We start from the raw sequence: 461,373 nt of genomic DNA, 5'->3' as shown, positions 1-461,373 counted from the left end.
TATGCCTGAAGAGTTACCTCTCGATGCCACTTGGGATGAGATTTATACCGCAGGTACGCCATCAGGCACAGGCAATGATTACAGCGATGATGAGTTGCCCGTCTATCAAGGTGAAACCACCCAAACGCTACAAGACTATCTTATGTGGCAGGTGGATCTCACGCCCTTCTCTGAAACGGACGCAGCTATCGCGACCTCAATTGTCGATGCTGTTGATGAAACAGGCTATCTCACCGTCCCGCTGGAAGATATTCTGGAAAGTATGGGGGGCGAAGACATTGCACTGGACGAAGTCGAGGCCGTTCTCAAGCGGATCCAACACTTTGATCCTATCGGCGTGGCGGCGCGTAACCTGCGCGAATGTCTGTTAGTACAACTCTCGCAATACGCCAAAGACACCCCCTATCTTGCCGAAGCGCGTCTGGTGGTGAGTAATTATCTGGATTTGCTAGGTAACCATGATTTCCGGACAATGATCCGTTTAAGTCGGCTAAAAGAAGATACACTTAAGGGAGCGATAGCCCTGATCCAGTCACTGGATCCGCGCCCTGGCCAGTCGATCAATACAGGGGAATCTGAGTATGTTATTCCCGATGTTTTGGTCCATAAAGACAAAGATAAATGGACGGTCGAGCTAAATGCCGATAGCATTCCACGCCTAAAAATTAATCAACACTATGCTGCAATGGGTAGTAATACCCGCAATGATAGCGACGGGCAGTTCATCCGCAGCAATCTGCAAGAAGCAAAATGGTTGATAAAAAGCCTTGAAAGCCGCAATGAAACACTGCTCAAGGTTGCACGTTGTATCGTAGAACAGCAGGTCGACTTTTTTGAAAATGGGCCTGAATTTATGAAACCCATGGTGCTGGCGGATATCGCCCAAGCCGTCGATATGCATGAATCGACAATTTCTCGAGTGACGACGCAAAAGTTCCTGCACAGTCCTCGCGGGATTTTCGAGCTGAAATATTTCTTCTCCAGCCACGTCAATACTGAGAGCGGGGGCGAAGCCTCTTCGACAGCAATTCGTGCACTGGTGAAAAAATTGGTTGCGGCAGAAAACCCTGCCAAACCCCTTAGCGACAGTAAACTGACCACGCTTTTGTGCGAACAAGGCATCATGGTGGCACGGCGTACCGTCGCGAAGTACAGAGAGTCGTTATCCATCCCGCCGTCAAATCAACGTAAACAGTTGGTTTGACCTGAACTGAGAAGGAAGACACTATGCAGCTCAATATTACCGGACTTCATGTCGAAATAACCGATGCATTACGCGAGTTTGTTACCACTAAATTTGCCAAACTTGAGCAATATTTTGATCGCATTAACCAGGTGTATGTGGTTTTAAGTGTCGAAAAAGTTAAACAAATTGCAGAAGCGACGGTACATGTGAATGGCGGCGAGTTGCACGCAAGTTCAGAGCAGGAAGACATGTACGCAGCTATTGATATTTTGGTTGATAAGCTGGCTCGCCAGTTGAACAAGCATAAAGATAAATTGAAACAACATTAAGAATCCTAGTCGTTAGTTTATCTAACGGCGGTTCTACCCTCGCTACATAGCCTGGCTCTACCGACTATCCGTAGAGTCAGGCTTAAAACAGCGCTTAAGTGAAAGATGAGATGACCAACGATCCAGCATTGCAATTAAGCTCGGTATTAAATATCGAGTGCACCAAAAGCTCCGTACATTGCTCCAGTAAAAAACGGGCTTTGGAAATTATCAGCGAGTTAGCTGCCAAACAGCTTAACTTGCCTTCACAGGTCGTTTTCGATGCTGTATTGACCCGCGAACGTATGGGCAGTACAGGCATTGGCAGTGGCATCGCGATACCTCATGGCAAGTTAGAGGAAGACACACTGCGTGCAGTGGGCGTATTTCTCCGTTTGGAACAACCGATTGCCTTCGATGCTATTGATAATCAACCTGTTGATCTATTATTTGCCTTGTTGGTTCCGGCAGATCAATGTAAAACTCATTTACACACTTTATCTTTAGTGGCCAAGCGATTAGCTGATAAAACAGTATGTCGTCGCCTACGCGCAGCACAAAGTGATGACGAGCTTTATCAGATCATGACCGAATTACCGCCAGAGACAGCGTAATCAGTGCTATCTGTTTTAATTGTCATGTTCTGCTCATATAGCCGGAATACAGAATCTTAATGTATATCCAATAGATTTCTCGCTGTCAGAAAGTGCTCAACACACTGGCAACTTGAAAGATGATAGGTACAGATACCAAGGGGAGTCACTCACATGGTGCTGATGATTGTCAGCGGCCGTTCCGGTTCAGGGAAGTCTGTTGCTTTGCGCGCATTGGAAGATATGGGCTTTTACTGTGTCGATAACTTGCCTGTGGTTCTACTACCACAATTGGCGAGCACGCTTGCCGATAGAAATATTTCTGCTGCGGTAAGTATAGACGTGCGCAATATGCCTGAATCACCTGAGGTATTTGAGCATGCCATGACTCAGTTGCCAGACAGCTTTTCGCCGCAGTTGCTTTTTTTAGATGCTGACCGCAATACCCTGATTCGTCGCTACAGTGATACCCGTCGTCTGCACCCGCTGTCGACTAAAAACCTATCATTAGAAAGTGCTATCGATGAAGAGAGTGATCTGCTGGAGCCTTTGCGCTCACGGGCGGATCTGATTATCGATACCTCAGAAATGTCAGTGCATGAGTTAGCTGAAATGCTGCGTACTCGCCTATTGGGTAAACGCGAGCGTGAGCTGACGATGGTGTTTGAGTCCTTTGGCTTTAAGCACGGCATTCCCATTGACGCTGATTACGTCTTCGACGTGCGTTTCCTACCAAACCCACATTGGGATCCAAAATTACGCCCAATGACCGGTTTGGATAAGCCGGTTATCTCCTTCCTTGATCGCCACACCGAAGTGCATAACTTTGTTTACCAGACGCGTAGCTACTTAGAACAATGGCTGCCGATGCTGGAAACCAATAATCGCAGTTATCTCACGGTAGCCATTGGTTGTACTGGCGGTAAGCACCGCTCAGTCTATGTTGCTGAACAATTGGCTGATTATTTCCGCGCGCGTGGCAAGAATGTGCAATCACGTCACCGCACTCTGGAAAAACGTAAATAATGACCATCAAACAGACTGTTGAAATCAAGAACAAGTTGGGGATGCACGCCAGACCCGCGATGAAGTTGTTCGAATTGGTTCAGAGTTTTGATGCAGAAGTGATGTTACGTAATGACAGTGGGACCGAAGCTGAAGCCAGCAGTGTGATTGCACTGCTGATGCTAGATTCAGCCAAAGGCCGTCAGATTGAAGTCGAAGCGACCGGCCCTGATGAGATTCAAGCACTGGCTGCGGTGATTGAGTTGTTTAATTCGGGGTTTGATGAGGATTAGGGGGCACACGGGGTTAAGGATCGGATCTGGTTTCTGTTGAGGGCTGGATCTGGTTTGGTTGAGGACTGGATCTGGTTTCGGTTGATATTCGTTCGGTGGTCACTTTATCTGTGTCGCCTCAACCGAGTCGGGCCGCAGGGCGGCGGCCCAACACCCGCGCCTTTGCGCGAAATATTGTGGCTTCGCCATTCCCTCCTACAGCTTGCCGGCTTATCGAACCGGCGCTGACTCGCTCCCAGCTCGACAGCCCCTTTCGCCGCGTCCATGCGGCTCATTCGGCCTGCAATCTTTGTCGGCAATATTCCTGATTGCGCTCAAGGTCAAAACCCACAATTCACAATCCAAGATCCAAGACCCAAGACCCAAGACCCAAGACCCAAGACCTAAAAACCATGGTTTTGATTTTGAAGTTTAAAAGCACATTTGAGCTGCCGAGTGAAGAGAGAAGGCAAGGAAAACGGGCAGGACGCCCGTTTTAGGCGTCGCGCGGAGGGACCCGCGTAAAGCCGTCCGTCAGCCGAAACGATGAGTGAGGGAATCCACGCAGTGGACAAGCGATACGTGCGCAAGCGCAGGGTTCCAAGGGGTCACGCGCTTGTGACCCATTGGCGGTTGAGGCATCAGAGCCAAGGTGATCGCCGATCTCATGTCAACCGAACCGATCACCTAATCGAATCGAATATCAACAAAAAAGTAATCGTTTGCTAATCATAAAAAATGCGGCTTTTACCCCTTGCAGAGAAAAATCACGCGAGTATAATTCGCCACAATTTGCCGGGAGATATGATGAAAAGCTGCTTAGATTTCGCTCTACATCGTCATTTTGTTGAAAATGACCAGCCAGCAGGCAGCCAAGTGCCTTGGTCTCTCCCGTTGCTAAACCGATCCCGTAAGGCCCCTCATTGAGGGGCTTTTTTTTGTCTGCCGATCGGCACTGAATTTAACATTACTGCGTAAAAACTGAGCATACCCAATCTGCCAATAAAAAGATAACGGGTATAAAAACACCAGGGTAGCCCGCGACCACGGGCAGTCACACAGGAGAGCGAAAATGGCCAACCCGTTGTATCACAAGCACATCATCTCAATTAACGACTTATGTCGCGATGAACTGGAACTGGTATTGCGCACCGCCGCCAGCCTAAAAAGTCGTCCGCAACCTGAGCTGTTAAAACACAAAGTGATCGCCAGTTGCTTTTTCGAAGCTTCGACCCGCACCCGCTTGTCATTTGAAACCTCGATTCATCGGTTGGGTGCATCGGTGGTCGGTTTCTCTGACAGCAGCAACACCTCGCTGGGCAAAAAAGGCGAGACACTCGCAGATACCATGTCGGTCATCAGCACCTATGTCGATGCCATCGTGATGCGCCATCCACAGGAAGGCGCGGCCCGCTTGGCAGCACAGTTCTCCGGCAATGTCCCCGTGGTCAATGCAGGTGACGGAGCAAATCAACACCCAACACAAACGTTACTCGACTTATTCACCATTCAGGAAACCCAAGGGCGGCTGGATAACATCAATATTGCCATGGTCGGTGACCTAAAATATGGCCGCACCGTGCATTCACTGACGCAAGCGCTGGCCAAATTCGATGGCAATCGCTTCTTCTTTATCGCCCCCGATGCACTGGCAATGCCTGCTTACATCCTGCAAATGCTGGATGAAAAAGGAATTGAATACAGCCTGCATGAAAGCATCGAAGAAGTGGTCGCCAATCTGGATATTCTCTACATGACCCGTGTACAAAAAGAGCGCCTTGATCCGTCAGAATATGCCAATGTCAAAGCGCAATTTGTTCTACGCGCGTCGGATTTGAATGGCGCACGCGATAATCTCAAAGTCCTGCATCCCCTGCCGCGGATTGATGAAATCACTACCGATGTCGATAAAACGCCTTATGCCTACTATTTCCAACAAGCAGGTAACGGGATTTTCGCACGTCAGGCGCTGCTGGCTCTGGTGTTAAACGCTGAATTGGCTCTTTGAGGGAGGATTGAACATGACTCAAGATTACAAACTACAGGTTGAAGCGATCAAATGCGGCACCGTGATTGACCATATTCCGGCGCAAATCGGCTTCAAATTATTGTCGCTGTTCAAACTGACCGCCACAGACCAACGTATTACTATCGGCTTAAATCTGCCCTCTAAGCGTTCAGGCCGTAAAGACCTGATTAAGATAGAAAATACCTTCCTGACCGAACAGCAAGCCAACCAATTGGCGATGTATGCGCCAGATGCCACCGTCAACCGCATCGATAACTACGAAGTAGTGAAGAAATTGACGCTGAGCCTGCCAGAGCGGATAGACGGCGTTCTCACCTGCCCAAACAGCAACTGCATTAGCCACAATGAACCGGTCGACTCCAGCTTCAAAGTGAAAGCCAGTCAGGGTGAAATTCACCTGAAATGCCAATATTGCGAGAAAGAGTTCGATCATCAGGTCGTGTTGCAAGCAGATTAAGCACTGTAAACGAATTAGCACGGCAACCCGCAGCAAACTGAGTTCGCGCCGGTTGCCGTTATTCATCCCAGCTTTATAATGGCAGAGATAATAATATCCCATTGATCTCATCAGGCCGTTTACGTGCCTGTTAGCGAAAGATGAAGGGGACCTCTTTTCCGCATTACATAAATCAGGAGTCTACATGTCACGCATTATCAGCACTGAACAAGCCCCTGCCGCTATCGGCCCTTACGTCCAAGGCGTTGACCTTGGCAGCATGATCCTGACTTCCGGCCAGATCCCCGTTGATCCTAAAACCGGTCTAGTGGCCGACGATGTTTCTGCACAAGCTCGTCAGTCGCTAGAAAACGTCAAAGCCATCGTTGAAGCTGCGGGCCTGAAAGTTGCCGATATCGTGAAAACCACGGTATTCGTGAAAGATCTAAATGATTTCAGCACCGTTAATGCCACTTACGAAGCGTTCTTTAATGAGCACAATGCGCCATTCCCTGCGCGCTCTTGTGTTGAAGTCGCTCGTCTGCCAAAAGACGTCAAAATCGAAATCGAAGCTATCGCAGTACGTCGTTAATTCTGATGTCATTGCGAATACGGCTGGTGATTGCCAGCCGTTCTTGTTCTCATGCGTCAATATCGCCCCTCTTTCCGGATGCGCTATCGCAGACCATCACCCTGCTGATGTCCTCATTTTCTGCCCATAAATAAAGCACCCTGCTCACCAATTGCACCCTAATAGTGCTAAATTTGTACTAACCCCCCTTATTTTGCCTATTTGGCGAGCTGGCACAGTTTATGCCTGATCCCCACTACAGCCTGTTCTGTTAGCGAGGTGATAATGCTGAACATCGACCTTTCCGCATCACGATTTTTCGATGAAATGTTACTGGCGCAGGGACAACACCGCAGCCATTACGACGCCTACTGGCAATGGTTACAACAGGCCGATCAGCTGACGATTGCGCGCAAGCGTGAAGAAGCTGCACTGCTGTTTCATCGGGTGGGTATTACCTTTAACGTGTATGGCGACGATGACGGTGCGGAGCGGTTAATCCCGTTCGACAGCGTGCCGCGCATTATCCCCGCCAGTGAATGGCAGATGTTAGATCGAGGCATTCGCCAGCGTGTACAAGCGCTGAATGCGTTTCTCCATGATATTTACCACGACCAACATATCCTCAAAGCAGGGATCATTCCGGCAGAGCAAGTGCTCGCCAATGATCAATATCAGCCCTGCATGCAAGGGGTCAATCTGCACCAAAATATCTACGCACATATTATTGGCGTCGATATGGTTCGTAATAGTGACGGCCTCTATTATGTGCTGGAAGACAATCTACGCACGCCATCCGGCGTCTCTTACATGCTGGAAAACCGCAAAATGATGATGCGGCTCTACCCAGAACTCTTTGCGGAACAACGCATTGCACCGGTGGAACGCTACCCTTCTCATCTGCTACAAACGCTGCGTGAAAGTACACCCATCAATGACCCTACCGTGGTGGTGTTGACCCCTGGTCGCTTAAACAGTGCCTACTTTGAGCACAGTTTTCTGGCGCAACAAATGGGGGTTGAGTTGGTGGAAAGCGCCGATCTGTTCGTCAAAGAAGGCGCAGTCTTTATGCGGACGACTGCTGGCCCTTGCAAGATTGATGTTATCTATCGACGAGTGGACGACGCCTTCCTCGACCCGCTGGCTTTCCGCCCTGACTCCATGTTAGGTGTCCCCGGATTGCTGTCGGTTTATCGCGCAGGGGGCGTGGTGCTGGCTAACGCCATTGGCACTGGCGTGGCAGATGATAAATCTATCTACCCCTATGTGCCGGATATGATCCGTTTTTACCTCGCAGAAGATCCTATTCTGGCGAACGTACCCACATGGCAATGCCGCCAACCGGCTGATCTCTCTTATGTATTGGCTAATTTGGATCAAATGGTGGTGAAAGAAGTGCATGGTGCAGGGGGCTACGGCATGTTGATCGGCCCAGCGGCCACGCAAACAGAAATCGCCCAATTCCGCCAATTGCTGCTGGCGAAACCACAAAACTACATCGCGCAAGAAACCCTCGCACTCTCGACCTGCCCCACTTTCGTCAATAACGGTCTTGCGCCGCGCCATATTGATTTGCGTCCCTTTGCCCTATCGGGATCAGAAATTCGTTTGGTACCGGGTGGACTCACGCGCGTAGCACTGGCGGAAGGCTCTCTGGTGGTTAACTCCTCGCAAGGTGGCGGAACCAAAGACACTTGGGTATTGGAGGATGATGCATGCTAAGCCGAACAGCCAGTGAGCTTTATTGGATGGCCCGTTATCTTGAACGAGCCGAGAACATCACCCGTGTACTGGATGTCACCAATCGGCTCTCGATGATGCCCACCAGCAGCCGAGTGAATTTTGATTTACTGGTGCCGCTCAGCCTGAGCAATACCCAGACGCTGTTTGCCGAGCACTATCCGCAAGTCTCCATGACGCATTTGCTCAATTTTTTTGTCCTCGATAGCCATAACCCCAGCAGTATTTTCAGTTGTTTACAGATGGCTTGGAATAATGCTCATGCTGTGCGCGGTAGCTTGTCGTCCGAGGTTTGGGAAAGCATCAATGCCACTTGGATTGAGATGAAACAGCTGCGTCGGCAAGGTATCAGCGCCGCCGGTATTGATGCCTTTTTTGACTGGGTTAAAGAACGCTCACACCTGTTTCGTGGTGCGGTTTACGGCACATTGCTGCGCAGCGATGCGCTCTATTTTATTCGGTTGGGTACCCTGATTGAACGAGCGGATAGCACGGCTCGCCTGTTGGATGTCAAAAACCAACTATTGGATAACGATGACGATCCGGTGCGCGAATACTACCGAATGGACACTTTGCTGCGAGCCGTGAGTGCACGTGAGGCTTACCACAGTTTGTACAAGCAGCAACTTAGCCGCGAAGCCATTGCGGAACTGCTGATTTTACGCAATGAAATTCCACGCTCCCTACTCGCTTGCATCAATGACATGGAACAACAACTGGAATTGATAGGTGGCAATCAAAGTAACCAACCACGGCGGTTAGTCAGTATCTTGCTCGCCGAGCTGCGTTTTAGCAGTATCAATGATGTCATGGCCGATGGCTTGCACGTCTATCTGATGGATTTTTTAGGCAAGATCAATGCGATAGCTGACAGCATTCGTCAAACCTATTTGGAGGTTCAATGAGACTGAATGTCGATCACAGCACCCATTATACTTACGCCCAACAGGTGCAGCACAGCACGCAATATCTACGCCTGACGCCACAAGATTCAGCCCACCAGCGAATTTTGTCTTGGCAACTGAGTTTGCCGGAAGAGGCCATTTGCACCACTGATGCTTTTGGTAACGTGCTACATGTGCTGACACTGGATAAGCCGCATCAGGCCATTACTATTCAAGCTCAAGGCGTGGTCGAGATTGAAGATAATGTGGAAGATGACAGTGGTGATCATCTCTCGCCACTGGTATTTCTACGCCATAGCCCACTCACGCAACCCGATACCGCGATCCGTCAGTTTGCTGCTAGCCATTGTCAGGGGGCCGCCCGCGCAGATGCACAATTGGATTGCCTAACACGGATGATGGGGGAGCTGTTAGCCAAAATGCCCTATAGCCCTGGCACCACCACGGTCCAAGACAGCGCAGCACAAGCTTTTGCCGCTCAACAAGGGGTATGCCAAGATCACACCCACGTCTTTCTGGCGTGTTGCCGCAGTTTAAATATTCCAGCCCGCTATGTAAGCGGCTATCTTTATACAGAATCCTCTAGTCATGTCGCGACCCATGCTTGGGCCGAAGTGTGGTTGGATGGGCATTGGCAAAGCTTTGATGTGACCAATAACACCTGCAAACCGAATCAACATTTGAAGTTGGCGGTAGGCATAGATTATCTGGATGCCTGCCCAGTACGAGGAATTCGTCGGGGTGGTGGTTATGAGGATATGCAGACCATTGCTGCCGTACACATGCTATCGAACCCGCGATCTGATATGTCGCAATAAAAGGAAACTGTTTTATGACCTACTGTGTGGCCATGCGGCTGGCGTCTGGGTTAGTTTTTGCCTCAGATTCCCGCACCAATGCTGGGGTGGATCATATTTCCACTTTTCGCAAATTGCATCTGTTCCAGCAAGAGGGTGAGCGAACGCTGGTGGTGCAAAGTGCCGGCAATCTGGCGACCACACAGAGCATTATCAGTTTATTGCAGCGCCGCTGTCTGGACCCTGAACAAACCAACCTGATGAATGTACGTTCAATGTATGAAGCGGCCACGCTGTTAGGTGAAACCGTACGCGAGGTGATTAATCGGGACAGTGGCGCACAGCAAAACAGTGGTGGCACAGATTTTAGCTGTAACCTGTTGTTAGGCGGCCAGATTAAGGGCGAAGAGTTGCGGCTGTTTCATATTTATCCGCAGGGTAATTTTATTGAAGCCACGCAAGACACGCCCTATTTTCAGATTGGCGAAAGTAAGTACGGCAAGCCGATTATCGATCGTGTTTTGAATTATGACACCACGTTGGATCAGGCGATGCAATGCGCGTTGATTTCGATGGATTCCACATTGCGCAGTAACTTATCGGTGGGATTGCCGTTGGATGTGATGATCTACCCACTGGGGAGTTTTAGTACGGATCAGCAGTATCGAATTACGGAGGATCATCCGTATTTTATGATGATCCGTAAGGGGTGGGGGGAAGGGTTGGTGAGTATTTTTTCTCAGTTGCCGGTGTTGAAGTTGGGGGGGTGATTTTGGGTTTGGTTTCGGTTGAGGGCTGGATCTGGTTTCGGTTGAGGATTGGATCTGGTTTCGGTTGATATTCATTAAGGTGCTTGGTTCGGTTGAAGACTGGATCTGGTTTCGGTTGATAGGCGTTCAGTGACCACTTTAACCTCGCCGCCTCAACCGAGTCGGGCCGCAGGGCGGCGGCCCAACACCCGCGCCTTGCGCGAAATATTGCCCTTCGGGTAAACCTCCTACGTCTTTCGGCTCACGAGCCAGCGCGATTCGCATCCATGCTCAAGCGCGCTTTTCGCGGGCGTCCTGCCCGCTCACTCTACCCTTCATCCTCGTCGGCAATTTTTCTGATTGCGCTCAAGGTCAAGACCCAAGACCCAAGACCCAAGACCCAAGACCTAAAAATCATGGTGTTGACCTTGAAGTTTAAAAGCACATTTGAGCTGCCGAGTGAAGAGAGAAGGCAAGGAAAACGGGCAGGACGCCCGTTTTAGGCGCCATGAGCAGGGATGCGAATAAAGCCGTCCGTCAGCCGAAACGATGAGTGAGGGAACCTGCGAAGCAGGCAAGCGATGCGTGCGCTAGCGCGGGGCTCCAAGGGGGTCACGCGCTTGTGACCCCCTTGGCGGTTGAGGCATCAAAGCCAAGGTGAACACCGATCTCATATCAACCGAACCGATCACCAAACCAAACCAAACCAAACCAAGCAACCGGATCCACCTGCAAAGCAGCCAAGCAATCCGTGCGAAGCGCGGGTTCCCAAATGGGCCACGCTCATGGCCCATTTGGCGGTTGAGGCATCAGAGCCAAACTGAAAGCCGATCTCATATCAACCGAACCGAACACCAAACCCTCACCGCCTCAAACCACTAAACCTAATAATTAACGCAACAAAGACAACACGTTCTGAGGAACCTGATTTGCCTGCGCTAAAACGGTGGTCCCTGCCGACTGCAAAATATTCGCTCGACTCATATTAGAAACTTCAGAAGCAAAGTCCGCATCCATGATCCGAGAACGCGATTCAGATAGGTTAGTCACGGTGTTATCGAGATTACTGATAACTGAAGAAAAACGGTTTTGTGAAGCACCCAAGCTAGAACGTAAGGTATCTACCTGAGCTAATGCCTCATCGACCGTTTTCAATAGACCCTCACTCACACTGTCGCCAAATTTGGCAACTTCATCGCTCGTGGCCGTTGCGGCAGTAAACGCCATTGAAGCGGGTACAACTGGATCTGCATCCGGATCTTCGGGTGTAATTGCTACCGTCGCTGCTGTTACCTTGCCATCGTCATCAACCCCAACGAATGCCGTTTCACCGTTTTCTTTGGTATAGGAAAACATTTGGCCGGTATTACCCGCGCCAAACAGCGCTGTTTTAAGCTGAGTGACATCCGAGGCAGCCATTGCCATGTCATTGCCGCTGGCATCTTTGACAACCACGCCATCGCTTGGTGTGGTAATAGCACCAAATTTATCATCATTGCCGAAAGACAATACATCGAAGCCAGTCATACCCAGCGTTTCAGTATTCATCTGACTCAGGTTGATGTTAATGGTCTGCCCATCATTCGCGCCAACCTGAATACTCAGATTCTGATCTGTACTCAGCACTTTCACACCGTTGAACTCAGTTTGTTCGGATATGCGGTTGATCTCCGCTAGGCGTTGGTTGATTTCGTCTTGGATAGACTGGCGATCAGATTCAGAGTTGGTGCCATTGGCAGCCTGAACGGTCAGACGACGAATATTTTGTAAGTTATCGTTGATTTCGTTCAATGCACCTTCAGTCGTTTGCGCCAAAGAGATACCGTCGTTAGCGTTACGAGATGCCTGACTTAAACCATTAATGTTGCCGGTAAAACGGTTGCTGATTGCCTGACCTGCAGCATCGTCCTTCGCACTGTTAATTCGCAGACCTGAGGACAGGCGCTCAATAGAGGTACCCAATGCAGACTGAGACTTATTCAGGTTATTCTGAGCGACTAAACTCATGGCGTTAGTATTAATGACTTGTGACATATCCTTTTCCTTTTTTGATATTTAATGACAGTAACGATAGAGGATATCGCTACTATTAATATCGGTATCGGAGAAAAAACATGAACACACAAATGAAAAAAAGTGATCATTATCAGCCTCTTACAATCAACATCTAAAAATTACTTTTTTTATTTATTTAATGATTCATATGCTTATTTAATTGATCGTTTTCAATAAGTTATATTAGTAAAATTATTTAATTCAAGGATGCGATTAGTGATTTGAACTTCAATAAACTCAATCCTATCCATTTAATTACTGTCATTTATATCATCTTATTAACCAAATATATTTAGCTCCTCCATACTATATTTAGGAAATAAGTTGGTTAGGAAATAAGCTGGTCATCGAGTTAATGAATATCAATCGAAACCAGATCCAGTATTCAACCGAATCCAGTTTCAATCCAAAATCTACTCAGCTCAGTCCTCTCCCCGAATCCAAAACACGCCCTCATAAGCCCGCAGCACTAACTTCTGCGGCTGGAAAGCGCTCTCGCCATAACTGCTCATTAATAACTGCCAATGGCCATCCAGCTCAACCCCTTCAGGCTCCCATGCCTGTGGCTTATCACTCAAATTGGCCACGACCAATAACTGCTGACCTTGCCAACTGCGTAAATAACACCACAAATCAGGGTGCTGCGGACAAAGATCCCGATAGTCACCCAACGTGAACACATGGTGTTGCTTACGTAATGCGATTAAATACTGATAGGCGTAAAACACAGAATCAGGATCTGCCAATGCCGCCACAACGTTAATCTCATCACGGTGATCCGTTCGAATATCGCTGTTATTCGCTCGAGTATAATGACTGCAAGGCTCGATCCACGGCGTGCCTTGGGTAAAACCAGCATGGAGAGTGTGATCCCATTGCATCGGTGTTCGACCATTATCGCGGGATTTCGCAGCCAGAATCGCCAATAACTCGTCAGAATCGCGCCCTTCGGCACTCAGCTCACGATACATATTCAAACTTTCGACATCCCGATATTGGTTAATCGAGGTGAAGTTAGGATTGGTCATCCCAATCTCTTCACCTTGGTAAATATACGGCGTGCCCTGCATGCCATGCAGCACCATCGCGAGCATCTTGGCGGACGGTAGGCGCAATGCCCCTTCATCGCCAAAGCGCGACACAATGCGTGGTTGGTCATGGTTACACCAGAATAAGGCATTCCATGCTCGGTTATGCATCCCCTGCTGCCACTGGTTAAAGATCTGCTTCAACTCAATGCGATCCGGTGGCATCAGCGACCACTTCTCGCCGTTGAGATAATCCACTTTCAGGTGATGAAAATTAAACGTCATCGACAGTTCATCCCCCCCCAAAGCCGCATAACGCTGACAATGTTCAAGGCGGGTCGAAGACATTTCACCGACCGTCATCAAGCCTCGAGGCTGAAAGACATCACGACTCATTTCTTGTAAAAATTCGTGGATACGGGGGCCATCAGTATAAAAGCGGCGGCCATCTCCCTCATAATCATTAGGGAAATCCTGCTGTTTCGACACTAAATTGATCACGTCCAATCGCAGGCCATCAACACCAATATCCGCCCAGAACTCGCATACTTTTTTCAGTTCATCACGTACTGGCTGATGCTCCCAGTTCAAGTCAGCTTGTTCAGTCGCGAACAGATGCAGGTAGTACTGGCCGCTGTCGGCATGCCATTGCCAAGCGTTACCGCCAAATTTCGAACGCCAATTATTGGGTAAGTTATCGCCTTCACCATCGCGCCAAATATAGAACTGGCGATAAGGGCTACTCGGATCCTGTGAGGCTTTAAACCAAGCGTGTTCAGTAGAAGTGTGGTTAAACACCATGTCCATGACGATACGAATGCCACGCAGATGGGCTTGGGTCACCAGATGCTTGAAATCGTCCAATGTGCCGTAAGCGGGATCAATGGCGCAGTAATCAGCCACATCATAACCATTATCCACTTGCGGCGAGACATACACAGGTGTCAGCCAAATCGCATCAACACCCAGCTTTTGCAAGTAGTCCAAACGCTGCGTCACACCCGCCAGATCGCCGTAGCCATTACCGGTACTATCCTGAAAACTCTTCGGGTAAATCTGATAAATGACGCCGTTTTGCCACCAAGGGATAGGATTATTCATAGCAGACTCTTTATTCATAGAAAAACAGAAAAGGGGAAAACAACGCCGCCAGTGAATGACCACTCACGGCGTTTCATGACTCAGACTGGCAGTTCGCCACGACTCTCTTTACGCTTATAAACCATAATCGTCAGTATCAATGGCACCACAATCGCCACGAGCATTGCCAAGGCATAGATACCCCAGAACTGCGGCTGAATGGATAAAATCCCCGGTAAACCGCCGACACCAATGCCATTCGCCATCACGCCTGTTAACCCGCAAATCAGGCCCGCCAAGGCCGAGCCAATCATGGCGCACAGCATGGGGAAGCGATACTTCAAGTTGATACCGTACATCGCCGGTTCGGTCACACCGAGATAGGCTGAAATGGCTGCCGGTACTGAAATCTCACGCTCGTTAATCTTACGGCTAATGATGATGATGCCCAGAACCGCAGACGCCTGCGCGATGTTAGACAGTGCAATCAGTGGCCAGACAGGTGTGCCACCCATGCTCTGAATCATCTGCATATCGATAGCTAGCGTCGTTTGGTGCACACCAGTGATCACTAGCGGTGCATATAGGAAGCCAAACAGCGCAGCCCCAATCGGTGCAAAACTGCCCGTCATCACCCCTTTCACGCCCCATGCCACCCCATCACCAATCATACGGCCAAATGGCCCGATCAGCGTATGAGCCAGGAACACCGCTAACAGCAATGAAACCACCGGCACCACGACTAGATACAGATAAGCGGGGATGATTTTCTTCAGGTTAGTTTCAATCCAGCCCAATGCCAAACCCGCGAGAATTGAAGGGATGACCTGCGCTTGATAGCCCACTTTCTCAATGGTGAACCAGCCGAAATTCCATACTTCAGGAATTTGTTGACCCAACAGATAAGAATTCATGAGTTGCGGAGAAACCAAGGTGATACCCAGCACAATCCCCAAGACTGGCGTGCCGCCCATTTTCTTCACCGTGGACCAACAGATAGCCACTGGTAGATAGAAGAAGATGGCTTCGCCCAGCAGCCAGAGGAAGTCATAAATGGTTTTCCATGCGGGATACATCTGCGCCAGCGTTTTGCCGTCTGTCATCGGGATATCACCGATCACGTTACGGAAACCGAGGATCAACCCCCCGCTGATCAGAGCCGGTAACAGCGGGAAGAAGATCTCAGCAAAGTGAGAAATGCCGCGCTCAAACCACGTCATATTCTGGCGTGCCGCCAGTTTGGTTTGCTCTTTGTCCGCTTCATTTTGGCCAATCTTGGCGATCAGTGCTTGGTAGTAATCATCGACTTCTGGCCCGATAACCACTTGAAATTGGCCAGCATTGGTGAAACAGCCTTTGACCATCGATAAGTTTTCAATTTCTTTTGGCGAGGCTTTCGACGGGTCATTTAATACAAAACGTAGTCGGGTAATACAGTGACTGACGGTGGCAATATTCTCTCTGCCTCCCACCAGTACGATCAATTGATCGATGTCTTGTTGTTTGACTTTGCTCATTTCAACGTACCTTTCGTGAAGGTGGGATAGCAGGCTAAGTTGTCTGTTCTTTTAATCGGTCAGGACACACTTGAATAAAAAACGTGAAATGGTTGTCGGCATGAAAAACGTCGTCCGTACTAAAACCATAGCCGATTAAATATTCAACTAACTAAAGATTAGCTATGTATTCATTTTTATGGAATGGGAACGTTCCCAACTTGGGTTGAAGATCACAAATTGGCCACTTTTTGTGGTAAAGGCACAGTGGGGCATTCGCGTTTGATTGCCGAACGATCCCACGAAACAAGATAGGATCTCGGCAAGAAAAATGGCCGTCAGGCTAGTTGACCGGGAATAATAATCTGTTGAATGGGCTGCTGATGACTCAGTTGGCCGAGCAGTTGTTGTGCCGCTTTGGTGCCAGCAGTGCCGTACCCCAGCTCAACTGACAGCGTATTGGGGAACAGAAAGTGCAGTAGTGGCGTGTTGCCGATGCCACAGACCTGAATATGTTGCAGGCTCTGTTGCTGTAAATACTTACTCACGCCCATGGCGATGGTATCTGACGCACACACTAGCGCCGACGTATCTGGTTTTATCACCTGTGGAGCCAGTTGGAAGCCACTCTGGTAGCTCAACTCCCCCAGTGCGACCGTGGGTATCAAGCCATGCTGCTGGCTGTAATCGAGATAAGATTGATGGCGCCGCATACCGGTGGTGGCATCCGAAGGTTGTACGCCGATATAGCTGATATGACGATGCCCAGCGTGACGTAGCTTATCCATCAACAGGCGCACTGCGCCTTCGTCGTCATAGCAAACCGAAGAGTAACCCGCGTATTCCCGCGCCAATACCACCATTTTTTCCTGCCACGGTGAGAGCATCTCTGCAGTTAGCCCCGTGAAACCAAACAGGATCACCCCATCCACATGACGTTGTTGCAGCACATGCAGATGCTCGCTGACCAATGCGGGATCGAACTGGCTTTCCATCAAAATAGGGTCATACCCTTGCTGATAGAACAGTGGCAGCATGGTGCGCACCGCCTGATTTTCAGACGGTGAATCTAAACGGGAGACAATAATCCCCACCACTTTATCACTCTGCCCTCGCATCGCTCGGGCTGATTTTGATGGCGTAAAACCTTGCTGGCGAATCACAGCTTCAACCCGCTCACGCGTCTGTGGGCTGACACTGCCTTCGTTATTCAATACCCGTGAAACCGTGGATTTTCCAACTCCACTCATGCGGGCAATGTCCTTAATGGTCAAACGGTTTTGCATGGTTTACCTAATGTTTAGGTTTAGAAACATATAATAAACTGATTATTTATATTTGCTGGTATTGAGGGAAGCATAGCATGCGTAGAATCAGACTCAACGCATGATATCCCAATGATTCGGCGGCCTGTAGCCACCCTAACGGACTCCCCCTCCGCTAGGGTGTTTTTTGCCGTATCAAAAATAGTGATGCCGTTTAATGTCTGTCTAACTGTTCGAGCTTACGCATAATGCTCAAACAAAGCGTTTCTTCTCTGACCGGAGGTTAATTACCCAGTGGACCCTGTTCCCTCATCCGCACCCTACGGGTGCCTCCGCTAAGGTAATTCCTCGTCTAACGTGATTGCCTTACCGGAAAAATCTGGTAGGCAGTCACTGCGCACTTTTCTTGTGCAGGTTTCTGCTGATGATGTTTTTTGCTCTCTCTACGGCAGGTTTGCCGTGAGCGCAACCTGAGATCGCCCCGACACGATTTCAGGACATGACAGTAAGGTTTGAACCATGCACGTTAAAAATTTCACTCGGCAGTTGCTCAATACCTTGAGCCGTAGCCTGCCCCGCCGCCTGATCCGTCGGGAAACCATGCTAGAAGGTTTGCCACAGGGAAGTACGGCCAAAGATCTGCCCGCCGCATTAACGCAGCAGCGTTTGCTGTGCGCCAATGAAACGCCACAGCAGCTCTATCAGCGTTTTCAGAGCCATCCCGAAGGGTTGACCGAGCAGGAAGCCGAGGCGATTCGCCTCAATGTTGGCCACAATGTGATTGAAAATCAGCAAACTACCCGCTGGTGGGTTCACCTATGGCACTGCTATCGCAACCCCTTTAACTTGTTGCTCACCATTCTGGCGCTGATCTCCTATGCCACCGAAGACCTGACCGCCGCACTGGTGATTGGGGCCATGGTGCTGATCTCCACCCTGATGCATTTTATTCAGGAAGCCCGTTCAAGCCGTGCAGCGGATGCGTTAAAGGCGATGGTCAGCAATACCGCTACCGTGATCCGCAGCGATGCCCATACGGGGAAAAGTGAGCACTACGAGCTGCCTATCGCTCAACTCGTCCCTGGTGACATCATTAAGCTATCCGCCGGCGACATGATCCCCGCAGATTTGCGCATTTTAGTGGCAAAAGACCTGTTTATCAGCCAAGCCGCCTTGACCGGTGAATCGCTGCCGGTTGAGAAAGTGGCGCAATGCCGTGAGTGTGACGAGCAAAATCCTCTGGAACGCGATACTTTGTGTTTTATGGGCACAAATGTGGTCAGCGGTTCCGCATTAGCCATTGTGGTTGGCACCGGCAATCAGACCTATTTTGGCCTGCTGGCTGAACGGGTGACTCATCAAGATGAACAGCCCAATGCCTTCCAAAGTGGTATCAGTAAAGTCAGTTGGTTGCTGATCCGCTTTATGCTGGTGATGACGCCCATTGTGCTGCTGATCAATGGCTTTACTAAGGGTGATTGGTGGGAAGCGGCACTGTTCGCACTCTCCGTTGCAGTAGGTTTAACCCCAGAAATGTTGCCGATGATCGTCACCTCGACGCTGGCAAAAGGGGCGGTAAAGCTGTCGAAGCAGAAAGTGATCGTCAAACGACTGGATGCCATTCAGAACTTTGGCGCGATGGACATTCTGTGTACCGATAAAACGGGCACACTTACCCAAGATAAAATCGTGCTGGAAAGCCATACCGATGTGTTCGGTGCTAATTGTGAGCGAGTGCTGCGTTACGCTTGGCTGAACAGCTACCACCAGACTGGGCTGAAAAATTTGCTGGATGTCGCCGTACTGTCCTCGATGTCGGAGCCCGCCACTGAATCTCAAGCCACCGCCACGCTCGCGGGTTACCGTAAAATCGATGAGATCCCCTTTGATTTTGAACGCCGCCGCATGTCAGTCGTCGTCAGCGATAAGTCGGATTATCACGAGCTGATTTGTAAGGGCGCGCTCGAAGAAATGCTCTCGATCTGCCGCCATGTCCGCCAAGGGGATGACGTTATTCCTCTGACCGACGCGTTGCTGACGCGTATTCGCCGCATTACCGATGAGCAGAACCAGCAAGGGCTGCGGGTGGTTGCCGTCGCCACACGCGTTTTGCCTGCCTATCAGCGGGATTACGCGGTTATCGATGAATACGACCTGATTTTAGAAGGATATATTGCCTTCCTCGATCCACCGAAAGAGAGCACAGCACCGGCGTTATTAGCGCTGAAAAAAAATGGCGTTAATGTCAAAATTCTGACCGGTGACAATGAGTTAGTGGCACGTAAAGTCTGTAAAGATGTCGGATTATCTGTCGAGCGGGTGTTACGTGGCAATGATATTGAGCAGATGACAGAAGCAGAGCTGACTGAAGCCACTCGCACCACCACTGTCTTCGCCAAACTCACGCCAATGCACAAAGAGCGTATCGTACAAAACCTGCGGGAAGCGGGCCATGTGGTCGGTTTTATGGGCGATGGCATCAACGATGCGCCCGCACTGCGGGCGGCAGACATCGGGATATCTGTAGATTCAGCCGTGGATATCGCCAAAGAAGCTGCCGATATCATTTTGCTGGAAAAGAGCTTGATGGTTCTAGAGCAAGGAGTCATTGAGGGGCGTCGTACTTTCGCCAACATGTTGAAATACATTAAAATGACCGCCAGTTCTAACTTTGGTAACGTTTTTAGCGTGTTGATTGCCAGCGCATTTTTACCCTTCCTGCCGATGCTTCCCTTGCATCTGCTGATTCAAAACCTGCTGTACGATATCTCACAGATTGCCATTCCCTTCGATAATGTCGATGAAGAGCAATTGGCGAAGCCACAGCGTTGGAACGCCGGTGATTTAGGGCGCTTTATGGTGTTCTTTGGGCCGATCAGTTCCATTTTTGACGTTTTGACCTTCAGTTTGATGTGGTGGGTATTTAAGGCGAATACGCCGGAGATGCAGACACTGTTCCAATCCGGTTGGTTTGTTGAGGGGTTGCTGTCCCAGACATTGATTGTGCATATGATTCGTACTCGTAAGATTCCATTTATCCAAAGCCGCGCCTCTTGGCCGCTGTGTTTGATGACACTGGCGGTAGTCGCCATCGGTATTGGGTTGACCTTCTCTCCGTTGGCGGGATTCTTGCAATTACAGGCGCTGCCATTGTCTTACTTCCCATGGCTGATTGTGATTTTGCTGGGTTATATGGTGACGACGCAGTTGGTGAAAGGGTGGTTTGTGAGGAGATATGGGTGGCAGTAAGGGGAGATCACGTTTTTGGTTGATATTCGGTGATCGACTCAATTCGGTTTGGTGATCGGTTCGGTTGACATGAGATCGGCGATCACCTTGGCTCTGATGCCTCAACCGCCAAATGGGCCATGAGCGTGGCCCCTTTGGATACCCGCGCTTGCGCACGCATCGCTTGCCTGCTTCGCAGGTTCCCTCACTTATCGTTTCGGCTGACGGACGGCTTTACGCGGGTCCCTCCGCGCGACGCCTAAAACGGGCGTCCTGCCCGTTTTCCTTGCCTTCTCTCTTCGCTCGGCAGCTCAAATGTGCTTTTAAACTTCAAGGTCAACACCATGACTTTTAGGTCTTGGGTCTTGGGTCTTGGGTCTTGGGTCTTTTGACCTTGAGCGCAATCAGAAAAATTGCCGACAAAGATTGCAGGCCGAATGAGCCGCATGGACGCGGCGAAAGGGGCTGTCGAGCTGGGAGCGAGTCAGCGCCGGTTCGATAAGCCTGCGAGCTGCCGGAGGGGATGGCGAAGCCACAATATTTCGCGCAAAGGCGCGGGTGTTGGGCCGCCGCCCTGCGGCCCGACTCGGTTGAGGCGGCGGAGTCAAAGTGATCACTGAGCGAATATCAACCGAAACCAGATCCGATCTATCGCAGCCAAGGTGAACACTGAAGCTATTACAACCGAACCGATCACCAAACCTTGATCCCCCTAAATGCGACTCAAACAATCAATCGCAATAGCCTTAAAACTATCAAAATGCTGACTACTCAATAAACGACTCATCGACCGCTCCCGCACAAAGGTCACGAACAAATCGTAAATCGCCATTGCTTCTTCATAATCAGTCTTGCTGATAGCCAGCAAGAAAATAACGTAAGCCACTTCACCATCACCCCAAGCAATCCCATTGGGGGCTAACATGGTGACGACCACGGTTTTCTTCGCCAATAAACCCAACGAATGGGGTAGCGCGATCCCCTCGCCTAGCATGGTCGAGACAATCGCTTCCCGCTCAACCACTGACGGGTAAAAATCAGCATCAACGAAACCTTCAGCTTCTAACTCGCCGCAGACTTTTTCAAATAACTGCGCCTGCGTCATCGGCTCGTCGATAATCATAAAATGATTGCTGTCGAAAAACTTCTCCAGCATGTATGGCCGAGTGCGATCCACTAAAACCAATTTGCCTAACTGCTCTAACTGATACTCCGTCGGGAACGGTGACATCACCACCACCGGCTTGTTCTTTTCCGCTAATCGCGAATTAGAAATAATGAAATCTTCGTCGATATGGTCGAGAACTTCATAATCACGCAGAGAAATAGTCTGTGTCATCACAATTTGCGGATACTTACGGGAAATCTGGGCCTGAATCATTCGCGTGGTCGAGTTGCCGGTATCACACACCAGCATCACCTGCGGGTGGCGCTGATATCCAATATTGTAGTGACGCTCTAGCCCTACCCCAATATGCAGTACCAGATAGCCAATTTCATTCTCGCTCAAGCTGTAAGGGGTGTATTTCCCCCAACTGGATACCGCCGCCAGTGTCACATCATAGGCCATCGGGTAGTGCTGTTTGATGTTGGATAACAATGGATTAGGAATGGTTATCTGATACTTCACCCTCGTAATCATGGTTTTGATATGGGTGAGCAAATCACTGCGTAGCTGCTTATCGCCCTGCAAATTGTAGTTATAGTGCGCGTTAATGTAAGAGAGGATGTAATCCACCAGCGTCTCTTCATCGTCGGCATTGATTTCACTCGGGCGGCTGGTACTGGGCTGGCTGGCTTGCACTCGACGCGCCGCAATATTCACCCGTAGGTAAGCTTCTTCAGCCGCTGAAATATCTTTACCAGACAGTAATTTAAGCTCACTCGCCAAGCGAGCTGAAGCCAGTTTCACCGCCTCATCGACATCTTCAGCGTCAAAATCGGATAATGGGTAACCGTCGGTGATGCGTTTGATAGCTACCGCACAGTAGAAAATCAAGTATTGCTCACCTTCATCGGTTAACCGCACCGCATATTGATCCAACAGCTCATGGAGCTGTTCAGTTAAATCAGGAATAGCCTGAATACTGAGAAATTCGTTTTTTAATAATGGGTTATCGGCATCTTGCAGTTGTAATTGGAATAAAAGATCAGTGAGACAGGTACGGATAGATAATTCCGTCCCGAACAACTTCATGCCATAACGAGGTTTGGTTTCAATCGTCAGATGATAGCGATTTAGCCTTTCTCTCACCTCAGCCATATCATTTTGCAGCGTGCCACGGCTGACAAACCATTCATCGGCTAAATCTTCGAGCTTCAATGAAAAGGCGGAGGTCAGAAAACGGATTAACAGATAATGCACTCGTTCATGGGCAGTACGTGGGGTCAAATGGGTTTTACGATTTTGCGGTTGGAGCGCCCGAAAGCGTTCAGCATCATCGATCATTAACCGATAACCAAAACCACGGTTATGCACAAAGTGTGCGCCATAATGCTCAAGAACTTCATTCAACGCCGTAATATCTGCCCGTACAGTCCGCGTCGAGACTGCAAAACGCTTCGCCAACTCATCTTGAGGTAGCGTTTCCGATTGCAATGCATCGAACATATAGGCCAGACGTTGATAGGGAAATCTCACTGCTCCACTCCGTTATTCAAGCATGCTGTTTTTAAGTCATTCAGCGCCCCTGCCAGCATGTGCGCAGGGGGCGTCTCTCACTTCATTTCAGGGTCGCAGCATAAAATGTTAGACCACAATTTTCTTCACGATATCCAATAAGGTTTTCACATCTTCTGGACGAGTATGACCCGTTTTACTGTCGATGATCGAGCTGTAGATGTGCGGGATGATTTTCGTCACACCGGCATCCAGTGCAATTTGCACGATTTGTTCGAAGTTCTCCAGATCGATACCGCCCGTCGGTTCCAACCAGAAACCGGTCGCCGCACAAGCTTCAGCCACAAAACGGTATTCCTCGATAGAATCCAATCCGTTCATCGGGAAGAATTTGATGGAGCTGCCGCCCATATCACGCAACATGGCAATGGCAGTCGTCACGGGAACAATCGCGTCCTTTTGCTGCGAGCTGAGCGGGCCAGTAGAAATCTTCACATAGCCCACTTTGCCGGTTGGCGAAATCAGGCCGTTCACCACGGTATCCTGTTGCCCCAACAACGCGCGGCTTGGGCCGACACCGGTAAAGACCTGATTCACATGCTGCGGTTGAACCTGCTGTGATATTTGGCTGACCATGGTCGATTGCTTAGGATCGCCCGCCCCCAGCCCGACAGACAAGGCATTATCGATAAGTGCGGCGTATTCACGCATGTCTTTGATGGCACTGTCGACATCGGGATAATTTTTCGATAATACGCCCACCAGCACATGGCCTTCGGCCGCCTGATAGATCTCACGCGCATTCTCTTTTGAACCGGCCAGCACATTCAGGCACACCCGATCACGGTAATAATTTGGGGTCAATTTCATGAGTTAGGCTCCCTTCACCAAGCGATTGATGCAGCTGTAAATTGTCTCAAGTTGCGGTGCCGTGACGCTGCGAACGTCCACCTCAATTTTGCCTTCATTCGCTTTATAAGCACGGAAATAAATAGCGATATCGCCATTTTTTAACGCATCCACCAGATCAGGTGTTGAGCGGCCAATCTTGGCCTCATCAAAACTGATTTCTGTGCGAGCAATATCGCGCCCAGCAGCATCCCAGACCACTTGGGCTGATACGCCGTCGATGGTATTCAGCTGTGCAATGAAAGGTGCCATCTTCGCCACCATCTGCTGCCCAGTCTCTTTTTCCAGTGTCATGTAGCTTTCAATCGCGCGAGTCAGGCCGAGGATCCCCTCTTTACCGACTTTCATCGCACGTCCAATGCCGTTTGATTGCAACTTCACCCAATCGACATAGGTTTTCTTGCCAAGAACCAACCCGCTGGTTGGCCCTTCAATGGCTTTGGCCCCGCTATAAATCACCAAGTCAGCGCCCATTTGGTAGTAGCACAGCAAATCTTCTTCCGCTGCCGCATCAACTATCAGAGGGACTTGATGCTTACGGGCAATCACCACTGCCTGCTCAACAGACAAAATGCTTTTTTGCACACAATGGTGGGATTTTATGTACAAGATAGCCGCTGTATTTGGCGTGATCGCGGCTTCAAGCTGTTCCGGCAAACATTCATTGGCGTATCCGGCTTCCACAACTTTACCGCCACCGAGTGTCACCATGGTATCGACTGGCGCACCAAAGTTAACGTTATGGCCCTTCGGTAACACGATTTCGTGAGGCACGGTACGAGGTGCAGCATGGAGATTGACCAGCAAATTCGCGTCATCTTTCACGATGACGGCCGCGACAGATTGTGCAATCCCCGCAGAAGCGCAGGACACTACCACTGCACTCTCAACATTCAATAAATTGGCAATGTAAGCACCGGTGTTATTCACCAGATCTTTCATGACAAAGTAATGGTTCAGGCCTAATTCCACCGCATCAACCACATCTTGTCGTGGCGTTGAAACACCGAGCATCGTCATACGGCCAGATGCATTAATAACCTGTTTTAACTGGTATTTTTCATAAACTGAAGACATCTTTTGACTTCCCTTCGTCAGTTAACACGACGTCACCGGCGACCACAGCGGCCAGTGGCACCAGATATTTCTCACCGGTAACCGATTTACCTTCCGAATCATTAAAGACCTGAGGTTGCTGTTTCAACTCAAAAATAGTCAGGTCAGCGTCATAGCCTTCTGCCAGTTTGCCTTTTTGGGACAAGCGCAGCGCTTGCGCGGCATTCAGTGTCACGCAGTCAATAACCTGTTCCAAGCTTAGACCGACAGTGAAGAATTTGGACATCACGGTCGCCAAGCTGTGAACCGGCCCGTTAATGCGGTTGCGGCAATAGATGTCGGAGCTAATGGTATGCGGGTAGATGCCTTGCTTGATGGCTAGCGCGGCAACATCAAAGCTGAAACTGGCGCTGCCATGGCCCACATCCAACAACACGCCACGCTTTAATGCGCGCTGGATAGACTCACGCAAGGCACCAGCGGGGGTTAAAATGCGGTTAGGTTTGCCGTTATAGCAATGGGTAATAATGTCCCCTTGCGTCAATAAATCGGCAATTTCATCCAGATCCGGCGGGTTATTCCCAATGTGCACCATCAGCGGTAATTGATGGTTTTCTTGCTGGATTTCTTTGGCTCGAATGAGGGGCTTAATACCATTTTGGCCCACCACGCTGCTGCTCATCCGCGCTTTAATGCCAATAATAAAACCGGGGTTACGCGCTATCGCTTGGCTGACACTTTGCTTATCAATCTGCGCCATATCGGCTAATTCGTTTTGTGTCACGATGCCAGTTTTGGCAATATTCAGAAAAGCGTAAACATGCGTTTTCGCCGCACGGGTCAGCCGATAGAAATCATCAACATCATTCGCACCGGTACTGCCCGCATCTACCACGGTGGTCACGCCACTGGCAACACCAATTAAATCAGCTTCATCGTGATAAATAGGTGAGGCGGGGTAACAGTGAACATGGGAATCAATCCATCCAGCACTGAGGTAATATTTCCCCGCCAGATCCAGTACTTTTTTAGCCGGATAAAAAGAAGAGCCTGTTGGATTATTTTCAGCATTCGAGGAAGCTGCACTCACCGCCGTGATTTTCCCATCATTGATTGCAATATCAACCTGACGGCCATCAACCAATACTGCTCGAGTGATAATAAAGTCATGCATTATCTTTATTCTCCGTAATACCCTACTTGCTTGGTATGGCTGCGGGGTAAATATCCGGTAATTCGAATATTTACCCCGATGTTCAAGAAATCGCGACCGGGAAAATTGACCCTAAAATCATGGCCCCTAAAATTGCACCACCGGTAATCGGTTTATTCCACAGATAAAACAATAATGCGCCGCCAAGAGAACCAATCCCAATCGGAATAGATGCAGTGATCGCAGACAGGATAATCAGTGGCCCTAAGAAACGGCCTGATGAGTTACCTGCCCCCATCATCACATCGGCACCGTAAGTCGAATCACTTTGGTTAATGGTAAATTTACGCGCCAAAATAATCAGATAACCAATGGCGAGACCAATGATTAAGCCAGTTACCAGTGATGCGGCAAAATTAGCCACTGGGAAGACAAAACCTGCCCCCAGTAATAATGCCGGCACACCCAAACCAACACCGGTTTGAATCGCGCCGCCGATATCTAAAATACCGACCAATGAACCTTCGATGATACGAGCGAATAAGAAGCTGGCACCAAATGCCGCTACCGCGCCATAAACACCGGTATCCATACCTGCACGTAGCATAGAAACAAATGCCACTTCGTTAAATGCGCCGATACCATATAAGTAATACATATGAGTACCCGCAAATACGCCGGAAGATAACAGTCCTACAAAAATCGGAAAGGACCAGTCGGCATACCAGAAATTATTCTTGGTTTGTTCATCCATCATTAAGCTCCTCTCGCTCTGTTATTTTCCGCTCAATGCGTTATGAATGGTATCGAGCCACATAGGGACACCCAGACTGAATGACTCCAATAACTTCATATCAAATCCGCGGAAGAAACCACTGAGCACAAATAGCAGCACAATCACTGTCATCATGATTTTCGTGACTTTATTCCAACCACTTTCCTCAACGCCTTTACCGATTAAAATACCCAGTACCAGGCCCGGAACGGCATTCCCCATAATAAGCTGTGCTAAACCACCAAATATCGTGGCCCAGAAGCCAGAACGACGCCCAGCATCAATCGCAGCTAACCAGAAAATAACAGGCATCACGGTGTTAACCAGAATATTGGCGGCAGGGACTAAGACTTTAATCGCCGTTACCTGCAATGCGGCTGGTACCGCTGACGCCGTGGTATTAAGGAAACTAACAACAATAATCCCGATAATGCCGCAGGCAATCGCCATCTTTTTCGGGTTATGCATGGTTTCCGCGACATTGCGATTTTTTATCATCAATGCGGCGGCACCCCAGTTAGGAATGATGCGGTGGTCAACGTCCTGAGTGAACGCCCCAGCGGCGACCGATGAAGCCCAAGCGTTGAAGAAGAAGCCGAGCCCGAAGGAGAAATGCGATGCTGGATCACCCTCGCACGAGTTCAACTCGCCCAAGGTACGAAATGCACCCATTCCTTGTATTGTCGGCGCATGGAACATACGGGCGGCCCCAACACCAACCCCCACGCCAACCAGTCCGCCGATAATAATCGACTTAAAAAGAATAATTAGAAACATCAACATATCCTTTCATTTGTTAGTTTTCCCTAAGTAATTGAAGTGACCGCACGCGGTAAAAACAAATACAAAGGCATTCATTTTTATTGAGCTATCAAGACAATATTGACCGACAAAGACTGCTTATTTAGTAATGAAGGCGACTTTATCAGTGTCAATCATTGTCACGTTCACCGTGATATCTAATTCCACGCTGTAGGTTTTTCTTTCACGTGCCAGAAAGAAGAATAAAAACTTCTCTTTCTTCACCGATAACTCAGCGCGTAATACTTTTACGTCTTGTGGTTCAATGCGTAACAGAATATTTTGTGTCGATTTCAGCACTGTATTTTGGACATTTCCCAGCGCATTCGCGAAAGCTTTACCTTTGGTATCGCCTTTACCTTTGACCTGCACTTGAGTGGTGTATTGCTCTTTCATTACGGCTGACCATATTTCTTGATATAGGCTTCCACTAATTTTTGCCCTAACTCTTCTTTATCCATAAATCCGAAGCCTAATACCTTGCAGCCTTCATTTATTGCCGTCACACCTTCTTCAACTGAACGCATGCCGTATTTCGCTTTGTAACCATATTTATTTTGGGCTGTAATCGCGCCTGCACCGCCGCTACCACAGAATGAAATACCGAAATCTGCTTGTTCGCTATTCATCACATCGCCCAGTTTCATGTCAGCGGCAACGCCGGGAATAACCACCACGCGGCCACCAGCCAATTCAACACCTTGTCCTACTTTCTGGCCTTTTCCTAAACGGTCGCCAATCACAACGGTAATTTGACTCATAGTTTCTTCTCCAGATTCGTATTTTAGGGGTTATTATCTTTCGCGACTTCGAAATGCACCGACAGTAGATAAGCTTCTTCAATCGGTAAGTTGGCAAACTTGTCGACAACTTGCTGGGCCATTTGCATCGAATGCGTAGAAATTTCATCAAATAATGATTTATCGACCTCAGGTAATGGCTCGCCGGTTATTGAACGCAGTACCATTGCCCGAATATGTGATGTCAGCATTTGTTGCTGAACATCGTTAGTAAAAATATTTTCGGCATTTAGCATTGCCGTAATTTCAGCTAATACCCGTTCAGTGATGATATTGGCTTCGTCCACTTGCGGTTCCTCGGCTGCATTCATTGCGGCTACATCATTCACGCTGGCAATCCTCTATCTCTTTTTCCCGAAAAAACTTTCTGACGACAAAGATAGGTTCCGTTACCTTCCCTCTGCGCGATGACATCACCCTACCTGCAAGCCGAATAGGTGTGTAGTGGCATTTTTTCCAGTTCAAAGTGGAAATATCATGTCGTGGGGGGATCACATTCGCAAAATAGGTGATAACAGAGCTAACTTAATCATTAACAACAAAATAACTTTTAATATGAATACTCGCTGATTCCCTGTGGCGGAAAATGTTCGTGATCCTGATCTCTTTCTTTTCTAGCCGGAAGCGCCTAATATCAGTTTATTATTAAGCTATTTTCTAACACCCCCTCTCCTATGGCGTGGGGGTGTTGCTTTTGTGTTGTTTGCTAAATTGAATTGGAGAGTGGTATGACCAAGCCAACCATCACGATTAACGAGCTGGATGCTGAACGTTTGGATGCGTTACTGGCGCAACCGGCTTTTGCCGGTACTGTGGTCGCACAAGCGCTCAATGAAGAACTGGATCGCGCAGAGATCTTGCCACCCAATGCCATTCCGGCGGATGTGGTGACCATGAACAGCCGCGTGCGTTTTCGCGATCTGAGTAATCAGGAAGAGCATATCCGCACACTGGTTTACCCTGCTTCGCTGAAAGACAGCAATGAGCAATTGTCCGTTATGGCACCGTTAGGTGCAGCATTGCTCGGGTTGCACGTCAATGATGAAATCAGTTGGGCACTGCCTGGTGGCGACGAAACCCGTATTACCGTGCTGGAATTGCTGTATCAGCCAGAAGCTGCGGGCGAATTCCACCGTTAATCAGGCATCAACGAAAGATGACAGTGCAGGTGGGTGCGGGTAAAGCATCAATGCATATGTTGTGAGGGTAACAGCCTGTGGCCATTACCCTCTTTACGTCTGTTAGCGGTATTTTTTGTGGTAGGTATCACGGGTCGCCTTAAAGTCTTGGGCTGCTTTTTTAGCTTCATCCAGTTTGCCTTGATTCGCTAATGCCAGCGCACCATCAATCTGGCCGATAAGTAAGTCCAAGCCATGGCGGAAATCCTTCACCTCCGCGCTTCCCTCGCCTTTACTCTTCAATTTGCTTGGAATGCCCTTTTGCGCATCCTGCGCGGCTACACGCATCGCCTCGAGGCCTTTTTTGATGACATCTGTCGAATCTGCCTTCAATACTTTGCCGTAATTCTCGGCAATCGTGTCCATGTTGTCTGCCACACTGGCGGCCATAACTAACGTGCTGGTGCTGAGTAACACCGCCGCTACTAACGCCATCATTTTCTTACCCATGCTCACATTCCTTCTATCCCCATCAGGCTTAGCATGCCATGTTGCATACAGCCACCTAAGCCATTGGGTAGGTTTATAGTTATTGAAATACTGCTTATTGGTCTATTGCTTCATTAGTACATTGCTCATATTGAACATAGGCAATAGAAGACCAAACTGACAATGATTATTTGTTGTCAGTTGGGAAAGTCAGCGTTGTACGGGAAAATAAAAGGGATGGGTTGCTCGCGATCAGCAATAGGCAGCGATTTTTTCTCTGTTTTCAGCGATTAAGATAACACCCCATTTCGACGTATCCGGATGTCTGCTCCAGATTTTCTCTTCTGGGATACTGGTGCCGTTGTAAGGAACTCGGTCACCGCTATAGGGGTAAAATTTGCCTGCCTCAGAATCTAATATAAACACAGCCAACTTGTCTGACTCACGAGCTATCTTCTGCCAAAGAGCCTGACCCGCCTCATACTGCTTATTATCACTCATTAAGATTAGGCCGCACTTGAGCACTAAAACCTCGTAGAGCAGCGTAGCCAACCCTTTGCCCCGCTCATTCAAATCAATCACCATTCCTTCTACTTGAAAGAGTGCAGAATCCTGCCAAAAACGATGAACCGAAATGACGTTATGACCTAACTCCTGCTTGGCCACCAGATCCAGAGCCGCAATAACCCGATGACGAGGTATGCCATTAAAACTTTCTGTATTTAAACGGATAATGGCGGCTTTAGGGACTTTGATATCAAATACAACGGCGTATTCCATACCGAATAATTCAAATTCATGGATGACCTTAAATTCCCGGGCAATAGTGGCTGGGCTATACGTGCTTGGCATCACAATCATCTTTGAACTTCCCCGCATCAATACTGGCATTATCATTTCTTTTGACTATAAAACATCCACTTGAACGGAGGAAGATTACCATGTCAGAGAAATGAGCACACAAAGCCGCCCGTATTGCTACAGGCGGAGAATGGAATGAGAAAATGACAGGAAGGGTATTATTCGCCTGCAATCTTCATGGCAGGTAACAAGACAGAGCCGCATTGGATATTACTGCGCGTTTCGATATCACTGCCGACGCTCACAATATTGCGCAGCATGTCTTTCAGATTACCGGCAATGGTAATCTCACTGACCGGATACTGAATCTCACCGTTTTCGACCCAGAAACCTGCAGCACCACGTGAGTAATCACCGGTAACAGTACTGACGCCTTGGCCCATCAATTCAGTCACTACTAAGCCTTTATCCAACTGCTTGAGCATACCGGCGAAATCCTGCCCCTGACCGGCGATGCGCCAGTTATGGATACCCCCTGCATGCCCTGTGCTTTGCAGCCCTAACTTACGGGATGAATAGCTGGTCAGCAGGTAAGTTTGCAGCACCCCATCTTTGACGATTTCTCGTTGTAACGTGCGCACACCTTCGCTGTCGAATGGCGTCGATGCTAAGCCACGTAACAAATGCGGATGTTCTTCGATGGTCAGCCAATCAGGCATAATCTGCTGGCCGAGATGGTCAAGCAAGAAGGTGGATTTGCGATAAATATTACCGCCGCTGATGGCTGACACCAAATGACCGAACAAACCAGTAGCCACTTCAGCGGCAAACAGCACCGGCGACTGCATCGTCGGCAGCTTACGTGGAGACAAGCGAGATAACGTGCGGCGGGCACACTCTTCACCCACCCACTCAGGGTTGGCTAAATCCTCCATCCGGCGGCCAATGGTATAAGCATAATCGCGTTCCATATCCCCATTGTGCTCGGCGATAACACTGCTCGAGAGCGAATGACGACTGGAGCAATAGCTCTGCAACATGCCGTGGCTATTACCAAAAACTTTGATGCCATAGTGGCTGTTAAAGCTGCCACCTTCCGTATTGGTAATGCGCTTATCGGCCTGCAATGCAGCCTGTTCTGCTCTGGCCGCCAGCAAGATACCTTGCTCAGCATCCAAATCACTCGGATGGAACAAATCCAGATCCGGCGCATCAAAAGCCAATAGCGATTTCTCTGCTGGCCCTGCATAAGGGTCTGGTGAGGTGTAGCGAGCGATATCCAGTGCCGCTTGCACGGTACGCGCGACAGCATCTGGATTTAAATCGGTAGTAGACGCACTGCCTTTACGCTGCTGGTGATAAACGGTAATTCCCAGCGCACCATCGCTGTTGAACTCCACGTTCTCCACTTCACCAAAGCGTGTGCTGACGCTAATTCCGGTGGTTTTACTCACGGCTACTTCGGCCGCATCGGAACCGGCGCGGGCCAATTCCAAAGCCTGTGCAACGGCTTGTTCCAGCGTTTTACGCTGTTCTGCAACTTGAGTGACTACTTTCATCTATCTGCCATAATTAATGAGATAATCGTTCAGGAAAGTGTCGTAATACGACGACTTACACGGATAAAATAGAGAACGCCATACTTTTGAGTCTATCAGAGATCTTTGTACAATTTCGCAGAAAGCAAACAACCTGCTACGATTAGCCTCTTTTTAAGGAATTTGACCATGAACAAACAGCCCGAAGACTGGCTAGACGAAGTCCCAGAAGATAAAAATGACGATGATGATGAGATTATCTGGGTCAGTAAAAGTGAAATCAAGCGTGATGCCGAAGCACTGAAAGATCTCGGTACCGAGCTGGTTGAGCTGGGTAAAAACGCGCTAGAGAAGATCCCATTAGATGAAGATCTGCTGGCGGCGATTGAGCTGGCGCAGAAAATCAAAAAAGAAGGTCGCCGTCGCCAAATTCAGTTAATTGGTAAAATGTTACGCGCCCGTGATGTCGAGCCAATTCAAACTGCTCTCGATAAACTGAAAAACCGCCATAACCAACAAGTTTCGCTGTTCCATAAGCTAGAGCTACTGCGTGATCGCTTGGTTGAAGAAGGTGATGATGCGATCCCAACCGTATTGGATTTGTATCCAGACGCCGATCGCCAGCAACTACGTAGCTTGGTGCGTAACGCCCAAAAAGAAAAAGCCGCCAATAAGCCGCCGAAGTCCTATCGCCAGATTTTCCAATATCTGCGTGAACTGGCAGAAAAGCAGCAGTAATGACGTCATAGACAGTGCCTATTCATTTAGGCGTTTGTCACCGCCGCTTGGCTATGGGCGGCGCGTAGAGTTAAAGATGGCAAGGGAACGTGGCCTAGTTAATATTAAAGCGCAGACTCCCTGCCAGCTCTTCTTCTGCCTCTTCGAGCAACAACACTATCGCCCCAAATCGGCGTTTCCGGCGGTGATTGAAATGAATAAATTCAATCTCTACCGGTAATGCTATCTCGCCTGTTACGACATCCCACAACGCATCCAAATTCGCGCCAAAATCTTCGCTCAGGGAAAACTTCTGAGCAAAATCACGGTAAAATGCAGGGAAATCAGGTATATGGTCAAAATCGAATACCACTTTTACCATTTTCTCACTCCATCCGAATGAAATGCTTGTAGTGATCCTGAGTCAGATAAATCAGGCCATCATTTGAGTACAACAACCGATCACTGCCACGGTGACCACAGCGATAATTCACATCAGCCTCACGCCAGTTACGCCCCTTGGCCTCAGGCAGTTGACGTTCACGGTTAGAAAAACGATCGCCACCAATTGCGCGCCCCGGCAGTACCTGACACAGATTCCCTTCCTTAGGATCCCAGCCCTTTTGGCGGGCCTGCTGCTTGGTGATGTAAAAATCCGGCAGCCGGTGGTGTTTTTGTAAGTATTCCACCACCGATTTATGCTGAGTTAATTGCTCGATAGATACCGGTGTCGATACCGATGGGCGCGCCAGATCGGGTGATTGACCAATATCACGCGCAGTGACACCATCAAAACCTTGCATGGCGGCGACGAGCAGCAGCAGTACCGCGCCTAAAATAGTGATAATCCGTTTATTCATCATGGCCTTCCTTAACCCTTAAGCGTCCAAAAACAGTTGTACTGCACATAGTGATCGCTTACATCCCCACGGTTGCAATGAAAGTGACGCATTTATCTGACTTACAGATTGCCTAAATGCAGGGTTTTAACTTCCATAAACTCTTCTAATCCTAGCACTGAACCTTCGCGGCCCAGACCGGATTCTTTCACACCACCAAAGGGAGCCAGTTCCGTCGATACGGAGCTTTCATTAACACCAATCATGCCGCTTTCCAATGCCTCTGACACGCGAAATACCCGTTGCAGATTCTGGGTGTAAAAATAGGCCGCAAGCCCAAATGGCGTATTATTGGCGCGCTTAATAACTTCATCTTCTGTTTTAAAGCGGAAGCATGCTGCCAACGGGCCAAATGTCTCTTCAGAAGCCACTTTCATCTGTTCGTTAGCATCGGCAATTACCGTCGGTTCGAAGAAGTTACCACCTAATTTATGACGATGACCACCGGCCAATAATCGGCCACCTTTTTCGAGGGCATCTTTAACGTGATCTTCGACCTTCTCCAGCCCCGCGAGGTTAATCAATGGTCCCATATCAACGTCTTTATCCATGCCGTTGCCCACTCTCAACTTTTTGACCTCAGCGGCCAAGCGGCTGACAAACGCATCGTACACGCCCTCTTGAATATAGAAGCGATTGACGCAGACACAGACCTGCCCAGCATTGCGGAATTTACAGGCCATCGCCCCCGCCACTGCAGCTTCTAAATCAGCATCATCAAACACGATATAGGGTGCATTGCCGCCCAGCTCCATCGAGATCTTTTTCATGGTCGCGGCAGCATTGCGCATCAGGGTTTTGCCCACTTCAGTGGAACCGGTGAAAGAGATTTTGCGCACATCAGAACTGGCCATGATGGCATCACTGATAGCATGGGTATCACCGGCAACACCATTCAGCACCCCCGCAGGTACGCCCGCTTTTTCGGCTAATGCCAGTAAGGCGAAAGCAGACAGTGGGGTGTTATTGGCAGGCTTAATCAGCCCAGTACAACCGGCAGCCAATGCCGGGCCAAGTTTGCGGGTCAGCATCGCTAGCGGGAAATTCCACGGCGTGATAGCCGCTACAACACCAACCGGTTCGCGCGTCGCAAAAATACGCGCTCCTTCTTTGGCGGGAGGAATAATTTCACCGTTGGCACGTTTGGCTTGCTCACTAAACCATTGAATAAAGCTGGCAGCATAGGCCACTTCACCTAATGCTTCTTTTAGTGGTTTACCTTGCTCTGAAACCATTATCTCAGCCAATGCTTGCTGATGTTCCATGATCAGTAAATACCAACGCTGGAGAATTTCTGCCCGTTGTTTAGCCGGTGTTTTGCGCCAAGCAGGAAATGCCTCACTGGCGGCTTGAATGGCGGCTTCGGTTTCATTTTTGCCGGCTTTTGCCACTTTGGCGACTAATTCGCCGGTGGCAGGATTGCGGACCTCAAACGTGTCTGGCGCTTGGTGCCATTTACCCCCCACAAAATAGCCGAGGTGGTAAACACCGTCGCTGTGCTGTTGGGTCTGTAATGGATTCTGGATGGAATGTGATGCTGACATCTTGTCGACCTCCTTTAGGGAAGTAATGCCCTCCATCAGTGAAGGGCGCGGGAAGATTGTTTGATAGAAGTATAGCCCTTGAAGAAGCGATGAGAACAGCTTACCCCCTTTGCAGCGTTAACTAGATAAGAGCACTCTGATATCGGTGCAACATCTCCGCGAGCCGTTTTACGGGTTGGGTAATCGAATCAGATAACTGATAATCCGATAATTTTTGTTGGTATTGATCCAATTCTTGTAATAGCCGAGCAAAGTAATAACGCCGTTTCTGATCATTCTTCGCATTAATAACACGATCGGCGGTATAGCGAATTTGCTTATGAAAGGCACTCAATTCAACATTCGCGGGGATCTCGGTGTGATTAAGCCGCTGATGGGCGATGATCAACGTTAATGCCAGACGATACTTATCGATATCGCCAGGGAACATCATTAATAATTGGTTTAGTTGCTGATAGAGCATCGGTAAATGATTTTCGCTGCGGCGCGCTTGATTGGTGGTCAAGGCCGATACCGCGCTATAAACAAAGCGGTTTAATAACGTTCTACCCGTTCTATCTTTGGCATTATCACGGATCAGCAGCAAGACAATCAGGGAGACAAAGCAGCCAACGATTTGCCCCAACGCGCTGTCGAGAAACAAGCTCACGTTAAATTCCATCGGATTACTTAGCACCATAATATTGATGGTACTGGCTAATGTCCCCAATGACCCCAAACGCCGCTTCTGCACTTCGATACCAATCACAAAAGCCAGTAAACCCAAGCTGATACACAGCAGCAGCAAGCTTTGCTGCGTGGCAGGAATAATAAACATAAAGTAAAGTGCGCCAATCGGCAGCGCCATGACCACCCCTAACAGGAAGTCGATGGCGACCATACGCGGGTTGGGCGTACGCATGGCCAATGAGGTGACCACCGCAATCATGACCATGCAGCCAGCGCCAGACGTCCAGCCTGTCCATAGCCAGAACAACCCACCGATCGCTGTCGCGATACCAGTACGCAATCCATTGATCATGGCATGATGGCCTTCGGCAGAAACATGCTTGACAGGCACTTCTCTCGATAGAATTTCTTCCTCTACAGCACTGATACTACTGTTGGTATGAATCCCTTTCGCGAGCAATAAATAGCGGGTCGCGGCTCCTACCCAACTACTGATAGTTTGAGGGATGGCCTCACTGTGGCTCGCCCCAATAAATTGACGTAACTTTTTCAGCCGCTGATGAATCTCAGCAGGTGTCGATGCGGGCTCGCTCAACATGCTTTTCAGCTCAGGCGTCAGAATATCCGGATGATAAGTCTGTACCAGATAGCTCTCGCACGCTTGGGTGATCAAGGCGAGGGATTCGGTATGTAATACTCGCAAGCGGCGATTACAACGCTGCCAGCGAGATGACTCCATCATCAAATAGCTGCGCATCCCATTGAGCGCGGTGGTGTTTTTGACCAAATCATTCCAAGCGCGATCGATTTCCGTTTTTTCGGCGGGGCGAATACACAGTTGCAGCAATTGGTATTGATCCACCAGCACCTTATCCACCAACCGATCAATATCCTGCTTAATTGAACGCGGCGAAAACAGTAAATCCGCCATCACGGCGCAGACGATCCCCAACACAATTTCGCTACAGCGCTCAACCGCAAACTGCGGCGTCAATAGTGGCGTTTCACCGGTTGTGACGATGATAATCAGCGCGGTGTAACCGGCCAGACCAAAAGCATAGGAGTTTTCGACGCGAACCAGTGATGAGATCCAAGTACACACACCGGCCCATAAGCAACACAGCATTAGCGTTAAGACGGGCGCTCTGATGGTCAGCACGATAATGACCAATCCGCCAATACAGCCGATAAACGTCCCGATAATACGCAGCCAGCCACGGTGGCGAATCGCACCAGAGAAGGGTTCACCACCAGCGGCAAAAGCGGGACCCGCGGCGACAATCGCAGCCGTCAGCACCGACCAGCGTGGTGTTTCCAACTGCAAATGAAAGCCAAGAAACAGCGCTGCGACAATGGCAAAACTCAGCTTAAAAGCAAAGCGCAGGCGAATAAAGGTGGTGCTGTTCATCTTAGCCAAACTCGCGCAGACGGTGCATCAGCTTAATCACAGGGGATGCTTGATTGGGGTCGCGATCATTCGCTCCGGTTATCACCACTGTTGCCGTGGTACCGGCTGGGTACGGATGCTGCTGATCTTCACTATCTAAGTGAATCTTCACTGGCACACGCTGCGCCAAACGTACCCATTCCAGATTATTGTCGATGGTGGCGAGCCCTTTGCTATCCGCGCTACTGCTGCTATTGGTGACACCGGCCGAGATGCTATCGACAGTACCATGCAGAATACGGTTGCTGCCCAGTGGCGTGATCTCTGCCCGATCACCCGGTTTCACCCCATCTAATTTGGTTTCTTCTAGGTAGGCCAAAATATAGAACGTGTCTTTTTTCACCAGTGCAACAGCCGTTGCGCCTCGATTAATAAATTCCCCCGCATGCACATTTAAGTTAGTCACCCAACCTTGTGCTGGCGCACGCACGGTGGTGCGTTCCAGATCCAATTTGGCTAAATCACGCACAGCAATAGCTTTAGCCAGTTGATGACGAACGGTTTGCAACACATTACTGGATTGGTCAATCTCTTCTTGTGACAACGCCTGAACCCCTAAGCGCTGCCGACGACCAGATTCTCGCTGCTTCTCAGCAGCCAGAGTTTGGTAATAGGCGACATCAGCTTCCGCCTCAGCTAACGCTTGCTGATAGCGAGGTTGATCAATAACAAATAATACTTGGCCTTGCTGCACCAACTGGTTGTCTTTAACCGGTACGTCGGTAATTAATCCACTGACATCGGGTGCTATCGCCACCACATCAGCGGTAAATTTTGCATCACGGGTCCACGGTGATTCGGTATAAAACGCCCAAACTTTGAAAACAGCGATAATGGCCAGTAAAACCACCAATAAGGTGATGCCGATGCGGATTATTTTTAATGAAAAAGTACTCACGGCGACCTCAGGAGAAGAAACGAGAAATTAAATATAAAAGGCAACCGTACAACGCAGTATTAAAGAGGGCTGGGTGCCAAACAAACTCATAAATACCTGTCGGTTGCAGCAAACGGCGCACAACAAAAAACAGTGCCAGCGAAAGTAGCAGCTCCAGAAATATCGGCGGAAAAGAGAGACCGAAAATAACCATCACCGGAAGTAAACTCATTCTTAAATCCTTTCTATTATAGGATGTCGGTGAACATGGCTGAGTGAATAATCAGACGCAACACGGTTACTCATCCCACCTTTTCTACCATGGCGAAAAGCTCCAACTATCAGGAAGACTTATCGGTTAAACTTGATTGTTCGGTATAATGGCAAGCTAGACAAGGCGAGAAAAGACTTTCGCTACGCAGCATTCAGACTTCGGACAATTCACGACACCACTATATTAGCCTGCTTATTATCAACTTATCTACAATGTGTGATCTAAATCACTTTTAAGCTAGAGTTAACAATCGAGACGAAAACATCACTTATGTAGGGCAAACAATGGAAAGATTAAAACGAATGTCGGTGTTTGCTAAAGTGGTTGAGTGCGGCTCTTTTACAGCGGCGGCTAGGCAGTTGGAAATGAGCGTATCCTCTATCAGCCAGACAGTGTCAAAACTGGAAACTGAACTGAATGTTAAGTTGCTTAATCGTAGTACGCGGCGTATTGGGCTGACAGAAGCAGGCCGGATTTATTATCAAGGTTGCCGGCGTATGTTGCAGGAAGTGCAAGAAGTGCATGAGCAGTTATATGCCTTCAACAATACCCCCACCGGCACGTTGCGCATTGGCTGCTCATCCACCATGGCGCAAAATGTTCTGGCGACCATGACAGCGGAGATGCTGAAAGAGTATCCCGGCCTGTCCGTCAATTTGGTGACTGGCATTCCCGCACCGGATCTGATCACCGATGGATTGGATGTGGTTATTCGCGTCGGGGCATTGCAAGATTCGGGGCTATTTTCCCGCCGCCTCGGTTCTATGCCGATGGTTGTCTGCGCGGCCAAAAGCTACTTGTTGCAGCATGGCACACCTGAAAAGCCCAGCGATATGACCAATTTCTCTTGGTTGGAATACAGCGTCAGGCCAGACAGTAATTTCGAGTTGATTGCACCGGAAGGTATCACGACACAAATATCCCCCCAAGGCCGTTTTGTGACCAACGATTCGCAAACCATGATTTGTTGGCTGAAAGCGGGTGCAGGTATCGCCTATGCGCCGTTAATGTGGGTGATAGAAGAAATTAAGCGTGGTGAAGTGGAAGTGTTGTTCAAGAAATATCATTCAGACCCACGTCCAGTGTATGCGTTATATACCGAAAAAGACAAAATGCCCCTCAAGGTTCAAGTTTGTATCGACTATTTGACGGAATATTTTAAGGGCGTAGCGCAGATTTATCAGGGGTATCGCTGAAGACTTTTCACCGACTGAACCATGCCTTCCCTAATGGGGACAGAGAAGGCATGCTTAATATTAACTCTACGCTGTACCACCGACGGTCAGATTATCCAGTTTCAGCGTCGGTTGGCCGACACCAACAGGCAGACTTTGGCCCTCTTTGCCGCAAACGCCGACGCCTTTATCCAGCGCTAAGTCATTGCCGACCATAGAGATCTGCTGCATTGCTTCGATACCCGAGCCAATCAACGTCGCCCCTTTCACCGCACGGGTGATTTGGCCTTTCTCAATCAAATAGGCTTCAGAAGTTGAGAACACAAATTTGCCGGAGGTGATATCCACCTGACCGCCACCAAAGTTCGGTGCGTAAAGGCCATACTCCACACTGGCGATAATCTCTTCAGGTGTCGATTTGCCCGCCAGCATATAAGTGTTGGTCATGCGCGGCATCGGCAAATGCGCATAAGATTCACGGCGGCCATTGCCCGTAGGCGATACCCCCATCAGACGCGCGTTGAGCTTATCTTGCATGTAGCCTTTCAAAATGCCGTTCTCGATCAGGACATTATACTGACCTGGCACACCTTCATCGTCGATAGCCAGTGAGCCACGGCGGCCTTGCAGAGTGCCATCATCGACCACTGTACACAGCTCAGACGCGACCAACTGGCCCATCTGCCCGCTGAACACTGAACTACCACGGCGGTTGAAATCACCCTCTAAGCCATGCCCGACGGCTTCGTGTAACAACACGCCCGGCCAACCTGCGCCTAATACCACTGGCATCGCACCCGCAGGGGCCGCGATGGCTGACAGGTTAACCAGCGCCATTCTCACGGCTTCATTGGCAAAGTTATCCGCTCGCACTTCGCCATCAACCGTTTCTAAGAAGTAGTCATAACCAAAACGGCCACCGCCACCGCTGGCACCACGTTCACGTTTGCCGTTGTCTTCCACTAACACACTGACGGACAAGCGCACGAGTGGGCGCACATCGGCGGCCAGTGTACCGTCAGTGGCGGCAACCAGAACCTGCTCGTAAACACCAGTCAGGCTAGCGCTCACTTCCTGCACCCGTTTATCAGCGGCGCGAGCGACTTTATCGACACGATGCAACAGCGCGATTTTGTCTTCCCGCGACAAACTTTGCAGTGGGTCTAACAACGGGTACAGCGCTGAATGCGCGATTTCACCCAAGGTATGAACTTTGCCATTGCCAGATTCACGGACAATACTGCGCGCGGCATGAGCACTTTGCTGCAAGGCATTCAGGGTGATTTGGTCTGCATATGCAAAACCCGTTTTTTCACCGCTGACCGCTCGCACACCAACGCCCTGATCAATATTGTAAGAGCCATCTTTAATGATGCTGTCTTCCAACACCCATGCCTCGTGGTAGCTGGACTGGAAATACAGGTCAGCATAATCGAGGCGGCGTTCAGCCAATTGCCCCAACACTGAAAACAAGTCCTGATGGTTCAGCTTGTTAGCAGCGAGTAACTGCTCACTGACAAACGAGAGGCTCATAGTTTTTACTCTTTATTTAGATGATGGTTTTAATTTAGCTGAAAGATCATGTAATGACGGCACCTTTGGCGCTAAAAAACGGTTGTGCTGCAATACCGGCATTTGACTACGAATCGTTTTCAAACCTGTGGTTTCAATTTTGACTTTCAATGCAGCGACTGCATCTGGATTCTGCCCGAGTATTTTACCCCAAGCATCGACCGCCATTGTATGGCCCCATGTGCGGCGAGTTGCACCGTGTCGCCCGACTTGCGCGGCGGCCAAGATAATGCATTGGTTCTCAATCGCCCGCGCACGCAGCAATATTTCCCAGTGGGCTTCACCAGTCATTTTAGTAAAAGCGGCTGGCACGGTAATAATCTCGGCACCTTGCGCCCGTAAGGCTTGGAATAAGCCTGGGAAGCGTAAGTCATAACAAATTGTCATGCCTAAGCGGCCTACGGGGGTATCGACCACGGTGACTTCTTGCCCTGCTTGATAGGTATCCGACTCACGATAACGACCATGAATATCGTTAATATCTACATCAAACATATGAATTTTGTCGTAGCGTGCTTTTAACTCACCTTGGTCATCAAACAACAAGCTACTGGTGGTGATAAGGTCCGGTGACTCGCGGCTTATCATCGGCATTGAACCGACTTGAATCCAAACCCCATAACGGCGAGCCATCTCGCGGATTTCTTGCTGTAACGGCCCGTCATTGTGGCGCTCTGCATGATGACGATATGAGGCCGAATTGGCGAACAATAATGCATTTTCCGGCGTCAGAACCAGCTTAATACCAGAATTTAACTGTTTGATCTGTTGCTCAATCTGAGCCAGATTGTCACGGGTATTTTCACCGCTGCATAACTGCAATAATGCAACATTGGCATTTTTCATGGCGCCTTACTCTCCTTTAGCTGGCGTAATACTTCATGGATGTTCGGCTGATCCAAACTACCGGTGATTTGGTAACGAATCAGCGAAACCTTACTCCAAAGTGGCCCTAAAATTTTCGAGGCAGCAAATACTGCCGCACCGACTACTGGGTTGATCGCAAAGGCGGTCGCAACACCGACGGTGGCCGAAATCTCGGGAGTGATCACCGCCTCCATGGCTATTTTCCGTTTAGCCAAATCCACATTGCCACTCATGGCAATATCGGCGGCTAAGCCATCAACCACTAAATCATTGGTATGCATGACGCCATTTTTGATATTGGCCGTGCCGCGAATCGAATCAAAGGCGAAGTCACGACTAAACGTATCACTAAAATCGAGCTGGAGCTTACGTAATAGTGCGTCGAAGCTGACCAGCCGCAGGAGTTGCCCTGCACGCCCGCCACCAAGATCCGTCAGTAACCCTCTACCCAATCTACTCTTTATCGTCCCGTTTAGGGTATTAATCTGTGGTTGCCAAGGTACACCACGCCAGTTTACGTCGGCACTGATATCAAACGAGGCGTCTTTTATTGGCGTTGTCAGGCCAAAGAACGACAGAGTTTCATCGATTTTAGCCCCTGTTAGCGCGACATTTAATGAAGTTTTGTCACCCGCCGCGTCTTGTTGCCATTGCCCACTTATTTTCGCCCGCCCATTGCCAGCTTCAATCAGGCCATTCGTCAGCGTTAAAATATCGCCTTTCGGCGTCAGGTCCGCATTAATTCGCCCGATATTCTGCCCAAGAATCCAGCACGCTTTACAGCGTAGTTGCAGTGCTGGCCAATGGCGGAATGAAATTTTATCGGTGCTTGCCGGTGCCGCCGCTTGCGCAAACGGGTCTTTCGCCTCGTTGGCTGCCCATTGCGGATTATAATAAAGGTAATCAACGTCCGCATGCCAAGGGCCGCGGTCGTCCATCATCAAGCTCCCCTTCACTTCCTCGCCATTTGCGGTCACTTTAGTGCCTGCTAGTAGCGGCTCGACCAGCAGCGTCAGTTGATGCCAAGCCTGCCCTCCTATCAATAATTGCGGCGTCTCTAAGGTCAACCGTTGTGGGAAGATGACACTAGAATCGCTACCTTTTATTTTAGGCGGTGCCGACGAGGTAAAAGGCGCACTTACCGTGGACAACTCAGGTGCCATCAAGGCTAGCCAGCGCTCACCATCCAGTGGCGGTAATTGCAATACCAGTCCTTTCTCCTCTGGTAACGGTGGGACTTTTTTGCTGTCTGCTTTTTGGCTATCTGTCTTTTGGCTACTGTTTTGCCAAATCGCACTCGCCAACTCAACTTGATCTTTTTGCAGTAACCACTGGCTATTGAAGTGGTTGTTACCGCCCGCACTACCTGACAGCGTAAATGAATCTAATCCGCCAATAGCTTGCACATGAATAGGCAATGCCTTACCACTGGCTTTATCCAACGGAGGTGGTAAGTGACTGCTCACTTTCTTTAGGTCAGCCGTCACATCGACTTTGTAGTCTGGCTTGCCTTTTTTGGGTAATTGCACGACAACTTTGCCTTCCCAATTCGCACTGCCGTTGAGTAATTTAGCCACGTTGTCTGGCACTCCCGGCAATTTAGCCGGCAGCCAATCACCGTGCAGCCCAACATTGACGAGAAAGTTTTTTGGCTGCTCTTCTGTCGTGAAATCAACCGTTAACGGCTGCCCAAACCAGTTAGCGGATAAGGCATCGCTATCGAGATTGCCATCATTGAAGCGGAATTTACCACTGATATTCTCTAGTTGGCTTTTCAGTGGTTTCACCAGCAAGCTGTTGTTATTCAGCGTCACTTCACCAGTAGCATGGGTGATGCGGTCTTCTTGCAGCGGAATATCTAGGTGTAAGCGCCCACTAACTTTACCACCCACTTGCAGTTCTTCTAGCGTTTCAGCCACCGAATCATTCAAAGGTGTTTTGGTAAAGTAGTCATGAACATCGCGACCTTCGCCCACCACCTCAGCATCGACATACAGCTTTTCTTTCAGGTAATCAGGAATGATCGCGCTGATATTGCGACCCGTGACGTTACCCAGCATCGTGTGAGGGGCATCCATCCACAAACCTTCATTGAGGAAATTCAGATCGATGGCTAAATTCTCTAATGCAGGCCAATCCGGTTGGAACTGGAAAGTCGCGTCACGCAGCGGGACATAAACTTGGAACTGCCCTTCTTTATGCTTATAAGGAAAATCATGAGGATTGCCGTTATAGACCAGCGTAGCATTGTCGACTTGCCCACCCTGTAGCGCCTCAGTCAAATATTCCACCAGCTTCTTGCCCATAAGGGGTTCAGGGAAGTAACGCCAAGCATCGGTCGCGTCATACAGACGGATACCCGTTAGGATGCTAAGCCAAGGTTGCCCTTTATCTGGCTGTTGATAGCGGAAACTGCCGTTACCCCACAATGATTTGGCTCTGACATCCAGTTGGTCACTCCACAGCTCCCAACCTTTATCATCGATTTGCCAGTTCAATGCGCCACTGGCCTGACTCACTTCTAGTGGTGCGCGGAACATATCGCCATAGGGTAATGTGCTGTCATTAAGGCTGATATTTAGCTGCCCTTGCTGGACTGAACCGTTCAAAGTACCGCCGAAATTATTCACACCCGGCAGCAGCTCCCAGTGCTGCCAGCTAATATCGTGCCATTTAGCCTGAAAACGCGTTTTTTCTGGCTGGCTAATCGGGATGTCCAGAGCCAGCGTATCGACGATGCCTTGTGGGCGTAAATCCGTCCATCGATTCATTAATTCAGGCGTAAACAGTGACAACGTGGGTAAGAGTGGCCCTACACGCTCCAACTGAATATTAGTGGCACGAATACGTAATTCTTGGGTTTGGTCTGGACCAATGAACTGAGTGTTCTCAGGGAGCCACAGTGCAGAAAGATGGCCTTTCGGCCAAGGTAGCCCATCGGTTTTAAGACTCAGTTGGGGCGCATCAATTTGCCAGCCATTGCCTTGCCGGTGGCCTTCCAGCACAAGATTATCAACCGCCAGTTGATGGGTTTTGTTATTGACCGTCCAATCCGCGTGCCCTTCACTGAGCAAAACATTACCGCTGTAGACTTCGCCACTTTTGATACTCAGCCAAGCAGCCAGACTGAACTCAGCGCTATTCAGGCCCGTATTGTTATGCAACCAACGGCTGATCCACGGTTTGACGTCAATATTATCGGCCTGCATATAAACGGTGCCAGTATCTAAAATACCCTGATTATCATGCAGATCGATACGAACCATCACTGCGCCATGCTGACCATTAATGGTCGAAAGGCTAATTTGCCCTTCCGCACGGTGTCGATTGAACGAATTCAGCCAAGTCAGTTGCGGGATTTCTAGTTCGGCGCGAGGGCCAGAGGGTGTCAGGAATGAGATACGGCTATTGCGCAAGTCAAAATGGTCCAACTGGCGCAGGAAAATATCGGTAATCTGGCTGGCTTCAAGATTGCGGCTATTACTTTGCTGCCGATCCAGTGTGGTGTTCAAGTCCAACTGCAACTGATAGAAGGTCATATCGCGGAACTGCCAGCGCCAATGGAGCAATGATTGCCACACATCGAGCGCAAGCGTCACCCGTTGCACCTGCCAATCAGCAAGCGGTAATTGAGCGCGAATATCGCGTAATTCCAGCGTCGGACCAAAAGTTTCCCACGTCCCCTGCATGAACCCCACTTCCAGTGGGATCCCGCTGATGGACTGCACTTTGGCCACGATTTGCGGACGATAATCGTTGATGAGAGGCAGCATCATCCGTAGCCCACTGACCAACAGCGCCACCACAACAATTATTGTGGCGCCTGTCGCTAACAAAATCCTGGGCAGTCGCCTCACACATCTCTCCTTACCATCGGCTGCAAAGGTTACAGCAGATCTTAATAGCTCCCATCCCTTGTCGGCTGGGAGATTTTACATCATCACCACGTCAAACTGCTCTTGGTTATACAGAGGTTCAATCTGAACTTTGACCTGCTTGCCGACAAAGATTTCGACCTCAGCCAGCGCATGGGATTCCTCACCTTTCAACGCTTCCCCTACAGCAGGAGAAGCATAGACCAAGAAGCGATCAGAATCATAAGCATGGTGAACACGGACGATTTCACGCAAGATTTCGTAGCACACCGTTTCTACCGACTTAACTGTGCCACGGCCACGGCAGTTAGGGCATTCATTGCATAGTACGTGCTCAATGCTCTCCCGCGTACGCTTACGTGTCATTTCGACTAAGCCTAGCTGAGAGAAACCATTAATACTGGTTTTTACTCGATCTTTACTGAGCGCCTGTTCCAATGAGTGCAATACACGCCGGCGATGTTCTTCATTAACCATATCAATGAAATCAATAATGATAATCCCCCCCAGATTTCGCATCCGCAGTTGGCGGGCGATGGCCTGAGTGGCTTCAATATTGGTATTGAAAATAGTTTCGTCGAGATTGCGGTGACCGACAAACGCACCGGTGTTGATATCCACGGTGGTCATGGCTTCAGTTTGGTCAATAATCAGGTAGCCACCTGATTTTAATTCAACTTTACGTTCTAATGAGCGCTGGATTTCGTTTTCGACATCATAGAGGTCAAAAATCGGTTGCTTACCGGCGTACAACTCCAGTTTTTCGGTCATTTCCGGAATATATTCGCTGGTAAATTCCACCAACAAATCATAGGTCAGTTTGGAGTCGACGCGAATTTTATCCAGCGCTGCACCAGCAAAATCACGGAGTACACGCTGCGCCAGTGCCATTTCACCGTACAGCTTATATTTGGTGATATTGCGCTTTTTACGCTCTTGGACTTTCGTCCACAGGCGCTTGAGGAAGGCAGCATCCGCTGAAAGTTCTTCGTCGCCGATACCTTCAGCTGCGGTACGAATAATAAAACCGCCTTGCTCGTCACAATAGGCTGCCACGGTCTTTTTCAACCGTTCACGTTCAACTTCACTTTCAATACGCTGGGAAACGCCAACATGCGCAGCCCCTGGCATCAACACTAAATAACGTGATGGCAGAGTGATATCTGTGGTCAAACGTGCGCCTTTGGTGCCAAGGGGGTCTTTCACCACCTGCACCATTAAATCTTGGCCCTGACGAACCAGTTCAGCGATATCGCGTACATTGAAGTTTTTTTGCTCATCCCCAGCCACGCATTCGGTGTGGGGCATGATATCGGAAGCATGCAGGAAGGCGGCCTTCTCTAGACCAATATCGACAAATGCCGCTTGCATGCCCGGTAATACTCGGCTGACTCGGCCCTTATAAATATTGCCAACGATCCCTCGTTTAGCTTCACGCTCAATATGAATTTCTTGCAGGATGCCACCATCAATATAGGCAACCCGCGTTTCAGACGGGGTAATATTGACCAGTAATTCAGCTGTCATGTATTCCTCTCACATTACGTAGCGCAATGAAATGACTCAGTAGTTCATGGGTTTCTACCAGCGGCAGGCCAACCACAGCATGATAACTGCCCGTTATGGACCTGACGAAGCAACCACCTTTCCCCTGAATACCGTAAGCGCCCGCTTTGTCCATGGGTTCACCGGTAGCAATATACTTACTGATTTCAAATTGAGATAACACGCGGAATGTCACATCTGTCACCACCATGACAGAGAGTACATCTTGCCGGTCAGACAGCGACACCGCAGTGATCACCTGATGTTGCTGCCCCGACAAAGCACTCAATATTTGCTGGGCATGCTCAGCATCCCGAGGTTTCTCTAAAACTTGCCCATTGAGCACCACAATGGTATCAGCCCCTAATACTGGCAGATCCTGTGGCGCGACCATCACCCCTGCTCGTGCTTTATCTTGCGCGAGTCGCAGAACGTACTCTTGCGCGCTTTCTTCTGGCTGACGTTGCTCTTCAACCTCTGTTTTCAGTACCTCAAACGGGACATCAAGCAGGGCTAATAATTCACGGCGACGCGGAGAACCAGATGCAAGATACAGGGCGGTCATGAGTCTTAAATCCTTATTGCACCGCAAATTGGCGGCGAATTTTACGCATTAATAGAAACAGCCAAGGCCAAAGAATGCCGTTAACGACACTACTCCAGAAGACTTCAGGGCGGAATGAGACATTAATGACTAAAAACTCAGACCAAAACACCACGACATCCATGGTGAGTGAGAGCAGCATCACGATAAGTGCTTGCTGCCACAATGCCATATTGCGAAATAGCTGAAACTTGAATGCGACCAAATAAGCAATAATGCTCAGTGCCAGCGCTCGCACCCCGAGTGTTGAACCCAGAATCAGGTCCATAATCAGCCCAAGAATAAAACCGGTGCCAACGTTGACTCGGTGCGGCAGAGCCATCACCCAATAAATTAAAACTAACGCTACCCAAGAAGGCCGGAACATATAGATTTGCTCAGGCCACGGCATAATTTGCAGCACCATGGCAATCAGGAAAGATAACCAAATTACCCAACGTCCATTACTGCTGTAACGGTTCATGGCGAGACTCCTGGTGCCGTCGTCGGTGCTGCGGCAGAAGGTGCCCCAACCGCAGGTGGTGCTGGCGGCCCCATGTCATCTGCAGCAGGCAACACTTGCGACATCATCGGAGCCAGACGTTCATTTGCCACTCGGCGAACTTCGTTCGGTGGCAAAGGGATATCGCCATTACGGTCAGCTCCCCACAGTAACAGCAGGTAACGTAAGCGTTGTAGGTCAGCGGTCGGGCGCGCTTGAATCACAGTATAAGCCCGCTGATTATCCACTTTGACAGAAGACACCACCGCAACAGGGTAACCTTCAGGGAAGCGGCCACCAAGGCCTGACGTGACTAACACATCACCGACGCGAATATCTGTATTGCTTGGCAGGTGTTCCAATAATAAGTCATCAGTGCAACCACTCCCTGCGGCAATCACTCGAATATCATTGCGGAGTACCTGTATCGGTAAAGCATGAGAGGCATCGCAAATCAATAATACGCGGCTGGTTAATTTACTCACCGCAACAACTTGGCCTACGACACCCCGATCACTGATAACCGGCTGGCCTTCGTAAACGCCATTATTAGAACCTTTATCGATAACAACTTGATCGCTGTAGGGATCGGTCCCGCTGGACATCACCTGCGTGACCATTTTTTGTTCGTCCTGACGCAGCGGAGAACCCAGCAATTCACGTAAGCGGTTATTTTCCTGCTTAAATTGCCCGAGGAGCTGTAGGTCAGTATTTTTTAATAATAACTCTTGGCGCAATGCACGATTTTCCAGCTCAAGCTGTTCACGAGTCGCCAGCGTTTCAGAAACATTGTCGAGAACTTTGCGTGGCCCGTTGGCCAGAAAATAGAAAGGGCTAACTGCAGTGTCCATATAGGTGCGCACTTTTACAAACGTACCTAATCGGCTATCAGCGATAACCAAAACAATGGCTGCAAGAACGGCAAAAAACAACCGCAGTTGCAGGGATGGACCCCGGCTAAAAATCGGCTTCATAAATTATGCGTATTCCTCGACGACATGAGGAAGAAGCGCCAAACCTAAACCTATCCCCTTTCCTTGGATATCAGTTCATTCAATTTGGCGTTCTCCTTCTGGCTGACTATTCTTCGCTGAACAAATCGCCGCCATGCATGTCGATCATTTCCAACGCTTTACCACCACCGCGTGCAACGCAGGTCAATGGATCTTCTGCCACCACCACTGGGATACCGGTTTCTTCCATCAGCAGGCGATCCAGATTACGCAGCAATGCACCGCCGCCGGTCAACACCATACCGCGCTCTGAGATATCAGAAGCCAGTTCAGGTGGACATTGTTCCAGCGCAACCATTACCGCGCTAACAATGCCGGTCAACGGCTCTTGCAGTGCTTCGAGGATCTCATTGGAGTTCAGGGTAAAGCCACGAGGTACACCTTCAGCAAGGTTACGGCCACGAACTTCAATTTCCAGGACTTCATCACCTGGATAAGCAGAACCGATGCTGTGTTTGATACGTTCGGCAGTGGCTTCACCAATTAATGAACCGTAGTTACGGCGCACATAATTAATGATAGCTTCATCAAAGCGGTCACCACCGATACGAACTGAAGAGGAGTAAACCACGCCGTTCAGAGAGATAACGGCCACTTCTGTGGTCCCGCCACCGATATCCACCACCATTGAACCGGTCGCTTCAGAAACAGGCAAACCTGCACCAATCGCCGCAGCCATCGGTTCTTCAATCAGGAACACTTCACGAGCGCCAGCGCCCTGAGCAGATTCACGGATAGCACGGCGCTCAACCTGAGTGGCCCCAACAGGGACGCACACCAATACGCGCGGACTCGGGCGCATAAAGCTGTTGCTATGAACTTGCTTAATAAAGTGTTGCAGCATTTTTTCGGTAACAAAGAAGTCAGCGATAACGCCATCTTTCATTGGACGAATAGCAGCGATATTACCGGGGGTGCGTCCTAGCATCTGTTTGGCTTCATGACCCACAGCCGCGACGCTTTTCGGTGAACCGGCACGATCCTGGCGAATAGCAACCACTGAAGGTTCATTCAGTACAATGCCTTGTCCTTTAACATAAATAAGGGTATTGGCGGTACCCAAGTCGATGGACAAGTCGTTGGAAAACATGCCACGAAATTTCTTAAACATAACGAAAGGATAATCCTGCAAGCTGGGGGCGGAAAATAAAATCCGCCTACTTTACCAACCACACGAACCAGCGACAAGGCGCAAAAACGTCCCGATTCGGTGAAAAAGTAGCTGCGTTAATGGCATATCGTTCCGCTCAGAGCCCATATCGTTTGAAAAGGTTGAATAAAACCTTGGCACAACACGGATTCTGCGCAACGACCGGCGTAACACAGCACATATAATCTAACATTTAACCTGATACTCGCTGGAAGTAAGCACCCACCAACGATTTACGGAAATGGCCGACACATTCTACGTTAATTTTTGCTCAACGATCAGGCTAAACATGGTCTAAAACGAATATTTTTTCTTTTCGGGATTTAAAGGCGCTGGTGAAGCAAAAAAATTGCCCTGTCCACCGTAAATACCTTTTTCTTTCAGTGTTTGCCATTCTTCTCGGGTAAGCACTTCAGCGGCAAAAACTTTTGTATGCGTTCCTGCGCAGGCACCGGTCAGACTTTCAACAAACAACTGATTCTCATAACGTAAATTAATGTTTCTGACTAATCCAGGATGAAGCTTGATCATCTTAATCCGCAGCGACTTGATGTAAGACGTGCTGACAACGGTTAATCCAGCCTGCGACACCATGACTTTGCAGCCTAGTCCGAGCAATAAACGAATCATCGGACGGATTTGGTCGATATGTTGACACACATCTGCCTCTGCAAGTTCAAAGATAATTCGCGTTCTATCCGATTTTTTACATTGCAACAGCGTATCCCGCAGCCAACGCTGGAAAGGACGCTGTAATAATGAATCAACGCAGATAGAAAATGCCAGAGTTTCGTCCGGCCATAAAGATAATAAAGGAATTATCCTATCAATTTTTTGACGGTCATAGCGCTCAGCTAAACCAAACAGTTGTACCAAGGGCATAAATTCAGCCGCCAGTAACTCTTGCTTGCCATCAAATATACGGCTAATCACTTCACGATGATGAAGATTGCCGTCCACGGTAATCACGGGGCGCTGGTAGAGCCTTGGGCCACCGTTTGCCAGCGTTTGCTCCAATAGAGTGCGCCATTTGACACTACCACGCCCTTTTTCTGCCACGTTAGTGTCAAAGACATACCAACCATTTCCGCCACTCATCGCTGCATTTCTGGTCGCTTGCGCGGCGTTATCCATAATTTGCTCAACGGTCTCGCCACTTCGATACGCCACAATCCCAATATGCAGCAATGATTCACGGTCAATAACATGAGGCTTGGGTAATGTCCCAACAGCATGGAGCAATTGTGCCGCCATCACATCGGCATATTTTAAGGTTTTATGCGGCAGTAAAATGGCGACCTCATTTTGATGATAGCGGGCCAGTAACGCGGAGGGATGGCGGGTCATAAAGGTCGAAAATAGATTAATCAGTGAATGCATCAGCTCTTGTACCAACTGATGGTCACCGGTTTCATTCAAACGGTCAAAATCCGGGAGTTGTATCATCATCACAACCCCGTGCGCACCTGATTCTTCTAAGTGCGTTGTTAATTGGTTATCAAAGAACTGCCGATTGCTGAAACCGGTTTTAGCATCCTGCGCCGCAAAAGCACGAATCAAGATATCGACCCGATTACGCTCAGCTCTCACCTCGGCCAATTCCGCCAATAAATGGTCCATCGCACGACTGGCGAAAGGTGGCCACTCATGGCCTTCACTGCGAATGGCATTTTCACGTTCGCCGCTCAAAATGCGCTTTGCCCGTCGTTCTAGTTTCTCTTGACCGGCAGTTTGTTCACGCAACCAACGGAAACTCAACAATAATGCCAGTGCAATCACCATTGCTGCCAGCGATAAAATTGCCATCGCATAGAGAGAGCGAGTATAGCTATTTAAGGGATCAATATAGGTAAAATGCATTGACGCCCCCGGTTGATGCAGCATAGGGACGACCAAAGTGCGGTGCTGGCTCTTATGATTCCAAGGTGTATAGACGGCAGGCAGATTAAGTTGGTACAACGTGCTGGTTTCATTACGAATACTGACTTCTACGACATCGATCGTGCGCATCAATATCGGTAGCCATTCACGTTCTTTGTCTGGTGGATATTGCAATAGCGACTGATCATAGGCCGTCGCAATGCTCTGGAGGCGATGCTCCAACTTTTTCTGACACAAATAGAAGAAGCTTGCAGTGCTACCCAACAGCACTAAACACATTGCCAAGACGACCAGCAGGGTCATAAACGCAGAAAGTTTGGTTGTGAATCTCATCCCTTAGCCTTGCAAAGCGCACTTGAAGTAAAAACGCAGTTCCTTTGACGAAAATACTATATGACAAAAACAGCATGTAACACCGATTTTTTACTTCACAATGCGACAATAGCCCAATAACTTGGTCCTTTTCCCTGAAATTCAGGGATTCCTCTTTCAAGAATAGTCCTAGTCAAAATCAATGGCGTCATTTTTGTCCTTGATCAGACTCGTCAGTTGATGTTGCCGTTATATTGGCTCACTCTTAACTCATCTTTTTCTGTTTTCTGGAGTGCGACATGCGAGCGCTTGTTCTTGATCAAATTGATGGCCGAACCACCGCAGAAGTGCGTGAAATATCCCCTTCACAGTTGCCTGCCGGTAATGTCACGGTCGATGTCAATTGGTCCAGCCTGAATTATAAGGATGCCTTGGCCATTACAGGCAAAGGGAAAATCATTCGTGAGTTTCCCATGGTGCCCGGGATTGATTTCGCGGGCACAGTTCACAGCAGCGAAGACCCTCGTTTTCATGTCGGCCAATCGGTATTACTGACAGGCTGGGGCGTGGGCGAAAACCATTGGGGTGGTTTGGCTGAACAAGCGCGAGTCAATGGCGATTGGCTCGTTCCCATGCCTGAAGGGCTGGAACCACGTAAAGCCATGATTATCGGCACTGCCGGCTTTACAGCCATGTTATGTGTCATGGCGCTGGAAGAAGGGGGTGTCACACCTGAACGCGGTGAAATAGTGGTGTCAGGGGCAAGTGGTGGCGTAGGCAGTACGGCGATAGCCTTGCTTTCTGCGCTGGGCTATCAAATTGCCGCGATTTCTGGCCGCGATAGTAACAGCGAATATCTGAAAAACTTGGGCGCACATCGGGTGTTATCGCGCAATGACTACCTCGATGCGTCACGTCCACTGGAAAAACAGTTGTGGGCTGGGGCCATTGATACTGTCGGCGATAAATTACTCGCGAAGATACTGGCACAGATGAATTACAACAGTACTGTTGCGGCCTGTGGGTTGGCTGGCGGTTACACTCTACCGACGACAGTGATGCCATTTATTCTGCGAAATGTACGCTTGCAAGGGGTGGACTCGGTGATGACACCGCAATCACGCCGTCAACAAGCTTGGCAGCGGCTGCTGAAAATCTTACCTGAAAGCTTCTATCAGCAAGCGTCCCAGTCCATCACACTGGCGGATGCTCCGGCCATCGCGGCACGTTTGCTGGAAAATGAAGTGACTGGCCGAACCTTAGTTAAAGTACGTTAATTAATGTTTTAGGCTGGCGACGACGTGCACCACTCAGTACCTCGCGTTGACAAGCCAATTCTGCTGGGGGTTAAGCCCCCAGTATTTCCTTACTATTGTAATTATTTTCAAATTTCTCCTCACTCCCTCGCACTTATGTTCATAAGCCGCCATGATTAATATCACTATGGTCAATATGATGCTTCTGTTTGATGGAGTAATGCTATGCGCAACCTTTCACCTCATCTCAAAAATACGGTTCTCCAAGCCAATAATACTGTTCTCCAAGCCAACAATACAAAGCGCAAACTAACGGAAGCAGACGTCACGCCCGAGAGCATTTTTTACCAGCGCCGTAAGGTATTGCAGGCGCTAGGCATTACTGCCGCCGCCTTAGCATTACCCACATCAGCACAAGCTGATTTGTTGGCTTGGTTTAAAGGTAATGACCGCCCCAAATCCCCTCCAGGCAAACCTCTGACGTTTACCCAATCCACCATATATCACCCTGATTTGGCGATGACACCAGAAGATAAAGTGACTGGATACAATAATTTCTATGAATTTGGTCTGGATAAGGCCGATCCTGCAGCCAATGCAGGAACGTTGAAAACAGAGGGCTGGCAAATCAAAATTGACGGTGAAGTGGCAAAGCCCATGACACTGGATATGGATGATTTGATGAAGCGCTTCCCACTAGAGGAACGTATCTATCGCATGCGGTGCGTAGAAGCCTGGTCAATGGTGGTGCCGTGGATTGGATTTGAATTGGGGAAACTGCTAAAGCTGGTTGAACCGACCAGTAATGCGCGTTATGTCGCGTTCCAGACACTCTATGCACCGGATCAAATGCCTGGACAGGAGGACCGTTTTATTGGTGGTGGCCTGAAATACCCGTATGTCGAGGGGCTGCGGCTGGATGAGGCTATGCACCCATTAGCCTTTATGACGCTGGGTGTTTATGGCAAGACTTTACCCCCACAAAATGGCGCGCCAGTCCGGCTTATCACACCGTGGAAATATGGTTTTAAGGGGATAAAATCCATTGTGCAAATTCGCCTGACCAGTGAAATGCCGCCAACAACATGGAATCTTAGTGCCCCCAATGAGTATGGGTTTTATGCCAATGTGAACCCCAATGTCGACCATCCTCGCTGGTCACAAGCCACCGAGCGTTTCATTGGTTCTGGCGGCATATTGGATGTGCAGCGCCAGCCGACACTGCTGTTTAACGGCTATGCTGATCAAGTCGCCTCACTCTACCGAGGGCTAGATCTGAGGAAAAACTTCTAATGCGGCTGAGTTTACAACACATTAAGTGGTTAAAGGTGGCGATCTGGCTGGCCGCAGCCCTGCCTTTTCTGTGGCTGGTTTTATCGGTAGATCAAGGCTGGTTCAGTGCTGATCCGGCCAAAGATATACAACATTTTACTGGGCGGATGACCCTTAAATTATTATTGGCGACGCTGGTGGTGACGCCACTAGCACGCTACGGCAAACAACCACTGTTGATCCGCTGTCGTCGTCTATTGGGCCTGTGGTGCTTTGCTTGGGGAACACTGCATTTGGTGAGCTATTCCGTGCTGGAACTGGGGCTCAGCAATATTAGCCTGCTGGGCCGTGAACTAGTGACTCGCCCCTATCTGACACTGGGTATTATCAGTTGGCTATTACTATTGTCACTGGCGGTCACTTCCACCTTGTGGGCGCAACGAAAAATGGGACCCAACTGGCAAAAGTTGCATAATTTGGTGTATGTTGTCGCCATTCTTGCACCAATTCATTATCTTTGGTCGGTCAAAACGTTGTCACCCCTCCCGATTCTTTACGCGGTGGTCGCGGCAATATTACTGGCGCTGCGTTATAAAAAGTTTCGCCAATGGTACCGCTAAAATCGGAGACAAATTGGCGAGTGAATGCACAGTTCAGATTTTTTTCTATTGAATATCTTCGCTGATAAGACCAGTATTTAGCTGCTAATTGCTACGATATCATTATAATGCCCGACCTTAGTACCGATCACAGCGTCAAAATTATCGTAAAAAGGTGACAAATCGGTGACATCAGGTTATTTTTTACGATGATGTACTCATTCTTTACGATGAAGTACTAATTGCCGGAGATGCCAGCATAATGTCGGATAAGTTTCACATTTTGCTTCTGAATGGCCCTAACTTGAATCTGCTTGGAACGCGCGAACCGGAAAAGTACGGATCGACCACGTTGGGTGAGATTGTTAGCCAGTTAGAGACTCAAGCTCAGGAAATGGATGTTGAACTTTCCCATCTGCAGTCAAATGCAGAACATGTGCTGATCGAGAGCATTCACCAAGCACGGGGTAATATCGATTTTATCCTGATCAACCCGGCAGCGTTTACGCACACTAGCGTAGCACTGCGCGATGCACTACTTAGCGTAGCGATCCCGTTTATCGAGATTCACTTGTCTAACGTGCACGCCAGGGAGCCTTTCCGTCATCATTCATATCTTTCAGATATCGCGGTTGGCGTAATCTGCGGACTTGGTGCCGATGGCTATAACTTTGCTTTACAGGCAGCGGTAAATCGCTTGTCAAAGTCCCACTAATTGCCACACAAAAAGAGTACGGAATCACACTCATGGATATTCGTAAGATTAAGAAACTGATCGAACTGGTTGAAGAATCCGGCATTTCAGAGCTGGAAATCTCAGAAGGCGAAGAGTCAGTACGTATCAGTCGTGCTACCGCCGCACCAAACTACCCAATGATGCAACAGCCCTACGCATTTGCTGCTCCACAGCAACCTGCTCTGGCTGCTGCTGTCGCGCCAGCACCTGCTGCTGAAGCTGCTGCACCAGCGGCTATCAGTGGTCATATCGTGCGCTCACCAATGGTCGGTACTTTCTACCGTACCCCGAGCCCAGATGCTAAAGCCTTCATTGAAGTAGGTCAGAAAGTTTCTGTTGGTGACACTCTTTGCATCGTTGAAGCGATGAAAATGATGAACCAAATCGAAGCAGATAAATCCGGTACTGTAAAAGCCATCCTGGTTGAAAACGGTCAACCGGTTGAATTCGACGAGCCTCTTGTCGTCATCGAGTAACGAGGCGTTCCATGCTTGATAAAATCGTAATCGCTAACCGTGGTGAGATTGCGCTGCGTATCCTGCGAGCTTGTAAAGAGCTGGGGATCAAAACTGTTGCAGTTCACTCTGTCGCGGACCGTGATCTAAAACATGTGTTATTGGCTGACGAGACTGTCTGTATTGGTCCCGCGCCTTCTGTTAAAAGCTATCTGAACATCCCAGCCATTATTTCTGCTGCGGAGATCACCGGCGCGGTGGCTATTCACCCCGGCTATGGTTTCCTGTCTGAAAATGCTGATTTTGCCGAACAGGTAGAACGTTCAGGTTTCATCTTTATCGGGCCTCGTGCCGAAACTATTCGCCTGATGGGTGATAAAGTTTCCGCGATCAATGCGATGAAGAAGGCGGGTGTCCCTTGCGTACCCGGTTCTGACGGCCCATTGACCGACGACACAACCCAAAACAAAGCCTTTGCTAAACGTATCGGTTATCCGGTCATTATCAAGGCATCTGGTGGTGGTGGTGGTCGTGGTATGCGTGTTGTTCGCCACGATAAAGATCTCGAGCAATCCATCAACATGACTCGTGCGGAAGCCAAAGCAGCTTTCAATAACGACATGGTTTACATGGAGAAATACCTTGAGAACCCACGCCATATCGAAATTCAGGTTTTGGCTGATGGTCAAGGTAACGCTATCTATCTGGCCGAGCGTGACTGCTCTATGCAGCGCCGTCACCAGAAAGTGGTTGAAGAAGCACCAGCACCAGGTATCACTAGCGAGATGCGCCGTCAAATCGGCGAGCGCTGTGCAAAAGCCTGCGTGGAAATCGGCTATCGTGGTGCGGGGACGTTCGAGTTCCTGTATGAAAACGGCGAGTTCTATTTCATCGAAATGAACACCCGTATTCAGGTTGAACACCCGGTTACCGAAATGATCACTGGTGTCGATTTGATCAAAGAACAGCTGCGTATAGCTGCAGGCCAACCTCTCTCCATCAAACAAGATGACGTGAAAGTGAAAGGCCATGCTGTCGAATGTCGAATTAACGCCGAAGATCCAAATACCTTCCTGCCAAGTCCGGGTAAAATTACCCGTTTCCATGCGCCAGGCGGTTTTGGTGTGCGTTGGGAGTCTCATATTTACGCCGGTTATACTGTGCCGCCATATTATGACTCCATGATCGGTAAGCTGATCACTTACGGTGAAAACCGCGATGTGGCTATTGCTCGCATGAAAAATGCGTTGGCAGAACTCATCATCGATGGCATCAAAACCAACGTTGAGTTGCAGCAACGTATTATGGATGACGAAAACTTCCAGCACGGTGGCACCAATATCCACTATCTGGAGAAAAAACTCGGGTTGCAAGAAACCTGATTTTCATCCAAAAAAATTTCGTCTTTTATATCAGGGCCGGTTAATCATCGGCCTTTTTCTTTTTGCACGTTCACGGCTTCGTTTTATATCTGGTCCGTACTAAATTGTTGGCACAACTCCCCTGCAGTATATGAATGAAATCCGATGACTAAATTCGGGTGGCAAATCTGCAAGGTGAGTGAGAGCAGCTAACAACGCTGTAGCGCCAAATACACAAAAGTTACCCAAAGTAGTTGGTGTTACAGCTAGGCAGCAAACGAGCGCATCCCGATGAGCTGACTCAGGTCAGTGATTCGGGTGTGAGAGAGCAGCTAACAACGCTGTAGCGCCAAATACGCAAAAGTTACCCAAAGTAGTTGGTGTTACAGCTAGGCAGCAAACGAGCGCATCCCGATGAGCTGACTCAGGTCAGTGATTCGGGTGTGAGAGAGCAGCTAACAACGCTGTAGCGCCAAATACGCAGGGTATTGGAGACAAACATGGACACAAGATTCCTACAAGCAAACAAAGAAGCCCGCTGGGCCTTTGGCCTAACGATCGCTTACCTGCTTGGTTGGATAATTACGGCTTACTTACCGGGCAATATCCCTGGAATGACGGGTTTACCGGCTTGGTTTGAAGCGGCGTGTATTGCATTACCGCTGCTGTTTATTGGGTTGTGTTGGTTAATGGTACGCATGATATTCCGCGATATTTCGCTGGAGGATGATAATGCAAACTGATGTCATCCTGCCGCTAGTCGGCTACTTGGCGATGGTCTTCGGCTTATCTATTTATGCTTATACCCGCCGCCAAACCGGGAATTTTCTCAACGAATACTTCATCGGCAACCGCTCGATGGGGGGATTCGTGCTGGCCATGACCCTAACGGCCACCTATATCAGTGCCAGCTCATTCATTGGTGGACCGGGCGCAGCGTACAAATATGGTCTCGGTTGGGTCTTACTGGCGATGATCCAACTCCCTGCCGTGTGGCTGTCGTTGGGGGTATTAGGGAAGAAATTTGCTATTTTGGCGCGCCGTTATAATGCCGTCACTCTCAACGATATGCTGTTTGCTCGTTACCAAAGCCGTTTGCTGGTATGGCTGGCTAGCCTCAGCCTGCTCGTTGCGTTTATCGGGGCCATGACGGTGCAATTTATTGGTGGTGCACGTTTGCTGGAAACAGCGGCTGGCATTCCCTACGATGCTGGCTTGCTGATTTTCGGCATCAGTATTGCGCTGTATACCTCTTTTGGCGGTTTCCGCGCCAGTGTGCTGAACGACGCCCTACAAGGGATGGTGATGTTGATTGGCACCATTCTGCTGTTGGTCGCGGTGGTTCATGCCGCAGGTGGATTGCATAAAGCCGTCGACACGCTGCAACATATCGATCCGGCACTGGTTTCTCCGCAAGGCGGCGATAAGATCCTCGACCTGCCCTTTATGGCCTCATTCTGGATCTTAGTCTGTTTCGGGGTCATTGGTTTGCCGCATACCGCTGTCCGATGCATTTCGTATCGTGATAGCAAAGCCGTGCATCGCGGCATTATCCTCGGCACCATTGTGGTGGCAGTCTTGATGTTCGGTATGCATCTGGCGGGTGCGCTTGGCCGGGCTATCCTGCCGGACCTCAAGATCCCAGACCAAGTGATCCCGACATTGATGATCACGGTGCTACCGCCTTTTGCTGCGGGGATCTTTTTGGCGGCACCGATGGCGGCAATAATGTCGACGATCAATGCCCAGTTGCTGCAATCCTCAGCCACTATCGTGAAGGATTTGTACCTCAATTTACGGCCGGAAGAGCTGAAAAATGAGCGTAAACTGACACGAATTTCCAGTATGTCGACACTGATCCTCGGGCTATTACTGCTGCTTGCCGCTTGGCGTCCACCAGAGATGATTATCTGGCTAAACCTACTGGCCTTTGGTGGCTTAGAAGCGGTATTCCTCTGGCCATTGGTATTAGGATTGTACTGGGAGCGCGCCAATGCTCACGGCGCCCTTAGCTCAATGATTGTCGGTGCGGTATGCTATACCCTATTAGCCAGCTTCGACATTAAAATAGCCGGCCTGCACCCGATAGTGCCTTCGCTAGTGCTCAATTTGCTGGCGTTTTACATCGGTAACCAGTTTGGCGATCGAGCGCGAGCACGCCAACCTGTCACCGCCAGCACTGAATAAATCGCCAGCAATAGCGATATTGACCGAATATCTTTTTGCTTTCCGAAACAAATCGTTTATCGAAAGCAGAATATTTATCGAAACCTTATTGAGAAAAACCGATCCGGCAGCGCAAGTGAAGGATCGGTTATGGAAGAGAACGCGATGCCTTGGATCCAATTGAAGTTAAACACCAGCGGTAATCAGGCCGAATCCCTCGGCGATGCGCTGGTTGAAAGTGGCGCAGTGTCTGTCACGTTTCAGGATACTCACGATAACCCCGTCTTTGAGCCCTTGCCGGGTGAAACGCGTCTGTGGGGCGATACCGATGTGATTGGCCTGTTTGATGCTGAAACCGATATGGCCGAAGTCGTCGCCATGCTGGAATACCACCCACAGCTCGGTAAAGGCTTTATCCATAAAATTGAACAACTGGAAGATAAAGATTGGGAACGTGAATGGATGGATAACTTCCACCCAATGCGTTTTGGCGAACGTCTGTGGATCTGCCCGAGCTGGCGTGATGTGCCGGACCCAACTGCCGTTAACGTCATGTTAGACCCCGGCTTGGCCTTTGGGACAGGGACTCATCCAACGACGGCCTTGTGCCTGCAATGGCTTGATGGCCTCGATCTGGCAGGCAAGACGGTTATCGACTTCGGTTGCGGCTCAGGCATCTTAGCCATTGCGGCATTAAAACTCGGTGCCGCGCACGCTATCGGCATTGATATCGATCCGCAGGCTATACAGGCCAGCCGCGATAACGCGCAGCGTAACGGCGTTTCAGAGCGTTTGGCGCTCTATCTGGCCAAAGACCAACCCGCTGATTTATCCGCTGATGTAGTGGTCGCTAATATTTTGGCAGGCCCACTGCGAGAACTGGCACCCTTGATCAGTGTATTGCCGGTTGCTGGTGGCCACCTTGGCCTGTCAGGCGTACTGGCAACGCAGGCCGCAGGTGTTGCTGAAGCTTACGCAGATAAATTCATTCTCGACCCCGTCGCCGAGAAAGAAGAGTGGTGCCGTATCACCGGTGTTCGTAAGGCTCACTAACCGCGGCATAACGAGTATCCCCTGCCTTTATAATGATATCACCGCAGGGGATGCTCTGTTCGTTCGAGTCAGTACTTCAACATCCTCTGTCGTACATAATTTTCAGTAAAAATGAGATGCTCGGCACACTTACATCTGTGCTTTATCGTTGATTTGATGAATAAATCAGCATTTTCAACCTCAGTTATGATGTTTAGCTGGTCAATAATGATGTTGTTTAGTCGAAAACACTAAAGAGCACAAATTAGCCAATTCGATTTAACATCATGTTATATATGAATAAATAATTAATTAGCCAAGATTGAGGCGCAAATTACTGCTTTTTTTTCATCAATTGGTTAAAGTTTGGCCTTTCATCTGAGCGTAAAAATGCGTAATATACGCGCCCTTACGGACACAGTGTGGTCATTCTTTGTCTATGCGTATTGGACACTTCCAGCTTACAAATTGCCTGATTGCCGCCCCGATGGCCGGTATAACAGACCGCCCTTTCAGAGCGCTATGTCATGGCATGGGAGCTGGGATGGCTGTATCTGAAATGCTCTCCTCGAATCCTGAGGTATGGCGGACAGATAAGTCGCGTTTGCGCATGGTTCATAGCGATGAGCCTGGCATTCGTACCGTGCAAATTGCCGGTAACGACCCAGATGAGATGGCAGCAGCCGCCAAAATTAACGTGGCGAGTGGTGCACAAATCATCGACATTAATATGGGATGTCCAGCCAAGAAAGTGAACCGCAAGCTGGCAGGATCTGCGTTATTGCAGCATCCCGATCTGGTCAAACAGATCCTCTCCGCAGTGGTTAATGCGGTAGATGTGCCGGTCACGCTGAAGATCCGAACCGGTTGGTCGCCAGAACACCGTAACTGTATAGAAATTGCCCAATTGGCCGAAAATTGTGGTATACAAGCCCTGACGATTCATGGCCGAACCCGTTCTTGCCTGTTTAATGGTGAAGCGGAATACGACAGCATTCGGGCAGTTAAGCAGACTGTTTCCATTCCGGTTATCGCGAATGGTGACATCACTGACCCGCATAAAGCCAGAGCGGTGCTCGACTACACTGGAGCTGATGCTCTGATGATAGGACGTGCCGCTCAGGGAAGACCTTGGATCTTCCGGGAAATCCAGCATTATCTGGACACTGGGGAGTTGCTGCCACCGATGCCACTTGGCGAAGTGCAGCGCTTGTTAAACGGGCATATACGGGAATTGCACGACTTTTATGGTCCAGGCAAGGGATTTCGTATTGCACGTAAGCACGTCTCTTGGTATCTCCAAGAGCACGCTCCTAACGACCAGTTTCGGCGCACATTCAACGCCATTGAGGATGCCAGCGAACAGCTGGAGGCGTTGGAAGCATATTTCGAAAATCTTGCCTAAACAGAAAAAAGAGCTGACAGAACTATGTTCGAACAACGCGTAAATTCTGACGTACTGACCGTTGCAACCGTAAACTCACAAGATCAAGTGACTCAAAAACCGTTGCGTGACTCGGTAAAACAAGCACTGAAGAACTATTTTGCTCAACTGAATGGTCAAGACGTTAGTGACCTGTATGAGTTGGTACTGGCTGAAGTTGAACAGCCATTGTTGGACATGGTGATGCAATACACCCGTGGCAACCAAACCCGTGCTGCCCTGATGATGGGTATCAACCGTGGTACGCTGCGTAAGAAATTGAAAAAATACGGCATGAACTGATACTAGTCAGTTAAGGTGTTGTTTAAAAGGGCGTACTCCACACGGAGCGCGCCTTTTTTATTGGGAAAAAAACGTGTTCTAGACTCATGCTCGCGCCAACTTTTCTGTTGACGTGACTTCGCGATGCCTATGCCTTGGCTAACGTCACCAACAACGCAGCAAGCTTTGCAGGAACAGAGACAAAAGGCTCATGTCCGCTATCGAGCTGATGGTATGACGTAATACCGGCGCGTTGGGCCATTAATTCCTGTAACTGCGGGGAGATTGCTTTGTCTTGATTGCAACGAATGTAGGCTTTGGGAATATGGCTAAAACCTTCAGACCAAGACGCAGGGGCGAGAATAGGCTTGATGGGCTGCGGGCGAAAAAGCGGTAATAGCGCGCGATACTTATCCACATCGCAGTCATTAAAAAATGTCCCTGCAATTTTTTCTGGGTAGAGTTTAGCAACGAATTGGTCAGGAATAATTTCAGCCTGCGGCCCCGCCGTCCCCAGTTTGCCACTTTCCTCCCCCAGAGAAGCCACTGACTCGCCAGGTTGAGGCAGAAATGCACAAACATAAATTATTTTGGTGAAGAGAGCTGGCGCCAAAGAAGCTGCGGACGTGACCGCCGCGCCCCCCATACTGTGGCCAACCAACACTAAATCGTATTGCGAACCTGCGATTTGATGGGCTTTTGAAATAATGGCATTGGCATAACTTTCCAGCGTGACGTCTTCTGCTGGCGTGCGATCATTCCCACTACCGGGTAAATCTAAGGCACTCACGTTATAACCTTTACTCTTGAGTATATTAACAACAGGTTCCCATGCCCAAGCCCCCTGCCATGCCCCATGAACTAAAAGAAAATGTTTCTTCATAGATTATCCTCCTTCAGTTTTAGAGAGATGAAACTGCCCGCCACAGGGTGCTCACTTTCCCAGCATTGCGCTTAACAAGTATAATCCGTTCTTGGGAAATCGCCCCGCAGGAGGTAGGCGATAAGAAAGAATGGGATTAACCAATTTCCACCCGATTCCGTCCTTGCTGTTTTGCACGATACAAGGCTTCATCCGCCAATTTTAATGCGTCTTCAGGCATCCCTTCGCCACGCCAAAATGCCACCCCCAATGAGATCGTAATGGGGTGTACGTTTGGCATCACCATCACCTCCACATTATGACGCAGGCGGTTGGCGACTTGCGTTGCCACGTCCAGTGTCGTACCAGGTAGTAGCATCAGGAACTCTTCACCACCGCTACGACACAGGATATCGGTATCGCGCGAGCTATCACGGATCTGCATCGCTAACTGCTTGATCACTTCATCGCCAACATCGTGACCATAAGAGTCATTAATCAGCTTGAAGTGGTCAATATCCAACGCAATGACCGAGAATGGCTGGCCGAGTTGTGCGATAGGCTCAAGGGTAGTGGCTAACCCACGCCGGTTATATAGGCCCGTCATCGGATCCGTTTGGGCCTCAAACTTCAGTTTGCCAATCTTTTTTTGCAGCAAGCTGATACCAATCAACAGCGCCCGTTTGAGTTGCGTGGATTCGAAATACCACGAAGGAATTTGTTTAATACTGACGGCGATATCAGGTTTATCCATATCATTTGCGCTACCCGCCAATAACCACAATGGGCGAGCAATCAAGCGTGATAGCAACCAGACAGCCAGTAAAGTGAATAATGCCAGCGGCGCGATATGCGCTAACCCCTTAAGCATCAGCCCTTCTAGCGGTTTTAGCGTCACCGCCTCAGGCCGCAATGTAATGATTTCCCAACCGGATGGTTCCACCATGGCGTAACCTGCTAGCATCGACTCACCACTGGTACTGGTGACCATCAAGCTGCCATTATTGGCGGTCTTCGGTGCCTCGGTGAGCGGTTTTGGCTCAAGTACCTCGCCGATACGGCTCGTATCACGGTGGTAAAGAATGCGTCGATCCTTATCAAGCACCACAATATAAGAACCATCGCGATAATAATGCTCACCTAATAATTCATTTAAAATGCTCTGCTTACGCAGATAAATCGTTCCGCCGATATAACCGCGATAATGTCCATCTGGTGTGATTATGGGCGTTGAAATATTGACGACCAGATTGTTCGCTGCTGAGACATAGGGCTTACTGATGATAGGCTGGCGTAGTTTTAACGCCTCTATTGAACCAGGTGATGACAAAGCGTGGCCCAATAGTTGAAGGCTATCGGGGGAGGTTGCGCGGATAATGCCATGTACATCCGTTATCACCACCGAGTTGAAGCTGTCCGTTTGGTATTTTAGCCGTGCGGTTTCGGCTTGCAGAATCTTCGGATCATCAAAATGCTGGGCAGCAATCATGCTGCTGTAATGAAGTTGCCTTTGGGCGCTTTTCAGGAAAATTTCAGTACTCGATGCCAGTTTGGTGGCATAAACGCGGTTGGCTTCCAGCGTGTTATCGATCAGTAGCTGTCGTTGTACCTTGTAACTGGCATAGAAGCTGTTCGCCAGCGTCACAAACGCACTCATCACAGCAAGAATAAGGATCAAACGACCTAAGTCGAGGCGGAAAATCTTGGTAGAAATCATCGAGCGAGACACGACAGTCTTCCTGAAACAGTTAATAGGTCATATTCAACACTGACGTTAGCACGAATGGAGAGCGAGAAGTCTCCTATATATCTACATATGCTCAATATTTATCTCTTCAGATTAATCATTATCACGCTATAGTCATTATCAACGGCTATCTATACTTAACTTTCAGCAAAGCCGTAGACAAAGCAATCACGATAAGCTGACTGATATCTGATGCGTATCAACAATTAAGGGTTAATTATGAAAAAACTGGTCATGGCAGTTGCACTCGCAACAACGGTATTAAGTGGCTGTGCCAACAACAATACGTTATCTGGTGATACCTTTAGCGCCTCTCAGGCACGACAAGTTCACACGGTAACCTACGGGACTGTGGTTTCTGCACGTCCAGTGACCATTCAGGGCGGCGATAAAAATAACGTCGCCGGTGCCATTGGCGGTGCCGTTGTCGGTGGATTCTTGGGCAATACTATCGGTGGTGGCCGTGGTAATAGCTTAGCAACGGCAGGTGGTGCTGTGGCGGGTGGTATGGCGGGTCAGGGCGTACAGAGTGCGATGAACCGTAGTGAAGGTGTGCAACTGGAAATCCGCCGCGATGACGGCAGCAGCATTGTTGTGGTACAGGCTCAAGGCCCAACCCGCTTCAGCGCAGGGCAACGCGTGATGATTGCCAGCGATCGTAGCGGTACGGTGACGGTTTCTCCTCGCTAAATTCCACATGCCGGAGGCCACCCTCCGGCATTTAACGGGCCTGATGACAGAAAATTGGTTAAATTTTAACTTTTTTTTCATCACCGTAATCTCTTGTTTAAGAACAAATAAATACCAACACACCTTCTCTTGGAAGATGAAAATACCATTCAAATTAGTTATGGTAGTCAAATATAGTGTTGCTACAGGGAATGCATTGTGGTTAAATAGCGTCATCGGTTTGGAACACAGACCTTATGAAAGCAGTTTTAGTAAAGCAGTCCTCAGTTCAAGCGTTATCTTAGATATCCCTTCTCCGTGAGTCTCCTCCTAAGTGCCTAAGTAAGTCATCTTCTGAAAACAGACCCCATTCGCTGCATCGTTATTTTGATAATTTTGTGGCAAAAAAATAATTGAAGGAAGTATATCTATGTCTAATAAAATGACTGGTTTAGTAAAATGGTTTGACGCTGGTAAAGGTTTCGGTTTCATCTCTCCAACTGATGGCAGCAAAGACGTGTTCGTTCACTTCTCTGCTATCCAGAGCAATGATTTCAAAACCTTAGATGAAGGCCAAAAAGTAGAGTTCTCTATCGAGAACGGTGCTAAAGGTCCATCAGCGGTAAACGTTGTCGCGCTGTAATCCAGTGTGATACGGAGTGTTGGCAACCGACAGCGATGACGGTTTAACCCGAGCAGTGTTGCCAACACTCAAGTAATACAGCAGTAAGAGTCAGACTGTAGTAAAAGTAAGAAAGCAGTACCCGGTTGACAGTAACATTTATGTAAGCAGTTTTAGTAAAGCAGTTCCCCGTATTAGCGTTATCAGACAGATACCTCTTCTCCGCGAAATTCCTTCTAAGTGCCCCATAAGATGTACCCAAGCCTCTCTGTTCGCCTATGGCGGCAATTAAAAATAATCAAATGAAGGAAGTATCTCTATGTCTAATAAAATGACTGGTTTAGTAAAATGGTTTAACTCTGATAAAGGTTTTGGTTTCATTTCTCCTGCTGATGGCAGCAAAGACGTGTTCGTTCACTTCTCTGCTATCCAGAGCAATGACTATAAAACTTTAGATGAAGGCCAAAAAGTGGAGTTCTCTATCGAGAACGGTGCGAAAGGCCCAGCAGCAGCAAATGTGGTTGCTCTCTAAGCACCCCTATTCTGCTTAATACCCAGCGATTGATGTGACACGCAGTGAATACCGCTGTCGCATCAAGAAAGGGGTAATTTGGAATGATTTACGATAGCGATGAAGGTGATAGCCCTGAGCAGTTAAATCATTCTGAATAAAGAAGACCCGCCTTAGTGCGGGTTTTTTTATGGCTGTTTTTTATGACTGTTTTTTGATGATTAATAATATGACTCGGTACGAAATAATATGAAATTAACATTTAGCTAATAAATAATCTTCAATCAGCAAACTTCATATGGCGATTATTATTTCCCTGTCGCTGCCTCCGCCCCCAATACTGTCAGCATAGCCTTACCACACCTGCCTTTCATGTGTATTTATCTTGTTTTAACAAACAAAACCCTACTACCTATAATTAAAAAAGTAAATTAATCGAAATTATTTCTCTGAACTTCCCCCATCAGAACAATATATTTTCATTCCAGCTCAGCGCACACCGCTCAATATAAAAATGACTTCGATCAAAATGAATCCCTTATTTTGTCTATACAGTGATTTCATCACCTCACCGCTTTAATCATTTAATGCCCACCGTTTACCGGTGAACATTAGCGCCGCATATAAAATTGCATCAGGGTAAAAGTCATGTCGATATTCAGAACACGTATAGGAAGAATGCTGCTTATTCTGCTCATTGGGATAGGTATCTGGTTTAGCCCAGTGCCAGAGTCTGTTGATCCGCGCGCTTGGCATCTCATGGCCGTTTTTGCAGCAACCGTCATCGGCCTGATTCTCTCGCCGTACCCGTTAGGGGCGATGGCCATCTTCAGCCTGACTGTCGTGGCGGCAACGGGGCTGCTGAGTATCAAGGAAGTGCTCGCTGGCTTTGCCGATCCTACAATTTGGATGATCGCCTGCGCCTTCTTCATTTCTCGCGGATTTATTAAAACGGGTTTTGGTCGCCGTGTCGGTTTCTTGTTTATTAGTAAGTTAGGCCACAACTCATTGGGTCTGGCTTACGGTTTAGTGCTCACCGACTTACTGTTTGCTCCCGCGATGCCTTCCACGTCGGCACGTTGTGGGGGGATTATTACCCCGTTGTTCCGCTCTATTTCTGAAGCCTATGAATCCACCCCCGATCGCGGCACCGAGCGCAAAATTGGGGCATTTTTGGTGCAATGTATCTTCCAGTGTAACGCCATTACCTGTGCCATGTTCCTGACGTCAATGGCCGGTAACCCAATGATCAGTAAGCTGGCAGGCGAGATGGGGATTACCATCACGTGGACGAGTTGGGCGCTAGCCGCTATCGTCCCAGGGTTAATCTCTTTGGCCGTCATCCCTTTGTTGCTATACCGCTTCTATCCGCCAGAACTGAAAAAAACGCCGGAAATGCGTGCGCTGGCGCTGATGAAACTGAAAGAAATGGGGCCAATGAGCCGCAACGAGTGGGTCGTTCTATCTGTCTTTATCGGGTTGGTCACTTTGTGGGTGAGCGGTGCGACATTGAATATTGATGCCACCATGACCGCTTTTATTGGTTTAGCGATTCTGCTACTGAGCGGCGCACTGACTTGGGATGATGTGATTGCCGAGAAAGAAGCGTGGCACACTGTGATTTGGTTTGCAGTATTGCTTACCCTAGCTAGCCAATTGAATAAGTTAGGTTTTATTGCGTGGTTCGGGTCGTCTATTGCCGGTTCAGTGCAAGGCATGAATTGGATCCCGATGATGGGGATTCTGCTGCTGGCGTACTACTACAGCCACTATATGATGGCCAGCGCCATCGCCCATATCAGCGCCATGTATGCCATTTTTGTGTCTATTGCTATCGCCGCTGGTGCGCCGCCAATGCTCACCGTATTGGTGTTCGGGATGTTCAGTAACTTGTATATGGCGACCACTCACTATTCTGGTGGCCCTGCCCCCATCTTATTTGGCTGTAACTTTATCCCACTGGCAACGTGGTGGAAAATTGGCTTCCTGATGAGTTTGGTGGTCATCCCGATTTGGTTGATTATCGGCGGTGCTTGGTGGAAAGTGCTAGGCTTCTGGTAAGTTATCAGCACTAAAAAATACCGCGCCGTTGATGAGACTCGCGCGGTATTTTTTTATCCGTTGCTAATGTACTGATGGCTCACTGCTGTTTACGTAACTCAATACCGACATCCCCACCAGGATGCACAGCCAATAACGTTTCTTTGGTAAATCCGCTGCGCGCCATCAGACAGGCACAGATGGCATCAAACAGCGCCAGCACTAAAACAATCGAGGTGGTAGCCAGCATATTGAGCGGGTCAATCTCTTGCTGCACATGGGTTTTTAGTACCAAGGCAGAGGCTTGGGCGATCGCCGATTGTTCATTTTCCGTCACACTGATAATCGTGACCTGTTTGCGTTGCAACGTCGGTAATAAGCGGGTTAATTCGTCAGAGTTGCCGCCGCGGGAGATCAAAATAATGATGTCTTGTGCACCAAGGAATCCCAAATCACCATGAGCAGCATCGGTCGCGTTCAGATAAATCGCCGGTTGCTCGACACAAGCCAACATATGCGCGACTTTCCGCGCCGCGATACCTGACGTTCCCACTCCCGTGACTGCAATTTTGCCACGGCATTGCGCTAGTGCGTCCAGCACCTGCAACCACACCTGCTGATCGACATTATCCTTTAATGCTGCCAGTTCGCGGCTATAAGTCATCCATGCTGCGCTGGCCGCTTGCCATTCATCACTGTGGCTCATGCCCCCTCCTTCATCAATTCCTGATAACGCACATGGTCGTCGTACATCTGGTGGAACACGCGATATTTGCGATCGTAATAGGCTTTGATTTTATTGGTTTGCGGCGTGACGGTTTTCCCGATACGGCTCATGGCGGCCATTGCTTCTGGCAGTGACTCAAACACGCCAGCAGCGACCGTCCCCATCATGGCGCTCCCCAATAACATCGCCTCGCTCTCTTCCGGCAATAACATGGCGCAACCGGTCGCATTCGCGTGCTCTTGTACAAAAATAGGGTTCTTCGTCCCGCCACCGCTGGCCATCATGGTATCTATGTTGTAGCCGTTCTGATTCATGGTTTCGATGATGTGCCGCGTCCCTAATGCCAGCGCCTGAATGGTTGCCAGATAACGCAATGCCATATCTTCCGGTGTCGTGGAGAGCTTCAGGCCAGTAATAATGCCGGTCAGATTCGGGTTAGCGCGAGGTGAGCGGTTACCGTGGAAATAGGGCAACATATGAATATCATTCGTCAGGAAGGCGATATTTTCCGGCTCGCCTGCCAATTGGCGCAGAATATGATTCAGCGCTTCATAAATCGTTTCCCCCTTGCTTTTCGCTTGTGCCAATAGCGCGGGATAACACGGATGTGACTGAATAATATGGTCAATCAAAGCACCGGTAGCCGATTGGCCGCCTTCGTTGAGCCAGTATTCTGGCAAGATAGCTGAATAGTATGGCCCCCAAATACCATTGATAAAATGCGCTGAGCGAGACATCGCCATGTGTGCCGTTGACGTGCCACCAATCAGCGCAATTCGCCGATCAAAGTTAGCATTCTCGCCTGTCACTCCACTGGCACCGAGAATACCAATGGTGCCGGCATGGGCGTCAATGATGGACACACTGACCGCAGTGCCGGGGATCAGCCCCATTTCAGACGCCGCTCGTTGGCTTAAACCTCGGCCCAGCGGTTCCCCCATCGGCTTCACGGTCGCCCCAATTTTCGCCGCGTTGTTATCCAGTAAATCGGCTAGCCCTACTAATTTGAAATAGGAAGGATCCCAGCGATCTTCATGGCCCAGATAGGTCCATTTACAGACCGTCGAACACAGTGAACGGGTTTCATCTTTTGTCGCCCGCCATGTCAGGAAATCAGGCAGATCAAATAGATGGCCGACATTGCTCCAAGTGGTTGGCATATGCTGCTTTAGCCACAGCAGTTTTGGCGTCTGCATCTCCGGTGAAATGACCCCACCCACAAATTCCAGCACGGGGTGTTTGGTGGCATTGATGCGTTCCGCCTGAGTAATGGCGCGGTGATCCATCCACACAATCACATTTTGCTCGCTGCGCCCTGAAGGGCTAACCGTCAACGGGTTGCCCTCTTTATCCAGCACCACCAGCGAACAGGTGGCATCAAACCCCAGCCCTTTGACTTGAATCGGGTTGATATCCGCCTGACTGACGGCATCGCGCACCGCATTACACACTGCTTGCCAGATATTATCGGAAGATTGCTCAACGAAATCTGCCTTGGGCTTAAACATGGTTATTTCACGGCTGGCCTGCCCGACCATACGGCCCTGCAAATCGAATACCCCAGCCCTTGCGCTGCCGGTCCCTACATCTACGCCGATAAAGTAACTTGCCATTGTGTTATCCCTCAATTCTTAAGCTTTACGATTCTGTAATGCGATAAAGAGGATCAATACCCCACCCCATAACGCCATGGTCAGGTAGCTACTCACCCCCAGCAAATTCAGGCCACTTTCCAGTAATTGCAGCACCACCAACGCTAAAATCAGACCGATAATGCGACCAAAGCCGCCATCAGGATTAATGCCGCCCAATACGGAGGCCAAAATGGTGACCAATAGATAGGATTCGCCATAACCGGCTTTGGCAGAGTTGAATTTCGCCATCATCAAAATGGCGGCTCCCCAACCCAATAGGGCCGACAGGATATACACCGCAATCTGTACCCGATGGGTGTTCACGCCGCTAAAGCGTGTTGCCTGCTCATTGGAGCCAACCAGATAGATACTGCGCCCCAAGGTGGTGTGTTCCAGCAGCACCCATAGCCCTGCCGACACCAGTAAAAACAAGATCATTGCGACGGGAATACCGGCGATATCACCGCTACCAATGTACTGAATCACGGGCGGGAAACCTGAGATCACATCACCGTTGGACATTAAAATATTCAGGCCGGTGATCAGCGTCATGGTGCCTAAAGTCGCGAGTATCGGCGAGACGCCAATGACCGAAATCAGCAGCCCATTCAAGGTACCAATTGCCACCGCCACCAGCAGCCCCGCCCCTAACGCCAACAGTAGAAACAGCGGCTGATCGGGGTGACTGACGATAATGGCGGCCATCACTAACGCGCAGGCATTCGCACCCGCAATAATGGATAGGTTAATACCACCGGTTAGCATGGTCAGCCCCATTCCTAGCGCCAACATGCCTAAAATCGGCAGTTGCGATGAAATCGACTGGAAGTTACCTACGCTGAAAAATCGCTGCCCTAGCGTCATAGCAAAGGCCAGCATTACCGCGACCAGAATCAACAATTGCAGCCGAATAATGCGGTCATCAGGGATAATTCGGTTTAACCAAGTCATATCAGTGCTCCCTCAACAACTTGCGTTTTTCATTCCATGCGGTGGTACTGATACTCACCAAAATGATCACGCCGCTGAAAACCGTATGCCAGTAAGAAGAGACGCTCAGCAGCGTCAGGCCGTTTTGTAAAAATGCCAGCAACATCACGCCAAGTACCGTACCGGTTAGTGTGCCGCGCCCCCCGCTCATACTGGTACCCCCCAGCACGACCGCCGCCAATACCGTTAACTCAAAGCCCATCAGTGAGTTAGGCGCAACCGATTGAGAAATCTGCGCCTGAACCACTGCGGCCACTCCCGCCAGCATGCCCATATAGCCGTAGACATACAGGTGCAGCCGCAGAATGTTAATCCCCAAGCGGGAAGCAGCATCTTTATTGCTGCCCATGGCGAAAATCTGCCGCCCGAGGCGGGTGTAATTCATCAAAATGCCGGTGAAAATGATGGTGGCGGCCAAACAAAATAGCGGGAGTGTTAAGCCATAGTCATAGCCGTCACTGCCGGTAAACGAAAACCAGTTAATACCGGTCATAAACCAGTCAGGGAAGCCATAGAGCCAAGTCCCGTTGGTGATGTACACCAGCAAACCGTAGAACAGATTCAAAGTGGCAATGGTGATAATAATCGCCGGTACTTTCAGCCAATAAACCAGCAAGCCGTTGACCAATCCCAGCAACAATCCCACCGTCATGGCTAACACGAACGCTAGCGCGAAGCTGCCGCCATGGGTGATCACCCACGACGCCATCACATATTGCGCAATGGCGGTTACCGCAGGGAAAGAGATATCGATGCCGCCCGCAATCAGCACCACAAACAAACCACAGGCTAAAATGCCTAAAATGGCGTAGCTAGTGGCGACATCCGTTAAGTTCCCCAACGTCAGGAACTCAGGGCTTTTCACGCTCAAGCCGATAGCCAGTAACAACACCAGCAGGCCGAGATAGAACTCGTGGCGGCCCGTAAGGCGCCGCAGTGTTAGCTTATCCATTGACCACCTCGGCGATCTGTTGTTCTGTGCATTGATGCGGATAAAACTCGGCGACCAATTCACCTTTACGCATCACCAACACCCGATGGCTGTTGTAGTACGCCTCAGGGATCTCGTCACAAATCATTAATACCGCCATACCCTGTGCCGCCAGTGCCTTGGCAATGTGGTAGATCCCTTCTTTGTTGGCGATATCGACCCCGACCGTCGGTGAATCGAGGATCAAAATGCTCGGTTGTGTCGCTACCCATTTGGCAATGGCGATCCGCTGTGCATTCCCACCGGACAAGGTTTTGACCGGCAACGCGGTATCCGACACTTTGATGTTCAGATCCTGCACCAACTGCTTCACCAGTGCGGCGGCTTTGGGGTGATCGAGCAATCCACTGCGGGTGTGTAGTTGGTCGAATACCGACACGATAGTGTTGTCGTAGATCGACTGTTCCATGATCAAGCCCTGTGTCAGGCGATCTTCGGAGACATAGCCGATCCCTTGGTGGATTGCATCGCGGTTATGACGAAAATGTACGGCCTTACCCGCAACACATATCTCGCCGCTTTCCGGTTGCGTCATACCAAACAAGCTCAAGCACAGCTCAGTACGACCTGCACCGAGTAAGCCGGTGATCGAGACAATTTCTCCCTCATGTAGCGTCAGATCGATATTGCGATACTGCTCGCCACGGCTCAGCTTTTTGACTTCTAACAACGGTGTGGCTTTGGCGGCCAGAGGGGGTAATTGGCTGTAAGTGAAACGTTGGCCAGTCATGCGAAATGCCAACTCATGGCTATCTAGTTCACTGGCAGGCCAAGTGCCAATCAGCTTGCCGTCGCGCATCACGCTGATTCTGTCAGCGACTTCCATCACTTCATCCAAACGGTGGCTGACGAATACCACACAGATGCCTTGCGATTTCAGGTCGCGCACCACATTGAGTAAACCTTTCACTTCTTGGCTGGTCAACGAGGCGGTTGGCTCATCCATAATCACTAAGCGCGCATCGGCGGCAATCGCCCGGCAAATGGCGACTAATTGGCGATCAGCAATCGAGAGTTGTTCCACTTTTTTATCGGGATCGAGGGTGACGCCCACCCGTTGCATGGCGGCTAAGGCTCGCTCACGCATGCTTTTGCGTTTCACCCAAAAATCGCCACCCGGCAGATAACGGTGGACAGCAATATTTTCGGAGACGGTTAAATTGGGGAAAAGCGACAAGTCTTGATAAATCACCTGTACGCCGTAGAAGAAGGAGAGTTGCGGCGTCAGGTGATGAAACAACTTGCCGTCAATCAGGATACTGGCACCTTTTTCGGGCTGATATACCCCTGAAATCACTTTAATGATGGTGCTCTTGCCGCAGCCGTTCTGGCCGGCCAAACAGTGAACTTCCCCTTTGTTCAGAGTGAGATTCACCTGATCCAGCGCCAGCACGCCGGGGAATCGCTTACTGATATTTTCAAGCGTGATAAATGCGCTAGCCTGAGTCATGACAATACCTTCCCTAACGCCCTCGGTATGGCGCTACTTTTACCGCTATTTGGTGAGGGTGGTGAGGACCGTGGGGCTGTTTTCCCACGGCCTGTTTTACTGCTGAACCCAGCGTTGGCTGCTGGTTTATTCCCTGGTATGGCGTCTGAAAATCAGAAACCTAACGTTTTGGCATTATCTTTGGTGACTTCGAGAATTTTATTAAAACGAATGACACCTTTTTCGCTATCAACATCAGCTTTGCCCAAGCCGTCGATGGTCAGGTCTGGCGTAATTTTCTGCCCTTTCAGCAGTTGGTCGGCAATCTCTACCACCGCAAAACCAGCATCTTTCGGATCCCACAACAGTGCTTTTTTGATATCACCGCGCATCAAGTACGGCGCTGCCTGTGCTGGCATCGCAATACCGACAACCGCTATCTGATCTTTAGCCCGCTTCTTGGCAACCGCTTGACCGGCACCAATCGGACCCAGTGAACCAAAACCAATGATCCCTTTCATCTGCGGATAGGTTTTCATCAGATCCAGCGTGGTGGAATAAGACTTATCGATATTCTCCGCGACAGGTAAACGTGGGGTCACTTCGAACATGTCAGGGTATTTTTCTTTCTGGTATTTGATGGCGTAATCGGCCCACGCGTTATGCAATGGTACGGTCAGAGAGCCGACATAAATGGCATAGCCGCCTTTGCCGCCCATGGCTTTAGCCAGCTCATCCATATTGGCCTGAGCGTATTTTTCACTGTCGATGGTTTCAACATCCCACTGACCAATACGTTGATCCGGTGATTCATGGGTTAATACCACGATGCCTTTTTCTTGCGCTTTCTTCAGTACCGGCTCCAATACTTTGGCATCGTTCGGCACCACAATGATGGCATCCACGTTTTTGGCGATCAGGTCTTCAATCACTTTGACTTGTTGCGCTGGGTCTGGCGTCGCTGGCCCAACTTGATAAGCGTTCACATCCAATTTTTTCGCGGCTTCGTTAACGCCAACTTCCATACGAGTAAACCAAGGAATGCCGGTCACTTTCGCCACGACAGCAATTTCAGGTTTTTTTTCTGCCATCGTTTGCGTGGTGAACAGCATGCATGCCGAAACAACACATGCATTCAGTAATGCGAGATTGAATTTCATAGCAATACCTTCTTGTTTTCTTTCAGATAACGGGTTGGTTGCAGGGTGAAGAGTCATCGGTGTTGCAAAGTGAACGTTTTATTTTCATGTGACTGCTTTTCACACACAGAAGGTTAACAAAAGAACACAAGAGGCTGCGCGACGAGGCAAAGTGAAATGTGATATACGCCCACAAAGGTAAAATTTAATAATAAATTAAGTTAATAAATAGTTAATAATTTAGAAGAAAGAATTAGCCCGATCAAATACTCTTATTTTCAATACAATTTAAACCCATTATTTAAACACAAAATTAACAATTGGCATTATCAAAAACATTTGTAGCACGTACAAAGCACCACTCAACTGGCAGCCAATACTGCAATTTATCTAAACTGTGACTGATATCACTTTATTGAGTCATTAGGTGCCTGCCGCCCCTATTCTATGCCTTCATTTGACGCCCTTAAAACGAGGCTGCTCGCAGTTTATGTCGAGAAAATTCCGTTTCGCTTCCTCGCGGTGATCTTTTTCTTTCATCTAGCAGGAATATGATATAATCCACCGAAAGCGACACTCGCCTATCGAAAGCCTACGTTTATGACCATTCACTACGCGATCCCTGCTTTTAATGTAAAGATTGCGTCAATTACCGCATTCCTAAAAACAATAGTTAACTATTGATGTCTGAATAATGAGTTATCGACGTCTGAATAGTTTTTTACCGATGTCTGACGATATGTATCGCTATCGAGTTATGTCCTTATGCGCTACACACTCACACTTAACGCATAAAGATAGAGTTCATATGATCAAGCCGCAGAAGTTCCACATTTCCTTGCTCCAACCGCGCTATTGGCTAACTTGGTTTGGCCTTGGGTTGCTGTTCCTGTTAGTCCAATTGCCCTACCCATTGCTCAACAAATTGGGGGTTTGGCTAGGGCGCACGTCCATGCGTTTCCTCAAACGCCGCGTTTCCATCGCTAGGCGAAATCTAGAACTCTGCTTCCCTGAGATGGACAAACAAGTCCTCGAACGCACCATTGTGGGTAATTTTGAATCCCTAGGTATGGGGTTGATGGAAACTGGCATGGCGTGGTTTTGGTCCGATGCCCGCATTAAACGCTGGTTTACCGTTTCTGGCTTAGATAACTTGAAAAAGGCGCAGGAAGGGAATCGGGGCGTGTTGGTGATTGGCGTTCACTTTATGTCACTGGAATTGGGTGGCCGTATGATGGGGCAATGCCAGCCCATGATGGCGATGTACCGCCCGCATAACAATAAAGTCATGGAGCTGGTCCAAACTTGGGGCCGTATGCGTTCAAATAAAGCCATGCTAGATCGCAAAGATTTGCGGGGCATGGTTCAAGCCTTGAAAAAAGGGGAAGCCGTCTGGTTTGCACCGGATCAAGATTACGGCCCACGTGGCAGCGTGTTTGCACCGCTGTTCGCCGTTGATCAAGCCGCAACCACCAGCGGCACCTTTATGCTGGCCCGTCTCGCAAAACCCGCCATGCTACCGCTCGTGTTGCTGCGTAAACCAGATGCCAGTGGCTATGAGCTGCTGATACAACCGGCATTGGAAGATTACCCCATCCATGATGAAGTTGCCGCTGCTGCCTATATGAACAAGGTGATAGAGCAAGAGATCTTGCGTGCGCCAGAGCAATACCTGTGGTTGCACCGTCGCTTTAAAACCCGGCCCGCCGGTGAGCCGTCACTCTACTAAATGCCCCCAATGGCGTAAAAACCGCTAACAGAATAAAGCCCGCAAAATACGCTGAGTGATTCCTCAGCGTTAATTATGGTGTGTTCTATTATTTAAATATATTACTTCCATTATAATTTAATTACTATTTAGATATTAATATATTTTTGTAACTATAATTTCTTGGCTATTACCTATAGCAAACATAGAATTTTTATATGGTTTCCAAGGAAATATAATGAAAAACACCAATAATGACCTTAAATCTCATGACGATGATATTTCAAGCATTGTATTTTCTCGTAATGATAAAAGTTACAGATATCAGGATCCGAATGTTTCTATTGATACCTATATTCAGGCTCCTACTTACACACTTGATAATTGGAGTAAGATAAACCAAAGTGATATTATAAGTACGAATAATGCGGACCTTGATGGTATGAACTATGATTATCAGATCATAATTGAATTATCAGGCGAGTCAGAGATAGTCCGTGGCGATCAACGCCTGGCCAGCAAGCATCCAGATAAAACAGTTATCATGCAATATGATATCAATAGTGGTGAGTTAAAAACGGTTTATGGTGATCTGGATAAAATGCGGGGGGATAATGTTCGTTGGATATTAAGCTCTCATGGAAAAAATGAAGTTAATGGTAAAAATACACTTTTCTCTGATTATACCCCGGCGCAGTTGGCAGGGGGCTTAGCAAAATTAAGAGTAAAAAACACTCAACTCATTAACCCCAATAGAATTGTTCTGGCTGGATGTAATTTAGGCAGTGAATGGAGTGTTGATCATTACGGCCTAAATGCCGCTAGGCTATTATGGAATAAAGGATTTACAGCTTCTGTTCGGGCCTATACAGAAGACATTACTATTAGTGAAACTGGAGAGCGGCATACTTACGATAGAGGGCATATACAAAGACGAAAATATAAGTCTCATCGTGTTGACTACAGTAAAGAAAATAATCAGCCCATTATGGTCAATGGGGTAGCAGCAGTGCAGCTACTCATTAATGATATCAGTAATGATCGAATTAGCTTTGACGAAGCGGCAACAAGATATGTAGACATTATTGATTATTATCTTCCCTATAATGATAAAGAAACCTCGTTGGCACTGTTAAAAGAGATTGTTAATAATGACGATCGCTATGTGGAATTTAATGATTATGTTGATAAGACACTGGATGGGGAAATTACTGACACAGTAAAATTCACTGATTATATATTGAAAAGGGGTATCAAAGATCAAGGTAAAGTAATAAATAGTTGGGACATTCTTAATCCAGAGGTTATTTATAATAATAGTTTAGCGAAAACGTCTGACTTTAATTACGATTATCAAGTCATTGTTCAGTTATCTAATGATGATATCGTGAGAGGAAGTGTTGAATTAATTGCTAGTAAGCATCCAGATAAAACACTCATTATCCAGTACGATGTTAAGAGCCAAGAATCACGTATTGTGCATGGACATCCAGATAAATTACAGGGAAGCCGTGTAAGATTGTTATTAAGTGGGCATGGTGATGGTGAACAGCATCTATTAGAGACGTACTCCGCTGAGGAGATATATGCAGGTGTTGAGTTTCTGAAAAAATCCAGAAATATGGTTTCACCAGAAAGAGTCATATTACTTGCTTGTGAGTTGGGAATAAACCCAGAAGACGGGATACAAAAACATTTTGCTTTAGAGTATGCGGAATTAATGCAGAGGAATAAAGATAAAGCGTCCTTACGTGCTTATAGTCAAGAGGTCATTATTGATGATAATGGGCAGCGCCTTACACATGTCTATAACTCTACAGAAATTTCCAGTAAAAATACTCAACATCGGGTTGATTATCGTACTGCTTCTGATGGTCAGTTAATCATCAATGATATGCCCATCGCAACCTATATTCTTCTGGATATTGCCGCAGAGAAAATAACTGTGGTAGAAGCAGCTGAAAAATATAAAAAGCATTTGGCATATTACTTCGCTGATAGTGACGGTGAAATAAATACTAAGATGTTATCGCAGACGGCTAATGATCCCCTTAAATGGCAGCGGTTCAATGATCATATCATCGATAACCAAGAGAACATCGAACCACAGAAAGGTAATGCATGGTTTTCTGACGGCGATAATCGGTCACTGAGCTTAAAGAAGAAAATACACAACGTAGTGACCCTACATGATGATATTTCTCAACATTCCAATAATGTTAATAAGCTCAGTGAAACCTCCCAGCATGAGTTATCGTCGTCAAAAGACAAGATAACAAGCAGTGAATTAGCTTTGAGTGGCAACAGCAGATTGAGTAGAATGACCAACATGTTAGGGCAAGGTAGTCAGATGATTGCTTTTACCCGATTAGTCATATCGACATCGGTGATGCTAAAGAAATACAACTCACCAGAAACCACTGAAAACGAAAAGAAAGAAATTAATGAAGCGCTAGCATTAAGTTGGAGCGAATTCTCAGTTGATTTTGGTATAAATGTTATGCAGCCCTATTTTGAGAAGGGGGCGATATTTTTTGCCGAAAAAGTCCCCCTTACCAAAGGAATTAGCCAGATTCCTGCTCGTGCGGGAAGCCTTATTGCAAAAGCGGCCGGGCCGGTACTCAATATTGCTTCTGCTGGATTTGATATCTATAACATTGTTAAAATATATGGGCAGTTAGAAAAAGAGACTGATCCAGATAACGCGAAAAATCTTATCGTCAATGGCACACTCTCCGCATTAGGCGCGGGTGTGGGTATTTTAACGGCTGCTGCTTTAGCCGTAGGTTTTGCTGTCGCTGGGCCATTAGGCATTCTTGCAGGTATCGGTATCTCATTGGCCACCATGATTTATAATGCAGTTTCGACAATAGCAAAATTAAAAGAGCAAATTGATTTAACGCCTTGGGAGGAGTTTAAGAATGGTACGCGCTTAACCTTTGGCGCGGACTTGGAGGAGAATATTTCTACTCGGCTGGAAGAAAAACAGAAACGTCTCATGCATAAAAATCTGGATCAATATGCGCAGGACATAGCCAATAAGCGGCTAATCCCCTCAGGGGTAACTGAGTATTATTATGTTTATAACAAATATGGTGAAGTTAAAAAAATACAACATTATTATATCAATAAAAACAAAAAAGAATACCTTCTTAATATCATTAATTATAATGACGATAATTACTTTAAATTTAAAGATGAATTTATACATAAAGATACGCATCAAATAATATCTGATGATATTTATAGAAAGAGTTGGATAAAATGTAGTTACAAAGAGTATGAAGAGTATAGAGGAAATGAAAAATTTTCTGTTGAAAGGAGAGAGGATGATGTTTTTGATATCAGTGGTAATACTCACTCTGCCATTATCATTGATCATGAATATTTTGAAGATAAATATTCAGATAATTATGTAGAAAAGCAGGAAATTCTCATATTGGATAATGAGAGAGCAGAGCACTATGGGCATTTAATGCTTGGTTCCTCTACGAATAAGAAGGTTCATTATAATACCGGCATTGGCAACTCTTATGTCTTTGCTGATCGTCATACGCAAAATAGCTTTGATGTCACTCAAGGGAAAAAAACACTTGTGGGGGGGGATCTAGATGATATGTTCTATCTCTATGGCCATGAATTGCATGAAACCTACCAGCCAAGTCAACTTGATGGTCGAAAGGGCGAAGATACGCTTGCTATCATGGGAGTTAATCAGGAAGGAGTTATTGGTTATGACATTAATTTAATGGCAGGAACTGTTCACTATCATTATAAAGAAACATCTCAACCCAGTATAAATGCGGCAAGAGTGTTGATGAAAATCAAGAATATTGAGCATCTACACAGTGCTGAAGATACTGATGATATATTATCGGGTAATGATCAAGTTAATTTCCTCAATGGGATAGGGGGCTGGGATATATTAACAGGTCATGGCGGTAATGATATGCTATCACTGCAATCGGGTGAGGCATATGGCGGTTCTGGATCAGATAATTATAAGATTTTACAAAACAAACAGAATAAATCGGTTTCAGTCACCATATTCGAACAGCCAGGTGATGAAATCAGCCATGTTATATTTGATTACTCTTTGCAAAAGATAGATGATATTTATTTATCTGGGAGTGATGTTTGCATTACATTAAGAAATGAGAATAAAACACTGACTACCTTGATACTTAAGAATATTTATAGTGACAATCATGGTGATAAGAAAAGGAGCAATGACTTTATCTTTTACACCAAAGATGGGTTTATATTATCCCCCCAGTGGCAAACAGCTTTAGTCAATGAGGGTAGCCAGAGTGATGGCGCATTTAACCCAACTTTAACTGCTTATCGATTTTCAAATAAGTTATCTACTTTATCGGGAGGAGGTAATTCAATACAGAATACCTTTATCTCTAAGAAAAATAGCGTGAATATCGTCAAAATAGACAATACCAATGTTGCATTGAAACATTTTATTGATCCAATGTTGCTCGGACATGATTTCAGCTCAGATATATTGGAGGGTAGTTCACAAGATGATCTCTTTAGTCATTTAGGTGCAGGTGATAAGATATACGTGTCACAGGGAAATGATGGGTATATTATTGACACTATGGCGCTATCTGAGAATACTCAGCATGATACTCTAACGTTATCAAATAATGGGAAACATGACTGGACAACGGGCCAGGAACAGATCTTTTTCCTTAACGATATCAGCGGGGATGATCTACAGATAACCTTAAAAACATTGAATGGTGTGCAAGAGGCTATCATAAGCCACAAACACTTACCTGATGATTATCTAAAGATAACGCTTCCTGAGCCTGAAGATACTAATCTGATAGAAAACAAATTTTGGGTAGTTGATAAAGATAAAAAATACTTTGTTGTTAGATATAACTTTCTTGAAGCCGTTATTTCCCCCGAGTCCCTGCCTGAAATCATTGACCCTAGACATTTCACTTTATCGAATGATAATGATGTGACTCGGAAGTTAGATTCATCAGCAGATGAAGATTTCGACACAGTAGAGGATAAGGGGTTAGCCCCATTAATCGATGATGCAAAAGATATTGATCAGTTAATTAATGATTTGAGCGACATGGCAGCTCAAAAAAACCAGCACTCATCTCTCTCTAACTTTAATCCCCATTTTAGTTCGTCATATTTGCCTCCAGTGGTTGCTGCCCAGTAATCATCTCGGCATATCAGAGTGTGGCAATAAGCTATCTCGGACATAAGCTATAATAGTGGTGGCTATCAAGGCCGCCACTGTTCAGACAATCTTAGCGCATAACTGTACCCCTTCCCTTCATCGCCTCTGCACTAAAAAGCATCAATTTGTCTTTAATTGCGCCATTTAAGTGCATCACAGTCTGTCAGAAATTACCTACAAAGAGTTACCTCCTCGTAATTACCCAGTTGATCAATGAAATGCAACTCTGGCATCACATTTGCTAATACCAAACTGGCTACACGCCAACAGACAGCGACGGTGCAGTCACTGTGCACCACAAAATTAAAATAGGTTCAACTTTGCCTCACAGGACGCTTTCATGAAAAAAATGATGATTTCCACGCTGGTAGCCGCTGCTTCATTAGTGGCATTAGCGGGTCAGGCCCATGCGGGTACTACTTTGGATGCGGTGAAGAAAAAAGGTTTTGTGCAATGTGGTATCAGTGATGGCCTGCCGGGCTTCTCTTATGCCGATGCGAGTGGCAAATTTTCTGGCCTTGATGTCGACGTCTGCCGTGGTGTTGCTGCCGCCATTTTTGGTGATGCTGAGAAAGTAAAATATACCCCGCTGACGGCAAAAGAACGTTTCACGGCCCTGCAATCAGGCGAAGTGGATATTTTGTCCCGTAACACCACTTGGACCTCCTCTCGTGATGCAGGCATGGGAATGTTATTTACCGGCGTGAACTATTACGACGGTATCGGTTTCCTGACCCACAATAAAGCGGGTCTGAAAAGTGCTAAAGAGCTGGATGGTGCCACAGTCTGTATTCAGGCGGGGACTGACACTGAGTTGAACGTCGCCGACTACTTTAAAGCCAACAAAATGCAATATACGCCGGTGACTTTTGACCGCTCTGACGAAAGTGCTAAGGCGCTGGACTCTGGCCGCTGCGACACCTTGGCCTCTGACCAATCCCAACTGTATGCCTTGCGCATCAAGCTAGGTAAACCCGATGAATTTATCGTTTTACCTGAAGTGATTTCAAAAGAACCTTTGGGGCCAGTGGTACGCCGTGGCGATGAAGATTGGTTTGCTATCGTCCGCTGGACACTGTTTGCCATGCTGAACGCAGAAGAAATGGGCGTGACGTCGAAAAACGTTGAAGCACTGGCGGCTAAACCGACCACACCGGATATGGCTCACCTGTTAGGTCAGGAAGGCAATTACGGTAAAGATCTGAAAGTCCCTAACGACTGGGTGGTTAAAATCGTTAAACAAGTGGGTAACTACGGTGAAAGTTTTGACCGTAACGTCGGTCTGGGCAGTGAGCTGAAAATCAAACGTGGGCAAAATGCGTTGTGGAACAATGGTGGCCTCCAGTACGCACCACCGGTTCGCTAGTCACCAATGATGTCTTGATGACAAATGACGTCTCCGGCAGGCCAACCCTGCCGGCTGTATGACCCAGACCGAGGCCCACACTATGTCACAACGCCCAACCGTCAAAGGTGCCTTTTCGCTGACCAATCCAGCGGTGCGCGCCTGGCTGTATCAAATTATTGCGCTATTGATACTGATCGGATGCGGTGCGTACTTGATTCATAACACCATTACCAACCTGTCCACTCGGGGCATCACCTCCGGCTTTGCATTCTTAAACAACAGTGCCGGTTTCGGCATTGTTCAACATCTGATCGACTATGAGCAGGGCGATACTTATGGGCGCGTGTTTTTAGTCGGGCTATTGAATACCTTGCTGGTTTCCGTATTGTGTATTTTCTTTGCCTCGATACTGGGCTTCTTTCTTGGGTTGGCGCGGCTGTCGGACAACTGGTTATTACGCAAACTCTCCACCATCTATATCGAAACCTTCCGTAATATTCCGCCGCTACTGCAAATCTTCTTCTGGTATTTTGCGGTACTGCGTAATTTGCCGGGACCTCGGCAGAGTATGGATGCCTTCGGCATCGCCTTTTTGAGTAACCGTGGCCTCTATTTGCCATCGCCTGAATTAACGACCGGTTTTATACCCGCGCTGATTGCCGTGCTGTTTGCTGTTGCCGCCATCATCGCATTATCTCGCTATAACCATTTTCGCCAGTTACATACTGGTCAGTTCCACCGCACATGGCCGATAGGCTTGTTGTTGCTGATTGTTCTACCGGCATTGGCTCACGTCATCTATGGCCCCGCGCTACATTGGGATATTCCCGAATTACGTGGGTTTAACTTTAAAGGTGGATGGGTACTCATCCCTGAGCTGGCCGCCTTAACACTGGCGCTGTCTGTTTATACCTCCACGTTTATCGCTGAAGTGATTCGTTCAGGTATTCAGTCCGTTCCCTATGGTCAGCATGAGGCGGCCCGCTCACTGGCGCTACCTAATACCGTCACCTTGCGACAGGTTATTTTGCCGCAGGCGTTGCGGGTCATCATTCCCCCACTGACCAGCCAGTATCTGAATATCGTCAAAAACTCCTCATTGGCGGCCGCAATAGGCTACCCCGATATGGTGTCGTTGTTCGCCGGTACCGTGCTGAACCAAACTGGACAGGCAATAGAAACCATCGCCATCACGATGTCGGTCTATTTGGCTATCAGCCTATCCATTTCATTTTTAATGAATATCTACAACCGGCGCATAGCGCTGGTCGAGCGCTAAGGGGAGCGAATGACGATGACATTAACCCGCGAACCACCTAGCACTGTGCGGCCGGGGAACGCATTCAGCCGGATGGTCTTTTGGGCCAGAAAAAATCTCTTTTCCAGTTGGACCAACAGCTTGCTCACTCTGCTATGCCTATGGCTAATGTGGCAATTGATCCCACCACTGCTGAGCTGGGCCGTTTTTAACGCCAATTGGATAGGGACATCACGCACTGACTGCACCCGCGAAGGCGCCTGCTGGGTCTTTATTCATGCACGTTTTGGCCAGTTTATGTATGGCCTCTACCCCATCGAGCAACGCTGGCGCATCAATACCACGTTAGTCATTGGGTTGCTGACGATGGTCCCGTTGTTCTGGCGTGGCATGCCGCGCCGTGGCCGTTATCTGGTGGTCTGGATGGTGGCTTATCCGCTACTGGTCTGGATGATGCTCTATGGCGGTTTCTTTGGTCTAACTCGCGTGGAAACCCGCCAGTGGGGCGGCCTAACCCTGACGCTGATTATCGCCGCTGTCGGTATTGCTGGTGCACTGCCGCTCGGTATCTTACTGGCGCTGGCTCGCCGCTCCAGCATGCCAGTGGTACGTATTCTGTCGGTGGTGTTTATCGAGTTCTGGCGTGGGGTGCCGTTAATCACCGTGCTGTTTATGTCCTCGGTCATGCTACCGCTGTTTATGACCGAAGGCACCAGCATCGATAAGCTCATCCGCGCCTTGGTTGGGGTGGTGCTATTCCAATCGGCCTACGTGGCGGAAGTGGTACGCGGCGGCTTGCAAGCCTTACCCAAAGGTCAGACGGAAGCGGCGGAATCGCTCGGATTAGGTTATTGGAAAACCCAAGGGCTGGTTATCTTGCCACAAGCCCTGAAAATGGTAATCCCGGGACTGGTCAACACCATTATCGCCCTGTTTAAAGACACCAGTTTGGTGATCATCATTGGGTTGTTTGATTTGTTCAGCAGCGTGCAGCAAGCCACCGTTGACCCCGCTTGGCTAGGTATGTCTACCGAAGGCTACGTCTTCGCCGCCGCTGTTTATTGGATTTTCTGTTTCAGCATGTCGCGCTACAGCCAGCACTTGGAAAAGCGCTTTCACACCGGACGTTCCACACATTGAGGCATAACATGAGCGACAATCAGCCAACTCTTGGCGATAAAATGATGATTACGCTGGAAAACGTCAATAAGTGGTACGGGCAGTTCCACGTATTGAAGGATATTAATTTACATGTCCGCCCCGGCGAACGCATCGTGTTATGCGGCCCTTCTGGCTCGGGGAAATCTACCACCATCCGCTGCATCAACCATCTGGAAGAGCATCAGCAGGGGAAGATCATGGTGGATGGTATCGAGCTAAACGATGATTTACGTAACATTGAGCGGGTGCGGACAGAGGTTGGCATGGTGTTCCAGCACTTTAATTTGTTCCCACACTTAACCGTGATGCAGAACTGCACGCTGGCCCCGAGTTGGGTACGTAAAATGCCAAAAAAAGAAGCGGATGAATTGGCGATGCATTATCTGGAACGGGTCCGGATTGCCGAGCATGCTCATAAGTTCCCCGGCCAACTTTCCGGTGGGCAACAACAACGCGTAGCGATTGCCCGTTCCCTGTGCATGAAACCCAAAATCATGCTGTTCGATGAACCGACTTCAGCACTCGATCCGGAAATGGTCAAAGAGGTGCTGGATACCATGATCAGTCTGGCGCACGAAGGCATGACCATGCTGTGCGTTACCCACGAAATGGGGTTTGCACGTACCGTCGCTGATCGGGTGATTTTTATGGATCGCGGTGAAATCGTGGAGCAAGCACCACCGGCTGAATTCTTCTCTCAGCCAAAATCAGAGCGTACGCGGGCGTTTCTGGCACAAGTTATTCACTAAATTCATTACGTTGGGAGTTTTCATTGAGGATTTTCGGGTGAGGTTAACCTCACCCTTTTTTATTACCACAATACCCAGCCATTACCACAATAAGTGACCCATCAGTGGCGCGCCGATCACCGTGATAATACCGGCTAACATCATCACCAAGCTGGACACGACGCCCTCCTGCGATCCCATTTCATAGGCTTTCGCGGTCCCTGCACCGTGGGAGGATGCCCCCAGACCCGCGCCTTTTGCCAACCCACTGCGTACTGATAAGCGCAAGAAAAGTAAGTCTCCCACCGCCATACCAAACACCCCCGTAATCACCACAAATAGCGCCACTAAGTCAGGTTGCCCACCCAGCTGTTTAGCCGCTTCTAATGCAAAAGGTGTCGTGATCGAGCGCACGGCGAGACTGCGTTGTACCTCTTCGGATAGCGTTAAGAACTTCGCCAGCCATACCGAGCTGACCACTGCCACGGTGACCGCAGTGATCACCCCTGCACTGAGTGATAACCAGTGGCGGCGAATAATCGACAAATTCTCGTAAACAGGTACCGCAAACGCGATGGTAGCTGGCCCCAATAGCCACAGTAACCAATGTGTCTCGCCAATATAATCCTGATAAGAGATATGGGTGACCACCAGCAATAACACCAAAACCATTGGCGTCAGCACCAACGGCATCAGTAACAATGAACGATGGCGGCGATAGAGCTTTTTATTGGCAAAATAGAGTACCAATGTCGCCAGAAAACAGGCGATGCTGATCATGAGGTCATTCATGGCGATTAGATTTGCGGCGTTGCAGCCACACCTCAAAACGGTAGACGCGATCAACCACTAACCCCGTAGCGGCGAGGGTTAACGAGGTACTCACCGCGATCACCGCAAAAATCTTCCAGCCATCAACCCGAATTAACTGGGCATAATTCACCACTGCTACCACCGCTGGAACAAAAAACAGCAGCATTTCGGCTAATAGCCAGCGCGACCCCGCCTGAACCCATCGCACCGGCATGATACGCAGCATAATCATTGCCAACAGCAATATCATGCCCACGATATTGGCGGGCAAAGGCAGATGAAAGACCCTAACCAGCTGATCAGAAATGATAAATAGTCCTGCGTAGAGCGCGACCTGAACTAGCACCTGTAAACGCGTGATGACCGACGGCGCAAAACTGCGTAACGCCAATAACATGAGAAACCTCAGTGGGGAATTTTTGCTAGTGCTCAGTATAGGCCGCAGGCAACCTTGCAAAAAATGAATTAAAATCATCGTAATCATGCCTAAATGGCATACTTTGCATTCTCAGCGATAGCTCGCTGACTAACAGGAAAACCTGATGGATATCAGAACACTACGTTATTTCGTGGAAGTGGTGCGCCAACAGAGTTTCACGCGGGCGGCAGAAAAGCTTTTTGTCACCCAGCCCACTATCAGCAAAATGCTGCGTAATCTGGAAGAAGAACTTGAGTGCAGCTTGTTGATTCGCGAGGGCCGTCGTTTACATCTGACCGACAGTGGGGAGGCAGTTTATCAACGGGGATTAGCGATCCTCGACCAATTTCAGCAGTTGGAAGCCGAGCTAGAAGATATTGGTTCGTTAAAAAAGGGCAAGTTGCGTTTAGGCATTCCGCCCATGGTTGGCACACAAATGGCCGTCCTCATCAGTCAATTTCGTCAGCGTTATCCCGGCGTGGAACTGCAAATTTCAGAATTTGGTGGCTTAACGGTGCAACAAGCGGTGTTGTCCGGCGAATTGGATTTAGCCCTAACGGCCTTACCCGCCGGTGTAGATTTACCGCTGACCACATTGCCCCTGTTCAGCCATCCACTTTGTGTGGTGGTGCCACGCACGGCATTTTGGCTCAACCGTACCTCCATCAGTATTCCCGAATTAGCCGATCAATCGATTCTGATTTATAACGAGGATTTCGCGCTCTATCGCCAGTTAATGGATGCTTTCACGGCCGCTGGGTTTACGCCCAAAATCGCCGTTCGCAGCGGTCAGTGGGACTTTTTGGCTGCCATGGTACAAGCCAATATTGGGATCGCTATTTTGCCGGAACCCATTTGCCAGCGGCTGGATAAGAAGGCATTGCTATGGCTGCCCTTAACACCGCTGATGCCATGGCAGTTGGGATTGATTTGGCGACAAGGCAGCTATCTCTCTCACAGCGCACAAGCGTGGATCAGCCGATGCCGTGAATTTTGGCCTAATGGTTCATTGGTGGATGTAGGGGGAAGTAGAAGTAAATCCGGCGACTGAATAGCCGCCGGATTGAAAGAGGATTAGCCTGCTTTGTCGATCGAATTAACCTTCTTTCTCGATCAACAGCGCTTCCAACAAGTCTAAATCGTGCAGCAGCTTTTGCAGGGTTTCGTTACTGATTTTCTGCGTGGCGCGCAGGTGATACAGCTCACCACGTTCTGCCCGTAATGCTGTTAAGCGGAAACGCCGCTCCAGATTTTCGACAAATAAGGTGTTCTCGATTTCATCCTTACTGCCCGTGCGCCGCCGCAGATTACCGATCACCCGTGAACTGACCTCTTTGAGCAATTCTGGATCAATGTTTTCCTCACTGTTGGCCGCCAACCGCTCTTCCATTTTATTTAAGCTGACAATGGCCACTTCCGCCGCGGCCGCCCGCGCAAAACGAACCTCTTCACGGCTAACACTCTTATCGGCCATGACCACGCCACGCAGTAATGGTGGCAAGGCAATCACCCCAACAATGACCGATAACAAAATGACGCCGGTGGCGATAAACACTAATTGATAACGGGAGGGGAAAGCTGAACCATCGCTCAGGAATAACGGAATCGACAGCACACCCGCTAGCGTAATCGCCCCACGCACCCCAGCAAATGACGCAACCCACAACTCGCGCGTGGTGTATTTGTTAAATTCGAGTGGTCGCTTGCCCAGAAAACGCTTACTGATTCTTTTCATCGACCATAACCAGCCGAATCGCAGCACCAGCAATGCCCCATAAATGATGGCAACGTCAGCAAACAGATTCCACGTTTGGATAGTCGGATCAAGCTCTGCCTGCACAATCGAGGTTTCCAGAATCCCCGGCAATTGCAGACCCAACAGAATGAACACCATGCCGTTAAACACAAATTCCAGCATCGACCAGACGCTATCAGCACGTAACCGCATTGTCAGTGGGGCGTTACGAATCACGCCGGACTGGCTGATGGTCATCCCCGCCGCCACAGCAGCTAGGATACCGGAGACACCGATATGCTCGGCAATCAAGTAAGAAGCGAACGGTAATAGCAGCAGCAAGACAATTTGCGTTGCCGGATCATCGCCACTCCAGCGGCTCATCAAACGCAGCGATTTACTGTATAGCCAGGTGACCGCAACACCGGCCAACAAGCCACCAATAGCGACTTTCAGGAATTCCAATGTTGCGCCGGACACGGTAAACACCATGGTGCCCATGGCAACCGCAATGGCAAACTTCAGCGCCACCAGACCGGAGGCGTCATTCATCAATGCCTCCCCTTCCAGTACGCCCATAATCGATTTCGGTATACGCCCTTTACCCACAATGCCGGACAACGCCACCGCATCGGTTGGCGACAATACCGCCGCCAGTGCAAAGGCCGCCACCAGTGGGATCCCCGGCACCATCCAGTGGATCAGATAACCAATCCCCACCACAGTGACCAGTACCAACGCGAGTGCCAGTGCTAATATTTCTCGCCCATGATGAATAAATTCACGCGTCGGTGTTTTCCAGCCATCGGCAAAAAGCAGTGGCGGAATAAACAGCACCAAGAATAACTCGGGGTCAAAATCGACATGCAAACCAAAGTGAGGCCAAGCCAATAAGGCACCACAGACAATTTGCATCAGAGGGAGTGGGACTTGGAACGGTAACATTCGGGTGACAACGCCGGAGAGCGATACCACCAAAATCAGAATGAGGATTGTAAAAAAGATTTCCATGCTTTCCTTAGACTCAACTCAATACTGCTCAACATAAAACTTGCTTGTACTTACCCGTAGACAGGGCCAAAGCGCCGCTTTTGATAGTAGATCACTTTTTTATTCAGCGGGGAAAAACCTGTAACAGAACGCAGGAAAAAACAAAGAATGTGGGGTTAAAGTGAGATGGGAAATAGTATCGGGGGCAGAGAGCCCCCGATAAGCAAACTAATAACCATTTGTGTGGGCTTAAATTGCCCAGCCACCGGCATAGAATACCACCAGTGCCACGGCAATAATGACGGTACCCAAGTTCAGTTTACGCCATTCGCCGGAACAGATACGACCAATCACCAATGAACTGAAGCCCAGCATGATACCCGTCACGATATTGCAGGTCAGTACGATAAACACGGCGCACAGCAGGCCCGACATCGCATCTACAAAGTCGTCGAAATCCAGCTTGGACACGTTACTCAGCATCAGCAAGCCCACATACATCAACGCCGGTGCAGTGGCATAGGCTGGCACTAAATAGGACAGCGGTGAGAGGAACAGCATCAGCAGGAACAGCACACCGACCACGGTCGCTGTCAGGCCCGTTTTACCACCTGCCGCCGTACCTGCTGCGGATTCGATATAAACCGCCGCTGGCGCTGCGCCCACTAAGCCAGCAAAGATGCTGCTGACGGAGTCAGAGGTCAGTGCTTTACCGCCACTGATAATCTGGCCGTCTTTGTCCAGCAAGTTAGCTTGACCCGCAACCGCACGAATCGTACCCGTTGCATCAAACACCGCCGTCATCACCAAGGCCAAGACACTTGGCAATACCACAGGTTTCAACGCGCCCATAATGTCGAGACTGAAAATCAAAGAATTGCCGTTAGCATCCGCCAAGCTTGGCATCGCAAACAACCCTTGATACGTCACACTTGGGTCAAAGATCAGAGCAATAACCGAAATACCGATAATCACCAGCAAAATGCCGCCCGGCACTCGCAGTTTTTCTAAACCGAAAATCACCGCCAGACCCAATAACGTCATGATCACTGGGAAAGAGGTAAATGCGCCCAGCGCCACTGGCAAACCTTCGATAGGGTTTTTGATGACCAGACCGACACCGTTGGCTGCAATCAGCAGTAAGAACAGGCCGATACCGATACCGGTGCCATGCGCCACGCCCATAGGCAAGTTACGTAATATCCACGAACGGATACCGGTGACGGAGATAATGGTGAACAGTACCCCCATCAGGAATACCGCGCCCAATGCCACAGGAATACTAATTTGTTGGCCCAACACCAAGCTGAATGCGGTAAACGCGGTCAATGAGATGGCGCAACCAATAGCCATCGGTAAGTTGGCCCACAACCCCATCAGCAGAGAACCTAAGCCTGCAACCAAGCAGGTCGCCACAAATACGGCTGTTGGCGGGAAACCAGCTTTGCCCAACATGCTCGGCACCACGATAACCGAGTAGACCATGGCCAAAAAGGTCGTCAGACCGGCCAGCACTTCCTGGCGTACATTACTGCCACGTTCACTCATCTTGAAAAATGCATCAAGTGAACCTTTTGGCTTTGCTGCCGAGTTCGCTTGAGGATTGGTGCTAGACATGGTTATGTCCCCTGTGTGTCATTTTAAAGTAGTCAGCAAGCCAAGCGCCCATTCCATACGTAATCGTTTCCGTCCCTGCCGATTAACTCGTCAACTCACCCAACGCCAAGATGGCGGGGAAAATAGCAAACGATTAGCTGGAAGTACGCATGACTGAAATAAAATCGAGATTTAGGGCAGATGTTATTTAAGGCAAACGATTATCCAGCTATTTGCGGCGACTAATCAACATCAGATCGCGACATTTAATGCCTTTTTTAACATTAATTTGTCCAGAAGCATTAATTTGAGGTCGAACGGAAGTGTGAGCAGCCTCACACCTGTTAACCGTCCGCGACCTTTAGTGCTAAATCACGGGGGATCAGCGTTCCAAAGTGTAGGCACCGCCCTTCTCAATTGCCTGTTTATAAGCAGGGCGTTCATGAATTTGCGCTAAGAAATTTTGCAGTTTGGGGAAACCCTCAAGGCCGCCACGGCTGTTGATGGCTTCGATAGGGAAACTCATTTGGATATCTGCTGCACTGAAATCACTGCCAGCAAACCACTTATGTTGAGTGAGATGCTGCTCCAAATAATCGCGATGTGTGGCAATTTGCTTATTCAGGTAATTTTTCTGCACCCCATCACCCAGCGCTTTGGCGACCGGGCGAATAATCCAGGGTACGGGTGGCCCACCTAATCGACTAAAGATAAGTTTCATCACCAATAGAGGCATCAAAGAACCTTCGGCGTAGTGCATCCAGTAGCGAAACTGCTGCCGATCATAATGACCTGTAGGCTTAAACAGCCCCTGAGCATCATAAGCTTCTTGCAAATATTCGAGGATTGCCCCCGATTCCGCTAACGTCAGATCGCCATCGGTGATCACCGGTGATTTACCCAGCGGGTGCACTTTTTTCAATTCAGGCGGGGCCAACAAACTGCCGGCATCGCGCTGATAGCGCTTTAATTCATAGGGGACTTGTAACTCCTCCAACATCCACAAAATACGCTGTGAACGTGAATTATTTAAATGGTGAACAATGACCATAATCAAGCTCCTTATGATGGATATCAGAGTATTGATTATAGTGATAAAAGAATTTCCGGGGTTATTAAGCGATGATAAATCGGTTCAAACTCGGTAAACGGGCAGAGAGAACACTGCCCGTGGCGATAACTCAATCAATCAACGGTTGTTGGTCATTTTTCAACGATAGGCTTTTTAATTTTTCGGCCGGAATTTTACAGACCATTTCGCGAATAATTCCGGCGATCGAGTTCTCAGGGAAACTTTCCCATTGCCCAATACTCTCACGCTTAGCGATGACTTTCCCTTTACCGAAAGTCTCAGAAAAATAAACTCTGTCGAATACCGCTCTTTCTAACCGCTCACAATTGACGACATTAATGGCATGCGAGCTACGTATAGTAATCCCTTTATCCTTGGAGATAACACTCGGCTGCTTATAGTTATTAATTAAGTAAAATTGGCGCAGGTGGGGATTGCCGTTATAGAGGGACAGGCTTTCAAATGATAGATAAGTCGTCAGTTCTTTATTATCAACCAATTTGGCCATATGAGGCGGTTTGTTCTCTACTTTTTGTGTCTGCGGCGCACAGCCAGTGACCAGCGCTATTGCGATAATCATCAGTAGAGGTTTCATTATTCATTCCCTGCGGCGATATCAGGCCGTTCTTGGAGAAGCAGCGCCCTGCTAATGTTGCCCTGAATGGAGCAACTCAGTAAAGATTTACCCTTTTTACTGTCGAGCATGACGATTTTTTCTGCGCTATCTTTAGCAGGAGCAATACCATCGACAGCAGTAGGATTAGGCTGCCAAGGTTGGGACGGGTTGATCTTTATTTGCGCATGCGTGATATAAGTGTCGCTGTTCTTCTGCCACTTAAGTTCTGGTGTCAAGGCAATCACTTTCTCAACCGGCTCGTTGATCAGTAGTCCCCAGAAATAGTATTTCCCTAATTCCCCGAGGTCATTACTCTGCTCGTAATAGCCAGAGAGCGTGAAATCACCATCGCGTATGGTCTGGGTAAAGTAAGCAATCCTGCCATCTTTATCCTTCACTGGCACCCATGCATTTGCCTTTTTATCATCTTCCACACGGACAACTTTTTTTAACTCAGCACGGTGCTGATAAAGCGCCTGGAAAAACTGTGGATTACACTCAATAAGGCTAGCGGTTAACGTCGTTGCAGCAACACTACTGCCTATCGACGCGCCCAAAACTGATGTGATAAATATGATTTTTGCTACAGACATGTCTATTCCCTTATGCATTTTGTCATCCGCCGCAAACGCATTGCACGGCGCGCCTTAGCCAACCACTACCCCTGATAACTGGCTAAGTTCTTTCTATCGGCAACTCGGTACAGCACTTTAGAATTTTTACTTTTTCCTAACATCCACTTAGCCATGGAATACAGTCGAGTTAAGAGGAATGTTTCGGCGATAAATATAAAAAAACCCCGCAAATTTGCGGGGCTTTTATCGAAGCAGTGGCTAAATGTTTTTAGCGCGATGTTAGAACGGAATAATGTTAGAACGGAATATCGTCGTCAAAATCCATTGGAGGCTCATTGCCGCCTTGTGGCTGAGCTGCTGGGGCAGACTGAGCAGGGCGTGAAGTTTGACCGCCGCTGAACTGATTACCACCTTGTGGTTGCTGAGGCTGACCCCAACCGCCTTGCGCGCCGCCATCTTGCTGTGAACCACCTGCTGGTGCGCCACCGCCTTGACGACCACCCAACATTTGCATAGTACCGCCAACGTTAACCACAACTTCAGTGGTGTAGCGCTCTTGACCACTTTGGTCCTGCCATTTGCGGGTTTGCAATGCGCCTTCGATATAGACCTGAGAGCCTTTACGCAGATATTCACCCGCGACTTCAGCCAGCTTGCCGAACAGCACGACACGGTGCCATTCCGTTTTCTCTTTTTGCTCGCCGGTTGCTTTATCACGCCAGCTTTCGGAAGTGGCCAGGGTGATATTGGCAACAGCCCCGCCGTTAGGCATGTAGCGGACTTCCGGGTCTTGGCCCAAATTCCCGACCAAAATCACTTTGTTTACGCCTCTGCTGGCCATGTGAACTCTCCTGATGAAGTAAATTTTGTACAGTATAAACGAGTCAGTTTAACACGCGAACCACCAAACGGCACAACTGATCATAACTGCGTAATGCATTACAGATTTATCACGCTATCTGTCTTAATTGTACTCGGATACTGGATATCCATTCAGGTTTTTTTGTGTCATAATTATCCGTTTCGTACTGGCCGTGCCCTTTTTTCGGCGTTGTAAACGTGTGCCTACTGGCAACTTAACACAGTGATTTTTATGGCAAATGGGCAATTCCCTCACGCCTAAGTCATTGTTGTTACAGGCACGATGTCAATACCCTGCGGTTTCAAAGTTCGTGGGGCTAAACGCGAAAATGGCACGGTGAGAGGCTCAGTCTACATCCGGGAAGTGTTTGAATGGATAATATCGAAGTTCGGGGCGCTCGCACCCATAATCTTAAGAATATCAACTTGATCATCCCGCGCGACAAACTGATTGTTGTCACCGGCCTATCGGGTTCAGGCAAGTCCTCGTTGGCTTTTGATACCCTGTATGCCGAGGGGCAACGCCGTTATGTTGAGTCTCTCTCTGCCTATGCGCGCCAATTTCTATCGCTGATGGAAAAACCGGATGTCGACCATATTGAAGGTCTGTCACCGGCCATTTCCATTGAGCAAAAATCGACATCCCATAACCCGCGTTCCACCGTGGGGACCATCACCGAAATTCATGACTATCTACGTTTGCTGTTCGCCCGCGTCGGTGAACCACGTTGCCCTGATCACGATGTCCCGTTGGCGGCACAAACCGTCAGTCAGATGGTCGATAATGTTTTAAGTCAGCCTGAAGGCCGCCGCCTGATGCTACTCGCGCCCGTGGTACAAGATCGCAAAGGCGAACATACCAAAATGCTGGAAAATCTGGCGATGCAGGGCTATATCCGAGCACGAATCGACGGCGAGGTTTGCGATCTGTCAGACCCACCCAAGTTAGAGCTGCAAAAGAAACATACCATCGAAGTGGTTATCGACCGCTTTAAAGTACGTGACGATATGGCGCAGCGTCTTGCTGAATCATTTGAAACGGCACTCGAGCTATCTGGCGGCACGGCTGTCGTCGCCGATATGGACGATCCTCAGGCTGAAGAATTGTTATTCTCCGCCAACTTTGCCTGCCCAATTTGCGGCTATAGCATGAGCGAGTTGGAACCGCGCCTGTTCTCCTTCAACAACCCCGCAGGTGCCTGCCCGACTTGTGATGGCCTCGGCGTACAACAGTTCTTTGACCCTGATCGCGTACTGCAAAATCCTGAGTTATCGCTGGCCGGTGGCGCGATTCGCGGCTGGGATCGCCGTAACTTTTATTATTTCCAGATGCTACGCTCACTGGCGGATCATTATAAGTTTGATATCGAAGCCCCCTTTGACTCACTAGACGCCACGATACAAAAAGCCGTGTTGTACGGCTCCGGCAAAGATACCATTGAGTTCAAATACATTAACGATCGGGGTGATACCACCGTCCGCCGTCATCCTTTTGAAGGGGTGCTGCACAATATGGAACGCCGTTATAAAGAGACGGAATCCAGTGCAGTGCGCGAAGAGTTGGCAAAATTTATCAGTAATCGTTCCTGTGCTTCATGCAGCGGTACGCGTCTGCGCAGAGAAGCACGTTACGTCTTCGTACAAAACACCACGTTGCCCGAGATTTCCGAACTGAGTATCGGCCATGCATTGAGTTTCTTCCAAGACATGAAACTGAGTGGCCAACGAGCGCAGATTGCCGAGAAAATCCTGAAAGAAATTGGTGACCGCCTCAAATTCTTGGTCAACGTCGGGCTGAATTATCTGTCATTGTCACGCTCGGCCGAAACCCTGTCAGGGGGTGAAGCACAGCGCATCCGCTTAGCGAGCCAGATTGGCGCAGGTTTGGTTGGCGTCATGTATGTGCTGGATGAGCCATCCATTGGCTTGCACCAGCGTGATAACGAGCGTTTGTTGGAAACACTGATTCACCTGCGTAATCTGGGTAATACCGTCATTGTGGTAGAGCATGATGAAGATGCGATCCGCGCCGCAGACCATGTGATAGATATTGGCCCAGGAGCCGGTGTACACGGTGGTGAAGTGGTCGCAGAAGGCACCGTAGATGACATCATGGCTGCGCCAAACTCTTTGACCGGTCAATTCTTGAGTGGCAAGCGAGAAATCGAGATCCCAGCTAAACGCGTTGCCGGTGATCCCAGTAAAGTATTAAAACTGATTGGGGCGAGCGGCAACAACCTGAAAGATGTCACCCTTACCCTGCCGGTTGGGCTATTTAGCTGTATTACCGGTGTTTCTGGTTCAGGTAAGTCGACGTTGATCAACGATACACTCTACCCCATCGCGCAGAGCCGATTAAATGGTGCAACCAACAATGAGCCAGCACCTTACCGCGAAATCCAAGGGTTGGAGCATTTCGATAAAGTTATCGATATCGACCAAAGCCCAATTGGCCGTACTCCGCGCTCAAACCCTGCGACCTATACCGGTATCTTTACGCCTATCCGGGAATTATTCGCCGGTGTACCTGAATCACGCGCTCGCGGTTACACACCGGGCCGTTTCAGCTTTAACGTCAAAGGGGGTCGCTGCGAGGCTTGTCAGGGTGATGGGGTGATTAAAGTCGAAATGCACTTCCTACCCGATATCTATGTGCCTTGTGACCAGTGTAAAGGGAAGCGTTATAACCGTGAAACGCTGGAAGTGAAGTACAAAGGTAAGAGCATTCACGAAGTCTTGGCAATGACTATCGAAGAGGCGCGTGAGTTCTTTGACGCCGTGCCAGCACTGGCACGTAAGCTGCAAACGTTGATGGATGTTGGTTTGTCATATATTTGTCTGGGGCAATCGGCGACCACTTTGTCTGGTGGGGAAGCCCAGCGGGTTAAATTATCGCGTGAACTGTCAAAACGCGGCACCGGTCAGACCTTATATATTCTGGATGAACCGACGACTGGCCTGCATTTTGCTGATATCCAGCAACTCCTGGCGGTGCTGCATCAGTTACGGGATCAGGGCAATACCATTGTGGTCATTGAGCATAATCTGGATGTGATTAAGACAGCAGATTGGATTGTCGATTTAGGGCCAGAAGGTGGCAGTGGTGGTGGCGAGATTTTAGTCTCAGGCACGCCAGAAACCGTCGCACAATGCGCCGCATCCCATACGGCTCGTTTCCTCAAGCCGATGCTACAACCGAAGTAAAACGCAAAAAAGCACTCAGGGGCAATTCATTGCCTCTGGTGTTTTCACGCGCTACACAAGTTTATCCCACCCCCTTTATCCCTCACGACTCTGAGGGCGAGTTAGGCAATCAGCTCTTATAGCTTCAATGACATAACATTAAGGGTGGAGGGCTAAACTCAAACCGCTAACGCTTGACGTCTCTGTTCCGGTAGTCCCTGCAACACCAACTGATAAGAGCAATCGACTAACGAATAAAACTGCGAATTCGGTAGCTCCCCATCCAGAAACACCGTGTTCCAGTGCGCTTTATTCAAGTGTTCACTCGGCACGATATCCGGATGTTTCTCCCGTAAGCTCTCCGCCAGTTCTGGGCTAGTTTTTAATGAAATTGACGGTCGGCCCTTGGTTTCCCCCATCATGGCGAACATCACGTCTGCGACTTTAATTTGATTGACCTGCCATGCCTCATGATCGCTCTGCTCAGCGCCGGGCTTAGACATGCAGTACTCCAATAGTGCGGAATTATTCATTGGTAATCTCCTGTAATGGGCCTATACCGACTGGCGAAAAGGCCTCATAAGCGATTCATTCCATACGCTTTCAACGATTCATTCCATTGATGCAGCAACATGCTGAAGTGGTAGCTTGCACCTATTGTGGAAGATTTAATGTGAGCGATGAATGATCATTTGGCATAAATCAGCCAACACTAATGAGTATATTCTTTAATCGATTTACAGCCATGAACTCGCGGTAAAATAGACAAGAGACGAGGGTAAGTTGCGGAAAGGTGGAAGAAAAAAGACGGGAGAAATAGATAAGAAAAAGGCGCAGTATCTGCGCCTCGATCACTCAGTTATTGCACGGCAGCAAAAGCCGCAGCAACCCGCTGAACATTGCCGTGATTGACACCTGCCATGCACATCCTGCCACTGGCAATCAGATACACACCAAACTCTTCCCGCAAGCGATCAACCTGCGCTGCGCTAAAACCGGTATAGCTAAACATACCTCGCTGTTGCAGCAAATAGTCGAAATTGCGATTTGGCAGCGATGCTTTCAAGGCTTGTACCAGTGTGCTGCGCATTTCAATAATCCGCAAACGCATCTGTTCGACTTCCGCTTCCCATTGGGCACGTAACGCGTTGTCATGCAGCACTTTGGAAACCACCTGCGCACCAAAGTTTGGTGGGCTGGAGTAATTACGGCGAACCGTCGCTTTCAGTTGCCCCAACACACGGCCTGCTACGTCTGCACTTTCACACACCACAGACAGGCCACCCACCCGCTCGTTATAGAGAGAGAAAATTTTGGAGAAGGAGTTACTAACTAAACACGGCAATCCCGCAGCAGCCATCTCGCGAATGGCATAAGCATCTTCATTCAACCCAGCGCCAAATCCCTGATAAGCAATATCGAGGAATGGGATCAGATCCCGCGCTTTAGCCACTTCAATTACCTGATCCCATTGTGCATTCGTCAGATCAGAGCCAGTGGGGTTATGGCAGCAAGGATGCAGCAAAACAATACTTCTGGCGGGTAATTGCTGCAATGTGGCCAGCATTTGATCGAATTTGACGCCCAGCTTTTCGTCATCAAAATAAGGGTAGGTATTTACCTTGAAACCTGCGCCACCGAAAATCGCGACATGGTTTTCCCAAGTAGGATCGCTCACCCAGACCTGCGAATCAGGGAAATAAGTATGAAGGAAGTCAGCTCCGACTTTTAAAGCACCAGAACCGCCTACCGTTTGGATCGTCGCCACGCGTTGTTGAGCCAGTATCGGGTGCTCGCGACCAAAGAGAAGCTGCTGAATCGCAGTGCGGTAGGATTGCAAACCCTCCATCGGCAAATAGACTGGGGTTCCATGGGGCTGAGCGTTCAATTGTGCTTCAGCGACGTCTACCGCCTGCATTTGCGGGATTTCACCCAATTCGTTGTAATAAAGCCCAATGCTCAAATTGACCTTGTCTGCTCGGCCGTCGGCTTTAAAACTTTCCATCAGTGAAAGGATTGGGTCACCTGCGTAGGCGTCAACATGTTGGAACACGGTGCTGCACTCCTTTATCGATAATCGTCGTCAATACGCTAAATCATTCGCGTTGCCACCTACCAACGATTTAGCGTATACCGCATATATTTATGCAGCTTACCTTATTCCCCTAAATATTCCATCGTTACGCGGGAGGTCAGCTTAGTGATCAATTCGTAGGCGCTGATACCGGTACAGGCTGCAATTTTCTCTACGGGCAATTCTGCCCCCCAGAGCAAGACTTCATCCCCGACTTTGTCGTTAGCATCCGGCCCAAGATCGACTGAAATCATATCCATCGATACTCGGCCAGCAATGCCAACCTCACGCCCATTGATCCACATCGGTGTCCCCGATGGCGCGCTACGAGGATAGCCGTCACCATAACCAATCGCCACCACACCTAGCCGCGTATCTCGTTCACTGACCCAAGTGCCACCATAACCCACAGGTTCACCGGCTTTATGTTCACGTACCGCAATCAAACTGGATTTCAAGGCCATCGCGGGCTGCAAGCCAAAATGGCTAGCATGGGGTTGATCCAACGGCGAAGCACCGTAGAGAATAATCCCAGGGCGAACCCAATCACGATGCGCCTCTGGCCACAACAAAATACCGCCGGAGGCGGCAATCGACTGTTTACCGGGCTTATCGGCGACAAAGGCATCAAAACAGCGGAGTTGTTGGTGAGTGGTATCGACTTCTGGTTCATCCGCGCGACTAAAGTGGCTCATGATATTGATCGGCTGGACCACATTGCGACAGGCGCTTAAACGCTGATAAAAAGCGTCTGCGTGTTCAGGACGAACGCCCAAACGATGCATCCCAGTATCCAGTTTCATCCAAACATTGATGGGGGCGGGTAAGCTCGCGGCTTCCAGCGCTTCCAACTGCTCAATACTGTGCACTGCTGTTTCAATGCGATTCGCCACCAGAATGGGCAGGTCTTCTGCGGCAAAAAAGCCTTCCAGCAGTAAGATAGGTTTGACAATGCCGCCAGAACGCAGCATCAGCGCTTCGCTAATACGCGCAACACCATAGCAATCAGCATCCTGCAACGTATGCGCAATTTCCAATAACCCGTGGCCATAAGCGTTTGCTTTCACAACGGCAATCAGGCGGCTTTGCGGCGCCATACGCCGCACCTGTTGCAAGTTATGTCGCAGAGCGCGGCGGTCAATGACTGCAGTTGCCGCTTTCATTTCTTATCCTTAATTATCAATTATATATGTAAAGAAATTAGTGTTATTGGCTCACAGCAAGTGGACGCAGTTAACCCCTGCGGTTTCACGAATGAGGGGGATTGACTATTCGTCGTCGTATTGTGGGCCTGCGTAGTTATCGAAACGCGACCACTGACCATTAAATTTCAGTCGAACAGAACCGATCGGGCCGTTACGCTGTTTACCCAAAATAATCTGGGCGATCCCTTTCTCATCACTGTTTTCGTGATAAACCTCATCACGGTAAATAAACATGATTAAGTCGGCATCCTGCTCAATTGAGCCAGATTCACGTAAGTCGGAGTTGACGGGGCGTTTATCGGCGCGTTGCTCCAAGCTACGGTTAAGCTGCGACAGCGCAACCACAGGAACTTGTAGCTCTTTCGCGAGCGCCTTGAGAGAGCGTGAGATTTCGGCAATTTCCAAGGTGCGGTTATCGGAAAGCGATGGCACCCGCATCAATTGTAGGTAGTCGATCATGATCAGGCTTAAGCCACCGTGTTCACGGAAAATACGCCGTGCACGAGAGCGTACTTCCGTCGGTGTTAGGCCAGAGGAGTCATCGATGTACATATTGCGCTTTTCCATCAATATCCCCATGGTGCTGGAGATACGCGCCCAATCTTCATCATCAAGTTGGCCAGTACGAATGCGAGTCTGATCGACATGTGATAGTGACGCCAGCATACGCATCATGATCTGATCGCCGGGCATCTCCAAACTGAAGATTAATACCGGTTTTTCTTGCATCATCGCGGCATTTTCGCACAAGTTCATCGCAAACGTAGTTTTCCCCATCGATGGACGGGCCGCCACAATGATCAAATCCGATTTCTGCAAACCTGCCGTCTTTTTATCTAAATCAGAAAAGCCGGTCGAGACACCAGTGACACCATCATGGGGCCGCTGATAGAGCTGCTCAATACGTGCCACCGTCGCTTCTAGAATCTGGTCGACACTTTTTGGACCTTCATCTTTATTGGCTCGGCTCTCTGCAATTTGGAAAACTTTGGACTCCGCCAAATCCAGTAAATCTTCACTGCTACGCCCTTGGGGATCGTAACCGGCGTCGGCAATTTCATTCGCCACCGAGATCATCTCACGCACAACGGCACGTTCACGGACGATATCTGCATAGGCACCGATATTCGCCGCACTTGGCGTGTTTTTGGATAGCTCCGCCAAATACGCAAAGCCCCCCACCGAGTCTAAATCACCTTTTTGCTCCAATGATTCAGATAGCGTGATCAGGTCAATTGGCTTGCTGTTTTCCAGTAAGCGCTGCATTTCGGTAAAGATCCGGCGATGCGGACGGCTGAAAAAGTCATTACTGGCAACACGTTCTGACACGTTGTCCCAGCGTTCGTTATCCAGCATCAAACCGCCCAACACGGACTGCTCTGCCTCCAGCGAATGCGGCGGGAGCTTCAGCCCTTCCATCTGGCGGTCTCGTGGCTCTGTCGTATTGTTGGTTGGTTTTTTTGCGGCCATGAAGAGTGTTCTTTACCTTTGTTGCGAATAGAAAAAATGACGAATAGAAATTATAGCGACCTAGTATATACCCAAAGTAATTGGAGTTGCAGGTAACCGATAAATCAATCACGAATCTCTACACGCAAGATCTTGGCTACCTACCCAGAACCCTGTAGGGTGAAAATACATCTACGTCGAGGAGCTAATATGGCAAAGCGTATTCAATTTAACACCACTGGTGGGCCAGAAGTGTTGCAATACCTTGATTTTTCACCGGCAGATCCCACAGCTGACGAAGTGCAGGTTGAAAACAAAGCAATCGGCATTAACTATATCGATACCTATATTCGCAGCGGGCTTTATCCACCCCCTCACCTACCTAGCGGCTTGGGAACGGAGGCGGCTGGCGTCGTGGTGAAAGTGGGTTCATCGGTGAAGACCCTTAAAGTGGGTGACCGAGTGGTTTATGCTCAATCAGCGCTGGGTGCTTACAGCGAAGTGCATAATGTTAGCGCAGAAAAAATTGCTATGCTTCCCGAGCAGATTTCTTTCGAGCAAGCGGCTGCGTCATTCCTTAAAGGGCTGACAGTCCAATACTTATTGCGCCAAACTCATGAAATCAAACCCGGCGAAGTGTTCTTGTTCCACGCAGCCGCAGGGGGAGTCGGGTTAATTGCCTGCCAATGGGCAAAAGCGCTCGGTGCAAAACTGATTGGCAGCGTGGGGTCGGATGAAAAAGCAGAGTTAGCCAAAGCGGCAGGCGCTTGGGCCACCATTAACTATCGCACTGAAAATATCGCTGAGCGGGTGGTTGAACTGACCCATGGTGAGAAAGTGGGTGTTGTCTATGATTCGGTTGGGAAAAGTACGTGGCAGGACTCACTCAACAGCCTCAAACGCAGGGGATTAATGGTCAGCTTCGGGAATGCTTCGGGTCCTGTGACCGGTATTGACCTCGCGACGCTGAATCAGAAAGGTGCGCTGTATGTGACACGCCCATCACTCAATGCTTACGTGACCAATCGACAAGAGCTGGAAACCGCCAGTCATGAACTGTTCTCACTGATCGCGAGCGGTGCCATTAATGTTGATGTGGCTAAAAACCAGCAATTCCCGTTGCGGGATGCTCGTCGTGCCCATGAAATATTAGAAAGCCGCCAAACAACAGGGTCTAGCCTGCTGATCCCTTAATTTGCTAAGTCGTTTTGAGTTAATCTCGCGATAAAAATAAAGGGCTCCTGATTAGGAGCCCTTGCTTTCTTTGATGCATATGTAGGGGTACAGCTGGATAATCTGTCAGAAGCCGATCTGTTTTGGTAACAGTGCCGTTTATACGGCTATTTCTTGCCTCTAGCAGAGATGAAAAAGTGATACCGAATCGTATCGGGTAGCATCCTAGCAAGCACGCCTGAGAAAAAATACGCTTTCACGACAATTTGCATCACTAAACTTTCAGGCTGTGATCGCTCACGCAAGAAAGCAAAATAATCAGTAACGCCTGACTGTCGGTTTCTGCATCGAACGCCATAACCAAACGACAACGATCGCTAGAACCAACCATGGCAATAACTTAATCATCATGACAAATAACCCGCCGACCATCATAAAAGCCGCAGCGACCAGCAAAGCCGCAAATATTCCCAATAATGAAATGCCGGTCACCATGAGCATGATGAAAAAACCGATAACAAATAGAATTTCAAACATGGCGAGCTCCTTACTCATTGTTTATTGCCCTTGCATCGCGCGACAAAGATCGCGGCACAAGCAGGGTTTTATCGAGAGTATTACAAGAAACGTGCCAATCTAATGATTAAAGTTAACGCATTGAATTTAATAGAAATAAATTAAATACGGCCTATCCGAACAAACGGATAGGCATGGTCAAATTAACTAACTTGTAGTGAATTAGACTGCGGATAGTGAATTAGACTGCGGGCGAGTGACAAGGGCCAACGCCTGCTCGACGACGGAGACATCCGCACCGGGCTTATGTGCATTCTCACTGAGATGGCGACGCCACTGACGCGCACCGGGCACGCCCTGGAAAATACCTAAAATATGGCGGGTAATGTGGCCAAGATAGGCACCTCGTGACAATTCCTGTTCGATGTAAGGATAGAGCGCCTCAATAGCTTTTACGCTATCAACCACCTCAGCATTAGGATCAAACAGCTCACGATCGACTTGCGTTAGAATGCTGGGGTTTTGATAAGCCTCACGCCCCATCATCACCCCATCAAGGTATTTCAGGTGTTCTTTGGCTTCAGCCAATGTTTTCACCCCACCATTAATGGCGATGGTCAGTGCGGGAAAATCACGTTTGAGCTGATAAACACGTTCGTAATCTAACGGCGGTATTTCACGGTTTTCTTTCGGGCTCAGCCCTGATAACCAAGCTTTTCGAGCGTGTATGGTGAAGATATCGCACCCACCCTGCTCAGCAACAGTTTGCACAAACTCACACAAAAACGCGTAGCTATCCAAGTCGTCAATCCCGATACGGGTTTTCACGGTAACCGGAATAGACACCACATCACGCATGGCCTTAATACAATCAGCCACCAGACTCGCTTCTGCCATTAAGCAAGCACCAAAGCGACCATTTTGCACGCGATCGGAAGGGCAGCCTACATTCAAGTTGATTTCGTTATATCCGCGAAGCTCAGCCTGTTTGGCACACAGTGCTAAAGCCTGTGGGTCACTGCCACCCAGTTGTAGCGCAACAGGATGGTCCTGTTCGCTGTAAGCCAGATAATCGCCTTTACCATGAATAATGGCACCGGTGGTGACCATTTCGGTATAGAGCAACGTCTGCTTAGTGAGTAAGCGATGGAAATAGCGGCAATGGCGGTCAGTCCAATCGAGCATCGGCGCGACGGAGAACCTCTGTAGCGGAAAACCGCTTTTAAAATCAGTATGATCGCTTGTTATAGCTGAATTTGTCAGTGTGTTATTTTCGTGCATTCTGGGTCATTTTGTCGTGTTATTTCTTCTCAGCACACCTCAATTAGAGGTCACTGGAATAGTGATAAGGGAAAAGCATCGCCTACTATAACACAGAAAAAAATCTTCGCGCCGATGACTAAACGGCAGGTCATATTAGTAAACTTAAAGTTTTGAATAACTAGAGTATTTGCTCTCGACTCTATCTCTTTCAATAATAAAAAAATATCTAAAAAAATTTCAGAAGAATAAATAATGTATATTCCATTAATTCCAATTATCAAGTAGAGTTTCAATACAACTTCTTTAGATACTCACAAAATAAAAACATTTGAATAATATAGTCAATCATATTTTATTGAACCCCACATCAGTGACCACACTTTCATCTATAAACCCATACAATAAGTTTTAATTAGCCCTAATAAATTAACTTAATTAACACTGGACGAACATTAATTCCAATAAAGAAATAAATGTCGGAAAATTCCCACAAATTTTAGTTTAAAGTCCTATTTAAAATAAAATAGTACTGATTAATATCGAAACCAATATTAACTAATGTGGGTTTTATTTATGAAAACACCTCTCTTCACGCCGATAGCAGCAGCGATCTTCGGCATACTATCGGCGTCTTCTGCCAATGCAATTGATGTAGACTCAACAATCACCAATATTGTAGAAGGAGATGATTTCAGTAACTTTAATGTATCTCATACCGTTGCTAACATGTCTGGTGGTTCGATTTTCATGATGAGTAACAATGCTCAAATCGGTAATTTATTGGGTGGTACCATTAGCATTATGGATGGCAACACCCAAATTAATAATATGTCCGATGGCTTTATTGCTGGCATGTTTGGTAATAGTAATATCCTTAATATATCTGGCGGTAGAATTGGTAATATCAGTGGTGCCAATAATTTATTAACCTTTGCCGGAGATGCTACTAGTCTGAGTGGTGGAACACTTGTGGGTCACGTTAATAATAACGCCGACTTAACACTCTCGGATAATGGTTTTATGACAATAGCGTCAGGAGGAGGTACTTTTAATGCTCATCTTAAGATGAATGGAGGCACCGTTAGATTAACATCCGGTACATTGGGCACAGACCATGCTTTTGATATGCTCAGTGGAACCAATAATACTTTGTGGGCTGTTGCCGATACAGAGAATGTTAACCTTAATATTGCATCTGGATTGACAGGTACGATCAATACCGATGCTGGCGTAAATCTTACCTTAAATAACCTGACAGCAGACGGTACCACGACCCTAAATAAAGACGGTGCAGGGACTCTGAGTTTGTCTGATACAAGTCACTACAGCGGGACAACCTCTGTCAATGGTGGTGCAATTAGAGCCACGGCGAATAATATTTTCAGCAGCCTCTCAGATTTCATCACTCAATCTGCGGGTTCTCTGGATTTGAATGGTTACAGCCAAACACTAAAGTCACTCAACCATGCAGGAGTTGTTAATTTTGGCGGTAGTGGTGGAAATACCTTGAACATCATCGGAGATTATATCGGCAACAATGGATTGCTGAATATGAATGGTGTATTAGCTGCTGATGTTTCAGTGACAGACAAACTCAATGTTCAGGGTAATACATCAGGAACGACTTATGTTCAGGTTAACAATTTGGGCGGAAGCGGAGCGCAAACGCTCAATGGTATTGAGTTAATCAGTGTTACAGGTTCATCTGATGGTGAATTCATTCAAAGCGGCCGCATTATTGCTGGCGCCTATGATTATTATTTAAACCGTGGTCTGGATGCCAATGCCAATAATTGGTATCTAAACAGCACACTAGCTTCAGTCAACCCAGGCCCTGGTGGTGGTGGCGGCTTAACGCCAGATGAAGGTACCGCTCTTGGACCAAGAATTGAACGCCCAGAAGCGGGAGCCTATAGTGCTAACTTAGCTGCGGCCAATAATATGTTTTCTACTCGCCTGCATGACCGGTTAGGGGAAAGTCACTACATTGATGCGTTCACTGGCGAGCAAAAAGTCACCAGTATGTGGATGCGCAACGAAGGTGGGCATAATCGCTCCCGTGATACTAACGGCCAACTCGATACTCGAACGAATCGTTATGTCCTTCAAATTGGTGGCGATATTGCTCAGTGGAGCAATAACGATAAAGATCGTTTCCATCTAGGCGTCATGGCCGGTTATGGCAATAGCAGTAGTACTACGGACTCACGTATCTCCGGCTATAGCGCAAAAGGCTCCGTCGACGGTTACAGTACGGGTTTATATGGTACTTGGTTTGCCAATGACACCGATAAAACCGGTCTATATGTGGATAGCTGGGCACAATATAGTTGGTTTAATAACACGGTGAATGGCCAAGACCTAGCGGCCGAAGAGTATAAATCCAAGGGCGTTACCGCTTCAATTGAAAGTGGTTATACCTTCAATGTTGGCGAAAATGCAGCGAAAAATACGCGTTATTACATCCAACCGAAGGCGCAGGTGACTTGGATGGGGATAAAAGCTGATGACCACAAGGAAGCTAATGGCACTCGCGTTTCTAGCGAAGGTGAGGGGAATATCCAAACCCGCTTAGGGGCTAAAGCCTTTATGAATCACTACCGTGACCAGAATAAAGAACACGTTATTCAACCTTTCGTCGAAGCCAACTGGATCCATAATACGAAAGATTTTGGTACAAGAATGGATACTGCAATTGTTCAGCAAGAAGGCGCCGCAAATATTGCGGAGCTGAAGCTCGGCGTAGAAGGAAAGGTAAATAAAAACGTTAATCTATGGAGTAATGTTGGTCAGCAAATCGGTAACAATGGTTACAGCGATACGTCAGTGATGTTGGGCGTCAAATATAGTTTCTAATACTAACTAAAAATGAACAAATCGAGCCATTCAGCTCGGTTTGTTCGCTTTAATTTAGCGCTCACGCCGTAAAATCTCGCCATGATGGTTAGGCAGTCTAGTAACACGAAGAACTCGATATCAGGCCAGTATTGAAGTTAAAAAGACAAAATTGCGATGCTCGCCAACCCTGCGCCTTTTCATCTATCGGCGATTAACAGTAAATATGGTAAAATCCCTTCAATTCGACTGCGGCGGGATGTATATGATGAACCCTATCAATCAGGAAAAACTGCTGGCTCAAGCTGAAAGCTTGTGTCAACAACGTAACGTCCGGCTGACACCGCAACGTCTTGAAGTATTGCGCCTCATGGCACAACAGCCCGGCGCAATCAGTGCCTACGATTTATTGGATTTGCTGCGCGTATCTGAGCCTCAGGCTAAGCCTCCGACAGTTTATCGCGCATTAGACTTCTTGCTGGAACAAGGGTTTATCCACCGTGTTGAATCAGCTAACAGCTATGTGTTGTGCCATCATTTTGAAGAGCCGACCCACACCTCAGCCCTCTTTATCTGCGATAGGTGCAAGATAGTGACTGAACGTACTACGGTGGGTATCGAAGAAGCATTGGCACAATTAGCAAAACAGTCTGGTTTTACGCTGCGTCATAGTGTGGTTGAAGCGCATGGTTTATGTGCTGAATGCGGGGTAATCGAAGCGTGTGAAAGCCATGATCATTGCGATCATGACCACTCAATTGTGGCAAAAAAGAAGTGATTGAGGCAAAAGAGAGCAACGCCCAAGAATCTCGTTTAAGCTGTCGTCGATATCACGGCAGCCTTATTTTTAATATTAGCCATGACCAGCAAATATGAGACACATCCTTGTGTCGCGTCGATACAAACAATCATTCCAATGAAAATCCTAATATAGACTCTATTATTAACATGCATCATCAAAGATGATTGAATAATAAATTTAGTTAAACAACCGATATGAGGCTTATTTAATTAATAGTGATTATTCTAGCATGCAGAAATTCGAATCATTTGTATCGATATCAGATTAATTCCATTTAGTGATGTGACTACCAGCGATATTTGCTGTGGTCTTCCCAGGCCTTCACTTCTTTCTCAGCCTGCTCTTTCTGATAGCCGTATTTCTCCTGGATTTTACCGACCAGTTGGTCACGCTTTCCTTCAATAACCGTCAGGTCATCGTCAGTCAGCTTACCCCATTTCTCTTTCACTTTACCTTTAAACTGCTTCCAGTTACCGTCAGCTTGATCTTTGTTCATGATATCTCCGTAATCTTTGGATTAGTCAGTTTATTTAATTCAACACGATAAATATTTTCCATATTAATAAGCATCTAACGCCATCTATATAAACTAATAATTTATAGTTATTAACTTATTTAAGCATCAGTAGAAATATTTATCGTAGGAATAACTATAGCAGAGGAGACTGATAATTAAAGGCTGGTTGATATTAATGACTGGATTTAGATCAAGAAAGCAAAAATAGCGACTGAGAATATTCAGTTAAAACAGCAGGTAATAATGTATTATCGGAATGCTCTCAATTTAAATATGATAAGAAAGATTGTAGGGAAATGGATAATATACCCTTCTGATGGGAAGGGTATATTGCGGTCAATTAATTCAGATCCAGTCCCCATTACGGATGACGCCAACAGCCAATCCCTCAATGGTGAAGCTTTGTTCGCGCAGATCAACGACGATCGGCTCAAACTCGCTGTTCTCTGGCAGCAGCTGTACGATGCTACCCTGCTTTTTAAGGCGTTTTACTGTCACTTCATCATCGATACGTGCCACAACCACTTGCCCGTTCCGCACATCCTGCGTTTTATGTACGGCTAGTAGATCGCCATCCAGAATACCGATATCTCTCATCGACATTCCATTAACCCGCAGCAGAAAATCTGCGCTCGGCTTAAACATTGAAGGATCAACTTTATAGTGCCCTTCGATGTGTTGCTGTGCCAGCAGTGGTTCACCTGCAGCAACCCGCCCAATCAGTGGCAGGCCCTCTTCTTCTTCCATCAGCAAACGAATGCCACGCGAAGCGCCAGAGACAATCTCTATCACGCCTTTACGGGCCAATGCTTTTAAATGCTCTTCAGCAGCGTTAGGAGAACGAAATCCCAGACGCTGCGCAATTTCAGCACGGGTCGGTGGCATACCAGTTTGCGCCAAGTGATCGCGCACCAGGTCATAAACCTCTTGCTGTCTGGTCGTAAGTGCTTTCATTCCGCCCCCTGTTTGTTTATACAGTTTTGCTGTGAGTATATACAGGTAAGCGGATATTGGGAACCAAAGAGTGAATAAAAACAGGGATTAATCACAGCTTAATTGTGTCCTGTTGTGAACTCGCCGCGGCTTTATGCGCCATAGCGTCAACTCAAATGGTGCCAAAGTACAGATATCCAGACAAAAATAGCCAGCAGAACAGCTAAAAACACGGCAGCAGAGCCCATATCTTTAGCCCTGCCGGATAGCTCATGAAACTCACTGCCGATACGGTCGACTACCGCTTCAATTGCACTATTGATAACTTCAATAATAATCACTAGAACAACGCTACCAATCAATAAAATGCGGGCTACAGCATCTAAATCTAGCCAGAACGCCAGTATGATAGCCACGAGCGCAACGACAGCCTCTTGGCGAAAAGCCGCTTCATTGTGCCAAGCTGCGATTAAGCCTTTCGCAGAATAACCCGCTGCTTTGTAGATTCGGGTTAGCCCTGTTAACTGATTTGCCATGTTTTATTGCCTTTATCTTAAGGAGATGATGATTTTTACCGCTTTCTGTTGTCTCATCACCACAGATCTAAAAACCAGTTTCTGGTATCCTTGCGATGAATTGCTAACAAGAGGCTTCAAGTTGTCATGTCAGGTTGGCGTAAAATATATTATAAGTTATTGAATTTACCACTTAAATTGTTGGTAAAAAGCAAGGTTATTCCGGCAGATCCTGTGACTGAGTTAGGGTTAGACCCATCTCGTCCAATTCTGTACGTTTTACCTTATAATTCCAAGGCAGATTTGCTGACTTTGCGAGCGCAATGTCAGGCACAAGATCTGCCCGACCCTTTGATTCCATTGGAAATTGATGGCGTACAACTCCCAAGCCATGTCTTTATCGATAATGGTCCAAGGGTCTTTCGCTATTACGCACCAAAACAAGAGTCAGTGAAGTTATTCCACGATTATTTGGATTTACATCGTAATAATCCGGAATTAGATATCCAGATGCTACCGGTTTCCGTGATGTTTGGTCGCTCACCTGGGCGCGAAGGTCACGGCACACCTCATCTGCGGGTATTGAACGGCGTTGAGAAGTTCTTTGCTGTCTTGTGGCTAGGCCGCGATAGTTTTGTCCGGTTCTCAACCACGGTGTCACTGCGCCGGATGGCCAGTGAGCATGGCACAGATAAAACAATCGCTCATAAACTGGCTCGCGTGGCGCGGATGCACTTCTCTCGTCAGCGTTTGGCGGCGGTCGGCCCAAGTTTGCCAGCCCGTCAGGATCTGTTCAATAAGCTGCTGGCCTCTAAAGCGATTGAAAAAGCCGTTGCCGATGAAGCGCGGACTAAAAAAATATCCCACGAGAAAGCACAGCAAAATGCCATTACGTTGATGGAAGAGATTGCGGCAAACTTCTCTTATGAAGCCGTACGTCTATCTGACAGGGTATTGAGCTGGACATGGAACCGCCTGTATCAAGGCATCAACGTCCATAACGCTGAGCGAGTACGGCAGTTGGCGCAAGATGGCCATGAGATTGTTTATGTGCCTTGCCATCGCAGCCATATGGATTATTTGCTGCTCTCCTACGTGCTCTATCATCAAGGGTTAGTACCTCCTCATATTGCTGCCGGTATTAACCTTAACTTCTGGCCTGCTGGCCCGATTTTCCGCCGTTTGGGTGCGTTCTTTATCCGCCGTACTTTTAAAGGCAATAAACTCTATTCAACGGTGTTCCGTGAGTATTTGGGTGAGCTGTTTACGCGTGGCTATTCGGTAGAATACTTTGTTGAAGGCGGCCGTTCACGCACGGGTCGTTTGTTAGAGCCTAAAACCGGCACGCTGTCGATGACCATTCAGGCCATGCTTCGTGGTGGGTCACGCCCCATTACCTTAGTGCCCATTTATATTGGCTACGAGCATGTCATGGAAGTGGGCACTTACGCCAAAGAACTGCGTGGTGCGACCAAAGAGAAAGAGAACTTACTGCAGATGCTACGTGGCTTGCGCAAGTTACGTAATCTCGGTCAGGGCTATGTTAACTTTGGTGAACCCATTCCGCTGACCACCTACTTGAACACGAATGTGCCGCAATGGCGGGATGCTATCGATCCGATTGAAGCACAGCGTCCAACTTGGCTGACACCAGCAGTGAATGATTTGGCTGGCAAGATCATGGTTAGAATCAACAATGCGGCAGCGGCAAACGCCATGAACCTCTGCTCTACCGCATTATTGGCCTCACGCCAGCGCTCACTGACTCGCGAGCAGTTACTTGAGCAACTCGATTGCTACCTGCAATTGATGCGCAACGTACCTTACGCGAAAGACGTCACTGTTCCGGATAAAACGCCGGAAGAGTTACTGAATCACGCCTTGAATATGAATAAGTTCGAGGTGGAGAAAGACAATATCGGTGACATCATCATCCTGCCACGGGAACAAGCCGTGCTGATGACTTATTACCGCAATAATATCCAGCACTTGCTGATGTTACCGTCGCTGATTGCCAGCATGGTGATGTACCACCGCCGCATTACTCGCGCTGAGTTGCTGCGTCAGATTGGCATGATTTATCCGATGCTAAAAGCCGAATTGTTCCTGCATTACAGCAAAGAGCAGTTACCGCATACGCTGGATACCTTGGTTGATGAACTGGCGCGTCAGCAGCTTATTTGCGACAAAGGGAATGAGTTGGTGCTGAATCCAGCCCGTATTCGTCCACTGCAATTATTGGCTGCGGGTGTCCGAGAAACACTGCAACGTTACGCGATTACGCTGTCGTTACTCAGTGCAAATCCAAGTATCAATCGTGGGGCGCTGGAGAAAGAGAGCCGTATCATGGCGCAACGTTTGTCAGTTCTGCATGGCATTAACGCACCTGAATTCTTTGATAAAGCCGTCTTCTCAACGTTGGTGGGCACACTGCGTGAAGAAGGTTATATCAGTGATACGGGTGATGCTGTTCAGGCACAGACATTGGAAGTTTATAATATGTTGAGCGCCTTGATGACGCCGGAAGTGAAGCTGACGATTGAGAGTGTCAGTATGCCAGCGGAAACCAGCGAACAGTTGCCAGAACCTGAAGAAGATAAATCGGAAAATTAATCGGTTAGCGTGACAATACTGTTAGCTAAACAATATTGGTTAGCAAACAGTATCGGTTAGCAAACAATAAAAGTGGCCAGACTTACCCTCTGGCCATTTTTTATAGGTAGCTCACCAGAATGCCTAAAAATAGCACCAATCCCACATAGTTATTGTTTAGAAATGCTCGGAAGCAGGCATCACGCTCACGTTGAGCAATCAACTTCTGCTGATGAACAAACAGCGCCCCTGCGAGCAGTAATGACCAATAAAATGCCCCGCCCAGATTCATCAGCCAGCCAACGGCGACCATCAGTACCAATGTCGCTAATTGCAACAATCCAATGATCAGTTTGTCATGTTGACCAAAGAGAATGGCAGTAGATTTAACCCCAATTTTGAGGTCATCATCACGATCAACCATCGCATATTGCGTATCGTAAGCGACCGTCCAGCAGATATTGGCCAAGAATAGTAGCCAACAAACTAAGGGCAAACTTTCGCTGACTGCCGCGAATCCCATCGGGATTGACCAACCAAAAGCAGCCCCCAAAACCACCTGAGGTAGATGGGTAACCCTTTTCATAAACGGGTACACCCAAGCCAGCGCCAGTGCCGCCAGTGATAGCCCGATGGTCATGCGATTCAGGGTTAAGACTAAGCCAAACGAAAGCAGTACCAAGGTGACGAACAGGATCTTGCTCTCTTTTTCACTAATGGCACCGCTGGGCAGCGGCCGAGAGGCCGTACGCTTCACATAGCCATCAATATTCCTGTCAGCATAATCATTGACGACGCAGCCCGCCGCGCGCATGAAGAAGACCCCTAAGACAAAAACAATCAGTATCTGAACCTCAGGAATGCCTTGCCCCGCCAACCATAGCGCCCACAATGTCGGCCACAACAATAATAAGGAGCCAATCGGCTTATCGATGCGCATCAAACGGCAATAAGCCCGCCATTTGCTTTGGTCAATACTTCCCTTCAATTTATCCATCTCCTAAATCTCACAGCCAACTCAGCCTGCAAAAACCGAATAAAGCGGCGAGGCCGGTAAAAAAACTTCTGTCAGTAACAAGGGTTTGCCTGATAGGCGTAGCAATGAGCGGCGCGCCCATAGCGCATTCTGCCGCCCTACCTGAATATAATCCCGCGTTAAATTATCGCCACCAAATAAATAGCGCCCGAGCGGTATCGTCCCTAAATCCACCAGCGCACGGTCTGGGCCTGACAAGGTTTCTTCGGGAATGACCGTGCGCCCCAGTAGCCAAGGTTCATTATCACCACATAAGATGATTTCCCGCAGCCAATAGCGTTCACTTACGGGTAAATGTGCCGCATCTTCACCTAATTCATCGCGTGTCACGAAGCATTCACGTTGCGGTTCGACATGGACTCGCTGGCAATGCTGCTCAAAGCGCCGAGTCATTGAGCCTAATTCCATCAACCAATCAGCAATATTGGCGGGAATATCGGGCTGTTCAATGGCACACCATTCGATAGGCTTTAAAATTGATGCATCGCCGATAGACATGCGACTAGCTCCCTGCTGGGGATTTAATAATGACGAAAGAGAGCGCTATTGTAGCGCAGAATGAGCCAAGGGCGGCATCTGATTATCATAACCACAACAACCAATTAACGCCGATAAATTCAGCAAAAGGATGCGCAGCATCGAAGCTCTAGAGAGGTCATCGGGTAAAGAAGATATTGCATAAAACAAGATAAGGCGCAGTCGCTGCACATACCGCCCCATAAAAAAAGGTGCGCCAAAGCGCACCAATCATCTAGCCATATTCGGCAGTGCCGGGATTAACCCTTGCCTTTTACACTGCCAATAAAGGTTTTTCGGGCTGAAGTTGAGCCCAAATGTTCCGCCTCGTTCAACAATTTCAGCGCCTTATCGACATCACCGGATTTCACCGCGTCTTTAATCGCTTGGTTGAAGTAGTTTTCAGTCTCGCTCAGCATCGGTTCTGCCGGTTTCACAGGCGCTGGCGCTGGTGCCGCGACCGCCGCAGTTTGTGTGCTGCCTACCACAACAGGAGGCGAAGCCGGTGCTGACTGAATTAAGCCTATCATCACGTTACCCATGCCTTGCTCGGCAGTGGCTTTGATTTTTAGGTTGCCCGTAGGCGTATGCTTAGCAATTGGATCTGGGATGTCCGGTACTGCGTTACCCACGCCCATGGCATAAGCCTTAGCGGGATCGAGCAGCTTAGTGGTTTTAGCCAGATCTTCACGGGTGGTATAGACCAACAGATAAATCTGTTTCTGGCCCAACGCAGGTGTCAGTTTCATCACCCCTTGCAGACGGTCGCTGGTCATGATGCCGGCTTTTTCATAGGTGAAATAGCTGGCAGGATAATAAGCTGCTGGGCGCATTTGCTCATCGAGCACCAAGACGCTTGGCGAGTACAACTGGTTATCCGCCACTAGGCTACTGAGCGTGATTTCCATCGAGCCACGGTCTGCGGGCAATGCAAAGGCCGCAACCGCACCTTCAATGTTCCCTTGCGAGATTTGTGGGCTGACAGACGTAAGTTTGACGTCTTGCGTTGTAGGTGGCACTAATGGCTGCCACGGCAACTGCTGTAGAGTGGCAGTACTGATTGTCGGCGCGATAGACACATTCGCCGGAGATATCGTTGATTCGGCCTGCACTGCCAGAGGTGCGGTGACCCCTAGAGCCAATGCCAAACAGAGTGTCAGCAGATTCTTTTTCATTGTTATACCTTATACATTGAGCGTCAGCGCTAACTGTGCACAGGCAAGGTCGGCAGAGTTAACCAATGATTCCCGTCAAACTTCAAGTTGCCTGCACCTTGGCGACCACTTGAATGATTGCGGGTGTCTCGCTTTATCTTATTGGAAACGGGCCGTAACCCACCTCATCAAAACAGGACAGCCGCCCCTAAGGACGGCTGCAACACGACTGTTACCACCAAGCTTCGAATTGTGCACCGAAGGTCACTTCGTTGTTCTTACCGCGGCTGTCAGTACCAATCGTACCGTTTTGCGCTAAACCATTATCCGGGCTGCCTGACACATTGTTGTAGCCCCACTTCTCATCCCAATTGGCATAAGTTGCGAAGATACGGATTGCCGGACGTGACCAAATGCTGTCGCCTGCCTGCCATTGTTGTGCCAGAGTCAGTTTGTACTGGCCGTTACGCTCGCCGGTATGTTGTGACTTCACATTGTCATAGCCAGCTTCCAGCAAGGTACTCATGATAGGGGTCCATTTGTACATTGGACGCACACCCACGCTGTACCAAGTAGTCCCGTTGTTGTTATCCCAATCAGTATCTTGGTATAACGCGACGTACATCATGTCCCACTTCTCGGCCAGATTGATGGCACCGTGGTCGATAACACGCAGCATATGGCCGTTATTATTGATTGATGCCCCTTGAGAATGACCGCTGTTATAGGAGGTCATGGAGTCAGTGGCATATTGGATAACAAATTTGTTAAAGCCACCCATCATGCTTTGGGTGTGTTCAGTGGTCAGCATCACGCCATCTTTCGATGCGCCCGGTGCTAATGCATAATCGTCTTGGGTATTGGCGCGGCCATAATCGACACCAAACTCAAGTGTGCCGCCTGGGTTAGTTTCTAAACCGGCTAAGCGAATGTCGTACACATCGTTGACAGTGTGGTCGGCATCTTTACGTTGATTGTCGATCCAAGCACTTGAACCGCCCGCTTCAGAGTTACGCGTAGCAGCCACAGATAACTTACCGAAGCCCAGATCAATAGCCTCTAAACCTGCACCTGGACCAGAAATGTCCCAGTAGTAGAAGTCAATCATATGGACGTCATGACGTTGATAGAAGCGTTTACCCGCCCACATGGTGGACCCTGGCAACCATTCGATCAGATTTTTACCCTGCACGTTGGCTTCACGGAAAGCCGGTGATGTGGATTCCCAGTCATCACGTTGTGAAACGGAATAGGCGACGTTAGTATCGAAGTAGAAGCTCTTATCACCTTCTTTCCACAACTCTTGGCCTAACTTAATTTCCGCATACGTCTCACATTCGTTACCCAAACGGTATTTACTTTGAGCACCGGTTGCTTTGAAACATTGTTGCTCGCCACCACTTGCTGTCCAGCCGATACCGGAACGCGCGTACCCGTGGAAATCAACAGCCATCGCTTGAGTGGAAAGGACACCAGCGGCAACAGCCAGTGCTATCGGTAACTTGCGCAGAGTAGTCATCAGTAATCTCCTGTTATATTTGCCTTTTGGCATGCGTGCTTAACATTTTCCGTCGCAGGGCGTTGCTATCACTAGACACCCAGCTCTTGGTAAAGCCGTTTACACGCAGTGCCATCTTCACGGAACAGATGACAACGTTGTGGAGGCAAACCGATGGCGAATGTTGCACCTTCTTCTACCAGCACCACGTCGTTCTGGCGGTAAACCAGGTTCTGACGTATTGCCGGGATTTGGATATGAATTTGAGTCTCGTTACCCAGTTGCTCGACCACTTGAATCTCGCCTTCCAGCGTGACTTCAGAGGCGCTGCTTGGCAGCAAATGTTCCGGGCGGATCCCCAAAGACATATTCGCGCCGACATGAACCCGAGTGCCCTCTACCGGTAGCCACACTAATTGGCCATTTGGGTTGGGTAGCTCTATTTGCACTTGGTTTGGTTCAACGGCGGTCACTTTAACCGGTAAAAAATTCATTTTTGGCGAGCCGATAAAGCCCGCGACAAAGCGATTGGCTGGGTAGTGGTACAGCTCGAGTGGCTTACCTACCTGCGCAACATTGCCCGCATCGAGCACCACAATTTTGTCGGCCAATGTCATGGCTTCGACCTGATCATGGGTGACGTAAATCATGGTGCGTTGCAGGCGCTTATGGAGGCGCGATATCTCAATGCGCATCTGCACTCGTAGTGCGGCATCCAAGTTAGATAACGGTTCATCGAGCAAGAAAACATCGGGCTCCGCGACCAAGGTACGGCCAATCGCCACACGCTGACGCTGCCCGCCTGATAACGCTTTTGGCCGGCGGTCCAACAGGTGAGCCAGCTGTAGCACTTCTGCTACCTGATTCACCCGTTGGTTGATTTCGGCTTTCTTTGCGCCCGCCAATTTCAGGCCAAACGACATGTTTTCGGCCACAGACAGATGGGGATAAAGTGCATAGGACTGAAACACCATGCCGATGCCGCGCTCAGAAGGCGGTACATCGTTCATGCGCTTACCGCCAATCAACAACTCACCCGAGGTAATGTCCTCAAGACCGGCAATCATCCGCAGCAGCGTTGACTTTCCACATCCGGATGGGCCAACAAACACCACAAATTCACCGTCATCGATTTCCAAATTGATATCTCTGGAAATCACAGCCTCACCAAAGGCCTTATAAACGCCACTCAGCGTTACATTAGCCATCTGTTACTCCTTTGCTTACGCAAACAACTTTTCAAAAAACTTGAATGAAGAAAAATGGCGGAAGCAAATCCCGGCATAGCCCGTCGATAACTCCCAGCCCTGATGACTCTCTTGCTACGCGTCGTTCCGCCAAGCTTTGAGCCGGTTGCCCCGGACGACGTCGCGGCCTGAGTATAGGGCTGCACGTTAATTAACGCTTCAACGTCTTGATCTGGCTGGGTAAAAACTAACCAAACAACCACATTAAAGGGGCCACTTAGCTGCGATGGCGCTGGCGCTGCTTTTCAATGAGGGCTGTTTTTTCAATGTTGGCGATAATGCGGCAGTGCGACTGTTTGGTAATCATCCGTAACAAAGTTTTTCATGGGGGAGGAGATGGGAGGATGAGGGAACGAATAGGTGGGGTAGAAGTTCCACCGTAAATACAAATACGTGATCTCCCTTGCAAATTTCGACCTACATTATTGTGCCTAACACCACAGAATAGGCAGCAATGTTAACTGGCTCACATTTACTCGCTGGGGGGCGTAGAGGGGGGGAGGATGATGCTGTATCCGGTTGTGACTCAATATGTCAGCGTAATGTATTAGTCAGTGTAATAACTTGTTTGCAGCTCAACATTTTTGCAACGCTGCCACACCCTCCTCACTGAGTGACTCAAGGCAACAGCGGCCTGAAAACAGCAGGCAAACTTAATTGCCAATAATGGTTCACCAAAAAGTGAGTACCCACAAAATTGGATAAAAGGATTGGATTATGACTCGCAGCTTCACAAAATCCGGCATAAGTAAGACCGCACGTGTTTTGGCCCTTTCAGCGTTAACGACGCTGGTGCTCTCTTCCTCTGCTTTTGCCAAAATTGAAGAAGGTAAACTGGTTATCTGGATCAATGGTGATAAAGGCTATAACGGGCTGGCAGAAGTCGGTAAGAAATTTGAGAAAGACACCGGCATCAAAGTCACCGTCGAGCATCCAGATAAATTAGAAGAGAAATTCCCGCAAGTCGCCGCAACGGGTGATGGCCCAGATATCATCTTCTGGGCGCATGACCGTTTTGGCGGCTACGCGCAGTCTGGCTTACTGGCTGAATTGACGCCGTCAAAAGCCTTCCAAGAAAAACTGTTCCCGTTCACTTGGGATGCCGTTCGCTTTAATGGCAAGTTGATTGGTTACCCTGTGGCAGTCGAAGCGCTGTCACTGATTTACAATAAAGACTTGGTCAAAGAAGCGCCTAAGACATGGGAAGAGATCCCTGCGCTGGATAAAACACTGCGTGCCAATGGCAAAAGCGCCATCATGTGGAACCTGCAAGAACCCTACTTCACTTGGCCACTCATTGCGGCTGATGGCGGTTACGCCTTCAAATCTGAAAACGGTGTTTACGACGTGAAAAACGTGGGCGTGAACAATGCCGGTGCGAAAGCAGGTCTGCAATTTATTGTCGATCTGGTGAAAAATAAGCACATCAATGCGGATACCGATTACTCCATCGCAGAAGCAGCCTTTAATAAAGGTGAAACAGCGATGACCATCAATGGCCCATGGGCATGGTCCAACATTGATAAGAGCAAAATTAATTATGGCGTGACCTTACTGCCAACCTTCCATGGACAACCCTCTAAGCCATTCGTCGGTGTTCTGACGGCAGGGATTAATGCCGCCAGCCCGAATAAAGAACTCGCTACTGAATTCTTGGAAAACTACCTGATTACTGACCAAGGTCTGGCTGAAGTCAACAAAGACAAGCCTTTAGGCGCAGTAGCACTGAAGTCATTCCAAGAACAATTGGCAAAAGACCCTCGTATTGCGGCTACCATGGATAACGCCACTAAAGGCGAAATCATGCCGAATATTCCACAAATGGCCGCCTTCTGGTATGCCACCCGTAGTGCGGTGCTGAACGCCATTACTGGGCGTCAAACCGTGGAAGCTGCACTGAACGACGCAGCAGCACGTATCACCAAATAACAGCATCACCTGCAAAAGGGGCATAGTTCGCTATGCCCCAACACGGTTTGCGGTGGCGTTAACCGCTTACGCCGCAGCAACTTCAAGTACGAAGAGTAGAAAGGGAATATTATGCAGTTATCCCACACCGAATATGAAAGCCGTAAAAAGAGAGTTGCCTGGTGGCAAAGTGATGTCCTTAAATGGCTGGTTATCGGCGCATTAAGTCTCTTCACCTGCTATTTGATCGTGTTGATGTATTCTCAAGGTGAATATCTTTTTGCCATTGTCACGCTGATTCTGGTGAGTCTGGGACTCTATGTTTTCGCTAATCGCCGCGCTTATGCATGGCGTTATGTTTATCCTGGCGTGGCTGGGATGGGGTTGTTTGTTCTATTCCCCCTGATTTGCACCATTGCCATCGCGTTTACCAACTATAGCAGCACCAACCAATTAACCTTCGAGCGTGCTCAATCCGTCTTGATGGACCGGCAGTTCCAAACCGGTAAAACTTTTGCCTTTGGCCTGTATCCGAGTGATGACCAATGGCGCTTGCAACTGACCAACCCAGACGATAATACCGTCCTGATTTCTGAGCCTTTTAGCTTCGATACTGTTGGTGAACATAAATTAAAAGTCACCCCAGCTAGCGCGGAACAAACCGGCGAACGCGCGTCACTGCGGATCATTACCCAGAATCGCCAAGCATTAAGCAGCTTAGTGGCTACCTTGCCTGATGGGGGCGAATTGCGCATGAGTTCACTGCGCCAATTCTCCGGAACCAGCCCACTCTACAAACTGGCTGATGATGGCCAAGAACTGATCAACAAGCAGACAGGGGTCGTCTATCGGCCTAATACGGATATCGGTTTCTATCAAGCCGTGAATGCTGATGGGCAGTGGGAAAATGAAAAACTCAGCCCCGGCTTTACCGTCACCATTGGCTGGAAAAACTTCCTGCGAGTGCTGCACGATGAAGGTATCCAGAAACCCTTTATCTCTATTTTCATCTGGACCATCCTGTTTTCCGTCATCAGCGTCGTCCTCACGGTTGCCGTTGGCATGATACTAGCCTGCGTGGTGCAATGGGATGCCCTAAAAGGCAAAGCCATCTACCGGGTGCTCCTGATCTTGCCCTATGCGGTACCTTCATTTATTTCTATTTTGATTTTCAAAGGGTTATTTAACCAAAGCTTCGGGGAAATTAACCTGATGCTTAACCAACTGTTTGGCATTAAGCCTGAATGGTTTAGCGATCCACTCACCGCCAAGAGCATGATTGTGATTGTGAATACGTGGCTCGGTTACCCCTACATGATGATTCTGTGCATGGGATTACTCAAAGCCATCCCCGATGATTTATATGAAGCCTCAGCAATGGATGGCGCAGGCCCGTTCCAGAACTTTTTCCGGATTACCTTCCCGTTACTGATTAAGCCGTTAACACCGCTGATGATTGCCAGTTTTGCCTTTAATTTTAATAACTTTGTGCTGATTCAGTTATTAACCCGAGGCGGCCCAGATATGATTGGTACCAGCACCCCTGCGGGATATACCGATTTGCTGGTCAACTACACCTATCGTGTCGCCTTTGAAGGTGGCGGTGGGCAGGACTTTGGGCTGGCAGCGGCTATCGCAACGTTGATTTTCATACTGGTAGGCGCGCTCGCGATACTGAATTTGAAAGCCAGCAAAATGAATTTTGACTAAGGAGGAGATGCAGATGGCTATGGTTCAACCTAAATCCCAACGTTTGCGTCTATTAGGCACCCATTTTCTCATGCTGTGCTTTATCGCGCTGATCATGTTCCCGCTGCTGATGGTCATTACCATTTCACTGCGGCCGGGTAACTTCGCGACCGGCAGTTTGATCCCCGACCAAATTTCGTGGGAGCACTGGAAGCTAGCCTTGGGTATCAGCATCACCCATGCAGACGGTAGCGTAACGCCACCGCCGTTCCCCGTCATGTTGTGGCTATGGAACTCCGTTAAGATTGCGGTGATCACGGCAATTGGCATTGTTTCACTGTCGACAACTTGTGCCTATGCCTTTGCCCGTATGCGTTTTCGCGGTAAAAACACCCTGCTGAAAAGTATGCTGATTTTCCAAATGTTCCCTGCGGTGCTATCACTGGTGGCCTTGTACGCCCTCTTCGACCGCCTCGGGCAATATATGCCGTTTATCGGTCTGAATACCCACGGCGGCGTGATATTTGCTTATATGGGGGGGATAGCGCTACACGTTTGGACGATCAAGGGCTACTTCGAAACCATTGATAACTCACTGGAGGAAGCCGCAGCCTTAGACGGTGCGACTCCGTGGCAAGCTTTCCGGCTGGTACTGTTACCGCTGTCGGTCCCTATTTTAGCCGTGGTGTTTATTCTGTCGTTTATTGCCGCCATCACCGAAGTACCGGTCGCCTCATTGTTACTGCGTGATGTGGAGAGTTACACCTTGGCGGTGGGAATGCAGCAATATCTGAATCCACAAAACTACCTGTGGGGCGACTTTGCCGCTGCCGCTGTGCTTTCTGCCATCCCTATCACCACCGTCTTCCTGCTAGCACAACGCTGGTTGGTCGGTGGCCTAACCGCCGGTGGGGTGAAAGGTTAGATTGGTGCTAAAGGGATGACTGTTCCTACGGGCGCTCCGGTCGCTTACGCGACTACGGCCCCAACGGAACATTTCCCCTTCGATTAGCATTATCAGTTATCTGAATTTATGCCGCTGCTTCACTTGCTGTACTTTAATCCTCTGGTACTGTGTCTTTAGGGCGGCCTCGCGGCCGCCATTTTTATTTTATATCCCAAACACGGCTTACCCGCAGGTTACTCTCGTTTTAAACGATCCGTATTCGCCAAATACAACGTCACCACCAACAACAAAATTGAACCCGAATAAATCAGCGTATCAATCGGATTTTCATGATCGACGATGATTAGCCGAATAATGGCCGTGATACCGATATAGATAAAGTAGCGTAGTGGGAAGTGATAGCCTGATTCAAAGTACTTAACAATCAAGGCAATAAACTCGAAATACAGGAAATAAATCACAATGCCTTCAATCAGCATATATGACGAGGTTTCCTGATTATTGACAAATAGCATCTGCCCCAGATGAATGGTTTCTTTCACTAAAAAAACCACCAAAATCGCCGCGAGAACAATTAATCCTGCATTCAATAAGCGCTGTAGATTTTTGGCGACCCATTGAGAACGCGAATTTTTGGCCATAAATCCCCCCTGTTAAAGTTGGAAAATTATCCGAGCCAAAAAAAGCCCCTTACTGAGTAAGGGGCTAACAAGCACGGATCAAGAGCTTAAGCCGGTAAGCTTAACGCCAGTTCTTGAAACGGTTAATCAACGCATTCGTTGAGCTGTCATGGCTGGTGACCGCTTTATCGTCTGCCAGCTCTGGCAAAATGCGGTTAGCCAGTTGTTTGCCCAGTTCAACACCCCATTGGTCGAAGGTGTAAATGTTGAGGATAATGCCTTGCGTGAAGATTTTGTGCTCATACAGCGCAATTAAAGCCCCCAGACTGAATGGCGTAATTTCACGCAGCAGGATGGAGTTCGTTGGGCGGTTACCCTCAAACACTTTGAACGGCGCAACATGAGCCACTTGTTCAGGCGTTTTACCGGCAGCGGCAAATTCCGCTTCAACGTCAGCCAGTGATTTACCAAACGCCAGTGCTTCCGTCTGCGCAAAGAAGTTGGACAGCAGCTTAGCGTGATGATCACTTAATGGGTTATGGCTGATAGCGGGCGCGATAAAATCACAAGGGACCAATTTGGTGCCTTGGTGAATCAACTGATAGAACGCGTGCTGACCGTTGGTTCCCGGTTCGCCCCAGATGATTGGCCCCGTCTGGTAATCCACTGGGTGACCATTACGGTCCACATACTTACCGTTAGATTCCATATTGCCTTGCTGGAAGTAAGCAGGGAAACGGTGCATGTATTGATCATAAGGCAGGATAGCTTCGGTTTCTGCGCCGAAGAAATTGTTGTACCAGATACCAATCAGCGCCAACAAGATAGGCAGGTTCTGTTCGGCAGGGGTTTCAGCAAAGTGTTTATCCATCGCATGTGCGCCACTGAGCATTGCTTCGAAATGTTCAAAGCCTACTGACAACGCGATAGACAGACCGATCGCTGACCACAGGGAATAACGACCGCCGACCCAATCCCAGAACTCAAACATGTTGTTGGTATCAATACCAAACTCGCCAACTGCTTTAGCATTGGTGGACAATGCCGCAAAATGTTTAGCCACATGTTTCACATCACTGGCAGTAGACAAGAACCAGTCACGCGCGCTGTGGGCGTTGGTCATGGTTTCTTGGGTGGTGAAGGTTTTAGATGCCACTAAGAACAGCGTCGTTTCTGGGTTCAGTGGTTTCAACGTTTCTGCAATGTGAGTGCCATCAACGTTAGAAACAAAATGCATATTCAGATGATTTTTGTAGGGGCGCAGCGCTTCAGTCACCATGTAAGGACCGAGGTCTGAGCCACCGATACCGATATTCACCACATCAGTAATGGCTTTACCGGTATAGCCTTTCCACTCACCGCTGATCACGCGATCGCAGAACTGTTTCATTTTCGCCAGCACCGCATTCACTTCTGGCATCACATCCTTGCCATCGACAACAATCGGCGTATTGCTGCGATTACGCAATGCCACATGCAACACGGCACGGTCTTCAGTGCGGTTGATTTTCTCGCCCGAGAACATGGACTTAATGGCGCCCGCTAAATCGGTTTCTTTCGCCAGAGCTTGCAGCTTTTCTAGGGTTTCGCTGGAAATACGGTTTTTGGAGAAATCCACCAGCATTTGATCGTCAAAGGTGGCTGAAAACTTGCTAAAACGCTGGTCGTCCTTGGCAAACAGATCGCGGATTGTGACGTCCTTCATCTGTTCAAAGTGTTGCTGTAACGCTTTCCAGGCAGCGGTTTGACTAGGATTGATATTTTTCATAGCGGCGCTCTTCTAGGCTTAAGGATAATGAAACGAATGGCCTAATTGTATCCTGTTCGGGTGTGATTGAGATCTCTTTTCTTGCGATAGGTGTTATCTCTCGAAACAACACTTGATCTCATCCCTGTTTTCTTGCTACGCCAGTTCGTCTTTAGAGTTTCAATCTTAGCAGTCGTCCATATCTCAGCCAGTATCCAGTTAATTTAGTGATATGACGGAGCTAATTATTAAAGATGAAAATACATCATGGTCATATCGTTGACAGAGAACGCATAACCCGTTATTCCTAAACACCTACTTGCGCACTCAGTGCGTAAGCCAGAAGAGGTGCGTCGCCCAGGTAAAATGTCGGAGGAGCCGTAATCCGCTGAAGACATTCGAGGGGGAGCGACGCCGAGGCACGATGACTTCGGCTATCAACGTGTCGACTGCAGGGGCTGAATCCCCTGGGTTGTCACCCATGCCGTTCCTTTCGGGCGGTCAACAAGGTGGAGCGCTTCTGGGTGTAACGTAGTGTTATTTCTACGCCTGCCCCCTGACTTACCGCTCTTTCCTTGTGCCAAGGCGAATACAGATGACCACCCAAGATGGCATCCCTGACACGAGGTTTTAAATGAATTGCGCAACACAACAACAGACTAACCGCACTTCTTCTGCGACCGTGGTGGCCAAATTTGGTGGCACCAGTGTGGCTGATTTTGATGCCATGAACCGCAGCGCTGATGTGGTTTTATCGAACCCGGATGTTCGTTTGGTGATCTTGTCGGCTTCTGCCGGTATTACCAATCTGTTGGTCGCCCTTGCCGATGGCTGCGAGCCTGAACAGCGCGAACAGCATTTAGATGACATTCACCGCATTCAAGACGCGATTCTCGTTAAACTCGGTAATCCCGTCGTGATCCGTGAAGAAATTGAACGCATGCTGGAAAATATTGCGATGCTGTCTGAAGCCGCCAGCTTGGCGACGTCGGCGGCCCTGACCGATGAGTTAGTCAGTCACGGCGAATTAATGTCGACGCTGCTGTTTGTCGAATTGCTGCGCCAGCGCCAAGTTGCCGTCGAATGGTTTGATGTGCGTAAAATCATGCGCACCAATGACCGTTTCGGCCGTGCTGAACCTGATACTGTGGCATTAGCTGAATTGGCTCAAGCTCAATTAGCACCCCGTATTGAGCACGCCATCATCGTGACTCAAGGGTTTATTGGCAGCGAAAGCAAAGGCAGAACAACGACGCTGGGCCGTGGCGGCAGTGATTATACTGCGGCCCTATTGGGTGAGGCACTCAACGTCAGCCGCATTGATATCTGGACTGACGTGCCGGGGATTTACACAACCGATCCACGTGTGGTGCCCGCAGCAAAACGCATCGATAAGATTGCATTTGAAGAAGCGGCTGAAATGGCGACGTTTGGTGCCAAAGTACTGCATCCGGCCACGCTATTACCCGCCGTTCGTAGCGATATTCCGGTATTTGTTGGGTCAAGCAAAGATCCCGCCGCAGGTGGCACTCTGGTGTGCAATAAAACCGAAAATCCACCCTTGTTCCGTGCTTTAGCACTGCGCCGCAAACAAACCTTGCTCACGTTGCACAGCCTAAACATGTTGCATGCACGCGGTTTTCTGGCTGAAGTGTTTAACATTTTGGCGCGCCACAATATTTCAGTGGATTTGATTACCACTTCTGAAGTGAGTGTCGCACTGACGCTGGATACCACCGGTTCAACATCTATCGGTGATAGCCTGCTGACCACTTCACTACTGACCGAGCTTTCTTCTCTGTGCCGTGTGGAAGTAGAAGAGGATCTGGCGCTGGTGGCGATTATCGGCAACGACCTGTCTCAGTCTTGCGGTGTGGGGAAAGAAGTGTTTGGCGTACTCGATCCATTCAATATTCGCATGATTTGCTACGGGGCCAGCAGCCATAATCTTTGCTTCCTGATTCCGGGCAGTGATGCCGAGAAAGTGGTGCAAACGCTGCATCATAATTTGTTTGAATAATGATTGGTTCGAGCATGAGTAATATGTGACTTGAACAACATGCCGTTTGAATAATAACCAGCGTTATAATATAAACAGATTGTAAACCGGACACTTGCGTCCGGTTTTTTCATATTTCTGACACTGACGATTAAGGACTCTCGCTTCATGTTGGTAAAAATCACCCGTCTGTTCCCGCTATGGGCATTGCTGCTCTCAGTCGCAGCCTATTTCCGACCGAGCACTTTTATCGGTATTGGCCCCTATGTTGGCCCACTATTGATGTTGATTATGTTTGCCATGGGGGTCACCCTACGGCTAGATGATTTCAAACGTGTGCTGTCACGCCCAGCCCCCGTAGCAGCAGCGACTTTTCTGCATTACCTGATTATGCCGCTCACCGCATGGATTCTCGCGATCCTTTTCCGCATGCCACCCGATCTCTCTGCTGGCATGGTACTGGTGGGGAGTGTTGCCAGTGGAACGGCATCAAATGTGATGATTTACCTCGCAAAAGGTGATGTTGCACTGTCGGTGACAATCTCTGCCGTCTCAACACTGGTGGGTGTTTTTGCCACTCCACTTCTGACCCGTTTCTATGTTGATGCCACTATCAGTGTTGATGTCGTCGGGATGCTAAAAAGTATTCTGCAAATCGTGGTTATCCCGATTACGGCGGGTTTGATTGTCCACCATACCTTTACCAAAACCATTAAGCGCATTGAGCCTTATCTTCCGGCGATGTCGATGGTTTGTATTGTGGCTATCATCAGTGCTGTGGTGGCGGGTAGCCAAAGCCATATTGCTTCCGTCGGGTTTGTGGTGATTATTGCGGTTATCCTGCATAACGGCATTGGCCTATTAAGCGGCTACTGGGGTGGGAAATTGTTTGGTTTTGATGAATCGACTTGCCGCACATTGGCAATTGAAGTCGGTATGCAAAACTCAGGACTGGCCGCCACACTGGGGAAAATTTACTTCTCACCGTTGGCCGCCCTACCCGGCGCGCTGTTCTCGGTATGGCACAACCTCTCCGGCTCATTGCTCGCGGGTTATTGGTCAGGCAAGCCGGTGAATAAAGATAAGAAATAACGTGTCGTCAATAAAATGCCTGACGCTGTTGGGCATTTTCTATCTCCCCCATCAGATACCATGCTCAAAAACGTACTGCATTATGGTTTTTATTAAATGCGGATTAAAAAAAGGAGATAGCCATTGCGGCTATCTCCTTTTATTTGTCGAATGAACACGTTGAGCTGTTAGAAATTAATCCGCATCGTAGCCCAAATTGGGCGCTAACCAGCGTTCAACTTCTGCCACTGGCATCCCTTTGCGCGCGGCATAGTCTTCGACCTGATCCCGCTGAATCTGCGCGACGGCAAAGTACTTGCTGTCGGGATGACTGAAGTACCAGCCTGATACCGATGCGCCTGGCCACATAGCGTAAGACTCGGTCAGCTTCATTCCCGTGTGAGTTTCCACATCGAGCAACTGCCAGATTTGGCCTTTTTCGGTGTGCTCTGGGCAAGCGGGATAGCCTGGTGCAGGGCGAATGCCCTGATAGTTTTCACGCACCAGTTCTTCATTGCTCAGGTTTTCATGAGGCGCAAACCCCCAATATACTTTACGCACCTGCTCATGCAGATATTCAGCGAAAGCCTCCGCCAAACGGTCCGACAATGCCTTAATCATGATTTTGTTGTAGTCATCATGCTGCGCATCATAGGCGTCCGCCAATGCGTCTTCTTCCAAGCCACCCGTCACGGCAAATGCGCCAAAATAATCCGCTTTGCCGCTGGCTTTCGGGGCGACATAATCGGCCAAGCAATAGTTCGGGAAGTCGGTTTTCTCGGTTTGCTGGCGCAAATGATGGCTGACTACCAGCACGTCATCACGGCGCTCATCGCGGTAGATTTCGATGTCATCCCCTACACTGTTGGCAGGGAACAGGCCGACGACACCTTTAGGATGCAGCAATCCTTCTACTGACAGTTTATCCAGCATGTCATTAGCATCAGCAAACAGGCGCTTAGCTTCTTCGCCGACAACCTCATCCTCCAGAATGCGCGGATACTTGCCCGCCAACGACCACGTCATAAAGAATGGCGTCCAGTCGATGTAATTGCGCAGAGTTTCAATGCTCGCTTCCACCGCTTGTACACCTAACTTGTGCGCCACGGGCGGCGTGTAGTTTTCCCAATCAATGACGGTTTGGTTATCCCGCGCAGTTTGTAAGCTGACAGGCGGAGTACGTGGTTTTTTACGCGCATGTTGAATACGGACGGTTTCATACTCTTTGCGCGTTTTAGCAACAAAATCATCGCGCTGTGTATCCGATAACAACGCGGAAACCACACCAACACTGCGCGAAGCATTTGAAACATAGGTCGTCGAGCCGCTGTAGTTCTGCTCGATTTTAACCGCGGTATGCGCTTTGGACGTGGTCGCACCGCCAATCAGCAACGGCAAGGTAAAACCTTGGCGCTCCATCTCTTTCGCCACGTTCACCATTTCATCCAGCGACGGCGTTATCAGACCAGATAAGCCGATGATATCCACGTTTTCTTCTCGTGCTGTACGCAGAATCTTTTCCGTCGGCACCATCACGCCAAGATCGATAATTTCGTAGTTATTACACTGCAATACTACGCCAACGATGTTTTTACCGATGTCATGAACATCGCCTTTTACCGTCGCCAGCAGGATTTTACCCGCCGTTGTTCCTTTCTGTTTGCTGGCCTCAATATAAGGTTCGAGGTAGGCCACCGCCTGTTTCATCACCCTCGCGGATTTCACCACCTGCGGTAGGAACATCTTCCCTTCGCCAAACAGGTCGCCGACCACATTCATCCCAGCCATCAATGGCCCTTCAATCACTTCAATGGGGCGATCAGCTTGCTGGCGGGCCTCTTCGGTATCCGCTTCGATAAACTCAGTAATGCCTTTGACCAGTGAGTACTCCAAGCGTTTCACGACTGGCCAGCCGCGCCATTCTGCTTGTTGAATCGCCACTTCATCACTTTTACTGCTACGGTATTTTTCTGCCAGATCCAGTAAGCGCTCGGTGCTGTCACTGCGGCGGTTGAGAATGACATCCTCGACGGCATCACGCAGCTCATCGGATAAATCATCATAAATCGCCAACTGACCCGCGTTCACGATCCCCATGTCCATCCCGTTACGAATGGCGTAATACAAGAACACCGCGTGGATCGCTTCACGCACCGGATCGTTACCCCGGAAGGAGAAGGAAACGTTGGAGACGCCGCCGGAAATCATGGCATGAGGCAGCTCAGCTTTGATATCCGCGCAAGCCTCAATAAAATCAACAGCGTAGTTGTTATGCTCTTCGATCCCTGTTGCCACAGCAAAAATATTCGGGTCGAAAATAATATCTTCCGGCGGGAAGCCCACCGTTTCAGTCAAAATCTTGTAGGCACGTCGACAAATCTCGATTTTACGGGCGCGGGTATCTGCCTGTCCCACCTCATCAAATGCCATCACAACCATGGCGGCACCATAGCGACGAACCAATTTGGCATGGTGAATAAAGGCTTCTTCGCCTTCTTTCATTGAAATTGAGTTAACAATGCCTTTGCCCTGAATGCATTTCAGCCCTTTTTCGATCACATCCCATTTGGAGGAGTCGATCATGATTGGAACGCGCGCGATATCAGGCTCACCGGCAATCAGATTGAGAAAACGTACCATGGCCGCTTCTGCGTCCAGCATCCCCTCATCCATGTTGATATCGATGATCTGCGCGCCGCTTTCCACTTGTTGGAGCGCAACTTCCAAGGCTTCGTCGTATTTATCTTCTTTTATCAACCGTTTGAATCGAGCAGAACCGGTCACGTTGGTACGCTCACCGACGTTAACAAACAGTGTGTTAGCATCGATAGTCAGGGGTTCCAGCCCCGCCAAACGACAAGCTACGGGGATATCAGGTAAAGGACGCGGCGGCACACCTTCGACCGCTTTCGCCATCGCCGCGATATGCTGTGGTGTGGTGCCGCAGCAACCACCAACAATATTCAGGAATCCTGCCTGCGCCCACTCGCCAATATGTTCAGCCATTTCTTTGGCATCAAGATCGTATTCACCAAAGGCATTTGGCAACCCAGCGTTTGGGTGAGCACTGACATAATATTCAGAGATGCGCGATAACTCAGCGACATATTGACGTAATTCATCTGGCCCCAAGGCACAGTTCAGGCCAAAGGAGATCGGCTTAACGTGACGTAACGAGTTATAAAACGCTTCCGTCGTTTGACCCGATAACGTTCGGCCCGAGGCATCGGTGATTGTGCCGGAAATCATGACAGGCAACAGCACGCCCATCGCTTCAAATTCGGATTCGACGGCGAAGGTGGCCGCTTTGGCATTCAGGGTATCAAAGACGGTTTCAATCATAATCAGATCGACACCACCCTCAATCAGCGCACGGGTTGATTCCCGATAGGCATCAACCAATTGATCAAAACTGACATTACGGAATGCGGGATCGTTAACCTTTGGGGAGATAGATGCAGTGCGGTTGGTCGGGCCAAGCACCCCAGCGACATAGCGCGGTTTTTCAGGTGTGCGAGCCGTCCATTCATCAGCGCAGATACGGGCCAAACGGGCAGCTTCGTAGTTAATCTCAGCGGACAGTGACTCCATCTGATAATCTGCCATCGCGATGGTGGTCGAGTTGAATGTATTGGTTTCGAGAATATCTGCGCCCGCTTCCAAGTAGGCATTATGTATGGCAGTGATGACTTCCGGCTTAGAAAGGACCAATAAATCATTGTTACCTTTCAGGTCACTTGGCCAATCGGCAAAACGCGCACCGCGATAATCTGCTTCTTCCAGCCGATAGCTCTGGATCATGGTGCCCATACCACCGTCCAGTACCAAAATTCGCTTTGTTAATTGCTGATGCAACGTCTTAATTTTATTATTTGTGACTGTATCCACCACTGCCGCCTCTTTACCCTGTTGCAAAAATAATCCATTCGACATACCCGTCTGTCATCCTAGCACAAGTTACTCATGTAATGAGTCAGCTCACAGTTGAGACTTTTTCAGGTAGAAGAGCAAACTCATCGGATGAGCATTTTTTCGAGTTTGCATGCATAATTGAAAAACGAAAATGAATTCCATAAAAATAAAGATGAGGCTGACTTATGGCATTACCGATTTCAATAAAACGGGGAAAGAAACCTAAGACTGCCGCGCAAACCACCCCTGCAGCAACGGGTCAAGTTCAGTCATTAACACGTGGACTTAAATTATTGGAATATATTTCCGAAGCGCAAGGAAGTGTGGCACTGACGGATTTAGCGCAGCAGGCGGGTTTACCGAACTCAACGACTCATCGCCTTCTGACTACGATGCAACAGCAAGGTTTTGTGCGTCAGGTGGGGGATTTAGGGCTTTGGACCATGGGGGCTCACGCCTTTATTGTCGGCAGTAGCTTTTTGCAAAGCCGTAATCTGCTCGCCATGGTACACCCGATGTTACGGCGTTTGATGGATGAGTCTGGCGAAACGGTAAATTTAGCCGTTTTAGATCATAGCGATTATCAGGCCATCATTATCGATCAGGTGCAATGTACGGCGTTGATGCGAATGTCTGCGCCTATTGGCGGTAAGCTGCCTATGCATGCCTCTGGGGCAGGTAAAGCCTTTCTCTCCACACTAACGGATGAGCAGTTGGTGCAGCTGTTACATAAAAAAGGGTTACATGCCTATACCCAACATACCCGCACCAATCCAGCCAGCTTAAAAGAGAATTTGGCGTTGATTCGCAAGCAAGGCTATTCATTTGATGATGAAGAGCATGCTCTCGGTCTGCGTTGTATCGCTGCTTGTTTGTTCGATGAACACCACGAGGCATTTGCCGCAATCTCGATCTCTGGTCCGGTATCTCGCATTACAGATGATCGCGTTACGGAGTTGGGTGCGTTAGTTATCCATGCAGCGAAAGAGATCACGCAATCCTACGGCGGTGGGAGTCGTAGTTAGAAAAATGGAAGCTCTCATATCGTTCAGAGAGAACAGGCCGATCGTAAAGACGCCGTAAATCCATCCTTGGAGGCTCGAGCCGCGCCGTCCTGGCGCGGACGCTTTACTCTTCTGCCAGCCCTCACCTCACTGCATCAAATGATTCATGCATGATCAATCAAGGTATAGCGATCTAAACTCATCTGAGTGCGTGCAGCATGTCGCTACCCTCAAGAGATCACTCGCTGGGAGAAACGTTGTTTCCGGCGATAGGCAAAAACATCCTCCACATGCCCCTCCCGAATACGCTGCTGCAACCCGCGCCAATAACTGGCGTGGAACAAGTCACTGTGCACTTCCTCAAAGAAGTGCCTGACTTTCGGGTCACTGCATAAGAAATGACGGAATTCCTCAGGGAAGACATCATTGGGTGACACGCTGTACCAAGGTTCGCTGGCCATCTCGTCTTCCGGATAGCGCGGTGGGGGAATATCGCGGAAATTGACCTCTGTCATATAGCAAATTTCATCGTAATCGTAGAACACCACCCGCCCGTGGCGAGTCACACCGAAGTTCTTAAATAGCATGTCGCCGGGGAAGATATTAGCCGCCGCCAACTGTTTGATGGCATTACCGTATTCCTCGATGGCATCTTTCAACTGTTGATCATCCGCCTGTTCCATATAGAGATTCAACGGTGTCATGCGCCGTTCCATATACAGGTGCTTAATGATGATTTGATCGCCTAAATCTTCCAGTTTCTCAGGAACTTCAAGCTGAAGTTCTGCCAACAGCTCTGGGCTGATACGGTGCTTATCAATCACAAAATTTTCGTACTCTTGGGTATCGGCCATACGCCCAACGCGATCGTGCTCCTTAACCAATTGATAGCATTCTAACACCCGCGCCTGAGTGACCTCTTTTTGCGGTGCGAACTGGTCTTTAATGACCTTAAATACGCGATCAAATGATGGTAGGGTAAAGACCAACATCACCATGCCTTTTACGCCGGGAGCAATAATAAACTGCTCGCTAGATTGATGGACGAAAGTGAGGTATTCACGATAGCTTTCAGTTTTACCGTGCTTCTGACAGCCAATCGCCATATATAGCTCAGCTGTCGATTTCCCCGGTAGTATTTCTCGTAGCCATTCGACCAATGCCGCAGGCAGTGGCGCATAAACCATAAAATAGGAGCGAGCAAAGCCAAATACGATGCTGGCTTCGGCCTTACTGGTCAAACAGGTATCGATGAAAAGCGTACCGGACTCATCGTGATGAATCGGTAGCAAAAAGGGGAACACGCCTTCGGGTAAACGCAGTTTACCCACCAACCACGCAGCTTTGTTGCGGTAAAAAAGCTCGTTGGCGATTTGAAAACGGGCCTCACTAAGTTGCTCCTGCGTAAAAGTCTGATGCAGAGAAGCCACAATATAATCGATATCACGAGGCAAATTTTCCCATGGTAATCGCAACGGTAAGTCATTGAGCACCACCTGCAACATGCCACTTATATTGCCTTTTGGCGCAAAATCACGCGCTAATGGCCGAGGGATCTCGCGAAAGCGTCTTTCGGGTTGTGAGCTGAAGACAAACAGCTTATCTGTGGTTAAATCGCGATGCTTAAACAAGCGGCAGTAAACAGAATTAAAAAAGCTTTCAGCGATTTCAAAACGTGGATAGTCCGGTAATAACTCGGTATAAATCTCTTTCACTCGCGCCAAAAATGCGGCATCAAAATGGCGTTGGTCCGTGATGTGTTTTAGCTGTTCAACGACTAATCCCACGTGGTGGTCATAGAGGTGAATACGCTTTTTCATTGCCTGCTGTACTGCGTGCCAATCCGCTTGTTCAAAGCGATGCTGGGCGCTGGCGGTGACTTCCAGAAAACGGCCGTATTGCGCATCGAATCCCTGCAAAATTGTCTGAGCGATTAATTGTTCTAATTTTACCGCCATGCCCACCTCCCACCATACGGAACAGAGCCTGCAAAAGCAGGCTCCTGATAAAACGCACGCTTATCAAACACTCGATTAGAACTGTTGTTCTTCCGTCGAGCCGGTCAGTGCTGTCACGGATGACTCACCGCCCTGAATGATATTGGTGACTTTATCGAAGTAACCCGTGCCGACTTCTTGCTGATGAGAGGCAAAGGTATAGCCGCGCTCAACGGAAGCAAATTCTGGTTGCTGTACCTTCTCGACGTAATGTTTCATACCCTCGCCCTGCGCGTAGGCATGGGCCAGATCGAACATGTTGAACCACATGCTGTGGATGCCTGCCAGCGTAATAAATTGATATTTGTAGCCCATCGCAGACAAGTCATCTTGGAAGCTAGCGATTTGTTGGTCGGTCAGATTCTTTTTCCAGTTAAATGATGGCGAACAGTTGTAAGCCAACAATTTACCTGGGAATTTAGCGTGAATCGCATCAGCAAAACGTTTAGCTAGCGCCAAGTCCGGCGTAGAGGTCTCACACCAAACCAAATCAGCGTAAGGGGCATAGGCCAAACCACGACTGATAGCTTGCTCAACGCCGGCGTGGGTACGGAAGAAACCTTCTGCGGTGCGCTCACCCGTAATAAACTCACTGTCATACGGATCGCAATCAGAGGTCAGTAAATCGGCAGCATCGGCATCGGTACGAGCAATCAGTAACGTTGGTACGCCTAAAACATCAGCTGCTAAGCGGGCGGCCACCAGTTTCTGAATAGCTTCCTGAGTTGGCACCAAGACCTTGCCGCCCATATGACCACATTTTTTCACTGCGGCTAATTGGTCTTCGAAGTGAACGCCAGCAGCACCGGCTTCAATCATGGCTTTCATCAATTCAAACGCATTCAATACGCCACCAAAACCGGCTTCGGCATCGGCCACGATTGGCAGGAAATAGTCGGTATAACCTTTGCTACCCGGTTCAATGCTATTTGACCATTGGATCTGATCCGCGCGACGGAAGCTGTTATTAATGCGCTTAACCACCGCAGGAACTGAGTCGACCGGATATAGCGACTGATCGGGGTACATGCTGGACGCCGTATTAGCATCAGCGGCAACCTGCCAGCCTGATAAGTAAATTGCCTCGACACCCGCCTTCGCTTGTTGCAATGCCTGACCCCCCGTGAGCGCACCCAAACAGTTGATATAACCTTTGCGTGATTCGCCGTGCAGTAGCGCCCATAGTTTTTTCGCGCCATGCTGGGCTAATGTGCACTCTGGATTAACGGACCCACGCAGCTTAATCACTTCCTCGGCACTATAGGGGCGGGTAATACCTTCCCAACGCGCTGATTTCCATTCCTGTTCCAATTGCTGAATTTGTTGAGTACGAGAGGTTGTCATGGCGATATTCCTTATTGTCTAATTTTGTAGGGTTTAATAGAGCGTTATACCCAACGTCATTGAAGTTGCAGTTAGGCAGCCAGTGAACGAATCCCGATGAGCTGACACAAGTCAGTAATTCGGGTGAGCGAACGTCGCTAACACCGCTGCTGCTTCAAAGACGAAGGGTATCTCAGGCGAGTAATGCGTAGCCCGGCAACGTCAGGAAGTCGATAAGCTCGTCTTGTGTTGTAATACGCTCCATCAGACGTGCAGCTTCTTCAAACCGCCCACCATCAAAACGTTCTGTGCCAAGTTCAAGCTTCACTACCTGCATTTCTTCACTCAACATGCTTCGGAACAGCTCTTTCGTCACCGTTTGCCCATTGCTCAGACTTTTTTGGTGATGTATCCATTGCCAGATAGAAGTACGGGAAATCTCAGCCGTTGCGGCATCTTCCATCAGGCCATAAATCGGCACACATCCATTACCGGATATCCATGCTTCAATGTATTGCACCGCCACGCGGATATTGGCTCGCATGCCTTCTTCGGTACGATCGCCCGTGCAAGGCTCCAACAGTTCTGCCGCAGTGATGGGTTTGTCTTGCTCACGACTCACCTCTAGTTGGTTTGGTCGTTCGCCCAATACCTTGTTAAAAACATCCATCACGGTATCGGCCAGACCGGGGTGGGCAACCCAGGTGCCATCGTGGCCATTACTGGCTTCTAACTCTTTATCAGCGCGAACTTTATCCAGAACCAGTGCATTTTTTTCTGGGTCTTTGTTCGGGATAAAGGCTGCCATACCGCCCATCGCCAATGCACCACGCTTATGGCAAGTTTTGATCAGTAAACGAGAGTAGGCACTTAAGAATGGTTTAGTCATCGTGACTGACTGACGATCTGGCAACACACGATCGCTGTGATTTTTCAGCGTCTTGATATAACTGAAGATATAATCCCAGCGACCACAGTTTAAAGCCACAATATGATGGCGCAGATGGTAGAGAATTTCGTCCATCTGGAATACCGCGGGCAATGTCTCAATCAATACCGTGGCTTTGATAGTGCCTTGCGGCAAATCGAAACGCTGCTCAGTGAAACTGAATACCTCACTCCACCAAGCCGCTTCTTGGTAGGACTGCATCTTCGGTAAGTAGAAATAGGGGCCGCTGCCGTTCGCAAGCAATAACTTATAGTTATGATAGAAATACAAGGCGAAATCGAACAAGTTGCCAGGGATATCTTCCCCTTGCCATTTAACGTGTTTTTCCGGTAAGTGCAGCCCACGAACTCGGGCAATCAATACCGCAGGATTGGGCTTTAGCTGATAGATTTTGCCGGATTCGTTTGCATAAGAGATTGTCCCTTTTACCGCATCGTGCAAATTAATCTGCCCTTCGATGACCTTATCCCAGCTAGGTGCGAGTGAATCCTCAAAGTCGGCCATAAAGACTTTTACATTCGCATTGAGGGCATTAATCACCATTTTGCGCTCAACTGGACCTGTAATTTCTACTCTGCGATCACGCAAGTCTGCAGGAATGCCTTGAATCTTCCAGTCACCGTCGCGAATGGAAGTGGTTTCCGAAATGAAATCAGGCAATGCACCTTGATCGATGGTCTGCTGCCAAGAGGCCCGTGCAGCAAGGAGTTTGCTACGTGGCGCTGCAAATTTCACGACCAATTCCGCCAAAAACTCAATAGCGTCATCAGGTAAAACCTGCCGTTCAGCAGTGTTAAAATGCTGGGTGAAAACTAACTCCGTGCCGACTATCTGTTGTGTCATTACCCTTCCCCTTCCCCATCTCACGACTTTCACATCAACGCTAATACAGCGTCACTATTGGACTCTTATCGGGTAATACGCTTCGGCTATAAATTGAAGGCTAGATTTCATGGTCATTTTTCATCCCGACAGCACTAAGAATAATCAATTAATTGTGAAAATCAAAAACGATTTCCATTTTTATATAAAATATTTTTTTAATCTTTATTTATCATGTTGTTAACATTATCGTGATGAGCCTGAAGATAGGAATCAACTTCCATTCAATCAATTTTTGCGAGATAAGTTATTGTTTTTCAAAGAGATCAGACCAGTTAATGAGAGGAGAGTGATACTTATTAGGAGGGAAAATAGGCTGGCGGCTTCGATTCAGCCGCCATAACTGAGGATTAACAGGGGAATTTAATCGAGCGTAGGATTCATATGGCGCAAATCAAAAGGCGTGATTTGGTAGACATAGTAGTTGAGCCAATTAGCAAACAACAGATGCCCATGACTGCGCCATGACGCTTTGGGTGGCAATGTCGCATCATCCTCAGGGAAATAATTCAGGGGGACTTTCGGATTAAGCCCTGCGAGGACATCACGTTCATATTCTCCCGCGAGAGTATCAACATCGTATTCGGGATGACCCGTGACGAAAGCCATCCGCTTATCTTTGCTGGCAAATAGATAAGCGCCAGCCTCTTCTGATGAGACTAATATATCCAAATCGGTATATTGCTGAAGCACCTCAAGCGGGAAATCAGCATAGCGAGAATGAGGAGCGAGAAACGTCTCGTCAAAACCTCGAGTAAGCAGTGCTAGCGGCTCTCGTGTTTGATGCTGATAAATACCTGAGAGTTTGACCTCACGAGTCATCTTAGGAATGCCATATAAGATATTTAACGCCGCTTGAACTGCCCAGCACACAAACAGCGTTGATGTAACGTGATCCTTCGCCCAAGCGATAATTCGCTCAATCTGCGGCCAGTACGCAACGTCACAGAAATCGACCAATCCTAGAGGTGCGCCAGTGACTATCAGCCCATCGAAGTTCTGATCTTGGATATCCTCAAAGTCGCAATAGAAGTTGTTCAGATGCTCCGCTGGGGTATTCTTTGACTCACGGCTATCAATGCGCAGTAATTGAATATCGACTTGTAAGGGGGAGTTGGAGAGTAAACGCAGGAATTGATTTTCCGTCTCAATTTTCTTAGGCATCAGATTCAAAACTAACACCTTCAGGGGACGAATTTCCTGAGTTTTTGCACGTGATGAGGTCATGACAAAGACATTCTCATTGCGCAAGAAACTCACCGCAGGTAATTCATCAGGAACCCGAATTGGCATGCCTATATCCTCAATATATCCGTTTATACGTTTAGACTTCTAGATGCCTGAAGATAGCGGGTTTGTGATGAAAAGTCGAGCGTTCTCCTGCAACCTGAAAATGTTTCATTGCGGGAGTCACACTATCTGTAGCCGATATATTAGCCAGTTTGATCTTAATTGTGACTAGGACAAAAAGATCTATAAAGAAAAAGCCTCCCTGAAGGTAGCTAGAAATAGATGACAAAGGGTCTATTGCCCTGAGGACAAGCAGACCGCAAAGACGCCATAAAATCAGCACTACTTGTTAAGGAGTATCATTTCTTTCGGATAGATTTTTTAATAGCAGAAAAGCAAAAAAGGCCACCCGTTAGGGTAGCCTCTTTTGTTTATTTGATGCCTGGCAGTGTCCTACTCTCGCATGGGGAGACCCCACACTACCATCGGCGCTACGGCGTTTCACTTCTGAGTTCGGCATGGGATCAGGTGGGACCACCGCGCTATGGCCGCCAGGCAAATTCTGTCTAAATCAACCCGCTACACGTCTCTTCGCGCAGCCAGTCAACCCAATCTCGGAACTTCGCTGAAAATCTCTCTCTCAATACCACCAAAACACCTTTGGTGTTGTAAGGTTAAGCCTCACGGATCATTAGTACTGGTTAGCTCAATGCATCGCTGCACTTACACACCCAGCCTATCAACGTCATCGTCTTTAACGTTCCTTCAGGGGGCTTGAAGCCCCAGGGAAGACTCATCTCGAGGCAAGTTTCCCGCTTAGATGCTTTCAGCGGTTATCTCTTCCGAATTTAGCTACCGGGCAATGCCATTGGCATGACAACCCGAACACCAGTGATTCGTCCACTCCGGTCCTCTCGTACTAGGAGCAGCCCCTCTCAATCTTCCAACGCCCACGGCAGATAGGGACCGAACTGTCTCACGACGTTCTAAACCCAGCTCGCGTACCACTTTAAATGGCGAACAGCCATACCCTTGGGACCTACTTCAGCCCCAGGATGTGATGAGCCGACATCGAGGTGCCAAACACCGCCGTCGATATGAACTCTTGGGCGGTATCAGCCTGTTATCCCCGGAGTACCTTTTATCCGTTGAGCGATGGCCCTTCCATTCAGAACCACCGGATCACTAAGACCTACTTTCGTACCTGCTCGAGCCGTCACTCTCGCAGTCAAGCTAGCTTATGCCTTTGCACTAACCTCACGATGTCCGACCGTGATTAGCTAACCTTCGTGCTCCTCCGTTACTCTTTGGGAGGAGACCGCCCCAGTCAAACTACCCACCAGACACTGTCCTCACCCCAGATTATGGGGCCGAGTTAGAACATCAAACATTAAAGGGTGGTATTTCAAGGTTGGCTCCATGCAGACTGGCGTCCACACTTCGATGCCTCCCACCTATCCTACACATCAAGGCTCAATGTTCAGTGTCAAGCTATAGTAAAGGTTCACGGGGTCTTTCCGTCTTGCCGCGGGTACACTGCATCTTCACAGCGAGTTCAATTTCACTGAGTCTCGGGTGGAGACAGCCTGGCCATCATTACGCCATTCGTGCAGGTCGGAACTTACCCGACAAGGAATTTCGCTACCTTAGGACCGTTATAGTTACGGCCGCCGTTTACTGGGGCTTCGATCAAGAGCTTCGCCTTGCGGCTGACCCCATCAATTAACCTTCCAGCACCGGGCAGGCGTCACACCGTATACGTCCACTTTCGTGTTTGCACAGTGCTGTGTTTTTATTAAACAGTTGCAGCCAGCTGGTATCTGCGACTGGCTTCAGCTCCGAGAGCAAGTCTCTTCACCTAGCGCCAGCGTGCCTTCTCCCGAAGTTACGGCACCATTTTGCCTAGTTCCTTCACCCGAGTTCTCTCAAGCGCCTGAGTATTCTCTACCTGACCACCTGTGTCGGTTTGGGGTACGATTTCGTGTTACCTGATGCTTAGAGGCTTTTCCTGGAAGCATGGCATCAACTACTTCTGCACCGTAGTGCATCGTCATCACACCTCAGCGTTGATAAGCAACCGGATTTACCAAGTCACTCCGCCTACATGCTTAAACCGGGACAACCGTCGCCCGGCTAGCCTAGCCTTCTCCGTCCCCCCTTCGCAGTAACACCAAGTACAGGAATATTAACCTGTTTCCCATCGACTACGCTTTTCAGCCTCGCCTTAGGGGTCGACTCACCCTGCCCCGATTAACGTTGGACAGGAACCCTTGGTCTTCCGGCGTGCGGGTTTTTCACCCGCATTATCGTTACTTATGTCAGCATTCGCACTTCTGATACCTCCAGCAGTCCTCACAGACCACCTTCAACGGCTTACAGAACGCTCCCCTACCCAACAACGCCTAAGCGTCGCTGCCGCAGCTTCGGTGCATGGTTTAGCCCCGTTACATCTTCCGCGCAGGCCGACTCGACCAGTGAGCTATTACGCTTTCTTTAAATGATGGCTGCTTCTAAGCCAACATCCTGGCTGTCTATGCCTTCCCACATCGTTTCCCACTTAACCATGACTTTGGGACCTTAGCTGGCGGTCTGGGTTGTTTCCCTCTTCACGACGGACGTTAGCACCCGCCGTGTGTCTCCCGTGATAACATTCTTCGGTATTCGGAGTTTGCATCGGTTTGGTAAGCCGGGATGGCCCCCTAGCCGAAACAGTGCTCTACCCCCGAAGATGAGTTCACGAGGCGCTACCTAAATAGCTTTCGGGGAGAACCAGCTATCTCCCGGTTTGATTGGCCTTTCACCCCCAGCCACAAGTCATCCGCTAATTTTTCAACATTAGTCGGTTCGGTCCTCCAGTTAGTGTTACCCAACCTTCAACCTGCCCATGGCTAGATCACCGGGTTTCGGGTCTATACCTTGCAACTAGACGCCCAGTTAAGACTCGGTTTCCCTACGGCTCCCCTATTCGGTTAACCTTGCTACAAAATATAAGTCGCTGACCCATTATACAAAAGGTACGCAGTCACACCACGAAGGTGCTCCCACTGCTTGTACGTACACGGTTTCAGGTTCTATTTCACTCCCCTCGCCGGGGTTCTTTTCGCCTTTCCCTCACGGTACTGGTTCACTATCGGTCAGTCAGGAGTATTTAGCCTTGGAGGATGGTCCCCCCATATTCAGACAGGATGTCACGTGTCCCGCCCTACTCATCGAGTTCACAAGCAGTGTGTTTTGGTGTACGGGACTATCACCCTGTACCGTGCGACTTTCCAGACGCTTCCACTAACACACCACTTGATTCAGACTCTGGGCTCCTCCCCGTTCGCTCGCCGCTACTGGGGGAATCTCGGTTGATTTCTTTTCCTCGGGGTACTTAGATGTTTCAGTTCCCCCGGTTCGCCTCGTTAGACTATGTATTCATCTAACGATAGTGCAACGAATTGCACTGGGTTTCCCCATTCGGGTATCGTCGGTTATTACGCTTCATATCAGCTTACCGACGCTTTTCGCAGATTAGCACGCCCTTCATCGCCTCTGACTGCCTAGGCATCCACCGTGTACGCTTAGTCGCTTAACCTCACAACCCAAAGATGTTTTATCGTGAAGATAAAGACCTTCATGCTGTGATTATTGAGAGACTCTCACACAGGTTACTGATTATCTCGATACTTCTACGGTGAGATAATGTTCAGCTGTATGGTTTCAATTTTCAGCTTGTTCCAGATTGTTAAAGAGCAATATTTCACAACCCACTGAAGCCTTGCGACCGCAGTACGTTTTGAAATAGTTTTTTATATGGTGGAGCTAAGCGGGATCGAACCGCTGACCTCCTGCGTGCAAGGCAGGCGCTCTCCCAGCTGAGCTATAGCCCCATATAAAAAGCAAATCACCTTATTGCTGCAACTCAACAGGGAATGGTGAGTTGGTGGGTCTGAGTGGACTTGAACCACCGACCTCACCCTTATCAGGGGTGCGCTCTAACCACCTGAGCTACAGACCCAACAAGGTACTAAAGCCCGACTAATTTCTCAGTCCGGCCTTATTTGCTCGTTACTTTCTATCAGACAATCTGTGTGGACACTACGCAATGCGTATCGTGAGGTAAGGAGGTGATCCAACCGCAGGTTCCCCTACGGTTACCTTGTTACGACTTCACCCCAGTCATGAATCACAAAGTGGTAAGCGCCCTCCCGAAGGTTAAGCTACCTACTTCTTTTGCAACCCACTCCCATGGTGTGACGGGCGGTGTGTACAAGGCCCGGGAACGTATTCACCGTAGCATTCTGATCTACGATTACTAGCGATTCCGACTTCATGGAGTCGAGTTGCAGACTCCAATCCGGACTACGACAGACTTTATGTGGTCCGCTTGCTCTCGCGAGTTCGCTTCACTTTGTATCTGCCATTGTAGCACGTGTGTAGCCCTACTCGTAAGGGCCATGATGACTTGACGTCATCCCCACCTTCCTCCGGTTTGTCACCGGCAGTCTCCCTTGAGTTCCCACCATTACGTGCTGGCAACAAAGGATAAGGGTTGCGCTCGTTGCGGGACTTAACCCAACATTTCACAACACGAGCTGACGACAGCCATGCAGCACCTGTCTCACAGTTCCCGAAGGCACCGAAGCATCTCTGCTAAGTTCTGTGGATGTCAAGAGTAGGTAAGGTTCTTCGCGTTGCATCGAATTAAACCACATGCTCCACCGCTTGTGCGGGCCCCCGTCAATTCATTTGAGTTTTAACCTTGCGGCCGTACTCCCCAGGCGGTCGACTTAACGCGTTAGCTCCGGAAGCCACGCCTCAAGGGCACAACCTCCAAGTCGACATCGTTTACAGCGTGGACTACCAGGGTATCTAATCCTGTTTGCTCCCCACGCTTTCGCACCTGAGCGTCAGTCTTTGTCCAGGGGGCCGCCTTCGCCACCGGTATTCCTCCAGATCTCTACGCATTTCACCGCTACACCTGGAATTCTACCCCCCTCTACAAGACTCTAGCTTGCCAGTTTCAAATGCAGTTCCCACGTTAAGCGCGGGGATTTCACATCTGACTTAACAAACCGCCTGCGTGCGCTTTACGCCCAGTAATTCCGATTAACGCTTGCACCCTCCGTATTACCGCGGCTGCTGGCACGGAGTTAGCCGGTGCTTCTTCTGCGAGTAACGTCAATCACTGCGGTTATTAACCACAATGCCTTCCTCCTCGCTGAAAGTGCTTTACAACCCGAAGGCCTTCTTCACACACGCGGCATGGCTGCATCAGGCTTGCGCCCATTGTGCAATATTCCCCACTGCTGCCTCCCGTAGGAGTCTGGACCGTGTCTCAGTTCCAGTGTGGCTGGTCATCCTCTCAGACCAGCTAGGGATCGTCGCCTAGGTGAGCCATTACCCCACCTACTAGCTAATCCCATCTGGGTTCATCCGATGGCGTGAGGCCCGAAGGTCCCCCACTTTGCTCTTTCGAGGTCATGCGGTATTAGCTACCGTTTCCAGTAGTTATCCCCCTCCATCAGGCAGATCCCCAGACATTACTCACCCGTCCGCCGCTCGCCGGCAAAGTAGCAAGCTACTTTCCGCTGCCGCTCGACTTGCATGTGTTAGGCCTGCCGCCAGCGTTCAATCTGAGCCATGATCAAACTCTTCAATTTAAGATTTGTTTGATTTGCTACCGAAGTAGCGATGCTCAAAGATTACTTTCTGCAAATATGCATTCGAACCGAAGTTCAAATGTTTACTGCTTTGGTCACTCTTCAAGACTTTGATATTGCTTCTGCCTGTCGAAACAGGCTTCGATATCGTCTTGCGAGTGCCCACACAGATTGTCTGATAAATTGTTAAAGAGCAGTGAGTTAGCAACCTTCCGGTCAGTAACTCGAGGTGCGCATATTACGCTTTCCTCACTCAGAGTCAACTACTTATTTCGTTGATTTTCTCTGTTCTCTTTGCCGGTCACTTAACTACTTGATTCGTCATGTGCCGTCTCGATGGATGCGCATTATAGGGAGTCGAATTTTTTGCACAACCCTTTTTTCGCCTTTTTCTACTGTTTGAATACTTTTCACTCCTTACGTGTAGATCTTGGTCGATCCGCTGTGTATTTACTGCCGCACCGCTCCCTGATTGGTTGTAATTTCATCAGCAACGGCTAGTATTGCCAGTAAAAGTGATCTTATAAGTGAGGTTATTGTTATGTCTGATGCTATTCGCCCCTTTCAGCAGGATTTTCCAACTTTAGGTTCTCGCGTAATGATCGATAGATCCAGCGTGATCATTGGCAATGTTATCTTGGGCGATGATGTCAGTATCTGGCCACTAGTGGCTATCCGAGGTGACGTCAATCAAGTCGTTATTGGCGCACGTTCAAATATTCAAGACGGCAGTGTGTTACACGTTACCCATAAGTCTGAGCATAATCCCGAAGGGGATCCGCTGATTATTGGTGAAGATGTGACTGTGGGACACAAAGCTATGCTTCATGGTTGTACTATCGGCAACAGAGTACTCGTTGGGATGGGGTCGATCCTATTAGATGGGGCAATTATAGAAGATGATGTGATGATTGGTGCCGGCAGCCTTATTGCTCCTGGGAAGCGATTGGCCAGTGGTTTCCTATATATGGGTAGTCCTGCCAAACAAATCAGGCCGTTAACACCTGCAGAATTAGAAGGTCTTCTTTACTCGGCAGGTAACTACGTACGCTGGAAAGATGAGTATTTGGCAGAAACTAAATAGCCGAGACTGAATTAGTTGTCATAATAGATGATGCAGGAAATAGGCTTATATCTTTCCTGCATTATTCTGCTCTTCTATTTATGTAGTTCATTACGCAGTTGATTTAGTACTGGCGAAATTTCAGGCATTACACCATGCCAGAGCTGAAAAGCATGTGCTGCTTGTCCCACTAGCATACCCAAACCATCCGCAGAAGAATTCACACCAAGCCGCTTGCACCAAACTAAAAATGGCGTGTCCTCAGCCTGATAAAACATATCGTAACAACGTGTTTGAGGGCCGATAATACTTGTCGGTAAGTTTGGAACTTCACCATGAATGCCAGAAGCTGTCGCATTGATAATTAAGTCAAATTGACGCTCGTGTATAGCATGCATTTCAGCAGCATCAATATCACCCAAATGGTGGAAAACTTCAGCAAGTTGTTTGGCGCGGGCATAAGTCCGATTAGTCACAACAACCTTACATCCATACGATAACAATGGAAGGATAACACCATGCGCTGCTCCCCCAGCCCCCACTAACAAGATGTTATCGGTTTCATGAATCAAATGGAGCCGTTCAAGGTCACTTAGCAAGCCAATACCATCCGTATTGTCACCTAATAAGCGGCCATCCTCTAACTGCTTGATCGTATTAACAGCTCCTGCCAATGATGCACGATCTGTTAGTTCATCACATTTGGCGTATGCACGTTCTTTAAATGGTGTTGTGATGTTTGCTCCCGCTGCACCATCAGCAAAAAAGCGCGCTAACACTTCTTCAAACGTTTCAGTCGGAGCGAGCACCTTACCGTAATGATGTTCTATACCTGTTTGCTCAGCAAAAAGTGCATGGATCCTCGGCGATTTACTGTGCCCAATTGGATTACCAAACACTGCGAACTTCTGATCCATGCTATTTCCTACCCTTGACGAAATTGCTTACCGGTTAAAGCATCTCTGATTTCAGATGGTTTTAAGCGACCACCAACCTTGCCGAGGAGCACCGGTAGTGAAGGGCCAAATTGTGTTCTTACTTCTTCTTCTGTACGACAAGGCTCAAGACCACTCAAATTAGCGCTGGTTGAAACCACTGGTTTGCCATATTGCAAACACAATTGTTGGACAAGTGGGTGGTCACTCACCCTGACGGCCAATGAATCAAAATCCCCCGTAAGCCAATGTGGTGTATCTACTCTAGCGGGAATAACCCATGTTACTGGTCCTGGCCAACAGGAAAAAATCGTCTCACGTTGTAGATCACTTAACGCTGAATCATCAACGTAGGGTTTTAATTGCTCATAACTTGCTGCAATAAGGATTAAGCCCTTTTGCCATGGGCGTTGCTTTAAAGCTAATAAAGCATTCACTGCCTTTTCACTATCAGGGTCGCAACCTAAGCCAAAAACAGCCTCTGTCGGATAAGCAATAACCTCTTCTTGCTGTAAGGCCCGTAATACTTCTGCCAAACCATCATTATTCTTTTTTATACTCACCTTGTTATTACTCACTTTCTACGACCTTCCCACATAACTTACTGGCGCAAAAAAATTTGACGCCTTGCGCTGTTCTCTTTTCCATTAACAATGGATAGTGACAATAACAGCAGTTTCCAGCAATAGGTTGCTGGTTAATAGTAAATTGGCAATCTGGATAACGGTTACAGGCATGGAAAATCTTCCCAAAACGTGACTTACGTTGAAGGAGTTTTCCTTGACCACATTGCGGACAATTTATCGATGTCTCATCCGGTTTATCAATCACTTCAGTATGATCACATTGTGGATATTGGCTGCACCCAATAAACATACCAAAACGCCCTTGGCGCAATACCATCTCTGAGCCACATTTAGGACAAAACTGCCCATCTAGGACTTTTACAATATGACCATCAGATTGTGCTTTTAAAGGGCGAATATACTGGCAGTCGGGATAGTGTGAACAACCAAGGAATGGGCCATGCCCCCCACTGCGGATGACTAGAGCCGAGCCGCATTCAGGACATGAACCATTATCCTTGGCAGTAACTGTTTTCGTCATAACGCCTTCTATAATAAAGTTATTAGCCAGTGGAATTACCACTTAATGCACATAACCTTCGTTGACTTCAAAAAGTAGCTCTTCCATCTGCTGATAGGCATTTTCATTACCCGGTATGTTAAACAACACCATCAGCACAACCCACTTCAGATCTTCCAGATCCAGCTCATTAGAATCTAGCGCCATAATTCGATCGATAACCATTTCTCGAGTATCGAAGTGTAGGACCTGAATTTGCTCTAGGAACAGGATAAAACCACGGCAAGTGACATCCAGACGTTGGGACTCTTCTGCCGTATAAATACGTAATGCCTGCGGGTCAGCGGCGTAGAGATAAGGTGCTTTCTGCCCTTCCTGTAGATCGGCAAGTGCCTCTAACCAATTTAGGGCGTTGTTGATATCCTCACGATAGAAACCTGCGTCAGCAAGATCGTCAGTAATCTTATCTTGGTCGACAAGCATTTCTGACTCGTTATGCATATAAGTTTCAAATAAGTAAATTAAAACGTCGAACATGGCCTGCCCTCCTTAATCGGACATAGCCGCCGGGTACTGCTGCGATCCACCCTGCTAACTCCAGCTCGAGCAATTTGCTTACGATGTCTGGCACAGGTTGGCCGGCACGTTCGGCGACGACATCAACAGGTGTCACCTCATCTCCTACGTTAGCCAACACATCAGCAAATGGCAATTCAACTTGCTTCTCTGAGGAAGAAATAATTTCTTCCTCAGGTAATGATATCCACTGGAGCGAACCGCTTAGCTGCTCAGCGATACTCTGCGGAGAGCTTGCTAAATAGGCTCCTTGCTGAATCAACCAGTGCACTCCTTCACTGGCAGCACTCCCTAATGGCCCCGGTAAAGCAAAAACATCTCTTCCTTGTTCAATAGCATAACTGGCTGTAATCAAAGAGCCACTTTTCAGTGTTGCTTCAACAACGAGTACACCTAAACTTAACCCACTAATTATACGGTTCCTTTTAGGGAAATGCGCTGCAATCGGTAATGCCGTCGTAAAGAACTCAGAGACTAATGCCCCACCTTGCTGTTCTATCTCTTTCGCCAAATGGTTGTGTCGCCACGGATAAATATTCTCTAATCCGCTCCCCAATACTGCGATAGTTTTTCCTTTTGCATTCAAAGCTGCTTGATGACAAATACCATCAATCCCCATTGCAAGGCCGCTGGTGATGACTAATCCTGTTTGGGCCAGTTCTGAAGCAAAGTGACGGCCCCACTGCTCACCATAATGGCTAAAATGGCGACTTCCAACCATAGCGATTTGTGGGCGGTATATAACCTCCAGATCGCCGGAAACAAAAAGTACTAAAGGTGCACTTGAGATATGAGCTAAGCGAGGTGGATAGCCAGGCTCGCCATAAGCCAACAAATGGTGGGAGGGATGATTTAGCCAAGTTAATGCGGCCTCAATATAGTGGGGATCAACTTGATAAAATTGCTGACATTGCAGTGGGTTCAGCCCGTAAGCAACTAATCTGCTGGGATGAATATCACCACTCGCAAGTAACCGCTTTGCCAAACCACTCCTTTTTGCTACGCCAAACCCCTTAACTTTGCTCATCCTGAGCCATAATTCTGCTGATAACATACGCCTCCCTGGCTTGTTTCTACACTGACACCGATTTGTTCAATTGGTAGCCAATGCTGTCAATCCGGACGAGAAATGTCTAGAATAGAGATTGAATATCATTCACTACTCGGACGCAGATCTAGATATTTATGTCAGTATTACAAGTATTACATTACCCAGATGAGCGGCTGCGCAAAATTGCTGCGCCTGTAAAAGAAGTCAATGGTGAAATCCAGCGTATTGTCGACGACATGTTCGAAACGATGTACGCAGAGGAAGGGATTGGTCTTGCCGCAACTCAAGTGGATGTCCATCTGCAGATTATCGTCATTGATGTCTCCGAAAACCGTGACCAACGTTTGGTGTTAATTAACCCAGAACTGTTGGAAAAAAGCGGTGAAACAGGCATTGAAGAAGGTTGCCTATCCATTCCGGAACAACGTGCATTGGTTCCTCGCGCCGAAAAAGTAAAAATCAGGGCGTTAGATCGTGACGGTAAAACGTTCGAATTGGAAGCTGATGATTTACTCGCGATTTGCATCCAGCATGAAATGGATCACTTAGTCGGGAAACTATTTGTGGACTATTTGTCACCGCTGAAACGTCAGCGTATCCGCCAGAAGCTAGAAAAAATGGCTAAATTGAATGCCCGTGACAACTAATCCATCTCATTGCAGGAAATCTACGTGTCTGACTCTTTGCGGATTATTTTTGCCGGAACACCTGATTTTGCAGCGCGCCATTTAGGTACGTTGCTTTCTTCTCAGCATCAAATTGTTGGTGTTTTCACTCAACCGGACCGCCCGGCAGGACGAGGTAACAAACTCACCCCGAGCCCTGTGAAGGTATTGGCCGAGCAACACAATGTTCCTGTTTTTCAGCCAAAATCATTACGTCCGGAAGAAAACCAACATTTAGTTGCCGATCTTAAGGCTGATATCATGGTTGTGGTTGCCTATGGCCTGATATTACCGGCATCGGTGTTGGCAATGCCGCGATTAGGCTGTATCAATGTCCATGGCTCCTTGCTGCCGCGCTGGCGTGGTGCTGCTCCAATCCAACGTTCAGTCTGGGCTGGAGATGCAAAAACTGGGGTCACAATCATGCAAATGGATGTTGGACTAGATACCGGCGACATGCTGTATAAGATTGAATGCGATATTGAACCGGATGACACGAGTGCAACATTGTACGATAAACTTGCTTACTTAGGCCCTCAAGGCTTATTGGTGACGCTTCAGCAACTAGCCGAAGGCAGTGCGCAGCCAGAAGTACAAAATGAAGCATTAGCAACTTACGCAGAAAAACTTAGCAAAGAAGAAGCCAGATTAGATTGGTCACTTCCTGCGGCACAGTTAGAACGTTGTATTCGTGCTTTTAATCCTTGGCCTGTCAGCTATTTTATCGTTGATGAACAACCGGTTAAAGTTTGGCATGCACAAGTACTCCCTGCGATGAATAATACCCAGCCCGGAACTATCATTCATGCTGATAAGCGTGGAATTCAAGTGATGACGGGGGACGGTGTTCTAAATATCACGCAACTACAGCCTGCTGGTAAAAAAGTGATGTCTGTAGCTGACTTATTAAATTCACGTCGCGAATTGTTCGCGCCGGGGAGCCAGTTAGCATAATAAATTCAGTTTCAACGACTTACTCAATAGATTTCATCGCCCGACTCATTTTCATCGGGCTACTTTCCCTTTATTTGCTGACGTTTGTCAGCTTTTTTGGTTATGAAAAACACATATAATCTCCGCAGCATCGCTGCCAAAGCAATTAGCCAAGTATTGGATCAGGGGCAATCACTCAGTACCGTTTTGCCTGGGCTACACAATAATATTTCTGATAAAGATCGCGCATTGCTGCAGGAGTTATGTTTTGGCACTTTGCGTGTCCTGCCGCAATTAGAGTGGTGTATCCAGCAATTAATGGCTCGCCCATTGACTGGTAAACAGCGGGTTTTTCACTATCTGATTATGGTTGGACTCTACCAGCTAATTTATACGCGCATTCCCGCTCATGCAGCGCTAGCAGAAACAGTGGAAGGTGCTACAGCGCTAAAACGTCCTCAATTGAAAGGATTGATCAACGGCGTATTGCGTCAATTCCAACGCCAACAAGTTGAGCTATTGGAGCGAGCGGGAAATAACGATAGCCACTATCTTCATCCAAGCTGGTTACTCGCAAGAATTAAGCGGGCATATCCCGAACAATGGCAACAAATACTGGATGCAAATAATCAAAAACCACCAATGTGGTTACGTGTTAACCGTCTGCATCATACTCGTAATGAATATCTTGAGCTTTTAAAACAAGCAGGTATTGAAGCAACACCACATGATGTTTTTCCCGATGCATTACGCCTTATCACTCCTTGTGCTGTCAATTCACTACCCGGCTTTGAACTTGGTTGGGCCACCGTGCAAGATGCATCTGCCCAAGGTTGCGTGGATCTGCTTGATCCGCAAGATGGTGAGCAGATCCTTGATCTCTGCGCCGCTCCTGGTGGCAAAACAACCCATATCCTAGAAGCTGCGCCAAAGGCCCATGTATTGGCTGTTGATATTGATGAAGTGCGCCTCAATCGGGTAAAAGAAAACTTAAAGCGTTTGCAACTGCATGCTGTCGTGCGCGTCGGTGATGGAAGAACACCAGAGGTATGGTGCGGTGGTCAACTCTTCGATCGTATTCTGCTAGATGCACCTTGCTCTGCAACTGGTGTGATACGTCGTCACCCTGATATCAAATGGTTACGCCGCGATAGTGATATTGCTGAACTTGCCCAATTGCAATCCGAGATCATTGAAGCTATCTGGCCTAAACTGAAAAAAGGTGGCGTAATGGTTTATGCTACCTGTTCTATATTGCCGGAAGAAAATCAGCAGCAAATTATGGCATTCTTACAACGCCATGCTGAAGCCAAACTGGTTGAAACAGGTACTATTACATTACCCGGTAAACAAAACCTGCCCCACCCTGAGGATGGCGACGGTTTCTTTTATGCAAAAGTGATCAAAAGATAGTCGTGGTTTTGACTACGCCTCAAACCTAATTTCAGTGTGAAACAGAGAACGCTATGAAAATAATAATTCTTGGGGCGGGGCAAGTTGGTGGAACCCTAGCGGAAAATCTGGTGGGTGAGAACAATGATATCACTGTCGTTGATGTTGATGCTGGGCGTCTACGTCAGTTACAAGATAAATTTGATCTACGCGTGATACAAGGACATGGATCGCACCCTCGAGTTTTACGAGAGGCGGGAGCTGAAGACGCCGATATGTTGGTTGCAGTAACGAATTCTGATGAAACCAATATGGTTGCTTGCCAAATTGCTTACTCACTATTTAATACACCAAATCGAATTGCTCGAATCCGTTCAGCTGAATATATCCGTGAAACCGACAAATTATTTCTTCCAGAAGCTGTTCCGATTGACCATCTCATTTCGCCAGAACAACTCGTTATTGATTATATCTATAAATTGATTGAGTACCCTGGTGCACTGCAGGTGGTTAATTTTGCCGAAGGCAAAGTCAGTATCGCGGCCGTTAAAGCCTATTATGGCGGACCTTTAGTGGGGAATGCACTGTCCTCACTTCGTGAACATATGCCGCATATCGACACCAGAGTTGCTGCGATATTTCGTCAAGATCGCCCTATTCGCCCACAAGGCTCAACAATCATTGAAGCAGGTGACGAAGTTTTCTTTGTAGCGGCCTCGCAACATATCCGTGCAGTAATGAGTGAATTACAGCGTCTAGAGAAGCCCTATAAGCGCATAATGATTGTTGGTGGAGGCAATGTTGGCGCCGGTTTAGCCTTACGGTTAGAAAAAGATTATAGCGTAAAATTAGTTGAACGCGACCAACAGAGAGCTGCTGAACTAGCCGAAATGTTACATGATACTATCGTTTTTTATGGCGACGCATCAGACCAAGAACTGCTGGCTGAGGAACATATCGAGCAGGTTGATGTTTTTATCGCGATTACCAATGATGATGAAGCGAATATAATGTCTGCGATGCTGGCAAAACGGATGGGTGCTAAAAAGGCGATGGTATTAATTCAGCGCAGCGCTTATGTCGATCTCGTTCAGGGAAGCGTCATTGATATCGTTATCTCACCCCAGCAAGCCACAATTTCTGCACTGCTCGGCCATGTTCGTAAAGCTGATATCGTCAGCGTATCATCGTTAAGGCGCGGTGTTGCAGAAGCAATTGAAGCTATTGCTCATGGTGATGAAAGTACCTCAAAAGTTGTCGGTCGCATGGTGGAAGATATTAAGCTGCCACCGGGTACGACTATTGGCGCGATTGTTCGCGGTGATGAAGTCATCATAGCTAACAGTAATTCAATTATTAAACAGGGCGATCATGTTGTGATGTTTATTACTCACAAGAAATTTGTGCCCGACGTTGAACGATTGTTCCAACCAAGCCCATTCTTCTTGTAATGAGTAATAGTTAAGATATCTATATAGGTTAATAAATTAAAACCAATATCATGAAAGTTAGGAAAAACTTCCTATAATTAGGACTGTATCGAGTTTTAATTAGCTAGAATAGAATTATTCATTTTGAAATGGGGTGTTGGTTATGAGTTTCATGAAGGAATTCCGTGAATTTGCCATGCGTGGCAATGTAGTCGACTTAGCTGTTGGTGTCATTATTGGTGCAGCATTTGGCAGGATTGTTTCTTCACTTGTTGCCGATATCATTATGCCACCATTGGGTCTATTACTCGGTGGCGTCGATTTTAAACAATTCCATTTCGTATTACGTGCAGCCGAAGGAACGATACCCGCTGTAGTAATGAATTACGGTACATTCATCCAGAGCATTTTTGATTTTGTTATTGTGGCCTTGGCAATATTCTCAGCGGTTAAGCTTATGAATAAACTACGCCGTGAAAAAGCGGAAGAACCTGCAGCGCCGCCAGCGCCAACAACTGAAGAAAAACTCTTGGCAGAGATTCGTGATTTGCTCAAAGCACAGCAATCAAAATAATTCCGACTGTATCAAACGCTAACGCCATCAATATTTGATGGCTTTTTTATAGTCCGAAAATTAGAAAACCAGTGGTAAATAATCAATGAATTGCTTACCACTGGCCTCCCAGTTACCGCCTTTTGCATGCTTATCTTTGCGTTGGTAACTACCTTTCCCTTTGCTATTTTTCTCAATACGCTGCCTAAAAAGTGGGTCATGAAGTAACGCTTCTAATGCATTATCTTTTATTTTTCCCTTGGTATGGCGATATGTCGTCATATTAATTGCCTCATCGATAACTATTTAGATTAAAAAACCTACGGATAATACTGCTTGTTTGAACTGATTGATATGTCTCAGTGAAAATTTTAGCCTAAGACCAATTCTTCAGTTGCCCCTTGTTCCAATGTTTCAAGAATGGAGCAGTAAGTCGTTGCATGTGAACTTCCACAGCAGGCCTTACTAAGGCGCTTAAGTGACTCACGCATTTTTTTAAGCTCGGCAATCTTGCATTCCACATCATGTAACCGTGAATCAACAATTGCTTTTGACTCTTGGCATGTATGATGATCTGGATCTACCCGTATCGACAATAATTCAGTGATAGTTTCCAATGTAAAACCGAGTTGTTTCGCATAGCGGATAAATCGTAAGCGCTGTAAATCTTGTTCATTATAAAGTCGATAGCCCCCCTCAGTACGTTCACCGTGCTGCATCATTCCTTGTTTCTCATAGTACCGGATGGTATCTGGAGTCACATCGGCGAGTTTAGCGAGTTGCCCAATTTTGAACATTGCCTATTCCTCATTTGATAGTCTATCGGCCACCCTATGCTGATATTCTTGATGCAAAAAGTCAGTGCTAAGCCCAGCTTGTTTTAGCCTCATTTCCAGCAACATTAGTCGACTACGCAATTTTGTTTGAGCATCATGCTGGTTACCTAATTGCGATAGTAGGTCAACAATAGTAAGTGCTTCCTGGCGATCCTGCAATTCAGGGGGGAGATATCCCGCATTCTTCAATAATCTATACCCAACCCTCAAATCAAGAGGTACAAAAGAATCATCATCAAGTTGTAAAGGCTTGCCATTTCCTGAGAGATTATCGAACTCACCATTTTTCTGAGCATCGGCAATGTATCTTTCAGCCCATTCATCAATTAATCCCATATAGCACCTGTAAAATAGGATCTACGAAAATAAGAGTTTCATTTAGATTAACAGATTAATAATAGGTAAAAGAGGCTGTGCACTGAAGAATCGGAGTACATCTTAAAGTTATGGACGTAAAAAAACCGGGCAAGCCCGGTTTTTTTACGCGTTTACAGATTACTCTGCAGCAACTACTTCTGCTTGCGATGCAGCACGATCAACTAACTCGATGTAAGCCATCGGTGCGTTGTCGCCTGCACGGAAGCCACACTTCAGAATACGAGTGTAACCACCGGCACGGCTCGCGAAACGCGGGCCTAGCTCGTTAAACAGTTTTGCCACGATCTCGTTATCACGAGTACGGGCGAATGCCAGACGACGATTAGCTACGCTGTCGGTCTTGGCAAGAGTAATCAGCGGCTCAACAACGCGACGCAGCTCTTTCGCTTTCGGCAGGGTCGTCTTGATTATCTCATGACGAACCAAAGAGCCGGCCATGTTACGGAACATAGCCTGGCGATGGCTGCTGTTACGGTTCAGTTGACGACCACTCTTACGATGGCGCATGACCTTATCCTTCTCAGTAAAACCTTAACCTGTGATCCGGTTACTCGTCAGCAATGCTAGCTGGCGGCCAATTTTCTAGGCGCATGCCTAAAGAAAGACCACGTGAAGCGAGCACGTCTTTAATCTCAGTAAGAGATTTTTTACCCAGGTTCGGCGTTTTCAGCAACTCAACCTCGGTACGCTGTACCAGATCACCGATGTAGTGGATAGCTTCTGCCTTGAGGCAGTTAGCAGAGCGGACAGTCAATTCCAGATCGTCAACAGGGCGCAGCAGGATCGGATCAAACTCTGGCTTCTCTTCTTTAACTTCCGGCTGACGTACATCACGTAAGTCAACGAAAGCTTCAAGTTGTTCAGCCAAGATAGTTGCCGCACGGCGGATCGCCTCTTCAGGATCGATCGTACCATTGGTTTCCATCTCGATTACCAACTTGTCCAGGTCGGTACGCTGTTCTACACGCGCTGCTTCAACATTGTAGGCAATACGCTCTACAGGGCTATAGCATGCGTCTACTAACAGACGACCAATCGGGCGCTCATCTTCTTCCGAATGAATTCGGGCAGAAGCCGGCACATAACCACGACCACGTTGAACTTTGATACGCATACTAATAGATGCATTCTCATCGGTCAGGTGGCAGATAACGTGCTGCGGCTTGACGATTTCGACATCACCATCATGGGTGATATCGGCTGCAGTCACAGGGCCAATGCCAGACTTATTCAGGGTAAGAATAACTTCATCTTTACCCTGAACTCTCACCGCCAGCCCTTTCAGGTTGAGCAGGATCTCCAGGATATCTTCCTGTACGCCTTCTTTGGTGCTGTACTCATGCAGTACACCATCAATCTCAACCTCGGTCACCGCGCAACCCGGCATAGATGAAAGCAGAATACGGCGCAGTGCGTTGCCGAGAGTATGGCCAAAGCCACGCTCTAACGGCTCAAGGGTCACCTTGGCGTGCGTCGAACTGACTTGCTCGATATCTACCAGGCGCGGTTTTAGAAACTCTGTCACAGAACCCTGCATTGTGTCCTCTCTTTGGTACTAAGCTTTACTTAGAGTAAAGCTCGACGATCAGGTGTTCATTAATGTCCGCAGATAGATCAGTACGTTCAGGAATACGTTTGAACACACCTTCCATCTTAACAGCATCAACTTCCAGCCAAGTCGGCTTTTCACGCTGCTCAGCCAGCTCCAAAGCTGCCTTAACACGAGACTGCTTTTTAGCTTTCTCACGGATGCTGACTACGTCATTCGGAGATACCTGATAAGAAGCGATGTTAACAACGCGACCATTTACCATGATAGCTTTATGACTAACCAGCTGACGTGATTCAGCACGAGTTGCGCCAAAGCCCATACGGTAAACTACGTTATCCAGACGACCTTCCAGCAGTTGCAACAGGTTTGCACCAGTGTTGCCTTTCAGACGTGCTGCTTCTTTATAGTAGTTACGGAATTGACGTTCTAGAACACCATAGATACGGCGAACTTTTTGTTTTTCACGTAACTGCACACCGTAGTCAGACAGACGCGGTTTACGCGCACCATGCTGGCCAGGTGGTTGTTCGATCTTACACTTGGTGTCAATCGCACGAACGCCAGACTTAAGGAATAAGTCTGTGCCCTCACGACGGCTCAGCTTGAGCTTAGGCCCCAAATATCTTGCCATTTTCTCTCTCCAACAAACCTAAAAGCAGCGTTATACGCGGCGCTTTTTCGGCGGACGACAACCGTTATGAGGGATCGGAGTCACATCAGTAATATTAGTGATGCGGAAACCAGCCGCGTTTAACGCACGGATAGTAGACTCACGGCCCGGACCAGGTCCTTTAACCATAACTTCCAGATTCTTGATACCGTATTCTTTCACTGCGTCAGCGCAGCGCTCTGCTGCAACTTGCGCTGCGAACGGAGTAGACTTACGAGATCCACGGAAACCGGAACCACCTGCTGTTGCCCAACCCAATGCGTTACCTTGACGATCTGTAATGGTAACGATGGTGTTGTTGAAAGAAGCATGGATATGAGCCACACCGTCAGAGACTGTCTTTCTTACACGCTTACGTGCACGAATAGGTGCCTTTGCCATTATTCAATCACCCCGATTATTTCTTGATCGGTTTACGCGGACCCTTACGGGTACGTGCGTTGGTCTTAGTACGCTGACCGCGAACTGGTAGACCACGACGATGACGCAAACCACGATAAGTCCCAAGGTCCATCAGACGCTTGATGCTCAGGGTCACCTCACGACGCAGATCACCTTCTACAACGTACTTGGCAACTTCGTCACGCAGCTTCTCGATTTGCTCTTCAGACAGCTCACTGATCTTAACATTTTCAGCAATACCCGCAGCAACACAGATAGCCTGTGAGCGAGTTTTACCGATGCCGTAGATCGCAGTTAATGCGATAACGGTATGTTTCTGATCAGGAATGTTAATGCCTGCTATACGGGCCACTATGCACTCCTACTATTTTATACAGCAATACCATTCTGAAAAGCCCGTTTTCAGGATACTCAAATAGCATTGCAGTCACATACAAAAGATTGGCTGGCTAATCTAGCCAGCTCAACCCAACTTTGCAAGAAAAATATGCAAGATAAATCAGCCTTGACGCTGTTTATGCTTTGGTTCGGCACTACAAATTACGCGAACGACACCGTTACGCTTAACAATTTTGCAGTTACGACATAATTTCTTGACGGAAGCACGAACTTTCATTTTTACTCTCCGTAACTTCTCAAACATACCTGAATTAGCGGTTATAGCCTTTCAGGTTTGCTTTCTTCAATGCAGACTCGTATTGACTCGACATCATCAGAGTTTGCACTTGAGCCATAAAGTCCATGATGACCACCACTACGATAAGTAGGGAGGTACCACCAAAGTAAAATGGTACTTTCATCGCGTCACGCATGAACTCCGGGATCAGGCAGATGAAAGTAATATACATCGCACCAATTAAGGTTAGACGCGTCATTACTTTATCGATGTACTTCGCCGTTTGCTCTCCCGGACGAATTCCTGGCACGAATGCACCGGACTTCTTCAGGTTATCTGCTGTTTCACGCGGGTTGAAAACTAGCGCCGTGTAGAAGAAACAGAAGAAGATGATTGCAGACGCATAGAGTAACACATAAAGCGGTTGACCTGGTTGCAAATACATTGAAATAGTCGTCAACCAGTTCCAACCTGTCCCGCCCCCAAACCATGATGCAATCGTGGCAGGGAACAGAATTATGCTGGAAGCAAAGATTGCTGGGATAACCCCAGCCATATTCACTTTCAACGGTAAGTGTGTGCTCTGTGCTGCATAAACACGACGACCTTGTTGACGTTTAGCATAGTTAACGACGATACGACGTTGACCACGTTCAATGAAAACAACGAAGAAGGTTACTGCAAACACTAATACTGCAACCAACAGCAACAGGAGGAAGTGCAGGTCGCCTTGCCGAGCTTGCTCGATGGTATGGGCTATTGCAGGTGGTAGACCGGCAACAATACCAGCGAAGATTATGATAGAAATACCGTTACCGATACCACGCTCAGTAATCTGTTCGCCAAGCCACATCAGGAACATTGTCCCAGTGACCAAGCTAACGACAGCGGTAAAATAGAAAGCAAAGCCTGGATTGATAACCAGACCTTGCATCCCAGGCATATTCGGCAGACCGGTAGCAATACCGATCGATTGGAATATAGCCAATACCAACGTGCCATAACGGGTGTACTGACTGATCTTACGACGGCCAGCTTCCCCTTCTTTCTTTATTTCTGCTAACGCTGGATGAACCACCGTTAACAGTTGGATAATAATTGATGCCGAAATATACGGCATGATACCCAAGGCAAAGATAGAAGCACGACTGAGAGCACCACCAGAGAACATGTTAAACATTTCAATGATGGTCCCTCTCTGCTGCTCGAGCAATTTAGCAAGCACAGTGGCATCGATACCAGGAATCGGAATAAAAGAGCCGATACGGAAAACAATAAGCGCACCGATAACAAACAAAAGTCTGCGCTTCAGTTCGCCTAATCCGCCTTTAGCACTTTGAAAATCTAATCCTGGTTGCTTAGCCATCTGCTACTTATTCCTCAATTTTACCGCCAGCAGCTTCGATAGCAGCACGAGCGCCTTTGGTGACACGCAGACCACGAAGAGTTACCGCACGAGTGATTTCGCCAGAAAGCATAACTTTCGCGAATTCAATCTGGGTACCAACAACGTTAGCGGCTTTCAGCGTGTTCAGGTCGATTACGTCGCCTTCCACTAAAGCCAGTTCAGACAGACGAACTTCTGCCGTGATCATAGCTTTGCGAGAGGTGAAGCCGAATTTCGGCAAACGACGATATAAAGGCATCTGACCACCTTCAAAACCACGACGTACGCCACCACCAGAACGTGAGTTCTGACCTTTGTGACCACGACCAGCAGTTTTACCCAGGCCAGAACCGATACCACGACCTACACGCTTCGGCGCATGCTTGGCACCTTCAGCCGGAGACAGAGTATTTAAACGCATCTGTTACTCCTCAACTTTAACCATGTAGGAAACCAAGTTGACCATACCACGTACAGCAGGAGTATCCTCACGCTCTACAGTATGACCAATACGACGCAGACCTAAACCGATCAGAGTTGCCTTATGTTTTGGCAAACGACCGATACTGCTTTTTGTTTGAGTTACTTTAATAGTCTTTGCCATGGTTATTTCCCTAGAATTTCTTCGACGGACTTACCACGCTTGGCAGCGACCATTTCTGGGGATTTCATATCTTCCAGAGCTAAAATAGTTGCACGAACCACGTTGATCGGGTTAGTAGAACCATATGCTTTGGCCAATACGTTATGAACCCCTGCAACTTCTAAGACGGCGCGCATTGCACCACCGGCAATAATACCGGTACCTTCAGAAGCTGGTTGCATGAATACACGAGAACCCGTGTGAGCACCTTTAACTGGGTGCTGCAGAGTACCGTTATCCAAAGCAACATTAATCATAGCGCGACGGGCTTTCTCCATCGCTTTCTGGATCGCTGCCGGAACTTCGCGTGCTTTGCCGTAGCCAAAACCAACGCGACCGTTACCATCACCAACTACTGTCAGTGCGGTAAAGCTGAAAATACGGCCACCTTTTACGGTTTTAGATACGCGGTTTACCGCGATCAGCTTTTCCTGCAGTTCGCCAGCTTGTTTTTCGATGTGTGACATCTTACACCTCTACCTTAGAACTGAAGGCCAGCTTCACGGGCAGCATCTGCCAGTGCCTGGACTCGACCATGATATTGGAAACCGGAACGGTCAAAGGATACTTTCGTGATCCCTTTTTCCAATGCGCGCTCTGCGACAGCTTTACCTACAGCTGCAGCGGCATCTTTGTTGCCGGCGTACTTCAATTGCTCATTGATAGCTTTTTCTACAGTAGAAGCGGCGACCAAAATTTCAGAACCGTTTGGTGCAATAACCTGCGCGTAAATATGGCGTGGGGTACGATGTACCACCAGGCGAGTCGCACCCAGTTCTTTGAGCTTGCGGCGTGCGCGGGTCGCACGACGGATACGAGCTGCTTTCTTATCCATAGTGTTACCTTACTTCTTCTTAGCCTCTTTGGTACGCACGACTTCGTCGGCGTAACGGACACCCTTGCCTTTATAAGGCTCAGGACGACGGTAGGCACGCAAATCTGCTGCAACCTGACCAATCACCTGCTTATCAGCGCCTTTCAGCACGATTTCAGTTTGGGTCGGGCACTCTGCAGTGATGCCAGCCGGCAATTCATGGTCAACTGGGTGAGAGAAGCCTAAAGCTAAATTCACCACGTTGCCTTTAACTGCGGCACGGTAGCCTACGCCTACCAGTTGAAGCTTCTTAGTGAAGCCTTCGGTAACACCAACGACCATTGCATTAAGCAGTGCACGAGTGGTACCCGCTTGGGCCCAACCGTCTACAGCGCCTTCGCGTGGAGCGAAAGTCAATGTATTTTCTTCTTGCTTAACTTCAACAGCGCTATGGACGGTACGAGTCAGCTCGCCGTTCTTACCCTTTATCGAAATAACCTGACCGTTGAGTTTTACCTCTACGCCGGCAGGAATGACGACGGGTGCTTTTGCAACACGAGACATTCTTTCCTCCCGAATTAAGCTACGTAGCAGATAATCTCGCCACCAAGACCAGCTTGGCGAGCTGCACGATCGGTCATAACACCTTTAGAGGTAGAAATAACAGCGATACCCAAACCGGCCATAACTTTTGGCAGCTCATCTTTTTTCTTATAGATGCGCAGACCTGGACGGCTGATACGTTGAATGCTTTCTACCACTGCCTTGCCCTGGAAATACTTAAGTGCTAATTCCAGTGTAGGCTTGGTGTCGCCTTCGATTTTAAAATCTTCAATAAAGCCTTCTTCCTTCAGAACGTTGGCAATTGCCACTTTCAGCTTGGAGGAAGGCATGGTGACCGCAACTTTATTTGCGGCTTGACCGTTACGGATACGGGTCAGCATATCCGCGATCGGATCTTGCATGCTCATCTGTCTTTACTCCCGTGATTCAATTGGTGACAATTACCAGCTAGCCTTTTTAAGGCCCGGGATTTCACCGCGCATTGCGGTTTCACGGACTTTAATACGGCTCAACCCGAACTTCCGCAGGAAACCATGCGGACGACCAGTTTGGTTGCAGCGGTTACGCTGACGGGACGGGCTGGAATCACGCGGCAGAGACTGCAGCTTCAGAACAGCATTCCAACGATCTTCGTCGGATGAGTTCACACCAGAGATAATAGCTTTTAATTCCTCGCGTTGAGCGCGGTATTTGTTAGCTAGTTTCACGCGAACAACTTCGCGTGCTTTCATTGATTGCTTAGCCATCAGTAACCCTACCTTACTTGCGGAATGGGAATTTAAAAGCAGCCAACAATGCACGGCCTTCATCATCGGATTTCGCAGTAGTGGTAATGGTAATATCCAAACCACGTACACGATCGACTTTATCGTAGTCGATTTCCGGGAAGATGATCTGCTCGCGCACACCCATGCTGTAGTTTCCACGACCATCGAATGACTTAGCGGACAAGCCACGGAAGTCACGGATACGAGGTACAGCAATGGTAATCAGTCGCTCAAAGAATTCCCACATGCGTTCGCCACGCAGGGTAACTTTACAGCCGATCGGATAGCCCTGACGGATTTTGAAGCCTGCAACAGATTTGCGTGCTTTGGTGATAAACGGCTTTTGACCGGAGATTGCTGCCAAGTCAGCTGCTGCGTTATCCAGCAGTTTCTTGTCAGCGATCGCTTCACCAACACCCATATTCAGGGTGATCTTCTCGACCCGAGGGACTTGCATGACAGAGTCGTAGCCAAACTGAGACATCAGTTGTTTGACTACCTCGTCTTTGTAGTAATCATGCAGTTTCGCCATCGTATTACTCCAAATTACTTGATAGTTTCGCTGTTAGATTTAAAGAAACGGACTTTTTTGCCGTCTTCGAATCTAAAGCCTACACGGTCAGCCTTACCGGTTGTCGCGTTGAACAGCGCAAGGTTGGAAACTTGAATTGCAGCTTCTTTTTCAACAATGCCACCTGGTTGATTCAGGGCCGGAACCGGCTTCTGATGTTTTTTAACCAGGTTGATACCTTCAACAATGACCTTACCAGCAGACAGGACATTCTTTACTTTACCGCGCTTACCTTTGTCTTTCCCGGTTAGCACGATAACTTCGTCATCACGACGGATTTTCGCTGCCATGGTTCGCTCCTTAGAGTACTTCTGGTGCCAGAGAGATAATTTTCATGAACTTCTCATTACGCAGTTCACGAGTTACCGGCCCAAAAATACGCGTGCCGATTGGCTGCTCGCTGTTATTATTTAAAATAACACAAGCGTTACCATCGAAGCGAATGACAGAACCGTCCGGGCGACGTACACCCTTCTTGGTGCGCACCACTACCGCCTTCAGAACATCGCCTTTCTTCACCTTGCCACGAGGAATTGCTTCCTTGATGGTGATCTTGATGATGTCGCCGATGCCTGCGTAGCGACGGTGCGAGCCACCTAGAACCTTGATACACATTACGCGACGTGCACCGGAGTTGTCGGCCACGTTCAGCATAGTCTGTTCTTGGATCATGTTAGTGCTCCGCTAATGTCAACTACTACTTTAGGACCCAGAATAGGTCGTTTAAAAGCCCCAATAATGAGGGCGCAGCATTATAACACCGCTTCCAGATTATGGGTAGAAAAAATAAGCGGCCCACTTTCTGAGCCGCTTATTATGTTCGAGTCAGCTACTCTATTACAGAATCGCTTTCTCTACAACGCGAACAAGCGTCCAAGACTTAGTCTTTGACAGTGGACGGCATTCGCGGATTTCTACCACGTCACCGATACCACATTCATTGTTCTCGTCATGTACATGCAATTTCGTCGTGCGACGGATGAATTTCCCATAGATTGGGTGCTTCACCACACGCTCGATAGCAACAACCATGGATTTCTCCATTTTGTCACTAACTACGCGACCTTGCAGAGTACGGATTTGGTCAGTCATTACGCACCCGCCTTTTCAGTCAGTAAAGTCTTAACACGTGCGATATTACGACGCACTTGTTTCGACAGGTGAGTTTGTTGCAGCTGGCCACTAGCCGCCTGCATGCGCAAATTAAATTGCTCACGCAGCAGGTTGAGCAGCTCAGTGTTCAGCTCTTCAACGCTTTTTTCACGCAGCTCTTGTGCTTTCATTACATCACCGTCTTAGTTACAAAGGTGGTTCCTACAGGCAGTTTCGCTGCAGCGAGCTTAAATGCTTCGCGAGCAGTTTCTTCCGGCACACCAGCCATTTCAAATAAAACTTTTCCTGGCTGGATCAGGGCAACCCAATACTCAACGTTACCCTTACCTTTACCCATACGTACTTCGAGCGGCTTCTCGGTGATCGGTTTGTCCGGGAATACACGGATCCAGACCTTACCTTGACGCTTAATTGCACGTGTCATCGCACGACGGGCTGCTTCGATTTGACGAGCCGTCAGGCGGCAACGGCCACAAGCTTTCAGGCCGAACTCACCGAAGCTAACATCCGTACCTTGCGCAAGGCCACGGTTACGGCCTTTGTGCATCTTACGGAATTTTGTACGCTTTGGTTGTAACATCAGCGATTCTCCTTACTTGCGGCCTTTACGCTGCTGCTTTTTAGGTTGAGCAGCCGGTTCCGGTTGTTCAACAGCAGCCATACCACCCAAGATCTCACCTTTGAAGATCCATACCTTTACGCCGATTACACCATAAGTGGTGTGCGCTTCAGATGTGTTGTAATCGATATCCGCACGCAGTGTATGCAACGGAACACGACCTTCACGATACCATTCGGTACGCGCGATTTCAGCACCGCCAAGACGGCCGCTTACTTCAACTTTGATACCTTTAGCGCCAAGACGCATTGCGTTCTGTACAGCACGCTTCATAGCACGACGGAACATAACACGACGTTCCAGCTGTGAAGTGATACTGTCAGCAACCAATTTTGCGTCCAGTTCCGGTTTACGGACTTCGGCGATGTTAATCTGTGCAGGAACGCCAGCGATATCCGCTACGACCTTACGCAGTTTTTCGACATCTTCACCTTTCTTGCCGATAACGATGCCAGGGCGAGCTGTGTGAATAGTCACACGGATGCTCTTCGCTGGACGCTCGATAACGATGCGAGAAACGGAAGCTTTCGCTAATTCTTTAGTCAAGAATTGGCGAACTTTAAAGTCGCTGTCCAGGTTGTCAGCGAATTCTTTGGTATTTGCGTACCAGGTAGAGTTCCAAGCTTTGACAATACCTAGTCGAATACCATTAGGATGTACTTTCTGACCCATTGCTAGTCTCCAGAGTCTCAGCGATCGGACACAACCACAGTAATGTGGCTGGTGCGCTTCAGAATGCGATCTGCACGACCTTTTGCACGCGGCATAATGCGCTTCATGCTAGGGCCTTCGTCTACGAAAATCTTCGTGACTTTCAGATCATCGATGTCAGCGCCATCGTTGTGTTCTGCGTTAGCAATGGCAGACTCCAGCACTTTCTTAACCAAACCAGCAGCTTTCTTGTTGGTATAGGCCAGAGTTTCCAGAGCTTGCGACACTTTCTTACCGCGAATCAGGTCCGCTACCAAGCGAACCTTCTGAGCAGAAGAACGAGCGTGGCGATGTTTAGCGATAGTTTCCATCTCTTCCTCCTACCTTAGCGCTTTTTAGCCTTTTTATCGGCCGCATGGCCGCGATAAGTACGGGTCGGCGCGAATTCACCCAATTTGTGACCGACCATTTCGTCGGAAACAAATACAGGAACGTGCTGACGACCATTATGGACAGCGATGGTCAAACCGATCATATTTGGAAAGACCGTTGAACGACGGGACCAAGTCCGAATTGGCTTCTTGTCTCCGCTTTCCACCGCTTTCTCTACCTTCTTCAGCAAGTGCAGGTCAATGAAGGGACCTTTCTTGAGAGAACGTGGCATGGCTTATCCTCTAATTATTTTTTACTACGGCGACGTACGATGAACTTATCAGTACGCTTGTTGCTACGGGTCTTCTTACCTTTGGTTTGAACGCCCCACGGGGTTACCGGGTGCTTACCAAAGTTACGACCTTCACCACCACCGTGTGGGTGATCTACCGGGTTCATCGCCGTACCGCGAACGGTAGGACGAATACCACGCCAACGACTAGCACCTGCTTTACCCAGCACACGCAGCATGTGTTCAGCGTTACCGACTTCACCTAAGGTGGCGCGGCAATCAGCTGGAACCTTGCGCATTTCGCCGGAGCGCAGACGCAGAGTAACGTAGGAACCGTCACGAGCAACGATCTGAACGTATGCACCAGCAGAACGAGCCAATTGGCCGCCTTTACCTGGTTTCATTTCTACGTTATGAACCGTTGAACCAACTGGGATGTTACGCATAGGCAGGGTATTACCTGCTTTAATTGCAGCATCAACGCCAGATTGGATCTGGTCACCAGCTTTCAGGCCTTTTGGCGCTAGGATATAACGGCGTTCGCCGTCTTTGTACAGAACCAGTGCGATATTCGCAGAACGGTTCGGATCGTACTCCAGACGCTCAACCACAGCAGGGATACCATCTTTGTTGCGTTTGAAGTCAACCAGACGATAATGTTGCTTGTGGCCACCACCGATATGACGGGTGGTGATACGGCCATTGTTGTTACGGCCACCGCTTTTACTTAATTTCTCAAGCAACGGGGCATAAGGCTTACCCTTGTGCAGCTCAGGGTTAACCACTTTAACAACGTGGCGACGACCCGGAGATGTAGGTTTACATTTAACAATTGCCATTGTTTACTCCTCCGACTTACTCTGCGCCGCCGATGAAGTCCAGATTCTGGCCTTCTTTCAGGGTGACGTAAGCTTTTTTCCAGTCGCTACGACGACCAACACGCTGACCGTGACGCTTACTCTTGCCTTTAACCAGCAAGGTGTTAACGTCTTCGACTTCGACTTCAAACAGTTTCTGCACTGCAGCTTTAATTTCTGCTTTGGTCGCGTCTTTGGCAACTTTGAGAACGATGGTGTTATTCTTTTCCATCGCAGCGGACGCTTTTTCAGATACATGCGGCGCGCGCAGTACTTTCAGCAGACGTTCTTCACGAATCATGCCAGCATCTCCTCAACTTGCTTCACAGCATCAGCAGTCATAACCACTTTGTCGAAGGCGATCAGGCTAACTGGGTCGATACCGGCTACATCGCGAACGTCAACCTTGTACAGGTTGCGAGCTGCCAAGAACAAGTTCTCGTCCAGTTCACCCGTTACGATCAGCACATCTTCCAGAGCCATATCTTTCAGTTTCTGCGCCAGCAACTTAGTTTTAGGTGCTTCAACAGAGAACTTTTCGACAATGATCAGACGATCTTGACGTACCAATTCGGACAGAATGCTTTTCAGCGCGCCGCGGTACATCTTTTTATTTACTTTTTGACTGTGGTCCTGAGGCTTCGCAGCAAAGGTCACACCACCTGAACGCCAGATCGGGCTCTTCACAGAACCTGAACGTGCGCGGCCGGTACCTTTCTGGCGCCACGGTTTTTTACCGGAACCAGTCACTTCAGCGCGGGTCTTCTGAGCACGAGTACCTTGACGGGCACCTGCTGCATAAGCAACAACAACCTGATGTACCAGCGCTTCGTTGAAATCACGACCGAAGGTAGTTTCGGAAACAGTCAGCGCGCCTTGCGCGTCTTTCAATACTAATTCCATTGCTATCCCCTTACGCCTTCACAGCTGGTTTAACGATCAGGTTGCCACCGGTAGCGCCCGGTACAGCACCCTTAACCAGCAGCAGGTTGCGCTCAGCGTCAACACGTACTACGTCCAGGCTTTGAACGGTTACACGCTCGTCACCCAGGTGGCCAGCCATTTTCTTGCCTTTGAACACTTTGCCCGGAGTCTGGTTTTGACCGATAGAACCCGGAACACGGTGAGACAAGGAGTTACCATGGGTAGCATCTTGGGTGCGGAAGTTCCAGCGCTTAACAGTACCGGCAAAACCTTTACCTTTAGATGTACCTGTAACATCGACTTTTTTAACGTCTGCAAAAATTTCGACGCTAATTTCTTGACCAGCAGTAAATTCTTGACCTTCTGGAAGAAGGAATTCCCACAGACCACGGCCAGCTTCTACGCCAGCTTTAGCGAAATGACCCGCTTCTGGTTTAGTAACGCGGTTAGCTTTTTTAGCACCGGTAGTTACTTGTACAGCACGGTATCCGTCGTTCTCCAGGCTCTTAACCTGAGTTACGCGGTTCGCTTCAATTTCGATAACAGTTACTGGGATTGAAACGCCATCTTCAGTGAAGATACGCGTCATACCCACTTTCTTACCGACTAAACCAATCATTGTTTCAACCTCTCAATCGCTCAATGACCTGATTAACCCAGGCTGATCTGCACGTCTACACCGGCAGCCAGATCCAGACGCATCAGAGCATCAACGGTTTTCTCGGTTGGCTCAACGATGTCAACCAGACGCTTGTGAGTGCGAATTTCATACTGATCGCGCGCATCTTTATTGACGTGCGGAGAGATCAGAACGGTAAAGCGCTCTTTGCGAGTTGGCAGCGGGATCGGACCACGAACCTGCGCACCAGTGCGCTTGGCAGTCTCGACGATTTCCGCAGTTGATTGATCGATCAAACGATGATCAAACGCTTTCAGGCGGATACGGATTCTTTGGTTCTGCATGAGACCAGAGCTCCAATTATTTATAAACGTAAATGATTACTCCTCGCACCCATTTCGATTGATGGGGGAGTGTAATCGTTCAACATATAACCCCCATATCGGGAGTATTGTTCAGTTACGACACTAGGCTGTAACTGACAGATTAGTTTCAATCTGACCTATCAAGATTAGGTAGGCCCGCGCATTATACGTAAATACTGACAGGAAGCAAGCTACTGTTGGAAATCTATCCGGAAACTTGCAAATCAGGTGAGAGGACAGCAGGTAGAGGTGGGTTAATCAGAACTGTATTGCGGCATTTCTTGATGACAAGAGATAATCTTCAGGCGACAAACGCCCCAGATGAGGCTTAAGCTCTTCTATTCCAGATAACAGAACTTACAAGGCGAGTATCATCTAACATCCGGATACTCACCTTTTTGTTGTATACGAATAAATCATTCTTTCGCCAATTGCGCCTGAGAGTAATTTTGTATGCCCAGACGATCGATAAGGCTAAGCTCTGTTTCCAGCCAATCAATATGCCCTTCTTCTTCAGCCAAAATTTCTTTCAATAAGTCACGGCTAACGTAGTCATGAATTGAATCGGCGTATGCAATCCCTTCACGTAAATCTTTCGCCCCAGATAATTCGAGCGCTAAATCAGATTTCAATATCTCTTCGACATCTTCGCCGATATTCAGCTTGCCTAGATCTTGCAAGTTAGGAATGCCTTCTAGAAATAGAATGCGCTCAATGTACTTATCCGCATGCTTCATTTCATCGATTGACTCGTGATACTCCTTATCATTAAGGCGCATCAGACCCCAGTTTTTAAACATTCGGGCGTGAAGAAAATATTGATTGATGGCAACTAACTCGTTCCCGAGTAGTTTATTGAGATGTGCAATTATTTTTTTATCGCCTTTCATAGTTATACCCTCCGCTTCCAGTACTAAAAGTGTAGTACCAGATGGCAAGGTGTGGGGAAAACTTATCCCTGCTAACTATTAGGCAACATCATTCATTTCTGGAATGTTAGCGCGTTCCTCGATCAAGATTTCTCTGGCCTGTCGAATGCACTTTCCGCAGTCTGTGCCGATAGGCACGAGCTGACGCAACTGCTTAATGGTATGTGGATGGTGCTGACGTACAGCTTTACGGATGACTTTGTCAGATACCGCATTACACAGACAAACGTACATAGAGAGACTCACTTCTTAACCGATAGCTCAAGTGTAAATAAGAATAAGAGTTATTTCAATTAAGATTATTCAGCAAGCCAATAAAAAAGGGTGCCGAAGCACCCTTTTACTTGATCAATAGATTAATTAATCAATGACGCAATTAAGCGATAACTTTAGCAACAACACCAGCGCCTACAGTACGGCCGCCTTCACGGATTGCGAAACGCAGACCGTCGTCCATTGCGATTGGGTGAATCAGAGTCACAACCATGTTAACGTTGTCACCTGGCATCACCATTTCAACGCCTTCTGGCAGTTCGATAGTACCGGTTACGTCAGTTGTACGGAAGTAGAACTGAGGACGGTAGCCTTTGAAGAACGGAGTATGACGACCGCCTTCATCTTTGCTCAGAATATAAACTTCTGAGTCAAATTTGGTGTGTGGCTTGATAGAACCTGGTTTAGCCAGAACTTGGCCACGTTCGATCTCTTCACGTTTGATACCACGCAACAGAACACCAACGTTCTCACCAGCACGGCCTTCGTCCAGCAATTTACGGAACATTTCAACGCCGGTACAAGTAGATTTAACAGTATCTTTGATACCAACGATTTCTACTTCTTCACCAACTTTAACGATACCGCGCTCTACACGACCAGTTACTACTGTACCACGGCCAGAGATAGAGAATACGTCTTCGATTGGCAGCAAGAATGGCTTGTCGATAGCACGTTCTGGTTCTGGGATGTAAGAATCCAAGTAGCCAGCCAATTCGATGATTTTCTCTTCCCACTCAGGTACGCCTTCCAGCGCTTTCAGAGCAGAACCACGTACTACTGGCAGGTCATCGCCTGGGAAATCGTAAGCAGACAGAAGTTCACGAACTTCCATTTCTACCAGTTCCAGCAGCTCTTCATCATCAACCATGTCACATTTGTTCATGAATACGATGATGAAAGGAACGCCAACCTGACGGCCCAGCAGGATGTGCTCGCGAGTCTGTGGCATAGGGCCATCAGTTGCAGCAACAACCAGGATCGCGCCGTCCATCTGAGCAGCACCGGTGATCATGTTTTTAACGTAGTCGGCGTGCCCTGGGCAGTCAACGTGCGCATAGTGACGTGATGGGGTGTCATACTCAACGTGAGAAGTGTTGATGGTGATACCACGTGCTTTTTCTTCAGGTGCGTTATCGATCTGATCGAAAGCACGAGCGCTACCGCCGTAGGTTTTAGCCAGTACGGTGGTGATCGCAGCAGTCAGAGTTGTTTTACCATGGTCAACGTGGCCGATAGTACCGACGTTTACATGGGGTTTGTTACGTTCAAATTTTTCTTTAGACACGACTATATTCCTTACTCTTGTGCTCTCCCACTTATGAGAGAGCACTGGATCATTGTTTTAAACCCGAAAGCTTATTTGCCACGGGCTTCGATAACGGCTTTAGCGACGTTACTAGGTGCTTCAGCATACTCCAGGAATTCCATGGAGTAAGAAGCACGGCCCTGAGTCTGAGAACGCAGGTCAGTAGCATAACCGAACATTTCAGACAACGGAACCTTGACGCGAACGGTTTTACCGGTAGCAGTATCTTCCATACCTTCGATGATACCGCGACGACGGTTAAGGTCGCCCATTACGTCACCCATGTAATCTTCAGGGGTTTCGACTTCAACCTTCATGATAGGCTCAAGCAGAACTGGTTTAGCTCGTTTGAAACCTTCTTTAAAGGCAATAGAACCGGCTAATTTAAATGCCAATTCTGAGGAGTCAACGTCATGGTAAGAACCATAGTGCAGACGGATTTTAACGTCAACAACTGGGTAACCAGCCAGCGGACCAGCTTTCAGTTGTTCCTGGATGCCTTTATCAACAGCAGGGATGAACTCTTTAGGAATTGAACCACCAACGATTTCGTTGACGAATTCATACCCAGCGCCACCCGGTGGCAACGGAGACATGTCGATAACAACATGACCGTACTGACCACGACCGCCTGACTGCTTAGCGTGCTTACCTTCCACGTCCTTAACGGTATCGCGGATTGTTTCACGGTATGCAACCTGAGGTTTACCGACGTTTGCTTCCACGTTAAATTCGCGGCGCATACGGTCAACCAAGATATCCAAGTGCAATTCACCCATACCAGCGATGATAGTCTGACCAGATTCTTCGTCAGTCCAAACGCGGAATGATGGATCTTCTTTTGCCAGACGACCCAGAGCCATACCCATTTTTTCTTGGTCGGCTTTGGTTTTTGGTTCAACGGCAACAGAGATTACTGGCTCTGGGAACTCCATACGTTCCAAGATGATCGGGTTAGCTGGGTCACACAGAGTGTCACCAGTCGTCACATCTTTCAGACCGATCGCTGCTGCGATGTCGCCTGCACGAACTTCTTTGATCTCTTCACGCTTGTTTGCGTGCATCTGTACGATACGGCCCAGACGCTCACGCTGTGAACGTACTGAGTTCAACACGGTGTCACCGGAGTTTACAACACCAGAGTACACACGGAAGAACGTCAAGTTACCCACAAACGGGTCGGTAGCAATTTTGAACGCCAGTGCAGAGAACGGCTCTTTGTCGTCAGAATGACGAACTGCCGGAGTATCTTTACCGTCGTCCAGAATACCGTTAATCGCTTCAACGTCAGTTGGTGCTGGCAGATATTCGATAACTGCATCCAGCATTGCCTGTACGCCTTTGTTTTTAAACGCAGAACCACAGGTAACCAAGATGATTTCGTTGTTCAGAACGCGTTTACGCAGAGCTGTTTTAATTTCTAACTCGGTCAGCTCTTCGCCGCCCAAGTATTTATCCATCAGCTCATCTGACGCTTCTGCAGCAGACTCAACCAGATTCTGGTGCCATTCAGCAGCCAGATCAGCCATATCAGCAGGGATCTCTTCGTATTCGAAGGTCACGCCCTGATCGGCCTCGTTCCAGTTGATCGCTTTCATTTTCACCAAGTCAATAATACCGGTGAATTTCTCTTCCGCGCCGATAGCCAGTTGCAATGGAACTGGATTCGCGCCCAGACGAGATTTAATCTGGCCAACAACTTTCAAGAAGTTCGCGCCCATACGGTCCATTTTGTTAACGAACGCGATGCGTGGAACTTTGTACTTATTAGCCTGACGCCATACGGTCTCAGACTGTGGCTGAACACCACCAACTGCACAGTAAACCATTACCGCGCCGTCAAGAACACGCATGGAACGTTCTACTTCGATGGTGAAGTCAACGTGCCCAGGGGTGTCAATGATATTGACGTGATGTGGTTCGAACTGTTTAGCCATACCAGACCAGAAGCAGGTAGTAGCTGCAGAAGTAATGGTAATACCACGCTCCTGCTCCTGTTCCATCCAGTCCATGGTGGCTGCGCCGTCATGAACTTCACCGATTTTATGGTTTACACCGGTGTAAAACAGGATACGTTCGGTAGTGGTTGTCTTACCGGCGTCGATGTGAGCACTGATACCGATATTACGGTAGCGCTCAATGGGTGTTTTACGAGCCATTTGATTCCTCTATTCCTAGGGCGTTCATTCGGTTAACCCATGCGGGTAGGCTAAAAAGACCGCCCGCATGGTTAGCATGACTACTGCGTGGCAATTACCAGCGGTAGTGGGCGAACGCCTTGTTAGCTTCGGCCATACGGTGAACGTCTTCACGTTTCTTAACAGCAGAACCTTTGTTCTCTGCTGCGTCAGACAGTTCATTCGCCAAGCGCAAAGCCATGGATTTATCACCGCGTTTACGAGCAGCATCAACGATCCAACGCATTGCCAAGGCATTACGACGAACCGGACGAACTTCAACTGGTACCTGATAAGTAGAACCACCAACGCGGCGAGACTTAACTTCGACAGTCGGGCGCACGTTGTCCAGAGCTACTTCGAAAGCTTCCAGAAAATCTTTACCAGAACGCTGAGCCAGGGTCTCCAGCGCGGTATAGACGATTGCTTCTGCAGTAGATTTTTTACCGTCTACCATCAGGATATTTACAAATTTAGCCAGCAATTCAGATCCGAACTTAGGATCCGGTAAAATTTTACGCTGGCCAATTACACGACGACGTGGCATGGAAATACTCCGTTGTTAATTCAGGGTTGTCCAAAACTCTAAGAGTTTATTTTGACATTAATGTGAAAATGTTTGGCCTTACTTAACGGAGAACCATTAAGCCTTTGGCTTCTTCACGCCGTACTTAGAACGTGATTGCTTACGGTCTTTAACACCTGAGCAGTCAAGCGCGCCGCGGACGGTGTGGTAACGCACACCTGGCAAGTCTTTAACACGACCGCCACGGATCAGGATCACGGAGTGTTCCTGAAGGTTATGACCTTCACCGCCGATGTAGGAGGTGACTTCAAAACCGTTAGTTAAACGCACACGGCAAACTTTACGCAGTGCGGAGTTAGGTTTTTTCGGGGTGGTTGTATATACGCGGGTACATACACCACGTTTCTGCGGGCATGCTTCCAGCGCAGGAACGTTGCTTTTAGCAACCTTCATGCTGCGTGGCTTGCGAACCAGCTGGTTAATCGTTGCCATTATTAAAAAAGCTCCTGGTTTTTTGCTTCGTAAACACGTGATAAATCCCCCTCGTTTGCACTACTGGCAGAGAACGAGGACGCAGAATTTTATGGCTGACTATCTAAGGTGTCAAGAAATATACAGCATTACTCGCATTACCATGCCAGTTGTTGCTGATGTTTTAGGGTCAAATCCACGAAGTGAGTATAGCTGATTAGTGTCGCGCTGTCTGAAATTTGACCAACCAAGCCGCGCGCAATAATATCTTCTTCTAAAACAAAAAAAGAAGTTGATTGACTTAACAATAACTTAAGGCTGTCGCTGTTTTTCAAAACAGCCATTACGCCATCTTGTAGAAAGAGAATGTCATCTTCAGATGTGACTAATCTCAACAAAGCAGATAAATCACAACGATAAGGAGAATGACTGACGGTATACAGCATTATCTCGGCCCCATTCTCAATTAAAAAGTCAGTACGACGTCATAACTCGCCAGTTGATGACGCAAATCTGCTGGAGATAAGACCTCAACATCGAGGATCCAACTCGTTATACCGCTCAATCCACGCTGGTGTAATGACGCTTCGCAGATATAGCAATTCTCGACATCGTATAAAGGTAAAACACCAAAAGTCGCAATATAGTTTCTGGCGAGGATTTTTTCTGGCTGCTGTTGGGGCAGAAGTTGCAGGACACCATCTGAAAGGAAGAAGGCACCAACATCTTCGCTAAGCGCTGATGCCGCCAGTAAAGCGTCCAGTCCTTCCCGCCCTGCTGAACTGCCGTGTGGGCCTTGAGTGAAAACGAAAGCAATACGCTTCGCCGCCATTAGAATTGCACCATACGATCACTGGTCAATGCCGCTTCAGCCAGCGCACCCAAACCACTTAAGGTAAAACCCGGTTGCAGATTCGCTGCCGCCAGATTGAGTTGTTCTGCTTCGTGTTGGTCAGTCACCCCACGACGCAGCGCTGCTGCCACACACACATTTAATGCCACAGCATGCTCATCGGCTAGTTTTTGCCAAGCACGAACCAAATCAAACTCATCACTGGCGGGAGCCGTTAATTGGTTAGCATTCAGTACCCCTTCACGATAGAAGAAGATACTCACCAGATGATGGCCTGAGTTGATAAGAGCTTGAGCAAATTGATATGCACTGCTGGCCTGCTGTGTACCATAAGCTGGTCCAGTCACCATTAGACAATATTTCGCCGCTTTCAAACCTGACATTAACGGTCATGCCCCACGAGATCGCCACTTTTAAACTGACGAATGTAGAGATATACCGTGTGTTTAGAGATATTTAGCCGTTCCGCAACCTGATTGATGGCATCTTTAATATCAAAAATACCCTTCTCATAAAGGTTAAGTACCACCTGACGGTTCTTGGCATTGTTAGAAACGTTACGGTCCGCATTCACTTCTTCGATAGTGAATTCCAATGTTTGCGCTACGAGGTCATCGACCGATGAGGCAAAGTTAACCGAGGAGGCGACTTCTTGTGTTTCTGGCGGCATGAAAGTTTGGATGATCTGTGAGAAAGGCACATCCAGATTCATGTTGATGCACAGTAAACCAATAACACGCTGATCGCGGTTACGAATCGCGATAGTGACGGACTTCATCAGCACACCGCTTTTAGCTCGCGTGAAATAAGCTCTCGATACGCTGCTGTCAGCACCAGCCATATCATGCAACATCCGCAGGGCCAAATCAGTTATCGGTGAACCAATCTGCCGCCCGGTATGTTCACCGTTGGCAATTCTCACCGCGGAGCTTTTCAGGTCTTCCAGAGAATGCAGCACAATTTCACAGTGACTGCCAATAAGCATTGCCAAGCCATCAACGATAGCTTCGTATGATTTTAATATTTCATGGTCCGTCTGACTGAACGGACGTTCATCCAGTAAATCCAGTTCACTGGTATCGCTACTGAGAAGCGAATTAGACATCGAAGACACCATCCTCTAGATAAAGCCTGTCTCAATATCGTTGGCAGACTCATAACTCAATATCTTGAATTTTAAGTTTAGCAAATATGCTGAGATAAAATCCTTGCGTTTACACGTGATATTGACGTTAAGCCCACAAGCCATAAACCGTCAAGTTATCAACGAACAGAAGTGCAAATTGATATGCCTATAATAAAAAAAACCGCCACGATAATCATCGTAGCGGTTAGATGCAGGTCCGAGTGACGACGCTAGATTACTTCTTCGCTTTTGCGTCCGCTGCTACAGCAGGCTGTTCTTCCGGTGCGTCAGCTTTCGGGGCCGCTTTCACATCCAGCAGTTCTACGTCAAATACCAGCGTAGAGTTCGCAGGGATACCTGGGACGCCAGTTTTACCGTAAGCCAGTTCTGGTGGGATAACCAGAGTGATCTTGCCGCCTTTCTTGATTTGCTTCAGGCCTTCGGTCCAACCTGGGATAACGCCATCCAGACGGAAGGACAGTGGCTCACCACGTTTGTATGAGTTATCAAACTCAGTCCCGTCGGTCAGTGTGCCTTTGTAGTTAACGACGACAGTATCGCTATCTTTTGGTGCATCACCTGTACCGGCTTTCTCAACTTTGTACAGCAAACCAGACTCGGTTTTCTTCACATCTTTTTCTTTAGCAAAGGTCTCGCGATATTTTGCGCCTTTATCGGCGTTTTCTTTCGCATCTTGCTCCATCTTAGCTTGAGCAGAGGCTTTCACGCGCGCTTCAAAACCTTGCAAGGTTTTTTCGATTTCTTCGTCAGTCAGTTTACTTTTGCTGGCGAAAGCATCTTGTACGCCGGCGATTAACTGGTCTTTATCCAGTTTGATACCCAGCTTTTCTTGTTCTTTCAGGGAGTTATCCATATAACGCCCTAATGATGCGCCGAGTGCATACGCAGACTGCTGGTCATCATTTTTAAATGCACTATTTGTCGTTGCTGGTGCAGCTGCAGTGGCAGTTTTTGCTGCTTCAGCAGCGAAAGCCGCAGAGGTATTCAGGGTTAGCGCCATGGTGGTAGCCAGTAGCGTTACTTTAAACAGTGATTTCATCCATTTCTCCATTGGCTTAAGGACTCTAACCCCAAGCAACGATTTTTAAGAGTAACTTGTACTATAACTGTCTGTGCGAACACAAAACAATCTCAATACCCATGCTATTAAGAGATATTAAGACTTTTTTTACTACAAGAAGTTTCGTTTTTATATATATCTTGACGCATACAGGGTAATCATGCGCGTTTGCAGGTAGAATCTAGCGCGTTCTACTATTTTAGCTATACTGCCATCGAGTAGAAAACAACCAAAAGGTGAGGTTGGCAGCTATCAAAAGTATAGCTGTATCGTTTGCAGTCATGAGAGGAAATAAAATGGAACAATCCCTGTTTGAACAACGGCTGGAAATGCTGGAAAGTCGTTTGGCATTTCAGGAAGTGACGATCGAAGAACTTAATGTGATCGTGACGGAGCATCAGATGGAAATGACCAAACTGCGTGAGCATTTACGCCTACTGACCGATAAACTGCGTGCATCGCAACCTTCAATGTTGGCCAGTGAGGCGGAAGAAGTCCCCCCACCACATTATTAGGGTCTACAGCTTCATTTGGGTTTACAACGTCGGGTGAATAGGCGAACCGCCACAATAATCGCCCATCGTAATCACCCGCCATGCTTAACGCAAAAAGCCAGCCGCAAGGCTGGCTTTTGACTGACAACGTCAGATTTTAGTGGCAGCCACAACCGCCTTTACCGCAACCGCCTTTGCCGTGTTCATGACCTTCGTCGTGATCACCATGGCCATGGCCGCCGCAGCAACCGTCACCATGTTCGTGATGATGATCATGCTCACCATGTACGTGGCCATGTTGCAACTCTTCTTCTGTCGCTTCACGGATAGCAACCACTTCAACGTGGAAGTTCAGGTCCTGACCCGCCAGCATGTGGTTACCGTCTACGACGACGTGCTCGTCTTCAACTGCCGTGATTTCAACTGGTACTGGACCTTGATCGGTATCAGCCAGGAAACGCATACCCACTTCCAGCTCGTCAACGCCCATGAAGACGTCTTTCGGTACGCGCTGCACCAGATTTTCATCATAGCTGCCGTAACCTTCGTCTGCATTGACGCGCACATCAAAGCTGTCGCCAGCTTCATGGCCTTCAAGCGCTTTTTCCAGACCTGCGATCAAAGAACCGTGACCGTGCAGGTAGTCCAACGGCGCGCTCACCGGAGACTCATCAACTAAAACACCGTCTTCTGTACGTACCTGGTAAGCCAGGCTGACCACCAAGTCTTTTGCTACTTTCATGATATCTCCTACCCTTGGAACAAAAATTGGCACAGATTGTAGCGGAAATCTGCACCGCTGTACTCTTCAGCATAAAAAATCGCGAAGGATAACGCTACTTCGGATTGAAAATACCGATCACTTGTTCATTTTGACGCACATGTTGGCTGACCTGTTTATCGGTCTGACGTTGATGGTGTCCACACTTGACGCACTCCACCACTTCGACCTGATCTTCACGCCATAACGCCAATGTATCCAATGCCTTGCATTTCGGGCAAACCGCGCCTGCGATGAACCTTTTACGTGTGCTTGACGTACTATTCTGCACCATTGCCATCGTTTTCTCCGACATTATTCGTATTCATCCCACCCATCTAATTGCCGACTTTCATGCAGCATTTCACGTTGGAAAATATCTTCCAGTTCGCGACGGGCTTCTTTAATTCTGGAAATTTGTGCCACATCCCCGTGATGCTGAGGCACCAATTCACGCAACATACGCATGTCGAGCCGCCGAAAATGTTGTTGCGCACGGTATGCCTGATGAGGATGCATACCCAAACCCAATAGTGCTTTGCGGCCCAACTCCAGCGCACTGGAAAATGTCTCGCGGGTGAAGTCCTTAACACCGCTTTGCAGCAATTCATGCGCTTCAACACGCCCCCTGGCTCGGGCCAGAATATGCAAATTAGGAAAATGCTGCTGGCACAAATGCACCAACGTCATGGTGTCTTCCGGTTCATTACAGGTGATAACGATAGCTTTGGCTTTTTCAGCACCGGCGGCACGTAACAGTTCCAATTCAGTGGCATCACCATAGTAGACTTTGTAGCCATATTTACGCATCACACTGACGGCACTGACATCACGCTCCAACACGGTAATACGCATTTTGTTCGCCATCAGTAAGCGGCCAATGACCTGACCAAACCGACCAAAGCCAACAATAATCACCTGCGGATCGTTGTCCTCAACGAACGGCTTCTCGTCACTCTCTTCTTGCGCGTTGTAACGGCGAGACAGAATGCGATCAATAAGCTGCATCAATAATGGCGTGGTCATCATCGATAGGGTAACAACCACCAGCAGTAAGGCCAGTTGTTCTGCATCCAAAACATGCTGGGTAAATGCCGCTGAGAACAAGACGAACGCGAACTCACCCCCCTGACTCAGTACACCGGCAAATTGTAGCCGTACCGAACGACGTAACCCGAAAGTTCGCGCCAAGCCATACAACACCGTGCTCTTGATAAAGACCAGCGCCAAAACACCTAACAGGACTTCTAGCAGATGGGTAAACAGCACACCAATGTTCAGTGCCATGCCAACAGAAATGAAGAATAAACCTAGCAATAGCCCTTTGAAAGGTTCGATGGCAATTTCTAATTCGTGCTGGAATTCACTTTCCGCCAGTAATATTCCGGCGATAAATGTCCCTAGCGCCATCGATAGCCCAAGAGCATCCATAAACAGGGCGGAACCTAAGACCACCAGTAGCGCAGCCGCGGTGAAAACTTCCCGCACGCCGGAGGCCACAATGTAACGAAACAAGGGGCGCAGCAGATAACGGCCACCAATGAGCATGCCTGCAAAGGCGGCGACTTTAGTGCCAATCCTGACCCAATCGTTGGTTTCACCACCGCCACCGGCCAAAATAGGGATCAGAGCCAAGGCAGGAATGACGGCCATATCTTGGAATAGCAAAACCGAGAAGCCGAGTTGCCCACCTTCATTGCGGTTCATGCCCTTTTCCCGCATCAGTTGCAATGCCATTGCCGTCGAGGACATCGCCAAGCCGACCCCACCGATGACTGCGGCTTGCCAAGCAAAATGGGTGAAATAGAGCAATGCGCCCAATACCGCGGCGGTGATAATCACTTGGCCTGCGCCGACACCAAAAATCGAGCGGCGTAATTGCCAGAGCTTCGCGGGATTCAACTCCAATCCAATGATGAACATCAGAAAAACGACACCCAGTTCGGAAAAGTGCAGAATTTCGTCAACATCACGGATAAAACCCAACCCCCATGGGCCGATAGCGATACCCGCTATCAAGTAACCCAATACCGCACCAATACCCAACCGTTGAGCAATGGGTACTGCCACCACAGCGGCAAATAAGAATAATAAAATCGCAGTCAGTAGCGCCGAGCCTTCCATATCAGTGCCCCCCTGTGGGCAACGGTGATTGTAGCCACTGCGCATAAGCTTGCGCATGGCTAGCAAGGACTTCCGGCTTCTGACGCCGCGCCCAGTAAATAATCATGGGATTCATCCAATGCATATGGCACATAGCGGCCGTCAATTCAAAGGGACGCAAAATGTCTTCCATAGGGTAGCGGTTATACCCCCCAACCCGATAAGCTCCTTCAGGTTCGCCAGTCGTAATCACTGAGCGCCAGTATTTACCGGTCAACGCATGCCCGCCAACGCCATTGGCAAAGCCACGCGCCAGCACTCGATCCAGCCACTCCTTCAGTAACGCAGGGCAACTGTAGGTATAAAGGGGGTGTTGGAATACGATAATTTGATGTTCACGCAGCAATTCTTGCTCATGGTGAATATCAATAAAGAAATCCGGATAGTGTGCATAAAGATCGTGCACAGTGACATGCTCTAACTGCTGCACCGGTTGCAGCAAAACTCGGTTAGCGACCGAGTCCTGTGATTCCGGATGGGCATACAGCAGCAAAACCTTCGGTGGCTGCGACATCATTCCCCTCCAAAGCGTCGTCAGGGTCCGGTTTTTCCGTTACCATGCTTCGCAAAGACTAAAAAGACTAAGATTTATACCCAAAGCGATTGGTGTTGCAGTCAGGCAAAACGCGCTAACCCCGATGAACAGTGGCTCGGGTGAATGAGCGCCGCGAATGCCCCCTACAACGTCAAGGACGAAGGGGATAACAATTTAACATACTCTAAACATACGGCACTCTGATGATTGTTTTTTCTTCGCTTCAAATTCGACGTGGTACTCGCGTCTTGCTGGACAACGCCACTGCCACCATTAACCCTGGCCAAAAAGTTGGGTTAGTCGGCAAAAACGGTTGCGGTAAATCCACTCTGCTGTCGTTGCTCAAAGGCGAACTGAGCGCCGATGGGGGCAACGCTACTTTTCCTAGCAACTGGGCGCTGGCCTGGGTCAATCAAGAAACCCCCGCATTGGATATTCCGGCGATAGAGTATGTTATCGACGGTGACCGTGAATATCGTCAATTGGAAGCTGAACTTCAGGTCGCCAATGAGAAAAATGACGGTCATGCCATCGCCACCGTCCACGGCAAGCTCGATGCCATCCATGCGTGGACTATCCAGCCACGCGCCGCCAGTTTGCTCAACGGGTTAGGCTTTTCTCAAGATCAATTGCAACAGCCGGTACGCTCATTCTCTGGTGGTTGGCGCATGCGCTTAAACTTGGCACAGGCGCTGCTTTGCCGCTCTGACCTGCTGCTGCTCGATGAACCGACCAACCATTTGGATTTGGATGCCGTTATCTGGCTGGAAAAATGGCTGAAAAGCTACACCGGTACACTGGTGTTGATCTCCCATGACCGTGATTTCCTTGATCCTATTATTGATAAGATTTTACACATTGAACAGCAGACGCTGAATGAATATACCGGTAACTATTCATCCTTCGAACGCCAGCGCGCCACTAAGTTATCGCAACAACAATCGATGTATCAGCATCAACAAGAAAAAGTTGCGCATTTACAAAGTTATATCGACCGTTTCCGCGCCCAAGCGACCAAAGCAAAACAGGCACAGAGCCGAATCAAAATGCTTGAACGCATGGAGCTTATCGCCCCTGCTCATGTGGATAACCCATTCCACTTCAGTTTCCGCACGCCTGAGAGTCTCCCAGATCCATTATTGCGGATGGAAAAGGTCAGTGCAGGGTACGGCGATAAAACTATTTTGCAGTCCATCAAGCTCAACTTGGTACCAGGATCGCGTATCGGCCTGCTGGGTCGCAACGGGGCCGGTAAATCCACGCTGATCAAGTTGCTGGCCGGTACGTTGGAGCCACAAAGCGGCGAAATTGGGCTATCCAAAGGCATTAAGCTGGGTTACTTCGCTCAGCATCAACTTGAATTCTTACGCGCAGATGAATCCCCGCTACAACATATGAGTCGCTTGGCCCCTAAAGAGCCAGAACAGCAGTTACGTGATTACTTAGGTGGCTACGGTTTTCAGGGCGATCAAGTGACCGACCCCACTGCTCGCTTCTCTGGCGGTGAAAAGGCGCGATTGGTCTTGGCACTGATTATCTGGCAGCGCCCTAATCTACTACTGCTGGATGAACCCACCAACCACCTTGACCTCGATATGCGTCAAGCCCTGACGGAGGCGCTGATTGATTTCGAAGGTGCCTTGGTGGTGGTTTCCCATGACCGTCATTTGCTGCGATCTACCACTGATGATCTCTATTTGGTGCACGATGGCAAAGTGGAACAGTTCGATGGCGATCTAGAGGATTACCAGCAGTTTTTGGTGGATGTACAGCGCCAGCAAAGCCAGCAAGATAACCCTGCCAAAGAGCTTTCGGGCAATAGCGCTCAGCAGCGTAAAGACCAAAAACGCCGTGAGGCTGAATTCCGCAGCCAGACCCAGCCATTACGTAAGCAGATTATGACGCTGGAAAAGCAGATGGATAAGCTCAGCACTGAGCTGGCTGCCATCGAAGAACAGCTGGCAGATTCTGCCTTGTACGACATTGCCCGCAAGGCAGACTTGACCCAATGTTTACAGCAGCAGCTACAGGTGAAGTCCAAGCTGGAAGAGACAGAAATGCAGTGGTTGGACGCGCAGGAACAGCTGGAAAACATCACCAAGCTATTTGAGGCGGAGTAATCTGCAATATCATCGGTTATTTAAGATAGAAGGTTTTAATGTCTAATTAGGCATAAAACCATTTCTGGGAGAAGTATCAATGCAGCGCATTTTGGTCATCCGAATTGATTTCCTTGGCGATATGATATGCACAACTGCTTTATTGCATGCACTGAAACAGCGCTGGCCTTTGGCTGAAATTCACGTGTTAGCCAACAAATACAATCGAGAAGCACTGGCGCGCAACCCTGATGTCAGCGTAGTCCACACCTACGTTTATAGTAAGCAATGTGAACGAAATCAAAAGCCAGGCAGGATTCAGGCCATTTTTGATCGTTTGGCTCTGATATGGCGATTACGACGTTCACACTTTGACCTGCTTGTGATTCCTAACGGCGGTTTGAACAAAAATAGTATTCAGTTCGCCAAGCAGCTGAATGCCGTTGATAATCGTTGGCATACCCTTGCTACTGAGTTTGATGATCGCAATCCCGAGCATGTTGCTAACCGCCCCATTCGTCATGAAACACTCTCTGGTTTTACCCTACTGCCCGAACTGGGTGCTGTGGATATCAATAATCTCAAATTATTTATCTACCCCGATCCAGTAGTACAGGCAAAATGGCAGTCAGAATTAGGTGAAAGAAACCGCCCACGGATCGGGTTATTCATCTCCAATAAGTCCCCGCAGCGGCGCTGGAGCTGGGAAAAGTGGCAACAGCTGGCATTGAAACTCAGTGTTCATGCCGATATCGTCATTTTATATGATCCTAAAGAACCACCGAGTGAGCAGCAGTTAGCCAGTATTAATGGGCGCTTTTTGTTAACCCCCTCAGTCGATGAGCTCGTTGCCGCAGTAAGCCAATTGGATATGGTTATTTCAGCTGACAGTGCACCGGTTCATATCAGTTCAGCGTTGCAGATACCCGTTGTCGCCTTGTTTGAGTCTCGGCCAGAAAAGTATTTACGCTGGTTCCCCTTAACTCGCCATATTCTCTTGCATGCGGGGCCACAGGTCGAAGATATCACAGTGGATGCTGTCGAGACCGCAGCACGACAGCTACTGGAAAATGAGCTAGTCAGTTAAGGCCGATATACTGGCTTATCACCTAAAATTGTCGCACGGTGCATCACCCGCCGCTGCGGCAAATAGTCAGCATTTGCATAGTGTTGGGTAACGCGGTTATCCCAAATCGCCACATCATCTTGCTGCCAACGCCAGCGCACTTGAAACTCGGGTTTAGTGGCGTGAGCGAAAAGAAAACGCAGTATCGCATCGCTCTCTTTCGCACTCAGATCAACGATGCGAGTGGTGAATCCTTCATTGACGAACAAGGCCTGACGCCCAGTGACCGGATGCGTTCTCACCACGGGATGCAATAGCGGCGGATTCTTCTCTTTTGCCAGCAACCAACGCTGATGCTCTTCCGGCGTCGCGCGATTCTTGTGTTCGGGGAAGGAGTGCGTGAAATCGTGCTCTGCCCGTAACCCTGCCAACAACTGCTTAAACGGTGCAGAGAGCGTTTCATAAGCAGCAATACCGCTGCTCCACAAGGTATCCCCACCTGTCGCCGGTAACTGTTTAGCCGCCAATATCGCGCCTAATGGCGGGTTTTCGATAAAGGTGACGTCGGTGTGCCAGTTGTCATTATCGGGTGGATTATTATCGTGGGTATCCAGCACGATAATCTCTTCGCACTCTTTGGTGTGCGGATAAACCGGATGAATATGCAAATCACCAAAACGCCCCGCCAACTCTCGTTGCTGTAACGGCGTAATAGGTTGATTGCGGAAAAAGAGCACTTGATGCTTGAGTAACGCGTGATAAAGCTGCTCAAACTGGCCATCGCCCAGTGGGCGGGCAATATTAATATTCTCCACTCGCGCGCCAATATGCGGCCCTAATGGGGTGACGACCAAACGTTCATTCATTGCTGTGCTCCATACCAAGGGGTTAAGCGGCGCTGAATCGCCCGCAAACTTAATTCCATCCCAAAAGCAATTATGGCGATCACGCCGATACCGGCAATCACCACGTCTGTTGCAAGAAACTCACCGGCAGATTGCACCATAAAGCCCAATCCGCGCGTGGCTGCGATTAACTCTGCTGCGACGAGGGTTGACCAGCCAACGCCCAGCCCGATGCGGATACCGGTTAAAATTTCAGGTAGCGCGCTAGGCAATACGACAAAGCGTAAAACCTGCCAGCGGCTGGCCCCTAATGCGCGGGCTGCCCTGACGCGTACCTGCGCCACACTGCGAACGCCCGCCACGGCGGCCAATGTCACAGGGGCGAATATCGCGAGATAAATCAGTAAAATTTTTGAAGTTTCGCCGATGCCGAACCAGATAACCATCAGCGGTAAATAGGCTAACGGCGGTACGGGGCGATAGATTTCAATTAACGGGTCTAAGATGGCACGTACTCGGCGGCTGAGTCCCATCGCAATGCCGGTCGGCACACCGAGCGCTACAGCGGCGAATAAGGCGACCAGAATGCGCCCTAAACTGGCGGATAGATGCTGCCATAGCGTGGCATCCATAAACCCTTGCGCGCTGGCAATCACTCGTAATTGATGCAATACCTGCTGCGGCGCGGGCAAGAACAACGGACTAATCAGCTGTAATGCCGTGACTGCCCACCACACCGCCACTAAGATAATCACCGTGCCAATACTGAGCCACAATCCATTGGCAGCTCGCCCATTAACAGCCGATCTCTTCGCCGCTACGCTGCGATGGCGAAGGGGTTTCTTAGCGACTGAGTGCGCCGCTGATGCATCTGAGGCAGAGTGCGGCGGCAACGCGGGATCGCGTAAAGCACTGCCACTTAAAGCACTGTCGCGTAATGTTCCATGTAGACTCATACCAGCGCCTCCCGCTGTTGGAAGACTTTGCCCAACACGTATTCGCGGCGGGCGATAAATTCAGGATCAGATTTAATACTGCGGCACGCTTCACCTTCGGCATAACGCTGACCAAAATTCAGGGATAATCGCTCAACCACCTGACCGGGCCCCGGTGACAGCAGTAATAGCTCGCTGGCCAAAAATACGGCTTCTTCAATATCGTGAGTAATCAGCAGAATTTGTTTACCGGTATCACGCCAAATGGTCAGTAGCAGTTCCTGCATCTGCTCACGGGTGAAAGCATCCAACGCACCAAAGGGCTCGTCTAATAGCAATAGGCGTGGATCGACAGCCAGTGCGCGGGCAATGCCCACTCGTTGACGCATACCACCAGACAACTGCCAAATGTGGTGATGCTCAAAACCCGCTAGCCCTACACGATGCAGCATTTTAAGGGCTGTGGCGCGTCGTGCAGACTGGCTGACCCCCGCTAATTGCAGGCCAAATTCCACATTGCTGACCACATCGCGCCATGGCAACAATCCCTCATGCTGGAATACCACACCCCGTTCCGCACTCGGGCCATCAACCGGTTGACCATCAAGCGTGATGCTGCCCGCTGAAGGGGTCATAAACCCTGCAATCAAATTCAATAATGTGGTTTTGCCGCAGCCCGATGGCCCCAATACCACGACCAACTCTCCAGATGCGATTTGTAGTGACACATCTTGTAAGGCAGGTTTGCCCTGATATTCGGCCCACAGGCCGCGCACGTTTAGCATGTTGGCTCCTAAGACTGTGGCGTCGCCTGAACATCTTTCACAAAGCGGTCAGTGACAAAAGCACGATAATCACTGGCCACTTGCGGGATCTTACCTTGCTGCTTGAGGAACTCGGCCGTGTCACGGATGGCCTGATCCACCGGCTGACCCAGTTGTGTGATTTGTTCAGCCACCGGCAGATAAGTGTTGCCCTTCACCAGTTCAGGCACTTGATCAGCGGATACTCCACTGAGACGCGCTAACTGATTCAGATTCTGTTCATTTTTCAGCCACTGATCAGGTTGCGCCAAATAAGCCCCCTGTGCGGCTAATGCGCTGCGGGCAAAGGCGGTCACGACTTCAGGATGGGCTTGAGCGAAATCTTTACGTACTACCCAAACATCCAGCGTTGGTGCGCCCCACTGACCTACTTGCGCGGAATCCGTTAGCACCGTACCGGTTTTTGCGAGTTCGTTAACGGCGGGCGCCCAAACATAAGCACCATCAATATCCCCACGCTGCCAAGCGGCGGCGATAGCGGGAGGTTGTAAGTTGAGGATGGTGACCTGATCTGGCTTGATGCCCCAATGTTTGAGGGCGGCCAATAGGCTGTAATGGGTGGTGGAGATAAAGGGCACTGCAATGCGTTTGCCGATAAGATCTTGTGGCGTTTTGATCTCTTTCTTCACCACCAGTGCTTCAGAACTGCCCAGCTGTGAGGCCAGCAGGAAGACTTCAATCGGGACATTTTGGCTTGCGGCCACCGCCAGTGGACTCGAACCGATATTACCGATTTGTACATCACCGGACGCTAGCGCCCTAACCACGCTGGAACCGCTGTCAAACTTACGCCAATCGACCTTGGCACCAGACAGTTTAGCGAAACTGTTATCCGCCTGAGCGACTTTTGCCGGTTCAGCGGAGGTTTGGTATGCCACGGTCACATCGACGGCATGGGCACTGGTCGCGGTTAATGACAGTGCCAAGAGTGCGCCCGTGGGCCGTAAGAAACGACGAATTGCGGGGGCAAGACGCGTTGAAGAAAAGGTTATCGCCATGGGTTGACTCCGCTCAGTTAACTGTCTCATTCGCTGTTGTTGCGACCCGAAGCGCGCTCGGCGCGCTGAGATGACAGTGTTACCTGAAGGAGTAATATGACAAAAGGAATAAAAAAATCTTCTTTATTCCTTTTGGCGATAACAAATTAACCAATAAATGAATCCTTATTGGCAACAAACAGTTAACTAAAGTGTAATTTCCCCTTTGAGGAAAATATGGGATTCACCCGCGATTAAAGTGCGATCGCCCGCTAACGTGCAAAAAAGCTCGCCGCCCCGCGCGGATATCTGGTGAGCATGCAGCGACGCTTTGCCCAGTCGAGCAACCCAATAGGGCATCAATGTGCAATGCGCCGAACCGGTGACCGGATCTTCCGTGCTGTCGAGGGTAAAATAGCGTGAGACAAAATCCACGTTATCACCGGGTGCCGTCACAATCACACCTCGGCCCGTATCGGCAATCAAAGCCGCGATATCGGGTTGTAACTGCCGCACCTGCTGCTCACTTTCCAGTACCACCAGCAAGGATTTAGCCTGCCACACCTGCTGGATTTCAGCACCAAGCAAGCGACTCAACTCAGCCGGAATCGCGATTTGCTCAGGGGGCAATGAGGGGAAATTCAGTGCCAATCGGCCAAAGTTTTCGCCATCACGTTTGACGTACAAATCCCCACTGGCGCTGCGAAAGCAAATATCCTGCAAACCGGGGTTCACCATGGTGAACATGACATGTGCGGCGGCTAAGGTACCGTGGCCACATAAATCAACCTCGCGTTCAGGCGTAAACCATCGAATCGCCGACTTGTCCCCTTCATCCCAGACAAAACTGGTTTCCGGCAGATTGATCTCGGCGGCGATACGCTGCATTTGCTCAGCAGACAACGGTTGTTTCAGCAAATATACGCCAGCGGGGTTACCGGAAAGCCCCGCCCCGACAAACGCATCAACATGAAAATAGTTATTGGACATCAATAAGCTCCGGTGATTGATTAATGCCAAATCAACAATACACAGGCCGCCGTCAGCAAGCCCATTGAGATGTTAAAAGTAAACCAAGCACGGCGGCTGCGCAGCAAGCGGCCAATGAGGGTGCCGAATCCTAGCCAGATGATACCGGCTACCAGATTCACCATAAACATCCCTAAACTTATCATGACGATAGAGTGGTTATACGCGGCACCGGCCATACTAAAACTGGCGACTGAACCTAACCCCATCAACCACGCTTTGGGGTTAAGAAATTGCAGTAACCAACCCTGATACAAACGTAGCGGTTTTGGCGGCGCGACATTAGTTTCTAATTTTTCGTAGGCTGAAGTGGCAATTTTCCATGCCAGCCACAGCAGATACAGGCTACCTAAAATCTTTAATATCAAGTGAAGAGAAGGATAGACCAGAATCAGCCCGCCGACGCCAAAAGCGACCAGCAGCAGCATGCTCTGCATCCCTAACATAATGCCCAACATCAGCCAGATAGAGCGTATAAAACCAAAGTTGGCCCCTGCGGAGGTGAGTAACATATTATTCGGGCCAGGAGTAATAGCAGCAACCCAGAGAAAACCTACCATTGAAAGAAATAAACTCAGTTCCATGAGACGGGTGCCTCTCACCCAAAATGATGCGCGATATACCCACGAAGCTAACAGTGTGCTATTGATCAAACAAGAACAACAACATGATTTATATTCAACTTATGCATGAATCGTTTCGTCCACTGGCCGGTGCCAGTAATCCACATCTACAAACGCTGCTGCCGAGACTAGTTAGGCGGCATGTACAGCTGCAACCTTTTTGGCAGCGACTCGAGTTACCCGATGGCGATTTTGTCGATTTGGCTTGGAGTGAAAATCCTGCGTTAGCACGCGAGAAGCCCCGTGTGGTGCTTTTCCATGGTCTGGAAGGAAACTTTTACAGCCCCTATGCGCACGGCTTACTGCACGCATGGCAAGCGGAAGGTTGGCTGGGCGTCGTCATGCATTTTCGAGGTTGCAGTGGAGAGCCGAATCGTAAATCGCGCATCTATCACTCCGGTGAAACCGAAGATGCACGATTTTTCCTGCGTTGGCTACGGGAAACCTATGGCCAAGTGCCAACAGCCGCAGTTGGCGTCTCATTAGGCGGCAATATGCTGGCGATGTATTTAGCCGAGCAAGGGCAGTTAGCCCAAACAGGGCAGGACAATTTATTGCAAGCCGCTGTGGTGGTGTCAGCACCTTTGATGCTAGAGCCTTGCGCCAATCGTATGGAACATGGTTTTTCACGGGTTTATCAGCGCTACTTACTTGATCAACTCAAGCTAAATGCCACCCGTAAATTATTACGTTATCCCGATAGTTTGCCGCTAGCACTGCCACAATTGAAAGCATTGCGGCGCGTCAGGGAGTTCGATGATGCCATCACCTCGAAAATACATGGCTTTAATGACGCGCAAGATTATTATCGCCGTTGCAGCGCCCTCCCCCTGTTGCCGCAGATTAAGATTCCACTACTGATCATTCATGCCAAAGATGATCCCTTTATGACCGACGAGGTTATTCCTAATCTCAATACGTTACCGAGTAATATTCATTACCAGTTAACTGAGCATGGCGGCCATGTCGGCTTTGTCGGCGGTTCATTGAAGCACCCACAAATGTGGCTGGAACAACGCATTCCTGCCTGGCTCTCCCCTTATTTGGAACAACATTCATGATCATTCCTTGGCAACAAATCGACGCTGATACACTGGATAATTTGCTAGAAGCCTTTGTGCTGCGTGAAGGCACGGATTACGGCGAGCATGAACGCTCATTGGCACAAAAAGTTGAGGATGTTCGCCGCCAATTAGTGAGTGGTGACGTGGTTTTGGTGTGGTCCGAGTTACACGAAACCATCAATATTATGCCCCGTGGTTCATTCCGCGCGGATGCAGAAGAACACTCATAACCCTATAGCCTGACGATGAGAATTTTTGATGAAAATCAAGATGACAAGCCAGACGATTTGCCCTAAGAATAACCATTATCGATAAAAATACTGGCAAATGCCGCTTGGCCACTGAGGCGCTTACCCCATGGAGTTACCGTTAATATGTCAACTAAACATCCGGTTATAGCCGTTACTGGCTCAAGCGGCGCAGGGACGACCACCACCAGTTTGGCGTTTCGTAAAATATTCCAGCAGTTGAATATCCGCGCGGCAGAACTCGAAGGTGACAGCTTCCATCGCTATACCCGCCCTGAAATGGATGCCGCCATCCGTAAAGCACGGGATCAAGGCCGGCATATTAGCTATTTTGGCCCAGAAGCCAATGATTTTGGTCAGTTAGAGCAGAGTGTGTCGGAATACGGCAAACACGGCACAGGCCGTTCACGTAAATATTTACACACCTACGATGAAGCGGTGCCTTATAACCAGATTCCCGGCACATTTACACCCTGGGAACCCTTGCCTGAACCTACCGATGTGCTGTTCTACGAAGGGCTACACGGCGGTGTCGTGACTGAACATCACGATGTGGCAAAGCATGTCGATTTATTGGTAGGGGTGGTACCCATCGTCAACCTAGAATGGATTCAAAAACTGGTGCGCGATACCGGTGAACGTGGCCATTCCCGTGAAGCGGTGATGGATTCCGTTGTACGCTCCATGGAGGATTACATCAACTACATTACGCCGCAGTTCTCACGCACTCATATTAACTTCCAGCGCGTGCCGACCGTCGATACCTCAAACCCTTTTGCCGCGAAAGCCATCCCGTCGCTGGATGAAAGTTTTGTGGTTATTCATTTCCGTGGCTTGGATCAGATTGATTTCCCCTACTTGTTAGCAATGCTACAAGGCTCGTTTATTTCCAATATCAATACATTGGTGGTGCCGGGCGGGAAGATGGGATTAGCAATGGAGCTGATTATGGCCCCGTTGGTGCAGCAACTGCTGGAAGGCAAAAAAATCATTTAACGCTTTACGTAGACATCTTGGTTTTACGCATCATAGCGATTGGAACTGCAAGGCGGCGGCAAGCGGACTTATCCCAATGAACTGACCTCAGTCAGTGATTGGGGTGAGCGGATGCAACCTCCTGCAGCTTCAAGGACGAAAAACACGCTTAAGCGACGTCACGAATTTCAAAACTGTGGGTAATGGTCGCTGCTTTACCTAGCATCAGAGAAACAGAGCAGTACTTCTCTGCTGATAATTCCACTGCACGCTCAACAATTTTGTCGGTGAGACCTTTACCGCTAACGATAAAATGCAAATTGATTTGCGTAAACAGACGCGGCGCTTCTTCACGGCGCTGAGAGGTGAGTGTGACCTCACAATCGCGCACATCATTACGCCCCTTTTGCAAAATAGAGACCACATCAATCGCGCTACAACCACCTGCTGACATCAGCAACATTTCCATCGGGCTGGGTGCCTTATCACCGGCATTACCATCCATCAAAACCTGATGCCCTGACGCTGATTCACCCAAAAATGTCAGCCCCTCAACCCACTTCACACGTGCCTGCATAACGCTCGCTCCCAGTTAAATTTTCTGATCCAGACTACCCTTTCATTTATAAAGTCGCAATGTAACCCGATGTTCATCATGCTGAAGCGATACAACACAAGACACTGACCTCATCCTGTGCTACAAACAGAACCGAAAGTATTGTTTCTAGAATTAAATTGGGTAGTGATCGATACTCAGTGTAAGGTTTCTATCCAGTAGGTATCTTGGCTATACCTTTCGGCAGTTGAGCAAATTAATATGCTATACCCAACAGGCGTCAAGATGGTGGGTATAAAGAAAGTGTATTTTATAAGCACGCCGTACAGGGAACTCTGAGCCCTGTTTAGTTAGGCTGCGATAACAACAGAGGATAACAGCGAATGGTTCTCGGCAAGCCACAAACAGACCCGACTCTCGAATGGTTCCTGTCTCATTGCCATATTCACAAATACCCATCGAAGAGTACGCTGATTCACCAAGGTGAAAAGGCCGAAACGCTTTACTACATCGTGAAAGGCTCCGTTGCGGTGCTTATCAAAGATGAAGAAGGTAAAGAGATGATTCTCTCCTATCTAAACCAAGGGGATTTCATCGGTGAACTTGGATTATTTGAAGAAGGCCAAGAGCGTAGTGCTTGGGTTAGAGCAAAAACTGCCTGCGAAGTGGCTGAAATTTCTTACAAAAAATTCCGTCAGCTGATTCAGGTCAACCCAGATATCTTGATGCGCCTGTCTTCGCAAATGGCGAACCGCTTACAGATTACATCCGAGAAAGTGGGTAACCTTGCTTTCCTTGATGTGACTGGGCGTATTGCACAAACACTGCTTAATCTGGCAAAACAACCTGATGCCATGACCCACCCCGATGGGATGCAGATTAAAATTACCCGCCAGGAAATTGGTCAAATCGTTGGCTGCTCCCGCGAAACTGTGGGGCGGATACTAAAAATGCTGGAAGATCAAAACCTGATCTCCGCACACGGTAAAACGATTGTCGTTTACGGCACTCGTTAATTCCCTCAAAACCGGTGCCGAAACTCTCGGTACCGGTTTTCTCACGCAGGTTTGTAAACCATAAATTTCTGGGGCCGACATGAAATGGCAACGGGTTATTTATCATCCTGAAGTGAACTACGCGTTACGCCAAACATTGGTGCTCTGTCTTCCCGCCGCCCTCGGGTTTGCCCTTGGCGAGCTGCGGCTCGGATTGATGTTTGCTCTGATCCCTGCTTGCTGCAATATTGCGGCGCTGGATACTCCCCATCAGCATTTTTTCCGCCGTCTGATTATTGGTGGCGCACTCTTCACGTTGACCAGCTTCCTGACGCAGCAATTACTGCTGTGGCACATTCCCTTGCCGTGGATCATGTTAGGGCTGGCGCTGCTGCTCGGTGTTAATGGCGCGATCAGCCCGCTCCATGGCCGCTTATTACCTGCCGCGTTAATTGCCGCCATCTTTAGCCTCAGCATGGTGGACCGTGCGCCTATCTGGCAAGCGCCACTGTTGTGCGCGGTAGGAACGCTCTGGTACGGCGTCTTTAATTGGTTGTGGTTTCGGCTCTGCAAAGACCAGCCCATTCGCGAGCCTCTAAGTCAACTATATGATTTACTAGCAGATTATTGTGACGCTAAATATAATTTTTTATCACAGCATATAGAGCCAGAAAAAGCCCTCCCGCCGCTGCTCGATCGACAGCAAAAGATAATGGATAAAATTAATCAGCTTTATCAACAATTTAATCTTATTAAAAATGCGACGAAGAAAGAGCAAAAACGGCTGTTGGGGTTATTTCAGATGGCGCTCGATCTGCAGGAGCATGTTACTGCGGCGCTGAATCAGCCGGAGAAAGTACAAGCATTGGTGGAACACAGTCAAATTGAAGCCGTCTTGAGCCGCAACGCCCAAGTTATCGTGGCTCAGTTGCGCACTATTGCTGATGACATTCTCTATCATCATCATGCGACAAACCATTTCACCACCGGCGATGCACTCATTGAGCTAGAGGAGATCGCCCAGCAGCACCCCGATAATCCTGTGGCACAATTTTGCTACTACCATATCCGCCAAATTGACCAACTTCTGAGTAATCGACGTCCCCTGTACGATCGTGAGCTGATGTCAGGGCAACAACAGCAACCCTTATGGTCCGCGATCGTCAGCTATCTGTCGTTTAACTCCACAGCATTGCGCGATGCAGCCCGATTAGGCGTCACACTAGCCGCTGGCAGCTATATTGGGGCATTGATGCAGTTGCCAAAACCCTACTGGATCTTACTTACCGTGATGCTGGTAACGCAAAACGGTTATAACGCCACGAGAGTCCGCATTCATCACCGCGCCCTCGGCACTTTGGTCGGGCTGATTTTAGCCGCGGGCTTATTGCATCTACGTATGCCGGAAGGGACGACACTGAGCATTATGCTGCTCATCACATTGGCAGCCACGCTTGTGCAACGTAAGAACTACGGGCTATCGGTCATCGGTAGAACCATCACAGCGGTGTATATTTTGCAGTTGCTGACAGGCGAGGGGGCTGACTTTTTAGTCCCACGTCTACTGGATACTTTGATCGGGTGCGCACTGGCCTTTGCCAGCGCATTATGGCTGTGGCCACAGTGGCAAAACGGGTTACTGCGTAAGAATGCCCATCAGGCACTGAGCGCTTATCAGAATATCCTACGCTTACTGCTAGCGCCGACGCCACCGGATGTTGCCCAGCTATCTTATGATCGCATTCAGGTCAATAAAGCCAGTAATGCCGTGCTCAGCTCGCTGAATCAGGCGATGCGAGAACCGGGTTTCAACTCTCAATATTTGGCGGATATGCAGCTATGGGCAACCCATAGTGAGCTGATTGCGGCCCATATCAATGAGATGACTATCTTGACGCGAAAACACCTTTCCATTGAATCCACGCCATCTGCCGGCACCCCTCATTTGATGATGAGCACCAAACAAGCCACGGATTATTTGCAGTTATGCGAGATGGCGATTCAGCAATGCCAGCAGCGGTTGGAATCTGACAGCCTTGGTGGAGACACTGACTTTGTTCAATTACCTCAAGTGGCCTCTGATACACAACTTTCTGAAATGGAACGTAATTTGCGGCGGATACTCGCGCATCTCAGTGTCATGCATACCGTTTCAGCCATGGCTTGGCAGCGGCAACCGCATCATGGTATTTGGCGAAGTAAGAAGTGACGAGATTCAGCGTGATCAGAAAGAATGGGAGGCATATCGAGAGCGTTACGACCGCATTTTTCCGAATGAAGCAAGGTTGAATAATACTCTCTTCGATTTTGTAGAATATTTTCACCGGCGTCGGTTTGAATAATATACTTAACAGTAAGTCCCCCCTCATTTAATAGGTACATTACGATGCCTATATATCTTTCTCCTATACATTCAGCGCTGTCAGGCTCCGCTGCCGATGAAAGCCACCGCAATAATCCTGACTTGAAGCATTTATTGACTTCTTCTGTTAAAAGAAAATCATGCCAGGTTCATTACTCCCTTTTTGCCAGATATATAGTCATTGCATTTTTATTGATGCTGATTGAGGGGACTACGTATGCCGCAGTGACAATTGATGGTGGGCAGATAATGACGGTGCCAGGTTCAGAAGCCTCACCTTTTGATGCCGGCGGTAATTTGACAGTGGGGGTCACCACAAACGGAGAACTTCATATTTCAAACGGGGGGAGGGTATCAAGTGACTATGGTTTTATTGGTTACAATGCTGGTGCGACAGGAATAGCCACCGTCGATGGTTTGGGATCGAAATGGAACAATTCTGGTGTTTTGAATGTGGGCCATTTAGGCAGCGGAACACTTATTATCACCAATGGCGGTATCGTGTCAGATGAGGATCCTGGTACCCCAGACATTCCAGTAATAAATGCTATTGGCAACCTAGTAGGGAGTACAGGAAACGTCACAATAACCGGTTCTGGATCGCAATGGATAAACGCTTCCAATATTAATGTAGGCAGTGAAGGTAGTGGTACGTTGCTGGTTGAAAATGGCGGTATAGCTATCGCGGGAAATGACGGCATTATCGGCTATCGAGCAAGTAGCACAGGCGCTGTCACAATAACTGGCCCTGGATCGCAGTGGAATATCATGGCTGGAATAGCGACGGGATTCCAAGGCAACGGCACACTGAATATCGTCGATGGTGGTTTAGTGTCTGTGATGAAGAACAGTTACATTGGTTTATATCCTACCGGTGTCGGCGTGGTAACGGTGAGTGGCACAGGATCACAGTGGCATAATGCCAACAACTTGACCGTGGGAGGAGACGGCGACGGGACATTGTTGATTGAAAATAGTGGTCTGGTCAGTGCCAGACAGATTTTTGGTCAGGGAACCCTGTCACTTGATAATGGCACACTGCAAGCCCGCGCCTCAAATGCTAATTTCATCAGTTTCACTGGGGCAGGCGTCTTCGAACTGTTGGCCGGTGGGGGTACCATCGATTCCAACGGATTTGACATTGGCGCCAATAGCGTCATCTCCGGTATCGGGTCTCTGACTAAAACGGGGATGGGTACACTGACACTGGACTCGGTCAACACCTATACGGGAGATACCCTTATCAACCAGGGAACATTGGCCGTCACCGCCACGGGCAATATTGCCGCCAGTCATGTATTCGTCGCGACAACTGGCACCTTGGCTGGAGAGGGGATCGTCGGCAGTACCGTTAATGCGGGGATAGTAGCTCCAGGCATGTCCTCTGTGGGTTCCCTTACTGTCGCTGGAAATTATACGGGTAATACCGGTCAGTTGCATATCGAGACCCAACTCGGAGATGATAATTCTCCGACAGACCATCTGGCCATTATGGGCAATGCGGATGGCAACACTGCCGTTAAAGTCACCAATCTCGGTGGCCTCGGGGCTCAAACTGTCAACGGTATCAATATTATTGGTGTCGGTGGACTAGCAGCGGATGACACCTTCTCACTGGCGGGCGATTACATCACTGCCGATGGTCAGCAGGCTGTTATTGGGGGGGCGTATGCCTATACCCTGCATGCCAGCGGGAATGCCGCAACGGCGGGGCGAGACTGGTACCTCTTTTCAACCTTAGACAACCCGCTAGAGCCGCAGGAGCCAGACGGGGGTTCTGGCCCACGTTATCAGGCGGGGGTGCCATTATATGAGCAATATCCTCAGATATTGGCCGCCTTAAATACGCTACCGACACTACAACAGCGGGTCGGTAATCATTACTGGTCACAAAAGGCCGTATCAGAACAGGCCCCAAACAACCTTGATGATACCCCGTGGGCATGGGGCCGTATCGACGGTCAGCATCAGGTCACGTCCCCTGCCAGCTCGACCAGCAGTTCGGCGCGTGACATCAATGTGTGGAAACTCCAGACGGGGATAGATGTGCCGTTACATCAGAGTCAGGACGGTTCATTGCTGATCGGAGGGGTAAACTTCACCTATGGCAAGGCAGACGCGGATATTAACTCTTACTTTGGTTATGGTTCAATTGACACATCGGCTTATGGTCTGGGTGCTTCTCTGACCTGGTATGGCAATGACGGTGTGTATGTGGATGGGCAGGTACAAACCCTGTGGTTTGACAGTGACGTAAACTCCGGCACGGAGGGGCACGCCGTTGCCAACGGCAACCGTGGTCGTGGCTATGCGACGTCATTGGAAACCGGCAAGCGTTATTCTCTGGGTAACGGACTCTCGTTGACACCCCAGATACAACTCATCTACTCACGGGTGAATTTCGATCCCTTCAGCGACCCCTATGGCAGCCAGGTGTCTCTGGAGGAGGGTGACAGTCTGCGCGCCAGAGCCGGTGTCTCGCTGGATAAAGAAACCGCGTGGGTCGCTAAAGATGGCACAACCAGCCGCGCCCATTTCTACACCAACCTCGACCTGTATAACGAGTTCCTTAACGGAACCAAGACTCGAGTTTCTGGGGTTGATTTTACTGCCCGAGATGAGCGCCAGTCGGTCGGTATAGGGGCAGGAGTCACCCAAGAATGGCAAAATGGGCGTTATGTTCTTTACGGCAATGTTAACCTGCTGACCGCCCCCCATAATATGGGTAACAATTATGCTCTTGGGGGGACAGTGGGACTGCGTGTCAGTTGGTAATCAGCCTGAGAGGTGGTTGTGTCACATTAAGCGGTTCTGTCGCATTTTTGTCGTTCAAGACAGTTGCTCAGTTCCCCGCCAGTTTCTCCCTTAACAAACGTGGACCATCAACCCCGTATTTTGCGTAAATATGCTGCCTGTGGCCATAAACCGTCTTAGGCCCAATACCCAAACAAATACCAATGTCCTTGTTGGCGACATTTAACACGATGTAAGGCAGAACCTCAGCCTCTCTTCGGGTCAATACCACAGGGGCTGATACCTCCGCCATCCATCGGGGAGCTGCCTCTGTCACCCCCCCAGCAAAAATCAACCGCTGAAGCGCCGCCTTCAGACGCACTATCGAGTCACATTTACTCAGGGTCTGCGCCGAAACATGCCGGTACGCATCGAAGACCACCGTATCTCGAGCCTCCTTGCAAAAAATGAGCAGCGACTGTTGGGGACAATGCACACCATGAAAAACCGCCATCTGATGAGGGACCGAAACACCATCAACATCGAAAATCCCCACCGGTGACCTACCTCGCCTCATCCTCTCCTGAAAATCCCCCAAGGAACGACACACCGTGATGTCTGTCCCTCTGCCTCCACAAACTGACTGCAGGATATCATTCACGGTTTGCATCAGCGCAAAACGAATTAAGTCACAACGACTGAAAATAATAATATTTATCATAAGTGAACATTTCATCCCTATAGACGGGTGTGAACAGCCACGCTGAAACAGACTGAAGTTTTATCGACCTTATGTGTTAATTAATTGCATTCAACTTTAACAATGACAACAGCTATATATACAATCTAATGATATAAGCCCTCTTTATCTGTTCGTCAAAGAGCAATAGACTTAATTTATATCATTTGCTTTCAGTAATTCAAGTTATCACCCCTGAATAAACACATCACCTATACCTTTACCCCATAAATGAACCCCATCATACATTTTAACTATACATATATTTACAATAATATGAGAGGCTCTGCCAATACTGGTATCAGTAATGAGAATGATTACCTTCAATTGTTAATTTTAATTCCCTCCATGTTTTATTCACCTTGGCAGTTTAATCGTCTAGAGACTGAATTAATAGCGCGTCTATTTATCAGCAGACGGAGCACTACATTAATATTCTTTTGTTTTAAGATAATACTGGGATTCAAAGTATGTAGATATTTTGTAGCCAAAATGTTAGCCATGGATTCCACCTAAGAATATATCCTTATTAATGATAATGTTACGTTAACCCCCGAGACAGGAAAAGCCCCTATTTCTTGTGCTTTTTAGACGGAATTAGCGATAAAATATGTATCACAAAAAAGTCAATAAGGTGCTCATTAACCTTTTTGTAGGAATCGTCCTCAGAATTACCTTATATTTAGAACATCCCATAAACAGATAATCATCTGAATTAAATTCCCCATTTGAAATATAAAAGTGCATTTTTTGGTAAATGCGATCTAAATAACTGCACATTAATCGTTTAAACGAAGTTATATCCCGCACAAATGTTGTGACGTAGAGTTTAGATCTGAATAAAATGGTTATTACAGATTATTAGATCGTGTATCATCACATTCACAGTCATTTACATTGATAGTGACTTATACAGATATCGTATTGAATGACCTGTGAAATCGGAAAGTAATGTAACGTCATCATATCGTTTAGATTATCTAAAACTGGCTCAAAAATAATGTATTGATAGGGTATTAAATTTGAAATGGATACGTACCCGCCGATATTGAGGATTAATTCTTCGATAGTCATTTCTGTCGGGTTAATTATCGAATCCGCCTGTAATGATGAATCAAGTCACCACGTTAAAAGAGGTCAACTTACTTCACTGCGCGTCTATTAATACATATTAACCGGCGTAATAAGTCGCCGGACTGTCCTTATTTTGCCATACAACCACCAGACTAAAGAAAGACAACAATAATCGCCAGGGGTCCGCACTTTCTCCACGGAGAATAACGTCCCATTGTTAACCGGGAGGCGACGACCCCCGTTAATCCAAGGAACTGAGTCAATGATAAACCCCCCTCGCCTTTCTGTTATTGCCTCAGTGCTTGCAGGAAGTGGCCTCCTCGCTCTGGGACTCTTACCCGCTACCGGCCATGCCGAGGCCACCGCCACCCGCCTCTATACCGTAGAAAGTCGAACCAGCCTCTACCAGCTCGCCCTGCAAAGTGGCCTGCAAATGGCCGAACTGCGTCACCTCAACCACGGCAGCCTCGACCGTCGCGACACTCTAGAGGCCGGTGAGAGCCTGCTGCTCCCAGCCAGCTCCCCCTTGTTTCCCACCGAGCCTCCCACCGGCGGCGTGTTAGTCAGCGACCTGCCCGAACTGGGCATGGGTAATGACGCGTTGCCCCCATCAGAGGCGGGCGCAATGAAGGTGGCTGGAACCTTGCAAAGTGTGGGTGCCCAAGACTGGAATGGCATGACTCAGAGCCAAGTCAAAAATCAGGCAGGAAGCTGGGCAAAATCTCAGGTCATGACCCCGTTGCAACAGCAGGCACAGGACCTGCTGGGGAAGTTTGGTCAGGCACAGGTCAGTATTGCCGTCGATGACCACGGCGATTTCAGTAAAAGCACCTTCTCACTGTTTACCCCCTGGTATGAGAATGACGCCATAGTGGCCTTCTCTCAAGTTGGCATTCATGACCAAGACAACCGCACCATCGGTAACTTCGGCGCCGGTCTGCGTTGGGACCGCGGCACTTGGTTGCTCGGCTACAACACCTTCCTTGATCAGGACTTCAGCCGCAACCACAGTCGTCTGGGTCTGGGGGCGGAATTGTGGACTGAGTCTCTGAGACTGGCCACCAACTATTACCACCCGCTTTCTGGCTGGAAAGATTCCAAAGATTTTGATGATTATCTGGAGCGCCCGGCAAAAGGGTTTGATGTCCGGCTGCAGGGCTACCTGCCCGCTTACCCACATCTGGGGGCCTCGGCGGTGTACGAACAATACTATGGCGATGAAGTTGCCCTGTTCGGCAAGGATCACCTGCAAAAAGACCCGCGAGCGGTCACGCTGGGACTGGATTACACCCCATTCCCGCTGGCCACATTGAAGGTCAGTCACAAGGAGGGTCAGCAGGGACACAACGAAGCTCAGGTTGACCTGCAAATGAACTACCAGATAGGCACCCCACTGAACAAACAGCTTGACCCGAGCAATGTTGCGGCCATGCGCACACTGATGGGTAGTCGCTATGATCGGGTTGACCGTAATTATGACATCGTCTTGGAGTACAAAGAAAAAGCCGGTTTGCTGATGCTGGACCTAGCGGCTGTTCCGGCCACTCTGCTGGAAGGGGACGTGCATATCATGCAGCCTCTGGTCAACGGCAAATACCGGATAACTGGCGTGAGCTGGCAGGGGGACGTCGTCCCGCTAGCCCTGCTGGCGACAGCCGGACTCGATAACCCGCAGGGGTGGCAAATCACTCTTCCAGCCTGGGACCCGGCCTCCACAGCAACCAACCGCTATCAACTGGCCCTCACCGTGGTGGATGAGAAAGGCCGCCAAGCCACCTCGAATCCGGTCGATATTCTGGTGGGTCAGCAGCGTCAGGGTCAACTGGTGCTGGAAAGTGCGAACAGCGCCCCCGCCTCCGGTCTGGCCATCGACACCCTGTCCCTCGCCGCCCATCTGGTGAACCACCAGGGACAGCCCATCAATGACCCGCTGCTCACCCCCACTTGGCGGGTGACCGACACCAGTGGTGCCCCCGTGGACTGGGTTGCCCCAGACGCCGCCTGTCCGGTGGATGGATTGGGCGTCCCTCAGCCCTGTGTCCAGTTGGTTCGCATACAGACCGAGGTACGCAGCGGCATCAATCACTATGTGGCTGAACTGGTTAGTACCCTGCCGGGCACCTTTAAGGTGCAGGCTGACCTAGGGGCCTACGGAATAACCGCGCCCCAGACGCTCAACTTTACCCCCAGCAGTGCTCAGGTCGTACGGGCCGAAATTCAGGACCCACTGGGCGTGGACATCCTGACCAGTGGCGACAGTCCGAAGGTGGGGGTGCTTTACACCGTGAAACTGTTTGATGCGGGCAATGTGGACATCACAGCCAATGTTCCGGCCACCGATATGCACTGGGCACTGGACGGGACCAACTCCGCGGGCTGTACCATCACGCTAAACAACCATGATACCGGAGTGACGGGGTATCAGTTTACCCCGCGCGTCAACGCCAGCAGTAACAGCGGCGTGGCCTGTGGCGACCAGGGCTTTGGATTGAAGGTGAACTGGTAGATCGGGACGCGATACACACATTAATGCTGGCGCAGCGCCAGACACAGACACAGACACAGACACAGACAAGGATAACGAATGAACAGGTACACAGCACCGTTTAGGGTCAGGACACTGGTTCTGGCCATGGCGCTCACCGGCGGGGTGATGAGCACCGCCCAAGCGGCCAGTACCCCCACCACCGCGTCGGTACAGGGAAGTGCCCCAGTACTGAGTGCCCCGTCCAACAGCGCAGTAGGAGCGGTGGATTTTAGCGGGACCTACGCGACCGCGGGCAGTCTGACCACCGGTGACACATTGGTGATGACCTATGACTATAACGACAGCGACGGTGATCTGGACAACTCACTGAGCACCGTGGTCTGGAGTTACCTTGACGCCGGCACCGGCTTGCCCGTCACCATCACGGCCGTCAATGTCCCAGCCGCTACCCCAGGCGGGAGCGGCACCTCGACCATTGTCGTGCCGGCGGGGGCCATAGGAGCCATGGCCATCAGCGTGACGCTGATCGAGCGTTCAGCCACTGGGGATCCGCTAAGCGGGAACACCCTGAACATCGGTGATATCAGTACCGGGGGCGGTGGAACGTCCACAGTGCCACCGGGTCCGATTGTGCCGGGCGGTAATGTGGCGGGGGGGATCTTCCTGCAATCTGACACCCCAACGGCCGGCAGCGGGGCCACTGATTACACCCGAAGCAGTGCCCATCCACAGGTGGGGGCGACTTACGTGTTCCGGGCCTGGGATGACAGCAACGGTAATGGCGTATGGGATGCAGGTGAAGCCAACCTGACGGCGACCCTGAGCAGTATCCAGTGGCAGTTGGACGGCACGAACAGTACCGCGAATGGCACCAGTACGGCGATGACCCTGAGCAACCATGTCATTTCGGGGGCGACCAGTGACAGCTATGCCGTGCCGGTCAACATTCTCTCCAGCTCCGGAGCGGCCCCAGGCGACCAGGGCTTCACTCTCAAGGTGGAGTTTAACTAGCGCCGGGGATGTTCAGGCGTTCTAACCGATAGGGTGCCGGACGGTGGCACCTTTACCGATGATTAACACAGAGAAGCAGAGACTAAAAACGATGCACAAGACAAAACCCTTTACATTGAAAAAACTGGTGCTGGCATTGGCGATAGCCGGTTACACCATGGGCAGTGCCTATGCGGTGCTGACCTTGCCGACGGGCACCATTCAGGGAACCGCACCGGTACTGAGCGCGCCGTCCAACAGTGCACTCCATGCAGTTGACCTGAGCAGCAGTGCGGTGGGCGCCACACTGGCTACCGGTGACACCATCACCCTGACCTATGACTATGCGGATACGGACGGGGATGCGGATGCATCTACGGCCCATGTGAATTGGTACTTCGTCAATAGCGGGGTTGATACTCCGATTACCGCTGTGGTGAACACCCCGTCCACTGCGGGAGGTACCGGCACCAGTGTTATGACCCTTCCGGCTACGGCGTTGGGGGCAGATGCGATAAAAGTGGTGATACAGGAGTACTCGGCCACGGGTGATCCGGTAGCGGGTTCGACCATAACGATAGATGACACCAATGTCGGTGGTGGCGGAACCACGACCCCACCAGGGCCGATTGCTCCGGGTGCGGGCGTCACGGCGGGTATCTACCTCAGTACAGATACGACCTTCACCACCAACCTGATTGGCACGGCCACCAACCTGAATGTGGGCGAGAGCTATGTGTTCAAACTGTGGGATGACACCACATCCGCAGACCTGACCAGCAATGTCACCTACAACTGGCGTCTGCTGGGTACCAGTGCGACTGACGGGACCACGGCACCGGCGACGGGTTTTGTCACCAGCGTCACCGATGGCAACTTCACTGTACCGACCAATACTCAGCCAGACGGTACCGCGCTAACCGGTTCAGCCGACGGTGCACAGGGCTTCAACCTGGCGGTGGATTACAACTAAACCACAACGACAACGACAACGACAACGACACGGGCAGAGAAATCTGCCCGTGCACAGAAGGCCTGCTGTCAGCAATGACAGTGATGGCCTGTGTGCCTGCCCGCGGGCACACAGGCCATCAGTCGAACCGGCAAGTGCCGGTGACTGGGCAGAGATACTCAGGTAACAGACAGCGGCAGGAAAAGGACGCAGCGTGATGAGAGAGGCGAAGACTGGGACGGGCCGTGGTTGGCTGAGGGGCACCGTGCTGGCCGTGATAATGGCACTGGTCGCTGGCCCGACATTGGCAGTCCTAAGTGACAGTACCGACCGGATACAGGGCACACCACCCACAGGGACAGTGACGCTGCAGGCGTTGCTCCCGGACGGGACCACGATGGTGGCTGACAGTGCCACGCTGGGATGGGCGCTGATTCCGAACCAATTCTCCGTCTCGCCGACAGTGAACAACCAGACACTGTCGGATGCAGACGGGGATACCGGGCTCAGTGCAATACCAGACCTGTCATCCGCCACCCTGAACTGGACGCACAACGGCACGCCACTGACGCCAGCTCAACTGGCGGCACCATTAGGGAACAACTTCGCGGGTGAGACATTGGCACTGACGGTAGAGGCCCCAGTAACCTTCCGTAGTGTCACCGGATTGCCGGCCATGGGCGTTCCTCTGCATATCAGCTCCCCTTACACACTGCAGGTTGCGGTGGTTATTCCTGCTCAGTTAGATATCAGTCTGGACAGCCCCACAGCCTATGTGGAGGGCGGAACCATCATGGCGACAGTCACCGCCAGAGACAATGTGGGCGATCCACTACCCGGCACTGAAATCCGATTTTTATCAACAGGGGGGCAAGACAGACAAAATGGGTTCGGCCCCTGGGACGGGATAAATGGTCCCTTGTTCCTTAATGATACTACGATTGCCAGCGCTGGAACCTTTACGACAGATGCGAATGGGCAGGTTGTGGTCGCGGTAACGAACCCGCAAGGCCTAGGCCTGAGAAGGACGTTGTCGGTGCAATCCGTCTCAGCCCCCTCGGTGTTCGGCTTTACGGACGTGACGTTTGCCATCATCACCAGCCCGGACACCCCACAAGCCCAAATGTTTGGCCATATGTCGGAGACGGTAACAGCTAACGGCGTGACATTCAGACGCCCGAACCTGGACGCGGAGTTGGCCGGCGATAGTGCGGGATACGCAGAAAACAACGAGACCTGGGGCAGGTACGATTACGCCTCAGCCATCGGGCGAGTCTGTGGCAGCGAACCCAATTTACCCACCAGACCGGAGTTGGAGGCCCTGTACGCGGCATACCCGAGCTACGAGATGAATACGGTTCAGGGTTGGCCGCTCAGCGTCGTATATCGTTCCTCGACGATAGTTAGCGGGAGTTTACACGATAGTGTCTTCTTGAACGATGGCAGCAGCAGCCCCTTTCTCTTTACGGGCAGTTACTATGTGGCCTGTCGTTAGGGTCATTTCGGATTTCATTTTTTAGTTTTTAACGTTTCCTTGTTAACGGGGTGACAGAAATGGGTAGTAAACCCAGATAACAGATAGGCGACAAGCGACAGGAAAAGGACACAGCGTGATGAGAGAGACGAAGACCGGGACGGGCCGTGGTTGGCTGAGGGGAACCGCACTGGCCGTGATAATGGCACTGGTCGCCGGCCCGACAGGGGCAGTCCTGAGTGACAGCACCGACCGGATACACGGCACGCCGCCCACGGGGACGGTGACGCTGCAGGCGTTGCACCCGGACGGCACCACGCTGGTGGCTGACAATGCCACGCTGGGATGGGCGCTGATTCCGAACCAGTTCTCCGTCTCGCCGACAGTGAACAACCAGACACTGTCGGATGCAGACGGGGATACCGGGCTCAGTGCAATACCAGACCTGCCATCTGCCACCCTGAGCTGGACGCACAACGGCACACCACTGACACAGGCCCAACTGGCTGCCCCACTGGGGAATAACTTTGCAGGTCAGGCACTGGCGTTAAATGTCAGTATGCCGATGACGGTCAGCAGCGTGACAGGCTTGCCCACCACGGCGGGGCCCCAGGTCGTCACAACTCTCTATACGGTGAATGTGGATGTTCCACCGACACTGAGCATCGACTTTGACAGCGATACAGCGTTTGTGGAGGGCGGCGTCATCAATATGACGGTCACCGCCAGAAGCAGCAGTGGTACTCCTGCGCCCGGGACAGTCATCCGTTTTGACACTAGCGGGCATCCGTCTGACCGGAAGGGCAACACCTGGACGGGCGTCAATGGCCCACTGCAACTGGACGGACAAGATATTGGGACCCAGACATTTACGACAGGAGCCGACGGTCGGGTTGTCATCCCGGTAACCCACCCTGGCGGAGTAGGGGTAAAAACACCGTTCGTGGCGATGACGGGGGCCGGAGCAGTCGGTGCAGAAGTCACGTTCGCCATCGTAACGAGCCCGGATGTTCCGCAGGCGAGAATGTTTGGCCATATGGCGGAGACGGTCACGGCCAATGGCGTGACATTCAGGCGTCCGTACCTGAACACGGAGGTGACTGGTGACGCCGTGTACACCCAAAACAACGAAACCTGGGGCCTGTACAATTACGCCTCGGCCATCGGGCGAGTCTGCAGCAGCGAAGCTAATCTGCCAACCCGACCGGAGTTGGAGGACCTGTATGCGGCATATCCAAGCAACACGATGATGACGGTTCAGGGTTGGCCGACCTACGACGCTTATCGCGCCTCGACGATAGGTAGCGAGGGATATCACTATGTCGTCAACTTGGGAAGTAGCAACGCCTACAGCTTCAGCGATACGTACAGCACCTTTGTGGCCTGTCGTTAGGTGATTTCGGGTTTCACTTTTTAGTTTTTAACGTTTCCTTTTAACGGGGTGACAGAAATAGGTAGTAAACCCAGGCAACAGATAAGCAATAAGCAACAAGCGACAGGAGAGGAATACAGCGTGATGAGCAAAACGAAGACCGGGACCGGCCGTGGTTGGCTGAGGGGAATGGTGCTGACCGTGACAATGGTACTGGTCGCAGGCCCGACATTGGCGGTGTTGAGTGACAGTACCGACCGGATACACGGCACGCCGCCCACGGGGACGGTGACGCTGCAGGCGTTGCACCCGGACGGGACTACGGTGGTGGCAAACAATGCCGCTCTGGGATGGGCACTGGTCCCGAACCAGTTCTCCGTCTCGCCGACGGTAGTCAACCAGACACTGTCGGATGCGGACGGGGATACCGGGCTCAGTGCAATAACAGACCTGTCATCCGCCACCCTGAACTGGACGCACAACGGCACGCCACTGACGCCGGCCCAACTGGCGGCTCCGCTGGGGTCTAACTTCGCAGGTCAGGCGCTGGCACTGGTGGTAAATGCCCCGGTGACCCTCAGCAGCGTGACAGGTTTGCCCACCACAGCGGGGCCACTGCCCGTCACGACCCCCTATACGGTAAACGTGGATGTTCCACCGCTCTTGAGCGTTGAGCTGGACAATGACTCAGCATTTGTGGAAGGGGGAGTCATCAATATGACCATCACGGCAAGGGACACCAGCGGCAATCCGGCTCCCGGTACCAATATCAATGTGGGTAACGGAGGATCGATTGACCGTCAGGGCAACAGCAATGGCTGGACCAATAATGGTTTCCTGTTGTTGGATGGGACACCCTTATCATCTGGACTAATGCCCTTTACGACAGGTGCGAATGGGCAGGTCGTGGTCGCGGTGACGCACCCAGGAGGAGCGGGGGTGAAAACGACCATTGTTGTGGTAGCGGCGGGAAATCCTACTCCAGCCTCTGCCGATGTGACGTTTAGCATCCTAACGAGCCCAGATACTCCGCTGGCAAGAATGTTTGGCCATATGTCAGAGACGATAACCGCTAACGGCGTGACATTTAAGCGGCCTAATCTCGATGCAGAGATGGCTAGCGATGGCGACGATTCAGCGTACCCCCTGAGTAACGAGATATGGGGCCGGTACAACTACGCCTCGGCCATCGGGCGGGTCTGCGGCAGTGAGTCTAACTTGCCCACAGTGACGGAGTTACTAGACCTGTATGCGGTGTACCCTTCCGACAGCTTGGCGGCAGTCCATGGATGGCCGACGACAGTATTTGTATTTTACCGTTCCTCCACAGTCGTTACCGAGGGCGATTTCGTAGGCAATCACTTAGGTGTCGAATTCTCGTATGGGAATTACGGGCACAACGGACCCAACAGCGATATGGCCAATAACTTTGTGATGTGTCATTAGGGTAATGTCGGATTTCACTTTTTGATACCAGCGTCTGAACTCACTCATCATCCGCATCGCCTGCACCACAGCAGGCTGATGTTGGGTTTGCTCATAACGCCAGTGAAGCCGTGACCGGTAATTGGTTTGCGCCCAGGGTGCCACTGACTGGCAATACCGGACAGCGATGAATAACAACTAAATGAGATGAAAGATGGCCAGCGCCACAGAGAAAAAACAGGTGATTATTCAGCACCCTTGCGTGTTTACCCGCGGGAGCCTGAAACACATACTCACGCATTCATCAAAAGCCTCACCGGCTACCGTGGTGGCCAGTGTTGCTACCCTAGCCGACTGTGATCGGCCGTTGCAGCGTTTTCCGGACACGCACCTGATTATCCTCAATCTCCAGAACAGGGATGCCACCGCCGATATCAGCCTGAGCCATAGGATCAGTCATTTACGCGAACACTATCCCCGCTGCCGAGTCATCATTATCGCAGAGGCGTTTTGTGTTCGTCTGTTGAGGCAATATTTCTATCACGTCAGCCAGGTGTGTGCCGTGATAGCTCGGCAGGCTCCCCTGAGTGAATTTATCACACAGATAAACACCGCTTTCTTCCCGCGACTGTACCCCAAATGGAGACAGCCGGTGAGATTGACTTATCAGGAGCGGATGATATTGACCCTGTTGCTGCGGGGGCGGTCAAACAACGCTATCGCCGATTACCTGTGTTTGAGCAACAAAACCATCAGCTACCATAAACGCAGTGTGATGAACAAATTGGGCTTTCTAGCGCCCCCTGAAGGGGCTGCGAGCGAGGACGATTCACCGACCCAGTTCTTTAACCACGCCATTGTCCATTTATCTTTTGTCTTAGCAGCGATGGCCTGTGATGAAAAGAATATGTCGTGAACTCAGCCCCCATTCACCAAACTCGCGATCGCTTTTTCTAAGCGCGCCATACCTTGTTGGATATCCTCTCGCTCAACCACCAGCGAAGGGGCTAACCGCAACACATCTGGGCCGGCATTGAGGATCATCAAACCATTGGCTGCCGACGCTGTCAGGAATTCACGGGCACGACCACGGTATTGCGGCGTTAATTCAGCACCAATCAGTAGCCCCATGCCGCGAATATCACTGAACACCTTGTACTTGCGGTTAATCTCTTGTAATGCCTGCACAAACAAGCCGTGGCGCAGTTCAATCCCATCAAGAACCTCTGGGGTATTAATCACATCTAACGCCGCCTCGGCGACGGCACATGCCAGAGGATTTCCGCCATAGGTGGTACCATGAGTCCCCACAGCCATCACCGAGGCAATTTCTTCGGTGGTCAGCATCGCGCTGATAGGGAAGCCCCCTCCCAACGCTTTCGCCGTGGTGAGAATATCCGGTGTCACGCCATAATGCATATAGGTAAACAGCTTGCCACTACGGCCCATCCCACTTTGCACTTCATCGAACACCAGCAGCGCCTTGTGTTGGTCACAAAGCTCACGCACACCTTGCAAAAATTCTGGGGTCGCAGCAGTGATCCCACCTTCCCCTTGGATAGGTTCCAGTACGACGGCACAGGTATGATCATCCATCACCGCTTTCACTGCGGCTAAATCATTAAATGGCACATGGATGATATCCGCCGGTTTCGGGCCAAAACCATCGGAATACTTGGGTTGCCCGCCCACCGAGACGGTAAACAAGGTCCGCCCGTGGAAAGCATTGTGGAAAGCAATGATTTTGGTTTTATACGGACTATGGCGCTCAATGGCGTAATGACGGGCCAGCTTAAAGGCAGCTTCGTTAGCTTCTCCGCCTGAATTGGCGAAAAATACCCGATCAGCAAACGTCGCCGCGATCAGTTTTTGTGCCAAACGCAGAGCGGGTTCATTGGTAAAGACATTGCTGGTATGCCATAACGTCTCACCTTGCTGATTCAAAGCCGCGACCAACGCCGGATGGCAATGGCCTAGCGCAGTAACCGCAATCCCCCCCGCAAAATCAATATATTCGGTCCCTTGCTGATCCCAAACACGGCTCCCTTTCCCTTTGACAGGAATGAATTGTGCTGGTGCATAAACAGGCAAAATAACCTGATCGAATGTACTGCGACTAACTGCTGGTTTATCTGCCATTACACTGCCCACCTTTAGAAACCCATTGAGCCGCCAACCATTGGCGAAGTGAAATTATAATCACAAAATATGCATAAAAAATCACAATCAAGCAAACAAAAAGATCACATAATGGAGAAGATCAACTCAACGCATTAATTTTTAAGAAAATTTGCTAATAATTGATGACCTTGCTCGCTGAGGATACTCTCCGGATGAAACTGCACGCCCTCCAGTGGCAGTGTCCGATGGCGAATCCCCATGATCTCATCCACCTTCCCCGCTTGCTCAGTCCATGCGGTTAATTCAAAACACGCAGGCAGTGACTCTGCGTCAATGATTAATGAGTGATAGCGGGTCACCGTTAGCGGCTGATTAAGCCCTTGAAAAACCCCTTGATTGCTGTGACAAATGGCCGTGGTCTTGCCATGCATGACTTGCCGCGCCCGCACAATGCGAGCACCAAAAGCCTGCCCGAGTGCTTGATGGCCCAAGCAAACCCCCAAGATCGGCAATTTGTCGGCAAAATGGCTGATCGCCGCCAAGGAAATCCCCGCTTCATTCGGTGTACAGGGGCCGGGGGAGATCACCAAATGTGAAGGCGATAATGCTTCAATATCAGTCAGTTGTATTTCATCATTACGCTTCACCACCACCTGCGCACCCAGCTCACAAAAATACTGATAGAGGTTGTAGGTAAATGAATCGTAATTATCAATTAATAACAGCATGGATAACCTAACTTACTCAATGAACAGATTGTCATAAACCTTAGTCACAACATGATTTAACACAAAACAGAGCATTAGCGCTTACGCCCGCCGGTAATAGAACCCAATACACCACGTAGAATTTGTCGGCCGAGATCACGAGCCATACTTTTCGCGGCAGTTTGGACAATACCATCGCGTTTGCCGCCACGCGGGCCAGTAGAGCCAAACAGTAAGTCATTTAGCCCACCCATCAAGCCACCGCCGCCGTTATTCTGGTGCTCGGCGGGTTGCTCAGAGTCTTTTACTTCCCCTGATGCAGCATCACCTAGGGTAGAAAAACCGCCTGTGGATAATTTCTCATAGGCCGATTCGCGATCGACCATCTCTTCATAGCGGCCATAGAGCGGGGAATGATTGATCGCATGATTACGTGCAGCCGCATCCAGTGCGCCCATTTTTGATTGCGGCGCGATAACCATCCCTCGTTCCACCACATTTGGACGCCCTTTCTCATCGAGGAAAGAGATCAGCGCTTCACCCACAGCCAATTCAGTAATCACTTGTTCAGCACTAAAGGCCGGATTGGCTCGCATTGTTTGCGCTGCTGCTTTCACTGCTTTTTGGTCACGTGGCGTGAAGGCCCGTAACGCATGTTGCACGCGATTACCTAATTGGCCGAGGATCTTATCGGGAATATCCAACGGGTTTTGCGTCACGAAATAAACACCGACCCCTTTTGAGCGGATCAGTCTGACCACTTGCTCAACTTTATCCACCAATGCCGTGGGCGCATCAGTGAAAAGCAAATGGGCTTCGTCAAAGAAAAACACCAGCTTAGGCTTATCGACATCGCCTACTTCCGGCAGTTGCTCGAACAGCTCCGACAATAACCAAAGCAAAAAAATGGCATATAACTTGGGTTGATTAATCAACCGATCTGCCGCCAGTAGATTGATAATCCCCTGCCCGTGACGGTCAGTTTGCATTAAATCGTGGATATCCAGCATCGGCTCACCAAAGAATTGATTGGCACCCTGCTCTTCTAAGGTCAGCAAACCACGTTGAATCGCACCAATAGAGGCTGGCGTAATATTGCCGTATTGAGTGCGGTACTGTTTAGCGTTGTCACCCACGAATTGCACGATGGCACGCAGGTCTTTCATGTCTAGCAGGAGCAGGCCGTTATCATCCGCGATTTTAAAAACGATCTGCAACACGCCGCTTTGTACGTCATTCAAATCAAGCAACCGACCCAGCAGCAAGGGGCCAAGGTCAGAAATGGTTGCACGGATCGGATGACCTTTTTCGGCGAAAATATCCCAAGGAATAATCGGGCATGCTTGAGGTTGCCAATCAGTGACACCTATCGCCGCCAGACGGGCTTGCAGTTTCTCTGAAGCGACACCTTCCGCACCAATGCCAGAGAGATCCCCTTTTACATCGGCTAAGAAAACCGGCACGCCAATGCGAGAGAATTGCTCAGCCATTTTTTGTAAGGTGACGGTTTTACCGGTTCCCGTTGCACCGGTAATCAAACCATGGCGGTTTGCCAGTGCCGATAAAATCACCAAGTCTTGCGCTGGCAGTGCTTTCCCGATCAGTAATGTTTCGCTCATAAACCACTCACCTCAACGTCGCTAGATAATTGATTATAAGCTTGCTATTTGGGGGCACGGATTAATTTATGACAGAAATGGGATTTTAGAGGCGTTAATCAGCCCTCAAGAAAGAAGGCTGATCGTTCGGCGATTAAGGCAACACTTTCGCGGACAAGATAGTGATGGGTTTCACTGGCACGTTTTGATACGGCCCAACGTTTTCGGTTTGGACTTGAGAGATTTTATCTACCACATCCATGCCTTTGACCACTTTACCAAACACAGCATAACCGAAGTCACGCTGACCATGATCGAGGAAAGCGTTATCTGCCACGTTAAGGAAGAATTGGCTGGTGGCGCTATCTTTATCTGCGGTACGGGCCATTGAGATGGTGCCACGCAGGTTACGCAAGCCATTATCCGCTTCGTTTTTGATTGGCGTTTTAGCGGTCTTTTGTTTGAAATCAGCGGTGAAACCACCACCTTGCACCATAAAGCCCGGAATGACACGGTGGAAAATGGTGTTGTTGTAGTAGCCGTTGTTGACGTAATCAACGAAGTTTTGTGTTGAGATTGGTGCCTTCTGACTATTGAGTTCTAACTCAATATTCCCAGCGGACGTCGTTAACAACACATGAGGCTCACCCGCCGCTAAAGCAGCTGGTGCCACGGCGCTAAGAGAGCAAAGTGCGACGAAGGTCACTAAAGTACGTTTAAACATTAACGGTTCCTTTCTGTAGGGTACAAACAGCGGGAAAGCGCTTCGATTCTAGAGAGCTAACCCACGCAATGCCACCCATTTACGGATATTTACGTAACAAAATGCGCATTTTCGATGAAAACCCGCCATCACTGTGATTAGGCAGCATAATCGCAACTAATTAATCAAATTAACCCATCAAGACATGCCAGTTCAACAATGGAATTCTGTAAGCGAGATCACGTCTTACAGATCTTCTTATCCATGACCTGCCATTTTTGCGAGAAATATCCCACTTTGTTTTTGGTTTAGCGTTAATCTGCCTACAAATGAGAGCGCTCTCATTTCTAATTCACCCATTTTGAGGCCAGATGATGAAATCCTTTAAAATTGCCATTATTGGTGGCGGTAGTAGTTACACCCCTGAGTTGGTTGACGGTCTGATTCAGCGCATTGACCAGTTACCCGTCACTGAGTTGGCATTGGCAGATGTAGAATTAGGGCGCCAAAAAGTAGAGATTATTGCCGCGCTAACGCGAAGAATGCTGGATCGACATGGATTGGAGCAAGTCAAAGTCAGTGTTCACTTCTCGCTGGAAAGTGCTATCGAAGGGGCTAGCTTTGTTCTCACTCAATTCCGCGTCGGCCAGCTCCCTGCACGGGCGGCTGATGAACGTCTGGGGCTGAAATATCAGATGCTAGGGCAGGAAACAACAGGGGTTGGTGGCTTTGCTAAAGCCTTACGTACTATTCCTGTAATGCTAGATATCGCCGCAAAAGTTGAACAACTGGCGCCTGACGCTTGGATCATTAACTTCACCAATCCCGCGGGGATCGTCACTGAAGCGGTGACTCGCTATAGCAAAGCAAAAATTATTGGTTTGTGTAACGTTCCCATCAGCATGCACCATATGATCGCCAATTTACTGCAAGCACCCTATGAAGATATCCAACTGCGCTTTGCTGGCCTAAACCACATGGTGTGGGTGCATGAAGTCTTACAGCGTGGTAAAAATGTCACCGGCGACGTGATGGATATGCTGTGTAACGGTGCATCGCTGACCATGAACAACATTAAAGAAGCACCATGGCCGCCTGAATTCCTGCGGGCAATGGGGGCGATTCCTTGCCCGTATCACCGCTATTTCTACCAGACTAAGGATATGCTGGCTGAAGAAATGGCTGCCGCTGCCGAGCGTGGTACACGTGCAGAACAGGTGATGCAGGTCGAAAAAGAGTTATTTGATTTGTATGCTGACCCACACCTTGACAGCAAACCCGAGCAGCTTAGCTTCCGTGGTGGATCATTTTATTCTGAAGTTGCATTAGAACTTATTCGTGCTATTTATAATAATTTGGGCACTCAATTAGTTGTGAATACGACAAATCGCGGGGCGATTCGCGGTTTATCTGACAACTCTGTGGTAGAAACCAACTGTATTGTTGATGCACAAGGTGCTCATCCACTCACTTTCGGCCCCCTACCCGTGTCAATGCATGGGTTGACGCAGCAAGTAAAAGCCTATGAACGTCTGACCATTGAAGCGGCAGTCCACGGTGACCGTCAGAGTGCCTTGTTGGCATTAGTGACCAACCCACTGATTGCAAATGCCAGCGTCGCTGAGTCATTGCTGGAAGAGGTTTTACAGGTCAATAAGCCTTACTTGCCTCAGTTCGCGGATTTGTAGTATTAACAAATTTTATATTCCAATTTATTGGCGTTGCAGGTGAGAAATAAGCAGCGGCCTCGAAGAGGCGAGGCCCATGGACAGGGCCAAATAACGCGTGTAACCAACACAAACTGCAACTTGAAAGACTGATGGGTATAGGGGAGTCAGAAATGGTCACACTGGAAGATGTCGCGGTATTAGCCGGGGTTTCCCGCGCTACGGTTTCCCGCGTGGTCAACGGTGATACCAATGTCAAACCCCTCACGCGTGAGAAAGTTGAACAAGCGGTGGCGGTGTTAGGTTACACCCCAAACCCTGCCGCGCGCGCCTTGGCCTCCAGCCAAAGTCATACCCTCGGGCTGGTCACAACATCCTATCGCGGCGGTTTCTTTGGTGCGCTAATGGATTTTGTGCAAACAGAAACTGAGTCTCAGGGTAAGCAGCTATTAGTCACTCAAGGGCGGGATAATGCCGAGAAAGAGTGGCAGGCCATTCAGCGCCTATATAACTTACGTTGTGACGGGTTAATCCTCCATGTCCGATTTCTCAGTGACGAAAAGCTGCGTCAATTGGCTGCCGCAGGGCGTTCATTCGTCTTACTTGACCGGTTAGTCCCTGGCCTCGAAGCGCGTTGCGTGACCTTCGATCACCGCCGTGCGAGCCAAATGGCAACTCAGGTGCTTATCGACGCGGGCCACCGACGTATTGCCTGCATCAGTGGCGCGGCGCAACGTCATTCCAGCGGGTTACGCCGAGAAGGATTTATCGATGCCATGCAATCGGCGGGATTAACACCTGTCGCCTGTGTGGAAGGTGTTTATGATCTGGAAAGCGGCTACCAACGCGCTGATGAGATCCTCAATCTAGCGCAGTTACCGACCGCCATCTATTGTTGCAATGAAGAGATGGCCATTGGTGCGCTGCTCGCAATCAACAAGCATCACTTACAGGTACCGCAAGATATTTCGTTGGTTTGCTACGACAGTGGAGAGCGCGCACCTTTTGTGTCCCCTGCGCTCACAAGCCTGCATTTTCCCATCGTAGAAATGGCGCAATATGCCACGCAATTATTGATTAACCCGCAGACTCCCCCTGCTAGCTTCTCACCCTCAATTATCATGCGTGAATCAGTGATGCCGCCACGCGAGCGCGATTAGTCGCCACAATAATTAATCTTCGCAACAATAATAAGCAGGAAAAAACAGTGTGGCAGCCAACTGCCTACCACACTGTTTTATACCTGAGGTTTAATGTCATTAGCATTGCCACTATCTCGCTCGGCAATGCCATGAGAGGCTCGCTTAGAACGTCACATTTAATTTAGCCCACAGTGTGCGGCCCGGCTCATTCAGCGGGGTATTCACGGAATAACCAAATCCACTATTACCGGCCAGATTGAGATGCTCGCTGTAGGTTTTGTTCAGCAAGTTATCGATGCCCCCGCTGACTTTCACTTGCTTAGTGACTTTATAGGCCACATTAGCTGACAGCACACCGAAGCCCGCGCTGTCGGCAAAATCTTTACCCACCACGTTCCCCTCGTTGATCGCCACCCGATGCTGGCTACTGACCAATCGCCATAATGCCGTGCTGCTCCAGTCACCCGCTTCAAAGGTCAACCCTAACCGTGCTTCAAGAGGAGGTATTTGCGGTAAAGGACGGTGATTACTGGTGTTCTCGCCCCAAGCGTAAGCTAGGCTAGCATCGGCTTTCCAGTGGTCATTGAAGGTATAACCTGCCCCCATCTCGCCCCCCATAATGGTTGCATTGATATTATCGGCCTGACTGATACGTAAGTTATTGGGATCATATTTGAACAGAATAAAGTCATTCACTCGGCCCAAATATGCGGATACCCAGCTATTTAACTGCTTGCCGCTGTATTGCGCGCCAATATCAATTTGGGTGGTTTTTTCACTCTTCACCCCATCAAAAGCACTGGTAGACCCCGTTGGCCCGAATGTTGGTGAAAATAGCTCCCAGTAATCAGGGAAACGTTCAGTATGGCCTAATCCGGCATACCACATCACCGGTGCATCGGCCAGATTATGCTCAAAACGTATGAAACCTGCGGGGAGAGTGGCAGAACGGCTGGGTTCATCGGCGCGAGTGTAATTCGTCACCTGATTATGGTCCAAACGGGTGCCGGTAATCAGTTTATCCTGTTCACTCATCGTCCACGTCAGTTCACCGAAGAGGCCATAATTCGCAAAGCTGGCGTCTTTTTGCCACGTATTTTGTTTGTTCTTACGATGGGTATTGGTTTGCAGGTCAGTGCCGGCTTCTAATTTCAGATCTTCCCACAACCACGTCCCCATCACTCGGCCCCCGATGGTGCGCCGATCGAGATTGCTCGACATCGCCATCATTGGTGGGGTGCGTAACGTATTGTTATCCATAATATGGTTGACATAATTGTAGTAAACCTTAGCTTCAATTTTATCCAGCACCTCACCAATATTGGTTTTCTGAAACCGCGCGCCCAAGCTTTCTCGCAAAAACTGAGAGCCGTCCATGCCGCGCCCCGCATAGCTCGCCTCACCATCGCCCTTACCTGCCGTGAATTCGAGTAAGGTATCGGTATCAGGCGTCCAACCTAGTGCAATATCAGCATTCCATTTATCCCATTTCGAGGGAACTCGCGTGCCGGTGCCATCTTTATAATTACCGGCTTGCGACTGGTTACCCATCATGCGCAAATAGCCTTGTTCGTTGCCTAGACTAGTATCGAGGTTTTTGTCCCAACGCCCGTTGGAACCCACCAGCAAGCTGGCATTCCCTTTCACCCCCGCTTGCTCAAAACGGGGTTGTTCACGTTCAAATAAAATCGTCCCCGCAGAAGCCCCCGGCCCCCATAACACGGATTGCGGCCCCTTCACGACTGTCAGTAGGTCAAAACTCTCCGGCGAAATATATGAGGTCGGCGCATCCATCCGTGATGGGCACGTCCCCAGTGTTTCAGCGCCATCCGTTAGGATCTTGATTCGCGAGCCAAACATGCCTCGGAAAACCACATCGCCATTCGTACCGCCATTACGGATTTGCGAAAAACCGGGGATAGTTTTCAGATAGTCCGCGCCATCACTGGCCGGAACGGGTTGGCGCGGCGTTTTAGGCGAGGTGACGATGGTAAGCGGCGAATGCTGTGGGGCGGTAACCGTAATCACTTCGGCATCATGGGTTTTTTTATCACTGTGATTATCAGTGTTGCTATTAACCATACCGTTATTAGCCATACCGCTATTTACCGTGCTGCTATTAAGCGCAGGATTAGCCACCGCCAAATGATCATGCTGCGCCGCTGAAGCATTTAAGGCTATGACAGAAAATGCAGATGTGATGGCGCACGCTAATAATGTTTTTTTACAGCCGTTATTCTTCCCAGACATATTTATTCCTTGGGCAATAGAAAATACTCCGGTGATTAATACGTCACACCGGATAATTCACATTAAAAATCCATACCAAATAAATGGTTATTATTGAATTTCAGGAATAAGAGGTCGGTGGGGCACGAGGTTGGCATTCGCAATAACGGTCATTAACAACTTGTGTTGGAATCAGTCGCGGTGGTGAGGGTTCAGCGAGTAGTTGTGCAGAACGGATATCCGCTTTAAATGCAGTATTGAGCAGGGGAAGATGCGTCAGCAAAACACAGTATCCGCAGGCGGCATGATTCATCATCATGCTGTCATGGTGGCTCCCCTGCTCATGAGTATTCGTGGTTTTAGTCTGACTATGCGCACCATCAGGAGGGCCATCATGCCCACCACCGTGATGACTATACATCGCCATCTCATGATCAGTCTCGGCGCGATCAGCTTTTACGCCATCAGCCATCACACCGTCAGCCATCGCGCAATCCACCATCGTGATAGCCGACGTATTTTGCTCATTAGAAATCGCCAGCGAAACTGAAATCACTGGAGCGATAAATAACATGAGAATTGCAGCTATTCCGAGCCAAGCCGAATAGCGCCTTCTGCGATGAATAAGCTGACTCAGTGGCACCAGCGTACCAAGAGTATTAGCGCCGTCGCAGGATGACTCATCACGATAGTTTCCCTTTATCTTAATGACTGAAAAATAAAAAATTATTTATAATTATCTGTTTTTTATTATGTTTCACTATTGCCTGCGATTTCTGCCAAGCGTACTGATCGATTTTTCACCAAAAAAACGGTGAGAATTATACCTCGAGCACCTTAAATCCAGCCTAAATTTAATTGAATTAAGAATCTTTATCATTTGCTTCAAGTCGCAATATGTGACGGCTCACTATTAATCTCTATCAGATTTCATGCATTGCATTAAAAATTGAATGTAAGTCACAAAAACACTCAATGCCTGTGCTAGGATCCGCCGCCTGAGTACTGAATGGTTTTGAACCCTTTTCGATGTTCTTACTTTCGATGTTCTTACTATGGTTACATTAACTATGGTTATATTAACGCTATGCTGAAACAGGCCCCATCTATGAATAACAGCAATCGCCTCCGGCTCACTTGGATAAGTTACTTTTCTTACGCGCTTACGGGTGCGCTAGTTATTGTCACCGGGATGGTGATGGGGAATATCGCAGAATACTTCAATCTGCCTATTGCCAGTATGAGTAATACATTTACCTTCCTTAACGCTGGTATTTTGATCTCCATTTTCCTGAATGCTTGGTTGATGGAAATCATTCCATTAAAACGTCAGTTAGTATTTGGTTTTATTCTGATGCTAATTGCGATTGCCGGATTGATGGTGGGCCACAATCTGATGGTCTTCTCCATCAGCATGTTTATTCTCGGCGTGGTCAGCGGGATCACCATGTCGATAGGGACCTTCTTGGTTACCCATATGTATGAAGGGCGTCAGCGCGGTTCGCGCCTGCTATTTACCGACTCATTTTTCAGTATGGCGGGGATGATTTTCCCGATTGTCGCGGCGATGCTGCTGGCACGTCATATTGAGTGGTATTGGGTTTATGCCTGCATCGGTCTGTTATATTTAGGTATTTTCGTATTAACGCTGATGTCTGACTTCCCCATTTTGGGCCACAAAGCCACCGATGAAAACAAGCCTGTCGCGAAAGAAAAATGGGGTGTCGGCGTGCTATTCCTCTCGATTGCGGCACTGTGCTATATCCTAGGTCAACTCGGTTTCATCCAGTGGGTGCCTGAATATGCCACTAAAAACTTCAATATGGATATCAGCCAAGCGGGCCAGCTAGTCAGTAACTTCTGGATCTCCTACATGATTGGGATGTGGGTATTCAGCTTTATCCTGCGCTTCTTTGATCTGCAACGTATCGTTACCGTCTTGGCTGCACTGGCAACACTGGCGATGTACCTGTTCGTCAGCACGGATAACCCTGCTTATCTGAGCTACTACATCCTGACATTGGGCTTTGTCTCCAGTGCCATTTACACCACACTGATTACCCTCGGCTCACTGCAAACCAAAGTCTCTTCACCAAAACTGGTGAACTTCATTTTGACCTGCGGCACCGTGGGAACCATGTTGACCTTCGTGGTCACTGGCCCGATTGTGGCAAACAGTGGTGTTCATGCCGCGCTGGCAACGGCCAACGGTTTGTATCTGGTGGTATTTGTGATGTGTCTGATTCTGGGCTTCTTCACCAAACACCGCAGCCACGGCCACGTCACACATTGATGATTTGAAGCGTTATTGTTTGGACGTTTTGAAGCATTAATGTTTGAAAGTATTGACGGTTTTATTGCCCTGCTGCTTTCGCGGTAGCAGGGCAACTTATCCACTCAGTCGCTCATCAGCTTAACAAGCGATCTCTTTTCCCACTCGCCTACTTAAAGTTAATCACTTCCTCTTGCCCCAAATAGATCCGGCTTTGCGCAGGTTGCGTTTGGGCAATCATCACCCCATGACGGATGGAATAGCGCACCGGTACCTGCCGTCGCACCGCATCAAAACCATTTTCTGCGGGCAAAATAATCAGATTAGCGCTATTACCCAGCTGCAACCCATAATCAGATAAATTCAGCGTTTTAGCGCTATTGTGGGTGATCAAATTCAGGCCATCATTGATTTGGCCGTATCCCATTAACTGGCAAATATGCAGCCCCATATGCAGCACTTGCAACATATTGGCGGTCCCTAGCGGATACCAAGGGTCAAAGACATCATCGTGGCCAAAGCAAACATTGATATCCGCCGCTAGCATCTCTTTGACGCGCGTAATACCGCGCCGCTTCGGATAAGTATCAAAGCGCCCTTGCAGGTGGATATTCACCAACGGATTAGCGACAAAATGAATACCGGACATTTTTAGCAGCCGGAATAAACGCGAGGCATAAGCGCCGTTGTAGGAGTGCATCGCCGTTGTATGGCTAGCGGTGACGCGCGCGCCCATGTTTTCTCGATGCGCCAAAGCGGCAACTGTTTCGACAAAACGCGACTGTTCGTCATCGATTTCATCGCAATGCACATCCACCAGCCGCTGATATTTCTGTGCCAGCGCAAAGGCAATGTGTAGCGATTCAACGCCATATTCACGGGTGAATTCAAAGTGTGGGATAGCCCCCACCACATCTGCGCCCAGCCTCAGTGCCTCTTCTAACAGCGCTGCCCCGTCGGGATAGGAGAGAATACCTTCTTGGGGAAAGGCCACAATCTGCATATCCACCCAAGGACTGACTTCTTCTTTGACTTCCAGCATGGCACTCAAGGCTGTCAGGCTAGGGTCGGAAACATCGACATGAGTACGAACGTGCTGAATCCCATTGGCTATCTGCCATTTCAGCGTCTGCCATGCTCGCTGCTTCACATCCTCACGGGTCAATAATGCCTTACGCTCAGCCCAGCGCTCGATGCCCTCAAACAGGGTTCCAGACTGGTTCCAATTCGGTTGCCCCGCCGTTTGGGTGGTATCTAAATGAATATGTGGCTCAACAAAGGGTGGCAAGGCCAACCCTCCCTGCGCATCGAGCACGCCAGCCCCCGATGGCAGCGATGAAGGCTGCGGCGAAATCGCACTGATCTTTCCCTCATCTATCGTGAGCTGCCAAAGCCCCGTTTGCCCGACAAGGCGCACATTATTGATGCTCACCAGTAAATGATTCGTTGAGGATTGCGCTGACATTGATACCTCCATATTCCCTTTGCCACTTTCGATGTTATGGGTTCTTAGCTTATCCGATCAGCTGTCACACACCCGATTTTCTTTTTATTGCATCCATTTTTCTTTTCGTGAAAAAAAAGCCAAAACTGAATCCTTTCAGCTAAAGATGAATGAAATCCGCAACTTATCAAAAATCGTTAAAAATCATCCATCTACCACCTTAGAGGTATATGAAACGCTAATTGATTTACATCAATAAATGCGATGTACGGAGGATTAAGGTAAGCATAGAAAATTAAAAATTGAGGCAAAAATGAGCAAAGTCAAACTTGCCATCATTGGCAACGGCATGGTCGGCCACCGCTTTATTGAAGACTTACTGGATAAAGCAGATAAAGACCAATTTGAGATAACCGTATTATGCGAAGAGCCTCGTATCGCCTATGACCGGGTCCATCTTTCTTCTTACTTCTCCCACCACACTGCCGAAGAACTGTCACTGGTTCGCGAAGGCTTTTATGAGAAACACGGTGTCAAAGTGTTGGTTGGCGAACGTGCCATTACCATCAACCGCACCGAGAAAGTGATTCACTCTAACAGCGGCCGTACCCTGTATTACGACAAGCTGATTATGGCGACCGGCTCCTATCCGTGGATCCCTCCCATTAAAGGCAGCGAAGGGCAAGATTGCTTTGTGTATCGCACCATTGAAGATTTGAATGCGATTGAGGCCTGTACACGTCGCAGCAAACGCGGGGCGGTCATCGGTGGTGGACTACTTGGGTTAGAAGCCGCAGGGGCGTTAAAAAACCTCGGCGTTGAAACCCATGTCATTGAATTTGCACCGGTGTTAATGGCTGAACAGCTTGATCCTATGGGCGGTGATCAACTGCGTCAGAAGATTGAACGTATGGGCGTGAGAGTTCATACCGGCAAAAACACGCAGGAAATCATTCATACGGGCCAAAACAGTCGTAAAACCATGCTATTTGCCGATGGTTCGCAACTGGAAGTCGATTTTATCGTCTTTTCCACCGGTATTCGCCCGCAAGATAAGCTGGCTCATCAATGCGGTTTAGCCACAGGTCGCCGTGGTGGTATTGCTATTAATGATTATTGCCAAACATCTGATCCCGATGTGTATGCCATCGGCGAGTGTGCATCTTGGCAAGAACGGACGTTCGGCCTCGTTGCGCCGGGTTATAAAATGGCGCAGGTCACCGCCGACCACTTATTAAGTCGCGAAAACGCCTTCAAAGGTGCTGATATGAGCGCCAAGCTGAAGTTGCTGGGTGTTGATGTCGGTGGGATTGGCGATGCACATGGCCGGACAGAGGGTGCACGTAGCTACGTTTATCTGGATGAAAATAAAGAAATTTATAAGCGTCTGGTGGTCAGTGCTGACAACAAAACCCTGCTGGGTGCCGTTTTAGTCGGGGATACCTCGGATTATGGCAACTTACTGCAACTGGCACTGAACAATATCACGCTACCCGATAATCCAGATAGCTTGATCCTGCCTGCCCACGCTGGCAGTAAACCCGCGATGGGTGTCGATTCATTGCCTGATAGCGCGCAGATCTGCTCCTGTTTTGATGTCACCAAAGGCGACATTATTCAAGCTATCGGCCAAGGCTGCCATACCGTCGCCGCGCTGAAATCAGCCACCAAAGCAGGTACCGGTTGCGGTGGGTGTATTCCGCTGGTCACGCAAGTGCTCAATGCTGAACTCAGCAAGCAAGGCATTGAAGTTAATCATCATCTCTGTGAGCACTTCGCTTACTCACGCCAAGAGCTGTACCACTTAATCCGCGTAGAAGGGATCAAATCTTTCGATGCCCTGCGGGAGAAATACGGTAAAGGCTACGGCTGTGAAGTGTGTAAACCGACGGTAGGGTCGCTACTGGCATCGTGCTGGAATGACTATATCTTGGCCCCCGAGCACACGCCATTGCAGGATACCAATGACAACTTCCTCGGCAATATTCAAAAAGACGGGACTTACTCGATTATCCCTCGCTCGCCAGGCGGTGAAATCACACCAGACGGTTTGCTGACCATCGGTCGTATCGCCAAAGAATATAATTTGTACACCAAACTGACGGGCTCACAGCGAGTGGGGATGTTTGGCGCGCAAAAAGATGACCTACCGGCCATTTGGGCGCAACTGATTGAGGCGGGCTTTGAAACCGGCCACGCTTATGCCAAAGCGCTGCGCATGGCAAAAACCTGCGTCGGCAGTACCTGGTGCCGTTTTGGTGTGGGAGACAGCGTGGGCTTCGGTGTGGCATTAGAGCATCGCTTCAAAGGCATCCGTACCCCACACAAAATGAAATTTGGCGTTTCAGGCTGCACACGCGAGTGCTCCGAAGCACAGGGTAAAGACGTGGGGATTATCGCCACTGAAAACGGCTGGAACCTCTATGTTTGCGGCAATGGCGGCATGAAACCTCGTCACGCCGATTTACTGGCGGCGGATCTGGATGAAGATACCCTGATGCGCTACCTCGACCGCTTTATGATGTTCTACATCCGTACGGCCGATAAGTTGCAACGAACGTCAGTTTGGCTGGAAAGTTTGGAAGGCGGTATCGACTACTTACGGGCGGTTATTCTCGACGACAAACTGGGTATCAACGATCAGTTGGAAACCGATATCGCCCGCTTGCGCGATAAAGTGACCTGCGAGTGGAAAGCCACCGTCGAAAACCCTGCGGCACAAGTTCGCTTTGCCCACTTTATCAACAGCCCACTACGTGACACTAACGTACAAGTGGTACCTGAACGCGACCAACATCGCCCAGCCCGCCCAGACGAACGCATTCCGATTCGGGTATTAGAACTGGAGGAAAACCCATGAGCCAGTGGATCCCACTTTGCCAATTAGACGATATTTTACCCGGCAGCGGTGTCTGCGGCCTGATTGGCGAGCATCATGTCGCCGTTTTTCGCCCCTACACTGACGAACAGGTTTTCGCCATCAGTAACATCGACCCCTTCGCGCAGGCCAGTGTGCTATCACGTGGATTAGTGGCCGAGCATCAAGGTGATCTGTGGGTGGCTAGCCCACTGAAAAAACAGCATTTCCGCCTACATGATGGTTTTTGCCTAGAAGATGAAACGCGTTCGGTTGCCCATTACGACGTGCGGGTCCGTGACGGCATCGTGCAAGTCAAAGCCTGATAGATAACCGGCATCGGATCAGTACCGGATGCCGAATCCCCCCTTTTGATCATCCCTAACGTTTGTGATGTTGGGGATTGAGGATGAACGATGTATAGCGACACGATTAACAAATGCGCAGCTAACGCCGCAAGGATCGTCAAACTGGCCAAAGAAAGCCCGATGGGTTTCTGGATTGGTTCAGCCATGGCCGGTGCCTATGTTGGCCTGGGTATTATCCTGATTTTTACCTTAGGCAACCTGATTGACCCGGCTTATCGTCCATTAGTGATGGGAGCCACTTTTGGTCTAGCGCTGACCTTAGTGATTATCGCCGGTTCTGAGCTGTTTACCGGTCACACCATGTTTCTCACCTTTGGTGTAAAAGCAGGCACCATCAAATCCAGCCAAATGTGGGCGGTATTGCCGCAAACTTGGTTAGGGAATCTGCTGGGTTCAGTTTTTGTCGCCCTGCTCTATTACTACGGCGGCGGTAGCTTGCTCACCGTCGATACCAGCTTGGTTCACACGGCAGCACTAGCAAAAACCTCTGCGCCAGCTATGACCTTATTCTTCAAGGGTGTATTATGTAACTGGCTGGTTTGTCTGGCGATCTGGATGGCAATTCGTGTCGAGGGCGCGGCAAAATTCATCGCTATCTGGTGGTGTTTGCTGGCCTTTATTGCTTCGGGCTACGAGCACTCAGTGGCCAATATGACGCTGTTCGCGCTGTCGTGGTTCGGTCATCACAGCGAGGCCTACACCCTGAGCGGCATTGGTCACAACCTGTTATGGGTCACGCTAGGCAATACTCTGTCCGGTGCCGTCTTTATGGGCTTGGGTTACTGGTATGCCACGCCACGGGATCAACGCCCACAGCCTGCGGCAGTCCTTGCGCCACAAGCAGTAAAAGAATAACGGTTACCCGCGTTCACCCGCCTGTCAGGGCGGGTTTTATCACCGCTACCTAAATCTGAAGGATTGCCGATGGACTACTTCCCGATTTTTTGCCAACTGCAAAACAAAGCCTGCCTGCTTGTCGGTGGTGGTGAAGTTGCCGAACGCAAAGCGCGACTGCTACTCGATGCTGGTGCGCTCGTCACCGTCAATGCCTGCGAATTTACCCCGCAGTTCCATGATTGGGCCGAGCAGGGGCGGCTTTCCTTAGTCAGTCGCGAGTTTGTTCCAGAACTGCTGGCAGAAAAGTGGTTAGTGATTGCCGCAACAGATCAGGTCGCAGTGAATGCATTGGTGTATCAAAGCGCCAACCAACAGCGTGTGTTCTGCAATGTGGTGGATGATCCGAAGCGAACCAGTTTCATCATGCCATCTATCATTGACCGCTCACCCATCATGATTGCTATCTCTTCCGGCGGCAAAGCACCGGTATTGGCGCGATTGCTACGGGAAAAACTTGAAGCGATGTTGCCGCTGCATTTAGGGCAGTTGGCGCAGTTAGCGGGCAATTTACGCCAACGAGTGAAACAACATTTTGCCGCCATGCCCGATCGCCGCCGCTTTTGGGAGAAACTGTTAACCCACGATCGTTTGGCGCAATCACTGGCGAATGACGATCGGGTGCAAGCGGAACAGCATATTGAGCAGTTATTTAATGCGCCACTCTCTGATCGCGGTGAAGTGGTGTTAGTGGGTGCAGGCCCTGGCGATGCAGGTTTACTGACATTGAAAGGGTTACAGCAAATTCAGCAGGCCGATGTCGTGGTGTATGACCGGCTCGTCTCCGATGAGGTGATGAATCTAGTTCGGCGCGATGCCGAGCGGATTTTTGTCGGTAAAGAATCGGGCCGCCACAGTGTCCCGCAGGATCAAATCAATCAAATTTTGTTGCAACAAGCGCAACAAGGTAAGCGCGTCGTGCGTTTGAAAGGCGGCGATCCCTTTATCTTTGGCCGAGGCGGAGAAGAGCTGGAAACGCTGGCAGCATACGACATTCCTTTCTCTGTGGTACCGGGGATTACAGCGGCATCGGGCTGTTCGGCCTACAGCGGCATTCCTCTCACGCACCGTGACCATGCGCAAAGCGTGCGGCTGATTACGGGCCACGCCAAAAAAGACAGCCAACTGGATTGGGCCAATCTGGCAGCAGAGAAACAAACCTTGGTGTTCTATATGGGATTATCCCAAGCCGCTGAGATCCAGCAACAGCTGATTCGGCATGGCATGCCAGCCACGACGCCTGTTGCGTTGGTTGAGAACGGCACTTCACGGCACCAACGAGTCGTCAGCGGCGAACTGAGCCAGTTAGCGCTGCTCTCTCAGCAAGTCTGTAGCCCCAGCCTGATCATCGTCGGCAGCGTAGTGAGCTTGCGCGAAAAACTGAATTGGTTTTCCAGTGCTGAGCATGGCAACGCCAAGCAGCAGATCGAAAAAGTCAGCTAAATAGAGGTACTTGGGAAGTGGGGGAGAGGTTCAATATCCGCAGAGAAAACAGGCAGACAGTATTAATACCACTGCTTGTCTTCTCTACGTCGAAATCGCTATTGGCGACTTTTTACGGCGGCTGACACCCAAGCCATCACTTATGGGTGAGCAACAAAACCAATGGCTTCGTACACTTTTGATAATGTCTCTTGAGCACGAGCTCGGGCCTTGGCTGCCCCTTCACGCATCACTTCTTGTAAGAAAGCCTCATCTTCACGATAGGTGTGATAACGCGCCTGTAGCTCAGTCAGCATGCCAGAAACGGCATCGGCAACCGCGCCTTTCAAGTGACCATACATTTGGCCTTCAAATTGAGCTTCCAATTCAGCAATGGATTGGCCAGTGACACCAGAGAGAATATCCAACAGGTTAGAGACACCGGCTTTCTTTTCAGTGTCGTAACGGATAACCGCTGGCTCATCAGAGTCGGTCATCGCGCGCTTAATCTTTTTAACTACTGATTTTGGATCTTCCAGCAGCTCAATGACGTTGTTGCGGTTGTCATCGGATTTTGACATCTTTTTGGTGGGATCTTGCAACGACATGACCCGCGCACCTGCTTTAGGAATAAAGGGTTCTGGGATCTTAAAGATATCGCCATACAGATTGTTGAAGCGGCTGGCAACATCACGGCTCAGCTCCAAATGTTGTTTCTGGTCTTCACCCACTGGCACCTGATTGGTCTGATACAGCAAGATATCAGCCACCATCAACACCGGGTAATCAAACAAGCCCGCGTTAATGTTTTCTGCATAACGGGCTGATTTCTCTTTGAACTGAGTCATACGGCTCAATTCGCCGAAATAGGTGTAGCAGTTCAGTGCCCAGCTCAATTGGGTGTGCTCTGGCACATGAGACTGAACAAAAATGGTGCTTTTCTTCGGATCAATACCACAGGCTAAATACAGCGCCAGTGTATCCAGCGTTCTTTTTCTTAACAGCGCAGGGTCCTGACGAGCGGTAATAGCATGCAGGTCAACAATGCAATAGATGCAATCATAGTCATCCTGCATCTGTACCCACTGACGCAGCGCACCCATATAATTACCAATGGTCAATTCGCCAGACGGTTGTGCGCCGCTGAATACGATAGGTTTATTGGAGCTTATTTCAGTGGGTTGACTCATTTTATACGTCCTGATCTTTTAAAGAAGGTAGCCCGATGGCGGGCAACAGATCGGCAAAGCGCGCTAATACACAGTCTGGGTGACTGGTCGCAATCGCTTCACCGTAGTTATATCCATAGGTCAGCCCAACACTCGGGCAACCTGCGGCCTTTGCGGCCATAATGTCATTACGCGAATCGCCGACAAACAGCATTTCGTGGGCATGCAAACCGAGTTTTGCCAACAGTAAATAAAGCGGGGCTGGATGGGGCTTTTTCACCACCACATCATCACCGCCAATGATGACAGAGAAATACTCAGCGATACCGAGCGATGCGAGCAAAGGCGCAACGAAAGGGGTGGGCTTATTGGTAATCAGCCCCATGGGTAAACCACTGGCGGCCAGTTGTACCAAGGTCGCTTTCACTTGCGGGAACAACTGACTCCCCTGCTCAACCGTTTTGGCATAGTAATGATCAAACAGCTCACGGGTATGAGCAACCGCTTGAGCATCTGGCTCATGACCGGCCCAACGTAATGCGCGTTCGACCAAAACATCCGCACCATTACCAATCCAAGTAGACACCCTTTCTTGGCCTGCAGTAGGCAAACCTTCATGTGCCAACGCCATATCTATCGCGCTGGCAAGCCCGGGTGCGCTATCCACTAATGTGCCATCCAGATCGAAAGCCACACCGCGAATAGCCTCAAATTTAGTCATGAGCAGACATCGCCAGTTCGCTACGCATCGCATCGATGACCGCAGCATAATCCGGTTGATTGAAGATAGCGGAACCCGCCACAAACATATCGGCACCCGCCGCCGCAATTTGGCGAATATTATCCACTTTCACGCCGCCATCGACTTCCAGACGAATGTCATAGCCGCTGTCATCGATAAGCTTACGCACTTGGCGCAACTTATTTAGCGTTTCGGGAATAAAGGATTGCCCACCAAAACCAGGGTTCACCGACATCAGCAAAATGACATCCAGCTTATCCATCACATAATCAAGATAGCTAAGCGGTGTGGCTGGGTTGAACACCAGACCCGCCTTACAACCACTCTCTTTGATAAGCTGCAGTGTGCGATCAACATGTTCTGAGGCTTCAGGATGGAAAGAAATATAAGTTGCACCGGCTTTAGCGAAATCCGGCACGATGCGATCAACGGGCTTCACCATCAAGTGCACATCAATCGGTGCGGTAATGCCATAGTCGCGTAGCGCTTGGCACACCATTGGCCCGATGGTCAGATTAGGCACGTAATGATTGTCCATCACATCAAAATGCACGACATCTGCACCCGCCGCGAGCACCTTCGCGGTATCTTCACCCAAACGGGCAAAATCGGCTGACAGAATAGACGGGGCAATTAAAAACTTTTTCATCCGCTTCTCCAAACGTCTCTCTTTGTTTTATGCAATTGCTAGTTGGCAGATTTTGCTCTGCCTCAAGCTGCGACGCCATAAAACGCTGGGTTTGAATCATTTCCAAGCGGGCGCTCCCGCTTAGCTATACAGCGCCAAAAGCTCGTTCACTTTACTACGGCCAAGGATATTACGGCTAATAGTTCGGCGCGCTTTCACTACATGCAGCGATGCTTGATGATACCAATCACGCGTCAGTTCTGTATCGTGATTAGAAATCAAAACTGGAATCTGGTTTTCGACCGAAAGTTGATAAGCCAGACGCGCCAGATTCTGTTGATCCGCAATACCGAAATTATTGGTGTGATAGGCCGTAAAATTCGCGGTCGCAGAGAGTGGCGCATACGGAGGATCGCAGTAAACCACGGCCCCATGCACGGCTTTTAATAACGTTTCCTGATAGTGCTCACAAACAAAAACAGCATGTTGCGATTTTTCAGCAAACCAATACAGTTCATCTTCTGGGAAATACGGCTTTTTATAGCGACCAAAAGGCACATTGAATTCACCGCTCAAATTATAGCGGCACAGACCGTTATAGCAGTGACGATTCAGATAGAGAAACAATAATGCACGGCGATAGGTATCATTACTGCTATTAAACTCGTGGCGCAGTAGATAGAAGTGCTCAGGATTATTGAAATTTCCGGTGAATAATACGCGAGCATCACGTACGAAGTCGTCAGTACGTTCCTTCACGATATTATAGAGATTGATAAGATCACTGTTGATATCGGCCAGTATGTAAGACTCATACTCAGTGTTCAAAAACACCGACCCCGCACCGACGAATGGCTCTATCAAGCAGTCTCCCGCTGGTAGATGGCGTCGTATGTCATCAACCAGCGGATACTTCCCACCAGCCCATTTTAAAAAAGCGCGGTTTTTCTTCATGCCGTCAGTTAGCTACTTAATAATTCAGAGCCGCAGATTGTACTCTGTTTCAAACAGCACATCAGCGCACAAATAAGAATGATTTATTTTTTAAGGTCTTGCTGTACTTGTTGTACTGGCTTAACCCACGGTTTTTTCGCCTGAACATCGGCGGGTAATGTCGTAATGGCCTTTTTTGCATCAGCAGAAGAGGCGTAGTTACCCGTCACTAATACGTACCAAGGTTTACCATCACGTTTTGTTTCATAGACATGATAGTCTGTTAATTTCTGCTGCTTCGCGTAGGCATTCAGCGTGTCCGAGCGTGATGCACTGCTCAGCTGTATTGTGAAATGACTACTTGGCGCATTTTTCAATGTGCTGCTGCTACCATTGGCCGAACCTGATTTAGCAACCGCAGATGCGGCTGGGGTGACCGCTGTGGTTGGTTTTTTATGGTTGGCCGCTTGATTGGTTGCTGGTTGCTTGGCTGCGACTGAACCTGGTTTCTGTGACGGGTGAGTAATAGATTCACCTGACGCGGAGACTTTTGCCCCTTTGGAACCTGAAACCGTAGCCGGCGCTGTCGGTAAGGTGGAAGTCTGACCGTCATTCATATTTTGAGACAGCGTATCGACTTGCCCTTGAGTTTGGGAAAGCGCATCAGACATATTGCCCGGCAACTCGACACGTTGCGTTGGGCTGTTCGCTGACGGCTGAGCCGCGGCCTCAGTCGGGGTCGGCGAAATTGGCGGAACACTGATATCTTGCGGTTGCGCGGTATTTCTCACGCCGTTGGCGTCATGACCATCACTGCTATTATTTGCAACACTCGGTTGAGTGTTATTGCCACTAGTGAGTGAGGATGAATCAGACAGATTGATATTTCTCGCGGCATCAACATTCGGATTCTGTTGAGAGGCTTCATGCTCTGTTGGGGCTTTCAGGGCTGAACCAATAGCAATAATGATCAATAGCAGCACTAAGATGCCGATACCAATCATCATATGTTGGCGTGAAACAGCAAGCTTCGGCCCCGTAGAAGCCTTACGTGGGCGTGTAGGACGACGGTCACTACTATCTGGTTTCAGATCGTCTCCCGGCTTTAAATCATCCATCTAAACCCTCCAACTAGAGGCAAACGCCGACCGCATTTATCGCTGCGACCTGGCTGATTGAATTTACTGACTGCAAACAGGCTAAACCGCCCGCAGCAAAGGAATATGATGTTCTTATGATACAACATCATAGTGCTTATGAGCATAGTTCTTCTGAATATTCTATTTCCTAGGAATATTCCACTTCTTGGGAATAAGGCACTTATACCATTCTCGATGACTGGCAGTCCGCGATCGACGCTAACACCATGTCGTGCTCAATACCGCTACGGATTTCTGACTGACCAATTGCGGTTGGCAATACTAAACGAAGCGCGCCTGCCAACACTTTTTTATCTCGCATCATATGCGGCAGATAAGACTCTGGTGTCATTTCTTTCGGCCCACAGACTGGCAGACCAGCACGTAAAAGTAGTTTTTTGATACGCTCGACATCACCCACCGAGAGTTGGCCTAAACGACGGGCGGTGTGCGCTGCCATCATCATACCAGCAGCCACCGCTTCTCCGTGCAACCAGACGCCATACCCCATTTCAGCCTCAATGGCATGACCATAAGTATGACCCAAATTAAGTAAAGCGCGCATCCCGCTCTCTTCGCGTTCATCGGCAGCAACAACATCGGCCTTTAATTCACAGCAACGACGGATACAGTAAGCTAACGCTGACATATCCAGTGCGAGTAATGCGTCGATATTATCTTCTAGCCAATCGAAGAAAGCAGCATCCAGAATAATGCCGTATTTGATAACTTCAGCCAGCCCAGAAGCAAGCTCGCGTGGAGGGAGAGTTTTCAGGCAATTGAGGTCAACCACCACCGATGCAGGTTGATAGAAAGCACCAATCATGTTTTTGCCCAATGGATGATTCACGGCGGTTTTGCCACCGACAGATGAATCCACTTGGGAAAGTAAGGTGGTAGGAACTTGAATAAAGCGAACACCACGTTGATAGCAAGCTGCGGCAAAACCGGTCAGGTCGCCTACTACACCGCCACCTAAGGCGACAAGGGTAGTATCACGACCGTGCGGTTTTTCCAGAAGGGCAGAAAATACCTGCTCCAAAACGCTGAGAGATTTGTACTGCTCGCCATCAGGTAAAATCACCTGATCCACTTTAATGCCACTGCCTTCCAGCACTGTCCGGAGCGAGTCCAGATAGAGTGGTGCCAGCGTTTCGTTGGTGACCAGCATGACCTGATCGCCCGCCTTTAGCGGCATAAAAGAAGCCGGATCATCGAACAATCCAGCTGCAATCGTAATAGGGTAGCTACGCTCCCCTAACGTGACAGTAATCTTCTCCATGTCGCGCTCAGTAACCTTCTTAACTTACGCCCGTGGGCATTAGTAAAATGCTAAAATCAGTTACTTTCCAGCATGTTGATAATCTGGTTAGCAACAACTTTTGCGCTTTGATCGTCAGTGCGGATGGTGACATCTGCAATTTCTTCGTACAACGGATTGCGTTCTCTTGCCAGTGCTTCTAACACTTCACGCGGAGGCGAATCAACCTGCAACAACGGACGTTTTTTGTCACGCTGAGTACGGGCTAACTGCTTTTCGATTGTAGTTTCTAAGTACACCACAACGCCACGGGCTGACAAACGGTTACGGGTTTCTCTGGATTTAACAGAGCCACCACCGGTTGCCAGAACAATGCCTTGCTTTTCCGTCAGTTCATTAATAACTTTTTCTTCGCGATCGCGGAAACCTTCTTCGCCTTCCACGTCGAATACCCAGCCCACGTCAGCTCCGGTACGTCGCTCAATTTCTTGATCAGAGTCGAAAAACTCCATATTGAGTTGCTGAGCTAACTGACGACCAATAGTGCTTTTGCCGGCACCCATAGGCCCAACCAGAAAGATATTGCGTTTCTCTGCCATGTTTTTGGTATTACTAAGACTATTCGTTAATGATAACCCGCCCCGCCAATCAAACTAGCGGCGGGACCTAAACTGAAACCTCATGAGCGATAGTGCGAGATCAGACTGAAAATTATCTCAGCACATCTGGTAGTTTGGCAACCGAATAAATCGTTGTACACGTCGTGGGAGGGAAACCATACGTTTTTATCGGCGTATCAACGTTATTAAAAACCTCGGTGCTCAATTCGGTAACCCTTGTAAGCTAAATCTGGCGCAGCGTCAAATTTAGAAGCTTTCTAGCACACAAAAAGTTGTAGAAAGTCACCAAGATTGATCTATTTTCACGAAACAGCACCTCATAAGGTTCAAGCACTGATGAGCTTTGGCGTGATGAAAATCACCAGTTCTCGTCGGTTTTGTTGTTGGGTATCTTGTTTAAACAACGCACCCAGCCAAGGAATATCGGCCAAAAAGGGCACTTTATTAACAACCTGACTATTTTTTTGTTGGAAAATCCCCCCTAGCACAATTGTTTCGCCGTTACTGACCGTGATTTGAGTTTTTATTTCCTGCTTATCAATTAGCAGAGCTTCAGTATCACCCCGCTTAATCTTCATTCCGGGCATATTCTGGCTAATTTTCAAGTTTAGAGTAATTTTGCCATTGCGCAGTATTTTAGGTGTTACCTCCATCCCTAATACAGCCTCCTTAAACTCAATAGATGAAGCGCCTTTTTCGCCGCGTGAAACAGTATAAGGAATGTCAGAACCTTGCTTGATGCTAGCCGTTTGCTGATGAGAGATCATTAGGCGTGGGCTGGCGATGATGTCGATCTGATTTTCTTGTTCTAATGCGCTCAGCTCAAGTTCCAGCAAGCGACCGCCAATACGAGCGACATTAAACCCTGCGCTAACAGTACTATTTGGGAGCGGCAGATTGACGTTGAAATCATTTATTCTCAGTGGCATGGCTTGTGGCGTTTTCCCCATCCCCCAACGAACGCCTAGCTCTTGCAAATTTTCACGGCTCATCGTCACAATATGTGCGGCCAGTTGAACCTGCTGGAGAGGGGAATCCATTTCAGTTAGCCACCCCTTCAATAAAGTTAATGAAGCGGAAGTGTCGCGAATAAGTAATGTATTTGTGCGTTTATCGACCACCACACTGCCCCGAGGTGAAAGTAAGTCCCCTTCTTCCAAACTTTCAGCAAGCTGTTCAGCATCCGCATGTTGTAATGCCAAAGTGAGATTGATGAGGGCATCTGGCTCCGCGGTTTTTGTCGCACGTTGCTGCCTTTCCTGTATGTCTTGTTCAGTGAAGACCATCATCACAGCCCCTTCATGCTCTACTTTTAGATGGCCCATGCGCAAAATAATAGCCAGAGCTTGTTCCCAAGGAACATCAACCAGCCGCAGGCTGATATTGCCACTCACCCCTGATGCAACCACCAAATTCAATTGCTGATAATCAGCCAGTGCCTGTAACACCATAGCAATTGGGGCATCTTGAAAATCGAGTGTGACGTGTGGGCTCTTCTTTGCACTAAAGGTAGGTGAACTGACGAGCAATAGACTCAGCACCAATAGGATTAGCCGAGCCGCCTGTAACAAACTACGTGATCGTATTAGCCAATCTTCTATTTTCGTTTTATTGCTGGGTTGAGTTCCCGTTATTTCAAGATCCATCAGATCAATTCCTTTTAATGCTGATTATTATCACAAGCGTGGTGAGCTCAACGCATCGATAACACCTGCGTGGAGGGCAGCCCTGTACAGGTTGTGTCTGGATTTAGCTGCTGTAGACTCACCTGCCGTGAACCAATGTGGATCACTTGCCAATTTGGCAGCAACTGTTGGCCTACCACCAGTTTTTGCCTGTCACCATCGGGCCATTTCCCCCAACTAGACTGGTATCCCCCGCCACTCACGATGCCTTGTAGTTGCCAACTGGCTAGCCGTTCTCGATCAAGATGACAAGATTTTGTCGATACTTTTTGAAAAGGATTACGCTCGGCAACCTTGGTAGAAACAGTTGTTTCGGCATAAACAGTAGCAACCAATGTAGAGACCAATAAGGTGGTCACCCGTAATCCCAGCACCCGGCGGTACTTATTCATGGGCGCTCTCCACAAAGTATTCTTTCAAACTCATTGTCACGATAAGTTCCGTGTTCGTGCTTTTAACTTCCACCCGTTCGGCTTTAACTGGGGCCGAGCTCAGCGATAAATGACGAAGTAAATGAAGTAGCCCATAGAAATTGACCCGCAAGGTCGCCTGCCATTGACGATGCAAGAAGGGATCCGGCTTTACATCGGTACTCTGTTCTGATTGACGTTGCCACGCCATGACCTGCCCACCAAAGGGCGTTATCAATTGACCGACGAGATGGGCCAACGAGCGATTATTTTGCTGCCATGTGCTTTCTTCTTCAGCGGCCGCCGCTATTTGTTGGCGAATGAGTGAAAGTGCGGGTAATACAGCCAAAACAGATTGTTGGTGATCAATCTGCTGCTGAAACTGAATAAGCTCAACTTCAGTGGACACCTGTTGCTGCCATGTGGGGCGCAGCAACATGCCATAAGCGATGGTGCTAAATAGCCCCAATAACCCCCATTGCCATAAACAGAGTTGCCAGCCGGGCCTATCCATCCAATGCTGTAATGTCTTATTCATGGTTATCTTCCCTCTGCTGCCAATCCGCCCACACACTGAAGCGAAAAGTACCGTCATCCTGCTGAGCAATTTTTTGTAAGCGCACATTGGCTAGTAAGGACTGACGGCTTAATTGCACTAAGAAAACATCAATGGCTGCATAGTCCTGACTGATGGCCTCAAACACGAAACCATCACCTTGCGGCAATAAGTTGACCAGCCAACAGCTTGATGGGATGTGTTGTGATAGCTGCTGCAATAATCTGGTGTAACGGTAAGCTGATTGCTGTGCCTGACGATAAACCTGAGCACGCTGCTCTACCTGCTGTAATTGAGTCATTCCCTGTTGCACAGCCTGATGTTGCTGGCTTAATACCATTTGTTGTTGTGTTAACGCCGCTAAATTAGCTTGCTGGTCGACTTGTACCGCCCGTGATTGCCCTTGAACAATCAACAGTGCTATTAGCCAAAGCGCGCACTGGCACATACCCGCATTACGCCAAAAACGGTAGCGTGTGAATCGGCGCTCAGCGCGCCATAATGAGAAATTAACCTGATACATCACACATCCGCTGGGCGCAGTGCCAGCCCTCCAGCCAGAGTATAAGCTGATGGTAAAGAAGGGAGAGGTGGCTGGTACTGGCTAAATGCCTTAAAAGTTGACCAAGGAAGCGTATTGTCAGGTAAATGTTCATCTATTGTGCTGCTGTAGTACACCCTCATCGGTGCAGTGCCTTGATCGATAGAGCGGGCCTGAAGCTGTGCCATCAATGCAGATAGCGGATCGAGTGCGCTAGAGCAATGGGTATATGGCACGCTATTATTAGTATCTATCTCAGGGTCAGTATCAATCTCAGGATCGGTATCATTCGCATGATAAGTACCTACCCCATCATCAACATCAATCGCGACCACACCAAACTCAAACGGCATCTCTTGAGAAGAAACCCATAGCCACTCATTTGCCAAGCGGTGAATCAACCAATACGGCCCCGTTAACCCTGCCGCAGCCGCCATATAGCGCAAAGCACAAGGCGTGATATCAATAACCTGTGAGGGCAAACCCGCTTGATGTAAACACCGTTGCCATTGCTGGATTTCTGTCTGGCGAGCTGCGGTAATCAGTAACTCAGTCGCCTGTGACTTGTGATAACCAGTACCGGATAAGTTGTGATTGCCAGAGGGGAGGCCACGACTGGATGAGGCATCACGATGAGATGAGGTATTGATGCGATAATCCAGCGCTAGCCCTTCACTGCTCACAGGAAAGGCTCTGTTGGCTGCAGCTTGTACATAGCCCTCGCATTCTGACTCCCGTAGACGCCGCTCTGGCGCAAACATCGAATGTTGCAATATCCGCTGTGCGGGCAATGCAATACGTAATGAAATATGTCTCGGTAATTGTTTACGTAATAATTTGAGTGTGTCGCTAACGATTGTAGGCTGATGTAAAATGCCGTCGCGCAACGTTCCGGCAGGTAAGGATTGAGACCACCAGTAGCGCAGTTGCCAGCCATGACGGCGTTTGACAACTGCCAAGGCGCGTATTGCCTCCATTTGAATATCCAGCCCAACCTGCCAATATTGTGAGTACATCTTTGTCGACCTCCTTGTCGAGAGAGAATAAAAGAACGTATCCATGTTAAGGGCTTGCCTTTATACTACGGCGCGGTTGTTTATAAACTGCCCAATTGACATTGAATGGGAAATCTCAGGTGAAGTTCGTAAAGTATTTTTTGATCCTTGTAGTGTGTTGCATTTTACTGGGAGCAGCCTCGATATTTGGTCTCTACAAATATATTGAGCCTCAGCTACCTGATGTTGCCACACTGAAAGATGTCCGGCTGCAAACGCCCATGTTGGTGTATAGCGCCGAAGGCGAATTGATCGCTCAATACGGTGAGAAACGCCGTATTCCGTTAACGCTAAAACAAATTCCACCAGAGATGGTGCATGCGTTCATTGCGACGGAAGATAGCCGGTTCTACGACCATCATGGTGTGGATCCCGTCGGTATCCTACGTGCCGCCTCTATTGCCATGGTTTCTGGTCGCGCCTCCCAAGGGGCGAGTACCATTACCCAACAATTGGCGAGAAACTTTTTCTTAAGCCCAGAGCGGACCTTGATGCGTAAAATCAAGGAAGCATTTCTGGCCATTCGCATCGAACAGCTACTCACCAAAGATGAAATTCTTGAGTTGTATCTGAACAAGATTTATCTCGGTTACCGTGCCTATGGTGTCGGTGCTGCCGCGCAGGTGTATTTCGGTAAAGATGTCAACGAGTTGACCCTTAGCCAGATGGCGATGATTGCCGGTTTGCCCAAAGCGCCGTCAACTTTCAACCCGCTTTATTCACATGACAGAGCTGTCGCGCGCCGTAATGTCGTGCTATCGCGCATGTTGGATGAAAAGTACATCACCCAAGCGCAATACGATCAGGCACGTAGCGAAGATATCGTCGCTAACTACCATGCACCGCAAATTGCCTTCTCTGCGCCCTATTTGTCTGAAATGGTGCGTCAAGAGATGATCAAGCGTTACGGTGAGAATGCCTATACCGACGGCTATCAGGTCTATACCACCATTACACGCAAACTCCAGTTGGCGGCGGTTGAATCCTTACGCGCCAATGTGTTGGCTTATGATATGCGCCATGGCTATCGTGGCCCATCCAATGTTTTGTGGAAGGTTGGTGAGAGTGCGTGGAGCCGCGAACAGATTCTTGATTCGCTGAAAACGCTGCCAGTCTATGGTCCGTTGCTCCCCGCCGTTGTCACTGAAGCGAATGCAACACAAGCCACCGCCATGCTGGCCGATGGCAGTAATGTCACACTGCCAATGTCAGGTATGCGTTGGGCACGTCCGTTTAAGTCAGACAATGCTCAAGGGCCGACACCAAAACAAGTGACTGATGTGGTGCAACCCGGCCAGCAAATTTGGGTGAGAAAAGTTGAGGATAGCTGGTGGCTGGCGCAGGTGCCGGACGTCAACTCAGCCTTGGTTTCCATCGATCCGAATAACGGTGCGATTAAAGCCTTGGTCGGTGGTTTTGACTTTAACCAAAGTAAATTCAACCGTGCCACACAAGCGCTGCGTCAGGTCGGTTCAAATATCAAACCTTTCCTGTATACCGCAGCGATGGATAAAGGGCTGACACTCGCCACTATCCTCAACGATTTGCCTATCACCCGTTGGGATGCTGGTGCCGGTACCGATTGGCGGCCAAAAAACTCACCGCCCACTTACGATGGTCCAATTCGTTTGCGTCAAGGTTTAGGCCAGTCGAAGAACGTGGTGATGGTGCGGGCAATGCGTGCGATGGGTGTGGATTATGCCGCTGAATATCTGCAACGCTTTGGCTTCCCTGCACAGAATATTGTGCATTCAGAATCACTGGCTTTAGGTTCGGCATCATTTACACCATTGCAGTTAGTGCGTGGCTACGCGGTGCTGGCAAATGGGGGTTATTTGGTTGACCCTTATTTCATCACCAAAATCACTGATGATGTCGGCAATGTACTATTCGAAGCGAAGCCTAAAATTGTCTGCGAAGACTGTAACTTGCCGGTTATTTATGGCGATACTCAGCGCTCGGTTGTGCTGTCAGATGATAACGTTGAAAACGTCGTGACATCCCAGAATAACGAAGCCAACAGTGTTCCCGTGCCTGAACTGGAACAAGTTACACCTGCTCAGGCTAGACTCAATAGTGATGAACAATATGCGCCACATGTGATCAGTACACCGTTAGCCTTCCTGATGCGCGACGCACTGAATTCCAACATCTTTGGGGAACCGGGTTGGATGGGAACAGGTTGGCGTGCAGGGCGTGATTTAAAACGTAAAGATATTGGTGGCAAAACCGGTACAACCAACAACTCGAAAGATGCTTGGTTCTCTGGCTATGGCCCAGATACGGTCACGTCAGTTTGGATTGGTTTTGATGACCATCGCCGCGACTTAGGCCGTAGTTCAGCATCAGGCGCGATACCTGACCAGATCTCGGGTGCCGAAGGTGGAGCGAAGACGGCTCAACCCGCATGGGATGACTTTATGAAAGCTGCCCTCGCAGGTTTGCCGGAAAAAACCGTCGCGCCACCGCCGGGTATCGTTAGCGTCGTGATTGATAAACAAACTGGCAAGCTCTCTAGCGGTGGGCCGGGTAGCCGTCCTGAGTTCTTTATCGAGGGCACTCAGCCAACCGAGTATTCGGTGCATGAGGCAGGGACGACGCTAATGGATAACGGCCAAACCCACGAGTTGTTCTGATATCACAGTCATTCACGCTCACGGCAATATAGAGAGCGAATGAAAATGAAAAAGCCGGGAGATCGCAAGATCATCCCGGCTTTTCTGTCTCTATACTTTTCTGTCTCTATATTAGATAGGCAGCAACACCCATTTCTGATGCTGAGAATTAATCGATATCGGTGCGATTAAGAAATGCTTGTGCCAAAAATAGTGCGCTGACATTGCGGGCCTCACAAAAATCGGGCTCATCAAGCAATGCCATCATATTCGCAATCGGCCAACGTACTTGCGGCAATGGCTCTGGCTCATCACCTTCCAAACTTTGCGGATAGAGGCTATGGGCAATGACAATATTCATTTTGCTGGAAAAATAGGACGGTGCCATGGTCAGCTTCGTGAGGTAGTCGAAACGTTCAGCGCCAAATCCCACTTCTTCCATCAGCTCGCGATTCGCGGCCTCCAGCACGTCTTCTCCAGGATCAATCAACCCTTTAGGGAAGCCTAACTCATACGCTTCAATACCAACCGCATACTCACGGATCAGCAATAGATCATCGCCGATAACCGGCACAATCATCACGGCCTCACGATTGGATGGACGCATACGCTCATAAACACGTTGTGCACCATTACTGAATGCCAAATCCACCGCTTCGACCGTAAATAAGCGAGAACGGGCAATCGTTTCTATTTTAAGAATTTTTGGTTTTTGCAGGTGTTTCATGATGGCCCCAAAATTAAAAACTCACTGCCAAATGGACTCATATCGTGATAATCAGGACTTTTATGGTGACTTAACGCGCTATTTTTTGCCGATAATGATTAGCTAGATAAGTTGTCCTGAGATTTATTAGAACTTGATCACATTGTGCGTTAATGAGAACCTTTATCGCAATGTCAGTTAGATATAATTTACCTGTTTTTAACATGAAGGCGAGCTTAGTCAATATTCAATCGGTGAAATTTCACTCAACCCCCGCTGAATGCACGTAAAAAGTTGTGTTTGAAAATAAGATTATGCTGATATTAGCGATGTATTAGCCTTGTTATCCTACTCAATCTACGGGCAGTTAAAGAACACTGTATTAGTTATCTTGATGGATAATTGCGTGTAGCATATGTCTACTGAATAACGCTGCTATATACCTCTGCACTGTATTTACGTATAAACTGTGTTTACGAATTATATGCTTTTTTTCATAGAGTTGACGTAAGTCAGGGGCGTTCGGATGGGGATGGGATGAGCACAATAGTTTTAATATTGGCCTTACTGTTGACCAGTCTGATCGCAGTAGGCTTACTTTGGTGGTTAAAATTCCGCCCTCGCCTACCCGTAGCCGCAATACAGCCATTTGTGAAACCCACGCACCGCACACTAACACCGGAAGAACGCGTTAATATTGAGAATTATCTACTCAGCCAGCAAGACGAGAAGACAGGCTTCAAAACGCTAACAACCTTTGATCCCAACACCCTGACCAATCGCGATCTAGCGCCCGCAAAGCTCGTTCTCACCCCCCAGAGTGATAAGGTTTACTCCGTATCGCGCGCGATTACTCGCTACGGTGTGGCAAGCGATGAACCCAATAAATGGCGCTATTACCTTGATTCAATTGAAGTCCATTTGCCGGTGTCATGGGAGCAATACATTACTCAGGATAATGATGTCGAATTTATCCAAACTCAGACCATTCCGTTAGTGATTTCACTTAACGGCCATACCCTGAAAGATCATCAACCCGAAAGCCTCTATCAGCCTATTTTGCCCTCTACCGCGCAAAATGCATCCATTCGAAAAGCGGACAGTGAACATATTGAACTATTGAATATCCGCAAGGAAACGGCCGAAGAATATGCGCTGCATAGTGCAAATGGCTTAAAAGAAGCCTTGGCCATTTGTCTGGCAATGCTTTTGCTGTTTTTCGCCCTGATCGGGCCTGCCGTCGTTCTGCCGTGGCTCGTGATTATCGCGGCAACATTAACGGGCTGGGCATGCTGGAATATGTTTCGACCGTTATCAGAAAAAGATTTGCGCGAAGTCCATTGCTTGAGTGGGACTCCCAAACGCTGGGGACTATTTGGCGAATCCAATCAGGGGCAGATGAACAATATCTCTCTTGGGATTGTCGACCTGATTTATCCGGCACATTGGGGGCCTTATTTCGCCCATGACTTGGGTAAAAAAACCAATATTGATATCTACCTTAACCGCCAGGTAGTCCGCCAAGGGCGCTTCCTATCCTTGCACGATGAAATGAAACATTTTCCACTACAACGTTGGGGGAAAAATCTGGCGCTGATGGCGGGCTCCTTGCTGGTAATGGCACTCTTACTAATCTATGTACCGCTTGGCTTACCGCTAAAATTGAGCGTCGCTTGGCTACAAGGCGCGCAGAGCCAGCAGGTCACCAGTGTTGAAGCTCTAGAAAAAATGCCATTGCATATTGGCGATATGCTAAAAGCGCAGGGAACAGGCATGTGCTACGTGCCGCCAAATTCACAGAACCCCCATAACTTCGTATTTACCCCCTTTGATTGCTCCGGAATCTATTGGAATAACGCGGCTCCTCTGCCATTACCTGAGTCTGAGACGATTGAAAAAGCCGCGGCGTTGATGGCGACCGTTAGTCATCAGTTACATCCCCAAGGCACCGACGCTAATGTCAACCCGCAGTTGGCAACCGCGATCGAAAAATCCGGTATGATTCTGTTGAACGACTTCGCAGATATTGTCTTAAAAACGCAGGCGTTATGTGGTGCAGATAGCGATTGTATACGCCTGAAGAATGCATTAGTGAATTTGGGTAACGCGAAGAATTGGTCAGCCTTGGTCAAACGAGCACAATCAGGCACCTTGAAAGGCATGAACGTTTTGTTACGCCCCGTGAGCGCCGATACACTAGAAAATCTGGTTAAAACCGCCACGTCATCCTTTGTTTACCGTGAAACGCATTTGGCGACTGAGGCGTTAAACAGCCCGCCGCCAGGAGGGTTCCTCATCACTAGCGATGAAGGGAAACAATTGGTGAATCACCCGACGCCTGCTGTCCCACTGTTTGATTTCACGGCCCTAGAACAATGGCGTGAATTGCAGCGGCTCTCAGGCCTACTGCTGAATACCCCATTCAAGGCCGAGGGTATCATTACCAATATTACCGTGGATGCGAATGGTACGCGGCATATCTCATTGCATAGCGAACCGGATATGATGATGCTCAGTCGTTATTTGGGGACTAGCCTATTGCTGTTGGCGCTGATTATCTGTTTAGTGGTGAACACCACCTTATTAATTCAGCGCATCCTGAAGAACCGTAGCCGCATGGATAATATTCAGAGCTATTATGACAGCTGCTTTAACCAAACCCTCACGCCCCCTCCTCTCCTGCGTTAACCCTTTTGCCTTTATTGCGCGTATAATTTATCACCACTATTTGTGATCGTGGAGTCGCTATGCCCCCTGAGTTCAACTGGCAAGAAATTGATACCGTGCTGCTCGATATGGACGGTACTCTGCTCGATTTAGAGTTCGACAGCCATTTCTGGCTAAAACAGGTACCGGAGACACTCAGCCAGCGCCGAGGAATCCCGCTCGAGTCAGCACACAAAATTATTCACGATGAATATCTGTCTGTGCAGCACACGCTGAATTGGTACTGTTTTGATTATTGGAGCGAACGATTAGATCTGGATATTTACGCCATGACCACGCAAGCGGGCAACCGAGTGCGGCTGCGCCAAGATACTGAACCCTTTTTAGCCAGTCTACGCGAGTGCGGGTTGCAAACCATTTTACTCACCAACGCTCATCCACACAGCTTGGCTGTGAAAATAGAGCACACCGCACTCGATCAACACCTTGATTTATTACTTTCCACCCATACATTTGGTTATCCGAAAGAAGATCAACGTCTCTGGCAGGCCGTCGCGCAGCATACGGGGTTGAACCCGGCCAGAACATTATTTGTCGATGACAGTGAAACCATTTTGGACGCCGCGCGTAACTTCGGTATTCGCTATTGTTTGGGGATTGAAAATCCAGATTCTAGTTGTGCCGACAAAGTTTTTCATGGCCATCCCGCTATCAATGACTATCGTAAGTTATTGCCAGCATTGCATTTACGTCACGAATAACGTTACACAGCGAATAAGCTGACACGAAGAATAAATCAGCCCAATGTCAGGAGTCTTCATGAAGGATAAAACGGCCGTAGACGAATCGGTTCGGCTGGACAAATGGCTGTGGGCGGCTCGGTTTTATAAGACCAGAGCTATCGCTCGGGATATGGTGGATGGCGGTAAAGTCCACTACAACGGCCAACGTGGGAAACCGAGTAAACTGGTTGAGGTTAATGCTGAAATTCGGCTACGTCAGGGCAATGACGAACGCACAGTCCGAGTACTGGCACTCAATGCTCAGCGCCGAGGTGCCAGCGAAGCGCAGGCATTGTATGAAGAAACTGAGGCCAGTATCGCCAACCGCGAAAAAGTCGCACAAGCGCGCAAATTGAATGCGCTGACCATGCCACATCCAGATCGGCGGCCCGATAAAAAAGAGCGCCGGCATCTAATCAAATTTAAACAAGGCGAGCCTGAGTAAACGGCGGCCAGAATGAGAGAAACCTATGTCTAATCACGACCAATTACATCGCTATCTGTTTGCTAACCATGCTGTACGCGGTGAGCTGGTTTCAGTCAATGAAACCTATCAGCAGGTGTTAGCTAACCACGATTACCCACCTGCGGTACAAAAGTTGTTGGGTGAAATGTTGGTCGCGACCAGCTTACTGACCGCTACCCTTAAGTTTGATGGTGATATCACCGTGCAATTACAGAGTACCGATGGTCCGTTGACCTTGGCGGTGATTAACGGCAATAACCAGCAAGAAATGCGTGGTGTCGCCCGCTTTAAAGGCGAGATAAACGATGACAGCACACTAAAAGAGATGGTCGGTAATGGCTATTTGGTGATCACCATTACGCCAGAAAAAGGCGAACGCTATCAGGGCGTAGTGGCCTTGGAAGGTGAAACCATCGCCGCCTGTCTTGAAAATTACTTTATGCAGTCCGAGCAATTACCCACCCGCCTGTTTATTCGCACTGGTCACGTAGAGGGCAAAGCGGCGGCTGGCGGTATGCTACTGCAAGTCATGCCTGCGCAAGAGCGCAATGAAGATGAATTTGATCATCTGACACAGTTGACCGCTACGGTTAAAGCAGAGGAGTTATTCACTCTGCCCGCCAACGAGGTGCTGTATCGTTTATACCATCAGGAAGAAGTGACGCTCTATGAACCGCAAAACGTCAGCTTCCGTTGCACCTGTTCGCGCGAACGTTGTGCAGATGCATTAGTAACATTGTCTGAAGATGACATCACCGAAATGCTGGAGCAAGATGGCAATATTGATATGCATTGTGAATATTGTGGCAGCCACTACCTTTTTGATGCAGTCGATATCGCTTCGCTCAAGAATGGTAACAGCGCATCATCTGAACAAATTCATTAATTTCCATAACATTTTGCTGGGTGCTGACTCGTGCCCAGCACTTCTGCCGTTTCATGCTTGCGATATTCCGTGTTCTATCTCTCATAACCCAGCGAAATGTAGGTCATATATTTAAATATTTGAACGCTATCGCTGTTAATCGGTGCTGAGGATTTACAATCGCTGGTAGAAAATTGACGATCCAGGAGTTATGACATGAGTGTTAAAGGAATTACCCCGCAGGAGCTCGCCGCCTATGGCATCCATAACGTCAGCGAGATTGTTTACAACCCAAGCTATGATTTACTGTTCCAGGAAGAGACGAAGCCCACGCTTGAAGGATACGAGCGAGGAACCCTCACCACCACAGGAGCAATAGCGGTCGATACCGGTATCTTTACCGGCCGCTCCCCCAAAGATAAATACATTGTCCGCGATGCTATCACACAGGATACCGTGTGGTGGGCAGATCAGGGCAAAGGTAAGAATGATAACAAACCGTTAAGCCAAGAGACTTGGAGCCATCTGAAAGGGCTGGTGACTCAACAGTTGTCTGGTAAGCGTCTGTTTGTCGTAGATACCTTCTGCGGAGCTAATGCCGATACTCGTTTGCAAGTTCGCTTCGTCACCGAAGTGGCTTGGCAGGCACACTTTGTCAAAAACATGTTTATTCGCCCAACAGATGAAGAACTGGCTCACTTTGAGCCTGATTTTATCGTCATGAATGGCGCTAAATGCACTAACCCGGATTGGAAAGAGCAGGGCCTGAACTCCGAAAACTTTGTTGCCTTTAACTTGACGGAACGTATGCAGCTCATTGGCGGCACATGGTACGGCGGCGAAATGAAAAAAGGCATGTTCTCGATGATGAACTACCTGTTGCCGTTGAAAGGCATTGCATCCATGCACTGTTCAGCCAACGTCGGTGAGAAAGGCGATGTCGCTATCTTCTTCGGTTTGTCCGGAACAGGTAAAACCACACTGTCTACTGACCCGAAACGTAAATTAATCGGTGATGATGAGCACGGCTGGGATGATGATGGCGTCTTTAACTTTGAAGGCGGCTGCTACGCCAAAACCATCAAGTTATCCGAAGAAGCCGAGCCTGATATTTATCACGCTATTAAGCGCGATGCTTTGCTGGAAAACGTGGTCGTACTGGCTGATGGTACAGTTGATTTCAACGACAGTTCCAAAACAGAAAACACCCGTGTTTCTTACCCGATCTACCACATCGAAAACATCGTTAAGCCGGTTTCTAAAGCGGGCCATGCCACTAAGGTTATTTTCCTGACGGCAGATGCCTTTGGCGTATTGCCACCGGTATCACGCTTGACCGCGAATCAGACCCAGTATCACTTCCTGTCTGGCTTTACGGCTAAGTTGGCAGGAACTGAGCGTGGTGTGACTGAGCCGACTCCAACCTTCTCTGCCTGTTTTGGCGCGGCCTTCCTATCGCTGCATCCAACGCAATATGCTGAAGTGCTGGTTAAGCGTATGCAAGCGGTAGGCGCGCAAGCTTATCTGGTTAACACCGGCTGGAATGGGACAGGTAAGCGTATCTCCATTAAAGATACGCGTGGCATCATTGACGCCATTCTGAGCGGTGAAATCGATAAGGCTGAAACCTTCACTCTGCCTATCTTCGATCTGGCAGTGCCAACTGCGCTACCGGGTGTCGACCCAGCCATTCTCGACCCACGTGATACCTACGCGGATATTGCGCAGTGGCAAGAGAAAGCAGAAGATTTGGCGCAGCGCTTTGTCACCAACTTTGACAAATATACCGATACCCCAGCAGGGGCTGCGTTAGTGAGCGCAGGGCCAAAAATCTGATTTAGAAGAAGAAGGCCGTTTTAGTACAACACCAAGAGGGGCACATTGTGTCCCTCTTGGTGTTTTAGCCCAATAGACGTTATTCCTCGACATATTCAACTCTATAGAAAATTATTCTGCGAAAATATTCTTACATCAAGTCCGCTTCCATTCCGATATACGTCCAGAGCACCGGTAAAGTGTTTGTGGCTGATATCACGGTGAGCCCAATTTTGGCTGGCACCACCACCATGGCCGGTCCAATCACTGACGATGCTGAGCTTGACGGTTCAATGACCATGAACTTCGCTTTCGGTATCTAATCACCGCAAAGACAGATTAATAGTGGATACACATCCATAGTGAGTACACATTAATAGTAAATAAGGGCCGGATATTATTTCCGGCCCTTATCTTTTGATTTTATTAATATCCTGAACTCTGTTTTCATCAATAAAATAGAACCCGCCAATACATATTGCCGTTAATAATCCACTAAAACCGACGATGACTGAGTTGCGATAGTTTTTAGGCAGGCAGGAATCTGATTCCTATTATTTTTATCAATAGGATTATTCAAAAAAAGATGACAGCCGACAGCTTTCATTCTCAACCCAACTCATTGATTAAATTAATTTAAATTAACAGGATTAGTCAGTAGGAATATTCTTACATCAAGTTCACTTCCATTCCGATATACGCCCATGCCTTATTAAGGTTTAATCACTCCAACGAAATAAATTGATCTAGATCATATTTCAATAAAACTCAACATAGAGCTTATATTGACATGCTGACAGACCAATTATTACTGACCCCTACATTATGAATTTGGACATTTTACACATGAAAAAGCAACTGATTGGTCTGACGGCTTTATCTTCTCTGGTTTTGGGCATGGCTGTAGCACATGCCGCACCACCAACGGCTGAACTGAAAGTCACTGGTACACTGACTGTTCCAAGTTGCACCGTCGCTTCTCCAGATGAAGGTGTTTATGATTTCGGTAAACTGTCTTCATCTTTAGTCAAATCAGGGACAGCCACAACGCCACTGACACCAATGACAAAAACTTGGACGGTGACCTGTGATGCTGATACTTATTTGAACTTCACGCCAGTCGATAACCGCGCAGCATCTGCCAGTGCTGTTGCCACCACTAACTTCGGTCTGGGCAACGTGAACACTACCGGCAAAATCGGTTACTACACTGCATTGATTAAGAACGGCACTGTAGACGGCAAAGCGTCTAACTTGTTCTCTTCTGCAACATCAACTTTCACGGCGACAACCACAGCTAACCTGACCACAGGTCTGCGCACCGGTTGGTCATCTGCGGCTAACACCCAGAGCACCGGTAAAGTGTTTGTGGCTGATATCACAGTGAGCCCAATCTTGGCTGGCACCACCACCATGGGCGGTCCAATCACTGACGATGCAGAGCTTGACGGTTCCATGACCATGAACTTCGCTTTCGGTATCTAATTACCGCAAAGACAAGTGAATTGAAAGCAAGGGCCGGAATGTTATTTCGGCCCTTGTTATCGTTTCCCTGAAGATACTTTTTACCTTTCCACGTTATATGCTAAACGGGGTAAATTTAATTTTATGAAAATGCAATTTGTTAATTTAACGATTTTCAGTTCGTTATTTTTATCTCTGGTAGTGCAAGCGGCAACACCGACGCCTGAATTAAAAGTCAAAGGTTCAATAGGGGTCCCAACTTGTACGATCAATGTCCCTGATGGCGGCGTTTATAACGTGGGTAATATTTCAGCTGCAACAATACAACCTACGACCTCAGTGATATTACCCACAATCACTAAAACCTGGACTATCTCCTGCGATGGCTCGACTTATCTCAGTTTCACACCCACTGATAATCGAAAATCATCTGTTAGCAATACCACGGCAATCCATAATTTTGGGTTAGGTTTTGTCAATGGCACAGGGAAGATTGGTTACTTTAGGACCGGATTGAGCAACGCCAAGGTAGATGGTGAAAGTAGCTTTTTTTATTACTTAGAAAACGGATTCCAGGGAGGCCATACGACAGAAACACTGACGAATAATTTGCCTTTTGGTTGGGCGCAAAACGCAACGACGGCAAAAGCTGGCAAAGTCTTCAGTGCTGATTTGACTGTCACACCAGTACTGGCAAGTTCCGCCACGATGGGTGGCGCTATTACTGAAAATATCAATATTGATGGGTCGGTGACTTTGAGCTTCGCTTACGGTATTTAGGCCATAAAATGCCTAGCCTTATGTGATTTATTTAGTGTAAGAATCACATAAAACAATTTCTTCAAAATGAAACATTTTATCGGACTAGCGCAATTTACTATCAAGTTGTGCTTTCTTAAGAGTGATGGCTCAGAACATCATCTGATGACAGTAATACACTGATAAATATCATTTTAATAAAATAGCATTCAGTAAGAATATTCTTACATCAAGTCCACTTCTATTCCGATATACGCCCATGTCTGATTGCGGTCTAATCACCCCAACGAAATTAATAGACTTAGCTCATGTTTCAGTGAAACAAAAAAATAAATCTTACATCAGCATATTGAGACTAATTACTACTTAACCCTACATTTTAATTTTGGATATCTTACACATGAAAAAGCCACTGATTGGTGTGACGGCTTATCTTCTCTGATTTTGGGTATGGCTGTAACACACGTTGCACTGTCGCTTCTCTAAGCTCACATTCTTTAACCGACAAAGCTTCAGTTGCCCTGATTGCACACTATCGCTAATAAGTATTTCAGCCTCTCACTACGCTTATTATTTTATAAATAAAGCATCAAGATGCACTATTATCGATAAATAATTGCTTACTCTATTTAGGATATCTTTGTGGCCAGTCGCCAGTGTTCATTCCTTTATACCTTATGTCTGCTTTCCCTTTTTCCTGTGGCAGGATTCTCTGCGACAAAAGAAGGCGCGGCGGCATTTGATATAAAAACACTGGAAGGTTTAGGCTATTCAGCAGAATTAGCTGATTTCTTCAGCGGAGCTGATAAATTCTTACCGGGTCAGCATGATGTCACCATTATTATCAATGCCAGTAAAACCTACCGTACTGAAGCGACCTTTGGTAGCGAAGGTCAACTATGTGCTGACCGAAAACTGCTGATGGCATTAAAGTTACACTATAAAGACAGTGGCGACAGCTGCGAGAATATTGAAACTCTGTGGCCTGGAGTGGTCGTTAAGCTATTTCCTGGGCAATTCCGAGTAGAAATGACATTACCGCAAGAAGCCTTTGACCCTGAACTGGAAGAAAGTGAATATCAGCGGGGCGGCCACGCCTTATTGCTAAATTATAATTTATTCGGCCAGCGCATCGAAAACAACAGTGACAACCTGAATTTATTTCAGGGGCAATTCGAGCCGGGTATTAATTTTTATAACTGGGTGGTGCGTAACCGAGGTTCTTATAATTATAACCAAGGGGTGAGTCATTATGATAATCAGGAAACCTACGCATTACGCGCCGTTGAATCTTTAAAGTCGGTGGTACAGTTGGGGGAGTTTGGCCTAGTCGCCAATACTTACTCTGGTCTGCCAGTGATGGGCGCCCAGCTTTATTCCGATAATGCCCAACTCAATAACACCCAACTGGTTGTGCCCATTGAAGGGATTGCCAACACCAACGCCACTATCGAAATTCGCCAGCGTGGGCGGGTTATTTACCGCACCGTGGTGGCACCGGGCCCGTTCTCATTATCCAATATCAGCAATTTCTCCAGCGGTGTCCCTACGGATGTTGATGTGATTGAAGAAGACGGCACCCAGCAACATTTTACCGTCGCGAACGCCCTTGATCCCAATTTTGAACAACAAGCGACAACCTACCAGCTAGCACTGGGCCGCTACCGCGACACTCTCAGTGGCAGTGAAAACAAGTCTCCCTTACTGGCAACAGGCGAGATGGCATTTAGTCCGGCGAATGCATTTCAGGTCACTACCGCTGGGCTGCTTTCTGCCGATTACCAAAATATCAGTGCGCAAAATCTATACAGCGGGTTTGAGAGTGCTTGGATTTCAGCCACCGCGAGCTATACCAATACCCAAGGTGCCGGACAAGGTTACCAACTCGGATTGCAAAATCAGGTGTCTATTAACGGCAACCTGAGTGCGTCTTTATCGACGGTTTACGAATCAAGCAATTACTGGTCACCTGATAATGCCCTAAGTGGCGGTAATAATTTGGCTGACCTGTCCGTTGGCAAACTGAAAAATGCCACATCAGCAGCCGTGACCTGGGCACATCCTCGCTGGGGCGCATTTTCCTATGTTTTGTCTAATAATATGTATTATCAGGCAGAGAACAGTGTCTCCCATACGTTTTCCGCCAGTGAACAATTTGGCCGAGTGACCACCACGTTGAGTGTTCAGTCAAGTTCACAGGGGCGTAATGCTGTCTATTTGGGACTCAGTATGCCACTGGGTAATGGGTCTCTCACTGGCCGGATGCAACGTAATAATGGTAATACGACGCTGGGCAGCACTTATCAAGGGGCTTGGGGTGATAACAAAGGGTATTCCGTGGGGGTGACGGGCGGTAATAATCAGCAACGAGTTAATGGCGCAATGAATGTGAAAACAGCCTATTCACAACTGGCGGGTGGGATTTCTCAGGCCAATAACAATAGTCGTTCAGCGTATGTGGCATCTAGTGGTTCAATGGCTTACGCGAACAATACCTTTGCAACTTCGGCATCGGCCATTGGTGACACCTTTGCAATAGTGAACGTGCCTAGTCAGTCAAATTTACGGGTATCATCACCGAGCAGTGGGATGTCCATAACCGACTATGCTGGCACAGCGCTGTTGCCATCAGTGATGCCTTACAGTGCATCCAAGGCCCAAATTAGTACCAAAACATTGCCATTGAATATACGTCTCAACAGTACCAGTGCCGATTTGATGATGACCCGCGGCACGGTGGCAACCCGTAATTTTGAGGCAACAGAAACACGCCAGTTGCTGCTGACCATTCGTGACAGCAATGGCGATGCCCTGCCAGTGGGAGCAAACGTGCTGGATGATAAGGGTAACTTCCTCGGAACGCTGATTGGAGATGGCAATTTTATGTTGGAAAACAACGCAATTGGTGCCACGCTGCGAGTTAAGGCCGCCAACCGGGGCGAGTGCATTGTAAGTTATGGGGTGCCGGAGAAATTTGATCCAGATACATTGTATGAAGTTGCTGATGCGGTATGTCATTAATGTGAGTGGCGGCCAGCAAAAGAGATCTAATCGATATTCCAGACACAGGATTTATTATGAAAAAGACCATTGTCAGTCATCGCAGCGAGAATACCGTGACCTATACCTCGGTATATAATCGCTTTAAATCGTTTCTTGTTTTCAATGTGCTGGTGCTATTGAGCTGCTGGAGTCTAGCCTCTAATGCATCGTTCAAATTAGAAAGTACGACCGTCATATTGAAAGAAAGCGAGGGGCGTGCGAGTTTTACCATTGATAACACTTCCGCCAACCCTATTTTGCTGGTGACAAAACTGATTGATATTGATGGCAAAGATTTCAGTAAGCAGATTTTGATTTCACCACCAGTGACACGCATTGATGCTGGCCAAAGTCAGCAAGTGAACTTCGTGCTGAAAAAAGGCGCCGTACTGGACAATGAAGTATTGCTAAAAGCGGCATTTGAAGGGGTTGAGCAGGTCTCTGGTAATGCCACCGTCATGCCTATCCGTCAGGAAATCGGTTTTCTTATTCAGCCGAGCGCAGTGCCACAAATTAAAAATCCTTGGGAGGAGCTGGTTTTCTCCGTATCAGGGAATAATTTGACGATTAAAAATCCAGGTAAACATGTTGTTCGTCTGGGGCCACAGGTAGTTTTAGTCCCGAGTAATGAAGTCGTTCCGTTGGGTAACCCGTATATTATGCCGGGCACCAGCAAACAATTCTCGATCAAGTCATCACCGACATCTGTGAAAGTCACGCCACTGAGCCGCTATGGTTTTGTGCAAACGGAAGTCGCTCTTCCTGTCACACGTTAATAATCGTCTAATGCTCAGGGGTTGCCAGAGAATGGTGCCCTTGAGTTTTAAATCACTAAACGCTATTCCCCAATATATTCCCCCTACTAGAAAAAGTATTTCGTAAGAATATTCTGACATCAAGTCCACTTCCATTCCGATATACGCCCATGCCTGATTATTGTTTAATCTCCCCCGACGAAATAAATTGATCTAGATCATGTTTTGATGAAACTTAAAATAGAGCTTACATCCACATGCTGACAGACAAATCTTTATTTACCCTACATTATAAATTTGGTTATCTTACACATGAAAAAGCAACTGATTGGTCTGACTGTTTTATCTTCTCTGGTTTTGGGTATGGCTGTAGCACACGCCGCACCACCAACGGCTGAACTGAAAGTCACTGGTACACTGACTGTTCCAAGTTGCACCGTCGCTTCTCCAGATGAAGGTGTTTATGATTTCGGTAAATTGTCTTCATCTTTAGTCAAATCAGGGACAGCCACAACCCCACTGACACCAATGACGAAAACTTGGACGGTGACCTGTGATGCCGATACTTATCTGAACTTCACGCCAGTCGATAACCGCGCAGCATCTGCCAGTGCTGTTGCCACCACTAACTTCGGTCTGGGCAACGTGAACACTACCGGTAAAATCGGTTACTACACTGCGTTGATTAAGAACGGCACTGTAGACGGCAAAGCCTCCAACTTGTTCTCTTCTGCAACATCAACGTTTGCAGCAGCAACAACCGCTAGCTTGACCACAGGCTTACGCACCGGTTGGTCATCTGCGGCTAACACCCAGAGCACCGGTAAAGTGTTTGTGGCTGATATCACGGTTAGCCCAATCTTGGCTGGCACCACCACCATGGGCGGTCCAATCACTGACGATGCAGAGCTTGACGGTTCCATGACCATGAATTTCGCTTTCGGTATCTAATTACCGCGAAGATAAATTGATAGTGGATATATATTAATAGTGAATACACGTTAATCGTGAATACATATTAATAGTAAATAAGGGCCGGAATATTATTTCGGCCCTTATTTTTGTTTTGGTTTTATTGATAACGCCATTCTTTTTTCACAAATAAAAGAGAATCCACCAATGCTGATAGGCGTGAATTTCCGCCCTAATATCGAGGATAACTGACTCGCGATGGTGGTAGGGCAAACTAATACCCACCTCCTACTTTTTTCGTCACTCGGATTCATCAAAAAAGATAATTTCTGAGCATTAAATTCACAATTAACACATTGATAATAATGGGTTTAATAAGATAAAAGTTTCGTAGGAATATTCTCACATCAAGTCCGCTTCCATTCCGATATACGTTCATGCCTGATTACGGTTTAATCACCCCAATGAAATAATCTGATCTGGATCATGTTTCAGTCAAACTCAAAATAGAGTTTACATCGACATGCTGACAGACGAGCCATCACTTCACCCTACATTTTGATTTTGGATTTCTGACACATGAAAACGCAATTGATTGGTCTGACGGTTTTAGCTTCTTTGGTTTTAGGCATTACCGCTGCCCATGCTGCGCCGCCAACGACTGAGTTAAAGGTCAAAGGTAAATTGAGTGTACCAACCTGTACTGTCATTTCCCCTGATGCGGGTGTTTATGATTTGGGAAAAATTTCAGCGTCCCAAGTTAAATCTGGCACAGCAGTTACCGCCCTGACACCAATGACAAAAAGCTGGGTGGCCACCTGTGATGCCGAAACATACTTAAATTTAACGCCAACAGATAATCGTCGCGATAGCAGAAGTGATGTCTCTAGTGCATTGTATTTTGGCTTGGGCAACATCAACAACACAGGAAAAATTGGTTTCTATACTGTAGAAATGAAAAACGCAAAAGTTGATGGGCTCTCGAGTCTTGTTTTCTATAAGAATGGTTCTGCAGGCGCGTTTACTACCGTGAGTTCAGCTAATTTCCAACAAGGTTATATGTTTGGTTGGGCTGAAACGACCACCACGCAAAAAGCCGGTAAAATTTTCACTGCTGATATGGTTGTTAGCCCAACACTCGCGGGTACAACGACAATGGGCGGTCCAGTCACTGAAAATGCAAATATTGATGGTTCAATTACCATGCAGTTTGCTTTCGGTATCTAATGAGTACAACGCTAGATTAACAGCATGACGTCAGATGAATGGCATTAAGCCAGGTTAATAGAAAATAAGGGCCGAAATGATATTTCGGCCCTTATTTTTTTGAGATGATCGGTGGCGTTTAGGTTGGCCAATCAAGAACGAACGCGTTAAAACAAGCGAAAGTTTAAACGACTGCCGGTGGCTTAGCTTTCATATCCAGCGGCAACGGAATATAGGCACGAATCCTCAACCCTCCGTGCTCACTGGTACCGATTTCCAATGAACCGGCGTGTGCATCAATAATCCGTTGTACGATCGCTAACCCTAGCCCAGTACCGCTGGTGCTACGGGCGCTATCGCCACGAACGAAGGGCTGGAAGAGATGTTTTAACTCTTCTGGCTTGATACCAGGGCCATCGTCTTCGACTTGAAACCAAGCTCGCTGTAGCTCAGTGCCGCTGCTCACTTTTATCCAGCCATTACCATAGCGAGCGGCATTCACCACCATATTCGTCAAAGCACGCTTAATCGACAGTGGGTGGATATCCACCAGCACCTCACCCGCACAGAGATCGGTTTCAATGACTCGCTCGTAGCCGCTTTCTGCCGCGATGACTTCACCTAGTACTGAATTGAGATCGCTCGGTTCTGTCGGCATCTCCTGCCCAGTTCGCAGATAATCGATGAACTGCTCAATAATCGCATTGCACTCTTCAATGTCTTTATTGATCGACTCCGACAGGTAACCATCGGCTTCACTCATCATCTCTGTTGCCAGACGAATACGGGTCAAAGGCGTGCGTAAATCATGGCTCACCCCCGCCATCAGCAAGGTCCGGTCATCTGCCAGCAGCTTCACACCGGCCGCCATCTGGTTAAACGCTCGCGTCACCGACCGCACCTCGGAGGCACCGTACTCACGCAATGGCGGCGGGATAATTCCCTTACCGACCTGCAACGCCGCATGTTCCAGCTCGACTAAGGGCCGATTCTGGATACGGATAAACAACCAAGCTCCGCCAACCGCCAGTAACATAATGGCAAGGGTATAACGGAACAGTGGCGAGAAATCGCCTTGATGGATCTCCGTTAACGGTACCCTCACCCAAATATCGGGTGACAGCCACGTTTTGAGCCAGACAACCGGTGAATTTTTGTTAACTTCGACCCGAACATCGGTTGGCCCACCCAATTGCTGGGCCATTTGGTCACTGAGAAATTTGTAATGCTGTGCCCAACGCAGGCCACTTTCCTCTGCCGCGGCATTGGTATAAAGCGAAATCCCCAATTCACGGTAAATCTCACGCCGAAACGCCGGCGGAACTTCCAGTAGCGTGCCATCTTCCAGTTGCAGCCGGTCTGTCATCAGCATACGAACTTCATACGCCAACACTTTGTTGAACTGCTGCAAGCTCGGCAAAATAGCGAAGTTCAGCACCACCAAATAGGTTGTGACCAGACTGACAAACAGCAAGGTCACAATCAATAATAAGGTGCGTGCAAACGAGCTACGGGGAGAAAAGCGCCACCGTCTCATGCTTTACTGCCGTCCGGTACAAAGACGTAGCCCAAACCCCATACGGTTTGGATATAACGTGGGTGAGCGGGGTCTTCTTCCACCATACGGCGCAAACGCGAAATCTGAACGTCAATGGAACGCTCCATCGCACTGTATTCACGGCCACGGGCCAAATTCATCAACTTATCGCGGGATAACGGCTCACGGGGATGGCTCACCAAGGCTTTCAGCACAGCAAATTCACCGCTGGTCAGTGGCATAGGCTCATCTTCACGGAACATCTCACGTGTCCCCAGATTCAGTTTGAACTTACCAAACGCAATCACAGCCTCTTCTTGCGACGGTGCGCCCGGCAATTCATTCGCCTGACGGCGTAAGACAGCGCGGATACGTGCCAGCAATTCACGTGGGTTAAATGGCTTCGGAATATAGTCGTCAGCGCCAATTTCTAGCCCAACGATACGGTCAACTTCTTCCCCTTTCGCCGTCACCATAATGATCGGCATTGGGTTACTTTGGCTACGCAGGCGGCGGCAGATAGACAGGCCATCTTCACCCGGTAACATCAGATCAAGTACCATCAGGTGGAAAGACTCACGGGTCAGCAAGCGATCCATCTGTTCAGCATTGGCGACACTGCGCACTTGGAAACCTTGCTCTGTTAGATAACGTTCCAACAGCGCACGTAGGCGCATATCGTCATCAACGACTAGAATCTTGTGATTCTCTTGCATTTTATTACTCCCAAAGGCCGTATTGCCCGAATCTGTACATTGTTAGAAATACTGACTTCATACCCTCAATCATTCGCGTTGCAAAAAGGCGGCAACTGAGCGAATTCACGGGAGCTTGCTTCGGCAGATGACTGGCATGAACGGAGGCAGCCAACGCCTATGCAGCTTGAAGTATGACGTGTATTACAGACAGCGATTTATGGTATACATTCTAGTCGAAATTGTTACAAAGCTTATTGTTGTGCCTAATTATCAACACTTTCGTCGAATGGGCGATAGCGAATCTCTAAAATCCAGTAAGTCGCCTCGCCATTGGGTGTTTGAACGGTGACTTCATCATCCACCTGTTTACCAATCAATGCGCGCGCAACGGGCGAATCGATAGAAATCCATTTTTTGGCGGGATCGAACTCATCCGGCCCGACCAAACGGAAGATACGCTGTTCTTCAGCTTCATTCTCTACCCGCACCCACGCACCAAAAAAGACTTTACCTTCTTGACGGGGATCGGGATCGACCACTTTCAGCACCTCAAGGCGCTTCGTCAAAAAGCGCACTCGGCGATCAATTTCACGTAGCCGCTTTTTACCATAGATATATTCGGCATTTTCCGAACGGTCACCCATGGCAGCAGCTTCGGATACCGCTTGTGTGACCACTGGCCGCTCTTCTCGCCACAGATAATGCAGCTCACGATCCAGGGCTTGCCAGCCTTCACGGGTAATATAGTTACTTTTAGCCATAAAATTATCCAATTATCCCTTTGGCACAGAGACCATTACTATACCCTAAGTTTCTACCGATAAGTTCACGTTAGCTCAAGCTCGATGACCGCTCGACTGGCATTTTATCTGGGCAATCCGTATAACTATCCTCTGCCATTTCCCCTATTCACTACTGAACTGATATCAGACTTATGAATGAACAACTGAGCCGCATTATTGCAAGCGAAATACAGGCCCGACCGGAGCAAGTCAGTTCCGCGATTAGCCTGCTAGATGAAGGTAATACCGTGCCATTTATTGCGCGGTACCGTAAGGAAGTTACCGGCGGGTTGGATGATACCCAATTGCGCCAGTTGGAAAGCCGTTTGGGTTATCTGCGTGAACTCGAAGACCGCCGCCAAACCATTCTTAAATCCATCGAGGATCAGGGCAAACTCACTGATCAACTTGCGGGTGCCATCAACGGCACAATGAGTAAGACTGAGTTGGAAGACCTTTATCTTCCTTATAAACCAAAGCGCCGCACCCGTGGGCAAATTGCGATTGAAGCCGGTCTGGAGCCATTGGCGGACAGCTTATGGCAAGACCCGCAACAAGACCCTGAACAGGTTGCGCTGGCTTATATTGACGCGGAGAAAGGTGTCGCAGACACCAAAGCCGCACTGGATGGCGCACGTTACATCTTGATGGAGCGCATTGCTGAAGATGCTACCCTGCTGGCAAAAGTGCGCCAATATCTGTGGAAACAAGCACATCTAGTGGCAAAAGTGGTGGAAGGCAAAGAGCAGGAAGGCGCTAAATTCCGCGATTACTTTGATCACCACGAGCCTATCGCTCAAATTCCTTCTCACCGTGCATTGGCGATGTTCCGTGGCCGCAATGAAGGCGTGTTGCAACTCGCGCTCAACCCTGATCCTCAGTTTGATGAACCCCCTCGCGAGAGTCAGGGTGAACAAATCATCATCAATCATCTGGATTTGCGATTAAATAACGCCCCAGCCGATGCTTGGCGTAAAGCCGTGGTTAACTGGACTTGGCGTATCAAGGTGCTGATGCATCTGGAAACCGAATTGATGAGTACCCTGCGCGAGCGGGCAGAAGATGAAGCCATCAATGTATTTGCCCGTAATATGCAAGATTTGCTGATGGCGGCTCCTGCGGGTATGCGTGCAACAATGGGCCTGGATCCAGGGTTACGTACCGGCGTGAAAGTGGCCGTGGTAGATGCTACCGGCAAACTGGTCGCCTATGACACCATCTATCCTCACACTGGGCAAGCCGCCAAAGCGGCTGCCACCGTCGCCGCTCTGTGCATCAAGCATCAGGTGGAATTGGTGGCTATCGGTAACGGTACTGCATCACGGGAAACCGAGCGTTTCTTCACTGAGCTGCAACAGCAGTATCCGGCCGTCATCGCACAAAAAGTGATCGTCAGTGAAGCAGGTGCATCGGTTTATTCCGCATCTGAACTGGCAGCATTGGAATTCCCCGATCTGGATGTCTCAATCCGTGGCGCGGTCTCGATTGCTCGTCGCTTACAAGACCCATTGGCAGAACTGGTTAAAATCGATCCAAAATCTATCGGTGTCGGTCAGTACCAGCACGATGTCAGCCAAAGCCAACTGGCGAAAAAGCTGGATGTCGTCGTTGAGGACTGTGTGAACGCCGTCGGGGTGGATTTAAATACCGCATCTGTGCCATTACTGACGCGCGTCGCCGGTTTGACCCGCATGATGGCGCAAAATATCGTGAACTGGCGTGATGAGAATGGCCGCTTCCATAACCGCGAGCAATTACTGAAAGTCAGCCGCTTGGGGCCAAAAGCCTTTGAGCAGTGCGCGGGCTTTTTACGTATCAATCATGGCGATAACCCGCTGGATGCTTCAACCGTGCATCCAGAAGCCTATCCCGTGGTCGAGCGCATTTTGGCCGCAACCGAGCAAGCGTTGCAGGATTTAATGGGGAATTCATCGGCACTGCGTAACCTTAACGCTCGCGATTTCACCACTGAGCGTTTTGGTGTGCCGACCGTTACCGATATTCTGCGCGAATTGGAAAAGCCAGGCCGAGATCCGCGCCCTGAGTTTAAAACAGCGACCTTTGCCGAAGGCGTTGAAACGATGGAAGATCTGACACTGGGTATGATCCTCGAAGGTTCCGTCACTAACGTGACCAACTTTGGTGCCTTTGTCGATATCGGCGTGCATCAGGACGGCTTGGTCCATATCTCATCTCTAGCAGATAAGTTTGTCGATGATCCGCATAAAGTGGTGAAAGCCGGTGACATCGTCAAAGTGAAAGTCATGGAAGTTGATTTACAGCGTAAGCGTATTGCGCTGACCATGCGCCTTGATGAGCAGCCGGGTGAAAGTGGTTCACGTCGTGGTGGTGAGAACCGCACCACAACTCAAAATGACAACCGTGGTGCAAACCGGCCACGTGGTAATAATGAGTCAAATCATCGCCCACCAGCAAAAGGCCGTACCGAGAGTAGCTCAAATGGCAACAGTGCCATGAGTGATGCACTGGCAGCCGCATTTAAAAAGCGCTAGTGGTTAATGTCAGGATGATTAACCGGTTATCGAATAACTGACTTACTCCCCAATATTAGATGCCCATCTGATATTGGGGAATTTTTTACCTCGAAACACCACGGGTGTCGCAGACACAAAAAATAACAAATTCATTTTAGGGTGATATTAATAATACGATGCGTGATAGGAGGGAATTGAATTTAACAATCTATTTAACAAAGTTATTAATTAATTAAAAATTACCATTAATTTATAATTAATTACGCCGCCAGATACCCCCCTCATAAAAATACTAATGTTATTTGATTCAAATCATAGTGAATCGATTATGTTACTTATGCGTATTTTACAGAACAAGCAGGCCGTGATAGAAACATTCAGTTAACTGATTTAACTCATCATTCGCATTTGCGATCACGCTAATTTGGTGGTAAAACAAGCACGAAATAGACATCAGACTCATTCATTCTAAGAGTAGAATTGTTACTAATACTTACTTTTGAGTATTTTGCCTTAGTTGAATATGAAAATGATTATTACTATCATTATCTCATCTATTAGTTTTTAGACTAATATTACTCTGAACTTTACCCTGAACTCTGGTACGCCAATTAAACGATAATTCAAGAGGCTCCTATGCATCTTATTCCACAGCGTTCCTATAAAATCGTAGGTTTCTCACCTGAGATCAGTCCAGCCTATCGGCAGAAACTATTATCACTGGGTATGCTCCCCGGTTCTTCATTTAATGTTGTTCGCCTTGCGCCTTTAGGCGATCCCATTCAGATAGAAACCCGTCGGGTCAGCCTGGTGGTACGCAAAAAAGATCTAGATTTGCTCACACTGGACCTTCAGCCCTAAATCCCCAGTGATCGCGCTATCTTTTCTGACTTGTGGCGGATGAAAACGCCTTACTGCAGCTTAATTTATTGATATTACGTTGGACCATGAAAGCACTCACAATCGGCCTGATCGGCAATCCTAATGCGGGTAAAACCACGCTTTTCAACCAATTAACCGGCGCTCGTCAGCGCGTGGGGAACTGGGCAGGGGTCACCGTTGAGCGCAAAGAGGGGCATTTCACTACCGCGCAGCATCAAGTCACTTTGGTTGACTTACCGGGGACTTATTCCCTGACCACCATCTCAGAACAGACTTCATTGGATGAGCAAATTGCTTGCCACTATATTCTGAGTGGCGAAGCCGACCTACTGATCAACGTGATTGATGCCGCGAATCTGGAACGTAATCTCTATCTCACACTGCAATTGGTCGAGTTAGGCATCCCCTGCATCGTGGCACTCAATATGTTGGATATCGCCAAAAGCCAGCATATCGATATTGATATCTCTGCGTTATCTCAGCAATTAGGCTGCCCAGTTATTCCACTGGTATCAACCCGCGGTCAGGGCATTAACGAATTAAAAACCTGTATCGATGCGCTTCAACCCGCCACCTTCAGAGCATTGGTTAACTACCCCCCCGTTCTCCTCGCAGAGGTGGAAAAGTTGGTACAGGCGATGCCTGAATCTTGGCCCACTCAGCAACGCCGCTGGCTGGCCCTGCAAATATTGGAAGGCGACATTTACAGCCTGGCCCGCGCAGGCATTGCCCCCTCTCAGGTTGAACAAGCACGACTTCATCTGCGAGAAAACCAGCACGAAGATCCGGAACTGGTGATTGCCGATGCTCGCTACCAAAGCATTGCTCGCATCTGTGATATCGTCGGCAACTCGCAGCAGGCTGAACCTAACCGCCTGACTCTGGCGCTGGATAAAGTCATCCTCAATCGCTGGCTGGGTGTGCCTATCTTCCTGTTTGTGATGTATTTAATGTTTGTTTTGGCTATCAATATTGGCGGTGCGTTGCAGCCCATATTTGATATCGGCTCCGCCGCCATCTTTATTCAAGGGCTGCAATGGGTGGGTTATACCCTGCATTTCCCTCAATGGCTCACTATCTTCCTCGCCCAAGGTGTCGGAGGCGGGATTAACACCGTACTGCCACTTGTTCCACAAATTGGCATGATGTACCTGTTCCTCTCGTTCTTGGAAGATTCCGGCTATATGGCCCGCGCTGCTTTTGTGATGGACCGATTAATGCAAGCGCTGGGGTTACCGGGTAAATCCTTTGTGCCGCTCATTGTCGGCTTCGGCTGCAATGTACCTTCCATCATGGGCGCACGAACACTGGATGCACAACGTGAACGTTTGATCACCATTATGATGGCGCCTTTTATGTCCTGTGGGGCGCGGCTGGCGATTTTTGCCGTCTTTGCTGCCGCTTTCTTTGGTCAAGACGGTGCCAGTATCGTTTTCTCTCTTTATCTACTCGGCATCGTCGTCGCTATCCTCACTGGATTGGTGCTAAAACACACCATAATGCGGGGTGAAGCCTCCCCCTTTGTGATGGAACTGCCGGTCTACCACGTACCTCATCTGAAAAGCTTGTTATTACAAACGTGGCAGCGACTGAAAGGCTTTGTCCTGCGGGCAGGGAAAGTCATTGTTATCGCCAGTATCTTTATCGGCGGGTTGAATAGCTTTTCTTTCAGTGGCAAAGCGGTGGATAGCATCAACGATTCGGCGCTCGCTTCCGTCAGTAAGGTGCTGACGCCGTTACTCACCCCGATGGGCGTTCATAGCGATAACTGGCAGGCAACCGTCGGATTAGTGACCGGTGCCATGGCAAAAGAAGTGGTGGTCGGGACACTGAATACGCTCTACACCGCAGAGCAAATCAAAAATGAACCCTTTGATGCTGAGAACTTCAACCTACTGAGTGAGCTGGCCGGTGCGGCTGAAACCACATGGCAGGGCTTAAAAGAGACCTTTAGTCTCAGTGTGCTCTCGAATCCGATTGAAGCGAGCAAAGGCGAAGGTGAAATGGCCGCAGGTTCGATGGGCATGATGAGCAGTAAATTCGGCTCGAGTATTGCGGCCTATAGCTACCTGATATTCGTGCTGTTGTATGTGCCTTGTGTTTCCGTTATGGGGGCTATCGCACGGGAGACTAGCCGTGGCTGGATGACCTTCTCGATTCTTTGGGGGCTGAATGTGGCTTATTCACTGGCGACCCTGTTTTATCAGGTCGCGACTATACGCGAGCACCCACAACAAAGCCTGACCATTATTGCCTTAGTGATTGTGGTGAATGTACTGATTATATTTGGCCTACGCCGCGCACGCAGCCGAGTCACCATGAGATTACAAAACAGCACACCGGCCAGTTGTTGCCAAAGTAGCGGTAATGACTGCCATTAGTGAGTGAATAGGCATGGCTCACTGACCGATCACGATAACCAGATGTATTACCGAGAAAAAAAGAGGGGCTATGGCAAGTTTGCTGCAATTACGCGATGCAATCGCCCTCAGTGGTCATGTGGGGGCGGCTCAGTTAAGTCAACAATTGGCAACGCCTTTACCTTTGATCGAGGCAATGCTGGAAAGACTGACCGCGATGGGCAAGGTTGAGCGTATTGAGTTAGATAACAGTGGGTGTCTGACAGGCAGTTGCAAAAGTTGCCCCGAAGGAAAGAATCAGTGCCATACCGTGGTGTATCAGTTAAAAGATCAACATTAGTACTGGAACAGGATGCCCTAATGGGCATCCTCTGCATTGACTATTTATACACATCAGCCGTGGCATCAAACTTTTTCTTTTCGCGCTCGGAGGTAATCACATAGTATTTACCCCCCTTCTCATCAGCCAATTTTGATAATTCTTGTTTCACGTCCATGGGTGATGTTGCCTCACCGGAACTTGAGATTGTGCCAATCTTCTCGTACTTTGCTGCTTCATCTTTGGTGATTTCTTCCGCCGCCATCGCGCCAAATGAAATCCCAGATACCACCAGAGCTATTGTTAAATTTTTCAATAAATTCATGCCAAATACCTCGTAAATGAATGGTCTACTCCAGTAAAGCAGTCTTAATTATTGAGCAAAATTAATATTTAGCCATTTATTGACGAAATATAATCCATTCATTTGCCTAGTTAGGCTGTCACGAAGCGAGATAAACGCCCAATCAGCGAAGCGGCCATTCGGTGTTTTAGTGCTGATTTTGTTGTGCGAACGTAATAATTAAATTAGAAAAATCATCAGGATGGGACACAAATGGCGCATGTGCCGCGCCCTTCATCACCACCGATTGCGTGAGCGGCCATTCACTGTCGAGCAAAGAGGCAACTTTGCGTGGTACCAGCCCATCCAGATACCCGTAGATGCGCAAAAATGGCAGAGAACATGTCGCCAGCGCGTCGCGCAAATCTGTCGTACGCAGAATTTCCAGCCCACCGGTGAGCACCGACACTTCCGGCATCTGGTGTTGCAACACCACCGCTTTCAATAAGCGGGCATCCTGTCGCGCGCTTTCGGTCCCTAATGTTTGTAATGCCAAGAAACGCTCAACCGTACGCTGGAAATCTTCACTGAGCTGCTGCTGGAAGCCTCCTAGCACTTCAGGGCGGATACCGGGCCAATCGTCATGAGCTGTGAAGCACGGTGAGGAAGAAACGGTGATCAACCCTGCCACTCGCTCCGGATGACTTAATGCTATCTGACTGACCACCAGCCCCCCCATTGACCACCCCAGCCACAACGCTTGTTGCGGGGCCTGCTGCAAGACAATGGCTGCCATATCAGACAGTGACATCGCACCAAAATCTTTGCTGCGGCCATAACCGGGCAGGTCCACAAGGTGCAGGCGAAAATGCGGAGCAAGTCGATCAATAACGCAATGCCAGACTTCGGCATTCAGCCCCCATCCGTGCAGCAACACAAGATCGCGATCACCTTCACCGCAGGTGTTCCAATAAAGTTGTTTCATACGCTAATATCCTGTCGCCTTAATCTTGTCGGGTATCTTGCCTGATCCGATGGCTTAACGGAATGAGCACAGTGAATGCAGCCAACAACCCTACAGCGTCAAGGACGAAGGTGGAAGGAAACCTCCAAAGTCATTGGCGTTGCAGGTAGGCGGCCAGTGAACGCAGCCCGATGAGCTGACCCTCGTCAGTGATTCGGGTAAGTGAATGCAGCCAACAACCCTGCGGCGTCAAGGACGAAGGTGGAAAGAAACCTCCAAAGTCATTGGCGTTGCAGGTAGGCGGCAAACGAACAAGTCCCGATGAGCTTACATCAGTAAGTGATTCGGGCGAGTAAGTGCAGCCAACAACCCTGCGGCGTCAAGGACGAAGGAGGAACATATTAACAGCCACTGCTGGCTCTGCCACCAACCCCTCCACCACGCTAGCCACGGCATCTGCTGCTACTGCAATCGCCACTTGCCTAAGTTACCGCCTTGCTGCCCACGCTGCGGCTTACCCAGCGCTAACACTCAACTTCCTTGTGGCCGTTGCCTAAATAAACCACCCGATTGGGAGAATATTATCTTTGTCAGCGATTACGCGCCTCCGCTAAAGGGGCTGATTAAGCAACTCAAATTTAGTGGCTGCACCCAACTGGCTCCGGCTTTGGCACGCCTATTATTACTGCGTTGGCTCGATGCCAAACGTCATGGCAAGGTGATTAAACCGGATCGTATTATCAGTGTGCCATTACACCGTTCACGCTGCTGGCGGCGCGGCTATAATCAAGCAGACCTCTTAGCGCGGCCATTAGCTCGCTGGCTTAACTGCCACTATAGCAATATGACCTTACAGCGCGTCCGTGCAACGCCTCCTCAGCAACAACTCAGCGCCACAGCACGGCGTCAAAATTTGCAGGGGATCTTTCGTTGCGTGACGCCCATTCGAGGCCAACACATTGCCCTGCTGGATGATGTTGTGACGACGGGAAGCACGCTGAATGAGATTGCCACGTTATTATGGGCTGAGGGGATTGCTTCGTTGCAGGTTTGGTGTATTTGTCGAACCTTGTAGTCACCCTAACAATGGGCGTATTATAGCCGACAAGCGTAGTCAACTATTGAGCAGATGCCATGATCACAATAACAGATGCAGCACAATCTCATTTTGCCAAATTGTTGGCAAATCAAGAAGAAGGCACCCAAATCCGTGTATTTGTTATCAACCCCGGTACACCAACCGCTGAGTGCGGTGTGTCTTATTGCCCGCCGGATGCCGTTGAAGCCACAGATACTGAACTGAAATTCGAACAGCTGTCAGCTTATATTGATGAGCTGAGCAAACCTTATTTGGAAGATGCTGAAATCGATTTCGTGACCGACCAGCTCGGTTCGCAGCTCACCCTGAAAGCCCCGAACGCCAAAATGCGCAAAGTGGATGACAATGCGCCGCTAATGGAACGGGTTGAGTATGTCCTGCAATCGCAGATTAACCCGCAATTGGCGGGTCACGGTGGCCGTGTCACCTTGATGGAAATCACTCCTGACGCCTTGGCTATTTTGCAATTCGGCGGTGGTTGTAACGGGTGTTCTATGGTCGATGTCACGCTAAAAGAAGGCATCGAGAAAGAGTTGTTGCAGAAATTCCCAGAATTGAAAGGGGTAAGGGATTTGACCGAGCATCAGCGCGGCGAACACTCTTACTACTAATACTTGGCGTTCTTGGTACGACAGTCATCATAAAGGGGGACATCTCCCCCTTAAAACTACTGCCACCATCCCAATGATTCAGTCTAGAGCGGTGAGGGCAGGCAGAAGAGTAAAGCGTCCGCGCCAAGGATGGCGCGGCCCGAGCCATCAGGGACGATTTTACGGCGTCTTTACGATCTGTCTGTTCTCTCCGCTAGCTATACGCACATTGTCATAATCATAAGGGGGATTTCTCCCCCTTATCGTCACTCAGAATCACTCAAACCTTACCCCGCGGAAACATTCTTGCGGCGCTTATCTAAATCCTTCAATAACCGATTCACGTGCTCGTCAGCAAACATCTCTTCCAACGTCACCGTTAACTTACGTCGCCAATTGGGATATTCATCACTGGTGCCAGGAATGTTGACCGGTGTCGCCATATCCAACCAATCTTCTGGCTGCAACCCCAATAATGCACTGGCACTGTCAGCGACATAACGTTGTAACCCACGGTTGAGCACAGGGCTCATCGCAAGTAACGAGGCTTTGTGACCCACCTTTTTTGGCACGCAATCATAGTGATGCAGCCCTTCCAACAACCCTTGCTTCGCCCGCTCTCTATCGAGATAAAGCTGCTTCAAGATCTGTTGGTCCGGATATAAGCCCAGCTTATTACCCAATGTCAGGTCATCCGCTTGCCAATAGCCTCGCAGTGTCGGCAGGTCATGGGTCGTGATGGTCGCCATCGCTTGCACCGGATACGACTGCGGCGCACGGAAGATATTTTCACTATCATGCTCAAAATAGAGCACCTTATAGGAATACACCCCGCTATCACGCAACTTACCAATAATCTCAACCGGTACAGTGCCTAAGTCTTCGCCAATGACCATACAATGATGACGCTGGCTTTCTAGCGCCAATATCGCCAACAAATCATCAACGGGGTATTTTACGTAAGCCCCCTGATCTGCTGTTCGCCCATATGGGATCCACCATAAACGCAGTAACGCCATCACATGGTCAATACGTAGCGCACCACAACTGGTCATATTGGCACGCAGCAAATCAATAAACGGCTGATAGGCGCGAGCAACCATGACGTGCGGGTCCATTGGCGGCAACCCCCAGTTTTGACCGAGCGGCCCTAAAATGTCTGGCGGCGCACCCACGGATGCTTTCAAGCAATATAGCTCACGATCACACCACGTCTCAGCACCACCTTCCGCCACCCCCACCGCTAAGTCACGGTACAGGCCCAACGGCATTTTACGCGCCTGACTCTCACGGAAGCAGCGATCAAACTGACTGGCAGCCAGCCACTGTAGCCACAAATAGAAGTTCACGTCATCGCTGTGCTGGTGGCAGAAATCAGCCACCGCGCTACTGTGCCCGTCACGATATTCAGCAGGCCACACCGGCCAGCCCCACATCATCGGATCATTCTCACTCAAATGCGCATGAAGGGCATCAAAAGCAGCCTGTTGATACAGGCTCTTACCCCCTTGCTCCACAAACTGGTGGAATGCCTGTACCCGTGCATCTCTCGCTTTACGTGCCGTAAACAAAGGAAACGCCAAGCGTAGGGCCGTCAATTTCAGCCGCATCACTTGGGTATAATCCACCCATTCATTGGCGCGACTCTCTGCCAAGGCACTTTGTGTCTCAGGTTGATGCCACCAGCGTTGCGCGGCTTCACTGTGCTGAAACTCATCCACGGCATTGACGTCGATATAAATCACATTCAGCCAGCGTCTAGATGACGGGCTATAGGGGCTAGCACTATGGGGATTAGCGGGATACAGCGCATGAATCGGATTGAGGCCAATAAATGCCCCTCCCCGTTCCACAACCTGCTCCAACATCTGGGCTAAATCGCCAAAATCACCGATCCCCCAATTGTGTTCAGAGCGCAGGGTATACAGCTGCACGCAAGCTCCCCAGAGCTTTTTCCCGGCCAATAACGCGTCCGGCTCATAACAACGTTTCGGTGCAACAATAACCGAACACTGCCACTGCTGTAAGCCTTGCTCCAGCATCAAACGGTGATAACCCAATGGCAAGGACGCCGGCAACGTCAGTGTTTTATTCGCACTGATACGCCCTTGATGTAGCTCACCTTTCTCTGTCTGTAACTGCCAGTGATAATCGCCTGAACCCGCCATTGGTAGTGGCATCGGACTGCCAAAAGTAAATACTTTTACAACCGGTAATGGTGCTTTTTCTGTCTGAGTAACAGGAGGCGTAGTCATACGCCCCATGGCCGCCAACAACTGCTGCTTGGTTTCCGGCAAAATAGCCTGCGGCTTACCATGAGCATTAATATAGCTGGCGGCAATCCCTGCCAGTGTCGCTGCTTGATCGAGCGATTTACGATCCATGCAGTCTTCTCCTTAACGTTTGGCTTGCCAGATCCGCGCTTGATAGTCGCGAATAGAACGGTCAGAACTGAACATCCCTACCCGGGCAGTGTTAAGAATGGCACGACGGGTCCATTCATCCTTATCGCGGTACAGGGCATCAATTTGCTGCTGTGCCTGACAATATGAAGCGAAATCAGCCAAGACCAGATACGGATCTCCCCCTTCCAGCAGGCTATGCAACATCATGTCAAATGCGTGCTTATCACCTTGGCTGAATGCCCCACTGGCCAGCTCATCCAGAATACTTTTCAGGTGCGCATCAGTTTTCAGGTATTTTTGTGGCTTGTAACCCTTGGCTAAAATGGCTTTTACTTGCTCCACCGTGTTGCCGAAAATAAAGATATTTTCATCGCCCACTTGCTCGGCAATCTCGACATTTGCCCCGTCGAGTGTTCCCACGGTTAACGCTCCATTTAGCGCCAACTTCATATTGCCGGTCCCAGATGCTTCTTTACCAGCAGTCGATATTTGCTCAGACACATCCGCTGCGGGGATCATCAATTCCGCAACCGAAACCCGATAATCAGGGATGAACACCACTTTTAGGCGATCTTTGACGATCGGATCGTTATTGATCTTGTCCGCTGCCTGATTTATCGCATAAATAATATTTTTGGCCAAATAATAACCCGGTGCTGCTTTCGCCCCAAACAGGAACACACGCGGCGCCATATCCAGATTCGGGTTATCGCGGATCTGGCGATAGAGCGAAAGAATATGCAGCAGATTAAGATGCTGGCGCTTATATTCATGCAACCGTTTGATCTGTACGTCAAAGATGGCGTCCGGATTAATGGTCAGCCCCATCACACGCTTAACATATTCAGCCAGCTTAACTTTGTTGTCATATTTGATTTGTTGATAGCGTTCGCGGAATGCTTGGTTATCGGCATAAGACTCAAGCCCCGCTAATGCATCCAGATTATTCGCCCATTCCACTTTTAATGTGTCATCAATCAGGCCAGACAATGCTGGGTTACACTGCTTCAACCAACGGCGCGGCGTAATACCATTAGTAACATTGTGGAATTTATTTGGCCACAGTTCGTAGTATTCAGGGAACAAATCTTTGATAACCAGATCGGAGTGCAATTGCGCCACACCGTTAACAGCGAAGCCACTGACCACACACAGATTGGCCATACGCACCTGTTTATTATGGTGTACGGCCAACTTAGCCCAAACCTCGTCATTACCCGGCCACTGCTTATCAACTAACTTTTTAAACTGCGCATTGATCTGTTTGATGATGACGAAATGACGTGGTAACAAGCTGCGAACTAATTTTTCATCCCAACACTCAAGAGCTTCTGGCATCAAAGTGTGGTTGGTATACGCAAAGGTTTTACTGGTGATAGCCCAAGCGGCATCCCAGCTGAGTTGATGTTCATCAAGCAGTACGCGCAGCATTTCAGGAATGGCGATCGTCGGGTGAGTATCATTAAGCTGAATGACCTCATAATCCGGCAGTTCAGCCAATTTACGGCCCGCCAGATGATGCTTACGCAGAATATCCGCCACCGAACAGGCGCACTGGAAATATTGCTGCATCAAGCGCAGGCGTTTACCTGCTAAATGGTTATCGTTCGGATACAGCACCTTGGTGAGTTTTTCTGCCTCAACGCCGTTTTGTTCGGCCAGCAAGAATTTTCCATCATTAAATCTTGTTAAATCAAATGGATGCTGATGGGTCGCTTGCCATAGACGCAGAGGCTGGGTGACGCTATTGCGATAGCCCAACACCGGTAAATCCCATGCTTCACCGCGTATAGTGAACGCCGGACGCCATAACTGGCGGCCATCGGCTTGTTTTTCCAGCTTGCCGCCAAAACCAACATCGACCGCTAAGGCGGCATTGTGGCGAAACCACGGATAGCTCTCCCGCTGCCAATTATCAGGGGCTTCCTGCTGCTTGCATTCACTGAATGATTGGCGGAACAGACCATATTGATAGTTCAAACCATAACCGGTGGCAGGTTGTTCAACAGTCGCCATTGAATCCAAGAAACACGCCGCCAAGCGCCCTAGCCCACCATTACCCAATGCGGGGTCGGTTTCCTGCTCCAGCAAGTCGCTCAGGCTAATCTGCTGTTCAGCCAGTAGGGCTTCCACTTGGTCATACCAACCCAGATTAATCAGGTTGTTTGCCGTTAAGCGGCCAATTAAAAACTCCATCGAAATGTAGTTAACGTGGCGCTGTACTTTTTTGGCTTTCGCGGGTGCTGGCTGTGCAGAGAGTTGTTCGGCTAATGCTGCACTGACCGCTTCCCACCATTGGTGTTGGGTCATTTGCTGAGCAGAAGTTAAGCCGAAGCGCTGCCACTGGCGGGTCAGTGCAGCCAGGAAATCGTCCTTTTTAAGCATAGGCTGTGACATAGGGAGGTCTCTATCCTGTGAATGGAGTAATTTTACCCTTATCCTGCCAAGTCGAACGGGCAAGGGCATCATCCTGCCGGAGGATTAGCTGGGGATGAGTCGCAGGGCGTAGCTAAAATTGTGATCCGGTGCAACTTACAGCCATAGGAAACATTAACTCTATTGCAATAATATGGCCGTTGTCAGACCTTAGCAGTGCTGATTAATTACGAGGCTAAAAATAATTACTCTTATGAATGCCTGTAACATCTCATTACAAATGGATTTATCAATCGCCAGGACATCTTCCCACCGGACCGTTTTTAAACCGGACACAGCATGCTGATCCCATCAAAACTGAGCCGCCCGGTACGGCTACAAAATACCGTGATACGCGATCGCCTATTGGTCAAATTATCAGGTGTGGCGAATTACCGCCTGACTTTAATCAATTGCCCGGCGGGGTACGGTAAAACCACATTGATCGCGCAGTGGGCCGCTGACCAATCTTGCCTCGGTTGGTACTCTCTGGATGAAAGTGACAATCAGCCAGAACGTTTTGCCACCTATCTGATTGCAGCAATACAGTTGGCAACAGGTGGCCATTGCAGCAAAAGTGAAGCCCTTAGCCAGAAACATCAATATGCCAGTCTGTCTGCGCTGTTTGCGCAATTATTTATCGAGCTGTCTGATTGGGACGGCCCGCTTTATCTGGTTATCGATGATTACCATCTCATTGCCAATGACGCCATTCATGAAGCAATGCGCTTTTTCTTGCGTCATCAGCCGGAAAATCTCACGCTGATCCTGCTATCGCGTACCCTGCCACCATTGGGTATCGCTAACCTGCGAGTACGGGATCAATTGCTCGAACTGGGCATGCAGCAGTTGGCATTTAATCATCAAGAAGCGCAGCAATTCTTCGATTGTCGACTGTCTACACCGCTGGAACAGGGGGATAGCAGCCGCCTATGTGATGAAGTCGAAGGCTGGGCAACCGCGTTACAACTGATTGCATTGTCGTCTCGTCAGCCCAATTCTTCTGCGCAGAAATCCGCTAAACGTCTGGCAGGGCTGAATGCTAGCCACTTGTCAGACTATTTGGTCGATGAAGTGTTAGACCAAGTCGATAGTGAGGCGCGTGCTTTCTTGCTGCGTTGCTCGGTATTACGTTCGATGAACGATGCGCTGATCGTGCGCCTAACAGGAGAGGATAACGGCCAACAAAGGCTGGAAGAGTTAGAGCGCCAAGGGCTATTTATTCATCGCATGGACGATAGCGGCGAATGGTTCTGCTTCCACCCCTTGTTTGCCAGCTTCCTACGCCAACGTTGCCAGTGGGAACTCGCGTTAGAACTACCAGAGTTGCATCACGCCGCCGCTGAAGGTTGGATGGCACTGGGTTACCCCGCTGAAGCTATTCATCACGCCCTAGCCGCTGGCGATGTCGGCATGTTACGGGATATTTTGCTGCAACATGCGTGGACGCTGTTTAACCACAGCGAGCTAGCGCTACTGGAACAGTGCCTCGTTGCCCTACCCTATTCATTATTGGTACAGAATCCAGAACTGGCCTTGCTGCAAGCCTGGCTGGCACAAAGCCAGCACCGCTATGGCGAGGTGAATACGCTGCTAGAGCGCGCTGAATCAGCGATGCAGGAACGTAAAATTCCTATCGATGAAATTTTGCGGGCTGAATTTGATGCACTACGTGCTCAGGTGGCGATCAATGACGGTAAGCCGGACGAAGCGGAAAAACTGGCCACCGAAGCCCTGAAATATTTGCCGATGGCGAACTTCTACAGCCGAATAGTGGCAACCTCTGTCACCGGCGAAGTCCATCATTGCAAAGGGGAATTAAGCCGTGCGCTGCCCATGATGCAGCAAACAGAACAAATGGCACGTCGCCATGAGGCTTATCACTATGCGCTATGGGCGCTGCTACAACAGAGCGAAATTCTGATTGCGCAAGGCTTTTTGCAAGCGGCCTATGAGACACAAGATAAAGCCTTCGAGTTGGTTCATGAGCAACATCTAGAGCAGCTACCGATGCATGAATTCCTGCTGCGCATTCGCTCTCAGGTATTGTGGTCGTGGTCACGGCTGGATGAAGCAGAAGAAGCCGCACGTAAAGGTATCGAAATCTTGGTGAATTACCACCCGCAACAACAGTTGCAGTGTCTGGCAATGCTCGCGAAATGCTCATTGGCCCGCGGGGATTTGGATAACGCGAATATGCATATCCAACGTTGCGAAGCACTGCAACATGGTAGCCAATATCATCTCGACTGGGTGACCAATGCCGATAAACCAAGGGTGATTCACTGGCAGATGACCGGCGATAAAGCCGCTGCGGCAAATTGGCTTCGTCAGGCTGAAAAACCGGGTATGGCCGATAACCACTTTTTACAAGGCCAATGGCGTAATATCGCTCGAATACAAATTATGTTAGGCCGCTTTAATGAAGCGGAAGTGGTGCTAGAAGAACTGAATGAAAATGCTCGCCGCTTGCGTCTAACGAGCGACCTCAACCGTAATTTGCTATTAAGTAATACGCTTTACTGGCAAACCGATCGCAAAAGTGAGGCACAGAAAGCGCTCATTGAATCGCTGTCGCTGGCCAACCGTACCGGTTTTATCAGCCATTTTGTGATTGAAGGTGAGGCCATGGCACAACAGTTGCGCCAACTGATTCAATTGAACGCACTACCTGAATTGGAGCAATTCCGCGCCCAACGGATCCTAAAAGACCTCAATCAACATCATCGACATAAATTCGCTCATTTCGATGAAATCTTCGTCGATAAGTTACTGACTCACCCACAAGTACCCGAGTTAATTCGTACCAGCCCACTGACCCAACGTGAATGGCAGGTGTTAGGGCTCATTTATTCTGGCTATAGTAATGACCAAATAGCCGGTGAGTTAGATGTGGCCGCCACGACCATTAAAACCCATATCCGTAATTTGTATCAAAAGCTGGGTGTTGCTCATCGACAAGAAGCGGTACAGCAAGCACAGCGTTTATTACAGATGATGGGCTATGTTTAGCCCTATCTTAACTTTCCACTTTAAGGCTACGCTGACAATGTTCGCGTAGCTTATTGATATTAAATATTGTTTGATTAACTCGAGCTGACTCTATTTCCGCCTCTTTTCCTGTGAAAATTTGAGGTTTATCTCTTAAGTGATTAATAACATGATCAACATAATTAATTTTTCCTTCGGAATCATTTAGGGATTGAGACATCTCGTTGATCATACTCTGTTTTATTGAGTTTAAGTTTTCTTTGATCAACACAACTTGCTGATTTTCAAACTCATCATCGACTTCATTAACTTGCAGTTGCTTTGCCTCCTTCAACGCATGAATCACACAATTGTTAATATATTGACAACTCCCCTCTTCGGTTTTCGCATTAACATTCATCACTCTAAATATTTCATTCACATCAATTAGCCCGTTAATTTTTTTAATTTCATCATAGACCTCACCAATAAACTTATATCTCTCCACCCTATTATCATACTTATCTTTAGCTAATATTGAGTGTAGATCAGCATCAATCCTCTCAAATAATGTCGTCATCTCATGATACGGACAACTCGTGTAATAATAATTAATCTTCATGTTTTTATGTGTTAATGCGATTAACTCATGTCCATCATCTCTGATAGGAATTTCCAACCGAGAATCACCATCATAAGACAAAATGAATTTTTCGAATTTAGCCTCTTCATTTTTAATATTAACCATAATTTTTGCATTATATTTCATTTTGCTATATTCAGGTTCTTTTGAACATGTGGCTATTATGGTATTGATCTCGCGACTGATTGCTCCTCCCAATGCACTTTCTTCATCATTATGATACATAACATCATTTTGAATAAAATTGATTTCATCGCTGCACGTGCCGGTATCTTCCTTTTCTATCACTTCAATAACATTTATTTTTGAATTGTTGATTTTCTCTTCGTCCCAAGGCGTTAACCAGCAAGAGTCAGGTGTGATTTCTAGGCGTTTATCATTGCAGCATATTTCTATACTTTTGAATTTTCGATCACTGTCTTCATAACGAAAGTAAACTACAATATTATTTTTTATCTCTTCAGGTAAGATTTTTTCAAAAACACCTAATAATTCAACTGGACTATGCGCCAGATGATTTTCATGCATAAATTCGTTTAACTTAGCCAATGCTTGGCCTTTTGTTTCATTGCTAAGTATCATTCTGAAAAAATCAAAGATTTTGTCCATGATGGAAAGATTAGCATTGAATTGTTCAGGTTTGCTTTGCAGAGAATCTAAATCATGGCTGCTTAATTTATGGCTAGAAAAATATCCTGTTGTGATATCACCCATCGGAAACACTCCTTTTTTGTTTCGCCTGAGTTTATCGTCCCTCCCCTAAAAGAATCTTTTATATTACCGCTTATTTTATCTTGAATAGGATACAAATATCCTTACATAAGTTGTTGGTTTTTGTCCGTCAAAAATCGCTTACAATAGCGCATTAAAATTATTCATCTGCATCGGGATTTAAAGGCGTTATGGAACAGTTTGAAACCATCAGTGTTGAACAGGCGTACACTCGCTTAAAAGAAAAGAATACCGTATTGGTCGATATTCGCGACCCACAAAGTTACCAAGCCGGTCATGCGCCGAGTGCGTTTCATCTCACCAATGACAGCTTGCATACCTTTATGCAGCAGATCGATTTCGAACAACCGGTTATGGTGATGTGCTACCACGGCAATAGCAGCAAAGGTGCTGCGCAATACTTGCTCCAGCAAGGTTTTGAGGCGGTTTACAGTATTGATGGGGGTTTTGAAGCGTGGGCCAGAAATTACCCGCAAGACGTGGAGTTCACCGGTTAGCCAATACTCCGCTGATTGTGATATTTTTAATCGCCTTAATCGCATTTATAAGATTTATCACCTCACATTAGAATGAAAAATATGATTCGAGTGATAGCAATATCTAATCTACGTCTGGCGCAAGCCTTTGTTGATTACATGGCCACCCGCAATGTGGCGCTGGAAGTCCGCCCTGATGCTCAAGGTGCTGAAATTTGGTTAGCCGATGATGAACAATTGCCACAGGTGCAACTTGAACTGGAACAATTCTTACTTGATCCGCTGAACCCGCGTTATCAGGCCGCCAGTTGGCAATCTGGGAGTTTGCACACTAACTTGCCTTATCAGCGTTTTTCCTATCTTCAGACGCTGCGCAGTCAGGCAGGACCATTGACGTTAGCCGTGCTAGTGCTGTGTATCACCATCTATATTCTGATGCAGATCTTCGGCGATTACGCGGTGATGTCTTGGCTGGCTTGGCCTCGTGATAGCAGCCAATATCTGCAAGTCTGGCGTTGGGTCAGCCCTGCCTTCCTCCACTTTTCACTGCTGCATATCCTGTTTAATTTGATGTGGTGGTGGTATTTGGGTGGGCAAATGGAAAAACGGCTTGGCACTGGCAAGTTGCTGGTATTAACTATTGTTTCAGCCTTATTTAGTGGCTGGGGGCAATCACTGTTTAGCGGCGTGAATTTTGGTGGTTTGTCTGGTGTCGTGTATGCCTTGATGGGCTATGTTTGGCTCACTGGCGAGCGTGCACCCGAGCGTGGTATCTCACTCCCCCGCGGCTTGATGGCGTTCTCTGTTCTCTGGCTGATTGCCGGATATTTCGATATTTTAGGGTTATCGATTGCCAATGCCGCTCATGTCTCTGGTTTGATTATTGGGCTATTAATGGCATTCTGGGATACACGCGCGAGCGTAAGAACCGCACAATAACTGCCTGGAGCAACCAGGCGCATTAGGGGATTATCGTGAAGCAAACGCAGCGGCATGATGCGATTATTGAATTGGTACGCCAGCAGGGTTACGTCAGTACTGAAGAGTTAGTGGAACATTTTACCGTTAGCCCACAAACCATCCGTCGCGACTTGAATGATTTGGCGGACCAGAACAAGATTCACCGTCACCACGGTGGTGCTGCGTTACCGTCCAGTTCGGTCAACGCCGCCTATCATGATCGTAAAGTGATGTGGTCAGAAGAAAAAGCCCGTATTGCTCAACGTGTTGCCAGTCAGATTCCAGATGGCGCGACATTATTTATCGATATCGGCACCACGCCAGAAGCCGTTGCCCACGCGTTGATGAACCATAAAGGCCTGCGGGTTGTGACCAACAACCTTAACGTCGCAACGTTGTTGACCGCCAAAGAGGATTTCCGCTTAATTTTAGCGGGCGGTGAAGTGCGCACCCGCGACGGTGGGATTATCGGTGAAGCGACATTAGATTTTATTTCCCAGTTCCGTCTTGATTACGGCATTCTCGGTATCAGCGGCATTGATATGGACGGTTCGCTGTTAGAGTTTGATTACCATGAAGTACGCACTAAGCGGGCGATTATCGAAAATTCCCGTTGCGTGATGCTGGTGACTGACCATTCCAAGTTTGGCCGTAATGCGATGGTGAATTTGGGGAATATGAATTTGATTGATTATCTGTTTACGGATCAGTTACCGCCAGCGAGCGTGATGAAGATTATTGAGCAGCATGAGGTTCAATTGGAGTTGTGTTGAGGGTGAGGTTTTAATTTTAATTTCAAAATAAGATTGGATCTGGTTTCGGTTGAGGACTGGATCTGGTTTCGGTTGATAGGCGTTCGGTGATGACCTTATCTCCTCAGCTTCAACCGAGTCGGGCCGCAGGGCGGCGGCCCAACACCCGCGCCTTGCGCGAAATATTGTGGCTTCGCCATTCCCTCCTACAGCTTGCCGGCTTATCGAACCGGTGCTGACTCGCTCCCAGCTCGACAGCCCCTTTCGCCGCGTCCATGCGGCTCATTCGGCCCGCAATCTTTGTCGGCAATTTTTCTGATTGCGCTTAAGGTCAAAAGACCCAAGACCCAAGACCCAAGACCCAAGACCTAAAAATCATGGTGTTGACCTTGAAGTTTAAAAGCACATTTGAGCTGCCGAGTGAAGAGTGAAGGCAAGGAAAACGGGCAGGACGCCCGTTTTAGGCGCCATGAGCAGGGATGCGAATAAAGCCGTCCGTCAGCCGAAACGATGAGTGAGGGCACCTGCGAAGCAGGCAAGCGATACGTGCGTAAGCGCGGGGGCTCCAAGGGGGTCACGCGCTTGTGACCCCCTTGGCGGTTGAGGCATCAGAGCTAAGGAGAACACTGAAGCAATAACAACCGAACCAAACCAAACCAAACCAAAACCAGCCCCCTTCCCCCAATTCATCCCACATCCTGATAACAAAACTGTTACCTCCATCACGCGTGAATGTTTTTTTTTGGTTAACTCTTGGCTTGTTTGTTGGTTTTTGATTACAATTGTGAGCGAAAACGAACATTAGAGAGCTATTTCGAACATCCGGAGGAAGGAAGCATGGAAACCAAAGACTTGATCGTGATCGGTGGCGGCATTAATGGTGCCGGTATCGCTGCTGACGCTGCAGGGCGTGACCTGTCCGTTCTGCTGCTGGAAGCACAAGATTTGGCCTGTGCGACGTCTTCCGCCAGTTCCAAACTGATTCATGGTGGCTTGCGCTACCTAGAACACTACGAGTTCCGCTTGGTGAGCGAAGCACTGGCCGAACGTGAAGTCCTGCTGAGGCTGGCACCGCATATCGCATTCCCAATGCGCTTCCGCTTACCACATCAACCACACCTGCGCCCCGCTTGGATGATTCGCGCGGGCCTGTTCCTGTACGATCATTTGGGCAAACGCACGACGTTACCCGCCAGTAAAGGGTTGCGTTTCGGCCCTGAGTCAGTGTTGAAATCCGAATTAGTGCGCGGTTTCGAATATTCTGACTGCTGGGTAGATGATGCTCGCTTAGTGGTGCTGAACGCACAGGAAGTGGTTGAACGTGGCGGTGAAGTCCGTACCCGCACCAAAGTGACCCGCGCATGGCGTGAGCAAGGTTTATGGATGGTTGAAGCGGTCGATGTGAACACAGGTAAAACCTTTACTTGGCGCGCCAAAGGCTTAGTCAATGCCACTGGCCCATGGGTTAAGCAGTTCTTCGACGATGGCCTGAAACTCAAATCGCCTTATGGTATCCGCTTGATTAAAGGCAGCCATATCGTGGTTCCTCGGGTACATAACCAACCACAAGCTTATATTCTGCAAAACGAAGACCACCGCATTGTTTTCGTTATTCCTTGGTTAGATGAGTATTCCATCATCGGCACCACCGATGTGGAGTACCACGGCGATCCGAAAGAGGTGAAGATCGACGATCAAGAGATTGATTACCTGCTTAAAGTTTATAATGACCACTTTAAGAAGCAGTTGGGCCGCGACGATATCGTTTGGACTTATTCCGGTGTCCGCCCATTGTGCGACGATGAATCAGATGCGCCGCAAGCCGTGACCCGCGACTACACGTTGGATGTGGCCGATGAAGATGGCAAAGCACCGTTACTCTCTGTCTTTGGCGGCAAACTGACCACTTATCGCAAGCTGGCAGAACACGCGCTGGAAAAACTGTCGACCTATTACCCAAATGTCGGCCCAGCATGGACCAAAACCGGCGCTTTACCGGGTGGGGATATTGGCGGTAGCCGCGATAACTACACCGTGCAGTTGCGCCACCGTTATAACTGGTTACCTGAGGCGTTGGCTCGTCGCTATACCCGCACTTATGGTAGCCACAGCGAACTGATTTTAGCGGATGCCACTAGCATCGAAAGCCTAGGTGAACACTTTGGCCATGGCGTGTACGAAGCAGAATTGCGCTATTTGGTCGAGAAAGAATGGGTTGTCGAGCTTGATGATGCTATCTGGCGTCGTACCAAATTGGGTATGGCTTTAGACGAAACACAAAAACAGCGAATTGCGCAGTGGTTAGCTGCTGAGCAAAGTAAAAAACAACAGACACTCTCGCTGGTTTCCTGATAGCAAACGCGGTGCGTTAAGCATTGAAATAATCAAAAAATAACCCTCTTCACCGTGAAGAGGGTTTTTTATTATGAGCAGTGTTAATCACTACAGCCGGATGGGCTTAATATCCCAAATTTCATCGGCATACTCTTGGATCGTCCGATCAGAAGAGAAATACCCCATATTGGCAATATTAAGTATGGTTTTACGCGTCCACTCATCGGGGTGAAGATAGAGCGCATCGACCTGATCCTGCGTGTCTACATAGCTGCGATAATCGGCTAACAACTGATAGTGATCGCCTAAATTGACCAGTGAATCAAACAGATTGGTGTAACGCTGAGGCTCTTCTGGGCTGAAAGTGCCGGTGGCAATCTGCGTTAAGGCTTGGTGCAATTCTGGATCTTCATCGTAATATTTCCGTGGGTTATACCCATTATTACGTAACGCCTCGACCTGTTCTGTCGTGTTGCCAAAGATAAAGATATTATCCTCGCCGACATGCTCGCGTATCTCGACGTTCGCCCCATCCAACGTGCCAATCGTCAGCGCCCCATTCAAGGCAAACTTCATGTTGCTGGTCCCCGACGCCTCGGTCCCTGCCAGTGAGATCTGCTCAGAAAGATCCGCTGCCGGAATGATCAACTGCGCCAGACTGACACTGTAATTTGGAATAAACACCACTTTCAGCAGGTTATTCACTCGCGGATCATTGTTAATCACTTTAGCGACATCGTTGATCAAACGGATGATTTGCTTCGCGTTGTAATAGGCCGAAGCCGCTTTACCAGCAAATATCACGACACGCGGCACCCACTTCTGATCAGGAGCCTCGAGAATACGGTTATAGCGGGTGATCACATGCAGTACATTCAACAGTTGCCGCTTGTACTCATGAATTCGCTTGATTTGGACGTCAAATAACGCCGCCGGATTGACCACAATATTCAGTTTTTCAGCAATATAGATAGCTAACCGCTTCTTGTTCTCCAGCTTGGCTTTTTGTACCGAGCGCAAGAAACCAAGGTAATCAAGGCTCTTTTCCAGCTCACTAAGTTGGCTCAGATCGGTACGCCAATTATGGCCGATTGTTTCATCCAACACCGTCGCCAATGGTCGGTTCGCCAAGCCCAGCCAGCGCCGAGGGGTAACACCGTTGGTTTTATTGCAGAATCGATTAGGGAAGATACGAGCAAAATCGGCAAACAGCGATTGCACCATTAACTCGGAATGCAGAGCAGATACCCCATTCACTTTATGGCTGGCGATAACCGCAAGCCAAGCCATACGTACCTGCCGGCCATGGGTTTCATCGATAATCGACACGCGCGAGAGCAGCTCAGGTTCATCCGGATACTGCTCTTGTACCAACTTCAGGAAATGATCATTAATATCAAAGATAATCTGCAAATGACGCGGCAAGATCTTGCCGATCATGTCGATAGGCCAAGTTTCCAGCGCCTCACTCATTAACGTGTGGTTGGTGTAAGAAAACACCTGTTGCACCACATCCCACGCATCCATCCAGCTAAATTTATGTTCGTCGATCAACAGACGCATCATTTCAGGGATAGAAAGTACGGGGTGGGTATCGTTCAGGTGAATCGCAATCTTGTCGGCCAGATTGTCGAACGTCTGGTGCATGGTCCAGTGGCGGCTAAGGATGTCTTGCACCGTCGCTGAGACTAAAAAGTACTCTTGCCGCAAACGCAATTCGCGGCCGGAATAGGTTGAGTCATCGGGATACAGGACCCGCGACACGTTTTCTGAATGGTTTTTATCTTCAACCGCAGCGAAGTAATCACCCTGATTGAATTTACCCAAATTGATTTCGTTACTGGCCTGCGCTGACCATAAGCGCAATGTGTTGGTGGCATCAGTATCAAAACCGGGGATGATTTGATCATAGGCGCAGGCAAGGATCTCTTCTGTTTCTAGCCAGCGCGTTTTGCTGCCCTCTTGCTGAATTCGACCGCCAAAACGCACTTTATAGCGGGTGTTATGCCGTGGGAACTCCCAAGCATTGCCGTACTCCAGCCAGTTATCCGGCGATTCCATCTGTTGGCCGTTAACGATTTTCTGGCTGAACATGCCATATTCATAGCGGATACCGTAGCCACGCCCCGGCAGCGCCAATGTTGCTAGCGAATCCAAGAAACATGCCGCCAAACGGCCTAAGCCCCCATTCCCTAAACCAGGGTCATTTTCTTCTTGAATCAGCTCTGACAAACTGAGCCCCATCTCATCTAACGCTTGCTCGAGGTCATCATAAATACCAAGCGATAACAGTGCATTAGAGAGTGTTCTCCCCAATAAAAACTCCATCGACAGATAATAAACCTGCCGGACGTCTTGTGATAACTGCGCGCGATTAGAGCGCAACCAGCGCTCAACCATACGGTCACGTACCGTAAATAAAGTCGCATTCAGCCAATCGTGCTGAGTCGCAATCGTGGGATCTTTGCCAACAATAAACATCAGTTTATAGGCAATGGAATGTTTCAGTGCATCCACACTGACAATGGGAGAGGTATAACTGAACGGTGATGTCATAGCGGTTTTCCCAATTCGTGGTGACAACTAGTTATGTTGAAAACTAATCGTATTTACAACCCATCGTGGTGACGACAAATCGGCCATCAAAGACGCCGATAAAGTGACAGATACTCTGCCGCTGCGACTTGCCAACCAAAGTCCAGCCCCATTGCATGGCGTTGGACATGGCGCCAATGTTTTGGCCGGCTCCACAGCACAAAAGCACGGCGTATTGCCTGTACCAATGCCTGCGCATCGCATTCATCAAACACAAACCCCGAGGCGCTGCCATCGGCTAGATTTTCCAGCGCGCAGTCCACCACGGTATCTGCCAACCCGCCCGTACGCCGGACCAGTGGCAATGTGCCATATTTCAAACCATACAATTGTGTGAGCCCACAGGGTTCAAAACGACTCGGCACCAGAATCACATCTGCACCCGCTATGATGCGGTGAGAAAATGCCTCATGGTAGCCAATTTGTACCCCAACTTGGCCGGAATAGTCTGCTGCGGCCGCCAAAAATGCCTCTTGTAGAATCGCATCCCCTGCCCCAAGTACGGCTAGTTGTCCCCCCAATCGCAATAAGTCGGGCAAAGCTTCTAATACTAAATCCAACCCTTTTTGCTCTGTCAACCGACTGACCACCGCAAAAATAGGTTTCTTCTCCGTGACCTCCAACCCCATGGTGGTTTGAAGATGGGCTTTATTCACGGCTTTTTTCTGCAAGTCCTCTGCACCATAACGTTCATGCAGCAGGGTATCCGTTTCTGGGTCCCATATATCACTGTCTACCCCATTGAGTATTCCAGTCAATCTCCCCTGACTGGCGCGCTCTTGCAACAACCCCTCCATGCCATAACCAAAGGCAGGTTGGGTAATTTCTTTGGCATAGGTCGGGCTGACTGTCGTGACATGATCAGCAAAAAACAACCCAGCTTTCAGATAAGAAATTTGGCCGTAAAACTCCAACCCGTACATTTGGAAGAAAGCAGCGGGCAGTTGTAACTCGGCCAAGTGATGGGCTGAAAACAGCCCTTGGTAGGCTAAATTATGGACGGTAAATACCGATCGTGCAGGGCGACCTCGTGCAGCTAAGTAGGCGCAAGCCAATCCCGCATGCCAGTCATGGGCATGCACCACATCAGGCCGCCAGTAACCATCTAGTCCGCAGGCCAGTTCACAAGCCATCCACCCCAGTAATGCAAAGCGGCGATAGTTATCGGAATAAGCATGCAACGATTGGTCGTGGTAGGGGCTACCGGCCCGATCATAAAGGCCCGGCGCATCAATTAGATAGATACCAATACCCTGATAATGGCCGTAACGTAACGACACTCGTCCCGCAAAAGTATCAATCTCCCTGACTAATACCGTATCCGGAATGCCGCGACGCAAGTCAGGGAAAGCGGGCAACATCACCCGCACTTCCGCACCTTCAGCAATCTGGGCGGCAGGTAAAGCACCAACAACGTCAGCCAATCCCCCTGTTTTCAATAGGGGGAACAGCTCAGAACATACGTGTAGTACCCGCATTATGGCTCCTAATACCCATCTGGTTTTACTTAATGTCGCAAATAAAATAGCCTATTTAGCTGCTAACTTGGCTAACATCTTCCGAGTCACCAACACCACGCCCCCTTCTGAACGGTAAAAACGCGCGCTGTCTTCGTCGGCGTTTTCCCCGATGACCATCCCTTCGGGGATATGGCATGCTCGGTCAATAATGCAGCGGCGCAAGCGACACGAGCGCCCAACATTGACGTCTGGCAGCAGAACACTGGAATCAATGGTACAGAACGAGTTCACCCGCACCCGTGGGAATAGTACCGAATGCACCACCACCGAGCCGGAGACAATGCAACCACCAGAAACCAAGGAGTTCATGGTCATCCCATGGCTGCCCGATCGGTCCTGCACAAACTTGGCTGGCGGCAAGGGTTCCATATGGGTACGAATTGGCCAAGCACGGTCATACATATCCAATTCAGGGGTGACCGAGGCCAAATCAAGGTTCGCACGCCAATAGGCATCCAACGTCCCAACGTCCCGCCAATAAGGAGGTAAGTCCGCATTCGAGGTCACGCAGGAAAGGTCAAACGGATGCGCCCAAGCCACCTTCTCTGCTGTCAATTTAGGGATTAAGTCTTTACCGAAGTCATGGCTAGAACCGGGGGTATTCCGGTCTTCCTCTAACAGTTTGAACAGGTAGTCAGCATTGAAAATATAGATCCCCATGCTGGCTAATGCCATATCGGGACGGCCTGGCATGGCTGGCGGATCGGACGGTTTTTCGAAGAACGCCGTTATCTGGAAATCCTCCGCCACTTCCATTACACCAAATTCACTGGCTTCACTAATGGGAACCGGAATACAGGCGACTGTACATTCAGCCCCCTTCTCCACGTGGTCTATCAGCATGCGCGAGTAATCCATCTTGTAAATGTGGTCACCCGCTAAGATGACAATATACTCTGCGTCATAACGACGAATAATATCCAGATTCTGATAAACCGCATCTGCCGTACCTTTGTACCACTGCTCGGTACTCAAGCGTTGTTGAGCAGGCAAGAGGTCCACAAACTCATTCATTTCCTCATTGAGGAATGACCAACCGCGCTGAATATGCTGCACCAGCGTATGGGACTGGTACTGAGTGATGACACCAATGCGGCGGATACCGGAGTTCAGGCAATTAGACAGTGCAAAATCGATGATGCGGAACTTACCACCAAAATGCACCGCAGGCTTGGCGCGAGTGGCAGTTAAATCTTTCAGTCGTGATCCTCGGCCACCAGCCAAAATCAGCGCCACAGACTTATTCGGTAATAGTCTGCCTAACATCATCGGATCTTTATTTTCGAATTTAACCATGGCTGACTCCTTAAGATTTCTGTACGAGCACGCAAATGTCATACGCGGCTCCGTTCCATACGGTTAATGGGCGCTCAAGCGCTGATGGCCCAAAAGGAGGAACTGTCACCCATTCCCCCACAGGTAAATGCATGTCACAGGCTTGGTCAGTGGCATTTATCACCACTAGCCAGCGCTGAGATAACAAGATTTGCAGCTGTTTCTGGCTGCCATGTTCCCAAGCGGTATCACTCAGCGCTTGCCCCTGGTTGTCCAACCATTGCACATTGCCATCCCCTTCCTGCCACCATGTATCCTGAATCAGGGCCGGAATTTGCTGGCGCAACCGAATAAGCTCAGCGGTAAATGCCGTTAATGTTTTATCTGCACTGCCCCAATCGAGCCAAGTGAGGATATTGTTCTGGCAATACGCATTATTGTTGCCTTGCTGGCTATGACCATGCTCATCACCGGCCAGCAACATGGGTGTCCCTTGCGACAATAACAAGGTGGTCAATAAAGCCCGTTGGCACGATTTTCGCCGTTGCCAAATCGCGTCATCAGCCACCAAACCTTCACGTCCAAAATTATTGCTATGATTGTTATCACTGCCATCACGGTTCTCTTCACCATTGATTTCATTGTGCTTTTGGTTAAAGCACAGTAAATCCTGCAAAGTAAAACCATCATGAGCGGTAATTTGATTGATACTGGCGGAAGGTAAGCGCGCCCGCTGTTCAAACAGCGCACTGCTCCCCGCAAAATGCTGAGCAAACAATCCCAGCGGCAAATCATCCCGTAACCAGAAACGGCGCATCGCATCGCGGTATTGATCATTCCACTCGCTAAAACCGGTAGGGAACTGGCCTAACTGATAGCCACCCCAGCCAATATCCCAAGGTTCTGCAATCATTTTGCAGGCACTCAGGCGCTCATCAGCGGCTAACGCGGCAAAAAAGGGCGCGTGTTGGTCAAACTCGGGTGTGCGGCCCAAAACGGTTCCCAAATCAAAACGGAAGCCATCAACATGGCAGCTATCGACCCAATAACGCAGGCAATCAATCACCCACTGCATCACATAAGGATGACTTAGGCGCAGCGCATTGCCGCAGCCGGTCATGTTGTCGTACTCACCTTCTTCGGTTAACCAGTAATAGCTGGCGTTATCGATACCACGCTGACACAACGTGGGGCCGAAAACGTCTAGCTCAGCAGTATGGTTAAACACCACGTCGAGGATCACTTCGATGCCCGCTTTGTGCAGTGCTTTGACCGCATCGCGAAACTCTTTTAGCGGCGAAATCCCGTCACGACCTGAGGCATAATCAGGATCAACGGCATAGGGCGCGAGCACGTTGTAGCCCCAATAATTACCCAACCCCATTCTCTGCAACCGCGGCTCATCGACGTGAAATTGCACCGGCAACAGTTCCAAGGTGGTGATACCCAGCTTTTTCAAATAACCAATCATCGCGGGATGGGCTAGCCCAGCGTAGGTTCCACGTAAATCGGCAGGAATATCGGGGTGCAATTGGGTTAGCCCCCGAACATGGGCCTCATAAATCACCGTATTGCCCCAAGGAATGGTCGGCGATTTATCCCCCTGCCAGTTATATGCTTCATGTACCACAATGCATTTAGGCATCGCGGCCACACTGTCTCGCTCATCCGGCTGGTTAACGCCGCCTTCTAAACTGGGATCATCCCCCACTTTGTGGTCCAAAGCGTGAGCGCAGGGGTCTATCAATAATTTATGCGGATTAAAGCGATGCCCACGCTGCGGATCAAATGGCCCGCTGACTCGATAACCATATCGCTGCCCCGGCTTTCCTCCGGGGAGATAGCCGTGCCAAATATCACCCGTCCGAGTGGGTAACGGGATGCGTAGCTCTTGGTTATCATCATCAAACAAACAGAGTTCAACCTGTTCAGCGTGAGCTGAAAACAGCGCGAAATTTATCCCTGAGCCATCAAAATGCGCTCCCATTGGGGTCGGAAATCCTGGGATCAGGTGAATCATCCGGCCTCCTCCGCAACAACTCCCTCCCGTAATAGATAAATTGTCGACAGCGGCGGTAACGTGAGCAGCAAGGAATGCGGGTGACTATGGCTGCCCACCGATTCGCTATAAATCCCCCCTTGGTTACCCATATTGCTGCCACGATAAAATTCAGAGTCAGAATTCAACACTTCGCGATAATGGCCGCCCTGTGGAATCCCCACCCGATAGTGATGACGGGGAACGGGGGTGAAATTACTGATGACAATCAATTCACCGCCGTTAGCATCGCGGCGCAAAAAGGCAAACACCGAATTTTCATGGTCATCAACCACCAGCCATTCAAAGCCTGCTGGTTGGTAATCCAACTCATACAGTGGCGCATGTCGTTGATAGCAATGATTAAGATCACGAACAAAGCGTTGCACTCCGGCATGCCAGCCGTTCTCGTCATCCAGCAAATGCCAATCCAGACTGGTATCAAAGTTCCACTCGCGGCCTTGTGCGAACTCACAACCCATAAACAGCAGTTTTTTGCCCGGATGTGCCCACATAAAAGCGTAATAGGCGCGTAAGTTGGCAAATTTTTGCCATGCATCCCCCGGCATACGATCCAAGACGGAACGTTTACCGTGAACAACTTCATCATGAGAGATAGGCAGAATGAAATTCTCGGTATAGGCGTACAACATACCGAATGTCATCAAATTATGGTGGTATTTGCGGTGAACAGGATCGCATTGCATGTAATTGAGCGTGTCATGCATCCAGCCCATATTCCATTTGTAATTGAAGCCTAATCCCCCCGAATCCGGCGGCAAGGTCACACCCGGGAAGTCCGTCGATTCCTCTGCCATCGTCACACCACCGGGGCGTTCAACGCCAATGGTATGGTTGGTGTAACGCAGGAAAGCGATCGCCTCCAGATTCTCGCGCCCGCCGTAGTAGTTCGGCACCCACTGCCCCTCAGCACGGCTATAATCGCGATAAATCATGGACGCCACAGCATCGATGCGCAGTGCATCAATGCCAAAACGTTCCATCCAGTAGAATGCATTCCCCGCCAGATAGTTACGTACTTCATTACGGCCATAGTTATAAATCAGGGTATTCCAGTCCTGATGGTAGCCTTCGCGCGGATCGGCATACTCATACAATGAGGTGCCATCAAACTTGGCTAAACCATGCTCATCGCTGGGGAAATGGCCGGGGACCCAATCCAGAATGACGTTGATACCGGCATCATGAAACTTGGCGATAAAATCTTTGAAATCTTGTGGTGTACCAAAACGGCGGGTCGGGGCGTATAACCCCAATGGCTGATAACCCCAACTACCATCAAACGGATGCTCATTAATGGGCAACAATTCGATATGGGTAAAACCCATATATTTGACGTATTCGACCAGTTGGTCCGCTAACTCGCCATAACTGAGCCAAAAGTTGTTATCGGTATGGCGACGCCATGAACCCAGATGCACTTCATAGATTGAAATCGGTGAGCGCAGATCATTGGCTTTTTGCCGTTTAGGGGTATTGTCCACCACCCCAGGTAATGGGCTGATAATCGACGCGGTTTCTGGCCGCATCTGCGCTTTAAAGGCGTAAGGGTCTGCTTTCAGCCGCATCTGACCATTGCTGTCAATGACCTCAAATTTATACAGTTGGCCTTCCTGCACACCGGGGAGAAATAACTCCCAAATACCATTTTCACGGCGTAACCGCATCGGATGGCGGCGACCATCCCAAAAGTTAAATTCTCCCACCACCGAAACCCGTTTGGCATTCGGTGCCCAAACAGCAAAGCTCACCCCAGCCACCCCATCAAGGCTCATCAAATGCGCCCCCAAACGTTCATAAGGACGTAAATGGGTCCCTTCGGCTAACAGCCAACTATCAATATCCTGCAACAAGGTGCCAAAACGATAAGGATCTTCGATAATTTGTGTACTTTCTTGCCAAGTCACCGCGAATTGATACCGAAACAGATTTTTTCGGCGCGGAAGTTTAGCGATAAAGAAACCACGGGGGTCTTCTTGGGTCATCTGAGCAATGTTTCGCCCACTGGCCGCATCGACCAGCCACACTTCTTTTGCATCTGGCAGCAATGCGCATACTTGCAACCCCTGCTCAGTTTGGTGCATTCCCAATACGGAAAAGGGATCGGCATAGTGGCCGGAAATAATTTGATTAATCACCTTACGGTCGGGAAGTACGGGCATGACATTCTTCCTATGATTAATGGCATGATTTATTGGACAAATTCCGAGCAACTTGAGTCGAAAATGACCTTTTCATCATGCAATCCATTTAATGTTTAAATCGTGATTAAGGTCAATGATCAACCAATAAGTTGAATTAATAATCTAATTCGCTTTTTTTTGACGATAACAGGCTATCCGTCGATTTTTCTTACCCAAACTATAAGCATAGTCAAAGGGTGCTAAAAAAATTGGCTAACCGTTAATGAAATTTTTTCTCACGTAGAACATCAATAAATACAACGTTTACGCTGGGATAACTTAGGCCAATGGCATAAAAATCCTAAACCATGAGGCCAATAGTCGTGTGGATAGTATTAATAGTGAAAAAGCTTCAAAAACGTTAATGGGTCAAAGGTTTGCCACTCCCCTTCTTTTTTTACGTAAAAAGGGGAGCCGTTAAAATTTTCCGCGCCAAAATGCGCGTATAATTGCGCCAAAAATAACCTCTCCCAGACAATATCGTGGTCATCTAACATGGGCGTCAGCCAGGTCGAATTAATTTTTTCCCTTCTGCAACAGATGTGCGTCTATCTGGTTATTGCCTATTTGCTCAGTAAAACGCCGCTGTTTATCCCTTTAATGCAGGTGACCGTTCGCTTACCCCACAAGCTGGTGTGCTACCTCACGTTCTCCATGTTTTGCATTATGGGCACTTACTTTGGCTTGCATATTGAGGATTCCATCGCCAACACCCGAGCGATTGGTGCGGTGTTGGGTGGCGTTCTGGGTGGGCCTTCGGTTGGGTTTCTGGTGGGACTAACCGGTGGTTTACACCGTTATTCCATGGGCGGGATGACTGCCAGCGCGTGTATGTTATCTACGGTGGCTGAAGGGCTATTAGGGGGCTTTCTCCACAGCTATTTGATTCGCAAAAATCGCCTCGACCTTTTGTTCCAACCCTTGGTTGTGGCAGGCATCACGCTCGTCGCTGAAGTCTTGCAAATGCTGATCATTCTGGCAGTGGCTCGCCCCTTCACCGAAGCGGTCGAATTGGTAGAGAACATTGCCTTGCCGATGATGATTACCAATACCATTGGTGCAGCAATGTTTATGCGTATCTTATTGGATAGGCGAGCGATTTTTGAAAAGTACACCACCGCCTTCTCTGCCAAAGCATTACAAATTGCTGCACGAGCAGAGGGGTTGCTCCGCCATGGCTTTGACCAACAGAACAGCATGCGGGTAGCCCGTATCTTGTATGAGGAATTGGGGGTCGGGGCCGTCGCCATCACAGATCGCGACAAACTGCTCGCCTTTATCGGCACAGGTTCTGATCATCACAAAGTGGGCAGCGCCATTACTTCAGACCATACCCATCGGGCAATTGAGTTAAATCAGGTGGTTTATGCCGATGGGAATGCCGTGCCTTATACCTGCTCCATTTCACCCAACTGCAAACTGGGTTCTACGTTAGTTATCCCATTACGGGGTGAAGAGCATCGAGTGATTGGTAGTATCAAATTGTATGAGCCAAAAAGTAAATTATTCTCCAGTATTAACCGCACCTTGGGCGAAGGGATCGCGCATTTATTATCGGCACAGATTCTAGCCGGTGAATTTGAACAGCAAAAACAATTGCTGGCGCAATCGGAAATAAAATTACTCCATGCGCAGGTCAATCCGCATTTCCTTTTTAATGCCCTGAATACTTTATCGGTGGTGATCCGCCGTAATCCAGATCATGCCCGTAAATTGGTACTTTCCCTCTCAACATTCTTTCGCAAGAACCTCAAACGTAGCCATGATGTGGTGACGCTGAGTGATGAAATTGAACATGTGAAGGCCTATCTGGAAATCGAAAAGGCGCGTTTTGCTGATCGTCTGAGTGTCGAAATATCATTACCGAATGAATTGATGGACGCGCGATTACCCGCTTTTTCCCTACAACCGGTGGTTGAAAATGCGATTAAGCACGGTACATCACAAATGTTTAGTGATGGGCAGATTAGGCTGCACGGCACACTGGCTGACCAGACGCTCATACTGACAGTAGAAGACAACGCAGGGTTGTATCAGCCGCGCCCTCAGGGCGATGGACTAGGAATGAATCTAGTCGATCGGCGAATTAAAGTCCGCTATGGCAATGAATATGGCGTCACCGTTATCTGCGAAGCTGAGAAATTCACTCGAATTGTCATTAGATTACCGTTTATTACGGCGAGTGAAGGTTCTATGTTGGCAAGCGAAACGTTGGCAAGCTGAAATAAAAAACCCTGACCAAAAGATCAGGGTTTTTTTGTCGCGTCTGGCTATCTAATAAAACGTAATAGCCGATTACAGCAAGATACGTAGCATCCGGCGCAGTGGTTCTGCCGCACCCCACAGCAACTGGTCACCCACGGTAAAGGCGGAGAGGTATTCCGGCCCCATATTCAGCTTACGCAGGCGGCCAACAGGGGTATTCAGTGTACCGGTGACCGCAGCAGGCGTCAGCTCGCGCATGCTCAGCTCACGATCGTTCGGGATAACGCGAACCCAATCATTGTGCGTCGCCAGCATTTGTTCGATTTCTGGCAATGACACATCTTTTTTCAGTTTCAGGGTAAATGCTTGGCTGTGGCAGCGTAATGCGCCAATACGAACACATAAGCCATCAACAGGGATCACGCTGCTGGTATTCAGAATTTTGTTCGTTTCGGCCTGACCTTTCCACTCTTCACGGCTCTGACCGTTATCCAGCGCTTTGTCGATCCATGGGATCAAGCTGCCCGCCAGTGGGACACCAAAGTTATCCGTCGGTAAAGTGCCACTGCGGGTGGCGGCAGTCACTTTACGTTCAATATCCAGAATGGCAGAAGCTGGGTCTTGCAACTCTTTCGCCACACCCGCGTGCAGCATCCCCATTTGGGTCAGCAATTCGCGCATATGACGTGCGCCACCACCCGATGCTGCCTGATAGGTCGCAACGGATGCCCACTCAACCAAATTATTCGCAAACAAACCACCCAATGACATCAGCATCAGGCTAACGGTGCAGTTCCCCCCCGCAAAGGTCTTGATACCTTTATCCAAACCCTGCTTAATCACGTAGTGGTTAACGGGATCGAGAATAATAATCGCGTCATCTTGCATACGCAGAGAAGAGGCGGCATCAATCCAATAGCCCTGCCAGCCCGCTTTACGCAACTTAGGGTAAACTTCGTTGGTATAATCTCCCCCTTGGCAGGTGATAATAATATCCAATGCACTCAGTGCATCAATATCAAAAGCATCTTGCAACGTACCTTGCTGACCGGTGAACGTCGGTGCGGCTTGGCCGTGTTGAGAGGTAGAGAAAAAGACTGGGCGAATGCCGTCAAAGTCGCGTTCTTCAATCATGCGTTGCATGAGGACTGAGCCGACCATACCGCGCCAGCCGATAAAACCAACGTTTTTCATGTTTACTGTCCTGCCTTGGAGGGTGACACCGATTAATGGATGGCTGTCTTGTCATCTACACGTTGAACAGAGTGTGGCAGACTGACTAAGATAGACGTCTTACCACATTACAAAATATGAACAAAGTGGCAAGTTAAATTATTCGATACCAGATTGATTCAAAGCAATCTTCCTAATATGTGACTTTGACTGGCGGGAAACGCCAGTCGTATTGATTATTTTGAGGTAATAATGACAGAGATGATTGCAGCAACGGTGTTGCTGTTTTTGATTATGGATCCGTTAGGAAACTTGCCAATTTTTATGTCGGTGCTCAAGCATCTCGAGCCTAAACGGCGGCGAGTCGTTGTGATTCGCGAATTGCTGATCGCCCTCGTCTTGATGCTGATTTTTTTATTTGCGGGCGAGAAAATCTTGGCGTTCTTAAATCTGCGCACCGAAACGGTATCAATATCTGGCGGTATTATTTTGTTTTTAATCGCCATTAAGATGATTTTCCCATCGCCCGAAAGCAGCGTCACAGGCTTATCCGCAGGGGAAGAACCTTTCCTCGTGCCACTGGCGATTCCCTTGGTGGCAGGCCCATCTATTTTAGCAACATTGATGCTGTTATCTCATCAATACCCGAATCAACTCAGCCATTTGGTACTGGCATTAATGATAGCTTGGGGATTGTCAGCGGCGATTTTACTGATGTCGGATCTGTTCCTACGTTTACTCGGGAATAAAGGAGTCAGTGCGCTGGAGCGGCTCATGGGGTTAATTTTGGTGATGTTATCGACACAGATGTTTTTAGATGGCATACGGGCGTATCTGGCTCACTAGATTCACCTCGAGCGAGATGACCTACACAGAATCGATATCATCAAAGCGGGCCGAACAGCCCGCTTTGTCTTAACGTGGCGGCGACAAGTTAAAAAACTTAGCCCCGCCCTTCCAGCGCTTGCACACAGCGCCGCACAACTTCATCGATATCAGCATCAATATCCACGCAAATCACATCGGGTTCGTCTGAGTTCGGTTCTTCTAACGTATCAAATTGGCTTTTCAGTAAATCGGTCGGCATAAAATGACCAGAGCGCGCTTTAAGCCGCTCCATAATGACGTCAAAGCTGCCCTTCAAGTACAAAAAGACCATTCCCTGATTCCCCTCACGCAAGCGATCGCGATAACGGCGTTTCAGTGCTGAACAGACAATAATACCGGTTTCATTTTTATGGTGCAGGCTGTATGCCGCATCACTCAGACGCTCTAACCACGGCTCGCGATCCTCATCATTGAGAGGGTGCCCGCTGCCCATTTTCTGAATATTGGCGCGAGGATGGAGATCATCGCCATCAATAAATTTGGCATGAATCTGGCGAGCCACAGCTTCACCCACTGTGGTTTTACCGCTACCTGATACACCCATCACGATAATGCTATGTCCTGCCATAATTTTGATCTCTATCTCAGAATGGAAATTTCACCGCTCTCTGTGGTTCCGTATTTTATCATGTTACCGGTATCATGATACCGGTAACAAATGGAGATGTGACTTTTATCACAAAGGATAGAACATCGTCATTGGACCTAACCACATCGTTACGCTGACCCGAAAGGCTGAGTGTAATTGATAAAACAAGGGTCACCTTCCTTTCCCTACTGCCTGTGAAGATGACTGAAAAATATAACTAGAATAGATAGTTACTTAACGTAAGTGGAGAAATACCATGCCATTAGTCATTGTTGCAGTTGGCGTCGCCATGCTGCTGTTACTGATGATCCGTTTCAAACTCAACGGGTTTATCTCCTTGATACTGGTCGCGCTGGCGGTCGGTATCATGCAAGGGATGCCGGTCGATAAAGTGGTCAGCTCAATCAAAGCAGGGGTCGGTGGAACGCTAGGGAGTTTGGCATTAATCATGGGCTTTGGTGCCATGCTTGGCAAACTACTGGCCGACTGTGGGGGCGCTCAACGAATTGCCACCACCTTGATCGATAAATTCGGTAAAAAACACATTCAATGGGCGGTGGTATTAACCGGTTTTACTGTCGGTTTCGCCCTGTTCTATGAAGTCGGTTTCGTCTTGTTACTGCCATTAGTCTTCAGCATCGCCGCTTCAGCTCGCATTCCGCTGCTGTATGTGGGGGTGCCTATGGCCGCAGCCCTGTCGGTGACTCACGGTTTCTTGCCTCCTCACCCTGGCCCTACCGCAATTGCCACGATATTCCACGCTGATATGGGTAAAACCCTGCTGTACGGGACGTTATTGGCGATTCCTACGGTGATTTTGGCCGGCCCGGTATTTGCCCGTTTCTTGAAAGGGATTGATAAGCCGGTTCCTGAGGGGCTGTATAACCCGAAAACCTTCACCGATGAAGAAATGCCAAGCTTTGGCGTCAGTGTCAGCACGGCGTTAGTTCCCGTCATTTTGATGGCGCTACGTGCCGTTGCAGAGATGATTTTGCCTAAAGGCCACCCTATCCTCTCTTATGCTGAATTCTTCGGCGACCCCGTCATCGCGACCCTGATTGCTGTGTTGATCGCGATTTTCACTTTTGGCTTAAACCGCGGTCGTTCAATGGAGTCGGTGATGGATACCGTGAGTGACTCCATTAAAATCATCGCAATGATGCTGTTGGTGATTGGCGGTGGCGGGGCTTTCAAACAGGTTCTCGTCGACAGCGGTGTCGATCATTACATTGCCGGCATGATGAATAGCAGTGGCTTATCACCAATCCTGATGGCTTGGACCATCGCTGCAGTACTGCGTATCGCGCTAGGATCAGCGACGGTCGCCGCGATTACGGCTGGCGGTATCGTGGCTCCGTTAATCGCCACAACCGGTGCTAGCCCAGAGTTGATGGTAATTGCCGTAGGTTCCGGTAGCGTGATTTTCTCTCACGTTAACGATCCTGGCTTCTGGCTGTTCAAGGAGTATTTCAACCTGACCATCGTGGAAACCTTTAAATCGTGGTCAGTACTGGAAACCATTATTTCAGTCTGTGGTCTGATCGGTTGCCTGCTGCTATCGATGGTGATTTAGGTGATACGGCGTTAAATACTGCCGCCGGGGAGGATGGTGAAACCCACATCAACCATCTTGGGTGTGACCACCTCTCCGCGCAATCGAGCCAATAACCGCTCGGCACCAATTTGCCCCATTCTTTCACGTGGGGTCAGCACACTGGCCAGCTTCGGCACCATCGACTGGCCAATATCATGACCATGGAAGCCGGCTATCGCCATATCATGCGGGATGGATAGCCCCTGACGCTGGCATTCAAATACGGCCCCAATGGCCAAGTCATCATTGGTGCAGAAAATACTGTCGATTTGCGGGTAACTGGCTTGTGCTTCAAGCAATAGCTCTGCTCCTGCTGAATAAGATGACGACCGGCTGGTCATCACACTCATCGGCACCAATCCTGATTCACGCATCGCTTGCTCATAACCTTGCTGCTTAATGACCGTTCGCTCATCCTGACGCGCGCCAAAATAGACCACGTATCGATGGCCTTTGGCGATAATCTGCTGTGTCATCTGCCTTGCTGCTTCAAAGTTGTTAAAGCCGACAGCCAAATCAAGGCAAGGTGAAGCACAGTCCATCAGCTCAATCACCGGAATGCCCGCGACCTCAATCATTTTCAAGGTCCGCGCAGTATGGTGACGTTCAGAAAGGATCAGTCCATCGATATTGTAGGAGAGTAACGACGTGAGGCGCTGCTCTTCACGCTCTTTCCGATAACCGTAATGCGCCAGCATCGTCTGATAACCATGCGCATCCGTCACGCTCTCAATGCCGCGCAGTACCTCGGCAAATACCTGATTGGTTAATGACGGCAACAACACACCAATGGCATGACTGGTGGCGTTTGAAAGAATATCGGGGGCACGGTTAGGGATGTAGCCTAGTTCATCTAATGCCAGCGCAATTTTTTTCTGTAAAACCGCAGAAACTTGTTCTGGATTACGCAAATAGCGGCTGACGGTCATTTTAGTGACCCCAACCATATCGGCGACATCTTGTAGCACTGGCCTTTTTTTCTTCATTATCAATGAACTGAGGCTGAGTAAACGGAAGATAATTCTAGCAAAAATTAAGGGCAGATACCCAAAGTAATTAGCGTGATAGCGAGGCGGCATGCAAACGATAAATTGGCTGGGCAATGGAGAGGAACCGCATCCATTAAAAAAGGGTACAGCGCGATGCATGTACCCTTTTCATTCTCAGTTCAAAAACTTAAACCGGCGGTAAGTCGAACAGCAAAATTTCGCTGTCTTCATCTGCATGAATCGACAGAGCGGCTTCATCCCAGATTGCCAATGCGTCGCTGGTACCAGCACGATGTCCATTAATGGACACATTGCCGCGAACCACCTGTATCCAGATACGGCGCTCAGCTTGTGGCTGATAAATAGACTGCTCTTCACGCTTCAATGCCCAACGCCACAGTGTCATGTCTTGGAACACTTTCAACGACCCCTCACGGGCATCCGGTGACAACACTAACTGCCGCCCTTGCGGGATGTCGAACATTTGCTGCTCATATCGCGGTGCTAAACCGGTTTTATTGGGAATAATCCAAATTTGATAGAGATGCAGGGGTTGGTCATCTCGCCCATTATATTCTGAATGGCGGATGCCGGTACCCGCGCTCATAATCTGGAATTCACCTGCATGGACCTGTTCTTTATTGCCCATGCTGTCTTGGTGCTCAACAGTGCCCGATAGCACGTAGGTCAGGATTTCCATGTCTTTATGAGGATGAGTACCAAACCCCTGCCCAGCATCAATGACATCTTCGTTAATCACCCGCAGCGCTGAAAAACCCATAAATTCAGGATCGTAGTAATCAGCGAATGAGAAGGTATGCCAGCTATCCAGCCAACCGTGATTAGCATGGCCACGTTCTTCTGCTTTGCGTAAATAAATCATGTTCAGTTCTCCTCAACGTTTTCCTTAGTCTAGATGTCGCTGGAGAATATGAAAGCGTAAAAAACTCACCCCTCTGTTCAAAAAATTCGACTGATTAGTTAGGTGAAATACAAATGATTTGAAATTGAAGCAATTAGAGAGTGGATACGTTGAGATAACTTGGGTATGGTCATTTTTGGACCCAAGATAAGCAGTGGAAATAGGCAAAAAAAAAAGCCAGCACCCGGCTGGCTAAGTAAACACTGGAAGCAATGTGAGCAATGTCGTGCCTTCGTAATGTGAACACCTAAACTGTGATGGTCTCATCTGAAAGCACGACAATGATAATCATTATCACTCTCACTTGTAAAGTGTTTTTTTTAGCCAATTCCAATTTTATTGGATCAGGTAAGTTAAACCATCTTTTATCAGGTAATTCAAACACTAAGAGTAAGGATTTGTTTATGGAAAATGTGCAGATACGCCATGTGGAATCTACCGACTATCCGGCTTTACAGCAGTTGTTTTCTCATCCACAGGTTTATCGCGACACATTACAACTTCCGCTACCGTCACAAGATATGTGGGCAAAGAAGATTAGAGATATTCCCGCGGGCTTGCATAGCTTGGTCGCATGCATTGACGATGAAATCATTGGAAGTCTGGCGATTGAAGCGAATCAACGAGCACGCCGACGCCATGTCGCGACCTTCGGTATTGCGGTTGATGCACATTATTGCGGGAAAGGTGTGGGTAGTGCGTTAATGGCTTGCATGATTGATTTATGCGATAACTGGCTGAATATACAACGTATTGAGCTTACGGTGTTTGTCGATAACGCCGCAGCGATCGCGCTTTACCGTAAGTTTGGGTTTGAGATTGAAGGAACCAGTCCACATTTTGCCTTCCGCGATGGTCAGTTTGTTGCCGCTCACCATATGGGCCGACTTAAGATTTCCGGTTAATCATCGGGATAGTGTGCCAACCTATCCCCGATGCCAACACACCTGCAATTTGAAAGATGACTCACACTTATACCCTATAGATTTCAGATTGCAGGCAGGCGGCAAGCAAGTGAATCCCGATGAGCTGACTCAAGTCAGTGATTCAGGTGAACGAGCGAAGCCAACACACCTGCAATTTGAAAGTTGGCTCACGCTTATACCCTATAGATTTCAGATTGCAGGCAGGCGGCAAGCAAGTGAATCCCGATGAGCTGACTCAAGTCAGTGATTCGGGTGAACGAACGTAGCCAACACACCTGCAATTTGAAAGATGACGGGTATAACTAAATACCGGCCACCGCCTCAATATAACCTCGCGCCCTCACGGCATACTCAAATGGATTAGCGATTGCGGGGTCTTGCTCTGCTTCAACTACCATCCATCCTTGATAGCCTTTTTCATCGAGCAGCTTAAATACCGGTTTAAAATCAATCACGCCATCACCGGGGACAGTAAAAGTGCCCTTTTTAACGCCATCCAGGAAACTGAGTTTTTTGGCTTTAACTTCAGCGACAACCTCATCACGAACGTCTTTTAGATGGACATGATTAATACGCGGTAAGTATTTTTCTAGAATGGCTAACATGGCTTCCTGACTGCCTTCGGAATAGTAGGCATGACCGGTATCGAAGAGCAGATAAACATCGTCGTTAACCATACTCATATAGCGGTCTATTTCTTCGCTGGTTTGAATACCTGTTCCCATATGGTGGTGTAAACAGACTTGCATACCTTTGGTGGCAGCGATTTTGGCTAACGCGTTATACCCTTCAGCCACGCGTTGCCATTCTGCATCCGTAAAGTAAGGTTTCTCTTCAAAGACGGCTTTTGTGGTCCCTTGAATACTCTTACTTTGTTCTGAACAACCGATCACTTTAGCCCCCATCGCATGGAGGAAATTCATATGATTAGTGAATTCATCTAGGGTTTTAGCGTATTGATTGTCAGCAAAGAAAGTACTGAACCAAGCATTGCATATCTCTAAGCCTCGCAGTTCAAGCATAGGTTTCAGTACGTTGGGATCTCGTGGGTATTTACTGCCTACTTCACTGCCGGTAAATCCAGCCAGTGCCATCTCGCTGATACATTGTTGGAAGGTGTTTTCTTTGCCTAAATCAGGCATATCATCATTCGTCCAACCAATCGGCGCGATTGCCAACTTCACACGATCTTTATTCATAATAAGCCTCGGTGATATATCCAATTTATGTAGATGAATACAAATAAAGTATGGCTATGCGGCAGCATGATGGCTGACGCACAAGTAGCAGGTATCAATATTATTTATTATAAAAAACAGGTCGTTGAGGCAAACCGACGGGAACAATTTCGCCACTGAGCTGAGCGGCAATACAAGCATCAGCGGTGACTGCGGCAGCAAAACCATCCCAAGCAGACGGCCCAGTGAGTTTTTCTGCCAGCACATCATTGATAAAAGCTTGTAACTCAACGTCATAGGCGTCGATAAAGCGATCTTTCCAATCAGTTAAAATTTCATGTGATAGCCGAGCTTCACTGCGCAACAATACTGACGATGGTTCTGGCAATTTTGCGATACCGCTATCACCAACAACTTCACATTGAATGTCGTAGCCATATTGGCAGTTCACAAAAATTTCGACGTCAATACGCGTCCCTTTCGCCGTTTCAAATAACACGATCTGCGGGTCTTTCAGGTGTGTTTTGGCATGCTTAGCTTTGCGAGGGAAAACAACTTGTACTGAGACATAATCATCATCGAGCAACCAGCGTAATACATCAATCTCATGGATTAGTGTGTCCGTAATCGCCATATCCGTGGTGTAGTTCTCACCCACAGTTGGGTTACGGTGGGCACAATGCAGCATCAATGGCTCGCCAATTTTCCCGCTGGTAATCACCTCTTTCAGTGCGCGATAGCCCTGATCATAAGGGCGCATAAACCCAACCTGAACTAAGCGTTTACCTTGCGCGGCTTCTGCTTCGACAATGCGTTTGCATCCTTCGGCAGTCACGGCCAGAGGTTTCTCGCAAAAGACGTATTTCCCTGCGGCAATGGCCACTAGAACAAACTCTTCGTGGCTCGGCCCCCAAGAAGTGACCAATACCGCATCCACTTCTTTCGCCTTAATCACTTCATAGCCATCAGCGTAAACATTCGCTTCAATACCGAGATCGCGAATAACTTTAGTGGCATGTTCACGGTTGATATCAGTCACGGCAACAACGCGGCTACCCTGCAAAACCTGACTACAACGACGAATATGATCCTGACCAATAGCACCTGTTCCGATCACGCCAATATTTAACGGCATATTATTTTCCTCATGAAGTTTCGGTTTGCAGGTGATACCTGCTCGTTTTACGGCTTCACATTCCTTTAATAGTCGCGTGCTTTGGCAATATTTTTTTCCAACTCACGGACTACGGCGTCAGTTCTTTCACTTTCAGAGACCTGAGCAACCCCTACCCGCCACCAACTTAGGTATTTATGTACCATGGTCTTTGGCAATACTTTTATGTCTATCAAGGTTGAAACTGTCTGCAAGCGGGCATCAGCTAAGGCGTCAACCAATTGCTGTTCGGTGGAAACACGATAAGTTTTACAGCCATATGCCGCCGCCAACATGGCAAAATCGACTGGCACAAAACCGCCATCCAGTTGGCCCGTTTCCTGATTGCGAAAACGGAATTCAGTGGCATAGCTATCCATGCCATGTTCCATCTGGAGGTTGTTGATGCAGCCATTCGTCATGTTATCGAACAGGATAACGTTGATTTTGCAGCGCTCTTGAATGGAGGTCACCAGCTCGGAATGCAGCATCATAAAAGCGCCATCACCGACCAACGAATAGACTTCACGGTTCGGTTCGGCGAGTTTCACCCCCAAGGCCGCACTGACCTCATACCCCATGCAGGAATAGCCATATTCAACGTGGTAGCTATTTTCCCCTTTGGTCCGCCACACTCGCTGTAAATCACCGGGTAAACTGCCAGCCGCCGCAACAATGACTGCATCATGAGGTAATTGGCTATTCAATACGCCCAGCACCTGACTTTGCGTTAGGAAAGACCCCGTTTGAGCCATAAACTCAGCAAAAACTTGTTCCCGATCCAAGTGGTCATTGATTTCAGGGATGAAATCATCTTTGCAGTACTCAACCTGATAGACCCGTTGAGTCTCCGCTAATTGCTCTGCGCGCATCCTTGATATTTCGCTGCCCCAACTGGCCTGATAACCGGTAATGCCGAGTTTCTGATGCAATGCCGATAACGCCTCTCGCGCATCTGCCAATAGTTGTAAGCCATCTAATTTACCGGCATCGAAGGCGCTGACATTGATATTAAGGAATGAAACTTCTGGGTTTTGGAACAACCATTTTGACGAGGTGGTGAAATCGGAATAGCGCGTGCCGACACCAATGATTAAATCAGCTTGTTGCGCCAATGTATTCGCGGCCAGACAGCCCGTTTCACCTATGCCGCCAAGATTCAATTCATGTTCGGAACTGAGAGTGCCTTTGCCTGCTTGGGTTTCTACCCATGGCACACCAAAGCATTCGGCAAATCGCTGCAATGCCTGACCGGCTTGCGAGTATTTCACGCCACCGCCACAGACTAGAATCGGCTTTCTTTTGGATGTCAGTAATGCAATAGCATCTGCCAGCATCGCTGCACTGGCAGGCCGACGGTCTAAACGATGCACACGTTTTTGGAAGAAATAATCCGGATAATCGTAGGCTTCAGCCTGAACATCTTGTGGTAAGCAAAGTGTCACCGCGCCAGTTTCTGCTGGGTCTGTCAGTACCCGCATCGCATTGATACAGGCGCTCATCAGTTGTTCTGGCCGTGTAATGCGATCCCAGTATTTACTCACCGGTTTGAATGCATCATTGGTGCTAATACTCAGATCATGGGATTGTTCAATTTGTTGCAGAACTGGATCGGGTTGCCGCGATGCGAACACATCGCCAGGAAGCAATAATAGTGGGATTCGGTTAGCAGTTGCCGTTGCAGCTGCCGTGACCATATTGGCGCTACCCGGCCCGACAGATGATGTACAGGCATAGATTTGTTGACGCAGTTTTTGTTTGGCAAACCCCGTCGCTGCATGGGCCATTCCTTGTTCATTCCGGCCCTGATGAACCACCAAGTCACCACAATCTTGTTCAAGTGCTTGTCCAACCCCCAGCACATTACCATGGCCAAAAATAGCAAAAATCCCTTTGATAAATTTGATTTCTTGGCCATCGACTTGCAGGTATTGATTATCCAAAAACCGGACCAATGCCTGTGCTGTGGTTAACCGGATCTTTTTCATTTACCCTTCCTTTGCCCTATTTGCCTGAAGCCTTGGCAACCGAAAATCCAGCGCCTAAGAATGCCTGACGAAGAGTAGAGCCGATTTGAGGGCTTCTACTGTGCTGGCGGCAGTGCGTTGAAACATAGCAGGGATTATAAACAAATATTTTTTTCATAAAATAACAATACAGAAGAAACATTTCATTGTGCGATGAAGATCAAATAATCGGTTGAGTGGTGCAATGACTGAGGCATTCACGTTCAGAGCAGCAACACGTCATTTCTCCTCATCATCAAAAATACATATTTAATTGATATGGTTTGGTTTTATTGTATTTCTAAATTTGTTTTTTCGTCCTAAAAAGCCATTAATAACCGATGTAAATGCTTGATCTGAGTCCTATCGTAATACGCTATATCAGGCTTTTATCTGTGTCACATTGCCGGGGAATAAATTTCATCCAACCTTGAAATTGAAATATTTATTCCTCATACTCATTTTAGAAACGTCAAAACAGAATCATTTCATCGGTCATTGTCGGGGCTTGGTTTAATCAAAAAGGAAATGGGGATGGGGACACAACACAAGGTGCTGGATGTCATATGTATCGGGCGTATTGCCGTTGATTTTTATGGGCAACAGATAGGTGCTCGTCTGGAAGATACCAGCACATTTGCCAAATATTTAGGTGGTTCATCCGGTAATGTGGCTTATGGCACAGCCATTCAGGGCTTAAAGTCCGGCATGCTGGCACGTGTAGGTGATGAACACATGGGCCGTTTCTTGCGAGAGGAGTTACAGCGCGTTGGGGCTGACACTCGTTTTCTGATTACAGATAAGCAGCGTCTGACTGGGCTGGTCATTCTGGGTATTAAAGATCAAGAAACTTTCCCACTGATCTTTTACCGCGAGAATTGCGCGGACATGGCCTTGGTACCAGACGATATTGACGAGTCCTATATTGCGTCTTCAAAAGCATTAGCTATCACCGGTACCCACCTTTCACATCCGAATACCCGAGCTGCCGTGCTTAAAGCATTAGAATACGCTCATAAACATGGCCTACGGACAGCATTAGATATTGATTACCGCCCAGTGCTTTGGGGGCTGACATCACTTGGCGATGGTGAAACGCGTTTCATTGAATCGCAAAAAGTGACGCAGGAATTACAGGAAGTGCTGCATCATTTTGATTTAATTGTTGGCACAGAAGAAGAATTCCATATTGCAGGGGGGAGCACTGATACCCTGACAGCACTCCGTAATGTGCGCAAAGCCACACAGGCAACGCTGGTTTGTAAGCGCGGAGCACAAGGTTGTTCGGTGTTTGAAGCGGTTATTCCTTCAAACTGGGAAGCCGTCAAACTGCACTCCGGTGTGCGGGTCGAGGTGTTAAATGTGCTGGGTGCGGGCGATGCATTTATGTCTGGCCTACTGCGTGGCTACCTCAATGATGAGGGCTGGGAACAGGCGTGCCGTTATGCGAATGCTTGTGGTGCGCTCGTTGTTTCACGCCACGGTTGCGCACCAGCCATGCCAACAAAAATTGAGTTAGATGATTATCTTCGCCGTGAAAACGCGGTTCCACGCCCTGATAACGATGCCCGTCTGAATCATTTACACCGAGTGACCACACGTAAGCAGCAATGGCCTGAACTTTGTGTTTTCGCTTTTGATCACCGTAAACAATTGGCGGATATGGCTCGTGAAGCAGGCGTGAGTGAACAACGTATCCCTAAACTCAAAATGCTATTACTCCAAGCGGCACAGCAGGCTGCTTTTGAATCGGGGTTAGAGCATAAAAGCGGCATTTTGGCAGATACAACTTATGGCCAAGAAGCCCTCAATACGATTACTGGTAAAGGGTGGTGGATAGGTCGCCCTATCGAACTCCCCAGTTCTCGGCCGTTACAGCTTGAACATGGCAATATTGGTTCCCAACTTATCGATTGGCCGCTAGAACACGTCGTGAAATGTTTGGTTTTTTATCATCCCAAAGACAGCGCGAAGCTGCGCCAACAACAAGATGAACTGATTCTTGACGTCTATCGTGGATGCTGTAAATCGGGGCATGAACTCCTGCTAGAAGTGATTTTACCTGAAGATAATAATGATAAGGATGAGCGTTATTACATTGAAACTATGGCTCATTTCTATCAGTTAGGTGTTCAGCCGGATTGGTGGAAACTCCCGCCGCTTAGTGCAGACAACTGGCAACAAATAGGTCAACTAATCGAAGCTCAAGATCCCTATTGCCGTGGTGTACTGATACTGGGTCTGGACTCTTCTGAAGCCCGATTAAAAGCGGGTTTTGCCGCTGCCGCGCAGGCGACTTGGGTTAAAGGTTTTGCTGTCGGCCGGACCATTTTTGGGCAAGCATCACGTCAATGGCTACAAGGTGAATTGAATGATGGGGAGCTCATAAAACAAGTGAAACAAAATTACCAAACGCTCATTCGATATTGGCGTTCTTATCGGCCCATAGCCCCCATCTAACCTATCATTTATAGGCGCTACGTCACGAGTACGTTAGCGCCATTATGCTGCTATCTACGCTATTTATTCCCAATTCACCTGAAAAAATCCTGATTCTTGTCAAACTTAATAAAGTATTCGCTTTAGGTTACAAGCTTTTCCATTAATATGGTTTGTGAACTGATTCAAGTTGCAATGAAATAAAACCCAATGCCACCATCAGTAAATGAAATTTACCAACCATCTGTTAGAATGCCTGACAGATTGCTTCTTAATTTTCCTCTGCCGTGGGCCGAATGGATGAATAACCCGACTCAACTTTCATTGTTGCAAGACCAAATTCGTCATCGTTATGAGACGTTAAGCAAACGCTTAAAACAAGTTGCCCGTTATATCTTGGATAATAGTAATAGCATTGCATTTGATACAGTTGCTTCCATCGCGGCTCAAGCCAGTGTGCCACCATCGACCTTAATTCGGTTTGCAAATGCCTTTGGTTTCAGTGGTTTTAATGAAATGAAACAGGTATTCCGTCAACATTTGATGGAAGAAACGGTTAACTATACTGAACGTGCTCGGTTGTTCCGCCAAACCTCAACGGATGGCCATACCGCCCCAGAGAAACCATCTGAAATACTAAATGTGTTTACCATGGTCAATGCGCAAGCTCTGCAACAGTTGGCGGTACAAACCAGCTCAGAACAACTCGATAGAGCCGTTGAATTACTGAAGAATGCCGACAATATCTATGTTATTGGCTTACGCCGTTCGTTTAGCGTTGCATCTTATCTAACCTATGCATTACGCCATTTGGAGCGTCGCGCTTTCTTGATTGATGGTTTAGGGGGCATGTTTGCTGAGCAGTTAAGTATGGTGAAACCTAAAGATGTTGTTATCGCTATTAGTTACTCACCCTATGCACAAGAAGCATTAGAACTGGTGGAGTTAGGCGCTAAAAGCGGTGCTCAGCAGATAGCCATTACGGACAGTCAAGTGAGCCCATTAGCGGCTTTTAGTGATGTGTGTTTTGTCGTGCGGGAAGCACAAGTTGACGGATTCCGTTCACAAGTGGCGTCGATGTGCTTGGCACAAACACTGGCGGTATCCTTGGCACTTAATAACGCAAAAGAATAAATACGTAGGGAAATTAGGGATAGCCATCAAGCCATTCCAGCCCTAGTTTGGTTCCGGTCGGTCTAGAATAGAAATGGGTAGAGCATCCTACCCATTCACTCAGTCATTAACGGTTACGTATTAGCTTTTCTTGATCGGATAGTGATCGCTATTGATCCAAGCGTGATCTTTTTCCCAAGTAAACTTCCATAGCCTCACTGGCCCCGCCATCACATTTAAATAATAACTGTCATAGCCTGCCAGTGTAGCGACAGGGTGATAACCCCTCGGTACCTTTACCACGTCATGGTTATAGACCGGCATACATTCATCCAACGAACGATCGTCGGTATAAACGCGTTGCAGACAGAAGCCCTGTTCTGGGTTTAACCGGTGATAATAGGTTTCTTCAAGATAGGTTTCATCGGCGGCATCTTCTTGGTCATGCTTGTGACTCGGATATGAACTGGTGTTCCCTTCATCGGTGTAAACTTCAACCACCAGCAAACTGTCAGCGGGTTCACTATCCGGCAAAATATTATGCACCAACCGCTGATTACGCCCCTTTCCACGCCGCTCGACACCAACATCAGCAGGAGTGATCAATCGGGAAGGTAAATGCCCCTTTGCAGGAGCACGGCATACCGCTAATTCTAAGTCAGTTTCTGCCACAACGTTTACATGATCATGGTGCGGAACATAAACGGAATAAGGTGGTGTTCGTTCGAACGGGCTCATGCGTTTACCAATATGCGGATATTCAGCTCGCTGTGTAGAAACGGAGGCTATACCCGCGACTAATACCAGACAGAGCTCATTGTCACCACTTTCCATCAGCAGCGCCTTTCCCGCCTCAAGGCGATAGACATCAAACCCAACAAAACGCCAACCCGCGTTCTCTGGTGAGATATGCTGGATACGCCCATTTGCATCCGCTGACTGACATTTTGCAAGTAGTGAAGACATGATGACTCTCCTATTAACAACATGAAATAATTCTAGCGAACACGTTCAAACGGCCTTAACCCAATGTCGGCATGCTGTACTCTGAAACCGTTTGTTGACCCGTTGGCCAACGTGCAGTCGTTGTTTTCATGCGAGTGTAAAAACGGACACCATCAGTACCATGGACGTTTAATGCGCCGAAAACAGAACGCTTCCAACCGCCAAAGCTGTGAAATGCCATCGGCACGGGAACCGGCACATTAACGCCAACCATGCCAGCCTGAACTTCATGAACAAACTGCCGCGCATAATGGCCACTACTGGTAAAAATGGCACTTCCATTGCCAAATTCATGGCTGTTCACCGTATCAATTGCTGTTTGGTAATCTGGCACTCTGACAATCCCCAGCACAGGGCCAAAGATCTCTTCCTGATAAATTTTCATGTCTGGGGTGACATGATCAAACAATGTTCCCCCCACATAATATCCTTGCTCATAACCAGTAACGTTATAGTGACGGCCATCTGTGATTAAGGTCGCACCTTCCTTAATACCTTGATCAATATAGCCGAGCACTTTTTTCTGATGTGCTGCTGAAATGAGCGGCCCCATTTCATTTTCTTCCCCACCCTGTTGAAGCCCAGGGCCAACTCGTAAGCGAGTAATCAGAGGTTTCAATTTTTCAATTAATTTATCGGCGGTACTATCGCCGACGACAACCGCGATAGGCAGTGCCATACAACGCTCACCGGCGGACCCGAATGCTCCCCCCATCAAGGCATTTACCGTCGCATCCAGATCGGCATCTGGCATGATAATCGCCTGATTTTTCGCTGCACCAAAAGCTTGTACGCGCTTACCATGAGCACTGGCCGTTGTGTAAATATGCTCTGCAACGGTGGAAGAACCGACAAAACTTACGGCCTGAATTCGTGGGTCAGTGCAGAGTTGAGCTGCACTTTCATTGGAACAGTGAACAACATTGAAGACCCCATCAGGTAATCCAGCTTCGGTTAATAGTTCAGCCAAGCGAACAGACGCGGATGGATCTAGGGCGGGTGGCTTCAAAATAAAAGTATTGCCGCAAGTTAGCGCGACGGGAAACATCCACATTGGCACCATCGCGGGGAAGTTAAATGGCGTAATTCCGGCAACCACTCCCAGAGGTTGCATCATTGAGAAGCTATCAACCCCTGTCCCAACATCTGCGGAGTATTCGCCTTTTAATAGATGTGGAATTCCGCAAGCGAACTCCACCACTTCTAAGCCGCGAGTTATCTCACCCAATGCATCGGAGTAGACTTTGCCATGTTCACGAACAATCAATTCGGCCAGCTCATCACGGTGTTGCTCAATCAGAGTTTTGAAGTTGAACATGATGCGTGCGCGGCGCAGAGGCGTTGTTTGTGACCAGTCGTTAAACGCTTGATGAGCCACGCCAATTGCCTGATGGACTTCTTCAGCGGTACTTTGCGTCACTTGGCCCTCCACTTTACCGGTGGCGGGATTATAAATATCAGCTGTTTGATTACTGGAACTTAACGATGCTTTCCCACCAATAAAGTTGCCCACGATTCTCATGTCTCACCCTCTTCTTAATAGCCGTTATCGCAAGGGTCATTGAAATGGCTAAAGGCCAGACACCTAACGGACCATGCACTCAATCAGAAAGGGTTATCTTGTCGTTGTACCAAGATAGCCCGCAAGGCGACCAGCCGCCAAAAAGGCGAATCAACCAGCCGATATGCAGACTTTATTCTATTGAAAAAAAAGTTTCAAATAACTTTCTTTAGAAATTTTATTTTGTGCGATGCTTCGCAAGTTCCTGCAAGCAGCTTAAGTCACTATCAAAAAACTCAGAGTCCTTACGCAATGCGCCCATCCTCCTGCAATTTCTCATCTTTCTACCTGAAACAAGCTGCTAATGTTAAAAAAACAAATAGACTAAATTCATTTTTTATTGGCTTAACGAACCTGGGATCGCTGTTTTTTAGCTTGATATTTGAGCTGGATCGAAAAATTTATATTCCGTTATTTAATAAAAACGAAATGAATGTTCTTATTCTAAACAGGATGCACGTTACTTCAATCCAACTCTTGCCCTGCCTAATCACCTCAACAGGTTTATGCAGCAGATTGGCGACAAGGGACATTAAACGGAGTTTTTATGGCATATCAGCAAAGAAGGAATACCGGCTATGTGTTACGGATCTGCGGCATTGCTGCTCTCGGTGGCATCTTATTCGGCTATGACACTGCAGTTATCTCTGGTGCAATAGATTCACTGAAAAGTTACTTTAACCTTAGCCCTGCAGAAACAGGATGGGCCGTCTCCAATGTGGTCATTGGTTGTATTATCGGTGCCTTTATCTCCGGCCCCATTGCTGGGCGCTGGGGGCGTAAAAAAGCCCTGATGCTAGCCGCTGCTCTTTTTACGATTTCGGCTATTGGTGCGGCATTGGCAACCACTTTCACGGTCTTTGTTATCTACCGAATTATCGGTGGGTTGGCGGTCGGTTTAGCCTCCACGGTTTCCCCTATGTATATGTCTGAAGTCTCACCTAAAAATATGCGAGGGCGGGCGCTCAGCATGCAGCAATTTGCCATTGTATTTGGGCAAATCGTGATTTTTTACGTCAACTATAAAATTGCTAGCCAAGCCACCGAGCTCTGGTTGATCGAATACGGCTGGCGTTGGATGATTGGTTCGGCGGTTATTCCCTGCGCACTATTTTGCATTTTTGTCTTCTTTATCCCTGAATCCCCACGCTGGAGCGTGATGGTGGGCAGGGAAGATCAAGCATTAGCGATGCTCACAAAAGTTTCCAATGCTAACCATGCTCAGAACGTTCTAAACGAAATAAAAATGTCTTTGGCAGAAGATAAGCAACAACATAAAAATCGGTTGAACTATCGTGATTACCGAGTGCGCTTCATTATTTTTGTTGGCTGTATGCTGGCAATGCTGCAACAAGTGACTGGCGTCAATGTCATGATGTATTACGCGCCGGTCGTGCTGAAAGTGGTCACGGGCAACATGCAAGAAGCTCTATTCCAAACCATCTGGCTTGGCGTGCTTCAATTAGTCGGTTCAATTATCGGTGCCATGTTGATGGATCGAATGGGCCGCTTACCACTGATGCGCTTTGGCACCATTGGCACCATCCTTGGATTACTGATCACCTCATTCGCCCTCTTCAATCAGTCGACTGGTTACCTCGCGTTATTTGGCATGCTGTTCTTCATGATTTTCTATGCACTTTCATGGGGGGTGGGAACTTGGGTGCTGATTTCTGAGATCTTCCCCAACCGCATGCGAGCTCAAGGCATGAGTATTGCCGTCGGTTGTATGTGGGTGGCGAACTTTGCTGTTTCACAAAGCTTCCCGATGATGAATGACCAGCCGTACCTCTCATCACAATTCCATGGTGCCTTTCCCATGTGGATTTTCGCTATCTGCTGTTTATTCAGCTATTGGTTTATTTGCCGCTTTGTGCCTGAAACCAAAGGGGTTGCATTGGAGCATATGGAGGAAGCGATGCTGGCTAAGCGGACAAAAAAATCACGGACAGAGACAACACCGATCATTCACAGTGAGAGTAAATAATTCCTTTTATCAGACGGTCAGGGCTTCGCACTGATGATCACTCAACCATTCTTTTCCGAGTTTCACGGCTCGGAAAAGAAAGCTATCCCAAGCCTCTATTTTGGTAGGAGTAAGTACAATGTTTATTGCACCCGACCGTTTCTGTATTAATCGCAAAATCGCGCCCAACTTAAGTATTGAGCGTTTTTTCCGTCTAGTGAGAAAATGTGGGTTAAGTAAGGTTGAGTTACGTAATGACATGTCTAGTGGGAAAGTGACTGATGAGTTAACAACGACACAGTTGAATGCATTGGCTGATGAATATGAAATTGAAATTGTCACCATCAATGCTTTGCAATACTTCAATCTACCCGAGCACCGGCCTGCACTGCTGTTAGAGGCAGAAAGTATGCTTAAGCAAGCACAAGCGATTCATTGTCATGGCATCATTTTGTGCCCGAACTGCAACGCCAGCGATCGGCGATCAGCGCAGCAAAAAGAGCAAGATACATTGGATGCCCTACAGCTGCTGGCTCCACTCTTTAAAAAATATCAGATAACTGGGTTAGTAGAACCTTTAGGATTCGGCATAAGCTCATTGCGTTCTCACTTACTCGCGCAGTCCATCATCCGCAAATCTGCTTCACCCTATAAAATAGTTTTGGATACTTTTCACTACTATCTGAGTGATATGACTCAAGCTGAATTTGATGCCCATATTGACGTCGACATTCTGGGTTTGGTGCATATATCTGGTGTCGAAGAGACCAGATTGAAATCAACATTGACTGATGAAGACCGCATTATGCTTAGCGATCATGATAAGTTGAACAGTAAGCAACAGGTGGCAAATCTTGAGCGGCTGGGTTATCAGGGCATCTACGCTTTTGAGCCGTTCTCATCACAGTTGAACACTTGGTCAGAGGCTGACATTGAAAGAGAAATTCGCCAGAGCATGGCCTATTTGCAAAGTTAATACACCCAGCAAACAGGCCTAACGAACAGTAACCTTTGCTGACGCTGATGATTTGGCTGTACCTGTTATTGTTATTGTTACGTGCCAGCGCAGGGGCTAGAACTGAGTGCCACAGATATAACGAGAGCGAGGTTTTCGGGATGCCTAGCGCCAATTAGGTCTCCCGAAATACTCATCATTAAGCACGGCGGCTACTCCATCTGACTGCCAAGCTAGCAATACCAGCGATGCTGATAAGGGCAACAACCCCCGCCCACCCTATTTGTTCTAAAATCAAACTCCCCAATGCAGAACCCACGGCCATACCCACAAATACACCAGTAAAAAGTAGAGCATTAAGCCGGCTACGCGCTGCAGGTTCTAGGCTGTAAATAATCGTTTGATGTGCAACCAATGTTGCCTGAACACCAAAATCAAACCCAATCGCGCTGATGACAATAAGCCCTATTTGCATATGAAATGGCAATAGCGGTAACAGGAACAGAGCAGCAAAGGATACCGTTGCCAGCCCCGTGCCAATCAAGGTAACAACTTGCGGCCCGCGGCGATCGGCGAGCGTACCGGCTAAAGGTGCGGCTAATGCACCCGCTGCGCCAGCCAGACCAAATGCCCCAGCAACAGCACTCCCTAGGTGATACGTATCTTGCAGCATCACAGCAAGTGTTGACCAAAATGCACTGAAGCCGACGGACAACAAGCCCTGTGACAGCGCGGCACGGCGCAAATCTTTATACTGAAGCCATAAGTGACTCATTGAGGCGAACAGTGCCGGATAGCTCAACGTTGAGGTGGCTGGGACCTGCGGTAAGCTGCGCCATATCACCAAAGTGATTGCAATAATCGACAGCGACGCCCCCATAAATAATGAGCGCCATCCAAAGTACTCGGCAACAAAACCACTCAACACTCGTGACAGCAAAATGCCCAACAGTAAGCCCGTCATGACCGTACCCACTGTTTTTCCTCGTTGCGCAGCCGACGCCAGCGAGGCGGATGCCGGTACGATATCTTGTGCCATAGTGGCTGCCACTCCGACAATGAGGCTTGTGACCAATAAGCCACTGATATCCTGTACAAACCCACTAAGCAGCAGTGCTACTGTTAGCAAAATACCTTTCAATAAAATGATAATCCGACGATCGTGACGATCACCTAATGGAGCAAGTAACAAAATGCCCAATGCATAACCAATTTGGGTCAATGTCGGTACCATCCCTACCGCGCCTACGCTCGCATGTAGGTCATTTCCCATTACACCCAGTAGTGGTTGGCTGTAATAAATTGATGCAACGCTAAGACCTGCGCCGGTTGCCAACATCAGAACTGTTCGGCCGGAAAGGGTGCGCTCAGCACTTTCTGTTTGGTTAGATGTGGCTTGAATGACTGACATGATGGTTACCTGTAATGATATTGAGCCGCTATTTTTGCGTGCTCTCTTTCATCTTGGTAGTCGCCTAGACAGTAAAATTGTTATACGCTGGGCGTATGACAGAACCCAATGTAGCAAGCATTGACCGTATAGAGTTGATGCAAACATTTATACGTATCGTTGAGGCGGGGAGTTTATCCGGAGCAGCCGTACGCTTGGGGACTAGTCAGCCAACGATTAGCCGACGCTTACAGACACTAGAGCGCCTACTAGGTCTCAAATTACTGCAACGCACGACGCACATCATGAAATTAACCGATGATGGAGAGCGCTGTTATGCCCACGCCAAAGCGTTAGTGAATAGCTGGGATACCATGGCAGATGATCTGCGTGGTGCAACGGATGAACCGAGAGGCTTATTACGCGTTTTGGTACCCCACGCATTTGGCCAAGACCAATTAATCCCACCACTTAATGACTATCTGCATCGTTACCCGAAAATGCGTGTTGAATGGATGCTAAGTGATCGTCGCCCTGATTTTATTGCAGAAGGTATTGATTGTGCCATTCAAGTCGGCGCAGTCACTGACCCTTCTGCTGTGGCCATTTTGTTGGCTGAGATACCACGTATCGTAGTTGCTGCACCCGAGTTAGTGGGCAATAACCCGCTTCCGACACACCCGGAACAACTGCAAAATATTCCATGGTTGGCATTTAACTCGTTCTACCGTCATGAGGTGGTATTGAGCCACAAAGTAGAGGGTGAGATCTATCGTCTCGCGATTCAACCGAAACTGAGTACCGACAGTTTGTATGCGCTGCGTAACGCTGCATTGGCTGGATTAGGCGTAGGAATTGCCTCTACTTGGATGATAAGCGATGACATTGAGCAAGGCCGATTAGTGCACCTAACACCAGATTGGCGAGGGTTACCCTTACCACTGTATTTAGTCTATCCCCACGCCAGCTTTTACCCCGCCAGATTACGAGCATTTCTGGATATTATGCGCCAAGCCATGCCGCACCTGTCTGGAACGCAAAGCCCAAGCCTACCGCAGCGATTGAAAAAGAAAAACAGCGGGAAGTGATGTGGGTGGTCTTGTCGAACATTTCTGGGGATGAGTGGTGCAGTTGGCCAGTAGCTCACAGCCCCTATTATTACCCTGAATGGTATTTAGCTTAAAGGGGCTGCGGCTGTACTTAATGTCCCAACGGTCTTAACGCTCCTTCTCTTCGGTACAAATAAACCAACGCAATGAGTTGCTTATACGCCGATGGAAACAGTGGATTTTGCCTTCATTCTCCAGTGCGATCAGCAATGAACGCGCTGAATAGATACTTTCGCCACATCTATCGGCCAGATCCCGAGTTTTTGGCCATACTTCTACAGGGGGGAGTAACAGCGATTTTTCTATTGCTGCGTATTCTGAGCACATTGTCTTGAGTGCGCTCAGAATCTGTGACTTTCGGATGTCATACTTTTTTAGCTTTTCTTCCATAAAATGATCCTTGCCTTATTGCAAATCAATCGCTTGATACCGATAAGCCATGCTCTGCCCGCTCACTGTTTCTGCGCAAAATCCGATTTAGAAGTAAAGAAAGCTCAACAAGGTTCGTCACATCCAATTTCTTAAATATCCTGCTCTTATAAGTGCTAATGGTTTTGATACTCACGCCCAATTCTTCAGCTACTTGTGTCAAAGACTTATCTTGCAGAACTTTATACAAGACATCCTTTTCTCTGCCGGTTAAGCAGTCAATGGACTCGCGCTGATTTTTGTTAAATGCCACGCTATCTGAGGAAACTAGCAGTAAGTCTTTGGAAGGAAAGAAAATATAATCATGGATAACCGCATCTATTGCGGCATTGAGACAGGACATTCTGGCCTTCTTGGAGACTAAGCCCGATGCTCCCGCCTGTACACAACAAGCAGAATAATATTCGGTAGGCTGGGAAGTAATGATCAATATTTTTGATGACGCAGAGGTGATTCGAATTAAGTTTTTGATTAGGGTATCTATTGCTGTGACTCGGGAGGGAATATCTAGAGTTATGATTTCTGGTTTTTGTTCTGATGCCATTTTTAATAACTCGACTTCCGATCCAGTATCAAAAACAGAGAAACCTCTGGCCGTTAGTAATGTTCTGAGCGTATTCCTAATTAACGGGTGTCTGTCAAAAACTAAAGCGTTACCTGTTTCCATGGGCAAACTCCAATATATTTATAAAAGAATTATAAAGATTTCTGTTGAATCATCTTCAACTGCGGTGGATAGACGATTTCAGCCATGTCATGGAGATTGGGAGAGGTTCTGTCATCTGTTCATAGTGATTAACGCAGATATCATGAGTAAAGAAAGAGAAGGTATCAGAGAAAAATAAATATCTCCTTTTGTCGTCACATGAAGACAACAAGTTACTCCTCATGATAATACATCCCTAAGGGTAATCGCGAATCTTCGCCATTCACATCAATATCGGGGAAACAGCAATGACCAGTTAACACTGCATCAATGGCACCGTCCAGATTATAAAGAGCATCTTTTTTATAGACATAGCCATTGACGCCTATCTCCAGACATCTCTTAATAAAAAATGTAGGAAGTAAGGAACTGAATACCAATACTTTAGACGTAGGAGACAACTGCCTGATTTTTTTTATATAGTTTAGCCCCAAGCACCCCTGCATAAGGATGTCTAAAATAATGAGATTAGGCTTATAGGTAGATATTAATTTGAGCGTTTTTTTTTGGCATCCTGTATCCAAAAACTGCCAACCTCTCTTTACAATCAGATTTTTCACTGCATATCTGATTAAAGGATGCTCATCAAAAACCAAAATGAGTACGTTATTCACGGTCTACCTCCGAAAGACAATATAATTTATCTAATTGAAATGATTTATTTTTTTAAAATTATGAAAGAAGTTTCTGCATGCTCACCAAACAACCTCTCTGATTAAGTACCTTGACCTACCAGTATTGATGTAGCGACTGAAAATAGGAGTGGTTTCATCATTACTATATTCCGGTGAGTAGAAGTGATTATCGACAACATGCAAATTTGAAAGAGCAATTAGTGATTTCATCAAATTGCTTGTGAAGTAAGTTTATTAGCGATAATCATAAAATTAAGTTTTATGCATAGAAACAGAAGGGATATCAGCCATTTTATTAAAGATGCACCGAAATCCTATATTTTAATATTAATCATTCAAACCCTAAAATCTGTCCGCTCGGAGATTCCCCCTCCATCTAAAATAGTATTTATTAAGAGTAAAATTGAGATCATTAAGCAATTCCGATTTGCAGTATATTCGATTTTAAATTCCGCTTCAACGATAATTTTCCACTTAAAGAACTAACAAAATACAATTAATTAGATTAATTGACTTAATTAATCATCAAAAAAAGAATATGTTGTTTTGGTTTTATCTATTACAAAGTGCATTGTATCGCATAGTAACTACCAACTTAGAATAATTAATTATTAAGAATATTCTTGGATTATTTTCCACATAGGAGAGGGGAAGAGATATCTTTAATTAGTCATTCTATATCTTAATTTTCCTTGCCATCGTTCTATTCAATTTAAGAAACAGAAAAAAACATTACCTATATACAACAACAAATAGTATAAACACCCTAAAAATAGAATGTTGCGACACAATATAATGTTTTTAAGTCATAAGCGATGAATCTCACTTCGTATTTAATCTATTTGTTTCGTTATTAACCAACCTGTGATTTATATAATGCAACCTGAATATTCACTAGTAACTTACTTTATTCATACATTTGAATTGACTGATAAATAAGCGAGTTGATGACGATATCAAACATAGTCAACCATAGGTAGGAGGAGACAGAAGGTGCAGTACTCGTACTACTTGCATTCGACGACCTGCACCAGCACGGTAGGCATTAACAGTGGTGTCATCATCCGAGCAGATCCCCACAGGCATATCGCTTAGAAAGCTGAGTTGAGCCGATGTAAACCTGATCGATGACTTTTGTAGCTTATAAATTCTTTTATTATCTTTACTTCAAAGCTGCCAATGCTTGCGCACAGGCCCAGGCTGAACTCCATGCCCATTGGAAGTTATAACCACCCAACCAACCTGTGACATCAACCACTTCACCAATAAAGTATAACCCCGGCACTTTTTGGGCCTCCATCGTCTTGGAGGAAAGCGCTTGGGTATCTACGCCGCCAATCGTGACCTCAGCAGTACGGTAACCCTCGGTTCCATTGGGCTGCACTTGCCATTGCTGAAGATGGGCCACCAGCGCCGCCTGCTGCGGTACATTTAATTGCTTCAGCGTGACATCAGGCAATTGTTCCAATGTCTGTAGGCACTCCACCAGACGCTTAGGCAATAGCTGAGCCAATGTGTTTTTTAACGTTTGATTAGGGTGCGCTTGTCGCTCACTATTCAAGAAAGCGTCTAGGTCAGTGTCAGGAAGTAAGTTAATGCTCACATACTCACCAGCCTGCCAATAGCTTGAAAGTTGCAATATCGCGGGGCCAGAAAGCCCACGATGAGTGAATAAAATACTTTCGCGGAAACTCACACCATTCTCCGCCGTGACCACCGCTGGAACTGAAACGCCCGAGAGTGTTTGTAGATGATCCAGTAAGGGCTTATGTAAGGTAAAAGGCACTAATGCCGCGCGAGTCGGCAAAACGTTCAAACCAAACTGCTCTGCCAGCTTATAGCCAAACGGGGAAGCGCCAAGGCCAGGCATGGATAACCCGCCTGAAGCCACGACAAGTGAGTGAGCGCTTACTTCATCGCCATTGATATTGAGCACAAAACCGTTTTCCGTTTTTACCACTGACAGTACATCACTGCGCAGCCGGATCGTCACCTGACCCAATTCACACTCTTTCAGCAATAGCGTGACGACTTGCTGAGCAGAATCATCACAGAAGAGTTGTCCCAGCGTTTTTTCATGCCAAGCGATACCATGGCGATTCATTAGATCGATAAAATCCCATTGGGTATAGCGTGCTAAAGCAGACTTACAAAAATGAGGATTCTGCGACAGGTAGGCGGCAGGTTCTACGTACAGATTAGTGAAATTGCAGCGACCACCACCGGACATCAAAATTTTGCGCCCCGCTTTTTTGCCGTTATCAACCAATAACACTCGACGCCCTGCTTGTCCGGCTTGAGCCGCACAAAATAGCCCCGCAGCACCTGCACCTATCACTACCACATCAAACTGTTCCACACAGAGCCTCATTGAGTAAATTCTTCATTGCTGTCAATTTGCGCGCCTTCGGCTTATTTTTAGACAATTTAAGTCATTCAACCGACAAAATAGCGGAGGGGGATTGTAAGTCGCGCTCCAAAAGATCGCCATAGTAAGAAAATGTCTCATACGGTAAAATTAAGTAACTTGCTGATATAACATACATATGTTGTTTAAAAAGCGCAGTTCGTCTGCGGCCATGTCAAAAAAAGGTCATATTTTCCTTTTCCCCACCCCCCATTGTCACTGATAATGCGCCGCGTTCATGTCCACTAACTGGCGTAACGCTTATGCTACATCTTTTCGCTGGCCTGGATTTCCATACCGGCCTAATGTTAGTTCTTGCTTTGATGTTCGTGCTGTTTTACGAAGCCATTAATGGCTTTCATGATACAGCCAATGCGGTTGCGACCGTAATCTATACCCGTGCCATGCGTTCACAAGTTGCTGTTGTGATGGCGGGGGTGTTTAACTTCCTCGGCGTGATGCTGGGCGGTTTGAGCGTGGCCTATGCCATTGTTCATTTATTGCCTACTGATCTGCTGTTAAACGTTAGTTCGGCACATGGGTTGGCTATGGTCTTCTCAATGCTGCTGGCCGCGATTATCTGGAATTTGGGGACTTGGTATTTCGGTATCCCGGCTTCCAGTTCTCATACGCTGATTGGTGCGATCATCGGTATTGGTTTAACCAATGCATTAATGACCAGTACATCTGTGGTAGATGCACTGAACGTTCCTAAGATGATCCAAATCTTCCTGTCATTAATCTTATCCCCGATAGTGGGTCTGGTTATTGCCGGTTTGATGGTGTTCCTACTACGTCGTTACTGGAACGGGACCAAGAAGCAGCAACGTATTCACCTGACACCTGCCGAACGTGAAAAGAAAGACGGTAAACGTAAACCGCCATTCTGGACCCGTACTGCACTGATTATTTCCGCTATCGGCGTGAGTTTCTCTCATGGCGCTAACGATGGTCAGAAAGGGATTGGCTTGATCATGCTGGTACTAATCGGCGTGGCTCCGGCTGGGTTTGTCGTGAATATGAATGCGACCGGTTATGATATTGCCCGCACCCGCGATGCAGTGACTAATCTGCAACACTTTTATCAGCAACACGTTGAGGTATTGCCTCATGCTGTTGCGTTGAAACCGCTGGTACCGGCTCCAGAAACTCTGCCGGATACCCCTGCACAATTCCACTGTGATAGCTCGCGCGCCATGATAGCCATTGATCATGCGCAAACGCTGCTGGCTAATCTGCAAAGCTATGACGACCTGACGGTTGATCAACGCAGCCATATGCGTCGCTTGCTAATGTGTGTAGCAGAAACAGCAGGGACTGTTGCCAAGCTGCCAGAGACCAGTGCACAAGACCGTCGTTTCCTCAACAATCTGCGTACAGATTTGTTAGAAACCGTGGAATACGCACCGACCTGGATTATCGTTGCCGTTGCTCTGGCCCTCTCTTTGGGGACCATGATTGGCTGGAAACGTGTTGCTGTCACCATCGGTGAAAAAATCGGTAAGAAAGGCATGACCTACGCGCAAGGGGTTTCTGCTCAGATGACTGCGGCGGTTTCCATCGGGATTGCGAGTTATACTGGGATGCCAGTATCAACCACGCAAGTGCTTTCTTCCGCTGTTGCTGGGACGATGTTAGTCGATGGCGGCGGTGTACAGAGTAAGACGGTGAAGAACATTATGTTGGCTTGGGTGTTAACTCTTCCAATCTCTATTCTTCTTTCCGGTGGGTTGTACTGGGTAGCGCTGAAGTTCATTTAAGCACAACTACAGTAGGCTATAAGTAAAAAGGCGGCCTAATCAGGTCGCCTTTTTAATCACTACTCTGCCCGTATTTCATGCTAATACCACAATATTAACCCCATCAGACTCACCACAACCAAGCCACATAATGCACTGGTCAGTATGAATTGCCCACGCAACCGCTCACAGCGGCGGATAAACTCTGGATCATGATGATCGAGATAGCGTTGACCAAAAATGTAACCCACTAATCTAATCTGCTTGCTCGGCTGACCATGGGAGGTAAAGAATCCACCACCATCAACATATTGATACAGCAACGGGTCGCAGCCACGTAATACCACTAACAAAGCACGTAATGATGAGTAATAGCGTGCCATATTAATCACACATACCACACATAAAGCCCAAAAAAGCGCGACGGTACTGATCATAATTATCCTCCCAGCGATTTCTCACGCATTGTTCACAGAACCTTTGCGCTATCGCTCACTCTAGCCGATACAAACACCCCCAGGGCTCAACAACTACCCTCTAGTTCGCTTTCTTACTGTTATTCGATGTGCCATTTGCTCGACACACTATCCGAACGTGTAGGACTCCCTTTATGAGTGTAGGAAATGAATTGGGAAATAGCCTGATAATCTCTAAATTAAGTCTATTTAGGCATTTGTTAAGTATCGATTAGCATTAACTTATATCGAATTTATCAGCTTAAAATCCGCTTTCAACACATCAAAATGACAAAATGATTAATTCCTCTTAACTAAAAAGAATATATTTGGCTGCTGTTTTCACTAAATTATATTTGCATCACAAATATGAAATTCCATTCATTCAGATGTGTTATCAGCGCTATACTTAAGACAATGATCTACTTTAAATTCTGGTTATCGGATGGCAAAATTGGGTTATGCCTCAGCGAGAATTGAGGTCAAATGACATACGGTTACTTTAGTGATCATCGTCAAAACAGTGTGTTGTGATCCGTGAAACACTTCAGTTAGGGGTCACAATGCTAGTATGTAGATATCGTGTTAGCACCCGTTCAACAGGTTGAATGTTTGCTTACCCATTAATTAACATTATGGAAGGAGTTTACTTATGGCTTACAAACACATTCTGATTGCGGTTGACCTATCTCCGGAAAGTAAGGTGTTGGTGGAAAAGGCGGTCTCCATGGCCAAACCGTACAATGCCAAAGTTTCCTTGATCCATGTCGATGTTAACTACTCTGATCTTTATACCGGCTTGATTGACGTTAATCTTGGCGATATGCAAAAACGCATCTCAGAAGAAACCCACAACGCACTGACTGAGCTTTCTCAAAATGCAGGCTATCCTATTGAGCAAACCCTCAGCGGTAGTGGTGATTTGGGTCAGGTCTTGGTCGATGCGATTAAGAAATATGACATGGACTTGGTACTATGCGGCCATCATCAGGACTTCTGGAGTAAGTTGATGTCCTCAGCTCGCCAGCTGATCAATACCGTGCATGTCGATATGCTGATCGTGCCTCTGCGCGATGATGAAAATGGTGAAGACGATTAAGCACGCCATTAGGCTTAACGTTGTTACCCTTCACGCCCGCCTTTCGCGGGCGTTTTTTATTGTGCTGTTGATAGGCCTGACCACCTTCCCCACTCATTGATAATCACGCTAACTTTTTCTCAAAATCCCTTGCTGTATGAATATAAAGCAGTGATATAGTCGACGATGCACAACATCGTCTCCTTACTTTGTTTGATAAAAATAATACTGAGAAATGATCGTAAGGAGAGTCTTAATTTGTACAAGGAATGATTAGTAATGAATGATTTAAACTCTCTGGAGTCGTTTTTAGAATCGTTACAACAACGTGATGCCAATCAACCAGAATATCTCCAAGCGGTACGTGAGGTGTTCACCTCGCTTTGGCCCTTTCTGGAACAGAACCCACATTACCGTGAACAGAGCCTACTGGAGCGCTTAGTCGAACCAGAGCGGGTGATTCAATTCCGTGTGGCTTGGACGGACGATCAAGGCAAAGTGCAAGTTAACCGTGCTTGGCGCGTTCAGTTTAGCTCTGCAATTGGTCCTTTTAAGGGGGGGATGCGCTTCCACCCATCAGTCAACTTATCAATTCTTAAGTTCCTCGGCTTTGAACAAACGTTCAAAAATGCCCTGACCACATTACCAATGGGTGGCGGTAAAGGCGGTTCTGACTTTAATCCAAAAGGTAAAAGTCAGGCTGAAGTCATGCGTTTTTGTCAGGCACTGATGACCGAACTGTATCGCCATCTTGGCCCAGATACGGATGTCCCAGCAGGTGATATTGGCGTTGGTGGCCGTGAAGTAGCCTTTATGTCCGGCATGATGAAAAAACTGTCAAATAACACCGCTTGTGTCTTCACCGGTAAAGGGCTGTCCTTCGGGGGGAGTTTGATTCGCCCAGAGGCAACAGGCTACGGCTTGGTGTATTTCACCGATGCGATGTTAAAACGCCATGGTTTAGGTTTTGAAGGCCGCAAAGTGTCCGTCTCTGGTGCAGGGAATGTCGCGCAATATACCATTGAGAAAGCGATGGAGTTGGGCGCCAGAGTCATTACTGCCTCGGATTCAGGCGGCACTGTGGTTGACGAAGCGGGCTTTACACCAGAAAAATTAGCCCATTTATCTGAAATTAAGAACAAACGTTATGGCCGCATTGAAGACTATGCCCGTGAACGTAATCTGGTTTATTTGGCGGACCAACAGCCATGGAGCGTCCCCGTTGATATCGCCTTGCCTTGCGCGACGCAGAATGAACTAGACTTGCCGGCGGCGCGTCAGTTGATTGCTAATGGCGTGAAAGCCGTGGCCGAAGGCGCAAATATGCCAACGACTATTCAGGCAACGGATGCATTCTTGGAAGCAGGCGTTCTCTTCGCGCCGGGTAAAGCCGCGAATGCAGGGGGAGTGGCAACATCTGGTCTGGAAATGGCGCAGAATGCAGCTCGCTTGAGTTGGAAGTCTGAGAAAGTCGATGTGCGACTGCATCACATCATGCTGGATATTCACCAGTCATGTGTTGAGTACGGTGGTGAAGGTAAGCAAACCCACTATGTACACGGTGCAAACATTGCCGCCTTTGTCAAAGTGGCAGATGCTATGTTGGCCCAAGGCGTACTATAAATAATACAAAATGACCCCATATTCTTTATGAAACATAAATAAAGAATATGGGCATTCATATATATAATGATTTATAATTTTAAGTATAATAATTTTGCAAACAATTTAAGACGCCATTCATTCAAAAAGTAAAATTCATTGCTAATATACTGACCTATTTTTATGCACAAGTATCATGTTATCTAATAAGGTCAAGTTAGTTATGCGCACCACCTATGAGCACAATAGTTATAATATTTCAACAGATCAACAAACACGTATAGCTTACAAAAATAAGGTAAAAGAAGAAATAGCAAAAGAAATAGTGACTGAATACACTTTGAATGGTCGAAAGCAATATGGAATGAGTACTAGGTTAACATTTTCATTTACTCATCCAACAGATAAAGGAATGATCCACAGGCTTAGAGGTAATCTAATCTCGTTATTTAGTCCATTACAGACTTTATTCGCCGAAAAACTAATGCAGTCCTGGTCTGATGTAGCTAACATTTCATATTCTAAATCATCAGGAGATGATGATGTAAATATCGGGTTTTATAATTTTTTTCAAGAGTCTAGTTTAGCTGGTATCGCCCATTTCCCGAACCACTCGAAATTTGGAGTAGTAAATATCAATAGGTTTTACGGCTCAAATGACAACCCTACGTATCTAAATTTCGGAGGTCATGTATTAGCTCATGAAATAGGGCATTCTTTTGGGCTAATACATACCCACAATTTAAAAAACACGCCGAAACATCAGCAACACACTCAACAAGTCAGCATCATGAGTTACCTTTCAGAACAGGCATCAGGTGCGGATTATGGTAAATTCACTCCCTCCACACCACAACTATATGATATCGCCGCAATCCAATACCTCTATGGGGCAAACATGAATACCCGCACTGGCGATACCGTCTATGGCTTCAACTCTAATAGTGAAAGAGAGTTTCTTTCGGCAAACGTAGCATCAGATAAGTTGATATTTTGTGTTTGGGATGCGGGTGGCATTGATACATTCGATTTCTCCGGATATAGCGAGAATCAAAATATTAACCTTCTGGAAATGAGTTTTTCGGATGTCGGTGGACTAATGGGGAATATCTCAATTGCTGCGGATGTTGTAATTGAAAATGCCATTGGCGGCAGTGGAGATGATAAATTACATGGCAACGAGACGGATAATACTCTGACCGGCGGTGCTGGTGCCGATCAGTTGTGGGGTAATGGAGGAAATAATATCTTCCGCTACAACAGAACGAGCGATTCCATCTCGACACGCCCAGATACCCTACATGACTTTAAATCAGATAAAGATAAAATTGATTTATCACCTATCTTGTTTGGTAGCAGCGGCATTGCGCTTGTTGATAGATTCAGTTCTAGTGATCAAACGGAAATAATACAAAAATATAATGAAATAAAAGATATAACTTATCTCATGATTGATTTTGATAATAATGTGCATGAAACCGACATGATGATTTCGCTTATTGGCAAACATCAACTGACAATCAATAATTTTATTGTTAGCCCACAACTGACTGCGTAATAACTTATCAATATTCAAATTCAGGCTAGCAACTTTATCGTGAGGTAGCCTGAAATTGAAATAAAGAGTGGCTAAGGTAAGTAGAGATCAAAACGGTGGCTTTTCGTCGTCACCGCTGCCTGAGCCGCAATTCCCGCTAAAGGTTCGGCATAATCGGGCCGCTTAACCACCACCCGCTTAGTCGCCAGCGCTCGGGCCGGAGCTAACAAACCATCAGCATCTTCATCTGCGCCCACCAGCGATTGGAACACCCGCATCTCCTTTTTAACCAAGGCGCTTTTTTGCCGGTGCGGGTACATCGGATCGAGATAAACCACTTCTGGCCGAGGTTCAATCGCCGCGAGTGACGTCAGGCTGGAAGCGTGCAGCAGTGTTAAGCGCTCGCGTAACCAAGGACCAATTTCAGCATCCTGATACCCACGGCGCAAACCATCCTCTAGCAAAGCAGCCACCACCGGATGACGTTCTAGCATTTGCACATGACAGCCTAGCGATGCCAATACGAAAGCATCCCGCCCCAAGCCTGCCGTAGCATCAACCACCCGAGGAAGATAACCTTTTTTAATCCCTACCGCTTTAGCGACCGCTTCACCCCGCCCACCGCCGAACTTGCGACGATGAGCCTGGGTGCCAGCAACAAAATCAACATAAATGCCGCCCAGTTTTGGCTCATCTCGTTTGCGCAATTCAAGACGCTCAGGTGTCAACACCAGCGCCATAACGGCTTGATCATCAGAGACTAACCCCCAACGTTCAGCCAGAATAGACAAGGCGCCGGTATCGGCGCCTGCTTCAGACAATAGACAAATACTTACCTGTGACACATTCTAGCCCTTGATACCGTAATGGCGCAGCATAGCATCCAACTGCGGCTCACGGCCACGGAAGCGCTTGAACAACGTCATTGGCTCTTCTGAGCCGCCACGGGACAGAATTTCATCGAGGAAGGATTGCCCCGTTGCTGCGTTGAAAATCCCTTCTTCTTCAAAGCGCGAGAACGCATCAGCCGAAAGTACTTCCGCCCACAGATAGCTGTAATAACCGGCGGCATACCCCCCAGCAAAGATATGGCTAAAGGCATGTGGGAAGCGGCCCCACGTTGGCGATGGCACAACCGCGACCTGTTTTTTCACTTCATACAAGATCGGCAAGATCTGTGCGCCCGTCAGTGGATCGAACTCGTAATGCATACGGAAATCAAACAGCCCAAACTCCAGTTGGCGTAAAATAAACAGCGCTGCTTGGTAGTTTTTCGCCGCCAGCAGTTTATCTAGCATCTCTTGCGGCAACGGTTCGTGAGTTTCGTAATGACCCGAAATAAATGCCAGCGCTTCCGGCTCCCAGCACCAGTTTTCCATAAACTGGCTTGGTAATTCGACCGCATCCCACGGCACGCCATTGATACCCGACACACCCGCTGTATCAATTTTGGTCAACATATGATGCAAGCCATGGCCAAATTCATGGAACAGCGTGGTGACTTCGTTATGGGTAAAGAGCGCCGGTTTACCGCCGACTGGCCCGTTAAAGTTACAGGTCAGGTAGGCCACGGGTTTTTGTAACTGGCCGTTCGCCAAACGCAGGCTGCCGACACAATCATCCATCCAAGCTCCGCCGCGCTTATGCTCACGGGCATACAAATCAAGATAGAAGCTGCCACGCAGATCGCCACTGGCGTCATAGAGTTCGAAGAAACGCACATCTGGATGCCAAGTATCGACATCGTGGCGCTCTTTCGCGGTGATCCCGTAAATGCGTTTAACCACTTCAAACAGCCCTTCAACCACACGCTGTTCTGGGAAATAGGGCCGCAATTGTTCATCGCTGATGGAGAACAAGTGCTGTTTTTGTTTCTCGGAATAATAGGTAATATCCCAAGCCGCTAACTCACTGACGCCATACTGTTTTTCAGCAAATGCCTGTAACTGTGCCAGCTCTTGCTCCGCCTGTGGGCGGGCGCGTTTCGCCAAATCATTTAAGAAGCCCAATACCTGCTGTGGGTTCTCGGCCATTTTGGTCGCCAGCGATTTATCGGCATAGCTATTAAAGCCCAGTAGCTGTGCCAATTCATGGCGTAACGTGAGGATTTCAGCCATGATTTCGCTGTTATCCCACTTACCTGCATTTGGCCCTTGATCAGAGGCGCGAGTTGCAAAGGCGCGATACATCTCTTCGCGCAGTTCGGCGTTATCGGCGTAAGTCAGCACGGGCAAATAACTTGGCATATCCAGCGTCAACAACCAGCCATCTTGCTCTTTGGCTTCTGCCATCGCTTTAGCGGCAGCTAATGCGCTCTCTGGCAGCCCTTTAAGTTGCTCGACATCGGTAATCAGCTTGCTCCAACCCATAGTGGCATCAAGCACGTTATTGCTATAAGTCGAGCCTAATTCAGACAGGCGAGCCACAATTTCGCCATAGCGTTTTTGCTGCTCAGGTGCCAGACCAATACCGGACAACTGGAAGTCGCGCAGTGCGTTTTCAACAGCTTTGCGCTGCGGGGCCGTCAACGCATCAAACCCTGGCCCTTCTTTCAGGCTGACATAGGCTTGATACAAACCTTTGTGTTGCCCGACCCAAGTGCCGTATTCCGACAGCAGCGGCAGGCTTTGTTCATAAGCAGTCCGTAATTCCGGACTATTCTTCACGGAGTTTAAATGCCCAACCGGTGACCAGATCCGTGATAAGCGGTCATCTGTTTCAGCCAATGGTTGGCACAGGTTATCCCAAGTGAAAGGCCCTGATTGGGCAACAACCCGCTCCACCGTTTGACGGCATTCATCCAGAGCGGATTTCACCGCAGGCACGATATCTTCAGGGCGAATAGCAGAAAATGGCGGCAGGGAGAACGGGGTCAACAGCGGATTTGTCATAGGGCAGTCCTAATTATAATTTTGAATGCCAGCGCCAGAACGGGTCCAGCGCCGGAAAATAAGTGATGAATGAATAATTAACATGAGGTCTGTTCGCGTAAAAATCAATGGCACCCAGCCCCAACTCGCTAATCAAAAATCTCAATGAGCTTAAATTCTTCAAAGACCAGCAACATTTCAGGCGAGAAATCCCCCTCACGGGTAAAAAAGGCCTGATGCTCCTTCTGCCAGTACGCCAGACTTTTATCACCCTCCCCCTCTTTCGCGGCCATCTCTGCGGTCACATCGCAAAAACGTACCAGCGTTAAGGCCACTGTCTGGATAACACAAACCGGCTCATTGCGGCTATTCAAGACAATATTATGATCGCCAATGCCCGGCGAAGCCACTGACTTATAGGCCGCATAAGAGCCGCATGTCGCTGTTTTAGCACCACTAATGACCAGTTGTGCCAGTTCATCTGCCATTTCAGGGCTATCACCAAACGCCCACTGCAAGGCATCAGGGTATCGCTGTGCGATTATCTTGTTATTCATTCTCTTCCCTAGGGTATCTCGATAAAATATTCACCGAATGATGCGTTATTCAGCGCAATTTAATGCTTTTCACTTTTTATCCATCAGACAGTTTATACTAGTGGCCATAATGTGTTGGCTGCGGTGTCTGACGATGATGTTTTGTTGCATTCACAGAGAAAGGCCGCAATAAGCACAGCCGCAATGTAAAAAATCTCAATTGGTTAAAATAATATGCTCAGTTACCGCCATAGTTTTCACGCTGGCAACCATGCCGACGTCCTTAAACATACCGTTCAAAGCCTGATTATTGAGTCTTTGAAAGAGAAAGAAAAACCCTTTCTGTATTTGGATACCCACGCGGGTGCCGGTCGCTACCAACTGAGTGGTGAGCATGCAGAACGCACGGGTGAATACCTTGAGGGCATCGGCAAATTGTGGCAACGCGATGACTTACCGGAAGATTTAGCCCCGTACATGAGCGCTATCCACTATTTTAACCGTGCCGAGAAGTTGCGTTATTACCCAGGCTCACCATTGATCGCACGCCATTTATTGCGTGAAGATGACAGAATTCATCTGACCGAACTGCACCCGAGCGATTATCCGTTGCTGCGCAATGAATTCGCCAAAGATGAGCGTGCAAAAGTTCAACGTGCCGATGGCTATCAACAGCTTAAGTCGCAGTTACCGCCTGCGTCTCGCCGTGGTTTCATTCTGATTGATCCGCCTTATGAGATGAAAACAGATTATCAGGACGTGGTGAAAGGTATTCAGGAAGGCTATAAGCGCTTTGCAACCGGCACCTATGCTTTATGGTATCCAGTGGTCTTGCGTCAGCAAATCAAACGCTTATTGCGGGATCTCGAAGCCACGGGTATTCGCCGTATTTTGCAAATTGAACTGGCGGTTCGCCCTGACAGCGACCAGCACGGTATGACGGCTTCTGGCATGATTGTGATCAATCCACCTTGGAAACTCGAGCAGCAAATGAACACGCTGCTGCCATGGCTACATAAAGCACTCGTACCGTCCGGCCATGGTCATACACTGGTGAAATGGGTAGTACCTGAATAAGCACAGCCTAAATCAATTGGTCACGCGAATCAGAGCCATTGATGCAACCTTTGCGACAAAACGCGAGTAAGCGTTAAACTCTTAGGCAAATTTTAAACAACTCTACCCTCAGTAATTTGATGGGTGAATATTGGAAATGACCCTGATGACCAAACATTACGACTATCTAGCAATTGGCGGTGGCAGTGGCGGAATTGCGTCGATCAACCGGGCAGCTATGTATGGTAAAAAATGTGCGCTGATCGAAGCTAAACAGCTCGGCGGCACCTGTGTGAATGTCGGTTGTGTACCGAAAAAAGTCATGTGGCATGCTGCGCAAATTGCCGAAGCCATTCATTTGTATGGCCCTGATTACGGCTTTGATACTACCGTGAATCATTTCGATTGGAAGAAACTGGTCGCCAATCGTACTGCTTACATCGATCGTATCCACCAATCTTATGAGCGCGGTTTAGGCAATAATAAGGTGGATGTGATTCAAGGATTCGCACGTTTTGTTGATGCACATACCGTGGAAGTTAACGGTGAAAAAATCACCGCCGATCACATTCTGATCGCCACCGGTGGTCGCCCAAGCCATCCGGATATCCCCGGCGCTGAATATGGTATCGATTCCGATGGTTTCTTTGATTTGGATGAAATGCCAAAACGCGTTGCTGTCGTGGGCGCGGGCTATATCGCGGTCGAAATCGCGGGTGTGCTCAATGGGTTAGGCACCGAAACGCACCTGTTTGTTCGCAAACATGCACCGTTGCGCTCGTTCGATCCGTTGATTGTGGACACACTGCTGGAAGTGATGAACACCGAAGGGCCGACACTGCATACCGAATCTGTTCCTAAAGCGGTTATCAAAAATGCAGATGGCAGCCTAACGCTGCAATTGGAAAATGGCACAGCAGTGACTGTCGATCACCTCATTTGGGCGATTGGCCGTGAACCGGCAACAGACAACCTGAATCTGGCTGCCAGTGGCGTCAAAACCAATGATAAAGGCTATATCGAGGTTGATAAGTTCCAGAATACCAACGTCCCTGGTGTTTATGCTGTCGGTGATAACACCGGTGCAGTTGAACTGACTCCTGTGGCAGTCGCAGCAGGTCGCCGCTTGTCTGAGCGCCTGTTCAACAACAAGCCTGATGAGCATTTGGACTACAGCAATATCCCGACGGTCGTTTTCAGCCACCCACCTATCGGCACCATTGGCCTGACCGAGCCGCAAGCTCGCGAGAAGTTTGGTGACGATCAGGTGAAAGTGTACAAGTCGTCGTTCACGGCAATGTACAGCGCAGTCACTCAGCACCGTCAACCTTGCCGCATGAAGTTAGTCTGCGTGGGCGCAGAAGAGAAGATTGTTGGCATCCATGGTATTGGTTTCGGGATGGATGAGATCCTGCAAGGTTTCGCCGTAGCGGTGAAGATGGGCGCAACCAAGAAAGATTTCGACAACACTGTCGCAATCCACCCAACCGCCGCCGAAGAGTTTGTTACCATGCGCTAAGCGTTATTGGCCGATAAACTTGGGCAAAAAATCGTTAAAGTTATGAACCCTTAGGCATTCTTGGTTACCCTTAGGGTTTGTAGCTTTTAGGAGAATTATGCCGAACGCACCGAAAAACAGCGCCGCACCACTGTCGTCGAGCATTGAATCGGGTAAGAAAGCGATTTCTTATATGACACGGATGACACTGCGAGTGAAAAAATATCCAGCTGTTGCCCACCTTATCCGCGCCACAGATCGTTTTAATGATCGATTAGGTAGCCAGTTTGGGGCTGCTATTACGTATTTTTCGTTTTTGTCACTGATCCCCATTTTGATGGTTTCTTTCGCCGCCGTGGGTTTTGTTCTGGCATCAAACCCTGACCTACTGGCTGAATTAATTAATAAAATCGTGAATACCATCAGTGATCCCTCGCTAGCAGCCACCCTCAAAAATACGGTCAATACCGCTATTCAGCAGCGGACCACGGTCGGGTTGACTGGCTTAGCGATTGCGCTCTATTCCGGTATTAGTTGGATGGGGAATCTACGTGAAGCTATCCGCGCTCAGTCACGGGATATCTGGGAACGTAACCCGCAGGATCAGGAGAAATTCTATTATCGCTATGCCCGCGATTTTGTCTCGCTCATCGGGTTAGTTGTCGCGCTGATTATCACGCTCTCACTGACGTCTATCGCGGGCGCTGCACAATCAGCCATCGTCAATGCATTAGGGCTGGGGGATATTGAATGGCTACGACCTGCCATGACCTTGATTGCAATGTCGATCTCAATAGCGGCTAATTATCTGTTATTTTTATGGATATTCTGGATTCTGCCGCGACATAAACCGAAGAAAAAAGCCTTGCTGCGCGGTACGCTAATTGCGGCTATCGGCTTTGAAATCATCAAATTTATTATGACCATGATGCTGCCACGCCTTGCTAGTTCACCGTCTGGCGCAGCATTTGGTTCCGTGATTGGTTTGATGGCCTTTTTCTACTTCTTTGCTCGATTGACCCTCTTTTGCGCCGCTTGGATAGCCACGGCCCAATATGCTGAGGATGACACCTTACTGCCAAGTTCAGGCGAAAAAACACGTTAGTGCGTTAACCCCCTACCCACTAAGGCCAACACCCCATAATGCTAACTCAGCATCATGGGGTCTGCCCTTGTTTCAAATTTGTCATTACACTGATGGCCCATCATCTAAAGTGAAGGATCACCTATGTCACGTGCGATAAAAAAAACGGAATTTAGAGGGATTATATTGGTGTTGATAGCGATTATTGGACTGTTTGCAGCCTATCAAACGCGCTCTAATCATGCCGATGCATTGTGGCGAATTGTCAGCCAACAATGTGTACCGAATATGGAAGCCAATCATGACTCGCAGCCTTGCATTGAGGTTGATACTCAGGGGGGGTTTGTGGTGTACAAAGATATGCATGGGCCATTGCAATATTTATTGATGCCGACGGCAAAAATCAGCGGTATAGAAAGCCCTCAGATACTCGCGGCCAACAGCCCAAACTACTTTTGGGATGCTTGGCAAGCTCGCCACTTTATGGCTGATAAGTATGGCGCGCCAATTGATGATTCAATTATCTCCCTCACCATTAATTCGCAATTTGGCCGCTCTCAGAATCAGTTACATATTCATATCTCTTGCCTGAAACCAGAGGTAAAAACGGCGCTAGCAGCGCAAGTGGCCGATTTCAGCCCACAATGGCAGCCCTTAGCCGGCGGCCTATTGGGCCATGATTATTTCGTTCGGCGCACCACAGCAATCGAATTACAACATTTAGGCGCGTTTCGCTTACTCGCCGATGAAGTCTCTGGGGCAAAAGACCAGATGGGTAATTATGGTTTAGCCATGACAGCTTTGCCGAACGGTGAATTTTTGCTGCTTGCCAGTAAAACCAGTATGTCGAAGCTACATCGTGCATCAGTGGAGGAGTTGCAGGATCACGCTTGTCAGTTGCTCCCCCAACCACCGATACACTAGCTAATTATTTTTTCTGCTTTATTTTATTCAAAAATGGTGTGCACTGATTCTCTTCAGCTTCGCTGGGGGAAATCAGTGCGAGCAATGCCGCCGCTGGCGTCAGCGCGACCCCTAACACCGCCGCAATGGTGCCTCGGGCGATCAATGGCCCCGCTTTGACTCCCGCATCTGGTTGCTTAAACGTTCCCTTCACATAGAGCGGGGAGCGTAAGGTCAGAATACGCAGCCCTTTACTCTCCGGATCAATGGATAAATCCAACCGTTCGGTCGCGAAGTTAATATTGCCCGTCACATTGATAATGGCGTTTTCGGTATCGATGACAAACAGCCGTGGTGTTGCTAGCCCATTACGCAGCTGAATATCCGCCACTGCACAGTTAATCTTAACCTCATCATCACCAAACAACTTCGCCACCAGATAGTTACCCACATTCAGACCCAGTAACTCCATCAAACTGCGGCTGATCAATCCTTGGTTGAGCAGCAAACGCAGGTTGCCATTACTGGTGGCCAGTAGTGCGGCAACCGAGTTACCGCTCGCCGTAAAGGACGCATCGCCATTCAGTTGCCCCAAGCTGTTACGCATCGCCGTGACCTCTGGCAATAGCTCTTTCAATTGCAGCTTACGGGCATGGAGATCAACCTTGCCTTGCATCGGGTTCTTGTTGCCATTCAACCGTAGCGTCGCATTCAAGTTGCCCCCTGCCATCCCAAAGCGTAATGGATCGAGTAACAGCTCCCCATTATTCAGCACCACATGCGTCGACAGATTACTTAGCGGTAATGATTTATCGCGCTCAATGCGTTTCGCTGCATAGGTCACATCAGCATCCATGACGTCCCAGCTTTTGGTATCAAACTTTTCCGTCGGTAAGACCTTATTAGCCGGTTGGCGATTTCGCTCGCCACGATTCGCTTTTTCCTGATTGGAGTCAGCCCCAATCAATGGCGCTAAATCCGCAAAACGTAATTTCTCTGATGACATTTTTCCGGTTAATTTGGGGCGCGGTTGGCTGGCGGCATAGGTCAAATCACCGTGAATATCGCTGTCGCCAATCTTACCGTTAAAGTTTTCATAGCGATAAACTGCGCCACCCGCTTGCTTAAGACTCGCGACTAAGCGGCCATCAGTGTTGTAAGGCGGCGTCGCGGGCAGTAATACACCGATAAGCGGATAGAGGTTATCCAAGCTCGCACCGGAGAATTTCAATTGCAAATCCAAACCCGCCAAATTGCCCGGATCCGTTAAAGTACCGGCCACCACGATTCGAGTTGACCCCGAGCGTAAATCAGCCTGTAACGGGAATGGCCGGCTTGCATCACTCATCGATAACATGCCGCCAATTTTGCCACTGCCTGTCAATGGCTGGCCCTGATACTTGCCGTCAACCTTCCAACCGAAAATATAGTCTTCCGTGTTGCTTTGCCCGTTATTTGCAGCCTGCTGGCCTTTTTTCTCTTTGTTGTCCGTGCCGGTCACCTCAGCGAATGGCAAAGGTTTACCCAAGGGATCAATCACAGCGTGCAGGTCAGCTTTTAAAGTGGCATCGTTCAGGTTAATTTCACCACGATCAAAAACGATATCGTCGATATTGACCGACCAAGAGGATGCGGTGTTCTCACCTTCTGTCGGGCTATTGGCCAGATGGAACGTCCAGTTATTTTTGCCGTCAGCCAGCCGCAACAAGTGAGCATCCGGCTGTGTTAGCCAAATTCGGGGGATCCAGACCTCTTTCGCCAGTAAGGCTAACGGCGCGATGCTCGCATCGACTCGTTTTAGGGTGACCATTTCACCGGAGGGAAAAGCAGCGGAAGCCGTTTTATCGCCCGCCTTTTTATCGCTAACTAAATCCGGTGGATTGCCCAACACCAGATCTTCTGCATGAATATGTGGCCAAGGCACCCAGCCGCGCCAACCCGGTTCATCGCCTTTTCGTGACCAATCAACCCCCAAATTGCCACGAATGGCGAATGGTCGTTGCAATTCAGTGGACACTTTTTCGTTAATCGTTGGTTTGAGGCGATTCCAGTCGAAAGTCATCACAAACACAATCATCGCCACCACCAACAGAACAATCACGCCGCCAATGCCCGTGAGCACTTTTCCAGTTTTGGTCATAATAGCTCCATGCCAGTCATCAGAAGATAATGCTAAATCCACCGTTATGGTGTGCTTATTCGAGGGTCACTTTGCGGTATTTTAGTCGAAAAATCAGTCAGGAAAGTGATGAGCCGATGAATACTGTGGATTTAGAAGACTACACTAACCATAGTCGATGATGGGATAGAATCCATTATTTGGGCAGATCAATGCCGTGATGCTGGCAGAAGCAGCAGCGGGGAAACACAGCATTGGCACTCATAAAACATTAGCCACAAAACAGCATGGGCAGTGCCTGTAATCGATCAAATGAGGTGGGCCGAGAAAGGTAATAACCTTGCGCTGCTGCGGCATCAGAACGCTGTACCATGGCCCACTCTTGTGAGGTTTCTACGCCTTCAACAATCACCCCTTTACTGTAGCGATCCATCAAGGTGATTAGCGTGAAAAACAGTTGGTTCCCGACATCACTTTCTTGCAAAACGATAAACAGATCACGGGCAACTTTGATGTACTCATAGCGCCAACTCAGGAATGAAGTGAAGTTCGCCATCCCACTACCAAAATCGTCCAGCCACAGACGATCGGCTTCTGCAATGCGCGCAAAGGGGGTATCAAGGGAGGTATCGACATGCTCGAGTAATTCAAAGCGGACATAAGGCATAGCGTCTATCAACAGTTTGGCCTGTCTGTCATCTTGCATCGCCATTAACGCCTGACCATCGATGTTGATCGAAACCAACACGGAGTGGTGAACAAATATCGCGTGCCACTGCTTGATCATGTTCAGCTGTTCCAGCACCACATTTAAGCGGTCACCGATACTGATGGCATTGAAGTAATCCTCCGGATTCAGGCGAGTATCCGGCGATGAAGGGTGAAAAACAGCCGTGAGTAACTCGATCGCCAGTAACGCTCCGGATGTGCGATAGATAGGTTGAAAAGTGTACCGACGCTGACATTGCCGCCAGAAGCTCTGTCCTTTATTACGATCAATGGCGGCAAAGGATGGCGCTAGCAAACCTGATACTTTATTCGTCATCATCAGTTTAGTCGCCATGTTGTATGTCATCAGACCCTAATGGCAGTTCGTACCGCCGACCGTTCGATGACATCCTGTGGTAAAGGTGATTCCTTCTGGACATGTTATCGACTCCAGAGGCCATAACTTTATATTGTGTCATGACAGATTCTTGCTCTCAGGCGAGTTGGCGCGGTACTTTTAAGCCATCTATAGTAGATAACTCAATAATGCCATTACACTTAATGGAGATGAATATGCCTTATGTAAATATTAAGATTACTCGCGAAGGGGCCACGGCTGAACAGAAAAAACAGCTGATCGCTGGCGTGACTCAACTGTTAGTCGACACCTTGGGTAAAAACCCAGCAACGACCGTGGTGGTGATTGATGAGGTGGATACTGATAACTGGGGGATTGGTGGTCAGTGTGTCACTGACCTTCGAAAATCGTCATAATTTTACCCATCTGCGTGGGAAACTTGCCAGTTTCCCAACCTATATCATAAAAAATCTAAAACGTCGTTTTAATACTATTGACTCTGGCGGAGTCAGCAGTGAGACTAACCTAAACCACTCTCATCACAGACACATTCAGGAATAGGCCAGCTTTCCATGACTAGCAAAAATATTGCCGTTATCGGCGAATGCATGATTGAACTGTCACAAAAAGGTTCCGACCTTAGCCGGGGCTTTGGCGGTGATACGCTGAACACAGCGGTGTATGTTGCCCGTCAGGTTTCTGAGCAGGCGCTGAATGTGCACTATGTGACGGCACTAGGTACTGATAGCTTTAGCGAAGAGATGCTGACCGCTTGGCAGCAAGAGAAGATCCATACTGACCTTATCCAGCGTATGGATAATAAGTTGCCAGGGCTATATTTCATCGAAACCGATAGCACTGGCGAGCGCACCTTCTATTACTGGCGTAACGATGCCGCGGCGCGTTTCTGGCTGACCAGTCCAGCGGCAGATGATATCTGCCAACGCTTGGAAAAATTTGATTATCTGTATCTCAGCGGCATCAGTTTGGCGATTCTGGACAGTGCATCACGTCAGCGCTTACTGAAATTGCTGCAAGCCTGCCGAGCAAATGGTGGCAAAGTTATCTTTGATAACAACTATCGCCCACGTCTGTGGCAGAGCAAAGAAGAGACTCAAGAAGCCTACCGTGACATGTTGGCCTGCACGGATATCGCTTTCCTGACACTGGATGATGAAGACATGCTGTGGGGCGAGAAGCCATTAGAGCAGGTGATTGATCGCACTCAAGCATTGGGCGTGAGTGAGATTATTATCAAGCGTGGCGCGGATTCTTGTATCGTCTGGGTAAAAGACGGCTTTGAAGCACACCAATACGATGTTCCGGCGGTCAAATTGCCGAAAGAAAAAGTAGTGGATACCACCGCCGCAGGGGATTCTTTCAGTGCCGGTTATCTGGCGGTTCGCCTGACCGGTGGTAGCGCCCACGATGCAGCCGTGCGTGGCCATTTAACGGCCAGCACAGTGATTCAGTATCGTGGGGCCATCATCCCATTGGCAGCTATGCCTGCGGTCTGATTAATTCAGTATCGCGTTCGAAGGGGTTAACGGCACGTTTCCCCTTCGTTCAGCATTCGCCATCAAAAAGCCCAGCCTACTACGGCTGGGCTTTTTAATCACTGAGCGGTCGTTGGCGTCGGCGGCACCGCCTCAGCACTCGCGACTGGTACCGCATCCTCTGGCACCACCGTGTGTGGCGTCATGATCGCGTTATAGGCTTCTTGCAGCGCCTTCACATTCACTTCCGGCTCGCCTTTTGGCTGCGTCAGAATCAGCGTGGTATCTTGCGATAACTGCTGCTTCAACTCCTGATTTAACTCTGCCAGTGTCAAACCTGACAAAAATGCTTGCCGAAGTTTTTGATACTGCTCTGGCGCGATATCAACCACACCACTTTGCTGTGAACGTAGGCGCTGACTCATCAGAATGTCAGTATCCGTGCGAGCATAGGTCGCAAACAGCTTACTGAGCTGCTCATTTTTCTGCGCCATCAATGCATCGAACTCAGCTTGGCTTAAGCCATTGGTGCGCAATGCGGCCAATTCACGGGCAACAAACGTCATCCCCGACGTGAGATTTTCCGTCGGCGTATTCAAATGAATAGCACACTGGGCGCGCTGATATTGCACACGGCAATCAAAGCCTAACTTCAGGTTCTTCTGATCGTTTTTATTCAGCACTTGTTGGATATGCCAGAACAGCGCCTCACGCGCTAAATCGCTGCGCCAGTAACGGCTTAATGCAACGGAGTCTTGAATCGGATGCCAAGGGGTATCCCACATCAGTGATAATGTATCTTGCGTCGCTTGCTCCCCCATCAAACTCACCGGTTCTGGCGGTAATGGCGCTAACATCGCAATCGGTGCCGGTGTCGTGCGCTTCCCTTTCAGTTCCGAGAAAGTTTTACTGATTTGAGCGGCGATACTGCGGCTGTCCACATTCCCCACCACGTACAATGTCATGGCATCAGGGGTATACCACTGCTGATAAAACTGTTGTAGTTTCTCGACATCTACCGGTTGCGCCACCGGCTGGCCCGGATCATGCCCAATCAGCGAAGAACCTTTAAGCCGATAACGCCACCAAGGCTCCTGAATATTTTGCGGGAAAGTGGCAATCGGATCGGTGGCACTGTTTAGCGCCGCATTAACCGTTTGCTCATTGACGGCCAACTTACCGCTGGTATCGGATAACCAAGCCAATGCTTCTTTCAGCAAATCAGGGCGGTTATTAGGCAAACTGAGACTGTATAAAGTGAAATCATAAGAAGTGATCGCCGGTGGCAACGGGCGCTCGTTATCGACCCCTTGCTGCCACAGCGACTGAAGTTGGGCGGGCGTAAAGCTCGCGCTGCTCAATAATGCCAAACGTGGCAACAAATGGGCAAAACCCACTTGCTGCGCGCTTTCTGCTAATGAACCTGTATTGACGACCAGACGTAATTCGATTCGATCGCTTGGGCGCTGCGGCGTTGCCAGCAGCTGCCATGAAAACCCGTTTTCTAGCTTCCCTTGCTGCCAAGCAGGATCGGGTTGTAGTGCTTCAGCCGGCGCATTACCGCTGGCAGCCGCCAACAATAATCCACCCACTATAAGACGAATTCTGGTGCCCTGCATGTGAACCCCTACTTAATAATCTATCCAATTTTAACCCTTCTCGTTTGAAGCTACAGTGCGGTTAGCTGCCTTCCCTGACTGAAGTCAGTGCATCGCTAACGGCCTACCTGCAACGCCAATTACCTCGGGTATAAATAATACAATTTTACGTAAGTCACTTGTGCTTAACGTGAACGTCTAATGCTCAGCATATCCGCGACCAGTGCTCTGTATCGCAGCTATAAAGGCAGGGATGAATCATCCCACGTTCAAAAGCACATCAAATGCCGACATCATTAGGTTAAAAATCAACGGCTATCACCACCGTGAAAACCGGAGATGGGAGTGTACCATTGTGTTAGACCACGTGCTTTTGCGGATGTCACTCATCAGTGTAAAAAATAGTAGTTAAAGGATAAAAAGCACAAGAAAGCGCGGGATGGGGGGCCTATCTGTGTAAGAACCGCCAGTGACAGCTGGTCACTGACGGTTTTTATGTGAAAAGTCTGAATCTTTAAAACTCGCCGATAAATGGGTTATTTTTCGATCAAGAGGAAGAAACACTGCCTTTTATTTCGCTATTCGGTGGCGTTTTATTGGATAACACAGCCTGCAGTTGATCGTTATCCAGTTGGTTACACCATTTCGCTACCACGATGGTTGCGACACCGTTACCCACCAAGTTAGTCAACGCACGGGCTTCTGACATAAAGCGGTCGATACCCAGAATCAGTGCCAACCCTGCCAGTGGTAGATGCCCTACCGCAGAAATCGTTGCTGCCAACACAATGAAGCCACTGCCCGTCACCCCTGCCGCCCCTTTTGAGGAGAGCAGCAGCACCACCAATAAGGTGACCTGATGAATCACATCCATATGGGTGTTGGTAGCTTGCGCAATAAAGACCGCGGCCATCGTCAGGTAGATAGATGTGCCATCTAGGTTAAATGAGTAACCCGTCGGAATAACCAACCCTACCACCGATTTCTTACAACCGGCTTTTTCCATCTTATCCAGCATACGTGGTAACACGGATTCAGAGGATGATGTCCCCAAGACGATCAGCAATTCTTCTTTGATGTAACGGATAAATTTGAAAATGTTGAAGCCGTTGAATTTGGCAATCGAACCCAGCACAACGACCACAAACAGGATACAGGTGACGTAGAAGCAGATAATCAACTGCCCCAGTTGCACCAAGCTACCCACACCGTATTTACCGATAGTGAAAGCCATCGCACCGAACGCCCCGAGAGGTGCCAAGCGCATGATCATGTTGATGATACCGAAAATAACGCGGGAGAAGCTTTCGATAACATTGAAGATGATTTGGCCTTTCTCACCCAGACGATGCAGTGCAAAACCGAATAACACCGCAAACAGCAGCACTTGCAGAATATTGCCGCTCGCAAACGCCCCCACCACACTGCCAGGGATGATATCGAGTAAGAAGGGTACAATCCCTTGCTGCGAGGCTTGCTCCGCATAAAGTGCAACCGCTTTGGCATCGAGTGTAGCCGGATCGATATTCATGCCAGCACCGGGTTGCACCACGTTCACAATCACCAGACCGATCAGTAGTGCGATGGTGCTAACAATCTCAAAATAGAGCAACGCTATCGCACCGGTACGGCCTACGGCCTTCATACTTTCCATGCCCGCGATACCGGTCACGACAGTACAGAAAATCACGGGTGCGATAATCATTTTAATTAGTTTAACAAATCCATCACCCAGTGGTTTCATCTGAGCGCCAAGTTCAGGATAGAAATGGCCTAACAAGACACCCAGTGTAATCGCCGTTAACACCTGAAAATAAAGACTTTTAAATATTGAAGCTTTCATAACTATGTCCTTTTGGAGAAATACACGGCAGCCTGTCGCTTTGTTCTCATTGATGATTGAGTGACACTTCTTTTTTATCCGTGCTTGCGCGGAAAATAACACCCTCATAACAATATGGAAATTATTAGTTGTACTGGATTGCACCCTTAACTCGAAATTAAGAACTGAAACGCTTCAAGCGGGGGCAACAACAGAAATGCAGTGGGATCAACCAGACAAATACCCCAAAATGATTAATGAGGAAAATGTATGAAAAAACAGCGATTCAAAGTATCGAGGAGGTAAATGCAGATTTTTGCACTCATTCTGCAATGGGGAGCAATGGTAGGGCGTATTTGGACGGAAGCAAAAATCAAAAACGAATATCGTGCTGCACTATCCTTTAGGGGAAATACAGCACGACGCTAAAGCAATATTGCGTATCAGTCACGAAGGCTCGTCACCAATAACTCTTCATCATCAACAACGACTCATCACCAACAACTAAAGGGTAATGCCATACTGTTCACGATAACGATGCACCGCCGCCAGATGGTCGGCCATTTCCGGCTTCTCTTCCAGATAGCTAACCACATCATTCAACGTCACAATCGAGATGACTTTGCAGTGGTAATCCCGTTCAACTTCTTGAATCGCCGAAATATCACCACGGCCGCGCTCCTGACGATCTAATGAAATCATCACGCCGGCCAGTGTTGCGCCTTGGGCATTAATGATTTCCATTGATTCACGAATCGCAGTGCCAGCGGTGATAACATCATCCACCAGCATGACTCGGCCTTTTAACGGGCTCCCCACCAAACTGCCGCCTTCACCATGGTCTTTCGCTTCTTTGCGGTTGAAGCAGTAAGGCACATCGCGCGCATGATGCTCTGCCAATGCGACTGCCGTTGTGGTCGCAATTGGGATGCCTTTATAGGCAGGCCCGAACAAGAGATCAAACTCCACACCACAATCCATTAATGCTGCGGCATAAAAACGCCCGAGTTTTGCCAGATCAAGCCCGGTATTAAACAACCCTGCATTAAAGAAATAAGGGCTAATTCGCCCAGACTTCAGGGTAAATTCGCCAAACTTCAACACCTGCTTGTTAAGCGCAAACTCAATAAACTCGCGCTGATAGGCTTTCATGGGGACTTCTCCTTTCCAGATTGTGACTACCGACATTAACCACTCGGGTTATTCATTGGGTGCCTCAAATTGCAGGCAAAAAAAAGGCGACTACCGAGTCGCCTAAATCAACTATTGCGCTAACGCCGCCTTCTGCGCCTGGAAGATAGTTTCTATCCCCCCACGAGCCAAGGCCAGCAACGCCAGTAACTCTTCGTGACTGAAAGGTTCGCCTTCTGCGGTGCCCTGCACCTCAATCATGCGACCATCTTCCATCATCACCACATTCATGTCCGTTTCTGCCGCAGAATCTTCCACGTACTCCAGATCGCAAAGGGCTTCACCTTTCACGATCCCCACAGAAACAGCGGCAACCAGCCCTTTCATCGGGTTAGCTTTTAATTTACCGCTGGCCACCAATTTATTCAGGGCATCAGCCAATGCTACGCAAGCGCCACTGATAGAAGCAGTACGCGTGCCGCCATCAGCCTGCAAAACGTCGCAGTCTAAAGTAATGGTGAACTCACCTAACTTCTTCAAATCGACAGCTGCGCGCAAAGAGCGGGCGATCAGGCGCTGAATTTCTAACGTACGCCCACCTTGCTTACCTTTTGCCGCTTCGCGAGCATTACGGCTATGGGTAGAACGTGGCAACATACCGTATTCGGCAGTTATCCAGCCTTGACCTTGGCCTTTCAGAAAGCGCGGAACACCCTCTTCCACCGTGGCGGTGCACAATACTTTGGTATCGCCAAACTCAACCAACACGGAACCTTCAGCGTGTTTCGTGTAATTACGGGTCAGGGTTAATGGGCGGACTTGTTGTGCTGCTCGGTCTGCTGGACGCATGGGCTTTCTCCGGCTTTAAATCGATATTGGTCGCGCATTATACGGCCTTAGTGATGTAATGCCTATCCTGCCCGCGCCTCGGAGGCTATAATCCCTGCATCTTTTCTTTAATTAAAACGGGTACGCACAATGATCCGCAGCATGACCGCCTACGCTCGGCGTGATATTAAAGGCGAATGGGGCAGCGCAGCTTGGGAGCTACGTTCCGTTAACCAACGCTATTTAGAAACCTATATTCGCTTGCCTGAACAGTTCCGCAGCTTAGAGCCTGTCATTCGCGAGCGTATCCGCAGCCGTCTGACACGAGGCAAGATTGAGTGTAGCCTGCGTTTTGAGCTGGATGCCGCAGCGCAAAGTTCGTTGATTTTGAATGAAAAACTTGCTAAGCAGCTGGTTGAAGCAGCGAACTGGGTCAAAATGCAAAGTGATGAGGGTGAGATCAATCCGCTTGATGTTTTGCGCTGGCCGGGTGTGATGTCAGCCGAAGAGCAAGATCTGGATGTCATTAGCACTGAGTTAATGCTCGCGCTGGATGTGGCTCTTGATGACTTTATCGTTTCTCGCGAAACCGAAGGCGCAGCATTAAAAACGCTGATCGAACAACGCCTAGACGGTGTGAGTGCGGAAGTGGTTAAAGTACGTGCGCACATGCCCAATATCTTGCAGTGGCAACGTGAACGGCTGCTTACCAAGCTGGAAGAAGCACAAGTTCAGTTGGAAAATACCCGCTTGGAACAAGAGTTAGTGCTGATGGCACAGCGTGTCGATGTCGCCGAAGAGCTAGATCGCCTCGAAGCGCACGTCAAAGAAACGCACAATATCTTGAAGAAGAAAGAAGCTGTCGGCCGCCGCCTTGATTTTATGATGCAAGAATTCAACCGCGAGTCAAATACGCTAGCCTCGAAATCGATCAATGCGGAAGTCACCAATTCCGCCATCGAACTAAAAGTGCTTATCGAACAGATGCGTGAGCAGATCCAGAATATCGAGTAAATTCTTGAGCGAACTCGTCAAGTCTCACAACATCTCGTCCATACCACCAAGCCCGTATAATAACGGGCTTTTTTAGTACCATCCCGATCTCAATACAGCGAAAATCTACCCGCATATAATCAGATTATGTGCACACGCAGAATCACCAAGCTCTTCATTATGTAAATCAATCAGACCATCCCTGACATTTCGATTTAATCAAAATCATATTAAGCGTACAATTCAATTGTACACTTCAGGAGGCACTCAATGCGTACTTACACTTCAACCCAAGCTCGAGCAAATATTTCAGAAGTATTGGATGCGGCCACTCATGGCGAACCTGTTGAAATCACCCGCCGAGACGGTAGCTCGGCAGTGGTTATCAGTAAGGCTGAATTTGAGACATACCAAAACGCTAAGCTTGATGCAGAGTTCGATGTCATTATGCAACGTCATGGTCATACTGTAGAGGCGCTGACAAACCGATGATGTGGATCAGCGCTCAGGAGGTTATCGCTTTTCATGACCGCATATTGCAACGGCTCCCCGGCGTTACTGGTATACCCGATCCCGGCAGGGCCGAAGCACTCATTTATCGGGTGCAAAACCGAACACATTATGAAGGCGTGACAGATGTTTTTGAACTCGGCGCCACCTACTGGGTCGCTATCGCTCGTGGACACATTTTTAACGATGGTAATAAACGTACTGCGTTTTTCGTTACCATGGCTTTCCTCTATCGCAATGGCATCAGGATCCGTGATACCGATAATTCGCTGGAAAATTTAACGGTAGCGGCAGCGACAGGTGAGAAAACCGTTGACCAGTTATCGCAACATCTACGAGATTTGGTGGAACATACTAACCAAATTCGTTGAGCACTTGTTAACATCTGTGACCATCAAACTGCGGACTAAAGAAGACATTTTGGGAGTCAGAGATAAAACAGGGGATCTTGCTTGATGGCAGTCATAAACAGCCGCCGATTAAACTAGCTATCCGTAAAAAGAACCGCAGCCCCCAATCAGGAGAATGGTTTATGCAGGCTTTGCTCATCATTGATATGCAGATGGAAATGCAACATCGGATTGAATCAGGCAAGGAGCACGTAAACACCGATGCGCCTGAAAAGATTGCCCAGCTTTCAGCCGCCTTTAGGCAACGAGGCCTTCCTGTTGTGCATATCCGTCACGCTGAAAAAAATCCGCAATCGCCTTTTAATCCAAACGCCGTTGGATACGCTCCTATGCCATGCGCACAAGCGGTTGCGGATGAACCTGTCTTTGTGAAAACGACTTCATCAGGCTTTGCATCCACTGACTTGGCCAACTATTTACGGGATAACGGCATTGATGATTTGGTCGTCGTCGGGGCGGTCGCGGGCTTTTGTGTCAATTCAACCGTTCGAGCAGGTTCTGATCTTGGCTTCAATATGACGGTCGTAAAAGACGCCGTACTTGGCTTTGGGATACCTTCAACTAACCTGTCAGCTAATACTATTTTTGAGGTCACAATGGCGCTACTCGCCGCCGATTTCGCGAATGTTGTGCACAGCGAGGCTGTTTTATCCAATTGATATGGATGCAGTAAACCGCATATTTACGGTTCATACTTCAGCATATCTATAGTGCTTAAGGTGCATGCCTCGGCAATAGTAGACATGTACCAGACTCGCGTAAACAGACCTTCAATCGAGCTGCTCTTCTGGCCGCAACCATGTTGCTGATGTGCTAGCCTTATCGGCCTTATAAATCCTTATTCACACTCTTTTTAGGTGGAGCCAAAATAATGTATTTACGCTTGCTGCCCTCAGTATTACTTTCTGCCAGCCTCGCCGCCTGTGCTCCCTACGATTACAATGCACAACAGGATAAAAAGCCAATAATGATAGGCTCAAATCCAATATATACTGTTGATGATAAAGGGAATTTAAGAAGGGACAGACGCATGGAGAACGTTCGCAGCCGAGGTTGCGTGGATAATAGCACCGATTGCGGAAGACCTATCGGCTGGTAGGTCATTTGGCCGCTATTCCCTATTTCTATAAAGCTAACGCTCATCAGAACTAGATGACTTGGCGCAATAGGTATTTTCAACCACACTTACCCCGCGAGAATATGTTTTTGCACGAAAGCTCTTGACGGTTTTTGCCCTTAACGCAAACCCTATTCCCAGCCTATAAATGTAAAAGCGAATATTAACCTGGGGTGAATATCGATGAAAAAGATCGCTATTATTGGTGCTGGCCCCACGGGGATTTATACCTTTGACGCCCTGCTAAAGCTCAAAGTGCCTGTTTCAATTTCTATTTATGAGCAAGGCAGTGAGGCCGGTGTTGGCATGCCTTACAGCAACGAAGAAAACTCGAAGATGATGTTAGCTAACATCGCCAGCATCGAGATCCCCCCTATCTTTACGACTTATATCGACTGGTTAAAATGCCAAAGCGCACGCCATCTAGCCCGCTATGGTATTCAGCCGGATTCTCTGCATATCCGCCAGTTCCTACCGCGAATTCTGCTCGGCGAGTATTATCGCGACCAATTTCTAGCACTGGTGACAAAGGCAAAACAGCAAGGTTTCACGGTGAATGTGCATGAATCCTGCCAAGTTACCGACCTTGAAGCCACCACCGATGGCGTCCGACTGTGGGCGAAGGGTGAACCGGCAGCAGAACTGTTTGATCTCGCCGTTATCGCCACTGGCCATGTGTGGCCCGATGAAAGTGAATCGACTCGCACATTCTTCCCGAGCCCTTGGTCAGGACTGATGGAAGCCAAAATCCCAGCGTGCAAAATCGGCATTATGGGGACTTCACTGAGCGCCATTGACGCCGCGATGGCTGTGGTGGTCCAGCATGGTCAGTTTGTCGAAGCAGATGATGAGCATATTCAGTTCACGCTTGATGAGGGAAGTGAGGCGCTTAAAATCACGTTGATGTCCCGATCGGGCATCCTGCCGGAAGCTGATTTTTACTGCCCAATCCCCTATCAAGCATTAAGCGTCGTGACAGAAGACGCGATCAAAAATGAAATTTCTGCTGGGTCAGAGGGTTTACTCGACCGAGTATTCAAACTCGTTGTGGCAGAAATTGAATCAGCGGACCCAATCTGGAGCGAGCATATCGCCCTTCAGACTCTCGATGCTGACAGCTTCTCCGATGCATGGTTTGCCGATCGACATCAGCACGATCCGTTCCGCTGGGCCTACTCGAATCTTAACGAGGTCGAACGCAACAAGCGCGCAAAACGCACGGTACCATGGCGTTACGTGATCCTCCGGTTACATGAAGTTGTACAAGAAATCGTCCCTTATCTTGATGAAGATGACAGCAAAAGATTCAATTCTGGTCTCGCCAGAGTGTTCATCGATAACTATGCGGCCATCCCCTCACAATCGATTCGTCGATTATTGGCTCTACGTGAAGCGGGGGTAATCAGCATTCTCGCGCTGGGGCCGGATTATAAAATGGACGTAAAAGCGCATCAGACGGTTATCTCCGCGAAAGGGAAAACATTTGAGTTCGATGTTTTTATTGATGCGCGGGGACAAAGGCCGCTGAAGACGAAAGATCTGCCGTTTCCGACATTAAAAAAGCAGCTCCAGTCTTGCGGCGAAGAGATTCCGGAAGTGGGCAACGATTATACGCTTCTGTCTCCAGACTGTGCTCGTGGCCGCATCGCGTTTGGCGCATTACCCTACCTCATGCACGACCAGCCCTTTGTGCAGGGCCTTACCGTCTGTGCTGAAATCGGAACTGCCATTGCCAAGGCAATCGTCGAACCGGCATACCGCCCCCGCAGACGATTGCCGTATTTTGACATGTGATAGAAAGTGGATATGTCAGGGTCTAGCCAGCACGGTTCGATGACCTTGGTGGTGCCGCCAGAACTGGCATACGGTGAGAAAGGTTATCCACCCAAAGTGCCACCGAACGCCACCATGATCTACGCTTTACGCATTGACAGCCAAGCATGTCACATTATTGAGTCAGTCATAAATTGCGCTCCATATGGCCTACAGCAGCTTTGCCCATGAAAAAAGCACTCCCGTGAGAGTGCTTTACCTATCAGTCTTGTGGCAGCGACAAATATTGATACCCGCTTGGTAACAGTATTATTGCTTTAACGCCATCTTCTTTACCCATTCAGGATAGGTTTTCGACAAATACTCTTCAGCGTAATAGCCATACCAGCCATAACCTGTCCGACGTTCTCTCGCGATATCCTCGTATTTAGCCACACGTTTCCCATCGCGATTAGCCAAAATGACAGAATTATCATTTAAATCATAAAATCTTGCCCAAATCCGAGGTGCTGAAGGGTCTGATTCAATTCGGCGGTCCCATTTACTGGAGTGCCAAGCATATTTCTCTTCCGGCGCTTCAAATTTAACGACTTTGAATCCAGTTAATGCAGAATTCTCCAACCATTGTGTCGCGTCATTAATGCTTTTAATGATTTCGGGGGATGGGTTATCAATGGAAGTTAAATATTCAAGCACACCAACAGTTTCTTCGGACAATATGCCGGGTAATTCAAATGAACGGCCGCCAACAGGTGTCAGTGTTTCAGGATTATACTGACCCGCCCAGCCAGTTTTTATGCCATTTTGTACAATCTGTAATTCCAGTAAGCACTGATCGCCTTTGGATACTGCATCAGAAATCAAGGTCAGTGTTTCACTATCAACAAAGCCATAGGTTTTCTTGTCACCAAGTATATTTCTAAACATCCGTAATATACCGGACGTCACGTCATCCGCATTGGTAATGGAACGTTGATAACTGGTGTTTTCTGTCTCAGTAATACTTTTAGGTGGGATGGTATGTGGCCAGCCAGCACAAACTTTATATTGTTGATTGAGGGTATAGCGAATACCCAGTAATGCCGCATCACTATAACGTTTATCCCCCAGTTCGGCCCATGCCTGGGAAAGATATTCGATTTGAGAATAGGTATTTCGGTTATCAAATGAAACTCTGATATTATCTTTTTCTTTTTGAAATGACTGTATTTCTTCTGGTGATAAAATTCTCAATGGGTCCTGATTTTCAATCCAGCCACCAACCTCCTTCTGATATAAAAGTACATTCTCAGATATGGCTTTGACATCGTTTTCAGAAAGTCGCTGATACTCCTTCCCATTTTTGTTCTGATAATGATGGATAGCATCGGCAAAACCATCCAAGCTTGGTGCGGCAAGGGCATTAAAGGCAAAACAAGTCAGTATGACCGTGCTGGCAGTGAATGAAATAAGCTTCATTAGCTGTCTCCTTTTTTATAATGAAATGACAAACCATTTAAAATGGTACTTCATTTCATTATTCAAAAAAGTGATATTCACGGACAATTTAACATTTATAGGTTTACTGACTGAATCTTGGGATTTATCGAGTGTTCTTCCCTGCCGGGAGTGAGTGATTCTGAATCTTTAAAGGCATCTGACGATGCCTTTTTACATAGCGGCGTTAAGCTGCCACGAGCGGTTCGTTGAGATCCCGCTGATACGTTTGGTGCAGCAGATCTATTTGCTGCCATAAAACAAAGTTGAGTATTTCTTTCACTTCCTGCGATTCGAGTGTGACGATGGCGTAAATCAGCGCACGGCAGTGATCAATGACTTCTTCTAACTCGCGAGGCGTCTTATCGTACATGTTGCACCTCTGGCGGGAGAGTGGCGGCTAATGATACTGGCAGGCAAAGAACAACGATATTGCAGTGGGGTGTAGTCGTCGAATCCATGATGACAACCTCTCAATTGATGGTTTTATCCCACCACCAAGAGCTGCTAATCCCTTTGGGTGGTGGACTGAACAGGGTTAGCAGACCGGTCAACAGAGAACCCGGCGCATCTTGCGATGCCCCCGTCCAGCCCACCATTGATTTTTCTTAGGCGTAACTGTACCCGCACATAGTAACCGCCTACGCGGTTGTGCGTTCTGTTTTGTCTCAGGCTGCTAAACCCGACAACGGATTTTGCCGCTGCGGGGGCACTATATCCGGCCATTCCCTACTGTTCAATTAGCCAGTAGTAAATTAGGACAAACATTTTTGCGAATGCGAAAAGGGCCGCATTTGTGGATGTAACAAACGTGCGACTTGGCACCAATCCTATCTACAGGCAGCGATAAATGCTCCCCAAGAATTTAATGTCTATACAGGCCTGTGAGTAAACACATAGCCGAGAAATAAAAGCATTACGCAGACAAGTAACATCCTTACTGTAGGATGAAAACTCAGCTTAAACGCGCGGTGGGCCTCACTATGCGCAGATAATATGTTTATCACTATCACTTAGTGGTAAATATTCAAACAAAGTCAAACCTTAAGACCAATTACTTAATTTTTATAAAAATTCAGAGTAATATACTTAAAAATTAACATAGCCCACTGCATTGTACTTTTAAAAAACCTTCCGTATTTAATATTATCTCTTCCGCATCAGATCGTTACACAAAGAGTTGACCGTTAGTATTTCATTTCATCAATTGCAGTAGCTTGGCTAATCTATATAATACGTCGAAATAATAAATCTAATAAAACTCTGAATGGATGCCATGTCTAAATATTTACAGGCAGCAGCTTTGCTGTCGCTGTCATTATCATTGACTGCTTATGCCAATATGCTGAGCCCTGCAGATAGAAATACTATTCAGCAACAACAGCGTGACATTTTAGAACAAAACCAGCGCCAGCGTCAGGAATTACAACGCAGCTTAAGCCCCGAGCTTGTTGCGCCAAAATCGCTTCCGGCACCGGCTGGAGCCTGTTTTATGATTAATACTATTAATCTGCAAGACGCCGATCATTTACCGCCTAAAGATAAACAAAAATTACTGCGACCTTATCTGAATAAATGTTTGGACTTAAATCAAATTCAGACGTTAATACAAGAAATATCTGATTGGTATATTTCGCGTGGTTATATTACCAGTCGGGTATTTCTTATTGAACAGGATTTATCACAAGGCACCCTGCAACTGGCTGTGCTGGAGGGTAAACTGCAAAAAATCGAGCTAAACGGTAAGACCTCACGCCAATTAAAAATGGCATTCCCAGGACTTGAAGGGAAAATTCTTAATCTGCGCGATATTGAACAGGGCATGGAGCAAATTAACCGTTTACGCCAAACTCCGGTGCAAATTGAAATATTGCCGGGCACCGAAGCGGGTTATTCCATCGTCAATCTCACCGCAACACCTGAATTCCCGCTGAATCTTGGCGTCGGTTTTGATAATAGTGGGCAGAAAAGTACCGGAACAGGTCAGATAAATAGCTCACTGACGGCGAATAACCTGCTTGGCTTAGCTGATCAGTGGTTTATTTCCGGTTCGCGTAGCAGTGATTTTGCCAGCAGCCATAATGCGCGCAGTGTGCAGACTGGCGTTAGCGTCCCCTATGGTTACTGGCTGGCAGATTACAATTATTCATACAGTGATTACCTCTCCACCGTGACTAACCGTGGCTTTGATTGGCTCTCCAGTGGCGATAGCCAGACGCACCGTTTCGCTATTTCGCGTGTGGTGTATCGGGACAGTGATATGAAGACTGGTTTGTCGTTCGGCCTAACCCATCGCCTTAATCGCAATTATCTCAATGACAGTTTTTTGCAAAGTAGCAGCCGCAAATTATCCAGTGTCGTATTGGGGATTAATCACAGCCAAAAACTGTGGGGTGGTTATAGCACCTTGAACCCCGCTTACAGTCGCGGTGTACCTTGGCTTGGTGCCGAGGATGATAATGGCAAAAATAGCAGTGCACCCAAGGCCGAATTCAATAAGTGGACATTGTCTGGCAGTTATTACCTGCCTCTGGCACAGGACTGGAGCTGGCTCACCAGCTTCTACGGTCAATGGACACCGGATAATTTATACGGCAGCGAGCGACTGACTATTGGCGGTGAAACCTCAGTGCGCGGCTTTAAAGAGCAGTATCTGTCTGGCGATAAAGGCGGTTATTGGCGTAACGAAGTGAACTGGTCACTGGCTACTCTGCCGTTACTGGGCAATATCACTGCACTGGCAGCCATTGACGGGGGTTATCTGCGCCATGACACCGCTGACAATTATGCCTCGGGCAAATTGTGGGGCAGCGCTATCGGGTTAGGCAATCGTCATCGCTATTTCAGTAGCCAGTTTACCATCGGCTGGCCATTAGCCTATCCCGACTGGCTGAAGCCAGATCACGTTTCTATTTACTATCGCATCAATTTCGTTATCTAACTGTTTGTATCTATAGGGTTATCAGGGATGAATAATAATAACGAGTCAACCATCAAAACTCATCATCAATGGCTGAGTTATACCCTGTGCGCCCTGTTGGTGCTGCAACCTGTTATGCCCGTACTGGCTGCGGAGGTGAGTGTTGCTGGAGGCAATACACAGCTAGATAAAGCCGCTAATGGTGTACCGGTAGTGAACATCGCCACACCAAATCAGTCCGGAATTTCCCACAACCAATATAACGACTTCAATGTGGGTAAAGAGGGACTGATCCTCAATAATGCTACCGGTCAGTTGACGCAATCTCAACTGGGTGGGCTGATTCAAAACAATCCGAATTTACAGTCAGGCAACGAAGCTAAAGCCATTATCAATGAAGTGGTGGGCACTAACCGTTCACAGTTGCAAGGCTATCTGGAAGTGGCCGGTAAGCAAGCCAGTGTCATGGTGGCAAACCCGTACGGTATCACCTGCGATGGCTGCGGATTTATTAATACCCCGAATGTGACACTGACCACCGGCAAGCCAATGATGGATGCCAACGGTAAATTGCAGGCATTGGAAGTTACTCAGGGAGCCATCTCGATTCAGGGCAAAGGCCTCGATGCCAGCCAGAGTAGTGCATTGTCAATTATCAGCCGTGCCACTGAGATTAACGCCCAACTTTATGCGCAAGACCTCACGCTGATTGCCGGTAGCAACCGGGTGGACTCGGCCGGCCATGTTAGTGCGCTGCAAGGCAAAGGTGATGTCCCCAAAGTGGCGGTTGATACCGGCGCATTGGGCGGGATGTATGCCAATCGCATCCGTCTGGTGTCCAGTGAGAAAGGGGTAGGTGTTAACCTCGGTAACCTCAATGCCCGTCAGGGGGATATCCAACTGGATAGCAGCGGCAAGCTGACCCTCAATAATTCGCTGGCACAGGGCAGCCTGAATGTCAGCGCGACCGAAATGACTCTGGGTGGCAACCATAAATCCGGGCAGGATATGGTGTTGAGTAGCCAAGGCAAGCTGTCCGTGAACAACGCTTCGCTCAATTCGGACCAGCAACTCGCACTCAAAGGCGGCGATTTGGCACTGGAGCAATCCACACTCAGTGCGGCCAAAGCAGTCACTCTGGATTCTACGGGCAAGTTACGTGCAGCCAACAGCACGGTACAGGCAGGTAGCGACGTTCAAGGCAAATTGGTTGGCGGACAAACGCTGACGCTGAAAGGCACCGAGCAACAGTGGTTGAATAGTCAGCTCGGGGCTGGAACCGTGCTTGCGACAGCGCAAAACAACCTAATTCTGGATGGGAGTTCCACGCTAACGGGTCTTGATGGTGTGACCTTACAAGGTGGCACCCTGAATTTGGCGGGTAAAACCAGCTCTGGCGGTGATGCCACTCTGCAAGGTACTGACCTGCAAAGTACCCGCAATAGCCTGTTCAATGCACAGGGCGATATTCATCTCACTTTCAGTGGTAATGCAAATTGGCAGGGGCAGCTTACCGCCGGGCGGGATCTTACACTACAGGCCGCCACACTGGATAACAGTGGACAACTTGCAGCCAATCGCCACAACCAAATAACGGCACAAATCCTCAATAATAGCGGGCTGATGCAAGCTCAGGGTTCCCAAAACCTAGATGTCGGACAACTCGACAATCGTGGTCAACTGCAATCAGCTGGCGCATTGACATTGAATGCTGAGACGGTGAATAACCGCGGTCTGATTGGCTCAGAGCAGCAGTTAGCCCTGACGGTGCGCGATATCTTGCACGTTGATGGGTCACTGTACGCCGAAGGGCCGCTGAACGTGCGAGCGGGTGAGTTCCTGTTGGCGGGACGGGCAACAGGGAAACAGGGTATCGCTATCAACAGCAACCTGACTGCCGCTGAAGGCTCGGTGCTACTCAGTTCCGGCGATATTCACCTGCAAGGGGGTGAATTAATGCTGAGCGGATTGCTGTCCGGCGATCACACCCTGACCGTGGAGGGAGAGCAGTTCACCACGGGCAACAGCGCGCAAATTCAGGCTAAAGATAGCATCACATTGAATACTGAGAAGAATGCTCAGCTCGCTGGTATTTTTACGACGCTTGGTGACCTGAATGTTGTCGCCGGAACAGCCGAAAACCGGGCGGATATCGCTGCACGCAATATTGGGTGGCACAGTGACAGCCTTACCCAGCAAGGCCGCATGCAGGCTGAGCAAGGTTTGACACTGACAGCCAATCAGCTTAACCAACAAGGGACCTTGCAAGCTGGACAGCAGTTGGTGCTGCGTGGTGAGCAATTGGTCAACAGTGGACGGGTTGGCGCTCCGCAACTCGAACTGGCCTTTACCCGTAGTCTAGACAACAGCGGCTCACTGATCGCAAGTCAGGGGTTAACTCTGGACGTTCCCTCGTTGAGCAACAGCGGCACCCTAGCAGCAAACGTATTGGCATTGAAAACCCACAATCTGGACAACAGCGGGCTTATGCAGGCCGACGTCAATGCCATTATTGATGCACAAACATTCAACAATAGAGATGAAGGACGTTTGCTGGCAGGGGAAACTCTGACTTTACAAGGTGCACAACTGGACAATGCCGGCAAACTGCAAGCCAACCGCCTGAATATTGAAACACAAACTTGGGATAACACCGGCAGTGCATTAGGTATTGACCAACTCACGGCCAAAGCCACACAAAGCCTCACCAACCACGGGCAACTGTTGAGTCAGGGCCCTCTCACGCTAAGCACGGAGTCATTGACCAATAATGGAAAAATACTCAGTGAGAACCAGCTCAACCTCAATGCACAGCAATTTATCAATCAGGGTGAAGCGCAAGGCACCACGACAGAGTTGAATGCTGAGCAGTTAACCAACAGTGGTCATCTGATTGGCGTCGAGCATCTGGTGTTGCAATTGCAGCAGGATTTGAACAATGCCACCGGCGGTAAGCTACTGAGCGGCGGTGATCTGAAGGTGAATGCAGCGGCTGTTAACAATGCCGGAACATGGCAAGGCGAGCAGATTATTTTAGCAGCGCGCCAACTGGATAACACCGGGACTTTGCAGGCGGATAACCGCATCCAACTCGATCTCACCGGTGATCTTAAAAGCGGTGTAGGTAGCCAAATAGTCACCCTCGGTGAAGCAGCGATTAACGCGCTGGCGTTGGTTAACCACGGCAACTGGCAGGCGACTTCGCTATTCTTGAAAGGCGATTCGCTGCTCAACAGTGGTGTCATCGCTGGGGTTAATCAGCTTAAGTCTGAAATAAGTCACGACATCACCCAACAAAAAAGCGGTGAGATGCTGAGTAATGGCTTACTAACCCTGAATGCCACCCAAGTCGATAATCAGGGGCGTATACAGGCCCATTCTCTGGCGCTACACGCGGCAGACATGACCAATACTGGGGTGATGCAAGGCCAGGATATATTCAATGCCCAACTGAGTGGCGTGTTCCATAACCTTGCCAGCGGTGACCTACGCAGCCAAAACGAGTTGAACCTGAATGCTGCAGGGTTAGATAACGCGGGTAACATTCAGAGCACTGGAGCCAGCACATTCGTGTTGACGACGCCAATGCTTAACACGGGCAAAATTGTTGTCGGGGGGGATTTAGATATTGGCGCTCTCGCCCTCAACAACAGTGGCTGGCTGCAAGCGAATAACATCACTTTTAACGGTACGCGACTGGACAACACCGGTACGTTGATAGCTGCGGGCGATAACCTGTTGACGTTTGATATTTTCAACAATCGGGGAACGGTACAGGGCGACAACCTGCAACTGAAGATTGGCAGCCTGAATAATGCAGGCACCCTGCTGGCCACACGCCAGATGGGCGTTCAGGCGCAACAGATTGAGAACCAACAGGATGCTAAGTTCTTCAGCGCAGGCGACCTGACAGTAGTCAGCGGTACATTTAGCCTATTTGGACAATTGGTCGCCTTGGGCAACCTTTCCCTGACCCTCAATGATGCCCTTACACAGCACGGCACTCTGGCCGCAGGCAAAATGCTCAACCTATCCAGTCACGGGGATATCACCCTCGCGGGCACTACGCAGGGGCAAAGCCTGTCTATCCATAGTCTGGGGCATTTCACCAACAGCGGAACACTGCGCGGTGGTAATGGCGATGTCCGTATTGAGGCCATGGGTATCACACAAGATGATACGGCCAGTCTGCAAGCTGGGGGCCGCATACAGTTGCTGAGTAGCAGCACTATCAGCAACAACGGCTTTATCGGCACCGCAGGCGACCTGCTATTAAGCGCCACCAGTCAATTGTTCAACAGCGGCATGTTGTACAGCGGTAGCAATATGCAACTGCTGGCAGACCGGATCACCAACCACTACGGCGATATTTTAGCGGACAACCGTCTGTGGATGCAGAAAGATGCCACTGGCAATGCCAACAGCGAGGTTATTAACACTTCAGGCACCATTGAAACTGGGCGCGGTGATATCACCATCAATACCGCCCATTTACTCAATCAGCGTGATGGACTGAGTGTGACTCGCACAGACAAGGATCTGACGAATGAATATCCTTGGTTAAATGGGGCAATAGTAAAAGTGCCACTGAGTTTCTTCGAGGAAGGTGAGGTTGGTTATTACACGATAAAAATCACTCGGCAAGAAGCTGGGGATGATGCCAATCAAGTGAGTCACACATATACTTATGCCGCCCCCTTTGAGAAAACGCGAGAGCTGGCGTTATCTGTTTCGACCCTTTCAGTCACCAGCAAGGGGGCTGCAGGACGTATCGCTGCCGGTAAAGATCTTGTCGTCACCGCTCAAACACTCGATAACCTGGCCAGCGATATTTTCTCTAACGGTGATATTTCTCTTACGGGTAATACGCTGAATAATCAGTCCTGGTTGGCAGGGACAGAAACACGTTATCAAACCTACCGCACAGGAGAACTTCCTCAGTCCAGACATTGGTATGAGGTGTCCAAATTAAAGCCTCTTAATATCTTCGCCTTAGGGCAAATTGAGGACCAGTCCGTTACCTACACCGCTGATGGGGATATACGTACTGAACGCAGTGAAGACAGCCAGCTCTACCGCTCCGTCATTCAAGCGGGCGGTGCAGTTAATGCCCATTTCACCGGCGACATGAGTAACACCACAGCCACGCCAAATGCGGGCGGAGTGAGTCATACACTGGCAGCTCCTAAGCTAGATTTACTATCGCAACCGGATAATATCGGTACTGCACAGGCGCAGGATTTGACGGATGATCAACATATCACCGTGGGAACACCCGCCTGGAAAGATAATTTGCAGAATGCGCTGGGTTCCTTGGGCAACAATGCCACCGAGTTAGCTGATTATCCGTTGCCGAATAGCAACAATGGCCACTTTGTGCTGGCCCCCGATCCAAGCAGCCCGTATCTGATCACCACCAACCCCAAACTGAATGAATTGGGGCAACTCGATAACAGCCTGTTTGACGGGTTGTATGCGATGCTGGGCCAGCAACCTGGAGCGGCACCACAGGAAAATAACAGCCAGTTCACCGATCAAAACAAATTCCTCGGCTCGTCTTATTTCCTCGACCGCTTAAACCTGAAACCTGATTATGACTATCGTTTCCTTGGCGATGCGGCTTTTGACACCCGCTATATCAGTAATGCTGTTCTGAGCCAAACCGGCCAGCGCTACCTCAATGGTCTTGGGTCGGATTTGGCCCAGATGCAATACCTTATCGACAATGCTGCACAAGCCCAAACTGGGCTGGGACTCACACTGGGTGTCAGCCTGACAGCGGAACAGGTTGCCGCGCTGAACAAAAGTATTGTCTGGTGGGAAGAAATTAATGTTAACGGCCAGACGGTTTTAGCCCCCAAATTGTATCTGGCGAAAGCGGATAGCGCCTCACTAACCGGCAGCGTCATCGCTGGTAATCAGGTTAATCTTGATGCAGGTAAAGTTATCAATACGGAAAGTACCCTCAAGGCTGACCAGTTGTTGGCGGTGAATAGCCAAACCTCAATGAGCAACCTGCAAGGCGGGGAAATCACGTCCGGCGGTAGCCTGCAACTAAGTGCTATCGGTGATATCAGTAACATCGGCTCCAGCATCGCTGGTCAGCAAGTAGCGCTGGCAAGCCTTGATGGGAATATCATCAATCAAACACTCACCCAACAGTGGACAGCAACGACGGCCGGTAATGGCCGTTGGGATAGCGAGTCATTGTCATTAACCCGCACAGAAGTGGGTGATACCGCCACTATCAGCGCTGGAGACTCTCTCAGCTTGAAGGCTGGCAAAGACATTTTAGTCACGGGTGCCAAGGTCTCTGCTGGTGGTAACCTGGATATGCAAGCGGGCGGTGATATTGCTGTCAAAGCCAATACTACGCTCAGCAATAATGAACATAATAAACAGCAGGATAAACGTAACGGTTATCAAAAAAGCGAGCAGCGCGATAGCTTAGGCAGTGACATCAGTGCTGGCGGCGACCTAACACTCAATGCAGGCAACGATGTGTCACTGACGGCCAGTGAATTGGCCGCTAAGGGGAATGTCGGGCTATCTGCAGGACGTGATATTTCGCTGGAAACAGCGGAGAGAAATAGCCAACAAAAAACCAATAATAGTGAAAATCGTACCAATGATGCCACTCGCTCAGTGATCACCAGTGGCAATAATCTGACATTGGATGCCGGGCGGGATATCAACTCACAGGCAGCAGCGCTGGTGTCAGATAACGACACTACCCTCAAGGCGGGCCGTGACGTCAATCTTAATGCCCAGCAAAGCAGCACCTACAGCGAAAGCCACGGCGATCGCAAACAACAGATCAATGAATCTACTCGTCAGCAAGGGACTGAAAGCGTCAGCGGTGGGGACACCACCATTCTGGCCGGTAATGACATTAATCTACAGGCCACACAGGCGCAGGCCAGTGGTGATATTGCCCTGAAAGCTGGTCATGACATTAATGTGGCTACGGCGACGGAAAGTGATTATTCCTTCTTTGAAGAAACTACCGTCAAAAAGAAAAGGTTATCGAAGACCACCACCCACGTGGTATCTGAAGATTACGCGACACAGGAGCAAGGTTCGCTGCTCAGTGGCAAAAATGTCTCGTTGTCTGCCGGTAATGACTTACAGGTGAAAGGCTCGGCGGTTGTTGGTGACAATAATGTCGCACTGATTGCGGGCAACAATGTGGATATTGTGGCGGCCACCGAAGAACAATCCAGCTACCGTTTGTCTGAACAGAAAAAAAGCGGCATGTTCAGTGGTGGCGGTATCGGGGTCACTATTGGCAGCACCTCATCACGCCAACAAAGCCGTGATTCCGGGACGACACAAAGCCAAAGCGCCAGCACCATTGGTAGCACGGGCGGCGATGTCACCATCAACGCTGGCGGCACTGCCCATATTGGTGGCGCGGATATTCTGGCCAAGCAAAACCTGAATGTCACCGGTGATAGCGTCGTCATTGAACCGGGTCAGGACAAACGCAGCAGCGATCAGCGTTATGAACAAAAAAGCAGTGGCCTGACACTCGCTCTTTCTGGCGCAGTCGGCTCAGCGTTGAACACCGCGGTAACGACCGTACAAGACGCTAAAAACGAAACCAGTGGTCGTTTAGCTGCATTACAGGGAACCAAAGCGGCTCTGACAGGAGTATCGGCTAAACAGGCCGTGGATCTGGCACAGGCACAGGGCAATACCGATACCGGCAGCCTGATTGGCATCAGTGTGTCATTAGGCTCACAAAAATCGACCTCTCAACAACATCAGGAACAGCAGTCTGTCAGTGGCTCAACCCTTACCGCGGGCAATGACCTCAATATCACCGCCACCGGCAAAGGCCAGAGTGCCAACAGCGGCGATATCATTATTGGCGGGAGCCAGCTCAAAGCCGGCCACGACACCACCTTGGATGCCGATCGTGACCTGTTGTTACTCGGTGCAGCCAATACCCAGAAAACGGAAGGCAGCAACAGCAGCAGTGGTGGCAACATCGGTGCCAGTATTACTTTTGGCGATAAAATCGGGCTCAGTATTTTCGCTAATGCCAACAGCAGTAAAGGCAAAGACAGTGGCGATGGCACTTATTGGTCTGAAACCACCCTCGACAGTGGCAATACTCTGTCGCTGGCTAGCGGCCGCGACACCACGCTATTAGGCGCACAGCTCAGTGGCGATAAAGTCGAAGCCGATGTCGGCCGCAATCTAACCCTGCAAAGCCAGCAAGACAGTGACCGTTATGACTCGAAACAGCAGAGTATCAGTGGCGGCGTCAGTGTGGTGGTATGGGGAGCGGGCAATAGCTCGGCAAACTTAAGTGCTACTCAAGACAAAATGCACAGTAACTTTGATTCGGTGCAAGAACAGACCGGCATCTTTGCGGGCAAAGGTGGCTTTGATATTACCGTCGGGGAACACACCCAGCTTAACGGGGCAGTGATTGGTTCTACGGCAACGGCTGATAAGAACAAACTGGATACCGGCACACTGGGCTTTAGCAATATTGAAAATAAAGCGGAGTTCAAAACCGAGCATCAGGGGGGGAGTATCAGCACCGGCGGTAGTGTGGCGGATAACTTCCTCGGTAACATGGGCAATCTGGTGCTGGTCGGGGCCAATAATAATGGCAACGCACAAGGCACCACCCATGCGGCAGTATCCGACGGTAGCATTATCATTCGTGATACAGACAAACAGCAGCAGAATGTTGATAGCCTGAGTCGTGACGTCGAACATGCCAATAACGCCCTCACCCCTATCTTTGATAAAGAGAAAGAGCAAAATCGCCTGAAAGAAGCGCAGTTGATTGGCGAGATTGGCGGGCAGGTGTTTGATGTTATTAGTACGCATGGGCAGATCCAAGCCACCACGGCGGCGAAAGATGCACTGGCGAAAAGCGGCAATCTCAACCCTACGCCGAAAGAGATAGAAGCATCGCAAGCCTACAAAGATGCCATGAAAGATTATGGCATTGGTGGCACCTACCAAAAGATCGCGCAAGCAGCCACCGCCGCCCTGCAAGGGTTGGCGGGCGGGGATATGACCAAAGCACTGGCAGGTGCATCAGCACCGTATCTGGCACAGATGATTAAAGATGTCGCTGGTGACGATAATGAAGCCGCGCGCATTGGCGCACATGCAGTGTTGGGCGCAGTGCTTTCCCATCTGCAAGGTAACAGCGCCGCCGCAGGTGGTGCTGGCGCTTTAAGTGGTGAACTGGCCGCTATTTACATCAAAAATAATCTCTACCCGAATATTGAGACCAAAGACCTGACCGAAGCACAGAAGCAGGTTATTGTTAACCTCAGTTCTCTGGCTGCGGGACTGTCTGGTGGCATCGCTGGAGATAGCACAGGCAGCGCCGTTGCCGGTGCGCAGGCTGGGAAGAATGCGGCTGAGAATAACTCGGTGGGTAACCTTGGTGATATTTTTGGTAGCCAGGGTGAGAAATATTTTGAGGGCGTGGCCTCTTTAGAAAAAGAACTTTTACAAGATTCAAATCTGACTGATCAAGAAAAACAGACAATCCGTGATCAGTATATAAAAGGTGACTTACCTGAGGATGTTATCAAGGCTATCTTGGAGAACAATCCAGGATCAGATACTGTGATGGCATTATTGAATGCAAAAAATCCAGAAGATTATGCGTTAGCATTATTAAGCACATTACCTGCTGAACGTGCATTAGCCTTAATTGGAAAAATGACAAAAGGCGTTCAAGCAACTGGAGTCTTTAATATAGCTGATCGAGTTTATACTCAATTAAATGACTCACGGTTGGGGAGTTTGTCTGGGAAGCTTAACGCTGCAGAGCTGCAAAAGCTTGCTAACAACCCAGCGGCGGTGCGTGTTTATGATGCAAGAAGTGGTCATATCAATGTAATACAAAGCGTTGATGGAAAACTTTTGCGCATTACAGTGCCAAACAATGAAATGAAAATAATATCTGTCGGTCCTATTAGGCCAAATCAAGTGAAAAATCTTATTGAAAAAGGTTCTTTTGTTCCTTTACCTTGAGGTACTGATGAGTATGGCAAAAATACATATTGAAGAAATACAAAAATATCTTGCGTCACGAGGCGAAAAAGATGCATTACCTCATGTGAACAACGGCGAGGGTTATTTTCTTGAAATCCGATTTGATGGTCAAACGCAGAAGGCTTCACACTGTATAGATGAAGAGCTTAAAAACAAAGTCATTACGGCTGACTGTCCTTATGGAATGGTGACAATTATTTTTGGTGACGACGGGCAACTCGTTTCTTTAGATTTAAGTTGATTACTCAATCCCAGCCAACAAGCTGGGATTCTTACATATACATACTGCCGCCCCACTTCCTGCAACTGGACTACATGAGGAACAATAATAACGGCCAGTTGACTGTTTAATCAGTGTTCATAAGGGGTTCTAGTTGAATTCAGGAGGGATCACAGGAGTCGCATTTGATAGTTAATCACGTTGAATTTATTGATTATTTTTCTATGCGCTATTCTGGCGTGCCCCCAATTATGCCCCCACATGTTTTTCCTTGATGACTAACTGGCTGTTTTATGAACGCATCAAGCCAAGGTTGAACTGTGCTCGTTGAACATCCAAAGGTGTTAGCCAAGGTTCTTGATCCTGCCAGGAGAAACCCTTCTGGTCAATGCGAACAAGTTCGAATCGTTCCACAAGGAAGTTAACGGCATCAGTAAGATTCACCCCGGCCTCTATGTGTTCCAGAATCGCCGTATCGTCACTGAACGGCGCTTCATTGATTGTGAGGCCGTAATGATGCTCAAAAAGGTACGTTAACAATTGTTGCCATACTTTGACAGGGGACACGCGTGACGGTACCGGCGCTGTGATCGGAGCGGTTGAGATTTGCATGTATTAGGTCCTGATAAAAAAGAGTTAAGAAGGGGTTACCTGTCTCCAGGCTAAAGATAAATGGTGATGTAAACGTAGCCACAGCTACCACAGGTATCCGCTATGCAGGTAAACCCGGCAAAGTGAACTGCTACCAGGTGTTGCTGGCGCGGGTTTAGCTCGCCGGTACGCAGCAGATTTTCAAGTTGTTCTGTGAGCGCTGGGAAAGATCGCTCTAAAGCCTGCAGCTGCTCAGGGGTAAAGTTTCCCGTCAACCCGGCCCTGTCTGCTAAATAATGCAGCCGGTTGCCTTCCTGAACTAATCTGGCACCAAAACGTGGAACAATATCGTTTTTTAGCCCCCATTCATGGGCTGGTATTAATGACATGAAAACCTCCCTTTAAAGCAGACCAAGCTCAGAAAAAGACACCACCTCGTTTCCCACTACAAGATGATCCAGCACTCGCACCTCAACCAGTGCCAGCGCTTTCATCACCCGCTGAGTGATATGTTTATCCTGTTGGCTGATTTCTGTCGTACCTGATGGATGGTTGTGCGCCAGAATGACCGCAGCAGCGTTATGCTTCAGGGCCGATTTCACCACTTCACGGGGATGCACCTCGGTATGGCTGAGCGTGCCGGTAAACAGTGTTTCTCGGCCCAACAGGCAGTGTTGATTATCGAGATACATCACAATAAACACTTCACGCTCCTGTTGAGCCATATACAGCTGCAGCCAGGTTTTGGTGAAACTTGTGGAGGTAAATGGCTCACTGGGCTGACGCTGATATTTCTCAACAATTCGTAATGCCCGTCGAATAATAAGTTGCTCGTTGGCCGGAAATACCATGGATAAATTGGATACAGACATAATGGTTCCTTAAAACAAAAGGCCCCGCTGGTTTATTAGCAGGGCCTGAAGAATGATAAAAAGTTTCATGAAGCGAGATGCAACATATTCTCGGCCATCACCCACAGAGCACGATTGAGCTTCACATCGCCGTCGATACCGTTTACCGCACGGGTATGAGCACGCTTGCCGCTGGTCGTGCGCCCCGAAAGGCCACCTTTAATCAGGTTTTCCTGAATACGCTGGTAAGTGGTCCACAGGTCGTTGCTCTCGTCCTGCCAGCGACGTGGCGAAAGTATCTGCGATTCCATCACAGGTTGATGCTCTTCACCAAAGCGATATGTTAATGCTGCTTTTGCCATCGCCTGCTGAGCGGGTGGCGGTAACAAAAGTGACTGCATGGCATCACGCTTCTCCTCCACCCGGTCAAACACGCCGAGCACTTCGTAAGCCCCTTCAATCACCTTCTCAATGACATTACCTTTATGCGGCACCCGCACTTCTCCGAATGACTGGCCGCAGACCAGTCCGTTGGTACAGACGCCACGAAACAGCCCCGGCAGCATCTGGTAGCTCGATGAGCCGTCATGACTGTTAAGAAGAATGATTTCCGGTACCTGATGGCCGGTCAGTTGCCCGGCGCGACGCAAGCGCAGCATGTGTTTGGTGTGCTCCCGCTTGCTCTGGTCACGAACCTTTGTCTGGCAAGCAAAGAACGGCTCAAAGCCTTCACGCTGCAGACTTTCGAGGATGGTGATGGTCGGGATGTAGGTATAGCGGTCGGAGCGTGATTCATGTTTATCACTCCCGAACACGCTGGGCACATGCGCCATCAGCTCTTCGTGGGTGAGCGGACGGTCACGGCGTATCTGGTTAATGCGGCCAAAGCGGCTGGCTAATCTCATGACGGGTTCCTTATTCGGTCGGCATAAATGAAAAAGGCCATATCCTTTCGGGGATATGGCCTGTGATTGCAGTGGAAGCTAATTATCGTTAAGTGTCGGGTGAACCTTCATGCTGTGTTTTTGCAGTAACCTCCGAAACCGCGCCAGCGCTCATTGCATCATGGTGGGCAGGAAGTGCGGTGATGCTGAGCCTGTCATGACGGTATTGCTGCAGTTGCGCCAACAATGGCTTCTTACGTGAGTGCAGATAGGTCCGGCACACCTCCCGGCTGACGGCCAGCCTGACCGCTGCCGGAAGCAGCTCATAGGCCTTTTCAAAAACCGCATCCACAAACGCATCATCGCTGAGCCTGTTCTCGGCCAGATTCAGCAATCCGTGTACCACGATGCTTTCCAGCATCTGTTTGGATTTCGATATTTTGCTGTCGCTGACGGGCTCGCCCAACTCAGGAAGAGGATTCGTCGCGTTGACCTCAGTGAGGTCATCATTGCCTGTTTCTGGCGGTTTTCCTCTGTGACGGGAAAAGTGCATTTTGCTTTTCAGCCCACTCAGTTTCCCTTTTATCGTGTCAGTCATGGGATTGGCATCCTGTGATTTATAGTGAGGCTCAGGCCAGCGAGGCCAGTTTTTTTAGACCCTTAATCAGGCTCAACATGGTCAGACTGGCCCCGAGCGTCTGAACCAGCATCGACTGGCTGCGCATCATCGTAACCCCGGCAACACTCAGGACTAGCGGCCAGGTAAGGTCGGGGGTTTCAGTTTTTCGCGTTTCTTTTTTCACGATTTATGCCCTTGTGTCAGTAACACGCTCCGTATGCTCCGGTGCAGACCCATTTGCCGTTTTTGAGCGACTGGGTATAGAACGAGCCAACGGGCCGGGCCATCACAGTACGAGAGTGCGGGGTATCAAATGTCACTTCCAGTGTCCCTGACTCACCAGTGTCAGTCTTAAAATGCGCCACCATCTTTTTGCTGCCGGGTGAAGCATCAATGCCAGTAATCGCGCTACAGCGCCCCGGCGTGCCGGAATCCAGACGAACAGACTCGTTCGCCATGGCGCAGCCATTAGCCCTGAGTTCATCAACGTTGCTCGTCTCTCCCACTGGCTTTCTGGAAGCACGGAAGCGAACAGCATCGTTACGAATAGTCGGGTCATCTCCCTGCAGGGATAAATACACCGGACAGTCTGCATCCCCCACGCGACAGGCTTTTTGCACCACATCGCGATGGACCCAGCCGCTGAAGCCGATGTATGCAGCTCCCACTTCATCCTGACACCAGGTCCTGTCCATCGTCACCTTACGGGTACTGTTGGGTACAGTGACGGTAGTCATTACGCAGGTCACCGCCTTTACCGCCTGACCGTCATCGCGTATGGCAGACTGACTGCGGTCTGAAGGATAAAAGGGCGCAATACCCACCCTGTCATAGCCCTCTTTCTGAAGGGCGCTGACCGTAAGCGCATCGTTCATATTTCCCTGCTGAGCGGTATTGAGTAAAGCGGCTGTTTTGTCATTGACCGCCTTCAGGGCATTGCCGCCCTGAGGAGTCAGAAAGAAGGTGTAACGTTGCGGATGAACCTCACCATACACATCCAGTGCAAATGACATGGAAGGCAGAATCAGCACGGTCAGACTCAGAAGTAATGTAATGATATTGCGCACAGCAATCCCCTTGTATTGATATATGAAGTAGTGAAAGAAAGTAGTCGGTTGAATTCCGCCGCCGCCGCATAAGGGCCTGTACAGATATTCAGCACGCAGCAACCTTGTGACTGTTGTTGAGAAAGAGGTTCAGCGACTGACGCAGTCCTGCCAGGTGATGTCTTGCAGCGCCTCCCGAAGCCCGGAAGTTTTGAAGGATTTTGAGAGATTCTGTCCCATGGAGGTGACTGTGACCTGACCACGATCACCGGAATTCTTCAGAGCCATAAAAGCGGCTTCGCCCAGTGAATACGTTTTTGAATCGATGTTCAGTCCCGGCTCAGCGAGGCCGGTTTCAGAGGACACGCGGTAATCTTCAGCCGGTACGCTATAGGCAACGGCCAGATGCCCGCCAGTACAGGTAAGCGTGAGGCGCTCGTTGCTGGCATTGTCTGTGTTAATTTCAAATTCCATCGCACTGACGGTGCCGAACCAGCTTCCCCATTGCTGGTCTAGGATGACGGCGTGCGAAGCGGTACTGAATAATGCAGCACTGAAAAGCAAGGCAGAGGGCGACTTCAGCATAGTTGTTCCTTACTGAGTGTTTTATAAATGAAAAATGGCCTTTTGCTGTACAAAAGGCCATCTGATCGTATGCATTTGAGAGGGGATGGGATAATCGTTAATACAGATCAGTTTCCTGGAATTGATCGTTATTATCTATTGCATAAGCGATCAATTCACACTTATTAATAGTTAATAGCTATCGCAATCTAAGTATCGATCGGTACAACAGATCAATGCACAGAAGCCGCACCAGGAGTACGTACTGGCGCGACTTCATATGAGTGATATAGGAGTGAAAATATCTGGAATGCAACGGTGTAATAAATTTTATCATCGATACAAAACTAATGTCCGGAAATGTAATCGTTAATAAGGAAAATCCATGAAGGGTTTGTTGTTATTTTTTTTAGCATCTTCATCAGCAGAAGGTAATGTCTGGTTTTGTTCACACACTTCCCTGAGTGCTTCCGAGAGTGTTTTTTCACGAGGTGATTCTGCAATGGATGGAATTTGATTGGCAGTGACATCAATATTGTCTACCTCTGACGTTTCAGGTGATTGCGTTGATTTTTTTATGCTTCGAGACTTCTTCCTGAAATGTACGCCTTCCCATGCTTTATTAAAACGCTTTAAAAAAACAGTGTCTTTATGATACCAACATGTATAGAGGCAGCGAATTATAAGCCGTTTTTCAGCATTGCTGGATGGTTTAAGATATTGCATCAAAGTGATAGTATTTATGTTTGCTGAATCTTCACTTATATCTTTAAGAGAACTGTGAGTGGCATAATCGTTATCTCTGGCAGATGATGGGTCATGTTGAGCAAACTCAGTTAATGTTGATATCGGGTGCTGCTGTGACATACGTTGAGTAACCTGAGTCAATGTGACTATATGCAGTGTTTGCTTATTATCTTGAGCGTCCATTTCGCCACTGCTGTTATGTAACGCACCCTGACTGTTATTCTCCTGTTCTTTTCTCTCTGACTCTTTATTTTCCTTCCTTTTTTTTGCACCTGCTTTTATGTTAGCTCTATCTTTTTGAAGATACTTCCATGCCCACTCACATTTTTCTTTTTCTTTCTTGGTTAAAGGAAATACATCCTTGTAGTTATACAATCGATACCATTCGGCCCTTATGGCATTCAGCAGATCCATTTTCCCCTTTAAGCTGGAATCACAGCGATCAAAGAAATCAGTGATTGTCAGGAGTCGTTCAGTGTGGCTTGCCGGATACTGAATAAGATCGAGGTAATCGTAAGTTAATATTACTGGTACGAATGGAGAGCCATAATCGTTTACCTCAAGAGAAGAAAAAGCAACCGGAAGTGTTTTTATATTTAATGTTCTTATTGCAATCCAGACATAATAACAAGCATCCTGACATTTTTTGAACCAGGCGAAATCACGTGAAGGAATGAAATTTTCAGTAATGTGCCCCCGACTAGCTCTGCCGAATGTATTGGCTATATCCGGGTGATAAAAGGAACGCACTGCAGAGTTAATGACTCTGGATGCCCTCTTAATGTCCAGAGAATATAAATAACTTATATTTAGCGCATTAACAACCGGCTTCAGTTGATAATTTAGCAGGGCAGATTCATTTTGGTATAACCATCGATAAAACCTTAATTCCCTTTCGTTTTTTAGTTTCACATCTGACTTATTCCCGTTCATTCAATCCCTCTTCTGCACCGTACCATCCTCCCACTTCACCCCGAACATTTCAGGGTGCTCCGCAGGGGAACTCATAGTGTTAATTATAGCAAATACATAGGGGAAAACGTAGGTGTAAAATCACTCACAACCACTATGAATACGGGTTTTATTCAGGAAAATCAAAAAAACACCTCCACAGTAACACTCAACCAAAGTGCCTGCTAGAAGCATAAGGAACACTCCAAAAAAGCAGAGCGAAAAGGCTCCACGGTAGCTATACAACCAGGGCGCAGACGTGAACTCTATTACGTTCTCTCTCCTCCGGACAATAAAAGTAAAATCGTACATCTGTGACCTATGACATGAAAGGATGCCGTCCGGCGTCCTCCTGATACATCTCCGGAGACTTTCATGAGCATGATTGATATTCATAATGATAAATTTGTTGATATGGTTTTCATTACCACACTGATCGGTTTGTCTGATAAGTGGTTTTACAAAATGGCGCAGGAAGGGAAATTCCCAAAGCCAGTTAAATTTGGCCGTAGCTCGCGCTGGATTGAACGTGAAGTAAAAGAGTGGCTGGAGGAACGAATAAAGAGTTCTAGAGCATAGAAGATCAAAGAATATAGTGACAAATAAGATCACTAACTTTATACCATATTTAAATGCCCTGATGCCTTGCTGCACAATAACTTTATGTTATTTATAATGACGGTTTATTTATTATTGCATCACTACTTTATCAGTAAGCTATTAATACACTCAATTACTAATCAACACCAATCCATACAAACACCTCATACAGTACTAGCATAGGTCATACATCTACGTTTTGATATCTCCCTCCCTCTGATATCAATATTTATACTGAGCATCAAATAAATATATTTACCCAATAGTCAATCTAACATATTGCCAATCAACAATAGTTGATTGGCTTCAGAGAAACACATTATGAGCTTACCAGAATCATTCCTATTATCTCATGCTGAGTATCACATTGAGAATAACACTCCCCACCTCATCATATCCGATGATAATGAATTTAGATTCAGGTTAGAGCAACTTGATAGTTGTCTTAAAACTCTCAGCAGAGGATCTAAATCACCTTTCAACATTCTTTATAGCCGGTCAGGTTATAAAGAGAGTGCAGAGTCAGCCATCATTCTTGATGCAATCCGTTATCTTAATACATTGCCACCAGAATCGATGAAACTAAGAATAGCAAATCCACGTATTGCTTCATTTCAGAATTTATTTAATAACACTGATTTACATGCACGTACCCATAACGGGAAAATAGTGGGAGCAGATACTGTAACTACTGCAGAGATGTTGAACAAACTGGTGCAGGATTACCGATGCGCTGCGAGTCAGGCAGAGTTTAGAAAGGCCTACAGAAAGTACCAGCGGTCTTCGGTTAAAAACCTGAAGGGAGTGATGAATTACATCGGACACCTGCAGGAGCGTCATTCCCGACTGTTGGTTCTGCGTGTTGATTTATCATGGGCAAATGAGCATAAAGCGGACATCACTGCTGATGATGCCCGTAAGTACCGTCAGCAGCTGTTTCGCAATATGCAAAAGAATCCATTGTTTCGCCATGTTCTCGGGACAGTGTGGAAACTGGAATATGCACCACAACGTAAATTTCATTACCACATGCTATTTATCTTAAATGGCAACAAGGCACAGCAGGATGGCGTGATTGCTCATGCTTTCGGTGAGTACTGGAAACACACCATCACTAAAGGCAAAGGCATCTACTACAACTGCAACGCTAACAAAGCGCGTTATGAGGACTGCTGCCTCGGCAAACTGGAACGTGGGGACTGTAGTAAGGATAAGGGGTTGCTTAAAGCGCTAAGTTACATCACCAAAATTGATGCCTGTGCACGTCTGGTTCTCCCTGGAAATGCCAGAACCTTTGGTCGCGGAGAATTACGTTCATCGAAAAACAGGAAGAGAACAAAAAGAGGCCGGTAAATCTAACCCGCTGTACCAGACGGTAATGCTTCTTTCCCCCTTCTATCCACAAAACCAGCTAACCATGCCGGCTTTTTTCATTTGTTCCGGAGTGCATGATGAATTACTTCGTTTTGCCACTCACGCCGTCACTGTTGATGGTGAATGGGTTACACCAGAATCTGTTCAACAGGTTGATTTTGATTTATTGCATTTACTGCAAACTGCAGATCGGTGTTCAGTTTAGCGCTCTGACAGTTACAAGGACGTTTGTGCACCTACCGGGGCATATTAACAATGCCGCTCGACTTAAAACATGTCGATTTAATAAGCTCCAAACAGTACCAGAGCAAACCTCATCACAAACTATACCGCCTCCAGAGAAGCGCCTTCGACCTGCTAACACGACTATACGGCAATGGCGATGTTGCTGGTGCGATACCTGCTGGCATGGTGATAAGGTGTGTCCGAAATGCTGCGACTGGATTTATGTGTTCGATGCTTAAGAGACAGATGGCAGGCAAATTCTCAACTAGTGAAGATATCTTCCGACGGGCCGGTATGGCGGCGATACTAGGTATAAAAACAATGTTTGATGATGATCAGAAAATCGTCAATTTTTGTACAAATGGATCTTTTTTCATAATACATTTTAATGACATATCTCTAACTATAATCTCGAGGTCATTATGTCAGGTTCAGGTGGTGGGAGCTTTGGTGGTCAGTTTGGTCAAGACACTTTTGAACTTACATGTGAAAAATTAACGATAACCACGCAGCTTAGTTCGCCAAACCCAGCTGTTGTGCCATTTCTCAAAGTTGGAGACATACTGGTCATCCAGCAACGCAACCAAAACGGATTATCTTTAACTGAAGCCATATTTGGAACTAACCAAGTTGCAGGTGGTATTGCCTCTCCTCAAATTCGGCGCATGCGTGAATGCATTGAGCTTGGTACTACTTATGTTGCTCGGGTAATTTCAATCAATGGTGGGCAGGTTATGGTTAAGGTTTATGCACAATGAATACAAATACACCAGATAGTGGCGTTCTGACATTAGTTGGAGGCTCTTACCATGAAGTCTGTCTGCACCCTGGCTACCACGATATATTCGGGTCTGCCGGTCGAGCCGCATCAGCACTTGCTCATCTTAAAGTACCAGTTAATTTTCACACTTACGCGGATTATAGCGTTGCTCAAGTACTTCGTGAGAGAGCCTATTTTGAAGGCTTTAAAGTCGACATCCAACCTCTCGATCGTTCTATTTTATTTCACTATGAACATGGCCTTTCAGAACCTAAAATTTATAACGTTCCTCCCGTATCGATGCCAGACATCAGATTGCAAGCGACTAACGTTTTACGTTATGGGATGCTGGAAGGGAGTGCTGTAGTTGATGCTGAATACGCCGTCTATGACCCTCAAAATGTGTCGAAGCCCGAGTTGTTCAAGCAAAACGGCTCAACAGCGCAGAATCTGGCACTTATCCTCAATCGCTATGAAGCCGCAACGTTGAGTGGTCAACCTAAATTATCTGCTGAAGAGCAAGCTATCCAGTTGTTTGAACAAGGCCATGCGCAAGTAATTATAATTAAGCAAGGGCCTGCTGGAGCATTGGTGTGTGATAATGGGAAAATATCCACGGTTCCAGCTTATGAGACCAGTAATGTATTCAAAATAGGTTCAGGAGATGCGTTCGTTGCTTATTTTGCATATCAGTGGATGATTAATAAAAAATCTGCTCATGATGCAGCTAATGCAGCTTCTCATGCAACAGCGTATTATTGTGAGAACAGTTTATTTCCTTCAACGCAGGGGCTGGCTGATTTTAATCCTAAGGCAATTTCTCCTACTCCTGAATTTCTACGTGGTGAAACATATTCGGTCTATCTTGCAGGTCCTTTCTTTACTCTGGCACAGATGTGGTTAATTGAACAAGCTCGCCGCAATTTGAGCGATCTAGGATTTAAAGTCTTTTCTCCTTATCATGACGTTGGGCATGGTAAAGCTGAAGATGTTGTGGAAAGAGATCTTGAGGGAATAAGAAATGCTGATATCATTTTTGCCATTGGTGATGGTTTAGATGCTGGAACAATCTATGAGGTAGGGTACGCTCGAGCATGTAATATACCCGTTGTCTTCTATGCGGAAAATGAAGCTGATGAAGATAAAAAAATGATGTCTGGCTCAGGATGCATCTTGTGTACGGATTATGTTACTGCAATCTATAAAACTCTTTGGTCAGTGGTGCAGAAATGAAGACAGCTTTATTGCTCTCTGGTGGCATGGACTCTATAGCAATTGCATGGTGGAAACGACCAGATATAGCCATTACTTTAGATTATGGGCAACGTGCTGCGCAAGCTGAAATAAAAGCAGCTAGTGCAATCTGTAGCGCCCTGAAAATTGAACATCATGTCATTAAAGTAGATTGTAGCTCTTTAGGGTCTGGGGACATGGCGGGAGCAGAGGCCGATTCTAACGCACCGACCAGTGATTGGTGGCCTTATCGTAATCAAATGCTAATTTCGCTTGCTGCAATGAAAGCTATTACGTTTGGTGTCACTCACCTCTGGATAGGGACAGTGAAGTCTGATAGCTCCCATTTAGATGGTACGCTAGCTTTTGTGGATAAAATCAGTGAGCTGATGTCTTTTCAGGAAGGCAACATGATCGTTGAAGCCCCAGCAATAGAACTTTCCACAACTGAGTTGGTTAGGGTTTCTGGCGTCACTCCGGGTGGACTTGCATGGGCACATAGTTGTCACAAAGCAAATATCCCATGCGGTAATTGCCGTGGGTGCAATAAGTATTTTCAGGTTTTGGATGAAGTAGGATATGGACTGGACAGACTTAGGTAGCCCTTTTCCGCGCAGACAACCTCTCACATACCGACCCATTGAATGGCCGATAGAGGAGGTTTTTTTTCTACCACCTCCATCGGAAGGTAATTTACTGCCGCCAGTGCGTTCAGTGATAGACTCACGTAGAACAAGACGTGAGTTTGGGTCATTGGATCAATATATACTTTCTGAATGGCTCTGGTTAGTTGCGAGAGAAATGGTTGTAGGGCATTCTCGCTTAGGCTTCGCACTAACCCAACGGCCAGCACCTTCCGCTGGTGCAATTCACCCTATACATATTGTTCTTTCCTTGCCAGAAATGGATGGGTGGCAACTCTACTTACCGGACAAGCACGCGTTGGCGTTACTTTCACAGCCAAATCAGACAAGGGACGTTGTACGCAATGAATTATTGCCAGTACTTGATATTCAATCTGGCATCGTTATTAGGCTTATTGCGGAACCAGGGATGACGGCAGCTAAGTACGAATACGCGGACAGCCTTGTATGGCGTGACGCAGGTGTTTTAACAGGCCAGATGGCACTTGTAGCAGAAGCGTTTGCATGTAATTTTTGTCCCCTAGGAATTACAGGCAATGAATGGTGCGCCAGTTTAAAACTGGAGGACTGTTTGGCTGGTGTCGGTTTGGCGGTTCTTGGCTCGCGTTAAACGTGGTTTAAGTTTTGTAAGTGGTTGACCTCTCGAAGATTCAAGTAAAGTAAAAACTGTACTTGATGATGCCTGCATTTCGTACCAAATGAGAGCATCGAGCTCTGAGGCTTTCACTCCCATTGATTCACTAAACTGGATGAACAGTTGTTCAAGCTTCAGATAATCGCGTTCAACAGTTAGGTCTTGAGGGAAAAAGCCAGCCAATAGGCCAGCTCGCAGAATGTGAATATCTAATATTGCAATATCATCTGCACCAAGCCAATTTCGTGCTACCCATGATGCTGTTTTATAGCCAATACCCGGAATAGTAGTTAGCCAGTCGCGGAGCTGTCGGCCTGATTCAAGTGGTGGTGTTTCGACATCTAATTTGTTCAAGGCTGCGGCTAGATAACGGGATTTCTGCTTTGCAAAACGGTAATGCACTGATTTACTACCTGTATCAATCGGCTGAGAAAGCCATTCGTAAAGAAGCTCTTCTGAAGGAGATGATGCTTCAAATGCTCCATATGTTTTTAAGAGGTTAAATGCAGCAATGCCTATTGCTGCAGGTATTCCATGTCCACCAAGTAAGCAGGCTCCTACTTCCTCTTTTAAGGTCCGCCCCAGTTTGTAATTAACTGTATTAACTTCCAACCGGCGAGCAAAGACTTGGTAAGCCCAGTATGCAGGGGAGGGAAATGCTTCAATCCTTCCCCACATTACTCCTGGTAGTATGGCTTGATCAGCCGCAGGAAAATCGAGGTTGATTATAGTTGGCCCTATAATTACAGCTCCGCGCTGAGTCATACTGTCTCCAGACCATATTTGGAATTCAGCCATTGAATTAATTCACTACGCTCTGTTTGCTCCATCTGCTCGATCCGGTCATACAAGCGGGCACGACGACGAGCAACGGTTTGTCTTTCTCTGTAGTTGTTACCTAGATAACGTGAATCATGAAGCTTTGCTGGTGGGGCATAATTCATCCACACGCTTTCTTCTCGAATACCAGTGTGGGTTTTTGCGTTAAATTTGACGCAGCGCCAACTTGCTAACATTTCGTTGTATAGTGAGTTTTCATATCCAGAAATCATAACGTTACATGTTAGTGATAATATCTTTTCAAGCAGTTGTCGGTGGTTATCATCACTGTATTCATGTCGATAGATTCGGCTGCGTTTCCGGGTGCTGTGAACATATGGTGGATCAACGTAAACTAACTCATGTCCCTTAAATGGAAATGAGCTAAGAAACGACAGGGCATCATCGTTAATGAGTTCACACATACATGGCACCGTTTTACGCCACTGTTCAATGACTTTGCTATCAAGATCTACACCAATACTTTTTTCAGCGGGTAGTTTGTTGCGCATAACTGCGCCTCCGCCTAAGTGCGTCTCAATGTACGTTTGGTGCTCGGGCATCAAGTTGATGAGCCGTTGGTAGCACTTGCCTTTTCCGCCTGGATATCTCATGACGTAATCATCGTCATTTTTGACGATAATGTCAATTTTAATTGCGCTTCAAACGCTGGATTTTGGTAGTCAAAAAGAATGGTAAACAATGTTTCACCATTCGGAATGATTGTGATTTTTGTTTAACGGCATTCAGGCTAAAAATAATTGCAGAACTAATAATATCATGTGCTTATGTTCTTTTTTTTGTGCGGTTAGTCATGATTTTTAAAATATTCCATTGTTAATATGTATGAAACTTTAGTGGACCACATCTTCATCAGGAACTCTCATGCATTGGAATGACCTCTTAAACAGTAATCGGCGTAAACCCAAAAAAGAAAATAAGGATTCATCCCAAGATACTTCCAAAGGTAGGCAGCAGATAGAACGTGATTTTGACCGTATCCTCTTCGCTGCACCTACTCGTCGGCTAGCAGACAAAACACAAGTTTTTCCCTTGGATAAAAATGATAGTGTCAGAACACGCCTTACTCATTCACATGAAGTGGCTAATTTGTCGAGAGGGATCGGCATGCGACTGGCTTTTGAGCTTCAAGATGAGATATTCAAGGATGTTCGCGAAGATATCTGCCTTGAGCGCGATGTACCAGCACTGCTAGCGACAATTGGTTTGGTGCATGATATGGGCAATCCACCTTTTGGGCATCAAGGTGAGAAAGCTATGAGTGAATGGTTTACAAAAAACCTGCCTGAAAAAACTAAAGAGTATGAAGAAAAAATTTATGACGATTTTCGTCGTTTTGATGGGAATTCCCAGACATTTCGTTTGGTGACTAAGCTTCAAATTTTAAATGATAATTATGGGCTAAATCTTACCTATGCCACCCTAGCATCAATGATCAAGTACCCCATATCGTCGGATGCAAATTCCGAGCTATGGACTAAACATGGTTTCTTCCTTTCAGAGAAAGATGTTGTGCATGATGTCTGGGAAAAAACTGGCTTGTGCGAAGGTGTTCGTCATCCATTTACCTACCTAATGGAAGCTTGTGATGACATCGCCTACTCAGTACTTGATGCTGAAGATATTGTGAAAAAAGGGCTTGCCTCATTTCACGACCTTATGGACTTCATTCAGTGTCATCAGCTTTGTAAAGAGGATGTTGTTGCGGCACGCGTTGTGGATAATTGCAAAAAAGATCATACGACCTACGCGCAACAAGACCTTTCCCCTGCAGAGCTTAATGATATGAGCATGCAAAAGTTTCGTGTCTATGCTATCGCAGAGCTTGTTGATGCGGTTGTTATCGCATTTAAAGATAATATCAACAAGTTTTTGAATGACAATTGTCAAATCAAGGACTTGGTGTCTGAAAGCCATGGTAGAAACTTGTGTAAGGTATTGAAGAAATTTGATAGTTCTAGGGGCTACAAGCACAGTAGTGTCCTTAAGCTTGAGCTAAAAGGCTCTAACTATATCAAGGGCCTAATGGATATGCTTTGGCTCGGAATTAAAGGCCGTGCAACAGATGACTCTCAATGGGATACACCATTTGGTCGTTATGTTTATGGTCGTATTTCGGAAAATTATCGTCGTATTTTTGAACAAGAAAACGACTTACCAGCTCATTACAAAGAGGCTCAGTTGCTCGCTGATGCGATTTCGGGCATGACTGACAGTTATCTGATAGCATTACATGATGAACTCGCAAAACTCCACCAGTACGAATGTCGTCAGAAATGAGAATCTTCTTAAGCGCCGGATAAAGTATTACATCAAATCTGGTCGGGGAGGAAGACAAAGCGAGACGGCGCTGATCAAGGCGCTGTCGCAGCAGGCACATCTGTATGTTTTTGGTGGGCTTATCCGTGATATTGGTCTTTTTACGGCTCACCAGTTTCGTTCTGATATAGACTTAGTTTTTGCTGGTTCCAAGAGACATCTTCATAAAGCTCTTTCTGATTATGGTTTGCAGCAGATAACTGAAAATAAATTTGGTGGCTTCAGGGTTAGGGACTTCAATGTTGACATTGATATCTGGAGCCTTGAGGAGACTTGGGCATTTAAACATCATTTTATCATTCAAAGAGATGTGGAGAGTCTGCTGAATACGACTCTAATGTCATGGGATTCAGTTCTTTATGATATTCAAAATGATAGGATCATCACAAATGACTCATGGCTTACTGATCTACATACTGGTCGCCTCGACTTGGTACTAGAACATACCCCAGATGTAAACAGTGCTTTAATCAGAATATTGCGCACTATCTATGGTAAAGAAGTACTCATGTTAGGTGACCGCCTATGCCATTTTTTGGCATCATCGCTGAATGTTTATTCAAATCAGACATTAGTTAGTGATGAACTTGAGCGTTTTAGGACAAGTTACATTACCAGCACAAGGCTATCCAAGCTCCGGCAAGATCTTGCCAGTTGGTCAGGCAAAGGTGGCTTACAAGTCAATTCTCATCTGTACTGTAAACAGCTGAATTTAGAGTTAATTTCATCAGCTGAAAAAAAATAGCGCATCAACAAATATTAATTCTATTAGCCATCTAGATGCGGGCGCATCTAGATGGCTGTCATATGGATTTATGCTATCCGCCACGATACCCTTTTAGACTGTGGGATTGTGCCAACTTTGATAAACTCAGCAATGTAATCCGCATACCACTGCATCATTTCCCTACGCCCCTCCAAATACTGAGCATGGTTATATGTCCCACGTATCGCGTTCTTATCCACATGCGCAAGCTGCGTTTCAATCCACGCTGAGTTAAAGCCTTCTTCATGCAGGATGGTACTCATAGTGTGGCGGAAACCGTGCCCTGTCAGCCTTCCTTTATATCCCAACAACTCAATCACCTGATTAACGCTTTCCTTTGAGATCGGCCTGGTACGATCATTACGTCCGACAAATACCAGCGGATATAGCCCCGTAATGGGCTTCAGTGATTCAAAGAGCGCGACAACCTGATCCGACATCGGAACGATGTGTGGCCGTTTCATTTTCATGACTTCAGCAGGGATCTCCCAGAGCCGCTTTTCAAAATTAATATCCTCCCAACGGGCAAAACGTAATTCCTGAGTTCGTACCCCTGTCAGCATGATGATTTGAGTTGCAGTCTTGGTAATAACACTCCCGGTATAGCCTGCAAGATCTCTAAGAAAGTGAGGAAGCTCTTCGGCAGTCAGGAAAGGAAAATGCGTTTTCTTTGGTGTTGCGAGGGCTGTAGCGAGGTCGGGGGCAGGATTGTATTCAGCGCGTCCGGTCACGATCGCATGACGGAATACTTCACCACAGCGCTGCCTAACTTTGCGCATCTTCTCTAACGCGCCGCGTTTTTCCATCCGGCGAAGGGTTTCCAGCAATTCCATGGGCTTAATTTCAGCTATAGGGCGTTTACCAATGTAGGGGAAAATATCCTTTTCAAAGGTATCAATAATTTCATCGCGATAACGTAATGACCAACGATCCGCTCTCAACTGATGCCATTCACGGGCAATAGCTTCGAAGGTATTTTCATAGTTAAGCTTTTGGGCGATTTTCTCTGCTTTCTTTAGCTCTCCGGGATCGCTTCCAGCAGATAGTAACTTTTTCGCAGCTTCACGCTTTTCACGGGCTTGAGCGAGAGAAACCTCAGGATAAACGCCGAAGGCAAGGCGCTTTTCTTTACCGGCATAACGATACTTTAAACGCCAGTAGCGTGAGCCGTTGGTGGTTACTTCAAGGTAGAGGCCTCCACCATCAGATAGCTTGTACGGCTTCTCTTTGGGCTTGGCTGTGTCGATTTGTCTGACTGTTAGCTTCATTGGGGGCATCTCAAAATGGGGCTATAAATCATGCCCCCCATTATGCCCCCAGAATGCACTTGATTCTGGTAGAGACAGTTGACCTCGGGAGAACATAATTAGCAGTAATTGCGGGTATTATAGGGGATTTACTTGAGACAGTGGAGTTCAGGAGAGGCTAATTGGCGGAAGATCACAGGAGTCGAACCTGCCGAGGACCGCTGGCGGCCCCATCTGGATTTGAAGTCCAGCCGCCCCACCGGGGACGATGATCTTCCATAGATATGATGATCTAAGTCGGTGATTATAGCGCGTTTATGGTAGCGCGCTATTCATTAGATCGAGCCGGTGGGTAAATCATGTGCCAAGACTGACTAAATATAAATGTATCGCGGCACCGCAGGGTTAATAACTGACTTCGCCATATTTATCGCGGTGTTCTTTCGGTGTGATGGAATAGCCCTTTTTGAATACCGAATAGAAGTATTGCAGTGACGGGTAGCCACACATTTGCGAGATTTCATTGATGGGTAACGAGGTCGCAGAGAGTAGATTGCGCGCCCGATCCAACTTTTCTTCATGAATCACACCATGGATCGTCTGCCCGATATCGTCCTTAAACCGTTTTTCCAGATTTGAGCGCGACATGCCGACCGCATCCAGCACCTGCTCAACCTTAATTCCTTTGCAAGCATGATGGCGAATGTAATGCATCGCCTGAATAACCGCAGGATCGCGTAGCGAACGAAAATCTGTTGAGCGACGGGCGATAACTTTGACTGGCGGTACCAAAATCCGCTGCAACGGCTGCATCTCTTGCTGCTTCTGACGTTGGTTTAAGCGTTGGTGCAGCAACTTAGCCGCCCGATACCCCATCTGCCGCGTGCCTTGCGCCACTGAAGAAAGCGCGACACGCGACAAATAGCGCGTCAGCTCTTCATTATCGATGCCAATAACACTCAGTTTTTCTGGGACGGCAATATCCAGATGTTCGCACACTTGCAATAAATGACGCGCCCTTGCATCTGTCACCGCAATAATCCCCGTCTGATGAGGAAGAGTTTGTACCCAATCGGCCAGCCGATTCTGGGTGTATTGCCAGTTAGCCGGTGCCGTAGCCATCCCTTGGTAGACCACACCCTGATATTGCTCCGCCGCCACTAATTGACGGAAAGCATACTCCCGCTCTTGCGCCCAGCGTTTATCACTGCTGGCGGGAAGGCCGTAAAAAGCAAAACGGTTTAGCCCCTTCTCTTTGAGATGCATAAATGCAGCCTCGACCAAGGCTCGATTATCCGTCGCAATATAATCAACTGCCGGATAGTCCTCTGGTTGATGATATGACCCGCCAACACCGATAATAGGGACATCGACATTCACCAGCAGCTGCTCTATCTGCCGATCATCAAAATCAGCAATAACACCATCCCCCAACCAATCGCGGATATTATCGATACGACAACGAAAATCCTCCTCGATAAAAATATCCCAGTCACATTGTGAAGCCTGCAAATACTCGCCGACGCCTTCCACCACTTGCCGGTCGTACACTTTGTTAGCGTTAAACAGCAAGGTTATCCGGTAGCGTTTCTCAAACATAGGAGTGGCTCCTGAAGTGGGGGGATATCGACACTGAATCGGTAGAGAGATCAATGCAGTATGGCATTGATCTCTCTGCGAGGGGATCGGATTAAACTCGGCGTTTTGTGGCTGAATCCATCCATACCGCCAGCAGCAAAATCGCGCCTTTAACAATGTACTGCCAGAACGTCGGCACATCTAGCATGCTCATCCCATTGTCGAGAGAAGCCATAATAAATGCGCCCATCACTGCACCCGCGACACTGCCGATCCCGCCAGCAAGGCTAGTGCCACCGATGACACACGCGGCAATGGCATCCAGTTCAGCAATGTTACCCGCCGAAGGTGAGCCAGCGCCCAAACGTGAGCTGAGAATTAAGCCCGCGATAGCGACCATCAAGCCATTGATTGCAAAAACCGCCAATTTAGTGCGCTCGACATTCACCCCCGACAAACGGGCAGCATCGATATTGCCACCAATGGCGTAAATCCGGCGACCAAATGCGGTACGGGTCGCCATAAATATCCCGACCAGCATCAGCGCCGTCAAAATCAATACCGGTGTAGGGACGCCACGATAATCATTCAATAAATATATTGCGCCAAGAACGATAACGGCGGTGATAGATTGCCGCGTCACATCCCCTTGTGGGGCGGCGACAGGCAAACCGAGCCGGATGCGGTTGCTACGCCGATGCCATTGCCAAGCCACAAAGAGCATCAAGCCAATGGCACCAATGCCGAATCCAAGGCCATTAGGCAGGTAACTTTGACCGATTTGCGACATCGCATTACTGGTTGGTGAGACGGTGGTGCCGTTGGTGATACCAATCAAGATGCCACGAAAAGCCAGCATCCCCGCCAATGTGACGATAAATGAAGGCACTTTGCGATACGCGACCCACCAACCGTTCCATGCCCCCAGTACCAACCCTAAAGCCAACGTGACCACGATAGTTAGCGGAAGCGGCCAACCGAGCCAGACGTCAAAAATAGCAGCGGCCCCGCCTAATAACCCCATCATCGAGCCCACGGACAAATCGATTTCAGCAGAAATAATGACAAACACCATTCCCACCGCGAGGATGCCGGTGATCGCTGTTTGGCGCAGCAGATTCGAAATATTTCTGGCGCTGAGATAGGCCCCTTCAGTGGTGAACGTAAAGAACAACATAATGATGGCGATGGCAGCCAACATCACAAAAACTTGCAAATTCACGGATTTTAGCCGAAAAAATGGCTTTTTCTCGCCATTTTCGGGTGCATTAACATCAGATTGATTAGCTTGCGACATGGGTTTCACTCCTGAGTGCGGCTTCCATGACCTGTTCTTGAGTCAGGTTCTGGTTAATGAGATCGGCTTTGATGCGCCCCTGATGCATCACCAGCACTCGATCACTTAATCCCAAGACCTCCGGCAGTTCAGAGGAAATCACAATAACCGCAATCCCCTGTTGGACCAATTGGTTGATAAGTTTATAGATTTCATATTTTGCGCCGATATCAATACCGCGCGTCGGTTCATCGAGGATCAAAATCCGTGGGTTAAGCAGCAGGCATTTCGCCAAGATGGCTTTTTGCTGGTTGCCGCCACTGAGCCGAGCGATCGCCAGCTCGGAAGAAGAGGTTTTAACTTTCAGCCGCGCCAAAGACTGCACAATGGTGGATTGCTCTTTAGCATCATCCAATACGCTAAACGCGCCGGTAAAATCAGCTAATGCCGCCAGTGTGATATTAGCCCCAACCCCCATCACAGGGACGATGCCATCTTTTTTGCGATCTTCCGGCACCATGGCAATACCCAATTTCATGGCTTGCTGACAATTGCTGACGGTGACGGCTTTGCCATCAATAAAAATATCGCCCTGCCAGCGGCCCGGATAGACACCAAACAGGCATTGCACTGTTTCTGTCCGGCCCGACCCCACTAACCCTGCCACCCCAAGAATTTCACCCCGTTTCAAGGAGAAAGAAACGTCATCGACTCGGCGAATATGGCGGTTGACCGGATGCCAAGCGCACAGATTTTCCACCCGCAGAATTTCCTCGCCGATGTTGTGTGCTTCATGGGGATACAACTCTTTTAACTCGCGGCCCACCATCATGGCGATAATGTCATCCTCGCTCATACTGGCCGCAGTACGCGTGCCGATATGGCGGCCATCGCGGATCACACATATGTGATCCGATATCGCTTTCACTTCGTTAAGTTTGTGCGAGATATAGATGCAAGCAATGCCGTGATTGCGTAGGTCACGGATAATATCCAGCAAAATAGCCGTTTCACTTTCCGTCAGTGAGGCCGTGGGTTCATCCAGCACCAGCAGCCGAACTTGCTTATTCAGTGCTTTCGCGATTTCGACCAACTGTTGCTGCCCAAGGCCCAATTCACCGACCGGTGTATAGGGATCGACGGCCAATTTAACTTGTGCCAGCATCCGTTGGCAGCGGAGATACATGGCGTCGAAATCCATGATGCCGTACCGGCCCCATTCTGAGCCGAGGAACATATTCTCCAGCACGGACATTTGTTTCACTAACGCCAATTCCTGATGAATTATCGCAACACCTTTTTGCTCGGTTTCACGAATATTTTTGGCCTGAAGCGTTTCACCCGCAAAAATTATTTCCCCTTGATAGGTACCTGTAGGGTAAATACCACATAACACTTTCATTAGTGTGGATTTTCCCGAGCCATTCTCGCCGCATAGCGATAATACCTGCCCAGCCTCCAGTGTCAGGCTGATATTATCAACGGCTTTAACGACACCAAACTGCTTGGTGATATTTTTCATTTCGAGTAGGTAGGGCATAATTCCCCCATATACCCTGCGGCTTCAAGTTCGCAGGGTATATTATTGGCAATAACCAGATGAATAATCCATTCGATTAACAGCGTATTAGATTTTCAGCCCGTTAGATTAATATCCGACAGATTAATGGTCTATCTGATTAGCGACAATCTATTAATTACGTTAATCGTTCCAATTCATCGGCTGTTTATTGAAAATAATTTCCGCGTCGTTAATTAATAAACATCTGCTTTTTTGTGGAATCCATCGGCGATAATGGTACTGTCAATATTATTTTTATCGACTTGGATCGGTGTTAACAAATAAGCGGGTACATCTTTAATACCATTATTTAATTGACTGTTTGCCTTAGGTTGCTCACCTTTACCCAAACTGACGGCAATTTCAGCCGCGTCATTGGCTAACTTAGTGATGGGCTTATAGACGGTCATGGTTTGTGTACCGGCAACGATGCGTTTTATTGCTGCCAGATCAGCATCCTGACCAGAAATAGCCACTTTACCCGCCAAACCTTGTGCGGCTAATGCTTGAATAGCCCCGCCAGCAGTCGCGTCATTCGATGCCACCACCGCATCAATTTTATTATTGTTGGCCGTGAGCGCATTTTCCATGATTTTTAACGCATTCTCAGGTAACCATGCGTCAACCCATTGGTCGCCGACAATTTTTATTTTACCTTCTTTAATCAGTGGATTAAGTACTGTCATTTGCCCCTGACGGAACAATTTGGCGTTGTTATCTACCGGCGAACCACCCATCAAGAAGTAATTACCTTGTGGTACTCGTTCAACTAAGCTTTTGGCTTGTAATTCACCCACTTTTTCATTATCGAATGAGATATAAAAATCAATATCCGCATTATTAATCATGCGGTCATAGGCCAATACTTTTATCCCTTCCCGTTTAGCTTCAGCAATCACATTACTGAGTACTTGCCCGTTATAAGGAATAATAACCAGCACATCGACACCACGGTTAATCATATTTTCAATCTGCGACATTTGTGTTTCTTCATTGCCATTTGCGGATTGAACAAATACTTTAGCGCCGAGTGATTCGGCTTTGTTAACAAAAATATCGCGGTCTTTCTGCCAGCGCTCAAGACGAAGATCGTCTATCGCCATGCCGATTTTAATTTCTTTACTGAATCCTGGCTGACTAAACATCACCAGTGCGGCACATGCGGAGAGTAAAATGTTCTTAAATTTCATCTTTCGGTACCTTTCTTATTGTGCAAGCAGGGTAAGAGAAACGGTAAACATCAACTGCATTAGGGATTGTTGACGCTTATTTGCACATCGGCAATTACAGATTTTCATCCACCAATTATGTTTTTTGGTTTAATGTTAATTTTATGATAACGATCATGTTTTCTTCCCTGTGAAATGCATAATTCGGCAAAGAGATGTTATCCACATAATGATTATTAAGCCGTTTTTATCATTATTCGGTTATTTATGAGATCTGCTCCACAATTAATAATTCTCTGAATTTGAGTGTGAAATAACGTAATTGAGAGAATAACAAACAACTCCGAAGATAAAAGCTCACTAGCCCAATTATGCGGGCCAGCTTCCAAGGAGTATTGCATGCAATCTTATTTTGATGAATTAGAACAAGTGCGTTACGAAGGCAGCCAAAGCGCTAATCCATTGGCGTTTCATCACTACAATCCGGATGAAATTATCCTTGGTAAGCGTATGGCCGACCACCTGCGATTCGCGGCCTGTTACTGGCATACCTTCTGCTGGGGCGGAGCCGATATGTTCGGCAGTAATGCCTTTGATCGCCCATGGCAACAACCCGGCGATGCACTCGCGCTGGCAAAACACAAAGCCGATATCGCTTTTGAGTTTTTCCATAAGCTGAATGTGCCTTACTACTGCTTCCATGATGTGGATGTCTCACCTGAAGGCGCATCCTTAAAAGAGTATCTGAGCAATTTTGCCGCCATGACTGATGTATTGGCGGAGAAACAAGCAAGCAGCGGCGTAAAATTATTATGGGGCACTGCTAACTGCTTCACCCATCCACGTTATGGTGCTGGGGCAGCCACGAATCCAGATCCCGAAGTTTTCAGTTGGGCGGCAACCCAAGTCTTCACTGCCATGAATGCAACGCAAAAACTCGGCGGCGAAAACTATGTATTATGGGGTGGCCGTGAAGGTTACGAGTCCCTGTTAAATACCGATTTACGCCAAGAGCGTGAGCAAATTGGCCGCTTTATGCAGATGGTGGTTGAGCATAAGCATAAAATCGGTTTCCAAGGCACGTTGCTGATCGAGCCAAAACCACAGGAACCGACCAAGCACCAATACGATTATGATGTCGCAACGGTTTACGGGTTCCTCAAGCAGTTCGGGCTGGAAAAAGAGATTAAAGTTAACATTGAAGCCAACCATGCCACCTTGGCTGGGCACTCTTTCCATCATGAGATTGCCAGTGCGATTGCATTGGGTATTTTCGGTTCCGTCGATGCTAACCGTGGCGATCCACAATTGGGTTGGGATACCGACCAGTTCCCAAACAGCGTGGAAGAAAATGCGCTAGTGATGTTCGAGATTCTCAAGGCAGGCGGTTTTACTACCGGTGGCTTGAATTTTGATGCCAAAGTGCGCCGCCAGAGTACGGATAAATATGATTTGTTCTACGGTCATATTGGGGCGATGGATACCATGGCATTGGCACTGAAAATTGCCGCCAAAATGATTGAAGATGGCCTATTGGATCAACAAGTTGCCAAACGCTATGCCGGTTGGAGCACTGAGTTAGGTCAACAGATTCTGAAAGGGAAAATGTCGCTAGAAGATCTGGCACGTTATGCTGCTCAACAAAACCTGAATCCTCGTCACCAAAGCGGTCATCAGGAGTTGCTGGAAAATCAGGTTAACCGCTATATCTTCGGCTAATACTCGAACTTCAGTGACCAGCTGATACCCCTTTCGAGCTTGGCGTTGCACTGAGTTAAGGGCAACGCCACGTTCTGGGGTAATGATTTGATGAATCGATAACGGATTTGTTCAGGGCATTTCAGAAGAGGAGATTACATGTATATTGGCATCGATCTGGGCACTTCCGGCGTCAAAGCCATCCTACTGGCCGAAAACGGACAAGTCATTGCTAGCCAAAGTGCGCCATTGTCTGTCTCGCGCCCCCATCCTTTATGGTCTGAACAAAACCCTGCCGATTGGTGGCAGGCAACCGATCAGGCTATGCAATCACTCGCCGCCATACATGATTTACAACAGGTAAAAGCCCTTGGACTGACGGGGCAAATGCATGGTGCGACCTTACTGGACAAGCAGCATCAAGTGCTGCGTCCGGCTATTTTGTGGAATGATGGTCGCAGTTTTGCGCAGTGCCAAGCGTTAGAGGCCGCAGTACCCGCGTCGCGCCAAATTACCGGCAACCTAATGATGCCTGGATTTACTGCACCGAAGCTAAAATGGCTGGCAGAGCATGAACCCGAGGTATTCAACCGCATCGATAAGGTCCTGTTACCCAAAGATTATCTGCGTTTTCTGATCAGTGGCGACTTTGCTAGCGATATGTCGGATGCCGCAGGTACCCTGTGGCTGGATGTGGCTAAGCGTGACTGGAGTGATGACATGCTGGCCGCCTGCGATTTAAGCCGGCAGCACATGCCAATGCTGTTTGAAGGTAGCCAGATTACGGGCCATGTCCGTGCTGAAATTGCGCAGCGTTGGGGCATCAACACCATACCGGTAGTCGCCGGTGGTGGCGATAATGCCGCAGGTGCGATAGGCGTTGGTTTATACCAAACCGGTCAGGCGATGCTGTCATTGGGAACATCTGGCGTCTATTTCGCGGTTAGCGACGGTTTTCTCAGTAATCCTGCTAGCGCCGTTCACAGTTTTTGTCATGCATTGCCGAATACATGGCATTTGATGTCTGTGATGCTCAGTGCAGCCTCCTGTCTGGATTGGGCCTGCCAACTCACGGGCGTCGAGAGTGTGCCCGCCCTCATCAATGAAGTGGAAAATACCCCTCCCGCGACGACCCCAGTCTGGTTCCTGCCCTATCTTTCGGGCGAGCGCACACCACATAACAATCCCAATGCCAAAGGGGCATTCTGGGGCTTTACCCACGAACATGGCCGAGCAGATTTAGCCCGAGCGGTGTTGGAAGGGGTAGGATTTGCTTTGGCCGATGGAATGGATGCCTTGCATGCCAGTGGGTTACAGCCGAAATCGGTCACCTTGATAGGCGGTGGTGCGCGTAGCGCCTATTGGCGGCAGATGCTAGCCGATATCAGTGGTCAGACTCTGGAATATCGCACGGGTGGTGATGTTGGCCCAGCGCTAGGTGCAGCACGGCTGGCACAAATTGCATTGAATCCGCACCAATCTTTAGCGGATTTATTACCCGCACTGCCACTGGAACAGACCCATATTCCGGATACACAGCGGCATCAAGACTACGCTGCTCGTCGGATAATATTTAAAAAGCTCTATCAACAATTGCAGCCATTATGTTTCTAGGCCGATGAACATCACGAGGCACATCAATAACTGAATACTCAAATAACGACAAAGGGCTGTGAGATATCCTCTCTCAGCCCTTGTTTACATCAGTAATAACGAATATCAATAATAGTTAATTTTCACAATGGCCGTTGCATCAAATTGGCCCAATTGCACGGTTTGACCTGCAATTGAATTTAAGCTGGCGGTATACCCTTTTGTCACCTGAGTAACATTGTTTAACTCAGCAAAGTTCGCATACTGATTGTAAACAATTGCCTGATTAGCATCGTTATATATCGTGAGTTTGGTGCCATTTCTCATATCAACCGCATTGTTACCAATTAATGGATTGGTCGTGGTAAATTCAGCTTGAATAGAAAAATTGGATAAACAGCCTTGCTTCACTGCGGTGATGGAAAATGGCTGACTAATATTATTCCCCGTGTTTTGCAGTAACGTCCGATTGAAAACGCCAAAGTTCACAATTTGTGATGCCGGAGAAACCACTAAATCCGCACCACAGGCAATAAAGCGTGCCCCCGTTAATCCCGACAAAGCATAACGTAAATTCTTCGCCCCTGGCCATAGATTCAAACCGCCTGAACCATCAAGCTGGAATACCGTAAAATTATCGGCACCCACATAATAACCACTTGAAGGCGGGTTGCCGGTGACTTTAATGTATAATCGGAAAGTCACCGTCACCGTGACGCTTTGCCCTGTTCTTATTGGGGTTGTATTGGTATTTAAGCGGGCCGAGTTGGTTTCTAAGTCTTGGCCATTATAACTGACACCTAATTGCAAACCCTGTCCTAATGATTGGTGTAGCGGATTAAAGTAAAACCACACCTGATCGGTTACTGACCCTAAGACATTATCGCAATAGGCCGTTACCGTAATATCATTTGATTGCCAAACTTTCGTCCCTGCTGGCACATTCGAAGGGATGGCTAATTGCCCGATAGGGATGGCAGGCTTAATCACCATACCCGTGCCTTGCTCAACGCAATCGAGCGCATATACGGCTTGTGAAAACAGCAGTGCCGCGAATAAAGTCACGAGCAAGCCGCCTAGCTGGCCCATTTTATTTAAAATCGCATGAGTCATTGTTATTCCTTTTCCGGGCCAGAGGCAGGTCGCATCTGTTACTTTTTCTTTTCAGCGGGCTGAATTTGGCAATCGACCGCAGAACAATTAAATGTGCGCATTTTCATGCCACCAAAATCGTCCATATAGCCAATGGTGTAATGGCTACCGCTGTAACCTGGCGTCTTAACCGTCTCGGTGCCAAAAGGCGCAATCATGACACTATCAAAACCCGGGAAATTGCCGCGATTGTCCTGACTTAAATAGCCCAACGTAATGTAATACGGTGTCGGGTTATTGATTTTGAGGCTTTCACCTTGCTTAGTGAGCTGTAATTTTTCCTGCCAGACATTGTTGTAATCCGCTTTGATCGCTGCCGGCCGGTAGAATAATTTCACTCTGCTTTGGATAGCGATTTGCACCACATTAGACATATCACTTTTCGGCGGCACTTCCCGCACATTGAAATAGAATAATGTTTCGCGATCCGTAGGTAATTTACTGACGTCAGCGAGCTTCATAATCCGGACCTGACTTTTTTGCCCGGCATCGATTCGTTGCATTGGCGGCAATGCCGCTAGCGGACTATCCACTTTCTGCCCTGCGCTATCTTCTACCCAAGACTGCGCCAGATATGGGGAAGTGGTACTCTGGTTCACCAAAATAATACTGGCAGATTTGTCAGTATCATTAAAAACAATCCGCGTGCGATCCAGATTTATCGCGGCCTCACTCACTAGGGAGGTCAGCAATAATGTGATCCCGACCAAGGCAGCACTCAGTGGCTGGTTTTTGTGGGTATGGATAGGGCTATTAATATTTTTCATGTTCTATTTCACTCTAATTTTTACGGCTATGCTGTGGTTAAAAATTGTCATAAGTCTTAGTTTTCGGTCAAACGCTGGAAATAATGAGTCAAATTTTAAAATAGTCGCTCACCTTATTGACATGGAAGCAAAATCTTTCCTGAATTCATGTCGCCATTTTTCGGTAATACTATCTTGCACTGCTGCTTGCCCCACTGAACGGTTAAGTTTCCGCCCTCTTCTAACCCAGCTAAATAAGTTAATCCACCGTCACCGACAATACCCACCTCTGCACCATTTTTATCGGCAATAACCGATGCGCCCAAAGGAGGGAAGCTGCCTTCTTTTTGGCGGATAATAGCCATAATTTGTTGGCCTTTTACCGCTCTTATTTCTCGGTAGCCTATCGCTCCTTCGGTCAGCGTTTTTTGAATAACCGTACTGTAAACCTCAATATCTTCCGGCAAACTGTGTACGTCGACTCGAACATCTGACTGCTGGTAGCTTGTAATACCATTCACAACCGCAACACCAAATCGGTTAGTCATTGCAGAATTATTATTCAGAGACACACCTGAAACATCACCGGTATCGATCATTATCCGTGGCTCATTACCTGATTTGTTTTGATGAGCGGCAATACCGTGGGCTGTCGCTGTAATCGAACCATACCAGTTAGTATTCACTGAGTTGTATTCGTTATTTTTATGGCTACCATCAATACCAAACTCACCATAAGGAGAGCGGTGCTGATACCCACCTCGGAAAACACCATTCCCTTGCTGCAATTCTGGACTGGCACCACCGGCACTGACACGCCAAATATTTCGTGGATCTTGGCTGTTGAAATATGAAACGTTCTGCGAGTAACCATTGTTTTTATCGTGCTGCGCGTCATAGCTCACTTGCTGCCCTGTCCCAATAGGCAGACTGAATGAGAAGAAAACCTGATTCTCATTTTCGTATTGGTATTTCACTTTGTTGGCAGAAAGTGTTGCCGAAATTCCTTTAAATTCACCGATATCGAATATTTTGCTCACAGAAACCCCGTAGTTGTTACTGGAAGCATCATTCCAATACGTTTTATGAGTTGCCGAGAGATACATCGTGATATCTGGCCACGCTAAATACTGGTTAGCGGTGACGGTGTATGTCTGCTTATCATTTTGTAGATAATCATTATTATTGAGCTGATCCAAATACTGGTTCATGCTCATGAAGTTCTTTTCCGAGAAACGGTATCCGGCAAACGTAATTTGACTATTGGTCTGATCAAAACGTTTGGAATAGTTAACACGATAACTTTCGCCGCTTTTTTTCGCTTCGTTAGGTAACTGAGCGCGCGAATGCGTCACATCGACAGACAATGCGCCAAATTCATGCAAGTTCTGTCCGACGCCCAACGCAACGGCAGTGTAATCCTGTGATGTCGCTATCAGCCCGCCATACAAGGAAACATCATTAAATGCCCCCCACGACACCTCACCATTGAAAAAGTTAGGGTCACTAACCGAGTTATGACTGCCCTGTGTTGGCCGACCCAAAGCCGTTTTATAGCGGATCGCCCCTTTTCGGGTTAAGAATGGCACTGTCGCAGCGCTGACTTGGAAAGTGGTGACTCGACCATCTTCCTCTTCGACTCGAACATCAATATTGCCCTGTACCGCTTCACTAATATCCTGAATAGCAAACGGACCCGGCGCAACGTTGGTTTGATAAAGCGTACGACCATTCTGGCTCAAAATCACTCTGGCATTGGTCCGCGCAATCCCGATGACCTGAGGTGCATAGCCACGCATTGTCGGTGGCAGCATGCGCTCGTCACTGGAAAGCGATGCGCCGAGAAAACGGAATGAGTCAAAAATACTGGAGCTCAGGTAAGTTTGGCCCCCGACAAATTTAGCCCCTATCGAAGGGATGGCGCGAAAAGCATAAACTTGCGACCAATTAAAGTTGCTATATTGTGAGCCACCATTTTCATTATTAATATATTGGTAGTCCGCACGAATACGCCATGGGCCCATATTGGCCCCCGCCGTTCCGTAGCTACTAAAGTTTGTCGAACTATCACCGTGCTTCGGTGCATAGCGACTCCCAAAAAGGTTGTAATCTAATAGCGCGCCGGTAACACCGTTATCCCATTGTGAAGGTGGCACCCAATTCGGATCACTGTAGGCCAGCCAAGCTTGTGGGATGGAAATAATTAAGTATTGTTTCTCTTTATCGTAGGTTGTGGTTATTTCTTCTTTTTCATCAAGAGCAACACATTGACCGTCGTGCCATAATGTCAGTGACTCACGCACTGCAGGGGATAGACCCAATAGGTCAACTAATTCTGGAGACAAACATACTCTGCTTGATTTACCCTCATCGACAGGTAAATAAGTGATTAATTCACTATCGGGTAATAATCGGCCATTAATAAAAACATCGAGTAAGTAATTCCCTGGTGGAGTGTAATCATTAACTTCAAATCGAGAGAGATCGATATTATCGCGATCTTTTGCATCGATAATATTGGTATTAAATTCTACGGCCTCAGCCCATTGAGGCAAAAACAGACTCATGCCTGCCAATACAAATATTTGCATCATCCGAAAGATCATTTCTTTTCTTTTTGAATTGTATTTCATAAATAAATCAATGTCTTATGGAGAAATAGTTAATAAAGGGGAGTCATCTCCCCTTTGGTTACAACTAGAATAAGCAGCTATCCATGCTGTAGTTTCAGCACAAAAAATAAATATTACTTATAGTTCAATGCGTAAGTTGCTTGGGAAACGATGGTACCTGTTGTCACTGGAGCACCAGTCGCTTCAACACGGGCAGCAAATACGATCTGGTTAGGGCCAGTCACGAGGTTAACATCAGCACCTTTGTCGCCCACTTTCAGCAGTGCGCCGTTAGTGTCAATCAGACGAATACCCGCGCCGCCAGCGCTACCGGTGTTTGCCAGTAATGCAGGAGAAGTGGCATCAGAAACACCGCCGAAAGTAACACTGACTTTTGATTGTGCTGGGTAGGTCACTGAACCCGCTGTTTGTTCAGTCAAATCACAGTCTTGCAGATCGATGCTGTACTGTACGTTTTGAGAATATTTATTCCCTGTTTCCAATACTTTATTCGCCACTTGTCCCATATCTACGTTGATGTCAGTAGAATTTGGTGCGATAGAGCAAGGTGCATCAATTACAGTACCAGTGAAATGGATACGGCCATTACCTTCATCCGCAGCAAATGCCTGAGAAATGAAAGCTGAAGATGCCAACGCAATAACTAATGCACTTTTCTTGAAATTAAACATATTAAAAACCTTTATTTAGACATCACATATGAAGAAATACGTTGATAAATGTCTACCAACGACACGTCGTTATTATTGAAGAAAACAGCCATGAGAATTCTATTAATACAAAGTAACAATGACATGATTGCAAATCATCAAATAATATTAATTATCAATTAGAAAAGCCGGCCAACAATGAAACTTAAGAATTTAAGTGAGACAATTTTCTTAAATATCAATTAATTTGGCTCGGTGAAATGTCAATTAAAAGTGAATGGAATTCGCTTTTGTTATTTTCTTTCACACATTTTCTATGTGAGTGAAATATACGCGATCTTTTTATCTAGTAAAGCAACCCTTTACGACCGAATAGACCGTCCATTTCATTTTAAATGGTGATTTATTCTATAAAATACCTATTGAATTAGGATTTATCTCTGTTTGATTGACATTGGGCAAGGTTATAGTTCAAATAGTTTTATAATTACAGATATTTATATAATCGTAATCAGATCGATAAATCAGAGCAATCTTTCTGGGTGAGGGAATATTCATACATCATAAAATGAGACAAGGCGATTTTATTGTATGAATATTCCTACGCTTGTTATTAAATAGAATATAGTCGGAAATATAAATAAGATCATTATATAAGAAATATAGAATAACAAACGAAAATGGGAAATGAGTCCTTTTATTCCCCTATGATGGCCGGATTTGGCATTCCGTTTGAGTGAGAACCGCTTCATGATGGCTCTATACCCACACGGCGGAGGGCCGAAAATGACCAACAGCGCACTTTTGATAATCGATGTCCAACAATCATTCGAACATAGACCTTTCTGGCAGCAGCAAGATGTGCCCGCATTCTCTACTGCGCTCAATCAGCTCATTAGGGGCTGCAAGCTGCGCGGGGTCGCACTAGTAGATGTGTTTCATGTCGCACCTGAAGGTCCATTCTCACTGGCATCAGGCTATGTTAAGCCGATGGCACTGGTTTCCCATCAGGCTGATATTTCGGTACAAAAACGGGTACATAATGCGCTGACCGATTCAGGGCTGGATGAATGGTTAAAAGAAAGAAATATCGACCATTTGATTATTGCCGGTATGCGTACAGAGCAATGTTGTGAGACCACCGCTCGAGTCGCATCAGACTTGGGTTATCAGGTAACTTTTGTGACCGAGGCCACCCTGACCTTCCCCATGACACAACCCAATGGCGTAGTGTTAAGCAGCTCAGAATTGAAACTGCGGACGGAAACGGTGTTAGTCGATCGGTTTGCTGCCATTCGGACTGTTGCCGAGACACTGGACGCACTGGATTCGCGCCCTGCTGCCGCCACGCCAGCCAAAACCATCAATTGGCAGCCACAACCTTACTTACCTCGGGATATCACGCCTGCTGGCATTAAAATCATTAATCAATGGCAATTAAAACGGTATGTAATTCGCTATTCGCAGGCACAAGGTGCCACACCGGATTACACACCCGCTTATCAGCTTGTTGGGCAATGGTTACCGACTGAGGCCGAAACCGTTAATCGCCCCGGAGTCGGTTTAGTGATTGAACATCAGGGAAAAACACTGAATTACTTGATTGTCGGATGGTGGGATAACGAGAATGAAATGCGGGTGAAAGTTTGGGTGCAAGAGCAGGGAATTTGGCGAGCAGCGCGGGATGAATCATTCTGTGTGTGGGATTTACAGGTAATGGCCTTTGAGCGCGACGCATTTGTTGATACTTTGCTACAGAGTACGCCGGATATTCCGGCCTATATGAACCGCTATTTGACGGTGACTGTGGATTAACCATGCAACGAAATGTCTATTTTCTCTTGCTGCCCGGCGTGCTGTCGCTGGATTTAACTGGCCCTGCTGAAACTTTACGGCTGGCAGGGTCGTTTAATCTTTGCTATATCAGCCCACTACCGGAGGTGATGTCCTCCACTGAAATGCTGTTGGGCCAGTTGCAACCACTACCCGATCACTTACCAGAAGGCAGTTTATTGGTAGTGCCCGGTGTGAGCGATTCTCGCCACTACTTTGCGACAGAAACAGCGGCGATAGCACGCCAGTGGTTGCAACAGCAGAAAACCGCCATTGCGCAGCAAAAAACGATATTGGTCTGTGTGTGTTCTGGGTCATTGCTGGCCGCACAAGCAGGGTTACTGGACGGTTATCAATGCACCACTCACCACCATGTGCTTGAGCGTTTACGCCAGCAGGCACCTGCGGCACAAACCAAAGAAAACCGTATTTTTGTCGAAGATCGCAGCGTGTATACCAGTGCGGGGATCACGGCAGGGATTGATCTCGCGTTGCATCTGATCAGCCGTTATTGCAGCCCGCAAGTCGCACTAGAGGTCGCGCGGGAGATGGTGGTTTATTTTCGCCGTTCTGGTGATGACCCGCAGCTTTCACCTTGGCTGCGTTATCGTAATCATCTCAATCCTGCCGTACACCGCGCGCAAGATGTGATGTCAGCGGAGCCGCAAGCGGAGTGGTCATTACAGCAAGTGGCGCAGAAAGCCCATGTCAGCAGCCGCCATTTAACTCGCTTATTCCGCGAACATGTCGGTATCAGCGTACGTGAGTTCCACGAGCAATTGCGGGTAGCTGTCGCGCAAGTGCGGCTGCAAGAAGGGTTCAATGTCGAAAAAGCCGCACTGGCAGCCGGTTTTTCCTCCGGTCGCCAGCTACGGCGCGCACAACAGCGCGGACAGGCGGGGGATTAGCTGACCAAACGCCGCCGGTCAATGCGCTGCAATCCCATCGACAGTAAGGTGCTCAAGCCCAGTGCCAGCGCGAAGACATAGAAAATATCCAGTATCGGATAGGCGGTGAAGTCGTAATGATGGGTGCGAATAAAATGAATAATCAGCGCGTGAAAACCATAAATCGCCAATGAATGTCCTGCCAGCCAACTTAGCCAGCTAATTTGCTGATTAAGGCAGTTTTTAAACCACACCAATAACGATACCGACGCCACAAAGACGAGCGGGCCGCAGTACATATAGAAAGTATCCGCAAAGCTGCCATTAATCCGCGTCTGCTTTTCCGTTGAGATCGCAATAAATATGACGCTCAGGATAAACAACGCCGCCGCACTCCAACTGATGATGCGCCCCTGTGTTTCCAACATCCCAATCGCCCGCCCTAAAAGGGCGTAGAGCAAGTAATAAAAGGTATCACCGTAGATATAGAGGTTGATCGGCAGAATATGAAAACCGCCTATCGAAAATTTAGTGGTCTGCGGATTGGCAAACACGGCGAGCAGCAAAACGAGTACCGCCAAATAACGGCCAGTGACGGGTTTGACGTTAATCAGCGGTGACACCAGATAAACCACGATGATGGCGTAGAAAAACCACAGGTGATAAAACACCGGTTTTTGCAGTATATTTTTCAGCGATGCCCAGCCGTCGATAGGGGTGAGTGTCGAGATATAGATCAATGCAACCACGCTGTAGAACAGCAGACACAATCCGATACGGGTGAAGTGTTTTTGCTTTGCACTTTTTTCGCCGAAAAACAGGTAGCCCGAGATCATAAAGAACAGCGGCACACAGGCACGGGAGAGGGAGTTTAGCAGATTGGCAGCATCCCAATTAACTTCCCCTACCCGCGCACCACTGGTCACGTAATAGGTCGTGGCATGGATCATCACTACCATAATGCAGGCCACCGCCCGCAGATTATCAATCCAGCCAATCTTATTGGTCATGCATACTCTCGACCGCCTTAAAGTGAGTCTGAAAACAATTACGGCATGAATAATAACGTAAGTTTTGGGATATAGACACAGAGAGGGATTAGATGGCGCACTGGTTCTCAGTTAATGGGCGGATCAGGTTTCGGCAGAAAGAAGAATGAATCGACCTTAACCAAATTCACTGCCAGTTTCTTGATTCCCGATCACCGCCTCCCCCTCTGTCATTTTCTTACATTTCCATCCTGCAAATAACTACACCACACAATATTGAACAGACGAATGTCACATCTCTTCTCGACGAGCAAAAATAACTTGTGATTAACATCACATTTTCAAAACAAACTAACCCACCACAAATGTGATTCAAGTCACTCTTTATTGACTTTCACGCTCAAAAAAACGCCGATGTGACTTTCTTACAGCCCAATAATGTGATCATCGTCAACAAATTGACCCGTATAGAGGGGGTGTGGATGTGATATGCATCACACAAACCCCGTGAGCTACGCGTGAATAAAGGAGCGTGCTAGAGTTTGTTTTGCATACAGCGTGTTTGTATTCGATAGCACCGGCGGGTTTTGCAGAACTGCCTCAACAAAACAATTATATCGCGCTCTTATTGTTAGCGCGTACCAATAGGGGTGTTTTATGTTTTCACCAGACGCAAAGGTCAGAATTCAAAATTTTGGCCGATTCCTCAGTAATATGGTTATGCCCAATATTGGCGCATTTATCGCCTGGGGTATCATCACCGCACTGTTCATTCCTACCGGCTGGCTGCCAAATGAAACGTTAGCCAAACTGGTTGGCCCAATGATCACCTACTTACTCCCTCTGCTGATCGGTTTCACCGGCGGCCGTTTGGTCGGTGGCGATCGTGGTGGTGTCGTAGGTGCTATCACGACCATGGGGGTGATCGTTGGTGCGGACATGCCAATGTTCCTCGGTGCAATGATTGTAGGCCCACTGGGTGGCTGGGCAATCAAGCACTTTGACCGCTGGGTTGATGGTAAAATCAAAAGCGGCTTTGAGATGCTGGTTAACAACTTCTCAGCCGGTATCATCGGTATGCTGTTGGCGATTCTGGCCTTTATGGCGATTGGCCCACTGGTCGAAGTACTGTCTAAAGTACTGGCTGCCGGCGTGCATATCATGGTGCAGAACAACCTGTTGCCATTGGCCTCTATCTTCGTTGAACCTGCAAAAATCCTGTTCCTGAATAACGCGATTAACCACGGTATCTTCTCGCCACTGGGTATCCAGCAAGCGACTGAAACCGGTAAGTCTATCTTCTTCTTGATCGAAGCCAACCCAGGCCCAGGTTTGGGTGTGTTGATGGCGTATATGTTCTTCGGTAGAGGTAACGCGAAGCAGTCTGCTGGCGGCGCGGCTATCATCCACTTCTTCGGTGGTATTCACGAAATCTATTTCCCATACGTGCTGATGAACCCACGCTTATTGCTGGCGGTGATTCTGGGCGGTATGACTGGTGTGTTTACACTGACTCTGCTGAACGGCGGTCTGGTTTCTCCTGCGTCACCAGGTTCTATCTTGGCTGTACTGGCGATGACCCCGAAAGGCGCTTATTTTGCCAACATTGCGGCGGTTGCAGCGGCGTTTGCGGTCTCCTTCGTGGTGTCAGCCATCCTGCTGAAAAGCTCGAAAATCAAAGATGACGAGGAAGACAGTCTGGAAGATGCCACTCGCCGTATGCAAGACATGAAAGCACAGTCTAAAGGCGCACAAGCGGCGAATGCTGCTGCCGCTGCGGGCGATTTAAGCACCGTGCGTAAAATCATCGTCGCCTGTGATGCTGGTATGGGTTCCAGTGCCATGGGTGCCGGTGTGTTGCGCAAAAAAGTGCAAGATGCTGGCCTGAAACATATCTCTGTCACTAACTGTGCAATCAACAATTTGCCAGACGATGTGGACTTGGTTATCACGCACCGTGATTTGACTGAGCGTGCGATGCGTCATGCACCACAAGCGCAGCATATCTCGTTGACTAACTTCCTCGATAGCCAGCTGTATTCCAATCTGACGGCCCGTTTGGTGGAAGCCGGTATTGCGACAGCCACGACACAGAAAGTGATTGAAACGCTGGACGATAGCTTCGAAGCATCAGAGGCTAACCTGTTCCGTTTAAGCGCAGAAAATATCTTCCTCAATCAGCATGCTAGCGCGAAAGAACAAGCGATTCGTTTCGCCGGTGAGCAGTTAGTGAAAGGGGGCTATGTCGAGCCAGAATATGTTGAGGCGATGCTAGAACGTGAAAAACTGACCTCTACCTATTTGGGTGAATCTATCGCTGTGCCTCACGGGACGATTGAAGCCAAAGACCGCGTGTTGAAAACCGGTGTGGTGTTCTGCCAATACCCTGAAGGCGTGCGTTTTGGTGATGACGAAGACGAAGTAGCCCGTTTGGTGATTGGTATCGCGGCTCGCAACAATGAGCACATCCAAGTGATTACCAGCCTGACAAACGCACTCGATGATGAATCAGTGATTGAACGCTTAAGCAAAACCACCAGCGTGCAAGAAGTTTTGGATCTGCTCGGTGGCAAAAAGTCATAACTGAATGGCGTTAAGTACTACCCGACAATGTCGGGTAGTTGCCGTAATCTGAATAGGGCCGTTGGGAGCAAACGGCCCTTTTACAGCAAACAGTTAAAGGTAAATAACTATGAAAGCATTACATTTTGGCGCAGGTAATATTGGCCGAGGCTTTATCGGTAAACTTCTTGCTGATGCCGGTGCGCAATTGACCTTCGCTGATGTTAATCAGCCGCTGCTGGATGAACTGAATAAACGCAAAAGTTATCAGGTCAATGTGGTAGGCGAACAGGCAAGAGTTGAAGAGGTTAACAACGTCAGCGCAGTCAACAGTGGTAGCCCAGAAGTCGTTGCCCTGATAGCAGAAGCAGATATTGTCACTACCGCAGTTGGCCCACAGATTCTCGCCCGCATCGCCGGTACGGTGGCACAGGGTCTCATCACCCGCCATCAACAAGGTAACACCCGCCCACTGAATATTATTGCCTGTGAAAACATGGTGCGTGGCACCAGCCAGTTAAAACAACATGTGTTTGCTGCCTTACCTGAAAGTGAGCAAGCGTGGGTTGAGCAGCATGTCGGCTTCGTCGATTCTGCGGTTGACCGCATTGTGCCGCCGTCAGAAGCGGGCAGCACGGATATTTTGGCCGTTACGGTAGAAACGTTCAGCGAGTGGATTGTCGATGGTACCCAGTTTAAAGGGCAGCCACCAGAAATCGCAGGCATGGAATTAACCGATAATTTGATGGCCTTTGTGGAGCGTAAACTCTTCACCCTAAACACCGGTCATGCCATTACGGCCTATTTGGGCCAGCTTGCCGGTCACCAGACTATTCGCGATGCCATTCTTGACCCAGCAGTGCGCCAGACAGTGAAAGGCGCGATGGAAGAAAGTGGTGCGGTACTGATTAAACGCTATGCCTTTGATCCACAGAAACACGCAGCCTATATCAATAAGATCCTCTCCCGTTTTGAGAACCCGTACCTGCATGACGATGTTGAGCGCGTCGGTCGTCAACCGCTGCGTAAACTGAGTGCCGGTGACCGTTTGATCAAACCGCTGTTGGGGACATTGGAGTATCAATTGCCGCACGATAACTTGGTAACCGGCATCGCCGCAGCCATGAGCTATCGCAGTGAGCAAGATCCACAAGCGCAGGAATTGGTGGAGTTACTGGCAAAATTAGGGCCGAAAGCTGCGTTAGCGCAAATTTCAGGCTTGCCTGCCGATAGCGAGGTTGTCGAACAGGCGGTGAATGTGTATAACGCCATGCAGGATAAGCTGGCGCACTGATTCTCAGTCTTGGCCTGTTGCCTCTAGCAGGCCAATGATGACGCATTTAGCATTCACCAACCACCCCAGTGACAAGCGATGATTGAAAAAACACAGGCATTTGAGAATCGGGTACTTGAACATCTGAACGCCGGAAAGACGGTTCGGAGTTTCTTGATGGCTGCTGTTGAATTATTAGCAGAAGCGCTGAATATTCTCGTGGTGCAGGTGTTTCGCAAAGATGACTATGCGGTGAAATATGCCGTGGAGCCTTTGCTGGTCGGCGATGGGCCGTTGGGCGAGTTATCTGTCCGGTTAAAACTGGTTTATGCCTTGGGTGTGATTACGCGTCACGAATATGAAGATGCTGAGTTATTGATGGCGCTACGTGAAGAACTCAACCATGATGGCACCGAGTATCGCTTTACCGACGACGAAATCCTCGGGCCATTTGGTGAATTACATTGTGTCGCTGAGTTGCCCCCTGTCCCCACTTTCTTGCGCCCTGATGAAGCAGACGCTTCGTTGATTGCCATGCAACGCCAGCGCTATCAGCAAATGGTGCGTTCAACCATGGTGTTGTCGATCACCGAGCTGCTCTCCCGTATCAGCCAGAAACAAGTGTCCAAACTTTCCCCCCTCGGCCATGCCTGAATTAGCGCAACACGCTAAGCCATTCATCCACCAGCAGCCACAATGCAGTGATGGCCATCAATCCACCCATCACGCCATTAAACAACCGTAATTTCCAATTCACCCGTAATGCGTGGCGTAACTGATCGCCCATCACCGCCCAAACGGCCACACAGGGCAGATTCAATAAAGCAAACCCACTGACAATTAACAAGGTGTGGCTGAGTGTCGCCCCGTCCCGAGGAGTGAATAAGATGGCGACATTCATGGCCATCAACCAAGTTTTCGGGTTAATCGCTTGAAATAGCGCCCCTTGAATAAACCCCATCGGCTGCTCGCCATCACGAGTATTGGGGCTACCCGCATGATAAATCTTCCATGAAAGCCACAATAAGTAACCACAGCCCAGCGTCACCAACGGCAAGCGAATCACCCCGACCCAACCGAGGATGAGTGCCAGTAGCGTGGTCATCAATGCGCATTGCAAGGCACAACCAAAGGTAATCCCCAGCATCATCGGAAAGGTACGACGTAAGCCAAAGTTAACGCCTGATGCCGCCAATAGCAGGTTATTCGGGCCTGGGGTGATCGACATGACGGTAACGTAACTGATGAAAGCGCTGTCTAACATAATAAAAATCCTCTTATTTCCTCGTGAATTTGCGTTGTCGATGGGTTCACTTTTCACCCACCTACAATCCCCAATGACGTTGGAAATATTATTTCTGCGGCCAAGAGATTCAGCATAAACATCAATACGTGATGGCGTCAGAAGCAAAAGTTATCTATTGTTATGGGTACAGTTTAATTGCCTCCAAACTGTACCCATTGTTCTTGTGGAGAACTGTCACTATGTCCCTGGTTATGAATGAAATTCGCTACTTACAGGTGGCAGCTACATTGGCGCAAGCCATCGAGAAAGGCAGTTTATTGGCCGGTAGTCGTTTGCCATCAGTACGTAGCTACGCCAAAAACCTGCAAGTGAGCATCAATACGGTGGTGGCTGCCTATCGGACGCTGGAAGACCGCGGCTTGATTGAGGCGCGTCCGCAGTCAGGGTTCTACGTTTGTAGTCCATCAACTGCCGTGGTACCGACCGCCACCGTGGGCAAACCGGTGGATGAAGTGCTGGACTTGATTGATACCGTCTTTGCCGCACAACAAAATACGCGCTTCACCAATATCTCATTGGCTTGCCCTCAGACGGGTGATTTTTATCCGAGTGCCAAATTGGGCCGTATTATGGCCTCGTTGCTGCGTCGTGAGCCGCAGCTCATCAGCCAATACGCCTTGCCGCCTGGTAGCCAACGCCTGCGCCAGCAAATCGCCCGCCGTGCCATGACGCTAGGGATGTTGGCGAATCCGGCGGATATCACCATTACTCATGGCTGCATGGAAGCGTTACAACTGGCATTGCGCGTCACCACTAAACCGGGAGATTGCGTCGGGTTAGAATCGCCAACCTATTTCTATCTGATGCCACTGCTGGCCAGTCTGGGATTGAAAGCGGTCGAGATCCCAACCGATTCGCAGCAGGGTTTATCGCTGGACGTGCTGGAGCTGTTACTTAAGGAGGGGCGGTTAAACGCACTGATCGCCATGCCAACGGTGCAAAATCCAATGGGGTTTACCATGCCATTGGCCGCTAAAAAGCGCCTTGCCCAGTTGATGAACAATCACCAAGTGCCGTTGATTGAAGATGGCTTATATGCCGAGATTCAATTTGGCTCGACCTTATCCCCAGCGGTAAAGGCCTTTGATCGCGATGGCTGGATCTTGTTTTGCTCCAGTTTCACCAAAACATTGGCCCCAGATTTCCGCGTGGGCTGGATAGATGGAGGGCGCTTCACGGAGGATTTGCACAAGTTAAAAGCCGTCTCCTCGATGGCGGAGTCGACATTGTTATCGGAAACGCTAGCGCTGTTCCTTAAATCTGGTGGTTATGACCATCATTTGCGCAGCTTGCGCCGCCGCTATGCGCAACAGGTGCAACAAGCCCAGCAGTTGATCACCCGCCACTTTCCCTATGGCACCAAAGTGACCCAACCGGCTGGCGGATTCGTGTTCTGGGTCGAATTCCCCGACAGCGTGGATACCGTCGCATTGTTCCATCAAATGCTGAAAGAACAGATTTGCCTGACACCAGGGACACTGTATTCGCCCAGTGGCCGATATCGCCACGCGTTTCGTCTCTCCTGCTGCTACCCGTTCAACCAACGCTATACCGAAGCGCTGGCAAGGCTGGGTGCTGTTGCCTGTGACATCAGCGGATTACCGGCGGGGATGCGGTGGCCATCATTAGAAGCCGATACGATGGAAAGGCCAGTATTCTGATATTCCCTTTTGACAGGGTATTGCAGGTGCGTTAGCCGCGTACAGGTACCTGCAATTCCACTTTGTTTGGGTATACACTCTCCATATCGGAGCACAATCAGTGCTATCCTATCGTCAACTTTAGCGAATATCGTGCCCATCAGTGGCATGTACGGGCCAATACCATGAAAGAACATGCAGAAATTAAACGTCTAAGCGATTTGCTGGATGCGATGAACCACAAAGACACTAGCGTTATCCAACAAGGCAATGTGGATTTGATCGCGCAGCACATGAAAGAAAAAGAGAAAATGGCGGCTGAAATTCAGCGCCTGAAAGAAGTACGGGTTAAAAACCTGAGTGCTGAAGCCCAGAAATTGGCAAAACTGCCGTTTAGCCGTGCGATTACCAAGAAAGAGCAGGCAGATATGGGCACGCTGAAGAAAACCGTGCGCGGTATCATCGTGGTTCATCCAATGACCGCATTGGGCCGTGAGATGGGCCTGAAAGAAGTAACCGGCTACGCAAAGAAAGCATTCTGATCACAGCAGTTATTCAATCCGGGGGGGTGGCATAACCGCCACCCGGTTTTGATGAAAATTTTTAATCAAAAAGTTCTGAGTGTGTTCCGGTTCGAACAATCTCTTCTGCTTCCTGCATAGCCACAAGTGTTTGAGAATTTGGCACTTTCAACTCGAATGGAAATGCTTAATCTGTAACGATACGATTCAAAAATAAGTGCACCGCATCAGACACTGAAAGGCCCATTGCACTGAGCGCCGCCGTTGCCTGCTTCTTGACGTCATCATCAATCCGTACATGCAACATTGTGGTATGTGTAGCCATTTTAACCTCCTCAACAATAAGCCCATTCCGTATCTCAATTGAGATACAGTCAAGACTGCTGAGAAAAACGATTATGATTAACCGTTAACAGTGCTTTGATACTTAACTTTTCCCCAGCAAGCGCCGGTTAAAATCTTCAATTTTTCCATCCGCAATTCGCGTCAACATGGTTTTGCTCCAACTGGCCGATAAGCCTGAAACGGCCAGCAAGCGATGATATTGCTCTTCATCAAACGGCATGTGCCAAGCAATCCCAATAGCTTCAGCAACGGAAATATCACTGGTGCGGGCTAACAACTCTAACGGATGGCTTTCGCTCACTTTACCGGGGGAAATCACGCGATACAGCCAGCCACAGTGACCGCTTTGCTGCATCAGAACGGATAACTCTTCAATAGCAAAATGGAAATTGAGTTTGTAGCAAGGTGAACGTGGTTGAGTAACCTGAATAAAGGCCTCGCCCCAGCGGTAGATATCCCCCATATGCACATTCTGTTCGGTCATGCCGAGGGTCGAAATATTTTCACCGTAGGCCGGTGGTGAGAAAAGATCGGCTTGTTCAGGAAACTGCTGCGCCCAGTAAGCATAATGCTCTCGTGGATAGTGGCACAACGCACGATCAGGGCCACCATGAAAACGTTTTTCCGCTTGCTCATCCCCCTCTAATCCCAGTGGAGTGAGCATGATCCCGCCTTGGATTTGGCGTTTGCCAATCGCGCTGGGGGAACTGCCGTGATAAGGCTCAATTTTGCCGATATAAACCTGCGGATACTTCATTTGCTCTCCTTGCCTGCGTTCAGAGGGGAGAGCCAGAATACCTGCCTAATAGTGGCGCTGTAAAAGGGAATATGGATAGTTCGAGTACCGCGATGGAGTGAGCAGGAATAAGCGTATTGACTATTCCTGCTCACTAATGCCCCCACTCAAAACATGGCTCAGCCGATCATTAGAATGTTTCCCAATTATCTTGCTGGCTTACGTGGCGAGCATCTGTGCTAGGGCGTAGGGTTGGCGCATGACGTTTCGTTGCTGGTGCGGCGATATTCCCTTGAGTGGCGTTTGTTTCCGCATCTGACAATCGGAACACCGCGACCGCCTGCGCCAATAGAATAGCCTGTTCTGCCAATGAATCAGCAGCAGCGGCAGACTCTTCCACCAAGGCGGCATTTTGTTGCGTCGTGCTGTCCATTTCGGAAATCGCTTGGCTCACTTGTGTGATGCCACGGCTTTGCTCATCAGATGCCGAGGATATTTCAGCCATGATATCGCGCACATGGGTGACAGAGCGGACAATATTCTCCATCGTCTGACCGGCGTTTTGCACCAGTGCAGTCCCTGCATCGACTTGAGAGACAGATTCGCCAATCAACTCTTCGATTTCTTTCGCCGCCTGTGCACTACGTTGAGCCAGATTACGCACTTCGCTGGCAACTACCGCAAACCCCCGGCCTTGTTCGCCAGCCCGCGCGGCTTCAACTGCGGCGTTCAGCGCCAGAATATTGGTCTGGAATGCAATACTGTTAATCACGGTCGTAATTTCAGAAATGCGTTTGGAGCTACCGGAAATATCGTTCATGGTGCGCACAACGTCATTCACCACCTTGCCACCTTGTTGCGCAGTCTGTGATGCCTCTGTTGCTAACTGATTGGCGTGGTGAGCATTATCGGCATTCTGCTTAACAGTGGCGTTCAACTGCTCCATGCTGGCAGCGGTTTCTTCAACGGCAGCGGCTTGTTCTTCAGTACGGGAGGACAAATCAGTATTCCCCGCCGCAATTTCGCCAGAGGCATGAGAAACCTGACTCACACCAATGCGGATGTCATCGATCATGGTGCGCAAGTTTTCATTCATTCGGGCCACCGCATTCATCAACAGACCCAATTCATCAGTCCGATTTGACGTGGTCGCAGCCGTTAAATCGCCGGTAGCGATACGTTCTGCCATGGCCAGCGTGGTGCGTAGTGGCACGGTAATCTGGCGAGTCATCCACCATGAAATCAGCAAACCAAACAGTAAAGCGGCAATGGCTGTCAGGGTTAACTGCAATTGCGCGTTATCAATTTCATCGTGGGTGCCTTGCAGCTCTTGGGTGAACAGATACGTTGCCAGCCGATTCAACTCATTGGCGTTAGCTTCCATCACTTTCCCGGTTTCCAGCTCTTGCTGATAAGCCGGTAAATAGGCCAACACGTTATCTTTGTAGGTGCTGAGGCTCGTTATCACCGGCGCTAATATTTTTTGCTGCTCAGCGGATAACACAGGCATAAACGCATTTGCGGCACTGTTAGCAATATTGATTGATGTCAGAAGCGATGATTCCGATTCTTTATTGCGATCCAGCAATAAGCCACGCGCGTTGTAGCGCACGGTCATCAGTTTCTGATTCATCTCAGCCAGCAGGATTTGCGTGTTGGTATCAGCACCTTCATTAAGCAGGCTTTGCTGTAACTCATTAAGGTTTTTCTGGGTTTCAGAGATATTCCAGCTTTTGCGCACATCGTCTTTATGCGCCACAGCGTTAACAAAATTACGCTGCTGTTGCAGGTATTCATCGACCACATCAGTAATGCTGCTGATGGTCTTACGGTTAAATTCCGACCAGCTAAGTTTTTCACTCTGAACGAGAAGGTCTTTTATATTGTTGATGTGCTGTGAGTTTTCGCCGATATACTTTAGATCATAAGTACGTTCATAGAGTGCACGATTATATTTTGCCTGATTGGCTTCATTATTAATTTTGTAGCTCAGGTCGACTTTGTAAGCATGCTCTTCGATGACGAAAAAGTGATAAGCAGTTGTGCCCGCGATAAGCCCAACCAGCAACAACATCAGGAAAAAGCTTAATCCCAGCTTCTTACCGACTTTCACGTTTTCAAAGTGACTAAAAACTCTGCTCAATGCTGCCATGTTCTTCTCCATTATGCGGTGTCTTTGCTGCAAATTAGTCAGCGTAGGTGAACGGGGGAGGTCTAATTATTAGAAGAGTTGAGAGGTGGGTTGGACGTGGGATCATCTTGGCAAGAGTATTATCCCTAACGTTTTTATGGCTTCATTTCCAGACTCTAGTCCAGATATTCATGCCATAAATACCCATATCCCTCTTGAACAAACTATCGGCAGGCTTTGGTTAAACTTTAACAATAAAAAATGCCAGCAAGAGTCACCTTGCTGGCATTGATTTAATCCCGACTCCCCGCCGTTAAAGGCATGGGAAGAATACGGGTGATATTATTTAGCTTGAGCGAAACGCGCTGCGGCTTCGTCCCAGTTAACCACGTTCCAGAATGCTTTGATGTAGTCTGGGCGACGGTTTTGGAATTTCAGGTAGTAAGCGTGTTCCCACACATCCAGACCGATGATTGGGAAGCCAGATGCGCCAGCAACTGCCTCACCCATCAATGGGCTATCTTGGTTAGCCGTAGAAACGACTGCCAGCTTGCCGTCAGCTTTCAGTACCAGCCACGCCCAGCCTGAGCCGAAACGGGTTGCTGCTGCTTGTTCAAATGTTGCTTTGAAATCATCAACAGATTTGAAGTCACGCTCGATAGCGGCTTTCAGGTCACCTGTCAGGGTAGTACCCAGTTTCAGACCTTTCCAGAACAGGCTGTGGTTAGCATGGCCACCCGCGTTGTTGCGCATAAAGGTGCGCTTTTCTGCAGGAACTTTATCCAAGTCTTGAATCAGTTCTTCAACACTCAGTTTTGCCAGCTCAGGGAAGCTCTCCAACACCGTGTTTGCATTGTTAACATAGGTCTGGTGGTGTTTGGTGTGATGGATTTCCATCGTCTGCTTATCGAAATGGGGTTCTAAAGCATCATAAGCATAAGGCAGGGATGGCAGTGAGTAACTCATAATCATCGTCTCCGTAGGTGTAGGGCGGCGCAAAAAAAGTAAGCACCGCGTAAGCATTCGGATCATTATAGTTAATTAAATGATATTGAAAATGATTATCAATGCCGTACTAATTATGTGGTCTTTCTATTCCATAATACGCTGTGGATGAGTATAGACCGTTGCTCTGCCGGGCTTACTGAAGCCGACCAACGTCAAATTGCAGCGTTCGGCGACCTCAACAGCGAGGGTGGTAGCAGCGGAAACGGCAAATAAAATCTCTGCGCCGCACATAGCGGTTTTCTGCACCATCTCGTAGCTGGCTCGGCTGGATACCAGCACCGCGCCTTGTTGCCACGGCTGTTTAGCACGTATGCCCAGCAATTTATCTAACGCGACATGGCGACCCACATCTTCGCAGCCGCCCAATAACTCACCCTGAGGATTAATCCATGCTGCGGCATGAGTACACCCAGTCAGTTGACCCACCGTTTGTACCTGCTTGAGCTGTGCAAGGGCGCTATCCAATTGATTCAGATTAAAGGTTTGCGTGAAGGGAAGTGGCGTGATGGGGCGGAAGATATCATCCAGTTGCTCTATGCCGCAGACACCACAGCCCGTGCGCCCTGCCATCGCTCGACGGCGTTCTTTTAATCCAGCGAATCGGCGGCTTGATAATTCAATGTTAATTTCTATGCCATTGCAGCCACGGGTGGCATCAATCGCATAGATTTCATGTGGGGTTTGGATAATCCCTTCTGATAGAGAAAATCCCAGCGCGAAAGCCTCCAAATCTTTGGGTGTCGCCATCATCACAACATGGGAAATGCCATTGTAGACCAGCGCTACCGGCACTTCTTCTGCCAGCCAATCCAATTGCGGCTGTGCCATTTGGTGGCGCTGTAGCACGTTAAGTTGTTTTGCACCGCAGATTTCGCTAGCGATGTCATTTCCTGAAGGTTTGATCTGGCTCACTATGCGGTCCTGAAAGTTATAACCCATAATCACAATGTGGTAACATTCACATTAAGAATCGTGTGGCTATATATCGCTATTTAAAGATATGTATCCCACACGGCAAAGCGTGATATCGCGTAAGCGATTTTAGCGCTTCCTATTTCGTTGAGGGAAGCGTGAATTCCAAATTGGTTAATAGCAACTCTATACCCCATCGATTTCAGGATGCAGGACGGCGGCAAACAAGAAAATCTCGATGAACTTGCCTCGGTAAGTGATCGGGATGAACGAGTAAGCCCACCCGCCTGCCACTTGAAAGTTGAAGGGTAAAACAATGTGACGATGAATGAAGGAGAGACCCATGCAGGTCAGCAGAAGGCAGTTCTTTAAGATCTGCGCTGGCGGTATGGCAGGAACCACGGTTGCGGCACTCGGCTTTGCGCCGGCAGTGGCGCTGGCGGAAACGCGCAATTACAAATTGCTGCGCGCCCGTGAAACGCGAAATACCTGCACATATTGCTCTGTCGGTTGTGGGCTGTTGATGTATAGCCTCGGCGACGGCGCGAAAAACGCCAAAGAAAGTATTTTCCACATTGAAGGGGACCCGGATCATCCGGTCAACCGTGGCGCACTTTGCCCGAAAGGTGCGGGGCTGGTGGATTTCATCCACAGTGAAGGCCGCCTGAAATACCCTGAATACCGCGCGCCAGGTTCTGACAAATGGCAGCGAATCACTTGGGATGATGCATTTGACCGCATTGCCAAGCTGATGAAAGAAGACCGGGACGCTAACTTCATTAAGACCAACGATGCTGGCGTGACCGTCAACCGTTGGCTGAGTACCGGTATGCTGTGTGCGTCAGCATCCAGTAACGAAACGGGTTATCTGACCCAGAAATTTAGTCGCGCTCTCGGCATGCTTGCCGTAGACAACCAAGCGCGTGTCTGACACGGACCAACGGTAGCAAGTCTTGCTCCAACATTTGGTCGCGGTGCGATGACCAACCACTGGGTTGACATTAAGAACGCGAATTTAGTTATCGTCATGGGCGGTAATGCGGCAGAAGCGCATCCGGTGGGTTTCCGCTGGGCGATGGAAGCCAAGATCCACAACAATGCTAAGCTGCTGGTGATAGACCCGCGCTTTACCCGAACTGCTTCGGTGGCTGACTTCTATACGCCAATCCGTTCCGGTTCCGATATCGCGTTCCTGTCCGGCGTATTGTTGTACCTGATGACCCACGAAAAAATTAACCGTGAATACGTTGAAGCCTATACCAACGCCAGCTTACTGGTGCGGGAAGACTATACCTTCGAAGACGGTTTATTCAGCGGTTATGACGCCGATGCGCGCAAATACGACAAAACCAGCTGGAATTATCAGTTGGACGAGAACGGCTTTGCCAAACGAGACGTCACCCTGCAAGACCCTCGCTGTGTATGGAACCTGCTCAAAGAGCACGTCAGCCGTTATACGCCTGATGTGGTCTCCAGCATCTGTGGTACGCCGAAAGAGGACTTCTTGCAGGTTTGCGAATACCTCGCTGAAACCAGCGCACCCAATAAAACCGCTACGTTCCTGTATGCCTTAGGCTGGACACAGCACTCCATCGGCGCACAGAACATCCGCACCATGGCCATGATTCAGCTGTTGTTGGGCAATATGGGGATGGCAGGCGGCGGCATTAACGCCTTGCGCGGCCACTCCAATATTCAGGGGTTAACTGACCTTGGCCTGCTGTCACAAAGCTTGCCGGGATACCTGAACCTGCCGTCAGAAAAACAGCCGGATATTGAGACTTACCTGAAGGCGAATACGCCGAAAACCCTGTTACCGGGGCAGGTGAACTATTGGGGTAATTACCCGAAATTCTTCGTCAGTCTGATGAAGAGTTTCTATGGTGATAACGCCCAGAAGGAAAACGGTTGGGGTTACGACTGGTTGCCGAAGTGGGATAAAGGCTACGACGTCTTGCAGTATTTCGAAATGATGTCGCAGGGCAAAGTGAATGGCTATATCTGCCAAGGCTTTAACCCGTTGGCCTCGTTCCCGAACAAAAACAAAGTGGCGGCTTCCCTGTCGAAACTGAAGTTCCTGATAACGATTGATCCGCTCAATACGGAAACCGCGAACTTCTGGCAAAACCACGGCGAATTTAACGATGTCGATCCATCGAAAATTCAAACGGAAGTGTTCCGCTTGCCATCCAGCTGCTTTGCAGAAGAGAACGGCTCTATCGTTAACTCCAGTCGCTGGCTGCAATGGCACTGGAAAGGCGCAGATGCCCCAGGGCAAGCGCTGAACGATGGTGCCATTCTGGCGGGTATCTTTAGCCGCCTGCGCGAGATGTACCGCCGCGAAGGGGGTGCAGTGCCAGAACAAGTGCTCAATATGACTTGGGATTACCTGACACCGGATAACCCAGAGCCAGAAGAAGTGGCGATGGAGAGCAATGGTCGCGCGCTGGCTGATATCACCGATGCTGATGGCAAAGTGCTGGTCAAGAAAGGCGAACAGCTGAGTACCTTCGCACACCTGCGTGATGACGGCACCACCGCGAGTGGTTGCTGGATCTTTGCCGGTAGCTGGACGCCAGCCGGTAATCAGATGGCACGCCGTGATAACGCCGATCCATCAGGCTTAGGCAACACGCTAGGTTGGGCATGGGCATGGCCACTTAACCGCCGCATTCTGTACAACCGTGCGTCTGCTGACCCACAAGGTAAACCTTGGGATCCGAAACGCACGCTGTTGGAGTGGGACGGTGCCAAGTGGACCGGCATTGATATCCCTGACTACAGCGCAGCCGCGCCAGACAGTGATGTGGGGCCGTTTATCATGCAGCCTGAAGGGATGGGCCGCCTGTTTGCCATCGACAAAATGGCGGAAGGGCCGTTCCCTGAGCACTACGAGCCATTCGAAACGCCGCTGGGAACTAACCCGCTGCACCCGAATGTGGTTTCCAACCCGGCCGCTCGCGTCTTTAAAGACGATTTGGCCGCGATGGGATCGCATGAGCAATTCCCGTATGTCGGTACGACGTATCGCTTGACCGAGCATTTCCATTACTGGACCAAGCATGCGTTGCTCAATGCCATCGCTCAGCCGGAACAGTTTATCGAAATTGGCGAAAAACTGGCGGCGAAGAAAGGCATCAAGCAGGGCGATACCGTGAAAGTCAGCTCTAACCGTGGCTATATCAAAGCCAAGGCAGTCGTGACTAAGCGTATTCGCACGCTGAATGTCCACGGACAGGAAGTGGACACCATCGGTATCCCGATTCACTGGGGCTTCGAGGGTGTGGCGAGAAAAGGCTTCCTGGCTAACACACTGACGCCGTTTGTCGGTGATGCCAATACGCAGACGCCAGAGTTCAAGGCGTTCTTGGTCAACGTGGAAAAGGTGTAACGGAGAGAACCTATGTCACTGCAAACACAAGACATTATCCGGCGCTCCGGCACCAACTCCCTTACGCCGCCGCCACAGGATCGTAACCATCAAGAAGAGGTGGCGAAGCTTATCGACGTCACCACCTGTATCGGCTGTAAAGCCTGTCAGGTGGCCTGTTCGGAGTGGAACGATATCCGTGATGAAGTGGGTCATAACGTCGGGGTGTACGATAACCCCGCCGATTTGACCGCGAAATCATGGACGGTCATGCGTTTCTCTGAAGTTGAAGACGAAGAGAGCGGCAAGCTGGAGTGGCTCATCCGTAAGGATGGCTGCATGCACTGTGCTGATCCGGGCTGCCTGAAGGCATGCCCGTCGGAAGGGGCTATCATTCAATATGCGAATGGCATCGTCGATTTCCAATCAGAACATTGTATTGGTTGTGGCTACTGCATCGCCGGTTGCCCGTTCGATGTGCCGCGCATGAACAAAGACGACAATCGGGTGTACAAATGTACCCTGTGCGTCGACCGTGTGGGTGTGGGCCAAGAACCTGCTTGCGTGAAGACCTGCCCGACGGGCGCGATTCACTTTGGCACCAAAGAGTCGATGAAAGAAGTGGCGGCTGGCCGAGTCGAAGAACTGAAAACGCGTGGCTTTGAAAACGCAGGGTTATATGACCCTGCGGGCGTGGGTGGTACGCACGTGATGTATGTCCTGCATCATGCGGATAAGCCTCAGCTCTATCATGGCTTGCCAGAAAACCCAACCATTAGCCCAACTGTCACCTTCTGGAAGGGCATCTGGAAACCGCTGGCAGCGGTCGGCTTTGCTGCCACCTTTGCCGCCAGTATCTTCCACTACGTGGGAGTCGGTCCGAATCGGGTTGAGGAAGAAGAAGAGGACGAAGGCGATAAGCCAGACGCCACACCTTCTGACACGACCGACAAGGCACCAGAGCAGACCACCGCGGAGCATGCTGACGACGGGGAGACACGCAAATGAAAAAAGAAAAACGGATCCAGCGCTACAGTGCGCCGGAGCGTATCAACCACTGGATCGTCGCCTTCTGCTTTATGTTGGCAGCGATCAGTGGACTGGGGTTCTTCTTCCCGTCATTTAACTGGCTGATGAATATTTTTGGTACGCCACAATTGGCGCGCATCCTTCACCCCTTCACGGGGGTGATTATGTTCGCCGCGTTCCTCATCATGTTTTTCCGCTACTGGAAACACAACCTGATTAACAGGGAAGATCTGGAGTGGGCTAAAAATATCCATAAAATCGCCATGAATGAGGAAGTCGGCGACACGGGGCGCTATAATTTTGGGCAGAAATGCGTCTTCTGGGCTGCTATTATCAGTCTGGTACTGCTGCTGCTCAGTGGCGTAGTGATTTGGCGGCCTTACTTTGCGCCTTCATTCCCGATCCCGCTGATTCGTCTGGCGCTGTTGGTGCATTCGCTGGCGGCGGTGGGCTTGATTCTCGTGATTATGGTGCATATTTACGCGGCCCTGTGGGTGAAGGGCACCATTACTGCGATGGTGGAAGGTTGGGTACCAGCGGCATGGGCGAAAAAACATCATCCTCGCTGGTATCGTGAGGTGAATGCCAAACGGCAACTTCAGAAAAAACAGGAAGAGAAACCCTGATGAGTATTCGCATTGTCCCTAAAGATCAACTGGGCAAACAAAGCGAAAGAGGTACGACGGCGGGGAATATCCCGCCGTTACTTTTCGCGAATTTAAAAAGCCTGTATACCCGGCGCACCGAACGTTTACAGCAGCTCGCGTTGGATAATCCGCTGTCTGATTATCTGGATTTCGCGGCGAAAATTACCCAAGCACAGCAAAAAGCGTTGTATGACTATCCGTTAGTGTTGGACATGAAAGCTGAGCTGGAACAATCGGCGGCCAGCGGTAAACCGCCACTGGATGTCAGCGTCTTTCCACGTACGGAACATTGGCGCACGCTGCTGTCCGCGTTGATTGCTGAGCTGCGCCCCGATGCCCCTGATCATATTCTGGCGGTGCTGGATAATCTGGAAAAAGCGTCAGTCAATGAGCTGGAACTTTATGCCGATGCGCTGCTAAATCGCGAATTTGGCCAGATCGGCAGCGAAAAAGCGCCATTTATCTGGGCCGCGTTGTCCTTGTACTGGGCGCAGATGGCGAGCCAAATCCCCGGCAAAGCCCGCGCGGAATATGGCGAGCATCGTCAGTTTTGCCCCGTGTGCGGCAGCATTCCGGTGTCCAGTGTGGTCCATATCGGCACGAATAATGGCTTGCGTTATTTGCACTGTAATTTGTGTGAAAGCGAGTGGCACGTGGTGCGGATTAAGTGCAGCAACTGCGAAGAAACGCGGGATTTGAACTATTGGTCGCTAGACAGCGAACAGGCTGCCGTGAAAGCAGAAAGCTGCGGCGATTGCGGGACTTACCTGAAAATTTTGTATCAGGAAAAAGACCCGTTGGTCGAAGCTGTGGCGGACGATCTGGCCTCGCTCATCCTTGACGCTAAAATGGAAGGCGAAGGTTTTGCGCGCAGCAGTATCAATCCATTCTTGTTTCCCGGAGAATAACCGATTCTCCCGACTTGGCGACCGGCGTGATGATGAGCACTGAACCGCACACTCTTTACCGACAGTTACCGGCCATTGACTGGCTGTTACGGGAGCCAGAAATGGCTCCTTTGCTTGATGAGTATGGCCCCGCGTTGTTGACCGAGACTTTGCGCCAGATGCAAAGCGAAGCCCGTGAATACATCAGCCAGTTCCATTCTCTGGCGGATTGGTGCACAGATTGGCCAACCGCGCTGCGCCAACGATTGAACCAACGTCAACCCGCGTTAAAACCCGTCTTTAACCTCTCTGGTACCGTGCTGCACACTAATTTGGGTCGTGCGGCGCTGGCCGAATCCGCCATTACGGCAGTAAATGATGCTATGCGCGGTGCAATCACATTGGAATATTCCCTGAGTGGCGCGAGTCGTGGTCATCGCGATCGGGCAGTGGCGAATTTACTTTGCGAGCTAACCGGCGCGGAAGATGCCTGCATCGTCAATAACAATGCGGCAGCGGTCTTTTTGATGCTCACGGTCATGGCGGCAGGTAAGCAGGTTGTCGTCTCGCGTGGTGAACTGGTGGAGATTGGCGGTGCGTTTCGTATCCCTGATGTGATGCGCCAAGCAGGCTGTGAGCTGGTTGAGGTTGGCACCACCAATCGCACGCACCTCAAAGATTACCGTCAGGCTATCAATGAACACACTGGCCTACTGATGAAAGTGCATACCAGTAATTACCGTATCGAAGGCTTCACCGCCGCCGTTGCCGAGCAGCAGTTGGCGGCACTAGGGCAGGAGTTTGCCATCCCGACCGCGACAGATCTCGGCAGTGGTTCGCTGGTGGACATGACCCGTTATGGTTTACCGGCAGAAACGATGCCGCAGCAATTGATTGCGGCCGGTGTCGATCTCGTCACCTTCTCGGGTGATAAATTGCTGGGTGGGCCGCAAGCGGGGATTATTCTCGGTAAAAAACAGTGGATTGAGCGCTTACAGCAGCATCCGCTTAAACGTGCATTGCGGGTAGACAAGATGACGCTAGCCGCGCTCGATGCCACGCTACGCCTCTATCAGCAACCCGATAAACTGACCGAAAGGCTACCGACATTACGGTTACTGACTCGCCCAGCCGAGGCTATCGCCGAAAGCGCACAACGAGTCCTGTCCGCGCTGGCACCCCATTATGCGGCTGATTTTACCTTGGCGGTGGAACCCTGTTGGTCCCAGATAGGCAGCGGCTCTTTACCGGTTGACCGGTTACCCAGTTGGGCCGTAACCTTTACGCCTAACGATGGCAGCGGGCGCACGCTAGAAGCGCTGACCACATGCTGGCGCGGGTTAAATAAGCCGGTTATTGGCCGCGTGGCTGACGGGCGGATATGGTTAGATTTGCGCTGTTTGGAGGATGAAACGGCGTTGCTCAGGGAATTGGCTCGATGATTATTGCGACAGCAGGCCATGTCGACCATGGCAAAACCACTCTTTTACAGGCGATTACTGGGGTTGATGCCGATCGCTTGCCGGAAGAAAAACAGCGCGGGATGACCATTGACCTTGGCTACGCGTACTGGCCGCAACCTGATGGCAGTATTCTCGGTTTTATTGATGTCCCCGGCCATGAGAAGTTCTTAGCCAATATGTTGGCCGGTGTGGGCGGTATCGATCATGCTTTGCTGGTTGTGGCTTGCGATGATGGCGTTATGGCGCAAACCCGCGAGCATTTGGCGATTTTACGGCTGACCGGTCGCCCAACACTGACGGTAGCACTGACCAAAGCAGATCGGGTTGATGATGACCGTATTGCGCAGGTGCGCCAGCAAGTGATGGCTGAACTGACAGTCCAAGGCTGGCAAGCAGAGCAAATCACCTTATTTGTCACTGCCGCCACCACTGATCTGGGTATCAGTGAATTGCGCGATCATCTGGCCCATTGCCACCAGCAAAATACCGACAATAACCGGTTACAACGGCGTTTTCGTCTGGCGATTGACCGTGCATTTAGCGTGAAAGGGGCCGGTTTGGTGGTCACCGGCACTGCGCTGGCGGGCAAAGTCGCCGTGGGTGATACCTTGTGGCTGACCGGCAACAATGGCCCTGTGCGGGTGCGGGGGATTCATGCTCAAAATCAAAATACCCAACAGGCGCAAGCGGGCCAACGTATTGCCCTGAATATCAGCGGTGATATCAGCAAAGAGCAGATCAATCGTGGCGACTGGTTGTTAACCCAGCAGCCCCCCGAGCCAGTGGATCGGGTATTGGTTGTCGTCGATGCTGATGTACCGATACAACACTGGCAACCCTTGCATCTGCACCATGCGGCTAGCCATATTACTGGGCGCTTTTCACTGCTGACTGCGCCACATGATACCGATCTTTCTAACGACCTCCCTGCCGATGGGAATAGCGTCACTGACTCCCCACCGTTGATTTTAGCTGAGCTGCTCTTAGATACCCCACTGTGGCTGGCGGAGAATGACCGCCTGGTTCTGCGTGACATTGCCGCGAAAAAAACCTTAGGTGGTGCGCGAGTGATTCATCTGGCGGTGCCCAAACGTGGCAAGCGGCAACCGGCCTATTTAGCTTGGCTAAGCGCTTTAGCGCAGGCGGGTACTGACCCTGATGTACTCGATCTGCATTTGGCGCAAGGGCCACTTTCTTTACGCAGTTTCAGTTGGGCACGCCAACTGACTGATGCGGATATGGCGGCATTACTGGCTGAGACAGATAACGTTGTCGCTGGCGATATCATCCTGTCACAACCCCATGCGCAACAGGCGCAGCAAACTCTACTGCACGTACTGTGTCTTTATCATCAACAGCATGGCGATCAGATGGGGCTAGGCCGAGCGCGTTTACGGCGTATGGCATTGCCGACGCTGGACGAAGGGCTGGTCTTTCGCTTAATGGATAACCTGCTTGCGCAGGGAACATTAAAAAATACCCGTGGCTGGCTGCATCTGCCCGCACACGGGCTGGGTTTTACGGCTCAGGAAGAAGTGCAATGGCAGCAAGTTGCCCCCTATTTCGCCGATGCCCCTTGGTGGGTGCGTGATTTAGCGGCTGAACTGCAGATGGATGAAGGTGACATGCGCACGTTACTGCGTAAAGCCGCGCAACTGGGCCACATCACCGCCATCGTGCCAGATCGTTACTATCTCAGTCAGCGCATTGAGCAGTTTGCCGATTTGGTCCGTGAGCTGGATAGCACTCAAGGTAGCGCTTGCGCAGCCGATTTTCGTGATCGGCTAGGGGTCGGCCGTAAACTGGCGATTCAAATCCTTGAATTCTTTGACCGCAGTGGGTTTACCCGCCGGCGAGGGAACGACCATTTACTTCGCGATAGCGGGCTGTTTTCGGCTACGCATTAAGGTATGACTTGACCCGCTAATGGAGAAAATCGTCAGCAGTAAGCTCCCCTCGGGATATTATCTATTCCGAGGGGAAACTGACGATGTTACGCCGTCTTATTCTGTCGCCAATGTTTCTGGTTGGCGACGAATAAATATCATCACCAAGCTCAACCACAGCAATCCGCTGATCAGATTGAACAAATTGAAGATACCGCTGTTACCCCACAAGTAAGCCAGTTTGGCAAACTCAATACCGAAGGTGAAGACCATCATACTGATCATCCCCATCGCAGCAGACACCGTCCCTTTGCTGATATCACTAGCAAACAGCGTCAGTCGCACTAAACCGGCATTCGCTAAACCAATACCAAAGGCATACAGACTTAGCCCTGCGGTCATCCACAGATACGCATGGGATGAATAAAGCGTGGAAGCGGCGGCAATCACCAAACCGACAATCATCGGGCCAGCACCGTAGCGGATCAGTCGTGGAATGCTGACTTTGCCACTTAACTTCGCCAGCGTCAGGTTACCAATAATCAGCGCACCGAAAATCGGCACCTGTAAGACCCCGTATTCGACGGTCGATAACCGCTCACCACTGATCAAGATAACTGGCGACTGTGCAATCCACGCCAGCAACGGCAGACTGGCAAAGCCTAACGCGAGTGAGCCACACAGGAAACGGCGATTAGCGAGCACTTGCTTATAATCGTGCCACATGGCGGCCGCTGACAATTTCTCGCCTTTCAACGACGCGGTTTCTGGCATGGCACGCCACAGCCCCACGAATGAAATGGCACCGAGAGCGGCGAACAGCACAAACATCCACTGCCAAGGCGCGACATGAATCATGTGCCGCACCGGCTAGCGGGCCAAGCAACGGCGCAATCAGGGCCACATTCGCCATCAGCGCGGTGATCTTGATACACACCGCTTCCTCGAATGACTCTTGAATTGTGGCGTAACCGACCGCACCAATAAAGCACAGGCTGATCCCTTGCAGGAAGCGCATGGCGATAAACTGCTCGATGCTATTGACCAGCAAAATAGCCAGACAGGTGACCACAAAGAAAGCGACCCCGAACAGCATGACTGGACGACGCCCACGGCGATCTGACAACGGGCCAAGCAGCCATTGCAGGAACATACCGCCTGCCAGATAAGCGGTCATCGAAGTCGGTACCCACTCAACGCTGGCATTAAAATCGGCCACTACCGCCAGCATCCCTGGCTGAATCATATCGTTGGCGATATAAGTGGCAAATTCGAATAATACCAGGCAAAGAGGAAATAAAAGCGCCCGTCGACCTAAACGCGTCGCGGGTGATAATGAAGTTTGCATAGATTAAGCTATTAATTGTAAACGTAAAAAAAGGGCATCGCTCAGGCAGAGCACCAGTGAGAGCGTGTCAGGTCGGCTATTTTGCCGTCAATATATGTTTATGGCAACCATTAGGGGGGAATTGTTGGGGCGGATTATGGTTTGGTTGAGGACTGGATCTGGTTTCGGTTGAGGATTGGATCTGGTTTCGGTTGATAGGCGTTCGGTGATCACTTTACCTGTGTCGCCTCAACCGAGTCGGGCCGCAGGGCGGCGGCCCAACACCCGCGCCTTTGCGCGAAATATTGTGGCTTCGCCATCCCCTCCGGCAGTTTGCCGGCTTATCGAACCGGTGCTGACTCGCTCCCAGCTCGACAGCCCCTTTCGCCGCGTCCATGCGGCTCATTCGGCCTGCAATCTTTGTCGGCAATTTTTCTGATTGCGCTCAAGGTCAAAAGATACAAGCCAAAAGCCAAAAGCCAAAAGCCAAAAGCCAAAAATCATGGTTTTGATCTTGAAGTTTAAAAGCACATTTGAGCTGCCGAGTGAAGAGTGGAGGTAGGACGCGAGGCATGGATGCCGAGCGAGCCGTGCTTGAGCAGGAGCGAATCACGGCGGTCCGTCAGCCGAAACGATGAGTGAGGGAACCTGCGAAGCAGGCAAGCGATGCGTGCGCAAGCGCGGGGGCTCCAAGGGGGTCACGCGCTTGTGACCCCATTGGCGGTTGAGGCATCAGAGCCAAAGTGAGCACTGAAGCTATAACAACCGAACCAAACACCACAACCAGAATCACCTTCAAAGCAGGCAAGCAGGGTTTCCAAAGGGGCCACGCTCATGGCCCATTGGCGGTTGAGGCATCAGAGCCAAAGTGAACACTGAAGTGATAACAACCGAACCGATCACCGTTCGAAACCCGATCCGATCTAATATTTAATTAAATCAAACCCCTCACTGAATAACACTCATCACACTCTTTTGTGCCGCCATCATCGCTGGATACTTGGCAACCAAATTAGTCATCATCGTGTTATACAACGCCGCTTGCTGCGGGGTCTGGAACTGAATACCACCATTATTAAAGGTGACCTGCGTCCCCTGCTGTTGCAGGAAATCCCCGACTTGCGCTAAATCTTGCACAAAAGCAGAAACCACCGGAATCGCAGGAATCAGCACATTGGCAGGCTGAGTCACCACATTATCAAAGGCTTTGCTAAACACCGCTTTCAAGTCATCAGGCTGTTTCAACGCGGCAACCGCGTTATCAGCTTGCGCTTTCGCCGTACGAATCTGTTGTACCAACAGGTTTAACGCCCCTGCTGACTGCTGCAACGCATCACGCTTATTAAGATAATCTTGCGCCACACGAATCTCGTTGATTTGCGCAATAGCTGGCGTCAGACTCGCATCTACCGATTTCGTCAATTGCTGCGAAAAAGTGACTAAAATTGCGTAATCACTTACATAAGGGCCAAACTTCTGCTTCTGGTCTTCACTCAGTGTAGGTAGCTTCATCCCGCTACGCATCACCGTATTTTGCAGATAATCAATGAAGGCCTTACGTTGTTCTGGCTCCTTATCCCCGCAAGCAGTGAGTTGAAACACGACCAGTAACGCTAAAAATGGCGCTAACCAACGTGAATAACGAACCGAATTCAATGTAAAAGTCATGTGAAACTACTCCTGTAATGGGTACTTATCTTCACAAAATTCCACGCTTATCACCTAATACCAGAGATAAGAATAGCTAAGGGGAGCGATATACGCTCCCCTGTGACGAGCCAAGTACATGCTTTACTGTAACAGCGAAATATCGGCAACCTGCAAGAACAACTCACGTAACTTACTCAACAATGTCAGTCGGTTAACCCGAACTTCATTGTCTTCTGCCATTACCATTACGCTATCGAAGAATTCATCGACCGTTTCCCGCAGCGCAGCCAGTTCTACCAGTGCTTCCTGATATTGACCTGCAGCAAAGACCGGTTCGAGCTTATCGCGCAAGACAACCAGATGAGTCGCCAGTTTCAGTTCAGCAGGCTCTTTTAACACCGAGGCACGAACATGGTCATTCAGCGTATCTGTCGATTTCGCCAAAATATTCGAGACACGTTTGTTCGCAGCAGCCAGCGTGGCAGCAGCATCAAGTGTGCGGAAATAGGTCACCGCCTTAACTCGAGCATCAAAATCAGCCGGTCTGGTTGGGCGACGAGCCAGTACCGCTTGAATGGTATCGACACTGTGACCTTCATCCTGATACCAGGCACGGAAACGACCCAGCATGAACTCAATCACTTCATCGACCACTTTCGCGTTGGTCAGCTTGCTACCATACAAGCGCACGGCCTCTTCGGTCAGCGTTTGCAGATCCAGTGGTAAGTTCTTCTCGACGATAATACGCAACACACCTAAAGCGGCACGGCGCAGTGCAAATGGGTCTTTATCGCCTTTCGGGTGTTGACCGATACCGAAGATACCAGCCAGTGTGTCCATCTTATCGGCAATCGCCAGTGCACAGGCAACCGGGTTTGACGGTAAATCATCACCCGCGAAACGAGGCTGATATTGCTCATTCAATGCCACCGCGACGTCTTCAGCTTCACCATCGTGACGAGCATAGTGCATCCCCATCACACCTTGGGTGTCAGTGAATTCGAAGACCATATTGGTCATCAGGTCACACTTGGATAGCAAGCCAGCACGCGTGGCATGGTTAACATCAGCACCGATTTGAGCCGCAACCCAACCTGCCAACGCCTGAATACGATCCGTCTTATCGCGCAGCGTACCCAGTTGCTGTTGGAACAGCACGGTTTCCAGACGCGGTAAGTTATCTTCCAAACGTTTTTTACGGTCGGTATTAAAGAAGAATTCCGCATCAGCCAGACGCGGACGCACCACTTTCTCGTTACCAGAAATGATCTGCTGTGGGTCTTTAGATTCGATGTTGGTGACAAAAATGAAGTTTGGCAGCAAGTTACCGGCCGTGTCATACACAGGGAAATACTTCTGGTCACCTTTCATGGTGTACACCAGCGCTTCCGCAGGTACAGCCAAGAATTTCTCTTCAAATTTGGCCGTCAGTACCACCGGCCATTCCACCAGTGATGCCACTTCTTCCAGCAAGCTTTCGCTCAAATCAGCCACGCCGCCAATTTTCTGCGCCGCCAGTTCTGCATCACGCTTAATCATCGCTTTACGCAATTCATAATCGGCAATCACTTTGCCGCGTTCCAGCAGGGCTTGCGGGTATTGATCGGCACTCTCAAGGGCAAATTCAGCTTCACCCATAAAGCGGTGACCACGAATAATGCGGTCTGAATCGATACCTAAAACGGTACCAGGAATCAATTCGCTGCCTAATAACAGGGTGACGGTATGAACTGGACGAACAAATTGCGTCTCTTTATCACCCCAACGCATCAGTTTAGGGATCGGCAACTTACTCAGTGCAGCATTGACCATATCCGCTAGCAGAAGCTGTGCGGATTGCCCTTTGACATGAGCGCGATACAGCAGCCATTCGCCTTTATCGGTTACCAGACGCTCAGCCTGATCAACGGTAATACCACAACCGCGCGCCCAACCTTCAGCCGCTTTGCTCGGTTTACCTTCTGCATCAAAGGCTTGTGCAATGGCTGGACCGCGTTTTTCAACTTCACGATCCGCTTGCGCTGCACTTAAATTCATCACTTTTACCGCTAAACGACGCGGTGCGGCATACCAAATCACCTCACCATGAGGCAAATTAGCGTTATCCAGCTCGGCGGTAAGATTAGCAGCAAAAGCTTCGGCCAGAGAACGAAGAGCCTTCGGCGGCAACTCTTCCGTGCCGATTTCCACCAGGAAAGTCTGTTGAGTCATGACAGCCTCTTAGTTCTGATTCTTTTTGCACATCGGGAAACCTAATGCCTCGCGGGAGGCATAATATGCCTCGGCGACAGCTTTGGTCAGTGTGCGAATACGGAGAATGTAACGCTGACGCTCAGTCACTGAGATGGCCTTCCGCGCATCCAGTAAGTTAAACGTATGGCCTGCTTTTAGAATACGTTCGTAAGCCGGCAGTGGCAGCGGAACTTCCAGCGCTAACAGAGACTGGGCTTCTTTCTCATACTGCTCAAAGCAGGAGAACAGGAAGTCCACATCGGCATATTCGAAGTTATAAGTGGATTGCTCCACTTCATTCTGATGGTAAATATCACCGTAAGTGGTGGTGCCCAGCGGACCATCACACCAGATCAGGTCATAAACGCTGTCTACGCCTTGGATGTACATCGCCAATCGCTCCAGACCATAGGTGATTTCACCTGTGACCGGTTTACACTCCAAACCACCCACTTGTTGGAAGTAAGTGAACTGTGTCACTTCCATCCCATTGAGCCACACTTCCCAGCCCAAGCCCCAAGCGCCTAAGGTTGGGTTCTCCCAGTTATCTTCGACGAAGCGAATGTCATGGATAGTCGGGTCCAGACCCAGCTCTTTCAGCGAGCCTAAATACAGCTCCTGAATATTGTCTGGCGATGGCTTAATGATCACCTGGAACTGGTAATAGTGTTGCAGGCGGTTTGGGTTTTCACCGTAGCGACCATCAGTCGGGCGGCGTGAAGGTTGTACATAAGCGGCAGCAATTGGCTCTGGGCCAAGTGCGCGCAAGCAGGTCATTGGGTGAGATGTACCCGCACCGACTTCCATGTCCAGTGGTTGAACGATGGTGCAGCCTTGGCGCGCCCAATAGTCCTGTAACGTCAGGATCAGGCCCTGAAAGGTCTTGGTATCAAACTTTTGCATGTTGGATTCGCACGCGAACAAGTGGATTAAAATAGAATGAGGCAGTATACCCGTTGACCGTAAGATATACAGCCAGAATCCGGTAACACATGCGAATTGACGTGAAAAATAGCGCTAACTATTCAATTTTCCCGCTACCAAACAATCGGTGGCGGTGATAAAAAACGCGGAATATCGCTGTTAGATGCCATGGCCGGCTCTATTTTGGCGTTTTTACCAAAAATATCAGGTTCGCAACTGTCCGTACCGGGTTCTAACACACAATCATCATCAATGATGTCGTGGTAACCCGCACAATGCTGAGCAGAGGCAGGACTGATACCTAAAAATAAAATAGCAGACAGCGCAATAGCGATAATCATGGCTAGACTAAGATTTCTAACATTCATTATGCACCTCATAATAGTGCTAATTAATTGATATGAAACAGCATTTAAAACCAATATCAGATCAATTATTGTACAAATGTGTATTTCAGCAAGAAACGTCAGAAAGAAACGTCAGAAAGAAAATAGAGAGGTTGCATATCATTCACTGAACAGCGACTATCGTTGCCAAATTCAGCACCAAAATGGAGTACGACGATGGAGTTACAACGCTGCGGTTGGGTTACCTCTGATCCACTCTATCTTGCTTATCATGATGCCGAGTGGGGAATACCGCGCACCGATAACCAAGCGCTGTTCGAAATGCTTTGTCTGGAGGGCCAACAAGCTGGGCTTTCATGGATAACGGTGCTGAAAAAACGTGAACGCTACCGCCAATGTTTCCATAATTTTGATCCCGTTCGGGTGGCAAAAATGGGGCCTGATGACATTGAAGCCTTAGTACAGGACAGCGGTATTATTCGTCACCGAGGTAAAATTCAGGCCATTATTACCAATGCCCAAGCTTATTTGGCAATGGAAGCAAACGGTGAGGATTTTTCACGCTTTATCTGGAGTTTTGTCGAGGGTGAACCCAAGGTGAATCATTGGTGGACGCTGTCAGAGTGCCCTGCCAACACACCGGCTTCCGATGCTATGTCAAAAGCCCTTAAAAAACGTGGTTTTAAGTTTATCGGCTCCACCATCTGCTATGCCTTTATGCAGGCGAGTGGTTTGGTGAACGATCATCTGGCAAGCTGTTTCTGTCACCCAGATAACACAGCAAAATGATTAGAGATTACCAACCGAGCGATCTTGATGCCCTCGTGCAACTGTGGCTGTCCAGTACCATAGCCGCCCATCCTTTTGTGGTAGAGCAGTACTGGCACGAGAGCGCCCCGTTGGTACGTGATACCTACCTTCCTGCGGCAAAAACGTGGATTTATTGCCCGCAGGAAGGGTTATTAGCATCCTCCGAAGAGAACAACCCCATTGCCGGGTTTATCAGTATCTTGGAAGAACAGTTGGTCGGGGCCTTATTTGTTGCCCAGCCTTATCATGGTCATCACGTAGGCAAAGCGTTAATGAACCACGCTCAACAGCATTACCGCGCGTTAACATTAGAGGTGTATCAACAGAATCTACGCGCCTATCACTTTTATCGTAAACAAGGCTTTATTGTGACAGGGAAAACCTATAACGCCGAAACTGATGCTTCTATTTTAACTATGCATTGGGATCGCACATTTTATTAATAGACTCTATTTATTCAAACCTCCTCTGACAAATTTTAATAACGCATTGGATTAGCAATAGCATTACTCTGTTGTTGAATATAACATCCAATGAAAAATAAGAGGAACATGCTATGAAGAATAAGCAATTTCTATTATTACCTTTGAGTTTTTTATTATTATCTGAAATATCATGTGCTGAAGTTAACCTATCAAATTCGAGAGGTATTATAAATGCTCATTTAAAAAAAATGTCGAATGATACTTTATCAGCATGTTTCTATCAGGAGGATTTCTTCGAGAAAAAAGCATTTTGTTTAACACCACCTATGATGATCGATTTTACATTAGAAAATAATATTGGTATTCGTGCTAATGACATTCAATCTATTCGCATCCCAGAAAACACCCAAGTAACCGTATATCAAGGAGAAAATTTTTTCACTTTAACCGATAATGTGCTGCGGGATGGATGGAAAAGACTAACCGAAACGAATGGCATAACTAAAATCATTGCCACCGATAAAAAACCGCTCGATTGTGATACGCAATGTATTATCACACAGAGAAAAATCATCCCTGTGTCTACGATTTTCCCTGTAGATATAAACCACGACCAGCAGCAAGAAAGATCTCTATTACTTAGCTTCGAAAGAAGTGATAATAGCTTTGATATCACGTTTAATAACTTGATGGATGTGACTGTCGATGACGGAATTATTTCAATATTGCCGCCAAATTCACCACAAATTGACTTTTCATTACATCAAGAAACAACACATATTTCATTTTTGTTCTCTTGGTATGAGAAAGAATTATCTCTTTACTATTTAGAGACAGTTAATGGAGAATTACGTTATTTATCTCCAATGATCTCGATGCAGTCTGATTATCCGATTAATCAGGAAGAGATTAATTTAGCTATCTTCAATAGTGATGATCGGCAACCGCTAACCTTGCAAAAAGTTCTACTGGCGACACATCGCGAGGCTCATAGAGACAAACGCGGTGCTGCAGGTATCACCGGCTGTTTTTTGAACGGCCCACTGGCGCTGTACAATGTTGTCACCCAAGGCCGTTGTAATCAGGTTGAATCTGCGTGGCATCGAATTAACACTTTTTTCAGCGGGAAAGATCCGTCAAATCGCATCGTGGCAGGTACAGCAAAACCATTTAAGCCCACCCCACTCTCAGAAAAAGCGCCACCGGAAAACACAAACCCGACACTCGCATTATCCCAATTAAAAACTGATCTCCATGGTCAATCACTGACCCTACCTGCCGTGTCAAAATATTGCCAAACATCGATAGACAATGTGATTACAGCCCGTTATCCCCGCCAGACTAGATATTCCTGCGCGACTTGGTTGTCATCAGTATTGGCTGATTTTACGATGTTGTTCGGGAGCAGTTTACGTACTTGGTCAACGGAATACTTAATTCAGACCATTAATGGCATTTTGGATAGAAGAGCCTTAGATACTGACCGCGATGCAATGGAAGCCTTTATTCAAAAACCAAATATAGGCAATCGCTTAATCCAGACCATTACCGATATTGCTGAAGATCAAGGCCGTTCAACGCTCATCGAGCACATCACTCAGTCCTTTCTGAACGCCGAACAAAATTACGCGCAATACACCCTAAACAGTCATCCGCAAGGTGCCAGCAACGATCAAACTGATATGGATTGCTACAGTGAAAGTGATGATGAGGTTGAAAGCGAAAGCGACTCTGATAGCGGCGCGGCTTCACCACAACAAGCTCAGCAATATCCGCTGGGAAGTTATCAGATGCAACTTGCTACTTATGTTTATCAATATGTCTTACCCCGCATACTGATCAATGGCGAATGGCAGGTCGCGCCAGAAAGATTCGATATTGAAGTGATTCAGGGCACACGAGAACAGACCCGCCAGAGTATTTATCATTTGCTCGAAACGGTTGCCGCATGGGAAAACACCTATTACGAACAGCGGCTTTACTGTAATCGTCATGGCCAATTCACCAACGCCATGTCAACCAACAGATATGCGGGGCAAATCACCAGTCAACTCATCAGAAGTCACGTCCAATATCCTCGTTCGGACAACATCATTATTGTGGTGAGATTGAATAATCGGATTGTCAGTACCAGCCTCGCTCACAGCTATTTTGTCGGAGGCGATCCGCAAAGACAATCCAGCACTATCAGCGCAACACTCACAGATCCTGCTTTTGTCTTAACGCCTCAAGCTGAGGGCACGATCAGAGGTGCAGGGTCCGCTGCACTGCACGCCATGCTTCAGCACCTCAAGGAAAACGGTGTCTCTGTGGTTCACGCAGAAGTGATTTCGACCCCATCGGCCATGGTGAAAAAGCGCATCGGCTTTGTTTTCATCCCTGAAGTCTATGGACTTTATAACACCTCCCCGACACCTCCACCTCATTCGGAGCTTTAGCGGCTTAATGGTATCCCCCTATTGCGCCATAAATAGGGGTTTTATCAAGCGACGCCCCAGCCAACGGCCTTTACGTGCGTATTTTGCTGATAAACCATGCAAGCAAGTCAATGGACCAACACTATGAGAGTTTTCTCAATGGTATTCGCCTTCCTTTTGCCGGATAACGATGGCTCGCAAAAATCAGCCAGTAAAATTTAGGCGAGACTTTTTAGTTAGCTATTGGGCGACATTTTGAGATTTTCGCCGAAATAGAATGCCATTTAAGGAAAAATTGATGAGAAAACGCATTCTGGCCACCGTGGCCGCCGTTTCTGTTGCACTGACCCTTTCTGCCTGTACGACCAATCCGTATACCGGCGAATCACAAGCAGGGAAATCCGGTTATGGTGCAGGGATCGGGGCCGTTTTAGGTGCAGGGATCGGCATGTTGTCATCCTCCAAACATGACCGAGGAAAAGGCGCGTTAATTGGTGCTGCAGCGGGTGCGGCACTGGGTGGTGGCGCAGGTTATTACATGGATGTCCAGGAAGCCAAACTGCGTGAAAAAATGAGTGGTACGGGTGTTAGCGTGACTCGCCAAGGCGATAATATCGTGTTGAATATGCCTAATAATGTCACTTTTGATACCGACAGCAGCAATCTGAAACCAGCCGGCGCGAATACCCTGACGGGCGTGGCAATGGTATTGAAAGAGTACGATAAAACTGCCGTGAATGTGACAGGCTTTACCGATAGCAGCGGTACTAGAGCCCATAACATGACGCTTTCTCAGCAACGGGCTGACAGCGTTGGCAGCGCATTGATTGTGCAAGGCGTGGCCGCTAATCGCATCCGCACCAGCGGTGCGGGCCCAGATAACCCAGTGGCAAGCAACAGCACGGCTGCCGGTAAAGCCCAAAACCGCCGAGTAGAAATCACCTTAAGCCCGCTGTAATGTGAATTCACTGCGAACCTCATCATACAGTGCGGATAACGGACTCAAATTTATCCGCACTTTTACTGAGAGCAAACCTTCCGGTCATCATTATTCTGGTTGGCAGGGAATTATTTTGGTTTGATGCGATAAGTGCAGCGACGAGCCCCTGATAAGATGTGTTCAACTCGTTCAACGGGCGCGCCAAGTACTTGCTGAAATACGGCCAGCTCAGCACGGCAAAAGCCCTGACATTGAGTCGCTGCCGCACAAATTGGGCAGTGATTTTCAATCAATAGCAGCGTACCATCTGCCTCGACCTGCATTTCAGCCATATAGCCTTCACGGGTACGGACAGCCACCAGCCGCGCCACACGCTCAGTCACGTTATCGGCACCGATCATGGCCTCACAATACTGATGGCGGGTTTCCTGCTCGCGGCTATCAATCAACCGTTCAAGGGCGCTGTCACCTAATTGGCTGCGAATCAAACGTAACAATTGCACCGTCAATTCGCCGTGAGCATCAGGAAAATGTGCATGACCGGCTTCGGTCAACTGCCATAGTTGGATGGGGCGGCCCACACCTTGCGTTTTCGCTTCGGCAGCCACCAGCCCCTCTTTAGCCAGTTTGACAAACTGTTGTCGTGCGGCTTCACCGGTTGTTCCCAGTAGCATCCCTGCGTCACTGGCTTGCAGCGGGCCACGAGTTTTGAGCAGCATGAGCAAGCGCTGGGCAACAGACTGTGGCGGGCTGGGTGAATGGTCGATATTCATATCTTCCCCGGTAGCATAGCGAGCTTTAATTTATGATGAATAATTACCAGCATAACATTTCCCAAGCAGATGCTTGACTTATTATTGATGATTGGCCTACCTTATTCCAAGAATTTACTTGTTTAACTTTATCGTAACAAAAAAATCAACTCAACAACCAGACTACTGGCAGGATGAAAACGTGATAACAAATGATGCGAGCCGTTGGAGTGACTTGTTCTCCGGTAAAAATGCGGCTTTTGCCATAGCCCTGTCAGGGGGTGTCGTATTACATGCGATCAATATTTATATCGCTACCACCATTTTGCCCTCCGTGGTTCTCGAGATTGACGGGCTTAGCCTATACGCTTGGAATACCACTTTATTCGTAACGGCTTCCATCCTCGGTTCGGCCCTTTCTGCGCGCCTGCTAAGTGGCTACGGCCCGCGCAGTGCCTACCTTTTTGCCTCGCTGGTCTTTATGTTGGGGAGCGCACTCTGTGCCATGGCCCCGAACATGCCGCTCATGCTGATTGGCCGCACAGTGCAGGGGTTAGGGGGCGGCTTCTTGTTTGCCCTCTCTTACGCCATGATTAATCTGGTTTTTGCGCAATCATTATGGCCACGGGCCATGGCGCTGATATCAGGGATGTGGGGGGTGGCGACCCTGATTGGCCCGGCTATCGGCGGTATTTTTGCCCAAATGGATGCGTGGCGCTTTGCATTCTGGACCTTGTTACCCGTCACCCTAATTTATGCCATTTTTACTTGGCGTATCTTGCCTGCGGGCAAATCCAGCACCACAGCGTCAGCGCTGCCGGTCACGCAATTAGTGCTCTTAACCGCCATTGTCCTGACAATTTCCGCCAGCAGCATCGCGAGCAGTAGTGTGGTTAACATGGCGGGGATGGCGCTAGCCATTCTGTTGTTACTGCTATTATTCCGCATCGAATCCCGTGCCACCGCTCGCTTGCTACCAAAAGGTGCCTTACGCCTTAGCTCACCGCTGGCGGCACTTTACATCACCATTTCATTATTGGCAGTCGGTATTACTTGTGAGATTTTCGTCCCTTATTTCTTGCAAACTCTGCACGGCCAATCACCGCTGATTTCCGGTTATATTGCCGCGACCATGGCGGCTGGTTGGACGATTTCTGAAATGATGAGCGCGGGCTGGAAGAAGTCAGGTATTCGTTGGGCCATCATTAGCGGTCCACTGATTGTTCTCGCGGGTATCCTGGGGCTCGCTGTCTTGATGCCAGTCACTTCACTGGGCGGTTGGCAGCAGATGACACCCATCGCGCTCGCACTCACCATGGTGGGCTTTGGTATCGGTTTTGGCTGGCCGCATCTGCTGACCCGAATTCTGCAAGTGGCTGCTGACGAAGATAAAGACATCGCCGGCGCGTCCATTACCACGGTGCAAATGTTCGCAACGGCTGTCGGTGCCGCGATGGCAGGCATGGTCGCCAATCTCTCCGGCTTGAATCTTCCCGGTGGTGTCGTCGGCGCGCAGAATACCGCTCACTGGTTGTTTACCTTGTTCGCCATTGCGCCGGCGCTGGCAATGATCACCGCGCTACGTTGTGCCGCTATTCGCTCGCAGAGTCATGCCGCCAAGAATACCGTCAGTCACGAGGCATGATCTTTTCATGAGCCGTAACATTATCAGGGTGATTAGTGCTTGATCACACGGATGTGTTCACTGTTATGCTGGCTTCAGATATCACCAGTCCAAATGAATTGGAGTTTGCGATGAAGCCTTCTATTGTGCTGTACAAAAGTATTCCAGACGACCTGCATCAACGATTAGCGCAACATTTTACCGTCAACAGTTTTGAGGGCTTAACGCCGGATAATCAGCCCGAGCTATTATCGGCACTCGCGCAAGCACAGGGGCTGATTGGTTCTGGCGGTAAAATTGATAGCGCCTTTTTGCAATTAGCGCCACGTCTGCGTGTCGCCTCAACCATTTCCGTCGGTTATGACAATTTTGATGTGGAAGCACTCAATCAACGTGGTGTAGCGCTGATGCATACCCCCACCGTGCTCACCGAAACCGTGGCTGATACCATGATGGCACTGATGCTTTCCACTGCCCGTCGCGTGGTGGAATTGGCCGAGCGAGTCAAAGCTGGTGAGTGGCAAGAAAGTATTACTGATGATTGGTATGGCGTGGATGTTCATCATAAAACCATCGGGATTCTCGGCATGGGCCGGATTGGTATGGCACTGGCCCAACGGGCACACTTCGGTTTTAGCATGCCGGTGCTGTACACCAGCCGCCGCCCCCATGAAGAAGCCGAAACGCGCTTTGGCGCGCGCCGTTGTGACTTAGATACGTTGCTCGCAGAAGTTGATTTCCTCTGCATTACGCTGCCCATGACCGAGCAGACTTACCATATGATCGGCCGAGAACAACTGGCCAAAATGAAATCCAGCGCCATTTTGATTAATGCTGGCCGCGGGCCAGTAGTGGATGAGCAGGCGCTGATTGCGGCCCTGCAAGACGGTACCCTGCATGGTGCGGGATTAGATGTGTTTGAGCAAGAGCCGCTACCAGTGGATTCACCCCTGCTGGCTTTACGTAATGTGGTGGCCGTGCCGCATATTGGCTCCGCGACCCACGAAACCCGCTATAACATGGCGGCCTGTGCCGTGGATAACCTGATTGCCGCGTTGACTGGCACCGTCAAAGAAAACTGTGTTAACCCGCAGGTTTTGCAGCAAGCGTAAGCTCAGCAAATACCGGCACTGGCCTGCTTGCGGGCCAAATCTCCTCTCCTCCATCGTTCTCCTCCCTGTAAAGATGACGCAGGGAGGAGGCTATTTCTTCAGCAAAAGGCAGACTGATACTCATCAAACTTTATTCAAATCTAGGGAAGATGTGCAATGCGGCAACTCACGGTTCCTTTGCTACTCCTTATCGCACCCACCGCGATGGCGAATTGGTCACTTCAGCATTTCCCAGCCTTTACTGAGCACGATAGCGGTGTTTTTCTCAGTAGCAGTACATTGACCAAAGGCGAATACCCGCTCAAGTTTTATCAGGATAAACAGTGCTGGCAACCCACTGGCGCGGTGAAGCTTAATCAGACTTTTTCGCTGCAACCTTGCCAAAATCAAGCTGACATCCAATGGCGGCTGTTCCGTGATGGTCAGTATCAAGCACGCATTGATACCCGCAGTGGCACCCCAACCTTGACGCTAAGCCTCAAAGAACCGGTGGCAGAAACCGTTCGCGTCGTGGCCCACAGTTGCCAACGCTGGGATGGCCAGCCAGTAACGATTGATGTACGAAAAACCTTCGCTGAAGGTGAGCTGGTACGGGATTTCTACTCCGGCCAAACGGCAAAAGTTTCCCTCGGCAAAATCACCTTGCAGCCTGCCCCTGAAAGCGGAGGGTTACTGCTACTGGAATCCGCACAAACCCAGCAAGCTGCGCCGTTCAGTTGGCAAAATGCCACTGTCTATTTTGCGCTAACCGATCGCTTCAAAAATGGTAATCCCGCCAATGATCATAGCTATGGCCGTCATGGTGATGGCATGCAGGAGATCGGCACATTTCACGGTGGTGATTTAGCCGGATTAACCGAAAAACTGGATTATCTGCAACAGCTTGGCGTCAATGCCCTATGGATAAGCTCCCCCCTTGAACAGATCCATGGCTGGGTCGGTGGTGGCACCAAAGGTGACTTCCCACACTATGCTTACCATGGTTATTACGGGCTAGATTGGACCCGCCTCGATGCCAATATGGGTACTGAACAAGAGCTTCGCACGCTGGTTGAGCAAGCGCATAAACGCGGTATTCGTATTCTCTTTGATGTGGTGATGAACCATGTGGGTTATGCCACGCTGGCAGATATGCAGAGCTATCAATTCGGCGCGCTCTATTTGCAAGGCGATAACCTCACAAAAACCTTAGGGAAAAACTGGACTGACTGGACACCCGGCAGCGGCCAAACGTGGCATAGTTTTAATGATTACATCAACTTCGGTGATAAAGCCGCATGGGATAATTGGTGGGGTAAAAAGTGGATCCGCACCGATATTGGCGATTACGATTCGCCTGGTTATGACGATTTGACCATGTCGCTGGCTTTTCTTCCGGACATCAAAACAGAGTCAACACAACCCAGTGGTTTACCGGTGTTTTACCGCCATAAGCCGGATACCGCCGCACGGGAAATACCTAACGCCACACCACGTGATTACATGACGCATTGGTTGAGCCAATGGGTGCGTGATTATGGGATTGACGGTTTTCGGGTCGATACCGCCAAGCATGTGGAGAAACCCGCTTGGCAGCAACTGAAGCAACAAGCCACCGCCGCATTGGCAGCATGGAAAGCGGCTCATCCCGATCAGGCACTTGATGACTTACCGTTCTGGATGACCGGCGAAGCTTGGGGCCATGGCGTGATGAAGAGCGATTATTACCAAAACGGTTTTGATGCCATGATTAATTTTGATTTTCAGGATCAAGCCAAAGCGGCGCTCACCTGCTTCTCTTCCATTGACGGCACTTACCAACAAATGGCCGAAAAGCTGCAAGGTTTCAATGTGTTGAGCTATATATCGTCGCACGATACTCGGCTGTTTTTTAACGATGATGCACAGCAATCATTGGTTAAACAACAACGGGCGGGGGATCTGCTGCTACTTGCACCGGGAGCGGTACAAATCTTCTACGGTGATGAAAGCGGTCGCGCGTTCGGCCCAACCGGTTCTGACCCCTTGCAAGGCACTCGTTCTGATATGAACTGGCAAGAACTCGCGGGGGATAAAGGTGCCTTATTGGCGCACTGGCAAAAAGTCAGTCAGTTCCGCGCTCGCCATCCGGCCATTGGTGCGGGTGAACAGCAATCACAACAAACATCTGATTACTATGCTTTTAGCCGCCAACATCAGGGCGATAAAGTGTTAGTTGTTTGGGTGGGCGATAAAAAAGAGTAATCAGCGGATTATCCCGCAAAAACAAACCCCACCGATATTATCAGTCGGTGGGAAGAAATCTTTCCGCATTGCACCCGCTTTTATCTGCGAGTATGGTACTTGTTCACTTACGGATAACAATAAATTTTCATTTATGAAGTTTTCACTTTTCGGCGACAAATTCACCCGCTACGCGGGGATTACCAGACTGATGGACGACCTTAACGACGGACTGAGAACCCCAGGTTCAATCATGCTCGGCGGTGGAAATCCGGCACATATCCCAGAGATGGATGCGTACTTCCAACAGCTTTGTCAGGAGATGCTGGAACGTGGGCAATTGACCGAGGCATTGTGTAATTACGATGGGCCGCAGGGCAAAGATATTCTGTTAAAAGCGCTGGCGAAAATGCTGCGTGACGAGCTGGGTTGGCACATTGAGCCACAGAATATTGCACTGACAAATGGTAGTCAGAGCGCATTTTTCTACTTATTTAACTTGTTCGCAGGCCGCTATGCTGATGGTAGCCGTCGTCGAGTACTGTTCCCGCTGGCCCCTGAGTACCTCGGTTATGCTGATGCCGGTCTAGATGAAGACTTATTTGTCTCCGCCAAACCTAACATTGAGCTGCTACCGGAAGGCCAATTCAAGTACCACGTTGATTTTGACCACCTCAATATTACCGATGATATTGGTTTGATCTGCGTTTCACGGCCAACCAACCCAACCGGTAACGTCATCACGGACGAAGAGCTGATTCGCCTTGATACTATCGCTCAGCAGCGTGAGATCCCGCTATTGATTGATAATGCCTATGGCGTGCCTTTCCCCGGTATCATTTTTACCGACGCAACGCCGCTGTGGAACCCCAATATCATCCTGTGCATGAGCCTATCAAAACTCGGCCTACCCGGTTCACGCTGCGGTATCATTATTGCCGATGAAAAAGTGATATCTGCTATCACCAATATGAATGGCATCATCAGCTTATCGCCGGGCAGTATGGGGCCGGCCATCGCCGCTGAGATGATTGAGCGTGGTGACTTATTACGCTTATCCAACGAGGTCATCCGGCCATTTTATTTTGAGCGCGTACAGCAAACAATCGCGATTTTGCGTAAATATCTGCCGCCAGAACGTTGCCTGATCCACAAACCAGAAGGGGCTATTTTCCTCTGGTTATGGTTTAAAGACCTGCCCATCAGTACCGAGCTGCTCTATCAACGCCTGAAAAAACGCGGTGTGTTGATGGTGCCGGGCCACTACTTCTTCCCAGGGCTTGAGTATGACTGGCCACATACCCATCAATGCATGCGCATGAATTACGTCCCCGCGCCGGAAGAGATTGAAAAAGGGGTGGTCATTCTGGCTGAAGAAATTGAGCTGGCATTCCAAGAAGCGCAGTAATCGGCATGTAGTAAACGTCAAAAGGGCAGCGTATTGGCTGCCCTAAAATCTGATGATTACCACTCACAGACTAAATCACATCGTTGTCCAGAACAGTACCGCGAGGATCTGCGGCGACATAATCCGCAAAAACATCGCTAACGGATAAACCGTGGCATAAGACAATGCTGCTGCGCCGCTGGTAGGATGAATGCCATTGGCAAAGGCCAACGCCGGTGGGTCTGTCATAGAACCGGCTAACATACCGCACAAGGTCAGGTAATTCATCTTCGCCAACATCCGCGCCAGAATCCCCACCGTCAACAGTGGAATACCGGTAATCATCGCACCATAACCAATCCACGCCAGCCCATCACCATTGACCAAGGTATTGATAAAGTCACCGCCCGATTTCAATCCGACAACGGACAAGAACAGCACAATCCCCAGTTCACGCAGCGCCAAGTTCGCACTCGGCGGCATAAACCAATACAGCTTACCAATGCTACCAATACGCCCGAGTATCAGTGCCACCACCAGCGGGCCACCGGCCAACCCTAAGCGCAGTGCCGCAGGGAAACCCGGTATAAACAAAGGGATAGACCCTAGCAATACCCCCAAACCGACACCGATAAAGACCGGCAGCATCTGTACTTGTTGCAGTTTCTGCTGGGCGTTCCCCACCACGGCAGACACGGCCTCGATCGCTTCCGGACGGCCCACCAGATTCAGAATGTCACCAAATTGCAAACTCGCACTGTTACTGGCCACCAGTTCGATACCCGCACGATTCAAACGGGTGATAGCGACGTCATATTTCTGCTTCAGATTAAGGTCGCGAATTTTTTTGCCTAGCACCGCCTCGTTGGTGACCACCACGCGGGCGGTTTGCAATATCGTGCTGGCTGTCGAGAGGGTGACATCCACCTCTTCCCCCACCACCAATCGCACTTTATCTAAGGCTTCACGCTGCCCGACCAAATGCAGGTAATCGCCTAGCTCAATCACGGTACCAGGCAATGGCACCATCAACAGATCACCGCGTTTCAAGCGCGAGCAAACCACCTCATCACTGTTGAGCAACGGCACGTCTTGCATGGATAAACCATTCAAGTTGGGGTTACGGACCGCCACGTTCATGGTTTGCAGCAATTCACGATTCTGCCCGTGGCTGCTATCAAACTCTTTTGCTTCACGATCAATGTTGACCTTAAAGAATAAGCGAATCAGCCACATCACCAACAAGATGCCGCAAATACCAAATGGGTAGGCCATCGCATAGCCCATCCCCATCTGGCTGACCAATTGAGGCGGAGAACCTAAATCAGTGAGGATTTGTTGTGCTGCCCCCAGTGCAGGCGTGTTGGTTACCGCCCCCGAGAACACCCCGAGAATGATCGGTAGCGGCACAGCAAACAGTTTATGGATAATCGCCGTCACTATCCCGCCAACCACGACCATGAGAATGGCAAAGAGGTTTAGCCGCAGTCCCGAAACACGTAAGGAAGAGAAGAACCCCGGCCCGACTTGAATACCGATGGTGTAAACAAACAGAATCAGGCCAAATTCCTGAATGAAATGCAGCATGTCTGCGTTCAACACCACGTCATACGTTTGTGCAAAATGGCCGACAATAATGCCGCCAAATAGCACCCCACCAATACCTAACCCAACACCATAGACTTTCCAATTACCGATCCATAACCCCAATACGGCGACAAGCGCCAACATACTGACGGTAAGGGCGATAGCACTCATAAATCACTTCCTTGCCTAAGTTTAAAAACGGGTCGGCCATCGGGAATGTGTCGCGATACAAACATGGCCTTAAATTCTTACAATTAGTAAGGATTCTGTCAGAAGGGGGAACGGTTGAATGTGGGATACACCACAAAATGCACCGGAGAGCGGGGAATCTCTCCGGTGAAAAAGTTAACGAGGAAAAGCTAAACGCTAAAAAGACAAAACAAGGAGAGGATTATCGTTACCGATACCCCACGCAGAGGTATCGGTCATCATAATTACTGCTGCTCAGTAGCTACCGAGCTTTCTATCACTTGCTGCTCTTGAGGAGCTGCACTGCCGATAGTAATACGCTGTGGTTGCAGCGCTTCTGGCACCTGACGTAGCAGATCAATGTGCAGCATACCGTTTTCAAACTGAGCATTATCCACATTCAGATGCTCAGCCAATGTGAAGGTCAGTGAGAACTCTTTACGGGCTAAGCCCTGATGCAGGTATTCAACCTGCTTATCTGCCGGTGCGGTTTTACCGCGAACGGTCAGACGTGGACCTTCAACTTCGATGTCCAAATCGCTCTGTTTAAAACCGGCCAATGCCAGTGAGATGCGATAGTGGTTATCATCCGTTTTTTCAATGTTGTATGGCGGGAAGCCTTGAGCATCCTGAGCGCCTTGCATTGAGTTAGCCAGTTTATCAAAACCAATCCACTGACGAAGTAATGGTGACAAATCATAGTTACGCATAGATATAACTCCTTCTTTGAAGCGAGATATCCCCATCATTTTCAACGTGCCGATGCCGACAAGTTAGAATATTTTGGGTATTAAGATAATATGCAGCCACGAATGAATGATATAAAAACCCCTAACATAAAATACTGACGTTATCGTATTTACATCTCTCAATCCGTGGCTGGTTAGCCCCCGATTACGGCAGGCTGAACACGACTACTCGACTATCATGATAAAGCCATTTTCATATAAACAACGTTATTAGACAGTCGCCACTAAATAAATGACTTACTCTCTATATAGAGGCTAATTATTTAATTTCAATTCTACGTGGTTTTAAATTCTCGGGTACAACACGTTCGAGATCGATATACAGCAAGCCGTTTACCAAGTTGGCACCTTTAATTTTCACGTGTTCAGCCAACTGGAATTTACGCTCAAAGTTACGCTCTGCGATACCTTGATATAGGTAAGTGCGTTGCGCAGGCTCGCCAGCACGAGAACCACGAACAATCAACAAGTTATCTTGTGTCGTGATGTCTAAATCTTTTTCTGCAAAACCCGCCACCGCAATAGCAATGCGATAGTGGTTATCATCAACTAATTCGACATTATAAGGAGGGTATCCCCCATTAGTTTGATTCTGCCCAGATTCTAATAGATTAAATAAACGGTCAAAACCAATCGCTGAACGATACAGTGGAGCAAGCTCAGTATTACGCATAAAAACTGCCTCCTAAATAGATTAGCAAGGATGTTATCTTGTTTTTTAATAAGCCCTCCATATATGGACGAGCTATTCGTCAGAATACCCTATCGGCGTATTCTCTCTGACTCGATAATAATATGGCGTCGGTTTACTTCTTTTCAAGAGTAAAAATATAAAAATTTTCGAGAAAAATCCCATTATAGGGTTTCCCGTTACTAACATTCGATAAATTTGCTGTTATCACTTAGACTTAAGTTAAATCACGTCATAGTATTGAATCTTTAACCATCAGAACTGTCTGTAAGAGAGTGTAAAAATTACGACAAAACCTGACAATCGTGGTGTGTCACTGCCAAGCATGATGATAAGAGCTGAAAAACAATGAGAAATACTGTTATCCCGTTTGTTACCGGTTGTTCACTGCTTTTATCCAGCGGTTGCTCCAGCATTATGACGCACACGAGCAGCAGTCAGGGTTACTACTCAGGCACGGAAGCCAATGTGGCGATGCTGAAAGATGATAATACCGGTTGGGCGTTGCGCCCCTTGTTGGCGGTGGACCTGCCCTTTTCAGCGGTAATGGATACCCTGTTGCTACCCTATGATTATTTGCGCTCAGATAAAGAAGACAAAATGACCAACTCCCCGCGTGAACGTGTTCGCCAATCAGAGACGGAGAACCAATCAACAGCTCACGTTGCCGATACACCGGTGCAATAACCTACGCTACATTGACGGTAAAAATCTGAGCGAATCCCTCAATTTCCCGCATAAAAGCAATTTGAGTGCCGTCAGGTGAGAAGACCACCGCATCCGCTAAAGGTGCGATGTCACTGCGTTTCGTCAGCCGCTGAAGTTGGCCGGTCGAGCTATCACACTGCATCACGCTATTATCACAAACAAACGCCAAACAATGGCCTTGCGGATGCCAGCTAAAAGCAGATTGAACGCCCCACGGGCTGGATGTTAGTTGCCGTGGTTCCCCACCATTAGGGGAAACCAGCCACAACTGCACAACGCCATTATCATCTTTCATCAAGCAAGCAATGGCGCTGCCATCCGGTGACGCACGCAGCCAATGGCGCGGACTGGTCGCTAGACCGGGAAAACGCCGTGCAGCGGTATGGGTGACGCGCCGTTGGTGAACGCCCGCAGGGGGTGCTGGCAGGGTCGTGGATGTCCCTTCCAGCGGAGCATCGCCAGCACGAGCATAATCTCGGTCATGCTCAGGTAAATCAGCAATAAAAATTTCAGGGATTTTCTCCCCCTGCGCTGAAAGGGTATCGCCAATAAAGGCAAGCGCCCAACGCTGGCGAGTACCGTCTGTTTTCAGATATCCCTGCGTACCAATCCAACCCTCTTCATAAGCGCGATTGATTTGATCGCTACCCGCCTGCGGCTTGGGCGTCGTCCGGCTGACCAACACACAAAAGTGGCTACCATCATATTCGCGGGGATGCTGTTTGGGTGGGTTAACACCGTGCAGCGGCAGGGCAATACCAACATTGCGGCAATCCAGCGCGGGGTCTAGTTCATGCAGTACATGATCGTTATAAGTAAAGCTGAGGCGGCTACCATCAGGGCTGAAAACGTGGACGTGCGTTCCGCCACGCAAGGCGCCAGGTGTATAAGGTGCGGTGATATCCATGGCATCCAGTGTGACCGCCAGCTCTCTATCTGGTTCTGCGACTATCACCCCTCGCCGATGATGGAAGTCATAATGCCAATGGCTATCGGGATGTTCAGGCCCATGGATAAACACATAACGCGCGGGCAGGTCTGGGCTAACCGTCACCACCCCGACATGAGCACCCTGCTGAGCACGATAGACCACCTCAATATGGCCAGTGGCACAATTCACTCGCTCAATTGTTAAACCGCTAAAGGTCGCACCATTCGGCCGCACATCGTACACCAGCCATTGGCTGTCCGGTGTCCAGACATTGATGTTAGTGAGCTGATGCCCTCGGGGATCAAAGGTAAGCTGTTGTTCCTGATAAGAAGCATCTTTCTGGCTAATCATGCTGGCTCCGGCGATATAACGAGCTGGGTTATTTATCAGGATTATATCACTACCCGCGCCAGATTCTGGTCCTCACACTCATCACTGGCTTTCCAAGATCAATAGCTATCACTATAGCGGTAGCTATTTAGAATAAAATGTCTAATATAGATTTTTTATTCTAATCGATGCGACCCATGCTTAGCCGATACCAACCCATTGCCGATGCCGTTGCGACCCTTTTTTCCCCCTATGCGGAAGTCGCTATCCATGATTTAGCCAGCCAGACGCTGGTTTATATCGCCAATAACTATTCGCAGCGTGAATTAGGCGAAGACTCCAATCTCAGCGAGCTGCAATTTGATCAGCATTCGCAAGTGATTGGCCCATACCAGAAACGTAACTGGGATGGCCGCCAGCTCCGCTCGATCAGTACCGTGCTGCGCGATGACCATGGGCAAGCTATCGGGCTAATGTGCATCAATTTAGATATTACCGTATTTGAAAGTGCCAAAGCGGCGCTGGACATGTTCCTATCAGGCCATCAATTACAGCCTCAGCCAGAGGTGTTATTTCAGGACGACTGGCAGGAGCGTATCAATACTTATACCCATCACTGGCTGCAACAACAGCAGCTAACCTTAGCAACACTGAATAACGTTCACCGCCGAAAACTCATCGAAGCGCTCTACCGGCAAGGGGCCTTTAACGGCAAGAATGCGGCAGGTTACGTCGCAAAAATCCTGGGCATCGGCCGAGCGACTGTTTATAACCAGCTGAAAACAATAAAAAACTGCTGAAGAATTTTAAGGAATCAAGATGAATACATTATTTGAGGCCATCAAAGAGGCCCACCAAGTATTACGGCCACAAGTGAGAGTGACGCCACTGGAATTCAGCCCGTTACTGTCGCAACACAGTGGTTGCGACATCTATCTCAAATGTGAGCATCTGCAACACACGGGTTCATTTAAATTTCGTGGTGCCAGTAATAAGCTGCGGTTGTTAACGAACGAGCAGCGTCAGCAAGGGGTGATCACCGCTTCCACCGGTAATCATGGTCAGGCAATGGCGCTGGCGGGGAAATTGGCAGGGGTTAAATCCACCATTTATGCACCAGAACAAGCCGCCGCCATCAAACTAGAGGCGATCCGCGCATTGGGTGGTGTCATTGAACTGATACCTGGGGATGCGTTAAATGCAGAGTTGGCTGCGGGTATCGCCGCACAGCAGCAAGGGAAAACCTATATTTCCCCTTATAACGACGCGCAGATTATTGCCGGACAAGGCACTTGCGGCATGGAAATGGTTGAGCAACAACCGGATCTCGATGCGGTGTTTGTTGCTGTTGGTGGCGGTGGCCTGATTTCTGGCATTGCGACGGTATTGAAGAAGCTCTCAGATAAAACACAGGTGATTGGTTGCTGGCCTGCGAATGCCACCAGCATGTATACCTGCCTGCAAAAAGGGCAGATTCAAGAAGTCGAAGAGCAAGAGACCTTATCGGATGGCACCGCTGGCGGCGTCGAGCTGGGAGCAATAACGTTCTCGTTGTGCCAGCAGTTAATCGATCAGAAAGTATTAGTGACTGAGCAAGAAATTAAAGAGGCAATGCGTTTGATTGCCCGTACTGACCGCTGGATGATAGAAGGTGCGGCAGGTGTAGCATTAGCCGCCGCATTGAAGCTGGCACCACAATGGCAAGGTAAGAAAGTCGCAGTTGTGTTGTGCGGGAAAAATATTGTGCTGGAAAAATACTTAGGAGCCGTTAGCGAATGATAACCCTGAACAAGCAACAAATTCTCGACAAGTTTAATGCAGATACCATCACGTTGTTGCTCAAACAGGGTTTTATTGCGTTTAGCCAAAAGCAGGTGCAGATGCCACCGGTTCAGCATTTACTTTTTGCGCAATCCAATGGTGATTGCTGCATTAAAAGTGGTTATTTACAGGGTGATGACCTGTTCGTGGTGAAAGTTTCTGGTGGATTTTATGATAATCCCGCTCAGGGGCTGGCCAGTAATCAAGGGTTGATGATGGCATTTTCGGCCCAGACCGGTGAGCCGCAAGCCCTTTTGCTTGATGAGGGCTGGCTGACTGCGCTGCGTACCGCATTGGCAGGGCGTATTGTGGCTGAGCTTTGCGCGCCGGCGCATATCCGCAATATCGGTATCATCGGCACCGGTATGCAGGCACGGTTGCATCTGATGTACCTGAAAAGTGTGATTTCGTGCCGCCAGCTATGGGTTTGGGGCCGCAGTGAAACGGCATTAGAGGAGTATCGGCAATTTGCGCAAACAGAAGGTTTTGAGGTCAATACGACGCAAGATGCCGCTGAACTTGCCAGTCACTGCCAGTTTATCGTAACCACCACCCCCAGCCGTGAGGCGATTTTACAAGCTGCGGATATTCAGCCCGGTACGCATATTACAGCCGTTGGTGCCGATGGCGCGGGCAAACATGAATTAGCCCCTGAATTGGTGGCAAAGGCCGATAAAATTTTGGTGGATTCATGGGTGCAATGTACTGAGTTTGGCGAGATTTCCTCTGCTTTCCAGCAGCAGCTTTTAGCGCACCACACGTTGACGGAGATCGGGGTTGTTTTGGCGCAAAATATCTCTTTCAGGGATGATGATCAACAGTTTACGTTAGCGGATTTAACGGGGTTAGGGGTTCAGGATGTGCAGATAGTGAAGGGGGTTTTGGGGGGATAAATTTGGTGATCGGTTGTCTGCTTTGCAGGTGATTCTGGTTGTTTTGTTTGGTGATCGGTTCGGTTGTTATAGCTTCAGTGTTTACCTTACCTCTGATGCCTCAACCGCCAAATGGGCCATGAGCGTGGCCCCTTTGGAAACCCGCGCTTGCGCACGCATCGCTTGCCTGCTTCGCAGGTTCCCTCACTTATCGTTTCGGCTGACGGACGGCTTTATTCGCATCCCTGCTCATGGCGCCTAAAACGGGCGTCCTGCCCGTTTTCCTTGCCTTCTCTCTTCACTCGGCAGCTCAAATGTGCTTTTAAACTTCAAGGTCAACACCATGATTTTTTGGCTTTTGGCTTTTGACGTTGAGCGCAATCAGAAAAATTGCCGACGAGGATAGAGGGTAGAGTGAGCGGCCATGGACGGCCGCGAAAAGCGCGCTTGAGCATGGATGCGAATCGCGCTGGCTCGTTAGCCGAAAGACGTAGGAGGTTTACCCGAAGGGCAATATTTCGCGCAAAGGCGCGGGTGTTGGGCCGCCGCCCTGCGGCCCGACTCGGTTGAGGCGACGAGGTTAAAGTGACCGCAGAACGCCTATCAACCGAAACAAGATCCAGTCCTCAACCGAACCGATCACCAAAACGCATGATCCAAACCTAAATAACAAACTCCTCAATCGCCACCGCCACCCCATCCTCACTATTCGTCGCGGTAATAAACTGGGCAATCTCTTTTAGCTCAGGGATCGCATTCCCCATCGCCACCCCCACGCCAGCATAATTAACCATCGCAATATCATTGCCTTGATCACCTAATGCCATCACATTTTCTTGTGCGATACCTAAATGCTCAGCCAGCATTTTCACTCCCGTTCCCTTATCAACACGCTTACTCAGAATCTCCAAGTAGAAAGGCGCACTTTTCATGATGGTGAAACGCTCAAAAGCCTCGGCAGGCATCATCGCTAATGCACGGTCCAGATTTTCTGGCTCATCAATCATCATCACTTTCGGGAAACGTAATGTCGGATCCATCTCTTCCACAGCCCGGTACTTCAAGGGGATGCCGGTTAATAACACCTCATGTAGCGTGTATTTGCTGATATCTTTGTTTGCCGTATATAAGGTATCAAAATCAAACGCTTGGAAACTAACCCCCATCTCACGCGATAAAGCCTCGAAATAGAGATAATCCTCAAAACTGAGGGTTTCCTGTAAAATACATTCACCTGTCGCGGCTTTTTGGACCAGTGCACCGTTATTGCTAATGCAATAATCGCCGCTATTTTCCATGTTCAGCTCACGTAAGTAACGTTGGACCCCAATATAAGGCCGGCCGGTGGCCAATACCACGCAAACCCCTTTCGCGCGAGCAGCATCAATCGCCTGCTTAACCCGTGGGGTGATTTCATGCTGCGGATTCAGTAACGTGCCGTCCATATCGATAGCGATCAATTCAATAGCCATAAGGTCCTCAGATTTATTTAACCAATACCCCATGCTAACGCGATTCAGCGCTCAAATACCAGTAAGTCTGTGCGCGGTACATCGCTGATGACAAAATCATCCTGAATGCAGCAATCAGCAGGCAAAAAAAATCCAGAGACAGTTTCCTGCTCTGGATTTCTGACCGCTTATCTTACCCGCAGATTAGATATCGATATTTGCTGCGCGCAGCGCATTCTCTTCGATAAAGGCACGGCGAGGTTCAACCGCATCGCCCATCAGCGTGGTAAACAGCTGGTCTGCTGCAATGGCATCTTTCACCATCACTCGCAGCATACGGCGGCTAGCAGGGTCCATTGTTGTTTCCCACAGCTGCTCTGGGTTCATTTCACCCAAACCTTTATAGCGCTGAATAGCCAGACCACGACGAGACTCTTTCACCAACCAATCCAATGCATCTTCGAAGCTTGAAACCGGTACACGGCGCTCGCCACGTTCGATAAAGGCATCGTCTTCAATCAGGCCGCGCAGTTTATCGCCCAACAGGCAAATTTTGCGGTATTCGCCGCCGTGGATGAAATCAAAGTCCAGCTCGTAGTCTGTATCCACACCGTGGGTACGGATACGCAATATTGGCTCGAACAATTGGCGCTCACGGTTTTCACGCACCACTGAACTGTAGCTGCTGCCATGCTGTTCTTTCTCATTTAGCATGACCACCAGCGAATCAATCCACTGTGTGACCGCTTCTTTATTGCCTAAGTCATCTTCTTGCAGCGTTGGCTGATAGATCAGGCTATTGAGCAGCGCACGCGGATAGCGGCGTTCCATACGGGCAATGGTTTTCTGAACACTGTAATGCTCAGCCACCAATTTCTCTAAAGGCTCGCCTGACAGGGCCGGTGCATGGGCATTGATGTGCAATGCAGCGCCATCTAATGCCAATGACATCTGGTACTCTTCCATCGCATCATCATCTTTGATGTATTGCTCTTGCTTGCCTTTCTTCACTTTGTACAATGGCGGCTGAGCGATAAACACATGACCACGCTCGATAATTTCCGGCATCTGACGGTAGAAGAAGGTCAGCAACAACGTACGAATGTGCGAACCATCGACGTCAGCATCGGTCATAATAATGATATTGTGGTAGCGCAACTTGTCAGGGTTATATTCATCCCGACCAATGCCACAACCCAACGCAGTGATCAACGTTGCCACTTCTTGCGAAGAAAGCATTTTGTCAAACCGCGCTTTCTCAACGTTCAGGATTTTACCTTTCAGCGGCAAAATGGCCTGATTCTTACGGTTACGGCCTTGTTTTGCAGAGCCGCCCGCTGAGTCCCCTTCCACTAAGTAGAGTTCGGACAACGCGGGGTCACGTTCCTGACAGTCAGCGAGTTTACCTGGCAAACCAGCCAGATCCAGCGCACCTTTACGGCGAGTCATTTCACGCGCTTTACGCGCCGCTTCACGAGCACGAGCTGCGTCGATAATCTTGCCGACTACGATTTTGGCGTCGGTTGGGTTTTCCAGTAAATACTCAACCAGCTTCTCGTTCATCAGTGTTTCGACCGCCGTTTTCACCTCAGAAGAAACCAATTTATCTTTGGTCTGTGAGGAGAATTTAGGATCAGGCACTTTCACTGACACGACGGCAATCAGACCTTCACGGGCGTCATCACCGGTCGCACTGATTTTCGCTTTTTTACTGTAGCCTTCTTTATCCATGTAGCTGTTCAGCGTACGAGTCATCGCCGTACGGAAACCGACTAAATGCGTCCCGCCATCGCGCTGCGGAATGTTGTTGGTGAAGCAGTAAATGTTTTCTTGGAAACCATCGTTCCACTGCAATGCCACTTCCACACCGATATCATCTTTCACGGTGGAGAAATAAAACACTTTCGGGTGGATCGGGGTTTTGTTCTTGTTCAGATACTCAACAAACGCCTTGATACCGCCTTCGTAATGGAAGTGGTCTTCTCTGTCGTTACGTTTGTCTCTCAATTTGATTGAAACACCGGAGTTCAGGAATGACAGCTCACGTAGGCGTTTAGCCAAAATTTCGTATTGGAATTCGGTGTTATTAGTGAACGTCTCGAAACTCGGCCAAAAACGCACGGTCGTCCCGGTCTGATCCGTTTCACCCACGACTTTCAGCGGTGCCTGTGGCACGCCCATTCTGTAAGTCTGCTCGTGAACTTTACCTTCACGGCGAATGACCAGCTCCAGCTTTTCAGACAAGGCGTTAACAACGGAAACCCCTACGCCATGCAAACCGCCGGAAACTTTATAGGAGTTATCGTCAAACTTACCGCCAGCATGCAGCACGGTCATGATGACCTCTGCTGCGGATATCCCTTCCTCGTCATGCATACCGGTTGGAATACCACGGCCATCATCCTGTACCGAAACCGAGTTATCCGAATGGATGGTTACCACGATTTCCTTACAGTGGCCAGCGAGGGCTTCGTCGATAGCGTTGTCCACAACCTCGAATACCATGTGGTGCAGACCGGTACCGTCATCAGTATCACCGATATACATGCCCGGACGCTTACGAACCGCATCCAGCCCTTTTAATACCTTGATACTTGAGGAGTCATAAGTATTCGACATCAACGTTTCTCGCTCATTTTTAATCCTGTGGTTGAACCGCTATTTTGCCATGTTCCACGCGGAACATCTTGCCCTTTTCACCGACCATGTCAGCCACTTGTTCAGCGCTCACGGCGCTAACAAAAACTTGGGCTTGGGTCGCTTTCAGACGCTCGGCCAATAAACGACGACGGCCGGTGTCTAATTCGGAAGCAAAATCGTCAAGCAGATACAGGCAACGCCGCCCGCTCTGTCGGGTGAGAAACTCACCCTGCGCTAACCGTAGTGCGCACATCAGCAGTTTTAGCTGACCGCGCGAAAGTAAATCTTCTACCGGTGTACCCTCGGCCCGAATGCGAAAATCCGCTTTATGTGGCCCGATGGCGGTATAGGTTAGCGCTCTGTCACGCTCAAACTGGCGCTCCAGTAACTCACCGTAGTCACTCTCTTTATCCCAGCCTCGCTGGAAAGAGAAACTCAGTGCAAACTCTGGTAGAAACAGGGCGCATGTGGCTGAAATATCTGCCGCAAGTGCGTCGCTGTATGCTGCCCGCCATTCGCTAATACGTTCCGCCAGTGGGATAATTTCCTGATCCCATGGCCGAATTTGCGCATAGCGACTAACCTGGCGCAGTGCGGCGTTGCGCTGCTTAAGTAATCTTTTCAGATTGCTCCAGGCCGTAAAAAAACTGGGTTCGTTATGAAAGCAACCCCAGTCTAAAAAGGCGCGCCGAAATTTTGGCCCGCCGTTCAATAACGTAAAACCTTCGGGAGTAATGAGCTGCATTGGCAGCATTTGTGCCAACTCAGCGACTTTGTGACCGTCGGTACCATCAATGCGGACTTTGCTATCACCTTGCCGGCTTTTGCTCAGGCCCACAGAGGACTCACGTTCATTCACCTCTACTCGGCCATGCAATACAAACTCGGCACAATCGTGGCGAATCACGCGGCCCGCCTGCAAACTACGAAAAGCACGACCATGGCCCAAGGTGTAAATCGCCTCCAACACACTGGTTTTGCCACTGCCGTTGGGGCCGACCAAAAAATTAAAGCCTGGCGCTAGCGCCAAATCAGCCGATTCGATATTTCGAAAATTATTAATCAGTAAACGCGTCAAGGCCATGCTGCAAATTTCTTCATTATCGAACTATCAAAGTAATCGAACTATCCAAGGCGTTATCATCGCAGACCATTTGCGTGTAGCCAGCGCACCACCACCGGATCGTACTGAATATCCGTGAGGTTGGCGAACACTGCCCAATCGCAAAAAAGCAGGTAAGGTAGCCCGAATATTACAACCGCATTGGCATGACAACGTAGGCCGCCGCCTGACTTGCCCCATCTTCAATCTGCACACTGGACACCGAATCAGTCAGTAGCAGACGGACATCTTCGCACTTCAGGGCATTGAGCACATCAAGCACATAGCTGACGTTAAAACCGATCTCCATTTCTGCCCCATCGTAGCTGACGTCGAGGATCTCTTCGGCTTCTTCCTGTTCAGGGTTATTGGCCGTGATCTTGAGCTGATTTTGGCTAACATAGAGCCGAACGCCACGAAACTTCTCGTTCGATAATATTGCCGCTCGTGCGAAAGCTTGTTTCAGCAAATCACAGCTAGCTTCCAGCGTTTTGTCGGGATTCTTCGGCAATACGCGGCGATAATCAGGGAAACGACCATCAACCAGCTTGGAAGTGAAAATAAAGTCACCGACATGGGCGCGGATATTGTTGCTGCCAATCTGCAGGCGCAGTGGTGTATCGCCGCCATCCAATAATCTGACCAATTCCATCACGCCTTTACGCGGCACGATAACCGAATGTGACGGCAACGACTGACCTATCGGCATTGAACATACCGCCAGACGGTGGCCATCGGTAGCAACAGTGCGCAACTCTTCGCCTTCAGTCTCAAACAGCATGCCGTTCAAGTAATAGCGCACATCCTGATGGGCCATTGAGAACTGTGTTGACTCAATCAGGCGCTTCATCGTGGCTTGCGGCAACGTAAATTCAACGTCACTTTGCCAGTCATCCAGATTCGGGAAATCTATCGCCGGTAGCGTGGACAACGAGAAACGGCTGCGTCCTGAGCGCACCAATAGGCGATCACCATCTAATGCGACGGTAATTTCAGCCCCTTCCGGCAAACCACGCCAGATATCAAGAAACTTCCTTGCAGGCACCGTGGTTGCACCCTGCTCATGGGGCTGAGACAGCGCAACACAGGCCACCATCTCCATTTCCAGATCGGTTCCGGTTAGGCGCAAAGCGCCTTGCGTCACTTGCAGCAACAAGTTACCTAAAATAGGTAACGTAGGGCGTCCACCCAGCGGGCTACTGACCTGTTGCAGCGGTTTTAACAGATGCTCACGTTCAATGATAAATTTCATAGCGCTAGGAGGATAATGTTCTGATTAGGTTAGAGTAATCTTCTTTGATGTCGTGACTTTCTTCACGCAATTGCTCAATCTTGCGGCAAGCGTGCAACACCGTGGTATGGTCGCGGCCCCCAAACGCATCGCCGATTTCTGGAAGGCTATGGTTGGTTAGCTCTTTCGCCAACGCCATCGCCATTTGGCGCGGGCGGGCGACCGAACGTGAACGCCGTTTGGAGAGCAGGTCAGCGACCTTAATTTTATAATATTCAGCGACAGTCTTTTGAATATTATCGATAGTAACGAGCTTTTCCTGTAATGCCAGTAAGTCACGTAGCGCTTCACGAACAAAATCAATGGTGATGGCTCGGCCGGTAAAATTGGCATTCGCGATCACACGATTCAATGCCCCTTCCAGCTCACGCACGTTAGAACGCAGACGCTTGGCAATAAAGAACGCCACCTCACCCGGTAAACGAATGTCATTTTCATCCGCTTTCTTCATCAGGATCGCGACGCGAGTTTCCAGTTCTGGCGGCTCAATAGCGACCGTCAGGCCCCAACCAAACCGCGACTTAAGACGATCCTCTACACCATTGATCTCTTTTGGGTAGCGATCTGACGTTAGGATGATCTGCTGATTACCTTCCAGCAAGGCATTAAACGTATGGAAAAACTCTTCCTGAGAACGCTCTTTATTGGCAAAGAACTGAATATCATCGATTAATAATGCATCAACCGAACGATAATAGCGCTTAAACTCTTCTATCGCGTTGTTCTGCAAGGCTTTAACCATATCTTGCACAAAACGCTCTGAATGCATGTACACCACTTTGGCATTGGCTTTACGGGCCATGATGCCATTCCCCACAGCATGTAACAGGTGAGTTTTACCCAAGCCTGTCCCACCATAAAGGAACAACGGGTTATAGGCTCCGCCCGGATTATCCGCCACCTGACGTGCTGCTGCACGGGCCAGCTGGTTCGATTTACCCTCAACGAAGTTATCAAATGTGTGCTTCGGGTTAACATTCGAACGATAAGAATGTTCAGGTTGCGCAGGCGAACTGTCCCAACTCGGGCGCACAGGTGCGCTACGGGTAACGGGTGCAACAGGCGCACTAACGCTGGCTGTGACTGGATGACTCTGTGTCGCTCTTACTGCCGGTTTACTCCCCACTTCAAAACGCAGTAAGGGAACCTCGCTACCACAAAAATCATTGAGTAAGCCATTGATGTTGTTTAAGTACTTATCGCGGACCCAGTCCAACACAAAGCGATTAGGTGCGTAAAGCGCCAGAGTATTGTCACTCAGTTCCGCCTGCAATGGGCGTATCCACATACTAAATTCTGTGGCAGGTAACTCATCCTGCAATCGGGCAAGACACTGCTGCCAAAGCGAAAGTGACAC

The 461,373-nt window shown here is 48.6% G+C and carries 392 protein-coding genes, 3 tRNA genes, 3 rRNA genes, 5 pseudogenes and 1 riboswitch (1 of these 404 only partly in view); of the genes and pseudogenes, 167 read left to right on the top strand and 236 right to left on the bottom strand.

Annotation, left to right across the window (positions count from 1 at the left end; translation table 11 throughout):
• From rpoN to DA391_RS02015, 12 genes are all read left to right on the top strand, one after another.
• Positions 1-1,204: the 3' portion of an RNA polymerase factor sigma-54 gene (rpoN, locus tag DA391_RS02075; RefSeq protein WP_050083214.1), read on the top strand. Its footprint begins 230 nt before the window's first position; 1,204 of the gene's 1,434 nt are visible here — the last part of the coding sequence; the start codon falls outside the window, past its left edge; it ends in the stop codon at positions 1,202-1,204.
• A gap of 23 nt (positions 1,205-1,227) precedes the next feature.
• The gene (gene hpf / locus DA391_RS02070; RefSeq protein ID WP_050083215.1) at positions 1,228-1,515 is read left to right on the top strand and encodes a ribosome hibernation promoting factor; all 288 of its coding nucleotides are present in this window, start codon (positions 1,228-1,230) and stop codon (positions 1,513-1,515) included.
• A 110-nt stretch (positions 1,516-1,625) separates the two neighbouring features.
• Positions 1,626-2,108 carry a PTS IIA-like nitrogen regulatory protein PtsN gene (gene ptsN, locus DA391_RS02065; protein WP_049609847.1) on the top strand — a complete coding sequence of 161 codons (483 nt, stop codon included), beginning with the start codon at positions 1,626-1,628 and terminating at the stop codon, positions 2,106-2,108.
• Positions 2,109-2,261: 153 nt separating this feature from the next.
• Positions 2,262-3,113, top strand: a complete 852-nt coding sequence (gene rapZ, locus DA391_RS02060; protein WP_019212425.1) for an RNase adapter RapZ — start codon at positions 2,262-2,264, stop codon at positions 3,111-3,113.
• Positions 3,113-3,385, top strand: coding sequence for a PTS phosphocarrier protein NPr (npr, locus tag DA391_RS02055; RefSeq protein WP_019212424.1), 273 nt, complete (start codon positions 3,113-3,115; stop codon positions 3,383-3,385). The genes rapZ and npr overlap by 1 nt, the downstream gene beginning before the upstream one ends.
• Positions 3,386-4,436: 1,051 nt before the next feature.
• Positions 4,437-5,372: an aspartate carbamoyltransferase gene (gene pyrB / locus DA391_RS02045; RefSeq protein ID WP_050083824.1), complete on the top strand. Its 936-nt coding sequence runs from the start codon at positions 4,437-4,439 to the stop codon at positions 5,370-5,372.
• A gap of 13 nt (positions 5,373-5,385) precedes the next feature.
• Positions 5,386-5,850 carry an aspartate carbamoyltransferase regulatory subunit gene (gene pyrI, locus DA391_RS02040; RefSeq protein WP_019212421.1) on the top strand — a complete coding sequence of 155 codons (465 nt, stop codon included), beginning with the start codon at positions 5,386-5,388 and terminating at the stop codon, positions 5,848-5,850.
• 184 nt (positions 5,851-6,034) lie between these two features.
• Positions 6,035-6,421, top strand: coding sequence for a 2-iminobutanoate/2-iminopropanoate deaminase (ridA, locus tag DA391_RS02035; protein ID WP_019212419.1), 387 nt, complete (start codon positions 6,035-6,037; stop codon positions 6,419-6,421).
• A gap of 264 nt (positions 6,422-6,685) precedes the next feature.
• A complete protein-coding gene (locus tag DA391_RS02030; RefSeq protein WP_108087296.1) occupies positions 6,686-8,122 on the top strand; it encodes a circularly permuted type 2 ATP-grasp protein in 1,437 nt (478 codons plus the stop codon).
• The gene (locus DA391_RS02025) at positions 8,116-9,045 is read left to right on the top strand and encodes an alpha-E domain-containing protein (RefSeq protein ID WP_050083826.1); all 930 of its coding nucleotides are present in this window, start codon (positions 8,116-8,118) and stop codon (positions 9,043-9,045) included. Before DA391_RS02030 ends, DA391_RS02025 begins: the two co-directional genes overlap by 7 nt.
• Positions 9,042-9,863: a transglutaminase family protein gene (locus DA391_RS02020; protein ID WP_050287504.1), complete on the top strand. Its 822-nt coding sequence runs from the start codon at positions 9,042-9,044 to the stop codon at positions 9,861-9,863. The genes DA391_RS02025 and DA391_RS02020 overlap by 4 nt, the downstream gene beginning before the upstream one ends.
• Positions 9,864-9,877: 14 nt before the next feature.
• Entirely contained in the window at positions 9,878-10,612 is a 735-nt protein-coding gene (locus DA391_RS02015) for a proteasome-type protease (protein WP_050083828.1), read from the top strand.
• A 138-nt stretch (positions 10,613-10,750) separates the two neighbouring features.
• Here the strand turns inward: DA391_RS02015 and DA391_RS24575 are convergent, their stop codons facing one another.
• The 5 genes from DA391_RS24575 to treR form a co-directional block, all read right to left on the bottom strand.
• On the bottom strand, positions 10,751-10,876 hold the full coding sequence (locus DA391_RS24575; RefSeq protein WP_254911768.1) for a hypothetical protein: 126 nt from the start codon (positions 10,874-10,876) through the stop codon (positions 10,751-10,753).
• Between the two features lie 606 nt (positions 10,877-11,482).
• Positions 11,483-12,625, bottom strand: a complete 1,143-nt coding sequence (locus DA391_RS02010) for a FliC/FljB family flagellin (protein WP_050082839.1) — start codon at positions 12,623-12,625, stop codon at positions 11,483-11,485.
• 443 nt (positions 12,626-13,068) lie between these two features.
• On the bottom strand, positions 13,069-14,775 hold the full coding sequence (gene treC, locus DA391_RS02005; protein WP_050287496.1) for an alpha,alpha-phosphotrehalase: 1,707 nt from the start codon (positions 14,773-14,775) through the stop codon (positions 13,069-13,071).
• A gap of 80 nt (positions 14,776-14,855) precedes the next feature.
• On the bottom strand, positions 14,856-16,271 hold the full coding sequence (gene treB / locus DA391_RS02000) for a PTS trehalose transporter subunit IIBC (protein WP_049609824.1): 1,416 nt from the start codon (positions 16,269-16,271) through the stop codon (positions 14,856-14,858).
• A gap of 317 nt (positions 16,272-16,588) precedes the next feature.
• Positions 16,589-17,536 carry a trehalose operon repressor TreR gene (gene treR, locus DA391_RS01995; RefSeq protein WP_050082841.1) on the bottom strand — a complete coding sequence of 316 codons (948 nt, stop codon included), beginning with the start codon at positions 17,534-17,536 and terminating at the stop codon, positions 16,589-16,591.
• A 498-nt stretch (positions 17,537-18,034) separates the two neighbouring features.
• On the opposite strand from treR, the gene mgtA reads away from it, so the two are divergent.
• Positions 18,035-20,764: a magnesium-translocating P-type ATPase gene (mgtA, locus tag DA391_RS01990; RefSeq protein WP_108087295.1), complete on the top strand. Its 2,730-nt coding sequence runs from the start codon at positions 18,035-18,037 to the stop codon at positions 20,762-20,764.
• 691 nt (positions 20,765-21,455) lie between these two features.
• On the opposite strand, the gene DA391_RS01975 is transcribed toward mgtA, so the two are convergent.
• The 9 genes from DA391_RS01975 to DA391_RS01935 all read right to left on the bottom strand — a co-directional run bounded on the left by DA391_RS01975 (position 21,456) and on the right by DA391_RS01935 (position 29,186).
• The gene (locus DA391_RS01975) at positions 21,456-23,384 is read right to left on the bottom strand and encodes a BglG family transcription antiterminator (protein ID WP_019212407.1); all 1,929 of its coding nucleotides are present in this window, start codon (positions 23,382-23,384) and stop codon (positions 21,456-21,458) included.
• A 108-nt stretch (positions 23,385-23,492) separates the two neighbouring features.
• Entirely contained in the window at positions 23,493-24,233 is a 741-nt protein-coding gene (dagF, locus tag DA391_RS01970; protein ID WP_108087294.1) for a 2-dehydro-3-deoxy-phosphogluconate aldolase, read from the bottom strand.
• 3 nt (positions 24,234-24,236) lie between these two features.
• On the bottom strand, positions 24,237-25,349 hold the full coding sequence (locus DA391_RS01965; RefSeq protein WP_050286657.1) for a DgaE family pyridoxal phosphate-dependent ammonia lyase: 1,113 nt from the start codon (positions 25,347-25,349) through the stop codon (positions 24,237-24,239).
• Positions 25,333-26,502 (bottom strand): amidohydrolase/deacetylase family metallohydrolase, encoded by a 1,170-nt coding sequence (locus tag DA391_RS01960; RefSeq protein ID WP_108087293.1) that lies wholly within the window; start codon positions 26,500-26,502, stop codon positions 25,333-25,335. Before DA391_RS01960 ends, DA391_RS01965 begins: the two co-directional genes overlap by 17 nt.
• 82 nt (positions 26,503-26,584) lie before the next feature.
• Complete coding sequence (locus DA391_RS01955; protein ID WP_019212403.1) at positions 26,585-27,235, bottom strand: DUF4310 family protein; 651 nt, start codon at positions 27,233-27,235, stop codon at positions 26,585-26,587.
• 21 nt (positions 27,236-27,256) lie between these two features.
• Entirely contained in the window at positions 27,257-28,033 is a 777-nt protein-coding gene (locus tag DA391_RS01950) for a DUF4311 domain-containing protein (RefSeq protein ID WP_019212402.1), read from the bottom strand.
• A gap of 123 nt (positions 28,034-28,156) precedes the next feature.
• Positions 28,157-28,453 carry a DUF4312 family protein gene (locus DA391_RS01945; protein ID WP_050082849.1) on the bottom strand — a complete coding sequence of 99 codons (297 nt, stop codon included), beginning with the start codon at positions 28,451-28,453 and terminating at the stop codon, positions 28,157-28,159.
• Entirely contained in the window at positions 28,453-28,818 is a 366-nt protein-coding gene (locus DA391_RS01940) for a glycine-rich SFCGS family protein (protein ID WP_005271418.1), read from the bottom strand. The genes DA391_RS01945 and DA391_RS01940 overlap by 1 nt, the downstream gene beginning before the upstream one ends.
• 23 nt (positions 28,819-28,841) lie before the next feature.
• Entirely contained in the window at positions 28,842-29,186 is a 345-nt protein-coding gene (locus tag DA391_RS01935) for a PRD domain-containing protein (protein ID WP_019212400.1), read from the bottom strand.
• Positions 29,187-29,585: 399 nt separating this feature from the next.
• Here DA391_RS01935 and rnk point away from each other — a divergent pair, with 399 nt between their 5' ends.
• Positions 29,586-29,996 (top strand): nucleoside diphosphate kinase regulator, encoded by a 411-nt coding sequence (gene rnk / locus DA391_RS01930; RefSeq protein ID WP_019212399.1) that lies wholly within the window; start codon positions 29,586-29,588, stop codon positions 29,994-29,996.
• A 102-nt stretch (positions 29,997-30,098) separates the two neighbouring features.
• Here the strand turns inward: rnk and cybC are convergent, their stop codons facing one another.
• The 3 genes from cybC to pmbA form a co-directional block, all read right to left on the bottom strand.
• Entirely contained in the window at positions 30,099-30,485 is a 387-nt protein-coding gene (cybC, locus tag DA391_RS01925; protein WP_050082852.1) for a cytochrome b562, read from the bottom strand.
• A gap of 231 nt (positions 30,486-30,716) precedes the next feature.
• On the bottom strand, positions 30,717-31,361 hold the full coding sequence (locus DA391_RS01920) for a hypothetical protein (protein WP_050082855.1): 645 nt from the start codon (positions 31,359-31,361) through the stop codon (positions 30,717-30,719).
• A gap of 122 nt (positions 31,362-31,483) precedes the next feature.
• Positions 31,484-32,824 carry a metalloprotease PmbA gene (pmbA, locus tag DA391_RS01915; RefSeq protein ID WP_049609786.1) on the bottom strand — a complete coding sequence of 447 codons (1,341 nt, stop codon included), beginning with the start codon at positions 32,822-32,824 and terminating at the stop codon, positions 31,484-31,486.
• A 168-nt stretch (positions 32,825-32,992) separates the two neighbouring features.
• On the opposite strand from pmbA, the gene yjgA reads away from it, so the two are divergent.
• Entirely contained in the window at positions 32,993-33,541 is a 549-nt protein-coding gene (yjgA, locus tag DA391_RS01910; protein ID WP_019212395.1) for a ribosome biogenesis factor YjgA, read from the top strand.
• Between the two features lie 94 nt (positions 33,542-33,635).
• On the opposite strand, the gene DA391_RS01905 is transcribed toward yjgA, so the two are convergent.
• The 6 genes from DA391_RS01905 to aaeX form a co-directional block, all read right to left on the bottom strand.
• Complete coding sequence (locus DA391_RS01905) at positions 33,636-33,902, bottom strand: barstar family protein (RefSeq protein WP_050082859.1); 267 nt, start codon at positions 33,900-33,902, stop codon at positions 33,636-33,638.
• A gap of 4 nt (positions 33,903-33,906) precedes the next feature.
• Entirely contained in the window at positions 33,907-34,380 is a 474-nt protein-coding gene (locus tag DA391_RS01900; RefSeq protein ID WP_050082860.1) for a ribonuclease, read from the bottom strand.
• Positions 34,381-34,481: 101 nt separating this feature from the next.
• Positions 34,482-35,963, bottom strand: coding sequence for an NAD-dependent succinate-semialdehyde dehydrogenase (locus DA391_RS01895; protein ID WP_108087292.1), 1,482 nt, complete (start codon positions 35,961-35,963; stop codon positions 34,482-34,484).
• Positions 35,964-36,084: 121 nt separating this feature from the next.
• A complete protein-coding gene (gene aaeB / locus DA391_RS01890) occupies positions 36,085-38,040 on the bottom strand; it encodes a p-hydroxybenzoic acid efflux pump subunit AaeB (RefSeq protein WP_050872862.1) in 1,956 nt (651 codons plus the stop codon).
• A gap of 1 nt (position 38,041) precedes the next feature.
• The gene (gene aaeA / locus DA391_RS01885) at positions 38,042-38,977 is read right to left on the bottom strand and encodes a p-hydroxybenzoic acid efflux pump subunit AaeA (RefSeq protein WP_050082866.1); all 936 of its coding nucleotides are present in this window, start codon (positions 38,975-38,977) and stop codon (positions 38,042-38,044) included.
• A 7-nt stretch (positions 38,978-38,984) separates the two neighbouring features.
• The gene (gene aaeX / locus DA391_RS01880) at positions 38,985-39,188 is read right to left on the bottom strand and encodes a p-hydroxybenzoic acid efflux pump operon protein AaeX (RefSeq protein WP_019212389.1); all 204 of its coding nucleotides are present in this window, start codon (positions 39,186-39,188) and stop codon (positions 38,985-38,987) included.
• 326 nt (positions 39,189-39,514) lie between these two features.
• On the opposite strand from aaeX, the gene aaeR reads away from it, so the two are divergent.
• Positions 39,515-40,426 carry an HTH-type transcriptional activator AaeR gene (aaeR, locus tag DA391_RS01875; RefSeq protein ID WP_049609770.1) on the top strand — a complete coding sequence of 304 codons (912 nt, stop codon included), beginning with the start codon at positions 39,515-39,517 and terminating at the stop codon, positions 40,424-40,426.
• A gap of 66 nt (positions 40,427-40,492) precedes the next feature.
• On the opposite strand, the gene tldD is transcribed toward aaeR, so the two are convergent.
• From tldD to csrD, 9 genes are all read right to left on the bottom strand, one after another.
• Entirely contained in the window at positions 40,493-41,938 is a 1,446-nt protein-coding gene (gene tldD / locus DA391_RS01870) for a metalloprotease TldD (protein ID WP_019212385.1), read from the bottom strand.
• Between the two features lie 12 nt (positions 41,939-41,950).
• Complete coding sequence (gene nit1, locus DA391_RS01865) at positions 41,951-42,823, bottom strand: deaminated glutathione amidase (RefSeq protein WP_050082869.1); 873 nt, start codon at positions 42,821-42,823, stop codon at positions 41,951-41,953.
• Positions 42,820-46,701 (bottom strand): AsmA2 domain-containing protein YhdP, encoded by a 3,882-nt coding sequence (yhdP, locus tag DA391_RS01860; protein WP_108087291.1) that lies wholly within the window; start codon positions 46,699-46,701, stop codon positions 42,820-42,822. Before yhdP ends, nit1 begins: the two co-directional genes overlap by 4 nt.
• A 75-nt stretch (positions 46,702-46,776) precedes the next feature.
• A complete protein-coding gene (rng, locus tag DA391_RS01855; RefSeq protein ID WP_050082872.1) occupies positions 46,777-48,246 on the bottom strand; it encodes a ribonuclease G in 1,470 nt (489 codons plus the stop codon).
• A complete protein-coding gene (locus DA391_RS01850) occupies positions 48,236-48,829 on the bottom strand; it encodes a Maf family protein (protein WP_108087290.1) in 594 nt (197 codons plus the stop codon). Before DA391_RS01850 ends, rng begins: the two co-directional genes overlap by 11 nt.
• Positions 48,830-48,842: 13 nt before the next feature.
• Positions 48,843-49,331: a rod shape-determining protein MreD gene (gene mreD, locus DA391_RS01845; RefSeq protein WP_019212380.1), complete on the bottom strand. Its 489-nt coding sequence runs from the start codon at positions 49,329-49,331 to the stop codon at positions 48,843-48,845.
• Complete coding sequence (gene mreC / locus DA391_RS01840; protein WP_050082877.1) at positions 49,328-50,323, bottom strand: rod shape-determining protein MreC; 996 nt, start codon at positions 50,321-50,323, stop codon at positions 49,328-49,330. The genes mreD and mreC overlap by 4 nt, the downstream gene beginning before the upstream one ends.
• A 106-nt stretch (positions 50,324-50,429) precedes the next feature.
• Positions 50,430-51,473, bottom strand: coding sequence for a rod shape-determining protein MreB (gene mreB / locus DA391_RS01835; protein ID WP_004875762.1), 1,044 nt, complete (start codon positions 51,471-51,473; stop codon positions 50,430-50,432).
• 333 nt (positions 51,474-51,806) lie between these two features.
• Entirely contained in the window at positions 51,807-53,726 is a 1,920-nt protein-coding gene (gene csrD / locus DA391_RS01830) for an RNase E specificity factor CsrD (RefSeq protein WP_050082879.1), read from the bottom strand.
• A 278-nt stretch (positions 53,727-54,004) separates the two neighbouring features.
• On the opposite strand from csrD, the gene DA391_RS01825 reads away from it, so the two are divergent.
• The 11 genes from DA391_RS01825 to fis all read left to right on the top strand — a co-directional run bounded on the left by DA391_RS01825 (position 54,005) and on the right by fis (position 64,308).
• Positions 54,005-54,982: an MDR family oxidoreductase gene (locus DA391_RS01825; protein ID WP_049609748.1), complete on the top strand. Its 978-nt coding sequence runs from the start codon at positions 54,005-54,007 to the stop codon at positions 54,980-54,982.
• Between the two features lie 204 nt (positions 54,983-55,186).
• Positions 55,187-56,254: a protein-methionine-sulfoxide reductase catalytic subunit MsrP gene (gene msrP / locus DA391_RS01820; protein WP_108087289.1), complete on the top strand. Its 1,068-nt coding sequence runs from the start codon at positions 55,187-55,189 to the stop codon at positions 56,252-56,254.
• Positions 56,254-56,853, top strand: a complete 600-nt coding sequence (gene msrQ / locus DA391_RS01815) for a protein-methionine-sulfoxide reductase heme-binding subunit MsrQ (RefSeq protein WP_050872865.1) — start codon at positions 56,254-56,256, stop codon at positions 56,851-56,853. Before msrP ends, msrQ begins: the two co-directional genes overlap by 1 nt.
• 241 nt (positions 56,854-57,094) lie before the next feature.
• Positions 57,095-57,547: a type II 3-dehydroquinate dehydratase gene (gene aroQ / locus DA391_RS01810; protein WP_050082885.1), complete on the top strand. Its 453-nt coding sequence runs from the start codon at positions 57,095-57,097 to the stop codon at positions 57,545-57,547.
• A 32-nt stretch (positions 57,548-57,579) separates the two neighbouring features.
• Positions 57,580-58,044, top strand: coding sequence for an acetyl-CoA carboxylase biotin carboxyl carrier protein (gene accB / locus DA391_RS01805; protein ID WP_050082886.1), 465 nt, complete (start codon positions 57,580-57,582; stop codon positions 58,042-58,044).
• A gap of 11 nt (positions 58,045-58,055) precedes the next feature.
• Positions 58,056-59,405 carry an acetyl-CoA carboxylase biotin carboxylase subunit gene (gene accC / locus DA391_RS01800; RefSeq protein WP_050082888.1) on the top strand — a complete coding sequence of 450 codons (1,350 nt, stop codon included), beginning with the start codon at positions 58,056-58,058 and terminating at the stop codon, positions 59,403-59,405.
• 479 nt (positions 59,406-59,884) lie between these two features.
• Positions 59,885-60,127, top strand: a complete 243-nt coding sequence (locus DA391_RS01795) for a YhdT family protein (RefSeq protein ID WP_050082889.1) — start codon at positions 59,885-59,887, stop codon at positions 60,125-60,127.
• Complete coding sequence (panF, locus tag DA391_RS01790) at positions 60,117-61,571, top strand: sodium/pantothenate symporter (protein WP_050286665.1); 1,455 nt, start codon at positions 60,117-60,119, stop codon at positions 61,569-61,571. Before DA391_RS01795 ends, panF begins: the two co-directional genes overlap by 11 nt.
• 144 nt (positions 61,572-61,715) lie before the next feature.
• Positions 61,716-62,603 (top strand): 50S ribosomal protein L11 methyltransferase, encoded by an 888-nt coding sequence (gene prmA, locus DA391_RS01785; RefSeq protein WP_050082959.1) that lies wholly within the window; start codon positions 61,716-61,718, stop codon positions 62,601-62,603.
• Positions 62,604-63,021: 418 nt separating this feature from the next.
• Complete coding sequence (gene dusB / locus DA391_RS01780; protein ID WP_019212368.1) at positions 63,022-63,987, top strand: tRNA dihydrouridine synthase DusB; 966 nt, start codon at positions 63,022-63,024, stop codon at positions 63,985-63,987.
• Positions 63,988-64,011: 24 nt separating this feature from the next.
• Positions 64,012-64,308, top strand: coding sequence for a DNA-binding transcriptional regulator Fis (gene fis / locus DA391_RS01775; RefSeq protein ID WP_002210061.1), 297 nt, complete (start codon positions 64,012-64,014; stop codon positions 64,306-64,308).
• A 127-nt stretch (positions 64,309-64,435) separates the two neighbouring features.
• Here fis and DA391_RS01770 read toward each other — a convergent pair whose 3' ends face one another.
• Together DA391_RS01770 and DA391_RS01765 are read right to left on the bottom strand one after the other, a co-directional pair.
• Positions 64,436-65,170: an alpha/beta fold hydrolase gene (locus tag DA391_RS01770; protein WP_050082892.1), complete on the bottom strand. Its 735-nt coding sequence runs from the start codon at positions 65,168-65,170 to the stop codon at positions 64,436-64,438.
• A gap of 136 nt (positions 65,171-65,306) precedes the next feature.
• Positions 65,307-66,866 (bottom strand): sensor domain-containing diguanylate cyclase, encoded by a 1,560-nt coding sequence (locus tag DA391_RS01765; RefSeq protein ID WP_050286668.1) that lies wholly within the window; start codon positions 66,864-66,866, stop codon positions 65,307-65,309.
• Positions 66,867-67,115: 249 nt separating this feature from the next.
• On the opposite strand from DA391_RS01765, the gene DA391_RS01760 reads away from it, so the two are divergent.
• The 4 genes from DA391_RS01760 to DA391_RS01740 all read left to right on the top strand — a co-directional run bounded on the left by DA391_RS01760 (position 67,116) and on the right by DA391_RS01740 (position 70,759).
• A complete protein-coding gene (locus DA391_RS01760; RefSeq protein WP_019212365.1) occupies positions 67,116-67,586 on the top strand; it encodes a glycine zipper 2TM domain-containing protein in 471 nt (156 codons plus the stop codon).
• A gap of 409 nt (positions 67,587-67,995) precedes the next feature.
• Positions 67,996-68,208, top strand: a complete 213-nt coding sequence (gene cspE, locus DA391_RS01750) for a transcription antiterminator/RNA stability regulator CspE (protein WP_019212364.1) — start codon at positions 67,996-67,998, stop codon at positions 68,206-68,208.
• Positions 68,209-68,506: 298 nt separating this feature from the next.
• Positions 68,507-68,719, top strand: a complete 213-nt coding sequence (gene cspG, locus DA391_RS01745; RefSeq protein WP_019212363.1) for a cold shock protein CspG — start codon at positions 68,507-68,509, stop codon at positions 68,717-68,719.
• Between the two features lie 627 nt (positions 68,720-69,346).
• Positions 69,347-70,759 carry an anion permease gene (locus DA391_RS01740; RefSeq protein WP_050082896.1) on the top strand — a complete coding sequence of 471 codons (1,413 nt, stop codon included), beginning with the start codon at positions 69,347-69,349 and terminating at the stop codon, positions 70,757-70,759.
• A 79-nt stretch (positions 70,760-70,838) separates the two neighbouring features.
• Here the strand turns inward: DA391_RS01740 and DA391_RS01735 are convergent, their stop codons facing one another.
• The 6 genes from DA391_RS01735 to DA391_RS01710 all read right to left on the bottom strand — a co-directional run bounded on the left by DA391_RS01735 (position 70,839) and on the right by DA391_RS01710 (position 77,669).
• Entirely contained in the window at positions 70,839-71,444 is a 606-nt protein-coding gene (locus tag DA391_RS01735) for a KpsF/GutQ family sugar-phosphate isomerase (RefSeq protein WP_049609718.1), read from the bottom strand.
• Positions 71,441-73,078 (bottom strand): FGGY-family carbohydrate kinase, encoded by a 1,638-nt coding sequence (locus DA391_RS01730; RefSeq protein ID WP_050082898.1) that lies wholly within the window; start codon positions 73,076-73,078, stop codon positions 71,441-71,443. Before DA391_RS01730 ends, DA391_RS01735 begins: the two co-directional genes overlap by 4 nt.
• A gap of 18 nt (positions 73,079-73,096) precedes the next feature.
• On the bottom strand, positions 73,097-74,050 hold the full coding sequence (locus tag DA391_RS01725; RefSeq protein WP_050082901.1) for an ABC transporter permease: 954 nt from the start codon (positions 74,048-74,050) through the stop codon (positions 73,097-73,099).
• A gap of 1 nt (position 74,051) precedes the next feature.
• Positions 74,052-75,041 carry an ABC transporter permease gene (locus tag DA391_RS01720; RefSeq protein ID WP_050082903.1) on the bottom strand — a complete coding sequence of 330 codons (990 nt, stop codon included), beginning with the start codon at positions 75,039-75,041 and terminating at the stop codon, positions 74,052-74,054.
• The gene (locus tag DA391_RS01715) at positions 75,034-76,530 is read right to left on the bottom strand and encodes a sugar ABC transporter ATP-binding protein (RefSeq protein WP_108087287.1); all 1,497 of its coding nucleotides are present in this window, start codon (positions 76,528-76,530) and stop codon (positions 75,034-75,036) included. The genes DA391_RS01720 and DA391_RS01715 overlap by 8 nt, the downstream gene beginning before the upstream one ends.
• A gap of 152 nt (positions 76,531-76,682) precedes the next feature.
• A complete protein-coding gene (locus tag DA391_RS01710; RefSeq protein WP_042806917.1) occupies positions 76,683-77,669 on the bottom strand; it encodes an autoinducer 2 ABC transporter substrate-binding protein in 987 nt (328 codons plus the stop codon).
• Positions 77,670-78,456: 787 nt separating this feature from the next.
• Between DA391_RS01710 and lpxP the strand changes: the two genes are divergently transcribed.
• From lpxP to DA391_RS01680, 6 genes are all read left to right on the top strand, one after another.
• Positions 78,457-79,377 (top strand): kdo(2)-lipid IV(A) palmitoleoyltransferase, encoded by a 921-nt coding sequence (gene lpxP, locus DA391_RS01705; RefSeq protein ID WP_050082907.1) that lies wholly within the window; start codon positions 78,457-78,459, stop codon positions 79,375-79,377.
• A 217-nt stretch (positions 79,378-79,594) separates the two neighbouring features.
• Entirely contained in the window at positions 79,595-84,550 is a 4,956-nt protein-coding gene (locus DA391_RS01700) for a C80 family cysteine peptidase (protein WP_108087286.1), read from the top strand.
• A 361-nt stretch (positions 84,551-84,911) separates the two neighbouring features.
• Positions 84,912-85,937 (top strand): amino acid ABC transporter substrate-binding protein, encoded by a 1,026-nt coding sequence (locus tag DA391_RS01695; RefSeq protein WP_019212354.1) that lies wholly within the window; start codon positions 84,912-84,914, stop codon positions 85,935-85,937.
• Positions 85,938-86,019: 82 nt separating this feature from the next.
• Positions 86,020-87,198: an amino acid ABC transporter permease gene (locus DA391_RS01690; protein WP_050082910.1), complete on the top strand. Its 1,179-nt coding sequence runs from the start codon at positions 86,020-86,022 to the stop codon at positions 87,196-87,198.
• 15 nt (positions 87,199-87,213) lie between these two features.
• Positions 87,214-88,317 (top strand): amino acid ABC transporter permease, encoded by a 1,104-nt coding sequence (locus DA391_RS01685; protein ID WP_167398200.1) that lies wholly within the window; start codon positions 87,214-87,216, stop codon positions 88,315-88,317.
• Positions 88,318-88,325: 8 nt separating this feature from the next.
• On the top strand, positions 88,326-89,087 hold the full coding sequence (locus DA391_RS01680) for an amino acid ABC transporter ATP-binding protein (protein ID WP_050082912.1): 762 nt from the start codon (positions 88,326-88,328) through the stop codon (positions 89,085-89,087).
• Positions 89,088-89,168: 81 nt separating this feature from the next.
• Here the strand turns inward: DA391_RS01680 and DA391_RS01675 are convergent, their stop codons facing one another.
• Positions 89,169-89,858, bottom strand: a complete 690-nt coding sequence (locus DA391_RS01675; protein WP_108087284.1) for an LrgB family protein — start codon at positions 89,856-89,858, stop codon at positions 89,169-89,171.
• Entirely contained in the window at positions 89,851-90,276 is a 426-nt protein-coding gene (locus DA391_RS01670) for a CidA/LrgA family protein (protein WP_108087283.1), read from the bottom strand. Before DA391_RS01670 ends, DA391_RS01675 begins: the two co-directional genes overlap by 8 nt.
• A gap of 145 nt (positions 90,277-90,421) precedes the next feature.
• Here DA391_RS01670 and DA391_RS01665 point away from each other — a divergent pair, with 145 nt between their 5' ends.
• The gene (locus DA391_RS01665) at positions 90,422-91,348 is read left to right on the top strand and encodes a LysR family transcriptional regulator (protein ID WP_108087282.1); all 927 of its coding nucleotides are present in this window, start codon (positions 90,422-90,424) and stop codon (positions 91,346-91,348) included.
• A 45-nt stretch (positions 91,349-91,393) separates the two neighbouring features.
• Here the strand turns inward: DA391_RS01665 and DA391_RS01660 are convergent, their stop codons facing one another.
• The 6 genes from DA391_RS01660 to ssb1 form a co-directional block, all read right to left on the bottom strand.
• A complete protein-coding gene (locus DA391_RS01660; RefSeq protein WP_050082915.1) occupies positions 91,394-93,043 on the bottom strand; it encodes a Na+/H+ antiporter in 1,650 nt (549 codons plus the stop codon).
• 228 nt (positions 93,044-93,271) lie between these two features.
• Positions 93,272-94,639: an NCS2 family permease gene (locus tag DA391_RS01655; protein WP_050082916.1), complete on the bottom strand. Its 1,368-nt coding sequence runs from the start codon at positions 94,637-94,639 to the stop codon at positions 93,272-93,274.
• Positions 94,640-95,000: 361 nt separating this feature from the next.
• Positions 95,001-95,669 carry a glutathione S-transferase family protein gene (locus tag DA391_RS01650; RefSeq protein ID WP_050082917.1) on the bottom strand — a complete coding sequence of 223 codons (669 nt, stop codon included), beginning with the start codon at positions 95,667-95,669 and terminating at the stop codon, positions 95,001-95,003.
• 130 nt (positions 95,670-95,799) lie between these two features.
• Entirely contained in the window at positions 95,800-96,285 is a 486-nt protein-coding gene (locus tag DA391_RS01645; protein WP_050082918.1) for a surface-adhesin E family protein, read from the bottom strand.
• Complete coding sequence (locus tag DA391_RS01640) at positions 96,285-96,899, bottom strand: hypothetical protein (protein WP_050082963.1); 615 nt, start codon at positions 96,897-96,899, stop codon at positions 96,285-96,287. Before DA391_RS01640 ends, DA391_RS01645 begins: the two co-directional genes overlap by 1 nt.
• Positions 96,900-97,176: 277 nt before the next feature.
• Positions 97,177-97,722, bottom strand: a complete 546-nt coding sequence (ssb1, locus tag DA391_RS01635) for a single-stranded DNA-binding protein SSB1 (RefSeq protein WP_019212327.1) — start codon at positions 97,720-97,722, stop codon at positions 97,177-97,179.
• A gap of 392 nt (positions 97,723-98,114) precedes the next feature.
• Between ssb1 and uvrA the strand changes: the two genes are divergently transcribed.
• Positions 98,115-100,946: an excinuclease ABC subunit UvrA gene (uvrA, locus tag DA391_RS01630; protein WP_050082920.1), complete on the top strand. Its 2,832-nt coding sequence runs from the start codon at positions 98,115-98,117 to the stop codon at positions 100,944-100,946.
• Positions 100,947-101,104: 158 nt separating this feature from the next.
• Here the strand turns inward: uvrA and DA391_RS01625 are convergent, their stop codons facing one another.
• From DA391_RS01625 to dnaB, 4 genes are all read right to left on the bottom strand, one after another.
• On the bottom strand, positions 101,105-101,458 hold the full coding sequence (locus DA391_RS01625; RefSeq protein WP_019212325.1) for an MmcQ/YjbR family DNA-binding protein: 354 nt from the start codon (positions 101,456-101,458) through the stop codon (positions 101,105-101,107).
• 326 nt (positions 101,459-101,784) lie between these two features.
• Entirely contained in the window at positions 101,785-102,978 is a 1,194-nt protein-coding gene (locus DA391_RS01620) for an amino acid aminotransferase (RefSeq protein ID WP_050286674.1), read from the bottom strand.
• 104 nt (positions 102,979-103,082) lie between these two features.
• The gene (alr, locus tag DA391_RS01615) at positions 103,083-104,162 is read right to left on the bottom strand and encodes an alanine racemase (RefSeq protein WP_057650743.1); all 1,080 of its coding nucleotides are present in this window, start codon (positions 104,160-104,162) and stop codon (positions 103,083-103,085) included.
• A 105-nt stretch (positions 104,163-104,267) separates the two neighbouring features.
• The gene (dnaB, locus tag DA391_RS01610; protein WP_019212322.1) at positions 104,268-105,674 is read right to left on the bottom strand and encodes a replicative DNA helicase; all 1,407 of its coding nucleotides are present in this window, start codon (positions 105,672-105,674) and stop codon (positions 104,268-104,270) included.
• Positions 105,675-105,863: 189 nt separating this feature from the next.
• On the opposite strand from dnaB, the gene DA391_RS01605 reads away from it, so the two are divergent.
• Complete coding sequence (locus DA391_RS01605; RefSeq protein ID WP_108087281.1) at positions 105,864-106,847, top strand: quinone oxidoreductase; 984 nt, start codon at positions 105,864-105,866, stop codon at positions 106,845-106,847.
• A gap of 297 nt (positions 106,848-107,144) precedes the next feature.
• Here DA391_RS01605 and pspG read toward each other — a convergent pair whose 3' ends face one another.
• Complete coding sequence (pspG, locus tag DA391_RS01600; RefSeq protein ID WP_042806916.1) at positions 107,145-107,363, bottom strand: envelope stress response protein PspG; 219 nt, start codon at positions 107,361-107,363, stop codon at positions 107,145-107,147.
• Positions 107,364-107,564: 201 nt separating this feature from the next.
• A complete protein-coding gene (gene dusA, locus DA391_RS01595; RefSeq protein WP_050082926.1) occupies positions 107,565-108,623 on the bottom strand; it encodes a tRNA dihydrouridine(20/20a) synthase DusA in 1,059 nt (352 codons plus the stop codon).
• Positions 108,624-109,178: 555 nt separating this feature from the next.
• Between dusA and DA391_RS01590 the strand changes: the two genes are divergently transcribed.
• Together DA391_RS01590 and zur are read left to right on the top strand one after the other, a co-directional pair.
• Positions 109,179-111,461, top strand: coding sequence for an autotransporter outer membrane beta-barrel domain-containing protein (locus tag DA391_RS01590; protein WP_050286675.1), 2,283 nt, complete (start codon positions 109,179-109,181; stop codon positions 111,459-111,461).
• Between the two features lie 247 nt (positions 111,462-111,708).
• Positions 111,709-112,218: a zinc uptake transcriptional repressor Zur gene (gene zur / locus DA391_RS01585; RefSeq protein WP_050082930.1), complete on the top strand. Its 510-nt coding sequence runs from the start codon at positions 111,709-111,711 to the stop codon at positions 112,216-112,218.
• A gap of 310 nt (positions 112,219-112,528) precedes the next feature.
• On the opposite strand, the gene DA391_RS01580 is transcribed toward zur, so the two are convergent.
• The 3 genes from DA391_RS01580 to DA391_RS01570 form a co-directional block, all read right to left on the bottom strand.
• Positions 112,529-112,738: a CsbD family protein gene (locus tag DA391_RS01580; protein ID WP_004391853.1), complete on the bottom strand. Its 210-nt coding sequence runs from the start codon at positions 112,736-112,738 to the stop codon at positions 112,529-112,531.
• A 366-nt stretch (positions 112,739-113,104) separates the two neighbouring features.
• The gene (lexA, locus tag DA391_RS01575; protein WP_019212315.1) at positions 113,105-113,713 is read right to left on the bottom strand and encodes a transcriptional repressor LexA; all 609 of its coding nucleotides are present in this window, start codon (positions 113,711-113,713) and stop codon (positions 113,105-113,107) included.
• A gap of 146 nt (positions 113,714-113,859) precedes the next feature.
• Positions 113,860-114,228, bottom strand: a complete 369-nt coding sequence (locus DA391_RS01570; protein WP_050082932.1) for a diacylglycerol kinase — start codon at positions 114,226-114,228, stop codon at positions 113,860-113,862.
• A gap of 126 nt (positions 114,229-114,354) precedes the next feature.
• Between DA391_RS01570 and plsB the strand changes: the two genes are divergently transcribed.
• The gene (gene plsB / locus DA391_RS01565) at positions 114,355-116,820 is read left to right on the top strand and encodes a glycerol-3-phosphate 1-O-acyltransferase PlsB (RefSeq protein WP_050082933.1); all 2,466 of its coding nucleotides are present in this window, start codon (positions 114,355-114,357) and stop codon (positions 116,818-116,820) included.
• Between the two features lie 100 nt (positions 116,821-116,920).
• Here the strand turns inward: plsB and ubiA are convergent, their stop codons facing one another.
• The 5 genes from ubiA to malK all read right to left on the bottom strand — a co-directional run bounded on the left by ubiA (position 116,921) and on the right by malK (position 122,211).
• Entirely contained in the window at positions 116,921-117,787 is an 867-nt protein-coding gene (ubiA, locus tag DA391_RS01560) for a 4-hydroxybenzoate octaprenyltransferase (RefSeq protein ID WP_050082965.1), read from the bottom strand.
• A 30-nt stretch (positions 117,788-117,817) separates the two neighbouring features.
• Positions 117,818-118,333: a chorismate lyase gene (gene ubiC / locus DA391_RS01555; protein ID WP_050082934.1), complete on the bottom strand. Its 516-nt coding sequence runs from the start codon at positions 118,331-118,333 to the stop codon at positions 117,818-117,820.
• A gap of 278 nt (positions 118,334-118,611) precedes the next feature.
• Positions 118,612-119,526, bottom strand: a complete 915-nt coding sequence (gene malM / locus DA391_RS01550; protein WP_050082936.1) for a maltose operon protein MalM — start codon at positions 119,524-119,526, stop codon at positions 118,612-118,614.
• Between the two features lie 211 nt (positions 119,527-119,737).
• A complete protein-coding gene (locus DA391_RS01545) occupies positions 119,738-121,024 on the bottom strand; it encodes a maltoporin (protein WP_050082939.1) in 1,287 nt (428 codons plus the stop codon).
• Between the two features lie 71 nt (positions 121,025-121,095).
• Positions 121,096-122,211 (bottom strand): maltose/maltodextrin ABC transporter ATP-binding protein MalK, encoded by a 1,116-nt coding sequence (gene malK, locus DA391_RS01540; RefSeq protein WP_019212308.1) that lies wholly within the window; start codon positions 122,209-122,211, stop codon positions 121,096-121,098.
• Between the two features lie 756 nt (positions 122,212-122,967).
• On the opposite strand from malK, the gene malE reads away from it, so the two are divergent.
• The 3 genes from malE (at position 122,968) to malG (ending at position 126,772) form a co-directional block, all read left to right on the top strand.
• Positions 122,968-124,179, top strand: a complete 1,212-nt coding sequence (gene malE / locus DA391_RS01530; protein WP_019212307.1) for a maltose/maltodextrin ABC transporter substrate-binding protein MalE — start codon at positions 122,968-122,970, stop codon at positions 124,177-124,179.
• Between the two features lie 111 nt (positions 124,180-124,290).
• Positions 124,291-125,868, top strand: a complete 1,578-nt coding sequence (malF, locus tag DA391_RS01525; protein ID WP_050286677.1) for a maltose ABC transporter permease MalF — start codon at positions 124,291-124,293, stop codon at positions 125,866-125,868.
• 13 nt (positions 125,869-125,881) lie between these two features.
• A complete protein-coding gene (malG, locus tag DA391_RS01520) occupies positions 125,882-126,772 on the top strand; it encodes a maltose ABC transporter permease MalG (protein WP_019212305.1) in 891 nt (296 codons plus the stop codon).
• 215 nt (positions 126,773-126,987) lie between these two features.
• Here malG and psiE read toward each other — a convergent pair whose 3' ends face one another.
• Together psiE and pgi are read right to left on the bottom strand one after the other, a co-directional pair.
• Complete coding sequence (gene psiE / locus DA391_RS01515) at positions 126,988-127,395, bottom strand: phosphate-starvation-inducible protein PsiE (protein ID WP_050082942.1); 408 nt, start codon at positions 127,393-127,395, stop codon at positions 126,988-126,990.
• A 100-nt stretch (positions 127,396-127,495) separates the two neighbouring features.
• Positions 127,496-129,142 carry a glucose-6-phosphate isomerase gene (gene pgi, locus DA391_RS01510; RefSeq protein ID WP_108087280.1) on the bottom strand — a complete coding sequence of 549 codons (1,647 nt, stop codon included), beginning with the start codon at positions 129,140-129,142 and terminating at the stop codon, positions 127,496-127,498.
• A 314-nt stretch (positions 129,143-129,456) separates the two neighbouring features.
• Positions 129,457-129,649, top strand: a riboswitch (Lysine riboswitch).
• A 106-nt stretch (positions 129,650-129,755) separates the two neighbouring features.
• Between pgi and lysC the strand changes: the two genes are divergently transcribed.
• Positions 129,756-131,141, top strand: a complete 1,386-nt coding sequence (gene lysC / locus DA391_RS01505; protein WP_050286678.1) for a lysine-sensitive aspartokinase 3 — start codon at positions 129,756-129,758, stop codon at positions 131,139-131,141.
• A 147-nt stretch (positions 131,142-131,288) separates the two neighbouring features.
• Entirely contained in the window at positions 131,289-132,212 is a 924-nt protein-coding gene (gene panS, locus DA391_RS01500) for a ketopantoate/pantoate/pantothenate transporter PanS (protein ID WP_050082946.1), read from the top strand.
• Between the two features lie 174 nt (positions 132,213-132,386).
• Here panS and metH read toward each other — a convergent pair whose 3' ends face one another.
• A complete protein-coding gene (metH, locus tag DA391_RS01495) occupies positions 132,387-136,082 on the bottom strand; it encodes a methionine synthase (protein WP_072084811.1) in 3,696 nt (1,231 codons plus the stop codon).
• Between the two features lie 206 nt (positions 136,083-136,288).
• On the opposite strand from metH, the gene iclR reads away from it, so the two are divergent.
• Positions 136,289-137,128, top strand: a complete 840-nt coding sequence (gene iclR / locus DA391_RS01490) for a glyoxylate bypass operon transcriptional repressor IclR (RefSeq protein ID WP_050082950.1) — start codon at positions 136,289-136,291, stop codon at positions 137,126-137,128.
• 209 nt (positions 137,129-137,337) lie between these two features.
• Here the strand turns inward: iclR and aceK are convergent, their stop codons facing one another.
• From aceK to DA391_RS01445, 9 genes are all read right to left on the bottom strand, one after another.
• A complete protein-coding gene (aceK, locus tag DA391_RS01485; RefSeq protein WP_108087279.1) occupies positions 137,338-139,065 on the bottom strand; it encodes a bifunctional isocitrate dehydrogenase kinase/phosphatase in 1,728 nt (575 codons plus the stop codon).
• Between the two features lie 75 nt (positions 139,066-139,140).
• The gene (gene aceA, locus DA391_RS01480) at positions 139,141-140,448 is read right to left on the bottom strand and encodes an isocitrate lyase (protein WP_050286680.1); all 1,308 of its coding nucleotides are present in this window, start codon (positions 140,446-140,448) and stop codon (positions 139,141-139,143) included.
• Between the two features lie 172 nt (positions 140,449-140,620).
• Positions 140,621-142,219 carry a malate synthase A gene (gene aceB / locus DA391_RS01475; protein WP_050286681.1) on the bottom strand — a complete coding sequence of 533 codons (1,599 nt, stop codon included), beginning with the start codon at positions 142,217-142,219 and terminating at the stop codon, positions 140,621-140,623.
• A gap of 402 nt (positions 142,220-142,621) precedes the next feature.
• On the bottom strand, positions 142,622-143,551 hold the full coding sequence (metA, locus tag DA391_RS01470; RefSeq protein WP_050082958.1) for a homoserine O-acetyltransferase MetA: 930 nt from the start codon (positions 143,549-143,551) through the stop codon (positions 142,622-142,624).
• 377 nt (positions 143,552-143,928) lie between these two features.
• A 5S ribosomal RNA gene (rrf, locus tag DA391_RS01465) occupies positions 143,929-144,044 on the bottom strand.
• 114 nt (positions 144,045-144,158) lie between these two features.
• Positions 144,159-147,065, bottom strand: a 23S ribosomal RNA gene (locus DA391_RS01460).
• Positions 147,066-147,284: 219 nt separating this feature from the next.
• Positions 147,285-147,360, bottom strand: a tRNA-Ala gene (locus DA391_RS01455).
• Between the two features lie 51 nt (positions 147,361-147,411).
• Positions 147,412-147,488 (bottom strand) — tRNA-Ile (locus DA391_RS01450).
• Positions 147,489-147,590: 102 nt separating this feature from the next.
• Positions 147,591-149,133: ribosomal RNA gene (locus DA391_RS01445) — 16S ribosomal RNA — on the bottom strand.
• The 16S, 23S and 5S rRNA genes sit together here with 2 tRNA genes alongside, the layout of an rRNA operon.
• 541 nt (positions 149,134-149,674) lie before the next feature.
• Between DA391_RS01445 and DA391_RS01430 the strand changes: the two genes are divergently transcribed.
• Entirely contained in the window at positions 149,675-150,217 is a 543-nt protein-coding gene (locus DA391_RS01430; RefSeq protein ID WP_050874078.1) for a gamma carbonic anhydrase family protein, read from the top strand.
• 74 nt (positions 150,218-150,291) lie between these two features.
• Here DA391_RS01430 and aroE read toward each other — a convergent pair whose 3' ends face one another.
• The 5 genes from aroE to dprA are packed head-to-tail and all read right to left on the bottom strand — an operon-like array spanning position 150,292 to position 153,847.
• Positions 150,292-151,113: a shikimate dehydrogenase gene (gene aroE, locus DA391_RS01425; protein WP_050874081.1), complete on the bottom strand. Its 822-nt coding sequence runs from the start codon at positions 151,111-151,113 to the stop codon at positions 150,292-150,294.
• A gap of 8 nt (positions 151,114-151,121) precedes the next feature.
• Entirely contained in the window at positions 151,122-151,709 is a 588-nt protein-coding gene (gene tsaC, locus DA391_RS01420) for an L-threonylcarbamoyladenylate synthase type 1 TsaC (RefSeq protein WP_409994397.1), read from the bottom strand.
• Entirely contained in the window at positions 151,702-152,238 is a 537-nt protein-coding gene (locus tag DA391_RS01415; protein ID WP_050083110.1) for a DNA topoisomerase family protein, read from the bottom strand. The genes tsaC and DA391_RS01415 overlap by 8 nt, the downstream gene beginning before the upstream one ends.
• A 42-nt stretch (positions 152,239-152,280) precedes the next feature.
• Positions 152,281-152,754 (bottom strand): DUF494 family protein, encoded by a 474-nt coding sequence (locus tag DA391_RS01410; protein WP_049609332.1) that lies wholly within the window; start codon positions 152,752-152,754, stop codon positions 152,281-152,283.
• Positions 152,726-153,847: a DNA-protecting protein DprA gene (gene dprA, locus DA391_RS01405; protein ID WP_050874083.1), complete on the bottom strand. Its 1,122-nt coding sequence runs from the start codon at positions 153,845-153,847 to the stop codon at positions 152,726-152,728. Before dprA ends, DA391_RS01410 begins: the two co-directional genes overlap by 29 nt.
• 131 nt (positions 153,848-153,978) lie before the next feature.
• Between dprA and def the strand changes: the two genes are divergently transcribed.
• From def to mscL, 5 genes are all read left to right on the top strand, one after another.
• The gene (def, locus tag DA391_RS01400; protein WP_019213310.1) at positions 153,979-154,491 is read left to right on the top strand and encodes a peptide deformylase; all 513 of its coding nucleotides are present in this window, start codon (positions 153,979-153,981) and stop codon (positions 154,489-154,491) included.
• A 24-nt stretch (positions 154,492-154,515) separates the two neighbouring features.
• Positions 154,516-155,463: a methionyl-tRNA formyltransferase gene (gene fmt / locus DA391_RS01395; protein ID WP_108087278.1), complete on the top strand. Its 948-nt coding sequence runs from the start codon at positions 154,516-154,518 to the stop codon at positions 155,461-155,463.
• 102 nt (positions 155,464-155,565) lie between these two features.
• Positions 155,566-156,855: a 16S rRNA (cytosine(967)-C(5))-methyltransferase RsmB gene (gene rsmB / locus DA391_RS01390; RefSeq protein WP_108087277.1), complete on the top strand. Its 1,290-nt coding sequence runs from the start codon at positions 155,566-155,568 to the stop codon at positions 156,853-156,855.
• A gap of 53 nt (positions 156,856-156,908) precedes the next feature.
• Positions 156,909-158,285, top strand: a complete 1,377-nt coding sequence (gene trkA / locus DA391_RS01385; protein ID WP_019213307.1) for a Trk system potassium transporter TrkA — start codon at positions 156,909-156,911, stop codon at positions 158,283-158,285.
• Between the two features lie 142 nt (positions 158,286-158,427).
• Positions 158,428-158,838 carry a large-conductance mechanosensitive channel protein MscL gene (gene mscL, locus DA391_RS01380; protein WP_019213306.1) on the top strand — a complete coding sequence of 137 codons (411 nt, stop codon included), beginning with the start codon at positions 158,428-158,430 and terminating at the stop codon, positions 158,836-158,838.
• 60 nt (positions 158,839-158,898) lie between these two features.
• Here mscL and DA391_RS01375 read toward each other — a convergent pair whose 3' ends face one another.
• The 42 genes from DA391_RS01375 to fkpA all read right to left on the bottom strand — a co-directional run bounded on the left by DA391_RS01375 (position 158,899) and on the right by fkpA (position 182,553).
• On the bottom strand, positions 158,899-159,099 hold the full coding sequence (locus DA391_RS01375) for an alternative ribosome-rescue factor A (RefSeq protein ID WP_050083100.1): 201 nt from the start codon (positions 159,097-159,099) through the stop codon (positions 158,899-158,901).
• An 89-nt stretch (positions 159,100-159,188) separates the two neighbouring features.
• The gene (zntR, locus tag DA391_RS01370; protein ID WP_050083099.1) at positions 159,189-159,614 is read right to left on the bottom strand and encodes a Zn(2+)-responsive transcriptional regulator; all 426 of its coding nucleotides are present in this window, start codon (positions 159,612-159,614) and stop codon (positions 159,189-159,191) included.
• Positions 159,615-159,617: 3 nt separating this feature from the next.
• Complete coding sequence (locus DA391_RS01365; RefSeq protein WP_050083094.1) at positions 159,618-159,989, bottom strand: DUF1992 domain-containing protein; 372 nt, start codon at positions 159,987-159,989, stop codon at positions 159,618-159,620.
• Positions 159,990-160,148: 159 nt separating this feature from the next.
• Positions 160,149-160,538: a 50S ribosomal protein L17 gene (rplQ, locus tag DA391_RS01360; RefSeq protein ID WP_004391407.1), complete on the bottom strand. Its 390-nt coding sequence runs from the start codon at positions 160,536-160,538 to the stop codon at positions 160,149-160,151.
• A gap of 40 nt (positions 160,539-160,578) precedes the next feature.
• Positions 160,579-161,568, bottom strand: a complete 990-nt coding sequence (locus DA391_RS01355) for a DNA-directed RNA polymerase subunit alpha (protein ID WP_002438685.1) — start codon at positions 161,566-161,568, stop codon at positions 160,579-160,581.
• A 25-nt stretch (positions 161,569-161,593) separates the two neighbouring features.
• The gene (rpsD, locus tag DA391_RS01350; protein WP_002218949.1) at positions 161,594-162,214 is read right to left on the bottom strand and encodes a 30S ribosomal protein S4; all 621 of its coding nucleotides are present in this window, start codon (positions 162,212-162,214) and stop codon (positions 161,594-161,596) included.
• Between the two features lie 30 nt (positions 162,215-162,244).
• A complete protein-coding gene (gene rpsK / locus DA391_RS01345; protein ID WP_004709234.1) occupies positions 162,245-162,634 on the bottom strand; it encodes a 30S ribosomal protein S11 in 390 nt (129 codons plus the stop codon).
• Between the two features lie 16 nt (positions 162,635-162,650).
• A complete protein-coding gene (rpsM, locus tag DA391_RS01340; RefSeq protein ID WP_004702348.1) occupies positions 162,651-163,007 on the bottom strand; it encodes a 30S ribosomal protein S13 in 357 nt (118 codons plus the stop codon).
• A gap of 147 nt (positions 163,008-163,154) precedes the next feature.
• Complete coding sequence (gene rpmJ, locus DA391_RS01335) at positions 163,155-163,271, bottom strand: 50S ribosomal protein L36 (RefSeq protein ID WP_002227352.1); 117 nt, start codon at positions 163,269-163,271, stop codon at positions 163,155-163,157.
• Positions 163,272-163,305: 34 nt separating this feature from the next.
• A complete protein-coding gene (secY, locus tag DA391_RS01330; protein ID WP_002213344.1) occupies positions 163,306-164,637 on the bottom strand; it encodes a preprotein translocase subunit SecY in 1,332 nt (443 codons plus the stop codon).
• A 7-nt stretch (positions 164,638-164,644) separates the two neighbouring features.
• Positions 164,645-165,079 carry a 50S ribosomal protein L15 gene (rplO, locus tag DA391_RS01325; RefSeq protein ID WP_004391411.1) on the bottom strand — a complete coding sequence of 145 codons (435 nt, stop codon included), beginning with the start codon at positions 165,077-165,079 and terminating at the stop codon, positions 164,645-164,647.
• Between the two features lie 3 nt (positions 165,080-165,082).
• Positions 165,083-165,262 (bottom strand): 50S ribosomal protein L30, encoded by a 180-nt coding sequence (gene rpmD, locus DA391_RS01320; RefSeq protein ID WP_002213339.1) that lies wholly within the window; start codon positions 165,260-165,262, stop codon positions 165,083-165,085.
• A 2-nt stretch (positions 165,263-165,264) separates the two neighbouring features.
• Positions 165,265-165,768, bottom strand: coding sequence for a 30S ribosomal protein S5 (gene rpsE / locus DA391_RS01315; RefSeq protein WP_004875101.1), 504 nt, complete (start codon positions 165,766-165,768; stop codon positions 165,265-165,267).
• Between the two features lie 14 nt (positions 165,769-165,782).
• Entirely contained in the window at positions 165,783-166,136 is a 354-nt protein-coding gene (gene rplR, locus DA391_RS01310) for a 50S ribosomal protein L18 (RefSeq protein WP_004391413.1), read from the bottom strand.
• A gap of 9 nt (positions 166,137-166,145) precedes the next feature.
• Positions 166,146-166,679: a 50S ribosomal protein L6 gene (gene rplF, locus DA391_RS01305; RefSeq protein ID WP_004391415.1), complete on the bottom strand. Its 534-nt coding sequence runs from the start codon at positions 166,677-166,679 to the stop codon at positions 166,146-166,148.
• A 14-nt stretch (positions 166,680-166,693) separates the two neighbouring features.
• Complete coding sequence (rpsH, locus tag DA391_RS01300; protein WP_019213301.1) at positions 166,694-167,086, bottom strand: 30S ribosomal protein S8; 393 nt, start codon at positions 167,084-167,086, stop codon at positions 166,694-166,696.
• Between the two features lie 33 nt (positions 167,087-167,119).
• Positions 167,120-167,425, bottom strand: coding sequence for a 30S ribosomal protein S14 (rpsN, locus tag DA391_RS01295; protein WP_004391418.1), 306 nt, complete (start codon positions 167,423-167,425; stop codon positions 167,120-167,122).
• Positions 167,426-167,438: 13 nt separating this feature from the next.
• Positions 167,439-167,978, bottom strand: a complete 540-nt coding sequence (gene rplE / locus DA391_RS01290; RefSeq protein WP_002213329.1) for a 50S ribosomal protein L5 — start codon at positions 167,976-167,978, stop codon at positions 167,439-167,441.
• A gap of 14 nt (positions 167,979-167,992) precedes the next feature.
• A complete protein-coding gene (rplX, locus tag DA391_RS01285; RefSeq protein ID WP_004875104.1) occupies positions 167,993-168,307 on the bottom strand; it encodes a 50S ribosomal protein L24 in 315 nt (104 codons plus the stop codon).
• 10 nt (positions 168,308-168,317) lie between these two features.
• Positions 168,318-168,689: a 50S ribosomal protein L14 gene (rplN, locus tag DA391_RS01280; protein ID WP_002213325.1), complete on the bottom strand. Its 372-nt coding sequence runs from the start codon at positions 168,687-168,689 to the stop codon at positions 168,318-168,320.
• Between the two features lie 165 nt (positions 168,690-168,854).
• Positions 168,855-169,109 (bottom strand): 30S ribosomal protein S17, encoded by a 255-nt coding sequence (gene rpsQ / locus DA391_RS01275; RefSeq protein WP_002228135.1) that lies wholly within the window; start codon positions 169,107-169,109, stop codon positions 168,855-168,857.
• Positions 169,109-169,300: a 50S ribosomal protein L29 gene (gene rpmC / locus DA391_RS01270; RefSeq protein WP_005159843.1), complete on the bottom strand. Its 192-nt coding sequence runs from the start codon at positions 169,298-169,300 to the stop codon at positions 169,109-169,111. Before rpmC ends, rpsQ begins: the two co-directional genes overlap by 1 nt.
• Positions 169,300-169,710 carry a 50S ribosomal protein L16 gene (gene rplP, locus DA391_RS01265; protein ID WP_002218940.1) on the bottom strand — a complete coding sequence of 137 codons (411 nt, stop codon included), beginning with the start codon at positions 169,708-169,710 and terminating at the stop codon, positions 169,300-169,302. The genes rpmC and rplP overlap by 1 nt, the downstream gene beginning before the upstream one ends.
• Before the next feature lie 12 nt (positions 169,711-169,722).
• Positions 169,723-170,421 carry a 30S ribosomal protein S3 gene (rpsC, locus tag DA391_RS01260; protein ID WP_002221644.1) on the bottom strand — a complete coding sequence of 233 codons (699 nt, stop codon included), beginning with the start codon at positions 170,419-170,421 and terminating at the stop codon, positions 169,723-169,725.
• Between the two features lie 17 nt (positions 170,422-170,438).
• On the bottom strand, positions 170,439-170,771 hold the full coding sequence (rplV, locus tag DA391_RS01255) for a 50S ribosomal protein L22 (protein ID WP_004391423.1): 333 nt from the start codon (positions 170,769-170,771) through the stop codon (positions 170,439-170,441).
• Positions 170,772-170,785: 14 nt separating this feature from the next.
• Positions 170,786-171,064: a 30S ribosomal protein S19 gene (gene rpsS, locus DA391_RS01250; protein ID WP_002213430.1), complete on the bottom strand. Its 279-nt coding sequence runs from the start codon at positions 171,062-171,064 to the stop codon at positions 170,786-170,788.
• Between the two features lie 14 nt (positions 171,065-171,078).
• Complete coding sequence (gene rplB, locus DA391_RS01245; protein WP_019213300.1) at positions 171,079-171,903, bottom strand: 50S ribosomal protein L2; 825 nt, start codon at positions 171,901-171,903, stop codon at positions 171,079-171,081.
• 16 nt (positions 171,904-171,919) lie between these two features.
• The gene (gene rplW / locus DA391_RS01240) at positions 171,920-172,222 is read right to left on the bottom strand and encodes a 50S ribosomal protein L23 (protein WP_005159841.1); all 303 of its coding nucleotides are present in this window, start codon (positions 172,220-172,222) and stop codon (positions 171,920-171,922) included.
• Positions 172,219-172,824 (bottom strand): 50S ribosomal protein L4, encoded by a 606-nt coding sequence (gene rplD / locus DA391_RS01235; RefSeq protein ID WP_019213299.1) that lies wholly within the window; start codon positions 172,822-172,824, stop codon positions 172,219-172,221. Before rplD ends, rplW begins: the two co-directional genes overlap by 4 nt.
• Positions 172,825-172,834: 10 nt before the next feature.
• The gene (rplC, locus tag DA391_RS01230; RefSeq protein ID WP_046051818.1) at positions 172,835-173,464 is read right to left on the bottom strand and encodes a 50S ribosomal protein L3; all 630 of its coding nucleotides are present in this window, start codon (positions 173,462-173,464) and stop codon (positions 172,835-172,837) included.
• A gap of 32 nt (positions 173,465-173,496) precedes the next feature.
• Positions 173,497-173,808 carry a 30S ribosomal protein S10 gene (rpsJ, locus tag DA391_RS01225; protein WP_001181005.1) on the bottom strand — a complete coding sequence of 104 codons (312 nt, stop codon included), beginning with the start codon at positions 173,806-173,808 and terminating at the stop codon, positions 173,497-173,499.
• Positions 173,809-174,245: 437 nt separating this feature from the next.
• Entirely contained in the window at positions 174,246-174,719 is a 474-nt protein-coding gene (gene bfr / locus DA391_RS01220) for a bacterioferritin (RefSeq protein WP_019213298.1), read from the bottom strand.
• Between the two features lie 78 nt (positions 174,720-174,797).
• Positions 174,798-174,992, bottom strand: a complete 195-nt coding sequence (gene bfd, locus DA391_RS01215) for a bacterioferritin-associated ferredoxin (protein ID WP_005186233.1) — start codon at positions 174,990-174,992, stop codon at positions 174,798-174,800.
• Positions 174,993-175,134: 142 nt separating this feature from the next.
• On the bottom strand, positions 175,135-176,319 hold the full coding sequence (tuf, locus tag DA391_RS01210) for an elongation factor Tu (RefSeq protein WP_050083091.1): 1,185 nt from the start codon (positions 176,317-176,319) through the stop codon (positions 175,135-175,137).
• Positions 176,320-176,390: 71 nt separating this feature from the next.
• Complete coding sequence (gene fusA / locus DA391_RS01200; RefSeq protein ID WP_019213296.1) at positions 176,391-178,499, bottom strand: elongation factor G; 2,109 nt, start codon at positions 178,497-178,499, stop codon at positions 176,391-176,393.
• 94 nt (positions 178,500-178,593) lie between these two features.
• On the bottom strand, positions 178,594-179,064 hold the full coding sequence (gene rpsG / locus DA391_RS01195) for a 30S ribosomal protein S7 (RefSeq protein WP_002212324.1): 471 nt from the start codon (positions 179,062-179,064) through the stop codon (positions 178,594-178,596).
• A 96-nt stretch (positions 179,065-179,160) separates the two neighbouring features.
• On the bottom strand, positions 179,161-179,535 hold the full coding sequence (rpsL, locus tag DA391_RS01190) for a 30S ribosomal protein S12 (RefSeq protein WP_002212323.1): 375 nt from the start codon (positions 179,533-179,535) through the stop codon (positions 179,161-179,163).
• Between the two features lie 137 nt (positions 179,536-179,672).
• Complete coding sequence (gene tusB / locus DA391_RS01185) at positions 179,673-179,960, bottom strand: sulfurtransferase complex subunit TusB (protein ID WP_050286799.1); 288 nt, start codon at positions 179,958-179,960, stop codon at positions 179,673-179,675.
• Positions 179,961-179,980: 20 nt separating this feature from the next.
• Positions 179,981-180,346 (bottom strand): sulfurtransferase complex subunit TusC, encoded by a 366-nt coding sequence (gene tusC / locus DA391_RS01180; RefSeq protein WP_050083086.1) that lies wholly within the window; start codon positions 180,344-180,346, stop codon positions 179,981-179,983.
• Entirely contained in the window at positions 180,346-180,741 is a 396-nt protein-coding gene (tusD, locus tag DA391_RS01175) for a sulfurtransferase complex subunit TusD (protein ID WP_409574514.1), read from the bottom strand. Before tusD ends, tusC begins: the two co-directional genes overlap by 1 nt.
• An 8-nt stretch (positions 180,742-180,749) precedes the next feature.
• The gene (locus tag DA391_RS01170) at positions 180,750-181,472 is read right to left on the bottom strand and encodes a helix-turn-helix transcriptional regulator (RefSeq protein WP_019213292.1); all 723 of its coding nucleotides are present in this window, start codon (positions 181,470-181,472) and stop codon (positions 180,750-180,752) included.
• Positions 181,473-181,728: 256 nt separating this feature from the next.
• Positions 181,729-182,553: an FKBP-type peptidyl-prolyl cis-trans isomerase gene (gene fkpA / locus DA391_RS01165; protein WP_050286798.1), complete on the bottom strand. Its 825-nt coding sequence runs from the start codon at positions 182,551-182,553 to the stop codon at positions 181,729-181,731.
• Positions 182,554-182,870: 317 nt separating this feature from the next.
• Here fkpA and DA391_RS01160 point away from each other — a divergent pair, with 317 nt between their 5' ends.
• Positions 182,871-183,089 carry a protein SlyX gene (locus DA391_RS01160; RefSeq protein ID WP_019213290.1) on the top strand — a complete coding sequence of 73 codons (219 nt, stop codon included), beginning with the start codon at positions 182,871-182,873 and terminating at the stop codon, positions 183,087-183,089.
• 136 nt (positions 183,090-183,225) lie between these two features.
• Here the strand turns inward: DA391_RS01160 and slyD are convergent, their stop codons facing one another.
• The 4 genes from slyD to kefG all read right to left on the bottom strand — a co-directional run bounded on the left by slyD (position 183,226) and on the right by kefG (position 186,505).
• On the bottom strand, positions 183,226-183,810 hold the full coding sequence (gene slyD / locus DA391_RS01155) for a peptidylprolyl isomerase (protein WP_019213289.1): 585 nt from the start codon (positions 183,808-183,810) through the stop codon (positions 183,226-183,228).
• A gap of 94 nt (positions 183,811-183,904) precedes the next feature.
• A complete protein-coding gene (locus tag DA391_RS01150; protein WP_088130665.1) occupies positions 183,905-184,123 on the bottom strand; it encodes a YheV family putative zinc ribbon protein in 219 nt (72 codons plus the stop codon).
• 20 nt (positions 184,124-184,143) lie between these two features.
• Complete coding sequence (kefB, locus tag DA391_RS01145; protein WP_050083079.1) at positions 184,144-185,952, bottom strand: glutathione-regulated potassium-efflux system protein KefB; 1,809 nt, start codon at positions 185,950-185,952, stop codon at positions 184,144-184,146.
• Between the two features lies 1 nt (position 185,953).
• Entirely contained in the window at positions 185,954-186,505 is a 552-nt protein-coding gene (gene kefG, locus DA391_RS01140) for a glutathione-regulated potassium-efflux system ancillary protein KefG (protein WP_019213286.1), read from the bottom strand.
• A 224-nt stretch (positions 186,506-186,729) separates the two neighbouring features.
• Here kefG and DA391_RS01135 point away from each other — a divergent pair, with 224 nt between their 5' ends.
• Together DA391_RS01135 and DA391_RS01130 are read left to right on the top strand one after the other, a co-directional pair.
• Positions 186,730-188,646 carry an ABC transporter ATP-binding protein gene (locus tag DA391_RS01135; protein ID WP_057645115.1) on the top strand — a complete coding sequence of 639 codons (1,917 nt, stop codon included), beginning with the start codon at positions 186,730-186,732 and terminating at the stop codon, positions 188,644-188,646.
• 79 nt (positions 188,647-188,725) lie between these two features.
• Positions 188,726-189,712, top strand: coding sequence for a glycosyltransferase family 9 protein (locus tag DA391_RS01130; RefSeq protein WP_108087276.1), 987 nt, complete (start codon positions 188,726-188,728; stop codon positions 189,710-189,712).
• Here DA391_RS01130 and tauD read toward each other — a convergent pair.
• The 6 genes from tauD to DA391_RS01100 form a co-directional block, all read right to left on the bottom strand.
• Positions 189,709-190,557, bottom strand: a complete 849-nt coding sequence (gene tauD, locus DA391_RS01125; protein ID WP_050083074.1) for a taurine dioxygenase — start codon at positions 190,555-190,557, stop codon at positions 189,709-189,711. The two genes, DA391_RS01130 and tauD, sit on opposite strands and share 4 nt — an antisense overlap.
• Positions 190,554-191,492 (bottom strand): taurine ABC transporter permease TauC, encoded by a 939-nt coding sequence (gene tauC / locus DA391_RS01120; RefSeq protein WP_057645120.1) that lies wholly within the window; start codon positions 191,490-191,492, stop codon positions 190,554-190,556. Before tauC ends, tauD begins: the two co-directional genes overlap by 4 nt.
• Positions 191,489-192,256 carry a taurine ABC transporter ATP-binding subunit gene (gene tauB, locus DA391_RS01115; protein WP_019213281.1) on the bottom strand — a complete coding sequence of 256 codons (768 nt, stop codon included), beginning with the start codon at positions 192,254-192,256 and terminating at the stop codon, positions 191,489-191,491. Before tauB ends, tauC begins: the two co-directional genes overlap by 4 nt.
• A gap of 8 nt (positions 192,257-192,264) precedes the next feature.
• Complete coding sequence (tauA, locus tag DA391_RS01110; RefSeq protein ID WP_050083071.1) at positions 192,265-193,293, bottom strand: taurine ABC transporter substrate-binding protein; 1,029 nt, start codon at positions 193,291-193,293, stop codon at positions 192,265-192,267.
• A gap of 186 nt (positions 193,294-193,479) precedes the next feature.
• Complete coding sequence (locus tag DA391_RS01105) at positions 193,480-194,262, bottom strand: PhzF family phenazine biosynthesis protein (RefSeq protein ID WP_057645126.1); 783 nt, start codon at positions 194,260-194,262, stop codon at positions 193,480-193,482.
• Between the two features lie 20 nt (positions 194,263-194,282).
• On the bottom strand, positions 194,283-194,885 hold the full coding sequence (locus DA391_RS01100) for a LysE family translocator (protein WP_108087275.1): 603 nt from the start codon (positions 194,883-194,885) through the stop codon (positions 194,283-194,285).
• A 101-nt stretch (positions 194,886-194,986) separates the two neighbouring features.
• On the opposite strand from DA391_RS01100, the gene DA391_RS01095 reads away from it, so the two are divergent.
• The 3 genes from DA391_RS01095 to DA391_RS01085 all read left to right on the top strand — a co-directional run bounded on the left by DA391_RS01095 (position 194,987) and on the right by DA391_RS01085 (position 197,232).
• Positions 194,987-195,985: a hydrolase gene (locus DA391_RS01095; RefSeq protein ID WP_050874137.1), complete on the top strand. Its 999-nt coding sequence runs from the start codon at positions 194,987-194,989 to the stop codon at positions 195,983-195,985.
• A complete protein-coding gene (locus DA391_RS01090) occupies positions 195,982-196,218 on the top strand; it encodes a YheU family protein (RefSeq protein WP_050083068.1) in 237 nt (78 codons plus the stop codon). The genes DA391_RS01095 and DA391_RS01090 overlap by 4 nt, the downstream gene beginning before the upstream one ends.
• Positions 196,219-196,362: 144 nt before the next feature.
• The gene (locus DA391_RS01085) at positions 196,363-197,232 is read left to right on the top strand and encodes a phosphoribulokinase (protein WP_050083066.1); all 870 of its coding nucleotides are present in this window, start codon (positions 196,363-196,365) and stop codon (positions 197,230-197,232) included.
• 148 nt (positions 197,233-197,380) lie between these two features.
• Here the strand turns inward: DA391_RS01085 and DA391_RS01080 are convergent, their stop codons facing one another.
• Positions 197,381-197,788, bottom strand: a complete 408-nt coding sequence (locus tag DA391_RS01080; protein WP_050083064.1) for an OsmC family protein — start codon at positions 197,786-197,788, stop codon at positions 197,381-197,383.
• 362 nt (positions 197,789-198,150) lie between these two features.
• On the opposite strand from DA391_RS01080, the gene crp reads away from it, so the two are divergent.
• The 4 genes and pseudogenes from crp to DA391_RS24660 form a co-directional block, all read left to right on the top strand.
• Complete coding sequence (crp, locus tag DA391_RS01075) at positions 198,151-198,783, top strand: cAMP-activated global transcriptional regulator CRP (protein ID WP_002212297.1); 633 nt, start codon at positions 198,151-198,153, stop codon at positions 198,781-198,783.
• A 79-nt stretch (positions 198,784-198,862) separates the two neighbouring features.
• The gene (locus DA391_RS01070; RefSeq protein WP_057645131.1) at positions 198,863-200,971 is read left to right on the top strand and encodes a YccS/YhfK family putative transporter; all 2,109 of its coding nucleotides are present in this window, start codon (positions 198,863-198,865) and stop codon (positions 200,969-200,971) included.
• A 177-nt stretch (positions 200,972-201,148) separates the two neighbouring features.
• A pseudogene (locus DA391_RS24665) lies at positions 201,149-202,057 on the top strand (hypothetical protein); the annotation flags it as partial.
• Between the two features lie 225 nt (positions 202,058-202,282).
• Positions 202,283-203,899, top strand: a pseudogene (locus DA391_RS24660) (autotransporter outer membrane beta-barrel domain-containing protein); the annotation flags it as partial.
• Positions 203,900-203,966: 67 nt separating this feature from the next.
• On the opposite strand, the gene DA391_RS01060 reads toward DA391_RS24660, so the two are convergent.
• Complete coding sequence (locus DA391_RS01060) at positions 203,967-204,578, bottom strand: helix-turn-helix transcriptional regulator (protein ID WP_050083059.1); 612 nt, start codon at positions 204,576-204,578, stop codon at positions 203,967-203,969.
• Positions 204,579-205,932: 1,354 nt separating this feature from the next.
• Between DA391_RS01060 and DA391_RS01055 the strand changes: the two genes are divergently transcribed.
• The 7 genes from DA391_RS01055 to DA391_RS01025 all read left to right on the top strand — a co-directional run bounded on the left by DA391_RS01055 (position 205,933) and on the right by DA391_RS01025 (position 215,287).
• A complete protein-coding gene (locus tag DA391_RS01055) occupies positions 205,933-208,176 on the top strand; it encodes an inverse autotransporter beta domain-containing protein (protein WP_108087273.1) in 2,244 nt (747 codons plus the stop codon).
• Between the two features lie 78 nt (positions 208,177-208,254).
• A complete protein-coding gene (locus tag DA391_RS01050; protein WP_057650896.1) occupies positions 208,255-209,169 on the top strand; it encodes a SinI family autotransporter-associated protein in 915 nt (304 codons plus the stop codon).
• Between the two features lie 91 nt (positions 209,170-209,260).
• Positions 209,261-210,121, top strand: coding sequence for a SinI family autotransporter-associated protein (locus DA391_RS01045; protein ID WP_050083053.1), 861 nt, complete (start codon positions 209,261-209,263; stop codon positions 210,119-210,121).
• A gap of 196 nt (positions 210,122-210,317) precedes the next feature.
• Entirely contained in the window at positions 210,318-211,595 is a 1,278-nt protein-coding gene (locus DA391_RS01040; protein WP_108087272.1) for an adhesion domain-containing protein, read from the top strand.
• A gap of 181 nt (positions 211,596-211,776) precedes the next feature.
• Positions 211,777-212,967 (top strand): adhesion domain-containing protein, encoded by a 1,191-nt coding sequence (locus DA391_RS01035; protein WP_159074548.1) that lies wholly within the window; start codon positions 211,777-211,779, stop codon positions 212,965-212,967.
• A 123-nt stretch (positions 212,968-213,090) separates the two neighbouring features.
• Positions 213,091-214,392: an adhesion domain-containing protein gene (locus DA391_RS01030; RefSeq protein ID WP_108087270.1), complete on the top strand. Its 1,302-nt coding sequence runs from the start codon at positions 213,091-213,093 to the stop codon at positions 214,390-214,392.
• 193 nt (positions 214,393-214,585) lie between these two features.
• On the top strand, positions 214,586-215,287 hold the full coding sequence (locus DA391_RS01025) for a helix-turn-helix transcriptional regulator (protein WP_050286785.1): 702 nt from the start codon (positions 214,586-214,588) through the stop codon (positions 215,285-215,287).
• Between the two features lie 2 nt (positions 215,288-215,289).
• Here the strand turns inward: DA391_RS01025 and argD are convergent, their stop codons facing one another.
• From argD to ppiA, 4 genes are all read right to left on the bottom strand, one after another.
• Positions 215,290-216,510 (bottom strand): bifunctional acetylornithine/succinyldiaminopimelate transaminase, encoded by a 1,221-nt coding sequence (argD, locus tag DA391_RS01020; protein ID WP_050083043.1) that lies wholly within the window; start codon positions 216,508-216,510, stop codon positions 215,290-215,292.
• A gap of 134 nt (positions 216,511-216,644) precedes the next feature.
• Complete coding sequence (locus tag DA391_RS01015) at positions 216,645-217,220, bottom strand: aminodeoxychorismate synthase component II (RefSeq protein ID WP_108087269.1); 576 nt, start codon at positions 217,218-217,220, stop codon at positions 216,645-216,647.
• A gap of 74 nt (positions 217,221-217,294) precedes the next feature.
• Positions 217,295-218,818 (bottom strand): helicase HerA-like domain-containing protein, encoded by a 1,524-nt coding sequence (locus DA391_RS01010; protein ID WP_108087268.1) that lies wholly within the window; start codon positions 218,816-218,818, stop codon positions 217,295-217,297.
• A 133-nt stretch (positions 218,819-218,951) separates the two neighbouring features.
• The gene (ppiA, locus tag DA391_RS01005; RefSeq protein ID WP_050083038.1) at positions 218,952-219,521 is read right to left on the bottom strand and encodes a peptidylprolyl isomerase A; all 570 of its coding nucleotides are present in this window, start codon (positions 219,519-219,521) and stop codon (positions 218,952-218,954) included.
• Between the two features lie 353 nt (positions 219,522-219,874).
• Between ppiA and DA391_RS01000 the strand changes: the two genes are divergently transcribed.
• Both DA391_RS01000 and DA391_RS00995 read left to right on the top strand, forming a co-directional pair.
• Positions 219,875-221,188 carry a 6-phospho-beta-glucosidase gene (locus DA391_RS01000; protein ID WP_050083108.1) on the top strand — a complete coding sequence of 438 codons (1,314 nt, stop codon included), beginning with the start codon at positions 219,875-219,877 and terminating at the stop codon, positions 221,186-221,188.
• Positions 221,189-221,340: 152 nt separating this feature from the next.
• Positions 221,341-222,327: a LacI family DNA-binding transcriptional regulator gene (locus DA391_RS00995; RefSeq protein ID WP_050083036.1), complete on the top strand. Its 987-nt coding sequence runs from the start codon at positions 221,341-221,343 to the stop codon at positions 222,325-222,327.
• A gap of 144 nt (positions 222,328-222,471) precedes the next feature.
• Here DA391_RS00995 and DA391_RS00990 read toward each other — a convergent pair whose 3' ends face one another.
• A complete protein-coding gene (locus DA391_RS00990) occupies positions 222,472-224,391 on the bottom strand; it encodes a TonB-dependent copper receptor (protein WP_409994398.1) in 1,920 nt (639 codons plus the stop codon).
• 268 nt (positions 224,392-224,659) lie between these two features.
• Positions 224,660-225,112: a DUF2946 domain-containing protein gene (locus DA391_RS00985; RefSeq protein ID WP_108087266.1), complete on the bottom strand. Its 453-nt coding sequence runs from the start codon at positions 225,110-225,112 to the stop codon at positions 224,660-224,662.
• 534 nt (positions 225,113-225,646) lie between these two features.
• On the opposite strand from DA391_RS00985, the gene tsgA reads away from it, so the two are divergent.
• Positions 225,647-226,831: an MFS transporter TsgA gene (gene tsgA / locus DA391_RS00980; protein ID WP_042807089.1), complete on the top strand. Its 1,185-nt coding sequence runs from the start codon at positions 225,647-225,649 to the stop codon at positions 226,829-226,831.
• Between the two features lie 148 nt (positions 226,832-226,979).
• On the opposite strand, the gene DA391_RS00975 is transcribed toward tsgA, so the two are convergent.
• On the bottom strand, positions 226,980-228,287 hold the full coding sequence (locus DA391_RS00975) for a cytosine deaminase (protein ID WP_072084814.1): 1,308 nt from the start codon (positions 228,285-228,287) through the stop codon (positions 226,980-226,982).
• A 280-nt stretch (positions 228,288-228,567) separates the two neighbouring features.
• Here DA391_RS00975 and nirB point away from each other — a divergent pair, with 280 nt between their 5' ends.
• From nirB to cysG, 4 genes are all read left to right on the top strand, one after another.
• Positions 228,568-231,114: a nitrite reductase large subunit NirB gene (nirB, locus tag DA391_RS00965; RefSeq protein ID WP_050286779.1), complete on the top strand. Its 2,547-nt coding sequence runs from the start codon at positions 228,568-228,570 to the stop codon at positions 231,112-231,114.
• Positions 231,111-231,437: a nitrite reductase small subunit NirD gene (gene nirD / locus DA391_RS00960; protein WP_050083026.1), complete on the top strand. Its 327-nt coding sequence runs from the start codon at positions 231,111-231,113 to the stop codon at positions 231,435-231,437. The genes nirB and nirD overlap by 4 nt, the downstream gene beginning before the upstream one ends.
• 90 nt (positions 231,438-231,527) lie before the next feature.
• Positions 231,528-232,334 carry a nitrite transporter NirC gene (gene nirC / locus DA391_RS00955; RefSeq protein WP_049609210.1) on the top strand — a complete coding sequence of 269 codons (807 nt, stop codon included), beginning with the start codon at positions 231,528-231,530 and terminating at the stop codon, positions 232,332-232,334.
• 69 nt (positions 232,335-232,403) lie between these two features.
• A complete protein-coding gene (gene cysG / locus DA391_RS00950) occupies positions 232,404-233,816 on the top strand; it encodes a siroheme synthase CysG (RefSeq protein WP_050083022.1) in 1,413 nt (470 codons plus the stop codon).
• Between the two features lie 140 nt (positions 233,817-233,956).
• On the opposite strand, the gene trpS is transcribed toward cysG, so the two are convergent.
• The 12 genes from trpS to pilM all read right to left on the bottom strand — a co-directional run bounded on the left by trpS (position 233,957) and on the right by pilM (position 244,495).
• Positions 233,957-234,985 (bottom strand): tryptophan--tRNA ligase, encoded by a 1,029-nt coding sequence (gene trpS, locus DA391_RS00945; RefSeq protein WP_019213258.1) that lies wholly within the window; start codon positions 234,983-234,985, stop codon positions 233,957-233,959.
• 1 nt (position 234,986) lies between these two features.
• Positions 234,987-235,685, bottom strand: coding sequence for a phosphoglycolate phosphatase (locus tag DA391_RS00940; protein WP_057650885.1), 699 nt, complete (start codon positions 235,683-235,685; stop codon positions 234,987-234,989).
• On the bottom strand, positions 235,678-236,355 hold the full coding sequence (gene rpe / locus DA391_RS00935; protein WP_019213256.1) for a ribulose-phosphate 3-epimerase: 678 nt from the start codon (positions 236,353-236,355) through the stop codon (positions 235,678-235,680). The genes DA391_RS00940 and rpe overlap by 8 nt, the downstream gene beginning before the upstream one ends.
• Before the next feature lie 120 nt (positions 236,356-236,475).
• A complete protein-coding gene (gene dam / locus DA391_RS00930; protein WP_050083018.1) occupies positions 236,476-237,288 on the bottom strand; it encodes an adenine-specific DNA-methyltransferase in 813 nt (270 codons plus the stop codon).
• Between the two features lie 83 nt (positions 237,289-237,371).
• Positions 237,372-238,385: an SPOR domain-containing protein gene (locus DA391_RS00925; protein ID WP_108087265.1), complete on the bottom strand. Its 1,014-nt coding sequence runs from the start codon at positions 238,383-238,385 to the stop codon at positions 237,372-237,374.
• Between the two features lie 202 nt (positions 238,386-238,587).
• A complete protein-coding gene (aroB, locus tag DA391_RS00920; protein ID WP_108087264.1) occupies positions 238,588-239,688 on the bottom strand; it encodes a 3-dehydroquinate synthase in 1,101 nt (366 codons plus the stop codon).
• A gap of 56 nt (positions 239,689-239,744) precedes the next feature.
• The gene (gene aroK / locus DA391_RS00915; RefSeq protein WP_005271698.1) at positions 239,745-240,266 is read right to left on the bottom strand and encodes a shikimate kinase AroK; all 522 of its coding nucleotides are present in this window, start codon (positions 240,264-240,266) and stop codon (positions 239,745-239,747) included.
• Between the two features lie 347 nt (positions 240,267-240,613).
• Entirely contained in the window at positions 240,614-241,933 is a 1,320-nt protein-coding gene (hofQ, locus tag DA391_RS00910) for a DNA uptake porin HofQ (RefSeq protein ID WP_167398155.1), read from the bottom strand.
• 47 nt (positions 241,934-241,980) lie between these two features.
• On the bottom strand, positions 241,981-242,364 hold the full coding sequence (locus tag DA391_RS00905; protein WP_072187340.1) for a pilus assembly protein PilP: 384 nt from the start codon (positions 242,362-242,364) through the stop codon (positions 241,981-241,983).
• A complete protein-coding gene (locus DA391_RS00900) occupies positions 242,357-242,920 on the bottom strand; it encodes a hypothetical protein (protein WP_050083007.1) in 564 nt (187 codons plus the stop codon). The genes DA391_RS00905 and DA391_RS00900 overlap by 8 nt, the downstream gene beginning before the upstream one ends.
• Positions 242,913-243,461 carry a PilN domain-containing protein gene (locus DA391_RS00895; protein ID WP_050286772.1) on the bottom strand — a complete coding sequence of 183 codons (549 nt, stop codon included), beginning with the start codon at positions 243,459-243,461 and terminating at the stop codon, positions 242,913-242,915. Before DA391_RS00895 ends, DA391_RS00900 begins: the two co-directional genes overlap by 8 nt.
• Positions 243,461-244,495, bottom strand: a complete 1,035-nt coding sequence (gene pilM, locus DA391_RS00890) for a pilus assembly protein PilM (protein ID WP_108087263.1) — start codon at positions 244,493-244,495, stop codon at positions 243,461-243,463. The genes DA391_RS00895 and pilM overlap by 1 nt, the downstream gene beginning before the upstream one ends.
• Positions 244,496-244,614: 119 nt before the next feature.
• Between pilM and mrcA the strand changes: the two genes are divergently transcribed.
• The gene (mrcA, locus tag DA391_RS00885) at positions 244,615-247,170 is read left to right on the top strand and encodes a peptidoglycan glycosyltransferase/peptidoglycan DD-transpeptidase MrcA (protein WP_050874135.1); all 2,556 of its coding nucleotides are present in this window, start codon (positions 244,615-244,617) and stop codon (positions 247,168-247,170) included.
• A gap of 148 nt (positions 247,171-247,318) precedes the next feature.
• On the opposite strand, the gene nudE is transcribed toward mrcA, so the two are convergent.
• Positions 247,319-247,876: an ADP compounds hydrolase NudE gene (gene nudE, locus DA391_RS00880; protein WP_050082997.1), complete on the bottom strand. Its 558-nt coding sequence runs from the start codon at positions 247,874-247,876 to the stop codon at positions 247,319-247,321.
• Positions 247,877-248,392: 516 nt separating this feature from the next.
• On the opposite strand from nudE, the gene DA391_RS00875 reads away from it, so the two are divergent.
• The 12 genes and pseudogenes from DA391_RS00875 to DA391_RS00820 all read left to right on the top strand — a co-directional run bounded on the left by DA391_RS00875 (position 248,393) and on the right by DA391_RS00820 (position 262,609).
• Positions 248,393-250,543 (top strand): intracellular growth attenuator family protein, encoded by a 2,151-nt coding sequence (locus DA391_RS00875; RefSeq protein WP_098905035.1) that lies wholly within the window; start codon positions 248,393-248,395, stop codon positions 250,541-250,543.
• Positions 250,544-250,602: 59 nt separating this feature from the next.
• Complete coding sequence (gene yrfG, locus DA391_RS00870; RefSeq protein ID WP_050082994.1) at positions 250,603-251,283, top strand: GMP/IMP nucleotidase; 681 nt, start codon at positions 250,603-250,605, stop codon at positions 251,281-251,283.
• Positions 251,284-251,341: 58 nt separating this feature from the next.
• Complete coding sequence (hslR, locus tag DA391_RS00865; protein ID WP_050082992.1) at positions 251,342-251,749, top strand: ribosome-associated heat shock protein Hsp15; 408 nt, start codon at positions 251,342-251,344, stop codon at positions 251,747-251,749.
• A 25-nt stretch (positions 251,750-251,774) separates the two neighbouring features.
• Positions 251,775-252,656: an Hsp33 family molecular chaperone HslO gene (gene hslO, locus DA391_RS00860; protein ID WP_050286768.1), complete on the top strand. Its 882-nt coding sequence runs from the start codon at positions 251,775-251,777 to the stop codon at positions 252,654-252,656.
• A 195-nt stretch (positions 252,657-252,851) separates the two neighbouring features.
• Positions 252,852-254,471, top strand: coding sequence for a phosphoenolpyruvate carboxykinase (ATP) (gene pckA, locus DA391_RS00855; RefSeq protein WP_050082990.1), 1,620 nt, complete (start codon positions 252,852-252,854; stop codon positions 254,469-254,471).
• A gap of 164 nt (positions 254,472-254,635) precedes the next feature.
• Positions 254,636-254,773 (top strand): annotated as a pseudogene (locus DA391_RS00850) (DUF1120 domain-containing protein); the annotation flags it as partial.
• 523 nt (positions 254,774-255,296) lie between these two features.
• Positions 255,297-255,935, top strand: coding sequence for a DUF1120 domain-containing protein (locus DA391_RS00845; RefSeq protein ID WP_098905036.1), 639 nt, complete (start codon positions 255,297-255,299; stop codon positions 255,933-255,935).
• A gap of 123 nt (positions 255,936-256,058) precedes the next feature.
• Entirely contained in the window at positions 256,059-256,694 is a 636-nt protein-coding gene (locus tag DA391_RS00840) for a DUF1120 domain-containing protein (protein ID WP_057645911.1), read from the top strand.
• A 621-nt stretch (positions 256,695-257,315) separates the two neighbouring features.
• Positions 257,316-259,694, top strand: a complete 2,379-nt coding sequence (locus tag DA391_RS00835; protein ID WP_108087262.1) for a fimbria/pilus outer membrane usher protein — start codon at positions 257,316-257,318, stop codon at positions 259,692-259,694.
• A gap of 56 nt (positions 259,695-259,750) precedes the next feature.
• Positions 259,751-260,491 carry a fimbria/pilus chaperone family protein gene (locus DA391_RS00830; RefSeq protein ID WP_098905038.1) on the top strand — a complete coding sequence of 247 codons (741 nt, stop codon included), beginning with the start codon at positions 259,751-259,753 and terminating at the stop codon, positions 260,489-260,491.
• A gap of 291 nt (positions 260,492-260,782) precedes the next feature.
• A complete protein-coding gene (locus tag DA391_RS00825) occupies positions 260,783-261,421 on the top strand; it encodes a DUF1120 domain-containing protein (RefSeq protein WP_088130711.1) in 639 nt (212 codons plus the stop codon).
• A gap of 540 nt (positions 261,422-261,961) precedes the next feature.
• A complete protein-coding gene (locus DA391_RS00820; RefSeq protein ID WP_050287440.1) occupies positions 261,962-262,609 on the top strand; it encodes a DUF1120 domain-containing protein in 648 nt (215 codons plus the stop codon).
• 163 nt (positions 262,610-262,772) lie between these two features.
• Here the strand turns inward: DA391_RS00820 and envZ are convergent, their stop codons facing one another.
• The 3 genes from envZ to greB all read right to left on the bottom strand — a co-directional run bounded on the left by envZ (position 262,773) and on the right by greB (position 265,584).
• Complete coding sequence (gene envZ, locus DA391_RS00815) at positions 262,773-264,125, bottom strand: two-component system sensor histidine kinase EnvZ (RefSeq protein ID WP_019212795.1); 1,353 nt, start codon at positions 264,123-264,125, stop codon at positions 262,773-262,775.
• Positions 264,122-264,841, bottom strand: a complete 720-nt coding sequence (ompR, locus tag DA391_RS00810; protein WP_004709363.1) for an osmolarity response regulator transcription factor OmpR — start codon at positions 264,839-264,841, stop codon at positions 264,122-264,124. The genes envZ and ompR overlap by 4 nt, the downstream gene beginning before the upstream one ends.
• A gap of 245 nt (positions 264,842-265,086) precedes the next feature.
• The gene (gene greB / locus DA391_RS00805) at positions 265,087-265,584 is read right to left on the bottom strand and encodes a transcription elongation factor GreB (protein WP_005271660.1); all 498 of its coding nucleotides are present in this window, start codon (positions 265,582-265,584) and stop codon (positions 265,087-265,089) included.
• 173 nt (positions 265,585-265,757) lie between these two features.
• Between greB and DA391_RS00800 the strand changes: the two genes are divergently transcribed.
• From DA391_RS00800 to DA391_RS00785, 4 genes are all read left to right on the top strand, one after another.
• The gene (locus tag DA391_RS00800; protein WP_108087261.1) at positions 265,758-268,118 is read left to right on the top strand and encodes a Tex family protein; all 2,361 of its coding nucleotides are present in this window, start codon (positions 265,758-265,760) and stop codon (positions 268,116-268,118) included.
• 618 nt (positions 268,119-268,736) lie between these two features.
• Positions 268,737-268,961, top strand: a complete 225-nt coding sequence (feoA, locus tag DA391_RS00795; RefSeq protein WP_004702177.1) for a ferrous iron transporter A — start codon at positions 268,737-268,739, stop codon at positions 268,959-268,961.
• Between the two features lie 86 nt (positions 268,962-269,047).
• Positions 269,048-271,363, top strand: a complete 2,316-nt coding sequence (gene feoB, locus DA391_RS00790; RefSeq protein WP_057651426.1) for a Fe(2+) transporter permease subunit FeoB — start codon at positions 269,048-269,050, stop codon at positions 271,361-271,363.
• A gap of 70 nt (positions 271,364-271,433) precedes the next feature.
• Positions 271,434-271,682, top strand: a complete 249-nt coding sequence (locus DA391_RS00785) for a FeoC-like transcriptional regulator (RefSeq protein WP_050082983.1) — start codon at positions 271,434-271,436, stop codon at positions 271,680-271,682.
• A gap of 40 nt (positions 271,683-271,722) precedes the next feature.
• Here DA391_RS00785 and DA391_RS00780 read toward each other — a convergent pair whose 3' ends face one another.
• On the bottom strand, positions 271,723-271,986 hold the full coding sequence (locus DA391_RS00780; RefSeq protein ID WP_050082981.1) for a YdgH/BhsA/McbA-like domain containing protein: 264 nt from the start codon (positions 271,984-271,986) through the stop codon (positions 271,723-271,725).
• Positions 271,987-272,152: 166 nt separating this feature from the next.
• Positions 272,153-272,929 (bottom strand): pimeloyl-ACP methyl ester esterase BioH, encoded by a 777-nt coding sequence (bioH, locus tag DA391_RS00775; protein ID WP_108087260.1) that lies wholly within the window; start codon positions 272,927-272,929, stop codon positions 272,153-272,155.
• Positions 272,930-273,308: 379 nt separating this feature from the next.
• Between bioH and gntX the strand changes: the two genes are divergently transcribed.
• The gene (gene gntX, locus DA391_RS00770; protein ID WP_050874952.1) at positions 273,309-273,983 is read left to right on the top strand and encodes a DNA utilization protein GntX; all 675 of its coding nucleotides are present in this window, start codon (positions 273,309-273,311) and stop codon (positions 273,981-273,983) included.
• 59 nt (positions 273,984-274,042) lie between these two features.
• Positions 274,043-274,618 carry a Fe-S biogenesis protein NfuA gene (nfuA, locus tag DA391_RS00765; RefSeq protein ID WP_005159611.1) on the top strand — a complete coding sequence of 192 codons (576 nt, stop codon included), beginning with the start codon at positions 274,043-274,045 and terminating at the stop codon, positions 274,616-274,618.
• 266 nt (positions 274,619-274,884) lie between these two features.
• Here nfuA and malQ read toward each other — a convergent pair whose 3' ends face one another.
• Together malQ and malP are read right to left on the bottom strand one after the other, a co-directional pair.
• Positions 274,885-276,981 (bottom strand): 4-alpha-glucanotransferase, encoded by a 2,097-nt coding sequence (gene malQ, locus DA391_RS00760; RefSeq protein ID WP_108087259.1) that lies wholly within the window; start codon positions 276,979-276,981, stop codon positions 274,885-274,887.
• A gap of 12 nt (positions 276,982-276,993) precedes the next feature.
• Positions 276,994-279,399: a maltodextrin phosphorylase gene (gene malP, locus DA391_RS00755; RefSeq protein WP_050874946.1), complete on the bottom strand. Its 2,406-nt coding sequence runs from the start codon at positions 279,397-279,399 to the stop codon at positions 276,994-276,996.
• 318 nt (positions 279,400-279,717) lie between these two features.
• Between malP and malT the strand changes: the two genes are divergently transcribed.
• Complete coding sequence (gene malT / locus DA391_RS00750; protein ID WP_050082971.1) at positions 279,718-282,429, top strand: HTH-type transcriptional regulator MalT; 2,712 nt, start codon at positions 279,718-279,720, stop codon at positions 282,427-282,429.
• A gap of 7 nt (positions 282,430-282,436) precedes the next feature.
• Here the strand turns inward: malT and DA391_RS00745 are convergent, their stop codons facing one another.
• Positions 282,437-283,744: a hypothetical protein gene (locus DA391_RS00745; protein ID WP_057645779.1), complete on the bottom strand. Its 1,308-nt coding sequence runs from the start codon at positions 283,742-283,744 to the stop codon at positions 282,437-282,439.
• A gap of 188 nt (positions 283,745-283,932) precedes the next feature.
• Between DA391_RS00745 and glpE the strand changes: the two genes are divergently transcribed.
• The 4 genes from glpE (at position 283,933) to glpD (ending at position 288,302) form a co-directional block, all read left to right on the top strand.
• Positions 283,933-284,259: a thiosulfate sulfurtransferase GlpE gene (gene glpE, locus DA391_RS00740; protein WP_050082969.1), complete on the top strand. Its 327-nt coding sequence runs from the start codon at positions 283,933-283,935 to the stop codon at positions 284,257-284,259.
• A gap of 81 nt (positions 284,260-284,340) precedes the next feature.
• A complete protein-coding gene (gene glpG / locus DA391_RS00735; protein WP_050287449.1) occupies positions 284,341-285,177 on the top strand; it encodes a rhomboid family intramembrane serine protease GlpG in 837 nt (278 codons plus the stop codon).
• Positions 285,178-285,212: 35 nt separating this feature from the next.
• Positions 285,213-285,971 (top strand): DeoR/GlpR family transcriptional regulator, encoded by a 759-nt coding sequence (locus DA391_RS00730; RefSeq protein WP_019212780.1) that lies wholly within the window; start codon positions 285,213-285,215, stop codon positions 285,969-285,971.
• Between the two features lie 816 nt (positions 285,972-286,787).
• Positions 286,788-288,302 carry a glycerol-3-phosphate dehydrogenase gene (gene glpD, locus DA391_RS00715; protein ID WP_108087257.1) on the top strand — a complete coding sequence of 505 codons (1,515 nt, stop codon included), beginning with the start codon at positions 286,788-286,790 and terminating at the stop codon, positions 288,300-288,302.
• 90 nt (positions 288,303-288,392) lie between these two features.
• Here glpD and glgP read toward each other — a convergent pair whose 3' ends face one another.
• From glgP to glgB, 5 genes are all read right to left on the bottom strand, one after another.
• Complete coding sequence (gene glgP, locus DA391_RS00710) at positions 288,393-290,840, bottom strand: glycogen phosphorylase (protein ID WP_050083353.1); 2,448 nt, start codon at positions 290,838-290,840, stop codon at positions 288,393-288,395.
• Between the two features lie 86 nt (positions 290,841-290,926).
• On the bottom strand, positions 290,927-292,357 hold the full coding sequence (gene glgA, locus DA391_RS00705; RefSeq protein WP_050083354.1) for a glycogen synthase GlgA: 1,431 nt from the start codon (positions 292,355-292,357) through the stop codon (positions 290,927-290,929).
• Between the two features lie 51 nt (positions 292,358-292,408).
• Positions 292,409-293,695 (bottom strand): glucose-1-phosphate adenylyltransferase, encoded by a 1,287-nt coding sequence (gene glgC, locus DA391_RS00700; RefSeq protein ID WP_108087256.1) that lies wholly within the window; start codon positions 293,693-293,695, stop codon positions 292,409-292,411.
• 10 nt (positions 293,696-293,705) lie between these two features.
• Positions 293,706-295,694, bottom strand: coding sequence for a glycogen debranching protein GlgX (glgX, locus tag DA391_RS00695; RefSeq protein WP_108087255.1), 1,989 nt, complete (start codon positions 295,692-295,694; stop codon positions 293,706-293,708).
• Entirely contained in the window at positions 295,691-297,895 is a 2,205-nt protein-coding gene (glgB, locus tag DA391_RS00690) for a 1,4-alpha-glucan branching enzyme (protein ID WP_050083356.1), read from the bottom strand. The genes glgX and glgB overlap by 4 nt, the downstream gene beginning before the upstream one ends.
• A 516-nt stretch (positions 297,896-298,411) precedes the next feature.
• Between glgB and DA391_RS00685 the strand changes: the two genes are divergently transcribed.
• A complete protein-coding gene (locus DA391_RS00685) occupies positions 298,412-300,139 on the top strand; it encodes a sensor histidine kinase (protein WP_050083357.1) in 1,728 nt (575 codons plus the stop codon).
• 72 nt (positions 300,140-300,211) lie between these two features.
• On the opposite strand, the gene asd is transcribed toward DA391_RS00685, so the two are convergent.
• On the bottom strand, positions 300,212-301,315 hold the full coding sequence (gene asd, locus DA391_RS00680) for an aspartate-semialdehyde dehydrogenase (RefSeq protein ID WP_108087254.1): 1,104 nt from the start codon (positions 301,313-301,315) through the stop codon (positions 300,212-300,214).
• Between the two features lie 231 nt (positions 301,316-301,546).
• Between asd and DA391_RS00675 the strand changes: the two genes are divergently transcribed.
• Entirely contained in the window at positions 301,547-302,140 is a 594-nt protein-coding gene (locus tag DA391_RS00675) for a YhgN family NAAT transporter (protein ID WP_019212768.1), read from the top strand.
• 97 nt (positions 302,141-302,237) lie between these two features.
• Here DA391_RS00675 and DA391_RS00670 read toward each other — a convergent pair whose 3' ends face one another.
• Entirely contained in the window at positions 302,238-302,750 is a 513-nt protein-coding gene (locus DA391_RS00670) for a gluconokinase (protein WP_019212767.1), read from the bottom strand.
• 277 nt (positions 302,751-303,027) lie between these two features.
• Here DA391_RS00670 and gntT point away from each other — a divergent pair, with 277 nt between their 5' ends.
• Positions 303,028-304,344 (top strand): gluconate transporter, encoded by a 1,317-nt coding sequence (gntT, locus tag DA391_RS00665; protein WP_108087253.1) that lies wholly within the window; start codon positions 303,028-303,030, stop codon positions 304,342-304,344.
• Positions 304,345-304,355: 11 nt separating this feature from the next.
• Here gntT and gntR read toward each other — a convergent pair whose 3' ends face one another.
• Complete coding sequence (gene gntR / locus DA391_RS00660) at positions 304,356-305,351, bottom strand: gluconate operon transcriptional repressor GntR (protein WP_042806982.1); 996 nt, start codon at positions 305,349-305,351, stop codon at positions 304,356-304,358.
• A gap of 190 nt (positions 305,352-305,541) precedes the next feature.
• Positions 305,542-306,237: a pirin family protein gene (locus DA391_RS00655; protein ID WP_019212764.1), complete on the bottom strand. Its 696-nt coding sequence runs from the start codon at positions 306,235-306,237 to the stop codon at positions 305,542-305,544.
• A gap of 443 nt (positions 306,238-306,680) precedes the next feature.
• Here DA391_RS00655 and DA391_RS00650 point away from each other — a divergent pair, with 443 nt between their 5' ends.
• Positions 306,681-307,181 (top strand): GNAT family N-acetyltransferase, encoded by a 501-nt coding sequence (locus tag DA391_RS00650; protein WP_108087252.1) that lies wholly within the window; start codon positions 306,681-306,683, stop codon positions 307,179-307,181.
• 323 nt (positions 307,182-307,504) lie between these two features.
• On the opposite strand, the gene iolE is transcribed toward DA391_RS00650, so the two are convergent.
• The 3 genes from iolE to iolD form a co-directional block, all read right to left on the bottom strand.
• On the bottom strand, positions 307,505-308,401 hold the full coding sequence (iolE, locus tag DA391_RS00640) for a myo-inosose-2 dehydratase (protein WP_050873913.1): 897 nt from the start codon (positions 308,399-308,401) through the stop codon (positions 307,505-307,507).
• Positions 308,402-308,501: 100 nt separating this feature from the next.
• Positions 308,502-309,515 (bottom strand): Gfo/Idh/MocA family protein, encoded by a 1,014-nt coding sequence (locus DA391_RS00635; protein ID WP_108087250.1) that lies wholly within the window; start codon positions 309,513-309,515, stop codon positions 308,502-308,504.
• Between the two features lie 65 nt (positions 309,516-309,580).
• Positions 309,581-311,521: a 3D-(3,5/4)-trihydroxycyclohexane-1,2-dione acylhydrolase (decyclizing) gene (iolD, locus tag DA391_RS00630; RefSeq protein WP_050879316.1), complete on the bottom strand. Its 1,941-nt coding sequence runs from the start codon at positions 311,519-311,521 to the stop codon at positions 309,581-309,583.
• Positions 311,522-312,073: 552 nt separating this feature from the next.
• On the opposite strand from iolD, the gene DA391_RS00625 reads away from it, so the two are divergent.
• Together DA391_RS00625 and DA391_RS00620 are read left to right on the top strand one after the other, a co-directional pair.
• Complete coding sequence (locus DA391_RS00625; RefSeq protein ID WP_057644883.1) at positions 312,074-313,999, top strand: bifunctional 5-dehydro-2-deoxygluconokinase/5-dehydro-2-deoxyphosphogluconate aldolase; 1,926 nt, start codon at positions 312,074-312,076, stop codon at positions 313,997-313,999.
• Positions 314,000-314,278: 279 nt separating this feature from the next.
• A complete protein-coding gene (locus tag DA391_RS00620) occupies positions 314,279-315,112 on the top strand; it encodes a MurR/RpiR family transcriptional regulator (RefSeq protein WP_042806980.1) in 834 nt (277 codons plus the stop codon).
• Between the two features lie 120 nt (positions 315,113-315,232).
• On the opposite strand, the gene iolB is transcribed toward DA391_RS00620, so the two are convergent.
• Positions 315,233-316,057 carry a 5-deoxy-glucuronate isomerase gene (gene iolB, locus DA391_RS00615; RefSeq protein ID WP_057651318.1) on the bottom strand — a complete coding sequence of 275 codons (825 nt, stop codon included), beginning with the start codon at positions 316,055-316,057 and terminating at the stop codon, positions 315,233-315,235.
• Positions 316,058-316,112: 55 nt separating this feature from the next.
• Positions 316,113-317,618 (bottom strand): CoA-acylating methylmalonate-semialdehyde dehydrogenase, encoded by a 1,506-nt coding sequence (locus DA391_RS00610; protein WP_108087249.1) that lies wholly within the window; start codon positions 317,616-317,618, stop codon positions 316,113-316,115.
• 586 nt (positions 317,619-318,204) lie between these two features.
• Between DA391_RS00610 and DA391_RS00605 the strand changes: the two genes are divergently transcribed.
• Entirely contained in the window at positions 318,205-319,644 is a 1,440-nt protein-coding gene (locus DA391_RS00605) for a sugar porter family MFS transporter (protein WP_108087248.1), read from the top strand.
• A 118-nt stretch (positions 319,645-319,762) separates the two neighbouring features.
• Complete coding sequence (locus DA391_RS00600; protein ID WP_050287168.1) at positions 319,763-320,599, top strand: TIM barrel protein; 837 nt, start codon at positions 319,763-319,765, stop codon at positions 320,597-320,599.
• 178 nt (positions 320,600-320,777) lie between these two features.
• Here the strand turns inward: DA391_RS00600 and DA391_RS00595 are convergent, their stop codons facing one another.
• Positions 320,778-321,989 carry an MFS transporter gene (locus DA391_RS00595; RefSeq protein ID WP_108087247.1) on the bottom strand — a complete coding sequence of 404 codons (1,212 nt, stop codon included), beginning with the start codon at positions 321,987-321,989 and terminating at the stop codon, positions 320,778-320,780.
• Positions 321,990-322,084: 95 nt separating this feature from the next.
• On the opposite strand from DA391_RS00595, the gene DA391_RS00590 reads away from it, so the two are divergent.
• Positions 322,085-323,056: a LysR family transcriptional regulator gene (locus DA391_RS00590; protein WP_057651313.1), complete on the top strand. Its 972-nt coding sequence runs from the start codon at positions 322,085-322,087 to the stop codon at positions 323,054-323,056.
• A 129-nt stretch (positions 323,057-323,185) separates the two neighbouring features.
• Here DA391_RS00590 and DA391_RS00585 read toward each other — a convergent pair whose 3' ends face one another.
• From DA391_RS00585 to DA391_RS00570, 4 genes are all read right to left on the bottom strand, one after another.
• Positions 323,186-323,467: a FaeA/PapI family transcriptional regulator gene (locus DA391_RS00585; RefSeq protein ID WP_050083371.1), complete on the bottom strand. Its 282-nt coding sequence runs from the start codon at positions 323,465-323,467 to the stop codon at positions 323,186-323,188.
• A 25-nt stretch (positions 323,468-323,492) separates the two neighbouring features.
• Entirely contained in the window at positions 323,493-324,173 is a 681-nt protein-coding gene (locus DA391_RS00580; protein ID WP_050083372.1) for a response regulator transcription factor, read from the bottom strand.
• Positions 324,174-324,385: 212 nt separating this feature from the next.
• Positions 324,386-324,826 carry a response regulator gene (locus tag DA391_RS00575; protein ID WP_226722900.1) on the bottom strand — a complete coding sequence of 147 codons (441 nt, stop codon included), beginning with the start codon at positions 324,824-324,826 and terminating at the stop codon, positions 324,386-324,388.
• Positions 324,827-326,009: 1,183 nt separating this feature from the next.
• Positions 326,010-327,206 carry an NAD(P)/FAD-dependent oxidoreductase gene (locus DA391_RS00570; RefSeq protein ID WP_050083373.1) on the bottom strand — a complete coding sequence of 399 codons (1,197 nt, stop codon included), beginning with the start codon at positions 327,204-327,206 and terminating at the stop codon, positions 326,010-326,012.
• Between the two features lie 311 nt (positions 327,207-327,517).
• Here DA391_RS00570 and pitA point away from each other — a divergent pair, with 311 nt between their 5' ends.
• On the top strand, positions 327,518-329,014 hold the full coding sequence (gene pitA / locus DA391_RS00565; protein ID WP_050083374.1) for an inorganic phosphate transporter PitA: 1,497 nt from the start codon (positions 327,518-327,520) through the stop codon (positions 329,012-329,014).
• Positions 329,015-329,094: 80 nt separating this feature from the next.
• On the opposite strand, the gene uspB is transcribed toward pitA, so the two are convergent.
• Complete coding sequence (gene uspB / locus DA391_RS00560; protein WP_019212746.1) at positions 329,095-329,430, bottom strand: universal stress protein UspB; 336 nt, start codon at positions 329,428-329,430, stop codon at positions 329,095-329,097.
• A gap of 670 nt (positions 329,431-330,100) precedes the next feature.
• Here uspB and uspA point away from each other — a divergent pair.
• The 3 genes from uspA (at position 330,101) to DA391_RS00545 (ending at position 333,686) form a co-directional block, all read left to right on the top strand.
• Positions 330,101-330,547, top strand: a complete 447-nt coding sequence (gene uspA / locus DA391_RS00555) for a universal stress protein UspA (protein WP_004874931.1) — start codon at positions 330,101-330,103, stop codon at positions 330,545-330,547.
• A gap of 258 nt (positions 330,548-330,805) precedes the next feature.
• Complete coding sequence (gene gdhA, locus DA391_RS00550) at positions 330,806-332,149, top strand: NADP-specific glutamate dehydrogenase (RefSeq protein ID WP_019212745.1); 1,344 nt, start codon at positions 330,806-330,808, stop codon at positions 332,147-332,149.
• A gap of 202 nt (positions 332,150-332,351) precedes the next feature.
• Positions 332,352-333,686, top strand: coding sequence for a M10 family metallopeptidase C-terminal domain-containing protein (locus tag DA391_RS00545; RefSeq protein ID WP_108087246.1), 1,335 nt, complete (start codon positions 332,352-332,354; stop codon positions 333,684-333,686).
• Positions 333,687-333,757: 71 nt separating this feature from the next.
• On the opposite strand, the gene rsmJ is transcribed toward DA391_RS00545, so the two are convergent.
• From rsmJ to DA391_RS00530, 3 genes are all read right to left on the bottom strand, one after another.
• Complete coding sequence (rsmJ, locus tag DA391_RS00540; RefSeq protein WP_053009760.1) at positions 333,758-334,510, bottom strand: 16S rRNA (guanine(1516)-N(2))-methyltransferase RsmJ; 753 nt, start codon at positions 334,508-334,510, stop codon at positions 333,758-333,760.
• Between the two features lie 3 nt (positions 334,511-334,513).
• Positions 334,514-336,556 (bottom strand): oligopeptidase A, encoded by a 2,043-nt coding sequence (gene prlC / locus DA391_RS00535; RefSeq protein ID WP_108087245.1) that lies wholly within the window; start codon positions 336,554-336,556, stop codon positions 334,514-334,516.
• Between the two features lie 128 nt (positions 336,557-336,684).
• On the bottom strand, positions 336,685-337,092 hold the full coding sequence (locus DA391_RS00530; RefSeq protein ID WP_108087244.1) for an ASCH domain-containing protein: 408 nt from the start codon (positions 337,090-337,092) through the stop codon (positions 336,685-336,687).
• A 213-nt stretch (positions 337,093-337,305) separates the two neighbouring features.
• Between DA391_RS00530 and DA391_RS00525 the strand changes: the two genes are divergently transcribed.
• The 4 genes from DA391_RS00525 to DA391_RS00510 all read left to right on the top strand — a co-directional run bounded on the left by DA391_RS00525 (position 337,306) and on the right by DA391_RS00510 (position 341,633).
• On the top strand, positions 337,306-338,148 hold the full coding sequence (locus tag DA391_RS00525) for a 23S rRNA (adenine(2030)-N(6))-methyltransferase RlmJ (RefSeq protein ID WP_050083377.1): 843 nt from the start codon (positions 337,306-337,308) through the stop codon (positions 338,146-338,148).
• Positions 338,149-338,293: 145 nt separating this feature from the next.
• Positions 338,294-339,646, top strand: a complete 1,353-nt coding sequence (gene gorA, locus DA391_RS00520) for a glutathione-disulfide reductase (protein WP_019212739.1) — start codon at positions 338,294-338,296, stop codon at positions 339,644-339,646.
• A 97-nt stretch (positions 339,647-339,743) separates the two neighbouring features.
• Positions 339,744-340,730 carry an inner membrane protein YhjD gene (yhjD, locus tag DA391_RS00515; protein WP_050287369.1) on the top strand — a complete coding sequence of 329 codons (987 nt, stop codon included), beginning with the start codon at positions 339,744-339,746 and terminating at the stop codon, positions 340,728-340,730.
• Between the two features lie 123 nt (positions 340,731-340,853).
• The gene (locus DA391_RS00510; RefSeq protein WP_057651068.1) at positions 340,854-341,633 is read left to right on the top strand and encodes a CDP-diacylglycerol diphosphatase; all 780 of its coding nucleotides are present in this window, start codon (positions 340,854-340,856) and stop codon (positions 341,631-341,633) included.
• Positions 341,634-341,637: 4 nt separating this feature from the next.
• Here DA391_RS00510 and DA391_RS00505 read toward each other — a convergent pair whose 3' ends face one another.
• The gene (locus DA391_RS00505) at positions 341,638-343,752 is read right to left on the bottom strand and encodes an AsmA family protein (RefSeq protein ID WP_108087243.1); all 2,115 of its coding nucleotides are present in this window, start codon (positions 343,750-343,752) and stop codon (positions 341,638-341,640) included.
• Positions 343,753-344,002: 250 nt separating this feature from the next.
• Positions 344,003-344,794 carry a cyclic-guanylate-specific phosphodiesterase gene (gene pdeH, locus DA391_RS00500; protein WP_019212733.1) on the bottom strand — a complete coding sequence of 264 codons (792 nt, stop codon included), beginning with the start codon at positions 344,792-344,794 and terminating at the stop codon, positions 344,003-344,005.
• Between the two features lie 218 nt (positions 344,795-345,012).
• Here pdeH and DA391_RS00495 point away from each other — a divergent pair, with 218 nt between their 5' ends.
• Both DA391_RS00495 and DA391_RS00485 read left to right on the top strand, forming a co-directional pair.
• Positions 345,013-345,213, top strand: coding sequence for a 2-hydroxymuconate tautomerase family protein (locus tag DA391_RS00495; RefSeq protein WP_019212732.1), 201 nt, complete (start codon positions 345,013-345,015; stop codon positions 345,211-345,213).
• 156 nt (positions 345,214-345,369) lie between these two features.
• Positions 345,370-346,314 carry a sugar kinase gene (locus DA391_RS00485; protein ID WP_019212731.1) on the top strand — a complete coding sequence of 315 codons (945 nt, stop codon included), beginning with the start codon at positions 345,370-345,372 and terminating at the stop codon, positions 346,312-346,314.
• A 98-nt stretch (positions 346,315-346,412) separates the two neighbouring features.
• On the opposite strand, the gene DA391_RS00480 is transcribed toward DA391_RS00485, so the two are convergent.
• The 4 genes from DA391_RS00480 to rph all read right to left on the bottom strand — a co-directional run bounded on the left by DA391_RS00480 (position 346,413) and on the right by rph (position 351,693).
• Entirely contained in the window at positions 346,413-347,912 is a 1,500-nt protein-coding gene (locus tag DA391_RS00480; RefSeq protein ID WP_108087242.1) for a M16 family metallopeptidase, read from the bottom strand.
• A gap of 526 nt (positions 347,913-348,438) precedes the next feature.
• Positions 348,439-349,734: a dicarboxylate/amino acid:cation symporter gene (locus DA391_RS00475; RefSeq protein WP_108087241.1), complete on the bottom strand. Its 1,296-nt coding sequence runs from the start codon at positions 349,732-349,734 to the stop codon at positions 348,439-348,441.
• A 483-nt stretch (positions 349,735-350,217) separates the two neighbouring features.
• Positions 350,218-350,865: an orotate phosphoribosyltransferase gene (pyrE, locus tag DA391_RS00470; protein WP_108087240.1), complete on the bottom strand. Its 648-nt coding sequence runs from the start codon at positions 350,863-350,865 to the stop codon at positions 350,218-350,220.
• 111 nt (positions 350,866-350,976) lie between these two features.
• Complete coding sequence (gene rph, locus DA391_RS00465; protein WP_004705100.1) at positions 350,977-351,693, bottom strand: ribonuclease PH; 717 nt, start codon at positions 351,691-351,693, stop codon at positions 350,977-350,979.
• A gap of 129 nt (positions 351,694-351,822) precedes the next feature.
• On the opposite strand from rph, the gene DA391_RS00460 reads away from it, so the two are divergent.
• From DA391_RS00460 to DA391_RS00435, 6 genes and pseudogenes are all read left to right on the top strand, one after another.
• A complete protein-coding gene (locus DA391_RS00460) occupies positions 351,823-352,686 on the top strand; it encodes a YicC/YloC family endoribonuclease (RefSeq protein WP_050287365.1) in 864 nt (287 codons plus the stop codon).
• Positions 352,687-352,935: 249 nt separating this feature from the next.
• Positions 352,936-353,157, top strand: coding sequence for a type II toxin-antitoxin system Phd/YefM family antitoxin (locus DA391_RS00455; RefSeq protein ID WP_049610050.1), 222 nt, complete (start codon positions 352,936-352,938; stop codon positions 353,155-353,157).
• Complete coding sequence (locus DA391_RS00450; RefSeq protein WP_050083383.1) at positions 353,154-353,546, top strand: type II toxin-antitoxin system death-on-curing family toxin; 393 nt, start codon at positions 353,154-353,156, stop codon at positions 353,544-353,546. The genes DA391_RS00455 and DA391_RS00450 overlap by 4 nt, the downstream gene beginning before the upstream one ends.
• Positions 353,547-353,623: 77 nt before the next feature.
• Positions 353,624-354,244 (top strand): cysteine hydrolase family protein, encoded by a 621-nt coding sequence (locus DA391_RS00445; protein ID WP_206186971.1) that lies wholly within the window; start codon positions 353,624-353,626, stop codon positions 354,242-354,244.
• Between the two features lie 641 nt (positions 354,245-354,885).
• Positions 354,886-356,496, top strand: a complete 1,611-nt coding sequence (locus tag DA391_RS00440; RefSeq protein ID WP_108087239.1) for an FAD-NAD(P)-binding protein — start codon at positions 354,886-354,888, stop codon at positions 356,494-356,496.
• A gap of 30 nt (positions 356,497-356,526) precedes the next feature.
• Positions 356,527-356,706 (top strand): annotated as a pseudogene (locus DA391_RS00435) (FKBP-type peptidyl-prolyl cis-trans isomerase); the annotation flags it as partial.
• A 78-nt stretch (positions 356,707-356,784) separates the two neighbouring features.
• Here DA391_RS00435 and pelA read toward each other — a convergent pair.
• The 3 genes from pelA to DA391_RS24570 all read right to left on the bottom strand — a co-directional run bounded on the left by pelA (position 356,785) and on the right by DA391_RS24570 (position 358,550).
• On the bottom strand, positions 356,785-357,933 hold the full coding sequence (pelA, locus tag DA391_RS00430; RefSeq protein ID WP_050083387.1) for a pectate lyase: 1,149 nt from the start codon (positions 357,931-357,933) through the stop codon (positions 356,785-356,787).
• A 205-nt stretch (positions 357,934-358,138) separates the two neighbouring features.
• On the bottom strand, positions 358,139-358,324 hold the full coding sequence (locus DA391_RS00425) for a hypothetical protein (protein ID WP_049610039.1): 186 nt from the start codon (positions 358,322-358,324) through the stop codon (positions 358,139-358,141).
• 100 nt (positions 358,325-358,424) lie between these two features.
• On the bottom strand, positions 358,425-358,550 hold the full coding sequence (locus DA391_RS24570) for an ash family protein (RefSeq protein ID WP_019212715.1): 126 nt from the start codon (positions 358,548-358,550) through the stop codon (positions 358,425-358,427).
• 668 nt (positions 358,551-359,218) lie between these two features.
• On the opposite strand from DA391_RS24570, the gene DA391_RS00415 reads away from it, so the two are divergent.
• The 3 genes from DA391_RS00415 (at position 359,219) to DA391_RS00405 (ending at position 371,150) form a co-directional block, all read left to right on the top strand.
• On the top strand, positions 359,219-360,892 hold the full coding sequence (locus DA391_RS00415; protein WP_108087237.1) for a ShlB/FhaC/HecB family hemolysin secretion/activation protein: 1,674 nt from the start codon (positions 359,219-359,221) through the stop codon (positions 360,890-360,892).
• 114 nt (positions 360,893-361,006) lie between these two features.
• Entirely contained in the window at positions 361,007-370,888 is a 9,882-nt protein-coding gene (locus DA391_RS00410) for a hemagglutinin repeat-containing protein (protein ID WP_430980871.1), read from the top strand.
• A gap of 13 nt (positions 370,889-370,901) precedes the next feature.
• Positions 370,902-371,150, top strand: coding sequence for a hypothetical protein (locus DA391_RS00405; protein WP_050873955.1), 249 nt, complete (start codon positions 370,902-370,904; stop codon positions 371,148-371,150).
• Positions 371,151-371,420: 270 nt separating this feature from the next.
• Here the strand turns inward: DA391_RS00405 and DA391_RS00400 are convergent, their stop codons facing one another.
• The 9 genes from DA391_RS00400 to DA391_RS00365 form a co-directional block, all read right to left on the bottom strand.
• On the bottom strand, positions 371,421-371,741 hold the full coding sequence (locus tag DA391_RS00400; RefSeq protein WP_108087236.1) for a TA system toxin CbtA family protein: 321 nt from the start codon (positions 371,739-371,741) through the stop codon (positions 371,421-371,423).
• 50 nt (positions 371,742-371,791) lie between these two features.
• On the bottom strand, positions 371,792-372,109 hold the full coding sequence (locus DA391_RS00395; protein ID WP_108087235.1) for a type IV toxin-antitoxin system YeeU family antitoxin: 318 nt from the start codon (positions 372,107-372,109) through the stop codon (positions 371,792-371,794).
• Positions 372,110-372,121: 12 nt separating this feature from the next.
• Positions 372,122-372,592: a RadC family protein gene (gene radC / locus DA391_RS00390; RefSeq protein WP_108087234.1), complete on the bottom strand. Its 471-nt coding sequence runs from the start codon at positions 372,590-372,592 to the stop codon at positions 372,122-372,124.
• A 65-nt stretch (positions 372,593-372,657) separates the two neighbouring features.
• A complete protein-coding gene (locus DA391_RS00385) occupies positions 372,658-373,476 on the bottom strand; it encodes a DUF932 domain-containing protein (RefSeq protein WP_108087233.1) in 819 nt (272 codons plus the stop codon).
• Between the two features lie 88 nt (positions 373,477-373,564).
• Entirely contained in the window at positions 373,565-374,053 is a 489-nt protein-coding gene (locus DA391_RS00380) for a hypothetical protein (protein WP_108087232.1), read from the bottom strand.
• Between the two features lie 31 nt (positions 374,054-374,084).
• The gene (locus DA391_RS24310; protein WP_167398153.1) at positions 374,085-374,258 is read right to left on the bottom strand and encodes a hypothetical protein; all 174 of its coding nucleotides are present in this window, start codon (positions 374,256-374,258) and stop codon (positions 374,085-374,087) included.
• Positions 374,259-374,274: 16 nt separating this feature from the next.
• Positions 374,275-375,141 carry a hypothetical protein gene (locus tag DA391_RS00375; RefSeq protein ID WP_108087231.1) on the bottom strand — a complete coding sequence of 289 codons (867 nt, stop codon included), beginning with the start codon at positions 375,139-375,141 and terminating at the stop codon, positions 374,275-374,277.
• A 129-nt stretch (positions 375,142-375,270) separates the two neighbouring features.
• Complete coding sequence (locus DA391_RS00370) at positions 375,271-375,705, bottom strand: hypothetical protein (RefSeq protein ID WP_108087230.1); 435 nt, start codon at positions 375,703-375,705, stop codon at positions 375,271-375,273.
• A 348-nt stretch (positions 375,706-376,053) separates the two neighbouring features.
• On the bottom strand, positions 376,054-377,364 hold the full coding sequence (locus DA391_RS00365) for a hypothetical protein (protein WP_108087229.1): 1,311 nt from the start codon (positions 377,362-377,364) through the stop codon (positions 376,054-376,056).
• 393 nt (positions 377,365-377,757) lie between these two features.
• Here DA391_RS00365 and DA391_RS00360 point away from each other — a divergent pair, with 393 nt between their 5' ends.
• The 7 genes from DA391_RS00360 (at position 377,758) to DA391_RS00330 (ending at position 382,828) form a co-directional block, all read left to right on the top strand.
• Positions 377,758-377,961, top strand: a complete 204-nt coding sequence (locus tag DA391_RS00360; RefSeq protein ID WP_108087228.1) for a helix-turn-helix transcriptional regulator — start codon at positions 377,758-377,760, stop codon at positions 377,959-377,961.
• Positions 377,962-378,303: 342 nt separating this feature from the next.
• A complete protein-coding gene (locus DA391_RS00355) occupies positions 378,304-379,335 on the top strand; it encodes a YagK/YfjJ domain-containing protein (RefSeq protein WP_108087227.1) in 1,032 nt (343 codons plus the stop codon).
• A 95-nt stretch (positions 379,336-379,430) separates the two neighbouring features.
• Positions 379,431-379,820: a putative zinc ribbon protein gene (locus DA391_RS24655; RefSeq protein WP_367968552.1), complete on the top strand. Its 390-nt coding sequence runs from the start codon at positions 379,431-379,433 to the stop codon at positions 379,818-379,820.
• A 183-nt stretch (positions 379,821-380,003) separates the two neighbouring features.
• Positions 380,004-380,339: a hypothetical protein gene (locus DA391_RS00345; protein WP_108087225.1), complete on the top strand. Its 336-nt coding sequence runs from the start codon at positions 380,004-380,006 to the stop codon at positions 380,337-380,339.
• Positions 380,336-381,574: a PfkB family carbohydrate kinase gene (locus tag DA391_RS00340; protein WP_108087224.1), complete on the top strand. Its 1,239-nt coding sequence runs from the start codon at positions 380,336-380,338 to the stop codon at positions 381,572-381,574. Before DA391_RS00345 ends, DA391_RS00340 begins: the two co-directional genes overlap by 4 nt.
• Positions 381,571-382,176, top strand: a complete 606-nt coding sequence (locus tag DA391_RS00335; RefSeq protein ID WP_108087223.1) for a 7-cyano-7-deazaguanine synthase — start codon at positions 381,571-381,573, stop codon at positions 382,174-382,176. Before DA391_RS00340 ends, DA391_RS00335 begins: the two co-directional genes overlap by 4 nt.
• A complete protein-coding gene (locus tag DA391_RS00330) occupies positions 382,154-382,828 on the top strand; it encodes a dehydrogenase (protein ID WP_108087222.1) in 675 nt (224 codons plus the stop codon). Before DA391_RS00335 ends, DA391_RS00330 begins: the two co-directional genes overlap by 23 nt.
• On the opposite strand, the gene DA391_RS00325 is transcribed toward DA391_RS00330, so the two are convergent.
• Both DA391_RS00325 and DA391_RS00320 read right to left on the bottom strand, forming a co-directional pair.
• Positions 382,772-383,617, bottom strand: a complete 846-nt coding sequence (locus DA391_RS00325) for an 8-oxoguanine DNA glycosylase (RefSeq protein ID WP_108087221.1) — start codon at positions 383,615-383,617, stop codon at positions 382,772-382,774. The genes DA391_RS00330 and DA391_RS00325 overlap by 57 nt on opposite strands.
• Positions 383,614-384,183, bottom strand: a complete 570-nt coding sequence (locus tag DA391_RS00320) for a DNA adenine methylase (RefSeq protein ID WP_108087220.1) — start codon at positions 384,181-384,183, stop codon at positions 383,614-383,616. Before DA391_RS00320 ends, DA391_RS00325 begins: the two co-directional genes overlap by 4 nt.
• 373 nt (positions 384,184-384,556) lie before the next feature.
• Here DA391_RS00320 and DA391_RS00315 point away from each other — a divergent pair, with 373 nt between their 5' ends.
• Positions 384,557-385,972, top strand: a complete 1,416-nt coding sequence (locus DA391_RS00315; protein WP_108087219.1) for a deoxyguanosinetriphosphate triphosphohydrolase family protein — start codon at positions 384,557-384,559, stop codon at positions 385,970-385,972.
• On the top strand, positions 385,926-386,756 hold the full coding sequence (locus DA391_RS00310; protein WP_108087218.1) for a hypothetical protein: 831 nt from the start codon (positions 385,926-385,928) through the stop codon (positions 386,754-386,756). Before DA391_RS00315 ends, DA391_RS00310 begins: the two co-directional genes overlap by 47 nt.
• Before the next feature lie 68 nt (positions 386,757-386,824).
• Here the strand turns inward: DA391_RS00310 and DA391_RS00305 are convergent, their stop codons facing one another.
• The 6 genes from DA391_RS00305 to xylF all read right to left on the bottom strand — a co-directional run bounded on the left by DA391_RS00305 (position 386,825) and on the right by xylF (position 393,629).
• Positions 386,825-388,045, bottom strand: coding sequence for a tyrosine-type recombinase/integrase (locus DA391_RS00305; RefSeq protein WP_159074547.1), 1,221 nt, complete (start codon positions 388,043-388,045; stop codon positions 386,825-386,827).
• Between the two features lie 162 nt (positions 388,046-388,207).
• Positions 388,208-388,302 (bottom strand) — tRNA-Sec (locus DA391_RS24125).
• A 127-nt stretch (positions 388,303-388,429) separates the two neighbouring features.
• The gene (gene xylR, locus DA391_RS00300) at positions 388,430-389,623 is read right to left on the bottom strand and encodes a D-xylose utilization transcriptional activator XylR (protein ID WP_019212713.1); all 1,194 of its coding nucleotides are present in this window, start codon (positions 389,621-389,623) and stop codon (positions 388,430-388,432) included.
• A 91-nt stretch (positions 389,624-389,714) separates the two neighbouring features.
• Positions 389,715-390,899 (bottom strand): xylose ABC transporter permease XylH, encoded by a 1,185-nt coding sequence (gene xylH / locus DA391_RS00295; protein ID WP_050083425.1) that lies wholly within the window; start codon positions 390,897-390,899, stop codon positions 389,715-389,717.
• Positions 390,886-392,418 carry a xylose ABC transporter ATP-binding protein gene (locus tag DA391_RS00290; RefSeq protein ID WP_098905065.1) on the bottom strand — a complete coding sequence of 511 codons (1,533 nt, stop codon included), beginning with the start codon at positions 392,416-392,418 and terminating at the stop codon, positions 390,886-390,888. The genes xylH and DA391_RS00290 overlap by 14 nt, the downstream gene beginning before the upstream one ends.
• Positions 392,419-392,633: 215 nt before the next feature.
• Positions 392,634-393,629 carry a D-xylose ABC transporter substrate-binding protein gene (gene xylF / locus DA391_RS00285; RefSeq protein ID WP_049607916.1) on the bottom strand — a complete coding sequence of 332 codons (996 nt, stop codon included), beginning with the start codon at positions 393,627-393,629 and terminating at the stop codon, positions 392,634-392,636.
• 378 nt (positions 393,630-394,007) lie between these two features.
• Here xylF and xylA point away from each other — a divergent pair, with 378 nt between their 5' ends.
• On the top strand, positions 394,008-395,327 hold the full coding sequence (gene xylA / locus DA391_RS00280) for a xylose isomerase (protein ID WP_050083423.1): 1,320 nt from the start codon (positions 394,008-394,010) through the stop codon (positions 395,325-395,327).
• Positions 395,328-395,465: 138 nt separating this feature from the next.
• Positions 395,466-396,920, top strand: coding sequence for a xylulokinase (gene xylB / locus DA391_RS00275; RefSeq protein WP_050083422.1), 1,455 nt, complete (start codon positions 395,466-395,468; stop codon positions 396,918-396,920).
• 105 nt (positions 396,921-397,025) lie between these two features.
• Here the strand turns inward: xylB and DA391_RS00270 are convergent, their stop codons facing one another.
• The 4 genes from DA391_RS00270 to DA391_RS00255 form a co-directional block, all read right to left on the bottom strand.
• Positions 397,026-398,012 (bottom strand): fimbrial protein, encoded by a 987-nt coding sequence (locus DA391_RS00270; RefSeq protein WP_050083421.1) that lies wholly within the window; start codon positions 398,010-398,012, stop codon positions 397,026-397,028.
• Positions 398,013-398,050: 38 nt separating this feature from the next.
• Entirely contained in the window at positions 398,051-398,818 is a 768-nt protein-coding gene (locus DA391_RS00265; RefSeq protein ID WP_050083420.1) for a fimbrial biogenesis chaperone, read from the bottom strand.
• Positions 398,819-398,931: 113 nt separating this feature from the next.
• The gene (locus DA391_RS00260) at positions 398,932-401,391 is read right to left on the bottom strand and encodes a fimbria/pilus outer membrane usher protein (protein WP_240624781.1); all 2,460 of its coding nucleotides are present in this window, start codon (positions 401,389-401,391) and stop codon (positions 398,932-398,934) included.
• Positions 401,392-401,543: 152 nt separating this feature from the next.
• Complete coding sequence (locus DA391_RS00255) at positions 401,544-402,101, bottom strand: fimbrial protein (RefSeq protein ID WP_019212704.1); 558 nt, start codon at positions 402,099-402,101, stop codon at positions 401,544-401,546.
• Positions 402,102-402,866: 765 nt separating this feature from the next.
• On the opposite strand from DA391_RS00255, the gene DA391_RS00250 reads away from it, so the two are divergent.
• Both DA391_RS00250 and DA391_RS00245 read left to right on the top strand, forming a co-directional pair.
• On the top strand, positions 402,867-403,895 hold the full coding sequence (locus DA391_RS00250) for an isochorismatase family protein (protein WP_050287205.1): 1,029 nt from the start codon (positions 402,867-402,869) through the stop codon (positions 403,893-403,895).
• A 2-nt stretch (positions 403,896-403,897) separates the two neighbouring features.
• Complete coding sequence (locus DA391_RS00245) at positions 403,898-404,821, top strand: GlxA family transcriptional regulator (protein ID WP_108087217.1); 924 nt, start codon at positions 403,898-403,900, stop codon at positions 404,819-404,821.
• Here DA391_RS00245 and DA391_RS00240 read toward each other — a convergent pair.
• Positions 404,818-405,810 (bottom strand): acyltransferase, encoded by a 993-nt coding sequence (locus DA391_RS00240; protein ID WP_050083416.1) that lies wholly within the window; start codon positions 405,808-405,810, stop codon positions 404,818-404,820. The genes DA391_RS00245 and DA391_RS00240 overlap by 4 nt on opposite strands.
• A 636-nt stretch (positions 405,811-406,446) precedes the next feature.
• Between DA391_RS00240 and DA391_RS00235 the strand changes: the two genes are divergently transcribed.
• The 3 genes from DA391_RS00235 (at position 406,447) to DA391_RS00225 (ending at position 410,278) form a co-directional block, all read left to right on the top strand.
• Entirely contained in the window at positions 406,447-408,372 is a 1,926-nt protein-coding gene (locus DA391_RS00235) for a PTS mannitol transporter subunit IICBA (RefSeq protein WP_050083415.1), read from the top strand.
• Between the two features lie 109 nt (positions 408,373-408,481).
• On the top strand, positions 408,482-409,645 hold the full coding sequence (locus tag DA391_RS00230) for a mannitol-1-phosphate 5-dehydrogenase (protein WP_050083414.1): 1,164 nt from the start codon (positions 408,482-408,484) through the stop codon (positions 409,643-409,645).
• A gap of 78 nt (positions 409,646-409,723) precedes the next feature.
• Entirely contained in the window at positions 409,724-410,278 is a 555-nt protein-coding gene (locus DA391_RS00225) for an MltR family transcriptional regulator (RefSeq protein ID WP_019212698.1), read from the top strand.
• 1 nt (position 410,279) lies between these two features.
• Here DA391_RS00225 and DA391_RS00220 read toward each other — a convergent pair whose 3' ends face one another.
• Entirely contained in the window at positions 410,280-410,888 is a 609-nt protein-coding gene (locus DA391_RS00220) for a LysE family translocator (protein ID WP_050083413.1), read from the bottom strand.
• A 221-nt stretch (positions 410,889-411,109) separates the two neighbouring features.
• Between DA391_RS00220 and DA391_RS00215 the strand changes: the two genes are divergently transcribed.
• Positions 411,110-412,591, top strand: a complete 1,482-nt coding sequence (locus tag DA391_RS00215) for a PLP-dependent aminotransferase family protein (RefSeq protein ID WP_108087216.1) — start codon at positions 411,110-411,112, stop codon at positions 412,589-412,591.
• 164 nt (positions 412,592-412,755) lie between these two features.
• On the top strand, positions 412,756-413,112 hold the full coding sequence (locus DA391_RS00210) for a YibL family ribosome-associated protein (protein WP_050083411.1): 357 nt from the start codon (positions 412,756-412,758) through the stop codon (positions 413,110-413,112).
• Between the two features lie 166 nt (positions 413,113-413,278).
• On the opposite strand, the gene DA391_RS24405 is transcribed toward DA391_RS00210, so the two are convergent.
• The 5 genes from DA391_RS24405 to fdhD form a co-directional block, all read right to left on the bottom strand.
• Positions 413,279-413,416 carry a type II toxin-antitoxin system RelB/DinJ family antitoxin gene (locus tag DA391_RS24405; RefSeq protein WP_226722889.1) on the bottom strand — a complete coding sequence of 46 codons (138 nt, stop codon included), beginning with the start codon at positions 413,414-413,416 and terminating at the stop codon, positions 413,279-413,281.
• 102 nt (positions 413,417-413,518) lie between these two features.
• Positions 413,519-414,193: a 6-hydroxyaminopurine reductase gene (gene yiiM / locus DA391_RS00200; protein WP_050083410.1), complete on the bottom strand. Its 675-nt coding sequence runs from the start codon at positions 414,191-414,193 to the stop codon at positions 413,519-413,521.
• 169 nt (positions 414,194-414,362) lie between these two features.
• On the bottom strand, positions 414,363-416,324 hold the full coding sequence (locus DA391_RS00195) for a methyl-accepting chemotaxis protein (RefSeq protein ID WP_050287201.1): 1,962 nt from the start codon (positions 416,322-416,324) through the stop codon (positions 414,363-414,365).
• Between the two features lie 321 nt (positions 416,325-416,645).
• Complete coding sequence (gene sodA / locus DA391_RS00185) at positions 416,646-417,269, bottom strand: superoxide dismutase [Mn] (protein WP_019212691.1); 624 nt, start codon at positions 417,267-417,269, stop codon at positions 416,646-416,648.
• Positions 417,270-417,395: 126 nt separating this feature from the next.
• Positions 417,396-418,250: a formate dehydrogenase accessory sulfurtransferase FdhD gene (gene fdhD, locus DA391_RS00180; protein WP_167311513.1), complete on the bottom strand. Its 855-nt coding sequence runs from the start codon at positions 418,248-418,250 to the stop codon at positions 417,396-417,398.
• A 316-nt stretch (positions 418,251-418,566) separates the two neighbouring features.
• Here fdhD and fdnG point away from each other — a divergent pair, with 316 nt between their 5' ends.
• Genes fdnG through selB form a run of 6 tightly spaced genes read left to right on the top strand, consistent with a single transcriptional unit; the run spans position 418,567 to position 427,526 of the window.
• Positions 418,567-421,614 (top strand): formate dehydrogenase-N subunit alpha, encoded by a 3,048-nt coding sequence (gene fdnG / locus DA391_RS00175; RefSeq protein ID WP_108087215.1) that lies wholly within the window; start codon positions 418,567-418,569, stop codon positions 421,612-421,614.
• Positions 421,615-421,626: 12 nt separating this feature from the next.
• Positions 421,627-422,601: a formate dehydrogenase subunit beta gene (gene fdxH, locus DA391_RS00170; RefSeq protein WP_019212687.1), complete on the top strand. Its 975-nt coding sequence runs from the start codon at positions 421,627-421,629 to the stop codon at positions 422,599-422,601.
• Entirely contained in the window at positions 422,598-423,248 is a 651-nt protein-coding gene (gene fdoI / locus DA391_RS00165) for a formate dehydrogenase cytochrome b556 subunit (RefSeq protein WP_108087214.1), read from the top strand. Before fdxH ends, fdoI begins: the two co-directional genes overlap by 4 nt.
• Positions 423,248-424,177, top strand: a complete 930-nt coding sequence (gene fdhE / locus DA391_RS00160; protein WP_108087213.1) for a formate dehydrogenase accessory protein FdhE — start codon at positions 423,248-423,250, stop codon at positions 424,175-424,177. Before fdoI ends, fdhE begins: the two co-directional genes overlap by 1 nt.
• 32 nt (positions 424,178-424,209) lie before the next feature.
• On the top strand, positions 424,210-425,598 hold the full coding sequence (selA, locus tag DA391_RS00155) for an L-seryl-tRNA(Sec) selenium transferase (RefSeq protein WP_050083432.1): 1,389 nt from the start codon (positions 424,210-424,212) through the stop codon (positions 425,596-425,598).
• Positions 425,595-427,526 carry a selenocysteine-specific translation elongation factor gene (gene selB, locus DA391_RS00150; protein ID WP_108087212.1) on the top strand — a complete coding sequence of 644 codons (1,932 nt, stop codon included), beginning with the start codon at positions 425,595-425,597 and terminating at the stop codon, positions 427,524-427,526. The genes selA and selB overlap by 4 nt, the downstream gene beginning before the upstream one ends.
• A 96-nt stretch (positions 427,527-427,622) precedes the next feature.
• Here the strand turns inward: selB and DA391_RS00145 are convergent.
• The 5 genes and pseudogenes from DA391_RS00145 to DA391_RS00120 all read right to left on the bottom strand — a co-directional run bounded on the left by DA391_RS00145 (position 427,623) and on the right by DA391_RS00120 (position 434,006).
• Positions 427,623-428,853 (bottom strand): annotated as a pseudogene (locus DA391_RS00145) (MFS transporter).
• Between the two features lie 927 nt (positions 428,854-429,780).
• Complete coding sequence (locus DA391_RS00135; protein ID WP_050083405.1) at positions 429,781-430,500, bottom strand: DUF3053 domain-containing protein; 720 nt, start codon at positions 430,498-430,500, stop codon at positions 429,781-429,783.
• Positions 430,501-430,623: 123 nt separating this feature from the next.
• On the bottom strand, positions 430,624-432,693 hold the full coding sequence (gene glyS / locus DA391_RS00130) for a glycine--tRNA ligase subunit beta (RefSeq protein ID WP_050083404.1): 2,070 nt from the start codon (positions 432,691-432,693) through the stop codon (positions 430,624-430,626).
• A 9-nt stretch (positions 432,694-432,702) separates the two neighbouring features.
• Positions 432,703-433,617: a glycine--tRNA ligase subunit alpha gene (glyQ, locus tag DA391_RS00125; RefSeq protein ID WP_019212679.1), complete on the bottom strand. Its 915-nt coding sequence runs from the start codon at positions 433,615-433,617 to the stop codon at positions 432,703-432,705.
• Positions 433,618-433,751: 134 nt separating this feature from the next.
• Positions 433,752-434,006 carry a hypothetical protein gene (locus DA391_RS00120; RefSeq protein WP_129111477.1) on the bottom strand — a complete coding sequence of 85 codons (255 nt, stop codon included), beginning with the start codon at positions 434,004-434,006 and terminating at the stop codon, positions 433,752-433,754.
• Positions 434,007-434,201: 195 nt separating this feature from the next.
• Between DA391_RS00120 and DA391_RS00115 the strand changes: the two genes are divergently transcribed.
• From DA391_RS00115 to DA391_RS00100, 4 genes are all read left to right on the top strand, one after another.
• Positions 434,202-434,774, top strand: a complete 573-nt coding sequence (locus DA391_RS00115; protein ID WP_050083402.1) for a DNA-3-methyladenine glycosylase I — start codon at positions 434,202-434,204, stop codon at positions 434,772-434,774.
• Positions 434,771-435,238, top strand: coding sequence for an N-acetyltransferase (locus DA391_RS00110; protein ID WP_050083401.1), 468 nt, complete (start codon positions 434,771-434,773; stop codon positions 435,236-435,238). Before DA391_RS00115 ends, DA391_RS00110 begins: the two co-directional genes overlap by 4 nt.
• A 113-nt stretch (positions 435,239-435,351) precedes the next feature.
• Complete coding sequence (locus DA391_RS00105) at positions 435,352-437,658, top strand: hypothetical protein (protein WP_108087211.1); 2,307 nt, start codon at positions 435,352-435,354, stop codon at positions 437,656-437,658.
• A 277-nt stretch (positions 437,659-437,935) separates the two neighbouring features.
• Positions 437,936-438,595, top strand: a complete 660-nt coding sequence (locus DA391_RS00100; protein WP_050083399.1) for an OmpA family lipoprotein — start codon at positions 437,936-437,938, stop codon at positions 438,593-438,595.
• Positions 438,596-438,705: 110 nt separating this feature from the next.
• Here the strand turns inward: DA391_RS00100 and DA391_RS00095 are convergent, their stop codons facing one another.
• Positions 438,706-439,350 (bottom strand): helix-turn-helix transcriptional regulator, encoded by a 645-nt coding sequence (locus DA391_RS00095; protein WP_108087210.1) that lies wholly within the window; start codon positions 439,348-439,350, stop codon positions 438,706-438,708.
• A gap of 181 nt (positions 439,351-439,531) precedes the next feature.
• On the opposite strand from DA391_RS00095, the gene DA391_RS00090 reads away from it, so the two are divergent.
• The 4 genes from DA391_RS00090 to DA391_RS00075 all read left to right on the top strand — a co-directional run bounded on the left by DA391_RS00090 (position 439,532) and on the right by DA391_RS00075 (position 445,675).
• A complete protein-coding gene (locus DA391_RS00090; RefSeq protein ID WP_050287461.1) occupies positions 439,532-440,974 on the top strand; it encodes an MFS transporter in 1,443 nt (480 codons plus the stop codon).
• Between the two features lie 110 nt (positions 440,975-441,084).
• Entirely contained in the window at positions 441,085-442,065 is a 981-nt protein-coding gene (gene ghrB / locus DA391_RS00085; protein ID WP_098905300.1) for a glyoxylate/hydroxypyruvate reductase GhrB, read from the top strand.
• Between the two features lie 156 nt (positions 442,066-442,221).
• Positions 442,222-444,288 (top strand): alpha-amylase, encoded by a 2,067-nt coding sequence (locus DA391_RS00080; protein WP_108087209.1) that lies wholly within the window; start codon positions 442,222-442,224, stop codon positions 444,286-444,288.
• A gap of 133 nt (positions 444,289-444,421) precedes the next feature.
• Positions 444,422-445,675, top strand: a complete 1,254-nt coding sequence (locus tag DA391_RS00075; protein ID WP_050083429.1) for a valine--pyruvate transaminase — start codon at positions 444,422-444,424, stop codon at positions 445,673-445,675.
• Between the two features lie 75 nt (positions 445,676-445,750).
• Here the strand turns inward: DA391_RS00075 and DA391_RS00070 are convergent, their stop codons facing one another.
• The 3 genes from DA391_RS00070 to ibpA all read right to left on the bottom strand — a co-directional run bounded on the left by DA391_RS00070 (position 445,751) and on the right by ibpA (position 448,852).
• On the bottom strand, positions 445,751-447,412 hold the full coding sequence (locus tag DA391_RS00070; protein ID WP_019212668.1) for a putative transporter: 1,662 nt from the start codon (positions 447,410-447,412) through the stop codon (positions 445,751-445,753).
• 263 nt (positions 447,413-447,675) lie between these two features.
• The gene (ibpB, locus tag DA391_RS00065) at positions 447,676-448,140 is read right to left on the bottom strand and encodes a small heat shock chaperone IbpB (RefSeq protein ID WP_050083396.1); all 465 of its coding nucleotides are present in this window, start codon (positions 448,138-448,140) and stop codon (positions 447,676-447,678) included.
• Between the two features lie 298 nt (positions 448,141-448,438).
• On the bottom strand, positions 448,439-448,852 hold the full coding sequence (gene ibpA, locus DA391_RS00060) for a small heat shock chaperone IbpA (RefSeq protein WP_049610232.1): 414 nt from the start codon (positions 448,850-448,852) through the stop codon (positions 448,439-448,441).
• Between the two features lie 366 nt (positions 448,853-449,218).
• On the opposite strand from ibpA, the gene DA391_RS00055 reads away from it, so the two are divergent.
• On the top strand, positions 449,219-449,557 hold the full coding sequence (locus DA391_RS00055; RefSeq protein WP_019212665.1) for a YceK/YidQ family lipoprotein: 339 nt from the start codon (positions 449,219-449,221) through the stop codon (positions 449,555-449,557).
• Position 449,558: 1 nt separating this feature from the next.
• On the opposite strand, the gene DA391_RS00050 is transcribed toward DA391_RS00055, so the two are convergent.
• On the bottom strand, positions 449,559-450,860 hold the full coding sequence (locus tag DA391_RS00050) for a DUF3748 domain-containing protein (protein WP_050083393.1): 1,302 nt from the start codon (positions 450,858-450,860) through the stop codon (positions 449,559-449,561).
• Between the two features lie 176 nt (positions 450,861-451,036).
• Between DA391_RS00050 and DA391_RS00045 the strand changes: the two genes are divergently transcribed.
• Genes DA391_RS00045 through DA391_RS00035 form a run of 3 tightly spaced genes read left to right on the top strand, consistent with a single transcriptional unit; the run spans position 451,037 to position 453,553 of the window.
• A complete protein-coding gene (locus tag DA391_RS00045; protein WP_050287453.1) occupies positions 451,037-451,639 on the top strand; it encodes a helix-turn-helix transcriptional regulator in 603 nt (200 codons plus the stop codon).
• A 19-nt stretch (positions 451,640-451,658) separates the two neighbouring features.
• A complete protein-coding gene (locus tag DA391_RS00040) occupies positions 451,659-452,618 on the top strand; it encodes a threonine/serine dehydratase (RefSeq protein ID WP_108087208.1) in 960 nt (319 codons plus the stop codon).
• Complete coding sequence (locus DA391_RS00035; protein WP_108087207.1) at positions 452,615-453,553, top strand: ornithine cyclodeaminase family protein; 939 nt, start codon at positions 452,615-452,617, stop codon at positions 453,551-453,553. Before DA391_RS00040 ends, DA391_RS00035 begins: the two co-directional genes overlap by 4 nt.
• Before the next feature lie 641 nt (positions 453,554-454,194).
• On the opposite strand, the gene yidA is transcribed toward DA391_RS00035, so the two are convergent.
• The 5 genes from yidA to dnaA all read right to left on the bottom strand — a co-directional run bounded on the left by yidA (position 454,195) and on the right by dnaA (position 461,373).
• The gene (yidA, locus tag DA391_RS00025) at positions 454,195-455,004 is read right to left on the bottom strand and encodes a sugar-phosphatase (RefSeq protein WP_049610247.1); all 810 of its coding nucleotides are present in this window, start codon (positions 455,002-455,004) and stop codon (positions 454,195-454,197) included.
• Between the two features lie 183 nt (positions 455,005-455,187).
• Positions 455,188-457,602 carry a DNA topoisomerase (ATP-hydrolyzing) subunit B gene (gyrB, locus tag DA391_RS00020; RefSeq protein ID WP_050083571.1) on the bottom strand — a complete coding sequence of 805 codons (2,415 nt, stop codon included), beginning with the start codon at positions 457,600-457,602 and terminating at the stop codon, positions 455,188-455,190.
• A gap of 19 nt (positions 457,603-457,621) precedes the next feature.
• Positions 457,622-458,707 carry a DNA replication/repair protein RecF gene (recF, locus tag DA391_RS00015; RefSeq protein ID WP_050083569.1) on the bottom strand — a complete coding sequence of 362 codons (1,086 nt, stop codon included), beginning with the start codon at positions 458,705-458,707 and terminating at the stop codon, positions 457,622-457,624.
• Positions 458,708-458,876: 169 nt separating this feature from the next.
• A complete protein-coding gene (gene dnaN, locus DA391_RS00010; RefSeq protein WP_019212657.1) occupies positions 458,877-459,977 on the bottom strand; it encodes a DNA polymerase III subunit beta in 1,101 nt (366 codons plus the stop codon).
• Between the two features lie 4 nt (positions 459,978-459,981).
• Positions 459,982-461,373 (bottom strand): chromosomal replication initiator protein DnaA, encoded by a 1,392-nt coding sequence (gene dnaA, locus DA391_RS00005; RefSeq protein WP_019212656.1) that lies wholly within the window; start codon positions 461,371-461,373, stop codon positions 459,982-459,984.

Source organism: Yersinia massiliensis (assembly GCF_003048255.1).
Lineage (GTDB): Bacteria > Pseudomonadota > Gammaproteobacteria > Enterobacterales > Enterobacteriaceae > Yersinia > Yersinia massiliensis_A.
Note: the sequence above shows the minus strand (reverse complement) of the source record. Positions and strands in the feature narration are given on the sequence as shown.

Bases quoted from the DNA above. Each gene is read 5' to 3' on its own strand.
- hpf (WP_050083215.1), top strand. From the start codon at position 1,228: ATGCAGCTCAATATTACCGGACTTCATGTCGAAATAACCGATGCATTA.
- ptsN (WP_049609847.1), top strand. From the start codon at position 1,626: ATGACCAACGATCCAGCATTGCAATTAAGCTCGGTATTAAATATCGAG.
- rapZ (WP_019212425.1), top strand. From the start codon at position 2,262: ATGGTGCTGATGATTGTCAGCGGCCGTTCCGGTTCAGGGAAGTCTGTT.
- npr (WP_019212424.1), top strand. From the start codon at position 3,113: ATGACCATCAAACAGACTGTTGAAATCAAGAACAAGTTGGGGATGCAC.
- pyrB (WP_050083824.1), top strand. From the start codon at position 4,437: ATGGCCAACCCGTTGTATCACAAGCACATCATCTCAATTAACGACTTA.
- pyrI (WP_019212421.1), top strand. From the start codon at position 5,386: ATGACTCAAGATTACAAACTACAGGTTGAAGCGATCAAATGCGGCACC.
- ridA (WP_019212419.1), top strand. From the start codon at position 6,035: ATGTCACGCATTATCAGCACTGAACAAGCCCCTGCCGCTATCGGCCCT.
- DA391_RS02030 (WP_108087296.1), top strand. From the start codon at position 6,686: ATGCTGAACATCGACCTTTCCGCATCACGATTTTTCGATGAAATGTTA.
- DA391_RS02025 (WP_050083826.1), top strand. From the start codon at position 8,116: ATGCTAAGCCGAACAGCCAGTGAGCTTTATTGGATGGCCCGTTATCTT.
- DA391_RS02020 (WP_050287504.1), top strand. From the start codon at position 9,042: ATGAGACTGAATGTCGATCACAGCACCCATTATACTTACGCCCAACAG.
- DA391_RS02015 (WP_050083828.1), top strand. From the start codon at position 9,878: ATGACCTACTGTGTGGCCATGCGGCTGGCGTCTGGGTTAGTTTTTGCC.
- DA391_RS24575 (WP_254911768.1), bottom strand. From the start codon at position 10,876: ATGCGAATCGCGCTGGCTCGTGAGCCGAAAGACGTAGGAGGTTTACCC.
- DA391_RS02010 (WP_050082839.1), bottom strand. From the start codon at position 12,625: ATGTCACAAGTCATTAATACTAACGCCATGAGTTTAGTCGCTCAGAAT.
- treC (WP_050287496.1), bottom strand. From the start codon at position 14,775: ATGAATAATCCTATCCCTTGGTGGCAAAACGGCGTCATTTATCAGATT.
- treB (WP_049609824.1), bottom strand. From the start codon at position 16,271: ATGAGCAAAGTCAAACAACAAGACATCGATCAATTGATCGTACTGGTG.
- treR (WP_050082841.1), bottom strand. From the start codon at position 17,536: ATGCAAAACCGTTTGACCATTAAGGACATTGCCCGCATGAGTGGAGTT.
- mgtA (WP_108087295.1), top strand. From the start codon at position 18,035: ATGCACGTTAAAAATTTCACTCGGCAGTTGCTCAATACCTTGAGCCGT.
- dagF (WP_108087294.1), bottom strand. From the start codon at position 24,233: ATGAAATTGACCCCAAATTATTACCGTGATCGGGTGTGCCTGAATGTG.
- DA391_RS01965 (WP_050286657.1), bottom strand. From the start codon at position 25,349: ATGTCTTCAGTTTATGAAAAATACCAGTTAAAACAGGTTATTAATGCA.
- DA391_RS01960 (WP_108087293.1), bottom strand. From the start codon at position 26,502: ATGCATGACTTTATTATCACTCGAGCAGTATTGGTTGATGGCCGTCAG.
- DA391_RS01955 (WP_019212403.1), bottom strand. From the start codon at position 27,235: ATGGATGAACAAACCAAGAATAATTTCTGGTATGCCGACTGGTCCTTT.
- DA391_RS01950 (WP_019212402.1), bottom strand. From the start codon at position 28,033: ATGTTTCTAATTATTCTTTTTAAGTCGATTATTATCGGCGGACTGGTT.
- DA391_RS01945 (WP_050082849.1), bottom strand. From the start codon at position 28,453: ATGAAAGAGCAATACACCACTCAAGTGCAGGTCAAAGGTAAAGGCGAT.
- DA391_RS01940 (WP_005271418.1), bottom strand. From the start codon at position 28,818: ATGAGTCAAATTACCGTTGTGATTGGCGACCGTTTAGGAAAAGGCCAG.
- rnk (WP_019212399.1), top strand. From the start codon at position 29,586: ATGACCAAGCCAACCATCACGATTAACGAGCTGGATGCTGAACGTTTG.
- cybC (WP_050082852.1), bottom strand. From the start codon at position 30,485: ATGGGTAAGAAAATGATGGCGTTAGTAGCGGCGGTGTTACTCAGCACC.
- DA391_RS01920 (WP_050082855.1), bottom strand. From the start codon at position 31,361: ATGATAATGCCAGTATTGATGCGGGGAAGTTCAAAGATGATTGTGATG.
- pmbA (WP_049609786.1), bottom strand. From the start codon at position 32,824: ATGAAAGTAGTCACTCAAGTTGCAGAACAGCGTAAAACGCTGGAACAA.
- yjgA (WP_019212395.1), top strand. From the start codon at position 32,993: ATGAACAAACAGCCCGAAGACTGGCTAGACGAAGTCCCAGAAGATAAA.
- DA391_RS01905 (WP_050082859.1), bottom strand. From the start codon at position 33,902: ATGGTAAAAGTGGTATTCGATTTTGACCATATACCTGATTTCCCTGCA.
- DA391_RS01900 (WP_050082860.1), bottom strand. From the start codon at position 34,380: ATGAATAAACGGATTATCACTATTTTAGGCGCGGTACTGCTGCTGCTC.
- DA391_RS01895 (WP_108087292.1), bottom strand. From the start codon at position 35,963: ATGTCAGCATCACATTCCATCCAGAATCCATTACAGACCCAACAGCAC.
- aaeB (WP_050872862.1), bottom strand. From the start codon at position 38,040: ATGAACAGCACCACCTTTATTCGCCTGCGCTTTGCTTTTAAGCTGAGT.
- aaeX (WP_019212389.1), bottom strand. From the start codon at position 39,188: ATGAGTTTACTTCCGGTGATGGTTATTTTCGGTCTCTCTTTTCCGCCG.
- aaeR (WP_049609770.1), top strand. From the start codon at position 39,515: ATGGAAAGATTAAAACGAATGTCGGTGTTTGCTAAAGTGGTTGAGTGC.
- tldD (WP_019212385.1), bottom strand. From the start codon at position 41,938: ATGAGCCTCTCGTTTGTCAGTGAGCAGTTACTCGCTGCTAACAAGCTG.
- nit1 (WP_050082869.1), bottom strand. From the start codon at position 42,823: ATGAAAAATGCCAATGTTGCATTATTGCAGTTATGCAGCGGTGAAAAT.
- rng (WP_050082872.1), bottom strand. From the start codon at position 48,246: ATGACAGCTGAATTACTGGTCAATATTACCCCGTCTGAAACGCGGGTT.
- DA391_RS01850 (WP_108087290.1), bottom strand. From the start codon at position 48,829: ATGACCGCCCTGTATCTTGCATCTGGTTCTCCGCGTCGCCGTGAATTA.
- mreD (WP_019212380.1), bottom strand. From the start codon at position 49,331: ATGAACCGTTACAGCAGTAATGGACGTTGGGTAATTTGGTTATCTTTC.
- mreC (WP_050082877.1), bottom strand. From the start codon at position 50,323: ATGAAGCCGATTTTTAGCCGGGGTCCATCCCTGCAACTGCGGTTGTTT.
- mreB (WP_004875762.1), bottom strand. From the start codon at position 51,473: ATGTTTAAGAAATTTCGTGGCATGTTTTCCAACGACTTGTCCATCGAC.
- csrD (WP_050082879.1), bottom strand. From the start codon at position 53,726: ATGAGATTCACAACCAAACTTTCTGCGTTTATGACCCTGCTGGTCGTC.
- DA391_RS01825 (WP_049609748.1), top strand. From the start codon at position 54,005: ATGCGAGCGCTTGTTCTTGATCAAATTGATGGCCGAACCACCGCAGAA.
- msrP (WP_108087289.1), top strand. From the start codon at position 55,187: ATGCGCAACCTTTCACCTCATCTCAAAAATACGGTTCTCCAAGCCAAT.
- msrQ (WP_050872865.1), top strand. From the start codon at position 56,254: ATGCGGCTGAGTTTACAACACATTAAGTGGTTAAAGGTGGCGATCTGG.
- aroQ (WP_050082885.1), top strand. From the start codon at position 57,095: ATGTCGGATAAGTTTCACATTTTGCTTCTGAATGGCCCTAACTTGAAT.
- accB (WP_050082886.1), top strand. From the start codon at position 57,580: ATGGATATTCGTAAGATTAAGAAACTGATCGAACTGGTTGAAGAATCC.
- accC (WP_050082888.1), top strand. From the start codon at position 58,056: ATGCTTGATAAAATCGTAATCGCTAACCGTGGTGAGATTGCGCTGCGT.
- DA391_RS01795 (WP_050082889.1), top strand. From the start codon at position 59,885: ATGGACACAAGATTCCTACAAGCAAACAAAGAAGCCCGCTGGGCCTTT.
- panF (WP_050286665.1), top strand. From the start codon at position 60,117: ATGCAAACTGATGTCATCCTGCCGCTAGTCGGCTACTTGGCGATGGTC.
- prmA (WP_050082959.1), top strand. From the start codon at position 61,716: ATGCCTTGGATCCAATTGAAGTTAAACACCAGCGGTAATCAGGCCGAA.
- dusB (WP_019212368.1), top strand. From the start codon at position 63,022: ATGCGTATTGGACACTTCCAGCTTACAAATTGCCTGATTGCCGCCCCG.
- fis (WP_002210061.1), top strand. From the start codon at position 64,012: ATGTTCGAACAACGCGTAAATTCTGACGTACTGACCGTTGCAACCGTA.
- DA391_RS01770 (WP_050082892.1), bottom strand. From the start codon at position 65,170: ATGAAGAAACATTTTCTTTTAGTTCATGGGGCATGGCAGGGGGCTTGG.
- DA391_RS01765 (WP_050286668.1), bottom strand. From the start codon at position 66,866: ATGATTTCTACCAAGATTTTCCGCCTCGACTTAGGTCGTTTGATCCTT.
- DA391_RS01760 (WP_019212365.1), top strand. From the start codon at position 67,116: ATGAAAAAACTGGTCATGGCAGTTGCACTCGCAACAACGGTATTAAGT.
- cspE (WP_019212364.1), top strand. From the start codon at position 67,996: ATGTCTAATAAAATGACTGGTTTAGTAAAATGGTTTGACGCTGGTAAA.
- cspG (WP_019212363.1), top strand. From the start codon at position 68,507: ATGTCTAATAAAATGACTGGTTTAGTAAAATGGTTTAACTCTGATAAA.
- DA391_RS01740 (WP_050082896.1), top strand. From the start codon at position 69,347: ATGTCGATATTCAGAACACGTATAGGAAGAATGCTGCTTATTCTGCTC.
- DA391_RS01735 (WP_049609718.1), bottom strand. From the start codon at position 71,444: ATGAGCCACAGTGATGAATGGCAAGCGGCCAGCGCAGCATGGATGACT.
- DA391_RS01730 (WP_050082898.1), bottom strand. From the start codon at position 73,078: ATGGCAAGTTACTTTATCGGCGTAGATGTAGGGACCGGCAGCGCAAGG.
- DA391_RS01725 (WP_050082901.1), bottom strand. From the start codon at position 74,050: ATGACTTGGTTAAACCGAATTATCCCTGATGACCGCATTATTCGGCTG.
- DA391_RS01720 (WP_050082903.1), bottom strand. From the start codon at position 75,041: ATGGATAAGCTAACACTGCGGCGCCTTACGGGCCGCCACGAGTTCTAT.
- DA391_RS01715 (WP_108087287.1), bottom strand. From the start codon at position 76,530: ATGACTCAGGCTAGCGCATTTATCACGCTTGAAAATATCAGTAAGCGA.
- DA391_RS01710 (WP_042806917.1), bottom strand. From the start codon at position 77,669: ATGAAATTCAATCTCGCATTACTGAATGCATGTGTTGTTTCGGCATGC.
- lpxP (WP_050082907.1), top strand. From the start codon at position 78,457: ATGATCAAGCCGCAGAAGTTCCACATTTCCTTGCTCCAACCGCGCTAT.
- DA391_RS01700 (WP_108087286.1), top strand. From the start codon at position 79,595: ATGAAAAACACCAATAATGACCTTAAATCTCATGACGATGATATTTCA.
- DA391_RS01695 (WP_019212354.1), top strand. From the start codon at position 84,912: ATGAAAAAAATGATGATTTCCACGCTGGTAGCCGCTGCTTCATTAGTG.
- DA391_RS01690 (WP_050082910.1), top strand. From the start codon at position 86,020: ATGTCACAACGCCCAACCGTCAAAGGTGCCTTTTCGCTGACCAATCCA.
- DA391_RS01685 (WP_167398200.1), top strand. From the start codon at position 87,214: ATGACATTAACCCGCGAACCACCTAGCACTGTGCGGCCGGGGAACGCA.
- DA391_RS01680 (WP_050082912.1), top strand. From the start codon at position 88,326: ATGAGCGACAATCAGCCAACTCTTGGCGATAAAATGATGATTACGCTG.
- DA391_RS01675 (WP_108087284.1), bottom strand. From the start codon at position 89,858: ATGAATGACCTCATGATCAGCATCGCCTGTTTTCTGGCGACATTGGTA.
- DA391_RS01670 (WP_108087283.1), bottom strand. From the start codon at position 90,276: ATGTTATTGGCGTTACGCAGTTTTGCGCCGTCGGTCATCACGCGTTTA.
- DA391_RS01665 (WP_108087282.1), top strand. From the start codon at position 90,422: ATGGATATCAGAACACTACGTTATTTCGTGGAAGTGGTGCGCCAACAG.
- DA391_RS01660 (WP_050082915.1), bottom strand. From the start codon at position 93,043: ATGGAAATCTTTTTTACAATCCTCATTCTGATTTTGGTGGTATCGCTC.
- DA391_RS01655 (WP_050082916.1), bottom strand. From the start codon at position 94,639: ATGTCTAGCACCAATCCTCAAGCGAACTCGGCAGCAAAGCCAAAAGGT.
- DA391_RS01650 (WP_050082917.1), bottom strand. From the start codon at position 95,669: ATGGTCATTGTTCACCATTTAAATAATTCACGTTCACAGCGTATTTTG.
- DA391_RS01645 (WP_050082918.1), bottom strand. From the start codon at position 96,285: ATGAAACCTCTACTGATGATTATCGCAATAGCGCTGGTCACTGGCTGT.
- DA391_RS01640 (WP_050082963.1), bottom strand. From the start codon at position 96,899: ATGTCTGTAGCAAAAATCATATTTATCACATCAGTTTTGGGCGCGTCG.
- ssb1 (WP_019212327.1), bottom strand. From the start codon at position 97,722: ATGGCCAGCAGAGGCGTAAACAAAGTGATTTTGGTCGGGAATTTGGGC.
- uvrA (WP_050082920.1), top strand. From the start codon at position 98,115: ATGGATAATATCGAAGTTCGGGGCGCTCGCACCCATAATCTTAAGAAT.
- DA391_RS01625 (WP_019212325.1), bottom strand. From the start codon at position 101,458: ATGAATAATTCCGCACTATTGGAGTACTGCATGTCTAAGCCCGGCGCT.
- alr (WP_057650743.1), bottom strand. From the start codon at position 104,162: ATGAAAGCGGCAACTGCAGTCATTGACCGCCGCGCTCTGCGACATAAC.
- dnaB (WP_019212322.1), bottom strand. From the start codon at position 105,674: ATGGCCGCAAAAAAACCAACCAACAATACGACAGAGCCACGAGACCGC.
- DA391_RS01605 (WP_108087281.1), top strand. From the start codon at position 105,864: ATGGCAAAGCGTATTCAATTTAACACCACTGGTGGGCCAGAAGTGTTG.
- pspG (WP_042806916.1), bottom strand. From the start codon at position 107,363: ATGTTTGAAATTCTATTTGTTATCGGTTTTTTCATCATGCTCATGGTG.
- dusA (WP_050082926.1), bottom strand. From the start codon at position 108,623: ATGCACGAAAATAACACACTGACAAATTCAGCTATAACAAGCGATCAT.
- DA391_RS01590 (WP_050286675.1), top strand. From the start codon at position 109,179: ATGAAAACACCTCTCTTCACGCCGATAGCAGCAGCGATCTTCGGCATA.
- zur (WP_050082930.1), top strand. From the start codon at position 111,709: ATGAACCCTATCAATCAGGAAAAACTGCTGGCTCAAGCTGAAAGCTTG.
- DA391_RS01580 (WP_004391853.1), bottom strand. From the start codon at position 112,738: ATGAACAAAGATCAAGCTGACGGTAACTGGAAGCAGTTTAAAGGTAAA.
- lexA (WP_019212315.1), bottom strand. From the start codon at position 113,713: ATGAAAGCACTTACGACCAGACAGCAAGAGGTTTATGACCTGGTGCGC.
- DA391_RS01570 (WP_050082932.1), bottom strand. From the start codon at position 114,228: ATGGCAAATCAGTTAACAGGGCTAACCCGAATCTACAAAGCAGCGGGT.
- plsB (WP_050082933.1), top strand. From the start codon at position 114,355: ATGTCAGGTTGGCGTAAAATATATTATAAGTTATTGAATTTACCACTT.
- ubiC (WP_050082934.1), bottom strand. From the start codon at position 118,333: ATGTCTATCGGCGATGCATCAATTTTAAAGCCTATCGAATGGTGTGCC.
- malM (WP_050082936.1), bottom strand. From the start codon at position 119,526: ATGAAAAAGAATCTGCTGACACTCTGTTTGGCATTGGCTCTAGGGGTC.
- DA391_RS01545 (WP_050082939.1), bottom strand. From the start codon at position 121,024: ATGACTACTCTGCGCAAGTTACCGATAGCACTGGCTGTTGCCGCTGGT.
- malK (WP_019212308.1), bottom strand. From the start codon at position 122,211: ATGGCTAATGTAACGCTGAGTGGCGTTTATAAGGCCTTTGGTGAGGCT.
- malE (WP_019212307.1), top strand. From the start codon at position 122,968: ATGACTCGCAGCTTCACAAAATCCGGCATAAGTAAGACCGCACGTGTT.
- malF (WP_050286677.1), top strand. From the start codon at position 124,291: ATGCAGTTATCCCACACCGAATATGAAAGCCGTAAAAAGAGAGTTGCC.
- malG (WP_019212305.1), top strand. From the start codon at position 125,882: ATGGCTATGGTTCAACCTAAATCCCAACGTTTGCGTCTATTAGGCACC.
- psiE (WP_050082942.1), bottom strand. From the start codon at position 127,395: ATGGCCAAAAATTCGCGTTCTCAATGGGTCGCCAAAAATCTACAGCGC.
- pgi (WP_108087280.1), bottom strand. From the start codon at position 129,142: ATGAAAAATATCAATCCTAGTCAAACCGCTGCCTGGAAAGCGTTACAG.
- lysC (WP_050286678.1), top strand. From the start codon at position 129,756: ATGAATTGCGCAACACAACAACAGACTAACCGCACTTCTTCTGCGACC.
- panS (WP_050082946.1), top strand. From the start codon at position 131,289: ATGTTGGTAAAAATCACCCGTCTGTTCCCGCTATGGGCATTGCTGCTC.
- iclR (WP_050082950.1), top strand. From the start codon at position 136,289: ATGGCATTACCGATTTCAATAAAACGGGGAAAGAAACCTAAGACTGCC.
- aceK (WP_108087279.1), bottom strand. From the start codon at position 139,065: ATGGCGGTAAAATTAGAACAATTAATCGCTCAGACAATTTTGCAGGGA.
- aceA (WP_050286680.1), bottom strand. From the start codon at position 140,448: ATGACAACCTCTCGTACTCAACAAATTCAGCAATTGGAACAGGAATGG.
- aceB (WP_050286681.1), bottom strand. From the start codon at position 142,219: ATGACACAACAGATAGTCGGCACGGAGTTAGTTTTCACCCAGCATTTT.
- metA (WP_050082958.1), bottom strand. From the start codon at position 143,551: ATGCCAATTCGGGTTCCTGATGAATTACCTGCGGTGAGTTTCTTGCGC.
- DA391_RS01430 (WP_050874078.1), top strand. From the start codon at position 149,675: ATGTCTGATGCTATTCGCCCCTTTCAGCAGGATTTTCCAACTTTAGGT.
- aroE (WP_050874081.1), bottom strand. From the start codon at position 151,113: ATGGATCAGAAGTTCGCAGTGTTTGGTAATCCAATTGGGCACAGTAAA.
- DA391_RS01415 (WP_050083110.1), bottom strand. From the start codon at position 152,238: ATGACGAAAACAGTTACTGCCAAGGATAATGGTTCATGTCCTGAATGC.
- DA391_RS01410 (WP_049609332.1), bottom strand. From the start codon at position 152,754: ATGTTCGACGTTTTAATTTACTTATTTGAAACTTATATGCATAACGAG.
- dprA (WP_050874083.1), bottom strand. From the start codon at position 153,847: ATGTTATCAGCAGAATTATGGCTCAGGATGAGCAAAGTTAAGGGGTTT.
- def (WP_019213310.1), top strand. From the start codon at position 153,979: ATGTCAGTATTACAAGTATTACATTACCCAGATGAGCGGCTGCGCAAA.
- rsmB (WP_108087277.1), top strand. From the start codon at position 155,566: ATGAAAAACACATATAATCTCCGCAGCATCGCTGCCAAAGCAATTAGC.
- trkA (WP_019213307.1), top strand. From the start codon at position 156,909: ATGAAAATAATAATTCTTGGGGCGGGGCAAGTTGGTGGAACCCTAGCG.
- mscL (WP_019213306.1), top strand. From the start codon at position 158,428: ATGAGTTTCATGAAGGAATTCCGTGAATTTGCCATGCGTGGCAATGTA.
- DA391_RS01375 (WP_050083100.1), bottom strand. From the start codon at position 159,099: ATGACGACATATCGCCATACCAAGGGAAAAATAAAAGATAATGCATTA.
- zntR (WP_050083099.1), bottom strand. From the start codon at position 159,614: ATGTTCAAAATTGGGCAACTCGCTAAACTCGCCGATGTGACTCCAGAT.
- DA391_RS01365 (WP_050083094.1), bottom strand. From the start codon at position 159,989: ATGGGATTAATTGATGAATGGGCTGAAAGATACATTGCCGATGCTCAG.
- rplQ (WP_004391407.1), bottom strand. From the start codon at position 160,538: ATGCGCCATCGTAAGAGTGGTCGTCAACTGAACCGTAACAGCAGCCAT.
- DA391_RS01355 (WP_002438685.1), bottom strand. From the start codon at position 161,568: ATGCAGGGTTCTGTGACAGAGTTTCTAAAACCGCGCCTGGTAGATATC.
- rpsD (WP_002218949.1), bottom strand. From the start codon at position 162,214: ATGGCAAGATATTTGGGGCCTAAGCTCAAGCTGAGCCGTCGTGAGGGC.
- rpsK (WP_004709234.1), bottom strand. From the start codon at position 162,634: ATGGCAAAGGCACCTATTCGTGCACGTAAGCGTGTAAGAAAGACAGTC.
- rpmJ (WP_002227352.1), bottom strand. From the start codon at position 163,271: ATGAAAGTTCGTGCTTCCGTCAAGAAATTATGTCGTAACTGCAAAATT.
- secY (WP_002213344.1), bottom strand. From the start codon at position 164,637: ATGGCTAAGCAACCAGGATTAGATTTTCAAAGTGCTAAAGGCGGATTA.
- rplO (WP_004391411.1), bottom strand. From the start codon at position 165,079: ATGCGTTTAAATACTCTGTCTCCGGCTGAAGGTGCCAAGCATGCGCCG.
- rpmD (WP_002213339.1), bottom strand. From the start codon at position 165,262: ATGGCAAAGACTATTAAAGTAACTCAAACAAAAAGCAGTATCGGTCGT.
- rpsE (WP_004875101.1), bottom strand. From the start codon at position 165,768: ATGTCACACATCGAAAAACAAGCTGGCGAACTGCAGGAAAAGCTGATC.
- rplR (WP_004391413.1), bottom strand. From the start codon at position 166,136: ATGGATAAGAAAGCAGCTCGTATCCGTCGTGCGACCCGCGCACGCCGC.
- rplF (WP_004391415.1), bottom strand. From the start codon at position 166,679: ATGTCTCGTGTTGCAAAAGCACCCGTCGTCATTCCTGCCGGCGTAGAG.
- rpsH (WP_019213301.1), bottom strand. From the start codon at position 167,086: ATGAGCATGCAAGATCCGATCGCGGATATGCTGACCCGTATCCGTAAC.
- rpsN (WP_004391418.1), bottom strand. From the start codon at position 167,425: ATGGCTAAGCAATCAATGAAAGCACGCGAAGTTGTTCGCGTGAAACTA.
- rplE (WP_002213329.1), bottom strand. From the start codon at position 167,978: ATGGCGAAACTGCATGATTACTACAAAGACGAGGTAGTCAAACAACTG.
- rplX (WP_004875104.1), bottom strand. From the start codon at position 168,307: ATGGCAGCGAAAATCCGTCGTGATGACGAAGTTATCGTGCTAACCGGG.
- rplN (WP_002213325.1), bottom strand. From the start codon at position 168,689: ATGATCCAAGAACAGACTATGCTGAACGTGGCCGACAACTCCGGTGCA.
- rpsQ (WP_002228135.1), bottom strand. From the start codon at position 169,109: ATGACTGACCAAATCCGTACTCTGCAAGGTCGCGTAGTTAGTGACAAA.
- rpmC (WP_005159843.1), bottom strand. From the start codon at position 169,300: ATGAAAGCACAAGAGCTGCGTGAAAAAAGCGTTGAAGAGCTGAACACT.
- rplP (WP_002218940.1), bottom strand. From the start codon at position 169,710: ATGTTACAACCAAAGCGTACAAAATTCCGTAAGATGCACAAAGGCCGT.
- rpsC (WP_002221644.1), bottom strand. From the start codon at position 170,421: ATGGGTCAGAAAGTACATCCTAATGGTATTCGACTAGGTATTGTCAAA.
- rplV (WP_004391423.1), bottom strand. From the start codon at position 170,771: ATGGAAACTATCGCTAAACATCGCCACGCTCGTTCTTCTGCTCAGAAG.
- rpsS (WP_002213430.1), bottom strand. From the start codon at position 171,064: ATGCCACGTTCTCTCAAGAAAGGTCCCTTCATTGACCTGCACTTGCTG.
- rplB (WP_019213300.1), bottom strand. From the start codon at position 171,903: ATGGCAATTGTTAAATGTAAACCTACATCTCCGGGTCGTCGCCACGTT.
- rplW (WP_005159841.1), bottom strand. From the start codon at position 172,222: ATGATTCGTGAAGAACGTCTGCTGAAAGTACTGCGCGCGCCGCATGTA.
- rplD (WP_019213299.1), bottom strand. From the start codon at position 172,824: ATGGAATTAGTATTGAAAGACGCGCAAGGCGCGCTGACTGTTTCCGAA.
- rplC (WP_046051818.1), bottom strand. From the start codon at position 173,464: ATGATTGGTTTAGTCGGTAAGAAAGTGGGTATGACGCGTATCTTCACT.
- rpsJ (WP_001181005.1), bottom strand. From the start codon at position 173,808: ATGCAGAACCAAAGAATCCGTATCCGCCTGAAAGCGTTTGATCATCGT.
- bfr (WP_019213298.1), bottom strand. From the start codon at position 174,719: ATGAAAGGCGATAAAAAAATAATTGCACATCTCAATAAACTACTCGGG.
- bfd (WP_005186233.1), bottom strand. From the start codon at position 174,992: ATGTACGTTTGTCTGTGTAATGCGGTATCTGACAAAGTCATCCGTAAA.
- fusA (WP_019213296.1), bottom strand. From the start codon at position 178,499: ATGGCTCGTAAAACACCCATTGAGCGCTACCGTAATATCGGTATCAGT.
- rpsG (WP_002212324.1), bottom strand. From the start codon at position 179,064: ATGCCACGTCGTCGTGTAATTGGCCAGCGTAAAATTTTACCGGATCCT.
- rpsL (WP_002212323.1), bottom strand. From the start codon at position 179,535: ATGGCAACGATTAACCAGCTGGTTCGCAAGCCACGCAGCATGAAGGTT.
- tusB (WP_050286799.1), bottom strand. From the start codon at position 179,960: ATGCTGTATACCGTCAGTCATTCTCCTTATCGTTGTGATTTATCTGCT.
- tusC (WP_050083086.1), bottom strand. From the start codon at position 180,346: ATGGCGGCGAAGCGTATTGCTTTCGTTTTCACTCAAGGCCCACACGGC.
- DA391_RS01170 (WP_019213292.1), bottom strand. From the start codon at position 181,472: ATGTCTAATTCGCTTCTCAGTAGCGATACCAGTGAACTGGATTTACTG.
- fkpA (WP_050286798.1), bottom strand. From the start codon at position 182,553: ATGAAATCACTGTTTAAAGTAACGCTACTGGCTACCACCATGGCGCTA.
- DA391_RS01160 (WP_019213290.1), top strand. From the start codon at position 182,871: ATGGAACAATCCCTGTTTGAACAACGGCTGGAAATGCTGGAAAGTCGT.
- slyD (WP_019213289.1), bottom strand. From the start codon at position 183,810: ATGAAAGTAGCAAAAGACTTGGTGGTCAGCCTGGCTTACCAGGTACGT.
- DA391_RS01150 (WP_088130665.1), bottom strand. From the start codon at position 184,123: ATGGTGCAGAATAGTACGTCAAGCACACGTAAAAGGTTCATCGCAGGC.
- kefB (WP_050083079.1), bottom strand. From the start codon at position 185,952: ATGGAAGGCTCGGCGCTACTGACTGCGATTTTATTATTCTTATTTGCC.
- kefG (WP_019213286.1), bottom strand. From the start codon at position 186,505: ATGTCGCAGCCACCGAAGGTTTTGCTGCTGTATGCCCATCCGGAATCA.
- DA391_RS01135 (WP_057645115.1), top strand. From the start codon at position 186,730: ATGATTGTTTTTTCTTCGCTTCAAATTCGACGTGGTACTCGCGTCTTG.
- DA391_RS01130 (WP_108087276.1), top strand. From the start codon at position 188,726: ATGCAGCGCATTTTGGTCATCCGAATTGATTTCCTTGGCGATATGATA.
- tauD (WP_050083074.1), bottom strand. From the start codon at position 190,557: ATGAATGAACGTTTGGTCGTCACCCCATTAGGGCCGCATATTGGCGCG.
- tauC (WP_057645120.1), bottom strand. From the start codon at position 191,492: ATGAGTCTACATGGAACATTACGCGACAGTGCTTTAAGTGGCAGTGCT.
- tauB (WP_019213281.1), bottom strand. From the start codon at position 192,256: ATGCTAAACGTGCGCGGCCTGTGGGCCGAATATCAGGGCAAACCTGCC.
- tauA (WP_050083071.1), bottom strand. From the start codon at position 193,293: ATGGCGATAACCTTTTCTTCAACGCGTCTTGCCCCCGCAATTCGTCGT.
- DA391_RS01105 (WP_057645126.1), bottom strand. From the start codon at position 194,262: ATGTCCAATAACTATTTTCATGTTGATGCGTTTGTCGGGGCGGGGCTT.
- DA391_RS01100 (WP_108087275.1), bottom strand. From the start codon at position 194,885: ATGGAACTGAGTTTATTTCTTTCAATGGTAGGTTTTCTCTGGGTTGCT.
- DA391_RS01095 (WP_050874137.1), top strand. From the start codon at position 194,987: ATGCATGAATCGTTTCGTCCACTGGCCGGTGCCAGTAATCCACATCTA.
- DA391_RS01090 (WP_050083068.1), top strand. From the start codon at position 195,982: ATGATCATTCCTTGGCAACAAATCGACGCTGATACACTGGATAATTTG.
- DA391_RS01085 (WP_050083066.1), top strand. From the start codon at position 196,363: ATGTCAACTAAACATCCGGTTATAGCCGTTACTGGCTCAAGCGGCGCA.
- DA391_RS01080 (WP_050083064.1), bottom strand. From the start codon at position 197,788: ATGCAGGCACGTGTGAAGTGGGTTGAGGGGCTGACATTTTTGGGTGAA.
- crp (WP_002212297.1), top strand. From the start codon at position 198,151: ATGGTTCTCGGCAAGCCACAAACAGACCCGACTCTCGAATGGTTCCTG.
- DA391_RS01070 (WP_057645131.1), top strand. From the start codon at position 198,863: ATGAAATGGCAACGGGTTATTTATCATCCTGAAGTGAACTACGCGTTA.
- DA391_RS01060 (WP_050083059.1), bottom strand. From the start codon at position 204,578: ATGATAAATATTATTATTTTCAGTCGTTGTGACTTAATTCGTTTTGCG.
- DA391_RS01055 (WP_108087273.1), top strand. From the start codon at position 205,933: ATGATAAACCCCCCTCGCCTTTCTGTTATTGCCTCAGTGCTTGCAGGA.
- DA391_RS01050 (WP_057650896.1), top strand. From the start codon at position 208,255: ATGAACAGGTACACAGCACCGTTTAGGGTCAGGACACTGGTTCTGGCC.
- DA391_RS01045 (WP_050083053.1), top strand. From the start codon at position 209,261: ATGCACAAGACAAAACCCTTTACATTGAAAAAACTGGTGCTGGCATTG.
- DA391_RS01040 (WP_108087272.1), top strand. From the start codon at position 210,318: ATGAGAGAGGCGAAGACTGGGACGGGCCGTGGTTGGCTGAGGGGCACC.
- DA391_RS01035 (WP_159074548.1), top strand. From the start codon at position 211,777: ATGGCACTGGTCGCCGGCCCGACAGGGGCAGTCCTGAGTGACAGCACC.
- DA391_RS01030 (WP_108087270.1), top strand. From the start codon at position 213,091: ATGAGCAAAACGAAGACCGGGACCGGCCGTGGTTGGCTGAGGGGAATG.
- DA391_RS01025 (WP_050286785.1), top strand. From the start codon at position 214,586: ATGGCCAGCGCCACAGAGAAAAAACAGGTGATTATTCAGCACCCTTGC.
- argD (WP_050083043.1), bottom strand. From the start codon at position 216,510: ATGGCAGATAAACCAGCAGTTAGTCGCAGTACATTCGATCAGGTTATT.
- DA391_RS01015 (WP_108087269.1), bottom strand. From the start codon at position 217,220: ATGCTGTTATTAATTGATAATTACGATTCATTTACCTACAACCTCTAT.
- DA391_RS01010 (WP_108087268.1), bottom strand. From the start codon at position 218,818: ATGAGCGAAACATTACTGATCGGGAAAGCACTGCCAGCGCAAGACTTG.
- ppiA (WP_050083038.1), bottom strand. From the start codon at position 219,521: ATGTTTAAACGTACTTTAGTGACCTTCGTCGCACTTTGCTCTCTTAGC.
- DA391_RS01000 (WP_050083108.1), top strand. From the start codon at position 219,875: ATGAAATCCTTTAAAATTGCCATTATTGGTGGCGGTAGTAGTTACACC.
- DA391_RS00995 (WP_050083036.1), top strand. From the start codon at position 221,341: ATGGTCACACTGGAAGATGTCGCGGTATTAGCCGGGGTTTCCCGCGCT.
- DA391_RS00990 (WP_409994398.1), bottom strand. From the start codon at position 224,391: ATGGTTAATAGCAACACTGATAATCACAGTGATAAAAAAACCCATGAT.
- DA391_RS00985 (WP_108087266.1), bottom strand. From the start codon at position 225,112: ATGTTATTTATCGCTCCAGTGATTTCAGTTTCGCTGGCGATTTCTAAT.
- tsgA (WP_042807089.1), top strand. From the start codon at position 225,647: ATGAATAACAGCAATCGCCTCCGGCTCACTTGGATAAGTTACTTTTCT.
- DA391_RS00975 (WP_072084814.1), bottom strand. From the start codon at position 228,287: ATGGAGGTATCAATGTCAGCGCAATCCTCAACGAATCATTTACTGGTG.
- nirB (WP_050286779.1), top strand. From the start codon at position 228,568: ATGAGCAAAGTCAAACTTGCCATCATTGGCAACGGCATGGTCGGCCAC.
- nirD (WP_050083026.1), top strand. From the start codon at position 231,111: ATGAGCCAGTGGATCCCACTTTGCCAATTAGACGATATTTTACCCGGC.
- nirC (WP_049609210.1), top strand. From the start codon at position 231,528: ATGTATAGCGACACGATTAACAAATGCGCAGCTAACGCCGCAAGGATC.
- cysG (WP_050083022.1), top strand. From the start codon at position 232,404: ATGGACTACTTCCCGATTTTTTGCCAACTGCAAAACAAAGCCTGCCTG.
- trpS (WP_019213258.1), bottom strand. From the start codon at position 234,985: ATGAGTCAACCCACTGAAATAAGCTCCAATAAACCTATCGTATTCAGC.
- DA391_RS00940 (WP_057650885.1), bottom strand. From the start codon at position 235,685: ATGACTAAATTTGAGGCTATTCGCGGTGTGGCTTTCGATCTGGATGGC.
- rpe (WP_019213256.1), bottom strand. From the start codon at position 236,355: ATGAAAAAGTTTTTAATTGCCCCGTCTATTCTGTCAGCCGATTTTGCC.
- dam (WP_050083018.1), bottom strand. From the start codon at position 237,288: ATGAAGAAAAACCGCGCTTTTTTAAAATGGGCTGGTGGGAAGTATCCG.
- DA391_RS00925 (WP_108087265.1), bottom strand. From the start codon at position 238,385: ATGGATGATTTAAAGCCGGGAGACGATCTGAAACCAGATAGTAGTGAC.
- aroB (WP_108087264.1), bottom strand. From the start codon at position 239,688: ATGGAGAAGATTACTGTCACGTTAGGGGAGCGTAGCTACCCTATTACG.
- aroK (WP_005271698.1), bottom strand. From the start codon at position 240,266: ATGGCAGAGAAACGCAATATCTTTCTGGTTGGGCCTATGGGTGCCGGC.
- hofQ (WP_167398155.1), bottom strand. From the start codon at position 241,933: ATGGATCTTGAAATAACGGGAACTCAACCCAGCAATAAAACGAAAATA.
- DA391_RS00905 (WP_072187340.1), bottom strand. From the start codon at position 242,364: ATGAATAAGTACCGCCGGGTGCTGGGATTACGGGTGACCACCTTATTG.
- DA391_RS00900 (WP_050083007.1), bottom strand. From the start codon at position 242,920: ATGAATAAGACATTACAGCATTGGATGGATAGGCCCGGCTGGCAACTC.
- DA391_RS00895 (WP_050286772.1), bottom strand. From the start codon at position 243,461: ATGTATCAGGTTAATTTCTCATTATGGCGCGCTGAGCGCCGATTCACA.
- pilM (WP_108087263.1), bottom strand. From the start codon at position 244,495: ATGTACTCACAATATTGGCAGGTTGGGCTGGATATTCAAATGGAGGCA.
- nudE (WP_050082997.1), bottom strand. From the start codon at position 247,876: ATGAAACACCTGCAAAAACCAAAAATTCTTAAAATAGAAACGATTGCC.
- DA391_RS00875 (WP_098905035.1), top strand. From the start codon at position 248,393: ATGAGCACAATAGTTTTAATATTGGCCTTACTGTTGACCAGTCTGATC.
- yrfG (WP_050082994.1), top strand. From the start codon at position 250,603: ATGCCCCCTGAGTTCAACTGGCAAGAAATTGATACCGTGCTGCTCGAT.
- hslR (WP_050082992.1), top strand. From the start codon at position 251,342: ATGAAGGATAAAACGGCCGTAGACGAATCGGTTCGGCTGGACAAATGG.
- hslO (WP_050286768.1), top strand. From the start codon at position 251,775: ATGTCTAATCACGACCAATTACATCGCTATCTGTTTGCTAACCATGCT.
- pckA (WP_050082990.1), top strand. From the start codon at position 252,852: ATGAGTGTTAAAGGAATTACCCCGCAGGAGCTCGCCGCCTATGGCATC.
- DA391_RS00845 (WP_098905036.1), top strand. From the start codon at position 255,297: ATGAAAAAGCAACTGATTGGTCTGACGGCTTTATCTTCTCTGGTTTTG.
- DA391_RS00840 (WP_057645911.1), top strand. From the start codon at position 256,059: ATGAAAATGCAATTTGTTAATTTAACGATTTTCAGTTCGTTATTTTTA.
- DA391_RS00830 (WP_098905038.1), top strand. From the start codon at position 259,751: ATGAAAAAGACCATTGTCAGTCATCGCAGCGAGAATACCGTGACCTAT.
- DA391_RS00825 (WP_088130711.1), top strand. From the start codon at position 260,783: ATGAAAAAGCAACTGATTGGTCTGACTGTTTTATCTTCTCTGGTTTTG.
- DA391_RS00820 (WP_050287440.1), top strand. From the start codon at position 261,962: ATGAAAACGCAATTGATTGGTCTGACGGTTTTAGCTTCTTTGGTTTTA.
- envZ (WP_019212795.1), bottom strand. From the start codon at position 264,125: ATGAGACGGTGGCGCTTTTCTCCCCGTAGCTCGTTTGCACGCACCTTA.
- ompR (WP_004709363.1), bottom strand. From the start codon at position 264,841: ATGCAAGAGAATCACAAGATTCTAGTCGTTGATGACGATATGCGCCTA.
- greB (WP_005271660.1), bottom strand. From the start codon at position 265,584: ATGGCTAAAAGTAACTATATTACCCGTGAAGGCTGGCAAGCCCTGGAT.
- DA391_RS00800 (WP_108087261.1), top strand. From the start codon at position 265,758: ATGAATGAACAACTGAGCCGCATTATTGCAAGCGAAATACAGGCCCGA.
- feoA (WP_004702177.1), top strand. From the start codon at position 268,737: ATGCATCTTATTCCACAGCGTTCCTATAAAATCGTAGGTTTCTCACCT.
- feoB (WP_057651426.1), top strand. From the start codon at position 269,048: ATGAAAGCACTCACAATCGGCCTGATCGGCAATCCTAATGCGGGTAAA.
- DA391_RS00785 (WP_050082983.1), top strand. From the start codon at position 271,434: ATGGCAAGTTTGCTGCAATTACGCGATGCAATCGCCCTCAGTGGTCAT.
- DA391_RS00780 (WP_050082981.1), bottom strand. From the start codon at position 271,986: ATGAATTTATTGAAAAATTTAACAATAGCTCTGGTGGTATCTGGGATT.
- bioH (WP_108087260.1), bottom strand. From the start codon at position 272,929: ATGAAACAACTTTATTGGAACACCTGCGGTGAAGGTGATCGCGATCTT.
- nfuA (WP_005159611.1), top strand. From the start codon at position 274,043: ATGATCACAATAACAGATGCAGCACAATCTCATTTTGCCAAATTGTTG.
- malQ (WP_108087259.1), bottom strand. From the start codon at position 276,981: ATGGATCGTAAATCGCTCGATCAAGCAGCGACACTGGCAGGGATTGCC.
- malP (WP_050874946.1), bottom strand. From the start codon at position 279,399: ATGTCACAGCCTATGCTTAAAAAGGACGATTTCCTGGCTGCACTGACC.
- malT (WP_050082971.1), top strand. From the start codon at position 279,718: ATGCTGATCCCATCAAAACTGAGCCGCCCGGTACGGCTACAAAATACC.
- DA391_RS00745 (WP_057645779.1), bottom strand. From the start codon at position 283,744: ATGGGTGATATCACAACAGGATATTTTTCTAGCCATAAATTAAGCAGC.
- glpE (WP_050082969.1), top strand. From the start codon at position 283,933: ATGGAACAGTTTGAAACCATCAGTGTTGAACAGGCGTACACTCGCTTA.
- glpG (WP_050287449.1), top strand. From the start codon at position 284,341: ATGATTCGAGTGATAGCAATATCTAATCTACGTCTGGCGCAAGCCTTT.
- glpD (WP_108087257.1), top strand. From the start codon at position 286,788: ATGGAAACCAAAGACTTGATCGTGATCGGTGGCGGCATTAATGGTGCC.
- glgP (WP_050083353.1), bottom strand. From the start codon at position 290,840: ATGACATCACCGTTCAGTTATACCTCTCCCATTGTCAGTGTGGATGCA.
- glgA (WP_050083354.1), bottom strand. From the start codon at position 292,357: ATGCGGGTACTACACGTATGTTCTGAGCTGTTCCCCCTATTGAAAACA.
- glgC (WP_108087256.1), bottom strand. From the start codon at position 293,695: ATGGTTAAATTCGAAAATAAAGATCCGATGATGTTAGGCAGACTATTA.
- glgX (WP_108087255.1), bottom strand. From the start codon at position 295,694: ATGATTCACCTGATCCCAGGATTTCCGACCCCAATGGGAGCGCATTTT.
- glgB (WP_050083356.1), bottom strand. From the start codon at position 297,895: ATGCCCGTACTTCCCGACCGTAAGGTGATTAATCAAATTATTTCCGGC.
- DA391_RS00685 (WP_050083357.1), top strand. From the start codon at position 298,412: ATGGGCGTCAGCCAGGTCGAATTAATTTTTTCCCTTCTGCAACAGATG.
- asd (WP_108087254.1), bottom strand. From the start codon at position 301,315: ATGAAAAACGTTGGTTTTATCGGCTGGCGCGGTATGGTCGGCTCAGTC.
- DA391_RS00675 (WP_019212768.1), top strand. From the start codon at position 301,547: ATGACAGAGATGATTGCAGCAACGGTGTTGCTGTTTTTGATTATGGAT.
- DA391_RS00670 (WP_019212767.1), bottom strand. From the start codon at position 302,750: ATGGCAGGACATAGCATTATCGTGATGGGTGTATCAGGTAGCGGTAAA.
- gntT (WP_108087253.1), top strand. From the start codon at position 303,028: ATGCCATTAGTCATTGTTGCAGTTGGCGTCGCCATGCTGCTGTTACTG.
- gntR (WP_042806982.1), bottom strand. From the start codon at position 305,351: ATGAAGAAAAAAAGGCCAGTGCTACAAGATGTCGCCGATATGGTTGGG.
- DA391_RS00655 (WP_019212764.1), bottom strand. From the start codon at position 306,237: ATGATTTATTTACGCAAAGCAGAAGAACGTGGCCATGCTAATCACGGT.
- DA391_RS00650 (WP_108087252.1), top strand. From the start codon at position 306,681: ATGGAAAATGTGCAGATACGCCATGTGGAATCTACCGACTATCCGGCT.
- iolE (WP_050873913.1), bottom strand. From the start codon at position 308,401: ATGAATAAAGATCGTGTGAAGTTGGCAATCGCGCCGATTGGTTGGACG.
- DA391_RS00635 (WP_108087250.1), bottom strand. From the start codon at position 309,515: ATGCCGTTAAATATTGGCGTGATCGGAACAGGTGCTATTGGTCAGGAT.
- iolD (WP_050879316.1), bottom strand. From the start codon at position 311,521: ATGAAAAAGATCCGGTTAACCACAGCACAGGCATTGGTCCGGTTTTTG.
- DA391_RS00625 (WP_057644883.1), top strand. From the start codon at position 312,074: ATGGGGACACAACACAAGGTGCTGGATGTCATATGTATCGGGCGTATT.
- DA391_RS00620 (WP_042806980.1), top strand. From the start codon at position 314,279: ATGAATAACCCGACTCAACTTTCATTGTTGCAAGACCAAATTCGTCAT.
- iolB (WP_057651318.1), bottom strand. From the start codon at position 316,057: ATGTCTTCACTACTTGCAAAATGTCAGTCAGCGGATGCAAATGGGCGT.
- DA391_RS00610 (WP_108087249.1), bottom strand. From the start codon at position 317,618: ATGAGAATCGTGGGCAACTTTATTGGTGGGAAAGCATCGTTAAGTTCC.
- DA391_RS00605 (WP_108087248.1), top strand. From the start codon at position 318,205: ATGGCATATCAGCAAAGAAGGAATACCGGCTATGTGTTACGGATCTGC.
- DA391_RS00600 (WP_050287168.1), top strand. From the start codon at position 319,763: ATGTTTATTGCACCCGACCGTTTCTGTATTAATCGCAAAATCGCGCCC.
- DA391_RS00595 (WP_108087247.1), bottom strand. From the start codon at position 321,989: ATGTCAGTCATTCAAGCCACATCTAACCAAACAGAAAGTGCTGAGCGC.
- DA391_RS00590 (WP_057651313.1), top strand. From the start codon at position 322,085: ATGACAGAACCCAATGTAGCAAGCATTGACCGTATAGAGTTGATGCAA.
- DA391_RS00585 (WP_050083371.1), bottom strand. From the start codon at position 323,467: ATGGAAGAAAAGCTAAAAAAGTATGACATCCGAAAGTCACAGATTCTG.
- DA391_RS00580 (WP_050083372.1), bottom strand. From the start codon at position 324,173: ATGGAAACAGGTAACGCTTTAGTTTTTGACAGACACCCGTTAATTAGG.
- pitA (WP_050083374.1), top strand. From the start codon at position 327,518: ATGCTACATCTTTTCGCTGGCCTGGATTTCCATACCGGCCTAATGTTA.
- uspB (WP_019212746.1), bottom strand. From the start codon at position 329,430: ATGATCAGTACCGTCGCGCTTTTTTGGGCTTTATGTGTGGTATGTGTG.
- uspA (WP_004874931.1), top strand. From the start codon at position 330,101: ATGGCTTACAAACACATTCTGATTGCGGTTGACCTATCTCCGGAAAGT.
- gdhA (WP_019212745.1), top strand. From the start codon at position 330,806: ATGAATGATTTAAACTCTCTGGAGTCGTTTTTAGAATCGTTACAACAA.
- DA391_RS00545 (WP_108087246.1), top strand. From the start codon at position 332,352: ATGCGCACCACCTATGAGCACAATAGTTATAATATTTCAACAGATCAA.
- prlC (WP_108087245.1), bottom strand. From the start codon at position 336,556: ATGACAAATCCGCTGTTGACCCCGTTCTCCCTGCCGCCATTTTCTGCT.
- DA391_RS00530 (WP_108087244.1), bottom strand. From the start codon at position 337,092: ATGAATAACAAGATAATCGCACAGCGATACCCTGATGCCTTGCAGTGG.
- DA391_RS00525 (WP_050083377.1), top strand. From the start codon at position 337,306: ATGCTCAGTTACCGCCATAGTTTTCACGCTGGCAACCATGCCGACGTC.
- gorA (WP_019212739.1), top strand. From the start codon at position 338,294: ATGACCAAACATTACGACTATCTAGCAATTGGCGGTGGCAGTGGCGGA.
- yhjD (WP_050287369.1), top strand. From the start codon at position 339,744: ATGCCGAACGCACCGAAAAACAGCGCCGCACCACTGTCGTCGAGCATT.
- DA391_RS00510 (WP_057651068.1), top strand. From the start codon at position 340,854: ATGTCACGTGCGATAAAAAAAACGGAATTTAGAGGGATTATATTGGTG.
- DA391_RS00505 (WP_108087243.1), bottom strand. From the start codon at position 343,752: ATGACCAAAACTGGAAAAGTGCTCACGGGCATTGGCGGCGTGATTGTT.
- pdeH (WP_019212733.1), bottom strand. From the start codon at position 344,794: ATGGCGACTAAACTGATGATGACGAATAAAGTATCAGGTTTGCTAGCG.
- DA391_RS00495 (WP_019212732.1), top strand. From the start codon at position 345,013: ATGCCTTATGTAAATATTAAGATTACTCGCGAAGGGGCCACGGCTGAA.
- DA391_RS00485 (WP_019212731.1), top strand. From the start codon at position 345,370: ATGACTAGCAAAAATATTGCCGTTATCGGCGAATGCATGATTGAACTG.
- DA391_RS00480 (WP_108087242.1), bottom strand. From the start codon at position 347,912: ATGCAGGGCACCAGAATTCGTCTTATAGTGGGTGGATTATTGTTGGCG.
- DA391_RS00475 (WP_108087241.1), bottom strand. From the start codon at position 349,734: ATGAAAGCTTCAATATTTAAAAGTCTTTATTTTCAGGTGTTAACGGCG.
- pyrE (WP_108087240.1), bottom strand. From the start codon at position 350,865: ATGAAAGCCTATCAGCGCGAGTTTATTGAGTTTGCGCTTAACAAGCAG.
- rph (WP_004705100.1), bottom strand. From the start codon at position 351,693: ATGCGTCCAGCAGACCGAGCAGCACAACAAGTCCGCCCATTAACCCTG.
- DA391_RS00460 (WP_050287365.1), top strand. From the start codon at position 351,823: ATGATCCGCAGCATGACCGCCTACGCTCGGCGTGATATTAAAGGCGAA.
- DA391_RS00455 (WP_049610050.1), top strand. From the start codon at position 352,936: ATGCGTACTTACACTTCAACCCAAGCTCGAGCAAATATTTCAGAAGTA.
- DA391_RS00450 (WP_050083383.1), top strand. From the start codon at position 353,154: ATGATGTGGATCAGCGCTCAGGAGGTTATCGCTTTTCATGACCGCATA.
- DA391_RS00440 (WP_108087239.1), top strand. From the start codon at position 354,886: ATGAAAAAGATCGCTATTATTGGTGCTGGCCCCACGGGGATTTATACC.
- pelA (WP_050083387.1), bottom strand. From the start codon at position 357,933: ATGAAGCTTATTTCATTCACTGCCAGCACGGTCATACTGACTTGTTTT.
- DA391_RS00425 (WP_049610039.1), bottom strand. From the start codon at position 358,324: ATGTACGATAAGACGCCTCGCGAGTTAGAAGAAGTCATTGATCACTGC.
- DA391_RS24570 (WP_019212715.1), bottom strand. From the start codon at position 358,550: ATGGTGGGCTGGACGGGGGCATCGCAAGATGCGCCGGGTTCTCTGTTG.
- DA391_RS00415 (WP_108087237.1), top strand. From the start codon at position 359,219: ATGGATGCCATGTCTAAATATTTACAGGCAGCAGCTTTGCTGTCGCTG.
- DA391_RS00410 (WP_430980871.1), top strand. From the start codon at position 361,007: ATGCCCGTACTGGCTGCGGAGGTGAGTGTTGCTGGAGGCAATACACAG.
- DA391_RS00405 (WP_050873955.1), top strand. From the start codon at position 370,902: ATGGCAAAAATACATATTGAAGAAATACAAAAATATCTTGCGTCACGA.
- DA391_RS00400 (WP_108087236.1), bottom strand. From the start codon at position 371,741: ATGCAAATCTCAACCGCTCCGATCACAGCGCCGGTACCGTCACGCGTG.
- DA391_RS00395 (WP_108087235.1), bottom strand. From the start codon at position 372,109: ATGTCATTAATACCAGCCCATGAATGGGGGCTAAAAAACGATATTGTT.
- radC (WP_108087234.1), bottom strand. From the start codon at position 372,592: ATGTCTGTATCCAATTTATCCATGGTATTTCCGGCCAACGAGCAACTT.
- DA391_RS00385 (WP_108087233.1), bottom strand. From the start codon at position 373,476: ATGAGATTAGCCAGCCGCTTTGGCCGCATTAACCAGATACGCCGTGAC.
- DA391_RS00380 (WP_108087232.1), bottom strand. From the start codon at position 374,053: ATGACTGACACGATAAAAGGGAAACTGAGTGGGCTGAAAAGCAAAATG.
- DA391_RS00370 (WP_108087230.1), bottom strand. From the start codon at position 375,705: ATGCTGAAGTCGCCCTCTGCCTTGCTTTTCAGTGCTGCATTATTCAGT.
- DA391_RS00365 (WP_108087229.1), bottom strand. From the start codon at position 377,364: ATGAACGGGAATAAGTCAGATGTGAAACTAAAAAACGAAAGGGAATTA.
- DA391_RS00360 (WP_108087228.1), top strand. From the start codon at position 377,758: ATGAGCATGATTGATATTCATAATGATAAATTTGTTGATATGGTTTTC.
- DA391_RS00355 (WP_108087227.1), top strand. From the start codon at position 378,304: ATGAGCTTACCAGAATCATTCCTATTATCTCATGCTGAGTATCACATT.
- DA391_RS24655 (WP_367968552.1), top strand. From the start codon at position 379,431: ATGATGAATTACTTCGTTTTGCCACTCACGCCGTCACTGTTGATGGTG.
- DA391_RS00345 (WP_108087225.1), top strand. From the start codon at position 380,004: ATGTCAGGTTCAGGTGGTGGGAGCTTTGGTGGTCAGTTTGGTCAAGAC.
- DA391_RS00340 (WP_108087224.1), top strand. From the start codon at position 380,336: ATGAATACAAATACACCAGATAGTGGCGTTCTGACATTAGTTGGAGGC.
- DA391_RS00335 (WP_108087223.1), top strand. From the start codon at position 381,571: ATGAAGACAGCTTTATTGCTCTCTGGTGGCATGGACTCTATAGCAATT.
- DA391_RS00330 (WP_108087222.1), top strand. From the start codon at position 382,154: ATGGACTGGACAGACTTAGGTAGCCCTTTTCCGCGCAGACAACCTCTC.
- DA391_RS00325 (WP_108087221.1), bottom strand. From the start codon at position 383,617: ATGACTCAGCGCGGAGCTGTAATTATAGGGCCAACTATAATCAACCTC.
- DA391_RS00320 (WP_108087220.1), bottom strand. From the start codon at position 384,183: ATGCGCAACAAACTACCCGCTGAAAAAAGTATTGGTGTAGATCTTGAT.
- DA391_RS00315 (WP_108087219.1), top strand. From the start codon at position 384,557: ATGCATTGGAATGACCTCTTAAACAGTAATCGGCGTAAACCCAAAAAA.
- DA391_RS00310 (WP_108087218.1), top strand. From the start codon at position 385,926: ATGATGAACTCGCAAAACTCCACCAGTACGAATGTCGTCAGAAATGAG.
- DA391_RS00305 (WP_159074547.1), bottom strand. From the start codon at position 388,045: ATGAAGCTAACAGTCAGACAAATCGACACAGCCAAGCCCAAAGAGAAG.
- xylR (WP_019212713.1), bottom strand. From the start codon at position 389,623: ATGTTTGAGAAACGCTACCGGATAACCTTGCTGTTTAACGCTAACAAA.
- xylH (WP_050083425.1), bottom strand. From the start codon at position 390,899: ATGTCGCAAGCTAATCAATCTGATGTTAATGCACCCGAAAATGGCGAG.
- DA391_RS00290 (WP_098905065.1), bottom strand. From the start codon at position 392,418: ATGCCCTACCTACTCGAAATGAAAAATATCACCAAGCAGTTTGGTGTC.
- xylF (WP_049607916.1), bottom strand. From the start codon at position 393,629: ATGAAATTTAAGAACATTTTACTCTCCGCATGTGCCGCACTGGTGATG.
- xylA (WP_050083423.1), top strand. From the start codon at position 394,008: ATGCAATCTTATTTTGATGAATTAGAACAAGTGCGTTACGAAGGCAGC.
- xylB (WP_050083422.1), top strand. From the start codon at position 395,466: ATGTATATTGGCATCGATCTGGGCACTTCCGGCGTCAAAGCCATCCTA.
- DA391_RS00270 (WP_050083421.1), bottom strand. From the start codon at position 398,012: ATGACTCATGCGATTTTAAATAAAATGGGCCAGCTAGGCGGCTTGCTC.
- DA391_RS00265 (WP_050083420.1), bottom strand. From the start codon at position 398,818: ATGAAAAATATTAATAGCCCTATCCATACCCACAAAAACCAGCCACTG.
- DA391_RS00260 (WP_240624781.1), bottom strand. From the start codon at position 401,391: ATGATGCAAATATTTGTATTGGCAGGCATGAGTCTGTTTTTGCCTCAA.
- DA391_RS00255 (WP_019212704.1), bottom strand. From the start codon at position 402,101: ATGTTTAATTTCAAGAAAAGTGCATTAGTTATTGCGTTGGCATCTTCA.
- DA391_RS00250 (WP_050287205.1), top strand. From the start codon at position 402,867: ATGACCAACAGCGCACTTTTGATAATCGATGTCCAACAATCATTCGAA.
- DA391_RS00245 (WP_108087217.1), top strand. From the start codon at position 403,898: ATGCAACGAAATGTCTATTTTCTCTTGCTGCCCGGCGTGCTGTCGCTG.
- DA391_RS00240 (WP_050083416.1), bottom strand. From the start codon at position 405,810: ATGACCAATAAGATTGGCTGGATTGATAATCTGCGGGCGGTGGCCTGC.
- DA391_RS00235 (WP_050083415.1), top strand. From the start codon at position 406,447: ATGTTTTCACCAGACGCAAAGGTCAGAATTCAAAATTTTGGCCGATTC.
- DA391_RS00230 (WP_050083414.1), top strand. From the start codon at position 408,482: ATGAAAGCATTACATTTTGGCGCAGGTAATATTGGCCGAGGCTTTATC.
- DA391_RS00225 (WP_019212698.1), top strand. From the start codon at position 409,724: ATGATTGAAAAAACACAGGCATTTGAGAATCGGGTACTTGAACATCTG.
- DA391_RS00220 (WP_050083413.1), bottom strand. From the start codon at position 410,888: ATGTTAGACAGCGCTTTCATCAGTTACGTTACCGTCATGTCGATCACC.
- DA391_RS00215 (WP_108087216.1), top strand. From the start codon at position 411,110: ATGTCCCTGGTTATGAATGAAATTCGCTACTTACAGGTGGCAGCTACA.
- DA391_RS00210 (WP_050083411.1), top strand. From the start codon at position 412,756: ATGAAAGAACATGCAGAAATTAAACGTCTAAGCGATTTGCTGGATGCG.
- DA391_RS24405 (WP_226722889.1), bottom strand. From the start codon at position 413,416: ATGGCTACACATACCACAATGTTGCATGTACGGATTGATGATGACGTC.
- yiiM (WP_050083410.1), bottom strand. From the start codon at position 414,193: ATGAAGTATCCGCAGGTTTATATCGGCAAAATTGAGCCTTATCACGGC.
- DA391_RS00195 (WP_050287201.1), bottom strand. From the start codon at position 416,324: ATGGCAGCATTGAGCAGAGTTTTTAGTCACTTTGAAAACGTGAAAGTC.
- sodA (WP_019212691.1), bottom strand. From the start codon at position 417,269: ATGAGTTACTCACTGCCATCCCTGCCTTATGCTTATGATGCTTTAGAA.
- fdhD (WP_167311513.1), bottom strand. From the start codon at position 418,250: ATGGGTTATAACTTTCAGGACCGCATAGTGAGCCAGATCAAACCTTCA.
- fdxH (WP_019212687.1), top strand. From the start codon at position 421,627: ATGTCACTGCAAACACAAGACATTATCCGGCGCTCCGGCACCAACTCC.
- fdoI (WP_108087214.1), top strand. From the start codon at position 422,598: ATGAAAAAAGAAAAACGGATCCAGCGCTACAGTGCGCCGGAGCGTATC.
- fdhE (WP_108087213.1), top strand. From the start codon at position 423,248: ATGAGTATTCGCATTGTCCCTAAAGATCAACTGGGCAAACAAAGCGAA.
- selA (WP_050083432.1), top strand. From the start codon at position 424,210: ATGAGCACTGAACCGCACACTCTTTACCGACAGTTACCGGCCATTGAC.
- selB (WP_108087212.1), top strand. From the start codon at position 425,595: ATGATTATTGCGACAGCAGGCCATGTCGACCATGGCAAAACCACTCTT.
- DA391_RS00135 (WP_050083405.1), bottom strand. From the start codon at position 430,500: ATGACTTTTACATTGAATTCGGTTCGTTATTCACGTTGGTTAGCGCCA.
- glyS (WP_050083404.1), bottom strand. From the start codon at position 432,693: ATGACTCAACAGACTTTCCTGGTGGAAATCGGCACGGAAGAGTTGCCG.
- glyQ (WP_019212679.1), bottom strand. From the start codon at position 433,617: ATGCAAAAGTTTGATACCAAGACCTTTCAGGGCCTGATCCTGACGTTA.
- DA391_RS00120 (WP_129111477.1), bottom strand. From the start codon at position 434,006: ATGAATGTTAGAAATCTTAGTCTAGCCATGATTATCGCTATTGCGCTG.
- DA391_RS00115 (WP_050083402.1), top strand. From the start codon at position 434,202: ATGGAGTTACAACGCTGCGGTTGGGTTACCTCTGATCCACTCTATCTT.
- DA391_RS00110 (WP_050083401.1), top strand. From the start codon at position 434,771: ATGATTAGAGATTACCAACCGAGCGATCTTGATGCCCTCGTGCAACTG.
- DA391_RS00105 (WP_108087211.1), top strand. From the start codon at position 435,352: ATGAAGAATAAGCAATTTCTATTATTACCTTTGAGTTTTTTATTATTA.
- DA391_RS00100 (WP_050083399.1), top strand. From the start codon at position 437,936: ATGAGAAAACGCATTCTGGCCACCGTGGCCGCCGTTTCTGTTGCACTG.
- DA391_RS00095 (WP_108087210.1), bottom strand. From the start codon at position 439,350: ATGAATATCGACCATTCACCCAGCCCGCCACAGTCTGTTGCCCAGCGC.
- ghrB (WP_098905300.1), top strand. From the start codon at position 441,085: ATGAAGCCTTCTATTGTGCTGTACAAAAGTATTCCAGACGACCTGCAT.
- DA391_RS00080 (WP_108087209.1), top strand. From the start codon at position 442,222: ATGCGGCAACTCACGGTTCCTTTGCTACTCCTTATCGCACCCACCGCG.
- DA391_RS00075 (WP_050083429.1), top strand. From the start codon at position 444,422: ATGAAGTTTTCACTTTTCGGCGACAAATTCACCCGCTACGCGGGGATT.
- DA391_RS00070 (WP_019212668.1), bottom strand. From the start codon at position 447,412: ATGAGTGCTATCGCCCTTACCGTCAGTATGTTGGCGCTTGTCGCCGTA.
- ibpB (WP_050083396.1), bottom strand. From the start codon at position 448,140: ATGCGTAACTATGATTTGTCACCATTACTTCGTCAGTGGATTGGTTTT.
- ibpA (WP_049610232.1), bottom strand. From the start codon at position 448,852: ATGCGTAATACTGAGCTTGCTCCACTGTATCGTTCAGCGATTGGTTTT.
- DA391_RS00055 (WP_019212665.1), top strand. From the start codon at position 449,219: ATGAGAAATACTGTTATCCCGTTTGTTACCGGTTGTTCACTGCTTTTA.
- DA391_RS00050 (WP_050083393.1), bottom strand. From the start codon at position 450,860: ATGATTAGCCAGAAAGATGCTTCTTATCAGGAACAACAGCTTACCTTT.
- DA391_RS00045 (WP_050287453.1), top strand. From the start codon at position 451,037: ATGCTTAGCCGATACCAACCCATTGCCGATGCCGTTGCGACCCTTTTT.
- DA391_RS00040 (WP_108087208.1), top strand. From the start codon at position 451,659: ATGAATACATTATTTGAGGCCATCAAAGAGGCCCACCAAGTATTACGG.
- DA391_RS00035 (WP_108087207.1), top strand. From the start codon at position 452,615: ATGATAACCCTGAACAAGCAACAAATTCTCGACAAGTTTAATGCAGAT.
- yidA (WP_049610247.1), bottom strand. From the start codon at position 455,004: ATGGCTATTGAATTGATCGCTATCGATATGGACGGCACGTTACTGAAT.
- gyrB (WP_050083571.1), bottom strand. From the start codon at position 457,602: ATGTCGAATACTTATGACTCCTCAAGTATCAAGGTATTAAAAGGGCTG.
- recF (WP_050083569.1), bottom strand. From the start codon at position 458,707: ATGGCCTTGACGCGTTTACTGATTAATAATTTTCGAAATATCGAATCG.
- dnaN (WP_019212657.1), bottom strand. From the start codon at position 459,977: ATGAAATTTATCATTGAACGTGAGCATCTGTTAAAACCGCTGCAACAG.